The 461,373-nt window shown below is 45.0% G+C and carries 449 protein-coding genes, 22 tRNA genes, 3 rRNA genes, 1 other RNA gene, 3 pseudogenes, 6 riboswitches and 2 other annotated features (2 of these 486 only partly in view); of the genes and pseudogenes, 135 read left to right on the forward strand and 343 right to left on the reverse strand.

Annotated elements, in window-relative coordinates:
* A protein-coding gene (gene thpR / locus MKX38_RS15115; protein ID WP_003229239.1) for an RNA 2',3'-cyclic phosphodiesterase crosses the window boundary here: on the reverse strand, window positions 1-115 show its 5' portion. The gene continues 437 nt to the left of window position 1, outside the view; the window shows 115 of its 552 coding nt (coding positions 1-115); the start codon lies at window positions 113-115; its stop codon lies beyond the left edge, outside the window.
* Between the two features lie 148 nt (window positions 116-263).
* Between thpR and cysK the strand changes: the two genes are divergently transcribed.
* Window positions 264-1,199 carry a cysteine synthase A gene (gene cysK, locus MKX38_RS15120; RefSeq protein WP_003229237.1) on the forward strand — a complete coding sequence of 312 codons (936 nt, stop codon included), beginning with the start codon at window positions 264-266 and terminating at the stop codon, window positions 1,197-1,199.
* A 33-nt stretch (window positions 1,200-1,232) separates the two neighbouring features.
* Here cysK and pepV read toward each other — a convergent pair whose 3' ends face one another.
* Window positions 1,233-2,624, reverse strand: coding sequence for a dipeptidase PepV (pepV, locus tag MKX38_RS15125; RefSeq protein ID WP_029318264.1), 1,392 nt, complete (start codon window positions 2,622-2,624; stop codon window positions 1,233-1,235).
* 96 nt (window positions 2,625-2,720) lie between these two features.
* Between pepV and pbuO the strand changes: the two genes are divergently transcribed.
* Window positions 2,721-4,019, forward strand: a complete 1,299-nt coding sequence (gene pbuO / locus MKX38_RS15130; RefSeq protein ID WP_014480583.1) for a hypoxanthine/guanine permease PbuO — start codon at window positions 2,721-2,723, stop codon at window positions 4,017-4,019.
* Between the two features lie 38 nt (window positions 4,020-4,057).
* Here the strand turns inward: pbuO and MKX38_RS15135 are convergent, their stop codons facing one another.
* Together MKX38_RS15135 and MKX38_RS15140 are read right to left on the reverse strand one after the other, a co-directional pair.
* Entirely contained in the window at window positions 4,058-5,215 is a 1,158-nt protein-coding gene (locus MKX38_RS15135) for an ABC transporter permease (RefSeq protein ID WP_032722356.1), read from the reverse strand.
* The gene (locus MKX38_RS15140; protein WP_015714539.1) at window positions 5,212-5,922 is read right to left on the reverse strand and encodes an ABC transporter ATP-binding protein; all 711 of its coding nucleotides are present in this window, start codon (window positions 5,920-5,922) and stop codon (window positions 5,212-5,214) included. The genes MKX38_RS15135 and MKX38_RS15140 overlap by 4 nt, the downstream gene beginning before the upstream one ends.
* Before the next feature lie 289 nt (window positions 5,923-6,211).
* Between MKX38_RS15140 and MKX38_RS15145 the strand changes: the two genes are divergently transcribed.
* Window positions 6,212-6,433, forward strand: a complete 222-nt coding sequence (locus MKX38_RS15145) for a DeoR family transcriptional regulator (protein WP_003152337.1) — start codon at window positions 6,212-6,214, stop codon at window positions 6,431-6,433.
* A 121-nt stretch (window positions 6,434-6,554) separates the two neighbouring features.
* Here MKX38_RS15145 and MKX38_RS15150 read toward each other — a convergent pair whose 3' ends face one another.
* Window positions 6,555-7,274 carry a pseudouridine synthase gene (locus MKX38_RS15150; protein WP_017695479.1) on the reverse strand — a complete coding sequence of 240 codons (720 nt, stop codon included), beginning with the start codon at window positions 7,272-7,274 and terminating at the stop codon, window positions 6,555-6,557.
* A gap of 68 nt (window positions 7,275-7,342) precedes the next feature.
* Window positions 7,343-8,977, reverse strand: a complete 1,635-nt coding sequence (gene murJ, locus MKX38_RS15155) for a lipid II flippase MurJ (protein WP_014480588.1) — start codon at window positions 8,975-8,977, stop codon at window positions 7,343-7,345.
* A gap of 202 nt (window positions 8,978-9,179) precedes the next feature.
* Between murJ and MKX38_RS15160 the strand changes: the two genes are divergently transcribed.
* Together MKX38_RS15160 and opuD are read left to right on the forward strand one after the other, a co-directional pair.
* Complete coding sequence (locus tag MKX38_RS15160; RefSeq protein ID WP_072173641.1) at window positions 9,180-10,442, forward strand: NAD(P)/FAD-dependent oxidoreductase; 1,263 nt, start codon at window positions 9,180-9,182, stop codon at window positions 10,440-10,442.
* A 188-nt stretch (window positions 10,443-10,630) separates the two neighbouring features.
* Window positions 10,631-12,169, forward strand: a complete 1,539-nt coding sequence (gene opuD, locus MKX38_RS15165; RefSeq protein ID WP_015384403.1) for a glycine betaine transporter OpuD — start codon at window positions 10,631-10,633, stop codon at window positions 12,167-12,169.
* A gap of 36 nt (window positions 12,170-12,205) precedes the next feature.
* Here the strand turns inward: opuD and MKX38_RS15170 are convergent, their stop codons facing one another.
* The 6 genes from MKX38_RS15170 to rmgP form a co-directional block, all read right to left on the reverse strand.
* Entirely contained in the window at window positions 12,206-12,388 is a 183-nt protein-coding gene (locus MKX38_RS15170; RefSeq protein WP_003223398.1) for a sporulation protein Cse60, read from the reverse strand.
* 67 nt (window positions 12,389-12,455) lie between these two features.
* Window positions 12,456-13,124 carry a YesL family protein gene (locus MKX38_RS15175; RefSeq protein WP_038828869.1) on the reverse strand — a complete coding sequence of 223 codons (669 nt, stop codon included), beginning with the start codon at window positions 13,122-13,124 and terminating at the stop codon, window positions 12,456-12,458.
* 22 nt (window positions 13,125-13,146) lie between these two features.
* The gene (locus MKX38_RS15180) at window positions 13,147-14,433 is read right to left on the reverse strand and encodes a Gfo/Idh/MocA family oxidoreductase (RefSeq protein ID WP_021480330.1); all 1,287 of its coding nucleotides are present in this window, start codon (window positions 14,431-14,433) and stop codon (window positions 13,147-13,149) included.
* A gap of 11 nt (window positions 14,434-14,444) precedes the next feature.
* Window positions 14,445-14,948 carry a rhamnogalaturonan transport/degradation protein RmgS gene (gene rmgS / locus MKX38_RS15185; protein ID WP_080332618.1) on the reverse strand — a complete coding sequence of 168 codons (504 nt, stop codon included), beginning with the start codon at window positions 14,946-14,948 and terminating at the stop codon, window positions 14,445-14,447.
* On the reverse strand, window positions 14,945-16,066 hold the full coding sequence (gene rmgQ, locus MKX38_RS15190; RefSeq protein WP_128993297.1) for an unsaturated rhamnogalacturonyl hydrolase: 1,122 nt from the start codon (window positions 16,064-16,066) through the stop codon (window positions 14,945-14,947). The genes rmgS and rmgQ overlap by 4 nt, the downstream gene beginning before the upstream one ends.
* A 7-nt stretch (window positions 16,067-16,073) precedes the next feature.
* Window positions 16,074-17,039: a polygalacturonan/rhamnogalacturonan ABC transporter permease gene (gene rmgP, locus MKX38_RS15195; RefSeq protein WP_029946384.1), complete on the reverse strand. Its 966-nt coding sequence runs from the start codon at window positions 17,037-17,039 to the stop codon at window positions 16,074-16,076.
* A 214-nt stretch (window positions 17,040-17,253) separates the two neighbouring features.
* Between rmgP and MKX38_RS15200 the strand changes: the two genes are divergently transcribed.
* Complete coding sequence (locus MKX38_RS15200; RefSeq protein WP_169037753.1) at window positions 17,254-19,572, forward strand: helix-turn-helix domain-containing protein; 2,319 nt, start codon at window positions 17,254-17,256, stop codon at window positions 19,570-19,572.
* A gap of 40 nt (window positions 19,573-19,612) precedes the next feature.
* On the opposite strand, the gene MKX38_RS15205 is transcribed toward MKX38_RS15200, so the two are convergent.
* From MKX38_RS15205 to MKX38_RS15250, 10 genes are all read right to left on the reverse strand, one after another.
* On the reverse strand, window positions 19,613-21,109 hold the full coding sequence (locus tag MKX38_RS15205) for an extracellular solute-binding protein (protein ID WP_339187610.1): 1,497 nt from the start codon (window positions 21,107-21,109) through the stop codon (window positions 19,613-19,615).
* Window positions 21,110-21,133: 24 nt separating this feature from the next.
* Complete coding sequence (locus MKX38_RS15210; RefSeq protein WP_010886597.1) at window positions 21,134-21,994, reverse strand: carbohydrate ABC transporter permease; 861 nt, start codon at window positions 21,992-21,994, stop codon at window positions 21,134-21,136.
* Between the two features lie 206 nt (window positions 21,995-22,200).
* Window positions 22,201-22,962, reverse strand: a complete 762-nt coding sequence (locus tag MKX38_RS15215) for an NAD(P)-dependent oxidoreductase (RefSeq protein ID WP_003245974.1) — start codon at window positions 22,960-22,962, stop codon at window positions 22,201-22,203.
* A gap of 77 nt (window positions 22,963-23,039) precedes the next feature.
* A complete protein-coding gene (bioI, locus tag MKX38_RS15220) occupies window positions 23,040-24,227 on the reverse strand; it encodes a biotin biosynthesis cytochrome P450 (RefSeq protein ID WP_339187612.1) in 1,188 nt (395 codons plus the stop codon).
* Window positions 24,228-24,295: 68 nt separating this feature from the next.
* Window positions 24,296-25,303, reverse strand: a complete 1,008-nt coding sequence (gene bioB / locus MKX38_RS15225) for a biotin synthase BioB (RefSeq protein WP_339187614.1) — start codon at window positions 25,301-25,303, stop codon at window positions 24,296-24,298.
* Between the two features lie 2 nt (window positions 25,304-25,305).
* Window positions 25,306-26,001 carry a dethiobiotin synthase gene (gene bioD, locus MKX38_RS15230; protein ID WP_339187616.1) on the reverse strand — a complete coding sequence of 232 codons (696 nt, stop codon included), beginning with the start codon at window positions 25,999-26,001 and terminating at the stop codon, window positions 25,306-25,308.
* Window positions 25,998-27,167 (reverse strand): 8-amino-7-oxononanoate synthase, encoded by a 1,170-nt coding sequence (bioF, locus tag MKX38_RS15235; RefSeq protein WP_339187617.1) that lies wholly within the window; start codon window positions 27,165-27,167, stop codon window positions 25,998-26,000. The genes bioD and bioF overlap by 4 nt, the downstream gene beginning before the upstream one ends.
* Window positions 27,157-28,503: an adenosylmethionine--8-amino-7-oxononanoate transaminase gene (gene bioA / locus MKX38_RS15240; RefSeq protein ID WP_339187620.1), complete on the reverse strand. Its 1,347-nt coding sequence runs from the start codon at window positions 28,501-28,503 to the stop codon at window positions 27,157-27,159. The genes bioF and bioA overlap by 11 nt, the downstream gene beginning before the upstream one ends.
* Window positions 28,493-29,269, reverse strand: a complete 777-nt coding sequence (bioW, locus tag MKX38_RS15245; protein WP_339189446.1) for a 6-carboxyhexanoate--CoA ligase — start codon at window positions 29,267-29,269, stop codon at window positions 28,493-28,495. Before bioW ends, bioA begins: the two co-directional genes overlap by 11 nt.
* Before the next feature lie 209 nt (window positions 29,270-29,478).
* Window positions 29,479-30,378, reverse strand: coding sequence for an alpha/beta hydrolase (locus MKX38_RS15250; protein ID WP_339187622.1), 900 nt, complete (start codon window positions 30,376-30,378; stop codon window positions 29,479-29,481).
* 217 nt (window positions 30,379-30,595) lie between these two features.
* Here MKX38_RS15250 and MKX38_RS15255 point away from each other — a divergent pair, with 217 nt between their 5' ends.
* Genes MKX38_RS15255 through melA form a run of 5 tightly spaced genes read left to right on the forward strand, consistent with a single transcriptional unit; the run spans window position 30,596 to window position 35,993 of the window.
* Window positions 30,596-31,630, forward strand: coding sequence for a LacI family DNA-binding transcriptional regulator (locus MKX38_RS15255; RefSeq protein ID WP_339187625.1), 1,035 nt, complete (start codon window positions 30,596-30,598; stop codon window positions 31,628-31,630).
* 33 nt (window positions 31,631-31,663) lie between these two features.
* Window positions 31,664-32,944: an ABC transporter substrate-binding protein gene (locus tag MKX38_RS15260; RefSeq protein WP_339187627.1), complete on the forward strand. Its 1,281-nt coding sequence runs from the start codon at window positions 31,664-31,666 to the stop codon at window positions 32,942-32,944.
* Complete coding sequence (locus MKX38_RS15265; protein WP_015251409.1) at window positions 32,937-33,848, forward strand: sugar ABC transporter permease; 912 nt, start codon at window positions 32,937-32,939, stop codon at window positions 33,846-33,848. Before MKX38_RS15260 ends, MKX38_RS15265 begins: the two co-directional genes overlap by 8 nt.
* Window positions 33,845-34,675: a carbohydrate ABC transporter permease gene (locus MKX38_RS15270; protein WP_213414543.1), complete on the forward strand. Its 831-nt coding sequence runs from the start codon at window positions 33,845-33,847 to the stop codon at window positions 34,673-34,675. The genes MKX38_RS15265 and MKX38_RS15270 overlap by 4 nt, the downstream gene beginning before the upstream one ends.
* 19 nt (window positions 34,676-34,694) lie before the next feature.
* The gene (gene melA, locus MKX38_RS15275) at window positions 34,695-35,993 is read left to right on the forward strand and encodes an alpha-galactosidase MelA (protein WP_128422361.1); all 1,299 of its coding nucleotides are present in this window, start codon (window positions 34,695-34,697) and stop codon (window positions 35,991-35,993) included.
* Window positions 35,994-36,014: 21 nt separating this feature from the next.
* Here melA and MKX38_RS15280 read toward each other — a convergent pair whose 3' ends face one another.
* From MKX38_RS15280 to MKX38_RS15290, 3 genes are all read right to left on the reverse strand, one after another.
* Window positions 36,015-36,326 carry a rhodanese-like domain-containing protein gene (locus MKX38_RS15280; RefSeq protein ID WP_339187630.1) on the reverse strand — a complete coding sequence of 104 codons (312 nt, stop codon included), beginning with the start codon at window positions 36,324-36,326 and terminating at the stop codon, window positions 36,015-36,017.
* 115 nt (window positions 36,327-36,441) lie between these two features.
* The gene (gene leuS, locus MKX38_RS15285; protein WP_033884845.1) at window positions 36,442-38,856 is read right to left on the reverse strand and encodes a leucine--tRNA ligase; all 2,415 of its coding nucleotides are present in this window, start codon (window positions 38,854-38,856) and stop codon (window positions 36,442-36,444) included.
* A gap of 109 nt (window positions 38,857-38,965) precedes the next feature.
* Window positions 38,966-39,180, reverse strand: a binding site (T-box leader).
* Between the two features lie 102 nt (window positions 39,181-39,282).
* Window positions 39,283-39,618 (reverse strand): DUF4257 domain-containing protein, encoded by a 336-nt coding sequence (locus tag MKX38_RS15290; RefSeq protein WP_003246114.1) that lies wholly within the window; start codon window positions 39,616-39,618, stop codon window positions 39,283-39,285.
* Between the two features lie 403 nt (window positions 39,619-40,021).
* On the opposite strand from MKX38_RS15290, the gene MKX38_RS15295 reads away from it, so the two are divergent.
* Window positions 40,022-40,807: a blue-light photoreceptor gene (locus MKX38_RS15295; protein ID WP_003229169.1), complete on the forward strand. Its 786-nt coding sequence runs from the start codon at window positions 40,022-40,024 to the stop codon at window positions 40,805-40,807.
* A 236-nt stretch (window positions 40,808-41,043) separates the two neighbouring features.
* On the opposite strand, the gene MKX38_RS15300 is transcribed toward MKX38_RS15295, so the two are convergent.
* Entirely contained in the window at window positions 41,044-42,237 is a 1,194-nt protein-coding gene (locus MKX38_RS15300) for an MFS transporter (protein ID WP_069322835.1), read from the reverse strand.
* A gap of 188 nt (window positions 42,238-42,425) precedes the next feature.
* Between MKX38_RS15300 and MKX38_RS15305 the strand changes: the two genes are divergently transcribed.
* The gene (locus MKX38_RS15305) at window positions 42,426-43,172 is read left to right on the forward strand and encodes an LMBR1 domain-containing protein (RefSeq protein ID WP_048655239.1); all 747 of its coding nucleotides are present in this window, start codon (window positions 42,426-42,428) and stop codon (window positions 43,170-43,172) included.
* Between the two features lie 36 nt (window positions 43,173-43,208).
* Here the strand turns inward: MKX38_RS15305 and bceB are convergent, their stop codons facing one another.
* The 12 genes from bceB to MKX38_RS15365 form a co-directional block, all read right to left on the reverse strand.
* Complete coding sequence (gene bceB, locus MKX38_RS15310; RefSeq protein ID WP_339187633.1) at window positions 43,209-45,149, reverse strand: bacitracin ABC transporter permease BceB; 1,941 nt, start codon at window positions 45,147-45,149, stop codon at window positions 43,209-43,211.
* Complete coding sequence (gene bceA / locus MKX38_RS15315; protein WP_003229137.1) at window positions 45,139-45,900, reverse strand: bacitracin ABC transporter ATP-binding protein BceA; 762 nt, start codon at window positions 45,898-45,900, stop codon at window positions 45,139-45,141. The genes bceB and bceA overlap by 11 nt, the downstream gene beginning before the upstream one ends.
* A 101-nt stretch (window positions 45,901-46,001) precedes the next feature.
* Window positions 46,002-47,006 (reverse strand): two-component sensor histidine kinase BceS, encoded by a 1,005-nt coding sequence (bceS, locus tag MKX38_RS15320; protein WP_003229135.1) that lies wholly within the window; start codon window positions 47,004-47,006, stop codon window positions 46,002-46,004.
* Window positions 46,999-47,694 (reverse strand): two-component response regulator BceR, encoded by a 696-nt coding sequence (bceR, locus tag MKX38_RS15325; protein WP_069323070.1) that lies wholly within the window; start codon window positions 47,692-47,694, stop codon window positions 46,999-47,001. The genes bceS and bceR overlap by 8 nt, the downstream gene beginning before the upstream one ends.
* A gap of 96 nt (window positions 47,695-47,790) precedes the next feature.
* Window positions 47,791-49,101 (reverse strand): ABC transporter permease YtrF, encoded by a 1,311-nt coding sequence (ytrF, locus tag MKX38_RS15330; RefSeq protein ID WP_339187635.1) that lies wholly within the window; start codon window positions 49,099-49,101, stop codon window positions 47,791-47,793.
* Window positions 49,091-49,786: an ABC transporter ATP-binding protein YtrE gene (gene ytrE / locus MKX38_RS15335; RefSeq protein WP_003229129.1), complete on the reverse strand. Its 696-nt coding sequence runs from the start codon at window positions 49,784-49,786 to the stop codon at window positions 49,091-49,093. The genes ytrF and ytrE overlap by 11 nt, the downstream gene beginning before the upstream one ends.
* A 14-nt stretch (window positions 49,787-49,800) precedes the next feature.
* Entirely contained in the window at window positions 49,801-50,778 is a 978-nt protein-coding gene (gene ytrD, locus MKX38_RS15340) for an ABC transporter permease YtrD (RefSeq protein ID WP_221776923.1), read from the reverse strand.
* Between the two features lie 29 nt (window positions 50,779-50,807).
* Window positions 50,808-51,794, reverse strand: a complete 987-nt coding sequence (gene ytrC, locus MKX38_RS15345; protein ID WP_339187636.1) for an ABC transporter permease YtrC — start codon at window positions 51,792-51,794, stop codon at window positions 50,808-50,810.
* Window positions 51,788-52,666, reverse strand: coding sequence for an ABC transporter ATP-binding protein YtrB (gene ytrB, locus MKX38_RS15350; RefSeq protein WP_221776925.1), 879 nt, complete (start codon window positions 52,664-52,666; stop codon window positions 51,788-51,790). Before ytrB ends, ytrC begins: the two co-directional genes overlap by 7 nt.
* A complete protein-coding gene (ytrA, locus tag MKX38_RS15355; protein ID WP_003229121.1) occupies window positions 52,659-53,051 on the reverse strand; it encodes a GntR family transcriptional regulator YtrA in 393 nt (130 codons plus the stop codon). Before ytrA ends, ytrB begins: the two co-directional genes overlap by 8 nt.
* Window positions 53,052-53,084: 33 nt before the next feature.
* Window positions 53,085-53,222 carry a hypothetical protein gene (locus tag MKX38_RS15360; protein ID WP_003229119.1) on the reverse strand — a complete coding sequence of 46 codons (138 nt, stop codon included), beginning with the start codon at window positions 53,220-53,222 and terminating at the stop codon, window positions 53,085-53,087.
* A 154-nt stretch (window positions 53,223-53,376) separates the two neighbouring features.
* Window positions 53,377-53,649, reverse strand: coding sequence for a YtzC family protein (locus tag MKX38_RS15365; RefSeq protein ID WP_003229117.1), 273 nt, complete (start codon window positions 53,647-53,649; stop codon window positions 53,377-53,379).
* A gap of 161 nt (window positions 53,650-53,810) precedes the next feature.
* Here MKX38_RS15365 and MKX38_RS15370 point away from each other — a divergent pair, with 161 nt between their 5' ends.
* Entirely contained in the window at window positions 53,811-54,779 is a 969-nt protein-coding gene (locus tag MKX38_RS15370; protein ID WP_021480354.1) for a TIGR01212 family radical SAM protein, read from the forward strand.
* The gene (locus MKX38_RS15375) at window positions 54,776-55,360 is read left to right on the forward strand and encodes a class I SAM-dependent methyltransferase (protein ID WP_038429495.1); all 585 of its coding nucleotides are present in this window, start codon (window positions 54,776-54,778) and stop codon (window positions 55,358-55,360) included. The genes MKX38_RS15370 and MKX38_RS15375 overlap by 4 nt, the downstream gene beginning before the upstream one ends.
* Here MKX38_RS15375 and tbcS read toward each other — a convergent pair.
* Both tbcS and ytpA read right to left on the reverse strand, forming a co-directional pair.
* Window positions 55,350-56,453: a tetraprenyl-beta-curcumene synthase gene (gene tbcS, locus MKX38_RS15380; RefSeq protein WP_004399076.1), complete on the reverse strand. Its 1,104-nt coding sequence runs from the start codon at window positions 56,451-56,453 to the stop codon at window positions 55,350-55,352. The two genes, MKX38_RS15375 and tbcS, sit on opposite strands and share 11 nt — an antisense overlap.
* Before the next feature lie 20 nt (window positions 56,454-56,473).
* The gene (gene ytpA / locus MKX38_RS15385; protein ID WP_032726460.1) at window positions 56,474-57,253 is read right to left on the reverse strand and encodes a phospholipase YtpA; all 780 of its coding nucleotides are present in this window, start codon (window positions 57,251-57,253) and stop codon (window positions 56,474-56,476) included.
* A gap of 48 nt (window positions 57,254-57,301) precedes the next feature.
* Between ytpA and MKX38_RS15390 the strand changes: the two genes are divergently transcribed.
* Window positions 57,302-57,817 carry a gamma carbonic anhydrase family protein gene (locus tag MKX38_RS15390; protein WP_003229106.1) on the forward strand — a complete coding sequence of 172 codons (516 nt, stop codon included), beginning with the start codon at window positions 57,302-57,304 and terminating at the stop codon, window positions 57,815-57,817.
* 245 nt (window positions 57,818-58,062) lie between these two features.
* Here MKX38_RS15390 and alaP read toward each other — a convergent pair whose 3' ends face one another.
* The 3 genes from alaP to metK all read right to left on the reverse strand — a co-directional run bounded on the left by alaP (window position 58,063) and on the right by metK (window position 62,840).
* The gene (gene alaP, locus MKX38_RS15395; RefSeq protein WP_003229105.1) at window positions 58,063-59,454 is read right to left on the reverse strand and encodes an alanine permease AlaP; all 1,392 of its coding nucleotides are present in this window, start codon (window positions 59,452-59,454) and stop codon (window positions 58,063-58,065) included.
* Between the two features lie 135 nt (window positions 59,455-59,589).
* Complete coding sequence (gene asnB / locus MKX38_RS15400) at window positions 59,590-61,488, reverse strand: asparagine synthase (glutamine-hydrolyzing) (protein ID WP_004398625.1); 1,899 nt, start codon at window positions 61,486-61,488, stop codon at window positions 59,590-59,592.
* 149 nt (window positions 61,489-61,637) lie between these two features.
* Window positions 61,638-62,840, reverse strand: a complete 1,203-nt coding sequence (gene metK / locus MKX38_RS15405) for a methionine adenosyltransferase (protein WP_003229102.1) — start codon at window positions 62,838-62,840, stop codon at window positions 61,638-61,640.
* Window positions 62,841-63,007: 167 nt separating this feature from the next.
* Window positions 63,008-63,146: riboswitch (SAM riboswitch) on the reverse strand.
* Between the two features lie 196 nt (window positions 63,147-63,342).
* Between metK and pckA the strand changes: the two genes are divergently transcribed.
* Window positions 63,343-64,926: a phosphoenolpyruvate carboxykinase (ATP) gene (gene pckA, locus MKX38_RS15410; RefSeq protein ID WP_014480627.1), complete on the forward strand. Its 1,584-nt coding sequence runs from the start codon at window positions 63,343-63,345 to the stop codon at window positions 64,924-64,926.
* A 38-nt stretch (window positions 64,927-64,964) separates the two neighbouring features.
* Here the strand turns inward: pckA and MKX38_RS15415 are convergent, their stop codons facing one another.
* Entirely contained in the window at window positions 64,965-65,207 is a 243-nt protein-coding gene (locus tag MKX38_RS15415) for a DUF2584 domain-containing protein (protein WP_004398611.1), read from the reverse strand.
* 51 nt (window positions 65,208-65,258) lie between these two features.
* Window positions 65,259-66,032, reverse strand: a complete 774-nt coding sequence (locus tag MKX38_RS15420) for a prolyl oligopeptidase family serine peptidase (RefSeq protein ID WP_029318292.1) — start codon at window positions 66,030-66,032, stop codon at window positions 65,259-65,261.
* A gap of 151 nt (window positions 66,033-66,183) precedes the next feature.
* On the opposite strand from MKX38_RS15420, the gene MKX38_RS15425 reads away from it, so the two are divergent.
* The 3 genes from MKX38_RS15425 to MKX38_RS15435 are packed head-to-tail and all read left to right on the forward strand — an operon-like array spanning window position 66,184 to window position 68,770.
* Window positions 66,184-67,188: an ABC transporter substrate-binding protein gene (locus tag MKX38_RS15425; RefSeq protein WP_339187640.1), complete on the forward strand. Its 1,005-nt coding sequence runs from the start codon at window positions 66,184-66,186 to the stop codon at window positions 67,186-67,188.
* A 12-nt stretch (window positions 67,189-67,200) separates the two neighbouring features.
* Window positions 67,201-67,983 carry an ABC transporter ATP-binding protein gene (locus tag MKX38_RS15430; RefSeq protein WP_144483338.1) on the forward strand — a complete coding sequence of 261 codons (783 nt, stop codon included), beginning with the start codon at window positions 67,201-67,203 and terminating at the stop codon, window positions 67,981-67,983.
* Entirely contained in the window at window positions 67,958-68,770 is an 813-nt protein-coding gene (locus MKX38_RS15435) for an ABC transporter permease (RefSeq protein WP_339187643.1), read from the forward strand. Before MKX38_RS15430 ends, MKX38_RS15435 begins: the two co-directional genes overlap by 26 nt.
* A 26-nt stretch (window positions 68,771-68,796) precedes the next feature.
* Here MKX38_RS15435 and ytkD read toward each other — a convergent pair whose 3' ends face one another.
* The 3 genes from ytkD to MKX38_RS15450 form a co-directional block, all read right to left on the reverse strand.
* Window positions 68,797-69,273 (reverse strand): RNA deprotection pyrophosphohydrolase, encoded by a 477-nt coding sequence (gene ytkD / locus MKX38_RS15440; protein WP_003229087.1) that lies wholly within the window; start codon window positions 69,271-69,273, stop codon window positions 68,797-68,799.
* Window positions 69,274-69,479: 206 nt separating this feature from the next.
* Entirely contained in the window at window positions 69,480-69,884 is a 405-nt protein-coding gene (locus tag MKX38_RS15445; RefSeq protein WP_003229085.1) for a holin family protein, read from the reverse strand.
* 165 nt (window positions 69,885-70,049) lie between these two features.
* Window positions 70,050-70,487: a Dps family protein gene (locus MKX38_RS15450; RefSeq protein WP_003229083.1), complete on the reverse strand. Its 438-nt coding sequence runs from the start codon at window positions 70,485-70,487 to the stop codon at window positions 70,050-70,052.
* A gap of 128 nt (window positions 70,488-70,615) precedes the next feature.
* Between MKX38_RS15450 and ytzI the strand changes: the two genes are divergently transcribed.
* Entirely contained in the window at window positions 70,616-70,756 is a 141-nt protein-coding gene (gene ytzI / locus MKX38_RS15455; RefSeq protein WP_003229081.1) for a YtzI protein, read from the forward strand.
* Here ytzI and MKX38_RS15460 read toward each other — a convergent pair.
* Both MKX38_RS15460 and MKX38_RS15465 read right to left on the reverse strand, forming a co-directional pair.
* Entirely contained in the window at window positions 70,750-71,187 is a 438-nt protein-coding gene (locus MKX38_RS15460; protein ID WP_014477743.1) for a FixH family protein, read from the reverse strand. The two genes, ytzI and MKX38_RS15460, sit on opposite strands and share 7 nt — an antisense overlap.
* A 119-nt stretch (window positions 71,188-71,306) precedes the next feature.
* A complete protein-coding gene (locus MKX38_RS15465) occupies window positions 71,307-71,780 on the reverse strand; it encodes an S-ribosylhomocysteine lyase (RefSeq protein ID WP_003219361.1) in 474 nt (157 codons plus the stop codon).
* Window positions 71,781-71,908: 128 nt separating this feature from the next.
* On the opposite strand from MKX38_RS15465, the gene yidD reads away from it, so the two are divergent.
* On the forward strand, window positions 71,909-72,136 hold the full coding sequence (yidD, locus tag MKX38_RS15470) for a membrane protein insertion efficiency factor YidD (RefSeq protein ID WP_003229076.1): 228 nt from the start codon (window positions 71,909-71,911) through the stop codon (window positions 72,134-72,136).
* Here the strand turns inward: yidD and MKX38_RS15475 are convergent.
* Together MKX38_RS15475 and MKX38_RS15480 are read right to left on the reverse strand one after the other, a co-directional pair.
* Window positions 72,133-72,696, reverse strand: coding sequence for a carbonic anhydrase (locus MKX38_RS15475; protein ID WP_003229074.1), 564 nt, complete (start codon window positions 72,694-72,696; stop codon window positions 72,133-72,135). The genes yidD and MKX38_RS15475 overlap by 4 nt on opposite strands.
* Window positions 72,697-72,789: 93 nt before the next feature.
* A complete protein-coding gene (locus MKX38_RS15480) occupies window positions 72,790-73,038 on the reverse strand; it encodes a type B 50S ribosomal protein L31 (RefSeq protein ID WP_014665094.1) in 249 nt (82 codons plus the stop codon).
* A gap of 205 nt (window positions 73,039-73,243) precedes the next feature.
* On the opposite strand from MKX38_RS15480, the gene MKX38_RS15485 reads away from it, so the two are divergent.
* The 3 genes from MKX38_RS15485 to MKX38_RS15495 are packed head-to-tail and all read left to right on the forward strand — an operon-like array spanning window position 73,244 to window position 75,871.
* Window positions 73,244-74,575, forward strand: a complete 1,332-nt coding sequence (locus tag MKX38_RS15485) for a cytochrome ubiquinol oxidase subunit I (protein ID WP_339187645.1) — start codon at window positions 73,244-73,246, stop codon at window positions 74,573-74,575.
* Window positions 74,576-74,618: 43 nt separating this feature from the next.
* Entirely contained in the window at window positions 74,619-75,659 is a 1,041-nt protein-coding gene (locus tag MKX38_RS15490) for a cytochrome d ubiquinol oxidase subunit II (RefSeq protein WP_014480631.1), read from the forward strand.
* A 53-nt stretch (window positions 75,660-75,712) separates the two neighbouring features.
* On the forward strand, window positions 75,713-75,871 hold the full coding sequence (locus MKX38_RS15495; RefSeq protein WP_003229069.1) for a DUF1540 domain-containing protein: 159 nt from the start codon (window positions 75,713-75,715) through the stop codon (window positions 75,869-75,871).
* 18 nt (window positions 75,872-75,889) lie between these two features.
* Here MKX38_RS15495 and mntD read toward each other — a convergent pair whose 3' ends face one another.
* From mntD to MKX38_RS15545, 10 genes are all read right to left on the reverse strand, one after another.
* Window positions 75,890-76,777 (reverse strand): manganese ABC transporter permease MntD, encoded by an 888-nt coding sequence (mntD, locus tag MKX38_RS15500; RefSeq protein ID WP_038429500.1) that lies wholly within the window; start codon window positions 76,775-76,777, stop codon window positions 75,890-75,892.
* Window positions 76,767-78,074 carry a manganese ABC transporter permease MntC gene (gene mntC, locus MKX38_RS15505; RefSeq protein ID WP_339187649.1) on the reverse strand — a complete coding sequence of 436 codons (1,308 nt, stop codon included), beginning with the start codon at window positions 78,072-78,074 and terminating at the stop codon, window positions 76,767-76,769. The genes mntD and mntC overlap by 11 nt, the downstream gene beginning before the upstream one ends.
* 5 nt (window positions 78,075-78,079) lie before the next feature.
* A complete protein-coding gene (gene mntB, locus MKX38_RS15510) occupies window positions 78,080-78,832 on the reverse strand; it encodes a manganese ABC transporter ATP-binding protein MntB (protein WP_017695441.1) in 753 nt (250 codons plus the stop codon).
* Between the two features lie 18 nt (window positions 78,833-78,850).
* Complete coding sequence (mntA, locus tag MKX38_RS15515) at window positions 78,851-79,771, reverse strand: manganese ABC transporter substrate-binding protein/adhesin MntA (RefSeq protein ID WP_003229060.1); 921 nt, start codon at window positions 79,769-79,771, stop codon at window positions 78,851-78,853.
* 279 nt (window positions 79,772-80,050) lie between these two features.
* Window positions 80,051-81,166 (reverse strand): o-succinylbenzoate synthase, encoded by a 1,116-nt coding sequence (gene menC, locus MKX38_RS15520; RefSeq protein ID WP_003229057.1) that lies wholly within the window; start codon window positions 81,164-81,166, stop codon window positions 80,051-80,053.
* On the reverse strand, window positions 81,163-82,623 hold the full coding sequence (locus MKX38_RS15525; protein WP_339187652.1) for an o-succinylbenzoate--CoA ligase: 1,461 nt from the start codon (window positions 82,621-82,623) through the stop codon (window positions 81,163-81,165). The genes menC and MKX38_RS15525 overlap by 4 nt, the downstream gene beginning before the upstream one ends.
* Before the next feature lie 90 nt (window positions 82,624-82,713).
* Entirely contained in the window at window positions 82,714-83,529 is an 816-nt protein-coding gene (gene menB, locus MKX38_RS15530) for a 1,4-dihydroxy-2-naphthoyl-CoA synthase (protein WP_003229054.1), read from the reverse strand.
* Window positions 83,530-83,563: 34 nt separating this feature from the next.
* Window positions 83,564-84,388 carry a 2-succinyl-6-hydroxy-2,4-cyclohexadiene-1-carboxylate synthase gene (menH, locus tag MKX38_RS15535; protein WP_339187654.1) on the reverse strand — a complete coding sequence of 275 codons (825 nt, stop codon included), beginning with the start codon at window positions 84,386-84,388 and terminating at the stop codon, window positions 83,564-83,566.
* Complete coding sequence (gene menD, locus MKX38_RS15540; RefSeq protein WP_339187657.1) at window positions 84,376-86,118, reverse strand: 2-succinyl-5-enolpyruvyl-6-hydroxy-3-cyclohexene-1-carboxylic-acid synthase; 1,743 nt, start codon at window positions 86,116-86,118, stop codon at window positions 84,376-84,378. Before menD ends, menH begins: the two co-directional genes overlap by 13 nt.
* Window positions 86,115-87,530 (reverse strand): isochorismate synthase MenF, encoded by a 1,416-nt coding sequence (locus tag MKX38_RS15545; RefSeq protein ID WP_116316183.1) that lies wholly within the window; start codon window positions 87,528-87,530, stop codon window positions 86,115-86,117. Before MKX38_RS15545 ends, menD begins: the two co-directional genes overlap by 4 nt.
* Window positions 87,531-87,819: 289 nt before the next feature.
* Between MKX38_RS15545 and MKX38_RS15550 the strand changes: the two genes are divergently transcribed.
* On the forward strand, window positions 87,820-88,539 hold the full coding sequence (locus tag MKX38_RS15550) for a yteA family sporulation protein (protein WP_033884539.1): 720 nt from the start codon (window positions 87,820-87,822) through the stop codon (window positions 88,537-88,539).
* An 8-nt stretch (window positions 88,540-88,547) separates the two neighbouring features.
* Here MKX38_RS15550 and MKX38_RS15555 read toward each other — a convergent pair whose 3' ends face one another.
* Window positions 88,548-89,366 (reverse strand): UTP--glucose-1-phosphate uridylyltransferase, encoded by an 819-nt coding sequence (locus MKX38_RS15555; protein WP_003229044.1) that lies wholly within the window; start codon window positions 89,364-89,366, stop codon window positions 88,548-88,550.
* Between the two features lie 171 nt (window positions 89,367-89,537).
* On the opposite strand from MKX38_RS15555, the gene MKX38_RS15560 reads away from it, so the two are divergent.
* The 3 genes from MKX38_RS15560 to MKX38_RS15570 are packed head-to-tail and all read left to right on the forward strand — an operon-like array spanning window position 89,538 to window position 92,997.
* A complete protein-coding gene (locus MKX38_RS15560) occupies window positions 89,538-90,824 on the forward strand; it encodes a UDP-glucose/GDP-mannose dehydrogenase family protein (protein WP_339187659.1) in 1,287 nt (428 codons plus the stop codon).
* A complete protein-coding gene (locus MKX38_RS15565) occupies window positions 90,821-91,771 on the forward strand; it encodes an NAD-dependent epimerase/dehydratase family protein (RefSeq protein WP_029318306.1) in 951 nt (316 codons plus the stop codon). The genes MKX38_RS15560 and MKX38_RS15565 overlap by 4 nt, the downstream gene beginning before the upstream one ends.
* Before the next feature lie 2 nt (window positions 91,772-91,773).
* A complete protein-coding gene (locus tag MKX38_RS15570) occupies window positions 91,774-92,997 on the forward strand; it encodes a glycosyltransferase family 4 protein (RefSeq protein ID WP_137200968.1) in 1,224 nt (407 codons plus the stop codon).
* A gap of 73 nt (window positions 92,998-93,070) precedes the next feature.
* On the opposite strand, the gene MKX38_RS15575 is transcribed toward MKX38_RS15570, so the two are convergent.
* From MKX38_RS15575 to cotSA, 3 genes are read right to left on the reverse strand one after another with little or no spacing between them, the layout of a single operon-like run.
* Window positions 93,071-93,502 (reverse strand): hypothetical protein, encoded by a 432-nt coding sequence (locus MKX38_RS15575; RefSeq protein ID WP_004399071.1) that lies wholly within the window; start codon window positions 93,500-93,502, stop codon window positions 93,071-93,073.
* Window position 93,503: 1 nt separating this feature from the next.
* A complete protein-coding gene (cotS, locus tag MKX38_RS15580; protein ID WP_088467357.1) occupies window positions 93,504-94,559 on the reverse strand; it encodes a spore coat putative kinase CotS in 1,056 nt (351 codons plus the stop codon).
* Window positions 94,560-94,573: 14 nt separating this feature from the next.
* Complete coding sequence (cotSA, locus tag MKX38_RS15585) at window positions 94,574-95,707, reverse strand: spore coat protein CotSA (protein ID WP_003229028.1); 1,134 nt, start codon at window positions 95,705-95,707, stop codon at window positions 94,574-94,576.
* 189 nt (window positions 95,708-95,896) lie between these two features.
* Here cotSA and cotI point away from each other — a divergent pair, with 189 nt between their 5' ends.
* Window positions 95,897-96,970, forward strand: a complete 1,074-nt coding sequence (gene cotI / locus MKX38_RS15590) for a spore coat kinase CotI (protein WP_015251374.1) — start codon at window positions 95,897-95,899, stop codon at window positions 96,968-96,970.
* A gap of 79 nt (window positions 96,971-97,049) precedes the next feature.
* On the forward strand, window positions 97,050-97,517 hold the full coding sequence (locus MKX38_RS15595) for a TspO/MBR family protein (protein ID WP_080529711.1): 468 nt from the start codon (window positions 97,050-97,052) through the stop codon (window positions 97,515-97,517).
* 30 nt (window positions 97,518-97,547) lie between these two features.
* On the opposite strand, the gene glgP is transcribed toward MKX38_RS15595, so the two are convergent.
* The 29 genes from glgP to MKX38_RS15740 all read right to left on the reverse strand — a co-directional run bounded on the left by glgP (window position 97,548) and on the right by MKX38_RS15740 (window position 112,452).
* Window positions 97,548-99,944: a glycogen/starch/alpha-glucan phosphorylase gene (gene glgP, locus MKX38_RS15600; RefSeq protein ID WP_213385767.1), complete on the reverse strand. Its 2,397-nt coding sequence runs from the start codon at window positions 99,942-99,944 to the stop codon at window positions 97,548-97,550.
* Window positions 99,931-101,385, reverse strand: a complete 1,455-nt coding sequence (glgA, locus tag MKX38_RS15605) for a glycogen synthase GlgA (RefSeq protein ID WP_213385768.1) — start codon at window positions 101,383-101,385, stop codon at window positions 99,931-99,933. The genes glgP and glgA overlap by 14 nt, the downstream gene beginning before the upstream one ends.
* The gene (gene glgD, locus MKX38_RS15610; RefSeq protein ID WP_339187670.1) at window positions 101,382-102,413 is read right to left on the reverse strand and encodes a glucose-1-phosphate adenylyltransferase subunit GlgD; all 1,032 of its coding nucleotides are present in this window, start codon (window positions 102,411-102,413) and stop codon (window positions 101,382-101,384) included. Before glgD ends, glgA begins: the two co-directional genes overlap by 4 nt.
* 23 nt (window positions 102,414-102,436) lie before the next feature.
* Window positions 102,437-103,579 (reverse strand): glucose-1-phosphate adenylyltransferase, encoded by a 1,143-nt coding sequence (locus MKX38_RS15615; protein ID WP_003229018.1) that lies wholly within the window; start codon window positions 103,577-103,579, stop codon window positions 102,437-102,439.
* On the reverse strand, window positions 103,576-105,459 hold the full coding sequence (gene glgB, locus MKX38_RS15620) for a 1,4-alpha-glucan branching enzyme (RefSeq protein WP_213385770.1): 1,884 nt from the start codon (window positions 105,457-105,459) through the stop codon (window positions 103,576-103,578). Before glgB ends, MKX38_RS15615 begins: the two co-directional genes overlap by 4 nt.
* A 231-nt stretch (window positions 105,460-105,690) precedes the next feature.
* Window positions 105,691-105,762 (reverse strand) — tRNA-Glu (locus MKX38_RS15625).
* A gap of 25 nt (window positions 105,763-105,787) precedes the next feature.
* Window positions 105,788-105,878 (reverse strand) — tRNA-Ser (locus MKX38_RS15630).
* Window positions 105,879-105,881: 3 nt separating this feature from the next.
* Window positions 105,882-105,956 (reverse strand) — tRNA-Asn (locus tag MKX38_RS15635).
* 12 nt (window positions 105,957-105,968) lie between these two features.
* Window positions 105,969-106,045 (reverse strand) — tRNA-Ile (locus MKX38_RS15640).
* 15 nt (window positions 106,046-106,060) lie between these two features.
* Window positions 106,061-106,134 (reverse strand) — tRNA-Gly (locus tag MKX38_RS15645).
* Between the two features lie 10 nt (window positions 106,135-106,144).
* Window positions 106,145-106,220 (reverse strand) — tRNA-His (locus MKX38_RS15650).
* Between the two features lie 17 nt (window positions 106,221-106,237).
* A tRNA-Phe gene (locus MKX38_RS15655) sits at window positions 106,238-106,313 on the reverse strand.
* 12 nt (window positions 106,314-106,325) lie between these two features.
* Window positions 106,326-106,402 (reverse strand) — tRNA-Asp (locus MKX38_RS15660).
* Between the two features lie 11 nt (window positions 106,403-106,413).
* Window positions 106,414-106,490: transfer RNA gene (locus MKX38_RS15665), tRNA-Met, on the reverse strand.
* 17 nt (window positions 106,491-106,507) lie between these two features.
* Window positions 106,508-106,600: transfer RNA gene (locus tag MKX38_RS15670), tRNA-Ser, on the reverse strand.
* Between the two features lie 6 nt (window positions 106,601-106,606).
* Window positions 106,607-106,683: transfer RNA gene (locus MKX38_RS15675), tRNA-Ile, on the reverse strand.
* A 2-nt stretch (window positions 106,684-106,685) separates the two neighbouring features.
* Window positions 106,686-106,762, reverse strand: a tRNA-Met gene (locus MKX38_RS15680).
* A 20-nt stretch (window positions 106,763-106,782) separates the two neighbouring features.
* Window positions 106,783-106,855: transfer RNA gene (locus MKX38_RS15685), tRNA-Ala, on the reverse strand.
* A gap of 5 nt (window positions 106,856-106,860) precedes the next feature.
* Window positions 106,861-106,937, reverse strand: a tRNA-Pro gene (locus MKX38_RS15690).
* Window positions 106,938-106,951: 14 nt separating this feature from the next.
* Window positions 106,952-107,028: transfer RNA gene (locus MKX38_RS15695), tRNA-Arg, on the reverse strand.
* Between the two features lie 9 nt (window positions 107,029-107,037).
* Window positions 107,038-107,123 (reverse strand) — tRNA-Leu (locus MKX38_RS15700).
* A gap of 14 nt (window positions 107,124-107,137) precedes the next feature.
* Window positions 107,138-107,212: transfer RNA gene (locus MKX38_RS15705), tRNA-Gly, on the reverse strand.
* A gap of 5 nt (window positions 107,213-107,217) precedes the next feature.
* A tRNA-Leu gene (locus MKX38_RS15710) sits at window positions 107,218-107,304 on the reverse strand.
* 10 nt (window positions 107,305-107,314) lie between these two features.
* Window positions 107,315-107,390, reverse strand: a tRNA-Lys gene (locus tag MKX38_RS15715).
* Between the two features lie 37 nt (window positions 107,391-107,427).
* Window positions 107,428-107,503 (reverse strand) — tRNA-Thr (locus MKX38_RS15720).
* A 32-nt stretch (window positions 107,504-107,535) separates the two neighbouring features.
* Window positions 107,536-107,611: transfer RNA gene (locus MKX38_RS15725), tRNA-Val, on the reverse strand.
* Window positions 107,612-107,633: 22 nt separating this feature from the next.
* Window positions 107,634-107,749 (reverse strand): 5S ribosomal RNA (gene rrf, locus MKX38_RS15730).
* Window positions 107,750-107,804: 55 nt separating this feature from the next.
* A 23S ribosomal RNA gene (locus MKX38_RS15735) occupies window positions 107,805-110,732 on the reverse strand.
* Between the two features lie 170 nt (window positions 110,733-110,902).
* Window positions 110,903-112,452, reverse strand: a 16S ribosomal RNA gene (locus MKX38_RS15740).
* Together the 16S, 23S and 5S rRNA genes with 21 tRNA genes alongside form the textbook arrangement of a ribosomal RNA operon.
* A gap of 466 nt (window positions 112,453-112,918) precedes the next feature.
* A riboswitch (TPP riboswitch) is annotated at window positions 112,919-113,020 on the forward strand.
* Window positions 113,021-113,119: 99 nt separating this feature from the next.
* On the opposite strand from MKX38_RS15740, the gene thiT reads away from it, so the two are divergent.
* On the forward strand, window positions 113,120-113,698 hold the full coding sequence (gene thiT / locus MKX38_RS15745) for an energy-coupled thiamine transporter ThiT (RefSeq protein WP_339187672.1): 579 nt from the start codon (window positions 113,120-113,122) through the stop codon (window positions 113,696-113,698).
* A 41-nt stretch (window positions 113,699-113,739) separates the two neighbouring features.
* On the opposite strand, the gene MKX38_RS15750 is transcribed toward thiT, so the two are convergent.
* From MKX38_RS15750 to MKX38_RS15760, 3 genes are read right to left on the reverse strand one after another with little or no spacing between them, the layout of a single operon-like run.
* Window positions 113,740-114,261, reverse strand: coding sequence for a GNAT family N-acetyltransferase (locus MKX38_RS15750; protein WP_129134367.1), 522 nt, complete (start codon window positions 114,259-114,261; stop codon window positions 113,740-113,742).
* A 17-nt stretch (window positions 114,262-114,278) separates the two neighbouring features.
* A complete protein-coding gene (gene floT, locus MKX38_RS15755; RefSeq protein WP_003228960.1) occupies window positions 114,279-115,808 on the reverse strand; it encodes a flotillin lipid rafts scaffold protein FloT in 1,530 nt (509 codons plus the stop codon).
* Between the two features lie 20 nt (window positions 115,809-115,828).
* A complete protein-coding gene (locus MKX38_RS15760; protein ID WP_015251368.1) occupies window positions 115,829-116,353 on the reverse strand; it encodes an NfeD family protein in 525 nt (174 codons plus the stop codon).
* A 167-nt stretch (window positions 116,354-116,520) separates the two neighbouring features.
* Here MKX38_RS15760 and MKX38_RS15765 point away from each other — a divergent pair, with 167 nt between their 5' ends.
* Window positions 116,521-117,009 carry a DinB family protein gene (locus tag MKX38_RS15765; protein WP_003242867.1) on the forward strand — a complete coding sequence of 163 codons (489 nt, stop codon included), beginning with the start codon at window positions 116,521-116,523 and terminating at the stop codon, window positions 117,007-117,009.
* 5 nt (window positions 117,010-117,014) lie between these two features.
* On the opposite strand, the gene MKX38_RS15770 is transcribed toward MKX38_RS15765, so the two are convergent.
* From MKX38_RS15770 to betB, 3 genes are all read right to left on the reverse strand, one after another.
* Window positions 117,015-117,593, reverse strand: a complete 579-nt coding sequence (locus MKX38_RS15770; protein ID WP_015251367.1) for an MOSC domain-containing protein — start codon at window positions 117,591-117,593, stop codon at window positions 117,015-117,017.
* 87 nt (window positions 117,594-117,680) lie between these two features.
* On the reverse strand, window positions 117,681-118,889 hold the full coding sequence (gene gbsB, locus MKX38_RS15775) for a choline dehydrogenase (RefSeq protein WP_003243227.1): 1,209 nt from the start codon (window positions 118,887-118,889) through the stop codon (window positions 117,681-117,683).
* Window positions 118,890-118,905: 16 nt separating this feature from the next.
* Window positions 118,906-120,378: a betaine-aldehyde dehydrogenase gene (betB, locus tag MKX38_RS15780; RefSeq protein ID WP_003243430.1), complete on the reverse strand. Its 1,473-nt coding sequence runs from the start codon at window positions 120,376-120,378 to the stop codon at window positions 118,906-118,908.
* 198 nt (window positions 120,379-120,576) lie between these two features.
* Between betB and gbsR the strand changes: the two genes are divergently transcribed.
* From gbsR to ktrB, 4 genes are all read left to right on the forward strand, one after another.
* Window positions 120,577-121,119, forward strand: coding sequence for a transcriptional regulator GbsR (gene gbsR, locus MKX38_RS15785; protein ID WP_014480661.1), 543 nt, complete (start codon window positions 120,577-120,579; stop codon window positions 121,117-121,119).
* Between the two features lie 197 nt (window positions 121,120-121,316).
* Window positions 121,317-121,862 carry a biofilm surface layer hydrophobin BslA gene (bslA, locus tag MKX38_RS15790; protein WP_003243556.1) on the forward strand — a complete coding sequence of 182 codons (546 nt, stop codon included), beginning with the start codon at window positions 121,317-121,319 and terminating at the stop codon, window positions 121,860-121,862.
* Window positions 121,863-122,006: 144 nt separating this feature from the next.
* Window positions 122,007-122,155: riboswitch (cyclic di-AMP (ydaO/yuaA leader) on the forward strand.
* Between the two features lie 72 nt (window positions 122,156-122,227).
* Window positions 122,228-122,896 carry a potassium uptake protein KtrA gene (gene ktrA, locus MKX38_RS15795; protein WP_029318513.1) on the forward strand — a complete coding sequence of 223 codons (669 nt, stop codon included), beginning with the start codon at window positions 122,228-122,230 and terminating at the stop codon, window positions 122,894-122,896.
* A gap of 6 nt (window positions 122,897-122,902) precedes the next feature.
* Complete coding sequence (gene ktrB / locus MKX38_RS15800; RefSeq protein WP_029318512.1) at window positions 122,903-124,240, forward strand: Ktr system potassium transporter KtrB; 1,338 nt, start codon at window positions 122,903-122,905, stop codon at window positions 124,238-124,240.
* Window positions 124,241-124,275: 35 nt separating this feature from the next.
* Here the strand turns inward: ktrB and MKX38_RS15805 are convergent, their stop codons facing one another.
* The 3 genes from MKX38_RS15805 to MKX38_RS15815 form a co-directional block, all read right to left on the reverse strand.
* Window positions 124,276-124,539 carry a YiaA/YiaB family protein gene (locus MKX38_RS15805; protein ID WP_003222348.1) on the reverse strand — a complete coding sequence of 88 codons (264 nt, stop codon included), beginning with the start codon at window positions 124,537-124,539 and terminating at the stop codon, window positions 124,276-124,278.
* A gap of 108 nt (window positions 124,540-124,647) precedes the next feature.
* Window positions 124,648-125,496 carry an exo-glucosaminidase LytG gene (lytG, locus tag MKX38_RS15810; RefSeq protein ID WP_003228938.1) on the reverse strand — a complete coding sequence of 283 codons (849 nt, stop codon included), beginning with the start codon at window positions 125,494-125,496 and terminating at the stop codon, window positions 124,648-124,650.
* A gap of 160 nt (window positions 125,497-125,656) precedes the next feature.
* Window positions 125,657-127,192, reverse strand: a complete 1,536-nt coding sequence (locus MKX38_RS15815) for an MFS transporter (RefSeq protein ID WP_339187677.1) — start codon at window positions 127,190-127,192, stop codon at window positions 125,657-125,659.
* Window positions 127,193-127,694: 502 nt separating this feature from the next.
* On the opposite strand from MKX38_RS15815, the gene cdoA reads away from it, so the two are divergent.
* The gene (gene cdoA, locus MKX38_RS15820) at window positions 127,695-128,180 is read left to right on the forward strand and encodes a cysteine dioxygenase (protein ID WP_015251362.1); all 486 of its coding nucleotides are present in this window, start codon (window positions 127,695-127,697) and stop codon (window positions 128,178-128,180) included.
* A gap of 105 nt (window positions 128,181-128,285) precedes the next feature.
* On the opposite strand, the gene MKX38_RS15825 is transcribed toward cdoA, so the two are convergent.
* The 3 genes from MKX38_RS15825 to MKX38_RS15835 all read right to left on the reverse strand — a co-directional run bounded on the left by MKX38_RS15825 (window position 128,286) and on the right by MKX38_RS15835 (window position 130,554).
* Window positions 128,286-128,358: transfer RNA gene (locus MKX38_RS15825), tRNA-Ala, on the reverse strand.
* A gap of 106 nt (window positions 128,359-128,464) precedes the next feature.
* Window positions 128,465-129,295 (reverse strand): undecaprenyl-diphosphate phosphatase, encoded by an 831-nt coding sequence (locus MKX38_RS15830; RefSeq protein WP_014477785.1) that lies wholly within the window; start codon window positions 129,293-129,295, stop codon window positions 128,465-128,467.
* A gap of 92 nt (window positions 129,296-129,387) precedes the next feature.
* Window positions 129,388-130,554, reverse strand: coding sequence for an AI-2E family transporter (locus MKX38_RS15835; protein ID WP_014480665.1), 1,167 nt, complete (start codon window positions 130,552-130,554; stop codon window positions 129,388-129,390).
* A gap of 181 nt (window positions 130,555-130,735) precedes the next feature.
* On the opposite strand from MKX38_RS15835, the gene iolU reads away from it, so the two are divergent.
* The gene (iolU, locus tag MKX38_RS15840) at window positions 130,736-131,722 is read left to right on the forward strand and encodes a scyllo-inositol 2-dehydrogenase (protein WP_069322850.1); all 987 of its coding nucleotides are present in this window, start codon (window positions 130,736-130,738) and stop codon (window positions 131,720-131,722) included.
* Between the two features lie 40 nt (window positions 131,723-131,762).
* Here the strand turns inward: iolU and rhaA are convergent, their stop codons facing one another.
* From rhaA to mcpB, 9 genes are all read right to left on the reverse strand, one after another.
* On the reverse strand, window positions 131,763-133,037 hold the full coding sequence (gene rhaA, locus MKX38_RS15845) for an L-rhamnose isomerase (protein ID WP_015251361.1): 1,275 nt from the start codon (window positions 133,035-133,037) through the stop codon (window positions 131,763-131,765).
* A 25-nt stretch (window positions 133,038-133,062) separates the two neighbouring features.
* On the reverse strand, window positions 133,063-133,377 hold the full coding sequence (rhaM, locus tag MKX38_RS15850; protein WP_014480666.1) for an L-rhamnose mutarotase: 315 nt from the start codon (window positions 133,375-133,377) through the stop codon (window positions 133,063-133,065).
* A 17-nt stretch (window positions 133,378-133,394) separates the two neighbouring features.
* Window positions 133,395-134,852: a rhamnulokinase gene (rhaB, locus tag MKX38_RS15855; protein ID WP_042974474.1), complete on the reverse strand. Its 1,458-nt coding sequence runs from the start codon at window positions 134,850-134,852 to the stop codon at window positions 133,395-133,397.
* Between the two features lie 4 nt (window positions 134,853-134,856).
* Entirely contained in the window at window positions 134,857-135,633 is a 777-nt protein-coding gene (gene rhaR / locus MKX38_RS15860) for a rhamnose catabolism operon transcriptional regulator RhaR (protein ID WP_009968057.1), read from the reverse strand.
* Window positions 135,634-135,690: 57 nt separating this feature from the next.
* Window positions 135,691-137,760 (reverse strand): bifunctional aldolase/short-chain dehydrogenase, encoded by a 2,070-nt coding sequence (locus MKX38_RS15865; RefSeq protein ID WP_339187682.1) that lies wholly within the window; start codon window positions 137,758-137,760, stop codon window positions 135,691-135,693.
* A gap of 135 nt (window positions 137,761-137,895) precedes the next feature.
* Window positions 137,896-139,884 carry a methyl-accepting chemotaxis protein TlpB gene (gene tlpB / locus MKX38_RS15870; RefSeq protein ID WP_113712970.1) on the reverse strand — a complete coding sequence of 663 codons (1,989 nt, stop codon included), beginning with the start codon at window positions 139,882-139,884 and terminating at the stop codon, window positions 137,896-137,898.
* Window positions 139,885-139,997: 113 nt separating this feature from the next.
* Complete coding sequence (gene mcpA / locus MKX38_RS15875; RefSeq protein ID WP_029318506.1) at window positions 139,998-141,983, reverse strand: methyl-accepting chemotaxis protein; 1,986 nt, start codon at window positions 141,981-141,983, stop codon at window positions 139,998-140,000.
* Between the two features lie 125 nt (window positions 141,984-142,108).
* Window positions 142,109-144,097 carry a methyl-accepting chemotaxis protein TlpA gene (gene tlpA / locus MKX38_RS15880; protein ID WP_339187685.1) on the reverse strand — a complete coding sequence of 663 codons (1,989 nt, stop codon included), beginning with the start codon at window positions 144,095-144,097 and terminating at the stop codon, window positions 142,109-142,111.
* 175 nt (window positions 144,098-144,272) lie between these two features.
* Window positions 144,273-146,261, reverse strand: coding sequence for a methyl-accepting chemotaxis protein McpB (mcpB, locus tag MKX38_RS15885; RefSeq protein ID WP_339187687.1), 1,989 nt, complete (start codon window positions 146,259-146,261; stop codon window positions 144,273-144,275).
* Window positions 146,262-146,418: 157 nt separating this feature from the next.
* Between mcpB and MKX38_RS15890 the strand changes: the two genes are divergently transcribed.
* Window positions 146,419-147,156, forward strand: a complete 738-nt coding sequence (locus tag MKX38_RS15890) for a protein-glutamine gamma-glutamyltransferase (protein ID WP_003228904.1) — start codon at window positions 146,419-146,421, stop codon at window positions 147,154-147,156.
* 13 nt (window positions 147,157-147,169) lie between these two features.
* On the opposite strand, the gene MKX38_RS15895 is transcribed toward MKX38_RS15890, so the two are convergent.
* The 7 genes and pseudogenes from MKX38_RS15895 to MKX38_RS15925 all read right to left on the reverse strand — a co-directional run bounded on the left by MKX38_RS15895 (window position 147,170) and on the right by MKX38_RS15925 (window position 152,304).
* Entirely contained in the window at window positions 147,170-147,424 is a 255-nt protein-coding gene (locus MKX38_RS15895; protein ID WP_015714605.1) for a hypothetical protein, read from the reverse strand.
* 257 nt (window positions 147,425-147,681) lie between these two features.
* Complete coding sequence (locus tag MKX38_RS15900) at window positions 147,682-148,080, reverse strand: secondary thiamine-phosphate synthase enzyme YjbQ (protein WP_003243483.1); 399 nt, start codon at window positions 148,078-148,080, stop codon at window positions 147,682-147,684.
* Window positions 148,040-148,174 (reverse strand): annotated as a pseudogene (locus MKX38_RS15905) (hypothetical protein). Before MKX38_RS15905 ends, MKX38_RS15900 begins: the two are co-directional and overlap by 41 nt.
* A 25-nt stretch (window positions 148,175-148,199) precedes the next feature.
* Window positions 148,200-149,864, reverse strand: coding sequence for an alpha-glucosidase (locus tag MKX38_RS15910; protein ID WP_339187689.1), 1,665 nt, complete (start codon window positions 149,862-149,864; stop codon window positions 148,200-148,202).
* A gap of 124 nt (window positions 149,865-149,988) precedes the next feature.
* On the reverse strand, window positions 149,989-151,278 hold the full coding sequence (locus MKX38_RS15915; RefSeq protein ID WP_339187691.1) for a hemolysin family protein: 1,290 nt from the start codon (window positions 151,276-151,278) through the stop codon (window positions 149,989-149,991).
* 43 nt (window positions 151,279-151,321) lie between these two features.
* Window positions 151,322-151,999, reverse strand: coding sequence for a zinc metallopeptidase (locus MKX38_RS15920; protein ID WP_003228889.1), 678 nt, complete (start codon window positions 151,997-151,999; stop codon window positions 151,322-151,324).
* A gap of 41 nt (window positions 152,000-152,040) precedes the next feature.
* Window positions 152,041-152,304 (reverse strand): hypothetical protein, encoded by a 264-nt coding sequence (locus tag MKX38_RS15925; RefSeq protein WP_085185954.1) that lies wholly within the window; start codon window positions 152,302-152,304, stop codon window positions 152,041-152,043.
* A 46-nt stretch (window positions 152,305-152,350) separates the two neighbouring features.
* Here MKX38_RS15925 and mstX point away from each other — a divergent pair, with 46 nt between their 5' ends.
* Both mstX and kbfO read left to right on the forward strand, forming a co-directional pair.
* Window positions 152,351-152,683, forward strand: coding sequence for a biofilm formation protein MstX (gene mstX, locus MKX38_RS15930; RefSeq protein ID WP_021480479.1), 333 nt, complete (start codon window positions 152,351-152,353; stop codon window positions 152,681-152,683).
* On the forward strand, window positions 152,680-153,666 hold the full coding sequence (kbfO, locus tag MKX38_RS15935; protein ID WP_029318503.1) for a potassium channel protein KbfO: 987 nt from the start codon (window positions 152,680-152,682) through the stop codon (window positions 153,664-153,666). Before mstX ends, kbfO begins: the two co-directional genes overlap by 4 nt.
* On the opposite strand, the gene MKX38_RS15940 is transcribed toward kbfO, so the two are convergent.
* The 5 genes from MKX38_RS15940 to MKX38_RS15960 form a co-directional block, all read right to left on the reverse strand.
* A complete protein-coding gene (locus MKX38_RS15940) occupies window positions 153,663-154,067 on the reverse strand; it encodes a YugN-like family protein (RefSeq protein ID WP_003228878.1) in 405 nt (134 codons plus the stop codon). The genes kbfO and MKX38_RS15940 overlap by 4 nt on opposite strands.
* A gap of 59 nt (window positions 154,068-154,126) precedes the next feature.
* The gene (locus MKX38_RS15945; RefSeq protein ID WP_074794719.1) at window positions 154,127-154,498 is read right to left on the reverse strand and encodes a hypothetical protein; all 372 of its coding nucleotides are present in this window, start codon (window positions 154,496-154,498) and stop codon (window positions 154,127-154,129) included.
* Between the two features lie 58 nt (window positions 154,499-154,556).
* Complete coding sequence (locus MKX38_RS15950) at window positions 154,557-155,909, reverse strand: glucose-6-phosphate isomerase (RefSeq protein ID WP_003243401.1); 1,353 nt, start codon at window positions 155,907-155,909, stop codon at window positions 154,557-154,559.
* Between the two features lie 111 nt (window positions 155,910-156,020).
* Window positions 156,021-157,193: an iron-containing alcohol dehydrogenase gene (locus MKX38_RS15955; RefSeq protein ID WP_032722419.1), complete on the reverse strand. Its 1,173-nt coding sequence runs from the start codon at window positions 157,191-157,193 to the stop codon at window positions 156,021-156,023.
* Between the two features lie 101 nt (window positions 157,194-157,294).
* Window positions 157,295-158,458, reverse strand: a complete 1,164-nt coding sequence (locus MKX38_RS15960; RefSeq protein WP_003228869.1) for an iron-containing alcohol dehydrogenase — start codon at window positions 158,456-158,458, stop codon at window positions 157,295-157,297.
* 229 nt (window positions 158,459-158,687) lie between these two features.
* Here MKX38_RS15960 and MKX38_RS15965 point away from each other — a divergent pair, with 229 nt between their 5' ends.
* A complete protein-coding gene (locus tag MKX38_RS15965; RefSeq protein WP_003220771.1) occupies window positions 158,688-158,924 on the forward strand; it encodes a DUF378 domain-containing protein in 237 nt (78 codons plus the stop codon).
* 78 nt (window positions 158,925-159,002) lie between these two features.
* On the opposite strand, the gene yugI is transcribed toward MKX38_RS15965, so the two are convergent.
* The 3 genes from yugI to MKX38_RS15980 form a co-directional block, all read right to left on the reverse strand.
* The gene (yugI, locus tag MKX38_RS15970) at window positions 159,003-159,395 is read right to left on the reverse strand and encodes a S1 domain-containing post-transcriptional regulator GSP13 (RefSeq protein WP_003228864.1); all 393 of its coding nucleotides are present in this window, start codon (window positions 159,393-159,395) and stop codon (window positions 159,003-159,005) included.
* Window positions 159,396-159,597: 202 nt separating this feature from the next.
* Complete coding sequence (locus MKX38_RS15975) at window positions 159,598-160,758, reverse strand: aminotransferase (protein WP_003228862.1); 1,161 nt, start codon at window positions 160,756-160,758, stop codon at window positions 159,598-159,600.
* Window positions 160,759-161,259 (reverse strand): Lrp/AsnC family transcriptional regulator, encoded by a 501-nt coding sequence (locus MKX38_RS15980; RefSeq protein WP_009968070.1) that lies wholly within the window; start codon window positions 161,257-161,259, stop codon window positions 160,759-160,761.
* 147 nt (window positions 161,260-161,406) lie between these two features.
* Between MKX38_RS15980 and MKX38_RS15985 the strand changes: the two genes are divergently transcribed.
* Entirely contained in the window at window positions 161,407-162,228 is an 822-nt protein-coding gene (locus MKX38_RS15985) for an alpha/beta hydrolase (protein WP_019712492.1), read from the forward strand.
* 25 nt (window positions 162,229-162,253) lie between these two features.
* On the opposite strand, the gene MKX38_RS15990 is transcribed toward MKX38_RS15985, so the two are convergent.
* Window positions 162,254-162,514, reverse strand: a complete 261-nt coding sequence (locus MKX38_RS15990) for a YugE family protein (protein ID WP_032722422.1) — start codon at window positions 162,512-162,514, stop codon at window positions 162,254-162,256.
* An 86-nt stretch (window positions 162,515-162,600) separates the two neighbouring features.
* Between MKX38_RS15990 and patB the strand changes: the two genes are divergently transcribed.
* The 3 genes from patB (at window position 162,601) to kapB (ending at window position 165,609) form a co-directional block, all read left to right on the forward strand.
* Window positions 162,601-163,764 carry a cystathionine beta-lyase PatB gene (patB, locus tag MKX38_RS15995; protein ID WP_029725858.1) on the forward strand — a complete coding sequence of 388 codons (1,164 nt, stop codon included), beginning with the start codon at window positions 162,601-162,603 and terminating at the stop codon, window positions 163,762-163,764.
* A 126-nt stretch (window positions 163,765-163,890) separates the two neighbouring features.
* Window positions 163,891-165,177, forward strand: coding sequence for a sporulation sensor histidine kinase KinB (gene kinB, locus MKX38_RS16000; protein ID WP_003228853.1), 1,287 nt, complete (start codon window positions 163,891-163,893; stop codon window positions 165,175-165,177).
* 45 nt (window positions 165,178-165,222) lie between these two features.
* Window positions 165,223-165,609, forward strand: a complete 387-nt coding sequence (gene kapB, locus MKX38_RS16005; protein WP_187956691.1) for a kinase-associated lipoprotein KapB — start codon at window positions 165,223-165,225, stop codon at window positions 165,607-165,609.
* 26 nt (window positions 165,610-165,635) lie between these two features.
* Here the strand turns inward: kapB and kapD are convergent, their stop codons facing one another.
* Together kapD and MKX38_RS16015 are read right to left on the reverse strand one after the other, a co-directional pair.
* A complete protein-coding gene (gene kapD / locus MKX38_RS16010; RefSeq protein WP_003228846.1) occupies window positions 165,636-166,253 on the reverse strand; it encodes a 3'-5' exonuclease KapD in 618 nt (205 codons plus the stop codon).
* A 75-nt stretch (window positions 166,254-166,328) separates the two neighbouring features.
* A complete protein-coding gene (locus tag MKX38_RS16015; protein WP_003243502.1) occupies window positions 166,329-166,532 on the reverse strand; it encodes a hypothetical protein in 204 nt (67 codons plus the stop codon).
* Between MKX38_RS16015 and MKX38_RS16020 the strand changes: the two genes are divergently transcribed.
* From MKX38_RS16020 to MKX38_RS16030, 3 genes are all read left to right on the forward strand, one after another.
* Window positions 166,465-167,643: a multidrug efflux MFS transporter gene (locus MKX38_RS16020; protein ID WP_015251341.1), complete on the forward strand. Its 1,179-nt coding sequence runs from the start codon at window positions 166,465-166,467 to the stop codon at window positions 167,641-167,643. The two genes, MKX38_RS16015 and MKX38_RS16020, sit on opposite strands and share 68 nt — an antisense overlap.
* Window positions 167,644-167,735: 92 nt before the next feature.
* Complete coding sequence (locus MKX38_RS16025; RefSeq protein WP_072175137.1) at window positions 167,736-169,610, forward strand: transglycosylase domain-containing protein; 1,875 nt, start codon at window positions 167,736-167,738, stop codon at window positions 169,608-169,610.
* Window positions 169,611-169,630: 20 nt separating this feature from the next.
* Window positions 169,631-170,044, forward strand: a complete 414-nt coding sequence (locus tag MKX38_RS16030) for a thiol-disulfide oxidoreductase DCC family protein (protein ID WP_015384506.1) — start codon at window positions 169,631-169,633, stop codon at window positions 170,042-170,044.
* Between the two features lie 201 nt (window positions 170,045-170,245).
* Here the strand turns inward: MKX38_RS16030 and MKX38_RS16035 are convergent, their stop codons facing one another.
* On the reverse strand, window positions 170,246-170,803 hold the full coding sequence (locus MKX38_RS16035) for a YufK family protein (RefSeq protein WP_003228837.1): 558 nt from the start codon (window positions 170,801-170,803) through the stop codon (window positions 170,246-170,248).
* A gap of 177 nt (window positions 170,804-170,980) precedes the next feature.
* Here MKX38_RS16035 and maeL point away from each other — a divergent pair, with 177 nt between their 5' ends.
* From maeL to maeN, 7 genes are all read left to right on the forward strand, one after another.
* Entirely contained in the window at window positions 170,981-172,582 is a 1,602-nt protein-coding gene (gene maeL, locus MKX38_RS16040) for a two-component system sensor histidine kinase MaeL (protein ID WP_339187696.1), read from the forward strand.
* The gene (maeM, locus tag MKX38_RS16045; protein ID WP_014477821.1) at window positions 172,575-173,282 is read left to right on the forward strand and encodes a two-component system response regulator MaeM; all 708 of its coding nucleotides are present in this window, start codon (window positions 172,575-172,577) and stop codon (window positions 173,280-173,282) included. Before maeL ends, maeM begins: the two co-directional genes overlap by 8 nt.
* A 471-nt stretch (window positions 173,283-173,753) precedes the next feature.
* Window positions 173,754-174,830 carry a guanosine ABC transporter substrate-binding protein NupN gene (gene nupN, locus MKX38_RS16050; protein ID WP_041332982.1) on the forward strand — a complete coding sequence of 359 codons (1,077 nt, stop codon included), beginning with the start codon at window positions 173,754-173,756 and terminating at the stop codon, window positions 174,828-174,830.
* Window positions 174,831-174,908: 78 nt separating this feature from the next.
* Complete coding sequence (gene nupO, locus MKX38_RS16055; protein ID WP_339187699.1) at window positions 174,909-176,441, forward strand: guanosine ABC transporter ATP-binding protein NupO; 1,533 nt, start codon at window positions 174,909-174,911, stop codon at window positions 176,439-176,441.
* Entirely contained in the window at window positions 176,434-177,480 is a 1,047-nt protein-coding gene (nupP, locus tag MKX38_RS16060; protein ID WP_029318495.1) for a guanosine ABC transporter permease NupP, read from the forward strand. Before nupO ends, nupP begins: the two co-directional genes overlap by 8 nt.
* The gene (nupQ, locus tag MKX38_RS16065; protein WP_029318494.1) at window positions 177,481-178,440 is read left to right on the forward strand and encodes a guanosine ABC transporter permease NupQ; all 960 of its coding nucleotides are present in this window, start codon (window positions 177,481-177,483) and stop codon (window positions 178,438-178,440) included.
* Between the two features lie 154 nt (window positions 178,441-178,594).
* A complete protein-coding gene (gene maeN, locus MKX38_RS16070) occupies window positions 178,595-179,941 on the forward strand; it encodes a sodium/malate symporter MaeN (RefSeq protein WP_003244241.1) in 1,347 nt (448 codons plus the stop codon).
* Window positions 179,942-179,976: 35 nt separating this feature from the next.
* Here the strand turns inward: maeN and MKX38_RS16075 are convergent, their stop codons facing one another.
* Window positions 179,977-180,192, reverse strand: a complete 216-nt coding sequence (locus MKX38_RS16075) for a hypothetical protein (RefSeq protein ID WP_015251336.1) — start codon at window positions 180,190-180,192, stop codon at window positions 179,977-179,979.
* 230 nt (window positions 180,193-180,422) lie between these two features.
* On the opposite strand from MKX38_RS16075, the gene MKX38_RS16080 reads away from it, so the two are divergent.
* Genes MKX38_RS16080 through mnhG form a run of 7 tightly spaced genes read left to right on the forward strand, consistent with a single transcriptional unit; the run spans window position 180,423 to window position 186,191 of the window.
* On the forward strand, window positions 180,423-182,828 hold the full coding sequence (locus tag MKX38_RS16080; RefSeq protein ID WP_029318492.1) for a Na+/H+ antiporter subunit A: 2,406 nt from the start codon (window positions 180,423-180,425) through the stop codon (window positions 182,826-182,828).
* Entirely contained in the window at window positions 182,821-183,252 is a 432-nt protein-coding gene (locus MKX38_RS16085; RefSeq protein WP_003228819.1) for a Na(+)/H(+) antiporter subunit B, read from the forward strand. Before MKX38_RS16080 ends, MKX38_RS16085 begins: the two co-directional genes overlap by 8 nt.
* Window positions 183,252-183,593, forward strand: coding sequence for a Na(+)/H(+) antiporter subunit C (locus MKX38_RS16090; protein WP_003220730.1), 342 nt, complete (start codon window positions 183,252-183,254; stop codon window positions 183,591-183,593). Before MKX38_RS16085 ends, MKX38_RS16090 begins: the two co-directional genes overlap by 1 nt.
* The gene (locus tag MKX38_RS16095; protein ID WP_019712488.1) at window positions 183,586-185,067 is read left to right on the forward strand and encodes a Na+/H+ antiporter subunit D; all 1,482 of its coding nucleotides are present in this window, start codon (window positions 183,586-183,588) and stop codon (window positions 185,065-185,067) included. Before MKX38_RS16090 ends, MKX38_RS16095 begins: the two co-directional genes overlap by 8 nt.
* Window positions 185,068-185,072: 5 nt before the next feature.
* Window positions 185,073-185,549 carry a Na+/H+ antiporter subunit E gene (locus MKX38_RS16100; RefSeq protein ID WP_003228815.1) on the forward strand — a complete coding sequence of 159 codons (477 nt, stop codon included), beginning with the start codon at window positions 185,073-185,075 and terminating at the stop codon, window positions 185,547-185,549.
* Entirely contained in the window at window positions 185,549-185,833 is a 285-nt protein-coding gene (locus MKX38_RS16105; protein WP_003228814.1) for a Na(+)/H(+) antiporter subunit F1, read from the forward strand. The genes MKX38_RS16100 and MKX38_RS16105 overlap by 1 nt, the downstream gene beginning before the upstream one ends.
* On the forward strand, window positions 185,817-186,191 hold the full coding sequence (gene mnhG, locus MKX38_RS16110) for a monovalent cation/H(+) antiporter subunit G (RefSeq protein ID WP_014477830.1): 375 nt from the start codon (window positions 185,817-185,819) through the stop codon (window positions 186,189-186,191). Before MKX38_RS16105 ends, mnhG begins: the two co-directional genes overlap by 17 nt.
* 40 nt (window positions 186,192-186,231) lie before the next feature.
* Here mnhG and MKX38_RS16115 read toward each other — a convergent pair whose 3' ends face one another.
* From MKX38_RS16115 to degQ, 6 genes are all read right to left on the reverse strand, one after another.
* Window positions 186,232-186,612: a hotdog fold thioesterase gene (locus MKX38_RS16115; protein ID WP_017695528.1), complete on the reverse strand. Its 381-nt coding sequence runs from the start codon at window positions 186,610-186,612 to the stop codon at window positions 186,232-186,234.
* Between the two features lie 18 nt (window positions 186,613-186,630).
* The gene (gene comA / locus MKX38_RS16120) at window positions 186,631-187,275 is read right to left on the reverse strand and encodes a two-component system response regulator ComA (protein WP_003220716.1); all 645 of its coding nucleotides are present in this window, start codon (window positions 187,273-187,275) and stop codon (window positions 186,631-186,633) included.
* An 80-nt stretch (window positions 187,276-187,355) separates the two neighbouring features.
* Entirely contained in the window at window positions 187,356-189,653 is a 2,298-nt protein-coding gene (locus MKX38_RS16125; RefSeq protein WP_339187702.1) for a histidine kinase, read from the reverse strand.
* A gap of 7 nt (window positions 189,654-189,660) precedes the next feature.
* The gene (gene comX, locus MKX38_RS16130) at window positions 189,661-189,822 is read right to left on the reverse strand and encodes a competence pheromone ComX (protein ID WP_003241045.1); all 162 of its coding nucleotides are present in this window, start codon (window positions 189,820-189,822) and stop codon (window positions 189,661-189,663) included.
* Window positions 189,823-189,836: 14 nt separating this feature from the next.
* The gene (locus tag MKX38_RS16135; RefSeq protein ID WP_032677058.1) at window positions 189,837-190,697 is read right to left on the reverse strand and encodes a polyprenyl synthetase family protein; all 861 of its coding nucleotides are present in this window, start codon (window positions 190,695-190,697) and stop codon (window positions 189,837-189,839) included.
* Between the two features lie 184 nt (window positions 190,698-190,881).
* Window positions 190,882-191,022, reverse strand: coding sequence for a degradation enzyme regulation protein DegQ (degQ, locus tag MKX38_RS16140; protein ID WP_003220708.1), 141 nt, complete (start codon window positions 191,020-191,022; stop codon window positions 190,882-190,884).
* 221 nt (window positions 191,023-191,243) lie between these two features.
* Here degQ and MKX38_RS16145 point away from each other — a divergent pair.
* Both MKX38_RS16145 and MKX38_RS16150 read left to right on the forward strand, forming a co-directional pair.
* Window positions 191,244-191,306: pseudogene (locus MKX38_RS16145) on the forward strand (hypothetical protein); the annotation flags it as partial.
* A gap of 178 nt (window positions 191,307-191,484) precedes the next feature.
* Window positions 191,485-191,853 carry a hypothetical protein gene (locus MKX38_RS16150; RefSeq protein ID WP_017695529.1) on the forward strand — a complete coding sequence of 123 codons (369 nt, stop codon included), beginning with the start codon at window positions 191,485-191,487 and terminating at the stop codon, window positions 191,851-191,853.
* Here the strand turns inward: MKX38_RS16150 and pdeH are convergent.
* From pdeH to MKX38_RS16185, 7 genes are all read right to left on the reverse strand, one after another.
* Window positions 191,829-193,058: a cyclic di-GMP phosphodiesterase gene (gene pdeH / locus MKX38_RS16155; RefSeq protein WP_339187704.1), complete on the reverse strand. Its 1,230-nt coding sequence runs from the start codon at window positions 193,056-193,058 to the stop codon at window positions 191,829-191,831. The two genes, MKX38_RS16150 and pdeH, sit on opposite strands and share 25 nt — an antisense overlap.
* A 136-nt stretch (window positions 193,059-193,194) precedes the next feature.
* Window positions 193,195-194,667, reverse strand: coding sequence for a nicotinate phosphoribosyltransferase (locus MKX38_RS16160; protein ID WP_003228788.1), 1,473 nt, complete (start codon window positions 194,665-194,667; stop codon window positions 193,195-193,197).
* A gap of 15 nt (window positions 194,668-194,682) precedes the next feature.
* Window positions 194,683-195,234 carry an isochorismatase family cysteine hydrolase gene (locus tag MKX38_RS16165; protein WP_014477836.1) on the reverse strand — a complete coding sequence of 184 codons (552 nt, stop codon included), beginning with the start codon at window positions 195,232-195,234 and terminating at the stop codon, window positions 194,683-194,685.
* Window positions 195,235-195,330: 96 nt separating this feature from the next.
* Window positions 195,331-195,729, reverse strand: a complete 399-nt coding sequence (locus MKX38_RS16170) for a YueI family protein (protein ID WP_014480710.1) — start codon at window positions 195,727-195,729, stop codon at window positions 195,331-195,333.
* 71 nt (window positions 195,730-195,800) lie between these two features.
* The gene (locus MKX38_RS16175) at window positions 195,801-196,049 is read right to left on the reverse strand and encodes a YueH family protein (protein WP_003228783.1); all 249 of its coding nucleotides are present in this window, start codon (window positions 196,047-196,049) and stop codon (window positions 195,801-195,803) included.
* Between the two features lie 72 nt (window positions 196,050-196,121).
* Entirely contained in the window at window positions 196,122-196,343 is a 222-nt protein-coding gene (locus MKX38_RS16180; RefSeq protein ID WP_015384524.1) for a spore germination protein, read from the reverse strand.
* 59 nt (window positions 196,344-196,402) lie between these two features.
* Window positions 196,403-197,512, reverse strand: coding sequence for an AI-2E family transporter (locus tag MKX38_RS16185; protein WP_014480712.1), 1,110 nt, complete (start codon window positions 197,510-197,512; stop codon window positions 196,403-196,405).
* Window positions 197,513-197,626: 114 nt separating this feature from the next.
* Here MKX38_RS16185 and MKX38_RS16190 point away from each other — a divergent pair, with 114 nt between their 5' ends.
* On the forward strand, window positions 197,627-198,016 hold the full coding sequence (locus tag MKX38_RS16190) for a DUF2283 domain-containing protein (protein WP_015714629.1): 390 nt from the start codon (window positions 197,627-197,629) through the stop codon (window positions 198,014-198,016).
* 40 nt (window positions 198,017-198,056) lie between these two features.
* Here MKX38_RS16190 and MKX38_RS16195 read toward each other — a convergent pair whose 3' ends face one another.
* The 9 genes from MKX38_RS16195 to MKX38_RS16235 form a co-directional block, all read right to left on the reverse strand.
* Entirely contained in the window at window positions 198,057-198,293 is a 237-nt protein-coding gene (locus MKX38_RS16195) for a YuzF family protein (protein WP_003220677.1), read from the reverse strand.
* 177 nt (window positions 198,294-198,470) lie between these two features.
* Window positions 198,471-199,001, reverse strand: a complete 531-nt coding sequence (locus MKX38_RS16200; RefSeq protein WP_003244444.1) for an HD domain-containing protein — start codon at window positions 198,999-199,001, stop codon at window positions 198,471-198,473.
* A gap of 197 nt (window positions 199,002-199,198) precedes the next feature.
* A complete protein-coding gene (locus tag MKX38_RS16205; RefSeq protein ID WP_339187709.1) occupies window positions 199,199-199,930 on the reverse strand; it encodes a (S)-benzoin forming benzil reductase in 732 nt (243 codons plus the stop codon).
* 62 nt (window positions 199,931-199,992) lie between these two features.
* Window positions 199,993-200,448: a type VII secretion protein EssA gene (essA, locus tag MKX38_RS16210; protein ID WP_015251327.1), complete on the reverse strand. Its 456-nt coding sequence runs from the start codon at window positions 200,446-200,448 to the stop codon at window positions 199,993-199,995.
* Between the two features lie 31 nt (window positions 200,449-200,479).
* Entirely contained in the window at window positions 200,480-203,701 is a 3,222-nt protein-coding gene (esaA, locus tag MKX38_RS16215) for a type VII secretion protein EsaA (RefSeq protein WP_339187712.1), read from the reverse strand.
* Window positions 203,698-208,185, reverse strand: coding sequence for a type VII secretion protein EssC (essC, locus tag MKX38_RS16220; RefSeq protein WP_339187714.1), 4,488 nt, complete (start codon window positions 208,183-208,185; stop codon window positions 203,698-203,700). Before essC ends, esaA begins: the two co-directional genes overlap by 4 nt.
* Window positions 208,186-208,245: 60 nt before the next feature.
* Complete coding sequence (gene essB, locus MKX38_RS16225) at window positions 208,246-209,601, reverse strand: type VII secretion protein EssB (RefSeq protein ID WP_024573120.1); 1,356 nt, start codon at window positions 209,599-209,601, stop codon at window positions 208,246-208,248.
* Between the two features lie 14 nt (window positions 209,602-209,615).
* Window positions 209,616-209,855: an ESX secretion system protein YukD gene (yukD, locus tag MKX38_RS16230; protein WP_003228763.1), complete on the reverse strand. Its 240-nt coding sequence runs from the start codon at window positions 209,853-209,855 to the stop codon at window positions 209,616-209,618.
* Between the two features lie 69 nt (window positions 209,856-209,924).
* A complete protein-coding gene (locus MKX38_RS16235) occupies window positions 209,925-210,218 on the reverse strand; it encodes a WXG100 family type VII secretion target (protein WP_003220661.1) in 294 nt (97 codons plus the stop codon).
* Window positions 210,219-210,739: 521 nt separating this feature from the next.
* Between MKX38_RS16235 and adeR the strand changes: the two genes are divergently transcribed.
* From adeR to MKX38_RS16250, 3 genes are all read left to right on the forward strand, one after another.
* Entirely contained in the window at window positions 210,740-212,008 is a 1,269-nt protein-coding gene (adeR, locus tag MKX38_RS16240; protein ID WP_339187717.1) for a sporulation transcriptional activator AdeR, read from the forward strand.
* A 101-nt stretch (window positions 212,009-212,109) separates the two neighbouring features.
* Complete coding sequence (gene ald / locus MKX38_RS16245; RefSeq protein WP_014480718.1) at window positions 212,110-213,246, forward strand: alanine dehydrogenase; 1,137 nt, start codon at window positions 212,110-212,112, stop codon at window positions 213,244-213,246.
* A 111-nt stretch (window positions 213,247-213,357) separates the two neighbouring features.
* Window positions 213,358-214,035, forward strand: coding sequence for a YukJ family protein (locus MKX38_RS16250; RefSeq protein ID WP_163117230.1), 678 nt, complete (start codon window positions 213,358-213,360; stop codon window positions 214,033-214,035).
* A 44-nt stretch (window positions 214,036-214,079) separates the two neighbouring features.
* Here MKX38_RS16250 and MKX38_RS16255 read toward each other — a convergent pair whose 3' ends face one another.
* The 8 genes from MKX38_RS16255 to MKX38_RS16290 all read right to left on the reverse strand — a co-directional run bounded on the left by MKX38_RS16255 (window position 214,080) and on the right by MKX38_RS16290 (window position 227,954).
* The gene (locus tag MKX38_RS16255) at window positions 214,080-214,289 is read right to left on the reverse strand and encodes an MbtH family protein (RefSeq protein WP_003228753.1); all 210 of its coding nucleotides are present in this window, start codon (window positions 214,287-214,289) and stop codon (window positions 214,080-214,082) included.
* Between the two features lie 15 nt (window positions 214,290-214,304).
* On the reverse strand, window positions 214,305-221,441 hold the full coding sequence (gene dhbF / locus MKX38_RS16260; protein ID WP_339187721.1) for a non-ribosomal peptide synthetase DhbF: 7,137 nt from the start codon (window positions 221,439-221,441) through the stop codon (window positions 214,305-214,307).
* Between the two features lie 19 nt (window positions 221,442-221,460).
* Window positions 221,461-222,399 carry an isochorismatase gene (locus MKX38_RS16265; RefSeq protein WP_121572475.1) on the reverse strand — a complete coding sequence of 313 codons (939 nt, stop codon included), beginning with the start codon at window positions 222,397-222,399 and terminating at the stop codon, window positions 221,461-221,463.
* Between the two features lie 27 nt (window positions 222,400-222,426).
* Complete coding sequence (locus MKX38_RS16270) at window positions 222,427-224,046, reverse strand: (2,3-dihydroxybenzoyl)adenylate synthase (RefSeq protein WP_339187725.1); 1,620 nt, start codon at window positions 224,044-224,046, stop codon at window positions 222,427-222,429.
* Between the two features lie 28 nt (window positions 224,047-224,074).
* A complete protein-coding gene (gene dhbC, locus MKX38_RS16275; RefSeq protein ID WP_339187728.1) occupies window positions 224,075-225,271 on the reverse strand; it encodes an isochorismate synthase DhbC in 1,197 nt (398 codons plus the stop codon).
* A gap of 25 nt (window positions 225,272-225,296) precedes the next feature.
* Window positions 225,297-226,082, reverse strand: a complete 786-nt coding sequence (locus MKX38_RS16280) for a 2,3-dihydro-2,3-dihydroxybenzoate dehydrogenase (RefSeq protein WP_014480725.1) — start codon at window positions 226,080-226,082, stop codon at window positions 225,297-225,299.
* Between the two features lie 192 nt (window positions 226,083-226,274).
* The gene (besA, locus tag MKX38_RS16285; RefSeq protein ID WP_032722448.1) at window positions 226,275-227,144 is read right to left on the reverse strand and encodes a ferri-bacillibactin esterase BesA; all 870 of its coding nucleotides are present in this window, start codon (window positions 227,142-227,144) and stop codon (window positions 226,275-226,277) included.
* 213 nt (window positions 227,145-227,357) lie between these two features.
* On the reverse strand, window positions 227,358-227,954 hold the full coding sequence (locus MKX38_RS16290; RefSeq protein WP_003228739.1) for a sulfite oxidase-like oxidoreductase: 597 nt from the start codon (window positions 227,952-227,954) through the stop codon (window positions 227,358-227,360).
* A 100-nt stretch (window positions 227,955-228,054) separates the two neighbouring features.
* On the opposite strand from MKX38_RS16290, the gene MKX38_RS16295 reads away from it, so the two are divergent.
* On the forward strand, window positions 228,055-228,657 hold the full coding sequence (locus MKX38_RS16295; RefSeq protein ID WP_029318475.1) for a biotin transporter BioY: 603 nt from the start codon (window positions 228,055-228,057) through the stop codon (window positions 228,655-228,657).
* Window positions 228,658-228,725: 68 nt separating this feature from the next.
* Here the strand turns inward: MKX38_RS16295 and MKX38_RS16300 are convergent, their stop codons facing one another.
* Both MKX38_RS16300 and MKX38_RS16305 read right to left on the reverse strand, forming a co-directional pair.
* Entirely contained in the window at window positions 228,726-230,054 is a 1,329-nt protein-coding gene (locus MKX38_RS16300; RefSeq protein ID WP_003228736.1) for a Na+/H+ antiporter family protein, read from the reverse strand.
* Window positions 230,055-230,200: 146 nt separating this feature from the next.
* On the reverse strand, window positions 230,201-231,703 hold the full coding sequence (locus MKX38_RS16305; RefSeq protein WP_015251314.1) for a leucyl aminopeptidase: 1,503 nt from the start codon (window positions 231,701-231,703) through the stop codon (window positions 230,201-230,203).
* A gap of 157 nt (window positions 231,704-231,860) precedes the next feature.
* Here MKX38_RS16305 and MKX38_RS16310 point away from each other — a divergent pair, with 157 nt between their 5' ends.
* On the forward strand, window positions 231,861-232,337 hold the full coding sequence (locus MKX38_RS16310; RefSeq protein WP_003244337.1) for a divergent PAP2 family protein: 477 nt from the start codon (window positions 231,861-231,863) through the stop codon (window positions 232,335-232,337).
* A gap of 29 nt (window positions 232,338-232,366) precedes the next feature.
* Here MKX38_RS16310 and spsC read toward each other — a convergent pair whose 3' ends face one another.
* From spsC to MKX38_RS16330, 4 genes are all read right to left on the reverse strand, one after another.
* On the reverse strand, window positions 232,367-233,023 hold the full coding sequence (spsC, locus tag MKX38_RS16315) for a stationary phase survival protein SpsC (RefSeq protein WP_072175151.1): 657 nt from the start codon (window positions 233,021-233,023) through the stop codon (window positions 232,367-232,369).
* A gap of 103 nt (window positions 233,024-233,126) precedes the next feature.
* Window positions 233,127-233,447 (reverse strand): YuiB family protein, encoded by a 321-nt coding sequence (locus MKX38_RS16320; protein ID WP_003243877.1) that lies wholly within the window; start codon window positions 233,445-233,447, stop codon window positions 233,127-233,129.
* 53 nt (window positions 233,448-233,500) lie between these two features.
* Window positions 233,501-233,644, reverse strand: coding sequence for a YuiA family protein (locus MKX38_RS16325; protein WP_003243733.1), 144 nt, complete (start codon window positions 233,642-233,644; stop codon window positions 233,501-233,503).
* Between the two features lie 172 nt (window positions 233,645-233,816).
* Window positions 233,817-235,037: an NAD(P)/FAD-dependent oxidoreductase gene (locus tag MKX38_RS16330; protein WP_010886605.1), complete on the reverse strand. Its 1,221-nt coding sequence runs from the start codon at window positions 235,035-235,037 to the stop codon at window positions 233,817-233,819.
* A gap of 331 nt (window positions 235,038-235,368) precedes the next feature.
* On the opposite strand from MKX38_RS16330, the gene yumC reads away from it, so the two are divergent.
* Window positions 235,369-236,367 (forward strand): ferredoxin--NADP reductase 2, encoded by a 999-nt coding sequence (yumC, locus tag MKX38_RS16335; protein ID WP_015251312.1) that lies wholly within the window; start codon window positions 235,369-235,371, stop codon window positions 236,365-236,367.
* A 38-nt stretch (window positions 236,368-236,405) separates the two neighbouring features.
* Here yumC and MKX38_RS16340 read toward each other — a convergent pair whose 3' ends face one another.
* Window positions 236,406-236,546, reverse strand: a complete 141-nt coding sequence (locus MKX38_RS16340; RefSeq protein WP_003228723.1) for a hypothetical protein — start codon at window positions 236,544-236,546, stop codon at window positions 236,406-236,408.
* Window positions 236,547-236,824: 278 nt separating this feature from the next.
* Here MKX38_RS16340 and guaC point away from each other — a divergent pair, with 278 nt between their 5' ends.
* Window positions 236,825-237,805: a GMP reductase gene (gene guaC / locus MKX38_RS16345; RefSeq protein ID WP_015714642.1), complete on the forward strand. Its 981-nt coding sequence runs from the start codon at window positions 236,825-236,827 to the stop codon at window positions 237,803-237,805.
* Window positions 237,806-237,878: 73 nt separating this feature from the next.
* Here the strand turns inward: guaC and paiB are convergent, their stop codons facing one another.
* The 6 genes from paiB to MKX38_RS16375 all read right to left on the reverse strand — a co-directional run bounded on the left by paiB (window position 237,879) and on the right by MKX38_RS16375 (window position 242,390).
* Complete coding sequence (paiB, locus tag MKX38_RS16350; RefSeq protein ID WP_339189448.1) at window positions 237,879-238,502, reverse strand: protease synthase/sporulation negative transcriptional regulator PaiB; 624 nt, start codon at window positions 238,500-238,502, stop codon at window positions 237,879-237,881.
* Between the two features lie 23 nt (window positions 238,503-238,525).
* Entirely contained in the window at window positions 238,526-239,044 is a 519-nt protein-coding gene (gene paiA / locus MKX38_RS16355) for a spermidine/spermine N(1)-acetyltransferase (protein WP_014477872.1), read from the reverse strand.
* 340 nt (window positions 239,045-239,384) lie between these two features.
* Window positions 239,385-239,747: an iron-sulfur cluster assembly accessory protein gene (locus MKX38_RS16360; RefSeq protein ID WP_003244166.1), complete on the reverse strand. Its 363-nt coding sequence runs from the start codon at window positions 239,745-239,747 to the stop codon at window positions 239,385-239,387.
* A 78-nt stretch (window positions 239,748-239,825) separates the two neighbouring features.
* Complete coding sequence (gene dapF, locus MKX38_RS16365; protein WP_339187732.1) at window positions 239,826-240,680, reverse strand: diaminopimelate epimerase; 855 nt, start codon at window positions 240,678-240,680, stop codon at window positions 239,826-239,828.
* A 122-nt stretch (window positions 240,681-240,802) separates the two neighbouring features.
* Window positions 240,803-242,017: a NupC/NupG family nucleoside CNT transporter gene (locus MKX38_RS16370; RefSeq protein WP_003228710.1), complete on the reverse strand. Its 1,215-nt coding sequence runs from the start codon at window positions 242,015-242,017 to the stop codon at window positions 240,803-240,805.
* A 136-nt stretch (window positions 242,018-242,153) separates the two neighbouring features.
* The gene (locus MKX38_RS16375) at window positions 242,154-242,390 is read right to left on the reverse strand and encodes a YuzB family protein (RefSeq protein WP_003222913.1); all 237 of its coding nucleotides are present in this window, start codon (window positions 242,388-242,390) and stop codon (window positions 242,154-242,156) included.
* Between the two features lie 262 nt (window positions 242,391-242,652).
* Here MKX38_RS16375 and MKX38_RS16380 point away from each other — a divergent pair, with 262 nt between their 5' ends.
* A complete protein-coding gene (locus MKX38_RS16380; protein ID WP_003228707.1) occupies window positions 242,653-243,720 on the forward strand; it encodes an NAD(P)/FAD-dependent oxidoreductase in 1,068 nt (355 codons plus the stop codon).
* Between the two features lie 25 nt (window positions 243,721-243,745).
* Here MKX38_RS16380 and MKX38_RS16385 read toward each other — a convergent pair whose 3' ends face one another.
* On the reverse strand, window positions 243,746-244,072 hold the full coding sequence (locus MKX38_RS16385) for a YuzD family protein (RefSeq protein WP_003242597.1): 327 nt from the start codon (window positions 244,070-244,072) through the stop codon (window positions 243,746-243,748).
* 99 nt (window positions 244,073-244,171) lie between these two features.
* On the opposite strand from MKX38_RS16385, the gene MKX38_RS16390 reads away from it, so the two are divergent.
* On the forward strand, window positions 244,172-244,507 hold the full coding sequence (locus MKX38_RS16390; protein ID WP_010886606.1) for a NifU family protein: 336 nt from the start codon (window positions 244,172-244,174) through the stop codon (window positions 244,505-244,507).
* 41 nt (window positions 244,508-244,548) lie between these two features.
* Here MKX38_RS16390 and MKX38_RS16395 read toward each other — a convergent pair whose 3' ends face one another.
* The 5 genes from MKX38_RS16395 to cotNH form a co-directional block, all read right to left on the reverse strand.
* Window positions 244,549-246,522: a S9 family peptidase gene (locus MKX38_RS16395; protein WP_339187734.1), complete on the reverse strand. Its 1,974-nt coding sequence runs from the start codon at window positions 246,520-246,522 to the stop codon at window positions 244,549-244,551.
* 106 nt (window positions 246,523-246,628) lie between these two features.
* Window positions 246,629-247,558: a homoserine kinase gene (gene thrB, locus MKX38_RS16400; protein WP_032730335.1), complete on the reverse strand. Its 930-nt coding sequence runs from the start codon at window positions 247,556-247,558 to the stop codon at window positions 246,629-246,631.
* Window positions 247,555-248,613 (reverse strand): threonine synthase, encoded by a 1,059-nt coding sequence (gene thrC, locus MKX38_RS16405; protein WP_003228697.1) that lies wholly within the window; start codon window positions 248,611-248,613, stop codon window positions 247,555-247,557. Before thrC ends, thrB begins: the two co-directional genes overlap by 4 nt.
* Window positions 248,613-249,914 carry a homoserine dehydrogenase gene (locus MKX38_RS16410; RefSeq protein ID WP_003228694.1) on the reverse strand — a complete coding sequence of 434 codons (1,302 nt, stop codon included), beginning with the start codon at window positions 249,912-249,914 and terminating at the stop codon, window positions 248,613-248,615. Before MKX38_RS16410 ends, thrC begins: the two co-directional genes overlap by 1 nt.
* Window positions 249,915-250,114: 200 nt before the next feature.
* Window positions 250,115-251,134 carry a spore coat-associated protein CotNH gene (cotNH, locus tag MKX38_RS16415; RefSeq protein ID WP_339187736.1) on the reverse strand — a complete coding sequence of 340 codons (1,020 nt, stop codon included), beginning with the start codon at window positions 251,132-251,134 and terminating at the stop codon, window positions 250,115-250,117.
* Window positions 251,135-251,286: 152 nt separating this feature from the next.
* Here cotNH and MKX38_RS16420 point away from each other — a divergent pair, with 152 nt between their 5' ends.
* A complete protein-coding gene (locus MKX38_RS16420) occupies window positions 251,287-251,787 on the forward strand; it encodes a phosphatidylglycerophosphatase A (protein ID WP_003243814.1) in 501 nt (166 codons plus the stop codon).
* A 26-nt stretch (window positions 251,788-251,813) separates the two neighbouring features.
* Here the strand turns inward: MKX38_RS16420 and nucF are convergent, their stop codons facing one another.
* Genes nucF through MKX38_RS16435 form a run of 3 tightly spaced genes read right to left on the reverse strand, consistent with a single transcriptional unit; the run spans window position 251,814 to window position 253,346 of the window.
* Complete coding sequence (nucF, locus tag MKX38_RS16425; RefSeq protein ID WP_021480535.1) at window positions 251,814-252,584, reverse strand: 5' nucleotidase NucF; 771 nt, start codon at window positions 252,582-252,584, stop codon at window positions 251,814-251,816.
* A 28-nt stretch (window positions 252,585-252,612) separates the two neighbouring features.
* Window positions 252,613-253,047 (reverse strand): DUF86 domain-containing protein, encoded by a 435-nt coding sequence (locus tag MKX38_RS16430; protein WP_021480536.1) that lies wholly within the window; start codon window positions 253,045-253,047, stop codon window positions 252,613-252,615.
* 23 nt (window positions 253,048-253,070) lie between these two features.
* On the reverse strand, window positions 253,071-253,346 hold the full coding sequence (locus MKX38_RS16435) for a YutD family protein (RefSeq protein WP_003228682.1): 276 nt from the start codon (window positions 253,344-253,346) through the stop codon (window positions 253,071-253,073).
* Window positions 253,347-253,459: 113 nt separating this feature from the next.
* Here MKX38_RS16435 and MKX38_RS16440 point away from each other — a divergent pair, with 113 nt between their 5' ends.
* On the forward strand, window positions 253,460-254,092 hold the full coding sequence (locus MKX38_RS16440) for a YhcN/YlaJ family sporulation lipoprotein (protein ID WP_003243821.1): 633 nt from the start codon (window positions 253,460-253,462) through the stop codon (window positions 254,090-254,092).
* 15 nt (window positions 254,093-254,107) lie between these two features.
* On the opposite strand, the gene lipA is transcribed toward MKX38_RS16440, so the two are convergent.
* Window positions 254,108-255,004 carry a lipoyl synthase gene (lipA, locus tag MKX38_RS16445; protein ID WP_003222888.1) on the reverse strand — a complete coding sequence of 299 codons (897 nt, stop codon included), beginning with the start codon at window positions 255,002-255,004 and terminating at the stop codon, window positions 254,108-254,110.
* Between the two features lie 234 nt (window positions 255,005-255,238).
* On the opposite strand from lipA, the gene lytH reads away from it, so the two are divergent.
* On the forward strand, window positions 255,239-256,219 hold the full coding sequence (gene lytH, locus MKX38_RS16450; RefSeq protein ID WP_042974652.1) for an L-Ala--D-Glu endopeptidase: 981 nt from the start codon (window positions 255,239-255,241) through the stop codon (window positions 256,217-256,219).
* Between the two features lie 27 nt (window positions 256,220-256,246).
* Here lytH and yunB read toward each other — a convergent pair whose 3' ends face one another.
* The 7 genes from yunB to MKX38_RS16485 all read right to left on the reverse strand — a co-directional run bounded on the left by yunB (window position 256,247) and on the right by MKX38_RS16485 (window position 262,371).
* The gene (gene yunB, locus MKX38_RS16455) at window positions 256,247-257,011 is read right to left on the reverse strand and encodes a sporulation protein YunB (RefSeq protein ID WP_009968113.1); all 765 of its coding nucleotides are present in this window, start codon (window positions 257,009-257,011) and stop codon (window positions 256,247-256,249) included.
* Window positions 257,012-257,083: 72 nt separating this feature from the next.
* Window positions 257,084-257,389, reverse strand: a complete 306-nt coding sequence (locus MKX38_RS16460) for a YunC family protein (protein ID WP_015251300.1) — start codon at window positions 257,387-257,389, stop codon at window positions 257,084-257,086.
* A gap of 64 nt (window positions 257,390-257,453) precedes the next feature.
* Window positions 257,454-258,842, reverse strand: a complete 1,389-nt coding sequence (locus tag MKX38_RS16465) for a bifunctional UDP-sugar hydrolase/5'-nucleotidase (protein WP_339187742.1) — start codon at window positions 258,840-258,842, stop codon at window positions 257,454-257,456.
* A 19-nt stretch (window positions 258,843-258,861) separates the two neighbouring features.
* Window positions 258,862-259,683: a sulfite exporter TauE/SafE family protein gene (locus MKX38_RS16470; RefSeq protein ID WP_003228670.1), complete on the reverse strand. Its 822-nt coding sequence runs from the start codon at window positions 259,681-259,683 to the stop codon at window positions 258,862-258,864.
* Window positions 259,684-259,700: 17 nt separating this feature from the next.
* Window positions 259,701-260,549, reverse strand: a complete 849-nt coding sequence (locus MKX38_RS16475; protein WP_003243895.1) for a DUF72 domain-containing protein — start codon at window positions 260,547-260,549, stop codon at window positions 259,701-259,703.
* 37 nt (window positions 260,550-260,586) lie between these two features.
* On the reverse strand, window positions 260,587-260,934 hold the full coding sequence (locus MKX38_RS16480; protein ID WP_015714653.1) for a hypothetical protein: 348 nt from the start codon (window positions 260,932-260,934) through the stop codon (window positions 260,587-260,589).
* Between the two features lie 96 nt (window positions 260,935-261,030).
* Complete coding sequence (locus MKX38_RS16485) at window positions 261,031-262,371, reverse strand: allantoinase (RefSeq protein ID WP_229762675.1); 1,341 nt, start codon at window positions 262,369-262,371, stop codon at window positions 261,031-261,033.
* Window positions 262,372-262,545: 174 nt separating this feature from the next.
* Between MKX38_RS16485 and pucR the strand changes: the two genes are divergently transcribed.
* From pucR to yuzJ, 6 genes are all read left to right on the forward strand, one after another.
* Window positions 262,546-264,141 (forward strand): purine catabolism transcriptional regulator PucR, encoded by a 1,596-nt coding sequence (pucR, locus tag MKX38_RS16490; protein WP_014477890.1) that lies wholly within the window; start codon window positions 262,546-262,548, stop codon window positions 264,139-264,141.
* 144 nt (window positions 264,142-264,285) lie between these two features.
* Window positions 264,286-265,635, forward strand: a complete 1,350-nt coding sequence (gene pucJ / locus MKX38_RS16495; protein WP_015714655.1) for a uric acid permease PucJ — start codon at window positions 264,286-264,288, stop codon at window positions 265,633-265,635.
* 5 nt (window positions 265,636-265,640) lie between these two features.
* Window positions 265,641-266,933 (forward strand): uric acid permease PucK, encoded by a 1,293-nt coding sequence (pucK, locus tag MKX38_RS16500; RefSeq protein WP_019712944.1) that lies wholly within the window; start codon window positions 265,641-265,643, stop codon window positions 266,931-266,933.
* A 12-nt stretch (window positions 266,934-266,945) separates the two neighbouring features.
* On the forward strand, window positions 266,946-268,430 hold the full coding sequence (pucL, locus tag MKX38_RS16505) for a factor-independent urate hydroxylase (protein WP_339187744.1): 1,485 nt from the start codon (window positions 266,946-266,948) through the stop codon (window positions 268,428-268,430).
* Window positions 268,430-268,774, forward strand: coding sequence for a hydroxyisourate hydrolase (gene uraH / locus MKX38_RS16510; protein WP_044052460.1), 345 nt, complete (start codon window positions 268,430-268,432; stop codon window positions 268,772-268,774). Before pucL ends, uraH begins: the two co-directional genes overlap by 1 nt.
* A gap of 423 nt (window positions 268,775-269,197) precedes the next feature.
* Entirely contained in the window at window positions 269,198-269,329 is a 132-nt protein-coding gene (gene yuzJ, locus MKX38_RS16515) for a YhzE/YjcZ family sporulation protein YuzJ (RefSeq protein ID WP_009968115.1), read from the forward strand.
* A gap of 205 nt (window positions 269,330-269,534) precedes the next feature.
* Here yuzJ and pucE read toward each other — a convergent pair whose 3' ends face one another.
* The 7 genes from pucE to allC all read right to left on the reverse strand — a co-directional run bounded on the left by pucE (window position 269,535) and on the right by allC (window position 277,455).
* A complete protein-coding gene (gene pucE, locus MKX38_RS16520; protein WP_003243276.1) occupies window positions 269,535-270,056 on the reverse strand; it encodes a xanthine dehydrogenase subunit E in 522 nt (173 codons plus the stop codon).
* Entirely contained in the window at window positions 270,047-272,284 is a 2,238-nt protein-coding gene (gene pucD / locus MKX38_RS16525; protein ID WP_339187747.1) for a xanthine dehydrogenase subunit D, read from the reverse strand. The genes pucE and pucD overlap by 10 nt, the downstream gene beginning before the upstream one ends.
* Window positions 272,285-273,118, reverse strand: a complete 834-nt coding sequence (gene pucC, locus MKX38_RS16530; RefSeq protein WP_339187749.1) for a xanthine dehydrogenase subunit C — start codon at window positions 273,116-273,118, stop codon at window positions 272,285-272,287.
* Complete coding sequence (gene pucB / locus MKX38_RS16535) at window positions 273,115-273,732, reverse strand: xanthine dehydrogenase accessory protein PucB (RefSeq protein WP_048654924.1); 618 nt, start codon at window positions 273,730-273,732, stop codon at window positions 273,115-273,117. Before pucB ends, pucC begins: the two co-directional genes overlap by 4 nt.
* On the reverse strand, window positions 273,729-274,721 hold the full coding sequence (locus MKX38_RS16540; protein ID WP_339187753.1) for an XdhC family protein: 993 nt from the start codon (window positions 274,719-274,721) through the stop codon (window positions 273,729-273,731). The genes pucB and MKX38_RS16540 overlap by 4 nt, the downstream gene beginning before the upstream one ends.
* Before the next feature lie 228 nt (window positions 274,722-274,949).
* Window positions 274,950-276,200, reverse strand: coding sequence for a (S)-ureidoglycine--glyoxylate transaminase (gene pucG, locus MKX38_RS16545; protein WP_131228062.1), 1,251 nt, complete (start codon window positions 276,198-276,200; stop codon window positions 274,950-274,952).
* 16 nt (window positions 276,201-276,216) lie between these two features.
* Entirely contained in the window at window positions 276,217-277,455 is a 1,239-nt protein-coding gene (gene allC / locus MKX38_RS16550) for an allantoate deiminase (protein ID WP_339187755.1), read from the reverse strand.
* A 224-nt stretch (window positions 277,456-277,679) separates the two neighbouring features.
* Between allC and MKX38_RS16555 the strand changes: the two are divergent.
* Window positions 277,680-277,799, forward strand: a pseudogene (locus MKX38_RS16555) (hypothetical protein); the annotation flags it as partial.
* 81 nt (window positions 277,800-277,880) lie between these two features.
* Entirely contained in the window at window positions 277,881-278,744 is an 864-nt protein-coding gene (locus tag MKX38_RS16560) for an endonuclease I family protein (protein ID WP_339187758.1), read from the forward strand.
* Between the two features lie 33 nt (window positions 278,745-278,777).
* Here the strand turns inward: MKX38_RS16560 and ugpC are convergent, their stop codons facing one another.
* Window positions 278,778-279,881: a sn-glycerol-3-phosphate ABC transporter ATP-binding protein UgpC gene (gene ugpC / locus MKX38_RS16565; RefSeq protein WP_069322882.1), complete on the reverse strand. Its 1,104-nt coding sequence runs from the start codon at window positions 279,879-279,881 to the stop codon at window positions 278,778-278,780.
* A 181-nt stretch (window positions 279,882-280,062) separates the two neighbouring features.
* Here ugpC and frlR point away from each other — a divergent pair, with 181 nt between their 5' ends.
* A complete protein-coding gene (gene frlR, locus MKX38_RS16570) occupies window positions 280,063-280,791 on the forward strand; it encodes a transcriptional regulator FrlR (protein WP_014480777.1) in 729 nt (242 codons plus the stop codon).
* 24 nt (window positions 280,792-280,815) lie between these two features.
* On the opposite strand, the gene frlD is transcribed toward frlR, so the two are convergent.
* From frlD to MKX38_RS16605, 7 genes are all read right to left on the reverse strand, one after another.
* Window positions 280,816-281,670 (reverse strand): fructosamine kinase FrlD, encoded by an 855-nt coding sequence (gene frlD / locus MKX38_RS16575; RefSeq protein WP_032722478.1) that lies wholly within the window; start codon window positions 281,668-281,670, stop codon window positions 280,816-280,818.
* Between the two features lie 13 nt (window positions 281,671-281,683).
* Window positions 281,684-282,586 (reverse strand): carbohydrate ABC transporter permease, encoded by a 903-nt coding sequence (locus MKX38_RS16580; RefSeq protein ID WP_003228625.1) that lies wholly within the window; start codon window positions 282,584-282,586, stop codon window positions 281,684-281,686.
* 3 nt (window positions 282,587-282,589) lie between these two features.
* Complete coding sequence (locus MKX38_RS16585) at window positions 282,590-283,468, reverse strand: sugar ABC transporter permease (protein WP_014477910.1); 879 nt, start codon at window positions 283,466-283,468, stop codon at window positions 282,590-282,592.
* A 57-nt stretch (window positions 283,469-283,525) separates the two neighbouring features.
* Window positions 283,526-284,794 (reverse strand): ABC transporter substrate-binding protein, encoded by a 1,269-nt coding sequence (locus tag MKX38_RS16590; protein ID WP_024572490.1) that lies wholly within the window; start codon window positions 284,792-284,794, stop codon window positions 283,526-283,528.
* Between the two features lie 80 nt (window positions 284,795-284,874).
* The gene (gene frlB, locus MKX38_RS16595; RefSeq protein ID WP_015251278.1) at window positions 284,875-285,861 is read right to left on the reverse strand and encodes a fructosamine deglycase FrlB; all 987 of its coding nucleotides are present in this window, start codon (window positions 285,859-285,861) and stop codon (window positions 284,875-284,877) included.
* 215 nt (window positions 285,862-286,076) lie between these two features.
* Window positions 286,077-286,451 carry a nucleotide excision repair endonuclease gene (locus tag MKX38_RS16600; protein ID WP_003228617.1) on the reverse strand — a complete coding sequence of 125 codons (375 nt, stop codon included), beginning with the start codon at window positions 286,449-286,451 and terminating at the stop codon, window positions 286,077-286,079.
* 102 nt (window positions 286,452-286,553) lie between these two features.
* Window positions 286,554-287,672, reverse strand: a complete 1,119-nt coding sequence (locus MKX38_RS16605; RefSeq protein WP_088326905.1) for an FAD-binding oxidoreductase — start codon at window positions 287,670-287,672, stop codon at window positions 286,554-286,556.
* 158 nt (window positions 287,673-287,830) lie between these two features.
* Between MKX38_RS16605 and sspG the strand changes: the two genes are divergently transcribed.
* Together sspG and MKX38_RS16615 are read left to right on the forward strand one after the other, a co-directional pair.
* Entirely contained in the window at window positions 287,831-287,977 is a 147-nt protein-coding gene (gene sspG / locus MKX38_RS16610) for an acid-soluble spore protein SspG (protein ID WP_015384584.1), read from the forward strand.
* Complete coding sequence (locus MKX38_RS16615; RefSeq protein WP_003243521.1) at window positions 287,977-288,252, forward strand: hypothetical protein; 276 nt, start codon at window positions 287,977-287,979, stop codon at window positions 288,250-288,252. The genes sspG and MKX38_RS16615 overlap by 1 nt, the downstream gene beginning before the upstream one ends.
* A 64-nt stretch (window positions 288,253-288,316) precedes the next feature.
* Here MKX38_RS16615 and glxB read toward each other — a convergent pair whose 3' ends face one another.
* From glxB to MKX38_RS16720, 21 genes are all read right to left on the reverse strand, one after another.
* A complete protein-coding gene (gene glxB / locus MKX38_RS16620) occupies window positions 288,317-288,700 on the reverse strand; it encodes a methylglyoxalase (RefSeq protein WP_029318442.1) in 384 nt (127 codons plus the stop codon).
* A gap of 110 nt (window positions 288,701-288,810) precedes the next feature.
* Window positions 288,811-289,089 carry a metalloregulator ArsR/SmtB family transcription factor gene (locus MKX38_RS16625; protein ID WP_009968126.1) on the reverse strand — a complete coding sequence of 93 codons (279 nt, stop codon included), beginning with the start codon at window positions 289,087-289,089 and terminating at the stop codon, window positions 288,811-288,813.
* A gap of 279 nt (window positions 289,090-289,368) precedes the next feature.
* Entirely contained in the window at window positions 289,369-290,766 is a 1,398-nt protein-coding gene (gene sufB / locus MKX38_RS16630) for a Fe-S cluster assembly protein SufB (RefSeq protein ID WP_003228608.1), read from the reverse strand.
* A gap of 20 nt (window positions 290,767-290,786) precedes the next feature.
* A complete protein-coding gene (gene sufU, locus MKX38_RS16635; RefSeq protein ID WP_003222809.1) occupies window positions 290,787-291,230 on the reverse strand; it encodes a Fe-S cluster assembly sulfur transfer protein SufU in 444 nt (147 codons plus the stop codon).
* Window positions 291,220-292,440, reverse strand: a complete 1,221-nt coding sequence (sufS, locus tag MKX38_RS16640; RefSeq protein WP_339187761.1) for a cysteine desulfurase SufS — start codon at window positions 292,438-292,440, stop codon at window positions 291,220-291,222. The genes sufU and sufS overlap by 11 nt, the downstream gene beginning before the upstream one ends.
* On the reverse strand, window positions 292,440-293,753 hold the full coding sequence (gene sufD / locus MKX38_RS16645; protein ID WP_003228602.1) for a Fe-S cluster assembly protein SufD: 1,314 nt from the start codon (window positions 293,751-293,753) through the stop codon (window positions 292,440-292,442). The genes sufS and sufD overlap by 1 nt, the downstream gene beginning before the upstream one ends.
* Window positions 293,754-293,770: 17 nt before the next feature.
* The gene (gene sufC, locus MKX38_RS16650; RefSeq protein WP_003151872.1) at window positions 293,771-294,556 is read right to left on the reverse strand and encodes a Fe-S cluster assembly ATPase SufC; all 786 of its coding nucleotides are present in this window, start codon (window positions 294,554-294,556) and stop codon (window positions 293,771-293,773) included.
* A 193-nt stretch (window positions 294,557-294,749) separates the two neighbouring features.
* A complete protein-coding gene (locus tag MKX38_RS16655) occupies window positions 294,750-294,887 on the reverse strand; it encodes a hypothetical protein (protein ID WP_003228600.1) in 138 nt (45 codons plus the stop codon).
* Between the two features lie 193 nt (window positions 294,888-295,080).
* Complete coding sequence (locus MKX38_RS16660; protein WP_003228596.1) at window positions 295,081-295,458, reverse strand: carboxymuconolactone decarboxylase family protein; 378 nt, start codon at window positions 295,456-295,458, stop codon at window positions 295,081-295,083.
* 285 nt (window positions 295,459-295,743) lie between these two features.
* The gene (gene metQ, locus MKX38_RS16665) at window positions 295,744-296,568 is read right to left on the reverse strand and encodes a methionine ABC transporter substrate-binding lipoprotein MetQ (protein ID WP_003228595.1); all 825 of its coding nucleotides are present in this window, start codon (window positions 296,566-296,568) and stop codon (window positions 295,744-295,746) included.
* A gap of 13 nt (window positions 296,569-296,581) precedes the next feature.
* The gene (gene metP / locus MKX38_RS16670) at window positions 296,582-297,250 is read right to left on the reverse strand and encodes a methionine ABC transporter permease MetP (protein ID WP_003228593.1); all 669 of its coding nucleotides are present in this window, start codon (window positions 297,248-297,250) and stop codon (window positions 296,582-296,584) included.
* Window positions 297,243-298,268 carry a methionine ABC transporter ATP-binding protein MetN gene (gene metN / locus MKX38_RS16675; RefSeq protein WP_003242531.1) on the reverse strand — a complete coding sequence of 342 codons (1,026 nt, stop codon included), beginning with the start codon at window positions 298,266-298,268 and terminating at the stop codon, window positions 297,243-297,245. Before metN ends, metP begins: the two co-directional genes overlap by 8 nt.
* A gap of 105 nt (window positions 298,269-298,373) precedes the next feature.
* Window positions 298,374-298,480, reverse strand: a riboswitch (SAM riboswitch).
* Between the two features lie 114 nt (window positions 298,481-298,594).
* Window positions 298,595-298,939, reverse strand: a complete 345-nt coding sequence (locus tag MKX38_RS16680; RefSeq protein WP_003228587.1) for an SCP2 sterol-binding domain-containing protein — start codon at window positions 298,937-298,939, stop codon at window positions 298,595-298,597.
* 106 nt (window positions 298,940-299,045) lie between these two features.
* Window positions 299,046-299,366, reverse strand: a complete 321-nt coding sequence (locus MKX38_RS16685) for a thioredoxin family protein (RefSeq protein WP_014480792.1) — start codon at window positions 299,364-299,366, stop codon at window positions 299,046-299,048.
* A 1-nt stretch (window position 299,367) separates the two neighbouring features.
* The gene (locus MKX38_RS16690) at window positions 299,368-299,730 is read right to left on the reverse strand and encodes a toprim domain-containing protein (protein WP_015483668.1); all 363 of its coding nucleotides are present in this window, start codon (window positions 299,728-299,730) and stop codon (window positions 299,368-299,370) included.
* 77 nt (window positions 299,731-299,807) lie between these two features.
* Window positions 299,808-300,044 (reverse strand): YusG family protein, encoded by a 237-nt coding sequence (locus tag MKX38_RS16695; RefSeq protein WP_003228581.1) that lies wholly within the window; start codon window positions 300,042-300,044, stop codon window positions 299,808-299,810.
* Between the two features lie 55 nt (window positions 300,045-300,099).
* Complete coding sequence (gcvH, locus tag MKX38_RS16700; protein WP_003222781.1) at window positions 300,100-300,483, reverse strand: glycine cleavage system protein GcvH; 384 nt, start codon at window positions 300,481-300,483, stop codon at window positions 300,100-300,102.
* A gap of 66 nt (window positions 300,484-300,549) precedes the next feature.
* Complete coding sequence (locus MKX38_RS16705; protein ID WP_003222779.1) at window positions 300,550-300,906, reverse strand: arsenate reductase family protein; 357 nt, start codon at window positions 300,904-300,906, stop codon at window positions 300,550-300,552.
* Window positions 300,907-301,016: 110 nt separating this feature from the next.
* Window positions 301,017-302,801, reverse strand: a complete 1,785-nt coding sequence (gene fadE, locus MKX38_RS16710) for an acyl-CoA dehydrogenase FadE (protein ID WP_015714672.1) — start codon at window positions 302,799-302,801, stop codon at window positions 301,017-301,019.
* 14 nt (window positions 302,802-302,815) lie between these two features.
* Window positions 302,816-303,991: an acetyl-CoA C-acyltransferase gene (locus MKX38_RS16715; RefSeq protein ID WP_003228574.1), complete on the reverse strand. Its 1,176-nt coding sequence runs from the start codon at window positions 303,989-303,991 to the stop codon at window positions 302,816-302,818.
* Window positions 303,992-304,001: 10 nt separating this feature from the next.
* On the reverse strand, window positions 304,002-306,371 hold the full coding sequence (locus MKX38_RS16720; protein ID WP_339187764.1) for a 3-hydroxyacyl-CoA dehydrogenase NAD-binding domain-containing protein: 2,370 nt from the start codon (window positions 306,369-306,371) through the stop codon (window positions 304,002-304,004).
* Between the two features lie 174 nt (window positions 306,372-306,545).
* On the opposite strand from MKX38_RS16720, the gene MKX38_RS16725 reads away from it, so the two are divergent.
* On the forward strand, window positions 306,546-306,692 hold the full coding sequence (locus tag MKX38_RS16725) for a YuzL family protein (RefSeq protein WP_003240817.1): 147 nt from the start codon (window positions 306,546-306,548) through the stop codon (window positions 306,690-306,692).
* A gap of 24 nt (window positions 306,693-306,716) precedes the next feature.
* Here MKX38_RS16725 and MKX38_RS16730 read toward each other — a convergent pair whose 3' ends face one another.
* A complete protein-coding gene (locus tag MKX38_RS16730) occupies window positions 306,717-307,625 on the reverse strand; it encodes a proline dehydrogenase (RefSeq protein ID WP_212060790.1) in 909 nt (302 codons plus the stop codon).
* Window positions 307,626-307,719: 94 nt separating this feature from the next.
* Between MKX38_RS16730 and MKX38_RS16735 the strand changes: the two genes are divergently transcribed.
* The 4 genes from MKX38_RS16735 to mdtP all read left to right on the forward strand — a co-directional run bounded on the left by MKX38_RS16735 (window position 307,720) and on the right by mdtP (window position 310,558).
* Window positions 307,720-307,965, forward strand: a complete 246-nt coding sequence (locus MKX38_RS16735) for a hypothetical protein (RefSeq protein ID WP_003228567.1) — start codon at window positions 307,720-307,722, stop codon at window positions 307,963-307,965.
* A gap of 12 nt (window positions 307,966-307,977) precedes the next feature.
* Window positions 307,978-308,310 carry a spore coat protein gene (locus MKX38_RS16740; protein WP_003228564.1) on the forward strand — a complete coding sequence of 111 codons (333 nt, stop codon included), beginning with the start codon at window positions 307,978-307,980 and terminating at the stop codon, window positions 308,308-308,310.
* Between the two features lie 158 nt (window positions 308,311-308,468).
* A complete protein-coding gene (gene mdtR / locus MKX38_RS16745) occupies window positions 308,469-308,936 on the forward strand; it encodes a MarR family transcriptional regulator MdtR (RefSeq protein WP_015251263.1) in 468 nt (155 codons plus the stop codon).
* Window positions 308,933-310,558, forward strand: a complete 1,626-nt coding sequence (mdtP, locus tag MKX38_RS16750) for a multidrug efflux MFS transporter MdtP (protein WP_015251262.1) — start codon at window positions 308,933-308,935, stop codon at window positions 310,556-310,558. Before mdtR ends, mdtP begins: the two co-directional genes overlap by 4 nt.
* A gap of 35 nt (window positions 310,559-310,593) precedes the next feature.
* On the opposite strand, the gene MKX38_RS16755 is transcribed toward mdtP, so the two are convergent.
* Both MKX38_RS16755 and MKX38_RS16760 read right to left on the reverse strand, forming a co-directional pair.
* Window positions 310,594-310,977 (reverse strand): tautomerase family protein, encoded by a 384-nt coding sequence (locus tag MKX38_RS16755; RefSeq protein WP_224913138.1) that lies wholly within the window; start codon window positions 310,975-310,977, stop codon window positions 310,594-310,596.
* Window positions 310,978-310,995: 18 nt separating this feature from the next.
* Window positions 310,996-311,736, reverse strand: a complete 741-nt coding sequence (locus tag MKX38_RS16760) for an SDR family NAD(P)-dependent oxidoreductase (RefSeq protein ID WP_144500532.1) — start codon at window positions 311,734-311,736, stop codon at window positions 310,996-310,998.
* A gap of 133 nt (window positions 311,737-311,869) precedes the next feature.
* Here MKX38_RS16760 and MKX38_RS16765 point away from each other — a divergent pair, with 133 nt between their 5' ends.
* Complete coding sequence (locus MKX38_RS16765; RefSeq protein ID WP_015714676.1) at window positions 311,870-312,757, forward strand: LysR family transcriptional regulator; 888 nt, start codon at window positions 311,870-311,872, stop codon at window positions 312,755-312,757.
* A 19-nt stretch (window positions 312,758-312,776) separates the two neighbouring features.
* Here the strand turns inward: MKX38_RS16765 and MKX38_RS16770 are convergent, their stop codons facing one another.
* The 4 genes from MKX38_RS16770 to MKX38_RS16785 form a co-directional block, all read right to left on the reverse strand.
* On the reverse strand, window positions 312,777-313,064 hold the full coding sequence (locus MKX38_RS16770; RefSeq protein WP_003228549.1) for a YusU family protein: 288 nt from the start codon (window positions 313,062-313,064) through the stop codon (window positions 312,777-312,779).
* A 24-nt stretch (window positions 313,065-313,088) separates the two neighbouring features.
* The gene (locus tag MKX38_RS16775; protein ID WP_010886609.1) at window positions 313,089-313,916 is read right to left on the reverse strand and encodes an ABC transporter ATP-binding protein; all 828 of its coding nucleotides are present in this window, start codon (window positions 313,914-313,916) and stop codon (window positions 313,089-313,091) included.
* A 217-nt stretch (window positions 313,917-314,133) separates the two neighbouring features.
* A complete protein-coding gene (locus MKX38_RS16780) occupies window positions 314,134-314,571 on the reverse strand; it encodes a YusW family protein (protein ID WP_014477935.1) in 438 nt (145 codons plus the stop codon).
* A gap of 109 nt (window positions 314,572-314,680) precedes the next feature.
* The gene (locus tag MKX38_RS16785; RefSeq protein ID WP_032677050.1) at window positions 314,681-316,477 is read right to left on the reverse strand and encodes a M3 family oligoendopeptidase; all 1,797 of its coding nucleotides are present in this window, start codon (window positions 316,475-316,477) and stop codon (window positions 314,681-314,683) included.
* 134 nt (window positions 316,478-316,611) lie between these two features.
* Between MKX38_RS16785 and MKX38_RS16790 the strand changes: the two genes are divergently transcribed.
* Window positions 316,612-317,454: an oxidoreductase gene (locus tag MKX38_RS16790; RefSeq protein ID WP_327842558.1), complete on the forward strand. Its 843-nt coding sequence runs from the start codon at window positions 316,612-316,614 to the stop codon at window positions 317,452-317,454.
* An 89-nt stretch (window positions 317,455-317,543) separates the two neighbouring features.
* A complete protein-coding gene (gene mrgA, locus MKX38_RS16795; protein ID WP_003228537.1) occupies window positions 317,544-318,005 on the forward strand; it encodes a metalloregulation DNA-binding stress protein MgrA in 462 nt (153 codons plus the stop codon).
* A gap of 42 nt (window positions 318,006-318,047) precedes the next feature.
* Here mrgA and htrB read toward each other — a convergent pair whose 3' ends face one another.
* Complete coding sequence (gene htrB / locus MKX38_RS16800) at window positions 318,048-319,424, reverse strand: serine protease Do-like protein HtrB (RefSeq protein ID WP_015251256.1); 1,377 nt, start codon at window positions 319,422-319,424, stop codon at window positions 318,048-318,050.
* Between the two features lie 277 nt (window positions 319,425-319,701).
* Between htrB and cssR the strand changes: the two genes are divergently transcribed.
* Together cssR and cssS are read left to right on the forward strand one after the other, a co-directional pair.
* The gene (cssR, locus tag MKX38_RS16805) at window positions 319,702-320,379 is read left to right on the forward strand and encodes a secretion stress-responsive two-component system response regulator CssR (protein ID WP_003228529.1); all 678 of its coding nucleotides are present in this window, start codon (window positions 319,702-319,704) and stop codon (window positions 320,377-320,379) included.
* Window positions 320,376-321,731 carry a secretion stress-responsive two-component system sensor histidine kinase CssS gene (gene cssS, locus MKX38_RS16810; protein ID WP_003228527.1) on the forward strand — a complete coding sequence of 452 codons (1,356 nt, stop codon included), beginning with the start codon at window positions 320,376-320,378 and terminating at the stop codon, window positions 321,729-321,731. Before cssR ends, cssS begins: the two co-directional genes overlap by 4 nt.
* A gap of 27 nt (window positions 321,732-321,758) precedes the next feature.
* On the opposite strand, the gene spxO is transcribed toward cssS, so the two are convergent.
* Window positions 321,759-321,923 (reverse strand): anti-adapter protein SpxO, encoded by a 165-nt coding sequence (spxO, locus tag MKX38_RS16815; RefSeq protein WP_003221681.1) that lies wholly within the window; start codon window positions 321,921-321,923, stop codon window positions 321,759-321,761.
* Window positions 321,924-322,090: 167 nt separating this feature from the next.
* Here spxO and MKX38_RS16820 point away from each other — a divergent pair, with 167 nt between their 5' ends.
* Window positions 322,091-322,966 (forward strand): TetR/AcrR family transcriptional regulator, encoded by an 876-nt coding sequence (locus MKX38_RS16820; RefSeq protein ID WP_015251254.1) that lies wholly within the window; start codon window positions 322,091-322,093, stop codon window positions 322,964-322,966.
* A gap of 39 nt (window positions 322,967-323,005) precedes the next feature.
* Here MKX38_RS16820 and fumC read toward each other — a convergent pair whose 3' ends face one another.
* Together fumC and MKX38_RS16830 are read right to left on the reverse strand one after the other, a co-directional pair.
* On the reverse strand, window positions 323,006-324,394 hold the full coding sequence (fumC, locus tag MKX38_RS16825; RefSeq protein ID WP_003228523.1) for a class II fumarate hydratase: 1,389 nt from the start codon (window positions 324,392-324,394) through the stop codon (window positions 323,006-323,008).
* Between the two features lie 66 nt (window positions 324,395-324,460).
* Complete coding sequence (locus MKX38_RS16830) at window positions 324,461-324,646, reverse strand: YvzF family protein (RefSeq protein WP_003221676.1); 186 nt, start codon at window positions 324,644-324,646, stop codon at window positions 324,461-324,463.
* 117 nt (window positions 324,647-324,763) lie between these two features.
* Between MKX38_RS16830 and gerAA the strand changes: the two genes are divergently transcribed.
* From gerAA to gerAC, 3 genes are read left to right on the forward strand one after another with little or no spacing between them, the layout of a single operon-like run.
* The gene (gene gerAA, locus MKX38_RS16835; protein ID WP_032726836.1) at window positions 324,764-326,212 is read left to right on the forward strand and encodes a spore germination receptor protein GerAA; all 1,449 of its coding nucleotides are present in this window, start codon (window positions 324,764-324,766) and stop codon (window positions 326,210-326,212) included.
* The gene (gerAB, locus tag MKX38_RS16840) at window positions 326,181-327,278 is read left to right on the forward strand and encodes a spore germination receptor protein GerAB (protein WP_029318427.1); all 1,098 of its coding nucleotides are present in this window, start codon (window positions 326,181-326,183) and stop codon (window positions 327,276-327,278) included. The genes gerAA and gerAB overlap by 32 nt, the downstream gene beginning before the upstream one ends.
* A complete protein-coding gene (gerAC, locus tag MKX38_RS16845; RefSeq protein ID WP_167408439.1) occupies window positions 327,275-328,396 on the forward strand; it encodes a spore germination receptor protein GerAC in 1,122 nt (373 codons plus the stop codon). Before gerAB ends, gerAC begins: the two co-directional genes overlap by 4 nt.
* A 7-nt stretch (window positions 328,397-328,403) precedes the next feature.
* Here gerAC and liaR read toward each other — a convergent pair whose 3' ends face one another.
* The 11 genes from liaR to MKX38_RS16900 form a co-directional block, all read right to left on the reverse strand.
* Entirely contained in the window at window positions 328,404-329,039 is a 636-nt protein-coding gene (gene liaR / locus MKX38_RS16850) for a two-component system response regulator LiaR (RefSeq protein WP_339187773.1), read from the reverse strand.
* A complete protein-coding gene (gene liaS, locus MKX38_RS16855; protein ID WP_339187774.1) occupies window positions 329,017-330,099 on the reverse strand; it encodes a two-component system sensor histidine kinase LiaS in 1,083 nt (360 codons plus the stop codon). Before liaS ends, liaR begins: the two co-directional genes overlap by 23 nt.
* Entirely contained in the window at window positions 330,096-330,821 is a 726-nt protein-coding gene (gene liaF, locus MKX38_RS16860; RefSeq protein ID WP_014480832.1) for a LiaRS two-component regulatory system accessory protein LiaF, read from the reverse strand. Before liaF ends, liaS begins: the two co-directional genes overlap by 4 nt.
* A gap of 33 nt (window positions 330,822-330,854) precedes the next feature.
* Window positions 330,855-331,727, reverse strand: a complete 873-nt coding sequence (locus MKX38_RS16865) for a DUF4097 domain-containing protein (protein ID WP_339187777.1) — start codon at window positions 331,725-331,727, stop codon at window positions 330,855-330,857.
* 100 nt (window positions 331,728-331,827) lie between these two features.
* Complete coding sequence (locus MKX38_RS16870) at window positions 331,828-332,505, reverse strand: PspA/IM30 family protein (protein ID WP_015714684.1); 678 nt, start codon at window positions 332,503-332,505, stop codon at window positions 331,828-331,830.
* Window positions 332,506-332,531: 26 nt separating this feature from the next.
* Window positions 332,532-332,912, reverse strand: a complete 381-nt coding sequence (gene liaI, locus MKX38_RS16875) for a cell envelope stress-induced membrane anchor protein LiaI (RefSeq protein ID WP_003243447.1) — start codon at window positions 332,910-332,912, stop codon at window positions 332,532-332,534.
* Between the two features lie 161 nt (window positions 332,913-333,073).
* A complete protein-coding gene (locus MKX38_RS16880; RefSeq protein ID WP_029318421.1) occupies window positions 333,074-334,342 on the reverse strand; it encodes an MFS transporter in 1,269 nt (422 codons plus the stop codon).
* Between the two features lie 176 nt (window positions 334,343-334,518).
* Complete coding sequence (locus tag MKX38_RS16885) at window positions 334,519-335,100, reverse strand: cob(I)yrinic acid a,c-diamide adenosyltransferase (RefSeq protein ID WP_116315883.1); 582 nt, start codon at window positions 335,098-335,100, stop codon at window positions 334,519-334,521.
* A gap of 22 nt (window positions 335,101-335,122) precedes the next feature.
* Window positions 335,123-336,451 (reverse strand): ATP-binding cassette domain-containing protein, encoded by a 1,329-nt coding sequence (locus tag MKX38_RS16890; RefSeq protein ID WP_339189451.1) that lies wholly within the window; start codon window positions 336,449-336,451, stop codon window positions 335,123-335,125.
* Complete coding sequence (locus tag MKX38_RS16895) at window positions 336,451-337,512, reverse strand: iron ABC transporter permease (RefSeq protein WP_106073414.1); 1,062 nt, start codon at window positions 337,510-337,512, stop codon at window positions 336,451-336,453. Before MKX38_RS16895 ends, MKX38_RS16890 begins: the two co-directional genes overlap by 1 nt.
* Window positions 337,475-338,419: an ABC transporter substrate-binding protein gene (locus tag MKX38_RS16900; protein ID WP_069322893.1), complete on the reverse strand. Its 945-nt coding sequence runs from the start codon at window positions 338,417-338,419 to the stop codon at window positions 337,475-337,477. Before MKX38_RS16900 ends, MKX38_RS16895 begins: the two co-directional genes overlap by 38 nt.
* Window positions 338,420-338,523: 104 nt before the next feature.
* Window positions 338,524-338,663, reverse strand: a riboswitch (cobalamin riboswitch).
* A 152-nt stretch (window positions 338,664-338,815) separates the two neighbouring features.
* On the opposite strand from MKX38_RS16900, the gene MKX38_RS16905 reads away from it, so the two are divergent.
* Complete coding sequence (locus MKX38_RS16905; RefSeq protein WP_015384617.1) at window positions 338,816-339,607, forward strand: SDR family oxidoreductase; 792 nt, start codon at window positions 338,816-338,818, stop codon at window positions 339,605-339,607.
* Between the two features lie 37 nt (window positions 339,608-339,644).
* On the opposite strand, the gene MKX38_RS16910 is transcribed toward MKX38_RS16905, so the two are convergent.
* The 5 genes from MKX38_RS16910 to sigO all read right to left on the reverse strand — a co-directional run bounded on the left by MKX38_RS16910 (window position 339,645) and on the right by sigO (window position 343,972).
* Window positions 339,645-340,523 (reverse strand): SMP-30/gluconolactonase/LRE family protein, encoded by an 879-nt coding sequence (locus MKX38_RS16910; protein ID WP_024572125.1) that lies wholly within the window; start codon window positions 340,521-340,523, stop codon window positions 339,645-339,647.
* Window positions 340,524-340,594: 71 nt separating this feature from the next.
* Window positions 340,595-342,337 carry a two-component system sensor histidine kinase YvrG gene (gene yvrG, locus MKX38_RS16915; protein ID WP_032726840.1) on the reverse strand — a complete coding sequence of 581 codons (1,743 nt, stop codon included), beginning with the start codon at window positions 342,335-342,337 and terminating at the stop codon, window positions 340,595-340,597.
* Complete coding sequence (yvrH, locus tag MKX38_RS16920; RefSeq protein ID WP_003243545.1) at window positions 342,334-343,047, reverse strand: two-component system response regulator YvrH; 714 nt, start codon at window positions 343,045-343,047, stop codon at window positions 342,334-342,336. Before yvrH ends, yvrG begins: the two co-directional genes overlap by 4 nt.
* A 151-nt stretch (window positions 343,048-343,198) precedes the next feature.
* Entirely contained in the window at window positions 343,199-343,438 is a 240-nt protein-coding gene (gene rsoA, locus MKX38_RS16925) for a sigma-O factor regulator RsoA (protein WP_043858673.1), read from the reverse strand.
* A 3-nt stretch (window positions 343,439-343,441) separates the two neighbouring features.
* The gene (gene sigO, locus MKX38_RS16930) at window positions 343,442-343,972 is read right to left on the reverse strand and encodes an RNA polymerase sigma factor SigO (RefSeq protein WP_014477957.1); all 531 of its coding nucleotides are present in this window, start codon (window positions 343,970-343,972) and stop codon (window positions 343,442-343,444) included.
* 201 nt (window positions 343,973-344,173) lie between these two features.
* Here sigO and MKX38_RS16935 point away from each other — a divergent pair, with 201 nt between their 5' ends.
* From MKX38_RS16935 to rsiO, 3 genes are all read left to right on the forward strand, one after another.
* The gene (locus MKX38_RS16935; RefSeq protein WP_003244090.1) at window positions 344,174-344,326 is read left to right on the forward strand and encodes a YvrJ family protein; all 153 of its coding nucleotides are present in this window, start codon (window positions 344,174-344,176) and stop codon (window positions 344,324-344,326) included.
* Window positions 344,327-344,445: 119 nt separating this feature from the next.
* The gene (gene oxdC / locus MKX38_RS16940; RefSeq protein ID WP_014477958.1) at window positions 344,446-345,603 is read left to right on the forward strand and encodes an oxalate decarboxylase; all 1,158 of its coding nucleotides are present in this window, start codon (window positions 344,446-344,448) and stop codon (window positions 345,601-345,603) included.
* A gap of 60 nt (window positions 345,604-345,663) precedes the next feature.
* A complete protein-coding gene (rsiO, locus tag MKX38_RS16945; RefSeq protein ID WP_003243579.1) occupies window positions 345,664-346,074 on the forward strand; it encodes an acid stress-sensitive anti sigma factor RsiO in 411 nt (136 codons plus the stop codon).
* Between the two features lie 33 nt (window positions 346,075-346,107).
* On the opposite strand, the gene MKX38_RS16950 is transcribed toward rsiO, so the two are convergent.
* The 6 genes from MKX38_RS16950 to MKX38_RS16975 form a co-directional block, all read right to left on the reverse strand.
* Complete coding sequence (locus MKX38_RS16950) at window positions 346,108-347,337, reverse strand: ABC transporter permease (RefSeq protein WP_014480847.1); 1,230 nt, start codon at window positions 347,335-347,337, stop codon at window positions 346,108-346,110.
* Window positions 347,330-348,019 carry an ABC transporter ATP-binding protein gene (locus tag MKX38_RS16955; RefSeq protein ID WP_014480848.1) on the reverse strand — a complete coding sequence of 230 codons (690 nt, stop codon included), beginning with the start codon at window positions 348,017-348,019 and terminating at the stop codon, window positions 347,330-347,332. Before MKX38_RS16955 ends, MKX38_RS16950 begins: the two co-directional genes overlap by 8 nt.
* Entirely contained in the window at window positions 348,003-349,196 is a 1,194-nt protein-coding gene (locus MKX38_RS16960; RefSeq protein WP_003243035.1) for an efflux RND transporter periplasmic adaptor subunit, read from the reverse strand. The genes MKX38_RS16955 and MKX38_RS16960 overlap by 17 nt, the downstream gene beginning before the upstream one ends.
* A gap of 170 nt (window positions 349,197-349,366) precedes the next feature.
* Entirely contained in the window at window positions 349,367-350,176 is an 810-nt protein-coding gene (locus tag MKX38_RS16965) for an ABC transporter ATP-binding protein (protein WP_339187784.1), read from the reverse strand.
* A gap of 15 nt (window positions 350,177-350,191) precedes the next feature.
* The gene (locus MKX38_RS16970; protein ID WP_048655209.1) at window positions 350,192-351,202 is read right to left on the reverse strand and encodes an iron ABC transporter permease; all 1,011 of its coding nucleotides are present in this window, start codon (window positions 351,200-351,202) and stop codon (window positions 350,192-350,194) included.
* Window positions 351,202-352,248 (reverse strand): iron ABC transporter permease, encoded by a 1,047-nt coding sequence (locus tag MKX38_RS16975; RefSeq protein ID WP_339187786.1) that lies wholly within the window; start codon window positions 352,246-352,248, stop codon window positions 351,202-351,204. The genes MKX38_RS16970 and MKX38_RS16975 overlap by 1 nt, the downstream gene beginning before the upstream one ends.
* A 206-nt stretch (window positions 352,249-352,454) precedes the next feature.
* On the opposite strand from MKX38_RS16975, the gene MKX38_RS16980 reads away from it, so the two are divergent.
* On the forward strand, window positions 352,455-353,402 hold the full coding sequence (locus tag MKX38_RS16980) for an iron-hydroxamate ABC transporter substrate-binding protein (RefSeq protein ID WP_049139696.1): 948 nt from the start codon (window positions 352,455-352,457) through the stop codon (window positions 353,400-353,402).
* Window positions 353,403-353,636: 234 nt separating this feature from the next.
* Here MKX38_RS16980 and MKX38_RS16985 read toward each other — a convergent pair whose 3' ends face one another.
* Window positions 353,637-355,046 (reverse strand): amino acid permease, encoded by a 1,410-nt coding sequence (locus MKX38_RS16985; protein WP_339187789.1) that lies wholly within the window; start codon window positions 355,044-355,046, stop codon window positions 353,637-353,639.
* A gap of 103 nt (window positions 355,047-355,149) precedes the next feature.
* Window positions 355,150-355,329: riboswitch (Lysine riboswitch) on the reverse strand.
* Between the two features lie 116 nt (window positions 355,330-355,445).
* A complete protein-coding gene (gene sspJ, locus MKX38_RS16990; RefSeq protein WP_003221612.1) occupies window positions 355,446-355,586 on the reverse strand; it encodes a small acid-soluble spore protein SspJ in 141 nt (46 codons plus the stop codon).
* A gap of 166 nt (window positions 355,587-355,752) precedes the next feature.
* Here sspJ and MKX38_RS16995 point away from each other — a divergent pair, with 166 nt between their 5' ends.
* The gene (locus MKX38_RS16995; protein ID WP_339187790.1) at window positions 355,753-356,235 is read left to right on the forward strand and encodes a metal-dependent hydrolase; all 483 of its coding nucleotides are present in this window, start codon (window positions 355,753-355,755) and stop codon (window positions 356,233-356,235) included.
* A gap of 101 nt (window positions 356,236-356,336) precedes the next feature.
* Window positions 356,337-358,190, forward strand: coding sequence for an LTA synthase family protein (locus MKX38_RS17000; protein WP_339187792.1), 1,854 nt, complete (start codon window positions 356,337-356,339; stop codon window positions 358,188-358,190).
* A 27-nt stretch (window positions 358,191-358,217) separates the two neighbouring features.
* Here MKX38_RS17000 and MKX38_RS17005 read toward each other — a convergent pair whose 3' ends face one another.
* Window positions 358,218-359,144 (reverse strand): substrate-binding domain-containing protein, encoded by a 927-nt coding sequence (locus MKX38_RS17005; protein ID WP_339189454.1) that lies wholly within the window; start codon window positions 359,142-359,144, stop codon window positions 358,218-358,220.
* 110 nt (window positions 359,145-359,254) lie between these two features.
* Here MKX38_RS17005 and modA point away from each other — a divergent pair, with 110 nt between their 5' ends.
* Entirely contained in the window at window positions 359,255-360,037 is a 783-nt protein-coding gene (gene modA / locus MKX38_RS17010; RefSeq protein ID WP_339187794.1) for a molybdate ABC transporter substrate-binding protein, read from the forward strand.
* On the forward strand, window positions 360,009-360,701 hold the full coding sequence (gene modB / locus MKX38_RS17015) for a molybdate ABC transporter permease subunit (protein ID WP_339187796.1): 693 nt from the start codon (window positions 360,009-360,011) through the stop codon (window positions 360,699-360,701). The genes modA and modB overlap by 29 nt, the downstream gene beginning before the upstream one ends.
* Window positions 360,702-360,730: 29 nt before the next feature.
* Here the strand turns inward: modB and pgoN are convergent, their stop codons facing one another.
* Window positions 360,731-361,561, reverse strand: coding sequence for a glyoxal/methylglyoxal reductase (gene pgoN, locus MKX38_RS17020; RefSeq protein ID WP_015483687.1), 831 nt, complete (start codon window positions 361,559-361,561; stop codon window positions 360,731-360,733).
* Between the two features lie 222 nt (window positions 361,562-361,783).
* Here pgoN and yvgO point away from each other — a divergent pair, with 222 nt between their 5' ends.
* Window positions 361,784-362,269: a stress response protein YvgO gene (yvgO, locus tag MKX38_RS17025; RefSeq protein ID WP_181220125.1), complete on the forward strand. Its 486-nt coding sequence runs from the start codon at window positions 361,784-361,786 to the stop codon at window positions 362,267-362,269.
* A 43-nt stretch (window positions 362,270-362,312) separates the two neighbouring features.
* Here yvgO and MKX38_RS17030 read toward each other — a convergent pair whose 3' ends face one another.
* From MKX38_RS17030 to helD, 4 genes are all read right to left on the reverse strand, one after another.
* Window positions 362,313-364,325, reverse strand: coding sequence for a Na+/H+ antiporter (locus MKX38_RS17030; protein ID WP_339187800.1), 2,013 nt, complete (start codon window positions 364,323-364,325; stop codon window positions 362,313-362,315).
* Window positions 364,326-364,579: 254 nt separating this feature from the next.
* On the reverse strand, window positions 364,580-366,295 hold the full coding sequence (gene cysI, locus MKX38_RS17035) for an assimilatory sulfite reductase (NADPH) hemoprotein subunit (protein WP_003243849.1): 1,716 nt from the start codon (window positions 366,293-366,295) through the stop codon (window positions 364,580-364,582).
* A 25-nt stretch (window positions 366,296-366,320) separates the two neighbouring features.
* Window positions 366,321-368,132 (reverse strand): assimilatory sulfite reductase (NADPH) flavoprotein subunit, encoded by a 1,812-nt coding sequence (locus MKX38_RS17040; protein ID WP_167408442.1) that lies wholly within the window; start codon window positions 368,130-368,132, stop codon window positions 366,321-366,323.
* Between the two features lie 170 nt (window positions 368,133-368,302).
* Window positions 368,303-370,627 carry a DNA helicase IV gene (gene helD, locus MKX38_RS17045; RefSeq protein ID WP_167408443.1) on the reverse strand — a complete coding sequence of 775 codons (2,325 nt, stop codon included), beginning with the start codon at window positions 370,625-370,627 and terminating at the stop codon, window positions 368,303-368,305.
* Between the two features lie 578 nt (window positions 370,628-371,205).
* On the opposite strand from helD, the gene MKX38_RS17050 reads away from it, so the two are divergent.
* Window positions 371,206-371,640 carry a hypothetical protein gene (locus MKX38_RS17050; RefSeq protein WP_042974768.1) on the forward strand — a complete coding sequence of 145 codons (435 nt, stop codon included), beginning with the start codon at window positions 371,206-371,208 and terminating at the stop codon, window positions 371,638-371,640.
* A 109-nt stretch (window positions 371,641-371,749) separates the two neighbouring features.
* On the opposite strand, the gene MKX38_RS17055 is transcribed toward MKX38_RS17050, so the two are convergent.
* The 7 genes from MKX38_RS17055 to csoR all read right to left on the reverse strand — a co-directional run bounded on the left by MKX38_RS17055 (window position 371,750) and on the right by csoR (window position 379,110).
* Window positions 371,750-372,361, reverse strand: a complete 612-nt coding sequence (locus tag MKX38_RS17055; protein ID WP_339187805.1) for a trimeric intracellular cation channel family protein — start codon at window positions 372,359-372,361, stop codon at window positions 371,750-371,752.
* A gap of 186 nt (window positions 372,362-372,547) precedes the next feature.
* Window positions 372,548-372,964, reverse strand: a complete 417-nt coding sequence (locus MKX38_RS17060) for a disulfide oxidoreductase (protein WP_015384637.1) — start codon at window positions 372,962-372,964, stop codon at window positions 372,548-372,550.
* A 4-nt stretch (window positions 372,965-372,968) separates the two neighbouring features.
* On the reverse strand, window positions 372,969-373,637 hold the full coding sequence (bdbD, locus tag MKX38_RS17065) for a disulfide bond formation protein BdbD (RefSeq protein ID WP_003228414.1): 669 nt from the start codon (window positions 373,635-373,637) through the stop codon (window positions 372,969-372,971).
* A gap of 119 nt (window positions 373,638-373,756) precedes the next feature.
* Window positions 373,757-375,865: a heavy metal translocating P-type ATPase gene (locus MKX38_RS17070; protein WP_339187809.1), complete on the reverse strand. Its 2,109-nt coding sequence runs from the start codon at window positions 375,863-375,865 to the stop codon at window positions 373,757-373,759.
* Between the two features lie 159 nt (window positions 375,866-376,024).
* Complete coding sequence (copA, locus tag MKX38_RS17075; RefSeq protein ID WP_339189457.1) at window positions 376,025-378,436, reverse strand: copper-exporting P-type ATPase CopA; 2,412 nt, start codon at window positions 378,434-378,436, stop codon at window positions 376,025-376,027.
* 83 nt (window positions 378,437-378,519) lie between these two features.
* Window positions 378,520-378,729: a copper chaperone CopZ gene (copZ, locus tag MKX38_RS17080; protein WP_339187811.1), complete on the reverse strand. Its 210-nt coding sequence runs from the start codon at window positions 378,727-378,729 to the stop codon at window positions 378,520-378,522.
* A 75-nt stretch (window positions 378,730-378,804) separates the two neighbouring features.
* Complete coding sequence (gene csoR, locus MKX38_RS17085) at window positions 378,805-379,110, reverse strand: copper-sensing transcriptional repressor CsoR (protein ID WP_003228404.1); 306 nt, start codon at window positions 379,108-379,110, stop codon at window positions 378,805-378,807.
* Window positions 379,111-379,237: 127 nt separating this feature from the next.
* Between csoR and iolW the strand changes: the two genes are divergently transcribed.
* Window positions 379,238-380,314, forward strand: a complete 1,077-nt coding sequence (gene iolW / locus MKX38_RS17090) for a scyllo-inositol 2-dehydrogenase (protein WP_339187813.1) — start codon at window positions 379,238-379,240, stop codon at window positions 380,312-380,314.
* A gap of 36 nt (window positions 380,315-380,350) precedes the next feature.
* On the opposite strand, the gene azoRB is transcribed toward iolW, so the two are convergent.
* The 11 genes from azoRB to secG all read right to left on the reverse strand — a co-directional run bounded on the left by azoRB (window position 380,351) and on the right by secG (window position 390,231).
* Entirely contained in the window at window positions 380,351-380,986 is a 636-nt protein-coding gene (gene azoRB / locus MKX38_RS17095) for an FMN-dependent NADH-azoreductase AzoRB (RefSeq protein ID WP_003228400.1), read from the reverse strand.
* 159 nt (window positions 380,987-381,145) lie between these two features.
* Window positions 381,146-383,041, reverse strand: a complete 1,896-nt coding sequence (locus MKX38_RS17100; protein ID WP_003243180.1) for an FUSC family protein — start codon at window positions 383,039-383,041, stop codon at window positions 381,146-381,148.
* A 162-nt stretch (window positions 383,042-383,203) separates the two neighbouring features.
* Complete coding sequence (locus MKX38_RS17105; RefSeq protein WP_339187815.1) at window positions 383,204-383,605, reverse strand: YvaD family protein; 402 nt, start codon at window positions 383,603-383,605, stop codon at window positions 383,204-383,206.
* Complete coding sequence (locus MKX38_RS17110; protein ID WP_116315867.1) at window positions 383,602-383,961, reverse strand: multidrug efflux SMR transporter; 360 nt, start codon at window positions 383,959-383,961, stop codon at window positions 383,602-383,604. The genes MKX38_RS17105 and MKX38_RS17110 overlap by 4 nt, the downstream gene beginning before the upstream one ends.
* Entirely contained in the window at window positions 383,958-384,530 is a 573-nt protein-coding gene (locus MKX38_RS17115) for a TetR/AcrR family transcriptional regulator (protein WP_003243160.1), read from the reverse strand. Before MKX38_RS17115 ends, MKX38_RS17110 begins: the two co-directional genes overlap by 4 nt.
* Before the next feature lie 109 nt (window positions 384,531-384,639).
* A complete protein-coding gene (locus MKX38_RS17120; protein ID WP_015251225.1) occupies window positions 384,640-385,434 on the reverse strand; it encodes an SDR family oxidoreductase in 795 nt (264 codons plus the stop codon).
* Window positions 385,435-385,616: 182 nt separating this feature from the next.
* Window positions 385,617-385,979, reverse strand: a transfer-messenger RNA (tmRNA) gene (gene ssrA / locus MKX38_RS17125).
* A 176-nt stretch (window positions 385,980-386,155) separates the two neighbouring features.
* A complete protein-coding gene (gene smpB, locus MKX38_RS17130; protein WP_003220025.1) occupies window positions 386,156-386,626 on the reverse strand; it encodes an SsrA-binding protein in 471 nt (156 codons plus the stop codon).
* A 144-nt stretch (window positions 386,627-386,770) separates the two neighbouring features.
* Complete coding sequence (rnr, locus tag MKX38_RS17135) at window positions 386,771-389,110, reverse strand: ribonuclease R (RefSeq protein ID WP_003228386.1); 2,340 nt, start codon at window positions 389,108-389,110, stop codon at window positions 386,771-386,773.
* 18 nt (window positions 389,111-389,128) lie between these two features.
* The gene (locus MKX38_RS17140) at window positions 389,129-389,869 is read right to left on the reverse strand and encodes a carboxylesterase (RefSeq protein WP_003242610.1); all 741 of its coding nucleotides are present in this window, start codon (window positions 389,867-389,869) and stop codon (window positions 389,129-389,131) included.
* 131 nt (window positions 389,870-390,000) lie between these two features.
* A complete protein-coding gene (gene secG, locus MKX38_RS17145; RefSeq protein WP_003220028.1) occupies window positions 390,001-390,231 on the reverse strand; it encodes a preprotein translocase subunit SecG in 231 nt (76 codons plus the stop codon).
* Between the two features lie 148 nt (window positions 390,232-390,379).
* Here secG and MKX38_RS17150 point away from each other — a divergent pair, with 148 nt between their 5' ends.
* Entirely contained in the window at window positions 390,380-391,153 is a 774-nt protein-coding gene (locus tag MKX38_RS17150; protein ID WP_106073403.1) for an alpha/beta hydrolase, read from the forward strand.
* Between the two features lie 33 nt (window positions 391,154-391,186).
* Here MKX38_RS17150 and MKX38_RS17155 read toward each other — a convergent pair whose 3' ends face one another.
* Complete coding sequence (locus MKX38_RS17155; RefSeq protein WP_009968172.1) at window positions 391,187-391,420, reverse strand: helix-turn-helix transcriptional regulator; 234 nt, start codon at window positions 391,418-391,420, stop codon at window positions 391,187-391,189.
* A gap of 151 nt (window positions 391,421-391,571) precedes the next feature.
* On the opposite strand from MKX38_RS17155, the gene rghR reads away from it, so the two are divergent.
* The 4 genes from rghR (at window position 391,572) to MKX38_RS17175 (ending at window position 394,674) form a co-directional block, all read left to right on the forward strand.
* Window positions 391,572-391,979: a transcriptional repressor RghR gene (gene rghR / locus MKX38_RS17160; RefSeq protein WP_003220034.1), complete on the forward strand. Its 408-nt coding sequence runs from the start codon at window positions 391,572-391,574 to the stop codon at window positions 391,977-391,979.
* A gap of 29 nt (window positions 391,980-392,008) precedes the next feature.
* Complete coding sequence (locus MKX38_RS17165; RefSeq protein ID WP_014480905.1) at window positions 392,009-392,428, forward strand: helix-turn-helix transcriptional regulator; 420 nt, start codon at window positions 392,009-392,011, stop codon at window positions 392,426-392,428.
* Window positions 392,429-392,519: 91 nt separating this feature from the next.
* The gene (catR, locus tag MKX38_RS17170) at window positions 392,520-392,846 is read left to right on the forward strand and encodes a catDE operon transcriptional regulator CatR (protein WP_003242888.1); all 327 of its coding nucleotides are present in this window, start codon (window positions 392,520-392,522) and stop codon (window positions 392,844-392,846) included.
* A gap of 127 nt (window positions 392,847-392,973) precedes the next feature.
* Entirely contained in the window at window positions 392,974-394,674 is a 1,701-nt protein-coding gene (locus MKX38_RS17175; protein ID WP_339187819.1) for a methyl-accepting chemotaxis protein, read from the forward strand.
* Between the two features lie 39 nt (window positions 394,675-394,713).
* Here MKX38_RS17175 and opuBD read toward each other — a convergent pair whose 3' ends face one another.
* The 4 genes from opuBD to opuBA are packed head-to-tail and all read right to left on the reverse strand — an operon-like array spanning window position 394,714 to window position 398,158.
* Entirely contained in the window at window positions 394,714-395,394 is a 681-nt protein-coding gene (gene opuBD / locus MKX38_RS17180; protein WP_014480907.1) for a choline ABC transporter permease OpuBD, read from the reverse strand.
* 16 nt (window positions 395,395-395,410) lie between these two features.
* On the reverse strand, window positions 395,411-396,331 hold the full coding sequence (opuBC, locus tag MKX38_RS17185; protein WP_116315863.1) for a choline ABC transporter substrate-binding lipoprotein OpuBC: 921 nt from the start codon (window positions 396,329-396,331) through the stop codon (window positions 395,411-395,413).
* 11 nt (window positions 396,332-396,342) lie between these two features.
* A complete protein-coding gene (gene opuBB / locus MKX38_RS17190; RefSeq protein WP_116315862.1) occupies window positions 396,343-396,996 on the reverse strand; it encodes a choline ABC transporter permease OpuBB in 654 nt (217 codons plus the stop codon).
* Window positions 396,997-397,012: 16 nt separating this feature from the next.
* Window positions 397,013-398,158 (reverse strand): choline ABC transporter ATP-binding protein OpuBA, encoded by a 1,146-nt coding sequence (gene opuBA, locus MKX38_RS17195; RefSeq protein WP_014480909.1) that lies wholly within the window; start codon window positions 398,156-398,158, stop codon window positions 397,013-397,015.
* A gap of 283 nt (window positions 398,159-398,441) precedes the next feature.
* Here opuBA and MKX38_RS17200 point away from each other — a divergent pair, with 283 nt between their 5' ends.
* The 4 genes from MKX38_RS17200 (at window position 398,442) to sdpC (ending at window position 401,295) form a co-directional block, all read left to right on the forward strand.
* On the forward strand, window positions 398,442-398,975 hold the full coding sequence (locus MKX38_RS17200; protein ID WP_339187822.1) for a GbsR/MarR family transcriptional regulator: 534 nt from the start codon (window positions 398,442-398,444) through the stop codon (window positions 398,973-398,975).
* Window positions 398,976-399,196: 221 nt separating this feature from the next.
* The gene (sdpA, locus tag MKX38_RS17205) at window positions 399,197-399,673 is read left to right on the forward strand and encodes a sporulation-delaying system protein SdpA (protein WP_110109479.1); all 477 of its coding nucleotides are present in this window, start codon (window positions 399,197-399,199) and stop codon (window positions 399,671-399,673) included.
* Entirely contained in the window at window positions 399,670-400,641 is a 972-nt protein-coding gene (sdpB, locus tag MKX38_RS17210; RefSeq protein ID WP_103750212.1) for a sporulation-delaying protein SdpB, read from the forward strand. The genes sdpA and sdpB overlap by 4 nt, the downstream gene beginning before the upstream one ends.
* Before the next feature lie 42 nt (window positions 400,642-400,683).
* Window positions 400,684-401,295 carry a sporulation delaying protein SdpC gene (sdpC, locus tag MKX38_RS17215; protein ID WP_003243360.1) on the forward strand — a complete coding sequence of 204 codons (612 nt, stop codon included), beginning with the start codon at window positions 400,684-400,686 and terminating at the stop codon, window positions 401,293-401,295.
* 46 nt (window positions 401,296-401,341) lie between these two features.
* On the opposite strand, the gene sdpI is transcribed toward sdpC, so the two are convergent.
* The 6 genes from sdpI to opuCA all read right to left on the reverse strand — a co-directional run bounded on the left by sdpI (window position 401,342) and on the right by opuCA (window position 405,910).
* Window positions 401,342-401,965 carry an immunity protein SdpI gene (sdpI, locus tag MKX38_RS17220; RefSeq protein ID WP_015251216.1) on the reverse strand — a complete coding sequence of 208 codons (624 nt, stop codon included), beginning with the start codon at window positions 401,963-401,965 and terminating at the stop codon, window positions 401,342-401,344.
* Window positions 401,962-402,234: a sporulation delaying system autorepressor SdpR gene (gene sdpR, locus MKX38_RS17225; protein ID WP_003243541.1), complete on the reverse strand. Its 273-nt coding sequence runs from the start codon at window positions 402,232-402,234 to the stop codon at window positions 401,962-401,964. The genes sdpI and sdpR overlap by 4 nt, the downstream gene beginning before the upstream one ends.
* Before the next feature lie 219 nt (window positions 402,235-402,453).
* The gene (opuCD, locus tag MKX38_RS17230; RefSeq protein WP_003244403.1) at window positions 402,454-403,143 is read right to left on the reverse strand and encodes a glycine betaine/carnitine/choline/choline sulfate ABC transporter permease OpuCD; all 690 of its coding nucleotides are present in this window, start codon (window positions 403,141-403,143) and stop codon (window positions 402,454-402,456) included.
* Between the two features lie 17 nt (window positions 403,144-403,160).
* Window positions 403,161-404,072 carry an osmoprotectant ABC transporter substrate-binding lipoprotein OpuCC gene (gene opuCC, locus MKX38_RS17235; protein ID WP_003228350.1) on the reverse strand — a complete coding sequence of 304 codons (912 nt, stop codon included), beginning with the start codon at window positions 404,070-404,072 and terminating at the stop codon, window positions 403,161-403,163.
* Between the two features lie 19 nt (window positions 404,073-404,091).
* Window positions 404,092-404,745, reverse strand: coding sequence for a glycine betaine/carnitine/choline/choline sulfate ABC transporter permease OpuCB (gene opuCB / locus MKX38_RS17240; protein WP_003228349.1), 654 nt, complete (start codon window positions 404,743-404,745; stop codon window positions 404,092-404,094).
* Between the two features lie 22 nt (window positions 404,746-404,767).
* Window positions 404,768-405,910: an osmoprotectant ABC transporter ATP-binding protein OpuCA gene (gene opuCA / locus MKX38_RS17245; protein ID WP_128993420.1), complete on the reverse strand. Its 1,143-nt coding sequence runs from the start codon at window positions 405,908-405,910 to the stop codon at window positions 404,768-404,770.
* 263 nt (window positions 405,911-406,173) lie between these two features.
* Between opuCA and opcR the strand changes: the two genes are divergently transcribed.
* Window positions 406,174-406,731 (forward strand): opuC operon transcriptional regulator OpcR, encoded by a 558-nt coding sequence (gene opcR, locus MKX38_RS17250; protein WP_003244093.1) that lies wholly within the window; start codon window positions 406,174-406,176, stop codon window positions 406,729-406,731.
* Between the two features lie 17 nt (window positions 406,732-406,748).
* On the opposite strand, the gene MKX38_RS17255 is transcribed toward opcR, so the two are convergent.
* Complete coding sequence (locus tag MKX38_RS17255) at window positions 406,749-407,384, reverse strand: NAAT family transporter (protein WP_080262594.1); 636 nt, start codon at window positions 407,382-407,384, stop codon at window positions 406,749-406,751.
* Window positions 407,385-407,533: 149 nt separating this feature from the next.
* Here MKX38_RS17255 and MKX38_RS17260 point away from each other — a divergent pair, with 149 nt between their 5' ends.
* Window positions 407,534-408,148 (forward strand): PH domain-containing protein, encoded by a 615-nt coding sequence (locus MKX38_RS17260; RefSeq protein WP_003243118.1) that lies wholly within the window; start codon window positions 407,534-407,536, stop codon window positions 408,146-408,148.
* 131 nt (window positions 408,149-408,279) lie between these two features.
* Complete coding sequence (locus MKX38_RS17265) at window positions 408,280-408,978, forward strand: zinc ribbon domain-containing protein (protein WP_029318392.1); 699 nt, start codon at window positions 408,280-408,282, stop codon at window positions 408,976-408,978.
* Window positions 408,979-409,013: 35 nt separating this feature from the next.
* On the opposite strand, the gene MKX38_RS17270 is transcribed toward MKX38_RS17265, so the two are convergent.
* The gene (locus MKX38_RS17270) at window positions 409,014-410,831 is read right to left on the reverse strand and encodes a zinc ribbon domain-containing protein (RefSeq protein WP_339187827.1); all 1,818 of its coding nucleotides are present in this window, start codon (window positions 410,829-410,831) and stop codon (window positions 409,014-409,016) included.
* A 125-nt stretch (window positions 410,832-410,956) separates the two neighbouring features.
* On the opposite strand from MKX38_RS17270, the gene MKX38_RS17275 reads away from it, so the two are divergent.
* The gene (locus tag MKX38_RS17275; RefSeq protein ID WP_015714718.1) at window positions 410,957-411,418 is read left to right on the forward strand and encodes a GNAT family N-acetyltransferase; all 462 of its coding nucleotides are present in this window, start codon (window positions 410,957-410,959) and stop codon (window positions 411,416-411,418) included.
* 44 nt (window positions 411,419-411,462) lie between these two features.
* Here MKX38_RS17275 and eno read toward each other — a convergent pair whose 3' ends face one another.
* The 7 genes from eno to araE form a co-directional block, all read right to left on the reverse strand.
* Window positions 411,463-412,755, reverse strand: coding sequence for a phosphopyruvate hydratase (eno, locus tag MKX38_RS17280; protein WP_003228333.1), 1,293 nt, complete (start codon window positions 412,753-412,755; stop codon window positions 411,463-411,465).
* Window positions 412,756-412,784: 29 nt separating this feature from the next.
* The gene (gene gpmI, locus MKX38_RS17285) at window positions 412,785-414,320 is read right to left on the reverse strand and encodes a 2,3-bisphosphoglycerate-independent phosphoglycerate mutase (RefSeq protein ID WP_014480918.1); all 1,536 of its coding nucleotides are present in this window, start codon (window positions 414,318-414,320) and stop codon (window positions 412,785-412,787) included.
* Entirely contained in the window at window positions 414,313-415,074 is a 762-nt protein-coding gene (gene tpiA / locus MKX38_RS17290) for a triose-phosphate isomerase (RefSeq protein WP_003243394.1), read from the reverse strand. The genes gpmI and tpiA overlap by 8 nt, the downstream gene beginning before the upstream one ends.
* A gap of 30 nt (window positions 415,075-415,104) precedes the next feature.
* The gene (locus tag MKX38_RS17295; RefSeq protein ID WP_003243051.1) at window positions 415,105-416,289 is read right to left on the reverse strand and encodes a phosphoglycerate kinase; all 1,185 of its coding nucleotides are present in this window, start codon (window positions 416,287-416,289) and stop codon (window positions 415,105-415,107) included.
* A gap of 316 nt (window positions 416,290-416,605) precedes the next feature.
* Window positions 416,606-417,613, reverse strand: coding sequence for a type I glyceraldehyde-3-phosphate dehydrogenase (gap, locus tag MKX38_RS17300; protein WP_003219957.1), 1,008 nt, complete (start codon window positions 417,611-417,613; stop codon window positions 416,606-416,608).
* A gap of 46 nt (window positions 417,614-417,659) precedes the next feature.
* On the reverse strand, window positions 417,660-418,682 hold the full coding sequence (cggR, locus tag MKX38_RS17305; RefSeq protein WP_009968188.1) for a gapA transcriptional regulator CggR: 1,023 nt from the start codon (window positions 418,680-418,682) through the stop codon (window positions 417,660-417,662).
* Window positions 418,683-418,979: 297 nt separating this feature from the next.
* The gene (gene araE, locus MKX38_RS17310) at window positions 418,980-420,374 is read right to left on the reverse strand and encodes an arabinose-proton symporter AraE (protein ID WP_003243899.1); all 1,395 of its coding nucleotides are present in this window, start codon (window positions 420,372-420,374) and stop codon (window positions 418,980-418,982) included.
* Between the two features lie 203 nt (window positions 420,375-420,577).
* Between araE and araR the strand changes: the two genes are divergently transcribed.
* Window positions 420,578-421,666, forward strand: a complete 1,089-nt coding sequence (gene araR / locus MKX38_RS17315; RefSeq protein ID WP_033883444.1) for an arabinose utilization transcriptional regulator AraR — start codon at window positions 420,578-420,580, stop codon at window positions 421,664-421,666.
* Between the two features lie 49 nt (window positions 421,667-421,715).
* On the opposite strand, the gene MKX38_RS17320 is transcribed toward araR, so the two are convergent.
* Both MKX38_RS17320 and MKX38_RS17325 read right to left on the reverse strand, forming a co-directional pair.
* Window positions 421,716-422,726, reverse strand: coding sequence for an LLM class flavin-dependent oxidoreductase (locus MKX38_RS17320; protein WP_339187830.1), 1,011 nt, complete (start codon window positions 422,724-422,726; stop codon window positions 421,716-421,718).
* A 156-nt stretch (window positions 422,727-422,882) separates the two neighbouring features.
* Window positions 422,883-423,761 (reverse strand): LysR family transcriptional regulator, encoded by an 879-nt coding sequence (locus MKX38_RS17325; protein ID WP_326131742.1) that lies wholly within the window; start codon window positions 423,759-423,761, stop codon window positions 422,883-422,885.
* A 99-nt stretch (window positions 423,762-423,860) separates the two neighbouring features.
* Here MKX38_RS17325 and MKX38_RS17330 point away from each other — a divergent pair, with 99 nt between their 5' ends.
* Entirely contained in the window at window positions 423,861-424,778 is a 918-nt protein-coding gene (locus MKX38_RS17330) for a DMT family transporter (RefSeq protein ID WP_003228315.1), read from the forward strand.
* Window positions 424,779-424,818: 40 nt separating this feature from the next.
* On the opposite strand, the gene MKX38_RS17335 is transcribed toward MKX38_RS17330, so the two are convergent.
* From MKX38_RS17335 to MKX38_RS17375, 9 genes are all read right to left on the reverse strand, one after another.
* The gene (locus MKX38_RS17335; RefSeq protein ID WP_003228313.1) at window positions 424,819-426,162 is read right to left on the reverse strand and encodes an amino acid permease; all 1,344 of its coding nucleotides are present in this window, start codon (window positions 426,160-426,162) and stop codon (window positions 424,819-424,821) included.
* 68 nt (window positions 426,163-426,230) lie between these two features.
* Window positions 426,231-426,466 (reverse strand) — a binding site (T-box leader).
* 97 nt (window positions 426,467-426,563) lie between these two features.
* A complete protein-coding gene (locus MKX38_RS17340; protein ID WP_003228311.1) occupies window positions 426,564-427,598 on the reverse strand; it encodes a glycoside hydrolase family 18 protein in 1,035 nt (344 codons plus the stop codon).
* A 107-nt stretch (window positions 427,599-427,705) separates the two neighbouring features.
* Window positions 427,706-428,428: a lactate utilization protein LutC gene (gene lutC / locus MKX38_RS17345; protein WP_003228309.1), complete on the reverse strand. Its 723-nt coding sequence runs from the start codon at window positions 428,426-428,428 to the stop codon at window positions 427,706-427,708.
* Entirely contained in the window at window positions 428,428-429,867 is a 1,440-nt protein-coding gene (lutB, locus tag MKX38_RS17350; protein ID WP_339187834.1) for a lactate utilization iron-sulfur protein LutB, read from the reverse strand. Before lutB ends, lutC begins: the two co-directional genes overlap by 1 nt.
* A gap of 26 nt (window positions 429,868-429,893) precedes the next feature.
* The gene (gene lutA, locus MKX38_RS17355; protein ID WP_014480927.1) at window positions 429,894-430,610 is read right to left on the reverse strand and encodes a lactate utilization iron-sulfur protein LutA; all 717 of its coding nucleotides are present in this window, start codon (window positions 430,608-430,610) and stop codon (window positions 429,894-429,896) included.
* A 174-nt stretch (window positions 430,611-430,784) separates the two neighbouring features.
* A complete protein-coding gene (yvfU, locus tag MKX38_RS17360; protein WP_015251201.1) occupies window positions 430,785-431,387 on the reverse strand; it encodes a two-component system response regulator YvfU in 603 nt (200 codons plus the stop codon).
* A gap of 16 nt (window positions 431,388-431,403) precedes the next feature.
* Window positions 431,404-432,519 (reverse strand): two-component system sensor histidine kinase YvfT, encoded by a 1,116-nt coding sequence (yvfT, locus tag MKX38_RS17365; RefSeq protein WP_044052455.1) that lies wholly within the window; start codon window positions 432,517-432,519, stop codon window positions 431,404-431,406.
* A gap of 3 nt (window positions 432,520-432,522) precedes the next feature.
* Window positions 432,523-433,260 (reverse strand): ABC transporter permease, encoded by a 738-nt coding sequence (locus MKX38_RS17370; protein ID WP_021480631.1) that lies wholly within the window; start codon window positions 433,258-433,260, stop codon window positions 432,523-432,525.
* On the reverse strand, window positions 433,261-434,166 hold the full coding sequence (locus MKX38_RS17375; RefSeq protein ID WP_144482835.1) for an ABC transporter ATP-binding protein: 906 nt from the start codon (window positions 434,164-434,166) through the stop codon (window positions 433,261-433,263).
* Between the two features lie 283 nt (window positions 434,167-434,449).
* Between MKX38_RS17375 and rsbQ the strand changes: the two genes are divergently transcribed.
* A complete protein-coding gene (gene rsbQ, locus MKX38_RS17380) occupies window positions 434,450-435,259 on the forward strand; it encodes a sigma factor SigB/phosphatase RsbP regulator RsbQ (RefSeq protein ID WP_003228292.1) in 810 nt (269 codons plus the stop codon).
* 35 nt (window positions 435,260-435,294) lie between these two features.
* Window positions 435,295-436,506: a phosphoserine phosphatase RsbP gene (gene rsbP, locus MKX38_RS17385; RefSeq protein WP_144482836.1), complete on the forward strand. Its 1,212-nt coding sequence runs from the start codon at window positions 435,295-435,297 to the stop codon at window positions 436,504-436,506.
* A 53-nt stretch (window positions 436,507-436,559) separates the two neighbouring features.
* On the opposite strand, the gene ganB is transcribed toward rsbP, so the two are convergent.
* The 7 genes from ganB to lutR all read right to left on the reverse strand — a co-directional run bounded on the left by ganB (window position 436,560) and on the right by lutR (window position 445,467).
* Entirely contained in the window at window positions 436,560-437,855 is a 1,296-nt protein-coding gene (gene ganB / locus MKX38_RS17390; protein ID WP_029318379.1) for an arabinogalactan endo-beta-1,4-galactanase, read from the reverse strand.
* Window positions 437,856-437,934: 79 nt separating this feature from the next.
* Window positions 437,935-439,998: a beta-galactosidase GanA gene (gene ganA / locus MKX38_RS17395; RefSeq protein ID WP_326131739.1), complete on the reverse strand. Its 2,064-nt coding sequence runs from the start codon at window positions 439,996-439,998 to the stop codon at window positions 437,935-437,937.
* A gap of 18 nt (window positions 439,999-440,016) precedes the next feature.
* On the reverse strand, window positions 440,017-440,868 hold the full coding sequence (ganQ, locus tag MKX38_RS17400; protein WP_015714737.1) for an arabinogalactan oligomer ABC transporter permease GanQ: 852 nt from the start codon (window positions 440,866-440,868) through the stop codon (window positions 440,017-440,019).
* A 3-nt stretch (window positions 440,869-440,871) separates the two neighbouring features.
* Entirely contained in the window at window positions 440,872-442,128 is a 1,257-nt protein-coding gene (ganP, locus tag MKX38_RS17405) for an arabinogalactan oligomer ABC transporter permease GanP (RefSeq protein WP_015714738.1), read from the reverse strand.
* Between the two features lie 39 nt (window positions 442,129-442,167).
* Window positions 442,168-443,433: an arabinogalactan oligomer ABC transporter substrate-binding protein GanS gene (gene ganS / locus MKX38_RS17410; protein WP_033883452.1), complete on the reverse strand. Its 1,266-nt coding sequence runs from the start codon at window positions 443,431-443,433 to the stop codon at window positions 442,168-442,170.
* A gap of 139 nt (window positions 443,434-443,572) precedes the next feature.
* The gene (gene ganR, locus MKX38_RS17415; protein ID WP_003244199.1) at window positions 443,573-444,565 is read right to left on the reverse strand and encodes a galactan degradation operon transcriptional regulator GanR; all 993 of its coding nucleotides are present in this window, start codon (window positions 444,563-444,565) and stop codon (window positions 443,573-443,575) included.
* Window positions 444,566-444,744: 179 nt separating this feature from the next.
* A complete protein-coding gene (lutR, locus tag MKX38_RS17420; RefSeq protein ID WP_003228277.1) occupies window positions 444,745-445,467 on the reverse strand; it encodes an L-lactate utilization/bacilysin biosynthesis transcriptional regulator LutR in 723 nt (240 codons plus the stop codon).
* A 227-nt stretch (window positions 445,468-445,694) separates the two neighbouring features.
* Between lutR and lutP the strand changes: the two genes are divergently transcribed.
* Entirely contained in the window at window positions 445,695-447,386 is a 1,692-nt protein-coding gene (gene lutP, locus MKX38_RS17425; RefSeq protein ID WP_339187840.1) for an L-lactate permease LutP, read from the forward strand.
* Between the two features lie 26 nt (window positions 447,387-447,412).
* Here lutP and rpoN read toward each other — a convergent pair whose 3' ends face one another.
* On the reverse strand, window positions 447,413-448,723 hold the full coding sequence (gene rpoN, locus MKX38_RS17430) for an RNA polymerase factor sigma-54 (RefSeq protein WP_033883454.1): 1,311 nt from the start codon (window positions 448,721-448,723) through the stop codon (window positions 447,413-447,415).
* A gap of 78 nt (window positions 448,724-448,801) precedes the next feature.
* Here rpoN and yvfG point away from each other — a divergent pair, with 78 nt between their 5' ends.
* Complete coding sequence (gene yvfG / locus MKX38_RS17435; RefSeq protein WP_003219905.1) at window positions 448,802-449,020, forward strand: protein YvfG; 219 nt, start codon at window positions 448,802-448,804, stop codon at window positions 449,018-449,020.
* Window positions 449,021-449,029: 9 nt separating this feature from the next.
* Here yvfG and MKX38_RS17440 read toward each other — a convergent pair whose 3' ends face one another.
* The 13 genes in view from MKX38_RS17440 to MKX38_RS17500 are tightly spaced (at most 24 nt apart) and all read right to left on the reverse strand, a layout consistent with a single transcriptional unit that may run on beyond the window.
* On the reverse strand, window positions 449,030-449,998 hold the full coding sequence (locus MKX38_RS17440; RefSeq protein WP_088327006.1) for a polysaccharide pyruvyl transferase family protein: 969 nt from the start codon (window positions 449,996-449,998) through the stop codon (window positions 449,030-449,032).
* Window positions 449,977-451,143: an aminotransferase class I/II-fold pyridoxal phosphate-dependent enzyme gene (locus tag MKX38_RS17445; protein WP_339187843.1), complete on the reverse strand. Its 1,167-nt coding sequence runs from the start codon at window positions 451,141-451,143 to the stop codon at window positions 449,977-449,979. The genes MKX38_RS17440 and MKX38_RS17445 overlap by 22 nt, the downstream gene beginning before the upstream one ends.
* 4 nt (window positions 451,144-451,147) lie before the next feature.
* Window positions 451,148-451,798: an acetyltransferase gene (locus MKX38_RS17450; RefSeq protein ID WP_167560428.1), complete on the reverse strand. Its 651-nt coding sequence runs from the start codon at window positions 451,796-451,798 to the stop codon at window positions 451,148-451,150.
* Complete coding sequence (locus MKX38_RS17455) at window positions 451,795-452,403, reverse strand: sugar transferase (RefSeq protein ID WP_339187848.1); 609 nt, start codon at window positions 452,401-452,403, stop codon at window positions 451,795-451,797. Before MKX38_RS17455 ends, MKX38_RS17450 begins: the two co-directional genes overlap by 4 nt.
* A complete protein-coding gene (locus MKX38_RS17460) occupies window positions 452,400-453,917 on the reverse strand; it encodes an MATE family efflux transporter (protein WP_167560432.1) in 1,518 nt (505 codons plus the stop codon). Before MKX38_RS17460 ends, MKX38_RS17455 begins: the two co-directional genes overlap by 4 nt.
* Window positions 453,914-454,948 carry a glycosyltransferase gene (locus MKX38_RS17465; RefSeq protein WP_339187851.1) on the reverse strand — a complete coding sequence of 345 codons (1,035 nt, stop codon included), beginning with the start codon at window positions 454,946-454,948 and terminating at the stop codon, window positions 453,914-453,916. Before MKX38_RS17465 ends, MKX38_RS17460 begins: the two co-directional genes overlap by 4 nt.
* Window positions 454,945-456,021 (reverse strand): polysaccharide pyruvyl transferase family protein, encoded by a 1,077-nt coding sequence (locus MKX38_RS17470; RefSeq protein ID WP_160244587.1) that lies wholly within the window; start codon window positions 456,019-456,021, stop codon window positions 454,945-454,947. Before MKX38_RS17470 ends, MKX38_RS17465 begins: the two co-directional genes overlap by 4 nt.
* 4 nt (window positions 456,022-456,025) lie before the next feature.
* The gene (locus MKX38_RS17475) at window positions 456,026-457,060 is read right to left on the reverse strand and encodes a glycosyltransferase family 2 protein (RefSeq protein WP_032726900.1); all 1,035 of its coding nucleotides are present in this window, start codon (window positions 457,058-457,060) and stop codon (window positions 456,026-456,028) included.
* 24 nt (window positions 457,061-457,084) lie between these two features.
* A complete protein-coding gene (gene epsG / locus MKX38_RS17480) occupies window positions 457,085-458,188 on the reverse strand; it encodes a biofilm exopolysaccharide biosynthesis protein EpsG (protein WP_015714749.1) in 1,104 nt (367 codons plus the stop codon).
* The gene (locus tag MKX38_RS17485) at window positions 458,185-459,339 is read right to left on the reverse strand and encodes a glycosyltransferase family 1 protein (protein WP_339187854.1); all 1,155 of its coding nucleotides are present in this window, start codon (window positions 459,337-459,339) and stop codon (window positions 458,185-458,187) included. Before MKX38_RS17485 ends, epsG begins: the two co-directional genes overlap by 4 nt.
* A complete protein-coding gene (gene epsE / locus MKX38_RS17490; protein WP_003244557.1) occupies window positions 459,332-460,168 on the reverse strand; it encodes a glycosyltransferase EpsE in 837 nt (278 codons plus the stop codon). Before epsE ends, MKX38_RS17485 begins: the two co-directional genes overlap by 8 nt.
* Window positions 460,165-461,310 (reverse strand): glycosyltransferase family 4 protein, encoded by a 1,146-nt coding sequence (locus MKX38_RS17495; RefSeq protein WP_212060880.1) that lies wholly within the window; start codon window positions 461,308-461,310, stop codon window positions 460,165-460,167. The genes epsE and MKX38_RS17495 overlap by 4 nt, the downstream gene beginning before the upstream one ends.
* 11 nt (window positions 461,311-461,321) lie before the next feature.
* Window positions 461,322-461,373, reverse strand: the 3' portion of a protein-coding gene (locus MKX38_RS17500) for a nucleoside-diphosphate sugar epimerase/dehydratase (protein ID WP_170939086.1). 1,769 nt of this gene lie beyond the right edge of the window; only the last 52 of its 1,821 coding nucleotides appear in the window; the start codon falls outside the window, past its right edge; the stop codon is at window positions 461,322-461,324.

Consider the following 461,373-nt stretch of genomic DNA (forward strand, 5'->3'; position numbering starts at 1 on the left):
GCACCCATTTTTGAAACGTCAATATCGGTTCGTTTTTCGCAGCCTGGTAGATCGGATTTGCAATTCCCTCAGGTATGGGAACGCCGATGAAATAATGAGGCCGTATATCTGGCATCCGTCTGACACTCCCTTCTTTGACAGCTATTATTTTATCAATAAAGAGGCTGTGCGGATAGAGGAACAGTGTATGAAAACACTCTCGCACAAACGTTTATTATGTTAGGATATTATATGACACTTGTTTTATTCAGAAAGGAATGACAATGTTGAAAATCGTTGCAAACACAGCTGATCTGATAGGAGATACACCGCTAGTGAGATTGAATCGGCTTCAGCCGGAAAATGCGGCACAAGTCTATTTAAAGCTTGAATTTTTCAATCCGAGCGGCAGTGTGAAAGACAGAGCCGCTTATCAAATGATCATAGAAGCTGAACAAAACGGTTTACTCAAGCCGGGATCAGTTATTATAGAGCCGACAAGCGGAAATACCGGCATCGGGCTCGCCATGAATGCGGCAGCACGCGGATATAAAGCAATCTTAGTGATGCCTGATACGATGACGAAGGAACGGATCAACCTGCTTAAAGCTTACGGCGCAGAGGTTGTATTAACTCCCGGAGAGGAAAGAATGCCGGGCAGCATCAAAAAAGCGAAGGAGCTTGCCGAACAAATTCCGAACAGCTATATTCCAATGCAGTTCGATAACACTGCCAATCCTGATGCGCACCGGAAAACAACAGCGCCTGAAATCGCCCGGGCAATAGAGGAAATCGGAAAACCGCTCGGCGCTTTTGTCGCCTCCTCTGGAACGGGCGGAACCATTACCGGAACAGGTGAGGCGCTCAAAGAGCTTTTTCCGGATATCACGGTTCATGTTGTTGAGCCAGCGGGTTCGCCTGTATTATCCGGCGGAAAACCTGGCGCGCATAAACTTGTAGGAACGAGCCCAGGCTTTATACCGCCGATTTTAAATGAGGACGTTTATGATGAAATTATCAAAATCTCTGATGAAGACGCGTATACGACGACAAGACGGCTTGCTGCTGAAGAAGGAATTCTTGTCGGTCCTTCATCAGGCGCTGCCTGCTTCGCGGCAATCGAAACAGCGAAACGCCTCTCTCCTGACAAAGTTGTGGTCTGCATGACAGCTGATACAGGAGAACGGTACTTATCAACTGATTTATGGTCATTTATTTAAAAAAAGGACTGGCTTCAGCAGAAGCCGGTCCTTTTATTTTGCAAGCTCGTAAATGGCCTGAGCATATAACGCTGTCGATCTCAGCAGGTCATCAATTTCGATATATTCATCCTTTTGGTGTGCGCTGTCAGGGCGTCCGGGGAACAGCGGGCCGAACGCGACACCGGCTTTTAAGGATCTCGCATATGTCCCCCCGCCGATTGAGATTAAGTCAGCTTTTTTACCCAGCTGGCCTTCATAAACCTTTTGCAGGGTTTTGACTAACGGATGATCTGCGGACACGTGATGCGGCTTGCTGTCTTTGAATTCTCCCAGATCAAATTCAGATGCACTTTCGAATGCATCGCGAATCGCTTTGCTTTCTGCTGTCACAGGATAGCGGATATTGATCCCGAGCTCGCCTCCCTGCCCTTCTTTATAGCGCAGTGTTCCGACATTTAATGTCAGCTCACCGCTGATTTCATCCTCACAGTCGATGTCCAGTTTTTTTCCTCTTGTATCACCTGAGAACTTATCTGTCACAACTTGCACAAACCGCTTTCCTGCATCGTCAAGCTCAGTCTGCTGGAGAAATTCGCACAATAAAATACCGGCATTGATCCCATTGTTCGGTTCCATCGCATGGCAGGAAAGACCGTACATACGCAAAATGAGCTGTCCGTTCTCTATTGCAGCTTCCCCTTTTTGGTCCGTCGTGCGGAGCATGTCTTTAAATGAAGATAGAATCTCTTCATTTTTCGGCCCTTCAATGACAGCTTCCGCAGCGTCGGGCACCATGTTTAAGCGAAGGCCTGATTGAAACGAGACAAGCACTGCCTTTGGTTCTGCTTGATTTGGGCGGTGCGGAATAAGTAAAGAAGCATCGATGATCCCTTTTTCCGCATTAATGATTGGAAAATCGGCGTCAGGCGCAAAGCCCATTGTTGGCATTTCTTCATGCTTGAAATAATGCTCTACGCATCTCCAATCGCTTTCTTCATCTGTTCCGATAATCATTCTGACTCGCTTGGACAGGGGCAAATTCATGTCTTTCACGATTTTCAGCGCGTAGAATGCCGCCATTGTCGGGCCTTTGTCATCAATGGCGCCCCTTGCATAAATCCGTCCGTTGCGGATTTCAGCTGAAAATGGATCACTCGTCCACCCATCTCCCGGCGGCACGACGTCAACATGGCAAAGTACGCCGATAATGTCATCGCCCTCCCCCCATTCAATATGACCTGCGAAGCCGTCAAGATTTTTTGTTGTAAAGCCTTCTTTTTCTCCAAGCTCCAGCAATGAAGTCAGGCTGGCATTTACCCCTTCTCCAAACGGTTTACCGGGTCCAGCGGTTGTTTCGTCCATGACACTGTTGATTCTCAAAAATTCCTGCGTATCACGAATTAAATCCTCTTTTTTTCTGATCACTTCAACTTCCCAGTTCATAATGATCCCCTTTCCGCAAGAAATGACTTGCAAAAACCAAATAAAACGAATAATATTAATGGTGTTTTGTTAAAACGTTCGTAATTGGAGGATACTATGTTTCATCTAAAAGAGCAGCAAACATCCATAAAGCAAGAAATCATAGCAGGGCTGACGACCTTTTTCACAATGGTCTATATCGTCGTGGTCAATCCGGTCATTCTGGCTAACGCCGGGGTTCCTTTCGACCAGGTGTTCACCGCAACGATTATTGCCTCCATTGTCGGAACGCTGTGGATGGCCCTGGCAGCAAATTATCCGATTGCTATTGCGCCCGGCATGGGCTTGAACGCTTATTTAGCCTTTCATGTCGTAAGCGCAAGCGATGGCGGCATCACGTACGCAACAGCTTTCAGCGCAGTATTTACAGCAGGGGTTCTCTTCATTATTCTATCGTTAACGCCTTTAAGAAAACAACTTATAGAAGCGATTCCAAACAATTTAAAATACGGGATCACAACAGGGATCGGGCTGTTTATTGCTTTTATCGGTTTGCGTCAAGCGGGCATTGTGGCAGCTGATGAGTCAAACCTGGTCACTCTCGGCAATCTGCATTCACCTGGTGTTATTTTAACGCTGGTCGGCCTTTTGATCAGCGTGGTCCTGATGGTGCTGAATGTAAGCGGCGCTTTATTTATCGGAATGGCAGCTACCGCTTTGATCGCCTTTTTCACCGGTCAGCTCCATTTTCCAAAGGGATTTATGTCGCTTCCTCATTTGCCGGAAGGATTGATGATCTCAAATCCATTTACCGCTTTTGGCGATGTCATTCATCACGGCCTGTACGCTGTCGTCTTTTCTTTTCTATTAGTCACCATTTTTGATACGACAGGCACGATGATCGGAGTTGCCGAGCAAGCCGGGCTGATGAAAAACAACAAGCTGCCAAACGTGCGAAAAGCGCTGCTTGCTGATTCAACCGCGACAACAGTAGGAGCTGTTTTCGGCACAAGTCCAACGACTGCATTTATCGAGTCTTCCGCCGGTGTCGCAGCCGGAGGAAGAACGGGGCTTACGGCTTTGACTGTCGCGGTGATGTTTGCGGCTTCAATGTTTTTCAGTCCGCTTGTCAGCGCCTTGTCCGGTATAGCCGCCATCACCTCGCCTGCTTTGATTATCGTCGGCAGCCTGATGATGGGTTCAGTTTCCAATATGAACTGGAAAGAGATGGACGAGGCATTTCCAGCGTTTCTCGTCATTCTGGCCATGCCTTTGACATCCAGCATTTCTACAGGAATTGCGCTTGGCTTTATTTCATATCCGATCGTAAAAGCGGCGCGGGGAAAATGGAGAGAGATTCATCCGCTCGTCATCGTTTTCGCCATTCTGTTTTTCATCCAGCTGTTTATTTTATAACATAGACCAAAAAACCCAAACGTCGCCGTTTGGGTTTTTTATGTAAACAATAAAGAGACAGCGGCCGCTAAAAAACAACAGGCGGCAAACGCATAGTGCAGGATGTTGATACAGCTTTTTCTGGCCCGATAATATTCATCACTTTCCTTATCGGTGCCAATTAAAAAAGGGGCATCCATGACCTTGTCAAAAATAAGCGTCAGGATATAACGGCAAACCCCTGTGTATACCAGCAGCGCAATCACCTTCAGCCAAATTGGGGAAACAAATATGAGAACGGTGAAAGCTGACAGTAGCATGTACATCTGCCTCGCATACTCGCCATTCCTCAGCATGACTTTAAAAAACAATTCCTTATAGCCTGTGCAGATCGTTCGTCTTTTAAATATCCTTTTTGAATTTCTGTATAATAACGGTTTTCTTCTCATCCTGTCTTTTACTTTTGGCATTCCCGCCTCCTGACTCATCATCATCACAAGTCCTGCAAGGGCAAGCCTGCTTTTTTTCTCTTCAGTCACCTCAGCTTCAAAAGCCGTGAACGAAGCCGTCTTTTTCAAACTGCGGATAACTGAGAAAAGCAAAAATAAAATGCCAAAAAGCGCAAGCAAGTGCCACTGAGTCAAAACAATCAGGATAGCAGAACCAGCAAAAAATATAGCTCTGACAAAAATATCGCCAATCCATCTCGAAATGGAGCGCGGCTTTCTGATCCTGTCTTGCTTTAAGGATAAAAAGAATATATGAAGGCCAAACAAATAACACAATAGAGCAGTGCTTTCTGCGAATGTGATGTGAACAGAATGACTGATCAAGGGAAGGACAATGAAAAAGAGAAGCAGCCATTTAGCCATCGTGACGAGAAAAGAATACAAAAGCGCGTACCGTTTGAGCTGATAGATGATTTCCTTCTTTTGCAGCAAAAACACTTTGTCCGCTTCCATTAAAAATGTACGAATCGAGCCTGTAAACATGATCAGCCCACACACAGCGTACAGCCATCTCCACTCCGCCACTTCAGACCACTCATAAAGAAGACCTCTTCCATTCATCAAATCAATATACTGATAGATGACAAAAGCAATCGCCGGCAAAACAATATAGAGAGCGACTGTCCAGTCAATGACCGCATGCAACACTTTAAACTGATACTTGTAATAGTCAAACAGCCTTCGAAAAAAGAGCGTACGCCCGTTCATGGCCGATCACCTTGAACTGCCTTATAAAAACAGTCAAGCAATGACTGCCCCTCTAATCCGGTCTTGTCCTGAATATCTTTTAACGTGCCTTGGAGAAATAATGAACCTTTCTCAATCATATAAAACCGGTCACAGATTTTTTCCGCGGTATCGAGTACATGCGTGCACATAAGAATTCCGGCTCCACGTTCTTTTTCAGCCTTAAGCATGTCCACAAAGCGTTTCGTCGATATCGGATCAAGGCCGATAAACGGTTCATCAATCACATACATATCCGGCTTAGAGAGAAAGGCCTGGATAAGCATTAGTTTTTGCTGCATGCCCTTCGAAAAGGTGACAGGCAGCTCATGTTTGACATGATCAAGCGAAAACGTCTGCAGCAGGCTTTGGGCCCGATGCGCAAATTCTCTCTCTTCAATGCCGTGGAGTGTGCTGATCAGATCCAAATGCTCCCACAGCGTCAGTTCTTCGTAAAAGGACGGATGCTCCGGAATATATGCAAATGAACAGTCGTTCCAGGCAATATGCCCTTTAAAATCTTCTGAAAGGCCGAGTATCGCCTTGATTGCGGTGCTTTTTCCGGCGCCGTTAGCTCCGATCAGTCCAACTAGTTCCCCTTTTCTGACTTCCAGAAAAACATCGGTGAGCACTTTTTTTCGGCTTGTATACCCGGCCTGTTCTATTGAAGCTTCAAGCAAATTTGTCAAAACTCACCCACCTCCAAAATTTACTACGAAACAGAATAAAAAAAGTTTCTTTAACCATAATAATATTGAGCCGAAATACATAGTAATCCAACAAGGATGGCTGCCCAACGCGAATTGGAAAAAATTAATAGGAGTTATCCCTAGATTCATCACTGCAATATCGTGTATAATGAGGGCGAATTATTTTAACAATTACAGATGTCTGCCTTTGTTGCTATTTCGTACGCAGTTGATAGTCGTGAGTTGTGGTTAGTCAAGTCCATCCGATCTTATGATAGGGAGTGGTTTTTTGAAACCTTCAACAAACCGTATGCTAACTCGAATCAAATCAGTTTACATGTTTATCCAAGAAAAAGGTCTTGTGACAACACAGGAACTGGTTGACGAATTCGGCATTACACCTAGAACGATTCAAAGAGACTTAAATGTGTTGGCATATAATGATCTTGTTCATAGTCCAAGCCGTGGCAAGTGGGAGACAACGAGAAAGAAAGTAAAGATTACCTCATAAATTGAAAAATTACATAGGGCCGCCTGAGAGCGGCCCGATAGATAATAGGGCGAAGAAACTGCTGAGCCTTGTTTTTGTGTGCTTATAAATAAAACCCCGCATTCGGTATGCGGGGTTTTTGTCATGCTTGCGGCTCATTGAGCAAATGAAGCTCTTCCTCTGTCAGCTCACGGTATTCTCCGGGTGCCAGAGCGGGATCTAGGGAAACGCGTCCCATCGAAAGCCGCTTCAGGTAAACCACTTCATTGCCGACTGCCTTTGCCATTTGCTTGACCTGATGGTATTTTCCTTCTGTAATTGTCAGATATATCACGGTATTGCCACTGTCGTTTGTTTTGATTTCCGCTTTTGCCGGCTTTGTTTTATAGCCGCCCTCTATGTAGACACCCGTTTCCAAATCGGAGATGTCTTCCCGAGAAATCTGTGATTTTAAATGGACTTCATACGTTTTTGGAACATGCTTTTTAGGAGAAAGGAGCCGATGTGCGAGCTGCCCGTCATTTGTGAGCAGCAAAAAGCCCTCTGTATCTTTATCAAGCCTGCCGGCTGGAAATGGCTCAAATCTCATCTCCTCCGGCGTCAGCAGATCGACCACTGTTTGCTGCCGGCTGTCCTCAGTCGCCGACAGCACGCCCTGCGGTTTATTCATCATAAGATAAATGAACTCTCGATAATCAACCGGTTCCCCGTATACGGTCACCTCCTGCGTATCAGGATCAACGTGCGCCTTTACATCTTTGGCAGGTTTGCCGTCGATCATCACGGCTCCAGCCTTCACAACGGCTTTGACTTCTTTTCTGGAACCATACCCGCTGTTGGCAAGCAGCTTATCAAGTCTCATTCCCAATCTCTCCTTTATAAAAGAAAGCCCGCAGCATGCGAGCCCTCAGTTTCATCATATCTAGTTCATCAGCCTGCATGTCTGCCTTTCCTTAAGAAACCTGGCAAACGGCGGCCTAAAATTTTCTGCAAAAATCCTAATCGGTAGCCGCAATACAGGTAGACTGCTCCGCCAACAGCGGCTGCGATCACCACAACAATCGCAGCTTGCAGCTGGCCATCCTGATAGGAAATAAAGAAGCCTAATACCCACTGCACGATTTTCACGGCAATACCCATAATGGCTGATAAGACCAGCATCAAAACAGTTCGTTTAACAAGTATCTTATACGAATAGCCTGCATGGCGCTTAATCATGATAAACCCATATAAAAGGGAAGCGATATATCCAAGCGCCGTCGCTAAAATCGCTCCGTCAGCCTGCATCAGCTTGATCAGCGGAACATTCAGCACAAGCTTGATCACGACGCCGATCACAAGGCTGACAACTGCAAATTTTTGCTTATTGATGCCCTGCAGAATGGCTGCGTTGACTGTAAACAAAGAGAACAGAATTGCGACTGGCGAATACCATAGCAAAATGTTTGCCCCCAGTTCAGGGTGAAGGCTCTCTGACCCGTAAAAGAACGTATACGTCGGTCCTGACAATAGAGAGATCCCAACAACAGCCGGAATAATTAAAAACAGGATCGTCTGCATCGTTTGATTAATCTGCTGATTTAACAGCTTATAGTTTCCGCTTGTAAACGATTCAGTAATCGTTGGAATTAATGTCAGTCCGAAAGCAGTTGCTAGGGAAACCGGGATCATCACGAGCTTCTGAACATACAGGGTTAGAATCGCAAGCATGTCTTGGCTGATGGCTTGATGACCGGCTTCAATCATCGCTTTGTTAAACGTATTTGTATCAATATAGTTATACAAAGGGATGGCTAGTCCGACAAAAACGTACGGAGCAGCATAGCTGAACAGCTCGAAAAACATTTTTTTGTAGCTTAGGTTTGCTGTCGGACCCGTATTCGGCATCATCGCCAGCAGGCTGCCCTTCCGTTTGTTCCAATAAATATAAAGCACGACCAGCCCTCCGAAGGCACCGATCAGCGCTGCGAAGGTTGCATAGCCCACAGCGATGACAAGGCCGCCGTTGAAAACCTTCAAAATCAAGAATGTCGCACTCAATAGAAAGATGATGCGGACAATCTGTTCAACGACTTGGGAAACAGCTGTCGGACCCATCATTTGGTGCCCTTGAAAGAATCCGCGAACAAGGCTCATAATCGGTACGACCAAAAGCGCTAAGCTGACCATGCGGATGACATAAACGACATGATCAATTGTCAAGCCGTTATTATCCTTGCCTCCCAGCGATATTTCCGCAAACATCGGAGCCGATAGATACAGAATGAAAAAGGCTATCATTCCTGTGACGAGCATAACCGACATGCCCGCCTTGAGCATTTTCCTGCTTGTCTCATAATCCCCTTTTGAATTATATTTGGAAACAAATTTAGAAACAGCGGCCGGAAAGCCCATCGTAGCAATATTCAAAAATAAAGTGTATTGGTTGTATCCGTATTGAAATAATGCACCGCCTGTCGCCCCGACCATAATGCTGAAGGGAATTAAATAGACCATCCCCAGAATCCGCGATATATATGTACCGAGCGTTAATACAAACGTGCCTCTTAACAGTTTGCTTGACATGTTTCTTCATCACCATTTTCTACGAAGATTCAACTTTTCTATTTTACCACAACTGGGCATTTAGACGGTAATAAATACAAAAGCAATCCTGTGAACATTCATGTCCGCGGCAAAAGACGTTTAAGGAGCGGCTTTCTTTCGCTATAATAGTACTGCGGACGGGGTGTCCGCACACGAAATGAAAAGAAAGTTGATGATAAAGATGAAACAATATGACGTAATCGTAATCGGCGGAGGCCCTTCAGGCTTGATGGCTGCGATTGCAGCAGGAGAACAGGGCGCTGGCGTGTTGCTGATAGATAAAGGAAATAAATTAGGACGGAAACTCGCGATTTCCGGGGGCGGCCGCTGTAATGTGACGAACCGCCTTCCTGTGGAAGAAATTATCAAGCACATCCCCGGCAACGGGCGTTTTTTATACAGCGCGTTTTCTGAATTTAATAATGAAGACATTATCAAGTTTTTTGAAAACCTCGGCATTCAATTGAAGGAAGAGGATCACGGCCGGATGTTTCCTGTGACCGACAAAGCCCAAAGTGTCGTTGACGCGCTGTTAAACAGGCTGAAGCAGCTCCGCGTAACAATCAGAACGAACGAGAAAATTAAATCTGTTATATATGAAGATGGACAGGCAGCAGGGATTGTGACGAATAATGGCGAAATGATCCATAGCCAGGCAGTCATTATCGCTGTAGGCGGTAAAAGCGTGCCTCATACCGGAAGCACGGGAGACGGCTATGAATGGGCTGAAGCCGCGGGCCATACCATAACAGAGCTGTTTCCGACAGAGGTTCCAGTCACTTCTGGCGAACCGTTCATTAAGCAAAAAACACTTCAGGGCTTATCACTAAGAGATGTAGCCGTTAGTGTGTTAAATAAAAAAGGCAAACCGATTATCACACATAAAATGGACATGCTGTTTACCCATTTCGGCCTCTCAGGACCTGCCATTCTCAGATGCAGCCAATTTGTCGTAAAAGAGCTGAAAAAACAGCCTCAAGTGCCGATCAGAATCGACTTGTATCCGGATATCAATGAAGAAACGCTTTTCCAAAAGATGTATAAAGAACTGAAGGAAGCACCGAAAAAAACCATTAAAAACGTGCTGAAGCCTTGGATGCAGGAGCGCTATCTCCTATTCCTGCTCGAAAAAAACGGCATCTCTCCGAACGTATCGTTTTCTGAGCTGCCGAAGGATCCTTTCAGACAATTTGTAAGGGACTGCAAGCAGTTTACTGTCCTCGCAAATGGCACACTGTCGCTTGATAAGGCATTTGTCACGGGAGGCGGGGTATCTGTAAAAGAAATTGACCCGAAAAAGATGGCTTCTAAAAAAATGGAGGGGCTTTATTTTTGCGGTGAAATTCTGGATATCCACGGCTACACAGGCGGATACAATATTACCTCCGCCCTTGTCACAGGCAGGCTTGCAGGGCTAAATGCCGGGCAATACGCCCGTTCTTAATCATTACTCTTTAAATCTCTTGCCGCCAAACTCACATTTGAACATTCCCCGCATTCATGTTAGGGTGAGACTTGTTTTGTTTCACCTGATTGCGGGGTAATTTTAAGAGAGGAATGAGCTGCCATCGTACGACCATACTAAGCCTGCGAGCAAGATATAGGCGTACACAAAAAATTAGAGGGTGAGAAATGTTGAAACATATATCTAGTGTATTTTGGATTGTGATTGCAATCACAGCTGCAGCTGTATTATGGGGTGTTATTTCTCCTGACAGCCTGCAAAATGTGTCTCAATCGGCACAAGCATTTATTACCGATTCATTTGGTTGGTATTATCTTTTAGTTGTCTCTTTGTTTGTCGGGTTTTGTCTCTTTTTGATTTTCAGCCCGATCGGAAAAATCAAACTCGGAAAGCCTGATGAAAAACCGGAATTCGGGTTATTATCATGGTTTGCCATGCTGTTCAGCGCAGGCATGGGAATCGGCTTAGTATTCTACGGTGCGGCTGAACCGATCAGCCATTACGCAATTAGCTCTCCATCAGGTGAAACAGAAACCCCCCAAGCCTTCAGAGATGCACTCCGCTATACGTTTTTCCACTGGGGTTTGCACGCTTGGGCCATTTATGCCATTGTGGCATTATGCATTGCCTATTTCCAATTCCGCAAAGGCGCACCCGGGTTAATCAGCAGCACACTGTCACCGATTCTCGGGGATAAAGTAAACGGACCGATCGGAAAGGCCATTGACTGTATTGCAGTTTTCGCCACTGTTGTCGGGGTGTCAACAAGTCTTGGTCTTGGCGCAACCCAAATTAACGGCGGTTTGAATTACCTGTTCGGCATTCCGAATGCGTTTATCGTCCAATTGGTTTTAATCATTATTGTGACAGTGCTCTTTTTACTTTCTGCGTGGAGCGGACTCGGAAAAGGAATTAAGTATTTAAGCAACACAAACATGGTATTGGCCGGATTGTTAATGTTGTTTATGCTCGTTGTCGGGCCTACAGTGCTGATCATGAACTCATTTACAGATTCTATCGGACAATACATTCAAAATATCGTTCAAATGAGCTTCAGACTGACACCGAACGATCCTGAAAAACGCGAATGGATTAACAGCTGGACGATTTTCTATTGGGCATGGTGGATTTCCTGGTCTCCATTTGTCGGCATTTTCATCGCCCGTGTATCCAGAGGCCGGACGATCCGAGAATTTTTAATTGGCGTCTTGGTGACACCTTGTATTTTGACATTTCTATGGTTCTCCATTTTCGGCGTATCAGCCATGGATCTCCAGCAAAAAGGCACGTTCAATGTAGCAAAGCTGTCCACTGAAACGATGCTGTTCGGAACACTTGATCACTATCCGCTGACAATGGTGACATCGATCCTTGCATTGATTCTGATCGCAGTATTCTTTATCACGTCTGCTGATTCAGCTACATTCGTGCTGGGCATGCAGACGTCGTACGGTTCTTTAAATCCGGCGAATTCTGTGAAACTCAGCTGGGGGATCATTCAGTCCGCCATGGCGGCTGTGCTCCTATATTCTGGAGGGCTTGCCGCTTTGCAGAACACAGCGATTCTGGCAGCGCTGCCGTTTTCTATCGTTATCCTGCTGATGATTGCCTCTCTCTATCAATCGCTCTCAAAAGAAAGAAGAGAGATCAAAAAAGCGGAGAAACTCGATAAACCGAGAAGTCCAAGAGTGAAAAAAGCATATTAACAAAAAAGATCTTTCCGCGCCTGCGGGAAGATCTTTTTATTTGCGATATAAAATAAGGGCGGAAAAACAGTAAAGCTGCTCGCCGTCTGGGTCGCACGCCGCCGAAACCGTATATTTGATATCAATCAGCTGCTCCTCCGATATCCCTTTTAAAAATGAATTGATTTCCGTTTGTAAGTCTTTTTCATGCTCTTCATCAAATACCGCTACCTTCAGCATTTTATCCGCTCTCCTTTCTCTATCAATCTATTCCGTTTGGAACAGCCTTATGATAGAGAAATGATGATTATCTCGTTTCCGGATAAAAAGCTTTCCGTATATGGGATTCCCTCTGTGGCTCGCCGCCTTGCTGCTCCACTTTCAGCAGCACGGCATAAACAATCCGCATATGGCAGTAGCTGATCAGGCTGACGCTGAAAAAAGGGACAATGCCGGGCAGGTACGCAAGCAAGAAAAAGAGAGCAACAGTCAGCGCAAGCATAGTAAGCGTATATTGCAAATACGCCACACTGAGCAAGAGCGAAAATTTCACATACAGACGTTTTTTCCAGTCAAAATGGACAAGCAGCGGAAACACATAAAAAAGCATGGATACGAACAAAAAGCCAAATATCATAATGGCGAAGCGCAGGATGTGCAGAAGGAAATGACTTGGATAAATGAAGGCCAAATCAATATAAATGATCACTCCGATGAGCGCCAGTACAGCTCCGAGCAGATTTGAACGAAAAAATTCACCCTTGTATTCCTGCCAAAACGTTTTGAGCACCGGAACGTTGTCCTGCCCCTGAATCCACTTCCGCATGACAGCGAATAAAGCCGCGGTCGCGGGCATGATGCCAAACACACCGAGACCGAGCAACGTAAAAAACAGCCACAGCAAGTTTGTATACGCAAATCTCATGATCCATTCGCAAAAACGCAGCATCCGTCCCAGTGAGCCATCATGTTCCATGGTGCCCCCTCCTTTTTTTGCATTATACATTCTGCATCTGAAAAAGCTCTTTCATGCCGATCGGCTTCTTTTCGGCAACCGAGCGCCACATTCCCTCACCAACCGCGATGGAGTAGGCTCCAGCTTCAGCCCCGGCTAAAATATCATAGCGGCGCAGCGGGTCTTTTCCTAAAAAAAGATCCTCAAGCAAAAGCGGATCACCTCCGCCATGCCCCCCTTCATTTTTGACTACTTGTATCGTCTGCTTTGATTCAAAAAGCGGATAGTATTCGATTGTCTGCTCAGGAAAAGCAAACGGAATTCTGGAAGGTTCGTGAAATTCATTTGATTCAATACGCCCTTTTGTGCCGTTGATCGTCAGCCGGTAGCCTTCATACGGGGCCGAAAAAACAATCGAGTAGCTTAACAGTGCGCCGCCATCATATTTGACTGCCGCCACGTACGTATCCTCGATGTCAATTTCCTCGTCAAAAATACACGCGTCAGGCCTGTATGCAGTATATAAGCTAGACTGGTCTCCTGCTTCGAGATGATCATCTTTTATAGAAGCTTTAGAGGAACGGGGATGCCACCTTGAATAGTAGTGGCATTTTTCTTTGACCCGGCACGTCCCGCAAAAACGCCCGTCTTCTTCCGGCAAGGGGTTCCACTCACTGTCCGGCCCATAGTAATTCAAGGCGCCATAAGCAAATACCTCTTCCGGATTTTGCCCGAGCCACCAATTGACGAGATCAAAGTGATGTGTTGATTTATGGACAGAAAGACCGCCGGAAAACTGTCTCGACCTGTTCCAGCGTTTAAAATAGCTGGCGCCATGATACGTATCAATATACCAATTTAAATCAACGGAGGTGACCCTGCCTATTTTTCCGTCCAGAATCATTTCTTTTATTTTCCGATGAAACGGGCTGTAGCGATAGTTAAACGCGACGGTGACTTTTCCTTCGCTTTTGGCCTCCGCTTCAAGCACCCGATTCGCATCCTGCACTGTTGTCACCATTGGTTTTTCAGTAATTACATCTGTATCCCACTGAAGACTTTTTACAATATATGTGACATGCGTATCGTCCCTGCCTGCCACAATGACGATATCAGGCTTTGACACGCGCATCATCTCGTCAAAAGCATCTTCGCTAAACTCGGGCACGTGGGCCAGCTCGGGAAATTTCTTTTTGCAAACGGCAAAACGTTTCGGATCGGCATCCAGCAATCCCGTAATCTCATAATGAGTTGAAAACCGCTCCAACAGCGGTTTGATAAACATACTGAATGCTCTGCTGCTCAATCCGCAAAAGACGATGTTCTTCAATATCCTCACCTCTATCGGGCTTCAGTTAGTTGAGAAATCAGCTGCAGCGCTTCCTCTGTTTTTTCAGCGTACACAGGGATAAACGCCGCCATATCGCGATTCAATCGAAAAGAATAGCCGTTCAGCTGTTTTTTCCCTTTTTCGATCTGAACGGCATAGATCGTTTTTTCTCCTGTTTTTTTATTAACAGTTGTATAAGGAGATGTTTTTTTAGGAGGCAATCCGTTTAACGGCTGAAAATTTTCCGGATCATCGTAAGCTTGAAACATGTCTTCAGGCACGATGAAAACATCTCCCTCATGGGCGGTAATTTCAGTCAGCAGTTTTTCCTGAAAAGCTGGAAAGATATCGACCTTCCCGGCATTCTGCTCGGCGGCCTTTTTTATTTTTTCCTGTACGCCAGCCTGCATATCAGAAAAGAGAATGACATGCATTCCGTCCGGCCTGCTTGAGCATGATGCCAAAAAGAGCACTGAGACGATCACACACAAAGCCGTACGTATCTTTTTTGTCATTTCCCGGCTGACCTAAAAAGAGGCTCCAGCTCTGTCATAGCTAAAATAAACGCGCCGGCTCCGTGCAGGTCGTTTGTGCTTCTTTCGCGGCTGACATAATAGTCATAGAAACCGGCTGACGTTCCGACACATATGTCTTTGACGAGAAACGCGCCGTCTTCTGATGTTTCGGTTTTATGCTGAATCAAGCCTTGATACGCTTTTAGCAGTGTTGTTTCGTAAGCTCTGTCTAAATAGCCTTTATTGATTCCCTTCGCAAATGCGTACATGTACAGGCAGGATCCTGAGCTTTCCAGCCAGTTATCAGACCTGTCTCCCTTATCAACGATCTGATACCATAACCCCGTCTCTTTGTCTTGATAGCGGCAGATGCTTTCCATCATGTCCTGCAGCGTGTTTTTCCACCCATGACGGTTTGGATGCTTCTTCGGCAGCTCTTCAATCATGTCAGCAAGAGACATGACGTACCAGCCGATGGAACGTGCCCAAAATTCCGGTGAACAGCCTGTCTCTTCATTGGCCCAAGGCATTTTTTTCGCTTCATCCCAGGCGTGATAAAAGAGTCCGGTTTTTGCATCCTTCGTATGCTTTCTCATCAATGACTCCTGCAGCACGACCTGATCAAACAGCTCCGGCTCCTGCTTCAGATTGGCATATTTCAGTGCGAACGGCCCCCCCATGTATAAGCCGTCAAGCCACATTTGGTATGGATAACCGTCTTTGTGCCAAAAACCGCCCTCAGACGTCCGGTTCAGTGTTCCATATAAACCGCGCAGCCTTTTTGCCGCTTTGGCATACCGTTCATCCTTCGTCTGCTCGTATAATGGAAAAAGAATGAGACCCGCTTGAATGGCGTCCAGTTCATCTCTTCTAAATAATAGATTGCCATAATCATCGATTAAGAGATCTGCATAGGCCTTCGCATACTCAAAATACCGCTTTTCCCCGGTTGCTTCCCACAGCCGCAATACACCGCATAAGAAAACACCCTGGTGGTAGTGCCAGCGGTTTGCAGGAGGCAGCTCCTGGACTGTGTACGTATTCATAATGGTTTTTGCCAATGCCTCCGCGTACGTAAGAGGCGATTTTACAGCGATTGATTGATCCATTGATCCCATCCCTTTCTTAATAAATTCCTTCCTCGCCAAATTTCTTCGCTAAACGATTCGCTAGCATGACCAAAATCAGCCCGACCGCCGCTTTAAATACGCCGACTGCTGTACTGTAGCTGAATTGGCCCTGTTTCAGCCCTGCAGTATAAACATACGTATCAAAAATTTCCGCCACTTCCCTGTTAGTCGCATTTAACAGCAAATACACATGCTCGAAGCCAAGCTCCAGCGTGTCTCCGATTTTCAAAATCAGCAAAACGACGATAACGCTTTTAATGGCGGGCAGCGTAATATGCCACATTTGCCGCAGCCGTCCCGCTCCGTCCATTTTCGCCGCTTCATACAGCTGGGGGTCAACCGCTGTAATGGCCGCCAGATAAATGATCGTCGACCAGCCTGCTTCCCTCCAGATAACCTGCAGAATATACAGGGGCCGGAACCATTCTTCGTTCAGCAGAAAATTGATTTTTTCACCGCCAAAAAACACAATCAGTTCATTAATCAAGCCTCCGTCTACCGTTAAAAGCACAAACGAAAGCGATACAACAATGACCCAAGACATAAAATGCGGGATATAAATCAGCGTCTGAACAAATTTTTTAAAGAGAGCAATCCGCACTTCGTTCAATAGAAGCGCCAGCAGTATCGGCACCGGGAAAAATATGGCCAGGTTCAAAGCAAATAACACGAGCGTGTTTTTTAACAAGAGAAAAAATGTAGGCTCAGTAAACAGCCTGATAAAATGCTTCAGCCCCACCCACTCACTGCCCAAAATGCCGAGGAACGGCTGATAATCCTGAAACGCAATCACAATTCCCCACATCGGGACATACTTAAAAAGCAAAAAATAAATACACCCCGGCAAAATCATCAAGTACAAATATTTTTGCTGAATCAGCTTGATTAGTAAGCGCTTTCTTTTTTCTTTTTTAAAAATGACTGTATCAACAGCCGGCGCTTGCGCTTCTGCTGTTTTCATTTTTTCCCAGCCTCCTTTCACGGGTTCTTGCATTCACTGTAGCGCAGAGGTAAAAGTCCGTCTACAATCATATGATCACATCCTGTTTTATCCCTTTATAATCAAAGGTTCAGGAGGTCCACCTGAAAAAAAGACACCGATATTAGAAAATGATTATTGACAATATCTATCAATCTTTGGATTAATTGTATTAAGGTGAAGTGGATGTTATGAAATGGGGGGTTTTATGAAAAGAAGCCAATACAAGTTTTACTACAAACTGATTACGTTTTTCTGCCTGCTCAGCACCATTCCGGTTATTTTGGTCGGATTGTTTTCGTACGAGCACTCTCAGAAAACGGCTATTTCCAACGTTTCAGAGGAAAAATTCGACACACTCCAGCAGACCCAGCAAAGCATCGAGCATATATTGAAAACCGTCGATCACTCTTTAACCCACTATGTGAGTTCGCCGCCTCTCCTTCGCACATTGTCCGAGCCTTTGCACTCAGACCAATTCCAAATCTATAACCAAGTGAACCAAGAGCTCAATTATCTGCAAAGCTTTGATACCGATCTGTCCAACATGACGTTAGTCAGTTATACGAAAAAATGGTACATGAACAATTCTGGTTTGTACCGTTTGAATACAGATACTCTTCATGAAGCAGCCTCAGCATACACGAAACACAAAGCGAGCCGTTCCTATTGGACGCTTGAGGAAAACAATCATTTGATTTCAACCAAAGAAGGCACATCAGAAAACTGCCGCTACAATATCAATTTAATTAAGCAGCTTCCTTTGAACAGCACAAATACAAAGGGATTGGCCGCCGCAAGCATCCCGAGCTGCTCGCTTGTCAAAAATATGCCTGGCTATTCAAACGCCAACAACCTGTTTATCATCGATGAAAAAGGCCGCATCATCCTTCATAACAATATGTCTGACGTTGGTGAAACTCTTCATAACGACGGCTTTGTCCAAAAAGTGCTGGCGCAAACCGCCAATAGCGGACAGTTTGAAACAGTTATTGACCGGATTCATTATAAAGTCACCTATCAAAAATCTGACTATAATACATGGACTTATTTTTCTCTCGTTTCCCTGCCTGAGCTAAAAAAAGAAGCCAAATCAATCGGCTGGATCACTTTTGCAGTATGCCTTATTTTGTTAACGCTTTCATTATTGTTCTCCTGGCTGGGCTCCCGCCATTTTTACAAGCCGATCAGGGTGCTTTACGAATCATTCGCAAGACATGGAGCCATACAAGAGAAACAACAGCCTCCTCAAAATGAATTTGAGTTAATTGAACAGAGCTTTAAGCAGCTGAAGGACAGAAATGACGACCTTGAAGAAACGATGAAGCAGCAGGCCACTCATCTGCAGCAATATTTTATGGTCAGGCTTATGCTCGGAAAACTGACGGATGAGGAGGTTGATAACCGTTTTGAAAGCCTCGGTTTAAAGCAAAATTGGCGACACCTTGCCTTGCTTGTGCTCCAAATTGACACACTGAATCATACGCCTTATGAGAAAAAAGATATGGATCTGCTTTTGTTTGCCGTCAACAGCCTGATTGAGCGCAGCATCCCGACGGACAAACATCTTGCCCCCGCCGTAGTTGACAAACAGCAGGCGACGATTTTGATCAACCAAAGCGGGACAAAAGAAGAATTCATAGCTGAGCTGAATGAGACTGCAAGGATGATTCAGGAAAAAGCGGAAGCTGAGCTGCAGCTGTCTGTCAGCATCGGCATCAGCCAGCCGTTTGATGTGCTGACAAAAGCGAAAACAGCCTATGCGGAAGGCTCAGAAGCGTTGAAATACCGGCTTAAAGCGGAAAACAAGTCGATCATCTTTTACGAAGACCTTGACCAGAAAAAAACCTTCAAAACCCATTTTCCAAAGCAGCTTCAGCATGAGCTGTTCGATGCCGTTAAAGCAGGAGACAAGGAGAAAGCGGATAAATGCCTGCACGCGATTTTGCAAGCCATTTTCACCCAGAACACCAACCCGTATCAATTTCAAATCGCCATCGCCCGTTTTTTGAACCATGTGATTGAGCTGATGCATGTGCTCGGGATCGAATTGTTTGAGCTTGAAGAAAACAAAATGCTGTATGACCAAATTTTTGAGCTGAAAACGTTCGAGGATACCGAAAACTGGCTAAAGAATGAGTTTATTGATCCGATGACAGACAAAGTGAACGCCCGCGCGGATGCCCAGTACAAAAATATTTCCGACAACATCATTCATATCATCCATCATGAGTTTGAATCCGAATTGACACTGGACGAAATCGCGCGCAGGCTGCATTACAACCCAAATTATTTAAGCAGCATTTTCAAAAAAGAAATGGGAATTTCATTCAGCGAGTATGTCTCAAGCTACCGACACCATATGGCGAAAAGCTGGCTTGCCGAAACAGACATGGCGGTCAAGGACATTGCCGAAAAGCTGAAATATAAAAACTCGCAAAATTTTATCAGATCATTTAAGAAGCTGGAGGGGATTACACCGGGAAACTACCGCCAGCAAAAAAGAAGCATGTAAAAAACCCAAAACCGCTTGCGCGTTTTGGGTTTTTCCAATGTTATTTTGCTTGTTTAAACGCTTCTTCGTATTCCTGAATAATTTGTTTTCCTCCGCTTGACTCCCATTTTTCCACTTCTTTATCGAACTGGCTTTCTGTGATGTCTCCAATCATATATTTGTAGGTCGCGTCATCAATGATTTTCTTCAGTTCGTCACCCCGTTCCGACTCCGATGCGGAATACAGGCTTTCAGCCGGGTTTGAGACGATAATCTTTTCATTGTCCTCGGTCAGCTCCTCGTACGCCGTCCGAAGCGGATCTCCAGTGTTTTTTAAGTAGGCTTTATCAATGGCAATTAAAGCGGACAGCGGCTGAATATCAGTCTGCCAGTCTTTTACCTGGCTTTCTTTGCGTGTAAACGTTTTGTCCTCACCTTTGTTGTAATGAACGCCGTCAATGCCATAAGTCATCAGGCTATAGACATCTTCTTCGGCAATTCGGTCAAAAAACGCCAAGATCCGTTTAAGCTCAGCTTCCGTTTTCACACTCGTTTTCGGGAAAGCAAACACGCCGTTATGGCCTCCTGATGCCCATACCCGCTCTTTCCCATCTGGGCCTTTTATGCGGTTGATGATCTCGAGCTTCATCGATTTATCAGAGGCATGGTCGCGCAGATTGACCGCATCTACCATATTGCCAATATAAATTCCGGCTTTTCCTTGAGAAAACAGCTCCTGCTGCTGGGTTTTGCTTGTGACGGGAAAATCCTTATTCATATACCCGTTATCACGCAGCTTTTTCATATAGTTCATCGTGTCTTTGTATTCCTGTGTCATGAAATCAGGCGTGAATTTGCCGCCCGATTCCTTCCAATCTGTCGGCATGCCTTCATACGAGCCAATCGTTTTAAACGCGCCGTAAATCAAGTCATTACGGTCTGCCAGCCCGATCGTATCATCTTTCCCATCCTTGTCCGGGTCGTCCTCCGTAAATGCTTTGGCCACTTCATAAAGCTCATCCAACGTTTTCGGGGTTTTCAAATTTAAATTGTCCAGCCAGTCCTTCCGAATGACGATCCCCTGTCTGGAAAGCGGGCGCTCTCTGTATATCCCGTAGAGCTTGCCGTCAATTGTCACATTTTTATTAATGAGTTTGTTCATTTTGTTTAAGTTGGGATAATCCTTGATATAATCGCCGATTTCCCAAAACATTCCTGACCGGAAGGCATTCATGACTGACGAATTTTTAATATCCTGGATGGTCACGATTTGCGGAAGATTGCCGGCTGCAAGCGCCGCATTCAGCCTGTCTTCTTTCACCGCATCTGGAACCCAGGTGATGTCGAGTTCTGTATTTGTCAGCTTTTCAATTTCTTTAATCGCCCTGTCTTTCGGCGGCTGCTGGTGATACAAAATCGCCATCCAAGACAGCTTTACCTTTGAATCCGAGTCAGCTTTGCCTTCAGCCGCAGACTGTTCAGTTCCTTTACAGCCCGCCAGCACTCCGCCGAGTGCCAGTACAAGCACAATCAAAAGCACCCTCCATTTGTTTCCCATCGTACCCCTCCGTTTCATATTTCTTTATCCTTTGACAGATCCCAGCAAAGCTCCTTTTGCAAAATGCTTTTGTATAAACGGATAGACAAGCAGAACAGGGATGGTCGCCACCACTATGACCGCCATTTTAATGGTTTGCTCAGGCGGCGGGCTGCCCGACCCCATTTCAGACATATCCCCTTGCATACCGCTTGATACAATGACGATTTGGCGCAGAAGAACCTGAATCGGCCATTTTGCTGAATCATTTAAGTACAAGATCGCTGTCATATACGTGTTCCAATACGTGACCGCATAAAATAGTGAAATCGTTGCGATCGCAGGAAGAGACAGCGGCAGCACAATTTTAAAGAATATGCCCAGATCATTGCACCCGTCAATTTTCGCGGACTCTTCCAGGCTTGATGGGATATTTTGAAAGAAGTTTTTCAGAATGATCAGGTTAAAGGCATTAATGGCTGTCGGCAAAATAAGCGCCCAGTAAGAATCGAGTAATCCAAGCGATTTGACCACAAGGAAAGTCGGAATCATGCCGCCGCTAAACAGCATCGTAAATACGACGAGAAACATGAGCGGCTGCCGGCCGATTAAATCACGGCGGGATAACCCATAAGCCATCAGTGAAGAAAGAAACATGCTGACCGCAGTGCCTATCACTGTCACAAACACAGAAACAAGCAAACTCTTATAAATAATATCTGTTGAAAAAATGTAGCGATAAGCATCTAGCGAAAAAGTGGTCGGTATTAAAATGAATTTTTTCGACACGACTTCTTCTACTGTGGCGAAAGATGCTGCGATGACATGAATGAACGGAAGTACGCATATTAAAGCGAACATCAGCAAGAAACCATAAATCAACATATCAAACAGACGGTTTTTCAGTGAATGTGCGATAGCACCCACCTCTCTTTGTAAGCGTTATCATATTTTTGGAAACCGAGCTCAGCATGTGACGATATCGTGTCTAAAATGTAGCAAATCTGTGATTGCCATGTCTATAATCATTTGAACAGTGTCCCCGGCCGGGCGGGGGCTGCCGCGAATTGAGACCGATAACAAAAGAAAAAGAGCATAATCTTAGAAAATGATTATGCTCCGTTCTCCTCCTCGTTCAGAAGTTCAGCCGTATTGATTTGTGGCGAAAACCCAAGTTCATTCACGGCAGATTCAATGGACCATGGCCGGCCCGGATTATCAGAGACGGCGTAATAAGTGCCATACCGGATGTTGGTCTCAATGGCGGCTTTGAAAATCGACAGCAGATCGGGGTGAGAAAGCAGTGTCTTTTTCGTCCGTTCTTTTTCATGCAGCGTATCCATTTCATCTGTGACGACTGTTCCGATTCGAAGGTTGATTACTGATAGCTTATTTTCCAAATAAAACAAATGGCCGATCTGTTCAGAGGTCAGCTTTAATACACCGTACAAGTTTTTTGACAGCGGATAATCGCTTGTTGTGATTTCCCGTCCTAAGAGCGAGCGCCCGTCTTTTTCATATACATCTGTGACATGATTGCTGCTGGCGAACACGAGCTTTTGAATGCCGAGCTCCGCTGCCGCACGGCACAGATAATAGCTTGCCCTATAGAAAACATCCGTCATTTTTTCAAACTCAGCGATGTCCATAATATCGTATTTGATTTTCACAGCGAGTAAATTCAAGATGGCATCGGTATCTTTTGGAATCTTCTTCAACAGCTCCTCATAATTTGCCGCGTCAGCCTGAATGGAAGAGGCTTTGCCATCGAAATGATCTTTATCAAGCACTGTCACTTCATAGTCTGAAATAAGCCCTTCAGCAAGCAGTCTCCCAATCACACCATTTCCGCCGGCGATCAGCACTTTTTTCACGATGTTCACTCCCCTTTTTTATAGATTGCCCATTTTCGGCGGGGCTGACACTTTTTTTGGCAATCACATTCTTAGGCTTATTCAAAAGTCACCGGCAGCTCCTCAAGCGCCCGAAATCCAAAAAGCGGCCGATACCGCCATTCAAAATCCGCGAGCTTAAGGCTGGGCATCCGCTGCAGAAGAGTGTTAATCGCAATTTGCGCTTCTAATCGTGCCAGCGAGGACCCTAAACAAACATGATGGCCATGACCGAATGAAAGATGCTGATTAGGACTTCTCGTAATATCGAAGACATCCGGGTTCGTGAAAATGCTTGGGTCTCGATTAGCCGCTCCTAACAAAAGATAGACTTGCTCTCCTTGACGGATCGTCACCCCGCTGATGTCAATATCCTCTGACGCAACTCTGGCTGTCATTTGCGTGGGGCTTTCATAGCGTAAACATTCCTCGACTGCGGTACCAATAAGATCTGGATTTTCTCTCAGTTTCAAAAGCTGTTCTGGATGCTGCAGCAGACAAAGGACTGAATTGCTGATGAGATTAACCGTTGTCTCATGTCCGGCGATCGCCAGCAATATGCACGTAGATGCCGCCTCCTCTTCCGTCAGCTTATCATTTTCTTTCCCCTTCAAGAGCATGCTGATCATATCCTGTTGTGGGTGGCGTTTTCTCTTTTGAATCAGCTCTTTGAAATATGCCATAGCCTGCACAGCCATAATATTGCCCTCTGTTAATGCCTTTCTTGACCGGGTAAAATCAATCGTTTGAATGAGACTCCCAGCCCACTCCTTTAATTGCTCCCTATCTTCCTCCGGTACACCTATAATGTTAGCTATGACAAAGCTTGCTAAAGGAAAAGCAAAGTCCGAAATGACCTCCATCTTTTTTTCACCTTGCACTTGATCAAGCAAATGATGGACAGTTTCAATGATATACGGCTGATAACTCTCTGTCGCTCTCGGCGTAAATGCTCCGCTGGCAAGCGTCCGCAATCGTCTATGATCAGGCTGGTTCTGAAACAGCATCATTTGATTTTGCACATGTGAAAGGTCCTGATATTTGGTCGAGCTCTCAGGCAGCGGGGTGCGGACTTTGAATCTCGCATCTTTCAAAATAGCAGCCGTTTCTTCATATCCTGTGACATACCAGCCCGGGTATTTTAAGAAACTCCCTTTATAGATAGGATGAACAGCTCGCAATGTGTCGTAAAAAGAATATGGGTTTTTCAAAAACTCAGAAGATGCAGTTGACGATGCAATTGTCACGTGATTTTCTCCTTTCTGTTCAAAAATAAAAGCAATCGACATCATACCGATTGCTTTTATTGATTCTTTCAGCTTTTCGCACTTAAACTAGCCTTCATTTCTTCGACTGATTCAACTTCAAAGCCTAAATCAATCAGCATTTTATGATCCTCCGTCTCCTCTTGCCCGGCAGTTGTTAAGTAGTCTCCGACAAAAATGGAGTTTGCGGCGTAAAGCCCTAATGGCTGCAATGTGCGGAGATTGACCTCTCTTCCTCCGGAAATGCGAATTTCTTTTGATGGATTGATAAAACGGAACAGCGCCAGCACTTTTAAACAATACAGCGGGTTTAATTCGTTGACGCCTTCTAACGGCGTGCCATCAATTGCATGCAAAAAATTCACAGGAATGGAATCCGCGTCAAGAGCCTTCAAGCTTTTGGCGATGTCAATGACATCCTGTTTCGTCTCCTTCATCCCGATAATGGCGCCTGAACACGGAGACAACCCCGATTCTTTTGCGATTTCAACCGTATTGACTCTGTCATCGTATGTATGTGAGGTCGTGATGTTTGAATGGTTCCTCTGTGACGTATTCAAATTATGATTATAACGGTCTACTCCGGCATCTTTGAGACGCTTCGCCTGCTCTGGCTTCAACAGTCCGAGACACGCACAAACCTTCAGTCCATACGTCTCTTTAATTTCCTGAACCGCATCTACGACCTGATCCACTTCTCTGTTAGACGGCCCTCTGCCGCTTGCCACGATACAATATGTGCCGATATTCAGATCGTGCGCCCGCTTCGCGCCTTCAAGCAGCGTTTCCTTATTCACCATCCGGTAAGACTCAATCGGCGCTTTCGAAATCGCAGACTGTGAACAATAGCCGCAGTTTTCCGGGCAGAGCCCGGATTTCGCATTCATAATCATATTGAGCTTTACTTTTTTTCCATAAAAGTGTTTTCTGATATGAAAAGCTCCATGCATTAATAGCAAAATATCTTCATCAGGACAATGTAATATTGAAAGCGCCTCTTCGTCAGTCACTTCTGCTCCAGCCAGCACCCGGTCTGCAAGTTCCATCCATTGATTCATTCTCATACCCCCACTTGATTCATCAGTAATGATAGATTGATATGGTCTTTTACCATATGTAGAACCGTTTCTTTCGTCACGTTGGCAAGCTTTGGCGTAACCCCTAAAATCGGAACACCGCATAAGCGCTCAATCATCTCAGGATTGGTTTTTTCATCTTCATCAGGAGAGTCACTGATTCCATTGATGATAATTCCGGCAATTGGAAGCCCCATACTTTCTGCATATTTGACAGTTAAAAAGGTATGATTAATGGTTCCAAGGCGAGGACGCGTCACAATAATCACGGGAAGCTGCAACGCTTTTATGACATGACTGACCAAATAGTCCTCTCCCAATGGCACAGAAATACCGCCTGCACCTTCTACGATGAAGCATTCATGTTTTTCTCTAATCCGCCCCCAATGGTTTAAAACCTCTTCCATGGTGACAGTCTTTCCCTCGAGTTTCCCTGCAACGTATGGTGCAAGCGGCGCCTTGAAGGCAAAAGGCGTAATGTCTTCATGGGAGAGACTGGTCTGTGACATGTCTTTCAGCAAACTTGTATCACTATCTGGATGATGACGCGATATCCCGCTTAAAAATGGTTTATACACACCGACATCTCTATTATGTTCTTTCAATAAGGCAGCAAGACCGCTGGATATAACCGTTTTCCCTACTTCTGTATCAGTTCCCGTCACAAAAAAACCCCTCAAATGATATGCAGCTCCTTTCCGATTGAATGAAATGTTTTCAGCAAATCATCAATATCACCCATACTGTGGTCAGACGTGATTGTAATTCGAATCCGGCTTTCACCCGGCGCAACGGTCGGCGGCCGAATGGCAGGAGCATAAATTCCCTTGCCCTGCAGTTTTTCAGCAAATAGGACCGTTTTATGGGCATCGCCAATGACTACAGGAATAATCGGTGTGTGATCTCCTTTCACCACATACCCCATATTCATCAGACTGGTTCTGATCGTACTGATATAAAAAAATAAAAGCTGTCGTTTTTCCCTGCTGGCTTCAATGATGTTCAAAGCCTCATGAGCAGCCGCACAACTGGCTGGCGGAATAGCGGTTTGAAAGATAAATGTTCTGGCATGGTTCAGCAAAAAGTCGATGAAGACCGCTGATCCTGCCGCAAAACCTCCTTCCGTACCAACAGCTTTGCTTAAGGTGCCGATCACAATGTCAGGACAAACACCAAAGTATTCACTCGTTCCTCGTCCCGAATCACCCAAAACTCCTGTTGCATGGGCATCATCAACGACCACGAAGGCATGATAGCGTTTCGCAAGTGAGATGATCTGATCAAGAGGGGCGATTGTGCCATCCATGCTGAATACCCCGTCTGTTACGATAAAACGGCGCTGATAACGCTGTGTTTCATTCAGCTTGTTTTCAAGATCATTCATATCAATATGCCGATAAACAACTGTATCAGCCTTAGAAAGTCGGCAGCCGTCGATAATACTTGCATGATTGAGCTGGTCACTTAAAATGACATCTTCCTTTTCTGGCAAGGATGAAAGGACACCGACATTGGCCAAGTAACCGCTCGAAAACAGCAGGGCCGCTTCTGTCCGTTTAAAGCTGGCAATCTTCTTTTCTAGCTCTTCATGCCAGACCGAATTGCCTGTCGTTAAACGTGAACCGCTGCTTCCTGTCCCAAATTGCTGCAATGCTGTTTGGGCTGCATCGATCAAACGTCTATCGCTTGCGAGCCCTAAATAATTGTTTGAGGACCAGACCGTTTGATTTTCGCCATCAATGTTCCTCTCTGGAACCGGCGCTCCATCCATTGACCGCAGGTTACGATGTACGCCGGCTTCCTTTACTATGTCTAACCGCTCGTTTAACCAGGAATCAATCTTCAAGGCTCGTAACCTCGTGGATCGCTTGTTTCATAATGGCAACCATTTCCGAGATCTCTTCAGCTGTGCTGGCAAGAGGAGGAAGAAATGCAATCACGTCCCCAAGCGGCCTTGTCAGCATTCCTAACTCTCTCATTTTTAAGGAAACTTTGTATCCAATCCGCCGATCAGCCGGGTAAGGTTCTTTGGTTTCCTTTGACCGGACAAGCTCTGCACCGCACATAAAGCCAAGCTGCCGAATATCCCCAACATGAGGAAGAGCGTGCAGATCTTGAAGAAGAAAATGGAGCTTTTTACTTTTTTCCGCTACTTGTTCCACAATGTTTTCAGATTCAAATAATGCCAGATTTTCAAGCGCAACCGCACAGCCAAGCTGATTGCCTGTATAGGAATGGCCATGGAAAAAGGTTTTTAGGTTTTCATAATCATCATAAAATGCCTTATAGATGTCTTCAGTGGCAAACGTAACGGCAATTGGCAAATAGCCTCCTGTAATGCCTTTACCGGCAGCCATCAGATCAGGCTGGACATTCTCGTGCTCGCACGCAAACATTTTTCCTGTACGGCCAAAGCCTGTAGCGACTTCATCAACGATCATTAAGACATCGTATGTTGTACATAGCTCGCGCACCCCTGCCAAATATCCTTCCGGCATCACGATCATACCGGAAGCCCCTTGTACCATTGATTCAATGGAAAGCGCGGCAATTTCCTCGTGATGTTCCTTAAGCAGCTGTTCAAGTTCTCGGAGGCACTGATCACGGCACTCATCAGGATCACCGCTTTCAGAGCGATACACATAAGGAATCGGAGCCTTGTAACTCTCGAACATCAACGGGCCGTATACGTGGTGAAAAAGCTCAATTGAACCGACACTGACGGCGCCAATCGTATCACCGTGATACCCGTTTTTCATTGCGATGAATTTTTGTTTCTCAGGCTTCCCGATGTTCTTCCAATACTGAAACGCCATTTTTAGGGCTATTTCCATCGCTTCTGCACCGCTGTCTGAATAAAAGACCCGCGTGAGTTTTTTTGGGCTGATGTCGATTAATGTTTCGGCAAGCTGGGTTGCTGGAACATTGGTCATGCCCAATAACGTGGAGTGCGCAATTTTTCCGAGCTGTTTTTTTATGGCGTTATCTAGTTCTTTTTTGCGGTGTCCGTGGACATTAAGCCAAACTGATGAAAAACCGTCATAGTATTCCTTGCCATTTATGTCTTTGACTTTGATTCCAGTCCCGCTTTCGATGATTAAGGGGTTTTCATCATAATCTTTCATTTGGGTAAATGGCAGCCAGAGGTGCTTTTTACTTTTTTCTATCAAATCATGAGTCATAATCTTCCTCCCACTCTATTAAAATAGGCTGCTTCTCCAGATCATGTATGTACGTGTTTACATCATTGGATCCATCAATAAAAAAGACTCGGCAGCCTTCTTCAGTCCCGTATTCTTTCATTGCTGTAATACGCTGATAGCCCATTTTCTTACCCGCAACATAGCCTGTTATGTAATCCGGATCGTCCGACCAGCATAATTCTGCAATGGCTGCCGGGTGCCGGCTTACCTTTGAAGCGAGCGCAAGGGCCTCTTTTATTCTTGAATGAGCCGGCACGTGACTGTGAAGCGCCCATTTTTCAAAATTAGCGTCCGGCCAATCCATTCTGGAGACCCGCACCCCTTTTTCTTTTGTTTGATCCATTCGCTTTCCTGTATGAATATCAAACAACACCGCACCCCTGACATCTGACCATTCAGGGATTTGTTCATATGCTTTTCCAATCACGTCTCGTGAAACGCCTTCTTTTTCCAATAACAATCGGGCCAGCTTTTGTCCTTCTTCCGGGCAGCTCACTTCATTCGTATGCACAGGCAATGGCTGAATGGTTTTTATCGATTCATATACCTCTTCAAATTGAATTTGCATAAAATCAGGTTTTCCTCTTGAATGGGATAACCCTTTTTCTAATAAAGCATTGACTGTATGCTTCATCTCATGGAAAGGAATAAGCCGTTCTCCGCCGGATATATGCTTTCCGCCGTCTTCATGAGATCCATTCATAGAAGCCCTCATTCTGACACTATAAAAAGTTTCTTCTTGCATCATTTCTCGCCCTTTCACTGATAACTGAAGAACGTGTAGTGCTTCTCACTTTAATTGTTAACCAATTATTTTTAAAGGTTAACAATTAGAATATATTATTCTCTCCTGTTTCTGTCAATAGAAGAAAGCATCGATTTATGGCAGTTGGTTAAAAGGAAACAAAAAGACCGTTTTCACACAAAACGGTCTTTTTCGATTTCTTTTTACAGTCACAACCACTTTTGCAAAAACCGGACAGCTTCATGCCTCATAACTGCTGTTTCGAAATGTCCCGAAGCAGAACGGACCACTCGGTAGCAATCAGCAGCTCCCTGTCCAGCATAGACAGCTGTCAATTCTTTTTCGATTTTGTCCACGCCCTCGGCCGGCGTTAACCGATCGTGTACACCAACAAGACTAAGGTGCGGGCGCGGCGCGATCAGGCCTTGGATCTCCGATGCGGAAAAATGCTTTGCAAGCGATGGGACGTAATAATAAAAGCCGTGCCTGTCAAGATTCTGTGTTTTGATCAGCACGTGATGATCCACCTGGCTGCACAAATCCACACACACCTTAATCCGGTCATCAAGCGCCGCTGTCCACCACGCCATCAAACCTCCCATAGACATGCCGATGGTTCCGACCCTGTCAGGCTGAACATCAGAGCGTGACTGCATATAGTCCAACGCACTTAAACTGTCATAAATCATCATCCCCCACATCACTTTTCCGGTGAGAAGCATTTCTTTAAATATCTCGCTTTCCGCTTTTCCCCGCCGATCTCCAAATCCCCAATGATCAATCGCAAGAACGCCGTATCCGAGTGAAGTAAGCTCATCAGAAAAAGAAGGCGTTTTCAAATAATCCGCTCCCTCAATCAGCTCACTTTTTCCCCTATCATACTGGCCCCCATGCGAATGCTGAAACAATACGGCTGGGCACGGTCCTTCTGTTTTCTTCGGCTTCACAAAATAAGCGGGCACCTTTTCATGTCCATTTAAATCGAGCAGGAGCGTTTCAACGATATTTTCTTCTCTTTCTTCAATACGTAATGTCTCAACACTGATTGGCCTCCGATCAGGCAAATCACCAAGCAATCGAAACAGTTGCTTTCTTCTTTCGGCTCTCATCCCATCACCCTTCCTTATTCGCTTACTTCACATTTACGAGACAGATCTGGGTTCCCCTTTATTTTTCCAACATAAATCACATCATTTACTAAATATTTAGTAAATATAACGAAATATTCCGAAAACAATTATTGTAACCGCTTACTTTTATATGATAGTATCAATTTATCAAAAACAGATGAGTTAATATTTTACTAAATAGATGAGAGGGATACCCATGGTTCGTATTAAAGATATCGCCTTGAAAGCTAAAGTTTCCAGCGCAACTGTGTCCAGAATTTTAAATGAAGATGAGTCGCTTTCTGTTACGGGCGAAACGAGACAAAGAGTCATCAACATCGCTGAAGAGCTTGGTTATCAAACCGTTGCCAAACGCCGAAAATCCCGCGGGCAAAAACAGCGGGCTCAGCCGCTGATCGGTGTGCTGAGCTGTCTGTCCCCTGATCAGGAAAGGCAGGACCCTTATTTTTCTTCCATTCGGAAAGGGATTGAAAAGGAATGCTTTGAACAGGAAATTTTCATTACAAATTCGATTCATCTCGGCTCCTTTCAGGAACATATCTTTCGGGAATTGGATGGTGTCATTGTCATCGGCCGTGTTCATGATGAAGCGGTTAAGCATATCAGCGGGAGGCTGGAGCATGCCGTATTTATCAATCATTCACCAGATCCGCAAGCATACGATTCGATTGGAATCGATTTTGAATCGGCTTCACGCCAGGCGATTGATCACCTTTTCGACTTAGGCTACAAACGGTTAGGCTACATTGGCGGACAAGAAAAAGAGCATACGCTGAAGGACGGCCAAAGCATTCGCAGAACCATTGAAGATAAACGCCTGACCGCTTTTTTGGAGTCAGCCGCCCCCCAGCCTGAGCATGTGCTGATCGGAGAATACAGCATGCGTGAGGGCTATCGCCTGATGAAGAAAGCAATCGATCAAGGCCATCTGCCGGAAGCATTCTTTATTGCCAGCGATTCTATGGCGATCGGCGCATTAAAAGCGCTGCAGGAAGCCGGACTGCAAGTGCCGCGGGATACCGCAATCGTCAGCTTTAACGGCATTGAGGAAGCTGAATTTGCCAGCACGCCTTTAACGACGGTGAAGGTATACACAGAAGAAATGGGCCGGACAGGCGTAAAACTGCTGCTTGACCGTCTCAATGGCCGAACGCTTCCTCACCATGTCACCCTGCCTACAACATTAATCGTAAGACAAAGCTGCGGATGTACAGCAAAGGAGGTGACATAAGCAAAGATTCATCACGATGATAAGGAGGAAAAGATGAAACACACTTTTGTTTTATTTCTCTCTCTTATTCTGCTTGTTCTGCCCGGGTGTTCAGCAGAGAAAAGCTCAGCAGATACCGCAAAAAAGACGTTAACCATTTATTCTACAATGTCAACCGACAGTGAAAGAGATACGTTCAGAAAACTAGCGGCTGCATTCGAAAAGGAACACAGTGACATTCGTGTCAGCCTTCATTTCCCAGGCAATGACTATGAAAATATGATGCGTGTCAGAATGGCGGCCAATGATTTGCCAGATCTATTCGATACACATGGCTGGGGGAAAATCAGGTACGGAGAATATACAGCGGATCTCCGGGATATGGAATGGACTCAAGATCTTGATCCCAATTTAAACAGCATCCTCAAAAATAAAAGCGGAAAGGTGTATGCCTATCCGATCAATCAGGCAAAAGACGGTCTGGCGTATAACCGCAATATTTTAGACCGTTACGGCATTGCTCCGCCGGAAACCATGGATGACTTTATCAAAGCACTGAGAACGATTAAAGAAAAGAGCAAGGGAAGCATTGTTCCCTTCTGGTTTGCCGGCTATGACAAAAGCTCATTCGCTCAATATTACGACCAATTCGCTACACCTCTTCTCATCACAGACCCTGCCCATAATGAAAAAAAACAGCTCATCAATGGCACTTTTCAATGGAGTAAATTCACTTATTTATCAGAAATCCTCAAACAAATGCAGAAAGAAAAATTGATTAACATCGACGCCGTCACGGCAAAAAAATCACAGCTCATTGAATTAATGGCCCAAAACAAAATCGCCTTTACAATGCAAGGCGGCACCCTCGGCCAAGACGTTGCCCAGATCAATCCGAACGTCAAGATCGGCATTATCCCGACACCCGCCATACATCCCGGTGATAACCCGATATGGATCGGCGGTGAACGCTACACCCTTGCAGCATGGAAAGATTCGCCTCAATTAAAAGAGGCAAAAGAATTTATAGCATTTATGGCCCGCCCGGCCAATGCCAAACAAATGGCTGAAGCCACATCGCTTCCTTCAGGGCTGACCAATGTGAAAGCTGATATTTTCTACGCAAACGATTATGAGCATTATCAAGATGTCAAAGTCGAGCCTTACTTCGACCGTTTATACTTGCCAAACGGAATGTGGGATGTCCTGGGCACGGTCGGACAGGAGCTGGCAGCTGACATTTTGGCGCCTCAAGACATTTCGCAGAAGCTGGGAAGAGAATATAAACGACTCCGGGAGCAATCGGAAATACAGGGAGCTGAAAACAATGAGTGAGATCGCAAGGGACGTTCATGTGAAACAGGTTAAGCCAAAAAAGCAGTCCTCACTTTGGTGGATGTACATTCCTGCTTTGCTCTCCGTTCTGGTCTTTATGATTTATCCGTTTGTGAAAGGCACATTGATTACCTTTACAAACTGGAACGGCTTTTCACAAGTTTACCAATGGGTTGGATTCGCGCAATATGAAAGGCTGTTTTCTGATCCTGACACTTGGCATATCTTAAAAAACACGCTGCTTTACGGGCTTGGCAGCACTTTTTTTCAAAATGTGGTCGGGCTTCTATACGCTCTGCTCTTAAATCAAAGCATTAAAACGAAAGCGGTAACAAGAACAATTGTGTATTTGCCGGTGATGATCAGCCCGCTCATTATGGGCTACATATGGTACTTTTTCTTCTCCTATGACGGAGGCGCGCTCAACGATTTGCTCGGGGTCTTCGGCATCAGCCCTATTAATGCGCTCGCCAGTCCCTCGCTCAATCCATGGATCATTGTCATGATTAACACCTATCAATATGTCGGGATTGCTATGGTTGTCTACTTAGCCGGTCTGCAAAGCATTCCGAAAGACTACTATGAAGCGGCGCAAATGGATGGCGCGAAACAAGGCCAGCAGTTTTTTACCATCACGCTGCCGCTGTTAATGCCCTCCATTACCATTAATATGGTCATCAATATTATCGGAGGCTTAAAGCTGTTTGACGTCATCATTGCACTCACCGCGGGCGGTCCCGGAAATGCGTCACAATCCATGTCCACGTTTATGTATGATTTGTATTTCAAACGGCAGGATGCCGGCTATGCCGCAACGCAAGGCATATTTATGGCATTTGTCATTTTGATCATCAGCTTTTGCGCGCTTGCGTACTTTAAAAGAAAGGAGACGGAAATGTCATGAGAGCCGTCCGTACAAAAAACATGCGGATCATTACGCTTCTTGCCGCCATTGTGGCCTGTGCGCATTTTATTCCTTTTTATATCCTGCTGACCACTTCATTGAAAGCAAAAGGAGACTACAGTTCGAAATGGATATTTCCAGCCAACATCTCCTTTCACAATTTCTCAGAGGCGTGGGAGCGCGCTTCGCTAGGTAACTCTTTTATAAACACCATGATCATCACAGGTTTTTCTGCCTTGTTATTAATTATATTCGGCTCACTTGCCGCCTACCCGCTTGCCCGGAGGGAAACGAAACTGAATAAAGCCGTTTTTGCCTTGCTGATTTCCATTATGATCATCCCTCCGTTAACGTCCATGGTTCCTTTGTACCGAATGGTCGTGGACGCCGGAATGGTCAATACACACGCAATCGCCATTTTCATCAATACAGCAGCTTACATGCCTTTAACCGTATTCTTATATTCAGGCTTTATCCGATCGACCATTCCAAAAGAGCTTGAAGAAGCCGCAAGAATTGACGGCGCAGGCATGCTGAAAATCTTTTTTACGATTGTGTTTCCTCTGCTGAAGCCGATCACTGCGACCATCTGTATTATTTCTTGTGTCTTTATTTGGAACGACTATCAATTTGCCATTTTCTTTTTACAAGATCAAAAGGTTCAGACATTAACAGTCGCCATGGCAAGTTTTTTTGGAGAAAACGCAAACAACCTGCATTTAGTTGCCGCAGCGGCACTTATGGCAATGCTGCCGATGGTTGTTCTGTTTTTGGCGCTGCAAAAATACTTTATTGCCGGCCTGTCTTCCGGAGCGGTAAAGGGTTAACATTAAAGGAGGAAGCAATATGAAGAAGATTACATTTATCGGTGCAGGGAGCACGATTTTCGCCAAAAATGTTTTGGGAGACTGCCTGTTAACAGAAGCACTGAATGGATTTGAGTTCGCTCTTTACGACATTGATCCCAAACGCCTGCAGGAATCCCAGCTCATGCTCGAAAATCTAAGAGACCGTTATAACCCAAGTGTGGCCATCAACAGCTATGATGACAGAAAACTCGCCTTGCAAAATGCAGGCTATGTCATCAATGCGATTCAGGTTGGAGGATACAAACCGAGCACAGTCATCGATTTCGAGATTCCTAAACGGTATGGGCTGCGCCAGACGATCGCCGATACAGTCGGCATCGGCGGGATATTCAGATCTCTCAGAACAATCCCGGTCTTAATTGATATCGCAAAAGATATGGAGGAAATGTGCCCTGACGCATGGTTCTTAAACTATACAAATCCAATGGCCACTCTTACAGGCGCCATGCTCCGCTATACCAATATCAAAACAATCGGGCTCTGCCACAGTGTTCAAGTGTGCACGAAGGATTTATTTAAAGCTCTCGGAATGGAGCATGACGGAATTGAGGAACGCATCGCAGGAATCAATCATATGGCTTGGCTCTTGGAAGTCAAAAAAGACGGCGCAGATTTATATCCAGAAATCAAAAGGAGAGCGAAAGAAAAACAAAAAACAAAGCATCATGATATGGTGCGGTTTGAATTAATGGATAAGTTCGGCTATTATGTCACGGAATCGTCCGAACATAACGCAGAGTATCACCCATACTTTATTAAACGGAATTACCCTGAACTGATCAGCGAGCTGCAAATCCCGCTCGACGAATATCCGAGAAGGTGCGTCAAGCAAATTGAAAATTGGGAGAAAATGCGGGATGATATCGTCAATAATAAAAACCTTACGCACGAACGCTCAAAGGAATATGGTTCAAGAATTATAGAAGCAATGGAAACAAACGAACCATTCACCTTCGGAGGAAACGTCTTGAATACAGGGCTGATCACCAACCTTCCTTCAAAAGCGGTTGTGGAAGTGACATGCGTCGCCGACAGAAAAAAAATTACACCGTGCTTCGCCGGAGAACTGCCTGAGCAGCTTGCCGCCTTAAACCGGACGAATATTAATACACAGCTGATGACAATCGAAGCGGCTGTCACACGGAAAAAAGAAGCGGTTTACCAAGCTGCAATGCTTGATCCGCATACAAGCGCGGAGCTTTCCATGAAGGACATCATCTCCATGTGTGACGATTTATTTGCAGCACACGGCGATTGGCTTCCGGAATACAAATAAAAACTAGGGGACCGCTCTCCCCTAGTTTTTTGGTTTTGTTTCGCCTTCCCAGGCCATCATGCCGCCTTCAACATTGACTGTTTTAAAGCCTTGCTCATCCAGGTACTTGCAGATGTTCATGCTGCGCATTCCTGAGCGGCAGATAAATACGTACTCTTTGTCTTTATCAAAGGTTTCCATTTTTTCAGGAATATCCCCCATGCGAATATGAACGGCTTGCGGGATCATGCCTTCCGCTACCTCTTCATCTTCTCTGACATCAATTAAATATAATTCTTCGTCCGCCTCAATTTTTTCTTTCAAAGCGGCTGTGCTGATTTCTTTTATTTCCAAAGAAAACACTCCTATTCACAGTGATCATGTTCAGTATATCAAAGTCAGCTGAACGATTGCTATTCTGAGACTGATGAAAAAAATCCCCTTTTGGCAAAGGGGATTTTTTCTAGGCTTAGTTTGCCACAATATTGACAAGCTTGCCAGGCACCGCGATGATTTTCCGAATCGTTTTGCCTTCAAGCTGCTCTTTGACCTTTTCATCTGCTTGAGCAAACTGTTCCAGCTGTTCTTTCGTTGCATCGGCAGGAACCTGTAATTTCGCTTTTACTTTTCCGTTCAGCTGAACAACGATTTCAACTTCATCATCCACAAGTTTTGTTTCATCATATACAGGCCAAGCTTCGTAGGCAATTGTGCCGGAATGGCCAAGCTTCTCCCATAGCTCTTCCGCTAAGTGTGGCGCGACAGGAGAAAGAAGCTTCACGAAGCCTTCCATATATTCTTTCGGCAGTTCTGTTGCTTTATAAGCTTCATTAATAAAGACCATCAGCTGGGAAATACCCGTGTTGAAACGAAGGCCTTCATAATGGTCTGTGACTTTCATGACCGTTTCATGATAGACGCGCTCCAATGTTTCACCCGCGCCTTCAACGATTTTTCCATTAAGCTCACCGCTGTCTTCAATAAATAGGCGCCATACACGGTCAAGGAAACGGCGCGCACCGTCTAATCCTGATTCAGACCAGGCGATTGAAGCATCAAGAGGTCCCATGAACATTTCGTACAATCTCAGCGTATCAGCACCGTGAGAGGCCACGATTTCGTCAGGGTTGACAACGTTCCCTTTAGATTTACTCATTTTTTCGTTATTTTCACCGAGAATCATTCCTTGGTTGTACAGCTTTTGGAACGGTTCTTTCGTCGGCACTACGCCGATATCATAAAGGAACTTATGCCAGAAGCGGGCATACAGAAGGTGAAGCACGGCATGCTCTGCACCGCCGATATACATATCGACCGGAAGCCATTTTTCCAATTTTTCTGGTGATGCCAGCTGATCCGGATTGTGCGGATCAATATAGCGCAAGAAATACCAGCAGCTTCCCGCCCATTGCGGCATTGTATTCGTTTCTCTTCTTCCTTTTTTCCCTGTCTCAGGGTCTGTGACTTCCACCCACTCTTTAATGTTCGCAAGCGGTGATTCGCCCGTTCCGCTCGGTTTGATTTCATCCGTTTTCGGCAAAATCAGCGGCAGCTCCTCTTCAGGGACAGCTGTTGACGTTCCGTCTTCCCAATGAATGACCGGAATCGGCTCGCCCCAATAACGCTGGCGGCTGAAGAGCCAGTCACGAAGACGGTACGTCACTTTCTTCTCACCGTTTTTCGTTTCTTCCAGCCAAGCGATCACTTTCTCAATCGCTTCCTGTTTGTGAAGGCCGTTCAGGAAATCAGAGTTCACGTGCTCGCCGTCGCCAGTATAGGCTGCTTCCTCAACGTTCCCGCCTTTTACGACTTCCTTCACCGGAAGGCCGAATGTTTTGGCGAATTCAAAATCACGCTCATCGTGTCCAGGAACTGCCATGACAGCACCTGTTCCGTATGATGCAAGAACATAATCCGCAATCCAAATCGGCAGTTTTTCTCCGTTTACAGGATTGATCGCATACGCTCCTGTAAATACGCCTGTCTTTGTTTTCGCAAGATCTGTGCGTTCTAGGTCACTCTTTGATTGAATTTCTTTGATATAAGCTTCAACAGCTTCTTTTTGCTCTGCCGTTGTGATGTTTTCCACCAATGCGTGTTCCGGGGCAAGGACAGTGTATGTAGCGCCAAACAGCGTATCTGGTCTTGTTGTAAACACCGTAAAGGAATCATCATGTCCATCTATAGCAAAATGAACGTGAGCGCCTTCCGAACGGCCGATCCAGTTGCGCTGCATATCTTTAATGCTTTCCGGCCAATCAAGCTCTTCCAAGTCCTCAAGGAGCCTGTCCGCATAAGCGGTGATTTTCAGCATCCACTGCTTCATTGGGCGTCTCTCTACCGGATGGCCGCCGCGTTCGCTCTTGCCGTCAATGACTTCTTCGTTGGCAAGAACCGTACCGAGCGCAGGGCACCAGTTTACAGGCACTTCGTCAACGTAAGCAAGGCCTTTTTCGTATAGCTTTAAGAAAATCCATTGCGTCCATTTATAGTATTCAGGGTCAGTCGTATTGATTTCGCGATCCCAGTCATATGAGAAGCCAAGCGCTTGAATTTGGCGGCGGAAGTTATCAATATTCTGCTTCGTAAACACAGCGGGGTCGTTCCCTGTGTCAAGCGCGTACTGTTCAGCTGGCAGGCCGAATGCGTCCCAGCCCATTGGATGAAGGACATCATAGCCCTGCATGCGCTTCATGCGGGACAGAATATCCGTAGCTGTATATCCTTCAGGATGGCCGACGTGCAACCCAGCTCCAGACGGATAAGGAAACATGTCCAGCGCGTAAAATTTTTGTTTTTCATTATTATCAAGAGTGGCAAATGTTTTGTTTTCAAGCCAATATGTCTGCCATTTCTTTTCTATCTCTTTGTGCTGAAAACTCAAAGTAAAAACCTCCTTCTGATTGAATACGGCGTGTATGGTTCAAGTATTGACGGGAAGGAGAGGATTATATTCAGAATATTCCCAAACTAAAAAAAACTCCCTCATCCCAAAAAGGGACGAGAGACTTTCGTTTTCCCGCGGTACCACCCTCGTTAGCGCGGCATACGCCGCACTCACTTGATACTTTTAACGCAGTTATGCGTCAGCGGCTTTTCACCGCTGCAACTCTGAGGTGAGTTCGGAAACAAACTTGATTGACTTTCACCAGCCGTCAACTCTCTGCAACAATATCTGTTTCTTACTGCTCCTCTTCATTGTTCTTATCGCAACCGTAATCTAACTGTATTTTATAGAATTCTGTTCATAAGTGCAAGCAGGTTTGTATACAATGGGAATGTACCCTGAACGGGCGGAGATTGAGGACAATTATTCGGGTGGAGTTTTGGTTTGACGTTTGGACTCGGCCGGTTCGCCGCCGCTGTTCAGTTCTCTCACAAAGTCAAAACTTCTGAGAACAGCTTCACCGCCGTAGCCTGAGATAATGGATAAGATGACAAGTTGAATTCCTGAATCGGGGTCAGCGGATAATACAAGTAAAATGGAAGCCGTCATGCCGATAAACCAATCTTCCAAAAATCCAAGGTAGATAAACCGCTTCGTCATTCTGGGCTTCTCCAGCCTGCCTCTCTTTTTCACATGACCGAGAATCCCCATGATTCCTCCAATTACACAAGCAATGAGTACCTGATGCAGCATCTTCATCATCACCTTCCTAAAGCCCTTATTTCGTAAAGCGACTTCAGGCCATCCAGCCCCCTTAAACGATTCCGATGATTTTCGATATCTACATACCGGCAAATCTGTAAAAAGCTTGTTTCTTCCATTATATGTGAACACATGATCGGTAAGCTTGATGCATTGGATTCATTTTTCACCCAGTGACATTGACCTAGTCACCTATTTAGCATGTAGAAAACCTTTCCGTTCATATGTTCAAATTCTGTTCTTATTTTTAGTGTATACGAGGACAAGCCCTAATGACAAACAACAAACTGCACTTGCTTGAATCAGAACATGTGTTGTGCTACGGTTACTGTAGAATTCATTTTAAAAAGGGGAATATCAGGCTTTCGCATAGCAAGCTGACGGCCTAAGGGGGATTTATATGGCTAGTTTTCAATCATTTGGGATACCAGGACAGCTGGAAGTCATCAAAAAAGCGCTTGATCACGTGCGAGTCGGTGTGGTAATTACAGATCCCGCACTTGAAGATAATCCTATTATCTACGTAAATCAAGGCTTTGTTCAAATGACCGGCTACGAGACCGAGGAAATTTTAGGAAAGAACTGCCGCTTCTTACAGGGGAAACACACAGATCCTGCAGAAGTGGACAACATCAGAACCGCTTTACAAAATAAAGAACCGGTCACCGTTCAGATTCAAAACTACAAAAAAGACGGAACGATGTTCTGGAATGAATTAAATATTGATCCAATGGAAATAGAGGATAAAACGTATTTTGTCGGAATTCAGAAAGACATCACCAAGCAAAAAGAGTATGAAAAGCTTCTCGAGGATTCCCTCACGGAAATTACTGCACTTTCAACTCCTATTGTCCCGATTCGCAATGGCATTTCGGCTCTTCCGCTAGTCGGAAACCTGACAGAGGAGCGATTTAATTCCATCGTTTGCACATTGACGAATATCTTATCAACATCCAAAGATGATTATTTGATCATTGATTTATCCGGATTGGCCCAAGTGAACGAACAAACGGCCGACCAAATTTTCAAGCTGAGCCATTTGCTGAAATTGACCGGAACTGAGTTAATCATTACCGGCATTAAGCCTGAATTGGCCATGAAAATGAATAAACTGGATGCCAATTTTTCGTCGCTGAAAACATATTCAAATGTAAAGGATGCTGTTAAAGTGCTTCCGATTATGTAAAAAGATCCCGCTCATCCGGCGGGATCTTTCAGATTGTTGACAAAATCCTAAAATGGTTTTCATTTTAGGATTTTGTCATCTTTTCAGCGTGATTGAAAACCCTTGAAGTCTAGGAAGGACGAGCATAGGAGCGGAGCGAATGTTCTAATTCGTGAGCACCGAAGCGCAGGCCTGACAACGAATGCGAGGGTTTGTCGACACGCTGAAAGATCCCGCTCACCCAGCGGGATCTTTTATTATGAAGAGATTGATGCCTGCTTATTTGTTTCTTTAGCTGATTTGAGCCGTTTGTCATATAGAAGCGTTGTGGCAATACTGATCAGCAGCAATACCAACAGAGATAAAACAAGAGCCCTAATGCCGTAATGATCGACAAGCACTCCTCCGAACAGGGGACCAATCATTCTGCCGCCTGTCGCCGCACTGTTGACAAAGCCTTGATAAAAGCCTTCTTTCCCTTTAGGGGCAAGCTGATTGGCAATAGTCGGCACAGCAGGCCAAACAAGCATTTCTCCGATAGTCAGGATTACCATCGCAGCGAGAAACATCGGAAATTGCTTTGCAGTCAGCAGCATGCTGAAAGACACAATAAAAATGATAAAGCCGATGACCATTTGCGCTTTTAGCGACTCGGCCCATTTTTTCACCACAAAACTGACGAGCGGCTGGCCGAGCACAATGAGAATTCCGTTAACCGTCCACAGCACGCTGTATAAGGAAAGAGATATTCCAATGCTTTGTGTGTACGAAGCAATTGTGGTTGACCACTGAGAATAAGCCAGCCATCCGAGTACATAGCCTCCGCTTAAAATGATCAGTGCGGCAAATTTTGCTTTGCTGTTCACAGCATCATAATCAAGCACAGACGTTTGGGACGCATCTCCCGTCTGAATATTTCGAAATCCGAAATATACAATAAAGAAAAAGACCAGATACAGCGCGGCATTTGCCAAAAATACATATGAAAACGAGAAAGATGCCACGATACCGCCAAGCGCTGAACCGACGGCCACGCCCGCGTTTTGCGCGACATATATCGCATTAAATGCCTTCCTTCCCCCTTCAGGCCATACCGATCCCGCCATTGCGTAGCTGGCCGGAAAAACAACACCGGAGCCAAAGCCCACAATCGTCAGCAGCACAATATAGGCTGGCCAATCATGAAAAAAGACAAGACCCATCAGGCTTGCTAACGTAATGGCTATCCCAAGCATAATCGATTTAAAACCGCCGATTTTATCAAACAAAAAACCTCCGCATAAATTACCAGCCACACTGGCGCCGGAATTCAGCATCAGGACAAGTCCGGCTACTGTTAACGACTTTCCTAAATGATTATGGATATAAATCGTATTCAGCGGCCATAAAAAAGAAGCACCCGTCACATTGATAAACATTCCAATGACTAAAATTTTAAGAGCACGCGGCATACTCATCCCCCTTTCTTACCTAAAAAAGCTCATGAAAAAAACGAAACCTAAAACGGCTCCGTACGAATCCAGTTATCATAGCACATTCATTCTATCTGTCTCTCTCACATTTTTCAACTGATGAGCGTGAAAAAATCTAACAAATATTGTTTGAAAAATGTAAAATAAATAGAAAAAGGGGTCATATTATGGAAATGGTATTAGCATTCTTAGGTTTTCTGGCATGTCTCATTGCACTGGGCTATGGATTATATCACCTTGTCAGATATGTACTGAAAAAGGAAAAACGTTTCTCCAAGAGACTTTTTTGGCCGCTTTTCATTGGAGGCCTTGTGCTGCTCTTTACCGGGGCAGCATTGGCAGAACCTGACACTTCCGCAGCAAATGCCGAGAAAAAATATTCAGCGCTAAACGCCGAATATAAAAACCTCACAAAAGAGCATGAAGAACTTGAGAAAGAATATAAATCTGTCAGCTCCGAAGCAAAGAAATTAAAAGACAACAAAGAAGATCAAGACAAGCTTGAAAAGCTTAAAAACGAAAATAGCGATCTAAAAAAGACTCAGAAATCATTAAAAGCTGAGATTAAAGAGCTTCAAGAAAATCAAAAGCAGCTCAAAGAAGATGCAAAAACGGCAAAGGCTGAAAATGAAACACTCCGACAAGATAAAACAAAGCTTGAAAATCAATTAAAAGAGACGGAAAGCCAAACTGCCAGTTCTCATGAAGACACTGGAAGTTCTTCAAACAATACGAGTAAAAGTGATGAAACCAAAACAGCTGACAAAGCAGAAGGCTGTAATATCAAAGGAAGCAAAAACGGCATCTACCACACGCCAGGCAGTACATACTACGACCGGACAACCGATCCGGCTGAAATGTTTTGCTCAGTTGAAGAAGCTGAAGCCGCCGGTTATCGGGCGCCAAAACGATAAACAAAAAGCTCCAGAATGTCTGGAGCTTTTTCTGTTTCACAACGACGATTTAATGACCTTCTTATAATAAAGAACTGACAGAAAACCAAAAATGGAGTAGAGCGCAGTATATAACACCATCACCATAATCATAGGCGCCCATACCTCTGATCCGAATAAGAACCAGCCGGATTGGACGGCAAAGTAACTGTGGAAGAGGCCGACAACGAGCGGAATGCCGAAGTTGTACATTTGTTTGATGCGTATCCCCTTTATCAGGTCGCCCTGCGTAAAACCGAGTTTTCTTAAAATCGTATAGCTCGGTTTTTCATCTTCACTTTCTCCCATTTGTTTAAAATAAAGGATACAACCTGATGTAATCAGGAACGTTAACCCTAAGAAGCCGACGATGAACATCACCATACCAAACAGTGATTTTTGCGCAGCGCTTGTATCCAGTCTTGATAAATGCTCGTTTTTCTTGTTCACCTGTTGAAAAAGCTCATTTGCTTTTTCCATTTGATCTTCATGTTTCACATTGATGCCGATAAATGTAGATTGCGCCAGCTGAATGCGGGGGTCTTTATCCTTGTCCAGCTGTTTAAACAGGCTGTCATCCACAATGACAGCGGGCATGCCCCCGCTTGTAAACGTGTAGGATACAAGAAACTCTTCTCTTAATCCTTTATATTTTAATGGCTGCGCCTCATGCTTGCTTTTTACTTTAATAACACCAGAGTCCTTGAAAACCATTATTTTTTGCAGCAAGTCGGTGTATCCTGAGAAAACGGCTTCTCCAGCCGCCACATCGACTCCTTTTACATCTTTGTCGCTAACAACAGCAAGCTGCATATTGCCGGGATCGCCCTGCATCTCTTTCGGAGTTCCATCCATGATATTTGCAATGTCAACATTTGCTTGCAGGACAGGTGTTGCTTTTTTTACAAACGAGATGTTGCTTTCACTCAAATTGTTTTCAAATAACTTGGCATCTTTCTCATTCATGAATGAAAAATCAGCCGCTACATTTTGTTCAGCGGTCTTTTCCGACGAGTAATACGAGATGTAAGCAAGAGATAACAGCCCGATGGCGAGCGCTGAAACGGTTGTAATAATCGTCAGCAGCAGCGCATTCGATTTCATTCTGAACATGATCGATGACAGTGACAGAACCTCAGAAATATTTAAGTAGCCGCCCTTGCTTTTTCGAATGATATTCGAGATAAACGTAACTGATCCTTTATAAAACAAAAACGTCCCGATAATGACGCTCCCCAGAATGAAGCTCATCGCAACAAACAGTTCATTAATGGTCTTAAATTTTCCGCCAAACAGCTCAGAAGACACATAGTATCCTGTCAAAATCAACACGATGCCTAAAGCGCCGATCAGCATTTGGAAAAATGATATTTTCTTCACTTTGTCTTCAGTGGAGGACGTTACTTTAAACAAAGATAAAATACTCTGTTTTTTGATAAACGTATAATTCATGATCATGATCAAAAGGTAAATGCCGCAGAACACAATGACCGTTTGGACCAAGGCCTGCTCAGAAAAATGCAGTTTCGCATCCGCTTTGACATCGACAATTTTGAACAGAATCATCAAGACAAGCTTCGATATCGAAAACCCGGCCGCTACCCCGATCGCTAATGAACCGAAATACAGCATGACATTTTCTGCACTTAAGATGCGAAAAATTTTATGCTTCGTCATTCCAATTAATTGAAACAGCCCGATTTCTTTACTCCGTCTCTTAATAAAAATTGTATTGGCATATAAAATGAAGATCGCCACTACAGCCACAAGCAAAATCGAAGCGGTTTTAATAGCCGCGGCTCCCTTGATTGAAGCCTTCACTTCGTTAATTGCTGGATCATACTGCAGCGTGACAAAGGCGAAATAAAGCGCCACGCTAAAGATGAGCGCAAACACATACAAATAGTAATTCCGGAGATTCTTTTTCAAATTTCGCAGGATGAGCTGATTAATGTTCATGCTGCACCCCGCCTAACACGCCTTGCGTTTTCATAATATCCTGGAAAAACGTTTGCCTGTCCTGGCCCCCTTTATTCAGCTGTGTATACATTTGCCCGTCCTTAATAAAAATGACTCTGCCGCAGTAGCTGGCAGCGACGGGATCATGGGTAACCATAATAATCGTCGCGTTGCGTTTTTGATTGAGCTGGCTCAGCTTATTTAATAGATCGGAGGCCGATTTCGAATCGAGCGCGCCGGTCGGTTCATCAGCGAAAATAATGCTCGGGTCATGAATAAACGCTCTTCCAGCGGATGTTCTCTGCTTCTGGCCGCCGGAAATTTCATTCGGGTATTTATCCCGCAATTCATATATTCCCAGTTCCTTTGCAACTTCCTCAAACTTGCGATTGGCTTCCTTTTTTGATAGTTTCGTGATCGATAAAGGCAGAAGGATATTCTCTTTCACTGTCAATGTGTCTAACAAATTGTAATCCTGAAAGATAAAGCCTAAATGCTGTTTTCTAAATTCAGCCAGCTGCTTTTCCTTCATAGCCGTCATGTCATTTCCATTAATATGAATGGTTCCGTGACTGACCTGATCGATTGAGGACAGAACGTTGAGCAAAGTGGTTTTTCCCGACCCGGAAGCCCCCATAATACTGACGAATTCGCCCTTTTCAATGTGAATATCGATGCCCTTCAGCACTTCCTGTTTATTCAGCTTGTTTCCATAACTTTTTCGAATTTTATTCGCTTCTAAAATCACCATTTACGCAGTCTCCTTTATATTGGATAATCTCATTATAAAAAGGAATGCCGGGCTTTTCCTTCGATACGGCGAACAAAAAAGAAAAGCATGTGACATTTTCGTCACACGCTTATGACATGTTCAAATTGATTCCGTATTGGAAAGGTTAATGTAAAAACTGTTCCCGCACCAAACTCCGACTCAACATCAATATGGATCAATAACGGCGCCGCTGCTTTTTTTGCCAAGTACAGCCCCATGCCAGTTGACGCTTGATCATGGTGATCCGTTGTGGATGTAAACCCTTTATCAAAAATACGCGGTACATCTTTTGGATCAATGCCCCTGCCACAGTCCTTCACTTGGAGCTGCGTCTGTTCCCCTTTTTGAAAGCTTTTGATCTCGATTTCAGAGGCTTCGCTGTATTTCACCGCGTTTGTCAGCAGCTGCCTGATGATAAACGCCAGCCATTTTGCATCGCTCAGCACTTCTTTGGCCTCGAGCTTTATGTCAAAACCGATCCCTTTTTGGATACACCACGATTGTAAATCTTTGATTTCTTTAAAGATCAAAGGCTGAAGCTGAATGAATTCTACTGACAGATCGTTTTCAATAAATGATATCCGTTTTTGATGAAGCTGCTGATCAAGAAGCAGGTGAATACGCAGCCATTCATATGACAGCTGGGATTTCAGTGCTTTTTCTTCCATTCTATCAATGATTAAATGCATCGCTGTTAATGGGGTTTTGACCTCATGGATCCATGCCATCAGCTCATCTTTTTCATTTTCCAATGCTAAGCGATGCCGTGCTGCGGTCTGCTTCAAGTGTTCTGTTTGCCCGGCAATGCTTCTTTCAACCATTGCTTCAAACGGCGTTTCCGGTTCATTTATGGCTGTCACATCGAGATTGTTCTCCCATGTTTTCAAGCTTTTATAAAACGCTGTTTCTTTCCGATAGCGGAACCAAAGGAATATGATAAAAAACAAGATGCACAAATACACCATATAAAGTACATTCCCGAATGATATGGAAGGATCGACAAAAGCAATGAACAGCATCAAAGCCTGCTGAAACAAAAACGCGGCAATCCAGCTCCGCCTTTCGATAAGGAATGCTTTAATCATAGAACTTGTCCTCTTCCTTCGCGATGTAGCCCTGGCCCACCTTTGTCTCGATATATGCACCTAGCTGCAGGACCTCCAGTTTTTTTCGAAGGCGATTGACATTGACGGTCAGCGTATTATCACTAACAAAACGCTCATCGTTCCACAAGCTTCTGATCAGCTCTTCCCGGCTGACGATCTTGTTTTTTTGCTCTATTAATTGTTTTAGAATGAACATTTCATTTTTGGTCAGTTCAACAGATCCTTTGTCATTGCTGACGAGGTTCTGCTCCGCGTCTACAGCAGCGCCGCACCACGTTTTAATCGTATTCGGCTCCGTATTATAATGGTGCACACGCCGGAACATCGCTTGGATTTTCGCAATCAGCACATCAAAATGAAATGGCTTTTGGATAAAGTCATCTGCCCCGAGCTGCATGGACATCACCATATCAGCAGGATGATCCCGGGAGGATAAAAAGAGAATCGGAACATTTGACCGGGAGCGGATCAGCCGGCACCAATGAAAGCCGTCAAATTTAGGCAGCTGTACATCAATAATGACACAATCAGGATTAACCGCCGCAAATTCCTGCAGCACCTGACTGAAATCCTGAATGCCGTATACATCATAGGACCATCCCGTTAAACGATCCTTGATTTCATGAAACAGCGATTCATCATCTTCAATCAGCAAAAGTTTAAACAATCAACTCACCGCACTTTTTCCTTTTTTATCAAGTGTATAGCAAAACGCTATCATGCGCTATAGAAAAAGCCGGCTGTCTCAGCCGGCTCGTTCGCATTATAGTTCTCTTCTCAACGCTGTCAGCACGTTGGTTTTTGTTGCTTTTCTCGCCGGGTTCATTCCGGAAATGACTGCGACCCCTCCGCAAATCACAACGGCAATGATCACAAGACTCGCCGGGATGTAGGAGAATGTGTAATTCAAGTCGCCCGCATCGCTTCCGCTTGTGGCCGCAAGAATCATCGGAACGGCCAGGTTGACAAGGTAGCTCACGCCGTAAGAAATGATAATCCCAATCACACAGCCTAAAATTCCGATATACGCGCTTTCCATCAAGAACATTCGGCGAATGATTGACGGGCTCGCCCCAATCGCTTTCATAATGCCGATCTCTTGCGTTCTCTCTGTCACCGCCATCGTCATCGTGTTAAAAATGCCGATCGCTGAAATGATAACTGCGATACATCCGACAAAGATCAGTCCGATTTTGAAGACCATGAAGAAGGTATTGGCTCCCTCAAGTTCGGTAGTCACTGATGTGACATAGTACCCGTCATCTGTTAGATCATTTGTCAGCTGCTCCACATTCTCAAACTTATCAGCAAAAACGCCAATGTTCGTTTCAACATTTCCGCCTTTGAAATCTAAGAATTCCGAAAAATCTTTTTTGAATTGATCACTGATAAAAATGTTTGAGTCCTCCATCCAGTCTTGAGATGGTTTTTTTGTAATACCGACAATTTTAAAGTCATATGTTTTTGTTTTTGTAACATCCCCTGTTTTAGGATCTGTCTTCGATACACTTAGTTCTATTGTTTTGTTCAGAATATCTTTCGTATAGCCCTTTGGTTCTTTTATATCTTCTGGATTTCCTTTTGCTTCTTCGATTTTTTTGTTATATTCGTCCGATTCTTTTTTCGTTAATAATCTCTTTGCGAAGTCGTATCCTACTACGATTTCATTTTCCGACTTTGCGACTCTTCCCTTTTCCAATTCCATATTGGCCTTTAATTCATCATTCATATTAGTAAAAATGAGATTTGAGCTTTCATTTGTACGATTGCCTAAAGTAGCTTTGTTTGGTTCATACACTTGTGTTCTTTCTACAACTGACCTTACGTGATCATACTTCTCTAAATCAGCTTTTTTAATAGGCTTGTCTCCTTCCTTGCCCATTACACTGACTTTCGTTACAACCTGCTGGCTCATTGTCATATCTGTAATTGTCTTTTGAATCCCAAATCCAACGGACGACAGCACAACCAAAAACGCACACGCCATCGTTGTTGCAAGAATCGTCATAAAGACGCGAAGTCTGTTTTTCTTCATATTTCTTCTGATAAAATGAACCTGATCCTTAAACCTCAACGGTAATTCCTCCTTTTAGCACACCATCATGAAGCTGAAATTTTGAATGTCCGATAGAAGCGACTTCATCATCGTGAGTAATGATCACAAATGTAATGCCACGCTCACGATTCAGCTGCTGGATCAATTCCAGCACTTCATGTTCCGTTTCTGAATCAAGGCTTCCCGTCGGCTCATCCGCTAAAATAATCGAAGGATTTAAAATCAATGCTCGAGCAATACTGACACGCTGCTGCTGGCCGCCTGACAGTTCATTCGGATAATGAGCGGCGTGGTTTTCCAGACCGACGCGTTTCAGCATGTCCTGCACCTTTTGCTTCCGCTCAGATGGCTTGATTCCTTTTAACGCCAGCGGCATTTCCACATTCTCATACGTTGTTAAGCCCGGGATGAGCTGAAAGCTTTGGAAAATAAACCCGAAATGGTCAAGCCGAAATTGCGCCCATTCCTTTTCATTAAACCCCGTAACATCAGTGCCATTAATGACAATCCGCCCTTTTGTCGGCGATATGTAGCCGGAAATCAAATTCAAAAGCGTTGATTTCCCTGAGCCGCTTCGTCCGACAATGCAGGCGATTTCCCCTTTCGCCACGCTCAATGAAACATCCTTCAATACTGGAACTTCATTCTCACGGCCCTTTTTTCCGATCGTGAAAGAATGGTCAATATGCTGAACATCAATCATATGTTCTCTCTCCCTTACAAAAGTTTCATTTTTTTATAAATCGCAAAATAACTAATCAAGAAACCGATTACCGCACCTGTACCCATGCCAATGAGATAACCGGCAAAGCTCTCGCTTGCAGTAAATCCAAAATAGCCGAAGCCCATGATTCCTATGATAATAACGATGATCTGCACCGGGCGGTTAAGCGGCTTCCATAAGAAGAAATATCCGTTTCTTTCATTAGACATTTTAACAAAGCTAATATAGCCGATGATGTAAAAAATGATAGTCATGATAGCCGGAATGACTAAATAATATGGTGAATTCTCAGCCCATTTCGAGTCTACATAAATTATCGGAATGAAATACTGCACCCATTTAGGTACTGGACCATGGATAAAATCGATTGATCCGCCAAAAAGGATCTCGAGGTTGATCGCAGGCAGGCTGATGAGCAAAAATGGCGAAATGGCCACGGTAAATGAGACTAGAAGCTGTGCGAAACTATTGCCTGTCAAAGCTCCTCCGGCCATAACCAAAGAATAAGCCAGCATGCTAACAATAATCATTCCCAAGCTGTAGTTGTGAAAATAAACGGCCTGATCAGGCTTCAAAAGTATGATCAGCAAAACAGATAAAACATAACCTATGAGTTGCGGTATCACAATCACCATTCCGCCAGTAAGGAACTTCGCATGAAATATCTGCCCTCTTGTATACGGAAGGCTTAATGTAAAATCAAAAAAGCCCTTGCTTCGTTCAATCCCTAGCTGGCTGACCGCCAAAACGACTCCCCAAATCCAAAACAATGAGATAAATGAGCTGTTTAAATAATCAACGCTGAATACGCAGGGGCCGACCCAATTTTCTTTTCCAGTGACACAGCCTTGATAGATGAGATACATATTTAAAATTGATAATGGATTACCCAATATAAAAACCAAAATGGTGATAACTAAGGCGACTTTATTCTGCCGCCACTCTTTGTAAAGCAGTCCGGAATCCGGCAACTCACTTCCCTCCAAACCTATGGCATTTCTTACACTTTTGTTTTCTTATAAATAGAGAAGTAGCTCACAAAGAATCCAGCCACTGCCCCAATGATCATACCCAAAATATAACCAATAATGGAATGTCCGGTATAGTATCCAAATAAACCAAATCCAAGGATGCCGAAAGCCATAACCAGAATTTGCACCGGACGGTCTAATCTGTTCCATAAGAAAAAGTGTCCGTTTCGTTCACTGGGATGCTTTTTGAAGCTTATCAAACCAATCAAGTAAAACAGAATGCTCATGGCAGCTGGAATCATTAAAATATATTTACTATCGATAAGCCAGTCACTTGCAACATAACCAATGGGCACAAGATATAATAAATTGCTCGTCAGAGAGAAATACACCTCCAGGGAAGGGAACATTTCCCATATATTCACACCAAAAACAACTTCAAAGTTTCCAACCGGCAATGCAACAATTAAATACGGCAATACCGCAGCAGCAAATGCCGTTAATAACTGGGCAAAAACATTCCCCGTTAATGCACCAGCAGCCATCAACAAACAATAAGCCATAAAACTAATCACAATTACTCCAACGCTGCTGTGCTCAAAAAAGTAGACGTGTTCAGGGTTATAGACAAGAATCAGCAGCCACGCAAATAAAAAGCCAATTAATTGCGACAGCACAATCACAAAACCGCCTAACCAAAATTTCGTCTGAAAAATTTGGCTTCTGTTATATGGGAGGCTTAATATAAAATCCATCGTGCCTTTCGAACGTTCCATTCCGAGGAAGCAGACCGCCAAAATGACCCCCGGCACCCAGTTGATATCTATTAGATTGCTCCTATGATAATTCACAATAAATTCACAATATTGCGGGTCTTGATGAGCCAGACACCCTTGATAAGACAAATACGTATTAATGATAGAAAGCGGATTTGCCAGCACTAAAAACGCAATACTTAGCAAAATCACCACTTGATTCTGTTTCCACTCTCGATAGAGGAGACCTCGGTCTACCATCTCCGCTTCCCTCCAAACTTCGCAATGAACACTTCTTCCAGGTTGACAGGAAGCTCATTCCATACTTTTGGCTTCAGCTCTCTCAAAAAGCTCTTTTTCTCCTCATCGCTTTTCGGAATCAGCACTGTGTAAAACACGCCGGCCTGATCGAGCATCGGAATGTTTTGCTCTCTGATGGCCAAATTGACATCTGTATCGAAGGCCATTTGAATTTTAATGTATTCTTCTTTTAACTCATCAAGATCCATGACGTTGGTCAGTCTGTAATCTTCGAGAAAACCAATTCGGTTGCACATCCGTTCAATGTCCTCAAGGCGATGGGAAGTGATCAGGATGCTCGTATCACGCTCAGCCACTTCATCGACCATCAGCTGCAGCACATCATGTCTAGTTACCGCATCAATACCGTCCGTCGGCTCATCCAGGAGAATCAGCGCCGGTCTCGCCGCAAACGACAGAACGAGGGACAGCTGTTTTTTCAAGCCTGTCGACAGCTCACGGTATTTTTTCGTTTCCGGAATTTCGTACCTGTTCATCAGCTCATTCGCGTACGTGACATCAAATTTCGGATATATTCTTCTCAAAATATCGACTAACTGCTTGTATGTATACTTATCGTAAAACGGATTTTGAACAGGCATGTAGATGATATTTTGTTTGACCTTCGGGTGCTTTTTGATTTCTACGCCGTCAAATAAAATCGTTCCGCTGTCAGCGAAAATGATTTGCTGGATTAAGCGAAGCATCGTCGTTTTCCCTGATCCGTTGCGTCCAAGCAATCCAAAGATTTCTCCTTTTTCGATTGTTAATGAAACATCTTTTAATACTTGATTGCCGTCAATCGCTTTTGACAGCTGCCGCAGTTCAATCATTTTTTTTGCCTCCCTTCACATCAGCGCTGATTTCCTTTATCCATTCGTGCAGTTTTTCCAGCTCAACCCCTGCATAGTGTGCATCGATGATGAGCTGTTTGAGTTGCTCTTTAATCATCGTCATCTTCCCTTCAACCAGTGTCGTTTTTGCATTCTCCGATATATAGGTCCCTCTGCCCCGCAGCGTTTCAATAATCCCCTCTCGCTCAAGTTCTTTATACGCTTTGCTGACAGTGTTCGGATTCGCAATAATGATCGTTGCCAATTCTCTGACAGAAGGAAGCTTATCACCAGGCTTCATGATCCCTTTCAAACAAAGCTCTTTCATTTGCTGAATAATTTGTTCGTAAATGGGTGTTGAGCTTCTTGGATCGATTTGAATCATTTACTTCCCTACTTTCTATACGATCTGAACCTTTTATAGATAAAAATGATCAATTATACTTTTTTGCCATTCAAAACCGATCATCACGAGAACAAGAAAAAAAGAACAAGCGATTACAGATGCCGCAATCAGCATTGGCACGTTACGTTTGTTTCGTTTTTTATGTTTCATAACTGCCTCCCTTAATGTCAATATATAAATGATTTTATATTAGTGTCTATAGTGTATTACTTCAATTAGTACACTTAATACAATAAATACTTTGACTCACAAAGTCAATCCTTTTTTTACAAAAAAACGGACCCTTTTAAAAGGGTCCGTTTTCCTACACATCAAGAGGGTGCTGCAGGATCATATTATTTTGCAAAGATTGAAGCTGAAGTCTCATTCTGTACAGCTGTTCTCTCTGCTGATCATTTGACGACAGCCATAGTTTATTCAAGGCATTTACCGCATCTTCTAGCTGCATTTGTGCATCACTATATTCTTGATCGTTATAATGCTCTTGTTTAGAAGCGATTTTCAGCTGTTCTTCAGCATAATCATAGGCCTGCATACATTGCTGGAGATGTTCATCTACTGATTGTCTTGTTGCCACAGTAACCCCTCCTCTTGGTAATGGAAATCATCCATCATTCATATTGTAGCCTCATCTGACTTTATTCAATAAAGTAATTTATGGTCGATATTCATTTGTTCTCTTGTGAAATGCGTGCTACAATTTTAGGATGCAATCGTACGCAAGGAGGCACATGAATTGTGATGCAGAACAATCCTTTTCCTTATTCAAATACGGAAAAACGCTATCATACATTGAATTATCATCTCAGAGAACATTTCGGCCATAAGGTGTTTAAAGTAGCGCTTGACGGCGGTTTTGACTGTCCGAATCGGGACGGCACCGTAGCCCACGGAGGCTGTACTTTTTGCAGCGCAGCAGGCTCCGGCGATTTTGCCGGGAACCGGGCCGATGATTTAATTACGCAATTCCATGACATCAAAAACCGCATGCACGAAAAATGGAAGGATGGCAAGTACATCGCTTATTTTCAGGCTTTCACAAACACTCACGCCCCGGTTGAGGTGCTTCGTGAGAAATTCGAATCCGTCCTCTCCTTAGATGATGTGGTCGGCATTTCGATCGCCACACGCCCGGACTGTCTGCCTGATGATGTCGTTGATTACTTGGCAGAGCTGAATGAACGTACGTATTTGTGGGTGGAGCTTGGGCTTCAAACAGTTCATGAACGGACTGCACTTCTGATCAACCGTGCACATGATTTTAACTGCTATGTGGAAGGCGTCAATAAATTAAGAAAACACGGCATACGTGTCTGCTCGCATATTATCAACGGGCTGCCTTTGGAAGACCGGGACATGATGATGGAAACGGCAAAGGCCGTCGCAGATTTGGATGTCCAGGGCATTAAAATCCATCTGCTTCACCTACTGAAAGGCACGCCGATGGTCAAGCAATATGAAAAAGGAAAGCTGGAATTTCTTTCTCAAGATGATTATGTGCAGCTCGTCTGCGATCAGCTTGAGATCATTCCGCCTGAAATGATCGTCCACCGCATTACAGGTGACGGACCGATTGAGTTGATGATCGGGCCAATGTGGAGCGTCAACAAATGGGAAGTACTTGGCGCCATTAATAAAGAGCTCGAAAACCGAGGCAGCTATCAAGGAAAGTTCTTTCAGCGGCTTGAGGAGGAATCAGCGCTATGATTTTGAAGAAAATTCTTCCCTACAGCAAAGAACTGCTGAAAATGGCCGCGGGAGAAGGAGATATTGTCGTAGATGCGACAATGGGCAACGGACATGATACACAGTTTTTAGCGGAGCTTGTTGGTGAAAACGGTCATGTGTACGCATTCGACATCCAAGAATCAGCCGTGGCCAATACAAAGGAACGGCTCGGTGACATGTATCAAGCGCGAACAACGTTATTTCACAAAAGCCATGATAAAATCGCTGAATCCCTCCCGCCTGAAACACATGGCAAAGTGGCGGCCGCGGTATTTAACCTCGGCTATTTGCCGGGCGGGGACAAATCAATTACGACAAACGGCAGTTCTACGATCAAAGCAATTGAACAGCTTCTCGGCATCATGAAAGACGAAGGTCTGATTGTTCTCGTCGTCTATCATGGCCACCCGGAAGGCAAAGCTGAAAAAAACGACGTGCTCGAGTTTTGCCGGGACTTGGACCAGCAAACAGCCCGTGTATTATCATACGGATTTATCAATCAGCAAAATGACCCGCCATTTATTATCGCCATCGAAAAAAAAGCTCAGATCAGCAAATGATTTGAGCTTTTTTCTTTGAGTTTTTCATCCAGGACATTTTTTGAAATTTCCGGTAGGCTCTGCCGTTGATATAAAAGAAAAGGGAGGTTTTTCCGCTGGCTTTGATCAGCTTCTTTGCGAGCCGGCCCATTTCCTTTTGGCCTGCCACTTTATCATCTGACAAATAAACGCCAAGCAAGCCGCGATTGATTAAACGATGGAAGTTTTCATGCGGAATGCCTTGTAAATGCTCGTCGGCTTTATGGATAAAGTGTTCAAGCCGGTCCATCATCTCTTCATGAGACTGATAATACGAGCAGAAATTCAAGTCTCCTTCCAGCAAGTCCTCCTCTTGATCAATCAAATAATCAAGCAGGATATGAAGACCCTGTATGTAAGGAAAATAACTGTCGCGGATTTTTTTAGCGGTGCTTTCTGTGAAATCAGGCTGGAACGAATACGCAACCAGACAGAAAATGCCTAACGTTGAGCCTGCACAGGCTGAAAATTCATACCATTCCATCTCAGGCAGCTCTGATTCATATTGAGTAAACCACTTTTCAAGCCGCGGAACACGCTCATGCTCAATAACGTGCTTATGCACCTGCAAATCGCAATAATAGCCGCACAGTTCAAGCAGATAAGGTTTAATCATGTCATAGTGCTCAATGGAACCAAGGACACGCTGGCACGTTTTGACCAGTTCGTGCAGATATCCGCTGTCATCCTGTTCTTCCCTGAATTGATAATAGTTTTGCAGTTCCGCCCCAACTGTCAGTGCATCCTGCATTGAGGCATGGAGCATCCGAAAATCCTGCGGGTCCAGCGAGGTGCTGCGGTCACACAGATTGTCCAAATAATCACTAATCGTTTGATACGCGATGATAAACTCGACACATTTCTGTTTTTGGCTGCCTGACAATAAGGCCAGTATGCCGCCGCCTTCACAGTGAAACGTTTTGTCCCGAATACTTGCGGTTGCCTGTGCTTTCAATTCACTGTTATGAATCGATTCTGATTTTTGCTTCCATATGTCCAGCTCTTGATGAACGAGCGGAAAAATATCTCGATATACCTTTGCCATCAATCCAAAAGGATGTTCCGGTACTGTCAACACATGCACCCCCTACTAGTTCAAATATATTGATCAGTAAACGCTCTTGCTGCTTTAAAAACATCTTCTCTCTCGGGTTCATTGAAGATCTCATGGTAAAGCCCTTCCCACTCTCTGTATGCTTTATTATGAGAAGCAACACCATTAAACCACTTGATGACCATCGTTTTGTCAACAAGCTTGTCATCACCGGCTTGCATCACAAGAAGCGGAACTTTCAAAAATGCCTCTGTCGGCACCATTGCCGATTCAATTGTCTTTAAAAGCTCTCTGTACCATCTGACAGAAACTTTCCTGACGTATAACGAATCATTTTGGTCAGCCTCGATGACGTCCTCATTGCGCGTCGCCATATCAATTGATAATCCCGAATCAACCTTAAGTGACGGAGCGATGACATTCAGGCCTTTTGATGCAAGATCAAGCGCTTTATTGACTTTAATTTGCAGTCCGAGACACGGTGATGATAAAATAATTCCCGTAATCCGGGGATTTCTTTGCTGTTTAATCCATTCAATCGCGACCAGACCGCCCATGCTGTGACCTAGAAGAAAAACCGGCAGATCAAAAGTTCGCGCTTTATCTATCCAAGCATCTACTTCATCAATGTATTCTTGAAACGAGCGAATATGCCCTCTCGCTCTTGTCGTTGTTCCCTGTCCAGGCAAATCGCCCATGACAACGTGATAACCCGAAGACCGCCACATTTCAATCAGCCATTTATATCGTCCGTGATATTCACTTGCCCCGTGAATGATTACAATCACTGCAACAGGTCTGTCTGCTTTCCAGGTCCACATGTTCTTCACCTCATACGAAATTTAAATAGAGAAAGAAGGATGAATCTTATGATCTACCCTTATAAGGAACACAAGCCAGATATCCACCCAACAGCCTTTATAGCTGATAATGCAACAATTACCGGTGATGTCGTGATCGGAGAACAGTCCAGCATTTGGTTTTCTGTTGTCATAAGGGGAGATGTTGCGCCGACCAGAATCGGAAACAGAGTCAATATCCAAGATTTAAGCTGCCTCCATCAAAGCCCGAACAAGACGCTGCTCATTGAAGATGACGCCACGATAGGCCATCAGGTTACACTTCATAGCGCTGTTATCCGCAAGAACGCCTTAATCGGGATGGGCTCAATCATTTTAGACGGAGCCGAAATTGGCGAAGGCGCTTTTATTGGTGCCGGCAGTCTTGTCCCGCCCGGAAAAATCATTCCGCCTGACCATCTCGCCTTTGGCCGCCCTGCAAAAGTCATCCGCCCTTTGACGGAAGAAGACCGAAAAGATATGCAAAGAATACGGTCAGAATATGTAGAAAAGGGCCAATATTATAAATTTCTTCAACAAACATAAGACCTGCTTCGTCTTACTTTACCATTTTTCAAATTATATTTGAAAGCAATAACCATCGTTAACCCGGACGTCATAACAGTTCGGGTTTCGATTTTTCCATAAAACGTTCACATATAGCATGAAACGTATGACTTTTATCTTATCACAAAACTGTAAACAGCCTCTGCAAAAACACATACCTATTCTTTCCTGTTCTCTATTTTCTATGAGCACACACAAAAAGAGCCCACTGGGAGCTCTTTTTGTCAGCTGATATTTCGTTCGCTGGCAGCAGCTGCATTTTTTTTATGAAACCCTTTTCCATAGTACACAGCCAGCAAGATGAGAAACCATATCGGCCCGATAATCACGGCTACTCTTGTATCAGGGCTGTAAGCCATAAGAATGACGACGAATGCTAGAAATGCCAATGACACATAAGACGTAAACGGAAATAAAGGCATTTTGTACTTTAATTGTTTCTTTTCTTCCGGCTTCAAACTTTTCCTGTATTTTATTTGAGAAAGCAAAATGATTGCCCACGTCCAAATCGCTCCGAACGTCGCAATACTTGTAACCCAAGTAAATACCTTCGCAGGGACAACATAGTTTAACAGCACTCCGACTAATAAAGCGCCCGCTGAAGCCAGAACAGCTTTACCCGGGATGCCGCCTTTCGTCAGCTGACCATATGCTTGTGGCGCCTCTTTCTGTTCCGCCAAGTTAAACAGCATCCGCCCTGTGCTGAAAATACCGCTGTTACATGAAGACAGCGCGGCTGTCAACACGACAAAGTTAATGATACCTGCGGCCGATGGAATGCCCACTTTTTGAAATGTGAGAACAAATGGACTTCCTTGAGAGCCAATTTCCTGCCACGGATAAATAGACATAATGACAAATAAAGCGCCTACATAAAAAATCAAAATCCGCCAAAATACTGTATCGATTGCTTTGGCTAACGATTTTTGCGGGTTTTTTACTTCGCCAGCCGTCACCCCGATCATTTCAATCCCTAAATAGGCGAACATGACCATTTGAAGAGACAATAGAACCCCTTTTAATCCATGAGGGAAAAATCCTCCGTTGTTCCACAAATTACTGATTCCGGTGGCAATGCCCCCATTGCCGACTCCTGCAATAATCATCAATAAACCGACTGCAATCATGGATAAGATCGCAACAATTTTAATCAATGCGAACCAAAATTCCAGCTCACCGTAAGCTTTGACAGCCAGGAAATTAACACCCGTCATAATGACCAGTGCCGATAATGCCCAAATCCAGTTTGGCACGTCAGGAAACCAGAACCCCATATAGATACCGACAGCAGTAATTTCGGCCATACAGGTGACAACCCATAAAAACCAGTAGTTCCACCCTGTTAAATAGCCTGCAAGCGGTCCCAAGTAGTCACGCGCATACCTGCTGAAGGAGCCTGCGACCGGTTTTTGAATGGCCATTTCCCCAAGCGCTCTCATAATAAAAAACATGACCAGGCCGCTTGCGGCATACGCTACCAAAATACCAGGCCCTGCTAATTGAATAGCTGATGCGGAGCCGAGGAACAACCCTACTCCTATAGCAGCTCCTAAAGACATTAAAGAAATATGCCTTTCTTCGAGTCCGCGGTGCAGCTCTTGTTTTTGTTTTTGCATGCTTCTTCTCCCCTAGAAAAAAATATCATTATATCATTTTTCTGAATATTCCGTACGGATTGGGTAAATCAATGATGATGGAGGAATAAAAGGATAACAACAAGGCTTTCGACTACTCGAAAGCCTTGTTGTCTGTTACACAAAGATGACTTCTTTAGGCTGATGGCTCAGCTCTTCAGGCATATACCGTTTTTCAATATTGATGCTGTGCCAGATCATAAAGATTAGCACAGTCCAAATTTTACGGCTGTTATCAGCCTTGTCCGCACAATGGTCTTCAAGAAGCTGAAGGACATAATCCTTATGGATATAAGCATCCGTTTGGCTTTCTTGAATAATATTCCGCACCCATTCGTTCATTTCGTTTTTCAGCCAATGACGGATCGGTACAGGGAAACCAAGCTTTTTGCGGTTTAATACGTGCTCAGGCACAATTCCTTCAGCGGCTTTGCGAAGAAGATACTTCGTCGTGCCGTTCTTCGTTTTCAGCTCATCAGGAATTTTTGAAGCGACGTCGAATACGACTTTATCCAAGAACGGCACACGCAGTTCCAAAGAATTCGCCATCGTCATTTTATCCGCCTTTAACAAAATGTCGCCGCGCATCCAAGTGTGGATATCGACATACTGCATTTTGTTGATATCGCTGTACGAGCTGCTTTCTGTAAAGTAAGTCTTCGTCACATCGCGATATGAAAGGTTCGGATTATAATGCTTCAACAGCTGCTTTTTGACAGACTCTTCAAAGATTTTCGCGTTACCGATATAACGATCCTGAAGCGGAGTACAGCCGCGCTCAAGCAGGCTCTTTCCTCTCATACCTTCAGGCATAACGGCAGCAACGTGCAGAAGCATCTTTTTCAAGCCGGACGGAATCCGTTCAAACGGTTTAAGCGAAAGCGGTTCACGGTAAATGTTATATCCGCCGAAGAGCTCATCCGCTCCTTCACCTGATAAAGCAACCGTAACATGTTTTTTCGCTTCTTTTGCAACAAAGTACAACGGAATCGCTGCCGGATCAGCAAGCGGGTCATCAAAATGCCAAACGATCTTCGGAAGCTCATTCATGTATTCCTCAGGCGAAATGACTTTGCTGATATTTTCAATGCCCAGCGCCGCTGCCGTTTCTTTCGCTACATCAACCTCACTGAAGCCCTGCTGTTCAAAGCCGACAGAGAATGTTTTTAAGCTTGGATGAAATTCCTTCGCAACAGACACAATAAAGGAAGAATCAATCCCGCCAGACAGGAACGAACCGACAGGAACGTCACTTCTCATATGAACGTTTACAGAGTCATAGATCGCGTCTCGGACTTCTTTCACAAGCTTGTCTTCTTCAGTCTGAACCGGCTTGAAGTTCGCTTTGAAATACGTTTTGAATGTGATATCGCCGTCCGGGCGGATTGTGAACTGTGAACCCGGCTCTACTTTTTTCACATGGGCATCAAGCGTGCTTGGTTCAGGAACAAATTGGAAAGACATGTACTGCTGCAATGCCTCTTTATCTATTTCAATATCATTCTGAGCAACCATTAAACTTTTTCTCTCTGAGGCAAAATAAACCTGATCATTGATCGTTGTGTAGTACAACGGTTTAATGCCGAATGGATCTCTTGCCCCATAAAGCACATGATCGTTTTTATTCCAAATCAGAAAGGCAAACATACCGCGCAGTTTGGACGCCGCTTCTTCTTTATAGTGACGGTAAGTCGCAAGAAGAACCTCTGTGTCCGAATCCGTGTTGAATGTGTACCCCTTTGCTTCAAGTTCTTCTCTCAGTTCGATATAGTTATAGATTTCTCCGTTAAAGATAATCCAATATGTTTCATCTTCATATGATAAAGGCTGTCCGCCATTTTCTACATCAATAATGCTGAGCCGTCTGAATCCGAAGCCGACGTGCTCATCATGGAAATATCCATCACTGTCAGGACCGCGGTGAACGATCATTTGGTTCATTTGTTTGATTAGTTCTTCTTGATCAGCGGTTTGAGCTAACGGATGCTTGTTAAAAACCCCGACAAATCCACACATAGTATTGCCTCCATAATTAAAATTGTCATCATTGAACCCCTATTTATAGACGCTGTGAATAGTATTTGGTTTCACAGTTATGTAAAAAAATAAACATGAATACAACGATAAAAAAGGGAAAGCCGCTTAACCAGTAAGCGGCTATAAAATTATTCTCCTAACGCTTCTTTACGCAGCTGCTCCGCTTTGTCTGTGCGCTCCCATGGAAGGTCAACATCGTGACGTCCAAAGTGGCCGTACGCAGCAGTTTGTTTGTAGATCGGACGGCGCAAATCAAGCATTTTGATAATGCCGGCAGGTCGTAAATCAAAGTTATTGCGAACAACTTCAATCAGTTTTTCCTCAGAAGCTTTTCCTGAACCGAATGTGTTGATTGAGATTGACACAGGCTGTGCAACACCGATCGCGTAAGCAAGCTGTACTTCGCAAGAATCAGCAAGCTCAGCCGCAACGATGTTTTTCGCAACGTATCTTGCCGCATAAGCTGCAGAACGGTCTACCTTCGTCGCGTCCTTACCTGAGAACGCGCCTCCGCCGTGGCGTGCATAGCCGCCGTACGTATCAACGATGATTTTGCGTCCTGTAAGTCCTGCATCCCCTTGAGGGCCTCCGATTACGAAACGTCCTGTAGGGTTGATGAAATATTTTGTTTCTTCATCAATCAGCTCTTCAGGAACAACCGGATTGATTACATGTTCTTTAATGTTGCGCTGAATTTGCTCAAGTGTAATTTCAGGATGATGCTGAGTTGAAATAACAATCGCGTCAATGCGGACTGGTTTGTTATTTTCATCGTACTCAACCGTTACCTGTGTTTTGCCGTCAGGGCGAAGGTACGGAAGAATATCTTCTTTACGGACTTCACTTAGGCGGCGGGCTAATTTATGGGCAAGTGAAATTGGAAGAGGCATAAGCTCTTTCGTTTCGTTGCACGCATAACCGAACATTAATCCTTGGTCACCCGCACCAATCGCTTCAATTTCTTCGTCGCTCATTGTGCCTTCACGGGCTTCAAGCGCTTGGTCTACGCCCATCGCGATATCAGCAGACTGCTCATCAATTGATGTTAAAACCGCACAAGTTTCCGCATCAAATCCGTATTTTGCACGTGTGTATCCGATTTCTTTAATGGTTTGGCGAACCGTTTTCGGAATGTCAACATACGTAGAAGTTGTGATCTCTCCGCTTACAAGAACCAAACCTGTTGTCACAGATGTTTCACAAGCAACACGCGCGTTAGGGTCTTTCTTTAAAATTTCATCTAAAATGCTGTCAGAAATCTGGTCACAGATTTTATCCGGATGCCCCTCCGTAACAGATTCTGATGTAAATAAACGACGATTTTTACTCATGATTTGCTTCCTCCTGCACAAGGCCTCCCGAAAGACCTTGTATATATGATACGGAACTCGCTCCCTCTTATACAATGTACAGTTATATTAGAGAATGTTAATTGGCATATTTATGAAATAAAAAAACCTTTTCCATCGAGGAAAGGGTTTGGTCTTTGTGCCTTTCACTCTTATCGCTCAAGGAATCATACAACCTTGCAACAGGTTAGCACCTTGGTTGTCTCACTCAGTTGAACATAATAAATAACAGAGAAACCGGTTGCTGGGCTTCATAGGGCCTGTCCCTCCGCCAGCTCGGGATAAGAGTATCCGCTCAATGAAATATCTTATCGTAAAAGGGTTTGCAATGTCAATATGATTCAGAAGAAATAGGCACCTATATTGAGGGAAAACAATGGAAATGCACACACAAAAAATAATAAATAGTATAGACTATTTGAAAATATATGTTATACTAATTCACAATTAGCAAAACACAAAAAACGATAAAGGAAGGTTTCATATGAACTCAGTTGATTTGACCGCTGATTTACAAGCCTTATTAACATGTCCAAATGTGCGTCATAATTTATCTGCAGCACAGCTAACAGAAAAAGTCCTCTCCCGAAACGAAGGCATTTTAACATCCACAGGTGCTGTTCGCGCGACAACAGGCGCTTACACAGGACGCTCACCTAAAGATAAATTCATCGTGGAGGAAGAAAGCACGAAAAATAAGATCGATTGGGGCCCGGTGAATCAGCCGATTTCAGAAGAAGCGTTTGAGCGGCTGTACACGAAAGTTGTCAGCTATTTAAAGGAGCGAGATGAACTGTTTGTTTTCGAAGGATTTGCCGGAGCAGACGAGAAATACAGGCTGCCAATCACTGTCGTAAATGAGTTCGCATGGCACAATTTATTTGCGCGGCAGCTGTTTATCCGTCCGGAAGGAAATGATAAGAAAACAGTTGAGCAGCCGTTCACCATTCTTTCTGCTCCGCATTTCAAAGCGGATCCAAAAACAGACGGCACTCATTCCGAAACGTTTATTATTGTCTCTTTCGAAAAGCGGACGATCTTAATCGGCGGAACTGAGTATGCCGGTGAAATGAAGAAGTCCATTTTCTCCATTATGAATTTCCTGCTGCCTGAAAGAGATATTTTATCTATGCACTGCTCCGCCAATGTCGGTGAAAAAGGCGATGTCGCCCTTTTCTTCGGACTGTCAGGAACAGGCAAGACCACCTTGTCGGCAGATGCTGACCGCAAGCTGATCGGTGACGATGAACATGGCTGGTCTGATACAGGCGTCTTTAATATTGAAGGCGGATGCTACGCTAAGTGCATTCATTTAAGCGAGGAAAAGGAACCGCAAATCTTTAACGCGATCCGTTTCGGGTCTGTTCTCGAAAATGTCGTTGTTGACGAAGATACACGCGAAGCCAATTATGATGATTCCTTCTATACTGAAAACACGCGGGCAGCTTACCCGATTCATATGATTGACAACATCGTGACTCCAAGCATGGCCGGCCATCCGTCAGCAATTGTATTTTTGACGGCTGATGCCTTCGGAGTCCTGCCGCCGATCAGCAAACTAACGAAGGAGCAGGCCATGTACCATTTCTTGAGCGGTTACACGAGTAAGCTTGCCGGAACCGAACGTGGTGTAACGTCTCCTGAAACGACTTTCTCTACATGCTTCGGCTCACCTTTCCTGCCGCTTCCTGCTCACGTCTATGCTGAAATGCTCGGCAAAAAGATCGATGAACACGGCGCAGACGTTTTCTTAGTCAATACCGGCTGGACCGGGGGCGGCTACGGCACAGGCGAACGAATGAAGCTTTCTTACACTAGAGCAATGGTCAAAGCAGCGATTGAAGGCAAATTAGAGGATGCTGAAATGATAACTGACGATATTTTCGGCCTGCACATTCCGGCACATGTTCCTGGCGTTCCTGATCATATTCTTCAGCCTGAAAACACGTGGACCAACAAGGAAGAATACAAAGAAAAAGCAGTCTACCTTGCAAATGAATTCAAAGAGAACTTTAAAAAGTTCGCACATACCGATGCCATCGCCCAGGCAGGCGGCCCTCTCGTATAAAAAACAAAAGCCAAGAGCAATTATGCTCTTGGCTTGTTTTAATTGACGGAATGCAAAGAAGTCAGCTTGTATGTAATGATGGTCCGGCCTTCTTCCCATTGAAGCTTCTGCACTTCAGCTGTGCCTGACTTTTCGCCAAACTTTGTTTTGCGTACATCCATTGGAATCTCCATCGGATATACTCGGTATCCGTCCTTCTCTAACGTGAATATATTTTCATCTATGCGAACTTCTTTTCCTTTTGTCACAATCAGTGTATTAAATTCAACAGGCATTCCCAAAGTGAAATCCCCTTTCGTTCTCTTTTTTCTTTATCATAACATATTTCACTGTCAGCGGTTTTTCATCCATTGTGTGAGCTGCCGCACGATACGCCGGTTTTCTTTTGGCGGGAAATAATGTGTGAATGTACTGTAGTACCACGTCTCCACCGGCTTATGCAGTTGTTTTAGCTTCTCTTCAAATAAATAGGAATGCTGAATTGAAACATTTTGGTCTTTTTCTCCATGGATTAACAGCACGGGAGCCTGAATTTTGTTTACTTGGTCAAACGGTGTCCTCCATTGATATTCCTCAGGCACCTTTTTCGGTGTTCCGCCGATGACTCTTTTCATCATTCGCCGCAAATCCTGCCGCTCCTCGTATGTAAGAATCATATCACTGACGCCTCCCCAGGAAACAAATGAAGCTGCCTGCCCGCCCATTTCGATCGCAGTGAGCATTCCCATAATTCCGCCGCGGGAAAAACCGAAGATGTGGATTCTATCCTTCTTGACATTTGGGTGCTGCTGAAGCAGGCGAAAAGCAGAAAATGCATCCTCCCTGTCTTCTCCTGCAAAATCCTCATTGCCTTCTCCTCCTTGATTTCCTCTGTAAAAAGGAGCAAACACCACAAACCCTTGGGATGCAAACTGGATAATCCGGCCTGGCCGAACCATGCCCACGCTTTTAATCCCGCCGCGCAAATATAAAAATCCGTCATATTGTCCCGGTTCCGCCGGCTCAGCCAGAAGCCCCTTAACCCGTAATCCATTTGACAGATAGCAGATCGTATACAAACGCACATGCTGGCTTGGCGACGGAAATCTTCTTTTCTCTACAATCAAAACAGCCGCCTCCTTTTTTTCTATATGCTTTCCTTACTCCAAAATTACATCCGGAGAACCTGGTTAGGCATTCACACATTTTTATACCCATCATACGATATGTAAAGCAAAAAAGGATATTAACTTGATGCGAAATAAGGAGGTTGTCTATGTGAACAGATGGTTAAGGCTGAGCTTCGCCTGTGTCGGCAGTATCTTTCTGATGTTCGCCCTGGCGGCTTGCAAGCAGGAAGAAACGCTCACAAAAGTCAAGGTCGCTGAAGTGACCCATTCAATTTTTTACGCACCTTTATATGTTGCTGAGTCTAAAGGGTTTTTTAAAGAAGAAGGGCTTGATGTCGATGTGAATACGACCTGGGGCGGAGATAAAACGATGACATCGCTTCTTTCCAACGGCTCCGACATCGCGCTTGTCGGGTCAGAAACATCTATTTATGTCGAAGCGCAAGGGGCTAAAGATCCCGTCATTAATTTCGCCCAGCTGACTCAGACAGACGGAACGTTTCTTGTCGCGAGAGAAGATGTTGAACACTTCGACTGGGATCAGCTGAAAGGAAAAACGTTTCTCGGCCAGCGAAAAGGCGGCATGCCGCAAATGGTCGGCGAGTATGTGCTGAACAAACATAAGATTGACCCGCATAAGGATATAGATCTCATCCAGAACATAGACTTCGCCAATATTGCCAATGCGTTTGCTTCTGGAACCGGTGAGTATGTACAGCTCTTTGAACCGCAGGCTTCTCTCTTTGAGAAAAAAGGCATCGGCCATATCGTGGCTTCATTCGGAGAAGAATCAGGAGAGGTTCCTTATACGACTTTTATGGCGAAACAAAGCTATTTGAAGAAAAATGAAAGCACAGCCGTCAAGTTTACAAAAGCCATTTATAAGGCGCAGCAGTGGGTTGAAAATCATTCTGCGAAGGACATCACAGATGCCATTAAAGATGAATTTGATGATACCGACCCAGACGTCATCGAAACATCCATTGAACGCTATAAAAAACAGCATTCATATTCGCCAGACCCTCTGCTTAACGAAAAAGAATGGGAGCTTCTCCAAACCATTATGGATCAATCGGGAGAACTGCCGAAGCACATTCCATACAATCAGCTTGTAAATAAAGAAATTGCTGAAAAAGTCACCTCGGAGAAATAGGAGGCGCCATCTATGTCTTTCTTACATGTCGACCATGTAACCCATACTTATTTTTCTATTAAAGAAAAAACAACGGCTGTGCGGGATATTCATTTCGATGCCGAAAAAGGTGATTTCATCTCATTTCTCGGCCCAAGCGGCTGCGGAAAAACAACACTGCTTTCCATTATTGCCGGTTTGATTGAGCCATCAGAAGGCAGAGTTCTGATTGAAGGCCGTGAGCCGAATCAAAAAGAACATAATATTGGCTATATGCTTCAGCAGGATTACTTATTTCCCTGGAAATCTATCGAGGAAAATGTGCTTCTCGGTTTAAAAATCGCCGACACGCTGACAGAAGAAAGCAAAGCCGCTGCACTCGGTCTATTGCCGGAGTTCGGCCTCATAGATGTGGAGAAAAAATATCCGAAAGAGCTGTCAGGCGGGATGCGCCAGCGGGCTGCGCTTGCAAGAACACTTGCGCCTAACCCTAGTCTGCTTTTGCTGGATGAGCCATTTTCCGCGCTTGATTTTCAGACAAAGCTGTCTTTGGAAAACCTGGTATTCCGCACATTAAAGGAATATCAAAAAACAGCAGTGCTTGTCACTCATGATATAGGGGAAGCGATAGCGATGAGCGATACGATCTTTTTATTTTCAAATCAGCCGGGCACCATCCATCAGATTTTTACCATTCCTAAGGAATTGGCCTCGATGTTGCCTTTTGACGCCCGTCAGGAACCTTCCTTCCAGACACTGTTTCAAACGATATGGAAGGAGCTGAATTCTCTTGAGAAACAGCAAAGAAACCATTGATCTGCTTCACGAGCAGTATCAATTCAAACAGAAAAAGGAAAAGTGGAAGGTCCATTCCTTTCAGCTTGCCATATTTATTCTCTTTTTCTCGGGCTGGGAAACCTCCAGCAGGCAGGGCTGGATCGATCCGCTGATCTTCAGCTCTCCATCAGCTGTGTGGCGATTATTGCTGGAGAAACTTGGTGACGGTTCTTTACTGTCACACATCGGCGTCACTTTATTTGAAACGGTGCTTGGCTTTTTGCTTGGGACGTTTATGGGCACGTGCCTCGCCGCTTTGTTATGGTGGTCTAACCGACTTGCCAGAATTTTAGATCCGTACCTTGTGATTTTGAATGCAATGCCGAAAGTGGCCCTGGGCCCGATCCTGATTGTCGCGCTCGGCCCCAGTTTTGTCAGCATCATTGCGATGGGAGCCATCATCAGCGTCATTATCACAACCATCGTTGTCTATACCGCCTTCCAGGAGGTCGACGAAAACTATACGAAAGTCATGAAAACATTCGGCGCAAAAAAGTGGGTTATTTTTAAAGAAGTCATACTGCCTGCATCCTCCCCCGCGATTATTTCAACACTAAAAGTGAACGTCGGTTTATCATGGGTTGGCGTCATTGTAGGGGAATTCCTCGTTTCGAAGGTCGGATTAGGATATATGATTATTTACGGATTCCAAGTCTTCAATTTTACACTCGTCTTCTTAAGCCTGCTGATCATCGCCATCTTCGCCACTCTGATGTATCAGGGCGTCGAGCTGCTGGAAAAGAAATGGACGAAGGGGAGGACATAAAAAACCCGGCACATGTGCCGGGTTTTTTATTCAATCCATCCAGATTCTTTCAGTTTTTTCAAACTGATCGGAAGTACGGAATCCTTCATAATAAAGCTGAATTTTTTATTGCGGGAAAGGTTCTCCGGAAGCTCGTGAAACAAAACCGGGCCTTTCGTTTCAAAGTAATCAGCTTGCTTTTCAAGCTTTTCTATATCTGCAAAATATATATTTTTCACAATCACTTTTTCTTTTCCGAGAACTTTATACTGTCCGAGATACTTGAGGCTTTTGACTCTCGCGCCCGTCTCTTCCTTTACTTCCCGGAGCGCAGCCTCTTCTGCGCACTCCATCGGCTCTACTTTCCCGCCTGGAAACTCATAGCCTCTGTCCTCATGTTCTGTTAAAAGCCACTTACCACCAAAACGGCAAATCACCCAGACATGCTTCGGGCTGTCCGAGAAAGGCTGATCGTCAAAGGAAAGCTGAACAGTATTCTGATAATAATCTTTAAACTCGTACATGTTTATCCCTCAAATCCGTTCCTAGCTATCTTCCATACATCATACCACAGTTACGTTTCTTCGGAAGCCTTTTATCAAAAAATAAGGGACCCAGCACGCCGTCAGGTTCTGCATGCAGACTAGCTCGTACAGTTTTTTTGCGATACTTTTGCCGGAAAGTGCGACCGACGCTCTGGGCTTTATTATGACCCGCGAACAGGGAAAAGTTACGGTTTGCGCTTAAATTTATTTTTTAACGTTTCTAAAAGATCGACAAGCATCTGAGGAACCGGTATGCCAAGAGAGCTGGCTGTCACAACAATTTGCACAGATTCATAAAGAATATAAAACATAATAGCCAAGTCACGAATTGATCCCTGTGTATTCAGCAGCTGATCAAAAAAGTGGCATACAGAGATCAGAGCCAGCGTGACTAATTTTTTGACAAGCCGGGCAAATACCTTTTTAAATGACAGTTTGTGAATAATGGTTTCCTTCAAAGTCGTACTGATAAATTCAATTGCCATAAGAGAGAGCAAAATCAGAAATGAATACTGAAAACCTCCAAAGAAAAAACCCGCTGCTGAAACGCTGACTGCTAAAAACGAAAAGATGCCAAAGTCTCTATCCATTTATCCCAACATCCTTTCACAGAAACGGCCTTACGATATTCTATGGTAAACAAGCCGAACGGATTGGATTTTTCAGAAAAATGGACTGGTTGTCGCCTATTTTTAAGATACAAAAAGAAAAGCCGGACGTCTTTTTTAAGACATCCGGCCGTTCTATTTTTGAACTTAACCTAGGTAAGCTTTTAGCATCCAGTTATGTTTTTCAATATTTTGATGGATCGCAAGAAGCATGTCCCCTGTTGTTTCGTCACCGACTTCATCAGCTAAATCCATGCCGTTTTTCAGCTCTTCCGCGATGACTGTGAAATCATCATATACGCTTTGAACCATTTGTTCAGCTGTTTCATTTCCAGCAGCTTCTTTGACAGAAGCCGTTTCTAAGGATTCCTTCATTGTTGCAATCGGTTTTCCGTTCAGCGCCAAAAGACGTTCTGCTAAGTCATCAATATAAGTTGCCGTTTCATTGTACAGCTCCTCAAACTTTTCATGAAGAGTGAAGAAATCTTTTCCTTTCACATACCAGTGATAATTATGTAGTTTCACATACATGACCGTCCAGTTGGCTACTTGTTTGTTCACTGCTTGAATCAATTGTTCTGACATGGTATCTCCTCCTTGTTATATGACTATGTATACCCTTAATATCGTACGCTAAAACCTCTTTTTTACCCTTATCTGTCACGATTTCTTCTATTATGCTACAATTGTTAAAAAACGGGAGGTGGAATGTCATGACGCTTCTCATTACGATAAGTATTTTGATTGTGCTGGCTGTTTTGCTTGTAACCATTTGGACGACTGTAAAAGCCTATAATGTAAAGCATACCATTGATCCACCACAAGAAAATCACTCTGATTCACACAATCAATGATGATGTGAATGCTCCTCTTCTGACTGATTGCTGGCAGCATCGGCGTCTCCGACTTGGACTTTTAAGGTCGGCATGCTATGCTGTTTTTTTGCTGTGACATGGGATTGGACAGTGTATACACCATCTTCCTTAAACGTCGTTTCCAATCGGTATACGCCTTTTTCTTGTTTCGCCTTAAACATTTGGCTTGCGTCTTTTTCCCCTTCTTTCCATACTTCAAACTCTACTTCATCGGCATCCGTCACAGCTTCATCACCATATGATACGGCTGCTTCATAAGCAGCGCTTTCTCCGGGATTTACTTTTTCAGGCCCGGTCAGCTTGACATCCAAAACCTCGGGCGTCTCAGCTGTATTTGCTTTGCTTTCACCAGATCCGCATCCATTAAGCAATAAAGCAGAAAAAAGCAGAACAACCAACATCTTTTTCATGCCATCACCCTTTCATCGTTTACCTAAATAGTAGCAAACGCTTACAGCAAATGGTACATAAAATATGAGACGTCACAAAAAAGACCTTTTTGCTTATGCGCAAAAAGGTCCTTTCTATTTTAGCCAAATACTTTTAGCAATTCTTCTTTATCCTGTGAAAGCCAGAAACGCATTAAACGTTTAGCGCCTTCCAGATCATGAAGCTTCGCTTGGCCGCACTGCTTTTCATTCGCAGCAGGTATTTCTGTAATCTCTACCGCTTCCTTCATTGTGTCTTCAAGCAGATCAACGATTTCCGCTGATGTCGGCTCTCCGCTCACAACTAGATAATAGCCTGTCTGGCAGCCCATTGGAGAAATATCAATGATATCAAAATGATCGTATTTCTCAGCGTGAGAACGAATCGTAAACGCGAGCAAATGCTCGAGTGTGTGGATGGTGTCAGGCTTCATCGCCTGTTTATTTGGCTGGCAAAAACGAATGTCAAATTTATTGACAACGCCGTCTGTTCCCACTTTATGCACGCCGCAATGTCTTACATATGGAGCAACAACCGCATTATGATCAAGCTCAAAACTTTCTACTGAAGGCATAATGGCACTCTCCCCTTTTTTAAAAATGTAATTTCATTATAACATACTTTTCCGATAAGAATTATTGATTAACTTTTCAATCTGTGTTTTTTTTCTTATACTTGCATCAGAAAGGTTGCTGAAGAAACATGAAAACCCTATTCATCGCTCTGATCAGAGGATATCAAAAATTCATCTCGCCCCTGACACCGCCAACGTGCCGCTTTTATCCGACCTGTTCCCAATATGGAATCGAAGCGATTAAAACACATGGCGCTTTAAAAGGCGGATGGCTGACAATCAAACGGATTTTGAAATGCCACCCGTTCCATCCGGGAGGAGTCGATCCCGTTCCTGAAAAGAAACAAAAACATTAATTGTTATAACCGTTTACGATAAGATCCAGTTTTCCGGTTTTAGGATCAATGACTAAGCCATGGACCGGAACGTTTTCAGGGAACAGCGGGTGATGTTTAATAACATCTACGCTGTCTTTCACACTCGCTTCCACTGAATCAAAGCTTTTAAACCATTGATCAAAGTCTACACCGGAGTACTTTATTGTTTCGATGCGTTCTTCCGGAATCCCTCTTGCTTTGATTTTTTCAAGCATGCTTTTGCTGCTGATTTTGCTCATGCCGCAATCGTGATGCCCGATCACACACACCTCATCTGCATTCAGCTCGTACACTGCGACGAGTATACTTCTCATGATGCTTCCGAATGGGTGTGTCACAAGCGCACCGGCACTTTTAATGATTTTCACATCACCGTTTCGCAAATTCATCGCATGCGGCAGCAGTTCAACCAGACGAGTATCCATGCAAGAAAGAATCGCCATTTTTTTATCTGGAAATTTTGATGTTTGATACTTTTCATACTCTCTTTGTTCAGTAAATGTCTTGTTAAATTCGAGAATATCATTTAGAAGACTCATGTTCGTTGTCCCTTTCTATTCTTTTTACTCTTCAATATATCACAACCCTTGTTTATTCGTCATAATAAAAAAAGACAAACCCTCAGGCCTGCCTTATTTCCCCATGTTATAGCGTTTTTTGAACTGCTCAACTCGTCCGCCTTTTTCATTGAATTTCTGGCGGCCTGTATAAAACGGATGCGTGTCAGAGCTTACCTCTACTTTAATGACAGGATATGTGTTTCCGTCTTCCCACTCTGCTGTTTCATTAGATGTTTTCGTAGAGGTGCTGAGAAAACGGTAGCCGCTGTTGACATCCTGAAATATCACTTTGTGGTTCTTCGGATGAATTCCTTCTCTCATGTGTATCTCCTTTCAATAAATCGTAATAATTACGTTTTATTTTATAACCTTACAAACATTTTGTCAATCTTCTTATATCCTTCCCTCTGTTTTCACATCGTAAACCTCATGGCATTTAAGAATAGGAAGAATAATCTAACCGAGGAAGCAAATAATAAACCCAAAATACATACAGAACGTCTTTTTGGAAAGGTGGTTTACGATTGTGGATGATTTAGTTTTGGCCAGAAGCCTTTTTGGCACGACGATGGGCTTTCATATCATTTTCGCAACACTTGGAGTCGGTCTGCCGCTCATGATTTTAGTGGCGGAATTGATCTATCAAAAAACGAAAGATGACCATTATGCGATCATGGCGAAAAGATGGACGAAAGCACAAGCCGTTTTGCTGGGGGTCGCCATACCGACCGGAACGATCGCGGGCACTCAGCTCGCGCTTTTATGGCCGGGATTTATGGAAGTCATCGGCCGGGTGATGTCCCTGCCATTTCAAATTGAAATCTATGCTTTTTTTGTTGAAGCCCTATTCATGTCGATTTATGTATACGCTGCAGACCGTTTGTCACCTGCAATGAGGATTGTTGCTGTTTTCTTTGTGTTATTCGGGGCAGCAGCATCCGCTGTTCTGATCACGAATGTTCACGCTTTTGAAGGTACGCCCGCCGGTTTTAAAATTTTAAACGGAAAAATTACAGATGTTGACCCGTGGGCTGCGTTTTTTAATCCTAGCTTTTTTATCACTGCCGGCCATGTCGTGCTGTCCGCGTTTATGACTGGTGCGTTTATCGTGGCTTCTGTTGCGGCGTATAAAATGATCCGAACGAGGAAAAAGGAAAAGGTCTATCGCTTTCACCGGAAAGCCCTTTTGCTCGCACTGACGATCGGCGGTATTTTTTCATTGCTGACCGCTTTGAACGGACACGAATCTGCACAGATGCTGTACGAATACCAGCCCGAAAAATTAGCCGGTGCGGAAGGCCTGTTTGAAACAAGATCCCACGCCCCGCTCGCTATCGGCGGTTTTACCGACCCGAATGAAGAAAAAGTAAAATGGGCAATCGAGATTCCATGGGCTTTAAGCTTTTTGGCAGCGAACCGTTTTGACACTGTTGTAAAAGGATTAAATGCATTTCCGAGAGATGAATGGCCGCCGCTTTTCATTCACACGCTGTTTAATGCGATGGTCGGTGTAGGCATGCTGCTTATTCTTTATTCTATTATTGGTGTGGTCTGGAGAAAGGTGCTCAAGAAAGACCGTTTCCCAACGTGGCTTTTGGTCATTTTCATGACAGCAGGCCCTTTTAGTCTCATCGGCATTGAATTCGGCTGGATTTTCGCATGTACGGGGAGGCAGCCTTGGGTCATCTATCATTTGCTGAAAACGTCAGATGTCGTAACAACCACTGGCTCGATCGGGGTGCTGTTCTTATTTTTCACATTTGTTTATGCCGTGTTAGGCGCAGCTGTCGTCTACGTGCTGCTGTATTATTTCCGCAAGCACCCGGTTGACGAAGATTTAAATACAGCGGAGTCGTAATGGCTCCGCAAACAGGAAACCAAATGGAAGGAAGATCGTACAAATGGAGATTTCAACTGACGCTCTGATCGCCATCTCAATTATCTGGGGCTTTGTGTTTATTTACGCCGTCATGGCGACAATGGATTTTGGAGCGGGATTTTGGTCTATGATCTATTTAAACAAGGAGCATATGAAGGCCACCGATATTGCGAATCGCTTTTTGTCCCCGACTTGGGAGGTCACAAACGTCTTTATTGTGGCCATCGTCGTGGCACTTTTCAGTTTTTTCCCCGGCGCGACATTTGTGCTCGGCACCGTTTTATTAATTCCCGGAAGCATGATTTTACTGCTTTTAGCGATTCGAAGCGGATTTCTCGTGTTTTCAAATACAGCAAAGGAGCGGAAAACGCTAAGATATATTTCCGGCATCTCCGGCTTTATCATTCCTGCTATTTTAATTTTGGTGCTTCCTGTGACACACGGAGGGTTTATAGAAAAAACGGATGGAATCTATAACTTAAATATGTCTAAAATCTTTTCAAGCCCCAACGCCTATTCATTTATCGGGTTTGCGATTTTAAGCACCTTATTTTTGTCCTCGCTGCTGCTTGCAGATGTTTCAAATGTGGCAGAGGAACAGGATGCGTACCGAGCCTACAGAAAAAGCGCCCTGATTACCGGCCCGATTTCACTGTTGTTTGCAGTATGCATTATGGTGACAATGCGGAATGAAGCAAACTGGCTGTACAGCGGAATGATGAATGATTTTACTTGGATTATTGCATCGTTCATTACATTTGTCATTGCTGGAATCGCCCTTTTTCTGCCTAATAAGAGCTTTGGGCAAAACATCGGAAAACCGCGGCTTGCACTTGTCGCGATTGGGATACAGTATTTTCTCGCAAGCTACGCGTACGGGCGGGCGCATCTTCCGTATATGATTTATCCCGATGTGACAGTCATGTCAGGCTTCACAGAGCCAGCAACGTTCAGAGCGCTGTTTGCAACGTATATCGTTGCATTTATCATTCTATTTCCGGGCTTCTTTTTCTTCTGGAAAATGTTTATGCGAGATAAACGCTATATCCGCCAGGAGGAATAGAGGGCAAGCCAGCCGGCTATACTAATCCAGAACCTTTATAAGGAGGGGATGGCATGGAGCAGAAAATTCTATGTGAGGTCAACAACTGTTCTTATTGGGGCAAAGGTAACAAATGCACCGCTGATGCCATTTATGTTGTCAGCCATACTGGTGAAACGGCTGAAAACAGCCGGGAAACAGACTGCAAAACGTTTAAGCCGCATGATTTATAATTAAAAGAAAGAGCTGCATCAGCCAGCTCTTTCTTTTTGCATGTTGAGTGTTCTCAGCTTTTTAGTTATGACCCCGTTTGCAGGTGAAAACAAAAAGGCGCTTGCATAACATACACCTGTCATGGCCGCCATCGCTCCTGAAATCGAAACATTAAGCCACGTTGCGAAGAAATAGCCCATGACCGCCGACAGCCCGCCAATCAACGCGCTGAGAATCAGCATATAAAGAAGCCGGTCTGTCAGCAAATGTGCCGCAGCAGGCGGAACAATCAGCATGGCCACAACCAATACAGCACCCACCGAATCAAAGGAAGCAACAGTCGTCAGGGACAGCATGCCCATTTGCACGTAATGAATGAGCAAAACCGGTATTCCCAAGGCTAAAGCCATTTGAGGATCAAACGAAGCGATTTTAAACTCCTTATAGCACACACTGATCAACACTACGTTTAAAACCAGAACAGATGCCAGCATCCAAAACGCTTTCGGCCCAATATCAACCCCGAATACCGTCACCATATTCCACGGCACAAAAGCGATTTCTCCCATTAACGAGTGCTCAATATCGAGATGGACATTCGCTCCATAGACAGAAAGCAAAATAACCCCGATTGCAAATAAAGATGTAAACACAACTCCTATGGCAGCATCTGATTGAACCCCCTTGCTATGAAGAAGCTGAACCAAGAAAGCCGTTAACAGACCGGTTGCGGCTGCGCCGATAAACATAGAAATCCCATCGAGACTTCCCGTCACTAGAAAAGCGCCGACAATGCCAAGCAACACTGTATGACTGATTGCGTCGGCCAGCATCGCCATGCTTCTCAGCACAAGAAATGTGCCGATCAATCCGCAGCTTACACCGACTAATACACCGGTAGCTATAATCCATGCTTCAAAACTCATTTGCGATCTGTCCCTTCTCGGCATCATGAGACGCTTTTCGACGCTCAGGCATCCGTCCATACAGCTTTAAGAGTGAATAAAGCCGCTCTCTCGTTTCTCTCGGTAAACGGTCCGGGTCAAAGTAGTCCTGATCGGATTCTATATTGGCAAGTTCCATTTCATGCATGAGATACACTTCATACATCCGCTGCTTCAAAGCTGTGTGATAGCCTTTTTCTATCCCTTTGCTTGTGATTTGCCAAATCCCATTTTCGATACGCTCAATGCACCTCTCTTGTTCCAAGTCATTTAATGCCTTAAGGCATAATGAAGGGGATAGGCGTCTTTTCTTTCTTACACTTTCAACAGTTACACAAAGATTATTCTTTTCATACTGTTCATAAATCGCCAAAAGCACTTGCTCCCTGCTTGTTCTGCGCCGCAGCCTCATCAGCCTTATGGCTTTAGCAGCCAATCCCCGCTTAGGCGCGCAAATCATTGAAACAAGAAAGAGCAGCGTTGCAGATAAGATCATTAATGGCCCTGTCGCCATTCCCTTCATCGTGGTGCTAAGCAGGGTTCCGGCCGCGCCGCTGACCCCGCCTGTAATCCCGGCAATGACGATCATCCCGGTTAACCGTTCGGTCCAATATCTCGCGGTTATGGCAGGTGTAATCAGCATAGCCGCCATTAATATCACACCAACAGTCTGAAGCCCAATGACGACAGCACAGACAATCAGACAAGCCAAAAGCCCGTTTAAAAAACGCACCGGGATTCCTAATCCCTTTGCAAACGCGAGATCAAAAGTAATCAATGTAAATTCCTTAAAGAAAACAATACATAGGAGCAGTAGAACAGCGGATATCCCTGCAATAAGGATGATATCCTGCCTGACCAATGAAGCAGCCTGGCCGAATAAAAAAGAATCAAGCCCGCTTTGGCTTCCCGCCCCCTGTTGCTGAATATATGTCAGCAGAATGATCCCGACGCCAAAAAACACAGAAAGAACAATCCCGATCGCCGAGTCCTCCTTTGTTTTTGAAAGCCGAGGAATCAGCTGAATACAAAACGTTCCGAGCAGTCCGGCGAGCGCTGCCCCCAGCAAAAAGAAAGGCAGTGATTTTTGCCCGGTGAACAGAAAAGCGAGACACACTCCCGGCAGAGCTGAATGGGCCATCGCATCGCCGATTAAACTTTGCTTTCTCAGCAGCACAAAGCTGCCCAAAACACCGCTTGCCGTCCCGAGCAAAAGCGTACCGGCCAGCACCCACTGTGTATTCAGATGCTGAAGCTGCAGCCACAAACTTTCAAACATTGCGCTCACTCCTTATGTCCTTCTGCCAGCACTTTATCTTTTAAAAACGTAAGCCTTCCTCCATATGTTTTTTGCAGGTTTTCGATCGTAAAAACGTTTTCCGCCGGTCCGAAAGCGATTTTCCTTAAATGAAGCAGTAAGATCCAATCGAAATAATCCTCGGCGGTCTGCAGATCATGATGGACGACAAGCACGGTTTTTCCTTTTTCTTTGAGCTCTGCCAACAGCGTCATAATCGCGCGCTCCGTCGCTGCATCAACACCTGCAAACGGTTCATCCATAAAATAAATGTCAGCGTTCTGGCAGAGTGCCCGGGCAAGAAACACCCGCTGCTGCTGTCCGCCTGACAGCTGGCTGATTTGCCTCTTCGCATAATCATGCATCCCGACTTTTGTTAATGCGGCCTTCGCCATCTCCACATCCGCTTTCTTTGGCCTCTTTAATAAACCGATTCTCCCGTATCTTCCCATTAGGACGACATCGAGCGGGCTTGTGGGGAAATCCCAGTCAACCGAGCCGCGCTGCGGAACATATCCGATTCTGGTCCGCTGATCCTTATAGTCTTTGCCGTAAATAGAGATGTCTCCGGAAGCTCTGGGCACAAGACCGAGAATCGTTTTGATCAAGGTTGATTTTCCCGCGCCGTTTGGGCCGATAATGCCAATAAGTTTTCCTTCAGGCACCTGCAGCGAAATGTCCTGCAGTACAGGCTTTTTATGATAAGCAACCGTCACATTATCAAGCTCAACAGGGAACATATCCTCCACCTCTTTTCTTTATTTAAGCGCTTTAGTAATCGTGTTGATATTGTGGCGGAACATTCCTTCGTATGTGCCTTCTTTTGTGCCCTTTTCACCCATGGCATCCGAATAAAGCTGACCGCCGATTGTGACTGTATGGCCTTTTTCTTTAGCGCCTTCCACCACTGCATTGATTGATTTTTCAGATACACTGCTTTCTACGAACACAGCTTTTATTTGTTTTTCTGTCAGAAGATCAACCAGCTCCTGAACATCCCTTAATCCATAGTCCGAATCTGTGCTGAGTCCCTGCAGGCCTTTTACCTTAAATCCATACTCATTCCCAAAGTACGCAAACGCATCATGAGCAGTCACAAGCACACGGCTTTTCTCCGGAATATGTGCGATCTCCTTACGCGACCACTTATCTAAATATTGCAAATCTTCTTTGTACTCTTTGGCATTTTTCCGAAAGGCATCTGCGTGCTGAGGCATTGCTTTGCTGAATTGCGCTTCAATTTCATCCACCGCATAGATCCATAACGGAATGCTGAACCAGACGTGGGGATCAAACGTCTTGCCTTCCCCCGCGGGAATAAGCTTATTTTTCGGAATGGCCTCAGCTACTGCCGCCGATTGTTTTTGTTCGCCGATTTTTTGGAGGACATCCTCCATTTTCCCTTCCAAATGCAACCCGCTGTACAGAACAACATCGGCAGACATTAATTTTTTCGTGTCACCTTGGGAAGCTTTGTAAAGGTGCGGATCAACCCCCGGTCCCATTAAAGAGGTGACTTTTACATGCTTACCTCCGATGTTTTCTGCTGCATCGGCAATTTGAGATGTTGTCGCTGTCACTTGTAATTGCTGATCAGCGCTTTTTCCGGCTGAATCCGTTCCGCATCCCGTTAAAGCAAAGGTCGCAAAAAGTACTGCTGCCATCAGCCCTTGTCTCATATTTCTCCTCCTCTTTGCCATCAATGTCCGATTGTTTTATCTTATGTTGTCAGTTCTTAGACATGTGACATTAAATTAGCCAAAAGCATGTTTTATTTACACAGGACAAAAAGTTTCCCTTATGCAAAATTATCGCGTTTGGCCATTTTTGTCAAGCTGATTTACATAAAAAAACCGGCTGGGTCAGCAGCCGGTCCAAACGAGAAGGGATGTATTCAACGAACACTTTTACTGTAACAGCACAGTGTCATTTATTCAAAATAGCAAAATGCTTTTTTCTTAACCATGCTGTGTGAAAACATCCATTTTGGTCACATATTTTCGCATAATATCTTGGTTTACCTCAACCCCTAAACCAGGCTGTTTTGACACAGAAATAAATCCATTATCAATACGAATATCAGGAGTTACAATATCTTCATCCCAATAGCGTGAGGATGAAGATATATCGCCAGGTATTGTGAATTGAGGCAGTGAAGCAAGCGCCACGTTCTGCGCTCTTGATATGCCTGTTTCCAGCATTCCTCCGCACCAAACCTGCATATGATGCTCTTTGCATAAATCATGAATTTTTAAGGCTTCTGTTAAGCCGCCGACACGAGAAGGTTTTATATTAATAATTTTGCAGCTTCCTAGCTCAATCGCCCGTCTCGCATCATCAACTGAACAAATGCTCTCATCAAGGCAAATGGCCGTTTTCAAATGTTTCTGCAAGTGGCGGTGGTCAACGATATCGTCAGCTTGGAGCGGCTGCTCAATCATCATTAAATGATAGTCATCAAGCTCCTTTAAACGGCTGATATCCTTCAGTTCGTAAGAGGAATTGGCATCGGCCATAAGCGGGATGTTTGGGAATCGGCTGCGGATGGCCTTGACCAATTCCACATCCTGCCCAGGCTGAATTTTAATTTTTATTCTTTGATAACCTTCTTTTTGATAGCTCTCAATTTCCTTCAGCATATCGTCAAGAGGCGCCAGGCCGACTACCACCCCGGCAGGGACTTTATCTCTTGTTCCGCCCAATGCCTCAGCAAGGGATACGCCCTTCTTTTTGGCATAAATATCCCATACAGCCGATTCAAGTCCCGCTTTTGCCATCCGGTTTCCTTTATACCGCGCCAGGCTGTCCGGCACTTCTGAAGGGTGATTGAATTCACGGCCGACGACATTTGGGATAAAAAAATCTTTTAGCATATGCAAACATGTTCCAATGGTTTCCTCGGTGTACCAAGGCGAAGAGAAAGCGGAAACTTCTCCCCAGCCTGTGACACCTGATGTATCAATGGCTTCCACGATCAGAAATTTACGCTCTTGAAGCGTTTCGATACTGTTTTTAAACGGTTTCTTTAAGTTCATGCTCAAATGGTAAAGCGTGATTTTTTCTATTTCGATCATAGCAGTTCTCCTTTACGCGCATCCTTCAGCTGATTTCGCAAGAGCTTATTAGACGCATTGCGCGGCAGGCGGTCAAGCACAAAGAATTTTGCCGGAATTTTATACTTCGCCAAGCGTTCTTTGCAGTAGTCAGTCAATTCTCCTGCGCTCACAGGCTTGTGAAGGACAAGATAGGCGTGAGGCACTTTCCCCCATTTTTTGTCCTCAGCCCCTGAAACCCCGGCTTCGGCCACAGCGGGGTGTGAAAGCAGTACTGACTCCACTTCGGCCGGATAAATGTTTTCTCCGCCGGATATGATCAGATCTGAACGTCTGTCTAATACATATAAAAAGCCTTCATTGTCCAAATAACCAAGATCACCTGTTTTCAGCCAGCCATTTTGAAAGGAGGCTTCGTTTGCGCTCTCCCGGTTAAAATAGCTTTTCATAACATTCGGGCCTTTGACCATGATTTCACCGTGTACAAACGGTTCACATGCCTGTCCGTCCCGCTCTATTTTGATTTCACATGAAAACAGCGGTTTCCCCGCAGATCCGAGCTTTTCCATACTGAATTCCGGCGACAGGGTAACAATTTGTGAGCATGTTTCTGTCATTCCATATGACTGAAAGACAGGGAATCCTTTCTCACGGCATTCCTCAAGCAATGGCAGAGGTGCAGGGCCGCCGCCGAGAAGAATGCATCTGATGGATTCAGGGCAGCGGCTTGTTTCTTCCAAAAGACTGGCCAGCATAGTCTGCACCGCAGATATCATTGTCACTTCATGCCTATTGATAGAATCCAGCACATCACTTACGGAAAAACGCTGGTGAAGCACGACAGTCATTCCATAGATCACAGATTTGAATAATGCGGACAAGCCGCTGATATGAAAGAGCGGCAATGCGATAAGCCAGCGGTCTTGTTCTGTTATACCCAAATTAAGCGCGGACGACACCGCACTGAAATAGTGGTTTCCGAACGTTTGCTGAACTCCCTTGGGCTTTCCTGTCGTACCCGACGTATACATCAGCGTTGCCGTTGCATCCATTTGCATATAAGCTTGGATCTCAATTTCCTGTGCTGCTTCTTTCATCAATTCATCCACATCAATCGTTTGAACGATGTGTTCATATTCTTTCTTCTCAAAGCTTGAATCTGTCAATAAAAAGCCGGATCCCGAATCCTCCAGCTGAAACAGCCTTTCATGTGTTGACAGCTTCGTATTCAAAAGCACCGCCTTAACACCAAGCAAAAAACAAGCGTGAACAGCGTATACCATTTCTGCACGGTTTTGGAGCAAAATAGCTGCAGTATCCCCTTTCCGAACCGAATGAGCGGCAAGCTGTTCCGCCATTCGTTTAGACGCGGCAAACAATTCTGCAAATGTCACGGTTTGGTCTTCATAGATGAGAGCGATTCTCTCAGGTGTCAGCTGTGCCCGCTGCATGAGCCAGTTGGGCTGTTCTGTCAGCATGTCATCATCTCCGAGGTAAAATGTCTGTATTGAAAAGAAAACAGCTTGGACCGCAAAGTCTCAAGCTGTTGGTTTACTAGGTATTGCTGATCACGGAAAACGAGGGAACTGTCCGAAATCAGGTTTGCGTTTTTCCTTAAAGGAATCACGGCCTTCTTTTGCTTCATCTGTTGTGTAGTAAAGAAGGGTAGCATCCCCTGCAAACTGCTGAATTCCAGCAAGTCCGTCTGTGTCCGCGTTAAACGCAGCTTTAAGAAAGCGCAGTGCGGTCGGGCTTTTTTCAAGCATTTCTTCACACCATTTAATCGTTTCTTCTTCAAGCTGTTCCAAAGGAACGACTGTGTTGACAAGACCCATGTCCAGTGCTTCCTGTGCGTTGTACTGACGGCATAGGTACCAGATTTCACGTGCTTTTTTATGTCCTACAATTCGAGCCAGGTAGCCAGAACCGTAACCTGCATCGAAGCTTCCCACTTTAGGGCCTGTTTGTCCGAAAATTGCGTTGTCCGCAGCAATTGTCAAGTCACATACGATGTGAAGCACATGGCCTCCGCCGATCGCATAGCCGGACACCATCGCAACAACCGGTTTCGGGATGACGCGGATTAAACGCTGAAGATCCAATACGTTAAGACGAGGGATCTGGTCGTCTCCTACATATCCACCGTGGCCGCGCACTTTTTGGTCTCCGCCAGAACAAAATGCTTTGTCCCCTGCACCGGCAAGCACGATAACCCCAACGTTTTGGTCGTCTCTTGCGTCAGCAAACGCATCAATCATTTCAGCAACCGTTTTAGGGGTAAACGCATTATGTACCTCAGGTCGGTTGATTGTTATTTTTGCAATGCCATTATACGTTTCATACAATATCTCATCGTATGTCCGTTTTGTTTTCCATTCAGCCATATGATGACCTCCTTTTATTCTCTATGTGAATGAGTCAGATGCTTGTCAAAAACTCACTCACTATTTTACCAAACAATCGCGGCTGTTCCACATGGACCGTATGTCCTGCTTTTGGAACAATCTCTATTCTACTAGAAGGAAGCATCTTATGCACCTCTTGATTGATGGCGCAAAATTTTTCGTCCCACTCCCCGCAGATCAGAAGCACAGGAACATCTATTTCCTCTACACGGCTCCACAAGGAAGGCTGTGAACCGGTGCCCATGCCGGTTAAACTGTTCGCAAGCCCAATCTTATTGTTCCGCAGACGGCCCGATCGTATCCTGTGCCGAATATCTTCAGCCAGCCTCTGCTGAGATGAAAACAAAGGGATATTCTCCCAATACGCAACAAACGCTTCGAGCCCGTCTCGTAAAATAAAATCAGCAAGCTTCCGGTCCCGCATGATTCGTTCCCGCCGTTCCCCAAGTGTTTTGAGCCCCGGTGTCGTGCTTTCAAGCACAAGTGCCAATACCCGCTCGGGATATGTCATCGCAAAAGAGTAAGCAAGCCTTCCTCCCATAGAATACCCAATCAATTTCACTTTGTGAAGTTTTAATTGATCAAAAATCTCGGCAAGGTCAGAAACTTGCCGGCTTGTGCTGTATCTTTTCCCATTCAGCGGGGCATCGGTTTCCCCATGCCCTAAACAATCAATTTTGATCAAACGGGAATGAGGCAGCATCTCATCAAGAAAAGTCCATGATTGTTTGCTGCCGGTAAACCCGTGCAGACAGACGACGACTTCGGGAGCAATCGGGCCCTCGTCTGCCACTGCATATCGGACACCATCTGATACCGTTATGTTTACAGTTCCCATTGTTTTTTCACTTCCCGCACAGCCTCATTCAGCATATCGCGATGAAGCTGGACTCTTGATTGGCGATCCGTTTTGATTTCAATCAAATGGAGTCCGGGCTTGTCTGCCTGCGGCGCGTAAGCTGTTTTGAATTCATCCCAAGAAGCCGGGCATGAATACGTTCCGCCGTAAAGTGCAGCCGCATGCTTGAAATCGAGCCCTGTCGGTGTGCCGAACAAATCTTCAAAGTGTGTCTTCTCAGAAGCCTGCGGCAAAAAGGAGAAAATCCCTCCTCCGTCATTATTGACAAGAATCACAGTAAGAGGAATACCCAGCTTTTTGGCCGCCAGCAGGCCGTTTAAATCGTGATAAAAAGATAAATCTCCAATCACAAGGGTAACAGGCGCTTTTGTTCCTTCACATACCCCCATGGCAGAGGAGACGACACCGTCTATCCCGTTTGCTCCCCGGTTTGAATAAATCCGGAAAGGGCGGTCCTGCTTTTCGAAAAACGTATCAACATCCCTGATCGGCATGCTGTTTCCCACAAACAGCGAGCTGTTTTCAGGCACAAGATGCTGAAGGATTCGATAGAGATTGCCTTCAAACGAAACATCTTCACTGCTGATTGTTTGCAGATGCTCGCGGAACCGCCCATTGACAAACTGCCACTTTTCCAGCCACTCTGAGGATCTGGCAGCAGCAGTAAGGCCTCCCATGATCTCCTCAGCAAAAACAGACGCATTACAATGAATCATATGCGCGCTTGCCTGTGTCGGGTCTCTCCACCCTCCATCCTCGTCAATCACGATTTGCTGAATCGCCGGATCATCCTTAAGCCATAAGAAAACCGGTTTTGAAACAGGCATCGGTCCAAACCGAATGACAACATCAGGACGAAGTTTCCGCTTCAGCTCATCATCTTTTAAAAACGAATCATACGCATCAATAACAGTGCTTTTATCATGAACACCATTCCGCAGATTAGACAGCGGATCCGCTAAAATTGGATACTGAAGCGCTTTTGACAGCGCAATAATGTTTTCCTTATCCACATCACTATGGAGCTCTCCGCAGACGATCATTCCTTTTTCAGCCTCTGCGAGCATCTCAGCCACATCAGACAGGGACTCTCGGTCAACAGACTGCGTACCCGTTTTCACAGACACATGACGGCCTGTTCTCATTCTTCCAAACGGCTCATCTGAAAGATCCGGCATCAGCGGTTCGCGCAGCGGCACATTCACATGGACAGGCCCCATCGGGCGCTTTTGTGCTTCTCCGGCAGCGCGGCTTGCCAGCGTTCGGATGTATCTCAGCATTTGCGGAGACTCTTCAGGAAGAGCAGAGTCTGTGAAAAACTTAACAAAGTTACCGAATAAGAAGTGCTGATTAATAGCCTGCGGTGCGCCTACTTCGCGCAGCTCATGAGGCCGATCAGCAGTTAACACAATAATAGGCACCCTTGAATAATGGGCTTCAACCACAGCTGGATAAAAGTTGGCCGCGGCTGTTCCAGATGTACAGATCAATAGTACGGGACGCTGCTTCGCTTTTGCCAAACCTAAGGCAAAAAATCCGGCAGACCTTTCATCAATTTGGACATGGACGCTGATATCGGGATGCGCAGCACAAAGAACAGCCAGCGGTGTAGATCTTGAGCCCGGACAAACGACGGCGTCCGTAATTCCGGAAAGGGCGAATTCATCAATAAAACTTCCGATGTAATGAGTAATCGGGTTGACTGTCAACGCCTCTCACCTCCTAATGCAGAGATCATCGGCTTCAATTTAATCTGTGTTTCTTCATATTCCGAGATTGGTTCCGAGTCTTCCACAATACCGCACCCGGCAAACAGCCTTGCTGTGCTTCCTTCGATGAGCCCTGAACGAATGGCGACCGCGAATTCCCCGTTATCCTGGCTGTCAATCCAGCCGATAGGGGCCGCATACCAGCCGCGAGACATCGGTTCAATCTCCCTGATCACGTCAACAGCTTTTTCCTGAGGTGCTCCCCCAAGCGCCGGAGTGGGATGCAGCTTCTCAATTAAGTCAAAAATCGATGCAGACTCGCGCAGCTGTCCGACAATCGGCGTAAACAGGTGCTGAACGCTTTTTGTTTTGTACAAAACAGGTCCATCAGGCTTTTCAACCTCTGAACAGCTTGATACAAAAGCATTATGAATCATACCTACCACAATATCATGCTCAAGCAGGTTTTTCTCATCGTTTAATAATTCAAGGCCTATCCGGCGGTCGTCTTCTTCATTCACGCCTCGTTTAATGGAGCCTGCCAGACAGGAAGACATGACAGTGCCGCCGTCTCTTTTGATCAGTCTTTCCGGAGACGCGCCGACAAAGGTTTTGCCTTCTTGTTCAATTGCAAAAACATAGCTTGTCTGCTGATCGTCCAGAAGCGTTTTAAGCACCGGTTCAATTTGGATTGGACCGTCAAACGTGAGCAGCAGCTCTCGGGCAAGAACAACCTTATCATATTGTTTCTCTTTAATTTGGCTTGTGGCCGTTTCGATTGCTTTCAGCCAATCATCCTTATCCAGCTCTTCGGCTGCTGCAATCACAGCCTGATCTTCTTGCTTGAAATCGGGAACCATAAATTCCGCCGCAAAAGCTTTTAAGCTTTCTAAAACAGCTTCTGCGTCTTCTCCTCCGCTTACCCATCTGTTAACTGTTAAGAACGGGCCTTCAGCCGTCATCGTCAGCATAAGCGCAGGCACAAAGAAATCCCCTTCCGAGAAATGGTCCCATTGTGAACCTCTTTCTTCGCAAGGGTCAAAAGAAAATCCTCCGAATAACACAGGTCCCACTGCAGAATGCTGCAGCTTTTCTTCTTCATAAATATGAAAAGCCGTCTTTTTAAAGCGCTCCCATTGTTCAAAAACCTCACGATACCGCTCGCTGTTTTTTTGATTTGTCTGGAAAACCGCTTCTTTGCCAAGACCGACTATTGTCAATTCACTTTCAGGATCTGACCAAAAAAATCGATTGCCTGTATATTTTTTTGCTCCGTAATTGAAAAATGATAGAGGGTCAAGAGACTCGATTTGTCTCGAATAGCTTATTAAGACAGCATGGTTGACTTCTTTGGCTTTATGTAATGCATGTAGAACTTCCTTTCGGAACGTACGCTGCACCGTTGTCACCATGAGACATTCCTCCATAATCCTTAAAATGCTTTTAATACCATACACCTGTGTCTCCTTTGTGTCAAACACAGATCATGCAGTCCAAATGGCCTGCCTTACCTATTATAAACCTAATTTCAGAAATGAAAAAGAAACAAAGCTTAAATTTCTTTCTCCACTGATAGCAAAGGTTGTATCCGCTTACCATAAAAGGAAAACCTCCTATATTCCTCCACCCGCCATTTATGAAAGTTCTCAGGCGATCTGTTCATACTAAAGGTATGCATCACAGAGAAACGAGGCGATCACATTGCTTACGAAAGAACAGCTTCAGCATTTAAAAAATGAACTGGAACAAACGAAAAAAGATATCTTAAACCGTTTCAAAGACAATGATCATTTTCAGCTTAACTCAGCCTTTCCTTATGATTCGTGGGGTGAGCTTTCGGCATACGACAACCATCCCGGCGATCAGGCGACAGAACTTTACGAGCGTGAGAAAGACATCGCTCTAGACTTGCATGAGAGAGAGCACCTTCGGGACATTGAGCATTCATTGAAGGCGATAGAAAACGGTACGTATGGCATTTGTGAAGTCAGCGGAAAGGAAATCCCTTTCGAACGACTTGAAGCGCTTCCGACTGCCACAACCCTCGCGGAGTATTCGTCACAGGACGTGGTTTCCAGAGACCGTCCGATTGAAGAAGAAACACCATTCGGGCAATTTGAATTTGATGATGATGAAGAAATCAGAGCGCCATATGACAGTGAGGATTCCTATCAGGATGTCGAAAAATATGGTAACTCACAAACGCCGCAGGATATGGAAAACCCTCCGCTCAGCTATGATGATATGACGATGAATGCCGAAGAGAATATCGGCAATACGGAGTCTTACGAAAATTTCATCGCTACAGATATCACTGGAAAAGAAATTACCGTTTATCAAAGCAGAGCCCATGAGCGCTATGAAGAAGAACTTGACGAAGAGGGAATCATGACCACATTCGGCGATCTCCACGCTGATTGAACCCCCAATTATTGGGGGTTCTTTTCCGTTTTCAGCATATCGTAAATCAGCTTCAGATAATCCTTTTGCAGGCCGATGTCATACCGCTCGCCCTCTAGCAATTTCCCGTATACGGTACATGCCCCGAGCGAAGCTTTTATCGCATCCGTTACCTGCACTTCTCCTCCGCTGTCAGCTTCTAATGCCTCCAGCTCATTAAAAATATCCGGTGTGAAAATATAACGCCCTGCTGCGGCAAAATGAGACGGAGGGTTTTGTTTAGGCTTTTCCACAATATCCTGTATGCGATAAAGCCCTTTTTCAACAGGCTCCCCTTTTATCACCCCGTAATGATGTAAATCCTCCGTTTTTGTTTCTTTTAAGCCGATCACACTGGACTGATATTTCGTATATGCTTCAATCAGCTGCCCCAAAGCCGGCTGATTGGCGGAAAAAATCAGATCATCTGGCAAAACGACGGCAAAAGGCTCTCCGCCTGCAAATTGCTTTCCGAAAGAAATGGCGTCGCCAAGACCCTTTGCATAAGGCTGCCGCACATAGTGAATCCGTATATCCGGAATGGGATGCTCTCTAAGTAAATGCAGTTTATTCTTAGAGGCCAAAAAAGCCTCAAGTGCCAAAGAGGAATCAAAATAGTCGACAATCAGATTTTTATGGCTCGATACAACCATCAAAATGTCCTCAATGCCTGACTCCTTTAATTCTTCAACAAGATAATGAATCACAGGCTTAGATCCTACTGGAAACATTTCTTTCGGAATCACCTTCGTCACCGGCAGATTTCTCGTGCCGAATCCGCCTGCAGGAATGATCGCTTTTTTTATCATGGTATTTTCCCCTCAGCTCATGTTTATTACATGATATTCCAAGAGCGCATCCCGATGTTTGTACATCTGAAATTAGGCGGAAGCAACTGGGCAGAAAGCGGAATCACGAACCAGCCCTTTTTTAATAGGATATTGATATATGACCAGTAATCTTGTAAAGGAGCTCAGGTGATGAAAATTTGTGTGGTTGGCGCCGGGTATGTCGGTTTAACCCTATCAGCGGCACTGGCATCCATCGGACATGACATGATATGCACAGACAAAGACGTCAAAAAAATCGGGCAGCTGAAAAAAGGAGTCATTCCCTTTTACGAGCCTGGGCTTTCAGATGCAATACTTCGTTGCGGCAATCTCTCGTTTTCTTCTGAAGTGAAATCGAGCATGGAGGAATGTCCCGTTATTTTTATCGCAGTCGGAACTCCGCCGCGTTCGGACGGATCAGCTGATACGAAAGCCCTGCAGTCCGTCATCGGTGATTTAAGCGAGGCGATCCGATCGTATAAAACCATTATTACGAAAAGCACTGTTCCGCCCGGGACAAATGAAAACATAGCAAAACAGCTGATTGCCTCCGGAGTATCTAAAAACCTCTTTAATATCGTATCCAATCCGGAGTTTCTGCGGGAAGGCAATGCCTTATATGACATGCTGCATCCTGACAAAACAGTCATCGGTGTTCAGGAAGAAGATCACGTATCGGCAGCCATCGTCAAATCCATTTACAAACACATTGATACCCCTTTTATCGTTACAAGCTTAGCAGGAGCAGAGCTGATCAAATATGCCAACAATTTCTTTTTAGCGGCCAAAATTTCGTTCATTAACGAAATGGCCCGCATATGTGAAGCCTATCAATCAGATATCTCAGATATTTCCCGCGCTATCGGTCTAGACCCAAGGATCGGGAAGCACTTTTTGCAGGCAGGCATCGGATACGGAGGCTCTTGTTTTCCAAAGGATCTGCAGGCGCTGCAATTTGCTGCCCAGGAAAAAAACACGGAGACCTTCCTGCTCCGGGCCGTGCAGCACATTAATGACACCCAGCTTGGCCTGTATATCAAAAAAATACAGTCATTCTTCGAAAAACTTCAAGGCAAGAAAGCGGCTGTACTCGGCATTTCCTTCAAACCGAATACTGATGACATCCGGAATTCTCAGGCTGTCAGACTGATGGAAAGGCTGGCGGAGCTGGGATGTGATGTTCATGCATATGATCCTGAAGCTGTACTTCCAGAACATTTGCGGCAACATGTAACTCAGCATTCTCAAGCTTTTGATGCGATCGAAGAGAGTGACTTTTTATTTTTGGCGACAGAATGGTCTGAGTTTTTAGCGTTTGATTGGAAAAAGGCTGCAGATATCATGAAAGGGCGTCTTGTGATTGACGGACGCAACGTACTAAAAAAAGAACTGATCGAGGCTTGCGGCCTGATCTGTACGGGAGTTGGCCGTCCATGAAAATACTCGTCACAGGAGCAGCTGGCTTTATCGGCTCCCACCTCTGCGAAGAATTACTAAAAGATAAGAAACATAACGTTATCGGAATCGATGACTTTATCGGTCCTACTCCATTTTCCTTGAAATTAAAAAACCTTAAAAACCTGCTGCCGGAAAAGCGATTTACGTTCATAAAGGAAAATCTGCTGACAGCCGATCTTGCTCCCTTACTGGAAGGAGTGGACGTCATCTTTCATTTGGCGGCCATACCGGGTGTCCGCTCAAGCTGGGGCAATCATTTTCACCCATATGCCGCACATAATATCCAAGCGCTCCAAAGGCTCCTCGAGGCGTGCCGGGAACATTCTATTCAAACGTTCGTCTTTGCATCCACCTCTTCCGTCTATGGCGAAAAACAAGGAAAAGTCAGCGAAAACACGTCGCTTTCTCCTTTATCTCCGTACGGGGTAACAAAGCTTACGGGAGAAAAGCTTTGCCATGTGTATAAACAGAGCTTTGGCATTCCAATTGTGATTCTCCGTTTTTTTACCGTATACGGGCCAAGACAGCGGCCGGATATGGCTTTTCACCGGCTCATTAAGCAGCACCTTCAGCAAAAGCCGCTTACCATCTTCGGTGATGGGCAGCAGTCAAGAGATTTCACTTATATCAGCGACTGTGTCAAAGGCATCACCGCTGTTCTTGGGAAACCCCACCTTATTGGTGAAACAGTAAATATCGGCGGCGCAGAGCGTGCCTCAGTCTTAAAAGTTGTCTCCCTCATTGAGGATATTTCCGGGAGAAAAGCAACACTGCACTTTTCGGACAAAATAGCAGGGGAACCGAGCAACACGTGGGCGGATATTTCAAAAGCAAAACAGCTCTTGCATTATGATCCCGCCACATCCTTAAAGGATGGCTTGACCAACGAAATCGCCTATTTATCGTCGCTGTATCAGGGGGAATAAAAATGAAGCTTGCCTTTATCTGTACAGAAAAGCTGCCGGCGCCCGCAGTACGCGGCGGCGCTATTCAAATGATGATTGACGGTGTCACGCCCTATTTCAGCAGCAGGTACGACCTGACCATTTTTTCAATAGAAGATCCAGCGCTTCCAAAAAGAGAAACAAAAGACGGCGTACATTATATCCATCTGCCAAAAGAACATTACCGCGAGGCGGTAGCCGAAGAGCTGCGAGCCTCTTCCTTTGACCTCATTCATGTGTTCAACAGGCCTTTAAATGTCTCTTTATATAAAAAAGCCTCACCAAACAGCAAGATCGTTCTGAGCCTGCATAACGAAATGTTTTCTGAAAAAAAGATGACCTTCGCGCAAGGAAAAGAAGTACTCGACAATGTCTCCATGATCACAACAGTGAGCGAATTTATTAAACAAACCGTCATTGAACGTTTCCCTGAAGCCGAGGACATCACAAAAGTTGTGTATTCCGGCGTTGATTTAAACTCTTATCCGCCCGTCTGGACGATGAAAGGCTCGGCTGTCAGAAAAACATACCGGAAAAAATACGGTATTGAAGATAAAAAAGTTATTTTATTCGCCGGCCGCTTAAGCCCGACAAAAGGGCCTCACCTTCTCATTCACAGCATGAGACGGATTTTGCAGCAGCACCCTGATGCTGTACTGGTCATAGCAGGCGGGAAGTGGTTCAGCGATGACAGCGAAAACCAATATGTCACCTATCTGCGCACGCTGGCGCTGCCATACAGAGACCACATAATCTTTACAAAATTCATTCCCGCAGACGATATCCCAAACCTTTTTCTGATGGCAGATGTATTTGTGTGCAGCTCTCAGTGGAATGAACCCCTCGCCCGTGTGAATTATGAAGCAATGGCGGCCGGCACGCCCTTAATTACCACAAACCGGGGCGGAAACGGTGAAGTCGTAAAACACGAAGTCACTGGCCTTGTCATCGACAGATACAACAAACCTTCTTCATTTGCAAAAGCAATTGACAGAGCCTTTACAGATCAAGAATTAATGAACAAAATGACAAAAAACGCCCGAAAGCATGTAGAAGCTTTATTTACCTTTACCCATGCTGCCAAAAGGCTCAATACTGTTTACCAATCCGTTCTGACCCCGAAAAACAAACAATTTCCGCCGCCTTTTCTGACGCAAAATTTTGATTTATCATCTATCAATCAGCTTTTTGTGAAAGCAAAAACATAAAACCTACAGCTCGTGTTGCAAAACGGGCTGTTTTTTCGCTACAGAGAACTTAAAAAAAGGCATAAATGTGACTTTATGCCTTGCGCTTTACAGTTTGAGAAAACCATGGAGCTGGTTTAGATTCACTTGGAAGAATGATGATTTCCACTTTAGCTTCTTCCGCTAAGTCTGGTTCTTCATCTTCATCCTCTTCTTCATATGGGGGCGCTGAGCGTTTCGAATCACGCTCCTCCTCAGGCTCCAGAGTGGTTTCGAATTTTGTTTCTTCTTCATCATCGACGATTTTGCGATCTGTTTCCTTTTCCTTCGTTTCTTTTTGATATTCTTTCGGTGCATTGATGTGAGGGAGCTCTCGAATGCTGCCCACATCTAAATGCTTCTCCTCTTCTTCCTTCTCAGCTGAGATTGAGTCATGAGCCTGCCATCCCATCGGTCCTGGCGGTGTAAATACGAATTGGTCGAGATCCAGTTTAGAAATAGAGGCTTTTTGTCTCGATGACCTCATGTCAATTCGCCTCCCGATACGCTTTTATCTTTTTATACAGTTCCGGCAGTTTATCCAAAAACGAATCTTTAGATTCTTCAACAGAAATCATGTTTTGCAGCGCCCAGTTATATTTCTCATCTGACCACGTTTTCTTTTGCTTCAAATAATATTTGTGCCCGATTGCACAGAACAAATGCGGAAACGCGAGATCAATCCAAAGTACCTCGTACTGTTTTTCTGTGAGCGGATACACTGCGTCGTAGGCCGCAAGCAGTGCGACCATGAAATCAGTATCCCATACAGAAAGCTTAACCATCACTTTATTCAGTAGAATACGAAGGTCTCTTGACGGCAAATCGTAGGTAATCGAGTGAAGCTCCTTTAAAAAAGGCTCCCCTTCGATCTCTGTCAAACGTGCCAATGTAAAATCTTGAAAACAGAATCCGCCATGCTCGAGCGTTTCTTTTGTCCAGGTTTCGTATTCTGAGTCATCAAGCGCCTGAAGAGCTTCTTTTCCTCTTGCCAGCATTTTATCAGCATGTTTTAAGAAAGTTTGCGAAAATACGTCATCAGGATAGGATGCTGCGATCTGCATATTCCCTTCAAGTTCCTGCAGCTTCCAACGGTACAATTTGTGCCATTTTCCCAGCCTGCTTCTCTTCTTGCTTTCATCTGTGCAAACATATCCTTTTGAGGCATGATGAAAATGGCCGGCAAATGACATGACTTTTTTCATTTGCTCTGCATCATAGTAAATCATTTCTTTTCCTGTCACTTTGTCATATAAGCTGTAAGAAACCTGATCCGTGCCCAAGCAGCTACCGCCATTTTTTGTTTGATGAATCGGCGCTATCGGCAGCCCTTTCTCTTGTAAATGGGCGTGTGCCTGAGTGATAAAAAGCATCCGCTCCGGTTTCATTTGCGCTTCTTTTAGCAGCTTTGGGCCATGATCAGTTTCGACTTCCCAGATTTTGCGCCCGCTTTTGTTCGATTTCAGCGCCACATGGTCGATATGAAACGGATAATAACTGAGAATTTCGGACACAATCTGTTCTTCATGCTCTTTTTGGTACACTCTGTTCACCCCTTCTATCTGTTCTTTTCATAGACGCTGAGCAGATTTTCAGCCACCCTCTGCCAGCCAAAATTGCTTTCTGCCTCACGGCGGCTGTATTTCCCAAGCCGTTCCCGCTTTTCCGAGCTGCTCAGCAAATCATTGATACGTTCGGCATATTGTTTAGGATTTTCAAAGTCATGAATGATGTAGCCGTTTTTCCCTTCCTCTATGACCTCTGGATTGCCTCCCCGATTGCTTGTAATAATAGGAAGTCCCGCAGCCATCGCTTCATAATGCACCCTTGCTAAAGGCTCCTGCCATTGCGAAGAGCATACAAATACATCTGACATGGTATAAAGGCGCGGAATGTCCTTTGGCTTCACAAATTGAATAAATGTGACATGATCCTTTTGCATCGCACCAAGGGTATGAAGATGTTTGACATAGTTATTTAATTCATTATCTCCGAACCATTTTGACCCGATAAACACCATCATGACATCGGGGTGCTCCTCAATGATGTCCGGCAAAGCCTGCAATAATATGTGCGGGCCTTTGACTTTGCTAAGCCGGCCGACAAACAAGACGATTTTTTTGCCGTGAAGCCCCAGCTCGCTTCGCATCTCTTCGCGAGCTCGCTGCCCTTCATTCGTCCAGCGAGGGTGGTACGTTTTTAAATCCACACCGGAATACACCGTTTTTGTTTTTGATCGTGCTGACGGAAAACGGCTTGTGATCGTCTGTCCGATATAATCGCTGACCGTAACAATCTGCGCTACGGAGTCGATGCAAATCTCGCCTTCCGCCTGGCTGATTTTATCGTAAGCGAACATTTCATTGTGAACACTTAAAATAAAAACAGCATCCGGCGCCTGTTTCTTCAATTTCGGAACCCAGCTTGGGCGATTACAAACATGCACAAGATCAAAACGGCTCTTTTTCAGCTCTGCTCCAACGGCTTCTTCATAACGGTCTTCATCCAAATGCACATAATGGACACCGTCTACCTTCTCTCTATCAGCGAGATTCGGATCTTTAATAGAAAACACAGTCACCTCATGTTTTTTGGCAATTAAAGGGGCAACCGCTTCTAGGTAGATTTGAATGGCGCCTCCTCGAACCGATGGGACAGGAAGCTTCTCTGTGGCGATCAGTGCTATTTTCATACATAGCCTCCATTCCTGCATGATTTTTAACTAGTTAGAATCATGATACGGCTGAACAACCAACTTGTGCGGAATGGGACTGCCCTAAAAACAAAACGGGTAAACAACCAGATTCATCTATTAAATATAGTCAAATAACTCAATCATTTTTTCCTTTTGATTCATAAGGTAGGAGTAAAACAGGTAAGGATGTGTCCTTTAATGGCAGAAAACCATGAAGTCATTGAGGAGGGGAATTCATCAGAGCTTCCTTTATCAGCAGAAGATGCAAAAAAATTAACGGAGCTGGCTGAAAATGTGCTTCAAGGATGGGATGTGCAGGCTGAAAAAATAGACGTCATTCAGGGAAACCAGATGGCGCTTGTCTGGAAGGTCCACACAGACTCCGGCGCGGTTTGTCTAAAACGAATACACAGGCCAGAAAAGAAAGCGTTGTTTTCCATTTTCGCGCAGGACTATTTAGCAAAAAAAGGCATGAATGTTCCTGGCATACTCCCAAACAAAAAAGGCAGCCTATATTCCAAGCACGGCTCATTTCTATTTGTCGTATATGACTGGATCGAAGGAAGGCCGTTTGAGCTGACTGTAAAGCAGGACTTGGAGTTTATCATGAAAGGCCTTGCTGATTTTCATACAGCTTCCGTCGGATATCAGCCGCCAAATGGCGTTCCCGTATTTACCAAATTAGGTCGCTGGCCGAATCACTACACGAAACGATGCAAACAGATGGAAACGTGGAAGCTGATGGCGGAGGCGGAAAAAGAAGATCCTTTCTCACAGTTTTATCTTCAGGAGATAGATGGCTTTATTGAAGACGGGCTGCGCATCAAAGACCAGCTTTTGCAGTCGACCTATGTTCCATGGACTGAACAGCTGAAAAAAAGCCCTAACCTTTGCCACCAGGATTACGGAACCGGAAATACACTCTTAGGGGAAAATGAACAGATTTGGGTCATTGACTTAGATACCGTTTCATTTGATCTGCCTATTCGCGATTTGCGCAAAATGATTATTCCGCTTTTGGATACGACGGGCGTTTGGGATGAAGAAACATTTAATGTCATGCTGAACGCATACGAATCCAGAGCCCCATTAACTGAAGAACAAAAACAAGTCATGTTTATTGATATGCTGTTTCCTTACGAGCTTTACGATGTCATTCGCGAAAAATACGTCCGCAAGTCTGCTTTACCGAAGGAAGAATTAGAATCAGCTTTTGAATATGAACGCATTAAAGCAAACGCATTGCGGCAGCTTATTTAAGACCATCATTTCCCCCGCATATCGGGGGTTTGATCTTTATAAGATAAAGGGTAATTAAATACATGCGGAGGTTGCAAATATGAAAAAGATTGTCGGCGCTTTAGCCGTTTTTGTGATTACATATGCGCTGTTTTCAGCCGCAGGCTACCTGTTTCCTGTGGACCAAGAATGGTACAATTCATTGAAAAAACCGGACTGGACGCCAAGCGGAACTGCGATCGGCATCATTTGGGCCATCCTGTTTGCCCTGATCTCCCTTTCAGCAGCCATTGTATATGCTGCGTTTTCATTTAAAGGTGCGAAAAGCTTTTGGTTTACACTTTTGATAAATTACGTGCTCAATCAAGCCTTCAGCTATTTCCAGTTTACGCAAAAAAATCTGCTGGCTGCATCGCTTGACTGCCTGCTTGTCGCCATCACAGCAATCATATTACTGATCATTGCCAAAAAATACAGCAGAACCGCAAGCTATCTTCTTTTGCCTTATTTTTTATGGAGTGCATTTGCGACGTTCTTATCCTTTACAATCAATTCAATGAATCTGTGAACAAAAAAAGCCGCTTATACAGCGGCTTTTTCACATCATCGGCTTGATGCCCCAAATGTCCTTCGCATATTCCCGGATCGTGCGGTCGCTGGAGAAATATCCAGAATGAGCAATGTTTACAATCGAACGCTCAGACCATTTCCTTCGCTCCCGATAATCAGCTTGAATTCGCTCCTGTGCATCTGCATATGAGCTGAAATCCTTCAGCACAAAATACTCATCATTATGCGGAAGCAGCGAGTCAAAGATCGATTCAAATTCATCTGCTTCTCCTTCAAAAAAACCATTGATCAGCTGATCCGCTACCTGCCTGATTCTCCTGTCATGCTGATAATATTCCCTCGATCTATAGCCGCCGTTTTCCTGATACGATAGAACTTCATCCGCCTTTAAGCCGAACGTGTAAATACAATCAGGGCCCACCCGCTCAAGGATCTCGATATTTGCGCCGTCATGCGTGCCGATCGTCAAAGCCCCGTTCATCATAAACTTCATATTCCCTGTACCAGACGCTTCCTTGCTTGCGGTTGAAATTTGCTCACTTACGTCTGATGCCGGAAAAATTCGCTCAGCCATAGAAACTCTATAATTTTCTAAAAAAACAACTTTGATCAGCTGTTTGACTGCCGAATCATAATTGACTTTTTCTGCGACAGAATGGATCAGCTTAATGATTTTCTTGGCATAATAATAGCTTGGTGAAGCCTTTGCCCCGAAAATAAAGGTTTGCGGGTAGATTGAAAACCCGGCGTCCTCCTTGAGGCGGTTATACAAATACATAATGTGAAGAACATTCAGCAGCTGCCGTTTATATGCATGAAGCCGTTTCACCTGTACGTCGAATATGCTGTCAGGGTTCACAACCACCCCGGCCGTGCAAAAAATCAAATCGGCAAGCTCTTGTTTTTTCTTGCTTTTGTTGTTTTGAAACTGTTCAATAAATGCAGGATCAGTGGCGTACGGTTCTAAACGGATCAGTGATTCCGGCTGTTTGACCCATTCATCACCGATCGCCTCTGTAATGATGGCAGACAAGCCTGGATTCGCTTTTAACAGCCAGCGCCTGTGGGCAATTCCATTCGTCTTATTGTTAAAACGATTCGGAAACAGCAAGTGAAAGTCGCGCATCTCCCTTTCCATTAATATATCGGAATGTATTTTTGCAACGCCATTTACACTGTAACTGCCTACTATGGCCAGATGAGCCATTTTGACAACACCATGCGCTGTAATCGCCATGTCCTCTATCCTTTTCCAGTCTCCCGGATACTTTTCCCAAACTGCGCGGCAAAACCTCTCATTGATCTCTTCAATAATCATGTACATTCGCGGGAGCAGCGGCTTAAACAAATGAATCGGCCATTTCTCGAGCGCTTCTGACAATGTTGTATGATTTGTATAAGAAATCGTATGTACAGTGATATGCCAAGCTTCTTCCCAGCCCATGTTCTCTTCATCGAGCAAAATCCGCATCAGCTCAGGCACCGCAAGCGCAGGGTGAGTGTCATTAATATGAATGCTCACTTTTTTATGCAGGCCGGATAAAGATTTATGTGTTTTACGGTAATTGTTCACAATGCTTTTTAAGCTTGCGCATACTAAAAAATACTGCTGCTTCAGCCGTAAAATTTTCCCCTCATCATGGGTGTCATCGGGATATAAGAATTCAGAAACCGCTTCTGTTTCTCGCTTATAAGACAAAATATTACCGCCGTGATAATGCGCATAGGGCTCGGCGTTCCAAAGCCTTAACGTGTTGACAGTGCCCGTTTCATAGCCGATGATCGGGATATCATAAGGAACAGCGGTAACAATTGTCGCTTGTTCGTGGCGAAAATGCAGGCGCCCGCTTTTTTCTGTCATATGGACTTTGCCCCAAAACGGCACGTCCACTGCTTGATCCGCATTCCTTACTTCCCATACGTTCCCGTTTTTCAGCCATTGCTCAGGCAGCTCCACCTGATGCCCGTCTACAATTTTTTGCTCAAACAAGCCATGCTTATAACGTATGCCCATCCCGTGCCCCGGCAGGTTCAACGAAGCAAGAGAATCTAAAAAGCAAGCGGCCAAGCGGCCAAGCCCGCCGTTGCCGAGACCTGCATCGTTCTCTATCTGAAGGATTTCCTCTAAATTGATGCCGATTTCCTTTAAACCAGCTTCTACAACATCACGAACACCAAGATTCATTAAGTTTTGCTCAAGGAGCTGACCGAGCAGAAATTCGATTGATAAATAATATGTCTGCTTCCCGGAATTTGATCTGCTTTTTTCATTCGTTTCGATCCAATCAGCGCTGATATACTCTCTGACCATATTGCCCAACGTTTTATATTGATCCAGCTTGGCAGAATCTTTAAAGCTTTTTCCGCACGTCATTTCCAGACGCTTTAAAAATAAGTCTGCAAAGCGTTCTTTACTCGAGAACATCCCGTCCACTCCTTGTCACCTGCTCGAAAATACGCTGATACTCTTTAGCCGACTTCCCCCAGCTGTAATCTGCATTCATAGCGGTCTTCACGATGCTCTTCCATACATCCTGTTGGCAATAAAACGACAGCGCCCTTTCTATCGTAAATTTCAGATCATGCGCATTAAAGGCGGAAAACGTAAAGCCATTGCCCGTTCCCTCTTCCTCCTGATAGGCACGGACAGTGTCGTAAAGACCGCCCGTTTCCCTGACAATCGGAATGGCGCCATATTGAAGCGCAATGAGCTGCCCCAAACCGCACGGCTCAAATTTCGACGGCATCAAAAACATATCAGAGCCCGCATAAATTTGATGGGCTAGCGGCTCATCAAACCCGATATAAGCCCGGCACTTCTCATGAAAAGCAAATTCTGCATACCGGAAATAATCTTCAAATTCACGTTCTCCTGTGCCCAGCACAACCAGCTGTATGTCTTGCTCCTCAAGAAGTTCGTGCATAATTCTGCGGACAAGATCAAGCCCCTTTTGTTTAGTGAGCCTTGTCACCATACTGATCAGCGGAATATCGTTTTTCTCTGGAAGCCCCATCCGCCGCTGAAGCTTCGTTTTGTTTTCCAACTTGCATGCAAGATCCCCTGAATCGTATTGCGCCTCTATATAAGGATCGCTTTTCGGCTGATAGAACGTATCATCAATGCCATTTAATATGCCGGTTACATCATTTTCCCTATATTGCAAAACCTGTTCCAGCTGCTCACCATAATACGGAGTCAATATTTCATTTCTGTAAGTGGGGCTCACAGTTGTCACATGATCAGCCGCAATGATGCCCGCCTTCATAAAATTAACAAATCCGTTGCATTCTAACCTTTCATAATGAAAATGATCCATCTCAAGACCCAGCAAGTCATGTGTGACATCAGGAGGAAATATGCCTTGAAACTGCAGGTTGTGGATCGTGAGCACGCTTTTCATCCGTTCATAAAAAGGATGTTTTCTGTACTCCTCTTTCAGCAAATAATTGACCATCGCTGTATGCCAATCGTGAGTATGAACAATATCGGCTGGAACATTCACAACTTTGGCAGCCTCCAGTACAGCTCTTGAAAAAAAGGCAAACCGCTCACCGTCATCATAATGCCCGTACAACGAATCCCTGTTGAAATAGTACTCATTGTCGATGAAGTAATAATTCACATCATCTTCGGCCATATGTTCAATTCCGCAATATTGCTGCCGCCAGCCGACAGCTACCGTACACTCAGCCTGTTTTTTCATACGCTTTTTCCACGGTTCAGGTATTTGGCTGTACTTCGGCAGCATCACAGCTACTTCATTGCCTAATCGTGCAAGTGCCTTTGGCAGAGCACCTGCTACATCGGCAAGACCTCCTGATTTAACAAATGGGGTGCATTCTGACACAGCAAATAATATCTTCAAGAATTCATCAGCTCTCCTTGCACCAAACCTTTTCTTAATACAAGCGGCTGGTCAGCTGTTCCAGCAGCTTCCGTCGACTTGCCGATTTTAACGTCCTTATCCGAAATGACCTGCTCAAGAAGACAATCCTCGCCAATCTGCGTTTTTTGCATAATAATACAGTTTTTCAGCTTCGTACCCTTTCCGACATGAACCGCCCTGAACAAAATGCAGTTTTCAACCTCTCCTTCAAGCACACAGCCGTTTGCCACCAAAGAATTTTTGACAGTGCTGTGTTTTCCGTATTTCGTCGGCGGTTCATCCTTCACTTTTGTGTAGATAGGCTGCTGCGGCAAAAACACCTGCTGCCAAAAACGAGGCTGAATGAGTTCCATACTGTGGGTATAATATTTTTCCACCGAATCAATAACTGCGGCATAACCTGAATATTCATAAGGGCAAATGGTCAGGGCGGAAGCTTCCTTTTCAACAGCCTCCTGAATGGTTTTATAGCCTTTTTCACTATGTCCGTAGATCAAATCTTTTAAAAGTGTTGTAGACATGATATAAATTTGCAGCGACTGGCCGTCCTGAAATACCTCGGTGACATCGCAGCCAACCTCCTGATGGCGTTTCAGCACATATTGAAATTGAATGTTGCATACGGTATGGCTGTTGGAGATAACAGCATATTGCTGAGTGCTTCTGTGGAAGTAATCTAGATGGTCCGAAAACTGGCGAAAGGAACCGAATTCATCGTATTCGTGATGAAGATGGGGAGACGGGAAAAAAAAGAGGCCGTCCTTTTTCCGGTGCAAATCCCATTCCTTACCCGCCCCAAGGTGATCCATGAGCGAACGGTAACGATACTTCGGAAAAATTGCAACACTCCTAATATCCGCATTCACCATGTTGGAAAGCATAAAATCAATCAGTCGGTACCTGCCGGCAAAAGGGATCGCCCCGAGCGACCGCTGTGCTGTTAAATCCTGAAGAGAATGCTTATATGTGGTTTCATCTATAACACCTAACATTTGATTATTGAACACTGACTCTGCCCCCTCTTCAGTAATTAAATCAATTCTTTTTCTACAAATTCCTCTGAAACGAGCAGCACCTCTTCAATGTCTTTTTCGGAGCGAATCACTGCGCCATCCGGCAGCACCATCCCATTAGGAACAATGGCATTTTCAATGACTACATGCTCCCCAATCGTCACATCCGGCATTATGACGGATGATGTAACAGTCGTATGCTTACCAACAGTCACACCTTGAAAAAGAACGGAGTGAGACACATTTCCATATACAACACAACCTTCGTTCACAAGCGAATCTTGAACCTGCGCATCAGATGAAATAAATTGCGGAGGCTGATTTGGATTGACAGAGTAAATTTTCCATTTGCGTTCAAACAGCTTCAGCTCCGAGTCCTCTTTTAACAAATCCATATTGGCTTCCCACAAGCTCTGCACCGTTCCGACATCCTTCCAATATCCCTTGAACGGATAAGCAGAAAGCTTCTTTTTCTCTTCCAAAAGCAGAGGAATAATGTCTTTGCCGAAGTCGTGGCTAGAATAAGGGTTTTGATCGTCCATCTCAAGATACTGTTTCAAAAGCGGCCAATTGAATATATAAATTCCCATTGAGGCAAGATTGCTCTTAGGGAATTTGGGCTTTTCATCAAAATGTGTGATCGTCCCATCTGGATTGGCCTTCATGATGCCGAACCGGCTTGCTTCCTCCCAGCCCACTTCGATGACAGAGATGGTCACATCTGCTTTCTTTTCAATGTGATAATCAAGCATTTTGCCGTAGTCCATCTTGTATATGTGATCTCCTGATAAAATCAGTACATACTCAGGATCATACTGATTCAAATAATTGAGATTTTCATAAATGGCGCTTGCCGTCCCTTTATACCATTTGACTTCTGATGACTCGGCATAAGGGGGTAAAACCGTCACGCCGCCATTATATCTATCCAGGTCCCATGCACTACCGATCCCAATATAGGAATTCAGCTCAAGCGGCTGATATTGCGTTAAAATCCCGACTGTGTCTATGCCTGAATTAGAACAGTTGCTTAGGGTAAAATCAATAATCCTGTATTTTCCCCCGAAAGATACAGCCGGTTTGGCCATATTTTTTGTTAATCCGCTGAGACGGCTGCCCTTCCCGCCGGCAAGGAGCATGGCTACACATTGTTTTTTCATCTTTTTATCTCTCCTCTTTTTTTAACCGCCCGTAAAATCGAGATGCCGTAAGGGGGGATGGTCATCGTGATATAACACGGTTTATGATGAAGTGCTCCCTTTTTAGCCGATAACGGCTTTTTGTTGATTTGCCCTGAGCCTCCATATGTTTCACTGTCACTGTTAAGCACTTCAATGTATTGAGTAAAAAAAGGAACTCCAACATCATATTGATGATAGACCACGGGTGTAAAATTACAAATGATGACAAGCGCCTCACCGTGCTTTTTGCCATAACGAATAAAAGAAAAGATTGATTGTTCGTCATTATGGACATCAATCCATTCAAACGATTGTGCACGATGGTCATGCTCATAAAGGATTTTGCTTTTTTGGTAAAAGCGGAGAAGATCTTGCGTAAAAACGCTGGCTTTCTGATGCATGGGGAAGGAGTCCAAAAACCAATCAAGCTGTTCTGTATCTTTCCATTCATCAAATTGGGCAAACTCTGATCCCATAAAGATCAATTTCTTTCCGGGATGCACTGTCATATAGCCAAGCAAAAGCCGATACTGGGCAAATTTCTGCCAGTAGTCGCCAGGCATTTTATTAAGAAGTGATTTTTTTCCGTATACGACTTCATCATGAGAAAACGGCAATACAAAATGCTCACTAAACGCATATAGTAATGAAAAAGAGATAAGCTGATGACAATGCCGCCTTTCTTCGGGCGGCGTCTCCATGTATTTCAGTACGTCATTCATCCATCCCATATTCCATTTATAATGAAAACCAAGCCCCCCTTCCTCAACGGCACCTGTCACTTGAGGCCATTCTGTAGAATCTTCCGCAATCATCATCACATGTGGATATGCCTCTCTCATGGTTTGATTGAGTTTTTTTAAAAAATCAACAGCATATGGATTCGTGTGGCGTTCATCCTGATTTGGCCAATACAGGATATTAGCCACTGCATCAACCCTAAATCCATCTATATGATAGAATTCCGCCCAGTACAACGCATTCGAAATTAAAAAACTATGAACTTCCGGTTTCCCCAGGTCAAAGTTTGCCGTGCCCCATAACCAGTTCTCCCGATCACGTTCTTCTTTGTATTCATAAAGCGGTTCTCCATCAAACATATAGAGTCCATGTGCATCTTTACAAAAATGTCCGGGGACCCAATCCAAAATGACTCCGATATTTTGTTGATGACATTCATCAACAAACTTCATCAGATCATGCGGCGTGCCAAACCTGCTTGTCGGGCTGTAATACCCCGTTCCTTGGTACCCCCATGAACGATCATATGGATGCTCATACACCGGAAGCAGTTCAATATGGGTAAACCCATGCTCCTTGATATAAGGGATAAGCGTCTGACTTAATTCTTTATAGGAATAATGCCTGCCATCAGAATGCTTCTTCCAAGACCCAAGATGCAGTTCATAAATGAAAACAGGTTTTTCATACAGCGTCTTAGTCTTCTGTTTCTTTTGCCATTTTTGATCTTGCCAGCTGTACCCTTCCAAATCGTAAGTAAGTGACGCTGTGTTTGGTCTGACTTCTGAATAAATAGCGTATGGATCTGCCTTCAGCCTGATCTCACCGTTATTCGTCACGATTTCATATTTATATCGTTCCTTTTCTCCTATACCTGGAATAAATAACGTCCAAATGCCATTATCATTCACTCTGTGCATCACATGCTCTTCTCCAGACCAGCTGTTAAAATCTCCAGCCACTCGTACTTCCGACGCATGAGGCGCCCACACACAGAATTCATATCCGCTTTTGCCATTCAGCTCGCGGTAATGCGAGCCAAACAGCTGATAGCTTTTAAACAGACTGCCTTCGTGAAAAAGATAAACATCATGTGCTGTCGGGCTGGCAGCGGCCATGTAATCATCCTTTCTGACATCATAGTTTTCATTTATAGTATTTATTCGAAGAAATAAAAAAAAGCCCTTTGCTGAAAGCGCTTATACTTATAGACAATTAACTTCATTTTCTGAAGAAAAACGAAATATATGGAGATTTTTGTAGTCTGTTTTTAAAATAAAGAACAAAATCTAAGACATATCATGATTTAGAAAACAAAAAAACCTTGCAGGATATGCAAGGCTTCTGGATGACCCGTACGGGATTCGAACCCGTGTTACCGCCGTGAAAGGGCGGTGTCTTAACCGCTTGACCAACGGGCCGATAATTATTATATCTGTAATCATATGGCGGAGAAGGAGGGATTTGAACCCTCGCGCCGCTTACACGACCTACACCCTTAGCAGGGGCGCCTCTTCAGCCACTTGAGTACTTCTCCATTTGGCTCCACAGGCAGGATTCGAACCTGCGACCGATCGGTTAACAGCCGATAGCTCTACCACTGAGCTACTGTGGAATACAAAAGTCATGGTGGGCCTGAATGGACTCGAACCATCGACCTCACGCTTATCAGGCGTGCGCTCTAACCAGCTGAGCTACAGGCCCATGACGATATAGAAATGGAGCGGGTGATGGGAATCGAACCCACGACATCAGCTTGGAAGGCTGAGGTTTTACCACTAAACTACACCCGCAATTTTTATTTGGGGCGATTGATGGGAATCGAACCCACGAATGCCAGAGCCACAATCTGGTGCGTTAACCACTTCGCCACAACCGCCAAAATATATTGATAAATGGTGGCTCGGGACGGAATCGAACCGCCGACACACGGATTTTCAGTCCGTTGCTCTACCAACTGAGCTACCGAGCCTTAGTATTTAAATGGCGGTCCGGACGGGACTCGAACCCGCGACCTCCTGCGTGACAGGCAGGCATTCTAACCAACTGAACTACCGGACCATTTTAAAATTTGGTTGCGGGGGCAGGATTTGAACCTGCGACCTTCGGGTTATGAGCCCGACGAGCTACCGAACTGCTCCACCCCGCGATGATTAGGAATATGTATGGCGGAGGAAGAGGGATTCGAACCCCCGCGGGCTTTGACACCCCTGTCGGTTTTCAAGACCGATCCCTTCAGCCAGACTTGGGTATTCCTCCGTATAGTGGTGGACCTTGTAGGACTCGAACCTACGACCGGACGGTTATGAGCCGTCTGCTCTAACCAACTGAGCTAAAGGTCCATTGGTAGCGGCGGAGGGGATCGAACCCCCGACCTCACGGGTATGAACCGTACGCTCTAGCCAGCTGAGCTACACCGCCAAATATTTTTTAAAATCAAGTGGAGCCTAGCGGGATCGAACCGCTGACCTCCTGCGTGCAAAGCAGGCGCTCTCCCAGCTGAGCTAAGGCCCCAAGAATGGTCGGGAAGACAGGATTCGAACCTGCGACCCCATGGTCCCAAACCATGTGCTCTACCAAGCTGAGCTACTTCCCGATTTCATATAGATCTGGCGCGCCCGAGAGGAGTCGAACCCCTAACCTTTTGATCCGTAGTCAAACGCTCTATCCAATTGAGCTACGGGCGCAACACTTAATGCCGAGGGCCGGACTTGAACCGGCACGGTAGTCACCTACCGCAGGATTTTAAGTCCTGTGTGTCTGCCAATTCCACCACCCCGGCGTGGATGGTATAGTTGGAGCGGAAGACGGGATTCGAACCCGCGACCCCCACCTTGGCAAGGTGGTGTTCTACCACTGAACTACTTCCGCAGAAATGGTGCGGATGAAGGGACTTGAACCCCCACGTCTGTAAAGACACTAGAGCCTGATTCTAGCGCGTCTGCCAATTCCGCCACATCCGCAACATGTAAATGGTGAGCCATGAAGGACTCGAACCTTCGACCCTCTGATTAAAAGTCAGATGCTCTACCAACTGAGCTAATGGCTCTTCTTACAAGAGACTTGAATATTATATCATATAAAAGTGGTGCCGGCAAGAGGACTTGAACCCCCAACCTACTGATTACAAGTCAGTTGCTCTACCAATTGAGCTACACCGGCATATATGTAAAACCGATATGTATAATGAAAAATGGTGGAGGATGACGGGCTCGAACCGCCGACCCTCTGCTTGTAAGGCAGATGCTCTCCCAGCTGAGCTAATCCTCCATACTTGCACTAACGTGCAATTGCTTGGCGGCGTCCTACTCTCACAGGGAGAAACCCCCGACTACCATCGGCGCTGAAGAGCTTAACTTCCGTGTTCGGTATGGGAACGGGTGTGACCTCTTCGCTATCGCCACCAAACAAATTGAGAGTGTTCTCTCAAAACTAGATAACAGGTGTGACATCATTCAAAAATATGGTTAAGTCCTCGATCGATTAGTATCTGTCAGCTCCATGTGTCGCCACACTTCCACCTCAGACCTATCAACCTGATCATCTTTCAGGGATCTTACTTCCTTGCGGAATGGGAAATCTCATCTTGAGGGGGGCTTCATGCTTAGATGCTTTCAGCACTTATCCCGTCCGCACATAGCTACCCAGCGATGCCCTTGGCAGAACAACTGGTACACCAGCGGTGCGTCCATCCCGGTCCTCTCGTACTAAGGACAGCTCCTCTCAAATTTCCTGCGCCCGCGACGGATAGGGACCGAACTGTCTCACGACGTTCTGAACCCAGCTCGCGTACCGCTTTAATGGGCGAACAGCCCAACCCTTGGGACCGACTACAGCCCCAGGATGCGATGAGCCGACATCGAGGTGCCAAACCTCCCCGTCGATGTGGACTCTTGGGGGAGATAAGCCTGTTATCCCCGGGGTAGCTTTTATCCGTTGAGCGATGGCCCTTCCATGCGGAACCACCGGATCACTAAGCCCGACTTTCGTCCCTGCTCGACTTGTAGGTCTCGCAGTCAAGCTCCCTTGTGCCTTTACACTCTGCGAATGATTTCCAACCATTCTGAGGGAACCTTTGGGCGCCTCCGTTACCTTTTAGGAGGCGACCGCCCCAGTCAAACTGCCCACCTGACACTGTCTCCCCGCCCGATAAGGGCGGCGGGTTAGAAGGTCAATACAGCCAGGGTAGTATCCCACCGATGCCTCCACCGAAGCTGGCGCTCCGGTTTCCAAGGCTCCTACCTATCCTGTACAAGCTGTACCAACATTCAATATCAGGCTGCAGTAAAGCTCCACGGGGTCTTTCCGTCCTGTCGCGGGTAACCTGCATCTTCACAGGTACTATAATTTCACCGAGTCTCTCGTTGAGACAGTGCCCAGATCGTTGCGCCTTTCGTGCGGGTCGGAACTTACCCGACAAGGAATTTCGCTACCTTAGGACCGTTATAGTTACGGCCGCCGTTTACTGGGGCTTCAATTCGCACCTTCGCTTACGCTAAGCGCTCCTCTTAACCTTCCAGCACCGGGCAGGCGTCAGCCCCTATACTTCGCCTTACGGCTTCGCAGAGACCTGTGTTTTTGCTAAACAGTCGCCTGGGCCTATTCACTGCGGCTCTCTCGGGCTTGCACCCTAACAGAGCACCCCTTCTCCCGAAGTTACGGGGTCATTTTGCCGAGTTCCTTAACGAGAGTTCTCTCGATCACCTTAGGATTCTCTCCTCGCCTACCTGTGTCGGTTTGCGGTACGGGCACCTCTCACCTCGCTAGAGGCTTTTCTTGGCAGTGTGGAATCAGGAACTTCGCTACTATATTTCGCTCGCCATCACAGCTCAGCCTTATGGGAAACGGATTTGCCTATTTCCCAGCCTAACTGCTTGGACGCGGATATCCAATACCGCGCTTACCCTATCCTCCTGCGTCCCCCCATTGCTCAAATGGTGAGGAGGTGGTACAGGAATATCAACCTGTTGTCCATCGCCTACGCCTTTCGGCCTCGGCTTAGGTCCCGACTAACCCTGAGCGGACGAGCCTTCCTCAGGAAACCTTAGGCATTCGGTGGAGGGGATTCTCACCCCTCTTTCGCTACTCATACCGGCATTCTCACTTCTAAGCGCTCCACCAGTCCTTCCGGTCTGGCTTCACAGCCCTTAGAACGCTCTCCTACCACTGTTCGAAGAACAGTCCGCAGCTTCGGTGATACGTTTAGCCCCGGTACATTTTCGGCGCAGAGTCACTCGACCAGTGAGCTATTACGCACTCTTTAAATGGTGGCTGCTTCTAAGCCAACATCCTGGTTGTCTAAGCAACTCCACATCCTTTTCCACTTAACGTATACTTTGGGACCTTAGCTGGCGGTCTGGGCTGTTTCCCTTTCGACTACGGATCTTATCACTCGCAGTCTGACTCCCAAGGATAAGTCATTGGCATTCGGAGTTTGACTGAATTCGGTAACCCGGTAGGGGCCCCTAGTCCAATCAGTGCTCTACCTCCAAGACTCTTACCTTGAGGCTAGCCCTAAAGCTATTTCGGAGAGAACCAGCTATCTCCAGGTTCGATTGGCATTTCACCCCTACCCACACCTCATCCCCGCACTTTTCAACGTGCGTGGGTTCGGGCCTCCATTCAGTGTTACCTGAACTTCACCCTGGACATGGGTAGATCACCTGGTTTCGGGTCTACGACCACGTACTCATGCGCCCTATTCAGACTCGCTTTCGCTGCGGCTCCGCATCTTCTGCTTAACCTTGCACGGGATCGTAACTCGCCGGTTCATTCTACAAAAGGCACGCCATCACCCGTTAACGGGCTCTGACTACTTGTAGGCACACGGTTTCAGGATCTCTTTCACTCCCCTTCCGGGGTGCTTTTCACCTTTCCCTCACGGTACTGGTTCACTATCGGTCACTAGGGAGTATTTAGCCTTGGGAGATGGTCCTCCCGGATTCCGACGGAATTTCACGTGTTCCGCCGTACTCAGGATCCACTCAGGAGAGAACGAAGTTTTGACTACAGGGCTGTTACCTCCTATGGCGGGCCTTTCCAGACCTCTTCATCTACCTCGTTCCTTTGTAACTCCGTACAGAGTGTCCTACAACCCCAAGAGGCAAGCCTCTTGGTTTGGGCTAATCCCGTTTCGCTCGCCGCTACTCAGGGAATCGCATTTGCTTTCTCTTCCTCCGGGTACTTAGATGTTTCAGTTCCCCGGGTCTGCCTTCTCATATCCTATGAATTCAGATATGGATACCACTCCATTACGAGTGGTGGGTTTCCCCATTCGGAAATCTCCGGATCAAAGCTTGCTTACAGCTCCCCGAAGCATATCGGTGTTCGTCCCGTCCTTCATCGGCTCCTAGTGCCAAGGCATCCACCGTGCGCCCTTTCTAACTTAACCGTTAAAAAGAATCACTATGTGATATCTTGTATTACTAATTGAATGTGATGTCTACTGTTATCTAGTTTTCAAAGAACACGTTTCGAAGGAATGATCCTTCAAAACTAAACAAGACAGGGAACGTTCTGTTTATAAGACCCAAGGTCTTATATTCCGTATAATATCCTTAGAAAGGAGGTGATCCAGCCGCACCTTCCGATACGGCTACCTTGTTACGACTTCACCCCAATCATCTGTCCCACCTTCGGCGGCTGGCTCCTAAAAGGTTACCTCACCGACTTCGGGTGTTACAAACTCTCGTGGTGTGACGGGCGGTGTGTACAAGGCCCGGGAACGTATTCACCGCGGCATGCTGATCCGCGATTACTAGCGATTCCAGCTTCACGCAGTCGAGTTGCAGACTGCGATCCGAACTGAGAACAGATTTGTGGGATTGGCTTAACCTCGCGGTTTCGCTGCCCTTTGTTCTGTCCATTGTAGCACGTGTGTAGCCCAGGTCATAAGGGGCATGATGATTTGACGTCATCCCCACCTTCCTCCGGTTTGTCACCGGCAGTCACCTTAGAGTGCCCAACTGAATGCTGGCAACTAAGATCAAGGGTTGCGCTCGTTGCGGGACTTAACCCAACATCTCACGACACGAGCTGACGACAACCATGCACCACCTGTCACTCTGCCCCCGAAGGGGACGTCCTATCTCTAGGATTGTCAGAGGATGTCAAGACCTGGTAAGGTTCTTCGCGTTGCTTCGAATTAAACCACATGCTCCACCGCTTGTGCGGGCCCCCGTCAATTCCTTTGAGTTTCAGTCTTGCGACCGTACTCCCCAGGCGGAGTGCTTAATGCGTTAGCTGCAGCACTAAGGGGCGGAAACCCCCTAACACTTAGCACTCATCGTTTACGGCGTGGACTACCAGGGTATCTAATCCTGTTCGCTCCCCACGCTTTCGCTCCTCAGCGTCAGTTACAGACCAGAGAGTCGCCTTCGCCACTGGTGTTCCTCCACATCTCTACGCATTTCACCGCTACACGTGGAATTCCACTCTCCTCTTCTGCACTCAAGTTCCCCAGTTTCCAATGACCCTCCCCGGTTGAGCCGGGGGCTTTCACATCAGACTTAAGAAACCGCCTGCGAGCCCTTTACGCCCAATAATTCCGGACAACGCTTGCCACCTACGTATTACCGCGGCTGCTGGCACGTAGTTAGCCGTGGCTTTCTGGTTAGGTACCGTCAAGGTACCGCCCTATTCGAACGGTACTTGTTCTTCCCTAACAACAGAGCTTTACGATCCGAAAACCTTCATCACTCACGCGGCGTTGCTCCGTCAGACTTTCGTCCATTGCGGAAGATTCCCTACTGCTGCCTCCCGTAGGAGTCTGGGCCGTGTCTCAGTCCCAGTGTGGCCGATCACCCTCTCAGGTCGGCTACGCATCGTCGCCTTGGTGAGCCGTTACCTCACCAACTAGCTAATGCGCCGCGGGTCCATCTGTAAGTGGTAGCCGAAGCCACCTTTTATGTTTGAACCATGCGGTTCAAACAACCATCCGGTATTAGCCCCGGTTTCCCGGAGTTATCCCAGTCTTACAGGCAGGTTACCCACGTGTTACTCACCCGTCCGCCGCTAACATCAGGGAGCAAGCTCCCATCTGTCCGCTCGACTTGCATGTATTAGGCACGCCGCCAGCGTTCGTCCTGAGCCAGGATCAAACTCTCCGATAAATGGATCACAGGTTAAGTTCACCGCATCCTGCGGCGACACCTGTGTGACCTGCGTCGTGCAGGCCCTAGTTTGACTGACTACGCACATCGCTGTGCGATTTTTAAAAACTGAATTAACAGGTACGTTTTGTCTTGTTTAGTTTTCAAAGATCATTTCGTTACTTCTCAATGAAGCAGCTTTACTAATATAACATTCAGCTTCTTTTTTGTCAACAACTTTTTTCAAGTTGTTTTGAAGCATCTAGTTTGTGTCCGCTGTGCATCAGCGACGTTTAATAATATAACACCTGTATTTATTTATTGCAATAGTTTTTTTAAAAAAATCTATAAAACAAATAAACTATAATCCTCGCCATGATTTCTAAAGCGTGTGTATCATATAAGTTTCTTAAAAGAACATATACATCAGTCATGTGATCTTGTTGTTTTTTTCGTTTTCTTGTATAGTAGAAACGAACTAAATACTGATGACCACAAGGGGAGCATTAAAGCTGAGAGTGAGCGGTTTCGTTCTGACCCTTTGAACCTGTTAGTTAACGCTGGCGTAGGGATGTGGCAAAGTCAAATGAATTGCAGATCGTAAAGCAGTGCGTGGAACTTTTCTCATCCTTCCGCGTGCTGCTTTTTTGTTGTCCTTTTGGTTGTCTGTCAATGGAAGGAGATAGATATGAAACAATCTAAGCAACTGGTTCGCCTTATTGAAATTGCCATTATGACAGCGGCAGCCGTTATTTTAGACATTGTCTCAGGAATGTTTCTTAGCATGCCTCAAGGAGGCTCGGTCTCCATCATGATGATTCCGATCTTTTTAATTTCGTTTCGCTGGGGTGTCAAAGCAGGTCTTACTACAGGTTTGTTGACAGGTCTAGTACAAATAGCAATCGGAAACTTGTTTGCTCAACATCCTGTACAGCTATTGTTAGATTACATTGTCGCTTTCGCAGCAATCGGCATAAGCGGCTGTTTCGCTTCTTCTGTCCGTAAAGCCGCTGTATCAAAAACAAAAGGGAAATTGATTGTTTCAGTGGTCAGCGCAGTTTTTATCGGCAGTTTGCTGCGCTATGCCGCGCATGTCATTTCAGGAGCTGTGTTTTTCGGCAGCTTTGCTCCAAAAGGAACGCCGGTATGGATTTATTCTTTAACTTATAATGCGACTTACATGGTTCCTTCATTCATTATTTGTGCAATTGTCCTATGTTTATTATTTATGACAGCACCCCGTTTGCTTAAAAGTGACAAAGCGTAAAAGTAACAATCCCCCAGCGAATTCCGCTGGGGGATTGTTCGTTATCTGTTAAGAAGTGTTTTTAAAGCTGAAAGATCCGGCCAGCCAAGACCTACTTCTTTCAGCCTTACTCCGGCAATTTCAAAGTTGTCCTCCGCTACTCTTTCAGGTGAATAGGCCTGATAAAATATAATCGAGGGATTCTGCTCAATAACCCAAACAAACATACTTGAAAAACCATGTTGAAGCAAATACTCCGCTCCTTTTGCTAAGAGCGCCCTGCCTGCACCTTGCCGCTGGCGCTCTTCCAGAAGATAAATAGCGTATAACTCGCCGTCATAGCCTTCTTGTTCAGAGCGAATAGGTCCAAATGAAGCAAAGCCGAATACTGAACCCATTTCGTCCTGAGCAACAAATACTCCCTTTAACGAGCGACTTTTCCATTTGTCTTCAAATTCCTTATAGTTCAGGCTGTTTAAATAATCAATCGGGATAATTTCGTGGTATGTTGTCCTCCAGCTGTCTACATGCACTTTTGCAATGTCCTTTATATCCTCTAACTTCGCTTCACGTACAGTTACCATACGGTTCTGCCCTTTCCTTACTCTGATTTTTGGATCGTTTTGGCTTCTTTGATTTCATTTGTTAATTCATTAATGCTTTGTTTTACGTTTCCTTTTCCTGAAAAGTTCTCAAGCATTTCTTTTACATCAATTCCTGAGGATGCTTTTAAACTTTCTTGCAGACTTGACATTAAGTTCGTCGCATAGCTGGTTACTTTGTTTGCTCCGCTTGATTCACCGCTTCCTCCTGTATCGACAACGGTGATTTTATCAATATTTGAAAGAGGTGCCGCTGCTTGTTTCGCGTATTCCGGAAGCATTTTGACAATCATATCGAAAATCGCCGCCTGCCCGTACTGTTCAAAGGCGGCCGCAATTTTCTCTTTTGCTTCCGCTTCTGCAAGACCTTTCAGGCGGATAACCTCTGCCTCTGTCTCTCCTTTCGCTTTTTCCGCTTCTGCTTTTGCTAGCCCGTCAATTCTTACTTTTTCCGCCTCAGCCTTTGCCATTGCTTCAATACTGTACTTCTTGGCATCGGCTTCCGCGAGCTGTTTGGCTTTCTCAGCTGCTGCGGACTGCTCAACAGAATAACGGTCTGCATCGGCTTTTTTCTTTACCTCTGAGTCGTATTGACGTTCACGGCGAAGAATTTCTTTTTCTTCTAGTTCTATTTGTTTTTGGCGTTCGATAATTTTAACCTGCATTTCCTGCTCTGTGACTTGCTGGCGCGCTCTGGCAGTCTCTAAATCATATGCCTGGTCGGCATTCGCTTTTGCCGTATCTTGTTCTCTGCGGAATTCAGCCATTTTGAGCTGATTGATTTTTTCAGCTTCAGCGATTTCCGTCGCCCGTTCAAGTTCTGATTTTTTTGCGTCTTTATCGGCTTCTGCCCGCTTAATTCGGGTTTCTTTATCAGCCTCTGCTGTCGCGATATCAGCATCGCGTTTTACTTGGGCAATTCTCGGTTTCCCTAATGATTCAAGATAACCGTTTTTATCACGAACATCTTTAATGGTAAACGAGACGATTACAAGCCCCATTTTCGCGAGATCCTGTGAAGCGACACGCTGCACCTCTTGAGAGAATTTTTCTCTGTTTTTATAGATTTCTTCTACTGTCATTGAGCCGAGAATGGAACGAAGGTGGCCTTCTAAAACCTCCCGCGCTTCCTGCTCACGGTCGTCTTTTGATTTCCCTAAAAATTGTTCGGCCGCTGTAGCGATTTCTCCTATAGAACCGCCGATTTTAATAATCGCAGTTCCATCGGCCATTACTGGCACTCCTTGTTCTGTATAGACTTCAGGTGTCGAAACATCGAGTTTGCTTGATAATAAGCTTAGCGGCTCTGCCTGCTGGAAGACGGGAAGGACAAAGGTTCCTCCGCCGCGGACGATTTTAATACGGTTGCCGCCTTCATCGACATGAACATTTTTATTGCCCAGATAGCTCCCTGTTACAATTAACGCTTCATCAGGCCCTGCTGTACGATACTTCGTAATAAACACAGCTATTAGTGCAATTAATAAAAAGAATACAACTCCGATGATCATTATAATCGGCATTGTCATATCAAATTCCTCCTTTTATGTTAAATGGGTTCATGCGGAGTAACCGAAAGAACTCCGTTGTTAATATCTACGACTAACACCGTTGTCCCGTAACTGATCTGCTGATTATCAAAACTGACCGCTGACTTTGAAATGGTCCCGCCTATCCCTTCTATGACCACTTCACCAAACCCGTCAACCGGCACAGCTGTAATCACTTTACCGAGTCTTCCTCTGAGATCATCTTCTCTATATGCCAATGATTCTTCTGCAGATGATAATGGTACCAGTACAAAGATGTGAAGCAATACCACCAGCATGATTGAAAGGATGCAAGATAAAAGCGCAATCAGCAAGCTCGACAGAGGCAATACGAGTTCACCTATATATCCGCCCGCTGAAAAACATGTGAAAAATGAGAGCACTAATGTCGGATTAAGAAACGGAATGCCTTCTGGCAGCCCTGCAAATACATCTCCGAAAAACAGAAATAACAGCGTAAGGCTGCCCGCAATAATAAGCGTATAAAGATAAATTGTTTGTATAGGTACTCCAAATAACTCCAATTTCCTCATCCTTTCTTCATCAATGCATTGATGAACGGCTGCCGTTACCATTAATACGAGACACCCCAGGAAAAGTTTCAAAATTTTAAGACAAATAACCCATTTGAAGTGCTTTATAAATGATAATTGCTTATATATATGGTAATGTCATTTTAGGAGGAGATATGATGAGTATCTTTAATGAAGCCAGATTAGAAACGTGGAACGAATTGAAAGGACTTTCTGACGAAAAGCTGAACCAAAAGCCTTCTGCTGAAGAATGGAGCATACGGGAAGTTCTGGACCATTTGAAAAAAATCGATATGACCGCACAAAAAATGTTGAAGGAACGTGTAAAGGACGCTCCGATTAAAGAAATTGAAGAAAAACCGCTTGAGGTAGCACAGGACAGAAATAATAAACGGAAAGCCCCGAGTCATCTTGAGCCTGCGCATGATTTTATTTCAGGCAGCCAAATGAAACGTGAGCTTGATGTGGTAAGAGAGCAGCTGACTGCTGCGATTGCCTCTCTGAAAGAAGAAGATTTTGAAAGAGTGCTTCCGCATCCTGTGTTTCAAGAGCTGACTGTCAGACAGTGGATCGATTTTATCGGCCATCATGAAAAACGGCACCTCAGCCAAATGAAAGAAATTAAAGAAAAGATAGAAAGGGCCTGATTTAATCAGACCCTTTCTGCTTTTCGTTTGACTTTTCGCTGATAGGAATGAACTTCTATTTCATCACCTGTGTAAACAGCACCAGGTCTCTCCACAATACAGACAATCCCTCTAATGCCCAGTGCGTGGCGGACGAAAGCCGACGCCAGCTTCGGTTGGTCCGGATAATAAGACTGAATGACTTCTCCCGGCTGGATACACGGATCATTTTCGCCCTCACACAGCAGAGCCGCTCCGCTCGGAAAAATAATCCGGCTTCCTTCTTTTAATGAAGTAAGATCTGGCATACCGCTGACTGCCACATTCGCCCCGAGCCATTCCGGCAAAATTCTCGGCACTCCCATTTTTAAAGCGATTTCGTTGCATTCCTCTATTGAAACAATTGAAATTTGTCTGCGGTTGAAAATTTCAGTCCCTCTTGAAAACATTGGTTCTCTGGCTCCCGCTTTTTTGGTCAGGCCAAAATGCAAGTCGCCGGGGATGCCGCCATAATCAAAATCAAGCTTGTCCATTTGCTTTGTTACGAAGCTTTCTGTATCTGCGATATATAAGCCTTCCGCTTTTGCAGTCATCCGCTTCCACATCAGCTGGCACCTTCTTTCTTATCTAAAATTTCCACCTATGCTTCATTATCCCAAAAAATCCCGCTCTGTAAAGGAGCGGGATTTTGATTATACCGTTTTAGGCGTAAGGTTAAAGCAGCGCTTGTAGATCCAGTTGTATGCTTTTTCATTTAAATCTCTAGGGTTTCCGAAGGTTTGCGGATCTTTCATTGCTTCTTTAGACAAGCGTTCGATCATATCAGGTGATACTCCCTGCTCTTCTAAAGTCGGCACTTCTAAATCTTCGACCAGATCATACATCCAATTGACAGATGCTTTCGCAGCTTCTTCTGTTGTCATCTTGCTTGTATCAATACCGAACGCTTTCGCAATACGCGCAAACTTCTCAGGATAGCCCTTCCAGTTGTATTCCATGACAGGGCCCATCATCGCCGCTACACATTGGCCGTGAGCGACTGGGATAATACCGCCAAGCGTTTGGCTCATCGCATGAGCCGCGCCCGCTGATTCACTTCCGTAAGAAAGACCGGCAAGCATCGCTGCCTGCGCCATTCCGTACCTTGCTTCCAGATCCTCTCCGTCAGCAAATGCCCTCTTAATGTAATGAGCGGCATACTCAATCGCCATTAAGGCAACCGCATCCGTGATTGGCTGTGCAAATTTCATTGTATAGCACTCAATGGCATGGGCGAGCGCATCAATTCCCGTCATAGCTGTTACATGCGGAGGCATTGAAACATGAAGCTCAGGATCAATGATGGTCAAGTGCGCTGCAATCAGCGGACCGCCCGTGTTGAATTTGAATTCTCTTTCTTCATCTGTGATAACCGCCCATTGGGTTACTTCTGATCCTGTTCCAGCTGTAGTGGGAATTGTCGTCAGCGGAGGAATGCGGTTTTCCAGCGGTTTTTTCCCATCTGCCGCTTCATAATCAAGCACGCTTCCTTCGTGAGTCGCTTCTACTCCGATTGCTTTTGCTGTATCCATGGAGCTTCCGCCTCCGACTGCCACCAAACCATTACAGTTCTCTTTTTTGTAAAGCTCAGATCCTTCATTCACCAGACGGACAGGCGGGTTTGGCTCAACTTTATTAAAGAGCACCACTTCAATGCCTGCTTCTTTAAGTGATTCGATTACAGGATCAGCAACACCGGCTTTATAAATCCCTGGGTCTGTGACAAGGAGCGCTTTTGAAACGCCCAGTGCAGCTACTTCCTCACCCGTATGCTTGATGGCTCCGATTCCATGCTTAATCACAGTCGGAATTTCAAATGTGTGGAATTTCTGCATGCTTTCTACCTTCATATTTAATGTCATCATCAATCTCCCCCTCTTATGAATTGAACCAGTTAACCGCTGCCGGTTTTGTATTGCGGTATACATGTTTGACTTCTGTGTATTCTTCAAGGCCTATTTTTCCAAGCTCGCGTCCGAACCCGGATTGCTTATATCCGCCCCATGGCGCTTGTGCAAAGTACGGATGAAAATCGTTGATCCAAACGGTTCCCATTCTCAAGCGGGCAGCTACCCGTTCGCACTTTTCAATGTCTTTTGACCATACCGCTCCAGCCAAGCCATAGATGGTATCATTCGCAAGCTCGATTACCTCTTCTTCAGAGCTGAAGGTTTCGACTGTCAATACAGGACCGAAAACCTCTTCCTGAACGATTCTCATGTCAGAATTACAGTTTGAGAAAATAGTAGGTTCATAGAAAAAGCCGTTTTGAAGCTCAGGATCTTCCGGGCGTTTGCCTCCTGTCTCCAGCTTCGCGCCTTCCTCTATTCCGATCTCAACATATTTTTCTACCTTTGCCCTGTGCTCCGCCGAAATAAGCGGACCGCTTTCTGTCTCAGCATGAAAACCGTTTCCGAGTTTTATGCGTTTTGCCCGTTTGACCAGCTCCGCCAAAAATTGATCATGAATGGCATCCTCAACAAGCAAGCGGGAACCTGCAGAGCATACTTGGCCGGCGTGGAAAAATACAGCGTTTAAGGCCTGATCAACCGCAACTTCTAAATCCGCGTCCTTGAAAACAATATTTGGGTTTTTCCCGCCAAGTTCAAGGGCGATTTTTTTGACGTTTCCGCTTGCCGCCCGCATGATTTTTTTGCCTGTTTCAATTCCGCCCGTAAATGAAATCAAATCGACGTCTTTGTTTACGGCAAGCTCGTCGCCCACTGTGGCTCCCGGTCCAAGAACAAGATTTGCAACACCTTTTGGAACACCGGCTTCTTCCATCAGCTTAAAGACTTTGATTGTCGTCAGCGGCGTAATCTCACTCGGCTTCATGACGATTGTGTTTCCTGCGGCCAGTGCAGGGGCGATTTTCCAGCTCGCTTGAAGGAGCGGATAATTCCATGGAGTGATCTGGCCGCAAACCCCGATTGGCTCCCTAATAATTTTGCTTTCTGAATCAGGAATCGGAGATGAAATGATCTCTCCGCCATCTTTGTCTGCCAAGCCGGCGTAATATTGAAAAACATTGGCGATATCGTCCATATCGGCCTTGCTTTCTTCGAGTGTTTTTCCTGTATCAAGAGATTCAAGCTCAGCCAGCTCCTCAAGATCGCGTCTGATTAATTCCGCAATTTTCAGAACAATTTTCCCGCGTTCAAGCCCGGATAGCGAAGACCATTCTCCTTTGTCAAATGCTCTACGTGCGGCTGCGATTGCTTTGATGGCGTCCTCTCGCCCTCCCTCGCTTACAGTTGCAATTTCTTCTTGATTAAATGGGTTGATAATACTGCGGATCTGTTCTTTTTCGGCACTGATCCATTCTCCGTCAATGAATAATGTTTGACTCATATAAGCCTCCTTGACGTAAATAAAGTTTGTTAAATAAAAATTTAATGTTTTTAACAACCTTAATCTAACACATGGTTTTTAAACTGTCAAAGTCCCATTTCGATTTTTCTTTTTGACTTTTCCTCATGTTTCGTTAAGATAAAGAACATAAAGAAATAACTTAACGAATTTAATTTTCTAAAGGAAAAGAGGGTCAGTATGGATGAAAATCCAGAATTTGCAGCTATAGAACAGGCTCGGGATCTTGTTATTGACTCCATTGCTGAAACGATGGATCTTTACGGAATTACCCGCAGTGTCGGGATTTTATATGGGACGATGTATATGAGGGATGAGATGACGCTTGACGAAATGCGTGAGGAGCTGCAAATGAGCAAACCAAGCATGAGCACAGGCGTCAAAAAGCTTCAAGACTTAAATGTAGTGAAAAAAACATTTCACCGGGGCATCCGTAAGCATACATTTGTGGCTGAGAAGGATTTCTTTAAATTTTTCACAAATTTCTTTCCACCTAAATGGGAGCGGGAGGTTCAAGTGAATGTAGCAGCGATCGAGGAAGCTCAAGCTGATTTACAAAAGGTTTTATGCAAGGAAGATCTCGATGAGGATATCAAAAATGAAGCACTGCAGTTATATGATCAGCTGGAAAGCTCTAAAGCTTACTATGACTGGCTGAAACGGCTTGCTGAATCGGTGCAGACCGGAGAAATTTTTAAATTTATACCGATCGAAACAAAGTAAAGCAGAAAACGCCTGGGAAAGCAGGCGTTTTTTTGATGTAACTACTACAAATTTGAAAAATACGGGAAAAACACCCCATTTACTTCCAAAATATTTGATGGTAATTTTATGTAGGTAAAATTTGTATTTGGCCTTTCAGAGGAGGTGAAAAGCGGGCAGGCCTGTTTAATTTATCATTTTTTAGGGGGAATTTTGTTATGAAACGCAAATTATTATCTTCTTTGGCAATTAGTGCATTAAGTCTCGGGTTACTCGTTTCTGCACCTACAGCTTCTTTCGCGGCTGAATCTACATCAACTAAAGCTCATACTGAATCTACTATGAGAACACAGTCTACAGCTTCATTGTTCGCAACAATCACTGGCGCCAGCAAAACGGAATGGTCTTTCTCAGATATCGAATTGACTTACCGTCCAAACACGCTTCTCAGCCTTGGCGTTATGGAGTTTACATTGCCAAGCGGATTTACTGCAAACACGAAAGACACATTGAACGGAAATGCCTTGCGTACAACACAGATCCTCAATAACGGGAAAACAGTAAGAGTTCCTTTGGCACTTGATTTGTTAGGAGCTGGCGAATTTAAATTAAAACTGAATAACAAAACACTTCCTGCCGCAGGTACATATACTTTCCGTGCAGAGAATAAATCATTAAGCATCGGAAATAAATTTTACGCAGAAGCCAGCATTGACGTGGCTAAGCGCAGCACTCCTCCGACTCAGCCTTGCGGTTGCAACTAATGTAAAAGACCGGTTAACGCCGGTCTTTTTTGCGTTTTACCCTCCCCTTTTTCTCTAATTCCCGTTATCTTTTTTCTGGTTTAAAATTTAAATTGACAAACACTAGAAACAGGAGTAAATTCTTGAGTGTTCAATTTCATACAGTCTCTTTTACCGCTTAATCAAACACGAACGGGGGAACCAACGATTGGCTGTTTTATTAACAGCCTTGGGGTGAATCTTACTAAGTAAGAGGGGGTACTCTGAATCCCTAATCCGACAGCTAACCTCGTAGGCGTATACAGAGAGGAGGTCTATTATCGGCCATTCTTTGCAATGGTCTTTTTTGCTTCAAAAACGTTAATTCACTAAGGGAGATATGAACATTGGGAAGAATTAAAAATAAGCAATTTGCCGTGATCGGACTGGGCCGATTTGGCGGCAGCATTTGTAAAGAACTTCATAGAATGGGGCATGAGGTCCTTGCGGTTGATATCAACGAAGAAAAGGTCAATGCATATGCTTCTTACGCCACTCATGCGGTAATTGCCAACGCCACCGAAGAAAACGAATTGCTTTCATTAGGAATACGCAATTTTGAATATGTGATTGTTGCCATCGGAGCAAATATTCAAGCGAGTACGCTGACCACCCTATTATTAAAGGAGCTTGATGTTCCAAATATTTGGGTGAAGGCTCAAAACTATTATCATCACAAGGTGCTTGAAAAAATAGGCGCTGACCGCATTATTCATCCTGAAAAAGATATGGGAGTTAAAATCGCACAAAGCCTTTCAGACGAAAATGTTTTGAATTACATTGATCTATCTGATGAATACAGTATTGTCGAGCTGCTGGCTACGCGCAAGCTTGATTCAAAATCGATTATTGACCTGAATGTAAGAGCAAAGTACGGCTGCACGATCCTGGCCATTAAACATCATGGAGATATCTGTCTTTCCCCCGCGCCTGAAGACATCATTCACGAGCAAGATTGCCTGGTGATCATGGGCCACAAAAAGGATATTAAACGTTTTGAAAACGAAGGGATGTAGACAAAAGTGACACTTCAAAGGGATAAAGTGATCAAATGGGTTCGGTTTACACCGCCTCAAGTGCTTGCCATTGGTTTTTTCCTTACCATTATCATCGGGGCTGTCCTATTAATGCTTCCGATTTCCACTACGAAGCCATTGTCATGGATAGATGCCCTTTTTACTGCGGCTTCCGCTACAACTGTTACAGGGCTTGCTGTTGTCGATACCGGTACTCAATTTACGGTATTCGGGCAAACAGTTATTATGGGGCTGATTCAGATTGGCGGGCTTGGATTTATGACATTTGCGGTCTTGATCGTCATGATATTAGGAAAAAAAATCGGCTTAAAAGAACGAATGCTCGTCCAGGAAGCCTTAAACCAGCCGACAATCGGCGGTGTCATTGGCCTTGTCAAAGTCCTGTTTCTGTTTTCGATCAGTATTGAATTGATAGCAGCACTCATTTTATCCATCCGGCTTGTACCTCAGTACGGCTGGTCATCCGGCTTGTTTGCAAGTTTGTTTCACGCAATATCTGCTTTTAACAATGCCGGGTTTTCGTTGTGGCCTGATAATTTGATGAGCTACGTTGGCGATCCTACAGTAAACCTCGTGATTACTTTCTTATTTATTACAGGAGGGATCGGATTTACGGTTCTGTTTGATGTGATGAAAAATCGGCGTTTTAAAGCTTTTTCTTTACATACAAAGCTCATGCTTACAGGAACGCTGATATTGAATGCGATTGCTATGCTTACGGTCTTTATTTTAGAATACAGCAACCCTGGGACGCTCGGCCACCTGCATATAGTGGATAAACTGTGGGCGTCCTATTTTCAGGCAGTGACGCCGAGAACCGCAGGCTTCAATTCTCTAGATTTTGGAAGCATGAGAGAAGGAACAATTGTATTTACTTTATTATTGATGTTTATCGGAGCAGGAAGCGCATCAACGGCGAGCGGCATTAAGCTGACTACGTTCATCGTGATTTTAACATCTGTTATTGCTTACTTGAGAGGTAAAAAAGAAACGGTTATTTTCCGCCGTTCCATCAAATATCCGATTATCATTAAAGCTTTAGCTGTGAGCGTCACCAGTTTGTTCATCGTGTTTTTAGGGATTTTCGCCCTGACGATCACAGAACAAGCGCCATTTCTTCAAATTGTGTTTGAAACCTTTTCCGCATTCGGAACTGTCGGCCTTACGATGGGGCTTACTCCTGAACTGACAACAGCTGGCAAGTGTATCATTATTGTCATCATGTTTATCGGAAGAATTGGTCCTTTAACGTTCGTGTTTTCATTCGCAAAAACAGAGCAATCAAATATCCGTTACCCTGACGGCGAAGTGTTTACAGGGTGATATCAAAAAATCCGGCGTGCAGTCGCCGGATTTTTTTATGATTCGATATGAGATTGATTTTGTCTTTTTTCCTGTTCCGCGATGATTTCGTTATCCTCCGCGTTATCACGGGTTACTTTTTGTGTAAGAATCGCACCAACTGCTACAAGTATCATAACAGCGATGTAATAACCTTTTTCATTGAGTTCCAGATTATCAGCATTATAGAGTCCGATACTAAACAAAAATACTCCCGCAAAAAAAGTAAAATAAGCTAATACTGTAAAGGCAACCGTGTTTCTGCGTCTATATTTCTGCACCTTTGTTCCCTCCCGAAAGCATAGTTAAAAAGTGATAACTTCCGTGGAATATTATACCTCAAATTCCCCGGAATGGAACAAAGAATTAAAAATACCAGTAAAAAGGGCTTAGGTTGCCTCCTTTATTTCAACAGCTGAATCATCAATCCAGCCAATAAGTTTATCATTGATTTGGAATTGGTACCATACAGACTGGCCTTTCTGTTTTTTAGACACAACCTTTATGTCTTTGCCGACGTAAGATTGGGCAGAGGTAAGCCTTATGGACCGATCATCAGTAGAAGGCTTGGACCATACGTCTTGAACGGCACTGTCTTTAATAGAGGCGTTTAAATCCACAGATTTGAGGGATGGATTTACCTCATCGTACTCATCTAAATCGTATTTTTCCACAATAGCACTGATTTTGTCAGCGTAGTCAGGGTCTGTAGCATATCCTGATGTTTGCAGGGCGGTTGCCGCTTCCTTATAATTCCCTGCCTCAAGCACCGGTTTATACTTCTTTTTATTCCACGATGTGCCACGGACGAACAATTGGGCGTGATCATCCATAGATTCAAAAAACGTGCTGTATTTTCGAAACTTCGCGCGAATGGTTTTTCTTTTCCCTTTTTCAACTTCGTCCGTTTCCATCGTTACATGATGGCCTTTATAATTCCCTTTTACGCCAAAAAGGTTGTTGGCCTTAGCAGCCAGTTCACTGTTCCCCCAGTCCGATTCGAGAATGGCCTGAGCAATTGTGATGCTGGGGAGAACATGGTATTTTTCATACAAAATTTGGGCATGTCCGGACAGACTGTCTATAAATACTTGCTGTTCATCGATTTCTTCAGTTTCTTTGGATATTTCAATCGGTTTTGATAAAGTTGTCGCTAAAACAAACAGAGCTAGCGGAATCGATACAAGGAAAAATAGTGAAATCAAGAGTTTACGTTTTTTAAGTTTTTTACGGGCCATGAAAACCTTCCTTCGAATTAAAAGATTACGAATGTAAAAGAATCTACCTTTTAGAATTTTACTTGCACTTCTAATATTTTTCAATTCTTTAGGGATAAAGTTGGGAAAAGATTGCAAAATAAAAACCTTTTCGCTCAATGAAAAGGTTTTTACCATGTTTCTATTTTTGTAAATTTCTGAGTGCATTCCGATATTCCGTATCATTTATTACTTTATATGATTTGACAGTTGCCTTCGACAAACCTTGTGCTGAGACGGCCGGTTTTTCCGGAGCTGTTTTCGCTTTATCATGTGGTTTATGTGCCAGCTTGTGCCCCATTCCAGTGGCATTCATACAAAATGACAGGCAGACGAGCAGCACGCTAAGGATAAAAGAAATGAAGAAAAGATCATGATAAGCAGTCATCATAGAATCCTGTACCGAACCGCTTTGTCTGGCAGCATCTTTTTTCGTGAAAAAGCCGATGAGAATGGGAACTCCCATATAGACAAACAATCTTAAAAACTGAACAGCTGTCATTCTCTTGACCAAATCAGGCAGCGGGCCTCCCATGGCAGCTCCCATCAGCCCTGCGGCGACTGTCAGGCCTGTTCCCGCTGCAAGCATGATAAACAGTGCCGCGAACATATAAAGAGATGATCGATCCTGTATATGCAGCCATTGAAAATTCACAAAAACGAGAATGAGTCCGCCGATAATACCGAGCATCCCTGGTCCGACTTTATCATATAACAGAGCGCTCAAAATGGCCGCGATCGCCACTCCGATTAAAAGAGTCAAGTTTAAAAAAATGAGATGCTCCTGAGAAATATCATACATTTGACGGAGCAAGCCTTGAAAAGCAGACAGGCTGACAGCTACCGTTATCGTCCCTGCAGCTATGATCAATAATCCAAGCACCGGTTTTGGCAGCAGCATCAGTTTAATAGATATGAAGGGGTTTTTCACTTTATATTCCACAATCAATAGACCAATGAGCAAACATAACGTCCCCCCGAAACCAATCCATACATAACCCGATGACAGCCCCCATTTTTGCAGAAAAATGAATGAAACCGCTGAGGCTGCGGCAAGGAAAACAGATAAAAGAATTCCCGCACGATCAAGCGGCTGTTCTTGATCCGACGCCCCGTGATGCTCGTCATGAAGAAAGAAATAGCTCACCGCGACACCGATCAGGGACAAGGTGCCAAAGATGAAAAACAGCCATCTCCAATGCCCGCAGCTTGTTGCAATGGTTCCTAGGATTGTGCCGATGATAACAGAACCATAGAATCCCCCGATCAGCACAAGCAGTGCATAGTTCCTGCGTTCAATCGGGAATGACAGTACAAGCATTGGAATCATAATCATCAGCATGACGCCTGTTGCCGCCCCCTGTAAAAAGCGCCCTGCCGCCATCCATGCAATATCGCCTGAACATGCGATGAGCAGTGAGCCTAGTATAAAAACAGGTAATGAAGCCAGATAGACGGGACGAGCACCGAATTTTTTCCTCAGCAACGGTCCTGCCGGAACTAACAAGGCAAAGGCCATATTGCCGATCAATATCGGATTTACTGATGTGAAGACACTTGTTCCAACCGCTTTCTGAACAAGGCCTTGAACTGACGACAATGCCGTGTTAGACATCAATCCCGGCCCGACCGCTAAGACGGCGAGCAAAGAAATCACCCAATAGTGTTTTGTCTTCATGTTGTCATTCCTTCCTATATGAATACATGCGAAACACACCATTTTTTGAAAACAAAAGAAGCTAATAGATTTTGCATACCATTAGCTTTCATTCTAATATTCTCCCTTTCAGGGGAAATGATATTATTTTATTATAATTATGTGAATGAATGAGCATATAATCAAATATTATTTCAAATCGATTGTGTTTTGTCAATGGAGTAAATTTCAAGCACAACATAGAAAGCTTGAAAGCTTTTCCCCGATATTGTGTCTAGAACTGCACTTATGAATCCCTGCCCGTTCCCTCAAGCGAATTAAATCAGGCCGTCTTAATCCTTTCAATCCACTATTCCAACTAATAAACTCGAATAAGTTGGTGATAAGACAACATTTTGGCCGCACATTTTTTTGTGTTCACTGGGCGTTTGCCGCCTCTAAATTGTATATGGGTAAATACCATGAATTAACCTATGAAATACCAATGTAAGGAAATTTTAAATATTCCGGGAGGCAAAAACGAATGGAACTGTATGAGTGTATCCAAGACATTTTTGGCGGCTTGAAAAATCCATCGGTTAAAGATTTAGCAACGTCTTTAAAACAAATTCCAAACGCAGCAAAATTGAGTCAACCGTATATTAAGGAACCAGACCAGTACGCTTACGGCCGAAATGCCATCTATCGAAATAATGAATTGGAAATTATCGTGATTAACATTCCGCCAAACAAGGAGACAACAGTCCACGATCATGGTCAATCCATTGGTTGTGCAATGGTGTTAGAAGGAAAGCTTCTTAATTCTATTTATCGCTCAGCCGGCGAACACGCAGAACTCTCCAATTCATACTTTGTCCACGAAGGAGAATGCCTTATTTCAACCAAAGGTTTAATTCACAAAATGTCTAATCCCACATCCGAACGAATGGTGTCTCTTCATGTCTACTCCCCTCCTTTGGAAGACATGACGGTCTTTGAGGAACAAAAGGAGGTATTGGAAAATTCATGATTGACAGATAAACTGCTCACTTTGACTTCGCTCAACTGGAGGATTCAGAGAATGAATCTTTTCCTCAAAACAAAAAAACCCTTATAGAATAAGGGTTTAAAGGTATGGAGCCAAGGGGGCTCGAACCCCTGACCTCTACGCTGCCAGCGTAGCGCTCTCCCAGCTGAGCTATGGCCCCGTATGTAATGTCATGTTTATTATAGATGATTTTATTTTGAAAAACAAGCTGTTTCCTCTTGAATTGACAGAAAAAATAAGGCTCGTAAAAGAGCCTTATTTTCGACTTACATCATGATCAAAAGTAAAATCACACCGAGAATAATTCGATAGATTGCAAATGGGACAAGTTTGATTTTGTTAATCAGCCTTAAGAAGAAACGGACGACAAACAGTGCGACAACAAAGGCACAGATAAAGCCGACGATGAAAAATGGCATCAGATCCGAGCTTAAGCTGTCCCAATGCTTCACGAGGCTTAGAAAGCTGGCTCCCATCATGATCGGCATCGCCATAATAAACGTAAAGTCGGCTGCAGCTCGGTGGTTTAATCCGAGAATAACACCGCCGGAAATGGTTGAACCCGAACGCGAGAAACCCGGCCAAAGGGCAAGACATTGGAATAAGCCGACGGCTATCGCCTGTTTATAGGAAATGCGGTCGAGTGTGTCTGTCGCTGTTTTCCGTTTATTGACCCAGTCAGCAAAAAGCATGAGGATTGCCCCGGCAATTAAACCGATGGCCACAGTTTTAACGGAAAATAAATATTCATCAATGTAATCTTCAAACAAAAAGCCGAGAACAGCTGCAGGCACGAGTCCGACGGCAATTTGGGCAATGCTTAATTTATGTCCCTGCTCCTGGTCGCTTGTAATATTTTTTTTCAAGCCCAGTAAATTTAAAATTCGGTCTTTAAACACGATAGCTACTGCTAAAATGGAGCCTAGCTGAATAACCACCTTGAATGAGTTAGCAGCTTCTTCTGACATCAGATTACTTGATTTAAGCCAGATGTCGTCTACTATAATCATATGTCCTGTCGAAGAAACCGGCGCGTACTCTGTTAATCCTTCTACGATTCCTAAAATGGCGGCTACAAACAATTCCCATAGAGTCATGATTTTGATTCTCCCCATTAGACATTTATTTTTTTACATAACGGGAGCTTCCCATAAATGGAAAGCCCGTCTTATATAACTATAAACGAAAATCACACTTTATGCCCCGGCGTATTTTCATTTTTTTCTTCATCGTATAAATGTGACCGCATTTTAAACCAGTCAAATAAATGTGTCGTAATGACTTTGGCAACCGCATAGCCGGGAATCGCAAGAATGATTCCAACAACGCCGAACAGCTTGCCGGCTGTTAACAGCAGAAAAATAATCGTAATCGGATGGATGTGAAGGTTTTTTCCCATAATTTGCGGAGAGATCAGCTTCCCTTCAATCAGCTGAACAATCGTCCAAACGATCACCAGCTTAAGCAGCATGAGCGGCGATGTCACTATGGCAATGATAATCGCAGGCGTAATGGCAATCGTTGGCCCTAAATATGGAACGATGCTTGTGCAAGCCGCAATGACTGCAAGCAATGAAGCATAATCCAGCCCGATAATCAAATAACCGATAAACAGCAAAAACCCGATACAGAAGCTGACAATGATCTGGCCTCTGATATAAGAGCTTAACCGATGATTCATTTCGCTTAAGACTGTGTATGTCTGTTCTTTCAATTGCGTCGGAACAAACTTCAGTATGTAGACCGGCAATTTTTTTCCGTCCTTTAACAAATAGAAAAGGATAAACGGAACCGTAACGATTGAAATGATAATCTCAGTCAGGGCGCCGATAAAATTCCCAACGCCGGTAAAGGTACTGTTCACAATTGTCGCTGCCTGATCTGAAACCTTTGTTGCGAGATCAGATATATTGATGTTCGTCGTTTGCTGGGCCTGATTGACGAAGTTGCTGCCGATCAGCTGTTTCGTCTGATTTTCAACGATATCCACATATCTTGGGATGTTGTCGATTAAACTCATAATTTGTTCTTTTAAGAAGGGAATGATCGACACGATTGTGATCGTGATCAGCCCGATAACCAATAGATATAGCAGCAATATAGAATAGATTCTTCTTATTCTTCTTCTCTCAAGGAAATCGACGACCGGGTTTAACAGATAAAAAACAATGCCTGTCAAAATAATCGGAAGTGATATCGTTTTGAGCAAAACAATAATCGGGGTGAAAATAAATGATGTTTTTGTAAATACTAGAATATTTAAACCAATCAGCAGCAGCACAAGCAAAAATAAAACAAACTTATTATCCAAGAAGAATCGCTTGAATCTGCCGCTCCATGTTTGCAACGTCTCCACTATCGTTCCTCCGTCATACATAGTTTAATTAAATTGTACACTATCGTCCCTATAATGAAAAATAAAAACCGTTAATTGCTGGAAAAGCTTTCACGGTTTTAACATTCTATTTATATCTATCATGTGATTTTGTTCTTTTTAAGCTATAATTTAGCTATATCATACAAAAGGAGCGATACGAGTGATACGTTTTGCAATAATAGGAACCAACTGGATTACAGACCGCTTTCTTGAGTCAGCAGCGGATATCGAAGATTTTCAGCTGACTGCTGTTTATTCAAGATCGGCTGAACGCGCTGGCGAGTTTGCTGCTAAACACAACGCTGAGCATGCCTTCTCAGACCTTCAGGAAATGGCGGCGAGCGATTGCTTTGATGCCGTATACATAGCGAGCCCGAACGCTCTTCACAAGGAACAAGCCGTTCTCTTTATGAACCATGGCAAGCATGTGCTTTGTGAGAAGCCATTTGCTTCGAATACAAAAGAAACAGAAGAGATGATCTCAGCGGCTAAGGCAAACGGCGTTGTTCTCATGGAAGCAATGAAGACCACTTTCCTGCCGAATTTCAAAGAGCTGAAAAAACACCTGCATAAAATCGGCACTGTCCGCAGATTTACCGCAAGCTACTGCCAGTATTCCTCACGGTATGACGCGTTCAGAAGCGGAACTGTTTTGAATGCGTTTCAGCCTGAGCTTTCCAATGGGTCATTAATGGATATTGGCGTCTATTGTATTTATCCGGCTGTTGTGTTGTTTGGCGCGCCGAAGGATGTAAAAGCAAACGGATATGCTTTATCCTCCGGAGTGGACGGAGAAGGAACTGTCATTCTGTCTTACGACGGGTTCGAAGCTGTTCTGATGCATTCCAAAATCTCTACTTCCTATGCCCCGGCTGAAATCCAGGGTGAAGACGGGACGATTGTAATCGATACGATTCACCGGCCTGAACGTGTTGAAATCCGCTACCGGGACGGCCGCCTTGAAAACATCGCGATCCCTGATCCTAAACCAGCGATGTTCTATGAAGCAGAAGAATTTGTCACGCTCATAAAAGAGAATAAGCTGGAATCTGAAGAAAATACATTTGAACGGTCTTTGACCACCGCAAAAATTATGGAAGAAGCAAGAAAGCAAATGGGGATTGTATACCCTGCTGATCAAGCTTAAAAAAATCCGCACGCGCGCAAATGCCGCGGCGGATTTTTTATTAGACAATCGGAGAAGATGCCTTCCTTTTTAAAAGCACCTGTTGTTCATATTCTTTGATGTCATGAAGCCATGCTTCTTTTACCGGAACGCCCATTTGCTCACAGTAGGAATCCCAGATGGCTCCGAAAGGATATGTTTTGAATTCCTCCATCAGGGCCAGCCTTTCTGTATAGCGGCCCTCTTCCTGCAATTGTTTTAAATATCCGTTCGGGAGAAGCAGGGCATACAATAAAGCTTTGATCATATTTCTCGTTCCGATAGTCCAGGCGGCTACACGGTTAATGCTGGCATCGAAAAAATCCAGACCGATGGCGACCTTCTCAAGAGCATGATTTCGTACAATTTCAAGAGCGATTTCTCTCAATTCATCATCCAAAACCACTACATGGTCGCTATCCCAACGAACAGGCCGCGATACGTGCAAGGCAAGCTTGTCTGTGTAAAGCAGCATGGACGAGATTTTGTTCGATACCGTCTCAGTCGGATGGAAATGGCCTGTATCAAGTAAACAAAGCTTATGGTTCGTCAAAGCATAAGCTAAATAAAATTCATGAGATCCGACAACATATGATTCGGAGCCAAGCCCGAACAGCTTGCTCTCGATTGAATCAAGATTGTGTTGTTCACTGATCTCCTCTGCGAAGATCCGATCCAGTGATTCTTTTAGTCTTTTACGCGGTGTCAGCCTATCACTCGGGATATCCTTATAGCCGTCGGGAATCCAAATATTCGTCAAGCAAGGTGTTCCTAATTCTTTCCCGAAGTATTCCCCGATACGGCGGCAAGCGATGCAATGCCTGATCCAAAATTCTCTGATATCCGGATCAGGGTGTGAAAGGGTGAGTCCGTCAGCCGCTTTCTCATGCGAAAACAAGGTTGGATTAAAATCTAAACCGAGACCAAGGTTTTTTGCCCATTTCACCCAGTTTTCAAAATGCTGCGGCTTCAATTCGTCACGTTCTACCGCTTCCCTGTTTGTTTCTGCGTATATCGCATGCAGGTTTACGCGGTGCTTTCCAGGAATGAGAGAAAGAGCCTTCTCCAAATCTCTTCTTAATTCTTCAGGAGTTTGCGCTTTTCCGGGATAATTGCCAGTCACGTCAATTCCGCCTGAAAGCTCGCCCTTATTTACTTCAAAGCCTTCAATGTCGTCACCCTGCCAGCAATGGATCGAAATGGGCACTTGCTCTAATTGCCGAAGCGCCTCTTCAACATCAATTCCCCATTTTTCATATGCCTGTTTTGCACTGTCATAATTGGCTTTTATGGTCATACGGCTCTCTCCCTTTATCAGTTTTTTAATCCAAATAAAAAACTTCCTTTAGATCTATCGAAACAGGACTGAAATCCGAATTTGTTTTCATTAATGGCGCCATCGATTTCCACCATCTTCGGCAAACTTCCGTGTCCGCCATCTTTCTCCATTTCTCTTCATCCTCTATTTCTAAATATGCAAAAAGCCTGCCTGTTTCCTCGTCTAGAAAAATGGAATAATGGTGTGCTCCATGAGCTTTGAGTGCTTCTGCCATCTCAGGCCAAATGTCATCATGCCGCTGTTTGTATTCTTCGTACTTGTCTTGATGGACAAACATGATACTGGCTTTTCTTTTCAAACCTTTTCACCTCTTCATCATTTAGATAGCGCTTTCAAAACGGTTTGCTGAAATGACTGAATGATGGTGCTTCTGTCAATGTCTTTAGGTGTAAACACTTTGATCGGAAAGGAATTTCTGACGACTTGCCGGGCTTCTTTTATGTCTTTGACTTCTTTGGCAGCAATCATTTGCATCAAAAGATTTCCGGTGGCAGTTGCCTCTATCGGCCCTGCATATACCGCTTTTCCACTCATGTCTGCCGTTAATTGATTTAAGAAATCATTCCGGGCTCCGCCGCCGATGATATGAAATTGCTCGATCGGTTTTTCTGTGATTGTTTCGAGCTCTTTGATGGCTATCGCATAGATGATGGCTAAATTGCTGTAGATGCAGCAGGCAAGTTCGCCTGCAGTGCGGGGAATCTTTTGGCGGGTTTGTCTGCAATAATGTTGTATTTCCTTTATCATGTTTTCTGGATTCAGGAATCGTTTATCATTTAAGTTTATAAATTGCTGGAATGGTTCTGTTTTTTCGGCTTCTTCTGCAAGCTGCTGGAAAGAGTAATCTGCTTGTAACCGCTGTCTGACTTCTTGTATCACCCACATGCCGATAATGTTTTTGAGAAAGCGAATGGTGTTGTTTGCACCGCGTTCATTTGTATAGTTGTTTTCTAAAGCAAGATCAGTTATTATCGGTGTTTTGTTTTCAACCCCGATTAACGACCATGTTCCGCTGCTGATATACGCCCAGCCATCATGTACGCCTGGCGCCGCAATGACGGCCGAGGCCGTATCATGTGTTGCGACTGTCATCACCTTGCACGCCGGGAGATCATAATCCGGGAACCACTCATTTCTTAGCTTCCCGAGTTCACACCCCGGTTCAGTCAGCGGGGCAAATTGCTGTTCCTGAACGGACACGGCTTCAAGCAATTCAGGATCAAGATTTCCCGTTGAGGCGTTTAAAAGCTGTGTTGTGGACGCATTTGTGATTTCCGTTACAGCTTTTCCGGTTAAACAATAGCCTAAATAATCAGGAATCATCATAATTTTGTCTGTCTTTATCAGCAGCTCACGGTCTTCCTCATACAATTGATAGATCGTGTTGAAAGGCTGAAATTGTATTCCTGTTTTTTGATAAATTGCGGCTTTTGAGAGGGTATGTTCCAGTTTGTCTATTGTGTGATCTGTTCTTCTATCACGGTAGGAGATTGCTTCCCGCAACCGATCGCCTTTTTCGTCCAGTAAGACATAATCAACTGCCCATGTATCAATGCCTACGGTGCAGTGTTCATACCCAAGCGTCTTTACTTTTTGCAGTCCTTGCAGGATTTGTTTTAGCAAATGATCAATATCCCAAAAGCAATGCCCGTCTCTTTGACTGAAACCGTTAGCGAACCTGTGAATCTCTTGTATGTCAAGCTTCCCTTCATTCAGTTCACCTACCATGATTCTCCCGCTTGATGCGCCTATATCAATGGCAGTATAAATCATCCTTTCACCCTCTCTTCGAAAGAGGAACAGCTGTCACCTTCACCTTTTTGTCCTCAAGAGCTTTTACCGATGCCGGATCAAGTCCAGAATCCGTAATAAGGCGGCTGACATCTTGCAGCGAGGCAATATGTGAAAACTCGCGGTTCCCCCATTTGCTTGAATCGGCCATCAAAATGGTCTGGTCCGACCTTTCGATCATCCGTTTTTTGAGCAGCGCCTGCCACTCATTTGAATCACTCATCCCGTTGTGTACGTCAAATCCCTTACATGACAGAAAGGTTTTATTGACATGATAGGTCTCAAGTGAACGCTCTGCTAACGGGCCGGCAAACGATAATGATTTTTCCAGCAAAATGCCGCCTGTTGAAATGACTGATATGTTTTCTTTATTGCTGAGTTCAATAGCTGCTTTCATTGAGTTTGTAATCACGGTGAGCTCAATGTCAGGGAGTATTTTTGCCATGTACCAAGCGGTTGTGCTTGCATCGAGAATGATTCGGTCTCCGCTTTTTACATATTTGGCCGCTTCGTGAGCGATGGCTTTTTTTTCGATGACATTCGTGATTTCCCGTTCAGAAAAATGAATTTCTGATTCCTTCTGCTGAATACTGACCGCTCCTCCGTGGCTCCGGCTCAGTTTATGTTCTTTTTCAAGCTTTTCAAGATCACGCCGAATGGTTTCCTCTGTGACTGAAAATATGTCACTTAATTCGGAAACGCGGATGCTTGAACGCATATTTACTATTTCCACTATTTTTTGCTGCCGTTCTGCTACTAGCATCGGTAACGCCCTTCCTCATATCGTAGTCCGTCTTATATTTTTTATCATAGCATATTTCTAACGCGTAAAAGCAGCAGGGACGCCGCCGTCTACCGTGATCATGCAGCCCGTTGTTTTTTCGGCTTTGGAAGAAGCGAAGAATGCAATGGCTTCGGCAATATCCTCCGGGTAAATATTGACGAGCAATGCTGTCCGTTTCCGGTAATGTTCCTCCAGCTGATCCGGTTCAATCCCGTACGCCGCGGCTCGTTCCTCCCGCCAGCTTGAACCCCAGATTGCCGATCCTTGAAGAACCGCATCAGGCAAAACAGAGTTGACCCTAATGCCGAATTCTCCACCTTCTGCAGCAATGCATCTTGCTAAATGGGTTTCAAGCGCCTTAACCGAGCTGTAGGCAGAGGCGTTTTTGCCCGCATAAACCGAATTTTTCGATCCGACAAATACCATGCTTCCGCCTCTATTTTGGTGTTTCATCTGTTTAAACGCTTCACGGGCTACAAGGAAATAGCCTGTTCCTAAAACATTCATATTAAGATTCCATTCTTTTAGACTTGTTTCGTCAAATGGGCTTGATGTGGCCAGCCCGGCATTATTGACGACGATATCAATGCCGCCGTAAGCAAGCGCCGCTCGTTCAAAAGCTGATTGTACGTCTTCCTCCTTTGTCACATCCATTTTGACAGCCATTGCCCGTCCTTCTCCGTATGCATCGTTTATTTCCCCGGCAATTTTCTGTGCACCTTCTATATTCAGATCAGCTACGATCACGTGCCCTCCCTCAGCTGCAAATCGGCGGCATGCTGCACTGCCGATTCCGCCGGCTCCTCCAGTTATCAACGCTACTTTTCGGGAAAATTCTGCTTCCGGCGGGGCCAGCGTGAGTTTATATAGTTCGAGCGGCCAATATTCGACATGGTAGGATTCATTTTCATGTAAAGAAACAAATTGCCCCAGAGCGGTTGCTCCTTTCATCACGGCGATGGCCCTCCGATATAAAGCCCCGCTTACTTTAGACATGGCATAACTTTTTCCTGTATTCACCATTCCGATTCCCGGAATCAATATCACCCGTGGGGAGGATTCAAAGATTTGATCCCCATCCTGCTGATTTCGTGTAAAGTAAGCCTGATACTCTGATGTAAAGGTCTCGACTCCTGACTTGATCAGATCTGCAAGCTTGTGCACATCTTGAGTTTCCGGATTCCAATCAATGTACAGCGGAACCCGTTTTGTGTGAACAAGGTGATCCGGGCATGCCGCACCGATTTGCGAAAGTGCTGGCGCTTGGACACTGTTTACAAATTCCAAGACATCGTCATGATCATCATAGGAAAGGATCATTTTCTTTTCTTCACTTACTGCTCCTCTGATCACAGGCATGATGCCTGCCAAGATTTGTTTTCTTTTATCCTCCGGCAGCGGCTGATACCTTTTGCCTCCGAATACCTCATGCTGATTGATACGATCGTTAACATACTGCTCGGCTTCTTGAATGATGGATATCGTTTTTTGATAACATGTTTCAGACGTCTCTCCCCAAGTGACTAAGCCGTGTTTCTCCATTAATATAAGCTCGGCGTGGGGATTGTTTGCTACGCCTTCAGCGATCATTTTAGACAAAGTAAATCCAGGGCGAACGTATGGCACCCATACAAATCGGTTTCCGTAAATGTCTTCAGCGATTTGTTTTCCATTATCTGCACAGCATATGCTGATAATCGCATCTGGATGGGTATGGTCAACATGTTTGTATGGCAGAAAAGCGTGTAATAGCGTTTCAATTGAAGGGCGGGGATGTTTGCTGTCTATCATACAATGAGACAGGTAGTCTACCATTTCTTCATCTGGCATTTGGTCCCTTTTAATCAGCGGGCGGATATCATCTAATTTCAAACCGGTAAAGTTATGCGTTTTCATTGTTGCCAAATCCGAACCGCTTCCTTTTACCCACATGACTTCTATTTCACGGCCTCTAAAATCCTTTTCCGTTGTTTTCATAGATGTATTCCCCCCGCCCCAGTTGCAGACAGTGCGGTCTGACCCGATCAGATTGGACCTGTACACCAATTCCTCTACACCTTTAGGCAGCTGTGCAGCTCGCTCTGAATCCCATATATGTTTCACCATATTTGATATTCCTCCATCCCCTTTTATTTGTATCCGTTTTCATTATACATGATTTCTGTTTGTTTTTGAATTGTTTTTGTTTATTTTTGTTTTCAACAAAAAAGAAAGCAGCAGATATGCCGCTTTCTTGTTTTATTAAGATTCAATTTTAAATTTCTTCGTAATGTCCTGAAGTTCTTCCGCCATGTTTGCCAACGTTTCCGCTGAAGAGCTGATTTCTTCCATGGACGCAAGCTGTTCTTCCGCCGAAGCTGCGATATCCTGAATGCCTGCTGAGCTTTCTTTCGCCACTGCAGAAATATCTTCAACAGCACTTGACACTTCCTGTGATCCGGCTGACAGTTGTTCAACCGTCGCGTTCAAGTTTTGCAATTCGCCGGAAATTTGGGTTGTCATCTCATAGATTTGTTTAAAGCTTTCCGCTGTTTGATCCGTAATCTGCAAGCCTTCTTTCACTTCATGATTCACGGATTGGAACATTGAAAGTGAGGTGCTGATTTCCCTGACAATCTCTTGAATTAATCCTTCAATTTCCTTGGCGGAGTCTGCTGACTGTACAGCAAGTTTTCTAACCTCTTCCGCAACTACTGAGAAACCTCTTCCGTATTCTCCCGCTCTTGCCGCCTCAATCGCAGCATTTAATGCAAGCAGGTTGGTTTGATCAGCAATGCCATTAATCACATTCAAGATGCTTGTGATGTCTTGCGATTTTGTTTCAAGACCCTTCACAACCGCTTCCGCTTTTTGAACGGATTGGTCAATTGTTTTCATCTGGCCGACTGTATGCTCCACCAGCTTTTCTCCGCTGCCCGCTGCCTCAGAGGACTGAATCGATGATTTCGTAATGGTTGAAGAGGCCTGAGCCACTTTTGAAATCCCCTCGTTCATTTGAGAAAGATGATTTGAGCTTGTTTCCAGTTTCTCGCTTTGCGCCTCGTTGCCATCTGAGAACTGTTCGATGGCAAGTGTAATATGCTCAGTTGCCTTGCTCGTTTGGGCTGCGCTTGCCGTCAGCTCCTCAGAAGATGAAGCAACGTTTTCTACAGACGTTTGAATAACCCCGATTACAGAACGCAATGATGCAGACATTTCATTAAAGCTTTCGCCAAGCTGGCCAAACTCGTTTTTCGAGTGAATGTCAATGACTTCTGTGAGATCTCCGCTGCTGATTTTTGCAGACGTTGAGACAAGTTTTTTTAACGGCTTGGTGATGGCACGAATAATATAGAGTATGAGTATGCCGCCGATTACAATTGACACGCATAGAATGATAACCGCAGTGTTCAGCACCGGACTTGAAGCATCTTGCAATTCACTGACAAAATATGTGCCTGCGATTTTCCAGCCAGTCAGTTTATTTGTCGTAAAGGCCATTTTCTTTTCTTTGCCTTCGAATGTATATTCAAATGAGCCTTCTTTTTTGGAATATACTTGGTTTGTCCAATCGCCGGATCCGGTTGTCCCCGGCTTAATTGTCGGATGGGCGATATATTTTTTGTTGCCAGTCGTAATAAATGCAAAGCCTTCTTTACCGATTTTGATTCTTTGTGATGCAGTAAGCACTTCATCCAGGTTTAAATCAAGCGCTATAACCCCTGAACCGTCTTTTAATTGTTTTGAAATTGTGACAACGATATCTCCTGTCGCTTCATCAGTATACGGTTCTGAGAAAACAGCTTGTCCTTTTTCCGCAACCGCCTGTTTGTACCAGTCACGTCCTGTCGGATCAAAACCTTTCGGAACACCGCTATCCGGATATTTATAAAGCTTCTTATCTTCTGAAGCAGCATAGATTGCGCCTACATCGTCGTTAAGTGTCGTGTACTGCTTAAATTTCTCTTTCAGTAATGTTTTGTTTTTGCCTAGCAATATGTCTTTATCGACTGTCTCACTATAATAATCTATTGCTTTTACTTTATCTTCTAATTTATTTTGCAGCGTACTGTTTAGTTCTTCAACATTTCCCTTCGCACTGTTTATGAGCTCTCTGTCTAACGCGTTCCAAGCTGATTGATAACTGAAATATGCTAAAACCCCAACCGGCAAAATAAGCACTGCCAGAAACGCAGCGATTAGCGGTTTGCTGATCGATGGCTGTTTGATCCAATGTATGAATTTTCCCATTCTTGTTGACTCCTCCTTTAAGATAAATCTAATATCGTCAAACTAGGATAAAAGGTTTAATAAAAAAACTAAAAAAAACACCCAAGCGCAACAAGCTTGGGTGTTAAGGTTTATTATTCGATTTTGAATCGTTTGGTCATATCGCGAAGCTCTTCCGCCATAGACGAAAGGGTCTCTGCAGACGAGCTGATTTCTTCCATGGAAGCAAGCTGCTCTTCGGCTGACGCCGCGATATCTTGTATATGCGCTGAGCTTTCTTTTGAAATCGATGCAATGTGCTCAGACGCTCCCGAAACTTCTTCGGAGCTGGCAGAAAGCTGCTGAACCGTCGCACTCATATTTTGCAGTTCGCCGGCGATTTGGTTCGTCATTTCAGAAATGCGTTTGAAGCTCATTTCTGTTTTATCTGTGATGTCAAGGCCTGTCTGCACCTCTTGATTGACAGATTGGAACATGCCGAGAGATGTATTGATTTCCTTCACAATTTCGATGATTAATCCTTCAATCTCTTTTGCTGAATCTGCTGACTGTACTGCCAGTTTTCTTACTTCTTCCGCTACAACGGAGAAGCCGCGGCCGTACTCGCCTGCGCGCGCTGCTTCAATTGCTGCGTTTAAGGCAAGCAGGTTCGTCTGGTCTGCGATGCCGTTGATCACACGCAAAATGTTTGTAATGTCTTTCGATTTCGTTTCCAATCCGCGTACAACTTGCTCCGCTTCTTTAACGGACTTGTCAATGACGTTCATTTGGCCGACGGTTTGGTGAACAAGCTTGCCGCCTTCACTTGCAATTTCTGTCGATTGAACAGATGAATCAGTGATCACTTCAGAAGCTTGAGCCATATTCGTCAACCCGTCATTCATTTGATAAATGTGCTCTGCTGCCGTTTCAATGTTTTCGTTTTGTTTTTCATTGCCGTTAGAAAATTGTTCAATCGCCAATGTAATGTGCTCTGTTGCCTTGCTCGTTTGCGCAGCTGATGCAGTGAGCTCCTCAGAGGAAGCGGCAACATTATCTACCGAATCCTGGATGGCGTGTATGAGAGAACGAAGTGACGACGCCATATTGTTAAAGCTTTTGCCAAGCTCGCCCAATTCATCTTTTGAACGGATATCAATGGTTTCCGTCAAATCTCCCTCGCTGATCCGCTTAGAGGAACCGACAAGCTGTTTCAGCGGTGTTGTAATCGACCGAATGATCAAAGTCATGACGATAATCCCTATGATAATAGCTGCGGCCAAGACAATTAAAGCAAGGTGTAGGACAGGCTGGGCTGCCTCATGGATTTCATCCAAATACATGGTGCCGCCGATCTTCCATCCCGTCAACTTGTTTGTGTCAAAGGCCATTTTTTTCTTATCGCCATCCATGGTGTATTGAAAATCGCCTTTATCAGCACTCAACATCTTATCGAGCCAGTCGCCTTTTAATTCAGTTCCTGATTTTTCATTCGGGTGTGCGACAACTTTTTTGTCCTTCGTCATGATAAATGCGTAGCCTTGTGTGCCGATGTTGACTTTTTTGGTTGTTTTCAGCAGATTTTCAATCGTCATGTTGATTGCGATAACGCCTGAACCATCTTTTGTCTGCTGGGCGATTGTCACAACCATCGTATTTGTCGACGCGGTTTTATAAGGATCTGTCACAACGACTTTTCCTTTATTCGCAACCGCTTTTTTGTACCAGTCGCGCTCAACCGGATTGTAGCCGCTCGGCATCGGGAGATCCGGGTAACGGGTAAAGTGCCCTTTTGTGTCGCTTGTATAAATGGATTCTACATCCTTGTTAATGCTGATATATTGTGAGAATTTCTCTGCAATGCTTGCATTGCTTTTTGCATTGTATTTCTCTTTTGTCAGCCATTCGCTGAAATAATCAGCACTGTTTTCTTTTTCGCCGATGCTGGTGTTAATGATTTCGTTTAATTGCTGTACATTTTCCAATGCGCTCCCCATCATCTGTCTGTCGAGTGAGCTGCTAGCCGATTGATACGCAAAGATCGCCAATATAACAACCGGTATGATGAGGATCGACAGAAAGGAAACGAGAAGCTTCCGTGTAATTGATCTTTGTTTTATGAGTTGGAGTATTTTTTTCATCATTCATTTCTCCTTTTTTATGCTACCCTTCATATCGGCTGGAAATGGGTAAATATATACAGCAAAAAAGAAGAAATTTAACAAAAGTAACTAATTTCCCATAAATAAATAGTATTTTAGACCTATTATTTATCTACTTTAAATTGTTTTGTCAGATCACGGAGTTCTTCAGACATTCTTTCAAGCGTCAGTGCAGATGAACTAATCTCCTCCATGGATGCCAGCTGTTCCTCAGCTGAAGCAGCAATATCTTGGATGCCATCCGAGCTTTCCTTAGAAATGGCTGTGATATCATTTGAAGCTGCGGAAATTTCTTGAGCTCCCGCTGACAGCTCCTCAACCGTCGCATTCATGTTTTGCAACTCGGAAGCAATTTGATTGGTCATTTGCGATATATGTTTGAAGCTCTGTTTAGTTTCATCCGTCATGACAAGCCCTGTTTCAACTTCTTTGTTTACGGACTGAAGCACGTTCAGTGATGTGTGAATTTCTTTTACTATTTCACTGATCAGCGATTCAATTTCTTTTGCCGAGTCAGCCGACTGTACCGCGAGCTTTCTCACTTCCTCAGCGACGACTGAGAAGCCCCGGCCATATTCACCCGCTCTGGCCGCTTCAATGGCGGCATTTAAAGCCAAAAGATTGGTTTGATCCGCAATGCCGTTGATGACACGCAAAATATTCGTGATATCCTTTGATTTGATCTCCAGCCCTTTCACCACTTGTTCCGCTGCTTTTACGCAATGGTCAATTGTGTTCATTTGGCCGGCTGTTTTCTGGACGAGTGTCTCCCCTTTACTTGACACTTCTGTTGAATCTGCGGATGTTTCTGTAATCACTGCTGCAGCCCGCGCCAGCTCTGCCAATCCGTCATTCATTTCATTAATTTGTTCGGTTGTCGTTTCTATTTTCTCGCTTTGGCTTTCACTGCCGTTTGAAAATTGCTCGATAGCCATCGTAATGTGCTCAGTGGCTCTGCTTGTCTGGTCTGCCGATGCAGTCAGCTCTTCAGACGATGAGGCAACGTGCTCTACTGAGTCTTTGATCCCGTGAATGAGCGAGCGAAGCGAGTGTGCCATATGATTGAAGCTCTCGCTCAGAACGCCGAGTTCATCTTTTGAATTGATTTCAATCGTTTCGGTTAGATCGCCTTCACTAATTTTTTCAGCGGATGCGACAATGCGTCTCAATGGCTTTGTGATGGATCGAATCACAAAATAAATCGCCGTCATTCCAGCTGCGATGGCAATCGCCAGAACGATTGAAGCCATGATCAGAACCCTGCTTGCAGCATTGTGAATCTCGTTTGCATACATCGTGCCGCTGATTTTCCAGCCTGTTGTTTCGCTTGTTACAAATGCCATTTTTTTCTTTTTGCCTTTGTACGTATATTCAAAGTCCCCGCTTTTATCCTTGTAGAGCTTATCAACCCAGTCCCCTTTTAGCTCTGTTCCCGCTTTTTCTCCGGAGTAGGCGATGACTTTCTTGTTTTGGCTCAAGATAAAAGCATAGCCTTCTTTTCCGATATTGATTCCTTTCGCGGTAGTGACTAAGTCATCAATTTTCATATCAATGGCGACAACGCCTGATCCATCCACCGTTTGACGGGCGATGGTGACGACCATTTTTCCTGATGAAATCGATTCATAAGGCTCAGTGACAATTGTTTTGCCTTTATTGGCCATTGCTTCTTTGTACCAATCTCGTTCCAAAGCATTAAAGTCACTTGGCATGTCAGCGTACGGATAACGTGTGAATTCCCCGTCTTTGCCGCTTGAAAATACCGCAGCGACATTATCATTCATTTGGATAAATTGTTTAAATTCCTGTTTCAGCTCTGTTTTCTTTTTATCCTGAAATTTTTCTGCTGTAGCCCAATCGCTGAAATACGCGAGGCTTTTTTCAGTCGTACTGATTTTATCATCAATGATGTGATCTAATATCTGAACATTTTCCTTTGCGCTTTGCGTCATCTGTACATCAAGTGAGGCAACTGCTGATTGATAAGCGCTAACCGAAAGGGCGGTTATCGGAACAATTAAGATCAGCAGGAAAGAAATAATAAGTCTCCTTGCAATTGATGATCTGCGAATAGTGGTGAGTGTTTTTTTCATTTCCTTTTGAACCTTCTTTCAATAATTTACAAATTATATCGGCGGATCTTCCTTTAAATTACATTGAAAATGAAGGTAAAAATGAAAAATAGTTCTAAATTCACCGGTTAAACTAGGACTTTATTATTGTTTACCATATAAAAAACAGCGCTTTGATAGCGCTGTTTTTCGGTTTTTACTCGATTTTAAATTGTTTCGTCAGATCACGAAGCTCTTCTGCCATCTGCGCAAGAGTGGTCGCTGAGGAACTGATTTCTTCCATGGAAGCAAGCTGTTCTTCAGCTGATGCGGCAATGTCCTGGATGCTAGCCGAGCTTTCTTTCGACACGTCTGCAATGCCGCTGACTGCTGCTGAAACATGCTGTGAACGGTCTGACAGCTGCTCGACGGTGGAATTCATCGTCTGCAGCTTGCCCGCGATTTCGTTTGTCATGCTGAAAATGCTCTGGAAGCTTTCTTTTGTATTGTCTGTGACAACAAGTCCGGACTGTACTTCCTGATTGACCTCTTTAAACATGTGAAGAGAGGTTTCGATTTCTGCGACGATTTCTTGGATCAGCTTTTCGATTTCTTTTGCTGAATCGGCTGATTGGACAGCCAGCTTGCGCACTTCCTCCGCTACGACAGAGAAGCCGCGTCCTGACTCTCCGGCACGCGCCGCTTCAATGGCTGCGTTTAGTGCAAGCAGATTTGTTTGGTCAGCGATTCCGTTGATGACTCTCAAAATGCTTGTGATGTCTTTTGATTTTCCTTCTAAGCCTTTGACAACAGCTTCAGCCTGCTGAACAGATTGATTAATCGAGTTCATTTGTCCGACTGTCTGCTGCACAAACTTCTCACCCGTTCCGGCGATTTCCGTTGATTGGATCGATGCCTTTGTAATATCTGACGATGTTTGTGAGACTTGCTGGAGTCCTTCATTCATTAAGTTCAGCTGATGAGAGCTGGATTCAACCTTTTCGCTTTGCTCCTCGTTTCCGTTTGAGAACTGCTCAATCGCCATCGTAATATGCTCGGTGGCTTTACTCGTCTGCCCGGCAGATGCGGTAAGCTGTTCGGAAGATGCGACCACATTGTTCACCGAGTCCTGAATAGCGCTGATCAGCGAGCGGAGAGATTGTCCCATTTCATTGAAGCTTTCCCCAAGCTCCCCAAGCTCATCCTTTGAATGGATTTCGATCGTTTCGGTCAGATCCCCCCTGCTGATCGTTTTCGATGATTGAACAAGACGTTTTAACGGTTTTGTAATTGAACGAACGATAAACAGAATTAAAATTCCGCCTGCCACAATGGAAGCAATCAGCACAATCATTCCTGTAGTCAGCACAGACTTTGAGGCATCCTTAATTTCATCCATATACATTGTGCCGGCTATTTTCCAACCAGTCAGTTCGTTTGTAGTATAGGTCATCTTTTTATCTTCGTTATTAAGAGTATACTGGAGTTCACCGCTGTCATTCGCATACATTTTGGCTACCCAGTCGCCTGAAAGCTTTTCTCCAGCCTTATGGTTCTTGTGGGCGACATAGGTTTTGTTTTTTGTTGCAATGAAAGCATAACCTTCTTTTCCGACCTTGATTTGTTTCATTTGTTCTAACAATTTATCAATGGTAATATCCATGGCGACAACGCCAGATCCGTCCTTCAGCTCCTGTGCAATGGTAATGACCATGCTTCCGTCACTCGCAGCCACGTAAGGATCTGTCACGACAATTTCACCGCCGGCCTTCATCGCATCCTGGTACCAAGGGCGTTGTCTCGGGTCGTATCCTTCCGGCAATTTTTCTTTTGGCGCTTGTACGTAAGTGCCGTTATCTGCGCCCCCATAAATTCTGGCTACTCCTTGATTAATAGATACATATTGTGAAAATTTAGCTTTGATCTCTTCTTGATTGGATTTCCCTTTGAATGCGGACCTTTTAAGAGATTCACTGAAAAAGGTGACTGCTTTCGCTTTTTCTCCCAGATCATTTGTAACAGTTGTATTAAATGTATCGACACTGTTTTTCGCATTTCCCATAATTTCCTGATCCAGCTTTCCGCTGGCGCTTCGGTAAGAGCTAAATTCTAATATAAGAATAGGGATAATGAGAATCGCAATAAATGAGACGATTAATTTCTTTGAAATAGACGGTTTCTTCAGCCAATTGATAAAAGTCTTCATGTCACTTGCTCCTTCAGGTTTGATACAGTATATATCGGCTGCTTAAAAAAGTTTTAAAATAAAAAATGGAAGAAGTTCTTTTTGGCAGTCTTCTGCCTTTTTAGCTTTCATTGCCCAAGCTCTTTGCATATCTTATAAAAAACAAGGGGGGCTAAACATGATTATTGTATCAGGACAATTGCTCCGTCCCCAGGATATTGAAAATTGGCAGATTGATCAAAATCTGAACCCGCTGTTAAAAGAGATGATTGAGACGCCTGTTCAGTTTGATTATCATTCAATTGCTGAACTGATGTTTGAGCTTAAACTGCGGATGAATATTGTAGCAGCGGCAAAGACGCTGCACAAAAGCGGGGCGAAGTTTGCCACTTTTTTAAAAACATACGGGAATACAACGTATTGGAGGGTTTCACCGGAGGGCGCCTTGGAGCTGAAATACAGAATGCCGCCTTCAAAAGCGATTCGGGACATTGCAGAGAACGGCCCGTTTTATGCGTTTGAATGCGCAACCGCAATCGTTATCATTTATTACTTGGCCTTAATCGATACAATCGGAGAAGATAAATTCAATGCCAGCTTTGACAGAATTATTTTATATGACTGGCATTATGAGAAATTGCCGATCTATACGGAAACAGGACACCACTTTTTCCTTGGAGATTGTTTGTATTTTAAGAATCCTGAATTTGATCCGCAAAAAGCACAATGGAGAGGCGAAAATGTGATTTTACTGGGGGAAGATAAATATTTTGCCCATGGTCTTGGAATCTTAAACGGAAAGCAAATTATAGATAAGCTGAATTCTTTTAGGAAAAAAGGAGCCTTACAGTCAGCCTACCTTCTGTCTCAGGCGACCAGACTGGATGTTCCGTCTCTTTTCCGCATCGTCCGCTAAAAAGCCCCATCGCCTATTTTCCGGACGATGGGGTTTCAAATGCCTTTCGTTTTCGATAGAAGGGGGCTGTGCCGAAATATTGGTTCGCAGCCCACTCCATTTTTTCAAGGTCATTTCTTGTCACGATTGGATCCAGGCTGCTCCATTTGATAAAGCGGACAAAATAGTAGCCTTTGATAGGAACCATTGTAACTTTTGAGTGAGGCCAGCCTTCAAATACAAACTCAATTTTCCCTCTTTTTTTATAAGAGTATTGAAGAATGTTCATATCTGTCACCTCAGTTTATCAAGTTACGTTCGGCAAAGCTCGGTACGTTCACATCCATTGATTGACTATCCCTCATGCAGGCTTTCCTGAAAACAAAGGATGAGGCGCGTGTCTCTTTCCCGCGCTTTTTATTTCGCATATGGACGAATGCCAAGCGCGCCTTCATTCGATAAAGCCGCAGCGTGGGCGGGTGTGACAGGCCCTCCGGCTATCGGCGCTTGTTCAGCGATCATGCTTTTGTCATAAAAAACAGCCTATTATCCCATCATTTTGATATAGCATGTCCGGGTGCGAGGGCCGTCAAATTCGCAGAAATAAATGCCCTGCCACGTTCCAAGAATGAGCCGGCCGTTTTCCACAATGACATGCTGTGAAGCTCCGACTGTACTCGACTTCATGTGTGCAGCTGTATTGCCCTCCATATGGCGGTCCAGCTCATGTTCCCACGGATATACCTCATCAAACCTTCTGAGCATATCTTTTTTGACGTCCGGATCGGCATTTTCATTAATTGTAATGCCCGCAGTCGTATGCGGACAGTAAATCAGCGCTGCGCCGCTCGTTATACCTGTTTCTTGAAGAAACGCTTCCACCTCCCGGGTGATATCAATCATTTCATCTCGTTTGGTTGTTTTGATTTGCAGTGTTTTCAGCATTTGTTTCTCCTTTCGTTTGTCCGCTCTCATCGCTTAATTCGTTCTGTGTTCTTTTTTTTCCTGTTAAACCGCTCTCATAAACCCGTTAAAACAAAAAAACTCCAGTCTAAGGCTGGAGTTTAGCACCATAGATATATTCTTGCTTCATACGGCTTTAAGAGTACTGATGTCATATGCTTGTGCGGCTCTGTTTCAATATTTGACAAGACGAGTGCATCTGATGACAATGGCAATCCAGAGTGCCTGAACAACGCCGGTGTTCCTGTCAGATTGGCCGCAATCAGTGCAGTATGGCTCTCGTTTTTCCGAAGATATGCAAAGATTTGCTGATCTTCCGGTAAAATGAGCTCGTATGTCCCGTTAATAAAAACATCATATGTTTGGCGCAGCTTGATCAAGCTTTTGTAAAAATGGTAAACGGATGTTTTATCGTTTTTTTGCGCCTCGGCATTCAGCCATTTGTAATTCTCATTGATTCCGATCCACGGTTTGGCCTCAGAAAATCCGGCGTATGGACCAGCACTCCATTGCATCGGCGTTCGCGAATTGTCTCTTCCCTTTTTCCAGACAATCTTCATCACATCCTCGTGTGATGTGCCTTTCGCTGTTTTTGTTTCATACAGGCGTTTCATTGCGACATCATCATAGTCCTCAATAGAGGGAAAAGCCACGTTCGTCATCCCGAGTTCCTGTCCCTGATAAATAAACGGTGTGCCTTTCATGAGAAAATAAACAGCGGAAAGCGCTTTTGCACTTTCTTTCAGGTACACTCCGTCGTCTCCCCACACAGAAACTGAACGGGGCTGGTCGTGATTCTCCATAAACAAAGCATTCCAGCCGATCCCTTCCAGACTGTCCTGCCAGTCAGTTAAAATTCGTTTAAATGCAACGATATCAATACTTTCATTGATCTCTACATCCCACAGGCCGAGATGCTCAAATTGAAAAATCATGCTGAATATGCCGTTTTTTTCTCCAGCCCAATCAGCTGCTTCTTTTGCAGCGACGCCGTTTGCTTCACCAACTGTCATAATCGGATAGCGGGAAAATGTGTTTTCCTTCAGATCTGTTAAAAAATCCATAATACCGTCAGCATTCATATGATAAGGAAAGGAAGGGACATAGTCCAGCCCCTTTGGATTCGGCATGTCGGGAAACCCTTCTTTTTTCTTAATATGCGTAATGGCATCCACCCGAAATCCGTCAATTCCTTTATCAAGCCACCAATTGATCATGTCATAAACAGCATTCCTCACCTTTTCATTTTCCCAATTCAAATCAGGCTGTTTTTTATCAAAAAGGTGCAGATAATACTGGCTTGTCTTTTGATCATACTCCCAAGCCGGCCCGCCGAAAATGCTTTCCCAATTGTTGGGCGTTTTTCCGTTTTTGCCGTCTTTCCAAATATACCAGTCGCGCTTTTCCGAGTGTATGGATGAACGGGATTCTATGAACCATGGATGTTCGTCGCTTGTGTGGTTCACAACGAGATCCATAATCAGCTTCATATCCAGATCATGAATGTCACCAAGCAGCTCGTCAAAGTCTTCCATCGTGCCAAACTCGCTTAATATGTTTTGATAATCCCGGATATCATAGCCATTATCGGCATTCGGTGAATCATACAGCGGGCAAATCCATATGACGTCAGCGCCCAGCTCTTTTATGTAAGAAAGCTTGGATCTGATTCCTTGAATATCCCCGATTCCATCGCCATTTGAATCTTTAAAACTGCGGGGGTAAATTTGATAAACAACGGCTTCCTTCCACCAAGCCTTTTTCATACAGCCACTCCTTCCCAGTGTCCATCTTATATATCCTATGTAGAAAAAAGGCTTTACAGCATTGCTTTTTAAGAAATGACTTGATGACACAAAAAACAGCCGTTCGTTCCCCGGCTGTTTTTTATTAAAAATTAGTTTTTTTAATTTCTACAAAACGGATGTGATGATCTTCGGCGTCGAGGATTTTAAATTCACAGCCCTCCGCGTGTATCACATCTCCTGCTTTCAGCTCCATTTTTTGCGTTAGAAGCCAGCCTGCAATCGTATCAATTTCTTCATTTTCAATCGCAATGTCGAGAAGGTCATTCACTTCGTCTATTAGCGCTTTTCCATCCATCACATAATGGTGCTCGCCCTTTTTCAGGATGTGCGGTGTTTCATCCTGATCATACTCATCGCGGATTTCCCCGACGATTTCCTCTATAATATCCTCTACAGTGACAAGCCCCGCCGTTCCCCCGTATTCATCGACGAGAATCGCCATGTGAATCCGCTCCTTCTGCATGCGGATTAAAAGCTGTTGAACAGGAATGCTTTCAATGACTCTGATAACGGGCCTCATGATTTGCTCCAGCTTTATCGGCTGGCCGAGAAAATAAGCTTTAAACATATCTTTGCTGTTGATGATCCCTAAAATATGATCCTTGTCATCTTTGATGACAGGGTAGCGTGTATACCGTTCATTAATGATGTGATGAATTGCCTCTTCAAGCGACTGCTCCAGAGAGATAACCGCAATTTCTGTCCGCGGAATCATAATCTCTCTCGCTACCCGGTTGTCAAATTCAAAAATCTTATTTACATAACGGAATTCAGACTGATTAATTTCTCCCTTTTCATAGCTTTCTGAAAGGATCAGTCTTAGTTCCTCCTCGCTGATGACAACCTGATGCTCCTTTACTGAATGAAAGCCAAACAATTTCACAAGAAAACTTGCAGAGCCGTTTAATGCTTTAATAAACGGGTACGTGATTTTATAAAACCAGATCAGCGGCTTTGCAATCCATAAGCTTACAGCTTCAGCTTTTTGAATAGAAACCGTTTTCGGAGCAAGCTCCCCCATCACCACATGCAAAAAAGTGACGATGATAAATGCAACTACAAATGTGACAATGTGGTTAAACGGTTCCGGCATGCCTGTCATTGTAAATAAGGGATGAAGAAAACGTTCAAATGTAGGTTCACCAAGCCATCCAAGGCCGAGGGCAGTAATCGTAATCCCGAGCTGGCAGGCTGATAAATACTCGTCAAGATTGGAGATGATTTTATGTGCGGCTAGCGCTCGGCTGTCACCGCTTTCGATGAGCTGATTGATTTTTGAACCTCTGATTTTGACGATCGCAAATTCCGCTGCAACGAAAACAGCCGTAATGCCAATCAAAACAAAAATGGCGATCAATTGTAAAATAAGCAAAAAAAGCCCTTACCATAAATGGTAAGGGGCCACCTCCTTAACGTTAATTCTCATCACGACCGTTTAAGAAAATCATCACAAAACGAAGTAGTTCAAACAGGGAAACCAGGGCGGCGGCCACATACGTTAAGGCAGCAGCGCTCAGCACTTTATTTACCCCATTTTCTTCATTGTTTCGGATGAATCCTTCTGACACAATAATCTGCTTGGCGCGTGAACTTGCATTGAATTCGACAGGCAATGTAATCAGCTGGAAAAAGACTGCCGCTGAAAACAGTATGATGCCAAGCCCGATCAAATTCAGGCTGCCGAGAAGCATGCCTCCTAAGAAAAGCAAAGGAGCTACACCGGATGCAAAATTCACGACTGGGAAGATTTTATGTCTCAGCACAAGCGCACCATATGACTCCTGATGCTGCAAGGCATGTCCGACTTCATGGGAAGCTACGGATATGGCGGAAATTGAGCGGCCGTAATAGACCGGCTCAGATAAACGCACCACCCGTCTTGTCGGGTCGTAATGGTCTGTTAAAGTGCCTCTTACCGGTTCGACCGGCACGTCGTAAAGACCGTTTATATCTAAAATCCGTCTTGCCGTTTCTGCCCCTGTACGTCCGCTTGAGGCTTCCACTTTTGAATATTTTTCAAAGTTGCTCTTTACTTTAAATTGTGCCCAAAACGACAATCCCAATGCGGCTATTGTTAAAAATATAAACAGCATTTTTTCATCATCCTTTTTCCATGATCATTTCTCTATTACGATTATTTTAATGAGTTTTCTTTCCCGTGTACAGAAATGCGCTTTTTCTTCCGGCTTGGAGCACAGAATCCAATCAGCAAAAAGAACAGGCCTGCTGAAAACAAATAAAAGGCGAAACCGCCGGCCAGTTCTTTCAGAAAATAAAACCAGGAGAAGCTGCCGGAAAAGTGATTATATGAATTCAAATCGAAAATAAACAAAATCACCGCGGATGCCGCCAGCTGTGTACCGATCAAAACCACGATCGTTCTTTGAAAGATCGTCATCTTTTTCATCCTTTTTGTTTTAGTTTATGGAGAAATCCGGTTTTATATGTTTTGTACATTTTTTGAAAAACATCACCGGAAGTGGGACATACTGTTAGAAAAAAGCACGGGTGTGATGGAAGCTATGAAAGTGACGAGTGAGGAAAAGGAACAGCTGAGCACAGCAATCGACCGAATGAATGAAGGACTGGACGCGTTTATCCAGCTGTATAATGAATCGGAAATTGATGAACCGCTTATTCAGCTTGATGATGATACAGCCGAGTTAATGAAGCAGGCCCGAGATAAGTACGGCCAGGAAAAGCTAAATGAGAAATTAAATACAATTATTAAACAGATTTTATCCATCTCAGTATCTGAAGAAGGAGAAAAAGAATGAAATCAAATCGGATATTTATTTCATGGCTCAGGTGGCCGTTATTTATCCGAATCGGGGTTATTATTTTATGTCTGATTCTTTTGTTCGGCCAAATCATTTATATTCTTGAGCCTAAGCAGTTCACTTCGGTATTCGAAGGCATTTGGTGGGCTGTCGTTACAGTTTCGACAGTCGGTTATGGAGACTATGTGCCGCACACGCCGCTGGGACAGGCAGCCGGAATACTGCTGATTTTGAGCGGAGCAAGCTTTGTCACAGCATATTTCGCTACGTTATCAGCGGCCGCATTCAGCAGACAGCATCGCTACATCGAAGGAAAAGTTGCTTACAAAGGCCGGGACCACATCATTCTGATCGGGTGGAATGAAAAAACAAACCGGCTTTTGAAGGACCTTCAGCTTGCCGCCCCTTCCAAAACAGTCGTACTAATCGATGAATCCTTAACAGAAGGCCCGCTTATTGAAAACGTTCATTTCATACGCGGGCACGCTGCCGATGATGGGACACTGAAACGGGCCAATATTACTGAAGCGGAATCAGTGATGATTACTGCCGATCAGTATAAAAGTGAAACTGATGCTGATATGCTGTCAGTGCTGACTCTTTTATCTGTTAAAGGGCTTAATCCCCTTGCTTACTGCATCGTCGAGATTTTGACTGACCGTTTTGTCACAAATGCAGAGCGGGCAGGCGCAAACCAAATCATCGGAACTTCAGAATTTATCAGCCGGGCGATGCTGCAGCATTACCAAGTCAAGTTACGGCCGCCTAAACAGCAGAACGGAATCAAGCTGACACTTGATCAGCATGTGGAGCTTCTTGCTGTTCCTGACGAACTAAAGGGAGCGGCTTACAAAACCTGTGTTCTCTATTTCCTTGATCACAACACAACAATTATAGGCGTACAAAAAAAGGAGGGGCCGATGCTTTCCCCTCCTCTTACATACAAGGTGCTCGAAACAGATCAATTCCTTGCCATCTAGTGTAACAGAACATCCTCCAATTCTTTCACGAGAGAGGCGCCGATATCCAAAAATGCCGGATCAATTTCCGCGTCCCGCCTTTCCGGTTCGGAAAATTGATTAAACAGTGATTGGAAAGGCCCTCCCTCGGCGTGATCGTCAACATCCGCCTGAAACACCTGTCTCAGCATAAATGGCGTTCCGATCCGGACGGCCGCCCCTCGTTCATCGAGACTGCCCTGTACCGCATTGACGGGAATTCTTAAAAATAAATAGCCGTCTCTATCATCAATTTTATAATCAAAGTAGCCATGATCGTATTCCCAGCCGCCGTTTATCACATAACCGAGCGGCTTCATCACTTGTTCCAGTTCTTGAAGCAGAAAAGACTGCCCATCTATCGCGGAAGGTATTGGTATCATCAGAATGCCCCTTTTTTCACTTATCCTGTCCTGCCGAACAAGACTTCATTCAGAGGCGCCTACATGGAAATCGTTGTTTCTTTCGCGCGGCCAACAGAAAAGAAAGCGCATTCAATTAAGAAGTAAACAGTCATTGCCGCTGCAAGCCATACAGCTGAATCCCAAGACACATAAACAACCGTTGCATAGAGTCCTAATTTAGTGAAAAGAGTATGGGTTCGTTTTAAATGCAAAATCCGATGTACCGCATCGGTAAAAAGGGCAAGCGGCAAACCAATGAGAAGAAAGGCGTGGATGAAAAAATGTGACAGCGTGCCGCCAAAGCTTGAAGAAAACTCTGTATACACGGCATCAAAGGAGATAAGGAAACTTAAAATAGCTGCAGAAAAACCGGCAATGATGAGATGTTTAACCAATTGTTTCATGAACATCAGCACCTTTCTGATTTTATAAAAAGCCGACCGGCAAATGCCAGTCAGCTTTCTCACATTAATCTTCCAGACGTTTTTCAAGCTCTGCTTTTTTCTCTTCAAAGCCAGGTTTGCCGAGTAACGCAAACATATTGACTTTATACGCTTCTACACCAGGCTGGTCAAACGGATTGACGCCAAGGAGGTAACCGCTCATCGCGCAGGCTTTTTCGAAGAAATATACAAGGTATCCAAAAGTATATGCATTCAGCTCAGGAATGTTAACGATTAAGTTCGGAACATTTCCGTCTGTATGGGCAAGCATTGTACCTTGGAATGCTTTTTTGTTAACGAAATCAACAGTTTTACCGGCTAAATAGTTCAAGCCGTCAAGATCGTTATCCGCTTCCTCAATTGTCAGTTCATGTTTAGGTTTCTCTACGTTCAGGACCGTTTCGAATAAATCTCTGCGGCCTTCTTGTACATACTGGCCTAAAGAATGAAGGTCTGTTGAATAGTTCGCTGAAGAAGGATAAATGCCCTTCTCATCTTTCCCTTCGCTTTCTCCGAACAGCTGCTTCCACCATTCCGCAAAGTATTGAAGCGCCGGTTCGTAGTTGATGAGCATTTCAATTGTTTTGCCCTTATTATAAAGGACATTGCGAACAACCGCATATTGGTATGCTGGGTTATCTTCCAGTTCAGATGTTGCAAAATCTTTGCTCGCATCCAGGGCGCCTTTCATCATGTCATCAATGTTGACGCCGCTGACAGCAATCGGCAAGAGACCTACAGCTGTTAAAACTGAATAACGGCCGCCGACATCGTCAGGAATAACAAATGATTCGAAGCCTTCTTCGTTAGAAAGCGTTTTTAATGCGCCGCGCTCTTTATCAGTTGTTGCATAAATCCGCGCTTTCGCTTCTTCTTTACCGTATTTCTCTTCAAGAAGCTTGCGGAAAATACGGAAAGCGATTGCAGGTTCAGTTGTCGTACCTGATTTAGAAATCACATTAATAGAGAAGTCAACATCTTCAAGAAGATCCATGACGTCTCTCATATAAGATGAACTGATGTTGTTCCCGATAAAAATGACTTGCGGATTGCCGCGTTTTGCTTTTGGCAAAGTGTTATAAAACGCGTGATTCAGCGCTTCAATCGCTGCCCGCGCTCCTAGATAAGAACCGCCAATGCCGACAACAAGCAAGACATCAGAGTCAGATTTGATTTTTTCCGCGCTTTTTTTGATGCGCGCGAATTCTTCTTTATCATAATGTTCAGGGAGGTCCACCCAGCCTAGAAAATCGCTGCCCGCGCCTGTTTTTTCATGGATATTATGGTGTGCTGTTTTTACAAAGTCCCGCAGATATGTAAGTTCATGTTCGTTGAAGAAAGTCAACGCTTTTGAGTAGTCAAAGCGTACATGCGTCATTGCTTGTCCCTCCATAACGGTATAATGTTTTCATCTTTCACTTTATATGAACTTATCTGTGAAATCAAGTCAAGAAGAAAGGGCGGAATGACTGGATTCCGCCCTTTGAGTTTATAGAGACGCGCGAAGGATGGCAAGCACGTCATCTTTGTTCAGTTTTTGGAAGTTGCCGAAGCCGCCGTGTTCCATTTCCTTGGCTGCGATATCAGCAATCAGCTCAAGCTTTTCTTCTCCAATATTGTAATCAGCAAGACGAGAAGGTGCACCGAGGCTTGTCCAGAACGCAGACAGTTTATCGATTCCTTCAAGCGCAATTTCTTTATCTGTTTTGCCTTCAGTATCAATGTCAAACATGTTGAGCATAAGGTTTTTAAAACGGCCTACATTTGTATCAAGCGTGTATCTCATCCAGTTTGGGAACAGTATCGCCAAACCGCCCGCGTGCGGAATATCATATACAGCTGAAACAGCGTGTTCCATTGTATGAGAAGCCCAGTCACCAAAGTAGCCCATTTGGAGCGTGCCGTTTAAAGCAATAGTACCAGCGTACAAAATCGTTTCACGAAGTTTGTAGTTTTCCAAATCTTCAAGAAGCTTAGGAGCTGTTTCGATGACCGTCTGCAAAACAGCAAAGCACATTCTATCCTGAAGCGGCGTGTTTTCAACATTATGGAAATATTGTTCGAATACGTGGCTCATCATGTCAACCATGCCGTATACTGTTTGATTTTCTGGAACGGTGAACGTATTTTCAGGGTCTAAAATAGAGAAACGCGGATGAGTGACATTGCTGCCCCATACAAATTTCTCGTTTGTTTCCCAGTTTGTAATCACGGAATCTGGGTTCATTTCAGACCCTGTTGCAGCAAGAGTTAAAACAGTTCCAAACGGCAGCGCATCCTCCGCTGTTACTTTTTTGCTGAAAATATCCCAAGCGTCGCCATCGTATTTGACGCCAGCTGCGATTGCCTTTGTACAGTCAATCACACTGCCTCCGCCGACAGCAAGCAGAAAATCAATGTCATGCTCTCTGCAAAGTCCTATGCCTTTTTCCACTGTTGCAAGACGCGGGTTCGGCTCTACACCTGACAGCTCATGAACAACAGCGCCCTCTTCTTTTAAAATGCCTGTGACTTGATCATAAAGGCCGTTGCGTTTAATGCTGCCGCCCCCGTAAACAAGCAGTACATTCTTGCCGTATTGTTTGAATTCTTTTCTTAATTGATCAAGCTGACCTTTTCCAAAAATCAGCTTTGTCGGATTATAATAAGTGAAATTTTCCATAGTAAAACCTCCAAATGATGCTGGTAAAAAACAGATTTTCCATTGTAACATAAGTTGACAAAAAGAAAAAGGGAAGCAGCCAAACGGCTATTTCCCCTTTTTTATAGAGATGCTTTCAAAATTGACAGCACGTCTTCTTTGTTGAGTGATTTAAATTGGCCGAATGTACCGTTAGCCATTGCCTTGTCAGCAATTGTGTCAAGCTGCTCATCATTAATATCATAATCAGCAAGACGGTTCGGAGCGCCAAGGCTTGTCCAGAATGCGGACAGCTTATCGATACCTTCAAGGGCAATTTCTTCATCCGTTTTACCTGCTTCTTCAACATCAAACACGCGAACTGCAAGCTGTTTCATGCGGGCAGGGTTTTCAGACAATGTGTGTCTCATCCAGTTCGGGAACAAAATTGCCAGTCCGCCGGCATGCGGAATATCATAAACGGCTGATACTGCATGTTCAATATTATGAGTAGCCCAATCCCCTCTTGCCCCCATAGAAAGCATGCCGTTTAATGCGATTGTTCCTGTGTACAGGATCGTCTCACGCAATTCGTAATTTTCGAGATCATTGATCAGCTTAGGCGCTGTTTCAATGACTGTACGCAAAAGTGATTCACACATGCGGTCCTGATACGGCGTGTTTGATACATGATGGAAGTATTGTTCGAATACGTGGCTCATCATGTCAACCATCCCGTAGATCGTGTGGTTTTTAGGTACGGTGAATGTATTCACCGGATCAAGAATCGAAAATTTAGGGAATACGAGCGGGCTGCCCCAGCCGTATTTTTCTTTTGTTTCCCAGTTTGTAATAACAGATCCCGAGTTCATTTCTGAACCAGTCGCAGCGAGAGTCAATACCGTTCCGAATGGCAAAGCATCTTTTGGCTGATGCTTTTTCGTAACGATATCCCACGCATCACCATCATACTTCGCTCCTGCGGCAATCGCTTTTGTACAGTCGATTACACTTCCGCCTCCGACAGCCAGCAAGAAATCAATGTTTTGTTCTTTACAGATGGCAACACCTTTATTAACAGTCGACACACGAGGATTCGGTTCCACACCTGCTAATTCATGCACGGTCGCTCCGGCTTTATTCAGCTGTTCAATCACTTGATCATACAGGCCGCTGCGTTTAATGCTGCCGCCTCCGTACACAAGCAATACGTTTTTTCCGTAAGGTTTGAGTTCCTCCGGAAGTCTTTCCACTTCGCCGCGCCCGAAAATTAATTTGGTCGGATTCCAGTATGTAAAGTTTTGCATGACATCTCCTCCTTAGATTTTTTATTATGCAGAATGTCCTCACCACATGTAAAGCAATCAGCTCTCACCGATCAGCATACCAGATGGTTTTATTTTGCAAGATGCTGGGAAAGAAGCTGATATAAGCGAGGGCAGGCCAGCTTCCCTCATATGGAGAATGCATGTATAGATTCTCCAATATGTCACAATCTATAACTGTTTTAATAATTCATGGAGGAGGTTGCAAAACATGAGTACCATTCAAAGAATTTGTCTTGTATTAACCATCATTGGCGCCATTAACTGGGGACTGATCGGATTTTTCCAATTTGACTTAGTAGCGGCTATCTTCGGCGGCCAAGGGTCAGCTCTTTCCCGAATCATTTACGGACTTGTCGGAATCGCCGGCTTAATCAACCTCGGTCTGCTATTTAAGCCAAACGAGGAAAGATCACGTGAAGAAGCAGCAAATCCTGAAATGCGATAGGATATCAATCACGCTGAAATAGGATTTTGCATGAAATCAAAAGCACCGAACATTCCTGTCCGGTGCTTTTTTTCATGCTTATTTTTTGATAAGGTCTTTGCGGTTGGACATTTCGATCCACTCTTCAAGCTTATCTTTTAATGTGTTGAAACCTTGTGGTGTAGAAGCTTCTTCGCTTACTTGAGCAGCTTTAGGTTTTCTTGGTTTGCTTTCTTTTTTCTCAGGCGCAGCTTGTGTCGCACGAATTGAAAGGCTGATTTTGCCTTTTTCTTCATCAACAGCAAGTACTTTTACTTGTACTTCGTCGCCAACTGAAAGGTGCTCGTTGATATCTTTTACGAAACCGTGAGTCACTTCAGAAATGTGTACTAAACCTTGAGTTTCTTCATCTAATGCAACAAACGCACCATACGCTTGTAATCCTGTAACTTTACCAGTGTAAACACTGCCCACTTCAAATTTTGCTGCCATTCATAACAACTCCTAAGTTAAATTAAATATCTGTTTATACGCAATTTAAAATTATATCACACATGTCTTATTTCCGCAAAGAAAACTTTTTCATAAAAAAATCAGGTTTATGCACAGCAAAAAGGGGGTAAACTGAAAATACCAAAGGCTTTCTAGTATTCCCCCCTTTTATTGGATGCGAACAAAAGGTTCGTATCTTTTTTTATGTTGTTTTGTGCAGGAAGCGTTTCATTCTGACTAACGCTTCTTGAAGCTGTTCAATCGAGGTTGCGTATGAACAACGGATATATCCCTCACCGCTCGGACCAAACACACTTCCAGGAACAACTGCCACTTTTTCCTGCGTAAGAAGCTCCTCGGCAAACTGTTCTGAACTCATCCCCGTGCTTTTAATTGATGGAAAAGCATAGAAAGCGCCGCCCGGATGATGACAGCTGAGACCGATTTCATTGAGCGATTCTACAAACAGATTCCGTCTTCTTCGATAGCTTTTTTTCATTTTTTCTACGTCTTCCATGCCGTTCTTCAGGCCTTCAAGGGCGGCAAACTGCGCCATTGCGGGCGCACACATCATCGCATATTGATGAATTTTAAGCATGGCATCCCGAAGCAAGGATGGTGCCGCGGCAAAACCGAGCCTCCAGCCCGTCATTGCAAATGCTTTTGAAAAGCCTGAGATGACTACCGTCCGTTCCTTCATTCCCGGTAATGCCGCTATACTTGTAAATTCCTCATCATATGTCAGCTCCGCGTAGATCTCGTCGGCTAAGACGATGACATCATGTTTTTTGGCAAACTCAGCAATCTCATTCAGCTCTTCCTTCGAATAAACCGAACCTGTCGGATTCGATGGTGAGCAGATGAGAATGGCCTTTGTTTTTTCAGTGACTGCCGCTTCAAAATCAGCAGCCGTTGCTTTAAATCCTTTGTCTGCCGTTGTATGAACGTGAACCGGGATACCGCCTGCCAAAGAAACAAGCGCATCATACGCCACAAAACACGGCTCAGGAATGATGACTTCCTCACCTGGATTCACAATGGCGCGGATCGCAATATCCAAAGCCTGACTTGCCCCCACTGTCACAATCAGCTCATTATCTGGCGAGTAGCTAAGATCAAACCTGTTGCTCAAATAACGGCTGATTTCCTCCCGCAATGAGTATAAACCCGCATTGGCCGTGTATGACGTATATCCTTGTTCAAGAGAGAGAATGCTTGCTTCGCGGACATTCCACGCGGTAACAAAATCAGGCTCGCCGACGCCTAAAGAAATGACGCCTTCCATCGTTGCCGCCAAATCAAAGAATTTGCGGATGCCGGATGGTTTTATTTGTTGTACATAGTCTGATAAATACGAAGTCATTTACGGTGACACCACGATTCTTTTGTCGTCGTCTCCTGTTTCAAACACTTTGCCGTCATGCTTGTATTTTTTCAGGATAAAATGGGTTGTCGTAGATACAACTGAATCAAGCGTTGACAGTTTATCCGAAACAAAACGCGCTACGTCAGACATCGAATTGCCGCGAATCACGACAGACAAATCGTATACGCCTGACATCAGGTAAACTGATTCAACCTCTTGGAATCGGTAAATCCGTTCCGCCACTTCATCAAAACCGACGCCCCGCTTCGGCGTTACTTTGACGTCGATCATGGCCGTAACGCCCTCATGTCCGTCTACTTTTCGCCAATCAATCATAGCGGAATAATCGATAATAACCTTTTCTTTCTCCAGTTTGTCAATAATTGTTTTTACTTCATTTACAGGGATGCCCGCCATCTTTGCGATTGTTTCTAAATCGGCGCGGCTGTTTTCGTCTAAAATTTCTAATATTTCTGTTTCTTTTTCTGTCAATTTCATTTGATTCACACCTTTGCAATGTCAAGAAATCTCATGACATTATATCACGTTTTTTGACGAATGCTAAGAAAAAACGAGGAGAAACTTCCGCTAGAATTTACAATTTCAGGGCATAATACAACCATCAAAAAAAGGGAGTGACACAGAATGGAGGCGGTTTCACCAATAAGGCGGTTTATGGTCGATGGAGTCAATGTATACTACGAACATTATCAAAATCCCGGCAGGCAAACGCTGGTCTGCGTACACGGTTTTTTATCATCTGCATTCAGCTTCAGAAAAGTAATTCCTCTCCTTCGGGACAAGTACGACATCATCGCGCTTGATTTGCCTCCTTTCGGCCAATCTGAAAAATCAAGAACGTTTATCTATACCTATCAAAACCTTGCTAAGCTTGTCATTGGGATTTTGGAGCACTTGCAAGTGAAACAGGCTGTGCTTGTCGGGCATTCTATGGGCGGGCAGATATCGCTGTCTGCTGCTCTCCAAAAACCTGAGCTTTTTTCAAAGGTTGTGCTGCTTTGCAGTTCAGGGTATTTAAAACGTTCACACCCGACGATTATTTTCGGGACCCATATCCCGTATTTTCATCTTTACATCAAACGCTGGCTCTCGAAAGAAGGCGTGATGAAAAATTTATTAAATGTGGTGCATGATAAATCGCTGATTGATGAGGAGATGATTGACGGCTATGGCAGACCGTTTCAGGACGAGCAGATTTTCAAAGCCATGACAAGGTTTATCCGCCACAGAGAAGGAGATTTAGAACCCGAGCAATTGAAGAAAATGAACAAGCCTGCTTTATTGATTTGGGGCGAGGAGGATCGAATTGTCCCAATGGAGATCGGTAAACGGCTGCACGCAGATTTGCCTAATTCCGTGCTGTACTCACTTGGCCAGACCGGACATCTGGTGCCTGAAGAACGGCCTGAACTTGTTTCTGAACACATTGCTGATTTTATCAATTAAAAAAACCGGTGCTGAACCGGTTTTTTTAAGGCGTGCAGGAGCTGCTGTTTTTAATGAATAAAAGCTGGCCAGCCACTTCCCGGCAGCTGGCGATCGGCAGCGTTTGTTCAAAAGAAGTTTCAAATATTTGCTGAATGCTTTTCGCCAGCACGTCGGGATCGTCTTCATCATAGACTGCCTGCACGACATCAACAGCCTCCGTTTCGTAAAACTCTTCTCCATATTTAAACGGGTCCCATTTGGCAATGATCTTAATCATTTCCCTGACCGCTTGACTTTCTTCCATATTCATCACCGCTTATAATAAAATTTGCAGTTCTATCTTATCATAGTGAAGCTTAGAAGAATAAACATACATGAGGGGGTAACAGAATGAACTTTGATAAACGAGAAGAACGCCTTGGCACCCAATCGGTCAAATGGGACAAAACAGGCGAATTATTTGGCGTGACAGACGCACTCCCGATGTGGGTGGCGGATATGGATTTTCGCGCGCCAGAAGCGATAACTGAAGCGTTAAAAGAGCGTCTTGACCACGGTATTTTTGGTTATACAACTCCAGATCAAAAAACGAGGGATGCTGTGTGCGGATGGATGCAAAACAGGCACGGCTGGAAGGTGAATCCGGAAAGCATCACATTCAGCCCCGGCGTTGTAACGGCTTTGAGCATGGCGGTACAAGCTTTTACGGAGCCGGGCGATCAAGTAGTTGTTCAGCCTCCAGTTTATACGCCTTTTTACCATATGGTGGAGAAAAACGGCCGGCACATTTTACATAATCCGCTGCTAGAAAAAGACGGCGCATATGCAATGGATTTTGAAGATTTGGAGACGAAGCTTAGTGACCCAAGTGTTACATTGTTTATTTTATGCAATCCTCATAACCCTTCTGGGCGTTCATGGGGCCGGGAAGACTTACTGAAGCTAGGCGAATTGTGCCTTGAGCATGGCGTCACAGTTGTATCGGATGAAATCCATTCTGATTTAATGCTGTACGGACACATACACACGCCGTTCGCTTCGCTCTCTGACGATTTCGCTGATATTTCTGTGACATGTGCTGCTCCAAGCAAAACATTTAATATCGCCGGATTGCAGGCTTCAGCAATCATTATTCCGGATCGCCTGAAGCGCGCCAAGTTTTCCGCAAGCCTTCAGCGCAATGGTTTAGGCGGACTGAACGCGTTTGCCGTCACTGCAATCGAAGCCGCGTATTCAAAAGGGGGACCGTGGCTTGATGGATTGATCTCTTACATTGAGAGAAACATGAACGAAGCGGAAGCCTTTTTGAGCACCGAGCTGCCAAAGGTCAAAATGATGAAGCCGGATGCATCATACTTGATTTGGCTCGACTTCAGCGCTTACGGCTTGTCCGATGCAGAGCTTCAGCAAAGAATGCTAAAAAAAGGAAAAGTTATTTTAGAGCCCGGGACGAAATACGGGCCTGGCGGAGAAGGATTTATGCGCCTGAACGCAGGATGCTCTCTTGCAACCCTGCAGGACGGCCTGCGCCGCATCAAAGCCGCATTATCGTAAATATAGCTGTTAAACGCCTTTACGTCTTCATTTGTAAAGGCGTTCTTAATAAAGGAATTTTATATTTTACTTCTAATAATTAGTGTTATAATAGATTCATATTTTATACGAAAGGATTTCACACGAATGGAAATTCTAAAAGACTATCTTCTGCACATCTGCTTTATTTTGTTTCCTATTCTTCTTTACCAAGTGTTTTGGCTTGGAAAACCTGCGATTCTTGTGCCAAAAATAAACAGCGGTTTGGTCACGCTCTTCGCCTGCGGCGCCTCCGTTTTATGCATTATTTTCCCGATTCATGAAATGGACTACATACAATACGGCCTTCAGATGATTCCCGTTATCATTTGTTTATTTTACATTAGTACCGCTTCCGGACTTACAGTCGCCGCATCTGTCCTATGTTTTGAACTGCTTTTTTACGAACCTTCCGCAATGTTTGTTTTCACTTTGCTGCCTTTTCTTATCATTATCCCAATCTTATTTCAGAAAAAATGGCCATTCATGTCCAAAGCGAAAAAACTGCTGCTGTCTTTATTGATCAGCTGCGTGGAGATTTTCCTATTTTTCGCCTCAAGCTGGATTCTTTCCGCCTTGAATATTTTAAATTTTCAAAAATCAGGAATTTTCGTTTACGAGGCGGCAGTCTCAGGGCTTTTCCGCTCCAGTGTTCTTCTATTAAGCATCTATATTATCGAAAGCATCGCCGAAAATATCGCCCTGCGCTCACAGCTTATCCATTCTGAAAAAATGACGATTGTGAGTGAACTGGCAGCGAGCGTCGCTCATGAGGTCAGGAATCCGCTGACAGTTGTCCGCGGGTTTGTCCAGCTGCTTTTTAATGATGAAACCTTACAAAACAAGTCGAGTGCAGATTACAAAAAGCTTGTACTGTCAGAGCTTGACCGGGCGCAAGGCATTATTACAAACTATCTCGATATGGCCAAACAGCAATTATACGAAAAAGAGGTTTTTGACCTATCTGCCCTTATCAAAGAGACAAGCTCCCTTATGGTGTCGTACGCCAATTACAAGTCAGTAACCGTCGAGGCTGAAACAGAACCGGACCTTTTGATATACGGAGACGCAACAAAGCTGAAGCAGGCTGTCATCAACCTGATGAAAAACAGTATTGAAGCGGTTCCTCACGGTAAGGGGATGATCCACATATCAGCCAAAAGAAACGGCCATACGATCATGATCAACATCACAGACAATGGGGTCGGGATGACAGACCATCAAATGCAAAAACTCGGCGAACCTTATTATTCCTTAAAAACGAACGGAACGGGACTCGGCCTCACCGTAACCTTTTCCATTATTGAACATCATCACGGGACCATTTCATTTAACAGCAGCTTCCAAAAAGGCACTACGGTGACCATTAAGCTTCCCGCTGATCTTCCTCACTAGCAAATCGATTGGAACTTTAATAGAATAAATGCGAGGTGATGACAGATGAGCACGTTTGAGACAGGCTCTATCGTTAAAGGATTTTACAAAACAGGTGTATACATAGGAGAAATCACGGCTTGCAGGCCGCAGCATTATTTAGTGAAAGTGAAAGCGGTTCTTACCCATCCCGCTCAGGGAGACCTTCATCATCCAAAACAGGCGGATGTGCCATTTTTTCATGAGAGAAAAGCGCTCGCACATGGTGAACAGACCAATATCCCCCACCATATGGTGAAGCCTTATGACGGTGAAGTGCCGGATTATACCGAATCTCTGCGAGAGGCGACAGCACAGATGAGAGCCAAATTGAATGAGGATGGTTCGGAGTGGGCAAAGCGCTCCCTTCATAATCTGGACATTTTAGAAAAAGAATATTTTAACCTGCCATAACCCAGTCTGACAAAAGATTGGGTTTTTCACGTCGCGCGCTTCAACAGTTCGGTTAAATCGATTCTTTCGCCGATTGTGGGCGGTTTTGGCTTTTCGAGATACTGCTTATCCTGCTCAACAAGCTTAAAAAGTTTATATGCTGTAAGGGCATCATCAAGCGCTTTATGATGGGTGCCGGTTCCGGAATCTCCATACTCTTCGGCAGCTTTCCATAAACCCGTCAATGTCCGGTCTCCAAAAAAGTTTTTGTATTCAAGCGATAAATCTCTCATTTCTCCCTTAAACGGGAAAGGGATATGGTTAAACATACAGTTTTGCTTCAGCACTTTCATATCCATGTTTCCCCACGTAATAATTGTGCTGTTTTTCTCAGGATCCAGCTCGTTTAGTTTACGGATGAAATCCTCGAATCTCATTCCTTCGTCTACCTGTTTTTGGGTTATTTTTAAAAATGATTTGCATCGTTTCGTAAGCTTCGGGAACTTTTTCGGTCTAACATAGCTAGAAAACGTCTCAACCACTTCATCATCAATCGACTTTACAATTCCGGCTTCAATGATTTCCGGGAAGAAGTTTTGAGGACTGTACTTTCCATCAGGCATTGTAAATTCGAAATCAATAATGAGTAAGCTGTTTGTCGTCACCTTTTTACACCTGCCTTTCCTCCGATCAGAAAATGCTATCTTTATAGTATATCAATTCCCCTTCTCGACATTTCTTCATTTTCTAAAAATAATGAATTTTCCCAGCCGCTTCGTTTCTTTTAAATTGTGAATCGTTTCTTTATAATTAGTAAGGAACCCGAAATAATAAGAAGGTGATGTTATTTCTATCCGTAAGAAAAACTTTGTCATTGTGTGGCTGGCGAACTTTTTTGTCTCCGCTAGCACAACGATGATCGTTCCTTTTCTCTCCTTATACATTGAGACGCTCAGCTCTTTTTCAAACGGCTTTGTGCAAAGGTGGAGCGGCTATGTGTTCGGCATTACATTTCTCATGGCGTTTTTGGTATCCCCGTTTTGGGGACGGTTCGGAGACAAACGCGGATACAAGAAAATCCTTATGGCAACCGGAACAGGCATTGCCCTCAGCATTTTCTTCATGGGCTTTGTTACATCGGTGTACCAATTGTTTTTTCTGCGTATGGCAATGGGTCTTGTAACCGGATTCATCCCGACATCTCTTGCGATGATTTCGGCACAGACTCCGAAGAGCTCAGCTGGCAAAACACTCGGCACGCTGCAAATGGGGCAAGTGTCCGGAAGCTTGTTCGGCCCGCTTTTGGGAGGCATGCTTGCTGATCGTTTCGGCTTTACGTATACCTTTTTTATCACATCCTTTGTGATTTTCTCGTCTGTTCTTCTCGTGTTATTTGGTGTCAAAGAAAAGCCTCTTGCAGAGAAAACAGCCAAACGTACGTCTTACTCGAGAAAAGAAGTGCTCTCCTATATTTTTCACCATCCGGCGCTGTGGGTCATGATGCTGTTAACCATGCTGATTCAAACAGGCAATTTCAGTATCCAGCCCCTGCTCGCTTTATATGTAAATGAGCTGCACGGACCTGTCAATCTTGCCTTTTTCTCCGGCATGGCATTTTCAGCAACGGGGCTCGGAAGTTTGCTGCTGGCTAGAAAATGGGGTGATCTGGGCGACCGCTACGGCCACCGCCGCATTTTAATCGGACTTTTGCTCGCCGCCTCTTTCTTTTTTATTCCGCAGGCGCTCGCGTCCTCACTCAGCGTGCTCCTTGTTTTCAGATTTTTATTCGGAATGGCGATGGGCGGTTTGCTGCCATGCATTACGGCAGCGATCCGCGTTCAGGCTCCCGGCAGCATTCAAGGTGAAGTTCTCGGCTACAATGTCAGCTTTCGCTTTTTAGGAAACGTGCTCGGGCCTCTGCTCGGCGGAATCATATCGAGCCACTTTACCATTTCGGCCACCTTTTACGTCACAGCGTTTCTCTTTTTCGCCGGCGCCTGCATGCTTTGGATCATGCAGAAACTTCGGAAAGATTCTTATGCCAAAGCAAGCTGATTCCGAGAAAAAACTGAGGAATCTTCTAAATTTAACCTTCTCGTAATCTCAAAAGAATGGTACGATATGGCTAGAATTTAGGAGAAAAGAGAGTGACCATGTTACGAAAAATAATCGGATGGATTTTGCTCCTTTGCATAATCCCATTGTTTGCATTTACAGTTATCGCTTCCGGAAAAGAAGTAAAACAAATGAAGTCCCTGGATCAGGTGCTTGATAAAAATATTAATCTGAAAGATATCAGCCTTGTTCAGAACAGCTACATGTATGACAGGGACGGCTCCCTTGTCTCGGAAATCGTCAGCGACCACGAAAACCGTGTGCTCGTTCCATTTAACAAGATTCCCGAGGAAGTCAAACAGATTTTCTTAACATCTGAGGACCGCCATTTTTACGAGCATAAAGGCTTTGACTTTATGGGAATGGTGCGGGCTACTGCTTCTAACGTAAAAGACAAGAAAATTGACCAGGGTGCCAGCACCATCACACAGCAGCTTTCAAGAAACTTATATTTGAGCCACGAACGCTCCTTCAGCCGCAAGCTGACAGAGCTCGCGTATTCCTATCAGCTGGAGAAAAAATATACGAAAAATGAAATTCTTGAAGCTTACTTAAATACCATTTATTTTAACAATGGTGTTTATGGCGTCGGTTCAGCAGCTCAATTCTATTTCAGCAAACCGCTGAAATCTCTCACAGTGGGAGAAATGGCTTTTATCTGTGCTATACCTAATAACCCTACATTATATGATCCTCTCAAGCATTTTGACTACACGAAAAGCCGTCAAGAACGTTTGCTTAAAGGGCTAAAAGATGCCGGGGTCATTACGGACAAAGAGCTGAAAAAAGCCGTAAAACAAAAAATCAAACTGGATGTTGAAAAAAGAGAAGACAAATATCCTGACTACGTTTCCTACGTCAATGATGAATTCACTCAGCTGGTGTCTGAATCAGAAGGCTTTGATAAACGCCTTCAAAAAGCATCAGGAAAACAAAAAGAAAAGATCGAGAACGAGCTGTCCGCAAGAGTCAGCACTCTGATGAAAGACGGCGTGAAAATTTATACTGCACTTGATCCGTACATGCAAAATCAAGTTGTGGCACAAATGAATTCCAAGCTCCCGTATGCGGACGTACAGGGCGGAGCGGCTGTGATTAATCACCAGACGCATCAAATCATCGCTCTATCCGGCGGGAAAAACTATCAAAAATATGACTTTAACCGCGCCTACCAGGCGTACAGGCAGCCGGGGTCTTCCATTAAGCCGCTTCTTGATTACGGCCCTTATATTGAACAGACCGGCGCGACAACAAGCAGCACCATTGATGCCAGCAAGTTTTGCAGCAAAGACTACTGTCCGCAAAACTACAATAACCGCACTTACGGCACAGTGACGCTTGATACGGCGTTTAAAAATTCATATAATACACCGGCTATTAGAATGCTCGACCGCGTCGGCATCCAAAAGGCATTCAGTTATATTGAGCCGTATCATTTTGCCAAACTTGTCGACAGTGACTATCTTCTTCCGGCGGCGCTTGGCGGATTTACAAACGGCATGACGCCTCTTGAGATGACAAAGGCTTATACGACATTCGGAAACAGCGGAAGCTATACGCCGAGCCATGCGATTACAAAGGTGACAGACCTTAAAGGAAAAACGCTTTATAAATGGAATGATAAAGCGACTCAAATATTCAGCGTCCGCACGAACATGCAGCTGAAAAAACTGATGTCTTCCGTGGTGAAAAGCGGAACAGGGAAAAAAGCATATTTCAATGCGCCTTACATCGGCGGTAAAACCGGAACATCAAATGATTATCACGATATGTGGTTTGTCGGCCTGACTGATACGTATACAATGGGTGTCTGGGTCGGAAAGGACACACCGACCAGCGTTGAATATCTTCACAGCATCAGCCCTCAGCTTTCCATCTGGAAAGGAACGCTGCAAGCTGCTTATTAAAGGATCGGAGGGGATATGGGGTGACTTCAGAACAAATTCCAAATCGCGTTTTGCTGTTTGATGGTGTCTGCAATTTATGCAATGGCGCCGTGCAATTTATCATTAAACGTGATCCGGACGGATTGATTTCTTTCACATCGCTGCAGTCGGAAACAGGACAGAGCCTGCTGAAAAAAAGCGGGCTTCCGACTGATCGGTTTGACAGCTTTGTCTTTATTGAAGACGGCCAAGTGTACACAAAGTCAACTGCAGCCATTAAGGTTTTCAGGCATCTGCGAGGCCCATGGCGGCTCTTCGTCCTGTTTTTCGCAGTGCCGAAGCCTGTCAGAGATATGGTCTATTCTTTCATTGCCAACAACCGCTATAAGTGGTTTGGCAAAAAAAATGAATGTATGCTCCCCTCCCCTTCTATTAAAAAAAGATTTTTACCGTAAATAAAAAATGGCTAGGACGCTAGCCATCACAGATTGTTGACAAAATCCTAAAACGGCTTCGTTTTAGGATTTTGTCATCTATTCAGCGTGATTGAAAACTTTTGAAGTTGTGAAACGGCGGAAACCTGAGAATCTACCGCCGTTTCATTGCGTACAGAGCACGAAGCGCAAATCTGACCACCAAACGCTGAAATGGCTAGCTTACACAGGTAAGCTAGCCATTATGCTATTATAAAGCTTGATAAATATGAACAGAATACCGATAACAAAGGTAAACCAAAACAGCAGTTCCAATAGAATGAATCCGACTAATGACATGAGAGAAAGCGTCGAATAAATCCGGTACACGGTAAACACAAAGTAAGCGAGCGTGACGACCGCAAACCAGATCACAATCCAAATGACATTTTGCAAAAGCACAAAGGATAAAATCCCGCCGCCCAAATAAATCATGGAACCCATTCTGAGTTTTTTCAGGTTGTTCCCTTCCGGATCATTAGCAAAAAACAGCAATGACAGCTCGGTCACGGTATTTGCAATTAATTTCAGAGCGGACAGAACCATAAAATATAAAAGTGCAAAGGCAGCAAATAACGCAAGCCTGATTCCTTTCTCTGAAAAATAATCGAGCATTCCATCATACATTCCAAATGAAGACAGCATCTTCAACGCATAAAGTGAAGTTGAGATGGATAAGGACGAACTAAAAAGCAGGATCGCAATCAGCGGAAAATATCCTGTCAAATAAGTATTTTTCATATAAAAAAGTCCCTTTCTATAATCTACCTCATTTATTATGGAGGACTTAAAACACATTGACAAGATAAATTATTCCATTTTTTCTCCTTTTTACGAATTACAGTCCCAAATCTTCACAAAGCAGCATTTTGAGAGTAAAGTAGTACGCAGGAATCATAAAACGTAAGGAAGTTTTATATGAAAAAAACATTAAAACTGCAAACCAGACTCACCATATTTGTTTGTATCGTTGTATTAATCGCATTGCTCATTACGTTTTTTACAGTCGGTGCCCAAACCACCAAACGGATTAGAGATCAGGAAAAGGCCACTGCGCTACAGACTGCTGAAATGGTAGCTGAGGCGCCGATGACAGCCGCTGCTTTAGAAAACGGGAAAAAACAAAAGGAACTGCAGAGCTACACAAAGCGGGTTCAGAAAATCACCGGCACGGAATTTGTTGTCGTCATGGATATGAGCGGTATCCGCAAAACTCATCCTGACCCGAGCAAAATCGGAAAAAAATTCAGAGGCGGTGATGAGTCCGAGGTATTAAAAGGGCATGTCCATATCAGCACAGCCTCTGGCACGCTCGGGAAATCGCAGAGAGCGTTCGTCCCTGTCTACGCGGAGAATGGAAAACAAGTCGGTGCAGTCGCGGTCGGCATCACCGTAAATGAAATTGATGAAGTGATCAGCCATAGCTTACGGCCGCTTTACTTTATTATTTGCGTCAGCATCTTCGTCGGTGTGATCGGAGCCGTTATCGTCGCCCGTACAGTGAAAAATATCATGTACGGACTTGAACCTTATGAAATTGCGACTCTGCTTGAAGAACGGAGCGCGATGCTGGAATCGACGAAGGAAGGAATACTCGCTGTCGATGAACATGGCAAAATTAAACTTGCCAACGCGGAAGCAAAACGCCTATTCGTCAAAATGGGCATCAACACAAATCCCATTGATCAGGATGTAGATGACATCTTGCCGAAAAGCCGCTTGAAAAAGGTCATTGAGACAAAAAAACCTCTTCAAGACAGAGACGTCCGCATTAACGGGCTGGAGCTTGTGTTTAATGAAGTTCCTATCCAGCTGAAAGGACAAACTGTCGGAGCGATTGCGACATTCCGAGACAAGACCGAGGTAAAACATTTAGCTGAACAGCTATCCGGTGTTAAAATGTATGCAAACGCACTGAGAGCGCAGTCTCATGAATTTATGAACAAACTGCATGTGATATTAGGTCTCGTCCAGCTGAAAGAGTATGACGATCTTGGAGATTATATTAAAGATATTGCCATTCAGCAAAAATCAGAAACAAGTGAAATTATAAATGATGTCAAAAGCTCCGTACTGGCCGGTTTTCTGCTTGGAAAGCAAAGCTTTATACGTGAGCAGGGCGCAAATCTTGATATTGAATGCAACGGTGTCATCCCGAACGCGACAGACCCTTCTGTCATCCATGAACTTATTACAATCATCGGAAATCTCATCAACAATGGCTTAGACGCCGTTGCCGATATGCCGAAAAAACAAATCACCATGTCCATGCGCTTCCATAACAGCATACTTGATATTGAAATTACCGATACTGGAGCAGGCATGTCTGAAGAAGACCAAGCCAAAGTATTTGAACAAGGCTATTCAACAAAGGGCAAAAACCGGGGATTCGGCCTTTATTTCACACAGCAAAGCATCGAAAATTTAAAAGGCCAAATGATCCTCACAAGCGAAAAGAATGAAGGAACGACATTCAGTATTCGCATCCCGTACGAACCGAAGGAGGAAAATCATGATTAATGTACTAATAGTTGAAGATGACCCCATGGTGGGTGAATTAAATAAACGATACTTAAGCCAAATAGATGGCTTTCAGCTGAAAGGCATCGCTTCTTCCTTTCAAAGCGCTCTGCATATTTTAGGCGAGCACCATATCGACCTCATTTTGCTTGATATTTATATGCCGGGAAAAAACGGGCTGGAACTGCTGACGGAATTGAGAGCCCAAAATGAAGCGGTTGACGTGATTGTCATCTCAGCGGCCAGCGAGCTTGACGTGATCAAGAAAACACTTCGGTACGGAGCTGTTGATTATTTAATCAAACCGTTTGAATTTGAACGTTTCCAAACGGCTCTGTCTGATTACAGACGAAAACAAAAGGTGTATTCAACCCATCGCAACATGAGCCAAAAAGAACTGGACGCCGAGCTTTTTCAAAAGAAAGAAGCAACAGAAAAAGTGCAGCTTCCTAAAGGCCTGACAAAAAGCACGCTGAAGCTGATCTGGTCCAGTATCCAGTCATTTGAAAATGAATCTTTTACGACAGAAGACTTGGCAAAGCACACTGAAATCTCTCAAGTATCCATACGAAAATACTTAAAGTTTCTTGAAGATATACAGGTTCTGAATGTAGAAATGGCGTACGGAACGATCGGAAGACCTGTGTTTCAGTACAACGTCAACAACAGTAACCTTAACGGAATAAAGCAATATCTATAAGAAAACGCACTGCTTGCTTTGAGCAGTGCGTTTTTCTGTCATATCTCTTGCCAAGATGCTTGATTCTATTGTTGATAAGTTATACAAGAATAACAAAGGGCTTTCACATTTTTAAGCAAATAATTCTAAAAATAGATACTTTTTAAAAAATTATGTGAAATTCTATTTATTTCTTATTAGTTAAATGATAAATTATGATTGGTTAGTTGATCCCGAAAAACTAAGTCATAAGTCTTACTTCAGAAAACGATGTCACGGTTTTCCGCCCGGAACGCCTTCCGCATCCTTCTCTTCCCCGCCTTTCGAAGGAAATACTCACACCACGCTTATTCAGGGAAGAATAGAACTGTCTCAGCGCATTCCATTTGTTATTATCAGAAAATTTTATCGATTCTAAGAAATTGTTCAGGACAGCCCATCACATGACTGGCCGGATCAGCTTTGAACCAAATTTTTCTGGGGGGTTATATCTTGAATAAACGAAAAATCGGATTGGCGATGTCACTTGTGATCGCAGCAGGCACCATATTAGGAGCATGCGGAAACAGCGAAAAAAGCAGCGGCTCAGGCGAAGGCAAAAACAAATTCAGTGTGGCGATGGTTACTGACGTAGGCGGAGTGGATGACAAATCCTTCAACCAATCAGCCTGGGAAGGCATCCAAGCCTTTGGGAAAGAGAATGGGCTGAAAAAAGGCAAAAACGGTTACGACTATCTTCAATCCAAATCTGATGCAGACTATACAACGAACTTAAATAAATTGGCGCGTGAGAATTTTGACTTAATTTACGGCGTCGGCTACTTAATGGAGGATTCAATCAGCGAAATTGCTGACCAGCGTAAAAATACAAACTTTGCGATTATAGATGCTGTTGTCGATAAAGACAACGTCGCAAGTATTACGTTTAAAGAGCAGGAAGGCTCATTTCTCGTCGGAGTGGCCGCAGCCCTATCAAGCAAATCAGGAAAAATCGGCTTTGTAGGCGGCATGGAATCAGAGTTAATCAAAAAATTCGAGGTCGGCTTCCGTGCCGGCGTGCAAGCAGTTAACCCTAAAGCCGTTGTAGAAGTGAAATACGCAGGGGGTTTCGATAAAGCCGATGTCGGCAAAGCAACCGCCGAAAGCATGTATAAATCAGGCGTAGATGTTATTTATCACTCTGCGGGCGCCACTGGCACAGGCGTCTTTACTGAAGCGAAAAACCTGAAAAAAGAAGATCCAAAACGCGATGTCTGGGTCATCGGTGTCGATAAAGACCAATACGCAGAAGGCCAGGTAGAAGGAACAGATGATAACGTCACCCTCACTTCCATGGTGAAAAAAGTAGATACAGTCGTTGAAGATGTAACGAAAAAAGCGAGTGACGGAAAGTTCCCGGGCGGCGAAACACTTACCTACGGGCTTGATCAAGACGGAGTCGGCATTTCTCCATCTAAACAAAATCTATCGGATGATGTGATCAAAGCGGTCGATAAATGGAAGAAAAAAATCATCGACGGATTGGAAGTCCCGGCAACTGAGAAAGAGCTCAAAACCTTCAAAGCTTAATAAGAATCGCAGGGATAAGGAGGTCGAGCCCTTATCCCTTGTTTTTCTTTTATTTTGAAATAAAGGAGCGGTCAATCAATGGAATATGTCATTGAAATGCTCAATATCCGCAAGGAGTTTCCAGGTATCGTCGCCAATGACAATATCAATCTTCAAGTCAAAAAAGGCGAAATACACGCGTTGCTCGGTGAAAACGGAGCGGGGAAATCAACATTGATGAATGTCCTTTTCGGGCTGTATCAGCCGGAGCGGGGTGAAATTCGGGTGCGCGGCGAGAAGGTGCACATCAACAGCCCGAACAAAGCGAATGACCTTGGAATTGGAATGGTGCACCAGCACTTTATGCTTGTTGACACCTTTACAGTTGCTGAAAATATTATTCTCGGGAAGGAGCCAAAGAAGTTTGGCAGAATTGACCGGAAGCGTGCTGGCCAAGAGGTGCAGGACATTTCCGATCGATACGGCCTGCATATCCATCCTGAAGCAAAAGCAGCTGACATATCAGTCGGTATGCAACAGCGCGCAGAAATATTAAAAACCCTCTACCGCGGTGCCGATATTCTGATTTTTGATGAACCGACGGCTGTTTTGACGCCTCATGAAATTAAGGAACTGATGCAAATTATGAAGAACCTGGTCAAAGAAGGGAAGTCCATCATCTTAATCACCCATAAGCTGAAAGAGATTATGGAGATTTGTGACCGCGTTACGGTTATCCGTAAAGGAAAAGGCATCAAAACCCTTGATGTCCGTGATACAAACCAAGACGAACTCGCCAGTCTAATGATCGGCCGCGAGGTATCGTTCAAAACTGAAAAGAGAGCTGCTCAGCCGGGAGCGGAAGTGCTTGCGATTGACGGCATAACTGTAAAGGATACCCGCGGAATAGAGACAGTCAGAGATTTGTCTCTTTCTGTCAAAGCGGGAGAAATAGTCGGCATAGCAGGCGTCGACGGAAACGGGCAATCAGAGCTGATCGAAGCGGTGACAGGACTCCGCAAAACAGATTCAGGAACAATCACCTTAAACGGAAAACAGATCCAAAACCTGACGCCAAGAAAAATCACTGAATCCGGGATCGGGCATATTCCTCAGGATCGCCATAAACACGGTCTCGTCCTTGATTTTCCAATCGGAGAGAATATCCTGCTGCAAAGCTATTACAAAAAGCCGTATTCAGCATTGGGCGTTTTACATAAAGGCGAAATGTACAAAAAAGCACGCAGCCTGATCAGCGAGTACGACGTCAGAACGCCGGATGAATATACACACGCTCGGGCATTGTCAGGCGGAAACCAGCAAAAAGCGATTATCGGGCGGGAAATAGACCGAAATCCTGATTTATTAATTGCCGCCCAGCCGACTCGCGGCCTTGATGTCGGAGCGATTGAATTTGTCCATAAAAAGCTCATTGAGCAGCGTGATGCCGGGAAAGCCGTTCTTCTCCTCTCGTTTGAGCTTGAAGAAATTATGAATCTCAGTGACAGAATCGCCGTTATTTTTGAAGGACGCATTATCGCCAGCGTTAATCCGCAGGAAACCACTGAACAGGAGCTTGGTCTCTTGATGGCAGGAAGCACGCAAAAGGAAGCGGGGAAAGCAAATGGTTAAACGACTCTCTCATTTACTCGTGCCGCTCATCGCAATCATACTTGGTCTTGCGGCCGGCGCGTTGATTATGCTTGTGAGCGGCTACAGTGTGGCTAGCGGATATTCGGCTTTGTGGAATGGGATATTCGGAGAAATCTATTATGTCGGAGAAACAATCCGGCAAATTACGCCTTATATTTTATCCGGATTGGCTGTCGCCTTTGCATTCCGAACCGGACTCTTTAATATCGGCGTCGAGGGACAGCTGCTCGTCGGCTGGACAGCAGCGGTTTGGGTCGGTACGGCGTTTGACGGACCGGCATATATTCACTTGCCGCTCGCATTGATTACAGCGGCAGCTGCAGGAGGATTATGGGGGTTTATTCCCGGCATTTTGAAAGCGCGATTTTACGTTCATGAAGTCATTGTCACCATTATGATGAATTATATCGCGCTGCACATGACCAATTACATCATTTCAAACGTCTTGACAGATCATCAGGACAAGACGGGGAAAATTCACGAATCCGCCTCTCTCCGCTCTCCTTTTCTTGAACAGATCACCGATTACTCACGGCTGCATTTGGGAATCATCGTTGCCCTTCTCGCAGCAGTTATCATGTGGTTTATCATCAACAAAACTACAAAAGGATTTGAGCTCCGGGCGGTCGGGTTTAACCAGCACGCTTCCCAGTATGCCGGCATGAGCGTGCGGAAGAATATCATGACCTCCATGCTTATCTCCGGCGCTTTTGCAGGCCTTGCCGGAGCCATGGAGGGGCTAGGAACATTCGAATACGCCGCAGTGAAAGGCGCATTTACTGGCGTAGGCTTTGACGGTATCGCTGTCGCTCTTCTCGGGGGAAACACAGCCATCGGCGTTGTACTGGCAGCATGCCTGCTTGGCGGGCTGAAAATCGGCGCATTAAATATGCCGATTGAATCAGGCGTTCCATCAGAGGTCGTTGATATTGTGATTGCTATTATTATTCTGTTTGTGGCTTCAAGCTATGCGATTCGTTTCGTCATGGGCAAATTGAAGAAAAAGGGGGCGAACTAAGTGGACATTGTGCAGATTTTATCTATCATTGTCCCTGCCACACTCGTCTATGCGGCCCCGCTTATTTTAACTGCTCTCGGCGGCGTGTTTTCCGAGAGATCAGGTGTGGTGAATATCGGCTTAGAAGGCCTCATGATTATCGGGGCGTTCACCAGCGTGCTATTTAATTTATTTTTTGGCCCGGAATTAGGTGCCGCCGCACCTTGGCTTTCGCTCCTTGCCGCCATGGCAGCAGGCGCCCTGTTTTCACTGATTCACGCGGCAGCGGCGATTTCGTTTCGCGCCGACCAGACAGTCAGCGGTGTCGCCATTAACATGCTGGCGCTTGGGGCAACTTTATTTATCGTCAAACTGATCTACGGCAAAGCGCAGACAGACAAAATTCCAGAGCCTTTTTATAAGACGAAAATCCCCGGTTTGGGCGATATTCCCGTCTTGGGAAAGATCTTCTTTTCGGATGTCTATTATACGTCTATTCTTGCAATAGCACTTGCCTTTATTTCCTGGTTTATCTTGTTCAAAACGCCGTTCGGCCTTCGTATTCGTTCTGTCGGTGAGCATCCGATGGCGGCCGATACGATGGGAATCAACGTATATAAAATGCGCTACGTCGGCGTGATGATCAGCGGATTGTTCGGCGGTCTCGGCGGCGGCGTATATGCCTCCACAATTGCGCTTGATTTCACGCACTCTACCATCTCCGGGCAAGGTTTTATCGCCCTGGCAGCGCTTGTATTCGGAAAATGGCATCCAATCGGAGCACTGGGGGCCGCCCTGTTTTTCGGATTCGCCCAAAGCTTAAGCATCATTGGATCGCTGCTCCCTCTTTTTAAAGACATACCAAATGTGTATATGCTGATGGCTCCTTATGTCTTAACGATTCTCGCTTTAACCGGCTTTATCGGGCGGGCAGATGCGCCAAAAGCCAATGGCGTGCCTTATATTAAAGGAAAAAGATAAAACATTCTCCCCTGGGAAGACGATTCTCAGGGATTTTTTTCTAATCCAAAAGACCCTCTTAATTTAATTGTTTATTAGTTTTTTAACTTAAAAAAATATGAAGTGTTAACGCTTTCTTGTAGACTGTAACAAACAATACATGGGGGTGTATGACATGGGAGCAATTCCAAAAACGGGGACAATTTCACCTGAGCAAAAAGACTCACAGGAGAAAAACCTGTTTCAAAAAATTTGGTCTTGGGAAATCGGTGTGATTCCTTTGCCATTATACACAGTATTAGCTGTTATTATTATTCTTGCAGCCTATTACAATGAGCTGCCGGCAAATATGCTTGGCGGGTTTGCCATCATTATGATTCTTGGTGTGTTTCTCGGAGACATAGGCCAACGCATACCGATATTGAAGGATATAGGCGGCCCTGCTATTTTATCTTTGTTTGTTCCTTCATTTTTAGTCTTTTACAATGTACTGAATTCAACATCTTTAGACGCTGTAACCAACTTGATGAAAACGTCTAACTTCCTTTATTTCTATATCGCGTGCCTTGTTGTGGGAAGTATCCTCGGTATGAACAGAATTGTTTTAATACAGGGGTTTATCAGAATGTTCGTTCCACTGGTTGCAGGAACGATCGCGGCCGTTGCAGCCGGCATCCTTGTCGGATTTATTTTTGGCTATAGTGCCTATGATTCCTTTTTCTTTGTTGTTGTCCCGATTATTGCCGGGGGAATAGGTGAAGGGATTTTGCCGCTTTCAATCGCCTATTCACAAATACTGGGCTCATCCGCCGATGTATTTGTGTCTCAGCTGGTGCCAGCCGCAATTATAGGAAACGTTTTTGCTATCATATGTGCAGCCTTAATGAAAAAGCTTGGCGACAAGCGTCCAGATCTAAATGGGAACGGACGTCTCGTAAAATCTAAAAAAGCAAATGAGATTTTCAATCAAAAAGAAGCCGAAGCAAAAATTGATTTTAAGCTAATGGGAGCAGGAGTTCTGCTCGCGTGTACATTCTTTATTTTTGGCGGGTTATTGGAGAAATTCATCTTCATCCCGGGCGCGATCTTAATGATTATTTCAGCTGCGGCTGTCAAGTATGCAAATATTCTTCCGAAAAAAATGGAAGAAGGCGCTTACCAGCTTTATAAGTTTATTTCTTCAAGCTTTACATGGCCGCTGATGGTCGGTCTCGGCATCCTCTTTATTCCGTTGGATGACGTAGCGTCTGTGATTTCTATACCGTTTGTCATCATCTGTATTTCAGTTGTTATCGCGATGATTGGTTCTGGATATTTCGTAGGCAAGCTGATGAACATGTATCCGGTTGAATCCGCAATCGTTACCTGCTGCCACAGCGGTCTCGGCGGAACGGGTGATGTTGCCATTTTATCGGCATCAGGAAGAATGGGCCTTATGCCGTTTGCCCAAATTTCAACCCGTCTCGGCGGTGCAGGCACAGTTATTTGCGCGACAGTGCTGCTTCGTTTTTTCACTTCATAAACAGAAAGAGTTCCGTTTTATGCGGAACTCTTTTTTTATTTATTCACAATCCGAATATACTCTCGGGGACCAAACGGCAGATCCTTTGATTCCATCTCACTCATTCTGGCTGACAGGTGGTGCTCCAGTAAATACAGCTCCCACTCATCACTAGCCGCCACACCGCTGCGCCCGTCATATTGATTCAACATGAATGCCCCTGCAAATACTGAGCAGAATAAACCTGAGCACATCACGACTTTTCTTTTCACATGACCAGCTCCTTTCCTTCAGCTTGATCAGGATTGATTTTAAATATACAAATAACCTCTTTTTTGTTAGACTTATTTTGAGGTCAAAAGAACTCATAAAAACCCATTACAGCAGTTCGAAGCGTGGCAGCTTGCAGAAAAGTGCGATATAATTTGGACTAGGTCGTTTGACCGTATATTTCATACATAGCGCATTTTTCAATTGAGAACGAGAAAAGGAGGTCTTATCTTTGCAGCTCTTACATCTTGCTATTTTATCGCCTTTTTTATTTGCTTTTATCATTCCCTTCTTGGCAAAATACGCAAAAAGAGTGCATACGGGCTGGTTTGTGTTGATCTTGCCCGTCTTGCTGTTTATATACTTTCTCCCAATGATCAGGATGACACAATCTGGAGAAACACTTCGATCGGTATTAGAGTGGATTCCGTCACTCGGCATTAACTTTACCGTTTATATAGACGGCCTCGGGTTATTATTCGCTTTACTGATCACAGGCATTGGCTCTTTGGTCACTCTTTACAGCATTTTTTATTTATCGAAAGAAAAAGAACAGCTTGGGCCCTTTTATGTCTACTTATTGATGTTCATGGGCGCCATGCTCGGCGTCGTTCTAGTAGACAATGTCATGGTTCTCTACATGTTCTGGGAGCTTACAAGCCTTTCATCCTTTTTGCTGATCGGCTATTGGTATAAGCGGGAAAAGTCGCGCTATGGCGCAGCCAAATCACTTTTGATTACGGTCAGCGGCGGGCTGTGCATGCTCGGCGGCTTTATTCTCCTTTATTTGATAACGGATTCCTTCAGTATTCGAGAGATGGTTCACCAGGTTCAATTAATTGCCGGCCACGAATTGTTTATCCCGGCTATGATTCTCATTTTATTAGGGGCTTTTACGAAATCAGCGCAATTTCCTTTTTACATCTGGCTCCCTGACGCGATGGAAGCTCCGACGCCTGTCAGCGCTTATCTCCATTCAGCTACTATGGTAAAAGCCGGCATTTATGTGATTGCGAGATTCAGCCCTATTTTCGCCTTTTCAGCTCAGTGGTTTTGGATCGTGTCCCTCGTTGGCCTCTTTACGATGGTTTGGGGTTCATTCCATGCCGTGAAACAAACTGATTTAAAATCGATTTTGGCGTTTTCAACCGTCAGCCAGCTCGGCATGATCATCTCCATGCTCGGAGTCAGTGCTGCGGCCCTTCATTACGGCCATACAGAATATTATACAGTTGCCGCTATGGCTGCCATTTTCCATTTGATCAACCACGCTACCTTTAAAGGAAGCTTGTTTATGGCAGTCGGGATTATCGATCACGAAACAGGCACACGGGATATCCGGAAGCTAGGCGGCCTGATGGCGATTATGCCGATTACATTTACCATTTCCTTAATCGGGACATTTTCAATGGCCGGCCTACCGCCGTTTAACGGATTTTTGAGTAAAGAAATGTTTTTCACAAGCATGCTTCGCGTGACACATTTTGACCTGTTCAACGTGCAGACATGGGGCGTTCTGTTCCCTCTTTTCGCCTGGATCGGAAGTGTATTTACGTTTATCTACAGCATGAAATTGCTGTTTAAAACATTCAGAGGAAATTACCAGCCTGAACACCTTGAAAAACAGGCTCACGAAGCGCCTGTCGGCATGCTCGTACCACCGGTCATTCTTGTCGCTTTGGCTGTCAGTCTCTTCTTTTTCCCGAATATATTGTCGTACACCCTGATAGAGCCTGCGATGAACTCAATCTATCCGACACTGCTTGCCGGCCATGAGAAATTCCACGTTCACATTTCACAGTGGCATGGGATTACAACGGAATTGCTCATGACTGCGGGTATTGTTGTGATCGGAACAATTGGTTATTTGTCGCTGAATAAGTGGAAGGGAATCTATAAACTGTTTCCTTCGAAACTCACACTCAACCGGTTATATGATAAGCTTTTGACTCTGATGGAGAAAGGCTCTTACCGGGTCACAAAACAATATATGACCGGGTTTTTAAGAGATTATTTGCTGTATATCTTCGCTGGTTTCATCATTCTGATAGGCGGAGCTTTTGCCATTAAAGGCGGATTTTCATTTAAAACGGAAGGCATGGCTAAAATCGGTGTATACGAAATCATTTTGACGCTTGTCATGATCAGCGCCACAGTGGCGACTGTTTTTGCTAGGTCAAGACTGACGGCGATCATTGCACTCGGTGTTGTCGGTTATACGCTTGCATTGTTTTTTGTCATTTTCAGAGCGCCGGACTTGGCATTGACTCAGCTCGTCATTGAAACGATTTCTGTGGCACTGTTTCTGCTTTGCTTCTACCATTTGCCGAAACTGAGGCTGAAAACAAAAACGAGAACGTTCCGGATGACGAATTTTATCATTTCTTTAGGCGTCGGTGTTATCGTTACTCTGCTCGGCATCGCATCCTCAAGCCAGCGGACAAAAGACAGCATTGCGTCCTTCTTTGTCAAACACAGCCACGATCTCGGCGGAGGGGATAATGTCGTCAATGTCATTCTCGTTGATTTCAGGGGATTTGATACAATGTTTGAAATTACGGTATTAACGATAGCCGCTCTCGGCATTTACAGCATGATTAAAACAAAAGTAAAAGAGGAGGGGAAAAGCGGTGAATGAACAAAAAACAAATGACTTGATTCTTCAAACCGCGACAAAGCTTGTATCCTTTATCATTTTGCTTTTCTCTTTCTATTTATTTTTATCAGGGCATAACGCGCCCGGAGGAGGCTTTGTCGGCGGACTGATCACGTCCTCTTCCATCGTTCTCTTGCTCTTGGCGTATGATTTAAAAACCGTGCGTTCCCTTTTGCCGGTCAATTTCATTTATGTCGCGGGAGCCGGCCTTCTGCTCGCTGTATTAACAGGCGTTGGCTCCTTTGTCTTCGGGGCTCCTTTTTTAACCCACACATTCGGATACTTTCAGCTGCCGATCCTTGGGAAAACGGAGCTCGCCACAGCGACGATATTTGATTTAGGCGTTTATCTTGTTGTCGTAGGCATAACGATGACCATTATTCAAACGATTGGAGAGGAAGAATAATGGAAATCTTAATGGCTGTATTAGCCGGTATTATTTTTATGGCTGCTACGTATTTGCTGCTGTCTAAAAGCCTGCTTCGCGTCATTATCGGAACAGCACTGTTAAGCCATGGCGTTCATTTAATGCTTTTGACTATGGGAGGGTTAAAGAAAGGCGCCGCTCCGATTTTGAGCGAGCATGCCAAATCATTTGTCGATCCGCTTCCGCAAGCCCTGATTTTGACCGCAATTGTCATTTCTTTTGGCGTTACATCATTCATCCTCGTCATGGCCTTTCGCGCTTATCAGGAATTGAAATCGGACGATATGGATCAAATGAGGGGAAATGATCAACATGAATAATTTTGTTATTTTGCCAATCCTGATCCCGCTTTTGTCGGCTATTCTTCTGATTTTCATGACGAAGAATCTTATGCTCATGAGAATCTTCAGCACGGCGGCATCGGCCATCGGGATTGTGATTAGCGGCATACTTGTACAGACTGTCTTCACAAAAGGTATCCAGACACTCAGCTTAGGCGGCTGGAAAGCGCCGTACGGCATTGTGCTCGCCGCAGACCAATTCGCCAGCCTGCTCGTTCTCACAACAGCGGTCATCGGTTTATTGGTTGGGCTTTATTCCTTCCGTTCCGTCGGTGAAAAACGGGAGCGCTCCTTTTACTACTCCGGCGTTCAGTTCTTGCTTGCCGGTGTCAGCGGAGCGTTTTTAACAGGCGATTTATTTAATATGTACGTATTTTTTGAGCTTCTGCTTATTGCTTCCTATATGCTGATTGTATTAGGCGGCACAAAAATTCAGCTGCGGGAATCCCTTAAATATATTGTGTTTAATATCGTATCGTCTGCCCTGTTTGTCATAGGGGTCGGCTTTTTATACGCTGTAACCGGCACGTTAAACATGGCGGATCTTAGCGTGAAAATCAGCGAATCAGGACAAACCGGGCTGATCACTGTGATTGGTGTCCTGCTGCTTTTGGTATTTGGCATGAAGGGCGGAATCTTCCCCCTCTACTTTTGGCTTCCAGGCTCTTATTACGCGCCACCGGCAGCAATCTCCGCGTTGTTCGGCGCTTTGCTGACAAAAGTCGGGTTATATGCGATTGCGAGGGTTTTCACATTGATTTTTATTCACGATACAGCCTTTACCCATCAGCTGATGATTTGGCTGGCGGCGCTGACTGTGATTTTTGGTGTCATCGGTTCACTCGCTTATTCGAATGTCATGAAAATTGTGATCTATAACATTATTACCGCTGTCGGCGTGATTTTGTTCGGTGTGGCAGTACACACCCCCGCATCTATTCAGGGCGCGATCTACTATCTGATTCACGATATGCTGATTAAGGGCGCTTTGTTTATGCTGGCAGGTACGCTGATCGCATTGACTGGAACCGCGAGCCTGCATAAAATGGGCGGGCTGATCAAACGCTATCCTGTTCTTGGATGGATGTTTTTCATTTCCGCTATTTCTCTTGCAGGCATTCCGCCACTGAGCGGATTTGTCGGCAAATTTAAAATTGCGGAGGGCGGCTTCGCAGAAGGTGAATTTACGATATCCATGCTGATTCTGCTTTCAAGTCTGCTCGTACTGTACTCTGTGCTGAGGATCTTTATACATGCGTTTTGGGGCGAAGAAAAAGAAACGCCAAAACCAAATCATCGAACAGCTAAAGGACTTCTTTATCCGGCAGCTATTTTTCTCTTGCTGTCCCTTCTCTTCGGATTGGGTACAGAATGGGTGTCGCCTTACGTTGATCAAGCGGCCGAGACGCTGCTGAATCCGGAAAAATATATCGAAGCTGTTCTGAAGGAGTAGATCGCATGGCATTTCAAATTTTATTAAATGTGTTTCTCGCTTTTTGCTGGATGTTCTTAAGCAACAGTCCAAGCGCCGCAGGATTCATTACAGGCTATATTCTGGGAATGCTCTCTCTCTTTTTCTTCCGGCGCTTTTTCACTCGCCAGTTTTATCTATGGAAATTGATTTCTATTATCAAGCTCTGTTTCATTTTTATAAAGGAACTGTACCTTGCTAATGTCAGTGTGATGAAATCAGTCTTATCTCCAAAACTGAATATCAGACCGGGTATTTTTGCTTTTAAAACTGAACTGACGAAGGACTGGGAAATCACCCTGCTTTCTCTGCTCATTACATTAACGCCGGGAACCTTGGTGATGGATATTTCAGATGACAGAACAATACTTTATATTCATGCAATGGATATCGAGGATGCGGAAAAAGCGATTTTTGACATTCGGGAGTCATTTGAAAAAGCCATACAGGAGGTGAGCCGGTGATGTTTACGCTGATCCTGCAAATCGCGCTCGGCATTATGGCAGTGTCTACCTTTTTGTATGTCATTCGTGTCATTAAAGGGCCGACTGTGCCTGACCGGGTCGTGGCTCTGGATGCAATCGGCATCAATCTGATCGCAATCACGGCGCTTGTCTCCATTTTGCTGAAAACAAGTGCGTTTTTGGATATTATTTTGTTGCTGGGGATTTTATCGTTTATCGGAACGATCGCATTTTCCAAGTTCCTGGAGAAAGGAGAGATTATCGAAAATGATCGAAACCGCTAAAGTCGTTGTGGCTGTATTCATATTGCTGGGAGCTCTTGTATGCCTCATTGCTTCATTTGGCGTACTTCGCCTTCCCGATGTGTTTACACGCGCTCATGCTGCTTCTAAAGGCTCAACATTAGGTGTCAATATGATACTGCTCGGTGTCTTCTTCTATTTGTGGTTTGTGACGGGGGAGCTCTCCGCTAAAATCCTGCTTGGGATTCTCTTTATCTTTATTACGTCGCCTATCGGCGGGCACTTGATCTGCCGTGCTGCGTATAACTCCGGCGTCAAGCTTGATGAGAGAAGCGTACAGGATGACTATAACGGAATCAGAAACTTTGTGATTAAACGAAAAGAGGATTCTTATCTATAAAAATAATAGCAGCCGGACAGGCAGAGTTCCGGCTGTTTTTTTATTTCTTGATGACAGCCAGCGTGCATCTGGATATACAGATCAGCCTCTCTTGCTCGTCATATATGTGAATGTGATAGACAATCGTCGTTCTGCCGATATGAACGGGCTCGGCTATCGCCTTTACCGTTCCTTCCTTTACAGATTTTAAATGGTTGGCGTTAATCTCCAAACCGACACAAGCCTGTGTTGAATGATCAATCAGGTTCTGTGCACCTGCGCTCGCCGCTGTTTCCGCCAAGGCCACTGAAGCGCCCCCATGCAAATATCCGAACGGCTGAACCGTCCGATGATCCACCGGCATGACCGCAACGCATCGTTCCGCTGTGTTTTCAACAATCTCTATACCAAGCGCTTCAAGCAATGTGTGTTTCGTATCCATCATCTGCACCCCCAACATTTAAAGTACACCGTCTGATTTCGCAATCAAAACCGCTTCCGTCCGTGAACCGACATTCAGCTTATTGAAAATCGATGTCAAGCTGTATTCAATGGACCGCTTGCTTAAATGAAGGGCATCTGCGATTTCTTGGTTTGTAAATCCCTTTTCAACTTCTTGAAGAATCAGGCATTCTCTAGGTGTGAGCACATCTTGTTCTTTTTGAGAGGAAGGAGCCGGCTTTGTTTTTTGCTGAGTCATCAGCTGTTTAAAGTAAGCAAAATCGACTAAAATTTCTCCGTTGAGTACGTGGTATATGTATTGGGTGATCTTTTCTTTAGATTCCGTTTTGCTGATGGCACCGTGCAGACCCGCACGAATCGCTTCCTCGAAATAATCCTCGACCTCATAACCGGTATACACGATAATTTTACAATGAGGATTCTCTTGTAAAATCTGTTTAGAAAGCTCCATCCCATTGACCTCGCCGCCTAAATTCAGATCCATTAAAATGAGATCATATGACGAGAAATCATGCTGCTTGATAAACTGTTCACTCGGTTCAGGACTGAGACAATCAACAGACAAATTCGAATCCGTTTCCAAAATTGTCTTGGTGCCTTCCATGACAGCCGGATGGTCATCAATCACTAGTATCTTTTTCATGTTTTCCTCCCTTTTACTCACTCTTTTCCATTTTATAAAAAAGACTTGGCCTGTGCCAAGTCGTTTCCGTTATAAATCCATTACAATTCGATTTCAATATCAGCCTTAAAGCCCTTTCCTTCACTTGTTTCAATCCGAAGGCGCCCATCTAAAGCCCTGACTCTCTCCTTAATGCCAGAAAGCCCCATGCTCATGGAATGCTCAGTATTCTTTTCCTGATCAAACCCTACGCCATCATCCTCATAATGAAGAACGATTTTGTTTTGAATACTGATGAGCATAATCAGCACATCCGTCGCCTGAGAGTGCTTGACCGCATTAGACAGAAACTCTTGAATGATCCGGTACAAATTCAGCTGCGAATCCAGATCAAGGGAAGCCGTAAATCTCCCGGTATTTAAACGAATGTGAAACGGAACCCGCTCCTGCTGCTGCGCCACCAGCTTCGACAGCGCCTTCACCAATCCGAGATCATACAGAAGCTGCGGCCGCAGCTCATGACACGTCTCCCTCGTCATCGAAATCACATCAGACATCTGCTCATTCATCTGTACAAGCTTGTCCTGCACCTCTTCACGGCACGGATTATCATCCTTCTTGAAATCACCCAAAAACAGCTCACACTGGCGTTTTAAGGAAATCAAATCCTGAAGAACCGAATCGTGGAGATCGCGGGCGAGATCCGAGCGTTGTTTTTCCTCGATCGTGTACATGAGTTTTTTGAGCCATACGGGGTTGGATTCTTGTTGTTTTATTTCTTCTAAATGACTCATCAGTTCTTCGATTTTCATGACGTTTTCGATCGATACGTTTGTATAAAAAGCCAAAGTTTTCAGCCAAGAAAGTTCTTCGAGTGTGAGACGAGGCGTATTCATTTTAGATAAACAAAGGATCACAAATGATTTACCACCGCGTTCACCTATTTTCATGACAAAGCCTTTATTAAATTCAACGATTTTCCCTATTTCGGATGTTACTTTTCTAAATTCTTTTTCATAGACTTTTTCAAATGAATTTACGTTCTCAGCATCATATAGTTTAATATTTCCGTCAGCTGAAACTTCATATACATGTGCTCGGCTAACAAGAGAAACCTCAAGTATAGTATTTTTCAGTTCTTCAAATACTTGAGACAGGGAAGTAGAGTCTCTTATCATCTGCGTGAATTTATATATACTGTCTTGATAATTGAATTTTTCCGAGACCCTTTTTAATCTAAATCTGAAATCAAGTACTTCTTTATAATAAAAGACCGCCAACATGATAATATAAATTAAAAAGGTTAGTTTAACACTATAAAAATCACTATCAGGACTACTAATCAATTCAATTGTAGAGATTAGAATAATTGTTGGCGTTAGAGCTAAAAAGCCATAGTACCTTAATCTGCTTAAAATAAAATCTACATTATAGATTTTATTTGTCATGAATTGAAATACTAAGGAGAAAGGTATTAGCATCATAAATGAAGCTGCTAAAAAGGATGAAACATAGTGCGCATTTAAAAAGACATACGGTATCAAATATAAACACAAAAAAGGTGAGAAAGAAAAGATATTAATAATAGTGAGAACCTTAATAATATGCGCTTGTTCAGTATCTTTATTTTTAATTAAAATGATACAGAAATATATCCCTACTATGATAAATAAAAAGAAAAAGGATAGTAAACTTAATTTAGGCACATAATCACGAAAGAAAAGGTGTGAACGGAACATTTCACACACTACATTTATGATCGGTACCAAATATAAAATGAAAACTTTTTTATCAAATAAGGTAGTGCCTAACTCTCTAAAATAATGATAAAGAAAGAGAAGGTAGTTTAGCGGTACAGATATTAATGTTACCACCATAATACATCTGCATAGTATATCGCCTTTAACAGAAACTCCTGCACTTATATAAGCAATAGAAGCGGATAACAGAAATATAATTAAAACTAAAGCAGATGGTAAATCCTTTGATTCATTTATTTTTATTATAAATAGGCAACAAAATAAACAAACAATATAAAACATTAACAGTATTAAGTAAGTAGAAAAATTTTTATCATTAAATAAAGTCAGCTTTAGCTCAACATCCTTGCCATTTCTCTCAACAACCATTGAGCTCACATTTTTAAGCTTATTCATTTTTATTTCTTTAGTGTTTATCTTTTGATTATTAATACGCTTTACGATATCCCCTTTTTCTATTCCACTGTATGATGCCATTGAATATTCATCTACATTGGTAATTACAACGTCTCCGTTCTTCCCTTTCGAAACAGTTGCTCCAACTAACAAATTATTATTGCTTATATAGGTCAAATAAATAACATATAACAGACTTATTACAACTAACAATACAGAAATTTTATTGGTTCTAGACTTCATTTAACCCTCAATAGTGCCAATCCATCATTGAATAAATTTCTAACCCTTTAAAACCATTTATGATACATTCAGATTGATCTTTATCAACACCCAATAAACAAGCATTCCCTTCCATTACTTCCCTTAAAACATTTGGGTATTTAATTAAGTATCCTACCATTTCTTGCATAATAAATCCCCTCCTTATTTAATCATAACAGACAATAATTTTTCAGTTTTATCTTCTTCTAGTTTTAATTGTGACATTTCATTCTTTATTTTTTGGAGAGATAAATGTTTCATCACCAGTAAATATTGTATAACGCCTGCTTCTGTCAATTTTCGCTTCAAAGCCTTAGTATTAATAGAAACAAATTCCTCTGGTTTTTGATATAAACTTAGTAGCTCCGCTGAAGCATCGTTAAATTGTTTCTTTAAGTATAAGTATGCCAATGTATTTTTTTTCTGAACAAAATCGTTATTTAAGTAAAACAAACCTTTATAATCATTATCGATCTGTGAAATAATCCCAAGTTCATAAGAATATGAAGCTACAATGGGATGGTATTTGCCTGTTGCCAGCATTACTCCCATTACACAGGGCAATGCCGTTAGCGCTCCTGATTTATTTTTGATCATTTCAAGACAGGCTTCTTCCGTTTGCGGCGCATTCACAATATCATCATGCTGGCCTTGAATTGATTGTAACGCAAAATTCAATATCTCTTGTGAAAATTCTGGTTCATGACTAGCTTGACACATCACTTGTATACTTAGGGTGTAAAGAGCTGTAACTGCATTTAAAGCGATTGACGAGTCAATCTTCATCCAGACAGCACTTCCATTATCTTGATCCTCTAAGTCATCATAAATATCGAATGAGAGTATAAGCAATTCAATTCCGGCAGCTAGCAATTCGATTGCTTTTTGGTCCTGACCGTTAAAAGCTAAATAATGATGAAGAGCCAAATCGGCAAACTCAAACGTATCCTTAGACTCAATAAAATTCTGAAGATATCGTTCCAAGTCCTGATTCATTATTTTTTGGCTTACAATCTCCTTCATTTTCTCCTTGATCCGGACAGAATCTAAACATATCTGCTCAATAACGACTTCCCCCCTCCCATTCCATTTTACTAAATGGGACATTTAAAGGACAGCAGGTTTTTCGTTTTTTAACAATCATATAATACTTTATCCATTTATTGTATCGGTAGAACGAAAAAAAAGACTTGTTTCCAAGTCTTTTTCACGAAATTTTCATTGCATAATTGTATTTATCGAGTTGATCAATGCTTTTGTTAATGTTTCGTAATGAATCTGTCGTTTCTTTAATATCAAGTTCGAGTCGGAATAACAATTGTTTTACTTCTTCAAGTTTCTTTTCCATCGTTTCCACACTCCTTTTTTTGAAAGATCAATGAATTGTGTATGGTGAACGAGTCCTAGGTATTTGATCTGTTACTAATAGTGTATCTGCTTTCGGCTTATTTTTCACCGAAAAGTATGCAAAAAAGTCCTGCGTGACACCGCAAATATCAATAGGTCCTTATACTCAAATGAATCACAACAAGAACGGGACTATCTTTCTATGCGAAAGAGCGTTTATATGTGCTCAAATTGAGAAAGATTCTTAATTCCCTTGATTTTAACGTGTTTCGCATTTTTACTAAGTAAGACTATAGTCCTTCATACCGTATTTTCAAAATTGAATATGCGATTCTTGGCGTTTCCTGACCGACAAACACCGAAAAAGACCGCAACGCTAAAGTTGTGGCCTTTTCGCTTTGTCATATTCGGCAATTAGGGATCTATACATATAGAAACATCCTTTTTTTTGTGAGGTGCTCCCATGAGATATCGTTATCCCTGGTTTTACGTGTATCCGTATGAGGTACGCCGTCCGCCCGCTCCTGCCAACAATATTGATACCTTTATCCGTTCAGCGAAGCAGGCCGCAGGGATATTTGCGGATGCCCAGCTCGTTCTCGGCCGCATTGCGGGCTCGCGGGAGCTCTCGCGCCGCATTCTGACCGCAGCCGAGCAGTCCGATAAACAAACCATTAAGCGCCTGATCAAACAAATGGGCGTCCGGCATGAAGTGGATACGGTCTTTAATCCCGACGGCATCTATATCAGCCTTATCGGAACGCAAAGCCGAATGATTCTTGCTTTGCGGTGGTCAGAGGACCGCAATCATTTTGCGTCCATAAGATTATGACACCATTCCAGAGCCTCTAAATAACATTCATACGCTTCTTCTTTGTCGAGTTGATTGCCTAATTCCGAGCAAGTGTCCCAGTTGTTGCTTTCAATTAATTTCACAAGCTCAAGCATTTGGTAGTAGTCGTTTTGATGGCCTAATAATGCTTGCCCGACTTCATCTTTTAAAGGCAATTCTTGAACAATTTCCTCTATTTCTCTATGCAGGAGGGTGTCTATGAGAGAAAACATTCCGATCAGCATATAAGAAGCAGGCTGCGGACGGGATGTCTTTCTCGCCAGCAGTTCGCAAAGCTTTGCTCTTATCAAAGAAATCTTAATGATTTCGTGCTTGCTGGAATGCCCTTTCCTGCTTAAATCCTTAAAGGAAAGAATATATATCCACCGTTTGATTTCATTAAATCCCAGCAGCATAATGGCCTGTTGAATGCTTTCAATTTTCTGGCTCAAACGGCTATGGGATGAGTTTAAAAATTTTAAAATCTGATAGGACAGTGATAAATCCCGCTCTATGTACTCTGTCACACGCTTTATGTTAGGCTGCTCTTTGCTCAGTTCGTTAAGCAGTTCATAGTAAGAATAGAAATGAGTCGATAGGTCATGCCCGCTGATGATGCGCGGCTCGCTGAAAAAGTAGCCTTGGAATAATTGAAAGCCGTCTTGGACCGCCTGTTTATATTCTTTTCGGGTCTCTACTTTTTCCGCTAAAAAAATCAGGCCGCGGCAGCCGTAGGTTTGCAAAATTGTTCTGCGTTCCATTCGTGTTGTTTTGAGAAAATCAATTTTCAATAAATCAATATAGCTCATGAGTTTTTCCAGTAAGTCCTCATCTTGCGGGTTTATTGCATAAAAATCATCAAGCGCCAGCATATACCCCATTTTTTTCAATTCTTTGCATCTAGAAATGAGGGCCGGCGTGATCGGTATATCTTCAAGGATTTCAATGACAAGCTGTTTCGGATTGAAGGAGGTGGGAAGATTCGAAAACATCAGGCTTTCCGTAAAATTAACAAAACAGCGTTTCCCTTCCGTCAGCTTCTCAATTCCGATGTTTAAAAAGCTGTTGATCACCAAATCTGTTGTTGCCTGATCGCCGTCTTTAGCGCTATATACGTTCTCTTCGCTTTCTCTATACAGCAGTTCATAAGCAACAACCTGTTCTTTTCTATTAAAAATAGGCTGTCTTGCAACAAACACCCTCATTGATTTATCCCCCTTACAATACGCGCGGCTTTCATCCCTAAGTATATCAAATAATTTGACGAAAATTGTCTAAACATGAAAAATAATATATACATAAAGAAAACTGGCCCTTCGCGAACGAAAGGCCAGTTTTTCTTTATTCTTCCTCAAGCTCTTCTTCAATTCTGCTTTTCACTTCGTGGATCCGCTGCATTTTATTGCTCCAGCAGTCCTCGCTTAAATCAACCGGGTATTCCTCCGGCTTGCTGATTCTCTTATATTCCTCCCAAAGCAGGCTGAGGTTATCCTGCACATACTGCTGTATGTCTGAAATCTCAGGGTTTTGGTAGCAAAGAATACCCTTCTCAAAAATCAGCTCATGAAGATCCTTCGCATAAAAATTCGTGACAAATTTGCTGATGAATGTATGAACCGGGTGGAACATTCTGAGCCGCTTCTGATCATTCACCTGCTCATCATAAAGCGCAATATAGTCGCCTTCAGAATGATGGTTGGACTGATTAATAATGCGGTAGACTTTCTTTCTGCCCGGTGTCGTCACTTTTTCAGGATTGGACGAAATTTTGATCGTGTCAACCATTTTCCCGTCCTCTTCAATGGCAACGAGTTTATAAACTGCGCCGAGAGCCGGCTGGTCATAGGCAGTGATCAGCTTCGTACCGACACCCCAGACATCAATGCGCGCTCCCTGAGCCTTTAAATTCATAATGGTGTGCTCATCCAAATCGCTTGAAGCAATCACCTTCGCATCTGTAAATCCTGCTTCATCAAGCATTTTCCGGGCTTTTTTTGACAGGTACGCCAAATCGCCGCTGTCCAGACGGATGCCAATGAAATTAATGCGGTCGCCGAATTCCTTGGCAACCCTAATCGCGTTCGGCATGCCTGAACGAAGCGTGTCATACGTGTCAACTAAGAAAACGCAATCCTTATGTGTTTCCGCGTATTTTTTGAAAGCTGTATATTCATCGCGGTAAGCCTGCACAAGCGCATGCGCATGTGTGCCGGAAACCGGGATATTAAAGCGCTTTCCGGCTCTTACATTGCTTGTCGCGCTAAAGCCGCCGATTAAGGCTGCTCTCGCTCCCCACATGGCCGCATCCATTTCGTGTGCCCGTCTTGTTCCGAATTCAAGCGCAACTTCATCACCAATGACGCCTTTAATCCGGGCAGCCTTTGTTGCGATTAATGTTTGATAGTTCACAATGTTGAGCAAAGCTGTTTCAATCAGCTGCGCTTCTACCAGGGGTGCCTCCACCCTCATAATCGGCTCATTGTTAAAAACGAGCTCTCCTTCTTTCATGGAGTAAAGTGAACCTGTAAAAGATAAGCCGCGCAAATATTCAATAAAATCTTCATGATACCCGAGTTCATCCTGTAAATAACTCAAATCGCTATCCGTAAACTTGAAATTTTCCAAGTATTCAATGGCTTTTTCCAAGCCCGCAAATACGGCATAGCCATTTTCAAACGGAAGCCTTCTGAAAAACAGCTCAAAAATCGCTTTCTTTTCATGAATGCCGTCTCTCCAGTACGTTTCCGCCATATTGATCTGATAAAGGTCTGTATGTAATGACAGGCTGTCATCTTTAAATCCGTACTCTAACACTGTTTTTCCCCTTCCTTACTCTGCCACTTGCGCTCCGATGCTGTTTGCAAAATGGGAAAGAGCCCATGCGTGCCCCTCCTGATTAAAGCTGGCAACAGCTTGTTTATGCACAACAATCCGAAAACCTTTGTTATATGCGTCAACAGCTGTATGCAACACACAAATATCTGTGCAGACACCGGCAAGGTGCAGTTCGCCAATCTGCCGCTCTCTGAGTTTGAGCTCTAAATCAGTTCCCGCAAAAGCAGAATATCTCGTTTTTTCCATGTAGTAAACATTAGGTTCATGTTCATGTTTCTGATATAGAGGCAAAAGCTTTCCGTACAGATCTTTTCCTTCCGTGCCTTTTATATTATGCGGAGGAAAAAGACGGGTTTCAGGGTGATATTGATCCCCTTCATCATGAGAATCTACTGCTAATACGACGTAATCACCGTTTGTGATGAATTCTTCAGTTAAATTGACGATCGCCTCTTCAATCATTCTGCCGGGCTCCCCGCAGGTCAATTTTCCGTCACTCGCCACAAAATCATTCGTATAATCAATACAAATAAGTGCTTTTTTCATAGCCGGCCTCCCCGCCATCAGTATGAGAACATTATATCTTATCTCCAGTTGTAAGTGAATTGCCATGAACAAAAAGACAAACGGTCCGTTTGTCTCTTAAGATTTCAGCACTGACCGATTATAAATGTCGTCCTGAATATATATCAATTCACGATTCACAGCGATGTCAGCCGCAATAACGAGGCCTAAAGGCGTATGAAACTGAAGATCAGATACAATCTTGAAGGGCACTCCGTACCGGTTCGCCATTTGGATATAAGGAGAGTAAGACTGATACTGAAGCTCTCCATTAACCAAAAGGGTGACGTTATGGCTGTTTTTCAGCTCGTGCTCCGCCTCTTTATACGGTTTACTTCTAAGCACCTGTCCTTTCGTCAGTGCCAAAACGACTCTTTCTCTTAAAGAGCCTAAAAACAAATGGCGCTCGTCAGGCTTTGTCTCCAAAGGCCCATACATTCCTTGCTGCAAATAGAGATCCATTTTATCTTCACTCAAAAGCCTGTCCTCCCGTCTTGTTTGTCTTCATTATCACCTGATCAGGCAGGAGCTAAACTTTCAAGCGCCGCTTACATTTCTGTTACCCAATGAATGATTTTTTTGGCCAGCTCACCAGCAGGGGTTTCCTCTGTATGCCGGCGCAACGACGCTTCCAGCCGTTCAGGCAGAGTTGCTTTATCTTCTTCATAGGAAATGATCGTGCTCCACTCCAGCTGCGGTACCGCTACAAGCGTGCGCAGTTCTTTTCTGTTTTCATGCAGATACACGTCCGTGATCATTCCGGTTTGCGTATTGATATTTGCTTTTCTGATTTTCATAACATGACCTCTCTATTCAAAGACTACCCATATTATACAATAAAAAAGCAACAGCCTCTTGTGAAAAGGCTGTTACCCGTTAAACGAAACTGTTTCATCAGTGATATCGGCATCTTTGAAAAGAGTTTTACTCGTTTGGTTGTTAATCTTCACAAAATCACCAAGCTGAAAAGCGCCTGACCCCGCCCCTGAATGAGCGACGCTTTTGGGCGAAATCGCAAATACGTCTCCAAAGCTTGCCGCGGCATTACCCGTAACTGACATGATATAAATCGGCCCCACAATTGCAGGCATTTCCCCACCTCCGCATTGATTTACAGCATCATATGCAAAGAGCCGCTAATGGTGCCCGCCTATTCAGCTGGCTTTGCGTTTTCCTCGAGTCGTGACCGCTGGCGCAGCTTGATCAAGCGGACAATATTCAGGAAGAACGCCTTCACTACCGCATAAACCGGCACCGCTAAAATCATGCCGAGAATTCCGCCGAAGCTTCCCGCTCCGATTAATAGCAAAATAATCGTAAGCGGATGGGTATTCAGCCGCTTTCCGATCACAAGAGGAGACAGCAGGTTTCCGTCCAGCTGCTGAACGATGACGACCACAATAATCGCAAACAGCGCTTTGGCCGGCGAGTCCATAAAACCGACAATGACAGCCGGCGCGGCACCGAGAAAAGGCCCGACATAGGGAATGATATTGGTAATCGCCATGACAATCCCAAGAATCAGGGCATACGGCAGTCCGGCAATTAAATAGCCGATAAAACACGCTGTTCCGACAAAAAGACAGATTAACAGCTGCCCCTGGAAATATGCCGCAAGCGTATCGGATAAATCTTTAAAAATCTTTAAGCCTTCTGTCCGATAAGAAGCCGGTAGAATTTTTACTGCCAAATGCGGAAAGCGGTGTCCGTCTTTCAGCATGTAAAAAAGGATAAATGGAACAGTAATAATAACAAGCGTGATGTTTGTCACGACGCCAAACACCGCAGATAAACTGGACGTGATATTTTGCGGCAGGTTTTGGAGAAAACTTGTCAATGACTGTTCAATTTTTGATATCGATACATAATCCTGGTTCATCATCCAGGTAAACCATTGAGAATGGGACAAATCCTTTGTCAGCGCCTGAATCTGTTTTATATAATCAGGAAGGTTGTTAAACAGCCCTGTCACCTGTGAGGTGATGATAGGTCCGACTGACGCTGAAATAAAGGCAAGCAAACCGATAAACAGTAAATAGATCAATAGAATGGATAATGTCCGCGGAATTTTTTTCTCAAGCAGGCGGACCACCGGATTAAATATGAAATACAAAATTCCCGCAATCAGCATCGGGAAAAACAATGTCGAGATAAAAACAATAAACGGCTGAAATACAAATGAAACTTTTGTTGCTACAAAAATAATCAGCAAAACAAATAAAATCTGCAATGTCCAAAAATGGACTTTTGATTTCAACAAGCTTTGTTCCTCCTAGTTTTTCTTTGTCTGTCAGATAAAAGAACTTATACCCCATCATTGTAACAAAAATGAACTCATATCAGAACTCTTAATATAATGAAAGGAGTGTTGGTGATGAAGGCCGTGACATACGATACAAATTCAGAACTAGCTTATATCTATGTTCTTCCTCCGAAAAAGAACAGGAATGTACGGACTGAGGAGCTCAGAGTCAATGATTGTCTCCTGCTGGATATCAGTCAAGACGGCAAAATCGCCGGATTCGAATGTTTTGGTGAGGCAGCACACCTCTGTGCCCCATTTGCCGGGAAATCCCGGCTATATGTAAAAGATTCAGACGGTTATCATTTTCGGGTCTGCCAGCATGCTTCAGTCCGTTCCTGCTATACGGTGTACGGTGTCACTTTCTGTTTTTCAGATGGTGACTATCAGGAATTTGCCGGCTTTGACCTTGATGGAACAATGTATCATAGTGCGTTTTTACAGCGCTTAACTGAAAAATAGGACGTCCCGGTGTACGCCTATTTTTCATGCGCAAGCACTGTTAGACCCGCTCACTGTAATCTGGGGTGACGGAAATCATGTGCTGGATTCTGATCAAACAAACAGAATTTCGGGCTCCTTCAATTGTGATATGGTCAGGTTTTACATCGATCAGTCTGCCTCTGACCGTATCTCGTACTGTCTGTATAACGAACCTTGAGCCGATGAGCTTTTTAATGGTCTGATAGACATAAGGATCGACTAAAGAGACCAGTTGCGGACTACCTTGGTTGACCATACTTTTATCCCCTTTGTGTGTTTTATCTCAGCTTATGCCGCGCTAATGGATAATGACACAGGCTTACCTGATAAAACAAAGGGGTGCGGAGATTTTAGGAGAATACGTTTGGAAGCGGGTGTAAAGGAAGTATCGATGAAGCGGAGACAGCGAAGAAAGCTGGGCGCTGTTCCGTACTTATACAGGCTTTATCACGGATGCCTGGGCTTGATCGATTAATTGGTCCAGCTTTTCTATTTTTTTTCGTGCGGTTGAAGGATCAATTTGGCGGTAATGATGGTGGCCGCCCGGCTCTTCATCCAGTTCGTCCGCTTTTTTGACAATCTGCTGCAGCGTGTTTTTATCTAATTCGCCTTCAGGCAAATAGGAATCTGTATGAAGCAAAATGGCTAGTGCAATCTCTTTTGCCGCTTTCGGTTCCTCGCCAAGCCGAATCAGAAGCTTATGCGCGCGTTCCGCCCCTTTAATGGCATGAATGTCATTTCTTTTGTATTTCTCATAATCCCACTTTCCGTCTGTATACCATTCATAATGGCCGATGTCATGAAGCAGTGCCGCTTTTGCTGCTAAATCAGGATTAATGTCAGCCTTCACAGACAGCCTGTATGCATGATAAGCGCAGGCAATCGCATGTGCCACGCCGGAACGCTGAAGATATTTTTGTGCAATTGGATGGGTGAAAACATCCATTAATGTAACCTTTCTCATGGAAACCCCTCCTTTAGATATTTTTAGAATCCTAACATAATTTGCAGAGAAACTCAATTCTTATGTCACATCATTTTGATCTTCTTATCATCATTGTTATACCCTAAAAGCAGCGTTTCAGTCAGTATATGCGGCTGTTCAATAAAATGCGCTGGCTGTAGCCTTTTGTATAAAAAAAAGAGCAGAAAATATCTGCTCTACAAAAACTCTTTAATATCATAAATGCGGCCGTTTTCCGTCCCTTTTTCTAGTAAAGAATGCAGCGTGCCGGCAATAAAGTCCGGACTGCGAAGGCTTCCTGTTTCATTTAATTTCCGGAATCGTTCAATGTGGTGGAAATCCTTTTTCGATGAAGAACGGATGACGGCCTGCATCTCAGTGTCCATCACTCCAGGTGAGAACGAAATCATGTTCACCGGCAGCTCTTCATCCTCCTGTTCAAATCCGAATGTCCTCGTAAACATGTCGAGCCCGGCTTTTGAACTGCAATACGCGCTCCATCCCTTATATGGATTTTTGGCGGCTCCTGAAGTAATGTTGACAACCGTCTTTTTGCCGCTGTATGAAGCAAACCGTTTTGTAAACAGCTGACTCAAAAGCACGGGCGCAGTCAGGTTCAGCTGATAATGGCGCTGAAGCTCGTCAAGAGACGCTTCGCCGGCACGTTTGATCGGCGTTACCATTCCGGCGTTATTGACCAGGGTAATACCAGAATAACGATCTGGATCGATGGATGAGAGCAATGTTTCAAATTGCTGTTCAGCTTCTTTGAGATTGATGAGGTCTATTTGATGCTGCGTTAGTTTTTCATGAGAGACATCCGTTTTCGTTCTGGATAAGGCATGGACTTCATGCCCCTTTTCTAAAGCCTGTAATGCAATGGCTTGACCCAGCCCTTTTGACGCTCCGGTGATGATATAAAGTTCCATTGGAAACCTCCTTTTCCGTTATTATTGTACGGCACCGCTTTTACACAACACAAGCACGCGGCCTATGCCTTCTTGTTTTCCTGCGCTGTGACTTTTGGGATGAGGAACACGATGCCTGCAATTCCGAGCAGGATCAGTACGACATAGATCATCGGCAGCAGCAATGATGATGTTTCTTGTTCATCTTCTGTTTCCGTTGATGATGTCTTTGTTATTGGTTTTTCTGCAAATGTAATACCAAGCTGTTTCGACTGGGCCGCAATCGTGTTGGAATCCTCGGCATTTGTTGATGTAAACAAATCTTTTATCAGCTCGGCGTCCTTGTCCTTCGGTTTATCAAAAGTGATATCCTTTTGTTCCTCAGGCAGTTCTGTTTTTTCTTCATAGTAGGTATCTTCATGCAAATAATTCGTATCGATTTCGATGTCTTTTTTCTCATACTGGTTTGGCGCGACATCTGTATTTTCTTCAGTTTGGGCAGCAGCTGCAGAGGGTATGAAAAGGGAAAAGGAGAGCATACAAATCATGATCCCCTTTTCCATGCTGCGATTACGCTTCATACGTTTCATCGCTTTCTGCTGTGTGTTCAGCCATCAGCCGGATAATCAGCGGCAGAGCCGCGGCAATCACCGTAATGATCAGCAGAACTGTTATTCCCATTGTAAACAAGTGCCCAGTACCGTACTGGATGTCGATATATACTTTCGAAACCGGATCTTCAAATGTAAAGTTCGGCATGATCAAATCAATAAGCGGTGCGACATAGAATAGAATCATTGCCGCTGAAGCAACCCAGCCAGGGATTGATCCGAATCTGAATGCCGTCCGGATGAAGGCAGAGCTTGCGACCAGCAATAGAATCGTAAACACCGACCACTTAATCGTCTGATCGTCCGGCAGTGAATAAATATTCAAACCGAACAAGCTGATCATAAGTCCGACAAGGATATTCAGAATTCCGAATAACGCTCCTTTGACGAGAAGCGGTGCGTTTTGGTAATACGAGCTGAAATAGCCGATTAACAGACTGCTGATCAACACAATGACAAGGATGACAACCGGAGGTACCGTCTGAATTTTTTCTTCCGGAACCTCTCCGCTGATTTTAAGCGGATTCGCCAAGTAATCATATACATAGCCATTGTTTTGCCCGTCTACTAATGTGTTTCCGAGTATGCCGTATACGTCATTGCGCACGAGTTTCGTGGAGGCTACATTTTTCCCCCAGTTGTTGTTTAAGGTGTCGGCTTTCGCTTGAACATCATTGACGCTTTGCTGCATGTTGGTTGTGTAATCAATGATGCCTGACTGGCGATCAGACAATGAACCCATCATGTCTGACATTTGCAGCACTTCCTGGCCGACCGTATCTTGGACACTCAGTGCCATGGTGCCAGACAGCCCATCGTTGCTGAACGTCGCAGATTCCTGTGTTGCGCCCGTTACAAGCTGTTCTGACGCTTTTGCGGCACTTTCAGAGATTTTCGTCAGTTCGTCGAGAACACCTGCTTGAGAGTCACGAATAAAGCCGCTGTAGTCATCCGCAAATTTGGTCATTCCTTCGATGAAGGTGTTAATGTCTTCATCAGTTTGCATCGTGTTGTTTTTGAGAGCTTCCCAGCTGGCTGATTCTTCAGGTGAGAGAGCCAGGACTGAAGAAACTTTTCCCTGTTGTTCATTTAAAACATTTTTCTTCACCCAGGATAACGAACCTTGGTCTAGCGAATCATAAAGGGTAGCTTCATATAAAGATAAATCATTATAGTAGCTCATCAATTGAGATACATTTTTAGTTGTGATAGGCAGAGAAAACAAGTCATTTAAACTATCTTTAATATCTTGATTAGATTCAATATATGGTGATTTTAATATGTTATTTTCCGTACTTTTTATAATTCCATAAATAGTTTTAAAATCGTCTTCTCTAGCAGTAACTATTTTATTTAAATGAACAATTTTTTTGTCTAACTCTTCAATTTTTTCTTGCAGTTTATCAACTAGTTTAGTGACTTTTTCATTATGTGAGTCTTGTTTTTCTTTAAGCCCTTCTTCAATTTGCTTGATTCGCTCAGACGCTTTGCTGAGCTGTTCTTTTGCTTTTGCGATATCAGAAACCTCATCGTTTCCGGTTTGACCTTCGTCTTCAGGCTGAGTCGTGCCGCCGTCGCTTCCGGTATCTCCTGAATCTCCGGTTCCATCTTCATTTGCCAGCTGGATAAATTGAAGGGCTGAGTCAGATGAAGCAGTCTGTTCAGGAGATGTGCCCGTTTCGGTTTGTCCGCTATCCGACTCGCCATTAGAGGATTCGTCGTTCTGCTCCTGGCCGTCCGTTTGTCCGTCATTACCGGTATCACTGCTGTTATTATCGTTCTCGGTGTCTCCCTGTGTATCATCAGGATTTTTACTGCCCCCGTCATCTGGATTTTCTGGATTGTCAGTGGGCGGCTCATCAGTTCCCGGTTTTTCAGTTCCCGGGTTCTCTGGTGTCGGATCCTCTTTTTCAGGCTCTTTTAGACTGTCTGAAATCTCCTGAATAACAGCGGCGATGTTTTTCAGTTCTTCACGCTGTTCATCTAAATCAATATCTAAATCTTCTATTTTTTCATCTTCCTGATCATTCAGGTCTTCGTCATCTAAATTTCCATCAGATTGAGTCAACGGCTTTCGATCAATGGTCATCAAATACTTAATTTTATCTAATGCAGCAGCTTTAGAAGCTGCTTTATATTGTACCAAGTAATTATTAATTAAATCACTCTGGATTTTCGCCATACCCATTTCCTGCATTGACACTTGATCTTGCCTTGACTTTTTAGCATTGTCCAACGCGAGGCTTGTCAGTCCTATTTGTGTCTTCGCTTGGCTGATCCCAGTTGCCAACCCGCTCATGCGTTCGCTGAACTGATTCGCCTTTTGCTGTGCTTGGATGGCATCCAGACCTGTCCGGATTTGCTGCTGTGTTGAATCCTGGGCTGCCAAAAGCAGCTTTTTCTGATTTTCTTGATATTCCTTGTATCTTTCAACTGTTTCAATGAATTCTTTCAGCGTGTTTTTGGCTTCCTCCGCTGTAGAAGCTTTTTCTTTTGTCGTGCCTTGCGCTTCATTCATTGATTTCTTCAGCTCATCGATTAAGTCTTTTTGCTGTTTGATTTCACCTGCTAAATCATTAGAGCTTGGTTTGTAAAAGTTGTACATGACATTCTGGAATTCAGATTCTTTATTGACGATCTTGTCAAATTCCCCTCTGACGTTGTCCACTTTTTGTGAAACAAAATTCCAGTATAAGGCCGACATTTTTTTGTTCATTGTCTTTTGGGCATCCTCAAGCTCACGCTGAACTTTTTCTTTGTTAACCGCATTCAGGTTATCTTGAATGCTGAATTCGAGCGTTGCTTTTTGAGGATGGTCTTTGTCATAGCTCAAAATGTTTTTTGAGAAGTCTGAGGGAATGTAGACAATCGCATCGTATTTCTTTGAAGCGAGACCGGTCTCGGCCGCGCTTCGGTTTACGACCGTCCACGAATAATCAGGACGTTCACCCAGAACGGCCGCTACTTCCTTGCCGAACTGGGCGGATTTGTCCTCTTCATCAGACTTTACCTCATCACTCAATACGCCTGTGTCTTCATTCACCACCGCGATTTGCCGGGTGGAATTGACTGCTTTTTTCGTTGGGTCGTCTCCGATAAATCGGAAAAACAACACCGGCAGCAGCAAAATGATGATGACGGCGGATATTAACTTGATCAAGCTTTTTCGTTGTTCTGTCATCTAGCACTCTCCCTTTCAGCAGAACATAAAGGAATTTGAACTTTTTGCTCCTTCCCGTTTTCCACAACATATCCGAAGCCCGGCTGAATCTCAGGCTCCTGTCTTTGGTACGGGAGAGGAATGACATTTTGCTCAGATTTTTTCATCAGCAGAATCGCGTGGCGGATTTGCTTCATCTCAGTCGTCAAGGAGTCATAGCCTTTTGAGAATTCGCTGTGATTTCCGCCCGGGATAAAGCTGAACCCAAGATGAGCGTATGATTTCATGAAGTTAGCGAGACGGTCTTGTATTCTCGTATCAATCGTCTGCTGGAATCTCGTTATCCCGTCAATCATCAGCACGACTTGTGAGAATCGCAGATTTTGTGCGTCTCCTTGGCGGACGGCTTCTACATACATGGCCTCTCTTGTTTTGAAAATGTCTTCAGCTGTTTCAATCCACTGCTCAATATCTTCTTTCGTTTCCAAATATGAAACAGCTGATTCCTTCGCATAATGAGATAAGCCGCGGTCAATCGAGTCAAACAGGCCGATCATTTCAGTTTCATCATCAATCAGATGTTCGAGCATTACTTTTAAGACGTTTGTTTTCCCGCGCTGAGTCTGGCCTAAAATCAGGCAGTGCTTATGCTTGCCTAAATCAAAATAGACTGGGCTGACTGTTTCTTCATGAAGCCCGATCGGTACAGATAAAGGCTTGCGTTCCAGCTTGAAGCGGATAGACAATTCTCTCGTAGACAAGCTCTCAGGCAGCATCGGAATCGGTGCCGGCTGCTCCATTGAAGCAAATCGCCCTTGAAGTTTCTGTACGTCTGATTTCAGCTCGTTGAACATGCCGATATCATCATCGGCGTCAACAGGCAGGAACATTTGCGCGAAATAAAGCTCTTCCTTTTGAATGATGACGCGTCCCGGAATCGGCTCAAGATTGAATTTCGGACGGCCGTAAATGGAATATCCTTCTGATTGATCCATGAGATAATGGACAACCTTTGTTTTCAAGTTATTTAACAATGACTGGCGGACAGCATTCACCCTCGTTGCTGTCAGCATAAAGTAGATACCCAAGCTTTGTCCGTCTCTGGAAAGCTGGACAAATTCCGATTCAAGCTCATGCATCTCATCCTTGACAATGTCAAAGTTGTCAATGGTGATAAAAATGAACGGAAGCTCTTCTTCGCTCAGCGCATTGTACATTTTGATGTGGCTGATTTCTTTTTCCCGGAACAAACGTTTACGGCGGTCAATTTCTTCTTTGATGCGAATCATGAACTTTTCAATTTTTCTTGACTGGTCCATCAGGAAGTAATCCGCGGTATGCGGGAGCTTCGCTAATGGCAGCAGCGTTCCGTTTCCGAAATCAAAGATATAGACATGAAGCTCTTCAGGTGTGTATACGTTCGCAAAACTCATCAGGAACGTTGCGGCTGCAATCGATTTTCCGTAGCCCGAAGAGCCGAAGATGCCGATATTTCCATCTTCCATCATCTTATAAGCAATTGGCGCTTGTCTTTGCAGATCAGGTTCGTCGACATACGCAAAGTGGAAATGGTCTTTTTCGTTTGAAGGGAAAAGAGTGCGCGGAATACGTTCCGCAAGCGGCGGCAGCCAAGGGCTTGGCAGCTTCTCGATTCCCATTTCATCTTGGATGCGTTCAATTTCGTCAACTACAGCTTCGATTTCGGTTTGAACATCTTTTTTCGCGTTATCTTCGGTATCAACCTCAGAAAGCGGGATCAGACCCGTATCTGTAACGATCGCGATTTCATCCTCGGTACCGTAGACTTCCTCTAAGTAAGGCGCCCCGCTCCATGCAGATTGGAACAGCTCATACACTTCATTGTTTCCGACCTGCAAATAGCCGCGGCCTGTTACGGTAATGTTTGCGGCATCGCTGTTTTTCAAAATTTCTTTACTGTCGGTGGCATCCTGGACCTTGAGCGCTACTTTAAAGCGCGAGTTACTCCAGATCTGGTCGTCGATGATGCCGCCTGGCTTCTGTGTCGCCAAAATCAAATGAACGCCGAGGCTTCGTCCGATACGCGCGGCACTGACAAGCTCCCTGATAAAATCAGGCTCCTCGCTTTTCAGCTCGGCAAACTCATCAGAAATTAAGAACAAGTGAGGCATCGCCACTTCTGCTTTCCCTTGCTTGTATAGCTTTGTATAGTCATTGATGTGATTGACTTGATACTGGTCAAACAGGCGTTGCCTTTTTTTCAGCTCGCTTTTAATGGAAGCAAGCGCACGCATACTGAAGTTTTTGCTTCCTTCAATATTTGTGATCGTGCCGAGGAGGTGGGGAATGTTGCGGAACGGCTGCGCCATTCCTCCGCCTTTATAGTCAATTAGTAAGAAAGCCGCTTCATGCGGATGAAAATGCACTGCAAGTGACAAGATGTAGGTCTGGAGAAATTCACTTTTCCCTGATCCCGTTGTCCCCGCAAGCAAGCCGTGCGGACCGTGTGCTTTTTCGTGAAGGTTCAGATACACAATGTCATCTTTCCCTTTATAGCCGATCGGCACTGACAGCGACTTCGACGATTCACTTGTCAGCCATCTTTGCTGAATGCCGATTTCTTTTACTTCCTTCGCATGAAAAAGCTCCAGGAACGATACCGTTTCCGGAATGGAATTCGTAATGCCGACCTGGTGGTTCAGCGTCCGCAGCGTGCGTGAGAACCGTTCGTTGTCCTCACGCTGATGATGATCGAGACGGAACGGAATTCTTACCGCTTTTTTCTTTTGTATTAAAATGTCGCCTTCATGCTCATTAATGTAGCGGACAAGAGTTGTAATGTTTTCCGACAAGCTTTCCTTTGTTTCCGCCGCGACAATTGTCGAGATGCCCAGATGCTCATGCTGTCCTTCTAAATATTCGAGAATGACATGCTCAGAGATCAGCTGCTGATTCGTGATGACAAATACAAAATGCGGTTTGAACTGCAGTTTTTCTTTGTCATCTTCGAGATCACGCTCTCTGATCAATTCGTAAAGTGAAGACAAGAGCTGATCTCGGGTTTGCTCATTATAAATAAATCCTTTTGCATAAATATGGGGCATTTGAAATTGCGGAAGCCACTTCATCCACTCCCAGTCTTTATACTCTTCTTCATGAAAAATAAATACAAAACGCAAATCGTGATAGCTGTTAAAGAACGACAGCTGTCCGATCAACTGGTGAATCTCATTTTTCACAATTTGCGATTTACCGACAAGCCCCATCGGACCTTCTGCCAAATCGACCGTCACCGGCGCATTGCAGATATCTTTATAGACGCGCTGCATGTGCTGCGATTTCTCCATGAGGTCATCGATATCACGATTCGCCAAGTCTCCGCCGCTCATATTGATTTCATAGCTTGACGGAACTGTTCCCGTCCCAAGCCGCAGCTGGAGATAATCCTTGCTTTCAAGTGATTTTTCCCAGATCCGGTCACTGATTTCACTTGTTAAGTATTTCATTTGTTCAAATGAGGGAAAGTGAAATTCAAGAACCTGCTTTTGCTTTTCAGCAAGTGCCTGAAGCTCTTTCCGCTTATTGTCTAAGTAAAGCTTATATACACGCTCCCGTTTTTCCTCGCGTTTTTTCCGCTGGTTTTTATCCCGGAAATATTGCACTGTCGAGGTAATGAGAGTCATCATAAACATCGCCAAAGAAACGAGTATAAATATGCCGCGCGGCTGGATGATGGCAACTACGCCCATCACGATCAGCATCACAAGCGGAGGCAGGATGACGAGCCACAGCCCTCTGTTGGTTTGATCGCTCTCCTGAGAGGGAAAACTGAAAGAAACGCGGTCATCCGGCAGATCGTATACCATCCGCGGCGTTCTTCTGTACTGCGGATATTTTTTCTGCATCTCTGTACTCGGTTTGACCGTTTCTGTTAACGCTGTTTCAAACTGGGCATAATGAACAATTTCTAAAAGGTCTTGTTCCGTCACCCTCATTTGCGTGAAGTTCCAGAATATTTCATCCCCCGGCTTGAGCGGCGTATTGGCGTTGATTTTCTCTCCGTTCAAGAAGATCGTTCCGCTTTCAGGGCGGACCGACCAGCTGCCGCCTACACGAAGCAAAGAAAACGTGCTTTGTTCTGCAAATGCAAAATCTTGCGGATTCAGATAAATATCTGCATTCGTTTTTTCTGAGGAACATACAATTTCATCCCGATTTCCCGTAAAATAAACGGATTTCTCAGGTTCACTGCCCGTCAATATCAAGCGTATATCCTGCTGATCCGTTTGGAGAGTAAATGATATATCCGTCTCAATCGTGCCGAGACAATCATTTCCCAGGAAAACTTCGTATTGGCCGCCGGATTCCTTTCTTTTAAGAGAAATCACTCCGCTATTAAATGGAATGGAGCTGATCGTAACAGAATCCTTCACATCAGGCCCTATGGTCACCGGATGAGACGACGGGAGGTTAGACAGATTTAATTTTTGAACGTTATTTTGGTAAAAAACCCATAATAGACTCAAATGGCGAACCCCCTTACGGCCGAATGGCAGCATGCGATGACCTGTGCTTCATGTCTCACGTTATTTGTCATCTTTTTTCTCATCTTTCTTTTCTGTTTCTTTTTTCTCGTCTTCTTTTTTCTTCTGTTCTTCTTTTTTCGCTTTTTCCTCGGCTGCGGCTTTTTCTTCTGCCGCTTTCTCTTCTGCTTGTTTTTCTTCGTCTGTTTGTGTCTGTTCTTCGCTTGTATCGACTAACGATGTTTCAGAATTAGACTGTTTATTTTCTTGACGTTCTTTTTGCGCTTTTTCAAGCTCACTATTTACTGAGTCAAGTTCTTTTTGTATGTCTTCATCATTTGTATCCTCAGATAAAAGCTGCTGTTTATATTTAGCTAGGGCAAAGTAAATATAATCATTGTATTCCAGCTTACGGCCGATACTGATCGCTTCTTTGTATTCTCCTCGACCATAATCAATCCAATATAAGAAATGCTGAGGGTCTGATTGAAGGGTGACTAAATTATTTTCTATATTTTTGGTTTTTGCACTCCCCAGGTTTTCGACCTCAACATAGGACGTCGCCAGCTGATACTGCACCGATTCAGGCAGGCTTTCCGCATCGTACTTGGACAGTGTGCTGATGACTTCACTGTACTGCTTGTTTAAGAACGCACGGTTGCTGTCCACTATCGCCTGGTGCTTTGGCTGCGCGAAAAATAAGGCGTACATCGAATAAATAAGTGCCGGTACAAGCAAAACAATGAGCCCCAGGCCGATATATCGCTGGATGTTCCACTTCTTTCTCGGGATATGTATGTATGTTTTTGCTTTGGCTTCGAGCTCATCAATATGGGTTTGAATCAGCTCGAGCAAATCATCATAGGATTCAGCATCTAATATCGCCTTTGCCTCTGCGGAGAACGTCAGCGTTTCATTGAATTTCAGGTAGTCTTCAAACGCAAAAGCGCCGTCAACTGCCAAAGCCGCTGCCGCTTTCAGCTCCTGCCATACTCTTTCCTCATCACGCTCGTAAGGAGGAATGCTTTCTTTTACTCCATAATGGAGAAAATAAGGCGTAAGCCCTTTATCGAATACAATGTTTTCAGGAGCGACAATCAAATTCAGCCTAGACAGATTGTGCTGCTGTACGGCTTGAACAAGCTGATAGGCAAACTGCCATTTACTTTTTTTATCCTTAGCTTTCATGAAGCGGAATGCTTTATAGGAGGAGGGAGGTTGGATTGTGATGATTACTTCATCATCCGTCACATCGATTTCTTTATGAAAAAATGGATTTATATCTTTGATCACGTTAGCTTCAAGACCGTCGAGAAGCTTTATTTTTTCCCGTTGAAAGGTAAATGTATAGCCGGCATCTGTTTTCTCGGCAACAGCTTCTAATTGGTTTTCTAAATATGATTTTTGTTTACCTGACATTCAACCAGATCCTTTCATAATATTTCAAGCCGGTCTCCGTTTGTAATGCCGCAATCAGACAGCTTGCATTCTCCGGAAAACACCTTATCCTTGTTCACCACTCTGATCCAGTGCCCTTCGCGCGGAGGCATAGATACGCTTTGGGCCTGCCAAGCAATATCAATTACTTTTTTCACCGGGTGGTAATCTGACAATCTGAGATCAAAGACACTGCCGTTATAATGTTTCAAATCTATTGTAATATCAATATACATTTAGGATCACCCTTACATAGAAAGAGCGCCGTCTTCTTTTGAATCAGGCGCTCCTTCCCTTTCATACTGTTATCCGCGGATTTGATTTGCGATGTCTTGGTCAGTAGACTCAAGTGTATTTGCTGTTTGATCAAGCTGCTGATTCACATCTTGAAGCAAATCTGACATTTTGATAAATGAAGGTTTGAGCTGCTCGTATTGATCTGCGAACGCTTCGCTTGAAGCACCTTCCCACATGCTTTTCAAATCAGAGATCATTCGGTTTAAACGATCAACCTGATTTAATACTTCTTGGCTTTCAACGCCGTATTGCTTCGCCATCGCTCTTAGCTCTTCGGGTGTGACACGAATTAATCCTGCCATATTCCTCATTACCTCCTGTGCCATCAGCCTAAATATGGGCTAATTCACTTATTTTTAGAACGTCATTATTATAAAAACAGTTTTTCGGCATAGTCAAACAAATATGTTTTAATTTTACAAAATGAGTCCAATGGTTTACCCCGAATCACTTAAAAATGACATATAATGTAAAGTAAATAGGTTTATTTTCTTAATCTCCTCTTCATTCTCCGAATAATCCAAAAGACCCAAATAACGCTCCAACTCCCAAAAAAAACCTTTCAGAAAATTTGATGCTACAGCACCATTTCTGAAAGGTTCAGTTTTTTCTTTCCTTAATTAGTCTTGCCTCCGATGACTTTCTTAGAAGATTAATAGGATAAGCTGTCGTATTATATGAGGCATACAACTGTCCTGCAAAAAGGCGATTACACCGCCAAATGTATATAGAACGTTTCTCTCATGAAATTGTTTTTTTGCTTCTGTTCTTTGTTGTTGATTTTCACAAACAACAACAATCATAATAAAAGGAAGGGGATGAGATGTCAAAGAGAAATCAAGCACGAAAAGTAGGGAGATTTATGACCATGCCGAATGATCCTTTTAAATATAGTTTTGACAGACTTGAAGATGTGGCTGATCATATCAGCGACGTTCTGCGGTGCCCGATCACCATAGAGGATGTTAACCACAAGCTGCTTGCCTACAGTACACACAGCGACTGCACAGACCCTGCCCGGACGTCTACCATTATTGGCAGAAGGGTACCGGAGAAGGTGATTAACAAGTTGTGGAAAGATGGGACAATTCCAGCTCTCTTAAAAACGGACCAGCCGATCAGAGTCAAGCAAATTGATGAAGTCGGGCTGAGCAATCGCGTCGCTATTTCGATTTGGAAAAACAAGCAAGTACTTGGCTTCATATGGGCGCTTGAGATCCAAAAAACATTGTCCGATGAAGATCTGCTGACATTGCAAATGGCAGCAAAAGCAGTGAAAAACAAGCTTCTCAAACGTCAAATCAGAAAAACGAAAAATGAAGAACGCAGCCAAGAATTTTTCTGGAAAATGCTGACCGGACACATCCATCAGGAGGATGATATGGCGGATGGGTTCCATAAGCTTGGAATGGCCGCTCCTTCAGAGTTTTCCGTTATGATCATCCGCATAAATGGCGAGCTGACTGAAAAAATCGAACAGCAGCTGCAATATTTACAGGAAACGACCCAGCAGGTTTACGTGCTGCTGGCGACCGTAGATTCCAATGAACTTATTATATTAACCTCACCCAAAACAGATCATCCTTTTCAAGATTTAAAACAGTTTGCTTTAAGTACGCAAAAACAGCTGAAGGAGCGGTATAAAATAGAAGACGTTTCTATCGCTTTTGGCGGAATATACAACTCTATTTCTTTTGTCTCCCGCTCCTATCAGGAAGCATTGTCCGTCTTAAAAACGAAGGAACGGTTCACTGAAGAGACCAAACATCTTTTCAGCTTTTCTGAGTTAGGCATTTATCAATACTTAGATGTCTTATATGAAAAACGGAAACAGGCGGGCCATTATAATTACTCGCTTTCCAAACTGGAACAATATGACCGGGATCACCAGTCAAATCTGGTAGAGACGCTAGAGCGCTTTATTGAAGCGGACAGCAACGTGAATACCGCTTCCAAGCTGTTAAATATACACGTTAATACGTTGAATTACCGACTCAAGCGGATCAGCCAGATCGCTGAAATTGATTTGAAAAATGTGAATCAAAAATTCACCATCTATTTAGATATCAAACTTCGGCACATGGATTTGTGAAATTTCACAAATCCATGTTTTTTTATTTTCTTAATCAAACAAAGAATTTTCCAAAATATCAAGCTACACTAAAAATATCACAGATACAGGAGGAGACAGATATGATCATAGGGGTTCCTAAAGAGATAAAAAACAATGAAAACCGTGTCGCATTAACACCCGGGGGCGTTTCTCAGCTCATTTCAAACGGCCACCGGGTGCTGGTTGAAACAGGCGCGGGCCTTGGAAGCGGATTTGAAAATGAAGCCTATGAGTCAGCAGGAGCGGAAATCATTGCTGATCCGAAACAGGTCTGGGACGCCGAAATGGTCATGAAGGTAAAAGAACCGCTGCCGGAAGAATATGTTTATTTCCGCAAAGGACTTGTGCTGTTTACGTACCTTCATTTAGCAGCTGAGCCTGAGCTTGCACAGGCCTTGAAGGATAAAGGAGTAACTGCCATCGCATATGAAACGGTCAGTGAAGGCCGGACATTGCCTCTTCTGACGCCAATGTCAGAGGTTGCGGGCAGAATGGCGGCGCAAATCGGCGCTCAATTCTTAGAAAAGCCTAAAGGTGGAAAAGGCATTCTGCTTGCCGGGGTGCCTGGCGTTTCCCGCGGAAAAGTAACAATTATCGGAGGAGGCGTTGTCGGCACAAACGCGGCCAAAATGGCTGTCGGACTCGGTGCAGATGTGACGATCATTGACTTAAACGCAGACCGCTTGCGCCAGCTTGATGACATCTTCGGCCATCAGATTAAAACGTTAATTTCTAATCCGGTCAATATTGCTGATGCTGTGGCGGAAGCGGATCTCCTCATTTGCGCGGTATTAATTCCGGGTGCTAAAGCTCCGACTCTTGTCACTGAGGAAATGGTAAAACAAATGAAACCTGGTTCAGTCATTGTTGATGTAGCGATCGACCAAGGCGGCATCGTCGAAACTGTCGACCATATCACAACACATGATCAGCCAACATATGAAAAACACGGTGTTGTGCATTATGCTGTAGCGAACATGCCGGGCGCAGTCCCTCGTACGTCAACAATCGCCCTGACTAACGTTACTGTTCCATACGCGCTGCAAATCGCGAACAAAGGGGCAGTAAAAGCGCTCGCAGACAATGCGGCACTGAGAGCGGGTTTAAACACCGCAAACGGACACGTGACCTATGAAGCTGTAGCAAGAGATCTAGGCTATGAGTATGTTCCTGCCGAAAAAGCTTTACAGGATGAATCATCTGTGGCGGGTGCTTAATTCACAATGAGCTTGCAGAAAGATTTCTGCAGGCTTTTTTATTTTTTAAAAGGAAAAAAGAGACCATTTCACGAATTATGACTATGAAGTTGATCATAAAGGAGGATTCATATGGCTGTTCAGCAATATGGCGTGTTAAAAGGCATAGTCTTAGACATGAAGCGGGAAACAGATGATGACAGTCCTCATTTCCAAGTCAAAATGCTCGGTGAAGAGAATACGTATTACAGGTGCGCCATCAATGTGATGTCCAGTTCTGAGGAATCTGAAGTATTGTATTTGGCTGACGATCAGTTTGATTCGGGCTCAATTACCATCCTTCCGAACATGCCGTATGGATATACAAGGATCAATGAAGCAAACCGTGAAGTGGCCCTGGATTATGTGCGGGGCAATTTGTTTGACCCGCGGAAAATGAAGCCTTTGCCTCATGAAATCACAGGACCTGATAATGATTTAAATGATTTTATTGAAACCTATATGAAGAAAGCACAAGATGAGAAAGCGCCGGTTTATATATTCGGTTCAAAATTCGGCCCTGAACAGGCTGCAGATAAAATATTCGGCTTTACCCCGACTAACGGAATACACAATATCCATATGAATCAAGGGAATGCAATGGATACGCGCTGGAAAAAAGACAACGGCTCTTGGCATGACGGGGGTATTCTGATTCAGTTTGCAGATCAGTGGGCCGCTGTGTTTTTAGCGTTTTTATCCCAATCTTGGTGTACCGATGAAAACGGAAACCCGGTCAGAGATTGTGATCATACCCAAACGTCTGCGTAAGATTAGAAAAAGAGACTGCGGCGAGCAGTCTCTTTTTGATACGATTACACATTTTCAACAGTCTTTAGGCTGTTTGGCCTCATATCGCTCCAATGCGATTGGATATAGTCCAAACAAGCTTCACGCCCTTTTTGCTCATGAACGACTGTCCAGCCGCTCGGCACATCTATAAAACCGGGCCATAGGGAATATTGGCCTTCTTCATTGATCAGCACCAAATACGTGCCATCCGCATTTTCAAAAGGATTTGCCATTCTATTTCTCCTCCCTTATTTATTCAACTCTTCCAATTTGACAGCGAGAACCTTGCCGATTTGAGCCAGAGGTTCCGGCTGACATAAATCTTTATGACGGCAGTCGATGTCAATTTGTTCAATCTGTCCGTTAATATAAGGCTTCCACGAATCAGGTTCAATCGGATCAAACCATTCAGGAATGATTGTTGATCTGAAAAACAAAACATTTCCACGGAAGGTTTTCGGCTTATAGGAGCCTAAAATGCCGACAGAATTGACATACGTATTCTTCAAATTTAAAATGACCGTTTCATCCAAGCTCGCAAGCGCACTGCCGTCACGGCGAAGAATCTCAATCGCTGCTTCAAAATCTAGCGGTTTGTCCCCTAAGCTGTCCGGATCGTACCCGCCTAACGCCAGAAGGGCAATAAGCGCTTCCTCATCATCCGGCGCCTCTTTTATAGGAAGGAAGTGGTTTGGATAGGCATCCAGCATCACCAATAGGGAAACTTCTTCTCCTTGATTTTGCAGCTGGGTGGCCATCGCTTGAACGACATTCCCGCCCAGAGACCAGCCTAGCAGATGGTACGGGCCTTTCGGCTGAACCGTTCGGATTTGTTTAATGTAATCGGCAGCCATGTCATCAAGTGTTTTCGGAAGCTCCTCGCGCTGCCCGATTCCCCGTGCCTGCAAGCCGTAGATCGGATAATCCGTTCCTATATTCGTCATCAAACCGGCATAGCACCAGCTGAGTCCCCCTGCTGGATGAACACAGAATAAAGGAGGCTTGTCTCCGCTTGTTCGGAGCGGCAGCAGAACGTCAAGAGCGCTTTGGCTTGATCCCATTTCAAGTCTTTCAGCGAGCCCGGCTACAGTAGGTGCTTCGAACAAGTTGCCGATGCTGAGTTCAACGCCGAGTGCTTCACGAATGCGGCTCATGAGCTGTACAGCAAGCAAGGAATGTCCGCCTAAATCAAAGAAACGGTCATCAATGCCGACACGCGGCAAGTGAAGCACCTCCATAAAGAGGTCACAGAGAATTTCTTCCTGCGGCGTTCTCGGTCCTCGTCCTGTCACTGCCGCTGCGAAATCCGGAGCGGGCAGCGCTTTACGATCAAGCTTTCCATTCGGTGTCAGCGGCAATTCTTTCATCGTCATAAAGGCAGCAGGCACCATGTAATCCGGCAGTCTCTCCGCAGCATATTTGCGCAGTTCCGCCGTATCAAATGTTTCTTCCGAAGGGATGACATAAGCTGCCAACCGTTTATCTCCCGGCTGATCCTCACGAACGATCACTGCCGCATCTTCAAGCTGCGGATGCTGAACAAGTGCGGCTTCAATTTCTCCCAATTCAATTCGGAATCCCCGAATTTTCACTTGATGGTCTGCACGGCCGACATAGTCGAGAGAACCGTCAGCGCGGAGGCGGGCCACATCCCCAGTGCGGTACATCCGGGTGCCTGGAGGACCGAACGGATCAGCTATGAAGCGTTCAGATGTTAAACCAGGCCGGCCTAGATAACCTCGTGCTAACCCCGCTCCTGATACATACAGCTCTCCGGCAACACCCGGCGGGACCGGCTGCAGGCGTTCATCCAGCACGTATACACCAAGATCGGGAATGCCGCAGCCGATCAAGCTGTTTGCCCGTAAAGCTGCCATGCTTCGGTCTAATTCGATATAGCTCACATGCACCGTCGTTTCTGTAATCCCATACATATTGATAAGCTGCGGTCTATTTTCAGGGTGGCGGTTGTACCAATCCTCTAAACGGCTGAGTTCAAGCGCTTCTCCGCCAAAAATGACATAGCGCAGACTGAGTGCCTGTCCGAGATCCGGCTGTTCCCGTTCCGCCTGCATAAACTGATAGAAAGCAGACGGTGTCTGGTTCAGAACAGTCACCCCCTCTTTGACAAGCAGGCGCAGAAATGCTTCTGGCGATCTGCTGACGTGGTGAGGCACGATTACAAGACGTCCGCCATGCAGCAGAGGACCCCAGATCTCCCACACCGAAAAATCAAACGCATAGGAATGGAACATGGTCCAGATATCATCTGAGCTGAAATGGAACCAGTGCTCGGTCGCTGCAAATAAACGTGTTACATTTTGGTGAGGAATCATCACACCTTTTGGAACACCTGTTGAGCCGGATGTATAAATGACATACGCCGTATTCAAAGGCGAAAGCGGCTGAGTCCTGTCCTTATTTTTTGGATTCTCTGCAGGGTACGTGTTTAGTTTCTCTGCCAGCTCGGGATCATCCAGCACGATTTTCGGCACGTTTTCAACTGGCGGAATGTGATTTGCAGCTTTAGTGTTCGTCATGATAAACGCAGGCTGGGCATCTTTTAGCATAAAAGCAATTCGATCAGCCGGATAATCCGGATCAAGAGGGAGATAAGCTGCCCCGGCCTTTAGCACCGCCAATAGGCCGACAGCCATTTCCAACGATCGGGGCAGTGCCAATGCCACAAATTGCTCCGGCCCGACACCTTCACTAATCAGCATTCGGGCAAGCCGGTTTGCTCTTTCATTCAGCTCTGCATAGTTCAGTGCCTGATTTTCATATACAACGGCAATGGCATCAGGACGTAAAGCAGCCTGCTTCTCAAATTGCTCTGGCAAACATGCGTGCGGAATCTTTTCAGATACACTTTGCCAATCAGTCACCATGCTGCTGCGTTCCTCTGGTGCAAGAATATCCAGATTTCCGATTTGCTTGTCAGGATCAGACTCGGCAGCCTCCAACAGGCGCATCAATCGGTCAGCAAGAGCCTGAGCAGTTTCCCGCTTGAAAAGATCAGTGCTGTATTCAAGCAGTCCTTCCATCCCGTTTGGTGTCCCGTCAGCAAGGCGATCTTCACTGATTTCCAGCGTCAAATCAAACTTGGCAGAACCGACACTGTTGATTCGCAGGCTGCTCTCCATATCAGGAAGATGCAGTTCAGCGTCCGGTGTGTTTTGGAACGCAAGCATGATTTGGAATAAAGGATGCGTCGCACGCGAACGAGCCGGATTGAGCACCTCTACAAGTCTCTCAAACGGCAGATCCTGATTGTCATAGGCGGCCAGATTCACTTTCCGTACTCTGTCTAGAAGCTCACGAAAGCTTGGGTCACCGGACGTATCAGTTCTGAGCACCAATGTATTAATAAACAGCCCTACAAGATCGCCCAGCGCATCATCATTCCGTCCCGCGATCGGACTGCCGATCGGAATGTCGGTGCCCGCCCCGAGCCTTGTCAATAAAGCGGCGAGACCGGATTGAAGCACCATAAACAGGCTCACCCTATTTGTGCGAGCCAGCTCCTGCAATCGCTTGTGAAACTCGGGCTCAATACGAAAATGAATCGTATCTCCATCATGACTCGGCTCAGCCGGACGTGAATAATCGGTTGGCAGTTCAAGCTGATCAGGCAGGTTTTTCAAGGTTTCTTTCCAGAAAGCAAGCTGACCGGCAATCAAGCTGTTAGGATTATCCTCGTTTCCAAGCAGTTCTTGCTGCCAAAGCGCATAGTCTGCATACTGCACAGCAAGAGGCGCCCATTCGGGAGATCGTCCGTGGCAGCGAGCCGCATAAGCCGTCCCAAGGTCTCGGGTCAGCGGTGTTAAGGACCAGCCGTCCCCGACAATATGATGGACGAGAAGAAGCAGCACGTACTCGTCAGGACCGATCACAAAAAGCTCGGCACGAAAAGCAGGTTCAGCTGCAAGATCAAAGCTGTAGCGTACAGCTTCGGCAAGACGATCAGAAAGCTCCTTCTCAGCAATTTCAGTAACATGTAACTCAGGATGGGCTTGATCGGCATCTAAAATATGCTGATAGGATGTCCCCTGTGATTCAGGGAAGATCGTCCGAAGGCTTTCATGACGGCAGACGAGGTCATAAAGTGCCGCTTTCAGCAATCCTTGATCCAACTCACCTGACAAACGGACAGCAACCGGAATATTATAAGTAGGACTCGGTCCTTCCAGACAATGCAGGAACCATAGCCGGCGCTGGGCAAATGATAGCGGGATCTTTTCAGGCCGCTCAGCTCTCTGCAAAGCGGGACGTGCACTCTGCGCCAAATCAAGATGGGCAGCGAGTCCAGCTACTGTCGGTTCGTCAAAGAGCTTGGCGATACCAAGTTCGGCCCCCATTACCTCGCGAATGCGGCCCATCAGACGGGCTGCAAGAAGAGAATGGCCCCCAAGCTCGAAGAAACTGTCATCGATACCGACGCGTGCCAAACCGAGAACCTCTGCAAACAAGTCACACAATATCTCTTCCTGAGGAGTCCGCGGAGCCCGATCACTGACAGATGTGCTGAAGTCTGGTGCCGGCAGTGCTTTCCGGTCAAGCTTGCCATTAGGTGTTAATGGCAGCTCGTCCATCTCCACAAACGCCGCCGGTACCATATAATCAGGAAGACTGGCCCCCATATAACGACGAAGCTCTGCAGTATCAATAGCACCATCAGCGACTACATAAGCCGCCAATCGTTTGTCTCCCGGCTGATCTTCCCGTACGACAACCGAGGCCTGTTCAATGTGCGGATGATTGGCAAGCACGGCATCAATTTCTCCAAGTTCAATTCGGAATCCGCGAATTTTGATTTGATGATCCGCCCGCCCGATATAATCCAAAGACCCATCGGCACGCCAGCGGGCCTGGTCTCCGGTCCGATACATCCTAGTTCCCGGCGGTCCGTATGGATCTGCAACGAAGCGCTCCGCCGTTAAATCAGGGCGATGGAAATAACCTCTGGCCAAGCCGGTGCCTGCAATATAAAGCTCTCCGACAACGCCCGGCGGCACCGGCTGCAATCCATTATCAAGCACATACACCTGCGTGTTCCAAATCGGTTTCCCAATCGGAGGAACGCCCTGCAACCCTTCTTCAAGAAAAGCTGCGGCAGACCAAATCGTTGTTTCAGTGGGACCGTATAAGTTCGTGACTGAACAATGAAGGTCTTGAAGCGCCTGCAAAAGACCGCTCGGCAGCGCCTCGCCTCCTACAAGCACTCTAAGCCCCCGAAGTTTCTCAGGTTCACTCGTTACCAAAGCGTGCCACAGTGTCGGTGTCGCCTGCATGATGTTAATATCGAAATTTTCAATCATTTGAGCTAATGCCTGCGGCTCACGGATCGTTTCTTTCTTTGCGATCACGATTTGCGCTCCGCTAATCAGCGGAAGATATAACTCTAATGCTGAAATATCAAAAGCGACAGTCGTCACAGCCAACAGCCTGTCTTCTTCTCCTAGAGAAAACGCCTCCTGCATGGACAACAGAAAATTGCTTAAGCTTTTCTGTGTCACAACGACTCCCTTCGGTCTTCCTGTTGATCCTGAGGTATAGATGATATACGCAGGATGGTCAAGAGAAACCGATACATCCGGATTTTCCGGCGAATAGCGTTTTATAATCTCCTGTGTAACAGCCTGATCAAGCACAAGCTCCGGTACAGCCAGGTCATCAGGCAGACTGGCTGCTATTTCCTCAGTCGTTATGATGCATGAAGGTTTCGCATCCTCCAGCATGTAAGAAATGCGGTCGGCTGGAAACTCCGGATCAAGGGGGAGATACGCCGCACCAGTCTTGAGCACACCAAGCATTGAGGCCACCATCTCAGGGGAACGCGGCAGCGCCAAAGCGACAAACTGCTCCGGACCAATCCCTTTTTCGATCAACAGACGCGCGAGGCGGTTTGCCTCTTCATTGAGCTTTCGATAGTTGACTTGAATGTCATCACACATGAGAGCGATACGTTCTGGCGTAAGAACTGCCTGCTTTTCGAACATGTCCTGAAGGCTGACCAGCTTCTCGGATTTTGCCGTCTCATTCCATTTAGAAATGACTTTTTCTTTCTCCTCTGGCAACAGAAGCTCCATTTGCCCAATCAGCATGTCCTCTCCGGCAGAAGCCGTTTGCAGCAGCTGCAGGATACGCTGCTGATGAAGCTTAATATCAGACTCACTGTATACCTCAGGATTCGCATCAACATCAATTCGCAGCCCGCTGCCGTCTGTTCTGTCATATACATTGATTGATAGATCATCAACAGGACCGGCTGAAAGATTATGCGTTGTGCCCCGGGCCCCGGCAAAGTCGAGACCGTAATCAAACGGCATAAGATTGATTTGAGGGCCAAATAATCTATGATTTTCTCCTATCAATTTCAGATCGCGCCGAAGCTCTTCATGGCGATACTTATGATGTCGCCGAATGCTGCGGATTTCCCGGGAAATTTGCTGAATCAGTTCAGAAAAGCTCATCGAAGAGCTTACCGTCAGCCGGAGCGGGAGAAGGTTCATCACCATAGCCGGTACATTCAGTGACGCGGACCCTATCCGACCCATCATGGGCAGGCCGAGCACAACATCCTCAGAGCCGGTCATACGGTGCACATAAACAGCTGACACCGCAATCATGACTTCATGCCAGCTTCCTGAGAAATAGCGCGCCGCTTCTTTTAACGCGTTTACATCAGACGGAGGCAGATATGCCGTATGACGAAGAAAACTGTTAGATGTTCTTGGCGCCCGATCAGCCAAGCTCACAACTTCAGGTGCATCTGCAAAACGGTCCAGCCAGAATTGACGATCCTTCTCATACTGCTCTGATCCGCGATAATCTGTATCCTCTTCCAAAATGGCCTGGAGAGACCCAAAGGAACGGCCTTTAGCTGTTTGTCCTTTTATAAGCGCAGTATATGTACTTGCCACACGTTGGGCTATCAGGGAAAAACCGAAGCCGTCGATCGCTATATGGTGAATGCGCTGATACCAAAAGAAACGATCAGGCCCGGCAATAAACAGAGCTTCATTGAACAAAGGGTCATGCCCTAAATCAACCGGCTTTGCTAAATCAGCTTTCATCCAGTTTAATGCTGTTTTTTCCGGATCAGGCTCAGAGCTGACGTCAATGACGTGCAGCTGTACATCCGGAGACGGGTTTATCATCTGCCAAGGCCCGTCCATATTTTCACCGAAGCGGACATGCAGCGATTCCGCTTCCTTGATCACGTACCGCAAAGCTTCTTCAAAAAGAGCAATATTGATTGGTCCATTGATTTCTATATATTCCGCTGTATTGTAGATTGGATTGTCCGGATCAAGCTGCTGAGCAAACCATATGCCAGTTTGCGCCCCGGTCAAAGAATATTGAAGATCTTTTGTATCAGGCATCCGTTTGTTTACCCTCCTTTTATAAATAATCCGCGTTTGGCAGCACTTGCTGGCTGCGGGTTGTGAGCAATTTTTGCCATTCTTCGATCGTTGGGCGTTCAGCCAATTCCACGAAAGTCACCTCTGCCCCTTCACGGCGCCATTGTTCCACCAATGTCATGATCCTTACCGAATCAAGACCACGATCGAGCAAATCCTCTTGATCTGTGATGTCTTCCGATGTTTCTTGTAGAAGCTCAGCAATTTGTTTACGGATATTCTCACATGTAAACACATTCTTTTTGCCAGTGTTTGCTGACGTTTTTTGAACGTCTGCCGGCGCATTCTGCAGCTGATCAAGAAGACTGTCAGTCATCACGGTAAACGCACAGCGTCCAGCCGCATAGTCCAGCGCCATTTGATGTTTTTCTAATGAAAAATCAGCAACTGCATCTCCCACAAAAAAGGCTTTAATATCCTCCATAAATGCTTCACATGCTGTAACAAGACAGCCGATATGGGCGTAAATTCCTGTAATGATCAGCTGATCGCGTCCCTCTTTGCGCATCATTTCAAGCAGATTCGTTCTCTTAAACGCGCTGTATCTCCATTTTGTCAGCACAAGATCATCATCCTCCGGTGCCAGCTCGGTTATAATTTTCTCCTCATAAGGACCGCTGTTTAATCCCGGGCCCCAAAAGTCTGTCAGCAGCGCACGGTCATCCGGATTTTGGCTTCCCGGCTGTGCGGTATAGACAACAGGAATCCCAAGCTGAACACATTGATTCTTCAGCTTTCGTATATTCGCTGAAAGCTCTGTTACCGGAGACGCTCCCGCTGTGAAAGCATCGACAAAATAGTTTTGCATATCGTGTATTAACAAGACAGCCCGATTCGGATCAGGCACCCATGATACTTTATTTTGCGGCATATCAGATGCTGTCGGCATTTGATACGGCTGAATGGCAGGTATAGCCATATGAACACTTCCTCTCAAATTGTTGATTTATTTTTTTGATCCTGCAAGAAGCTTCTCGGAAATGGCTTCACGGAGCGCTTTTTTGCTGACTTTTCCTACTCCTGTCTGCGGGAAGGATTCGACAAATTCAACTCGGTCAGGGATTTTATATGCCGCCAGTCCGCGCTCTCTCAAAAATGCTTTAAGCTCTGTGGCTTTTGGGGCTTCATCCCGGGGAATAATGAACACACAAGATCTCTCGCCAAGAAATTGATCAGGCATGGAGACCATTGCCGCATCATGGACAGCCGGATGCGCCAGCAGATGATTTTCTACCTCTTCAGCCGCAACCTTTTCTCCTCCACGGTTAATTTGATCCTTCGCCCGGCCTTCAACGACAATATAGCCGTCTCGTGTCAGCCTGACGATATCACCCGTACGGTAAAAACCATCCTCAGTAAATGAAGCGGCATTATGCTCTTCTGCCTTATAGTAACCTCGAATTGTATACGGCCCCCGCGTCAGCAGATGGCCTGTTTCACCAGGTTTTACGTCGCGATCATGATCATCCCAAACACGCACTTCATCATATGGAGACATCGGTTTTCCTTGGGTGTTGACAATGATCTCCTCAGGATCATCCAATCTCGTATAATTGACGAGACCCTCTGCCATTCCGAACACCTGCTGCAGCGTGCAGCCGAAAACAGCTTTTACCCTGCGCGCGGCTTCAGCACTAAACTTGGCACCGCCGACCTGCAGCACTTGAAGGCTGGATAAATCATCACGGCGTGAGGATGCCGCATCCATCCATACCATCGCAAGAGGCGGAACAAGAGCGGTTATCGTGACCTTTTCCCGTTCAATTAAAGGAAATGCGTCATCTGGACTTGGAGAAGGAGATAATACCACTCTTCCTCCAGCGTATAATACGCCGAGAACGCCGGGTGAGCTCAGCGGATAATTGTGTGCCATCGGCAGCGCGGCCAAGTACACCGTGCTGTGGTCGAGCCAGCAGACCTCCACACTCCGCTTCAGGCTGTATATGTAGTCATCGTGGGTCCTCGGAATCAGTTTCGATAGCCCGGTGCTCCCGCCAGAAAGCTGGAGGAACGCCACATCCGATGATTTGACTTCAGGCAGTTTTACAGGTTCTGCATGCAAATCCTCCAGCGGTAAAAATTCCTCTGCCTCACCTGCGACAATGATGTTTTTCAAAGTCGGCAGCTTACTTTGAACCTGTCTGGCAAGCGTACGGTAGTCAAAACCGGAATAAGCGTCGGGAATGATATATGCAGCCGCTTCAGCAAACTCGCAAAAATATGTAATTTCACTGCTTCGATGAGAAGGCAGTGCGAAGACTGGAAGCGCCCCCAGACGGAAAAGCGCGAAAATGACTTCAAAAAACTCTTTGATATTTGGCAGCTGCACCACAACACGATCCATCTGTTGAATGCCGAGCTTTTGAAATCCGGCAGCCAGGCGATCAGCTCTTGTGTCAAGCTCTCGATAGCTCCAATGGGTGTTTCCGTATGTAATGGCAATGCGATCACCATACTTGGCTGCCCGGTCCCTTAACAAATCTCCAAACGTCTCACCGGCCCAGCAGCCGTTCTTTCGATAGGTCTCAGCTAACTCATCAGGCCAAGGCGTAAATCCTTTCAGCATGTTGTATCCCTCCAGCAATTCATTCTGTTCATATGTGATCCACGCCCATTGCCCGCAGCATTGTCCGAAACTTTGCGGACGTCTCCTGAAGCTCGTCCTCAGGCTTTGAACCGGCCACAACACCAGCTCCAGCATACAGGCGGAGTGAGCGTTCTTCTGCTTCTGCACAACGGATGGTCACGATCCATTCTCCGTCACCGGCATCGTCACACCATCCGACCATGCCGGTAAAGAAACCGCGGTCAAATGGTTCAATGCTGAGAATCGCTTCTCTTGCAAGATCAGTCGGTGTTCCGCAGACGGCTGGCGTCGGGTGGAGCGCCGCCGCCAATTCAAATGCGGTTACAGACGGGTCGGAAAGCTCTCCCTTAATCACGCTGGACAGGTGCCACATCGTTTCCGTTTTGATCAGTGAAGGCTTCTCCGGAACCTCCAGCGTCCGGCAGAAAGGTCTCAGCGCTGCCGCAACCGCGTCAGCGACAACCGCGTGCTCATGAAGATCCTTTGCGGAAGAAAGCAATTCAGCTGCCCGGCGCTGGTCTTCAACAGGATCATTACTGCGCGGCCTTGAGCCGGCTAATGGGTTGGAAACGACCTGTGTTCCCATCCTTGAAACGAGAAGCTCCGGACTTGCTCCGAGCAATGTTCGGCGGGGAGACGTTTCCTCCTGACTGGACACGTCTGCGGCAAACGTGTAGCCATGCGAGTTATGCTGAGCCAGATGGCGAAGCAATTCATCCGTCTGAATCGGTTCAGGCGATGTCAAATGCAGCGACCTGGACAGAACGATTTTGCTGAGTGTTCCATCGGCAATGCGTGCCAGCCCTTGTTCAACACCATTTTTATAATCCTCAGGTTCAGGAACAGGCTTTATGTGGTATGTATGCCCAGCCTGCTGTTCCTCTTCCTCATGATCAAATTGAAGCGGTCCTGACCAGCGCACTTCTTCAGGTACAACGAGCCGCGCTGCTTTTACTTGATCAAAAGGAACGGCCCCGACAACAAGCGGCCGGCTTTGCCCTGATTGTTTTGCCTGACGTAACGCCTCTGCAATTCGGCCAGAAAGGGTTTCCATTTGGTTTTGCCCGTCTGCCTCCGGTACGATTTCACATATGCCTTTCGCTAACAGTACACGATGAGGAGACGCTAAGAAAAAGGCGCCCGGCTGATATTCATGAAGCAAATGCTCCGCTTTTGTTTCTGTTATAACGTTTTGATCCAACATTCTCATGAACCTCCTTTAAATTCAGTTACACGCCTAAGGTCGCGCCGCCATCTACGCATAAATTATGCATCGTAATATGCCCTGCCTGGCCAGAAACCAAAAAGAGCACCGCATCCGCAATATCCGAAGGCTTGGCTAGTTTTTTGAGCGGGATCCCTGTTTTAAATGTCTCAAGTGATCCTTTTATGACTTGCTCCGCTCCATTCTCGTCGGCCCATAATGACCACTGCATGTCTGTTTCCGTTGATCCGGGAGATACAATGTTGCAGCGAATATTGTATTCTGCAAGCTCAAGGCCAAGGCATTTCGTAAACATCACAGCCGCAGCCTTTGAAGACGCATATGCCGCCATAGATGTTCTTGGTACACCGGCAGCATTCGATCCGACTGTTACAATCGAACCCGATCTTCGGTCCATCATATATTTGCTGACTGAACGCGAGGCGTTAAATACGCCAGTCGAATTCACTGAGAACGTCGCCTCCCATTCCTCATCGCTAAGCGAATGGATCAGTCCCGGGCGAAGGACACCCGCTACATTCACTAAAATATCAATCGGCCCCATTTCACGTTCGATGCGCGCCGTGATCTCATCAATCGCTGCGCTGTCTCTCACATCCGCAGGAAAAGCTTCTGCATGGCGGCCTTCTGCTTTGAGGCTGCTCACAACCTTTTCCAGCTTTTCAGGATTATAATCAACTGCCGCAATATGTGCGCCTTGACTGGCAAGCGTCCGCGCAACTGCTTCGCCTATTCCTTGGGCAGCCCCTGTTATAAAAGCAATTTTTCCCTCTATACTCTTTGCATTCATATCATCAATTCCTTTCTTCGCTCTAAATGCCGAACAGACATCCAGCGCAAAAGACTGCTGCGCCTTGAAAAACGCAATCTATTGATAATGATTATCATTATCAATTATAAAAATAATCATATCCAAATGTCATGTGACAGTCAAATATAATTTCAGTGACAAATATTTTTTAAAGGCAAGGCTGAGTATGTCTCAGCCCATTGAAAGATGCGGTCCGTCAGGGTGAAGCGCAAAACGCAGCGCCCGGCTGACCAAAACAGGAAGAACTGAAATATGTCCTTCTCCTGAAAACTCGCAAAATTCCGCCCGTATGCCTTGTTCAGATAAAACGGCCAGCCGCTCATAAAGCTCCCTCGCATTGTCGTTCATCCGGCTTTTATGATGCTGCTCCAATTCTCCTGCGGCAAGCAGGATATTGATAGGCTGATTGTTTGTCTTGGTGAGAGAGACGAAATGGTCCGTTTTCTCGAGAATAAACGGTTTATTCCAATGAATGGACGGACTTCCCGCGATATACGTTTGAAACGCATCGGGCTTTGTTAGCAGCACCTGCAGCACGAAAAGCCCTCCGAGCGAATGGCCAAAGATTGTTTGTCTTTTTTTATCAATCTGATAATCTCGTTCTATCTCCGGTTTTAAATCCTCTTCAATAAATCTGAAAAAGCCCTCCGCTCCGCCATGCTCCGGCCATTCTCTGCCGTCGGGCCTTTCCGGCAGCTTCGATTGGGCTGTTGGCATTGTAAAATCCCGGTGGCGTGCTGAGGAGAACGGCTCCGCTGTCTCATAGCCAATGCCGACGATCACTGCAGGGATCACCCCGGTTTTTTCGGGTCGGCGTCCCTGTATTCGAACGGCTTCCGTCATCGTTCCGAAGACAGAATTGGCATCCAGCAGATAAATCACAGGATAACCAGCGGGTGGCGGTGGCGTACTAGGTTTCGAGATAAAAATGTGATAGGTACGGTTTTCATTGCGTGAAGACATCATACGCACTTCCGTACCAGGAATCGTAAATGCGTTTGATGTCCCGCCATTTGTCCGGTCTGTTGTTTGCTCTTTCATGCAGTACGACATTCCTCTCCTTAAACTAAACCGCAATGTATGATAATGATTTTCACTATCAACTAGACACCTCAAATAATAGGTTTTCTTCCAAAGAAAGTCAACTTTTTCCCGAATAAAAAAGGCACCTTGATCAAATAAGGTACCTGCAGACTATCAATATGGAAGTAAAAACCCAATAAAGATGCGGATTGTCCTATTTGAAATAGAACCTTAATCCCATGTAAACCTTTGATTTTGCCAAGGATCGCCTCTCATGTGATAGCCATTCCGCTCCCAAAAGCCAGGATGATTTTCTTTCGTAAATTGGATGCCGCGCAGCCACTTGGCACTTTTCCAAAAATACAGATGCGGAAATACACCCCGCAGCGGAAAGCCGTGTTCAGGGGTTAAAGGTTCGCCATTATGCGCATAAGCCAGAAGGGAAGTTTCCGCTAAGAAATCATCAAGCGGCAGATTGGTCGTCCAGCCCTCTTCAGCATGTAAAATGACGTAGCCCGCTTCTTCTTTTACACCCGCTTTTTCCGCTATATCACAAGCCCGCACGCCTTGCCACACATTATCAAGCCTTGACCATCCCGTGACGCAATGAATGTCATTTTTCGATTCATACCGTGGAAAGGCTTTGACATCTTCAAAGCTTAGCAGCATCGGATGGTCAACCAAACCGTATACTTGAAGATTCCATTTCGTCATATCTTCGTAATATGGGACATCTCCGGTATGAAGCACAGGAAATGAAGTGGTGACGTTTTGATTTGGCGGCACTCTTCCAGATTGATCGGATTGTCTTGTTTTTCCGAAATACATATGGGCCTCCTTTTTGTTAACCTAATTTAAAATCATGTTGACAATCTTTTTGTTCTTTATTACTCTATGATTGTGTATGTCAACCTAAGGGGGAACAACGATGAAACAACGTAAACTTCGTGCGGGAGATATGGCGCTGATTGGCATGTTCGCCGCACTTATGGCTGTCGGGGCCAACATTACATCAGTAGCACCCTTTTTACAAGTAGCCGGCATTCCGCTTTCGATGCAGCCGTTTTTCTGTCTCTTGGCTGCTTTGCTTCTTGGCAGCAAACGAGCAGCGATTGCCATGATTGTATATGCACTTGTCGGATTGGCCGGAGCGCCTGTGTTTGCTCAATTTTCAGCAGGCTTCGCACCGTTTGCAGGGAAAAGCGGCGGGTTTATTATCTCATACATCCCGGCAGCATTTGCAGCGGGTTGGTTTTTAGAACGAAACATTCAGCCAAGTAAAATTCGATTTCTCATTGCTTCACTTATCGGAACGGCGATCATGTATCTCATCGGCACTACCTATATGTATCTTGCACTGAAGCTGTGGATTCATACGCCAGTGAGCTACGGCACGGCTTGGGGCTTTATGATTTGGTTTATGGTAAAAGATACAGCGCTGGCTGTGATACTGTCGTTTATCGCACCAGCAATCTACCGCTCTATTCATAAAGCAACCGGCTTTAACAGAAATCACATATCGTCCATGTAAAACCGTTCTATTGGACGGTTTTTTTATCATAACGAGAAAAGGCTCCCCAGTAAAGGGGAGCCTTTTTCCTATAAAACAAGCGCTGCAATCCAGCCAAAGATGACAAGCGGAATATTATAAAATATAAATGTCGGCACACAAGTATCCCAAATGTGGTGATGCTGGCCGTCCGCACTCAAACCTGAAGTCGGGCCAAGCGTACTGTCACTGGCAGGTGAACCGGCATCGCCGAGGGCAGCAGCAGCTCCGATAATCGCAATCGTTGCCATCGGGCTGAATCCAAGCTGCATACATAGAGGCACGAAAATGGTTGTGATAACAGGAATGGTCGCAAAAGAAGATCCGATCCCCATTGTAATTAATAAGCCGACAATGAGCATCAGCAATGCGCCCAAGGACTGACTGTGTCCGATAAAACCAGCTGACGTTTTGACCAGTGACTCGACATCCCCGGTTTTCGTCAATACGTTTGAAAACCCGGCTGCAACAAGCATGACAAAGCCGATAAAGGCCATTAAAACCATTCCATCAGTAATCAGTGAGTCCGCTTCATCACGCTTCATCACACCGCTGACAAACAGAACAATCAGACCAGCGAGCGCCCCCATAATCATTCCTTCTACTCCCAAAGTCTGAGATAAGTAAAGCTGGACGCCGAGTGACACAACAATGGCTAGAACCGCGATACCAATACTTTTTCTCGTATATGGCGATGCTTCTGCACCTGAAATGTCTTTTGTTTCATATTGTTTCGGTTTACGGTATACGATCACTGATAAAATAAGGCCGACAACCATACCTGCAACTGGAATAATCAGTGCGTACGGAATATCAGCAAGCGGAACGTTTAACCCGGCATCCGCCATATTGTCCTTCAGCATGCCTTGGAAGATTTGGCCGAAACCGACCGGAAGCAAAATATAAGGAGCCGTTAAGCCAAATGTAATTACACACGCGATCAGACGGCGGTCCATTTCAAGTTCATTAAAGATTTTCAAAAGCGGCGGAATCAGCACCGGAATAAACGCGATGTGAACCGGAACGACGTTTTGCGAAAAACAAGATACAATTAAAATAATCAGCACAATCAGCACCTTAGACAGTGCTTTTTTTCGAGAATCTTCTTTATTTCCGATTAATTTAACGGAGGCTTCCACCATTGCGTCCGGAAGACCTGTTTTCGTCAAAGCGGCGGCAAACGCGCCAAGCATGGCATAGCTGACTGCAACGGTGGCATTTCCGCCGAGACCGTCTGTGAAAGCTTTAACCGTTTCGCCAAGACCGAGCCCGCCTGTTAACCCGCCGGCCAAGGCGCCTATAATTAATGCGATAACAATATTGACACGCAGCAGGCTTAATACAAGCATAAGCAGGACTGCGATGACGACTGCATTCATGATGATACCCCTCCAAAAATCCTTTAGTTTGCTAATGTAGTAGATAAATAAAGTACGAACGTATCGTATCATAACCGATCCACTTTAGTCAACTAAAGATTTCGGAAGTAAAAATCCCTGCCGCATCATACAGCAGGGATTTTTCATTACTCGTTTTTATCTTCTTCCAATGTAAATCGCTCCGCAAGTGTAGCCAGTGTTCTTGCCATAACGCCAGTAGCCCCGGCCGGCCCGAAGCAGGTTGCTTTATTGGCAGTCGCTGTTCCTGCAATATCAAGGTGAACCCAAGGTGTTGACTCAGCGAATTCACCAAGAAACGTTCCTGCCATAATCGCATGTCCCTCGCGTCCCGGTGAATTGTTGAGATCCGCCATTTGGCTGCTTTTCACGCGTTTTTTATCCTTCTCTGTTATCGGCAGCTGCCAGATTGCCTCGCCGCACTCTTGTGCAGCATCAGCTACCTGCTGGTAAAAGCTTTGATCATTTGTCATTGCACCGGTTGTTTCTGTTCCTAATGCCACAACGACGCCGCCGGTAAGCGTAGCTACATCGACAAGAACTGACGCGCCATGCTGTTTCGCGTATGTAATGCCATCTGCAAGCACTAGCCTTCCTTCAGCATCCGTATTAAGGATTTCTATTGTTTTTCCGCTTAAAGATACGATCACGTCATCCGGCTTCATGGCCCCGCCGGAGATCATATTATCGGTTGATGGAATAACGCACAGCACGTTTTGCTCAGGACGAAGCTCTCCGATCGTTTCCATAGCACCGAGAACCGCAGCAGCTCCTCCCATATCTGATTTCATGCCGACAATTCCAGATTTCGTTTTAATGGAGTAGCCGCCTGTGTCAAAGGTAATTCCTTTCCCGACTAGTCCGACGACGTCTTCCCATTCCTTTTTGCCCTGATATTTCAACACAATCATTTTCGGCGGTTCGGTGGAGCCTTGGTTTACCGCAAGTATTCCGCCCATACCGAGCTCTTCCATCTCTGATTTCTCCAATATCTCACACTCAAAATCATATTTCGCCGCAAGCTCTTCAGCATACGAAGCGAGGTCAGTCGCTGTCAGCATGTTTCCCGGCATATTCACAAGCGTTCTAGCCGAATTTGTCCCTTGTCCGTATGCCTGGCCGACGCGAAGCCCGGCCTGCACTTCCTGTGTATCTTCATCTGTTACAACATACACGGCTTCAATTTGTTTGTCAGGCTCATTTGATTTGTGCTTATAATCCTGCACCTCATAGGAAGCAAGCAGGCAGCTCTCAGCTAAAGCATGAGCGGCATCGGCTGGAGGCACGTCTTCCGAAATAAACGTATCAAGCAGAACAGCAGTTTCTTGTTTTCGATCTTTATGAATGGCTTGAAAAACATGAGCAAAACGTTCCTTCGCCTGTTCAAACGAATAATTTGCTTCTCTCCCCAGGCCAACGAAATAAATCCGTTTCATACCCGCAGAAGATGGAGGGAATACTTTTGATACTTGATTCGGTTTCGCAGAGACATCACCCTCTTTTAAAAGCTGTGTCAGATGGCCTTCGAGCATTTCATCAATTTCCAACGCTTTTCCTGTCAGCTGGCTTTTTTGAAAAAGCCCGACCACAAGGGTTTCTGTATGCTCTGATTGTTGAACCGCATAAAACATGAGGCTTACACTCCTAACGTAATGGGTATTTGTAATGAACAATGGTATAATAGGAAAAACATTCTTTCCACTATACTTATTTTAACAAACAACAGTCTAAGACTTGCTTTTTTCTTTTGAAACACGAAGGATTTTTCAAATAGAAAGGATGTCGCCGATGGAACTTTTAACGAATTTTCCTTTATTATCAAGCCTGGCCGCAATTATTTTTGCTCAGGTCATCAAAGTGCCCATACAGTTTATCGTGTCCAGAAAACTGGACTGGTCGCTGGTCACAAGCACAGGCGGCATGCCGAGCTCTCACTCCGCAGCGGTCACTGCGCTTTCTACAGGCGTAGCCTTGGAGCATGGATTAGACTCCTCACTCTTTGCGGTTTCCGCCATTTTCGCCGTCATAACCATGTTTGACGCAACTGGCGTCAGACGCCACGCCGGTGAGCAGGCAACAGTCATTAATAAGCTTGTTATTGATTTTAACCGTTTCGTAAATGAAGCGAAGGACTTCCCTAAGGCTGCAGAGAAAGAAAAGCAAAAAAAGCTGAAAGAGCTTCTCGGACATCAGCCGATCGAAGTCTTTTTCGGAGGATTAACAGGTATTTTACTGACATTGGTACTCGCTTACTTTTTCATGTAAAAAAACGCTCCTGCTTTCGCTGGAGCGTTTTATTCTTTCACAGTTTTATATTGATTTCTGAACACTTGCAAAGATTTTGTTTCATTGAGCTTCTCAAGCTCATCCTCGGTAATCTTTCCCGTTCCCTTTTTAATCACATATACATCAAGGGTTTTTTTGCCCCATTCATTGTATACATCTTTGACTGTCTCAAAGTACAGATCAAGGCGGTTTCCCTTAATAGCTGATCCTGTGTCGGCCACAACTCCGAGACCGTAGTTCGGAATGAATAAAATTGTTCCGATCGGGAAAACGGACGGGTCAGCAGCAACCGTGGAATATAAATCCCGTTTCACTTTCACACCTGAATATGTAAGCCCGTATAATGGATCACCGGGATTTTTGCCCGTCGACTCAGCTCCTGCTGTGTAGCCTGTTGCTGTTACTCTTTGGACTGGATATTCATCCCAATCAAATGCCTCTTCTAACGGTTTTGTTTTATCCTCAGCCGCGGACGTGGTTTGTGTTTGTTTCTGCTGCAATGCTTTTAATGTCAGTCCTGCATGCTTCAAGTGCTTTTCCTGATGTTCCTGCACCCATTTTGACAAGTCCTTCGCTTCAATTCCTGACACTGATAAAAATGTCGTGCCAAATGCAAGCAGAAATAAACAGGTCATCAGCAAACGTCTGATCATATTCAACATCATTCACCTCTCCTCCGAATCATTGTTCCCAAGTGGAGAGAGCATTATTCAAAATGGTGAATGAGCTGAACGCATAAAAAAAGCTTTCTTTAGAAGAAAGCGGCATTTAAAACATTTGATATCCTCTTTTTCTAAGCATGTTGATCGCTATACCGGACACGATGGCGCCGGCCAAACCGCTGACTAAAATCAGCACATCGGCAGCCGCTAATGATAAGACACGATGAAACAGGCTGGCAAAGGATTCTCCCGGCGACTGGACATAGCTGATCAGCTTTTCTTTGCTGATAATGAAAAGGCATACAATCGGATAAATCACAGCCATAATCCAAGACATTCTTAGCAGCATGTTTAATAAGAAACCGATTCCAAAAAACAAGACAAAAAACAAAACAATTGAGATGATTACGACTGGCAGACTAATCAACCTATTCCACCCCCCTGCGTTGTTTTTAGTGTAACGCGGGGGCTGAAATAAAGTCAACGGCTGGAAAAAGAATGACTGTCTTTTCCTGTCCCCTGGCAAGACGGACAAGTCTCTGAACCGCCGAGAATCAATTGAAAATATCCTTTCCCTGAACAAAATGGGCATGCATGTGAAGCGGTTGTCGTTGCAGTTTTCATCTAATCATCACCCTTTTTCTTAATTTTCTGATAATATACCATATCAAGCTGTCAACAATAAAGTCAGATCATGTGACAAATCTTTTGATGTAAGCGGAAACATACTTATTTTCCTCTCATTCTCTTTTTATTTTGGCGTTTTTTAATAAAGAAAACCCGCTTCCGCGGGTTTTTAGAAAAACTTGAACTTGCCTTTTTTCAATGTCAGTCCGAGTCCGCCAATCATAAACAGCGAGCGGTTATCAATGACTTTTTTCATAAACGAAGCGGGCGTGCCTTTCAGCTTTCTGCCATAAACAACCCCAACCGCGTTATGCTCGCCAAGAGAAGCCACTGTTCCCTTAATGTCCGGCTTGAATTCCTCAAGCTCTCCGCCTTTAATAAGCCTGCCAAGGTTTTTAGCGACCGTTATGCCCTGCTGCATTGCAATTTGCGCAGTCGGCGGATACGGGCGCTCTGTATCTTCATTCATAAACAGCGAGCTGTCGCCGAGAATAAAGACATTGTCATGTCCCGGGGCGCGGAGATCAGGGTTGACTTTGACTCGGCCGCGCATATTTTCAAAACCGGCCTCCTCCACAATCGGATGGCCGCGGACACCTGCTGCCCAAACAACGGTTTGCGATTTGATCTGCTCTGGTTCCTCATCTTTTTTGCCGACTCTGACTCCTTCTGGTGTACATTCTTGTACAGCCGTTCCGATCTTGAACTCAACTCCGTTTTCCTCAAGATAATGTACGGCGTAATCAACAAGTTCCGGATCAAATCCCGGCAAAACGGTCGGCGCTGCTTCCACACAAATGATGCGGACAAGGCTTCTGTCAACGTCATATTCCTTACAGAGCTCCGGCACGCGAGCAGCCAGTTCGCCAAGAAATTCAATTCCCGTAAATCCGGCACCGCCAACAACGATCGTTAACCTGTCCGGCCGTTTTTCCGCTTCCGTATTGTAAGTCGCAAACTGCAGCTCAATATGTTCCCGCAGCAGGCGCGACGTGTTGATGTTGGCAATCGGAAACGCATATTCTTTTAAGCCTTTAATGCCGAACGTTTCAGGCACGGCGCCGAGCCCGATGACTAAATAATCGTACTGCAATTCTCCATTCGCAAGCACAACTTTTTTCTCATCAATTTTGATTGCCTTTACGGTATCCTGTACAAAATTCACCCGTGACTGGTTGATTACATCTTTTATCTGATAACGGCAGCGGTCATGATGGAGCGTACCCGCGCTCGCTTCATGCATCCATGTCGTTTCATAATGATAATTGTGTTTATTTACAAGCGTAATGTCAGCATCATTCGGCCCGACATACTTCGTCAGCCTTGTCACCGTCATCAATCCGCCATATCCTGCACCTAAAATCACGATTTTGGGCTTATTCAATGCCATCACATCCACCTTCTCTTTTTTTGCTTTTGTTAGACCCATAATAAAATCATCATTTGTGTTAGCTTCAGCTTATTGGCGGGATTTTATGAAATATATTGAAAATTTTTTTGTGAAGTCCTTACCCGTAGCACTATTATCATGTTTATCCGGCTGGCCCAAGAAACATTCAGAAAAAGATCATTTCATTTGGTTATTATCGTAGCGGCCTGCGGAAATATTTTCAAGAACGGATGGGCACGTTAGATCCTTACGATTTTTTCTGCTGACTCGTCAATTTGAACGGCAATATGGTATAATTAATAACAATTTTCATTTAGGAGGCAATTTTCGTATGCGAGAGGATACAAAGGTTTATGATATTACAATTATAGGCGGGGGACCGGTCGGCTTATTCACCGCTTTTTACGGCGGGATGAGACAGGCAAGCGTCAAAATTATCGAAAGCCTGCCTCAGCTCGGCGGACAGCTTAGCGCCCTATACCCTGAGAAGTATATATATGATGTAGCGGGATTCCCGAAAATCCGCGCCCAAGAGCTTATCAATAACCTAAAAGAGCAAATGGCGAAATTCGACCAAACCATTTGTCTGGAGCAAGCGGTTGAATCTGTTGAGAAACAAGCGGACGGCGTGTTTAAGCTTGTAACAAATGAAGAAACCCACTACTCTAAAACGGTCATCATCACTGCAGGAAACGGCGCATTCAAACCGAGAAAGCTGGAACTTGAAAATGCCGAGCAGTATGAAGGCAAAAACCTCCATTACTTCGTTGATGATCTGCAAAAATTCTCCGGCAGACGCGTTGCGATCCTTGGCGGTGGAGATTCCGCGGTTGACTGGGCGCTTATGCTTGAGCCAATCGCAAAAGAAGTATCGATCATTCACCGCCGCGACAAGTTCCGCGCGCACGAGCACAGTGTGGAAAACCTTCATGCGTCGAAGGTTAATGTCCTGACACCATTCGTCCCTGCGGAGCTGATCGGCGAAGGCAAAATCGAACAGCTAGTGCTTGAAGAAGTGAAAGGCGACCGCAAAGAGATTTTAGAAATTGATGACTTAATCGTCAACTACGGTTTCGTTTCATCTCTTGGACCGATCAAAAACTGGGGCCTGGACATCGAGAAAAATTCCATTGTCGTGAAATCAACAATGGAAACAAATATCGAAGGCTTCTTTGCAGCAGGTGACATTTGTACATACGAAGGAAAAGTCAACCTGATTGCCAGCGGCTTCGGTGAGGCACCGACAGCAGTGAACAACGCCAAGGCTTACATGGACCCGAAAGCCCGCGTACAGCCTCTTCACTCAACAAGTCTTTTTGAAAATAAATAATAAAATAAGGAGCTTGTGTCTGTGACACAGCTCCTTTTTTATTTGAAGATATTTATATAATTCAATGCAGTTCCTACAACCAGCGCAATCACAAGGGCTGCGACTACCCAGATCATTGCCATAATAATGCGGTCCTGAATCTTTTGGGACTTCGGTGTTTTTTCTTCGTTTTGGGCCATCTTATTCGCTCCTTTCCCATGTCCATGCCATAAAGAAAGCCTGGTGCTGAACGACCAAGCTTTGCTGAACGTATATCATTCGCGTTTTGATCCGCTCTCTAAGACCATTCGTTAAAACTATGATACCTAAACTCACCCTGCATGACAAGCTTCGGCACTTGCACCACACCTGCCAGCAAATCATAATGTTTGACATCCTAAATAAAACAGAGTACATTATAGAAGGCGAACATTTCATATATTATACTTTTAAATATTCGTTTTTAGGAGTGAAAACCATGGAAAACGTATTTGATTACGAAGATATTCAGCTAATTCCTGCAAAATGCATTGTGAATAGCCGTTCAGAATGTGATACATCCGTACGTTTAGGCGGACGTACATTTAAATTGCCCGTCGTCCCTGCCAATATGCAGACGATTATAGATGAGAAGCTAGCGATTCAATTAGCCGAAAATGGCTACTTTTATGTCATGCACCGATTTGAGCCTGAGACACGAATTGATTTTATTAAAGATATGAACGCACGCGGGTTATTCTCTTCTATCAGCGTGGGCGTCAAAGATGAGGAGTATGAATTTGTCCGCCAGCTGGCAGAAGAAAATCTGACTCCTGAATACGTGACAATTGACATTGCTCACGGGCACTCAAATGCTGTCATTGAAATGATCCAGCACCTTAAAAAACATTTGCCGGACAGCTTTGTTATTGCTGGCAATGTCGGAACGCCGGAAGCGGTCAGAGAGCTTGAAAATGCGGGAGCGGATGCCACTAAAGTCGGCATCGGACCGGGAAAAGTATGTATTACGAAAATCAAAACCGGCTTCGGCACAGGCGGCTGGCAATTAGCGGCGCTGCGCTGGTGTGCCAAGGCTGCCAGCAAACCGATTATCGCGGATGGCGGCATCCGCACCCATGGCGACATCGCAAAATCAATCCGATTCGGCGCAACGATGGTCATGATCGGTTCACTATTTGCCGGACACGAAGAGTCGCCAGGCCAAACGATCGAAAAAGACGGAAAGCTTTACAAGGAGTACTTCGGCTCAGCCTCTGAATTCCAAAAAGGCGAAAAGAAAAATGTCGAAGGCAAAAAAATGCACGTGGCGCATAAAGGCTCAATCAAGGATACACTGATTGAAATGGAGCAGGATCTTCAATCTTCTATTTCTTATGCAGGCGGAACAAAGCTTGAAGCCATCCGCAATGTGGATTATGTGATTGTGAAAAATTCCATTTTTAATGGGGATAAATATTAATCATAAAAAAACGCCAAGTCAGCGGTTCTCCGCTTGACTTGGCGTTTTCTGCTACTTCTTCAGCAAAGTAAGCTTATATTTGCTTTTTGAATTTATTTTCCATCAGTTCTGCCATTTGTTTTGCATTTGGATTTTCTTCATTTTGCAACTGTTCAATGATGTTCATATAATCCGTTTCATTTCGGTTCTGGCTTAATTTATATGCCGCTTGAATGTCTTCCACCTTAATCTTAAATCCAACGATACCTTTCAATTCACGTTCTAAGAGTTTTGGAGAAAGCTTATCCCATAAAACAGGATTGTCACGATGTTTTTCGTATTTCTCCAGCATGATTGTTAATTCTTCTGCTAATTCATCTTTCTCTAACATACTTGCTTTTCCATACATGTGGACAGCCTGATAATTCCACGTCGGAACATTTTCGCACGAATACCAGGAAGAAGAAATATATGCGTGCGGTCCCTGAAACATCACAAGCACATCTTCACAGGCTTCAAACGTTCTCCACTGAGGATTTCCATAAGCGAAATGCCCCGTAATATAGTAATGATCGTCTTTTTTATTGAATCCTAACGGCAAATGTGTGGCAATTGGTTTTCCTTGTTCTGTTGTGACAATCGTACCAAAGGAGTTTTCTTGTACAAAATTCCAAATTTCTTCAGCATTTGTGACTTTAAAATATTTTGGAATATACATCATCATCCACCCTTCGAAAAATATTATATGAGTGTTTTAGCCATGATTAAATCCGTTTGCTCTTCATCACCCATATAAAAAGAGTGGGCGCCGGTCTGAACAAACCCCATTTTCTTATAAAAGGCAATGGCATTTTCATTTTTTTCCCACACACCTAGCCAAATGTTCTTTTTATTACGTTCCAGCGCAATTTCTATCGCTTTATTCAGCAGATGTTTGCCAAGCCCATGTTTTTGAAAGCTGTTCTTTATATAAATTCTCTCGATTTCAAGTGATTCAGCACCCATTTCTTCAGACTGAGCATCATCGATATTGACCTTTACATATCCAGCGATTTCATGATCAAAGTAAACAAAAAAGAATTGCGAAGACATATTGGATAACTCTTTTTCCAGCTGCTCAGTGTTAAATGCGCTTTCTAAATAGGCTTTCATATTTTCAGGTGAGTTCTGTTCTTTAAAAGTGTCATTGAATGTTTCAATACTCAATTGTTGAAGTGTTTGTAAATCTTCCCGGCTGCATTTTTTCATTTTTACACTCATTGTTCGGATTCAGCCCCTTTATTTAAAATTCAATTGTCTTGTGTCCCTTTTTTAATATATTTAAACACGGAACAGATACTGACCTTGTTACCATTCCAAAAATCTTCTTCATCATCAACTCCCTATCGTGATTTTGTTGCAAATGCAATAAAATATACCCCGCATTAAATATAGCGTAACTTTGCTGTATTTACAACAAAAATCAAACAACAAAGCAGCGTTTCTCTTGCCGAAGTCCCCGGAACTCTCTGCATCATTTCCCCATAATAAAAACGCCTCCCTTAACGATGATTTATCGCTAAGAAAAGCGTCAGTAATAGTTGCTATCCGTTTTTAGTGCTTAGCACTCTTCAGGCTTGCCTGCATTCGTTGCTGTTCTGAACGAAGAACCGCAGCCGCATGAAGCGATGGCGTTTGGATTGTCGATGGTGAAGCCGCCGCCGAGCATGGATTGTTTATAATCAATCACGGTGCCGTTCATGATGTCAAGGCTTTCTTTGTCAACTAGAACAGTGATGCCGTGCTGATCAAACACACTGTCTGATTCACTCTTTTCATGCTCAAAGCCCATGCCGTAAGAAAGTCCGCTGCAGCCGCCGCCTTTGACGCCTACACGCAGAAACGCGTTTTCTTCTTCATGCTCTTTCATCATATCTTTTATATGCAAAGCTGCTGCTTCTGTAATTGTTACCGGGTTGCTCATCATTGTGAACCTCCTTTTAAAAACCGGTTGCTGTCTTTTATTATAAACATGATCGTTCCAATTCTCAAACAAGGTGTTTTACAAGAAATAGACACCCTCACAAACGGTTTCAGCCGGCCCTGTCATCATTACATGGCCGTTATCTTTCCAGTTTATCACCAAATCCCCGCCTGCTAAATGCACCGTGATGTCTTGATTTCGCTTTGATACGCCGTTTAATACAGATGCGACTGCCGCTGCACATGCTCCTGTCCCGCATGCCTGAGTAATCCCTGATCCCCGTTCCCAGACGCGGAAATGCAATTCTTGTTCATTCACGGTTTCAACGAATTCCACATTGATGCCTTCCGGAAATCTCGGATCTTTCTCAATCACCGGCCCCAGTGTCGTTAAGGGTGCCTGTTCAATGTCTGCGATCGGAAAAACGATATGCGGATTTCCCATTGAAACGGCAGTGCCTGTTAGTTCTACTTCACCAAATGCCATCGTTTCATTGATTGTGTGCTCTTCCCCGCCGTCAAGCATCGGAAGCTCGGATTTTGTCAAGCGCGGTTCGCCCATATCGACAGTGACCACATTCACTTTTCCGTTTTCGACTTGAACCTCCGCTTTCACAAGCCCGGAGAGAGTTTCAATCAGAAAAGATGTTTCCTCAACTAGCTTATACTCATATGCGTATTTTGCGACGCAGCGCAGGCCGTTGCCGCAGTTTTTCCCTTCAGACCCGTCATTATTAAAAATCCGCATTTTAACAGGCGCTTGGTCTGATGGGCATATCAGGATCATTCCGTCGGATCCGATCCCTGTATAAACAGAAGAAACCTGAATTGCAATCTCTGACAGTTTTTCTTCTGGAAGCTGTTCTTCAAATTGATTCACATAAATATAACTGTTTCCCAGGCCGTGCATTTTGGTAAATCGAAATGAGTTCATAGGTGCCTCCAACTTTTTTTCTTTTTCTTAGTATAAAAGCTATTATAAGCGGACACAATACAATTATCCCCCGTTTTTCATACATAAAAGCTCCTTGCACTGACGCAAGGAGCTTTTATCGTTTATATAAACATGCCGGCAATGGCTGCGCTGAGCAGATTGGCTAATGTTCCTGCAAGAACAGCCTTCAGGCCGAGACGCGCGATATCTGAACGGCGGCTGGGCGCTAAACCGCCAAGCGTACCAAGCATAATCGCAATTGATGAAAAATTGGCGAATCCGCATAACGCGAAACTGATAATGGTAGCAGTTTTCTTAGAAAACTCGCCGATGTGCGGACCGAAGTTAGAATAAGCGACAAACTCATTCAGCACCAATTTCTGGCCGATATAGCTTCCCGCCTGCAATGCTTCATGCCAAGGCACGCCAATCAAAAAGGCGATAGGAGAAAACACATAGCCGAGAATGGATTCTAATGTTACGCCTTTTAAACCGAACAAGCCGAAAGCCCCGCCGAGAATACCGTTTACTACAGCGATTAACGCAACAAACGCAAGCAGCATCGCCCCAACATTTAACGCAATTTGCAGTCCTGTTGACGCTCCCTTTGCAGCTGCGTCAATGACATTGGCTGCGCCTTCGCCTTCATCCATTTTGAAATCGCTTTTTACGGTTTGCGTTTTTTCCGTTTCGGGTATAATCAATTTACCAAAGACTAGTCCAGCTGGAGCAGCCATAAAGCTGGCCGCCAGCAAATATTCAATCGGAATACCAAGAAGCGCGTACCCAAACAAGGTAGATCCCGCAACTGCCGATAGACCGCTCGTCATAATCGTAAACAACTCAGAGCGCGTCAGCCCGGCAATCAGGGGTTTGATCACTAACGGAGATTCTGATTGTCCTACAAAAATATTGGCAGCAGCCGCCAGAGATTCCGTTTTGCTTGTTCCAAGGAGCTTCGACAATCCGCCGCCAATGACACGGAAAACGAGCTGCATGATTTTCAAATGATATAAAACTGCAATCAGTGCTGAGAAGAAAATGATAACGGGCAGTACACTTAATGCAAATGCCGGACTGTCTCCGACCTTTAGAAGCGGTCCAAAAATAAAACTGATGCCTTCATTCGCATAGTCAATCAGAAGCTGTACACGGCTTGAAAACCATAAAAAAACAGCGCGTCCCGCTTCCCATTTCAACACGATGTATCCAAACGCCACCTGTGTGCATAAACCAACGATGACGGTTCTTATCTTAATATTGCTTTTCTTTTCCGAAAATAAAAACGCGATAGCAATGATCGCAACTGCGCCCAGCAGCCCCCACAGAACATTCATGAATACTCGTACACCTCTTAAATTTTATTTTAAAAAATATCTTTTTTACGATAACAATAATATTTTTTGATGTCTACACATTTTTTTAGTTCTTTTGTACGGCAAAATAAAAAAGGGCCTGTCCAGGCCCTTTTCTTTAAAACATTGGATTTTCTTCAATAAAGGTATATATATTCTCAACAAGCTCAGCAGGCGTTTCACCCATGACGACTTCTCCGTTTACCAGAGCGAAAAGCGATTCCATGCATGTCCCGCAGTAGCTTAAGCAGCCATATTCAAGGACATCAAGGTTGGGATCCTTCTCCAAAATCGCCCGGGCTTCCTGAGAGCCGTGAGCCAGATTGCTGACACAAAATTCAATCATTGGATTCATGCGGTTTCACCTCACATATGTCCATTATCGCGAATTTTTCACTATTCGTCAAAGACAACGGATGATTCAAAATTTATTATCGTAACATATTATTTCTCAAATAACGTTTTACTAATTTGTGTTTTCAGGCTAAATTGTAGGTTATTTTGAAACTATTATTGTGATTTTAGATCAAATTCGATATAATTCTAGATGTTATTTTACATAGTTCGTATTTTCTTCAATGTATCTATCATACTCTTCGGATTAAAGGGGAATTCAAATGAAAAAATTGGTCTTGATCGGCGGAGGTTACGGGAACATGCGCGTTCTTCATCGCTTATTGCCAAACCAGCTGCCTGATGATGTTTCAATCACGTTAATTGACAGAAATCCTTATCACTGCTTGAAAACAGAATATTATGCCCTTGCCGCAGGCACAATTTCTGACCATCATATCAGAGTGTCATTCCCAGAGCACCCTCGCCTGGATGTCCAATACGGTGATATCACATCAATTGATATTGTACAAAAACAAGTGCTGTTCCAAGATCGTGAACCGATTTCTTACGATGACGCCGTAATCGGGCTCGGCTGTGAGGATAAATATCACAACGTGCCGGGAGCGCCTGAATTCACCTACAGTATTCAAACCATCGATCAGTCCCGCGAAACCTACCAAAAGCTGAATAATCTGAGCGCTAATGCCACCGTCGCCATTGTCGGAGCGGGCTTAAGCGGCGTTGAGCTTGCAAGTGAATTGAGAGAAAGCCGTGATGACCTGAACATTATTTTGTTCGACCGCGGTAATCTCATTTTATCAAGCTTTCCCGAGCGTTTAAGCAAATATGTGCAAAAATGGTTCGAAGAGCACGGTGTCCGCATTATTAACAGGGCAAATATCACAAAAGTAGAAGAAGGCGTTGTGTATAACCACGATGATCCGATTTCTGCAGACGCCATCGTGTGGACAGCCGGCATCCAGCCAAACAAAGTCGTCAGAGACTTAGATGTGGAGAAGGACGCACAAGGGCGTATTGTATTAACGCCTCATCACAATCTTCCGGGTGATGAACATCTGTACGTTGTCGGCGATTGCGCCAGCCTTCCTCATGCGCCGAGCGCCCAGCTGGCAGAGGCTCAAGCAGAGCAGATTGTCCAAATCTTGCAAAAACGCTGGAATGGAGAAGCCCTGCCTGAATCAATGCCGCAGTTTAAGCTGAAAGGCGTCCTCGGTTCACTCGGAAAAAAAGCCGGCTTCGGGCTTGTTGCTGACCGTCCGCTGATCGGCCGTGTTCCGCGTATGCTGAAATCCGGCTTGCTGTGGATGTATAAACACCATAACGGTTAATGATAGAGAAGAACCGCTGATCAAGTCAGCGGTTTTCTGTATACCCATGCTTCTCCATTTCCTCATAAACGTCTTTTAATTTTGGATTGCCTTCACCGACAATTTTGTCTTCTACAAGCACAAGCGGATAAAAATACTCGTCATTTCTGATTTTTTCCGCAAGCTCTTTCGCATGTTCATTGTCAGGCGGCTCATGAATATCGATGTACTGCATCTCAAAAGGCTGATTTGGATATTTTCTTTTCAGCGCAGCCTCAAGCCACTCGTATGTATCCTTGGCTGTCGGCATATTTACACAGCTCGCACAAACGTTTTCTGCCCCGTACACGCTTAGCATGACTGGTTTCATCACTTGTAGACGCCCCCTTCTCCTATGTAAGTCCTTTCTTTTAAGTATACAGAGCCTAAGGGCGTTTTTATAGAAAAAAACCGTTTTTGTGTTGAAGTCTGAATGTGCTATAATAGGGAAAGCAACTTTGCAAACCAAACAATAGATTTTTATTGTTACACTGAATATAATGGTTTTATGACGACGAAAGGAGCGAATGTCATGACTGAAGTTGAAATGAAAGAACAGGTGCAGGAAGTACTGGACAAACTTCGTCCGTTTTTACTTCGTGACGGCGGTGACTGTGAGCTTGTAGACGTAGATGAAGGTATCGTTAAGCTTCGTCTTCTAGGCGCATGCGGCAGCTGCCCAAGTTCAACAATTACGTTGAAAGCCGGAATTGAGCGCGCTCTTCTTGAAGAAGTGCCGGGTGTCGTTGAAGTAGAACAAGTCTTTTAATAAAGCAGCCAGGCTGATATTTGATCAGCCTGGCTTTTTTATTAGAGATGTTGATCAAACCATGAGCTGATATAATTCAGGCGCTTGATCCGCTGTCTTGGGTGTCCGGTGCGTGATAAATTGTGCGATGCATTCGGAAAACGGACAAGCTTGGTTTCCTTGCCCATTTTTTTCAGAGCGATAAACAGCTGCTCCGCCTGCTCGATCGGGCATCGGTCATCCCGCTCGCCATGCAGTATCAAAAGCGGTGTCTCCACGTTTGCTGCGTATTTTAAAGGAGACCGGTCCCAGAGCTTTTCTGTGTCCTCAAACATGTCATGCTCAAGCTGCCAGTCTGTAAAGAAATAGCCGATATCACTGACGCCGTGAAAGCTGATCCAATTTGATATCGAGCGCTGGGTAACGGCAGCTTTAAAGCGGTTCGTCTGCCCGACGATCCAGTTGGTCATAAAACCTCCGTAGCTTCCGCCCGTGACACCGAGCCGCTTAGGATCAATATGCGGATCTCGTTTGATAGCCTCATCCACAGCCTGCATCACATCGTCATAATCCTTTCCCCCATAATCTCCTCTGACCGCATTCACAAATTCCTGCCCGTAGCCGTGGCTTCCTCTCGGATTGATATAAACGACCGCGTATCCTTTCGCCGCCAGCACCTGAAACTCATGAAAATATGTATGTCCGTACATCATATGCGGACCGCCGTGTATGTTAAGAATAAGTGGATATGTTGTCTCACCTTCCATTTGTGCAGGCCTCATCAGCCAGCCGTTCACCATCACGCCGTCTTCTGTAGCATATTGAATCTCTTCAGGTATTGATATCGTATGCTCCCTGACAAACTTGTCATTCGCGCCAGTCAGCTGTTTCTCTTCCTGTCCAAGCGGGATACTGTAAAGCTCACTCGGTCTGTCCGGCTTTGTCACACTGGCAATAAAGTGCTGTTCATCAGGTGAAAGAGAAAAGCTATTGATGTACTCTTTTTCCAGACGAATCGGATACACAAGGCCTTCAATCGAAATATAATAGATGCCCGTACTGCCTTGATCTGTGCCGATGACATAAAACCCTTGGCTGTCCTTTGTCCAAATCGGGCGCTGTTCAGCACCACCGATCAATGAATCTCCAATCAGCGCATCCGCTAAATGAACGTCCAGCATCTCAGTAAGACATGTGAGGCGGCCTTGTTCGATATCATAGAGCCACGCCTTTGAGAGCGTAGCATTCTTATATTCCTTTTCATTTCCAAGCAAAGCAAGATACCTTCCGTCTGGTGAAAATGAGCTTGATCCGAATGAGCCGCGATGAGGTGTAACCTGCTTAAGATCTCCAGACTCCAGTGACATTATGTAAACATCATGCGGCTTGCTGGCATCATCTGTTTCAGTTAAATTAGCTGAGAAAACAAGCCCTTTGCCGTCAGGAGAAAAAGCAGGATCACCATGATCAGCTTTGTGACTTGTCAGCTCTTTCATCTCACCCGACTTTACGCTGACAAGCACAAGCTGGGCATACGCACCTCTCGTCAGCCCTTTGCCGTCCCGTTTGTAGGAGAGGCCTTGCACTTCAACAGGTTCATAGCTGTCCTGCTCTGTTTTTTCTCGGTCATCAATGTTTTCTCCCTCTCCCAAACTGACAGTGACCAGAATCGATTCGCCATCCGGGGACCATATTGGCTTTGACACGCCATACGGGATATCAGTCAGTTTTCTCGCTTCTCCGCCTTCAGCGCTCATCATATACAGCTGTGCCGCATCGCCTTCTCGATCAGAAATAAAGGCAAGCGTGCACCCGTCCGGAGACCATCTTGGGTCGGTGCTTCGCTTTTCTCCATGTGTCCAAGGAACAGACCCGCCCGTTTTCGTTTCATAGATCCATATATTTGATGTATACGAATCTTTCTCTTGATTCACTTGTGATTTTACATATGCGGCACGGGTGCCGTCTGGGGCGTATTGAGGATCGGTCACAGAGACAATCGCTGTGATGTCGTCTGCGGTTATCAGCTTTTTCATATTCATCTCCTCCTTTTTACATGTATTTCGTTTTTCTAAATAAAAACTCCTTTATCTCCAGCAAAAAAAGCGCCCTCTGCTGACGCTGAGGAACGCTTGGCATGATCTATACACTTTTTACTTGATATAAAGGATTTCGCTCTATTATACTTCCCTCTTTCGGGACGGTCAAAGCGTCTACTTCACAATGAGGGAAATGAAGCGCGAGCTGTTCTTTTAGCTCTTCTCCCTTTCCTTTTTCGGTCATGACGAGAATCGTCGGGCCTGCTCCGCTGAGAGCCGTTCCATATGCGCCCTTCATCTCGGCGACGTGCTCTACTTTTGACAGCTCAGGCACAAGCATCGCCCGGTACGGCTGATGGAACATATCCTTCTTCATGATTTTCCCGACAAGCGGCCAATCCTTGGACATGATCGCAGCAATGAGTATATTGCTGACAGCACTTGCTTTTACGGCGTCGGCATATGGAAACTCCTTCGGAAGCACGTCTCTCGCGTCTCTTGTCAGCACTTCGTAAAAAGGAATGACAACGACTACGTCAATGTCAGCATTCGGGACGCGGATCATTTGGGTCTCGTCATCCTCATGCAGGCCGATCACAAGTCCGCCGACGAGAGAAGCGCCAGCATTGTCCGGGTGTCCTTCTTCTAGACTGGCTAAATGCAGCTTGTCCGCTTCAGACAGCTTTAAGCCGCATAATTCATCAGCCAGTTCAATGGCCGCTACAATCGCCGCGGCGCTACTGCCAAGGCCGCGTGCAAGCGGGATGTCGCTCCACACCTTCACATGGACAGGAGGTATTTCTTTTCCGTACAAATCTGCGGTCCGTTTAGCCACTTGATAGATCAGGTTATCTGTACCCGCCGGAATTCCGGCGACTGTTTCTGTTTCAGCCTCAAAAGACCATTTGTCGCTTTCAAAGACGGTCAGCTTCAAATATCTGCTGAGCGCCATTCCGACTGAATCAAAGCCGGGGCCTAGGTTAGCTGTGCTTCCGGGAACAGTGACAGAGAACAGCATGTCGGCTTCGTTCATACACGGGCCGCTCCTTTTACATATTCAAGGATGCTGTCTTCATCAGTCGGCAATGTGACAGGCTTGATTTCTGAAATGTCGACCGCTGTGTTCGGATCTTTCAGTCCGTTTCCTGTTAACACAGCTACGACCTTGCTGCCTTTCGGAATTTCTCCGGATTTCACCTGTTTCAGCACTCCTGCGATAGACGCGCAAGAACCCGGTTCTGCAAACACGCCTTCTACACGGGCGATCAGCTGATATGCGTGAAGGATTTCATCATCAGTGACTTCGTCAATTTTCCCATTGGATTCCTCGGCTGCCTTTACAGCTTTGTCCCAGCTTGCCGGGTTTCCGATACGAATGGCTGTCGCTATTGTTTCAGGATTTTCAATCACTTCATTGCGCACGATTGCCGCCGCACCCTCAGCTTCAAAGCCGCGCATTTTCGGAAGGCCTGTGCCGTTTTTCTCATGATATTCCTTGAAGCCCTTCCAGTACGCAGTGATGTTTCCCGCGTTTCCGACCGGGATCGCTAAAACATCAGGCGCTTCCCCCAGCTGTTCGCACACTTCGAAGGCAGCAGTTTTTTGGCCTTCAATGCGGTAAGGGTTGACTGAGTTGACAAGGGCAATCGGTGATTTCTCACAGATGGAACGGACAATTTTAAGCGCATCGTCAAAGTTTCCGTCAATTGCGATAATCTCGGCTCCGTACATGACAGCTTGAGCGAGTTTTCCAAATGCAATTTTTCCGTTCGGGATGATGACAATGCATTTCATGTTAGCACGGGCTGCATATGCTGCCGCAGCAGCGGAAGTGTTACCTGTTGACGCGCACATAATCGTGTCATTGCCTTCTTCTTTTGCCTTTGCCACAGCCATAACCATTCCGCGATCTTTAAATGATCCCGTAGGATTGACGCCTTCCGTTTTGACATGAAGCTCAATTCCGAGCTGCTCAGACAGCTTCGGCAGGTGAATAAGAGGTGTGTTTCCTTCATGTAAAGTTAGCGCCGGTGTTTGATCTGTTACAGGTAAAAATTCTTTATATTGATGGATAAGTCCTTTCCACATTAGCTCCAACCGTTCCCTTCTACACGATATGTGCTTTTGACTTCTTGAACGACTTCCAAATCATTTAGGTTTTGCAGGATATCACTGAAATCAGCTTCTGATGTATGATGTGTGACAATTACGATTTCAGCTAACTCATCATGGCCTTTAATTGGCAGCTGAAGGATTTTTTCAAAGCTCACGCCCCGCTCTGAGAACACAGATGTAATTTTCGAGAATGAACCAACCTCATCTTTTACATGAATTCTTAAAAACTGCTGTGCATAAATGTCAGACGGCGATTTCATGTTTTTCTCATATTGCGGTCCGACAAAGCTGTTGCCGGTTACACCTAGGCGCATATTTTTCATGACAGCGACGAGGTCAGAAACAACGGATGTCGCTGTCGGCATGCTTCCGGCTCCCGGCCCGTAGAACATCGTCTCACCGACAGCCTCGCCGTATACATAAACAGCGTTAAACTCATTATGAACAGCAGAAAGCGGATGATGGTCAGGAAGCAGTGTCGGCTGTACGCTGACCTCGATTTTGCTGCCGTCACGCTGAGCAATCCCGATCAGCTTCATTGTATAGCCGAGGCGTTTGCTGAAGCTGATGTCCTCGTCTGTAATTTGGGAGATCCCCTTTACTTTGACGTCTTCCAGATCCACGTTCATCGAGAAGCCGAGGCGCGCCAATATCGCCATTTTCCGTGCGGCGTCAAGCCCTTCCACGTCAGAAGTCGGATCAGCTTCGGCAAAACCGAGATCCTGCGCTTCCTTGAGCACTTCCTCGTATGGGCTTTTCTCTTTGATCATTTTGGTTAAGATAAAGTTTGTTGTGCCGTTCACAATTCCCATCATTTTTGTAATTCGATCTGATGAGAGGCCTTCCTCTAACGTGCGCAGAATCGGAATCCCGCCGGCAACACTGGCTTCAAAGTAGATATCGCATCCATTTTCCTTCGCTTCGGCAAGCAGCTCGGAGCCGTACACAGCCATTAAGTCCTTGTTTGCTGTGACAACATGCTTTTTCGATCTCAGCGCGTCGACCAAATATTGTTTTGTCTGTTCAACGCCGCCGATCACCTCGATGACGACATCAACATCTGGATCATCAATGACATCATACACTTCTGTCGTGAGCACTTCCTTCGGCAAATCTACTTCTCTCTTTTTCTCTAAATCTTTTACAAGCACTTTTTTTATCGTAACCGGACAGCCGACCTGATGCATAAGCTTATCCTGATGGTCTTGAATAATTTTAACGACACCGCTTCCGACGGTACCTAAACCTAAAAGCCCTACACGAATCGCTTTCAAAAAAACTCCACCTTTCTTTTGATTGTCCTCTTGAAAAAGACAATTGTTAACTCAACACAGACATATAAGTTACAAACATTATATAAGCCCACTCCTGTTTTGACAAGACAGCATTAGGCTGAATTTTGCGAATGTAAACGCTTAACGCATTGATATGACAAGATTCTTTATTTTCTAATTATTTTTGTCAGATTTTCTCCTCACCCTGAGCTGCCTTTGCCGAGCCAGCTGACGCGTGGAACAAACAGCTTCTGCGCCCGCATATTCATGAATTCCTGCGCTGAATTGAGAAATTGTTCATAACGCCCACAGTCATTAAGAATGAAGTTAAGCTGTTCTTCAAAATAATGCTTTTCTGATTCTGATGACATGTAATAGCTTTCTACGATTTCAAAATAATGAAGCGGGAAAAGCAGACGGCTGTATAAAAGGCGTTTCGAAAATGAAGACAGCGGTGTGACTTGCTCGTATTCCTGTAAAAAGAGAAAGCCCTGCTGATTAAAATCTTGTCTGTGATGCAAAAACGTATGCCTCATATATTCAGCCAAATCACGGGAAGCGTGGTCAAACACCCAATCCGCCGGAATCCTGATCAATGATTCCGGTGACCATGTATGCCTTTCCATCCGCTGATGGCATATCGTTCCTGAATCAGCGGCTTGGGGCTTGTCATCCAGCTCAGTGTCCACTAAATATTGTATCGCGTTTTCTGACAGTCCTAAATAATATGGAAATGATTCGATCATTTTTTTATCGAATGGCTCATGCGGAGGGGTCTGAACCTTTCTCTGCCAAAATGCTTCCAGCTGATCAATTCGTTTTCCCCACAGATCCTTCCACTGGCCGATTCTTCCGGCCGCCTTCACCTCATATGGATATCCTCGGCCTTTTCGGTGAAATTCCGCAAGCTCCGCTCCAATGGAGAACGCCCTGTTTGAATAAGGGGGGGCCGCCTTCAGCAGAGCGTACGTTTTTCCCTCATGTTCAAATGTCAGTTCACCTTCTTTTGTAAAGATAAAAACCGAAACGTATGGGTCACTTTGTTCTTGTAAATACTGACTCATGTAATAAAGCTCCGCCAGCTCTGTTTCTGAGAATTGGGAAACGGGGACAATCAGAAAGTATGAATTAGGCGTCTGAAAGCATTGATATGTGTGCTGGTACATGGAAAGCTGCCTGATGTGAATGCCGTATTTTTCTTTTATTGTACCTTTCACCATGATCACCTGCCTGTTGAATTAGGGCTCATCACATCGTAGTCATACACAGCCGGAATTATGAATACATATTTTAATCCGAAGAAGGCGCAAGAAAAAGTCGTAAACTTCTCAAGCATTTTGTATAAACTAGTAAAAAAGATTGGGTGAAGCTGATGTCAGAAAACGAACAATTCAGTCAGATGGAAGCTAAAGCAAGAGCACGGATGAAGGAGCGCGGCGTTGAGGTATCAGACATTGCCGAGCTTGTCTTTTTTCTGCAGAAAAAATATCATCCGGATTTAACCATTGATGAATGCACGCTGAACGTCAATCGTGTTCTCGCAAAACGCGAGGTGCAAAACGCGATTTTAACGGGCATTGAATTGGATGTTCTTGCTGAGCAGAAAAAACTGTCTGAACCGCTGCAAACGATGCTGGAAATAGATGAAAGCCTATATGGAGTAGATGAAGTTCTGGCATTTTCCATTGTGAACATTTACGGATCGATCGGGTTTACGAACTACGGTTACATCGACAAAGAAAAACCCGGAATCCTTAAACGATTGAATGATAAATCAACCGGTGAATGCCATACCTTTTTAGATGACATCGTCGGAGCGATTTCCGCCGCGGCTTCAAGCAGACTTGCTCACCGCGCGCGGCATACAGAATAAGGGCACCCTTTTAGGGCGCCCTTTTTTCAAATGTATGGAATCCATTCAGTCAGAGAGTCAATGGCGTGAGTCGGTTTTTCCATATCGTCTGTTATATGTTCTCTTTTCGTTACGCCTGTGTGAACGAGCAGCGTATCCATACCCGCGTTAATGCCGGCCATAATATCAGTGGCGTAGTTGTCGCCGACCATGAGTGTTTCAGACATATCAGTGCCGAGAACGCGCATCGCCTGCTCCATAATAATTGATTCCGGCTTGCCGATAAATACAGGCTGTACACCTGTAGATACGGTTAACACTGATGTCAGTGAGCCGTTTCCCGGCAGAAGCCCTCTTTCAGTCGGAATCGCAATATCTCCGTTAGTGGAAATAAAGCGGGCGCCATTTCTGATTGCCAGGCAGCCGACAGCAAATTTTTCGTATGTAATGGAACGGTCGATGCCAACAACGACAAAGTCCGCGTTTTCTCCGCCAAATGTCAGTCCGTTTTCTTCAATCGCCTGGCGGATTCCTTCCTCCCCAATCACATACACAGACGCGTCTTTTTTCTGCTGTGCAATGTGCTGGGCAGTTGCCATGCTGGTCGTGAAGACCTGCTCTTCTGTTGCCGGAATATCAAAAGACACGAGCTTGTCCGCTACCTGCTTCGGTGTGCGCGAAGAGTTGTTTGTCACGAAAAGATAAGGAACGCCGCGATCTTTCAGCGTTCTGACAAATTCACACGCTTCCTCGATTTTTTCCGTGCCATTGTACATCGTTCCGTCTAAATCAATTAAATACCCTTTATATGTTTTCATATCCAACACTCCTGTGGCTTTCCAGTTGTTATTTAAACGCGGAAACAGGTCCTAGCTCTGTTTCCAAATAGCTTCTGATCCGTTTCGGGAAGTCCTGAAGAGCTGTTTGATGCGCCTTGATCAGCCTGTAAAGCTCGCCGCTGTCAGCGAGCAGATAGTGTTGAACCAACGTTTTGCGGTAGGCGATCAATTTCTTGAGCTCAGCACCCTCTTTTTCCGTGACAACTTTCTCATCAACCAGTATATCCATAATGTCGTCATAGCTGCCCGGGTCCCGCATAATAAAGCCGTCAATCATGTCATTGCCTGTATCCAAAATGCATTCGATTAACAGATGGCCTATACGCTGAAGTGCCAATTCCCCGATTTCAGACTGCCAGTCTGTTTGTGAGTCAAATAGCGCCAGCTGGTGCTCGAAGAACCCTAGTGTTTTCTCGATTTTGCTTCTGTCAACAAAATACATGACAGCATCCCCTTTGTGTATATTTATTTTCTGATCCGTTTCAAGACAAAATACGCACAGCCGAAATTGCAGTATTCGTAAATATATTCATCTAATGTGCTGATTTTCGTTTCGAAGGTTGCCTTTTGATTCTGGTCGTCAAAGAAGCCCTTGAGCCTTAGCTGACCGTATCCCCAGTCTCCCACAATATAATCGTATTTATTTAATATATCGGAGTAGCGGGCTTTAAAAGCCTCTTCGTTGAAGCCGTCTTTGAAATTGTGCACCAATTCAAATTCGGCATTTTGAATAAGAATCATGATCTCACCTCTTTTTCACTCATTCCTATCATAATTCATTGCCCCGTCCCCATCAATTGCTAAAGAATAAATCATGCGATTTGGCTACCCTACACATGAGGAGGGATTTATAAATGAAACGAACCGCTGTCAGCCTCTGCCTGCTGACCGGACTATTATCCGGGTGCGGAGGCGCAGGATTGGATAATGCCCAAAATGTCCGGAATCAGACGCAGAATCAAACCAAACCCATTCATGTGTCGGACCGCAACGAGGCTTTTAACAGGCATAATGAGAACGAACAATTTGGCTATGTCCGCTATCAAAAAGAACAATTTGACGGAGAACAGCAGAAAACGCCGGTGATGAACCGGGAAGAAACCGCTCACATGATATCAAGTTTAACGGTTCAGCTCCCCCATATTCAAGATGCTGCGACATTGGTGACTGACCGAGAAGCGCTTGTCGTATACAAAACCGATTCTAAAAACCGGGAGCTGACCGCCGATCAGGTGAAAAAAACAGCGGCTTCTGTGATACCGCGATACTATCACGTGTATATTTCCGATAATCCAAACCATATGCAATCCGTCGAAAATTACAGCAATCTCGGCTCTGGTTCAAGGGATATTAGAGAGATCATGTCGGGGACGATTCAAGAAATGAAAACCTCCCCGCAAGGAAGCCCTGTCTCAGAGAATGAAAATGCCAATGGAGAAACGCGTCAGGACATGAAAATCGATAGGAATGACAAAAACGCCAGATGATCTGGCGTTTTGGCATTATGCTTGTGCTTGACGCTTTTTAGATGCTTCGTTTACTTGTTCATCCGCATGGTAAGAGGAACGGACAAGCGGACCGGCTTCACAATGGCTGAAGCCTTTTTGCATCGCGATTTCTTTTAATTCTGCAAATTCATCAGGATGGTAGTATTTTTGGACTTTCAAGTGTTTCTTCGTCGGCTGCAGATATTGGCCGATTGCCATAATATCCACGTTGTTCGCCAAGAGGTCGTCCATTACTTCAATAATCTCTTCTTTTGTTTCGCCGAGTCCGATCATGATACTTGATTTTGTCGGAATGTCAGGCTGCATTTCCTTCGCACGGCGCAAAAATTCCAATGAACGGTCGTACGTCGCACGCGCGCGGACTCTTGGCGTCAGGCGGCGAACCGTTTCGATATTGTGATTCAGGATGTCTGGGCGTGTATCCATCAAGGTTTTTAGGTTATCGTAGTTTCCGCCCATATCAGACGGCAGCACCTCAATTGTTGTGAACGGGCTTTTTCTGCGGATCGCACGGACAGTTTCCGCGAAAATGCCTGCCCCGCCATCTTTCTGATCGTCACGCGCAACAGCCGTAATGACCGCGTGTTTCAAATTCATAAGCGCGACTGAATCCGCTACGCGTTCCGGCTCTTGCAGATCAAGCTCAGTTGGAAGGCCTGTTTTGACAGCACAGAAACGGCATGCTCTTGTACAAACAGAACCTAAAATCATAAATGTCGCTGTACGTCTGACCGCCCAGCATTCATGAATATTCGGACACTTTGCTTCTTCGCATACGGTATGCAGGTTGTTTTCCCGCATGAGTTTTTTGAGCCCTGTATAGTTTTCATTTGTATTTAATTTAATTTTAAGCCATTCGGGCTTTCTGAGGTGTTCGTCTTTCTTTGCCAATTCCCATCATCTCCAATATCCAATATACTCAATTTCTGACACGAAACATTCTGAAAACGAGAAAGGTGCAGGTTTTAGTTCTGCAACAAAAATAATGTTTTTCTAACTAAAGAAAGTCTTTTCTTTAGACACTTTAACATAGGAAAAATTTCTCGACAAGGGAAGATGATTACTGACATTTTTAAGCCGGGTTGCCGCAAACTATGTGTATTCAATATGAAAGGAGATTATTTTGTGAAAGTTTTGTTATCCGCTCTTCTTCTCCTTTTGTTTGCATTTGAGCCTTCTGCGTCTGGAAAAAAACTTCCAGATCCAGTGCTGTCGAAACGGATGGAATTATATCATAAAATCGAAGCTGTGACGCAGATCCCTTGGTATGCGCTCGCCGCTGTTGATCAATACGAAGAAAACGTGCGGAGCAACCGGAAAGATCTGCCTGAAAAGGCGGGAATCATCAGCATCTATATACCCGATGATATCTGGAGCGGGCCTGAAAACCCGAATCCGAAAGACGATGCGCCGTTAAGCATTAAAGTGTTTGACGGAATCGGAATGGATGGCGATGGAGACGGGAAAGCCGAGGTCAGCAACGATGAAGATATCTTGTATACGTTCAGCCAATACTTACTGTCGTATGGCACAGATGAAGACAACATCCGGATCGGGCTTTGGAATTATTACCGGCGTGATCAGACAGTGGGGATTATATCTGAATTCATGAAGCTGTTTAAAGCCTACGGCCATATTGATCTGGGCGAGCATGCATTCCCGCTTCCGATCAGAACCGATTACAGCTACCGAAGCACGTGGGGAGATGCCCGCGGCTTCGGTGGAAGGCGGATTCATGAAGGTACGGATATCTTTGCCCATTACGGCCTTCCTGTCAAATCCACATGTTACGGCGTAGTTGAAATGAAGGGCTGGAACCGCTTCGGAGGATGGAGAATCGGCATCAGGGACATTAACAATACGTATCATTATTTTGCCCATCTCAATGGGTTTGCCAAAGGGATTAAAACAGGACAAATCGTTGAGCCTGGCCAAGTGATCGGATCAGTCGGCAGCTCCGGATACGGCCCGCCGGGAACCGCCGGGAAGTTCCCGCCGCATCTGCACTATGGCATGTACAAAGATAACGGAAGAACCGAATGGTCATTTGATCCATACCCGCATTTGAGGGCGTGGGAGCGATATGAATACCAAAAAAAGAAGTAACAAAAAGCCGCCTCTTCAACAGGCGGCTTATTTGCTGCTTTTTTCTTTTTTTGAATCGGCACCGTTTTCTTTGCTGCTCGGAAGCTGGACAGAAGGCGTGACACCCGAGCCGCCGCTTCCATTATAAAACTGCGGCACTTCGCCCTGCACTGCTTTAATCGATACAGGAACATTATTTGTGACGACAGCGGTTTTGCTGGCAAATGGAATGATGACCTTCACTTTAATTTCGACAAAGATGCTGATATCAATAAGTGCGTTATTTATGCCATACGGCTTGATTTTGGTTTTGACATCTGTAAAAGCGTCACCGATTAAATTGAACCGGACCGGGATTTTCGGCCCGAGGTTTCCAAGAAGGCTGTTGCCGGTTACCTGTCCCAGCGGAATGTTGATCATAATGTTTTCACTGGCGCCGCTGTGTCCGGTATGGGTTTCCATCTCTTTCAAATGAGCCTGAAGCTGCTTTGTCACTTTTGTTTTCACACTGTTTACAACCTGTGTATTAAAATCGATTGTCGTTAAGTTTCCGTTTTCATCAGAATTCATTTGAAACATATCTTTCATATTTTCACTGTCAGACATATAGTCCTCAATCGAATCCTGGATCACCTCTGTCGCTATACGCTTCGTTTCCATCTCGCCGATGTCCATTAAAACAGGTTTGATCGAGCCATTGATCATCCAAAGGCTGACCGTTGTTGACAGGATAAAAAAGACAACGGACAGGAGCATCACGTAACGGAAAGGCAAAGGTCCTCTCTTGCGAAAAGGGCCGCGATATCTTGGCAAGAAAATCCCCCCTTACATATCACAATGTATGCTTGTAAGAGGGGACATAGTAATAGCCGGGGCCAATTTATTTTATTTCACCATTTTTAAAAGCGCTTCTCTGCCGCTCATGCCGACTTGAATGCCAAGATCTTCCGCGGCGTACGTGACGGATTCTAAAGGTGCGTCTAACAGCTGGTCAATGGTGCGGACACCAACTGCGCGTCCCGCCACAATGCCGCGCTCCTTTAATTTTTCATTCAGCAGCGCCACATCCAGCGCACCGCACATAATATATCCGTGATCATTGGCGACGGCCATAAAATTCGTTTTGGGAAGCTTTACTGTCACAGCTGTAAAAGGCTGTCCTTCTATCATGATCGGTGTCAGGTTTACCACGTCAACCACTCCCTTCATTCATCACTTTATGATGAAGGGCACAGCTTGTTGTGGGCTGACTGCCTTATTGCGCAAGCTTCCAAGCAAGCAGATCCCGCAAAAATTCCGGCATAAAATATTCTTTTTCTGCAGCGTCGCGAATCAACGGAAACAGTTTGCCGAGCGTAAACATATCAAGCACCGCAACGGAGTATTGTTTATGTTTTTTAATATCTTCCCCGTTCAGTGTGATCCGGGTGACGTGGGTGATCCCGTCATCGAGCCGTTTCGTTTCTACCTCAACGCCGGCATACACCATTTTCCCCATCACTTCTCCGCGGAAGCCGAGTCCTTTGATCCGGAGCTGCTCCATTTGTTCGGAAGCGGCATGGACAATGGTTTCCTTCAGTTCTTCTCCCGTCAGGCGGACAGCCACCGGGTTGATCGGATGCGGACAGATGCGGTGCAGATCCAGCTTTGTCACAGGACCTGCTTTAAGCGGACCGAGAATGACACCTGAATTGACCATACTGATGTCCGTCTCGCACCATTCCTTTAAGGCGTATGCCAAAAGCAAAGGCAGCTCTGATTCTTCAAACCACTTCACCTCAGCATCTTGTGCAAGCTCTGCAACGGCATCGGACAGCTTCTCCTCGGCTTCACGTTCTTTTTCATTGAGAAACGCTTTTGTTTCTGCGGATTCTCCTGTCCATTCCGCCATGTTCTGCACAGAAGCCGTTTTGCTGTTGATGCTTCGCTGTACGCTGTCCACCGTGATTTCTACACAGCCGACATAATGCCCGTATTTCTCGGCGCTGGCCAGCAGTACCCCATTCACCACTTGTCCATCTTCAAGCAAATGATGGGTATGTGATTCGAGGATTACATCAATCTCAGGCACCGCTTCAGCCACTGCCTGATCATCAAGAATGCCTAAATGTGACAGCAGAACGATAATATCAGCCTGCCCTTTCACTTCCAGAATGGTTTCCTTTATGCTTTCAAGGGCATCCGTTACTGTCCATCCCAGCTTGTCATATACAGGATAATACGGCACAGTTACACCTAAGAAAGCGATGGACATATCGTTTTTCAATGATTTGATATGGTAAGGCACCGCCCAGGACGGACGGTTTCCATTTTTATCAAACAGATTAGAGACGATGACAGGAAATTCAGCATGATCATATAAGGCAGCAAGCTCTTCATGCGGAAGCGTAATCCCTTCGTTATTGCCGATCGCCGCTCCATCAATGTGAAGGCGGTTTAAGAGATCGACATTCGCTTTTCCGAATGTTGCCTCTGTCACGAATTGAAAACGATCAAGATGATCGCCAATATCAAAAACGAGCGTCTCTTCGCCGTCTGACTGATGCTCTTTTCTTTTCTGCTCGATATAATCTACAATTTTCGGCCAGTTTTCAAAATGGCTGTGCAAATCATTTGTATGATATAAGCGGAGCTTCTCCTTCATAATATCTCTCCCTAATCGTTCAGCTGAAAATGCCTTCATAAATGAGCTGGCAGCCGATCAAAATCAATACGATCCGCATGATCATAACGATCGTTTTCGTCTGCATTTTTCTGTTGATGGCGGCGCCAAGCTTTCCGCCGAACCAAGCGCCGGGCACAAGCGCGAGGGCGTACAGCCAATTGACGTGCCCGGAAATCATATGTGAAACAGACCCTGTCATAGAAGACAGGAAAATAATAAACATGGACGTTGCCACCGCAACCTTCGGCGGAAACAGAAATAACAGCATCATCGCCGGAACCATCAGTGATCCGCCGCCTATACCGAAAAGTCCGCCTAAAAAACCGACAACAAAGGCAATGGCAATACCGACAGAGGCCTGATATGAGTACGTATAAGGCTCACCGGCATCATCCTGAAATGTCCGGATAATTCCTTTGTGCGCTTTGTTGATTGGCCGGGCTTTCGCTTTCAGCATTAAGGATAATGAAATCAGAATCATAAAAATGCCAAACCAAACGGAAAACGAGTTTGAATTGAACAGCTTTGACACGTAAGCCCCGATCATGCTGCCGGGACCCGAACCGATAAAGAAAATGAGTCCGCTCTTATAATCAACTGTTTTATATTTAATATAAGCCAAAGTTGAAGAAAGGCCCGTAAAAATAATGACCAAAAGCGAAGTTCCAATCGCAACCTGCGGCGTCACATCCTGAAACAGCTGCGTCACTGTGCTTAAAAACATCAGAGACGGCACAATGACAATTCCGCCGCCAAGCCCGATCAGACTTCCTACCGTACCTGCGATTAATCCCAGTACGACCAAAATCACAAACGACATCAATCAAAACCTCTTTTCTAAAATAAATCGAGCTGTCTCGGAGCAAGTCCGCTGTACTCGATATCAAGCAGTTCAAGCATCTGCTTGCCATTATCCGCAGCGTCACCGCCGGAATTGTTGTTGAACAGAACAAAAACATCCTTACATTGCTGCTGCAATTCATTCAGGTGCTTTTTCCAATCCTCCAGCTCCTGTTGGTTGTAGCGGTATAAGTACCTGACCTCCCGCCAGTTTTTCCCGCCATCAGGCTTCATCCAGCCCTGCTTGTTGCGTCCGTGAAACCTGACGAGCGTTTTGTTTTCATCGGTCGCGCGCAGCACAGTAGGAACGCTGCCTTCTCCGATTTGCGGTTCATCACAGACACTGTGAATCCAGCCTTCCGCTTTCATAAATGAAAGCGTCTGCTCATAAAATGGCGGCGAGAACCAGGAACGGTTTCTGAATTCAAGCGCGCAAGGAATATCTCCCATTTGGTGCTTACACCATCTCAAATAGGCGACATTCTCCTTCTTGCAGTCAAACCACGGCGGAAATTGAAACAGCACCATGGCGAGCTTATTGCTATGTAAATATGGCGTTAAAGACACCTTAAACGCATCAAACATCTCCTCTTTTGAGTCAAAGGGAATTTCGCCGCGCTGATGCCCTGTCATGCCCTGATATGCTTTCACGATAAATTGGAAGGTTTCGGGCGTTTCCTTCACCCACTTTTCATTATTGCGCGCCGGCTGAATCGCGTAAAAGCTCGCGTCTAATTCCACGATCGGAAAATGGGAGGAATAGGCCTGCAATTTTTTCTGGCTGGCCGTTTTCGGCGGATAGATGCTGTCATGATCCCCCCACCCCGTCAGTCCGATATAAATCACACTCATTCACCTCTCTTCCAGTTTATCACACGTGTTTTCAGGTTTCCTCGGAAATGCTGTTCATATGACGGGAAAATGCAGAACGAAGATGCTGATATTGTTCCTCATTCGTATCTAAAAACGCCTCTTCTCTTGAGGAAGGAATATGCTGATATTCAATAGGCGCCTGAAACTGCTCACTCGTAAAATCGTACATCACACCATTGATGCTGTTGTAAAAATGCCAGCTCTCACCGACTTTTGTTTTGAAAATCGTGCCGCCGAAATGGTCTTGAATCACCAATGCCGTCACGCCGCATTGGCCGCATGACGGGCATTCTTCCGTCCATTTAGAGCTCGAATGGCGCGACCAGGATTGCTTAAGTATGTATTTGACATGCTCCATTGCCTCCGCCTCCTTTAAAAAAAGATACCACGTTGATGAGATTTTAAAAACTAGAACGGAGGAAATCAAAAAACCCGGCGGTAAAATCCGCCGGGCTTACGAAGGAACGACCAGAGCTCCGTCAATTTCAGTGACTTTTTCCCCATCATTGTACACGCACCGGCCTTTGCTGTAAGTGGCCGTAATGCTGCAGGGAAATGTATGTCCTTCGTAAATGCTTTTTTTATGCTTTGCAAACATCGATTCTCTTGTAACAGTGTACGGCTCCATGCTGACGAGCACGAAATCTGCATCACACCCCGCCTCAAGCCGCCCTTTTTTCTGAAGGCCGAATCGTTTTGCAGGGGCCGCCGCTGTCCATTCTGCGATGGCTTCAAACGGAATCTGATGCTCAAGCGCCAGTTCCAGCATTCCTAATAAAGTGAACTGCCCGCCGCTGATTCCGCCCCATGATAAAAACATGTTATCCTCCCGCTTCAAGGATGGACGGCAGGGGGAATGGTCTGAGGAAACCATGTCAATGTCCCCGGCAATGAGCGTTTCGATCAGCGTCTCTTTTGATTGCAGCGACCGGAGCGGAGGCGCGCATTTTGCGACAGAGCCCCTTTGCCGTAAATCGTCATGGCTGAACAAGACATAATGCGGGCATGTCTCGACCGAAACATCAAGACCTTCCTGTTTCGCCTCTCTGATCAGCCGGACCGCTTTCGCCGTGCTGATATGGACAAAATGAACCGGACAGCCTGTCACCTTCGCATACTGAATCGTGCGATACACCGCTTCAACTTCTGCTTCCTCCGGGCGGGAGGCGGCGTACGCATCCGCATCCACCTTTCCTTTATTGGCCAAAACCATCTGCAAGTAGCTTGTGATCGCGTCGCTTTCCGCGTGGAGAGCGAGGATTTTTCCTGCAGCCGCGATTTCTGCCATGCCTTTGAGCAATGTCCGTTCATCAACAGAGCGGAACTCATCAGTACCTGACTTTGATAAAAACGCTTTAAACCCGATCGCTCCCGCTTCAGCCATCGGACGGATGTCCTCGATATGGCCTGGCACAAGGCCGCCCCATAGCGCAAAATCCACGGCAGATTTTTGCCTGCCTAGCTCAGCTTTTGCGAGAAGATGCTCTGCCGTCACGGTTGATGGAATACAGTTGAGCGGCATATCAAAATAGGTAGTGCAACCGCCTGCGGCCATCATTTGAGAACCTGTTTCAAACCCCTCCCAATCCTCCCTGCCCGGTTCATTAAAATGAACATGGCAATCTATCACACCAGGAAACACGTATTTCCCGTCTGCCTGGATGATTTCCGTCCCGCTTGCTTCAATGTCAGAACCTATCTCGGCAATGACACCGTTTTGAACTGCAATATCAGCTTCTATAACGCCATCTGGCGTAACTGCCTTCGCACCTTTTATCACCATATCGTAAGCCATATTGATCCCCCCATGTAAGGATGACGATTTTTCATGTCAGTTTATGTAACACAACCAGTTCTATTTTCAACAGTTTACTGCTACTATGATCGTATTACATCAGCAAAACCGCTAGAATTCCTATTGAAAATTATTCACCTTAACCAATGTTTTTATAGAAAAGGAGAATGCGCTATGAATATTTTTGATGTGATGAAAATACCGGCTTTTGAAAACGCCAATTTAATCGCTGGAAAAGCAGGAGGGGAAAGAGAGGTTCAGCATGTCAATATGATGGACGCTCCGGATATCGCAGACTTTTTGCATAAGAATGAATTGCTCGTCACCACCGCCTATCACCTGAAGGATCACCCGCATCAATTATCTGAACTGATTCGGCAAATGGCAAAACGCGGCTGCGCGGGCCTCGGCATTAAAACAAAGCGCTATCTGGAAGATATCCCGAAGGAAATCATCGAACTGGCCGATTCATATGCGTTTCCGATCATTGAGCTTCCGGAACATATCCGACTCGGCGATATTGTGAATGCCACACTCAGCCATATTCTCGATATGCGTTCTAACGAGCTGCAGCAAGCCATTTACGCGCACAAAAAATTCACAAACCACATTATGAGCGGCAAGGGGCTGCAATCCCTCCTCAAAAAGGTGTCAGACCTCCTTCAGCTTCCCGTGCTGCTGCTTGACCAGCATGCCAAAATGCTGTCTGCGTCTCATCAGATTTCAGTTGAGACCGAAAAGCTGAAAGGCACCCTGAATACCGTATCCGGGCCATTTTTCACTTGTTTCTCTACAATCTCAGATCAGAAAACATATTCTGTCCTGCCTATTTATAATCACGAAAAAAACTGCGGCTACCTGCTGATACCGGACATGGTGCAGGCCGGCGACAAAGGATTGATCCTCACGATTGAACAAGCGGCCAACGTCATTTCCTTTGAACTGCTGAAGGAAAATGCGCTGAAGCAGTTCAGCCGAAGGGCCCGCAATGAGTTTTTCAACAATTTTATTGAGCGGTCCTTTTCTTCAGATGACGAAATCAAAAACCGGGCGAAAGAATTCAAGCTGCGCTGGGATCAAAAATACATGTGCATTGCCGGCAAACTCGATCGGAATGATGAATCAATCAGTTTTACAGAAAATCAGCTCGCTTCCGACAGCGTATTCGAATTTCTTGAAGGTGAATTATCCGCCTTCCCGTTTCCGCCTCACTTCTTTATGAAAGGAAATGTCGGCATTATTCTAATCGAGGCGACAGACAGCTGGAGTGAAATGCACGCCTCGGTGATCAGCTTTTTAGAACAGTTTCAAACACAGGTCAGCGCTCAATTTAAACGAACCGTGTCCTTTGGCATCAGCAATATCTGCCAAAAGCTCATTGATGTTCCCGACGCTTTCACAGAAGCTTCTGATGCTCTGCAATCGGGGCATTTGTCAAGAAGCACCGCATTTATCCAGGTGTATCACGCCAAAGATGTGCCTGAGCTTCTGCGCTTGCTCCCGGTTGAGGATTTGAAGAAATTTTACAACTCCACGCTTCAGAGCCTCGCTGAAAAACAGCAGGAGGATCAAAGCCTGCTTCATACGCTTTCCGTCTATTTAGAGACACACTGCCAAATTTCAGAGACGGCAAAGCGTCTGTACGTTCATCGCAATACGGTCATATACCGCCTTGAAAAATGCGAAGAGCTTCTGGGTAAAAGCTTAAAAGATCCTGAAACAACGATGCGTTTGCGGCTTGCCTTACGTATGCAGCGGCTGATCAGCTAAAGTTTGTCACATTTTCTTACAAAATGAATCATTTTTCGTCACTTTCAGCAATCACACCTGCCTTTTTCAGCTACTGTATCCAATGACACCCCTCGGCCGGCACGATACAATGTTACTAAAGTTCACATACAGGGAGGGACTATGGTGAAAAAAAGATCGTTTAAGGTGTTTACGCTTGGCCTGCAGCATGTGCTCGCCATGTATGCAGGTGCGATTTTGGTGCCCCTGCTTGTCGGCAGGGCGCTGAATGTAACAACTGTACAGCTGTCCTACCTATTGGCGATTGACCTGTTAACGTGCGGCGTCGCGACGCTTTTGCAAACCTTGCGCGGAGCATACATCGGCATCGGGCTTCCCGTCATGCTTGGCAGTTCATTTGTGGCCGTCACCCCGATGATCGCAATCGGCAGCAATTACGGCATTCACGCGATTTACGGTTCCATCATCTCGGCCGGTGTGTTCATCTTTTTGTTTGCGCGTTTTTTCGGCAAGCTGACTGTGTTATTTCCTCCTGTCGTAACAGGTACCGTTGTGACCTTGATCGGCCTTTCACTTGTTCCGACAGGTGTGAAAAATATGGCTGGCGGCGAAAAAATAAACGGCAGCGCCAACCCCGAATACGGTTCGCTCGAAAACCTTCTTCTCTCTGTCGGTGTCCTTGTTCTGATCTTAGTCCTCAACCGCTTTCTCAAAGGATTTGCCCGAACACTGTCCGTTCTGATCGGCATCGCCGCCGGAACAGCGGCAGCAGCGATCATGGGCAAAGTCAGCTTTTCTTCTGTTACAGAAGCACCGTCCTTCCAAATCCCGAAGCCTTTTTACTTCGGAGCCCCCACGTTTGAAATCGGTCCGATCTTAACGATGCTGATCGTCGGAATCGTCATTATTGTGGAATCAACCGGCGTTTTTTACGCAATCGGAAAGATATGCGGCAGACCTTTAACTGAAAAAGATCTCGTCAAAGGCTATCGAGCGGAAGGAATCGCCATTCTCATCGGCGGGCTGTTCAATGCCTTTCCTTATAATACCTTTGCGCAAAACGCCGGCTTATTGCAGCTGACCAAAGTGAAAACAAGAAACATCGTCGTTACCGCAGGCTGTATCCTTGTCTGTCTCGGACTGATTCCGAAGATTGCCGCCCTTGCATCTGCCGTTCCTGCTGCTGTACTTGGCGGCGCGACCGTCGTCATGTTCGGCATGGTGATTGCCTCCGGCGTCAAAATGCTCAGCACAGCGGATCTCAAAAATCAATACCACCTCCTGACCATCGCATGCTCAATCGCACTCGGCATCGGCGCCAGCACGGCCCCCGGGATTTTTGCTGAATTCCCCGCTCCGATTAGAATTCTGGTCAGTGACGGCATCATCACTGGAAGCCTGACCGCCATCTTTTTGAATCTATTTTTCAGCTTGCGCGACAAAAAAGAATTAACAGCACAGCAAACAGAACTTCCGGTATTAGAACATACACTCGTATTAGAAAAAGAGGTGTAAAAAAGATGAAGGAACAGCACAATGCCTTACAACTAATGATGCTGGGGCTTCAGCACATGCTTGCCATGTATGCGGGAGCCATTCTCGTTCCGTTGATCGTCGGAGCGGCGATCGGGCTGAATGCGGGGCAGCTGACGTATTTAATCGCGATTGATTTGTTTATGTGCGGGGCGGCAACTCTTTTGCAGCTCTGGAGAAACCGATATTTCGGCATCGGCCTTCCCGTTGTGCTCGGATGTACGTTTACCGCAGTCGGCCCGATGATTTCCATCGGCAGCACTTACGGTGTCCCAGCGATATATGGTGCCATTATCGCCGCAGGACTGATTGTCGTCTTAGCCGCGGGCTTCTTCGGAAAGCTTGTCCGTTTTTTTCCGCCTGTCGTAACCGGATCAGTCGTCATGATCATCGGCATCAGCCTGATTCCAACAGCAATGAATAACCTGGCCGGAGGTGAAGGAAGCAAAGAATTCGGCTCACTGGACAACGTGCTCCTCGGGTTTGGCGTCATAGCTTTTATCTTATTGCTGTTTTATTTCTTTAAAGGCTTTATCCGCTCCATAGCGATTTTACTCGGTCTTATCGCAGGAACAGCGGCTGCATATTTCACGGGAAAGGTCGATTTTTCTGAGGTCTTGGAGGCGTCTTGGCTTCATGTCCCGTCTCTGTTTTATTTCGGACCGCCAACCTTTGAGCTGCCGGCTGTTGTCACGATGCTTCTCGTTGCGATTGTCAGCCTCGTTGAATCGACAGGTGTTTACTTTGCGCTTGCGGATATCACAAACCGCAGACTGTCGGAGAAGGATCTGGAAAAGGGCTACCGGGCAGAAGGCCTTGCGATTTTGCTGGGCGGCTTATTTAACGCGTTTCCCTATACAGCTTTCTCGCAGAATGTCGGCATCGTTCAGCTCTCAAAGATGAAAAGTGTCAACGTCATCGCCATCACAGGAATCATACTGGTCGCGATCGGGCTGGTTCCAAAAGCAGCGGCCCTGACAACAGTGATCCCCACCCCAGTTCTCGGCGGCGCAATGATCGTCATGTTCGGCATGGTTATTTCTTACGGGATCAAAATGCTATCCAGCGTTGACCTTGATTCGCAAGGCAACCTGCTGATTATCGCCTCTTCCGTCAGCTTGGGGCTTGGCGCTACAACAGTTCCCGCGTTGTTTTCATCTCTTTCGGGCGCGGCCTCTGTCTTGGCAGGAAGCGGAATTGTGATCGGCAGTTTGACGGCCATTGCACTGCACGCTTTTTTTCAAACCAAACAGCCGAATAGCGCAGACATAAAAACGTAAAGGCAGATGCCAATGTTCACAATGGATGACCTGAACCAAATGGACACACAAACACTGACAGACACACTTGGCTCTATTTTTGAACACTCTTCATGGATTGCGGAGAGATCCGCAGCACTACGGCCGTTTTCGTCCCTTTCTGATCTTCACCGCAAAATGACTGGCATTGTAAAAGCTGCGGATCGCGAGACACAGCTTGATTTAATCAAAAAGCATCCCCGGCTCGGAACAAAGAAAACAATGAGCGATGACTCGGTACGAGAGCAGCAGAACGCAGGGCTCGGCAAATTAGAACAGCAGGAATACGAGGAGTTTCTCATGCTGAATGAACACTATTATGATCGCTTCGGCTTTCCTTTTATTTTAGCGGTGAAGGGAAAGACGAAACAGGACATTCACCAAGCCCTTCTGGCAAGGCTTGAGAGCGAACGAGAAACGGAGTTCCAGCAGGCCCTTATAGAAATTTACCGAATCGCCCGCTTTCGTCTGGCTGACATCATCACTGAAAAAGGAGAGACGCAAATGAAAAGAACCATGTCTTATGGCAAAGGAAATGTATTTGCATACCGAACGTTTTTAAAACCGCTCACTGGAGTGAAGCAAATCCCAGAATCATCTTTTGCCGGGAGAAGCAATACCGTTGTCGGCGTTGATGTGACATGCGAAATTGGCGGAGAAGCCTTCCTGCCATCATTTACAGACGGAGACAACACTCTCGTCGTGGCAACGGATTCAATGAAAAACTTTATCCAGCGCCATCTCGCATCCTATGAAGGAACGACAACCGAGGGGTTCCTACACTATGTAGCCCACCGATTTTTAGATACCTATTCTCATATGGACAAGATCACTCTGACTGGCGAAGACATTCCGTTTGAAGCAATGCCTGCATACGAGGAGAAAGAGCTCAGCACAAGCCGCCTCGTCTTCAGAAGATCGCGTAATGAACGAAGCCGCTCTGTGCTGAAAGCAGAACGAAGCGGGAATACCATAACGATTACCGAGCAATACAGCGAAATCATGGATCTTCAGCTCGTCAAGGTGAGCGGCAACTCCTTCGTCGGCTTCATCCGGGACGAATATACGACTCTCCCCGAAGACGGCAACCGCCCGCTGTTTGTCTATTTAAACATCAGCTGGCAATATGAAAATACCAATGACGCATACGCTTTTGATCCAGCCCGCTACGTTGCGGCTGAACAAGTCCGCGACTTAGCGAGCACCGTTTTTCACGAGCTCGAAACCCCTTCAATCCAAAACCTAATCTATCATATCGGCTGCAGAATATTAGCGAGGTTCCCGCAGCTCACTGATGTCAGCTTCCAATCTCAAAATCACACGTGGGATGCGGTTGTCGAAGAAATCCCGGGCTCAAAAGGAAAAGTCTACACCGAACCGCGCCCGCCATACGGTTTCCAACATTTTACCGTGACAAGAGAAGACGCCGAGAAAGAAAAACAGAAAGCCGCTGAAAAATGTCGGAGCCTGAAAGCCTGATGGGAAAACTGACAACCCATATTTTAGATTTAACCAGCGGCAAACCAGCGGCGAACGTAAAAATTGAATTGAAGCGGCTGGGCGAAAGTATTTTGAAAGAGGTTTACACTAACAATGACGGCAGAGTCAATGTCCCTCTGCTGGCTGGTGAAGAGCTGGTTTCCGGAGAGTATGTGATGGAATTTCATGCAGGAGACTATTTTGCGAATAAAAACGTGAATACGGTCGACCAGCCGTTTTTAACCATAGTCACCGTCCGTTTTCAGCTAGCAGATCCAGATGCACATTATCATATCCCGCTCTTGCTGTCGCCGTTTGGTTATCAGGTGTATAGGGGGAGTTAAGAAGGAAGCCCGCCTCACCGGCGGGCTTCTATTTGCACTTCAATAAACTTTTGATCCTAGGACAGTACTTGAAGTGATCCCCACACTTAGTGAAACAACAGCTAGAATAAACATTCACCTATATTTTTCAGGATAATTGCCTACGAGAAAAATACCCTGTAGTCCTTTCATTTATAAATCGAGGTTTCAAACTAATAAGTCAGCTCTTAGCAGCCGAGCTCCCTTCTCCAATCCTATAAACAGACCGCGTTTTTTCTCGAAAAAATACTCTGAAGACAATTGCTGCGTTTTTAATAGTTTTGATAACGCGTTCTCTCTTACACCTTTAGACAAAATATTCATTTTTTCTTTTTTAGACTTAAATCTATGTCGAAAATAATCGTTGGCATATCTTATACTATCTCCACTAAAGGAGGTGACATTATGGGATTCTACAATTCTGGTGGATACAGTGGAAACTCTGGTTACTCAAACGGTTTCGGGAGCTCCTTCGCTTTGATCGTGGTGCTATTCATTTTGTTGATCATTGTTGGAGCAGCTATCTTTAATTATTAAGTTTAACTTTCCTTGCCTCCGCCGTATCCAACACCTCCCTGTCCGACAGACGCCATAAGAAGTTTTTATGGCGTCTTTGCTATGTGCTCACTAATCTTTTTGTAATTCAGAAGCTGTCAAGTTCTACGAGATTTATCGTGTGTTTTCCCACAACGCTTCTGCGTCTTGATCGCGCTGTCTGACTGAGGCTAAAAAAGTCCGGCTTTTAAAAGCCGGACTCCCGTCTCCCTCCGTTCAACTCTCTTCTAATCCTGCAAGCTGACCGCATAATCCCGCCATACCCGGTACACCGGCACAAATTCCCCGCCAGCCCTTCTTCTATATCTTTGTCAGAAGGTTGAGGGGTTTCCCGAAACAATGCTTTAAGCGCAATGATCATTCCCGGCGTACAGTAGCCGCATTGGAAGCCGCCTTCTTCCAGGAAAGCGGTTTGACACATATCCAGCTCTTCTTTTTGAAGCCCCTCGATGGTTGTGATGGAATGGCCGTCTGCTTGATAGGCCATCGTCATGCACGCATTGGCCAGTTTTCCGTCGATTAAAATAGAGCAGGCTCCGCAGCGGCCGATTCCGCAGGACACCTTTGTCCCGGTCAGCTGAAATTCCTTTCTAAGCAGGTCACTCAGATGTGTCGTAGGAACGGCAGCAACCTCCCACGCCTGACCATTCACGGTCATCCGGAACTGTTCCTTTTTTACAGGAAATGGCCCGGCCTCTTTTATGTCCATTGCTTCAGCCCCTTTCTGTCGATCGCTTCAAGCAACTCTTCTCTTGAAATTGGCAGCTTGTTTATCCAGCATCCGACCGCATCATGTACTGCCTTTACAATCGCCGGAGTGATGGCGATTGTTCCGATTTCACCAACACCGCGCGGTCCATATACGTCTCCCTTCATTAAGTCTTCTATTGCAATCAGCTTCATGTCAGGAACATCTTTGATTCCGGGAATCAAATAGTGATCGAGATTTTCCGCAGCATAACGGCCATCCGTCATTTTCGCTTCCTCCATCAGTGTGTAGCCGAGTGCCATGGCAGCGCCGCCTTCAATTTGACCTCGATATCCCTGCGGACTGACAACCGGACCTGCCGCAATAGCGTGCTCACAATCTATCAATTTGACATCGCCTGTTAACAGATCTACCTCCACCTCAACGGCAGCCGCTCCAAATGAGTAGAGGAAATGGCCGCCCACCACAGGATCAGGCGTTGTTGGAAAGTCAAAGGCCGTTTCCTCTGCCAAAGGGCCTTTTTCAGCCAGCTCCTTATACGTCACCACGAGCGCCTTTGTGTTTTTGTCACGCAAGCCTGCAGCGCCGGGAATAAGATTTTCCGCTGAACAGCCGCTCCATTCTGCCGCCCGTTTTTTCAACTGAGCTAGAAACGGCTTCTTCAAACGCTGGATCGCGTGCCACACCATGCTTGTGCCGCGGGATGCTGTGGAGGAGCCTGACTTCGGCACTTTTGCGGTATCCCCAATAACAATGGAAATATCTTCTGCGGCACAACCTAGCTCCTCCATGACAATCTGTTCAATCGCTGCTAGAATCCCCTGTCCGCATTCTTCAAATCCGAACGATGCTGTGATTTTGCCTTCACTCGAAAGGGACAAACGGCCTCCTGCCGCATCCATTCGGCCATACCCCAGCCCGCCGCCGTGCATTGTAATTGCCGCTCCCGTGCCTCTTTGCAGATACCCACAGTTCCGGCTGGTTCTTGTAAGAATGGGAGATTTAGATATGGCATTCAACACCTGTGCCGCTCCGTCAGTTGGTGCAATTCGATGCTCAAGTGGCCCCAAGTCATGCGGTTTTCTGATATTTTTTCTTCTCAGCTCGAGCGGGTCGATGCCGAGCATGCCGCTGAGACGATCGAGATGGGTTTCGAGTGCAAATGTGATTTGGTTGCCGCCAAAGCCCCGAAATTCTCCCGCCACCCCGTTGTTCGTAAATACTGATATTCCTTCAGTCCGGATATTCGGAATACGGTACGGCCCCGCGGCATGCTCGACAGAAAAATCAAGAACAGCCGGTCCGAGCGTAGCATATGCGCCTGTGTCCGCCACAATTTTCACGTCATGCGCCAATAGATTTCCCGAATGATCCGCACCCGTTTTTATCGTAATCTTCATCGGATGGCGCTTAATGCCAGAACGTACAGATTCCTTTCGTGTCTGATGGATTTTGACAGGACGTCCGCTTTTCAGTGACAAAAGCGCGGCATACGGCTGAATATTCAGCTCATCCTTCCCTCCGAACGAGCCGCCCATCGGACTTGACACAATTCTGATCTTCTCTTCAGGAATATCAAAAATACGGGCAAGCTGGAAACGGTCTTTATAGCCGTGCTGGGTTCCTGCATACATCGTAAAACCCCCGTCGTCTTCTGGAACGGCTACGCCTCCCTCCGTTTCCATATACGTATGCATCTGCCGCGGCAGCTCATAGGTTTCTTCAAGGACTGTGTCAGATGCTTGAAACCCTTCTTCCACATCGCCGTTTGAAAAAAACGCGCGGTGCAGGATATTCCCGTCCTCATGCAGTCTTTGCGCATTTGGCCGAAGCGCTTTTTCTGGTGAATCCATGACTTCCAGCTCTTTATACTCAACTCGAATCAGCTCCAGCGCCGCTTCCGCGATTTCTTCCGTTTCCGCAGCAACTGCGGCGATCGCATCCCCGACATACCGCACCCTGTCCTCACTTAAAACCGGCTGATCAGGGATGACAATGCCAAATCGGTTTAAGCCGGGAACGTCTTTATGTGTGACGACGGCCTGCACGCCTTCCATTTTCTCAGCTTTTATGGTGCAAACCGACACAATCTCTGCATGAGGATAAGCACTTCTCAGCACCTTGCCATACAGCATTCCTGGAAAGCTGAGATCGGTCATATATTTCAATTCCCCTGTGACCTTACCCCTTCCATCCGGCCTGACTCTTGACGGTTTGTTGATGATCATTTATTCCCCTCCCTCAGCCATCAGCTCTGCCATGATGACGTTGGCAGCGGCTTTTTTTCTGTATGCCGCTGACATAAAAACATCTGAGGAAAACGGCAGCTCATGGATAAGTGTTTTGTACAGCTCATGCGAGTCCCACCCTGGTGCCATCCATTTCGCTTCGCTGTCCAATAATCTCCTAGGAGTGATATCGGCATGGCCAGCGGCGAGGCGAATGCCGCCATCTTTCAAAAAACGTCCAGCTGCAACAGCTACCGCTCCTGTAAAAGCCTGGCGCCTTCCAAGCTTGTGATAAAATACACGCTCTCCCTCCGCCCGCGGGATGATGACACGCATGACGATAGCCGTTCTAAAGTCTTCCTCAATGAGCCAAGCGCCAAGCGGCAGCCTGATTAGCTCCTTTTGATATACGATAAGCTCAGCACCAAGCACAAGCAGAAGCGGAATGAAATCACCGATTTTACTCGCTATGTTGCCGCCAATCGTGGCACGGCTGCGAATCCCCGGTGCAGCGACAGCGGAAGCAGCGTCACTGAAACAGCCAAGCGCGCTCTTGATCAAAGGGTTCTTTCTGCATTCATTCAGTGATGTGAGCGCCCCGATCGACACGTGGGTGTCACTGGCGCTGATCCCTCGCATCTCGTCAATCCCTTCAAGGCTGACAAGGTGCTGTTTCGGTAGAGTTCCTTTGTCCCACTGAAGCTGAAGCAGCGTGCTTCCCGATGCGGCACACACATCCGGAGCAAGCTTCTCTAAAAGCGAATAGGCCTCATCAAGCGCTGTCGGTCTCCATAATTGAATATTCATCCTTGCTTTTGTCACTTGGCCGTTCAAGACATCGCCCTCCTTACCATGTCATATTCCTCGGGTGTATCAATATCGTCCAACTCACCGCTATCCTTGGCCTCCAAAACCGCTCCTGCTCCAAGCTGTCCGCTTTTCAGGAGCCTGCGAGCCCCTTCATCTCCCGTTAATCCCTTTACATAAGGAAAACATGTCGACGAGAAGTAGATTGGCGGGGTGAACGCCCCTAAAAACGATGACACGGCAAATGACTCAGGTGCCAGTGCCACAAGGGCATTGAGATGATCGACGGAAAGCTGAGGCTGGTCGGCTAACAAAATGACAACGCCGTCCGCCCCCATGCTTTCTGCTTTTCTCACCCCGCTGCTGACTGAATGCCCCTGACCCTTTTCTGCGTCTTGGCAAACGTGCAGGCTCCAGCGTTTTTGAAAAGGCGGAGCGTGATACGGCGCTCCTATCCACTCAAGGGAGGCATGTTCTGTCCGCTCGACGACCAGCACGTGATCAAGGCGGGACGACAGAGCAGTTTTCAAGGAAAGTGAGCCTATGTTTTCTCCTTTTAGCGGCAAAGCCAGCTTGTTTTGGCCCATTCTTCTGCTTTTGCCGGCAGCGAGAAACACGCCGATCAGATAGGGGTTTCTCATACAACCGCCACCCGTTTTCTTGTTTGAATAATTTCTGCAACTACACTTACCGCAATTTCCTCTGGACCTTCCGCACCGATTTTCAGCCCGACCGGACTGTAAAAGTGAGACGGAGGATGTTTTCCGTTCAGCAGCCGTTTCGTGCGGTTTGCCGAACCCAACAGTCCAATATAATGGAGGTTTTGAGAAAATAAGAAGTTGATGATCGTTTGATCGTGCTGATAATGATGGGTTGCCACAACAGCTGCATCATGCGGAAAAAATTGAAATTTGCTAAGCATTTGTTCCGGAAAAGCGGTAATCAGCTGATCCGCTTTTGGAAAAAGAGAGGATGTACAATAAGCGGGCCGCCAATCCGTCACGATAACAGAAAACCCTGTGTCAGCCGCCAAATTGGCCAGCGGTACAGTATCCGGTCCCGCCCCAAACAGAATGAGGCGCGGCTTCGGTTCAATTCGCTGAATAAACATGTTAGTGGGTGGATCGAAATGCGGTAAATGAAGCGTTGAAACAGTACGTTGAATAGCTTGCAGAGGCGCGTCCGGCCAGTTGCCAAAATGCCCGTTCTCCGTCAGAAATAAATAATGGGAGGATCCAATCTTTGTAACGGAAGTGACAGCTTTGCCTGAATGAAGGCAATCCCTCACTTTCTCATAGTGCCGCCTTTTTTCCTGAGTGATTCGCTCTGCATGAACATGAATAATGCCATTGCACCCGGCTCCCATGCCCCAAGAAAGATCGTCCTCCGACCGCATGTCGTAGGGAATCAGCGTTGGTGTGAGCTGATCGCCCAGCGCACTGATTCTTTGGAATACATCTTCTTCCACACACCCGCCGCTCAGCAAGCCAATCCGTCTGCCATTTTTCTTAAAGAGCATAGAGGCGCCTGCTTTTCGATACGCGGAGCCTTCCACTTGAACAATTGTCGCCAGTACAGCCTCCTCCTGGTCTTCCAGGAGCGCATCTAACATCGTGTGAAAATTCCCCAATGCCGCATCCTCCTCTCGAAAATTGCCGTGAGAAACAACTAGTTCAGCATGATTTTATAGGTAACTTGTATAAAGAATAGACGATGGAAGAAAAAATGACTCATGATTTGTCAGAAAATAAAACACATAGAAAGAGGATTTGTAAAAAGAGTCAAACGAAGAAAATCAGATTGGAGAAAACACGAAATCATATCGTTAAAAAGCTTGCGGAGTTCCGCAAGCTTTTCTTTACACCGCCGCCTGGCGGCCAGCGTTTTCATACACATCCAGCGCTGCTTGGAGCGCTTTTCCTGCTTCGATTCCTGCGTTATGTCTAAGAAGCACAGCCTCTAACCCGGCAAGCACGAATAGCACGTTTTCTTTTCTGCAGCTGTACCCCATCGTGCCGATTCTCCAGATCTTCCCTGCGAGCGGGCCGAATGAGCTGGCGATTTCAATACCGAATTGTGCCAGCAGCATGTCACGGACAGACTCGCCGTCAATGCCGCCGGGAATTTCGACACAGGTGACAACAGGCATTTTGCAGCTGTCATCTCCAAACAATCTTAGCCCCATTGCCTTTATCCCTGCTGCTAATGCGGCTTCATGGTGCCGATGCCGCTCGAAACGCGTCTCAAGACCTTCTTCAAGCACCAGTCTGACTCCCTCACGTAAGGCGTACAGCATCGTCGTCGCTTCTGTATGATGATTGAGCCGTCTTTCGCTCCAATAATCCTCAAGCTGGCTCAAATCAAAGTAGTTGCTTGTGATTGGCCGATTTCCCGAAAGCGCTTCCCTGTCAGCTTGTGTCGCAATCCCGCGTTCTACCTTTTTGCGAGCTGCAATCACGTCCGCCACCCGCTCATTATATGTAATCGGCGCCATTCCTGAAGGCACAGACAAACATTTTTGCGTTCCGCCGATGGCAGCGTCAATCTTCCATTCATCGACTTTAACCTCGCAGCCCCCAATCGTTGCGACTGCATCGACGATAAACAATGCATCCTCGGTGCGGCAGGCTTCGCCGATGGCTTTCAGCGGGTGAATCCGTCCTGTCGATGTTTCTCCATGCACCATGGCCACAATTTTCGGCTTCACTTTTTTTATCTCCCGTATGATGTCCTCCGGGTCAAAAACCGTTCCCCATTCGCACTCAAGCATATGAACATTTGCCCCATATCGCTCGGCGATTTCAGTCAGCAAATAACCGAAACGGCCGTAAATGGGAATGAGCACATCATCTTCCGGCTCTATCACACTAGCCAGCACTGCTTCAATTCCCGCCCGTGAAGTGCCGTCAATCGGGTATGCCCAGCGGTTTTTTGTTTGGAACAGCTCCCGAAGCATCTCCATCGTTTCATTCATAATACCTGTAAACGCCGGATCAAATTGGCCGACAACCGGGGTGCTCATTACTCTTAATACACGCGGATCAACCTCAACAGGCCCCGGCGTCATAATCGTTCTTAACGGGGTGCATAATTCTCTTCTGCCTGACACAGCCATTCCTCCTTTATCAGTAAGCCAGTTTGTATAATAAATCAGTCAGTGCGCGGACGCCGATCTCGAGCTGTCTGGCTGACGTATATTCCTTCGGTGAGTGGCTGACGCCGCCTCGGCTCGGCACAAACAGCATACAAGCAGGATAGCGCCTTCCGATCATTTGCGCGTCATGCCCTGCTCCGCTCACCATTTCCTCACAGCTGAAGCCGTTTTCTAATGCTGTTTCAAAAGCCGCAGCCTTCAGCCTTTCGTCCATCGGCACAGGCTCTATCCGCATATATTCATCAATCACGGCGCGAATTCCTTTTTGTAGGCAAATGCCGTTGATCAAAGCAACCATGTCTTGATGAAACTGCTCCAGCACATGCTGATGCTGATGGCGAATATCGATTGAAAACTGGACGCGGCCCGGTATGACATTGGCTACATTGGGCTCTGCCGTTATTTTTCCGCATGTCAGACGGAGCTCATCCGGCAGCTCCTCCGACCGCAGCAACAGCTCATGAATGATACGGCTGCTGGCTGCGAGCGGGTCCTTGCGCCATTTCATGGAGGTGGTTCCCGCATGATTGCATTCCCCCTCCAGCGTGACGAGATATCGCCTCTGCCCCGCAATGCTTGTCACAATCCCGAGATCCCGTCCTGACATTTCCAATGTCTGTCCCTGTTCAATATGGAGCTCAACAAAAGCGCTGATATCTGTCCGATATGCTGCCTGAAACACACCTTTGCCAAAACCGTTCTCATGCATCGCATGTTGCAGCGAGACTCCTGATTCGTCTCTTGGCTCTGCTCCATCCTGTAATGAAAAAACACCCGTCATATTCCCTGATCCCCAATAGGTCATTGGAAAACGGCTGCCCTCCTCCTCACATAAGGATACCGCTTCGAGTGTTTTTTTCGGCGCTCCATATGTCTCTTTGAGCCGCTTTATCGCAAGCATTGCCGCCAGAATACCATAGGCGCCGTCGTATTTTCCCCCATTGATGACAGTATCGATATGTGAACCGGTTACAATGACTTCATCCGGAGACTGGGTGCCCGAAAGCCTTCCAAACACATTGCCGACATCGTCGAATCTTGTGTCAAGCCCGAAAGAAGACATTTCCGTTTTCACAGCAAGCTGTGCGTCCATCCACTCTTTTGTGTATAAAAGCCTCGTTACGCCGCCATCCGCAGACGCACCGTATTGGGCGAACCATTCAATATAATCTGTGATGCTGTTTTTTACTGAAAGCTTCTGCTTTTCCATGTACTCCCCCCTCTGGCCGCTATGGTGACTTCATTATAGAAGGAGGAACATGATAGTTCATTGACAGATTAACCAAAAAAACGTTTATTTTTTAGTCACAGTATCTATCCAGCAACCAGATTCACCCTATATGTCACAACTATTTTGATGTAAAGGTCAAAAGGAAACACGGTAAGGAAGAGAGCCAGCAAGAGCGAAAGAGAGGGTCAAGCTCAGCTTGCCAGAGAGGCGATGTTTGCGGAACGGATGAAAACGGAAATGCCGGCAGTTCGCAAAAACAGGACCTAAAGATATGGGAACAGGAGATTTCCGCCTCCTCCAAAGGGACTAATTTACAATTTTAATGAAAAATATACAAAATGACACTTCTATCCTTTATTTCGATTTTAGATAATAGACATGATCTGATAAAAGGAGGGCAAGTGATGACAAAAAAAGCATGGTTTCTGCCACTCGTCTGTGTATTACTGATTTCGGGATGGCTTGCGCCGGCAGCTTCAGCAAGCGCGCAAACCGCATTAAGCCTTAATGACCGATTGGCGTCTTCCCCTTCAGGAACAGGCCTTCTCTCATTAGCCGCCCCCGCTGCACCCTATGCTGACACAGATACCTATTATGAAGGGGCTGAAGGTAAAACAGGAGACTCGCTAAAAAGCACCCTGCACCGTATTATCAGCGGACACACGATGCTGTCCTACAGCGAAGTGTGGAACGCGCTGAAAGAAACGGATGAAGATCCGAGAAATCCGAATAACGTCATCCTGCTCTATACGAAAGAATCGCGGTCCAAAAACCTGAACGGCGGGAATGTCGGCGATTGGAACCGCGAGCATGTCTGGGCGAAATCCCATGGCGATTTTGGTACGAGCAAGGGACCTGGTACTGATATTCATCATTTGCGCCCGGCTGATGTTCAAGTTAACAGCGCCAGAGGAAATATGGATTTTGACAATGGCGGCACTGAATATGCGAAGGCACCCGGAAATTATTATGACGGCGATTCATGGGAGCCCCGCGATGATGTGAAAGGCGATGTTGCCCGCATGCTGTTTTACATGGCTGTCCGTTACGAGGGTGATGACGGCTATCCTGATCTTGAGCTTAATGATAAGACAGGCAACGGCTCAGCTCCTTATCATGGCAAACAATCTGTCCTGCTCGAATGGAATAAGCAGGATCCGGTTGACGACCGCGAGCGGAAAAGAAATGAAATCATTTATGAAAAATATCAGCACAACCGCAATCCATTTATCGACCACCCTGAATGGGCGGATGAGATTTGGCCGTAAGAAAAAGGTGCTCCTTTTGAGGAGCACCTTTTTCTAATACACAGCCTCTTCCGTTTCCGCATCGAAAAAGACGACGTGGTCCATTTTCACTGAGAGCTGGATTGAATCGCCTGCATCGATTCGCGTGTTTCCGTCCAGGCGGACCTTGAGCCGCTCGTCCCCAGCCATGACATGCACTATGAGCTCCGAGCCCAGATTTTCATTCACTTCCACGTTCGCTTGAAACACTGAATCAAACAACTGGTCATTTCCTGTCATTTGTGTGATGTGCTCCGGCCGTACACCGGCAATCATCTGTTCTCCGGCATATCCCTTTTCCTTCAGCCGCTTTGCTTTTTCTTCAGGAATATGAAGCCGGATCCAAGAATTTGTGAAAAACAGCTCGCCATGCTGCTGTTCTATGATGCCTTTCAAAAAGTTCATTCCGGGAGAGCCAATGAAGCCTGCGACAAACAAATTGGCCGGGTAATGATAAATGTCATGAGGTTTCGCCACTTGCTGAATTTCCCCTTCATTCATGACGACAATCCGATCTCCCATTGTCATTGCTTCGGTCTGGTCATGCGTGACATAAATGATCGTTGCCTCTAATCGCTGGTGCAGCTTGCTGATTTCTGTCCGCATCGTCACTCTTAGTTTTGCATCCAGATTAGAAAGCGGCTCGTCCATTAAAAAGACCTTCGGCTCCCTCACAATCGACCTGCCAAGCGCCACCCTTTGCCGCTGCCCGCCGGAGAGCGCCTTCGGTTTTCTCTTCAGCAAATGTTCAATTTCTAAAATTCTGGCTGCCGCATGAACCCGCTCGGCAATTTCCTGTTTCGCCATCTTTCTGAGCTTTAATCCAAACGCCATATTATCAAAAACCGTCATATGCGGATAAAGCGCATAGTTCTGGAATACCATCGCAATATCACGTTCTTTCGGCGGAAGATCATTGACCCGCTCCCCATCAATAAGAAGATTTCCTTCAGAAATGCTTTCTAATCCAGCCACCATCCGCAGCGTTGTTGATTTTCCGCATCCTGACGGCCCCACCAGCACCAAAAGCTCCTTATCCTTTACATCTAAATCAAAGTCCTTCACGGTTAATTGTGAGTGATATGATTTTTTGACGTGTTCAAATGTTAATGAAGCCATCAGAAAAGTCCCCCTATCTTTTGACCCGTTATTTCGTCACTGGAAACAACTTGGTCTTTCTGTTATTTTTAGAGTAATCGGTTCCCATTTTTGCTATATTTCTAAAATAAAAAATGTAAATTTGTATTATAACGTCATAATACATTATAATATAAATAATAGGTTAAAAGGAGGCTACCCTTTGTTAAACAACGGAAGTTCTACACCTTTATACATTCAGCTAAAACAAATCATCACTGATGACATCAAAAAGGGCGTGTATTCCCCAACCGCCAAGCTGCCTACCGAAAACGAGCTTTGCACCAAGTATAACGTCAGCCGCATCACCGTCAGGAAAGCCATTCTCGATTTAGTCGAAGAAGGCTATCTGATCAGGCAGCAGGGAAAGGGAACGTTCGTTAAAAGCCCTAAATTAAAACGAGAGCTGATCGCTGTAAACGGCTACTCGGAATTTATGGAATCAACCGGCAAAAAACCGAAGCATCATGTGCTGTCCCATGACATCATTCCAGCGTCAAAACCCATCGCAGAAAAGCTTCAAATCCATCCCGAGAGCCCTGTCGTTGAATTAAAACGGATTTTATATAATGATGATCAGCCTCTCACCTTTGAAGTGACGCATTATCCGCTTGATTTGTTTCCCGGCATTGATACCTTTATTGCTGACGGCGTCTCCATGCATGATATTTTGAAACAGCAATACAAAGTTGTACCCACGCACAATACGAAGCTATTAAACGTTGTATATGCCCAACAGGAGGAAAGCAAATACCTGGATTGTGATATCGGGGATGCGCTGTTTGAAATTGATAAAACGGCTTTTACATCAAACGACCAGCCAATCTATTGCTCATTGTTTTTGATGCACACAAACCGTGTCACTTTTACCATCAACAGCCCCTACACATAACAGGCATAAAAAACGAGACACTGCTTATAGTATTCTCGTTTTTTCACTGCTTCCCCCGTCCTCCAAGCGATAAGGATAGCCATAGCCGAAAGCTCCATACACACCGCATGTTTTCGCAGCCGTTTCAGCAGCCTGGCGCAAAGCATACGTTATATCCTGCTTCACGCAAAAGGCAGTCAAAAAGCCTGCTATAAAAGAATCTCCCGCTCCAAGTGTATCTATTATATCAGCTTCCACAATCGGCTGATGATAGACTCGATCACCCGCAGACAGGATTGCTCCTTGGCCCCCTCGGGTCATACAAACCATTTTGGTTCCGTACCCATGAGCTGTTTTGGCAAGCTCACCGCATTCCGACTCACTCAAATCGCTTCCTGAAAAAAACGCATACGTCACATAAGGACAGACCCTCCTCAAATAATCATCCTCCCGATTGGTTGAAAAATCAAATGAGACCGGGACAAGCCCGCACAGCTGCGGAAGATCGTTCTCAAGCCTGCTGTACACGCTCGTATGCAGCAGATCATGCCCGCTGATAAAAGATACATCTTTCTCCTGAAACGCGAGGCGAAGCCGGGACTGAATGCCGCCTTTATTTGATCTGACAAAAATGCGGTCCCCCTGTTCATCAAGGGTGACTATCGCCATCCCGTTTTCTCCGTGCGCCTGGCGGATATAATCTGCATTGACCTGCTCCAGCTTGAGAACGTTCAACAGATGTGCCGCGGCTTCGTCATTGCCGACGATTCCGATATAGGAAGACTCATGCCCGAGCCGCTTGGCAAGCACAGCAACGTTTAAGGCATTTCCTCCCGGGTAGAATGTTTCTTGATCCTGGTAATAATCTACAACATTATCTCCAACCGCAATCAATTTCATAGCGCTTCCTCCTTTATCCTTTTACACTGCCGCTTGCAATTCCGCGGACAAAATATTTCTGCATCAATAAAAATAGAATAATAATCGGCGCGGCTGAAATCGTTAACCCTGCCAGCAGGACGCCCCAGTCTGTCTGCAGCGCGTCTCTGAACTGCATCAGCCCGGCTGGAATGGTCCGCAAATTCTCATCATCTATGAAAATAATCGCAAACATAAACTCATTCCATGTATGGTAAGCCGTCAAAATGCCGGATGTCACCAGAATCGGCACGCTCATTGGTAAGAAAATTCTGAAAAATACTCCAAAACTTGTACACCCATCCAAATAGGCCGCCTCCTCCAATTCTTTGGAAATAGAAAGAAAATAAGAGCGGATCAAAATGATGGTGAATGGGATCCGATAAGCCGCATACGGCAGGATTAACGCCCAATACGTATTGTACAGGCCCAGCGACTGAATAATAGAATAAAGCGGCACAAGACTGACCTGCGGCGTCAGCATCAATCCGCCAAGACATAGCACCAAAAAGAATCCTTTTCCTTTAAACTCAAACCGGGAAAGGCCATACGCTGCCCATGCACTGATAAAGACAGTGATCACACACGTCAGCGCCGTAACGATGACACTGTTCATAAAATAAGAAGAAATCCCCTGGTTCCAGGCGGAAACAAAATTTTCCGGATGCCACGAAGACGGCAGCGACCAGCTGTGCTCAAAAATATCGTCAGAGTTTTTAAAGGCGCTCATCACCATCCAGAGAAGCGGATAGGCAATCGCAATCAGATAAAGAAACAGAAAAACCCACACAGACGTTTCTCCGATATACCATTTTCGTCTAGGCTTATCTTTAACCTCAATGTGCTGGTCAGGCACAGGCTCCAATCTGAACGAATCTGTCTTCTTCTGAGGCAGCATCAGTTACTCCTCCTTTCCGGTTTTAAAGAACTTCATTTGCATGAGCGATAATGCAAGCGTAATGATTAACACGACAGTGGCAATCGCTGAGGCGTAGCCCATCATATCCTTTGTAAAGGCGCTTTTATATAAAAACGTGCTCAAGACTTCTGACGCGTTTCCCGGCCCGCCGCCTGTCAAAATGTACGGCTCATTAAAGACCGTAAAGGCCCCGGTCAGCGTCATGACCACCGCAACAAAAGACATCTCTTTCGTCTGGGGAACAGTAATATGAAAAAACTGCTGAATTTTACCCGCGCCGTCAAGCCGGGCCGCTTCATACAGTTCATCCGGTATTTTTTGAATCGACACGATGTACAGCATCGCAATATAACCGACAGATTGCCACTGGGACACAAAAATGACAGAAAGCATAGCTGTGCTGTCATCCCCGAGCCAGGCCCTCGTCAGCTGATCAAGACCGATGGCCTGAAGCAGCTGATTCAAAAGCCCTGTCTCCGGATTGTAAATAAAATCAAACAAAAGCGCGATCACAGTCATTGAGATGACAACCGGCAAAAAGAAAACGGTACGAAAAAACGGCGACCATTTTCTGACCAGCTTATCCTCAAGCACCGCCGCCAAAATCAAACCGCCAAATACCTGGCATACAATTGAGATCACTGCATAAAGCACATTATTGGTAAGTGCCTGATAGAAGACAGGATCATGAAATAATTCAACATAGTTTTTTAAGCCGATAAACGTTTTTTCCGGAGAAAATGAGCTCCACTGAAACAGGCTGAGGAATACATTCTCAAAAATCGGGATATAAACGAAAAGTAAAAAAACGAGAGCGGGCACCAAAAACAAATAGGGGATTATTTTATTCTGATTGACCAAGGGTATCTCATCTCCTTTATAAAAAGAAAAGGTGCGAAGCTTCACCTTTTCTTTGATTTATTCAGCTGACGCCCTCACCTGCTTTGCTGCCTTTTGAACGGCTTTCATCACCTGCTGCGGTGTCATGTCGCCGCCAAGCATTTGCTGGACGCCTGTTAGGTACGCATCTGCGACTTCAACATCGACATCCATATCAAACCATGGAACCATTGATTTGGCATCAACGATATGCTGAACGGCTTCACGCTGAATAGCTGTTGCATTTTCTTCAGTAGCCGTACCTTGCACTGCACTGTATTTCCCGACATCTTTCACGAGCTTTTCGCCCATTTTTTTCGACGTCAAGAACTGCAAAAATTCCATCGCTTCCTTCGGATGTTTTGTTCTTGAGGAAATCATGAATCCTTCCGGCGCTCCCGTTAACGCTTCTGAAGATCCTTTTTGCCCGCTGATTTCAGGAAATGGGAACATCCCGAGATTAACCGGTTCAACCAGCTTGATTTCCGCTGTTTCCGCATATATCATCGCCGACTTTCCGCTCTTAAATTGCTGTCTCACATATTCGTGGTCGACGGAGTTTACATGTTTATTAAAGTAAGGCATCAGCTCTTGAAGCTTTTCAAGTGCTTTTACGTAGCCTTCATCAGTAAATTCACCCGTTTTGGCGTTATAGTCCTTTTCCCGTGTTTTTTCATCGACCATCCGCTGATTAAGCGTGCCGATATAGTGCGAGATTGTCCAAGTCGCCTTTGTTCCGAAGCTGATCGGTGTGTAGCCATGTTCTTTCAGCTTTTTTGACACATCGATTAATTCATCCCACGTCTTCGGGGGATCAAGATTCAGCTTTTGGAAAATGTCTTTATTATAGAAGAATGATTTAGCGTCCATTTGCCACGGTACGCCATATTGCTTGTTTTCATAAGTAAATGGTGTAATTTGCGATTGAACGAGCTGTGATGACCAATCGGTGTCATTTTTGTAGTAGGACGAGAGATCAAGTGCTTTATTGCCTCTGATAAATTTAAAAGCAAACTCATCGCTCCAAGAGAAGTAAATGTCAGGAGGGCTGGTGGTTCCCAGCATGACCTTAATTTTATCTTTATAGGAGTCATTTAAAACGGCTTCAATTTGAATATCGATATCTGGGTGTTCTTTTTCAAATTCCTTAACAACCTCTTCAAAATAACTTTTTTCCGGCTCCTTCGGCCATCTGTGGAAAAATTTCAATGTCACCTTTCCGTCCGCTGAACTGCTTTGGCTCGAACAGCCTGCAATGGTGAACATACTGACAGCTGCAATGATCAAGAACAACAACATTTTCTTCAAAGGGTTGGCCTCCTCTGGACATTAGACTATAATGTTATATAACATTATAGTCTAATGCATAATGGTTCCTCATTTTCAGATCAATACTCAACTTTCCACATGTATCTTCTATGAGATAAAGGATGATTTCTCGCCTCTGCCAGCTCGTCTGCATAGCTTCTCAGCACACGATTGAGAACGAGCGGAGCAAGGTAGCCTTTAACTGAATCGTCAATTGCAGTGAAGTCGTAAGATGCAGCATCAAGCACAGTGAGCTTTTTGCCATACTTTTTCGAGAAGGTAAGCGCCCGCTCTTCAAGAGGTCTTGTTTCATCTAAACCGAGCAGGATGATAAACGGCACGGATTCATCAATAATTTCAAACGGTCCGTGAAAATATTCTCCGGCATGAATGGCGTGGGAATGAATCCATTGCATTTCCATGAGAATGCAGATGCTGTAGGAGTAAGCGACACCGTAGTTTGCACCGCTTGCCATGGTATAAATAATGCTTTCTTTTTCATGGGCTTTTGCAAATTGCTTGGCGTTGTCAGCTTCCTGCTTAAGGGCTTTTTCATATACAGCCTGCAATTGATCTAAGCCTTCAATTGCTTGTTGGAATTTCGTATTGTTTTCTAATACTTGCAGGGTTCCAAAAACGATTTGATACAAAACGCCATAGTTTGTATTGATCGCAAGCGCCTCATCACCCCAATCGTACTGGGCAACATATTGCGCTTCCTGCGCTAAAGGAGACTCCGGTTTAAACGTCATCGCAATCGTAAGTGCGCCCTTGCCCCTTGCAAACGCAGCAGCTTTGACTGTCTCCGGGGTATTTCCCGAATGCGAGCACAAAATAACAAGAGACTTTTCACCAAGCTGAACAGGGTTGCGCTGAATAAATTCGTTGGCGCTGTAGAGATCGGAGTTTATTGATTTTGACTCTCTGTCAAACACATACTTACTCGGATACATAATGGCAGAAGACCCTCCGCATGCGACAAAGAATACATGATCAATGGTTTTCCCTTTCAAATCCTGCAAGAAAGCTTGAACCTCACGATTTACTTTTGCTGTGGCCTGACTCAAATCCTTCACTCCTCGTTTTTATTATATAACGTTATATAACATTATATATTGTTATATTAAAGTCCGCGGGTAGGATTGTCAATATTATTTTCTGAAATTTCTCAATAATTTATTCGGATGACAGACAAAGGGTCTATATGCGAAAAAATGCCCAAATCAAAAGCCAGAACTTGACTTAAGCTCTGGCTTCGCTGTTCAATCCGCAGACTGACGTCTTATTTAAAAAATACCTTGTCTATATTGTACTTCGAGTGCTGTGTATTGATGATATATGTTTCGTAAATCTCTCTTTCCATTGGATCATCAACTACACATACCTCAATTTTATAAACTTCATCTCTGTGATGTTTGATCGGTGAAACAGTGTCTTCGAAATGCTTCTTAATTCTCTGTCTTAACTTTCTGGCTTTACCGACAAACAGCAGCTCGTCATGAATGTTGTAAAACATAAAAATGCCGCCTTTGTCCCTTGGGATCTGGTGAAAGTCGATGAATCCGTGAATCGGTTTTATCTTCGGCTCGTTATCATTAGCTGACTGCTGTCGTTCAGTGATGGTAACATTCGGTGCGGGTATATCAATTTTTATCAAAATCAGTTCACGTCCTCTTTTTCATTAAAGATAAATGCTAACACATACAGAAAAGAAAAGCTAGAACAGCTTTATTATATTTGTTTGTTATGCTCTTACTTATTATGCAAGTGCTTCGGCTGGATGATAAGGACTAAGGTCTAATTCTGTCTGCTTTCCAAGAACTAGCTTTGCGAGCTCTGCACCCAAGAACGGCCCCATCGTCAGTCCAGAAGCACCCAAACCGTTTGCAGCATATAAGCCTTGAACATTCGGCACGGCCCCTACGACCGGCAGAAATCCCGGTGTAAACGGCCTGAAGCCCACTCTTGTTTCAATGGCAGCGGCATCAGCAAGGCCCGGTGCAACGCCTAACGCTTTGCTCAATACTTCGTGCTGGCCTCCGGCTGTCACACGCAGATCATCAAGACCGGCATCGTTCTCGTGTGTGGCGCCGGCTACAATTCTGCCGTTATCAAACGAAAGAATGTACTGATCGTTCGGCGGCATCACAACCGGCCACGCCCCTGTATCCGTGTCCATCATTTCAAAATGCATAATCTGCGCTTTCTGAAAAGACACTTGAAAATGAATGCCAAGAGGCTTCATGATTTCATTGGCCCATGCCCCCGCCGCCACAATCACCGCGTCTGCCGCAAACTGCTTTGTATCTGTTCGCACGCCGGTGACTGTTCCGTTTTCAAAAAGCAGGGATGCATTTCCTTTGATGATCTCTGCGCCGCGTTTCTCCGCAGCGCTTAAAAGCGACCGGCACAGCGCTCTTCCATTCACGCGGGCGGCCCCGCTGATATGAACCGATTCATAGCCATCAGCCAAAATCGGAAACAGCTTTTTCGTCTCGCTCGCGGACAAGCGGGTAATCTCACCGATCTCCGGCGCATCCTCCCGCCTCTTATACGCCCGCTCCTCCATCTTATCGAGCTTCGCCGGATCAGTATGAATGCTGATAGCACCGACACGCTTGTATCCCGTATCTGTTTCTCCGTCCTCTTCCAATTGATGGATTAAATCCTTATAGTACCGGGCTCCCCCCTTAGCAAGCTGGTACCAATCCTGATTACGGCGCTGCGAGAGCCATGGACAGACGATCCCCGCCGCCGCATCAGTCGCTTGTCCCGGCTCTTTCCGATCAATGACAGTAACGCGAGCGCCTGATTTTGCGAGATGATAAGCCGTCGACGCGCCCAGAATCCCTGCGCCGACGATGATGTACGATTTCATATGCAAACACCTTTTCTATTATAATGTCTATTCATTTTACCAAATCAAATGCTTTCCTTCGACCTTTTGCCCTAATGTGGAAAAACCGCGAAGTTCGTCCAATCTCTTTACTCTCCTAACGAATATCCTGTCACTATCAATAGAGAAAGGATGATACCATGAGCGAAAATCGTCATGAAAATGAAGAAAACAGACGCGATGCGGCAGTCGCAAAAGTCCAAAACAGCGGTAATGCAAAAGTCGTGGTCAACGTGAATACAGATCAGGATCAGGCACAGGCGCAGTCACAAGACGGAGAAGACTAATGAACGAAAACATCATTCCTCTCAACAGACATACTCAAGAGATACCCACTACTGAATCTGTTATCAAAAACAGCGGCAACTCAGAGGTCCATATCGACATTCACATTGATACAATGCCAATTGCTTTTGCTATATTATGCTCTGCATTAGCCGCAAAGCAGATGACAAAAGAGGAATTCGATATGGCTTATACTCAATTGCGAGAGATGAACAGAGAAAATAACAGCAGATCATCTGTAAAGCAAATTATCAATCAGGAGACAGAAGAAGAGTAAAAAACCGCGGGCCCTGTGGCCAGCGGTTTTTCTTCTGCATACAAAAAGGACGCGACTGAATCGGTTACTTCTGTACAATTTGAATAAGGTTACCGCATGTATCGTCGAAGACAGCTATTGTGACTTCGCCCATTTTTGTCGGTTCCATCGTAAACGTCACGCCTTTTTCCTTTAATCGGTTGTACTCTTTTTGAATATCTGCAACGCCAAACATTGTGGCCGGGAGGCCTTCGGAGAATATCTTCTTTTGATACTCCTTGGCGGCAGGATGTTCATTCGGTTCGAGTAAAAGCTCGGTTCCGTCTTGATCATCTGGAGAAACAAGCGTTATCCACCTGAATTTCCCCATGGGAACGTCTTCCTTTTTTATAAACCCAAGTTTTTCTGTATAAAACTCCAGTGCCATGTCTTGATCTTGTACAAATATACTGGTAACAACGATTTTCATACTGTTTTTCCCTCCTTCGATATGAATGAAGCATGGTACTATGCTAACAATCTGGCTACAAGCAAAACAACCCACACATTTATCAGAGGCCCTGTTCTGATTTTATAAAATTATTCTATCCATCCTTTCAGCAAATTTTTAAGCGGTTCGTTGTTGAATATAAGTACTCGATATTTTCCCTTTCGTTTTGATGTTACGAGTCCTGCATCCTCCAGTACAGAAAGGTGTTTAGCTATCGCCTGTCGCGTAATAGAAAGGTCGTACTTTGTAATAAGACGTATCGTAAGTTCATACAACGTCAGCTCGTTGCGTTCAGATAATTCGTCTAATATAAGCCGCCGAGTCGAATCGCCGAGTGCTTTGAATATAGCGTCTTTGTTCCCATTCATATATTGAGTATAAGCAACCCATTAGTTGCATGTCAAGTATAAGCAACTGTATGGTTGCGTGATATAGAAACTGAACCTATCCGGCGCAGGTCTGAAATATTCTAATCGACTAGGACATAAAAACAACAACACAACAGCGGATACTTATTTTGATATCACTAAAAAATAAAAGAAGACGAACTTCAAAAGTTCGTCTTCTACAATCAAATTCGGCACGCCGGCCATTTTAAAATTAATAACTATCTCTAAACCCCTTGATAAACAAAGGGTTTTTCATCATTAACCGATTGACCCTTCCATTTCGAACTTAATCAAACGGTTCATTTCAACTGCGTATTCCATTGGAAGCTCTTTTGTGAATGGCTCGATGAAGCCCATTACGATCATTTCAGTTGCTTCTTCTTCAGAAATACCGCGGCTCATCAAGTAGAAGAGCTGCTCTTCAGATACTTTAGACACTTTCGCTTCGTGCTCCAATGAAATGTTATCATTTAAGATTTCATTGTAAGGAATTGTGTCTGAAGTTGATTTGTTATCCATAATGAGCGTATCGCACTCGATGTTAGAGCGGGCGCCTTCCGCTTTGCGTCCGAAGTGGACGATTCCGCGGTACGTTACTTTTCCGCCCTGTTTTGAAATCGATTTTGATACGATTGTAGATGATGTGTTTGGTGCAAGGTGAATCATTTTCGCACCTGCATCCTGATGCTGGCCTTTACCCGCAAGAGCGATAGAAAGCGTCATACCGCGCGCGCCTTCGCCTTTTAGGATACAAGCCGGATATTTCATTGTCAGCTTAGAACCGATGTTGCCGTCGATCCATTCCATTGTTGCGTTTTCTTCACAGACTGTACGCTTTGTTACAAGGTTGTAAACGTTGTTCGCCCAGTTTTGGATCGTTGTATAACGGCAGTAGCCGCCTTTTTTCACGATGATCTCAACGACCGCACTGTGAAGTGAGTTTGTTGTGTAAACAGGCGCAGTACAGCCTTCAACATAATGAACGCTTGCTTCTTCGTCAACAATGATCAGTGTACGTTCGAACTGACCCATGTTCTCAGAGTTGATACGGAAGTAAGCTTGTAGCGGTGTTTCAACCTTCACGCCTTTAGGCACGTAGATGAAAGAACCGCCGGACCAAACAGCTGAGTTAAGCGCCGCAAACTTGTTATCAGTCGGCGGGATTACTTTTGCCCAGTGCTCACGGAAAATATCTTCATTCTCTTTCAGCGCGCTGTCAGTGTCTTTAAAGACGATGCCTTGTGCTTCAAGATCTTCTTTCATGTTGTGGTATACAACCTCAGATTCGTACTGAGCAGAAACACCCGCAAGGTATTTTTGTTCAGCTTCAGGAATACCGAGCTTGTCGAATGTTTGTTTAATTTCTTCAGGAACTTCATCCCAAGAACGCTCTGAACGCTCAGACGGTTTTACGTAGTACGTAATTTCGTCAAAGTTCAGTGAGTTTAAATCTCCGCCCCATTGAGGCATCGGCATATTGTAGAAATGCTCAAGTGATTTCAAGCGGAAGTCAAGCATCCATTGAGGCTCTTCTTTCATGCGAGAAATTTCTTCTACGATTTCTTTTGTCAATCCGCGCTCTGAACGGAAAATGGAAACGTCCTTGTCGTGAAAACCATACTTGTATTCACCAATATCAGGCATTTTTTTAGCCATCCATTTTCACTCCAATCCTTTTAATTGCCGCCTTCTTCTTTCGCGACTCCTTTTTCAAGTGCTTTCCATGACAGGGTTGCACATTTGATACGGGCAGGGAATTTTGAAACGCCTTGAAGGGCTTCAATATCCCCGAGATCTATAGAATCATCATACTCTTTCCCTTGCATCATATCCGAGAAAATCTTAGACATGGAAAGGGCCGTTTCAATATCTTTCCCTTTAATCGCCTGAGTCATCATCGAAGCGGATGCCATTGAAATGGAACAGCCTTCCCCTTCAAACTTCGCATCTTCCACGATGTCTCCGTCAAGCTTCATTGTCAGTCTGATGCGGTCGCCGCATGTCGGATTGTTCATATCCACAACAATGCTGTCATTTAAAACCCCTTTATTTCGCGGGTTTTTGTAATGATCCATAATCACCTGTCTGTACAATGTATCTAAGTTTGCATTAAAAGACATTTGTAAAATACTCCTTTGTCTTTTGAAGAGCTTCCACAAGCTTATCAATCTCTTCCTCTGTATTATACAGATAAAAGCTTGCTCTTGCAGTAGCAGTTACATCCAGCCATTTCATCAGCGGCTGCGCACAATGGTGGCCGGCTCTGACTGCGATTCCCTCCGCATCAAGCACAGTCGCCACATCGTGCGGATGAACATCATCAAGGTTAAATGTGACAAGCCCGGCACGCTCTTCCGGCCCGTAAACCGTTACGCCGTCAAGCTGGCGGAAGCGTTCAAGCGCATAAGCTGCAAGCTTGTGCTCATGGCGGGAAATCTCATCAAGACCGATTTCTTCGAGAAAATCAATGGCGGCACCTAGACCGATTGCTCCTGCAATAATCGGCGTACCCGCTTCGAATTTCCACGGAAGCTCTTTCCAAGTTGATTCATAAAGCCCGACAAAGTCGATCATTTCACCGCCGAATTCGGCAGGCTCCATGTTTTCCAGCAGGGCTTTCTTTCCGTACAGCACACCAACACCGGTAGGTCCGCACATTTTATGGGAAGAAAGCGCAAAGAAGTCGCAATCGAGATCCTGCACGTCAATTTTCATGTGAGGCGTGCTTTGTGCTCCGTCCACCACAATGACAGCCCCATTATCATGAGCGATTTTCGCCATTTCTTTAATCGGGTTGACCGTGCCGAGGACATTAGATACATGAGACACCGCAACAATTTTTGTGTTGCTTGTGACCGTTTCTCTGACGTCTTCTAAAGAAATCGTTCCGTCTTCCTGCAGCGGAATATATTTTAATGTGGCGCCAGTTGCTTTTGCAGCCTGCTGCCACGGAATGATATTCGCATGATGCTCCATGTAGGTGATGACCACTTCATCACCAGGTTCCAGGTTGGCGCGCGCATAGCTTAACGCCACCATATTCAGTGATGTGGTCGTGCCTTTTGTGAAAATAATCTCAGCCATTGACTTCGCGTTAATAAACTTGCGGACTTTTTCACGCGCCCCTTCATAACCATCTGTCGCTCTGGTTCCAAGTGTATGGACGCCCCGGTGAACATTGGAATTGTATTGGTTATAATACTTATCCAGTGTTTCAATGACAGCACGCGGCTTCTGGGAAGTCGCCGCGCTGTCGAGATAAACGAGATCATGTCCGTTCACTTGCTGATGAAGGATCGGGAACTGTTCACGAATATCTGTGATATTCATTACTTCACTTTCCTTTCGATAACAGAAACTAATTGTTTCTTAACGCCTTCAATCGGAAGTTCATTTACTACCGGTGCAAGGAATCCGTAAATGACTAAGCGTTCTGCTTCTTCTTTCGGAATTCCGCGGCTCATCAGGTAGTAAAGCTGAATAGGGTCCACACGGCCGACAGATGCCGCATGTCCTGCAGTTACATCGTCTTCGTCAATTAAAAGAATAGGGTTTGCGTCTCCGCGTGCTTTTTCGCTGAGCATCAGCACGCGTGATTCTTGCTCCGCATTCGCTTTAGAAGCGCCATGTTCGATTTTGCCGATTCCGTTAAAGATAGAAGAAGCGGAATCCTTCATCACACCGTGCTTCAAGATATAGCCTTCAGAAGCTTTACCGAAATGGATGATTTGTGTTGTGAAGTTTTCTGTTTGCTCTCCTCTTCCGACAACAACCGTTTTCGTATCGCCGTATGTGCCGTCACCGTAAAGGTTTGTTGTGTTTTCGGAAATCGTGTCGCCATCGTTCATCAGGCCGAGAGCCCACTCGATTTTGCTGTCGCGTCCGCGCGCAGCACCGCGGCGGTTCACATAAGTTGTCACACCGCTTGACAGATTATCCACCGCACCGTATGTCACGCTGGCATTATCACCTGTGATGACCTCACTGATAATATTGAAGACAGCGTCTTTCGGGTTTACAGTGCTGATGTAGTTTTCTACATATGTTACAGAGCTGTGGTCTTCAGCCACAATCAGCACGTGGTTGAATAGAGCTGTATCATTGCTTTCGTGGACATAAACAGCCTGAACCGGCGTCTCCACCTGAACATTTTTCGGAACATAAAGGAATGCTCCTCCGTTAACAAGAGCCGCGTGAAGTGCAGTTAACTTATGTTCGTCAACCTTCACGCCGTCCTTCATAAAGTATTTCTCCACCAAGTCGCTGTGCTCGCGTGCAGCAGTCAGAATATCAGTGAAGATGACGCCTTTGTCTTTCAATTCTTGAGAAAGAGAAAGATGTGCCGGCGTCTGGTCACGCTGTACGTATAATGTTTTATCTTCGTTTTCAATGTCGATCAGCGCTTTTACTTCATCAGTCAAATCTTCTAATGAAGAAAGCGGTTCGTTATCCACTGTATGCTTCGCGAAATTCGTGAAGTTCCAGTTTGTGATTTTTGTTTTGTCAGGTTTCGGCATCGGCAGATCCTCAGCTTGTTCAAGAGCCTGTAAGCGCAGGTTCTTCAGCCAGGCAGGTTCTTGATGCTTTTCGGAAAAGCTTTTGAGATACTCCTGATCTACGGATAGTTTTGTACCTAGTGTCATATTAATCCCCCTAACGCTTACGCTTCTTGGCCAACAGTTTCGTCTTCAATGCCAAGTTCTTGTTTGATCCAGTCATAACCTTCTGCTTCAAGACGCTGTGCAAGCTCTGCACCGCCGGATTTTACAACGCGGCCTTGCATCATAACGTGAACAACATCCGGAGTGATGTAGTTTAACAGGCGCTGATAGTGAGTGATCATCAGGCAGCCGAAGTTTTCGCTGCGCATTTTGTTAATCCCTTTTGATACAACTTTCAAAGCGTCAATATCAAGACCTGAGTCAATTTCATCAAGGATGGCGATTTTCGGTTCAATCATCATTAATTGAAGGATTTCGTTGCGTTTTTTCTCCCCGCCTGAGAAGCCTTCGTTAAGATAGCGCTGAGCCATTTCAGGGTCCATTTCAAGGAACTCCATGTTTTCGTCCATTTTGCGGATGAATTTCATGAGAGAAATTTCATCGCCTTCTTCTCTGCGCGCGTTGATTGCTGAGCGAAGGAAGTCGGCATTTGTCACACCGCTGATTTCACTTGGGTACTGCATTGCAAGGAATAAGCCTGCCTGCGCACGCTCGTCCACTTCCATCTCCAGTACATCTTTGCCGTCAAGCGTGATGCTGCCTTTTGTTACTTCATATTTAGGATGCCCCATAATAGCAGCTGATAAAGTGGATTTACCAGTTCCGTTCGGGCCCATTACTGCGTGGAATTCTCCACCTTTTATTTCAAGGTTTACACCCTTTAAGATCTCTTTCCCTTCGATTTCAACGTGAAGATCTTTGATCGTTAATGTTGAAGCAGCCATATCTATACCTCCAAAAATATATAATCATTATTCTCATTTTATTCTCATTCTAATTTTATAACAAATGAAAAGTAAATACAACTTTTTATCGTGCCTTGCACATTCCTCAAGTTTAACAAAGATCAGCACTTTATTAAAGCGATTGAAAAAGAAAAAGAGTGGATTCCCACCCTTTTTTAAAAGATTGATTTTCTCAATAAGCTCCCGCAGAAATCCGCTTGCTTTTTTCATAATCAAGCTCTCTCTGCCGCTCTACTTTCATTCTTGTTTCCAGCCGGCGTCCATATTCCTCGTATCCAATTCCGTGTGACAGCTGCATCGCTTTTTCCATTTCTGACGTATAATCGAGGTTCAGTCTGTCCTGGCTGCTGCAAATAATGAATCAATCCCTTCATATATTTGCTTTTTATTGTACCAGTGCTGCGTTGGATGCCGCAAAAACGATTTGGCGTGAAATAGCGGCAGATGAGACGAAAGCATCCTTTCAGAACAAATGAGAATGGTTTTTCGGAATATTCCTTCTCTTAATGCGTGGTGTTTCCGAATTCCTCAATGCACTGTTGAACGACTGTCACGCCTTGGCTGAAAGCTGCGCCGCCTCCAAATGCCGCTGCCACACTGACGGCTTCGAGAATGTTTTCTTCTGACGCTCCCTGATCAAGACAGCCTTTTGTATGATAGATCATGCAATATTCGTCCTGAGCATTGATGGCAATTCCGAGGGCGATCAGCTGTTTTTCTCTTTCAGTCAGAGAATTCCCGGCAAAGCACTGTTCAGTAAATTCGTTAAATTTTCTTCCCATCAGCGGCATCTTTTGTTCAAATGTACCTAAACCATGTTTATATTGTTTTAACGCGTCCTGCATGCTTCCTCTGTCTTGATTCAAAGAAAATCCCTCCATCTGTTTAACATTCCTTTTTATTATGAACAGCTTTTATGAAAATACGCGAAAAAAACCCCGGAATTCTCATCCGGGGTTTCACCGTGTCAGCAAACCCTCGCATTCGTTGTCAGACCTGCGCGTTGGTGCTCACGAATTGCAACATTCGCTCCGCTCCAATGCTCGGCCTTCCTAGACTTCAAGGGTTTTCAATCACGCTGAAAAGATGACAAAGCCCTAAAACGAATATCGTTTTAGGGCTTTGTCAATAATTGAACCCCGGAATTCTCATCCGGGGTTTCAGTCTTATTCAGATACAGGAAGCACAGCTCCGTCGTATTTTTTCTCGATGAAGTCTTTGATCTTTTTAGAGTGAAGAACTTCCATCAGCGCTTTGATTTTTGCAGAATCTTCTTCGCCTTTTCTTACTGCGATGATGTTAGCGTATGGGTTGTTTTTCGTTGATTCTACTTCAATTGCGTCTTTTTTAGGATTTAATTTATTTTGGATCGCATAGTTTACATTGATGAAGACCGCGTCTCCTTCTTTGTTTTCATATGCTTTTGCCGTTAATTCAGGCGCTACTTTTTTGAATTCAAGGTTTTTCGGGTTTTTCTTAATGTCTTTCAATGTTGCGTCAACTGTTTCCACTTTAGAATCAAGAGTGATTAATCCAGCGTTTTCAAGCATTGCAAGCATACGGCCTTGTTCAGCAACGTTGTTTGTCAGAATGATTGTCGCACCGTCTGGAAGGTCTTTCAGTGATTTGTATGTTTTAGAGTAAATACCGAATGGCTCTAAGTGAACAGCGCCGGCATTCACAAGTTTGTAATCTGTGTTTTCTTTCATTTCTTGCTCAAGGTAAGGAATGTGCTGGAAGTAGTTCGCGTCCACTTCTTTATCAGCTAAAGCTTTATTGTACATTTTATAATCACTAAGAACTTTCACTTTCAGCGTATAGCCTTTTTCTTTCAGCAATGGTTCAGCTTCTTTTAAAATTTCCGCATGCGGTGTTTTCGTTGCCGCAACGACAATTTCTTTCTTGCCGGATTCAGCGCCGTTATTCGAACCGCAGGCAGCCATAACTCCTGCAAATACAAGCAGTAATGCACCCAAAAATAGCTTTTTCAATGTAAATCCTCCCTTATCGTTTGTCTATAATATTTGTTATTAGATCACCGATGATTTGAATAATAAACACGATGATTAAAATAAACACAGTAGCAACGAAGGTAACATCAGCGTTATTAGACTGATATCCTTCTACGTACGCAAGGTTTCCAAGGCCTCCTGAACCAATGGCTCCGGCAATTGCCGTTGAGCCGATCAAAGCGATGGCAGTAACCGTAATGCCAGAAATAAGAGCAGGCATTGATTCCGGAATCAGCACTTTGAAAATAATCGTAGACGTTTTCGCGCCCATTGATTTAGCGGCTTCAATCACACCTTTATCCACCTCACGCAGCGCGATTTCAACAAGGCGCGCGTAAAATGGTGCCGAGCCGATTACCAGCGCCGGCAATGCGGCGTTTGGCCCTAAGATCGTGCCGACTAAAAATTTCGTAAAACCTAATAGTAAAATAATTAAAATAAGGAACGGAATCGATCTGAATATGTTAACAACGGCCGCAATCACAGAGTTGACCGCTTTATTCTGCCAGAGGCTTCCTTTGCTCGTCAGAAAGAGCAGCAAGCCGAGGATGACCCCGATGACAAAAGCAAACAGTAAAGAAATCAGCGTCATATAAAGTGTTTCATATGTCGCGTTCCATAATTCAGTTAAATCAACGTTCGGGAAGTATTTTTCAAACATTCGTGATCACCTCTGCTTTAACCTGTTTGTCATTAATGAATCGGATCACGTTTTGCACTTCTTCCTCGTCCCCGTCAATGTGGATGAACAGTGAACCGTAAGCCCCATCCTTCGTCTGCGAAATTTTCCCTTGCAGAATATTGACGCTGACATTGAAGTTTCTGATCATCTCTGTAATCAGAGGCTGTTCAGCTGACTCACCGACAAATGTGAGCTGAACCATTTTTCCTGATGCTGTATCATCAAGAAGGTGCTGAAGCGTCTCTTTCGTTTCTTCCGGCTCTGTCACCTGCTGAACAAATCGTTTTGTCATTTGTTCCTTTGGATTTTTAAAGACATCGAGAACCTCGCCTTCTTCGACCACCTTGCCGTTTTCCATGACGGCGACTCTGTTGCAGATTTTGCGGATGACATGCATTTCGTGCGTAATCAGCACAATCGTCAAACCGAGTCTTTCATTAATATCGGACAATAGATCCAGAATTGAATCTGTCGTTTGCGGATCTAATGCTGATGTCGCTTCGTCACAAAGGAGAACCTTCGGATTGTTTGCAAGCGCTCTGGCAATTCCGACACGCTGCTTCTGACCGCCGCTCAGCTGAGACGGATAAGATTTTTCTTTTCCTTCTAAACCTACCAGTTTAATCAGTTCATTGGCGCGCTTGATCCGCTCGCTCTTTTTCACTCCGGCAATTTCCAAAGGAAACATGATATTATCTCTGACAGTCCGCGACCAAAGCAAATTGAAATGCTGGAAAATCATACTGATCTCATGGCGTGCTTTTCTTAAACCGCGTCCATTTACTTCATTAATCTTGGTTCCCGCCACTTCCACGGTTCCTGAGGTTGGTTTCTCAAGGCCGTTCAGCAGACGGATTAAGGAACTCTTACCAGCTCCGCTATATCCTATAATTCCAAAAATCTCACCTTTTTTAATGGAAAGCGAGACGTTTTGGACAGCATTGACATCTCCATGTTTCGACTTGTAAACTTTTGAAACATCCTGAAGATTGATCAAAGCAATCACCTGCCTTAACACTATTCTAAGAAATCTTCCGGTTTTTTCTGCAAAAGAAAAGCCTTTCTGCACACTTGAGCAGAAAGGCTTATATAAAATGCCTTTCTCTCATCTTTCAAAGCTGAACGCTTCGTGTGAATTGGCACCATTTCAACAGCGTTGATGGTTGCCGGGCTTCATAGGGCACTTCCCTCCACCTCTCTTGATAAGAGAAATATATAGTCTTTTTCGTCCGGAAATTCTTAATGTAGAATAGCACGGCGAATGATTAAATGTCAATAAAATAAATGATGTCAACTTTTACTATTATAATAATTTATTATTTTTTAATTTTTTAAAATCCTCTGAAAAAATCCATTTGTCAGCCAGAGAATGGCTTCCAGTTTTAACAGGGCCCTGAATGACCCCTTTACTTTGAGGCTTCCGCTCTGAATCAGGTGCTGAAGGGAAATGTCTCCGTGCAATAAATCAATAATTTCCGTTTGGTTTCCGTAAAAGGTCAGGTTGGACGTTTGGGGCGGAGAAACTTTTTTCATTTCTCCCTGTTCGTTTATTGAGACGGTTAAGGCTTCTGCTTCTCCTTGGAAGGTAATGAGCAATGTTGAGGCATTCAAAAGGGGTTTTAAAAACAGATGCTGATACTCATCTTCTAAAACTTCCGCTTTCTCCATATGTACAACCTCCTATTTGTTGGTCATACATACACATTTCTCTCTTTGTCGCAAGAACCCCTTTATAAAACGAACGACAATTTCATTGGATATGCTGAGAAATATGTCATAAATGGGATGCGGAAGATGATTTTTGTTTGATCAGCTCATATAAATAAGAAACGGAATGAAATGCATATCCTCTTTCGACCACCTTTCCGCCTTTAAACAGCAGAAAACAAGGGACGCTTTCAATTTGATACGCTTTTGCGAATGTCGGAGAGTAATTGACATTGTTTTGATAGAAGGCGACATCCGGCAGCATTTCTTTCACCACTGTCAGCATTTTGCTTGCAAGCTGGCAGGTGCCGCAAAACGGAGTATATAAATATAGAAGGTACACATCATCTTCAATGTGATCAAGTTCGTGTTCTTGGAGTTCTTTCATGCTATACACCTCGGGACTTTCTTTCAAGAAAAATAGTATGGACATTCAGATTCGCACGCAGCAATACAGAGGCGACATGGTGCCTGGGCGCAGCCGCTACTTCCTTATAGGCTCTGTCGATATGGAGATGGCAGGCTTCATTAAATTCACGCTTCAGCTGTTTTCTCAATTTCTCACCTGATTCATCAGCATCAACTAATATATAGACGTCTTTATCATAAAGCTCGTCAGCCAATTCCTCGAGCCTCAGCTGGCTGATTGTTCCGTTTGTGCAAATAATGCGCACCGGTTCATTCAGGACGCTTTCGATTTTCTCTTTATCTGATTTCCCCTCGACAATCATAACCTTTTCCAGCTCATCCATCTTCATCTTGTTCACCTGCCGCGTCAAATTTGAAACGTTCAGATTGTAAAAGAAGGCAGTGAAATTCACCGCCAACATTAACACCAGCCGTTTTCGTAGTCACAATCTACATATTTTGCGTCGTCTCCAGAGACCACATCAGCTGTCTTATAAAATTTCTCATTTTCAAAGGAATAACCGGACTTAAGCTCATATTCATTCATGCTTGTCATTTGGCCGATCATCTCATTATCATGATATAACGAGAGCCGGCCATTTTGAAAGCGGCCTGTCACGTCATTGGTGACATCGAGCTTTTGTTTGTCGAAAGCCATATTGGACACCTCCCATAACGTTAGCGTGTCCAATTGCTTTTACGGCTATCCTGTTTTAGTCTTCTTGTGTCATCTCTTCGTATTGCTCTGCTGTCATCAGTTTTTCAATTTCAGAAGCGTCAGATGGCTCAACGACGATCATCCATGCTTTTTCGTACGGAGATTCGTTGACGAATTCCGGACTGTCATCAAGATCTTCGTTTACTTCCACAACCGTTCCGTTAATCGGTGCATAAAGCTCAGATACCGTTTTAACGGATTCAACACTGCCGAATGGCTCGTCCGCTTTGATTTCAGCGCCCACTTCAGGAAGTTCGACAAACACGATGTCGCCTAGTTCGGACTGGGCAAAATGCGTAATTCCGATTCTGGCTTTTTCTCCTTCAACTTTTACCCACTCGTGTTCTCCTGAGTAACGCAAATCTTTTGGTATGCTCAATTGAATCCCTCCATTTTTTACAGCACTACAATAAGAAGATACCACACTTTTCAAAAAAAATTTACATTAAGCCCAGTTTTCTTCAAATTGGTCTTCTTTAAATCCGACAGTCACTTTTTCGCCGTCTGTTGTAAGCGGGCGTTTGATCAGCATACCATCTGAAGCCAGCAGCTCGAGCTGTTCGTCCTCTGACATGTGATACAGCTTTTCCTTGAGATTTAGCTCGCGGTATTTCATGCCGCTCGTGTTGAAAAATTTCTTGAGATCCAGCCCGCTTTTTTCATAAAGCGCTTTTAATTCTTCTTTGCTTGGCGGCTGCTCAGCAATATGTATTTCGTTTATTTCTTTCCCATGCTCTTCAAGCCACTTCTTTGCTTTGCGGCACGTTCCGCATTTAGGGTACCAGTAAAAAGTTAACGACATCTTCTTCCCCCTCAATAAAATAATCGAGGTTATTTTAACACAGTTTGTTTTAAAAACCTAAAACAGTGCTTCTTAAAAAAGAGCTCCGCGCATGCGGAGCTCATGGCCAATCAGACAATATATTTCTCAGCCTCAAAAATGCCTGCCGCCGCCTCGCGTTTTTTCTGAATCACGTTTTTAGGCGTTACGCGTGTCAGCTTGCGCAGAGCGGAAAGCATCATGCGGAGTGAATCTCCTTCTTCCATTGCGATAAGGGATTCCTTCGCATGCGCTTCAATTTCGTTAAAGGCCTCTTGAACGAAAATTTCTGTGTACAGCACCTTTTGCGCTGCTTTTTCAGCGCCTTGTGCGGCAATGGCCTTTTCCGTTCTGAGCACGGCTGATTCCATTGCGTATACATTGCTGACGATATCCGCTACGTTCACGAGAATTTCTTGCTCACGATCGATCGCTTTTCCGTATTTTTGCGCGGCTAGGCCGGCAGCAAACAACGCAATTTTTTTGGCTTGCTTGACGATATATTTTTCCTGCTCTAAGACGCCGCTTCCAGGCTCTTCAGGCATAAGCATCATGAGTTCTTCCTGCAGCGACTGCGCTTTTTCGAATAAAGGCAGCTCGCCTTTAAGCGCTTTTTTCAGGAAGGTGCTTGGCACGATTAACCGGTTGATTTCGTTTGTGCCTTCAAAAATCCGATTGATCCTTGAATCCCTATAGGCCCTTTCTACTTCGTACTCCTGCATAAAGCCGTAGCCTCCATGAATCTGCACGCCTTCATCAACGATATAATCAAGCGTTTCAGAGCCGAATACCTTATTCAGAGAGCATTCGATGGCGTATTCCGCAATCGATTTGGCGATTTGCCGGCCGTCCTTGAGATCTTCGGCCGTGAACTGGCTCATATTGTCTTCAAACAGCCCGACGGTTCTGTATACAGAGCTTTCCATCGCATACAGCCTTGAGGCCATTGTCCCGATTTTTTCCTGTGTTAATGAAAAACCAGCAATCGGCGTTTTAAATTGGCGGCGCTGATTTGCGTATGCCGCAGACAGCTCGATGACGCGTTTAGATGCGCCGATTGTGCCAACCGCCAGTTTGTAACGGCCGATGTTTAAAATATTAAAGGCGATGACATGCCCTTTGCCGATTTCTCCGAGCAGGTTTTCCTTTGGCACTTCAGCTTGATCCAGAATGAGAGTTCTTGTCGATGATCCCTTGATTCCCATTTTCTTTTCTTCCGGTCCCGTGGAGACACCCGGGAACTCTTTTTCTACAATAAAGGCTGAAAACTTGTCGCCGTCTACCTTGGCGTAAACCACAAATACATCGGCAAAAGCAGAGTTGGTAATCCACTGTTTTTCCCCTGTTAATACATAATGGGTTCCTGCTTCATTCAGCACAGCTGTTGTTTTTGCTCCAAGTGCATCAGACCCAGAGCCAGGCTCAGTCAGAGCATAAGCGGCGATCTTTTCGCCTGAAGCGAGTCCAGGCAAATATTTTTTCTTTTGTTCTTCTGATCCGAAAAAGACGATCGGCAAGGAACCGATACCGACATGCGCGCCATAAGAAAGAGAAAAGCTTCCCGCACGCGAAAATTTCTCAGTGATGAGTGCCGAGCTGATTTTATCTAGGCCGAGCCCGCCGTATTCTTCCGGCACATCGGCGCCAAGCAGCCCTAGTTCGCCCGCTTTCTTCAACAGTCTGACAGAATGCTCGAATTGATGGTTTTCGATATCATCTATATGAGGGAGAACATCTTGCTCGATGTAATCCTCTGTTGTTTTCGCAATCATTTTATGCTCGTCAGTGAAATCCTCCGGTGTATACATTTGATCGTATGTGACATCCTCGATTAAAAATCCGCCGCCTTTTTGTACGTCAGCCGCTTTTTTTGCCATTTGTTTTTCCCCCTTTAGCATAATTCAAATACACCGGCCGCTCCCATTCCGCCGCCGATACACATGGTCACGACTCCAAATTGCTCGTTTCTCCGTTTCATTTCATGGATGAGTGAGAGTGTAAGCTTTGTGCCCGTACAGCCAAGCGGGTGTCCAAGCGCGATTGCGCCCCCGTTGACATTCACTTTTTCTTCATCAATTCCCAATTCCCTGATTACTTGAATGGCCTGTGAGGCAAAAGCTTCATTCAGTTCAAACAAGCCGATGTCCTGCAGCTGAAGTCCGGCAAGCTTCAAAGCGCGCGGAATCGCTTCCACCGGTCCGATTCCCATGACTTCCGGCGGCACGCCGCCTACTGCAAAGGAGCGGAATTTCACAAGCGGCGCCAGGCCAAGAGCATCGGCTTTTTCCCGGTCCATCAGCATGACAGCCGCCGCTCCGTCACTTGTCTGTGAGGAATTGCCCGCAGTCACCGTCCCGTCAACGGAAAAGGCCGGGCGCAATGTCGATAATATGTCTGCAGTCGTTTGCGGGCGAACACCTTCATCCTGAGAAAACACAAACTGTTTTTCCATAGGCTTATGGTCTTCTCCGATTTCTGTCACCGTCACTTCTACGGGTACAATTTCATCTTTAAATTTTCCTTCTGCAAGGGCTTTAGCAGCGTTTTGGTGGCTGCGAACGGCAAACGCGTCTTGATCCTCACGGGAGACGCCGTATTTTTTCGCGACTTGCTCGGCTGTGTGGCCCATGCTCATATAATATTCCGGTGCCTTTTCTGCCAAAGCAAGGTTCGGACGGGTAACATGCCCCATCATCGGAACTTGCGACATGGATTCTGCTCCGCCGGCGATCGCTGTATCGTAGGCGCCCAGCATAATTTTTTCTGCTGCATATGCAATAGACTGAAGGCCTGAAGAGCAATAACGGTTAACTGTAATCGCCGGAACCGTGTACGGCAGGCCCGCGAGCGCACCGATATTTCTCGCCATATTAAGCCCCTGCTCCGCTTCAGGCGTTGCACAGCCAATAATCAAATCGTCAATATTGCCTTCGTAGCCGCCTGCCCGTTTCAGCGTCTCTTTTACACAAATCGCTCCCAAATCATCCGGGCGAACGGTGGCCAACGATCCTTTTTTTGCTTTTCCAACCGGTGTTCTTGCACCTGACACAATGACTGCCTCTTTCATAAGCTCCCTCCTAATTCCGTAAAGGTTTACCTTTCACAAGCATATGCTGCATTCTCGCTTGAGATTTTGCTTCTCCTGCCAAACTCAAAAACGCTTCTCTTTCGATCTCCAATAAATACTCTTCATCAACCTCTGTACCAAACGGCACTTTTCCGCCCGCAATGACATAAGCGAGTTTTTTCGCGATCTTGAAATCATGCTCAGATATATAGCCGGACAGCTTCATCTGCTCAGCGCCAAGCAAGAGTGCCGCATAACCGGTTTCTCCCGGCACCTTGACCTTTTCTTTTACAAGCGGCCGCCAGCCGGTATCGTATAAAGATGCCGCCAGCTGCTTCGCATCGTATAACAGGTGGTCTTGATTCACGCTGATCTGATCCGTTTCTTTTAAGATGTTCATCTCACGAGCCTCTTGAGCGGAAGCGGACACTTTCGCCATCGCAATCGTTTCAAATGTTTTCATTGCCGCATTCATCGGATCAAGGCCACGGCGTAGATGATTGATGTACAGCTCTTTGTTTCCCCCTCCGCCAGGGATGAGGCCGACACCTGATTCAACAAGGCCCATATAGGCTTCGCTTGCCGCTTGAATGCGCGCCGCCGGCAGGCATGCTTCCGTTCCTCCGCCGAGCGTCATGCCAAATGGCGCGGCGACGACCGGTTTCGCACTGTATTTGATCTTCATCATCGTCTCCTGAAAACGGCGGATCACAAAATCAACTTCCAAAAAGTTGTCATCTTGGACTTCCATTAAGATCATGGCGAGATTCGCGCCGACGCAGAAATTTTTCCCTTGATTGCCGATGACAAGGCCCTTGTAATTCCGCTCTGTTTCCTCTAATCCTTTGTTGATCATTTGAATGATATCGAGGCCGATCGCATTGCTTTTCGAATGAAATTCAAGAAGGGCGACATCATCTCCAAGGTCAATTAAGCTTGCTCCGCTGTTTTTCGCAATCACGCCTTTTGTTTCTTTAAGTGCTTGTAAATGAATTCGTTTTTTGTTTTCTTTCACGGCTCTGTATTCGCCGCGGTCATAATAAAATACCGTTCCGTTCTCTTTGATGTAGAAGGTTTCATTTCCTTTGTCCAGCATCTCTTTTATCAAGCCAGGCATATCTGCTCCAAGCTGCTCGAGCTTTTCCGCTGACTGCTTGAGGCCGATGGCGTCCCACATCTCAAAAGGTCCCAGTTCCCAGCCGAATCCCCACTTCATGGCTTGGTCAATCGCATGAATATCATCGGCAATCTCGCCAAGCAGCTCGGCTGAGTAAAGCAGGGTTTGAGATGTGATATTCCACAGCAATCGGCCGGCTCTGTCATCCGAATAAATAAGCGCTTTCATTTTGGCTTTTGTCCCTTTTGCCTGTTTTGCCGCTTCAAGTGCCGGTGTTTTCATTTTTGTCCGCTCGCCGTAAGTAAGCGTCACTGGGTCAAGCTCATAAATCGTTTTTCCTTCTTTTTTATAAAAGCCTTGGCCGGCCTTACTTCCGATCCACCCTTTTTCCAGCATATCGTTCATGAAGCTTGGAAGGCGAAACACTTCTTTTTCATCGCCATCAGCTTTGTCATACACATTTCGGGCAACGTGGGCGAATGTATCGAGACCGACCACATCAAGCGTTCTAAAGGTAGCGCTTTTCGGCCTGCCGATCAGCGGTCCTGTGATCGAATCAACCTCCCCGACCTGATAGCCGCCTTTCAGCATTTCTTGGACTGTCACGAGAAGCCCGTACGTCCCGATGCGGTTTGCGATAAAGTTCGGTGTGTCCTTTGCTGTAACAACACCTTTCCCGAGGACATTTTCTCCGAAAGCTGTCATAAACTTTAAAATATCAGGATCCGTTTCCTTAATCGGAATGATCTCCAGCAGCTTTAAATAGCGTGCGGGATTAAAAAAATGCGTTCCGAGAAAATGGGCTTTAAAATCATCCGACCGGCCTTCAGCCATTTCCTGCACTGATATGCCGGATGTGTTGCTTGAGACGATGCTTCCAGTCTTTCGATGTTCATCCACAAGAGCGAAAATTTTCTTTTTGACTTCAAGGTTTTCGACAACGACCTCAATAATCCAATCTGCTTCTTTCAGTTTTTCTGCATCATCCTCCAGATTGCCCGGTGTAATATAGGAGGTATTTTTCGCTGATGTGAGGGGAGCGGGCTTTTGTTTCAGCAGTTTTTTCATCGCCTGCCGGCTCAGCCTGCTGCGCACCTCCGGACTGTCCTTCGTCAGCCCTTTTTTTTCCTCTTCCTTTGTCAAATCGTTCGGCACAATATCTAGCAGCAGGACAGGAATTCCGATGTTAGCCAAATGCGCCGCTATCCCGGAACCCATTACCCCCGATCCTAAAACGGCTGCCTTCCGAATGTGTTTGTGCATGAGATATCCCCCTTGAACATTGAATGAATAGTCATTCATTTTTTGGCTAAAAAAAATGAAACCCGTTTCTTCTTTCATCTTAAAAGATTTCCGGTTCGACTTCAATAGCTAATTTGTTATTTTTTTGTATGAAGCCTATAAAAGTCGGGCAACTTAAGCCCGGAGGTGAAGGGAATGGTACGAGAGAAAAAAAATCCGTCTTCAGCGGCAGTCAGCGCGGCGAGCGTAAAGGGAGATGCCGGTCCGACTCAGCATTACGGCGGCGGAAAACGGACAAGTCAAAATCAGCAGTATAAAAAACATAACATGGAACAATCATAATGCAGCTGCTTCCCGCGGCTGCTTTCACTTTTTCAAAATTCCTTTTAACACAAACGCTGCATTGGCAGGCCGTTCGGCAATTCTTCTCATAAAGTAGCTGAACCAGTCCGTTCCATATGGGACATACACACGCATTCTGTAGCCTTCCTTGGCGAGTTCCTTCTGACGCTCCGGCCTGATGCCGTATAGCATTTGAAACTCAAATTGCGATGCGGGGATTTGATGTTCGGCGACGAGCTGTTTCGTAAATGCAATGATGTCATCGTCATGTGTGGCGACAGCCGTGTAGTTCCCGCTTAACAACTGCAGCTTTATTAAGCTCTGAAAATGAAGGTCCGTGCCTCTTTTGTCGGGAAACGCTACAGCCGCAGATTCTTTATAAGCGCCTTTTACAAGTCTGAGATTCGGCTTTAAGTCCCGCATCTTTCTGATATCTTCTGCCGCCCGGTACAAATACGCCTGAATGACCGTGCCGAGCTTCTCAAATTCCTGTTTGCATTGCCTGTAAATAGAAAGTGTCTGTTCATAATGAGAATAGTCTTCCATATCAATGGTCACAGCAACATCATATTGCTTCGCAACGGAAAGAATGGCGCGCAAATGAGTAAGAGCAAGTTCTTCTGAAAGATCGAGCCCGATTGAGGTCAGCTTAAGTGAAAGCTCTGAATTCAATTGATGTTCGGCAATGGCTTGAATGGCTTTCTTGCATTCCTCTGCGACTTGGTTTGCTTCTTTTTCCGAAGCTGCATACTCGCCTAAATAATCAATTGTTGCACACAAACCGGATCTGTTTAGCCTTTTGACGGTCTTAACCGCCGATTCAATCGTATTCCCTGCGACAAACCTTCGTGCTCCAAGCCGCGTTCCGTATGCTTTTGCGAACTTGGTAAGTGTTTTATTTTGAGATAAGAATAAAAACACATGTCTCAACATCCGACTCCCTCCCGCCGTCATCTTCAAAACACCTGTATATAACTCCCAGTCTGAAGGAAACTATAAAATGAACAGAAACCAAAGGAGGATCACAATGGATAATCAGCAGCAATCTCAAATGCCGCCTTCCGTTATTTCGACAAAGGATCATTTGTATCTCAATGACATGCTGAACTGGAATTTGCTCGCGATGAAAAAAGCGCATTTCATGGCGCAGCAGTGCCAGGATCAAACGTTAAAGCAAGAACTCGACCGCGTCGGACACATGCATCATGATCACTATCAAAGAATATTAAAGCACCTGCAGCCAGGCCAGCAGCAGTCCGGCTACATCCAATAAGGAGGCGCCAGAATGAATCAGCAAAATCAAAAAATCAGCAACCCGCAGACACCTGTACCGACAACATCGGAAATGAATGACAGAGATTTCGTCAACGAATTGCTGACAACCGAAAAATACATGACAACAGCTTATTGCACTGCCTTGCACGAATTCAGCCACGAGTCTCTTTATCAGGATATTCAATCCATTTTTGATGAGTCACAAAAAGCGCAAAGAAAACTATATGATCTCATGTTCCAATATGGATGGTATTCTGTTGAAGCGGAGGATTCACAAAAGCTGCAGCAGTCCTATCAAAAATTCCAGCAGACCATTCAGCAGCAGTCTCCTTATCAGCAATAACAACATTAGTAAAAAGGATACGATGTTCTTTCGGGCATCTATCCTTTTTTTGTGTAAAATCAGTTGACTTTTCATTTACGCTTATTTATATTTAATAAGCATTAACTATTTTGTCATTAAAATATATATACAGTGTATGTAACAGAGGGGAAATGAATATGAAGAGTGCGGATCAGTTAATGTCCGATATTCAATTATCGCTTCAGGCGCTCTTTCAAAAGATACAGCCTGAAATGCTGGAAAGCATGGAGAAACAAGGTGTCACCCCAGCGCAGCTGTTTGTGCTGGCCAGCCTAAAGAAACACGGCAGCCTCAAAGTTTCTGAAATTGCCGAGCGTATGGAGGTGAAGCCAAGCGCGGTGACGCTGATGGCAGATCGCCTTGAACAAAAAAATCTTATCGCCAGAACACACAACACAAAAGACAGGCGAGTGATTGATCTCAGTCTTACTGACGAAGGAGACAGAAAGTTCGAGGAGGTTTTGGCAGGCAGAAAGGCCATTATGGCGCGCTATCTTTCCTTTTTGACGGAGGAGGAGATGCTGCAGGCGGCGCATATTACAGCAAAGCTCGCACAAGCAGCAGAAACGGATGAAAAGCAAAACATGAAAAGAGGAAACGGATGAAAATGAGTAAAGAAGGCAAACAATCAAAACGAACGTTATTAATAACAGGCTTAATTATTGCCATGTTTTTTTCAGCCCTTGACGGTACCATTGTCGGAACGGCCATGCCGAAAATTGTCGGTGATCTGGGCGGTTTGAGCATGATGACCTGGCTGACAACTGCATATTTGTTAACATCAACAACCATTGTTCCAATTGCCGGTAAACTGGCTGATTTATTGGGACGCCGCATTGTCTATGTATCAGGTTTGATTATTTTTATGGCCGCTTCTGCTTTGTGCGGAATGGCCAACAACATGACGGAATTGATTATCTTCCGTGGACTGCAGGGCATCGGCGGAGGCATCATGATGCCGATGGCGATGATTGTCATCGGTGACTTGTTCACAGGAAAACAGCGTGCTAAATTCCAAGGTGTCTTTGGCGCAATTTACGGGCTGGCTTCAGTGATTGGGCCGCAAATCGGCGGCTGGATTGTAGACTCGTTAAACTGGAAATGGGTTTTCTATATTAACCTGCCAGTCGGAATTATTGCGGTTATTTTTATTGCCAGAGGATTACAGGGACGCCAGCAGACTGGTCCGATCAACTTCGATATCGCTGGTATTTTCACAATGATTGTCGGTGTGGTCAGCCTCCTGCTCGCCTTAAGCTTTGGCGGAAAAGATTATGCATGGGATTCATGGCAGATTCTTGGGTTGTTCGCTCTCGCACTGATCGGCATTGTCAGCTTTATCATCGTAGAATCAAAAGCAAAAGAGCCAATCCTGCCAATGTATTTATTTAAAAACAGAACATTTACATTTCTAAACTTGATCGGCTTCTTTATGAGTATCGGTATGTTTGGCGCCATTACGTTTGTTCCTTTCTTTATGCAGGGAATTGTCGGTGTAAGTGCGTCTGAATCGGGTACAATTATGACACCGATGATGATTTCTATGATTATTACAAGTATCATCGGCGGACAGCTTGTTTATAAAATCGGGATTAAACCGCAAATCATTGCAGGCATGCTGGTTATGGCCAGCGGATTCCTGCTGTTAACGACCTTGGATCTCGACACGAGTAAGCTTGTCGCTACATCTTTTATGGCGATTATTGGTCTGGGAATGGGTCTTGTTATGCCGATTCTGACATTGGCTTTACAGGAAAGCTTTTCGAAGGAGGAGCTGGGAGTTGTCACTTCATCCAGCCAATTCTTCCGTTCTATCGGCGGAACATTCGGCATTACCATGCTGGGAGCCGTAATGAATGCGAGATCAGGAAATCTATTAACAGATAAATTGGTTCCATATTTAGACTCTCTTCCGGCACAGGCAAGCTCGTTTGCCGCCCAGCTAAAGGGTATGATTGATACAAATCCGCAAGGGCTGCTGCAATCACTGTTCAGTCCGGACGCGGTCAAACAAATCCCTGCGGCTTTCTCATCCCATATTGTGCCGATTTTAAAAACATCGTTGATGGATTCGCTCCACAGCGTGTTTTATACGGGCCTGATCTTTATCGCAGTCGGAGCCGTATTCACCTTGTTCTTAAAACCTATCAAGCTATCAAATAAGAAAGCGGAAGACCAACAAGAAAAAGAGAAGGCGGCAAAAGCCGTTGAATCACCTTCCCATTAATAGAGCACCCCGCGGGTATCAATCCGCGGGGTTTTTTATTCAATCATCTGGGCTCTTCCATTTCCGAAAGACCAATCCTCAGCCTGATTTCCGGCCAGCATGATAAACACATCTTCTTTTATGACACCAAGCTCAGAATGAATCCGGCTCGCGATTGAGCGGTAAAGTGCTTTTTTCTGTTCAGTTGTTCTTGACTGTTTCAGTGTAAAATGAATGTATATCAGTTCATCAGTTCGCTCGACTTGGAGATAAAATGGATCATAAAAAAATTCGCTTTTTTCATATTGTCTGATGACTTGGAAATAGTCATCTTCCGGCACATTGATTTCTTCAATCATCGATTGGTGGACAGTCCTGCTCAGTTTTTGAAGCCACGCTTCGCTTCTTCCCGACCGTAAATGAATCTGTACAAATGGCATCTCCCTGCACCCCTTTCTTTACAGCGTCTGTCCGCTGTCAATTGTGATAATTTGGCCTGTGAGTGATTCCTGTTCAATTAGTGAACAAATCAATTTGGCAACATCATCTGGTTCAGCAATACACTGCAGCGGCAAAGAGCCGATCATGCTTTTCATTTTTTCTTCCCGGCCGGCCCACCATCTCGTTGCCACAGCTCCTGGTGCTACACCGCTCACTCTGATTTCAGGCGCTAAGGCGTGGGCCAATGATTTCGTTAAACCGTGCACCGCCGATTTTGATACTGCATAAGGCATAGATGAGCCGGCACCAGTTACCCCTGCGATGCTGCCGACGTTTACGATCGCCCCGGCCTTGCTTTTCTTCATGAACGGAACCACTGCCCGCGCGCAGAAAAACATCCCTTTCACATTGACGGCATACAGCTCATCCCATATGTCTTCTGTCGCAGCCTCAAGATCATCCATTGGAATATGCCGTGTAATGCTGGCATTGTTGACTAAAATATCAACCGTGCCGTGTGTGTTCACGATTGCTTGAATCATATCCTGCACGTCGCTGTTTTTGGATACATCTGCTTGGATGGCGAAGGCTTGCCCGCCAGCTTTTTTAATCATTTCCACTGTTTCCTCCGCTTCTGATTGCGAGCGTGAATAATTCACCGCCACAATCGCCCCGCGCTTTGCCAATTCCATACTGGCTGCTTTTCCGATTCCTGTGCCGCCCCCCGTTACGAGAGCTATTTTGTTCAAGACATTCATTGCCGCCACTCCTTGCTGTTGACTAAAGTATATTTCTGATTCCATTGTAATCCAGCTTTGATGTTGCGTATAATGATTGTTAAAGATACTAGATATCACTCATATTGATAGCAAACGAACGGAGGAGTTCAAAATGGAAAGCGGAGATTTACGTGTGTTTCAAATGGTAGCCCGTGAAGGGACCATTACGAAAGCAGCCTTGCAGCTTGGCTATGTACAATCGAATGTCACGGCCAGAATTCAGCAATTGGAAGCTGAGCTGGGTACCACACTGTTTTTGCGCCATAATCGGGGCATGACACTTTCTGCAAGCGGAAAATTGCTGCTGGACTACGCAAATAAAATTATAGGCCTGCTTGATGAAGCGTCTAAAGCGCTCTCATCCTCCGCAGAACCAAGCGGGCCGCTTATGATCGGCTCCACTCAGACAACAGCCGCGGTAAGGCTTCCAAAGCTCCTGGCATCTTATTATGAAGAACATCCAAACGTCCAGCTGTCTTTAACAACAGGACATACGCAATTTCTCCTTGATAAAGTTCTTCGTTATGAATTGGATGGCGCGTTTATCGGATGCGAATGCCATCATCCTGAGCTCGAATCCTATCCTGCGTTTGAGGAAGAACCAGTAGTTGTTTCGGCTGCCTCCGTGCCCGATGTTGAGGAAGCCATCACAAAGCCGATTCTCGTTTACAGCACAGGCTGTTCGTATCGAGAAACACTTGAAAAATGGCTGCGTTCTGTCGGTGTCACACAGCCGGTCATTATGGAATTTGGGACGCTTGAAGCAATTATCGGCGGGGTTACAGCAGGTCTTGGCATCTCGTTGCTGCCAAGAACGGTTGTGCAGAAACATGAAGCAGAAGGATCAATTCGATTGTACCCGCTGCCTGAAGCTCTCAGCCAGATGAAAACAGAGTTTATTGTTCGAAAAGATTCGTTTATCAGCAGCGCGCTGAGAACCTTTATGGATTCCTTTACGCCAGATAAAACGGCTGAATCACAAAAAAGCAGTCTGCTATAATGAACAAACTGCTTTTTGGCTATTGTTTGTTTCGATGCGCTTCATTTAATTCCTTAATATGCTGAATGATCTCTTTAATGCCCTGCTTTGCGTCGGGGTATGTCGCATTCCAATGCTTAGCGAGCGGAGGCATGCTTTTGGCTATATGGGTGTACAAAATCCATTGCTTCACTTCTTCTTTTAGCTCATCGTTTGTTTCACCAAGCAGAAGCTCAGTATACTTCTCCAGCAATCCATCCAGCTGCTCCTGAAGTTTTTGTTCCATTTTCCATCTTCCTTTCGAAAAAACAGCAAGGAGCTTTCTCAATTGAAAGCTCCTTCGCTGCGTTATTTATCCATGTGATGTGAAAGCCGCTTCCTGGACAATGCATCTGCCCCTGCCATGAGGAATGCAAAGAGGCGTTCCGAAGAGCGGGTCCTGTGTAACCTGACAGTTCATAGAAAACACATTTTGCACAAGATCACAAGTGATGACCTCTTCCGGACGGCCTTCTGCATAAATCCGTTTATCTTTTATGGCCACAAGATGATGAGCATAGCGGCACGCCAAGTTTAAGTCATGGAGAACCATAACAATCGTCCGGTCTTCCTTTTCATTCAGCTCAAACAGCAAATCAAGAATTTCAATTTGATGCGTCATGTCTAAATACGTCGTCGGCTCGTCAAGAAGGATGATATCCGTTTCCTGGGCAAGCGTCATCGCAATCCAAGCCCGCTGGCGCTGTCCGCCTGACAAAGAATCAACGGCACGGTCAGCCATGTCCTCAAGCTTTGTTGCTTTAAGCGCTCTTTCAACTGCTTCCTCATCCTCTTTTGACCACTGCTTCAGCCAGTTTTGGTAAGGATATCTTCCTTGCTTCACCAGCTGATGCACCGTCAGCCCCTCTGGAGCCGAAGGACCTTGGGGCAGGATTGCGAGCTCTTTTGCGACTTCCTTCGTCGGAAGCTTGGCAATCGCTCTTCCTTCCAGCAGCACTGAACCGCCTCTCGGCTTCATCAGGCGCGCTAATGAACGTAAAAGTGTCGATTTTCCGCAGCCATTGCTGCCAATAAATACGGTAATTTCACCTTTGGGAATTGTTAAATTCAACTCATCAATAATAACGGCATCCCCGTATCCTAAGCTCAGCGTTTCTGTAGAAATTGCACTCATACCCATAACCGCTCCTTTTTGCTGGCTTTTTAGCAGCACTATGTATTGCACGTTTTCTATATACATGCTTTTAAGTCAATTGTCATCAATGCAAGTGATTCCGATATTCAGCCATTTGATATGGTCATATATCCCTCATTGTAGCAGAAAACACTGACTTTGAAAATCATTTTCAATTAGTTTTATGGACATAATTGACGTTTATGGGTTTTTTATCACAAGATTACTTCTTGATTTCTCTGATGGAGCCGTCCTTCAGTTTCAATTTTAAATCGATATGATCATAATGACTGTCCAGATTAAATGCTGCCAGCACACTGTGTATCACTTCTGTTTCAGCCATTTGGTCTGTCACGGAAAGCTCGCTCAAAATCATTTTCATCTCATCCAGTGCTTCTTCTCCCTCCTGATTGACACCGGAGAGCTTATCCTGTATTTCCGCTTTTTCCTGAGTCCCGTTCTTTGTATAGATTCCTTCATAACGGTTATGCTCACCATCCCCGTAGCTCACACGAAGCGAAAAATTACTGTAGGGAACGGACTTCAGCTGGGTGACGGCTGTATTTTCTCCTTCTGCCTGCTGCTGGTCTTCATTGAAACGGCAGCCCGCAATCAGAACCACTGCGAGACATACAGCCCCGGCTGCTCTGATCAAATGCATATGTTTCCCCCCTGTAGGATTCCATTTATTTTAGGTATATCCAGAGAATGAAATCCTCATTCAGAGAAGAATTGAAAAAGCCGGGGCATTTAACGCCACGGCTTTTTCTTTAAGATTCGGTCATTTGTAAAAAGGTTTCGGCGTCACGCACAGCCAGCTTGATGGCATTCTCCCAGAAATCGCGCTTTGTGATGTCAGCGCCCAAATGCTTCATCGCCAAATCCTCCACTGTCATAGAAGCCGTATCGCGCAATAGCGCCATATACTTCTCTTCGAATGTGTCTTTTTCTTCAAGCGCCAACGCGTAAATACCAAGAGAAAACAGGTAGCCGAATGTATAAGGGAAATTGTAAAACGGCACCCTCGTGATGTGAAAATGAAGCTTTGATGCCCAAAAAAGCGGATGATATTCTTCTAACGCATTGCAGTATGCCTCTCTTTGCGCCTCTTCCATCAGCTCATTCAAGCGGCTGGCCGGTACCACTCCCCGCTTTCGTTCCTCGTAGAATCTCGTTTCAAATAGAAATCTTGCGTGAATGTTCATGAAGAACGCAACGCTTCTTTGCACTTTATCCTCCAGAAGAACAAGCTTTTCTTCCCTCGTCTCGGCCTGCTGGACAGTCGCGTCCGCCACTATCATCTCTGCAAACGTTGAAGCTGTTTCTGCAACGTTCATGGCGTAGGAACGGTTTAACGGCCTGACGTTGAGCATTGCTTCCTGATGGAACGCGTGCCCGAGTTCATGCGCAAGGGTAGAGACATTTGAGGCGCTTCCCGAAAATGTCATGAAAATCCGGGATTCCCCGCTGTCCGGAAAACTGGTGCAAAAGCCGCCGACTCTTTTTCCGCTCCTGTCTTCCGCCTCAATCCAGCCGTCCCGAAACGCTTTTTCAGTGAATGAGGACAGCTTTTTGCCAAACGTTGAAAACTGGCTGGTAATGATATTTGCGGCTTCATCATACGAATAGACCTTTCCGTCAGAACCGATCGGTGCCTCGACATCGTACCAGCTGAGTTTTTCAAGGCCGAGCATGGATGCTTTCCGGTTCAAAAACTGAACGAACGGCTTCTTGTTTTCAGTGATGACCTGCCACATCGTATCAAGTGTTTCTTTTTTCATCCTGTTAATTTGCAGCGGTTCCTTCAGGACATTCTCCCAGCCGCGCGCTTTATAGGTTTCAAGCCGGAATCCCGCCAAATGATTCAGCGTGCTGCTGAAAATATCTTGCTTGCTCTCCCAAGCTTGGCGGAAACGTTCATATACTGTTTTTCTGACAGTACGGTCTTGATGATCCATCATATTCTCCGCCTGACCGACAGACAATTGCTTGTTTTCACCGTTTTCCTCATACGGGATCGTCATTTTCCCGACAACCATATTGTATAAGTCACTCCAAGCGTGATATCCGTCCACCGCAAGGTTTCCGATCAGTTTTTCCTTACCGGGGCTAAGCTTTTCGGCAACCCTCTGTCTTCTTTCATTTAATATGTAAGAAACATCGCGCAATCCCGGTTTTGTTAACAATTCATTCCACACGTCTTGATTAATGTCCACAAGTTTATGATCTAATGTAACGAGCGACGATTGAAAATCTGCGGAAAGCCGATTCATGAGTGCCTGATGCTCTATAGCCTTTTGATCATTGATATTCTGGGCCTGGAGGCAGGCAACAAAAGCGCCGGCCTGCTGAAGCTTGACGGATGTCTGTTCGAATAAATCAAGCAACGCGGTCAGCCCTTCAGCCTCTTCAGGCGATTCAGGCACCTGAAACGCATCAGTCCTGTCTTGAAATGCACGCAGACTTTGTGACAGCTTCTCAATATAACCTTTGAATTCTTCCGATTGGCTCCCGCCCTTAAAAAATGAATCAAGATCCCATCTTTGGCCTACCCCTTGCAGCGCCATATCACAAAACCCCTTTCCTTCTTTCGTTCTATTATAAAACAATTCTGAATTGTTGTATAAAAATTTCTTTTTACAGGCGTCATCTCCTGTTCAGGATAGTACAATAGCTGTAGCAGTTTAATAGGAGGTATAGGATGAATAAAAAAATAGCCATCGTAACAGGAGCGTCCAGCGGCTTCGGTCTGCTGGCAGCTGTAAAGCTTGCCCGATCATTTTTCGTGATAGCCACATCAAGACAGCCTGAAAAAGCGGAACAGCTTCGGGAATTGGCTGCAGCACACAATGTGTCTGATTCCATTCTCATTACAGCTCTTGATGTCACCGAGGAACAATCTATAGTCTCATTCGGAAAAACAATTAGTGCTTACGCCCCGATCGACTTACTCGTTAACAACGCCGGAACGGCTTATGGAGGTTTTGTCGAGGATGTGCCGATGGAACATTTCAGACAACAATTTGAAACGAACGTCTTCGGTGTGATCCATGTGACAAAAACCGTTCTGCCTTACATAAGAAAGCATGGCGGCGCAAAGATTATAAACGTGAGCAGCATCAGCGGACTGACCGGATTCCCAGCGCTGTCGCCATATGTTTCTTCTAAGCATGCATTGGAAGGTTTTTCTGAAAGCCTGCGTATCGAGCTGCTTCCGTTCGGTATCGAAACCGCTTTGATCGAGCCGGGCTCATACAAGACATCGATCTGGTCAACGTCATTATCAAATTTTATGTCGGTGCCTGCTGACGATTCAGCCTATCATCAATACTATAAAAAGATCCTTTCCTACGTTGAAAAAAACGGAGAAGAAAGCGGAGATCCCCAAGAGGTTGCCGACCTCATTTATCAATTGGCAACAAAACAGCACATAAAGAAATTGCGATACCCGATCGGAAAGGGCATCAAGCTCACCCTGCTATTCCGATCGCTTTTTCCTTGGTCTGCGTGGGAGTCTATCCTGAAGAAAAAGCTATTCAAATAACCTAAATTATAATTATTATAATTTAGTATTGATTTTTATTTAGTATATGATATAATTAAAACAACAGATCACAAGGAGGACGTTATCTTATGAAAACTGAAAACGCAAAAACAAATCAAACATTAGTTGAGAATTCACTGAACACACAATTATCAAACTGGTTTCTTTTATACTCTAAGCTCCACCGTTTCCATTGGTATGTGAAAGGGCCTCATTTCTTTACATTGCACGAGAAATTTGAAGAACTTTATGACCATGCGGCTGAAACAGTGGATACCATCGCTGAGCGCCTGCTGGCGATTGGCGGACAGCCTGTTGCCACAGTGAAAGAATACACTGAGCATGCATCTATCACAGACGGCGGAAACGAAACATCAGCATCAGAAATGGTACAAGCATTGGTAAACGACTACAAACAAATCAGCAGCGAATCTAAATTCGTGATCGGCCTGGCTGAAGAAAATCAAGACAATGCGACAGCGGACTTGTTTGTCGGATTAATTGAAGAAGTTGAAAAACAAGTGTGGATGCTTTCCTCTTATTTAGGATAAAAAAAGCTGAACCCTATTTGGGTTCAGCTTTTTGTTTTTTTCTTAGCTTGAACTGCTTTCTGTCTGCTTGGTCAGTGTTGCGTTCAACGTTTTCGTTTTTCCCTTTCGCAGCACTTGGATTGTTGTTTTATCTCCGACTTTTAAGTCTTTGTAAAGGATCTGACGGATATCCGCACTGCTTTCCACGTCTTTACCGTTTAGTTTGACAATGACATCCTCAGATTTAATACCTGCTTTTTCTGCCGGCGAATTTGCTTGAACTTCTTTTACATAAACACCTTTGCCCAATTGATCTCCAAACAGGCCGAGCGTATTTTCCTGATAGGTTTCAGGAACTTGTGACATGTCAATCATCTGCACGCCTAAAAACGGACGGTCCACCTTCCCGTTTTGCAGCAGCTGGTCAACAATCGGCTCGACATCATTGCTTGGGATCGCAAATCCAAGTGATTCCACGCCGCTTTCGCTCACCTTCAAGCTGTTGATGCCGATGACCTGGCCGCTTGCATTGATTAATGGGCCTCCGCTGTTCCCCGGATTGATCGCTGCATCGGTTTGCAGCACGTTCATTTCCACCGTCCCCTGTGTTGTATCCACATCAATTGTCCGGTTCAGTCCGCTAATGATACCTTGTGTCACTGTACCGGAAAACTGCTGTCCGAGCGGGTTACCGATAGCGATTACCTTTTCGCCCGTGCGCAGCTGTGAAGAGTCACCAAAGCTCGCCACTTTTTTGACGTTCTTGCTGCTGATTTCCAAAACTGCCAAATCAGTAATGGTATCACTGCCGACAAGCTTGGCAGTTTCCGTTTCTCCGTTGTATAGCGTAACAGTCAGCTTGTTCGCGCCTTCAACGACATGGTTGTTTGTAATGATATACGCTTTATTGCTGTCTTTTTTGAAAATGACACCTGACCCGGTTCCGCTTTCACTTTCTGAGCTGGAGCCTCCTCCCGTGCCGAATGTGTTATTTTGAGATGTTTGGATATTTGAGATTCCGACAATCGTAGGCTCTAAATCCTCTACCATATCAGCGATGTTTGATGCGTTCGTTATCGGCGCCGTTGTAAAATTATCAGACTGCACCTGTTTATTTGCGGAAGCGGTTTCGGTCGCCTGATTTTGGTCTGACGGCAGATAAGGCGCGATGCCAAGCATGAGGCCCCCGCCGATAATACCGCCTAAAATCGGGCTCAGCCATGCGGCTCTCCGTTTCTTTTCTTTTTTCACAGCCGTTTCTTGCTTTTCCATTTCTAAAGCAGAAGCCGTTTCCTGCCGTCCCGCTTCATACGACACAGGCGCGTCAAGCAATTCTTGTTCAGAATGTCCAATCAGCTTCTGGTTTTCTGTATTCTGCTGTTCTGTATGTGAAGGTTCAGTTTGATGTTGATCGTTTTGGCCATCACGTCGATAATCCATGTTCTTACACTCCTTTAACGGTTATTCATTTATCGTTACATATTCATCGCATGTACAAGTTCAATTGTCCCAATAATGAGGAGAAAAGCAAAGCACCAAAATAGAATATGTTTGATCATCCTACATCTTCCTCGCTCTTTTTCTCTTCCTTTCTTCCCTTATACATATCATAAACAAACATTGTGGGATAAAAATGAAAAGAATATGTGAAATTATGAAAATTGCCTGCCGTATGTTAAAACTAGTTTATAATGACGTTGAAAGGATGTGAAGAGCCTTGTCATACACCATTTATCTAGTTGAAGATGAGGATAACCTGAATGAACTGCTGACGAAGTATTTAGAGAATGAGGGCTGGAACATTACATCTTTTACGAAAGGTGAAGACGCCAGAAAGAAAATGACACCGTCTCCCCACCTATGGATTCTCGATATCATGCTGCCGGATACCGACGGCTATACATTAATAAAAGAAATCAAGGCGAAAGATCCTGACGTGCCGGTCATTTTTATTTCCGCCCGAGATGCGGATATTGACAGAGTGCTTGGCTTAGAGCTTGGCAGCAATGACTACATTTCAAAGCCGTTTCTGCCGCGGGAGCTGATTATCCGTGTGCAAAAGCTGCTGCAGCTCGTATATAAGGAAGCTCCTCCTGTCCAAAAAAATGAAATTGCCGTCTCCTCGTATCGGGTCGCTGAAGACGCCCGCGAGGTCTATGACGAAAACGGGAATATCATCAATTTGACGTCAAAGGAATTTGATCTGCTGCTATTATTTATCCATCATAAAGGGCATCCATACTCTCGTGAGGATATCCTCCTAAAAGTGTGGGGACATGACTACTTCGGAACAGACCGGGTAGTTGATGATCTCGTCCGGAGACTGCGCAGAAAGATGCCTGAATTGAAGGTGGAGACGATTTACGGTTTCGGCTACAGGATGATGTCATCATGAAAAACAAGCCGCTCGCGTTTCAGATATGGGTTGTCATATCCGGCATCCTGTTAGCGATATCGATTTTACTGCTTGTGTTATTTTCAAACACGCTGCGAGATTTTTTCACTAATGAAACGTATACGACGATTGAAAATGAGCAGCATGTTCTGACAGAGTACCGCCTGCCAGGTTCGATTGAAAGGCGCTATTACAGCGAGGAAGCGACGGCGCCGACAACTGTCCGCTCCGTACAGCACGTGCTCCTTCCTGAAAATGAAGAGGCTTCTTCAGACAAGGATTTAAGCATTCTGTCATCTTCATTTATCCACAAGGTGTACAAGCTGGCTGATAAGCAGGAAGCTAAAAAGAAACGTTACAGCGCCGACGTCAATGGAGAGAAAGTGTTTTTTGTCATTAAAAAGGGACTTTCCGTCAATGGACAATCAGCGATGATGCTCTCTTACGCGCTTGATTCTTATCGGGACGATTTGGCCTATACCTTGTTCAAACAGCTTCTGTTTATTATAGCTGTCGTCATTTTATTAAGCTGGATTCCGGCTATTTGGCTTGCAAAGTATTTATCAAGGCCTCTTGTATCATTTGAAAAACACGTCAAACGGATTTCTGAACAGGATTGGGATGACCCAGTAAAAGTGGACCGGAAAGATGAAATCGGCAAATTGGGCCATACCATCGAAGAGATGCGCCAAAAGCTTGTGCAAAAGGATGAAACAGAAAGAACTCTATTGCAAAATATCTCTCATGATTTAAAAACGCCGGTCATGGTCATCAGAGGCTATACACAATCAATTAAAGACGGGATTTTTCCTAAAGGAGACCTTGAAAACACTGTAGATGTTATTGAATGCGAAGCTCTTAAGCTGGAGAAAAAAATAAAGGATTTATTATATTTAACGAAGCTGGATTATTTAGCGAAGCAAAAAGTGCAGCACGACATGTTCAGTATTGTGGAAGTGACAGAAGAAGTCATCGAACGATTGAAGTGGGCGCGGAAAGAACTATCGTGGGAAATTGATGTAGAAGAGGATATTTTGATGCCGGGCGATCCGGAGCAATGGAACAAACTCCTCGAAAACATTTTGGAAAATCAAATCCGCTATGCTGAGACAAAAATAGAAATCAGCATGAAACAAGATGATCGAAATATCGTGATCACCATTAAAAATGACGGTCCGCATATTGAAGATGAGATGCTCTCCAGCCTCTATGAGCCTTTTAATAAAGGGAAGAAAGGCGAATTCGGCATTGGTCTAAGCATCGTAAAACGAATTTTAACTCTTCATAAGGCATCTATCTCAATTGAAAATGACAAAACGGGTGTAACATACCGCATAGCAGTGCCAAAATAGACTGTAGATGTTTTGCAGTCTATTTTTTTATGTGAAAGAATAGCCGTTAAAATCTCTGTAATTTGTTTTGAGCGGCTGTTTGCATTGATGAACCCATTTTTTCTCTGACAAGGTCTGCTTCGGATATTTGACTTTCTCCACTTTGATTCCTCTGTTTCGCAAGCGGCTGATCATTTCGTCCAATTCTCTCATTCTAGATTCACCCTTTCGCTTGAGCTTTGACCATTCGGTCATCTCAATTTATAATATAAATAATACATGATAAAAAAACAAGTTACAATAAGGTTAATTTTATAACAGACGGTGTGACTATATGGTCATATCCTAGCAGGCCTCCGGGCTCCGAAAGGGTGGAACCATTGAAGGAAAAAGAAAAACTGATTATTGAAACAGCCTTAAAACTATTTGCCCAAAAAGGATACAACTCAACATCAGTCCAGGAAATCGCAAAAGAATGCAAAATATCTAAAGGCGCTTTTTATATTTATTTTCCTTCGAAAGAAGCGCTTCTTCTCTCTATGCTGAACTACTATTATGATAAAACGTTTACCCGAATTTTAAATATTAAAACGAAGGGCGACAGCCCCAGAACGGCTTACCGTAAACAGCTGACCGTCCTCTATGAAAACATTCTTGAACACAAAGATTTTATCAGTATGCAGTTGAAGGAGGGTTCTCTGCCTTACACAGAAGAAGTGGAGCAATGCGCAAAAAAAATCCGCCAGTCCTCACTTCAATTTCATATCGACAGCCTGCTGAACATCTATGGAAAAAAAGCGGAACCCTACACTGCTGAGCTTTGTTTTTTAATAGAGGGCATCAGCCAGATTTACCTGGAATGCATGATTTTGCTCGGGTACACTGTGAAGCCGTCTCAATTAGCTAATATCATTATGAATCGAATTGATGATATGGTAAAAGGCATGTCTGAACGAAACGATAAGCCTTTCATCACATTGGAAGAGGCGAGCTCTTTATTCGGGCCTCTTACGCACGGACGGCCTGACCCGCTGACTGAATCAATTGTGAAAAGCCTACGTGACAAAATTAACAGCTTAAACACAAACTCCTCTCTTGAATTATCGGAGAGCTTGGACATACTTGAAGCAGAAATGAAGAAAAAAACACCGAAGCTGGCGATCATAAAAGGAATGATTCATAATCTGACGGAGTCTGAAGCTCTCGCCAAAGATGCGGAACAGCTTAAATATTTATTAAAACAGCAACATATTTAGAAGAACGGCTGCTTAAAAAGCAGCCGTTCTTTCTTCCTATTACGCCTTTGGTTTTACCATGTCTTCCGGCTTAACCATTTCGTTAAATTGCTCCTCTGTCAGCAATTCAAGCTTCAAAGCTGCTTCTTTGAGCGTCAATCCCTCTTTATGGGCAAGCTTGGCGATTTTCGCCGCGTTTTCATAACCGATATGCGGGTTCAGCGCCGTAACAAGCATTAATGAATTTGACAGGTTTTCCTGAATGGTTTCTTTATTAGGCTCAATACCGACAGCACATTTATCATGGAATGAATTCATGCCGTCACTGAGCAGCTGCACAGATTGCAGGAAGTTGTAAATAATAACAGGCTTAAACACGTTCAGTTCAAAGTTCCCCTGACTCGCCGCAAAGCCGATTGTCGCATCGTTCCCCATGATTTGCGCTGCGATCATTGTTAACGCTTCGCTTTGTGTCGGGTTGACTTTACCAGGCATAATGGAGCTTCCCGGCTCATTTTCAGGAATGACGATCTCCCCGATGCCGCAGCGAGGTCCGCTTGCGAGCCATCTGACATCGTTCGCGATTTTCATTAAGTCAGCCGCAAGCGCTTTTAATGCGCCATGCGCATAAGTGATTTCGTCATGGCTTGTCAGCGCGTGGAATTTATTCGGTGAACTGCTGAACGTTTGGCCGGTCAGCTTAGTGATCTCTTCTGAGACAAGCTCTCCAAACTCTGGGTGGGCGTTGATACCCGTTCCGACAGCCGTTCCACCAATTGCAAGCGCACGCATTTTATCTGTCGCTTCCAAAATCATTTCCTTCGAACGGTCCAGCATGTGAACCCATCCGCTGATTTCCTGTCCGAGGGTCAGTGGCGTAGCATCCTGAAGATGCGTGCGTCCGATTTTGACAATATCATTGTATGCTTTTGCTTTTTCATCCAGTGTATTGCGAAGCTGATCAAGCGCCGGCACAAGCTGCTCGTAAACAGCCAAAACAGCGGCAACATGCATCGCAGTCGGGAATGTGTCGTTTGAGCTTTGGCTTCGGTTCACGTCATCATTTGGATGAATCGTTTGATCAGAGTTCTTCTCTTTTAATAAAGCAGTCGCACGGTTGGCTACCACTTCGTTCATGTTCATATTGCTTTGTGTGCCGCTTCCGGTCTGCCATACGACAAGCGGGAAGTTGTCATCGTACTTGCCTTTGAGCACATCATCACAAACCGCTGCAATCGCTTCTGCTTTTTCAGCATCCAGATTGCCGAGGCGTTTATTAGCTAAAGCAGTGCTTCGTTTTAAAATTGCAAACGCCTTCACAACACGCATCGGCATTTTTTCAGAACCGATCTTAAAGTTCTCCTTGCTTCGCTGTGTTTGGGCGCCCCAAAATTTATCAGCAGGAACTTTTACTTCTCCCATGGTGTCTCGTTCAATTCTGTATTCCATTTATGTATCCCTCCATAACGGTTGCTTCAATAGATCATAATTCGCCAATGACACAAAAAATCCTTTTTATTTTTCGATCTTGGCAGATTTTAATTTTAATTCAAGATATACGCGGGAATCCTTTGAATATTTGTATTTTGGATTCGTCCTTCCGTACTCCTTTGATGTATAAGAGACATCATAATGCTTTTCAAATGATCTAATGAGCTGTTCAATTTCTTCTTGTTTTCCAGCTAGCCTTACCTGTGCCACTTCGTATCCTCCGCTTTCATAAAAAAACTTATTCCATGAAATACTCTAACACAGTATATCATTTTTTTAACAGGAAAAGATAACCTCTACTAAGGTTTTGGATAAGAGGTGACCTCATTGGAACAAACAGAGTTTAAGGAATATATACACGATAATTTAGCATTGGTGCTGCCAAAATTAAAAGAAAACGATGATCTGGTGAAAAACAAAAAAATGCTTGCGAACGGACTGGTTTTTTACTATCTCTATTTCAGTGAACTGACTGATGAGAATAAGGTGTCAGAAGCCATTAAAACTTTGATTAAAGATGAGGAGACCTTAACGCTTGACCAAGTCAAAAAACGCCTTGACCAGCTTGACGCAAGACCTGTTGAAACCGCAAAAAAAACGATTGAATCGATTCTCAACGGCAATTGTGCTGTGTTTATCAACGGATTGGATAAAGCCTATATTCTGACCACAGGAAAGAAAAAAACAAGAAGCCTGACAGAGCCGACAACTGAAAAAGTGGTTCGCGGCCCAAAAGTAGCGTTTGTAGAGGATATCGATACAAATCTCGCTCTGATTAGACAAAGAACCTCTCATCCGAAATTGATCACCAAAAAAATCATGATCGGCGAAAACAAGCTGAAGCCCGCAGCCATTATGTACATTGAAGGTAAAGCAAAAAAGTCCGTCATAAAAGAAGTGAAGGCGCGGCTTAAAAATATCCAGCTGGAAGATATCCAGGACAGCGGAACGCTCGAGGAACTTATTGAAGATAATAAATATTCACCATTTCCGCAGATTCAAAATACGGAAAGACCTGACAAAGTATCTTCAGCCCTGTTTAACGGCCGTGTGGCAATTTTGGTCGACAGTTCACCATTTGTGCTGCTGGTGCCGGTTTCTCTCGGCATCCTGATGCAATCCCCGGATGACTACTATGAACGCTGGATTTCAGCATCTCTTATCCGGTCGCTGCGCTTTGCGTCTATCTTCATCACCTTGTTTTTGTCATCGATTTATATTGCACTCGTTTCCTTCCATCAGGGGCTGCTGCCGACCGCACTCGCCGTCACGATTTCGGCGAACAGGGAAAACGTGCCGTTCCCTCCGATATTTGAAGCCCTGCTGATGGAAGTCACCATCGAGCTGCTAAGGGAAGCCGGACTGCGACTCCCCAATCCGCTCGGACAGACGATCGGCCTCGTTGGGGGCGTAGTCATCGGACAGGCTGCTGTAGAAGCGAATCTCGTCAGTTCGATTATGGTCATTGTCGTCAGTGTCATTGCCCTCGCATCCTTTACCGTTCCTCAATACGGAATGGGTCTGTCTTTCCGGGTGCTGCGTTTTATTTCGATGTTTTCCGCCGCTATTTTAGGGCTGTACGGTATTATTTTATTTATGCTTGTCGTTTATACGCACTTAACGAGACAAACGAGCTTTGGGTCTCCGTATTTTTCGCCAAACGGATTCTTTAGCCTGAAAAATACGGATGACTCCATTATCCGTCTCCCAATTAAAAACAAACCAAAAGAGGCGAATAATCCAAATGAGCCAAAAACAGACTCCACTGAAACTTAATACCTTTCAAGGTATTTCTATTGTTGCAAATACAATGCTTGGGGCCGGACTTTTAACATTGCCGCGAGCGCTGACCACTAAGGCTAATACGCCTGACGGCTGGATCACGCTGATATTAGAAGGTTTCATTTTTATTTTCTTCATTTATTTAAACACGCTCATTCAGAAAAAACATCAATACCCTTCACTCTTTGAATATTTGAAGGAAGGGCTTGGGAAATGGATCGGCAGCATCATCGGCCTTTTGATCTGCGGCTATTTCCTCGGCGTAGCCAGCTTCGAGACCCGGGCAATGGCTGAAATGGTGAAGTTTTTCCTGTTGGAGAGAACCCCAATTCAAGTCATTATTTTAACGTTTATTTGCTGCGGTATTTATTTAATCGTTGGGGGCTTAAGTGATGTGTCGCGGCTGTTTCCCTTTTATTTAACGGTAACCATTATTATTTTGCTGATTGTGTTCGGGATCAGTTTTAAAATTTTTGATATCAATAATTTGCGTCCTGTTTTAGGCGAAGGCCTTGGACCCATTGCAAACTCCCTTACCGTCGTTTCCATCTCTTTTTTAGGAATGGAAGTGATGCTGTTTCTTCCTGAACATATGAAGAAAAAGAAATACACGTTCAGATATGCGTCTCTAGGATTTCTGATTCCGATTATCTTATATATCCTTACGTATATTATTGTTGTCGGAGCTTTGACCGCTCCCGAGGTAAAAACGCTGATTTGGCCGACTATTTCTCTCTTTCAGTCCTTTGAGCTTAAAGGCATATTTATTGAACGGTTTGAATCGTTTTTACTGGTGGTCTGGATCATCCAGTTTTTCACCACATTTGTCATTTACGGATACTTTGCCGCTAACGGGCTAAAGAAGACATTTGGATTATCGACTAAAACAAGCATGGTGATTATCGGCATAACGGTCTTTTATTTTTCTCTCTGGCCGGATGACGCCAATCAAGTCATGATGTATAGCGATTATCTTGGCTATATTTTTGTCTCCCTGTTTCTGCTTCCGTTCATTCTCTTTTTCATTGTAGCTCTCAAGAGGAGGATTACAGCAAAATGAAAATCCGGATTTTATGTATGTTTATATGCACCCTATTGCTGTCCGGATGCTGGGACAGTGAGAATATCGAGGAATTAAGCTTAGTGATCGGAGTAGGGCTAGACAAGCCTGACGATGAAAATTTAGAGCTGACACAGCAAATTCTCGTTCCGAAAAAAATCAGCGCCAAGGAGGGCTCTTCATCTGATCCGACACAGCTTTCTGTCACAAAGGGTGAAACTGTCCATCAAATGATGAGAACCTCTGCATTAAAGCATAATCCTACGTTTTCACAGCATTTGCGTCTCATTCTGCTTTCCAAAAGCGTGATTGCGGATCAAATTGGAATGGACGCGATCATTAACCAGTTTGTCAGAGACAACGGAACAAGGAGGAGTTCCTACGTCTTTATCACCAACGGCCGAACTAAGGATATATTTAAAATGAATGATGAAGGCGAACCCGCATCCAACGTGATATATGATCTGACAGAGAATAATAAGGTGACGATCAGAATGATGGAGCCAGTTACATTGGGGGAGATCTCAGAACACTTAACCTCTGACGATTCATTCCTCATCCCTCATGTCGGTAAGGAAAACGGCAAGCTCGCGATAAACGGAGCCTCTATCATAAAAAATAAATTATGGCACCGCGATCTCACCCCGATTGAGGTTCAAAATATCAACTTATTTTCAGGCACTGTCGAGGGAGGCGTCATTGACTTGAAGCGCGATGGCCATCTCTTTTCTTATGAAGTATATTCAAGCAATCGGAAGATCAAGACTGCCTATAAGGATGGAAAGTTCAAATTCACCGTCACCCGCACTATTGAAGGTCGTCTATCTGAGGACTGGAATCCCAATGAAGATTCGTTTAAGGATTCATATATTAAAAGTATTGAAAAGACAGTCGAAAAACAAGTACACAAAACAGTAACGACATTTATTACAGAGAAACTGCAGAAAGAGATCAAAGCGGATGTGACCGGATTGGGAAACCAAGTCAGAATTCATTATCCTCAAAAGTGGAAAAAGATCGCAAGAAAATGGGATGATGATTATTTCAGCAATGCGGAAATAGACTACCGGGTCAATGTGATTGTCAGAGACTTCGGAACGAAAGGCGCAGACAAATAGGAGCCGCCTATTTGACGAGATGATTTCGATGCGCGTACACCGCCGCCTGCGTCCGGTCACTGACATCCAGCTTTGATAAAATATTGGTAATATGTGTTTTGACTGTTTTAATCGTAATAAACAGTTCCTCGCCTATTTCTTTGTTTGTCTTTCCTTCTGCGATCAGGCAGAGTATTTCGAGCTCCCGTTTCGTCAGCGATTCATGCGGGAGCGCGTTTTCACCTGAGTGGCGCAGCCTGGATAATACTTTTCCCGCCACTTTTGACTCCAGCTTCGGCTCTCCCTTGCTTGCGGCGCGGATGGCATCGGCGATTTCTGCCGCTTTTGAGGTTTTCAACAGATAGCTGAGCGCGCCAGCTTCAATAACCGGGTACACTTTGTCATCATCAATGAAGCTAGTGAGCACAATAATTTTCGGGTCGGAAAGCTCCCTCCAAATTTGCTTTGTAGCTTCAATGCCATCCATGCCCTCCATGACAAGGTCCATTAAAATGACATCCGGCGACAGTTCCGCAGCAAGCCGAACACCTTCGCTGCCGTCCGATGCTTCGCCGATGACTTCAATATCGGGCTGCGCCTCCAAAAAAGCCGCGAGACCCATTCTGACCATTTCATGATCATCAATCAATAATACTCGAATCACGTTCGTTCTCTCCTTTTTCTTCCGGGAAAATCGGGACCTTCACTTCAATTTGGGTGCCTTTTCCTTCTACTGAAATCACTTCGGCGACCCCGCCGATTTCACTTGCACGTTCCTTCATAGAATTCAAGCCGTATGAGGATGCTTTCACCTGGTCCATTTTGAAGCCTTTTCCATTATCAATCACCTTCAGACGGAGCTGGCTGTTCTTTATGCCCAGAATCACGGTTACTTTTGACGCTTTTGAATGTCTAAATACGTTTGAAAGGGCCTCCTGCACGATTCTGAACAAGTGGTCTTCAACACCCTTGGATATCGCTGTGTCCTGTATATCCCACTCAATATCAATCGGCTGCTTTTTTCGGAACTCGTCCAAAAGCACCGTAAGGCCCTCCTTCAGCCCTTTTCCTTCAAGGGTAACAGGCCGTAAATGGAGCAGCAGCGCCCTCATCTCATTTTGGGCTTCGCCTGCCATATGCTCGACCATCCTGATCCGCTTGACTGTTTTGTCATCAGCATCCTTGACATGTTCCAGCACGGCTGATGTCATCATCGATATGGCAAAGAGCTGCTGGCTGACCGCATCATGAAGATCTCTAGCCAATCGCTGGCGTTCTTCTGAGATAACCGACTTCTTCATTTGCGCCTGCCATTCCGCACGTTCATTGGAAAGTTTCTGCAGGGATGCGACTTGAAGCTCCACGCGCTTCGCCATTTCGTTCAGCTGATCGGCGGCCAGGCCGATTTCATCATCACCGAGCGGAGGTATCCGATAAGCGAAATTGCCGTTTTCAAAGGTTAAAATGGATTCAATTAATGTATCAATCCTTGTCTTCAACCGGTTGCCGTACATATACCCTGAGGCGAAACCGACGGTCACGCTGATTAGAAGCAAAATTAGGATAAACGGAATTCCGAACCAGCTTGATGACAGCAAAACAAGCGGATCGAGCCGATAGTAAAACATCATAAAGGAAATCAGGCAAACAAAAAGGAGCAGGCTGATTCCCGTTGTCATGCGGATGGCGCGCCATTGGAGGCTGGCAAGCATTTTTTTTCTCATACGTACTTCACATCCACATCACCGATAAATAAGGAAACTGACACTTTGACACGGCGCTTTGACTCGCTGAAATCGGTTGACGCGGCATATACCTTCGTGCTTAATCCGCTTTTCTTCGAGCCGATCAGATTGATGTCTCCTATAAAAACAGCCGAGCTGACAGCTACTTCAAGGTCCGATGGTACATAAATATCAACGTTTCCAATGACTCCGCTAATGACGATTGTACTTTCTCCCTCAGGAATCATTGCTTTAGACAAATCGATTTTGATATCACCGATAAAACCAGAGACATTTAAATCATTCAGATCAAACGGCTGCTTCATCATTTGCAGCTCACCGATAAAAAAGCTGCGCATGTCGGGATGTTTTACATCTTTTGGCGGATCATGATGTTCTTTTTTATTGAGATTGACCTGTTTCTCATTCGGTTCAAATATCGGCTTCCCTTTGATAAGCCTGTAGCCGGCGTAAATCAGAAATGCGGCAAACGCATATCCGAATAAATTAAAGGTGATGCTGAAGAGGTTTTTCAAAAATAGAAACGCGGCAAAGATATACATGACGGAGCCAAGCCAATCACGGGAATATTTTTTAAGGAAATAGCCGGCAATCAGAAAAAAGAGCGGCCAAAACAGCAGATCGCCTATTCCGATAATTTGCAAAAACATACTGATGCCGAATAAAGCAATGATCAATCCGAGAAGCTGTTTTTTTGTCATTCCTGGTGTCCGCCTCCTTTCTTCTGCCTAGTGCTACCGTATCGCTAGATCCCCGCTGTCCGTTTTGATGTCGATTGGATGCTGGCCGCTTCCTTGCGTGCCTGTGATGTGATGCTGTTCTTTATGTGCTTTATCAGCAAATGAATACGGCGAACTGACGTCACCGCTTGCTGATAAAGCATTGACTGCAAAGCTGCCGTTTTGGGGAAGGCTTAAATTAGCATCACCGCTTGTCAGCGTGACAGATACGGGGCCGGTTACCTTTTTCAATACAGCATTAAAATCTCCTGAAGTCATTTTCACATCAAGAGAGCCTGATACATGAACTAGATTTGCGTCCCCTGAAGCTAAATCAATGCCGGCTGTTTTGGAGACGGTATTTGAAATGGAAACATCCCCCGATGATGCCTTCACTTTCAGGTCTTGAATGCGGACGTCCGTCACGCTCGTATTTCCGCTCGCAGATACTGCGTTCAGCCCGGAAAGCGCAAGATGGTCATTCCCGGCCACAGACACGTCACCGCTTGAGGTTCGTACTGCCAGATCACCTTTATAATCATACGGAAGCCTGACGATAAGAGTTGAACGGTTAAACCCATTCAAAAATTGAAATGCTTTTTCCTTTACGGTCAGCTCCAGTTTTCTTTTGTTTTCAGTAACAAATAACTTTCCTGAGTCTCCTGAAATGCCTGCCGATATGTCACTTCGTTCTTCCGCTATAATCCGGACATCCTTGCTATCCGACTCAATGACCATGCTGTCAATGTCCCGCGGCGATGCGCTGGCTGAATCGGCTTCTGTGCCATTTATGAAACCTAAGCCTGCAGCAAACACATCTTTTACGACAACAGCGAAAAAAACCAGAATACCGGCAGTGATCAACAGTTTGCCAAGCATTTTTTTCATTCGGTTTCATCCTTCTCATTCATTCTATTATAAAGGAAAAGCTTGCGAATTGATACGTGCGGAAGGGAAGGACTTGACCGCAAATCCTTCCCCGTTCCGCTTATTCATTTGCCGCTTGTGTCTGGTCTGATTTTTGCAGTGAAAGTGTCCGCATTTTTTCAATCTCCGCTTCCACATCGTCTGCGAATTCTTTACGTGTAAGTTCTGCACCGGCTTCCGCTGACTTTGAATAATTCGCGCGGATTTCCATTTCTTCAATACGATTTTCAATACGCAAAAATTCACGATACGCGCTTTCACTGTCAATTTTGTCAAATGTCGTATTCATATGCTCTTTAGCTTTCGCCGCATTTGCCCGCGCAATCAGCGCCTGTTTTTTATCCTTTACGTCCTGAAGCTTTGTTTCAAGTGCAGCCAGCTGCTCTTTCAGATCAGCCAGCTGACTGTTTGCCTGTTCATAGGAAGCTTTATGCTCAGCCGCCTTCCCTTCTAAATACTTCATTTCAGTCAGCGCCTTTTTCGCCAGTTCTTCTTCACCTGCGTCAAATGCGAGCTGTGCCTGATTTTTCCGTTTGCCAGCCACTTCAGCGGCTTCTTCATATTTTTTCTTAAATTGATAGGCAATCGTGTGCTGTTTCACAATTGTTTGCTTTGCTTTTGCGATGTCGCTTTCCATATCGCGTACATATTGATTCAGCATCACCTTTGGATTCTCCATTTTATCAAGTCCTTCATGAACTGACGCAACAAACATGTCTCTGATTCTTTTTAATACCATACCTGATTCCTCCTAATATATTGATATTATTTTTTCTTCAAAAATTCTTCCCATTCGTCATCAAAGTGAGATTGGTAGGCAGCAGAAGCCGGTTCAGGATCAAAAGATGATACACCGTTATCAGCTGATCCGTTTTTCATCAGCTTCCAGCCGTAATACACCATAGCGGCCGCCAATGCGATTCCGACGACAAACGGAAGTGAGCAGATGAGCATAATGGCTCCGATACCGCCCACGATGATTCCCGTGATGGTTTTTCCCGCGGCAAACCTTTTGATTCCTGCGTATGTCATCAAGCTCCCGATGGCGAGCGGGATGATAAAGCCGAAGCTTCCTCCTCCAAAAAAGACGGAGATCCCAAATACAATTAATAAGAATCCGCCTATTGTTTTCTTGTTTATTTTCATGCAGATCCTCCTTTCGTTTTCCTTGTCTTCATCTTATACAAGTTGGAAGATATGCAAAACAAATCAGAGATTGATTTTTATATAAGACCGGAGTCGTATCTCGCACAGGACCCATCGGCACAAAAAAACGCCATGCACGAGGCATGGCGTTTCAAAACCCTTTACAGATGAACACTTGCTTCCCTTTCTTTAATCAGGTCAGACCTTTCTGCTTTGGCCAGTTTTGTAAACAGCAAGATTCCGATACCCGCAATAATTTCGACAATCCCGCCGGCAGCGATCACTTTACCTGAGCCGAAAGCATTTGCGGCATACCCGCAAATGACAGCTCCGGCAGGGATCGAAATATTGGAGATCATATGTATAACGGCGTAAACCTGCGGCTGATCCTCACTATCCACAGACGTCTGGATAATCGTGTACTCAGGAACATTAACAGCACTGACTGCGGCGCCAAAGGTAAAAGCAGCGAAAAAGACGAGCGGCAAAAAGGTATTCATCCCGGTAATAAAGAAAGCAAATCCTTCAATAATGCCGGCAGTGACGAATAACAAGCCGTACCTGTTTACCTTGACTTTCGCCAGCACAAACCCTAATAAAAACGCGCCCGCGGCGGTGGTGGCCTTTAAAAGCGAGTATACGATCGGCTGGCCGTTTAAATCTTCCGCAACGTATACGGCAGAGAGCGCTTCCCATGGGGCAGCCGCGAAATTCATAAAGATACAGTAAATGGCGAGCGGATATAAAATCTGGTGTTTTCTGACGAGCCTAAAGCCGCGTTTCAGTCTTCCAATATATGTGCCTCTCTGTGTAACAACCGCAGACTCTGATTGAGATTCAACCGCAGTGTACTTAATAAAAAGAACGAGAAAACCTGACACCAAATAGAGCACAAGTGCGATAAGCATGGTATAAGAAGGACTGATAAATGTAAGAAAAGCGCCGCATAATGTGACAGCCCCAAGCCGGACAATTTGAGCGGAGGATTGCAGCACAGCGTTTGCTTTTTGAATGCCCTGTTCATTGACGATTTGAGGAATCAAAGCGATAGAGGCGGGATTGTAGGCAGCTCCAGTAGCTGAATGCACAATCATAAGCGTCATGACAAACCACAGCGGAGAGAAGCCCGCAAAATGACATAGAGGGATAATCAAAACAATCGCCGCCCTTGTCAGATCTGAAAAGTACATCCAAAATTTCAGCGTGGTCTGTTTCATAAAAGGCCCCGTCACAGGCGCCAGAACGGCTTCCGGCAAAAAAGTGACAGCAATCAATAAAGCAGTGCCGATCGCACCTTTGCCGTCATAAATTAAAAACCATAATATTGAATTAAATGCGAACATATCGCCGGATATCTTGACTATTCTTGAGAAAAACAGATAATTGAAATTTCTCTTCCAGATGCTATCACTTTCAATCAATTTCACCATCCATCAGAGCCCCCCGTTGCCTATTTTTTACATCTATTTATTACAATATCTCATTTTTCCATTTTTCAGTCAATAATTCATAAGGTTCATTTTTTGTCGTAAAATGGGAAATTGACAGAGTGAAAAACAAAAAAAGCCGGCATGTATTTGAACACGCCGGCTTTCCTTTTCACTTTTTATGATTCGCTGCTGTTTCGGTCCCGAAACACAATGGCACTTCTTTCATATTCTACATCGCCAATACCGCTTCTTGCATTCACAACCCGGGCGGCGGCAAAGAAATAATCGGACAGACGATTGAGATAACGCAGCACTGTTTCATGAATCTCCTCCGATTTCATCAGCGCCACCACTCTTCGTTCTGCCCGCCTTGTAATGGTGCGTGCGATATGGAGAAGCGAAGCACACTTTGATCCGCCTGGAAGAATAAATTTCTTCAGTTCCGGCGCTTCTGCTGTATAGGCATCAATGCGCGTTTCTAAAAAGGAAACAGATTCTTCCGCTAGTTTGTAGTCTTTTCTTTCTGTGACGATTGCCAGATCGCCTCCGCAGTCAAACAGCTCATGCTGGATGGTCAGCAGCTCGGCTGTCAGATCTTCAAAGCCGGGCTGCCCGGAAAGCTCTGCCAAAGCAAGCCCGATAAAGCTGTTAAGCTCGTCAATCGTGCCGTAGCTTTCGACGCGTAGGCTGTCCTTGTCCGTTCTGCCCCCGACTAAGCCCGTTTGTCCCTTATCGCCTGTTTTTGTATATAGTTTCATACCCTGAATCTCCTTTACAGACTTATTCAAACAACTCAGCAGCCTCTTTTATACATTCAGCTGTCCCTTTCTTTATCAATTGATTCAGCCGCTGTTCTATGTTTTCGGATTGCTGAGTTTGAGTCGCGGCGATGAGAATATCACCTGTGCCTCCTCCGTCTCCCAGCACTTTCGTCCGTTCTGCTTCGGCAGCCATAAGAGCCTTGATGAAGAATTGATCTGCCGCATAGCCGTTAATCAAAATCCAAATCGAAAAGCCGGTCTGAACGCATATGAAAACGGATAACTCTCCGTCTTCATATGTTCGATACACGAAACGGTCAAGTCTTTCTGAAGAAGCCATCGCACACGTCTCCTGCAGTTGAAAACCGCTTTCTGAAAGACAGGCCGTAAGTCCTTCTATCGGATCTGGCTGATCTGGCAGCCGTTTATGGATCAGCGTCCTGCTCCACGAAAACCCTGCACCGATAGGCGTCGAGGACAATGTTCGAAGCGGGATTTCCGTTTGCAGAAGAATGTTATCACGCCCCGCTTGGAGCAATGCTTCAAATGGGATAGACTGCCGCTTCGCGCTATCTTTTTCAGGCTGAATCACAATCATCGGTTTAGGTGAGCTTTGATGTACCAAGGCGGTGACATCTGTATCGTACACCGCCTTTATGCTTTGTTCTGTGACAGCATATTCCGGTTTTTGCTTAGGCCCTGCGGTACCGTTTTTCATAAACATGAGCTCATCACAGTACAGGCTTGCGGTGTTCAGATCATGAAAAACGCTGACAGCTGCCAATCCGCTTTCTCTCGTCAGGCGTTTGATCAGATCAAGCAGGTCTTTTTGATAAGCCAGATCGAGAAAACTAGTCGGCTCGTCCAAAAATAAAATACGCGGCTGCTGCGCCAAAGCTTGTGCCAAATACACCCGCTGCTGTTCCCCTCCGCTTAGTTCGCGAATCGGCTTTTGCGCAAAAGCGGCCACTCCTGTTTGCTCCATTGCTTCCTGTACAATGGCTTCATCCTTTTCAGTCTGCTGTCTGAACAGCCCCGTTTGGAATGGATATCTGCCAAAGGCTACAGTTTCTTCGACGGTAAAGGTGAAGGCTTGTTCCGTTTTTTGTGGCAGGACGGCCATGATTTGCGCCAGTTCCTTCGGTTTATAGTCCGCCAGCAGTTTTCCGGCCAGATAAACGCTGCCTTCCTTGGCCGGCAGCGTGCCTGTCAGCAAGTGCAAAAGCGTGGTTTTTCCGCTTCCATTGGGGCCGAGAATTCCGAGAAAATCTCCCTTCTCCACTGTTAAGCTGACATTGTTGATTAGGCGGCGGTCCCCGTATCCTCCCGACAGCCCTTCTGCCTTCATCATAAGCTTCTCCCCCCGCGGTGCTGCCGAATTAAAATAAGAGCGAACACAGGCGCTCCCGCCAAGGACGTAATGATCCCGATCGGCAGTTCAATCGGCTCAATGATGGTTCTGGAAAGCAGATCGGCTAAAACGAGAAACCCTGCCCCGAGCAAGGCGGACAGCGGCAGTAAATGCCGATGGTCCGTTCCCCACAAAAGCCTTGTGATATGCGGAATCACAAGGCCGACAAAGCCAATCGTACCCGATACTGCCACAGCGCTTCCCGTCAAAAGAGATCCTGCTATTAATATCATCATCTTCCTCTGCTGAACGCTGACTCCAAGAAGCTTTGCTTTATCTTCTCCATATGTCATCACGTTCAATTCCCTACCGTTTAAAATCAATAAAATGGTTCCCAAAAGAAAAAACGGGAGAAACAAAATAACATAGCTCCAGCCCCTCATTGAGACGCTGCCAAGCAGCCAATGCACAATCGGAAGCAGGTTGTCTCCTGTCAAGGCGATGATAAGAGAAATAAATGCGCCCAAAAAAGAGTTAGTGATGACACCGGTCAAAATGAGGGTGGAAACAGACATCGAAGCATGAACGAGGCGGCTGAAGAAAAGGACCGCCGCCATCGTGGCAAGTGCCGCGGCAACACTCACAACCGGGAGTGTAAACTCTCCGATGACAGGAAGGTGCAGACCTAAGAACAGAGTCACAACAGCTCCGACTGAAGCACCGGATGACACACCTAGCGTATAGGGATCAGCAAGTGGATTTTTCAATAATCCTTGAAAAGCGGCCCCTGCAATAGAAAGAGCCGCCCCCACAAGGGCGGCCAGCACAACTCTCGGCAGTCTGATATTCATCATAATATTAGTGTACATCGGATCATCAGAACCGATAGAGCCCCCGAAACCTTGATGCCAAAAGACACGAAAAACAGCGGGAATAGGAATATGCAGGCTGCCGCAAGAAATTCCTAAGATGATGCTCACGGCTAAAAATGAGAAACCAATGATATATGCGGCATAACGATTATTCCTTAAACGTATCCGGGTAAATGCTTTCCGCAAGTTCTTCGACCCCTTCGATCAGACGGGGACCGGAACGTGTCACAAGATCAGGGTCCACATCATATACACGATGATGTTTCACAGCATTGATTTCGCTCCAGCCATCGCGTTTTTCCACAGCTTTCGCTTTCACACCGTCCGTTGTAACAATTGCATCAGGATTGAGTTTTACGATCGCCTCGTCTGTCATTTGCACCCATCCTGTCTGATCCGCAGCTGCGTTTTTAGCATGGATGACATTCAGCATTTCATTCATAAATGTATCTTTTCCGGTTGTATAAATGTCAGGATCAGGAGAAACCTCGATAAATACGCTTTTCTCCTCGTCTTTTGAAATGGTTTTCGCTTTTTCTTGAATATCCTTTAGATCTGATTTCATGCGTTTCACGAGCTGATCAGCTTTTTTCTCCGCCCCGCCAGCTTCTCCGATCATTTCGATTGATTTGTACACCTCGGAGAATGATTGTGCATCATTGACAGTCAGCACTGTAATGCCCGCGTCCTTCAGCTGTTTGATGGCATCCGCTGATGCTGACATGGAAGACTCATGGGCCAGAACGAGATCTGGTTTTAGAGAAATGACTTTTTCAACGTTTACATTCATATCTCCGACTTTCTCAACCTTTTTGACTTCCTTTGGATAGGTATCGTTTGTGGTGACACCGACCACTTTGTCACCAAGGCCAAGTGCGTATGTAATTTCTGTGTTGCTCGGCATTAATGAAACAATCTTTTTTGGCTCTTTTTTGATGGTTACATCTTGGTTTGACGCATCATCAATGGTGACAGGAAACGCTTCTGTTTTTTGTTTTGTCTTTGAATCCTTCTGATCCGCAGGATTGCCGCAGCCTGCCAGCATAACAGCAGCCAGCAGGAGCGCAGTCCATATCCCGGCTCGTTTTTTCATAATATTTTCCTCCTAAACGAACTAAAAAAGCATCTCTACGACGGTAAAGATGCTGTAAACAACACAAAAAAGCCTATTGTTTACACATCATCTGTCCTCGCAGAATTCGTGCTGATCAAACAGGCAGGTATCCTGGCTCTTGGCGCTTGGCCAATTACAGTGGCGGGACCGCACCGGCTTTTACCGGTTTCCCTTTTAAGCCGGCTGTTGTTCACGGACCGGCACCTATTTGACATTCGTATCCTTTTTTCGGAGTAATTATACTATATGACTGACAGGCTTGTATATGCGTCCTGAATGACTTTTCCCCGTATTGTGTATGGGAGCAAAATCCTCGTAAACACTAAATTTGATCTTGTATACTTAATACCACATCAATCAAAAGGAATGATTCTTATGGATTTACAGCTAAAAGACAAACTCGTCTTAATCACCGGCTCGACGTCCGGTATCGGGAAAGCCGCCGCAAAAAGCTTTCTGCAAGAGGGTGCGGCAGTCATTGTCAACGGACGCAAACAGGAGACTGTCGATCGCACGATTGAAGAGCTTTCTGGCTATGGAACAGTGCACGGTGCTGCTGCCGATTTGTCAAAAACAGATGAAGCAGCGGCTTTTATCGAAAAAGTAAATGAAATCGGTGATATCGATATCCTTGTCAACAACCTTGGTTTCTTCGAGGTAAAAGACTTCGCCGATGTGACAGATGAAGAGTGGAATCAATATTTCGAAGTGAACGTGATGAGCGCCGTTCGGACAAGCCGTCACTTCCTTCCAAAAATGCTTGCCAAAAACAGCGGCCGCATTTTAAATATTGCAAGTGAAGCAGGCGTCAAACCGCTGCCAACGATGATTCCATACTCAATGACAAAAACGGCGCTGATCAGCCTTTCAAGAGGAATGGCTGAAATGACAAAAGGCACAAATGTGACGGTCAACTCAGTGCTCCCGGGACCTACTTGGACAGAGGGCGTGGCCTCCTATATGGAAGGCGCCGCACAAGCAGCCGGACAGGATACAGATACATTTATCAAAGACTATTTCAAGGTCAATGAGCCAACCTCGCTTATTCAGCGATACGCGACAGCAGAAGAAGTCGCCAACACAATCGTATTCCTCGCGTCTGACGCCGCATCCGCCATTAACGGCACGGCACAGCGTGTGGAAGGCGGCATTATCCGTTCTCTGTAGTATAAAAAACGCATCCGTTGTTTCGGATGCGTTTTTTTTATACGTCTCCAGCAAATGGTACCGGCTGATATCCGCCTGTTTCCAGTTGTGCTGAAAACAACCCTCCAGCGTGAGGCTGCTCGTATCTCTCTTTTTCTGTCATTTGTTCTGTTGCCGTTGTAATGTAAAGGGTTTTTAAGTCTTTGCCGCCGAACGCGCAGCACGTGACATATTTAGCCGGCACGCTGATTGAATTGATTTCTTTTTTCTGAAACGGGTCAATGTGAACAACGCGGCTGCCGCCAAACAGCGCCACCCACAGCATGCCATTTTGGTCAATTGTCATGCCGTCCGGCAATCCGTCCGACTGATCAAAACGATAGACAGGTTCTGGATTCGAAACATCTCCGCTTTGAGGATCATAGCTGTAACGCACAATCTCCTGCGTCGGCGTATCGATATAATACATCAAATTCCGCTCGCGGTCCCAATCCAAACCGTTTGAGGTGGAGACTTGATCCTTGATTTTGACAAGACTGCCGTCTAGATTCAAACGGTACAGCGACGCCTGTTTTTGCTCGCCTTCCATGCTCGTCGTCCCCGCCCAAAGCCTTCCGTACGGGTCACATTTAGCATCATTAAATCTCAGGCTCTCATGCATGTCCTTCGGCTGTTTAATTTTTTCCAAGCTGTCATCCCGAAGATGATACAGGTAAAACCCGTCCTTCATCGTCATAATCAGTTCATCCTTTGAATATTTCGCAAGCGCCGTCACAAAGGATTTGAATTTGATTGATCGGTTGATTTTTTCTTCAGGGTCAAAGATATGGAGCTCGCTCCCCAGGATATCAACCCAATATAAGCGGCCGTTTTCTTCATCCCATAACGGGCCTTCTCCAATCACTGCCCGAGTGTCTGCTTCCAATACTGCATCCATGTGTTACACCTCTTTAGCTTCAGTCTATATATTGTTATTCCCGGCAAAGAGGTGTCCAAACCACTTGATGTTTATTGTTTTTTAAAAAGGATGGTAATGACCGTTCCAATGTTCATTCTGCTGTTCACATGTATCGTTCCGTTATGCAGATGGACAAGCTCCTTGGCAATCGCGAGCCCGAGACCCGTTCCGGCAGTTGAATCTTTTGTGTTCGTCCCTCTGTAGTAACGGTTAAACAAATGGGTAATCGTTTCTTCATCCATTCCTTTCCCATTGTCCTTCACCTTTAAAGATATATGATTTTTTGTTTGCTCCAGAATGACTTGAATCTCTGTTCCTTTGTCGTTGTGCTTCACGGCATTCCCAAGGAGGTTTTCTAATATGCGCCTGAACCACGCTTCATCAAGGGCAAATTCAATATGCTCTTCTTTGGATACAAACGAGATATCATAGCCTTCAGAAAACGGATTTTTCTTAAAATCCTCAATGACATTTTTAAAAAACGGGATAAGGCTAGTGAGATTTCTCTCAATAGGAAGAGCATCATTTTTCAGCCGATACGTTAAATTTAAGTCTTCAATCAGCTTAGACATGTATTCAGATTTTTCTCTGACAACCTGCCCCATTTCTTTCACTTCTTCCGGCGACCAGTCATACTGCTTCGACTCGAGCATCATGCTGTAGCCGTAAATGCTGCTGAGCGGTGTTTTTAAGTCATGTGACAAACCGGCAATCCATTCTTCCCTTGTCGCCTGGATTTTTTCTCTGTTTCTTTTATCCCTTCTCAGCGTTTCAGTCAGCTGATCCATTGATTCAAATATCTCACCGAAGAAGCGGTACGGCTGTTTGATTTTTCCCTTTTTATTTTTGCTGACAGGACGGCCTTCCCGGTTTCTAGGTTCCTCAAGCTTCCCTTTTGACAGATTGACCAGCCATCTAATCGTGTGAAAAATCGGCAGCCCGAATCGGAACATATACCAAACGGTCATCCAAATGATATACATGAACAAAACGGCCATCACGAGAAACATCGCTTTTAATACAACCTTCAGGAATGATTTGTTAAACTCCTGATCGGTTACATAGACTGGGTTTGGCACCGTAGCGACCATCCATCTGTCTTTATTGAGGATCTTAACGGAAATTTCCCGCTTATAGTTCCAAGGCTTAGAGCTGTATTTAAGCAGCTCCAGCTGGTTCATCGTTTTTCTTTCGCTTTTTGTGCTGTTGATGCTGTCGAGAATCTTTCCATTGCTGTCTAACAGGTAAATGGCGCCTTTTTTCCGTTTAATATAGTCGATGGTACTAGACTTATAGTGCGCTAGTGAGTCTATCTTTTGTTCACGCTTTTCAACGGAAGTCAGGAGCTGTTCACTTTTTGATTTCCAGCCGGACAATAGAAGATACGACTTATCTTCAATATTGATGGCCCAATAATTCAGTTTATAGTTATGAAGCTTTTTGGTTTTATAAATAGACAAAAGCTCTTTCTTGGTATAGGTGCCCGGCACGTCTTTTGGCACGCCGTAGGAATAATCAGTGTTTCCTTCCGAATCAATGATTTGCATCCAGCCGTGCTGTTTATCAACAGATTTCTTCAGGAAATTATCCACTTCCCATGTCCCGTCTTCGTTTACATCGAGATATGCCTCAAGTGTGTCGGTCGTTGCCTTCGTCAGCCCTGAATTGGATTCCGCATCGCTAAAACGAGCGTCTAAATAGAAAAACGACGCAACAAGCATAACCGTAAGCAGCAGGATCACAATCAGCATCTGGCCGAAAAAGTGAAACAAAAACTTCCATCTTAACCTCATGACCGCTTGCCTTCAGGATTTGGGATAAAACGATAGCCGAGACCTCGAACGGTTACAATATACTCCGGATTGCTCGGATCGCGCTCAATCTTCTCCCTAAGCTTGCGAATATGAACCATGACGGTGTTGTTGTCACCGTAGGAAGGATAGCCCCATACTTTTTCATATATTTGATCTTTGGAAAGCACCACGTTAGGGTGTTCACAAAAATACTGCAAAAGCTGCAGAAGCTGGGCTGAACAGGCAACGGCTTCCCCGCCTACGATCAACTCGGCATTTTGCGGAGAAAAAGTAAAGTAATCATATGTGTAGGTTTGATTTGAACTCGTTTCTTTCGATTGATATGTACGCTTGAGATGCGCTCTGATCCGCGCCGCTAATTCCAGCGGATTAAATGGTTTTGTGATATAGTCATCAGCTCCAACCGCAAAGCCTGATAATTTGTCCGCGTCGGATGATCTTGCCGTCAGGAAAAAAATCGGAGCGTCTGAATACTCTCTGATCAATGTGCAGGCTTCAAAACCGGACATTCCGCCCATCATGACATCCAGCACAATCAAGTCAACCTTATTGGCCTTCACAACGGGAATCGCTTCTTCTGCGCTTGCCGCATCCAGTATATTTCGATAACCTTCTTTTTCGAGAACGCGTTTGATCATGTCCACAATCGCTTTCTCATCGTCTACGATTAAAATTGACGCATTTTCCACTTTTATGTTCCTTTCTGTCACTGTTTTTTTCATCTTATCATTATATCGTTTATTTATGGTACATTTTTGAATACATTGGAGCTTGGCAAATCAAAACAGCAAAAAAGGAGCAAACAAGCGCTCCCTTTTGATGTTTTTTCATATGAAAATATTATGAGTTCTCATCCACCATGTACAAAATAAACTCCCAAAACCCCGGGACCTCCTGACACAAAAGCATATCAGCCTTTTCAAACATTTTGATCTTCAGCTCTTGCTCTAAATCTTCTCTTTCTTGATAGGACGTATTGCTGAGTTTTTTTCTGATCATCGGTGAAAAGCATGCAATCAGATGCTCAATGTCATAAGTCTCGTCTTTTTGTTTCTTTTTTTGTTCAAACTGGCCGTCCACAGCTTACTTTTCCCCCTTTTTTTGCGCCGCTAGCTGCTTTCTGATATTCTCCAGCCCCTTTTTATGAATGTTGGAAATGTTTTGTCGGGACTCCCCTAATGAATCTGCAATCTCCTGCATCGTGGCACCGTGAAGATACACTTTCGTCAGCACACTTTTTTGTTTGTCAGTCAGCTTCTGAATCGCTTGGTAGAGCTGATAATCCTGGACATGCTGGCTCAAATCATCCTGCCTGTCTAAAAATTCTTCAAATGCATCGCTTCCTGTTTCGGAAGGAAGCCGATCTCCCGCCTCCGGATGATCAACCGTCAGCGGATACCGTTTTTGGTTTTTGCGAACCCGCTTATCAAAATCAATAGAAAAGATGCGAATCATTGAATTCATATACTTGACGATGCGGATTTCTTTATAAAACTGCTTAAATAGCTCGTCCAATGATTTTGCATCTTTTTCGTTAGGGCTTTCCATTACGTTTTTGAACAAACGGTAATGCTGAGGATTGCTCAAAAAATGCTTCACGATGGGATGCTTCATTATCTCCTTACATTTTGACCGTAAAAGACTTTGATAGTCCATCAAACCGCCTCCCTACTAAATTAAATGAAGGAAAGCAAAAAAAAGTAAACTACTACTTTCCGACTAGTGTCTTCCAAAATACTTTGCAGCAGTTTACGTTTTATCGGATTTCCTTCACTTACATACATGACTGCAGAAAAAGAAGGGAGGTATTTTCCTATGGATCAGGTTTTTATAGAGGAAGTCGTAAAACAGATCGGCAATTTGGGGTTTCCCGCGCTGATTGCAATGTATCTGCTGACCCGATTCGAAAAGAAGTTTGATCAACTAATAGAACTAATGACAGAACTGAAAGATCATGCAAAAAAATAATTTTTCAATCGAAGTTGACTTTTCACTGGTTTTTTTCACTTAACAAAACAGAAGGGAAAACGAAAGGCCTTTCACCTTCTCTTTCTGCTATCACATTAAATTTAAGGAGGAAACATTTCATGAAAAAACAAAATGACATTCCGCAGCCAATTAGAGGAGACAAAGGAGCAACGGTAAAAATCCCGCGCAATATTGAAAGAGACCGGCAAAACCCTGATATGCTCGTTCCGCCTGAAACCGATCATGGCACCGTCAGCAATATGAAGTTTTCGTTCTCTGATACTCATAACCGATTAGAAAAGGGCGGATATGCCCGTGAAGTGACAGTACGTGAATTGCCGATTTCAGAAAACCTTGCATCCGTAAATATGCGGCTGAAGCCAGGCGCCATTCGCGAGCTTCACTGGCATAAAGAAGCAGAATGGGCTTATATGATTTACGGAAGTGCAAGAGTCACAATTGTAGATGAAAAAGGGCGCAGCTTTATTGACGATGTAGGTGAAGGAGACCTTTGGTACTTCCCGTCAGGCCTGCCGCACTCCATACAAGCGCTGGATGAGGGAGCTGAGTTCCTGCTCGTGTTTGACGATGGATCATTCTCTGAAAACAGCACGTTTCAGCTGACAGATTGGCTTGCCCACACTCCAAAAGAAGTCATTGCTGCGAACTTCGGCGTGACAAAAGAAGAGATTGCCAATTTGCCTGGCAAAGAAAAATATATATTTGAAAACCAACTCCCTGGCAGTTTAAAAGATGATATTGTGGAAGGGCCGAATGGCGAAGTGCCTTATCCATTTACTTACCGCCTTCTTGAACAAGAGCCGATCGAATCTGAGGGAGGAAAAGTATACATTGCAGATTCGACAAACTTCAAAGTGTCTAAAACCATCGCATCAGCGCTCGTAACAGTAGAACCCGGCGCCATGAGGGAACTGCACTGGCATCCGAATACACACGAATGGCAATACTACATCTCTGGTAAAGCTAGAATGACCGTTTTTGCATCTGACGGCCATGCCAGAACGTTTAATTACCAAGCCGGTGATGTCGGATATGTACCATTTGCAATGGGTCATTACGTTGAAAACATCGGGGATGAACCGCTTGTCTTTTTAGAAATCTTCAAAGACGACCATTATGCTGATGTATCTTTAAACCAATGGCTTGCCATGCTTCCTGAAACATTTGTTCAAGCGCACCTTGACTTGGGCAAAGACTTTACTGATGTGCTTTCAAAAGAAAAGCACCCAGTAGTGAAAAAGAAATGCAGTAAATAAAAGACTTGCGGCTTGCAGAGAGCACTCGTTCTCTGCAAGCCTTCATAAGGAGCTGAACCAGTGAAACATCAAAACCCTTCAAAACGCTTATTGCGGCTCTCCATAAAGTACTTGCTAGCCGCAGCAGCAGTGGTGTTGACCTATTTTGCTGTCATCTATATATTGTTTTCTTTAGCGGGAACGAGCTACCGCTCAGCAGCTCATGTCCTGCTTTTTGCCGTGGTATTTCTTGTTCTCGGATTATGCTTTGAACCATTTGAAAGGCTGATGATACATAGCTTTACATTTTTCAAGACAGGAAAACGTCTATTCATTCTCCTTGCCGGCATCGTACAGCTGCTATTTTTGTGGATGACTGCTCATACAACAGACCAATTGATCAGCGACATCTGGCTGTCCACCACAGAAGAAATGATTGTCGCAGCCGTTTTTTTGATTTTAGACAAATGCAACTCGGCTCTTCCCAGCTAAAAAAAGAACGCATTCCAATTGGATGCGTTCTTTTTATTCATAGCGAAGCGCGTCTACAGGCTGAAGCTTCGAAGCCTTGATAGACGGAAGCAAGCCGAAGATAATGCCGACTGCCATTGAAAAGATGAGTGCTCCGACAACAGCTGGAATGGAGACGATAAAAGGCATCGGAAAAATGACCGTCAGCAGCTTGGCGATGCCGAAGCCCGCCAGCACACCGAGTATTCCGCCAATGCTTGTCAGCACGACAGCCTCGGTTAAAAATTGAAATAAAATCACACGCCGCTTAGCACCGAGCGCTTTCTTAATTCCGATTTCCCTCGTGCGCTCCGTTACGGAAACGAGCATAATATTCATGACGCCGATACCGCCCACCAAAAGTGAAATACTGGCGATTCCGCCAAGCAGCAATGCAAATGACTGATTAAAGGACTCCACTTCCTGCGCGATCTCCTGAAGATCCATTACACTGTACTCTGCTTTTTCCAGCTCAGCTTCTGACAGTCCCTGATTTAAAAGATCTGCAGCCATTACACCCGCTTCTTGGATATGCTCAGAAGAATCAGCCTGCACGGCAATCTGCGTTGGCGCGTCAAACCCTTCAATAAGCGGCCACACTTTTTTCGGCACGTACAAAACCGGGTTCGCATAGTCGCCTTCAAACATGCTTTCCTGTTGATTTTTTTCTTTAAAAACACCGACGACCTTAAACGGCACACCATTCATCTCAATGTTTTTATGCAGAGCTTCTCCGTCTGGAAACAGTTCATCTCTGACAGCTTCATTGATCATCACTACTTGGTGTGTGCTGTTTAAATCGTTTTCCGTCAGCTTTCTCCCTTCGGTTATTCGGATTGGAAACATGTCGAAGTAATCATCGTCCACTCCATACACTTGGGGATACGAAACGTTTGTTAAATGAAAAACGCTCGCGCCTTCTGACAAGTAATATAAGGATAATCCTTTGACCATCGGATCTGATTTGATCGCCTTTACTGTTTCTTCCGCTACAGGCGGCGCGGACGCATACGACACCTGAGGGCCGCCGCTCTCCTCTTCTCCGCCAGACGGCTGGTAGACAACGTTGATCGCGTTGTTTCCCATGCCGATCATACTTTGCTTTAATTGCTCACTTTGGCCCTTCAGCATTGAAACAATCGCGATGATTGCCGCTATGCCGATAATCACGCCGAGCATTGTCAGAATCGATCTTAATTTATGAGAAAAAATGGATTGAAAGGAGATTCGAATATGTTCAAGCATGGCTGATATCCCCTCTCTCATCTAATACCAGCTCTCCGTCTCTGATAAAAACGGTTCTGTCAGCTTTTTTGGCGACGTCCGGGTCGTGGGTTATCATAATAATGGTCTTGCCTTCCCGATGCAGTTCAGAAAACAGTGACAAAATTTGTTCACTTGATTTGGTATCAAGCGCCCCGGTCGGTTCATCAGCTAAAATAAACCTCGGCTGATTGACAAGGGCCCTCGCTATCGCCACCCGCTGCTTTTGGCCGCCGGACAGCTTAGGCGGTTTGTAGGAGACCCTGTCTTTTAATCCGACCTTTTCCAGCGCTTCATATGCCCGTTGCCTTCTCTCTTTTTTCTTCACTTTATTGTAGATCATCGGCAGCTCGACATTTTGCAGCGCGGTGAGACGCGGCAGCAAATGGAAAGTTTGAAACACAAACCCGATTGATTCATTGCGAATTTCGGCTAAAGCCCCGTCTTTCCCTTTCAATATATCGATCTGGTCAAGCGTATAGGTTCCTGAGGTTGGCCTGTCCAAACAGCCGATAATATTCATTAGCGTTGACTTTCCAGAACCGGAAGGCCCCATAATAGCTAAAAACTCCCCCGCCTGAACAGTCAGATTGATATGTTTCAAGATTGGAACTTCTTCTTTTCCCAGCTTGTACGACTTCGAAATATTATTCAGTGTCAGCATTGACTGTAACCTGCTTTCCTTCCTTGACCGCGGGATCAGGATAGATCACATAATCTTCCGGCGTCAGGCCGCTCTTAATTTCCACCATGTCATTTTCATCAGTCTCTCCAATTTCAACAGGCTGCTTAACCGCTTTGTGATTCTCATCAGCTTTCCATACGTACGGTTCGCCGTCATCCTGAATGACCATGTCGGACGGCAGCTTGATCGTGTCCGCATCAGCATTATCACTCATCACTTCGATGTTGACATGATAGCCGACTTCAAGACCTTTATGGCTGTCTAATAAAATGGTGAAAGGATAGTTAGAGGACTGGGGATTCATTTCTTCATCAGCAAAGCTTTCTGATTCTTCACCCTCGCCTGCTCCCGCTGGAAGCTTGCCGATCGAGGTGACCTTTCCTTTCCACTCGCCCTCACCGCCTGTTTTCAGCGTGACCCTGACTTTGCTGCCTTTTTTGATCGTGTCCATTAACAGCTCATTGATTTGGCTTTTGACCAGATATTTGCCTGTCGAAACAATCTGGATATACGGGCCTGCTGCCTGGTCGCCTGTTGCACCGTCAGCGATATCCTGATTGACGCTTTGAACGATTCCGTCATGCTTGCTTGTAATGACATTGGAACCTTTGTTTTTCGTCAGGCCAGCCAGTTCTTTTTGATGCTGCTTCAGTTCAAGCTGGCTTGTTTTCAAATCGAAATTGGTTTGATCAAGTTCATCTTGAAGCTGGTTTTTCTCTTCTTTTCCTGCAACTTTCAGCTTTTTTTCCGTTTCCGTTATTGATTTTTGCAAACGGTTGATTTGCAGATTTGTCATTTCAATTTGCAAATTGGCTTGCTCCACTTCATCAGAATGATCCTCGCCCTCATACTCAAAAAGCTTATCGCCCTTTTTAACCTGATCGCCTTCTTTGACGTATGTTTTTTTAATGCTGCCTTTTTCTGAATCTATGTATACTTTCTGCTGTTTCTCAGGTTCAACCTTTCCAGAAAACGTTTGGCCTGATTCTGAATCTCCTCCCATGTATACCGCGACCGATTCAGCATAGGGCTCCGATGATACGGCAACTTGGTTCATGTGAGTAAAAAAGTAAAAACCGCCAGCGCCGATCCCAGCCAATACAAGCACACCGGCACATATCGCACCGCCAATAAGCCATTTTTTCTTCTTGGACACAACGATCTCCTCTTTCTGTAAACTATGTAATATTTTCGAAACATTCTAACCAATATTATCTATTAATTCAAAAAGACTTGCAATCCTTTTATTGAAATGACGGAATCAAATAGAAAAATTGTATTTTCAAAGCCGAATAAAAAAAATCCCGGCTTCAAACCGGGATTTTTTCATACAGTAACTAGCTCTTTTTCATTTTTAATCAAGTCATATGTCAAGCATACAGGTTTATTTGTACGGGGATCAGTCACGATTTCGGCATCAATCTGAAATACCTGCTTCAAAATGTCCGGTGTCATGACCTCCAGTGCAGTTCCTTCCTTGATGACCGTGCCTTTTTTGAGCGCGATCATATAATGAGAAAAACGAGCTGCATGGTTAAGGTCATGAATGACCATTAAAATCGTCCGCCCTTGCTCTTTGTTGAGTCTGTCAAGCAGCTGCAGAATTTCAAGCTGATGTGCAAGATCAAGATACGTTGTAGGTTCATCCAGCAGAAGCAGTTCCGTCCCTTGCGCAAGCGCCATGGCAATCCACACGCGTTGACGCTGTCCCCCTGACAATGCCTCAATCGGCCGTTCAGCATATTCAGCCATGCCTGTTTCTTCAAGCGCCCATTTGATAATCCGGCGGTCTTCGTCATTTAATCTGCCGAATCCTGATTGATGCGGAAACCTGCCGTACGACACCAATTCGTGCACTGTTAGGCCGCTCGGCGCTTCAGGTGTCTGTGGAAGAATCGCCATATCTTTTGCAATGTCCTTTGTAGACATTTTATGAATCGCTTTGCCGTTTAAATAGACGGCACCTGCATGTGAACGCATAATTCTGGACAATGTTTTTAAAATCGTTGATTTCCCGCAGCCGTTCGGGCCAATTAAGGTGGTAATTTTCCCTTTAGGAATCGATATATTTAAATCCTCTACAATCACCCTGTCGCCATAACCGATTCCAAGCTGTTCCGTTGATAATGAATTCATATTCGGCCCCCTCCTCTAATTCGCTTTCATCAATAAATAAATAAAGTAAGGCGCACCTAGCACGGAAATGACAAGTCCGACCGGAATTTCTGATGGTGCCAATACATTTCTCGCCAGCGTATCAGCAAGCAAAAACAGGAATGAGCCGATGAAAGCGGAGACCGGTATCAGCGTCTGGTGACGTGGACCGGTCAGCCTTCTAGCCACATGCGGCGCGATCAATCCGAGAAACGCGATGCCCCCAGCAGCTGCCACGCATGAAGCGGCAAGAGTGACCGCTGCCAGAAGAAGAATCCGTCTTTCCCTTTCAACAGCGGTGCCCAGCCCGGTCGCCAATTGGTCTCCGAGCTGCATAATGTTCAAATAGCGTGCCTTATATAAAGTAAACAGAAGCAAGATCACAATCCAAGGGAGAATCGCCCAGATCATATTCCAGTTCGCCCCCCATATTGAGCCGGATATCCAAACCGCGGCTTGCATAAAATCGTGAGGGTCCATCTTAAGCTGAAAAATCAGCAACAGGGCATTGAATCCGGCATTCACCCCTATGCCGACTAAAATCAGCCGAATCGGTGTCACGCCTTTTTTCCATGCCAGAATATAAATGAGAAACGCAGCGAGGATTGCTCCTGCCAAAGCACTGAACGGCAGCATAAATGTTCCAAAAAAGCTGAGATCTGAAGCTGACCCTTGAAAAAAGTATATAAAAAGCACTACAGCAAGTGAACCGCCGGCGTTAATTCCGAGAATACCAGGCTCGGCAAGTTCATTTTGAGACACGCTTTGCAAAATGGCTCCAGCTACGGAGATCCCTGCTCCAACAAGCAAAGAAAGGATGATCCGAGGCAGCCTGAACTCAAATAAGACAAGTTCATCACGCGCCGTTCCTTGGCCGAAAAAGACCTGAAGCGTTTTAAGCGGTGCAATTTTGATAACGCCCAAATTGAGACTGATAAAAAAGACCACCACGATAAGCAAAAAGGTCACAGCCATTACAATAAGCGGTTTGTTTGTTTTTGTTTTCATTACAGCCCTCTCCTTTCACGACGTGCCAAATAAAAGAAAAAGGGAACGCCGATCAGAGAAGTCAGCGCACCGACAGGCGTTTCAAAGGGCGCATTTACGAGTCTGGCCGCTATGTCAGCAAAAACAAGCAAAACAGCACCGAGCACCGCCGAGCAAGGAATGATCCACCGATAATCCACACCGACCAAAAAACGGGTAATATGCGGAATGATCAGCCCGATAAATGCAATGGTGCCGGCAATGGAAACCGCAGCTCCGGTCAGAATTACTACAATAAGCATGCCCACCAGTTTCACTGCTGATGTATATTGTCCAAGCCCTTTCGCCAGATCGTCACCGAGACTTAACACTGTCACAGACCGGGCGATAAAAAACGCGAGCGTTAAACCGACAGCCCCTGCAATAAGCAAAAGCTGGACCCCCGACCATTTCACACCCGCTACCCCGCCAGCGTACCAAAAGCTGATATCCTGAGCGACATCAAAGCGGATTGCAATGGCAGTTGAAATGCCGGTAAAGAAATAAGTAACTGCCGTACCCGCCAGAGCAAGCTTTACAGGCGTAAGTCCGCCCCTTGAAAACAAGCCGATGCCCATTACCGTCGATGCCCCCAGCCCCGCTCCCGCAAAGGACCATAGCACAAGCCCCATTGCAGAAAGCCCGGGAAAAAAGGCAAACGCAATCGAAACCGCAAACGCAGAGCCTGAAGTCACACCCATAATCGAAGGCTCTGCCAAAGGGTTTCTCGTCATCCCCTGCATGATTGCTCCCGACACTGCCAACAATGCGCCTACAAGCGCGGCAGCCGCCGTTCTCGGCAGCCGAAGATCATGTATAATTTGGTGAGATGTCTTTGTCGGCTGATAATGAAAAATGGCGTCCCATACAGTGCGCAAATGAATATCCGCTGCACCGAGAGATATGGATAAAAATGCGCCAAGGCAAAGCAGGCATAGACCTGCAATAAGGACGATGACCGCGCCATATGTCCTTGACGTCCATTGGATTTCTTCTGATGCAGTCTGTATATTTTTATGTTGACTCAACTGCCGTACTTCCTTTCTGTTACTGATAATGATTATCAATTGCTGTTTCAGTATATCACTTTTTTCAGCTGATTTAATAGAGTGTTTTGAACAAAAATGAAAATGCATTTGCAAAAATATCGTGTCAACCGGCACTTGCAGTGGTATAATCACAGATGATAATGATTCTCTTTTTCATCTATTTTTTTAGAAAGAAGGTATGAGATATGACCCATATATACAAGAAACTCGGAGCCGCGTTTTTTGCCCTGTTATTGATTGCAGCGCTGGCAGCCTGCGGGAATAACTCAGAAAGCAAAGGTTCTGCCTCTGATTCAAAAGGCGCAGAAACCTTTACATACAAGGCTGAAAACGGAAATGTAAAAATCCCGAAGCATCCTAAACGGGTGGTTGTCATGGCAGACGGCTATTACGGCTACTTCAAAACACTCGGCATCAACGTTGTCGGTGCGCCTGAGAATGTATTTAAAAACCCTTACTACAAAGGAAAAACCGACGGCGTCGAAAACATCGGAGACGGCACTTCGGTTGAAAAGGTTATTGATTTGAATCCTGACCTGATTATCGTCTGGACAACACAGGGCGCTGATATTAAAAAGCTTGAAAAAATTGCGCCGACTGTCGCAGTAAAATACGATAAGCTCGACAACATCGAACAGCTGAAAGAATTTGCAAAAATGACGGGAACTGAAGATAAAGCTGAAAAATGGCTGGCCGAGTGGGATAAAAAAGTTGCTGCCGCTAAAACAAAAATCAAAAAAGCGGTCGGTGACAAAACCATTTCCATTATGCAAACGAACGGAAAAGACATTTACGTATTCGGTAAAGACTTTGGAAGAGGCGGAAGCATCATTTACAAAGACCTTGGCCTGCAGGCTACAAAGCTGACAAAAGAAAAAGCCATTGACCAGGGGCCAGGTTATACAAGTATTTCATTAGAGAAGCTCCCTGACTTTGCCGGGGATTACATTTTCGCGGGCCCATGGCAATCAGGCGGTGATGATGGCGGCGTTTTTGAAAGCTCCATTTGGAAGAACCTGAATGCCGTTAAAAATGGCCATGTCTACAAGATGGATCCGATCGGTTTCTATTTCTCTGACCCGATTTCATTAGAAGGACAACTGAAGTTTATTACCGAAAGCTTGACTAAATAAACAAAAGAGCCGCCTGTCCGCGGCTCTTTTGCTAATTTATAAGGAACAGCTCAATTTGAATCATATCAGATATTTTCTTTGAGCCATTCATATTAAGCTGCATCCTCATCGCGATCAGTTTTTTTATGCTGGAGAGACTGAAAAACGTTTTTTGCATATTTAACGAACGGATTCCTAACAGGAGAAATTGTGATTTTATAAAAAAGACACCTGAGCAAATCAGGTGTCTTTTCATTATGCTTGTTTTTCTTTCTGGAACTTTTTACTCACAAATGGATAAACGATCAAGCCGATAAAGAATAAACCGATGCCGAGTATAAATGTCGTTAAATCTGCTGTGCCTGTTACGATAACAAACACGGAGTATGCACACGCCAGTATCGCGATCAATCCGTCTCTTACACGGGAGCCTTTCAGCTGGTCATACGTTTCACCTTTGATGACTACCTTCAAGCTGTAGATTGCAGATACTAGATACGGAATTAAATATGCAAGTGTAGCCGCTGTCGTTAAAAATGTAAATGCGTCACTTATTGTCCGGGAAATAACCGAGAAAATGAAGACCTGTGACATGACGTTTGTAATAATGAGTGCAATGACCGGACTCCCCTTTTTATTCGTTTTTGCAAAAAATGCCGGGAAATCTCCTGCTTTAGCGGCTTGGTATGGCACCTCAGAGCCAAGCAAAATCCAGCCGAGCATCGTTCCGAATAAACAAAGGATAGCCAAAAGCGCCATAATCACGCTTCCCGCGTTTCCAACAATCGCATAGAGTACATCAACAAATGGTTTTTCAGAGCCGACAAGCTTATCATGCGGCAGAACACCCATCGTAATTAAAGTCACAATAATATATATGCTCAAGGCAATCAGCAAGCCGGTAATTGTCGCACGTTTCACATCACGCTGAGAGCGCGCACGGCCGGACAGGATCACCGCGGATTCAATTCCGACAAACGCCCACAGTGTAGAAATCGCGGCGTTATGAACCTGGCCGCCAATTCCAATGCTTGTGCCGTTTTCTCCTTGAACCGGGAAATAAAAATGACCGAATAATGTCGTTTGAAACACAAACAAACCGGCAACGATAAAGAAGACAAAACCTAATACTTTAGAAAGCGTTGTGACAAAGTTTAATTTACTTGCGCCGTTAATGCTGGCAACAAGAATCGCGTGCGTTCCCCATAACAAGATCGTACATACGGCAAACGTCAGTAATTGGCCGAGTGTCACCTCTTGCCCGCCGATCGAAAACATCTCACGTTTATCAACCAAGATCGGGAAGAACGAAGTCAAGTAACCGGCGAGACTTGTGATGATCGCCACGTTGCTGATCCAGCTCGCCACCCAGTAGCCCCACACCATTGTGAAACCGGCAGCGTTGCCTTTTTTCGGGTCAGAAAACAGCGCTCTTGCATAACTTTGCGGTCCCGCTGTCAGTTCAGGCTTGCGAATGGACAAGTGTCCGAACACAAGTGCAATCATCAGCACGCCGGCACCTGTCAAAAGCCAGGCGGACGTAGCTCCAAACGGACTCGCAATTGAAGCAAGCGAGCTCGGCAAGGAGAAAATTCCTGATCCAACCATATTTCCAACGACAAACGCCGTTAATAACCAAAAACCCCATTTTTTTGTCTGTTCCATTCCAGTACCTCCATGATTCTTTGTACGGACCAGACCCCGAGATCATATAAACGCAAAAAAAGCCTGAACAAAAGTCCATGCTTAAAGAAACACACACCCTTGATCTCCGGATAGCCCTCCGCGAAAAAGCACGCGGCAGTCCTGCACTTATTCAGATACAGTCCCAGCATAGAGAAGGATCGGCTTTCTCCACACTTCGGCGCTGATGCCTTTTACACATGTTTAACAGCCCCTGTCAGCCTGGCATGTGTGACTTATCATCCGCGCAACCTCTACCTCACTGAGAAAGAGTGAGGATTTAATTATTTAGTTACTCCCAGAAGGTTATCAAAGAAAGGATGATCTGTCAAAGGGAACAGATGGAAAATACGGATAGGGCCAAGCCCTATCCGCATGTGATTATCGATTATTTTTCTTTTTTTGCACAGCTTCTTGAAGCGGATCATCTTTTAGAGCTGAACCAGCATCTTCAAGAGCTCCTTGGATTACGTTTTTTTCTTTTTCGGAACGTTTTCCTTTATCTTTATTAAAGAAACCCATTCGTATCACCTCTTTTAAAAAATAGGTACATGTTTAAGATGCCTCTTTCCTGAAAAATTATGCGGGATATTTTTTATCGTCCAAAGTCCTGTTGATCAAACATACATTCTCTTGATATATTTGTAATTCAGAGATTTTTTGCAAAAGATAAAAGGAGAAGCGGCAAATGACAGGAAAAACACACATCATGGGAGGCATCGCTTCTTGTACGGCAGCGGCTTATTATTATGGATTTGATCCAGTGATTATGGCTGCGTCAGGCTCGGTTGGAGCATTAATACCCGATATCTGCCACACACAAAGCAAAATCGGGAGAAAATTTCCTATTTTATCGAAAGTGGTCAGCTCCGTTTTTGGCCATCGTACATTTACACACAGCTTGCTGTTTATGCTCATCATGTTTTTTATCACTTCTACATACATTCCAGATAAAAACATATCAGCCGGCCTGATGATCGGAATGGCGAGCCACTTGATTCTTGACGCTTGGACGGTGAACGGAATCAAATTATTATTCCCTTCAACGATCCGCGTTCGGCTTCCATTATATATGAAGACAGGCAGTTTTTCTGAGCAGCTCGTGCTAGCCGGCCTGACCCTTGCTTCATGTTACTACTTTTATATGCTGTTTCATGGGCGCATGTTTTAAACACATGAGTGCTGAGACTTGTCTGAACCGGCTGTTTTTAGTAGGTTTTACTTAAGAAGCATTTCATGCAGATGATCAAGAAAACGTGAGGAGTCATATTGATGAAAGGAACCTTTTTTCACAATCAGCGGTTTTTATGTTTTTCGATCTTATTTATGTGGATCAAAACGTATGTGATATATAAACTCGGCTTTGATTTGCAAATCGATACTCTGTTGGAGGAGCTAATGCTGCTGGTCAACCCGCTCAGCTTTATTCTTCCTTTATTCGGGATCGGCCTGCTTCTGAAAGGAAACAAGCAGCGGGCTTTTTTGCTGATTGCCAATTTGGTTCTGACTGTTATCTTGATCTCTAATACGATTTTTTACGGCTTTTATATCGATTTTATTACCATTCCGGTTTTATTTCAGGCGAGCAACATGAGCGATATGGGCAGCAGTGTAAAAGAATTGTTCCATCCTCTGTTTATCGCCCTGTTTTCGGATTTGGTTTTTCTGCTGCTGTTCGCCAGAAAAACCAAACACCCACAGACAAAAGCCGCTCCCCGCACGATCAAACGGTACTATGCAGCTTCCTGCGGCATGCTTTTATGCACACTGGCACTTGCAGAAGTACAGCAGCCGAAGCTTTTGGCACATTCTTTTGACCGGGAAATGCTAGTCAAAAGCATCGGTCTGTTTCAGTTCCATATTTACGATACAATTTCTCAGACTGTTAATATCAGCGCGAAAGCTTTTGCCGATGAAGACAGTATAACTGCCATTAAAAACTACACAGAGGCTGATTACAGCAAGCCTGATCAAAGCAAATTCGGTCTTGCAAAGGGGCGCAATGTCATCTTTGTAACACTTGAATCGACCCAAAGCTTTGTTCTGAATGAAAAAGTAAATGGAAAAGAAATTACCCCATTTATGAATGATCTCATAAAAAAAAGCTATTCCTTTGATCATTTCTATCAGCAAACAGAACAAGGAAAAACATCAGATTCAGAATTTATCGTCGCTAACTCACTGTATCCTTCCCTTAGCGGCGCCGTCTTTTTCACGAAAAGCGACCATCAATTTCATACGATGTATAAATCGCTGAAACAGTACGATTATTATTCAGCCGTCTTTCATGCTAACCATAAAACATTTTGGAACAGAGATGTCATGTACGATACGTTTGGCATTGACCGCTTTTTTGATGTTGATGATTTTCATGTCACTCCCGGGACATCGACAAGCTGGGGCTTAAAAGACAAAGAATTTTTAGAGCAGTCCGCCGAAAAGCTGAAAAGCCTGCCACAGCCGTTCTACAGCAGTTTTATCACGTTAACGAATCATTTTCCGTTTGAGATTGATGAAAAGGATCAGCTGATAGATGAATTCGATTCAAGCAGTGATCTGTTAAACCGCTATGTGACCACGGTTCGCTATGAGGATGAAGCATTGAAGCATTTTATCAAAAAACTGAAAGACGAAGGCTTATACGAAAATTCGATGATCGTATTTATGGGAGATCATTACGGCATTTCTGAAGCCCATAACGAGGCAATGGCTGAGTTTTTAGGGAAAGACGAAATCACACCGTATGACAACGTTCAGCTCCAGCGGGTGCCGTTTATCATACATATCCCGGGAATCACCGATCAAAAGCCGGAAACCATCCCTGATGCCGGGGGACAGGTCGACGTCAGGCCGACGCTGATGCATTTGCTCGGCGTTGAGACAAAAGGCGATATCCAATTCGGCAATGATTTGCTGTCGGGCGACCGCACCCCATTCGCCGTTCTGCGAAACGGCAGCTTTATTACGAACGATTATATATACACAAAGAACACGTGCTATAGCCAAAAAACAGGTGAAGTGCTGGAAGATCAGGATGCGTGCCTCCCTTATAAGGAGAAAGCAAACGAAGAACTGTCTTTCTCTGATAAAATTTTAAATGGTGACCTGCTCAGGTTTTCCGAATAAAAAAATCCCTCTATCAAGAGGGATTTTTTATGTTTCCAACATCACCTTGCCAGTCAGCTTCGTTTCATAGCCGTTTAAATGAGACAGATTCGCCTTATAGTCCTCAGAATTCAAAATCTCCTTCACGGCTTTGAGCAGCTGCTCATTTTTTTTCAAAACAACGATATCATATTGTTCGTCGATGAGCGGGATAAAATCAACACTGCCCATATGTGCCGCGTGCTGCGCCCCGATTCCCGCGTCAGCCTGTCCGCTTGAAACTTGTGAAGCGGCAGCGTAATGATCAGTCACGATATCGTCGTATCCCTTTACATCAGCCGGATTCACACCAAGCAAGCCAAGCTGTTCATCAAGGAGCACCCTTGCGCCAGAACCCTTTTCCCTGTTGATGATCCGGATATCAGCTCTTTTCAAGTCTTTCCAGCCTTGAATGTTTTTCGGATTCCCTTTTTGCACATACAGTCCTGCTTTGCGGAGAACGACATTGATGAGACAAAAAGGTTCACCTGTCAAAATCCGTTTTACATAAGGAGCGTTATACTGGCCCGTTTCAGCATCGTACAAATGGAGGCTGACAATGTCACACTTGCCTTGATACATATCAATCAGGCTGTTTAAGCTTCCTTTGTATTTACGGAGCGGCGTCTCTTGAATGGCATTCTCCAAATGCTTGCTGAGAAGATCCATCGAAATGTCCTGTCCGCTGATCATGACATTTGGTCTGCCGTCCGGCTCAGCCTCCTGCACCTGTTTCGGCGCTTCTTTTGCAGCGATGGGCTGAGACATTCTCATATTCGTTTTATATTGCTTTAAATCTTCTTCATCCACACGCATCTGCCTTCCGACACGGTAAGCAGGCAGCACGCCTTTTTTAATCAAGTCATAAACGGTCAGCTTTGATACCTTCAGCAGACCTGCAACTTCTTCTATCGTATAGGAAGAGGTTTCATTCATCATCATCACTCTCCTATTTTATTATACCTTTTCGCCGAATGTAAAAAAACCCACATAAACCAAACATAATCAGTTATAATTAGTTATATCTAATGATAAGGGGTGCAATCATGTTTAAGAAGTATTCTATTTTCATCGCAGCCTTAACTGCTTTTCTGCTTGTAGCAGGCTGTTCTTCAAACCAGTCTTCAACGGACAGCGAGAAAAAAGTAACGTTAACCATCTCAGCTGCCGCCAGCGCGCAGGATGCACTTGAGGAAATCCAAAAAAATTATGAAAAAGATCATCAAAATATAACCATCCAAGATAACTATGGCTCATCCGGCGCCTTGCAAAAACAGATTTCTCAAGGAGCAGGAGCAGATCTGTTCTTCTCAGCTGCTGAGGATAAATTTAAAAAGCTGGTGGATGATGGAGATATCGCAAAAAAAGACAGCACTGAATTAGTCGGTAATGAAATTGTGCTGGTCGTACCGAAAAACGGAGATTCACCTGTGACAAGCTTCAGCAATCTGGCTGAATCAGAAAAAATCGCTCTTGGCACTCCGGAATCCGTACCGGCAGGAGCTTATGGGAAAGAATCACTGACAAAGCTGTCTTTATGGGACAAAGTGAAGGATAAAATTGTGTATGGAAAAGACGTTCGCCAAGTTCTTTCTTATGTTGAAACCGGCAATGTAGACGCAGGTGTTGTTTATAAAACAGATGCCCTGGTCTCGAAAAAGGTCAACATTATTGACGAGGCAAAAGCAGATACACACAGCCCAATTGTCTATCCGTTAGGAATCGTAAAAGATACAAAACACCGTAAGGAAGCGAAGGAATTTTACGAATACCTGCAATCTGATGAAGCAATGAAAGTATTTGAGAAATATGGCTTTACTGCCGAGTAGCATAAGCGCTTCAGAATTTTTAACACCCGTTGTGCTTTCCTTTCAGGTGGCGGCAGTTGCCGGAATTGTTGTCATTATTCTCGGAACACTTGCTGGAGCATGGATGTCACGGGCATCATTTTTCGGAAAAACGGCACTCGAAACATGTTTTATGCTTCCGCTCGTTCTTCCGCCTACTGTTGTCGGTTTTATTTTGATCGTCATTTTCGGAAAGCACAGCTTCATCGGACAAGCCATCGAGTGGATTTTCCAGCAGCCTGTCATTTTCACCTGGTGGGCCGCTGTGATCGCCTCGGCTGTTGTAGCCTTTCCGCTTATGTATCAATCAGCCAAAACCGGATTTGCTGACATTGACCCCGATATACAAGGTGCGGCAATGGTAGACGGCGCTAGCAGATGGAAAGTGTTTATCCATATCTCCGTCCCGCTTGCCTATCCTTCATTGCTGACCGGAAGCATCCTCAGCCTTGCGCGGGCGCTCGGAGAATTTGGCGCAACACTCATGTTTGCAGGGAACATCCCCGGTGTTACGCAAACACTGCCGACGGCGATATATGTCGCATTGGATTCCGACAACAATACCCTCGCCTGGGCGTGGGTCGTCTGTATTGTTGTCATTTCCTTTTTGATGCTGTTTTTCATTCAACAGAAAAAAACGCACTAAAAAACTCCCCGTAACGGGGAGTTTTTTGATTAAAACAGAAGCTCATCAGGATTTGGGCCGACACGCTCATCTTTATTTAATGCGTCAATTTTGTCCATGTCTTCTTGAGACAATTCGAAATCAAAAATATCAGCGTTTTCGATGATACGGTGTTCTTTAATGGATTTTGGAATGGTTACAACTTCATGTTGCAGATCCCAGCGCAAAATCACTTGAGCCACAGATTTATTGTGTTTTTCAGCAATCTGTGTCAGCACTTCGTTATCCAAAAGCTGTCCCTGCATGAGCGGAGACCACGCTTCCAGCTGAATGCCTTGCGCTTTGCAGTAATCTCTTAATTCTTTTTGCGTCAAACGAGGGTGAAATTCAACTTGGTTCACCATCGGTTTGATTTCAGCATCTTTCAACAGCTCTTCTAAATGATGAACTTGGAAGTTGCTGACGCCGATCGCGCGAATTTTGCCATCTTTGTACAGCTTTTCAAGCGCGCGCCATGTATCTTTATATTTATCTTTGCCAGGCCAATGGATCAAATATAAATCTAAGTAATCAAGCTGTAATCTTTCTAGGCTTTTTTCAAAGGCAGCAAGCGTTGTTTCGTAGCCTTGATCTTCATTCCACACTTTTGATGTGATGAAGAGCTCTTCTCTTGCCACACCGGATTCTTTAATCCCGATGCCAACGCCTTCTTCATTTTTGTAGATCGCTGCTGTATCAATACTGCGATAACCATTTTTAATTGCCGCTTTCACTGATTCAGTCGCTTCATTACCATTTTCTACTTTAAAAACACCCAGACCGAACCAAGGCATTTCAACTCCGTTATGTAACTTTACAGTATCTTTTAAACTTGTTGGCACTTGAACATCCACCCTTTCACTGAAATGTAAGCGTCTATATTATCTCACATTCCTCTCAGCCGATACCAATAATACGCTTAAGTCCCTCTTTTTGCTTCTTTTTTCACAGCACAGGCAAATTCAAACACTATTTTTTTCCTATTTTAACAATATTGAGATTACAAATACATTGAGCAGGGTATGCGTGTAGTGTAACCAAATGAAAACAAAGGAGGAAACAACTTGAAACGTATTCGTATCCCAATGACACTTGCTCTTGGTGCCGCTTTGACAATTGCCCCTTTGTCCTTTGCTTCCGCTGAAGAAAATCCTGCTCCGAAGATGTCGCAGACAACTACTGCTGGAACAACTGCCGCTGATGTAGGTTTAAACGTCGACCTGGATGTACTTGGAATTGCCAACCAGATCGCTGATGCCATCAAATCCGCACAGAATAGGGATGGCTTTGTGAAAAACCTCATGGAGTCTTCCTTCTACGCGTCCGGCCAAAAATATAACGTCATGGTCTTTAATTTAAGCCAGGAATATGAAGATCATTTGAACGGTGTGCAATTTTACGGCTCAGCCGTTTACGACGGCATTACGTATGGCATTTGGGTATTTGAAGATGGAACCTTTACAAACAAAGGCGATGGCGGCTGGATCAACTGGGCCTTCAGAGGCTGGTTCGACCGGGATGGCAGCACTGTCGCATTTCATCGCCCTTAATATAAAAAAAGCTGGCGCTCTAACGCCAGCTTTTTTTCTGCATTTATTCGCCGCCTTCAAGCATGGCGGCTTCGACATCATTAATGTATTGGCGAAGCTCATGGGAGATGTCCCGGGAAATTTCCCTCTCTTCGAAGAGCGTTTGAATTTCATTTCTGATCGCCTGCACAGCCTTCAGCTTCACTTCCAGCTTCTGATTTTCAAAATGGGCACTTGATTTTAACTCATGATGGCTGTGCTCCAGCCTGAAAATTAACTGCTTATAGAATGTAATGACAGATAAAAACACTTCTTTATGCTCATCCGTCTTATGTTTTTCCAGATATTCTATCGCTGCTTTTGCCGTTTTCACTCTTGTTGCCCGTATCAATCCCGCTTCATTTAAAATCGACATCTCCGGCTTTTTATGTTCACCGAAGAAAATCCAATACATCAGCCTCTTGAGCCTTGTTTTTGATAATCCGACTTTAAACGGGTTCGCATACAAAATTTCCAACTCGTTAAATCGTTCTTGCAGCACATTTGCTGTTTCTTCCGGGATGTCTCCCCGCTCCAGCATTTTCATCAGCGCCTCTTGCTCTGCCTTAACCCCTTGGGCACGGACTTTACGCTCGTACTTTTTGATGCGATTAGACGATGTATATTGCTGAAAACGAAGATTTTTCATTTTCTCATTGTATTCAGCTATCACCGCAAGAGAGGCCGTTTTGTTTGTCTCATTCATGTCCTCTTTAATCGTTTGAAGGGCTGTTTTGATCAATTTGCGTCTCGCCGTCAGCAGCTTCTTGTTTCGTTCCTCGTCCTCTTCTTCTTTTTCAGTCAGAATCGGCAGCACAACGGTAGCAATGACAAGCGTGCATAAAATGACGCCGGCTGCTAAAAAGAGAATCAGATTTCTTTCCGGAAACGGCGTGCCGTCCTCCAGGAAATACGGAATGGAAAAAGAACCTGCAAGCGTTACTGCTCCACGCACACCGGAAATCGAAATTAACAGCGTCGAACGAAGACCCGGTTTATAGATGTTCTGATCTTTATTAAAGAACCATTTGCCGTTCCAGAAGAACAGCACCCACAGGAATCTCAGGAGCATTAACGTAAATGTGATGACTAGGATATAGCCGATCACCTTCATGTTGCTGATGGCAGTGTCGTTAAAGATAACAGAAATAACATCAGGGATTTGCGTGCCGAGAATAACGAAGACCAGGCCGTTCAAAATAAATAAAATAATGTTCCACGTACTTGAGGAGACAATTTGCAGCTTGATCATCGTTGATTCCAGACGATCCTGTTCAACCGCATGGGTAATACCGCCAGCCACAACAGCTAAAATGCCGGAAACGCCGATTTCTTCAGCTGCCAAATAAATCACAAACGGCGTCAGAATTTGAATCAGCATATGCATCGTGACATCCTGCATGCCAAGGCGGCGCAGAAATAGGCGAAAACGAATAATCAAAAATGAAATGACAACCCCGCACAGCAAGCCTCCGAGAGAAATAAAGACAAAGCTGACAGCCGCTTGTGCTAATGAAAATGCACCAGTCACTGCCGCTGCAATCGCAAACTTAAAGGCCACCAGACCTGATGCATCATTCATCAGCCCCTCACCTTCCAGCAGGCGAAGAATCCCTTTTGGCATTTTCACTCTTCCTGATAATGCGCTGACAGCGACGACATCAGTCGGTGAAAGAATGGCCGCAAGTCCAAAGGCCGCTGCCAGCGGAATAGCAGGAATCATCCAGTGAATCGTGTAGCCGCCTACAATCACAGTCGCAAATACAAGGCCGAGTGCAAGCAATAAAATCGGAGCCCTTAAATTCCAAAGCTCTGCCCGCGGTGTCCTCTTTCCATCATTAAATAGCAGAGGCGCGATAAAAAGAACAAAAAACAATTCGGTGTTTAATTCAAAATGAAGTCCCTGTGGAAATGAGGCGGCAAGAATCCCAAGAGCCACTTGAATCAGCGGCACCGGAATAAACGGAATAAACCGGTTCACGATATTAGAAATCGCAATAATCGTTAATAATACGAGCACAACTAAAAATATGTCCAAATGCATGACCTCCTTCGTCTGTTGTGTGTCGGCATGATGAGCCAAAAAATCTGTTTGTCTAAAAGCCCTTGAGCTAGGGTGGCCTTGCATACGCTATGTGGTTTCGCAGGAGTTCTCTCCACACTTGTCTTCTTTTATAGTACCCTTTTTAGGGTATTTTTTCTCATGATATGCTCACAGTGAACTTTTTTGCAGCAGAGCAAATTACAGAAAAAAGAGACAGGAAGCTACTCCCTGTCTCTCGTCTTTCTTTCTCAATCATGAAAATTCGTACCGTCAGTTGTTGCTTTGATAATGCCCGCGCGGATGACAAAGTCACCGAAATGCTCGCCTTCCTCGCGTTCTTTCGCATAGCGGGAAAGAAGGATGCGCAGCTCGCTTAAAATGTCTGCTTCACCGATGTTTTCACGGTACATTTTGCTTAAACGGCTTCCGTCAAACGCAGCGCCAAGATACATATTATATTTGCCCGGCGCCTTTCCGATAAATCCGATCTCACCGAGTGCATGACGTGCGCAGCCGTTCGGACACCCTGTCATGCGAATGGTGATTTCCTGATCACGAAGGCCGTTTTCGTCAATAATCTCTTCAATCTTATCTAACAGGGTCGGCAAATAACGTTCTGCTTCGGCCATTGCCAATCCGCAGGTCGGAAGAGCGACGCATGCCATCGAGCTGCGGCGAAGTGCTGAATAGTGCTTGCCGTCAGTTAGTCCGTACTGTTCAATTAAAGCACTGATTTCTTCTTTTTTATCGCTTGAAACGTTCGCAATCATTAAGTTCTGATTGGCTGTCAGCCGGAACTCACCTGTATGAACTTTGGCGATTTCCCGCAAGCCAGTCATCAGCTTATAATCATCGTAATCCGTTATACGGCCGCCTTCGACAAACAGCGTGAAATGCCATTTATCCTCGATGCCTTCCACCCAGCCATAGCGGTCGCCGTTATGATCGAAATGATACGGCTTCGCTTCTTCCAGGCTCCAGCCGAGACGGTTTTCCAATTCTTCTTTTACGTTTTCTAAACCGAGGCGGTCAACTGTGTATTTGAACCGCGCATTTTTACGGACAGAACGGTTGCCGTAATCACGCTGAATCGTAATCGTTTTTTCAGCAACGTCATACATTTGCTCAGGCCGGCAGAATCCGATCACCTTGGCTAATTGCGGATATGTCGCAGTATCGCCATGCGTCATTCCCATACCGCCGCCGATTGCCACGTTAAAACCGATCAGCTTGCCATCCTCGACAATCGCAATGAATCCGAGATCTTGTGAAAAGACGTCAATATCATTAGACGGCGGAACGGCAATACCGATTTTAAACTTCCGGGGCAGATAGAGCGGTCCGTACATTGGCTCGACTTCTTCCTCCGGCGTGCCGGCAACTCTTTCCTCATCAAGCCAAATTTCATGATATGCTCTCGTCCGCGGCAACAGATCATCACTTAATTTTTTAGACCACTCGTATACCTCTGAGTGGATTTCAGATTGATAAGGGTTTGATGCACACATGACGTTACGGTTTACGTCTCCGCAGGCTGCGATCGTATCTAAAAGTGCTGAGTGGATCGTCTGAATGGTTTTCTTCATGTTCCATTTCAGAATCCCGTGCATTTGGAACGTTTCACGTGTCGTCAATTTTAATGTGCCGTTCCCGTATTTCTGGGACAGGTCATCCATGACAAGCCATTGTTCAGGCGTCGAGACGCCCCCTGGCATACGCACGCGCAGCATAAACTGATATGCGGGCTCAAGCTTCTGCTTTTGGCGTTCATTCCGGAGGTCGCGGTCATCCTGCAAATAACTGCCGTGGTGTTTCATCAGGCGGTTGTCATCATCCGGAATTCCCGCACTGATTCGATCGAGCATCACTTCTTTCAGCGTGCCGCGCAAATAATCACTTTCTTTTTTAATGCGTTCAACATCACTTGGAGAGCCGTCCGGTGCTTTTAGAATTTTGGTCACCATGTTGAAAAACTCCTTTCAAGTCAAATCAGTATACATCACGCTGATAGCGTTTTTGCTGCTGCATATCGGCAAGATAAGCCTCCGCTTCTTCGCGGCTCATATTGCCTTCTTTTTCGATAATTTCAAGCAATGTGTTATGGACGTCATGCGCCATGTGCTTTTCATCTCCGCAAATGTAAACAGCCGCTCCTTCTTGAAGCCATTCAAACAATTCTGCGCTATGTTCAAGCATGCGGTGCTGCACATATACTTTTTCTTCCGTATCACGTGAGAACGCCACATCCATTTTTGTCAGCACACCGTCTTTGAGCCAATTCTGCCACTCTGTCTGGTAAAGGAAATCCGTGACAAAGTGCTGATCGCCAAAGAACATCCATGCCTTTCCTTCCGCTCCCGTCTCCTCACGCTCCTGCATAAAGGAACGGAAAGGTGCGACGCCTGTCCCAGGGCCCACCATGATAATCGGTGTTTCAGGGTCTTTCGGAAGCTTAAAGTTTTGATTGTGCTGTACATAAACCGGCAGTGTGTCTCCTGGCTGCAGACGTTCCGCGCACAAAATCGAGCAGACGCCTTTTCGTTCACGGCCGTGCGCATCGTAGCGGACTGCGCCGATTGTTAAATGCACTTCATCCGGATTTGCGGATAAACTGCTTGCAATCGAATAAAGGCGGGCAGGCATTTTTCGCAAAATCGAGACAAACTCCTGCGCAGATACACTAAATGGGCCATAGTCACGGACGAGATCAAGCAAATCGCGCCCTTCAATATAGGCTTTTACATTCTCCTCATTTCCCGGGGCTAAAAGCTCTCTAAGCTCATCGTTCCCTGTCAGCTGGGCTGCCTGTTCAAGAAGCGGTTTTGTGAGAACGGTAATCTCATAGTGAGAAATCAGCGCTTCTTTCAGCGGACGGACATCACCTTGCTTATTAAGCGTCACAATTTCTTCCGGGTCCCAATTCATTTCCTTAAGGAGCAGCTCGACAAGTTCCGGATCGTTTTCTGGATAGACGCCGAGGCTGTCACCAGGCTCGTAAGTCAGGCCTGATCCTTCAAGAGACAGCTCCACATGGCGTGTTTCTTTATTTGATCCTCTGCCGTTTAAATTTAAATTTTCTAACACTTCAGCCCGAAACGGGTTTGTTCTGGAATACGAAGACTCACCGGTTTGAGACGCAGCCGCCGGCGCAGGCGCGGCGGTTCCGCCCCCAGCTTCATTTAATCCCTTCAATACACCCTCAAGCCATTCGGCTGCCGGTTCATCATAGTCAAGATCGCAATCAACGCGCGGAGAAATCCGTTTTCCGCCGAGTTCTTCTAAGCGCTGATCAAATTCTTTCCCTGTCTGGCAGAAAAATTCGTACGAACTGTCACCAAGCGCCAAAACGGAAAAGCGCAGGTCTTCAAGCTTAGGCGCCCGTCTTCCGTGCAGAAATTCATGAAACGACAGCGCGTTATCAGGCGGCTCGCCTTCTCCATGCGTACTGACGACGATTAAAAGATTGGTTACCTTCTTCAGCTGATTCGGCTTAAAATCGCTCATGGATGAGACGGTCACTTGAAAACCGCTCTGTTCAAGCTGCTTGCCGGCATTTTCCGCAAGCCCCTGTGCGTTTCCCGTCTGTGAACCATAAAGAACGGTCACTTCTTTTGAAACGGCCGGTGCTTCCGCAGACACAGCTGCCGCCGGCGTACCCGCAGCTTCTTGGGCGGAAACAGATTGCGCGGATAAATATCCGCTCAGCCAGATTTTCTGGGATTCGGTCAAGGTCGGCAGAAGGCGGTTAAGGAGCTCTGCCTGCTCCTGATTAAACGGACTGTTCATTACCTGAAGTTGCAACGTATCCACCTCACAAAGTTATAAACTGATCGAAAATTGCATCTAATTGAACTTTACCGGAATACTAGGCTTAAGTAAAATATATTTACATGATGATAACTATTAAGAATCCTAATGATAAAACGGCTATGCTTCATGTAAATAGAAAAAAGAGAAGGACTCCCTTCTCTTCATTCAGCCATCTGATATAAGTGAGGCGGCACAGCGGTTGCAAACGGACTGGCTTCACCTGTATAAAATACCGCCAGCATGTGCATCGCACGGGTGCACGCAGTATATAAAAGCCTGCGGTCGTGCTCTGTATGATAGTGTTCTTCAGATGCATCATAGACAAGCACTGCGTCAAATTCAATTCCCTTCGCTAAATACACCGGAATCACGCAAACACCCTTTTGAAATGGTTGATTTTCTTTATGAATCAGGCGAACATCTGTATATTCACTCATGTGGGCGTGTGCCTGTATGCATTGCTGCGCTGTCTTGCAGATGACGGCTATTGTTTCGTGCCCTTTTTTCTTGAGCCGGCCAATTTCTTGCGCGAGCTTTTGGCAAAGGCTCTCATGTCCTTCAGTTTTGACAACGAGCGGCATTTCCCCGCTTCTATTAAACGGCTCAATATCCGCTCCATCTTGAAGCATCGCTTTGGTAAATTCGACAATCTGCCTTGTTGATCTGTATGTTCTCTTTAAACGAACATACTCAGCAGGCTCATCCTCAAAGCACGCATCCATACGCTGATCCCCATGTATGGTATGCGCGTAGATGGACTGATTGATATCACCGAGCACTGTCATGCTGGCAGCCGGAAAAATACTTCTCATGTAAGCCATCTGAAACGGTGAATAGTCCTGGGCTTCGTCAATAAATAGATGTTTGATCTTCGTATTTTTCTTTCTGCCCTCAATCAGATCCTGCATATAAAGAAACGGTGCCGCGTCCTCATAGAGCAATTTATTATCCGAAAATGCCGAACGGGTCAGCTCAGCTATCGCGGCCATCTTCTCATGCTGAAATTTTCCTCCCCAGCCAGAAAACAATTGCAAATAAAGTTGTGTAACATCAAGAAATGCAAGGAGCCTGACTGCCTGTTTGAGCGGTTTGAAAGCTTTTTTCACAATGATGGCGGCAAGCAGCTGCTGCTCTCTTTGATAATCGTTAAACGTACTCTCGCTGAACCGTTTCCTTTCCTGCAGTTTTTTGTACACGTCCAGGTAGTCCTCTTTGTCAAGCAGCTCAGCCTCATGAACAACCCAATCCTTTCGCCGTTCCTTTTTCTCAAGCTTGTTAAGCTCACTCAGCAGCCACTTCGCGGTTTGCTCCATCCGATTCGGAATGGAGTGATTTTGATCCAATGAGTAAAAATAGGATTGAATTTGCTCCTTTGTGATCAGCTTTTGTCCGCGGAATATAATATTTTTAAAAATCATCCCGTCAGAGGAAAGCCGTGTGACGTATTCATTAATGAATTGCTGAAAGGATAAACCCGCCTTCCATGTGATTCCCGCAAGCCTTGTTGGAAAATCGCCTCCCTTTGTTTCGGTCAGGCAATATTCGAGCTGATCAAAGGGGCTTTCACATTTGAACCTGCGGCCAAGACGATGCTCGATATATTCCTGAAACGTCGCCTGCTCCATATTCTCTTCTCCTAACTCCGGCAAAACAGAGGAGACATAGCTGTTAAATAAGAAGTTGGGAGAAAACAAAACGATTTGTCCGGCATCAATGACGCCACGGTGCCTGTATAACAAATAAGCGACACGCTGAAGCGCAGCCGATGTTTTCCCGCTGCCAGCCGCTCCCTGCACGATCAGGATCTTGCTTTTTTCATTACGGATAATCTGATTTTGTTCTTTCTGAATCGTAGACACGATGTTTTTCATTTGGGTATCGGAGTGATGGCTTAATACCTCTTGCAGCATTTCATCACCAATCGTCATATCGGTATTAAACATCGCCTTGAGAGTGCCGTTTTTGATCATAAACTGGCGTTTCAGCACCATTTCCCCTTCTATCGTTTCACCGGGCACCTCGTACTCCGCTTTTCCTGGGGAATAATTGTAGTACAAACTTGATATCGGCGCCCTCCAGTCATAAATCAGAAAGTGTTCCTCCTTCTCATCCAAACAGGAAGCTAAACCGATATAAATTCGCTCTGCCTGCTCCTCGCCGTTTTCAATAAAATCAATCCGGCCGAAATAAGGCGATTTTTTCAATTGATGAATTCGTTTGAGCTGCTGATCCATGCGCCGATGATTCTGTTCCCGATCAGACAGCAGCTCTGCCTGCTGCTTAATGCTTGCCATCGTTTCAATCGCTTCATGGGCATCATCAAAATTAACCTTAACATCCTCCCAAAAGCTTTTTCTTAATCCGATGATATCATGCTTCAACCCGCCCGCAGACGTTTCCAGAAACCGCTCTTTTTTTTCGAGCTCCTTCAGCACCTCATCTATTCTCGACTGCTCTTCCTTCCATTCCTTATCCTGCTGATTCATGAACGGCACCTCCAGAAAATAGTTGACAAACATAGATGAAATACTGTAAAATATAATTGGATACATATATTAAATATATGATGTAAACTGGCAAATACAATTTATAATAGCACATTCACCCAATACCAATCAAGGTTTGGGTTATTTATATGCAGAAAAAACCGATTTCAACTCGAAATCGGTTTTTTCTCTTATGATTTCACATTGATCACTGTTGGACGTGCTTTTCTTAGGTTGCGAATCTTCTCTTTCATCAGTATCGATTCCTTATTCCTTTCAATCTTCGATATAATATATCTTTTTCATTTTAAAAACACCGCAGAGCTTTACCGTATTTGTCTGTTCATCTAACGTGAAGAATGACTAAACTGGCTGTTATTGTCATCTTCCATAAAGCAACTACATCTCTGCTATCGTATCTATAGTCGCAGTAAAATAGTCATTTTTCACCCATTTTCGACACATTTCAACAAATTAAAGTTTTTCATTTGGGAGAATAGGACGATGTTACATTATTTCTCTCGGTTTATGATATGAACATGAAGAAAGAACCAGAATTAGTTAGGAGGAAATACTCAGTGAAGAAAAAGCTATCTATGTTGTTGCTGGCATTCGTCGTAGCCGTAACAAGTTTTACGTCAATTGACCTAGTAAACAACAAAGCGGAAGCTAAAGATTGGGTTAAAAAAGGTCAAATATGGAGTACTCATTACCATTCGGGCTCATTTAAAAACTATACTTACTCGCCAACTTTTCATATTTATTATCCAGGACGAGGAACTTGGGCCAACATGACATCAAATGGATCAGGCAGCGGGAAAATTACAGCAACTCTGCAACAAAAGACAAATAAAGGCTGGAAAAATGTTAAAACTTTTTACGCAACGAAAAAAGGCTCTACAAATTTAAGTTACAAACAAGCTTCTAAAAGCTACAAAACAAAATACAGATTCAAATTCACTAACACAGGAACTAAAAAAACCATCAGCTATACCTTTTGGGCTACCTATTAATTTCAAATAGCTTTGCTCTGCGCGGTCAGCATTCGAAAAGGACTTTTTATTTGATCCCGGCAGGCTACCATAAAAGAAACCTCTCCGTCATGGAGAGGTTTCTTTTATTTTACTGACTATCTAAGCGAAAAGAACGGTTTGGCAGCTTCCAATTAAACATATAGGAACAAACCCGGCAAACAACGAGCACGAAAAACAGAACGTATAAGCCGAACGAGTTCCCCATCCAGCCCAAGCCGACGATTAAACCGCCGAGAGCCGCCCAGACTGCATAAATTTCTGCCTTCAGCACAAGCGGTTTGCGCCCGGCAAGAAGGTCGCAGATGATTCCGCCCCCGCTTCCCGTCAGCACCGCAGCCACGATCACGGCACTAAGCGGATGGCCCATTTTGACGGCATACAGTGCGCCTTGGATAGCAAAGGCAGCGAGGCCGATCGCATCTGATAAATTGCCCCACTTATTCCAATGCTTCAGCAGCAGCTTCGGAAACAGAAACACAATTGTAATAGATAAAAGCGCGATTTGAAAGTACGCTCCCTGCTCCCATAGCGCTGAAACCGGAACACCGATCAGTAAATTACGGATCGCTCCTCCTCCAAAAGCTGTGACAATCCCTAATATATAAACTCCTAAAATATCATATTCCTCTTCCATCGCAACAATTGCGCCGCTGACTGCAAACGCAATGATGCCAATCACACTGAGCAGCTCCCAAGCCATTCTGATGACTCCCTTTTATGTTTGTTAAATTTTCTGACGACCTCTAGATTTTATAATCGCTCAAGCGTAAAATCAATAACATTTTTATGAGAAAAAAAGATAAATTTAGAGGGAATACGGCTATTGCTGATGGACATGAGTTTGCGAAATTAAAAAAGCGCCCGGCATACGCGGGCGCTTTTTTTGTTATTCAGATTTTTCGCCTTTCAGCAGGCACATAAAAATGATAATCAGGATAAAAGCAATCAGGGCCAGGAATGGAATCGTAATAAAACCAAACCAGTTAATATATTGGCCCGAGCACGGCACGCCGCTTACACATGGCTTAATGCCGCTAAAACCGGGCACTTTTTGCTCTAAGTAATGCATGGTCGAAATGAATGCCCCTATAATCGCCATCGGGAGCACATATTTTTTCACTCGTGTGTCCCCTTGAAAGGTGGCGATGCCTAAAATCAGGACGAGCGGATACATGAGGATACGCTGGTACCAGCACAGTTCACATGGAATAAACTTTCTGATTTCACTGAAATACAGGCTGCCCAGCATAGCGATAAGAGCCACAACCCAGGAAGCATATAAAAATACGATTCTATTTTTCATATCGTTACTTCCCTTTCAGCTCTTTTTCTATTGTCTCTTTGATTTCATCATAATCCGCAAAATTTTTGATCACTTTATCATTGACGTAAATCGTCGGTGTTGCCTGTATGTTCATTTTTTGATTAAGGTCAGAATCCTTTTCCACTTGAGAAGCGAATGTTTCCTTATCAAGATTTTCCTTGAGCGTCTCAGGTTTTATCTTTGTGGTGCTTTTTGCAAGATCACCAAGGAGGCCTGGGGTTACCCATTCCTGTTCCGTATCCGGCTGTTTTTCGAACAGCTTTTCATGGAAATCCCAGAAAGAGTCAGGGTCTTCCTTCCATACTTCTTCAGATGCAAGAGCCGCTAACCTTGAACCTTTTCCATGGAACATGACGTTCACGAAAGAAAATTTCACATCGCCCTTATCAATAAAGTCTTTTTGTATTTTTGGAAAGATGTCACTGTTAAACACCTTGCAAGACGGACATTTGTAATCTCCGAATTCTACTACAGTTACCGGTGCATCGTCCTTGCCAAGCACAGGCTGCCCTTTGATAGACGGCTGCCCGGAAACCGCATCATTGCCTTGTTCCGTTTTGTTATTAATGATGACAATGGCTGCTAGCAATACAACAACCACAACCGTAAGGATGACCGCGAATTTCGCAGAAGACTGCTGTTTCTTTTTCACTCCGACACCTCATCGTTTTAAAATTAAAAAAGAAGCGGATCGCAATTGACCCACTTCTTTATTTTAACAAGACAAGCGCTGATAAGAAAACCCCGAAAAAATGAATTCTCTCCGACAATTTATTTGTTTTTGAGACGCATGACGCGCATGGCGTTCGCCACAGCAAGCAGTGTAACGCCGACATCTGAGAAAACCGCTTCCCACATGGTCGCAATTCCAAATGCACCAAGAATGAGAAAGATCGCTTTCACACCTAAAGCAAAGCCGATGTTTTGCCACACGATTCGCCGTGTCCGTTTCGCAATCCGAATCGCTTCCGCTATTTTTGACGGTTGATCTGTCATCAGCACGATGTCTGCGGCTTCTACTGCGGCGTCTGAGCCAAGGCCTCCCATCGCGATCCCTATATCTGCGCGGGCAAGCACCGGCGTATCATTGATGCCGTCACCGACAAAAATGAGTTTTTCATTAGGCAAAAGATTAGCTTCTAATGCTTCGACCTGCGCGACTTTATCTTGCGGCAGCAGCTCTGCATATACCTCACCAATCCCAAGCTGTTTTCCGACGGCTTCTCCCGTTTGTTTCGAATCACCCGTCAGCATAGCTGTCTGTTTGATCCCAAGCGACTTCAGATCAGCAACCGCCTGTGCTGCGTCTTCCTTTATCTCATCCGCTATGATGATTGCTCCGGCATAGCGTTGATCAATAGCAACGTGTACGATTGTTCCAGCATTTTCATCCGGGACATCCTCAATTTGTTCTCTTTCCATGAGCTTTTTATTCCCGGCAAGGATCTCAGTTCCATTTACCTTTGCAAAAATGCCGTGACCGGAGATTTCTTCGTATGACTCAATCTCATCGGAGGAAAGCATTTTCCCGTAAGCTTTACGCACAGATTCAGCAATCGGATGCTGTGAATGAAGCTCAGCGTATGCCGCCGCTTCAAGTAATCTATCCTTTGTAAAACCTTCCGCGGGTTTGATTTCTGTCACTTCAAAGCTGCCTTTTGTTAGTGTTCCCGTTTTATCAAACACCGCGTATTTGACTTGATTCAAGGCTTCTAAATAATTGCTTCCCTTTACAAGCACTCCGGCCTTTGAGGCCGCTCCGATTCCGCCGAAGAAACCGAGCGGAATGGAGACAACAAGCGCACAAGGACAAGAAATCACTAAAAAGATAAGCGCGCGGTACACCCAATCGGAAAGCGCGGCGCCAGAAAGAACAAGCGGCGGGACAAAAGCCAGCAATACCGCAATGATCACCACAGCAGGTGTATAATACTTGGCAAACTTCGTGATAAAGTTTTCTGTCCGGGCTTTACGGCTGCTCGCATTCTGAACCAAGTCTAATATTTTTGATACTGCTGATTCCTGATAGCCCTTTGTGACTTCAATATGCAGAACGCCGTTTTGATTGATAAAGCCTGACATTACATCTTGTCCTACCGCAGCTTTTCTCGGAACGGACTCACCTGTTAAAGCAGATGTATCAACCATCGCTGACCCTTGCACGACCTTACCGTCCAGGGGTATGCTTTCTCCCGGATTAACCACAATGATGTCTCCTGTCTGAACGTCCTCCGGGGAAACCTGTTCGATGCTGTTCTTTGTTTTGAGATTGGCGTAATCAGGCCGTATGTCCATTAACGCACTAATTGATTTTCTGGAACGGCTGACCGCGGCACCTTGAAAAAGCTCACCGATTTGATAAAGCAGCATAACGGCGACGCCCTCAGGGTATTGCTGAATCAGAAAGGCGCCGATTGTGGCAAGAGCCATTAAGAAATGCTCATCAAACACCTGACCGCGGATGATATTTTTGACTGCGCGGATCATAATGTCACCGCCGATGATCAAATAAGCAGCGAGGAAAAGCAAAAATTCAATGGTTCCCGAATGAACCAAATATGCCCCTGCGCCGAGAATGACAGCCGCCGCCATTCTGATCAGCATATTGACCATTCTTTTACGATAGCCGTCATCAGCTGATTTCTTTATATGCTTTTGGCGAACCGTTACATGCGGATCAATTGATTTCACTTTTTTCTCTACTTTATTCGTGACCCATTGCTCTTCTTTCCCATCGGCTGAGACAGTTAAGGTGCTTGCCGCAAAATTTACCGCGCATCCGTCAATGCCTTTTATGCCTTTGACTCCATTTTCGATTTTTTGGGCACAATTGCTGCAATCCAAACCGTCCAGAACGTATTCCTGTTTCACTAGTCTCACCTTACCTTCCGATTTAGGGTTCCCTCTTCAAAGCGTATCAATGAGTATTCTATTTACTTTACATATATGAGCATATACTCATATATAAGTTACACCTATTATATGTTGTTTTCCAAGAAAGTGTCAATGAAAAACAAAAACCGGCATATAGCCGGTTTTTTATTTTACTTTTTGCAGACGAAGAGCATTCAGAACAACGGAAACGGAGCTGAATGCCATTGCTGCTCCTGCTATCCACGGTGCTAAAAATCCAAGTGCTGCGATTGGGATGCCGAGGCTGTTATAGCCAAGCGCCCAGAATAAATTTTGTTTAATGTTTTTCATTGTCAATCTGCTCATGCGGATTGCGTCGGCAATACTGTTCAAATCGCCGCGAATCAGTGTAATGTCTGCTGTTTCCATGGCAATGTCCGTGCCAGTTCCAATCGCCATGCCGATGTCAGCTGTGGCAAGCGCCGGCGCATCGTTAATTCCGTCGCCTACCATTGCTGTCTGGCGGCCTTCTTTTTGCAAGCGGGCAATTTCTGCTGCCTTTTGTTCAGGAAGGACTTCCGCAATGATATTCGTAATTCCCGCTTCCTTCGCGATGGCTTCTGCGGTTCTGCGATTGTCTCCTGTCATCATGATGACATCAAGGCCCAACTCTTTCAGACGGGCAACAGCCTTCCGTGACGTATCCTTAATCGTATCTGCAACCGCTACTAGCCCCGCTGCTTCTCCATCAATGGATACAAGCATAACTGTTTTCCCTTCGGCCTCTAGCTCTTCCATTTTGGCGAGAAGAGCCCCATGCTCAACCTGTTCGCTCTCCATTAATTTTCTTGTGCCGACGAGAATGCTTTTTCCTCCGGCTTCAGCCAAAATGCCTGCGCCGACTTTTGCTTCAAAGCGGGTAAGTTTCGGTATCTCAAGCCCTTTATCTTTCACGCCAGCAATAATCGCTTCGCCAAGCGGATGCTCTGATCCCGTTTCCGCTGCCGCTGCAAATTGAAGCAAATCTTTTTCTTCAAAACGGCCGAATGGAATGGCATCCGTCAGACGCGGCTTCCCGTTTGTCACGGTTCCGGTTTTATCAAGAACAATTGTATCGAGACGATGTGTTTTTTCTAAATGCTCGCCGCCTTTAAATAAAATCCCGAATTCAGCAGCGCGTCCAGATCCAGCCATTATGCTCGTCGGAGTGGCAAGACCGAGGGCGCAAGGGCAGGCAATGACAAGAACCGCAATGAACTTGCTGATCGCTTCGGCAAAATCGCCAGGAGCCGCCCAAAGGTACCAAATGAGAAAAGTGAGAACGGCAATCCCCAATACAATGGGCACAAAAATGCCTGAAATCTGGTCAGCGAGACGCTGGATCGGCGCTTTTGACCCTTGTGCTTCCTCAACAATTTTGATGATATGAGAAAGCGCAGTATCCTTTCCGACGTTGACAGCTTTAATTTTCAGAAAGCCGTTTGCGTTAACGGTTGAACCTGTCACGCTGTCACCAGGATTTTTGTCAACAGGAAGACTTTCTCCTGTAATCATCGATTCGTCAACCGCTGAGCGGCCTTCAACCACTTCTCCGTCGACAGGAATTCGTTCGCCAGGTTTGACGTAAACAATGTCATTAACAAGCACTTCGTCGATCGGGATGATTTGCTCCTGTCCGTCTCTTACAACAGTAGCTGTTTTCGCTTGAAGCTTCATCAGCTTTTTAATCGCATCCGAGGAACGGCCTTTTGCTTTTGTTTCAAACAACTTGCCTAATAAAATCAGCGTCAGCAAAATCGCGCTTGTTTCATAGTAAAGGCCGTCTGTATGCCCGTGAGAGCCAAGGCTTTGAAAAGTAAGATAAAGACTATAAGCGTAAGCAGCCGTCGTACCGAGGGCGACCAATACATCCATATTGGCGCTTTTATTTCTGAGCGCCTTATATGCACCCACATAAAACGGCCAGCCGATCAGAAATTGGACTGGTGTCGCCAGCGCAAATTGCATCCACGGATTGAGAAATATATCCGGTACCCAAATGAATGATGTAAATGTAAAATGGCTCACCATCGCCCAAAGCAATGGAAATGACAGGACAGCTGAAAAAATCAGTCTCGCCGTTTGCTTCCTTTCTTCTTTCTTTTTAGCAGCAGCAGCCTCACTGTCCTGTTCACCCTTCAACTTTAGCTTATATCCAAGCTTATTTACCGCTTCTTTCAAATCGCTGACAGACGCTTCTTTCGGATTGTATTCGACCGTAACTGTTTCTAAAGCGAAGTTTACTGGAGCATTTGCGACGCCTTCTATTTTGTTAAGCCGTTTTTCAATCCGATTGGAGCAAGCCGCACAGGTCATGCCTTCAATATCGAATTCAGCTTTTTCTGTAACGACGTGATAGCCCAGCTTTTCTATTTTTTCTTGAATCGCTGCAGTCCCTGTTTCAGCAGGATCGTAGATTACATTTGATGTTTCCGTCGCCAGATTAACATTTGCATCCGTGACACCGGGCATCCGCTTCAGTCCTTTTTCAATTCTGGCAGCACATGCTGCACAGGTCATACCAGAGACCTGCATCGCGATTTCCTTTTGTTCACTCAACATACTCACTCCTTTATATACACCTGGGGGGTATATAAAAATGAAAGAAATATCGCGCCTCCCTAAAGGCGCGATACCTTGAATCACTCAGCTACGTCATAGCCCTGATCTTCTATCGCATCCGCAATATCTTTGATTGATACTTTGTCAGCATCAAACGAAACATCGACTTTACCCGCTTCCAGATTGACATGAACGGCACTGACGCCGTCCAGTTCTCCTACGCTTGTTTCTACTGCTTTGACGCAGTGCTGACAGGACATTCCTTCAACTTGCAATGTTTTTTGTTCCATAATCAATTCCTCCTGTTTATTCTTTGTATTTTTATCCTACCATACCCCCGTAGGGTATTACAATAAAAAAACGCTTTATGATTTTGTGAACTTTTTAAATACGTCCAAAAGCTCAGAAATGGCCTGTTCCCCGTCTCCGCTTTTGATGGCATCTGCTACACAATGATGGGCATGATCCTCAAGCAAATGAAGCGCCACATTTTTCATTGCCGCCTGAACAGCTGAAATTTGCACAAGAATATCTACACAATATCTGTCGTTTTCCACCATGTTTTGAATGCCTCTGACCTGGCCCTCAATCCGCTTAAGCCGGTTTGTAATCTGATCCTTTTCTTTCGAGCTTTTATGGTTTAATGTTTTATGTTCGTTATGCTTTTCCATGCGTACACCTCTGTTTAATGATATTAATTCCCATTATACTGATTGTCCAAACGGTTGTCTAAGCATGCCGACGCAAAAAATGAATCAGTTAGGTTTTACCATTTGATCAGGAGGGTATATACTTCTGTTGATAACGCTTTTAAAGGGGAGAAGAAAAGTGGATGCGATCAAGGTTGGAATATTAGGATACGGATTGTCCGGTTCTGTTTTTCACGGGCCGCTGCTGGATGTTCTGGATGAATATCAAATCAGCAAAATCATGACATCTCGGACAGAAGAAGTGAAACGGGATTTTCCAGATGCTGAGGTTGTACATGAGCTTGAGGAAATCACAAATGACCCTGCCATTGAGCTTGTCATTGTCACCACCCCGAGCGGCCTTCATTACGAGCATGCTATGGCATGCATACAGGCCGGAAAACATGTTGTGATGGAAAAACCAATGACAGCAACAGCTGAAGAGGGGGAAACATTAAAAAGGGCTGCCGATGAAAAAGGCGTATTATTAAGCGTATATCATAACCGACGCTGGGATAACGACTTTTTAACGATTAAAAAGCTGATCTCTGAGGGATCTCTTGAAGATATCAATACATATCAAGTTTCCTATGACCGCTACAGACCTGAAGTTCAAGCGCGGTGGCGGGAAAAAGAAGGCATTGCCACTGGTACGCTGTATGATCTCGGCTCCCACATCATAGACCAAACCCTGCATTTGTTTGGGATGCCTAAAGCCGTGACTGCAAACGTGATGGCCCAGCGGGAAAATGCCGAAACGGTTGACTATTTTCATTTAACCCTGGACTATGGCAAGCTTCAAGCCATTCTATACGGGGGATCAATCGTTCCGGCAAACGGACCTCGTTATCAAATCCATGGAAAAGATTCCAGCTTTATCAAATACGGAATTGACGGACAGGAAGACGCACTCAGAGCGGGAAGAAAACCAGAGGATGACAGCTGGGGTGCAGATGATCCGGAGTTTTACGGACAGCTTACAACCATTCGTGGCTCCGACAAAAAAACAGAAACGATCCCATCAGTAAATGGCTCCTACCTTACTTATTACCGCAAAATAGCGGAAAGCATACGGAAAGGTGCTGCGCTGCCAGTCACTGCTGAGGAAGGTATTAATGTCATCCTCATCATTGAAGCCGCGATGAAAAGCAGTAAAGAGAAACGAACCATTATGCTGGAGCAATAAAACAAAAGCCTCCCCAAATAAGGGGAGGCTTTTTCATTAGAATGTTTTTCCTGCTTCTTTCGCACGCGCAATCGCGTCTTCTTTGATTTGCTGTGCTTTATCAGGCTCCGCATTATGTCCCTCTACGAAAATGCCTTCGAATGATGGTACGCCGAAGAAGTTCATCATGATGCCGATGTAGCGGTGTCCCATTTCCATCTCAGCCGCAGGGCCTTCTGAATAGTAGCCGCCGCGAGCTTGGATATGAATTGCTTTTTTATCAGTCAACAAGCCGACAGGACCTTGTTCTGTGTATTTGAATGATTTTCCTGCAACAGCAACAGAATCGAGATACGCTTTCATCACTGGCGGGAATGAGAAGTTCCATAAAGGAGTAACAAATACGTACTTATCAGCTGATGCAAATTGATCGCTAAGCTCTCCCAAACGGCCTACTTTCGCTTTTTCGCTTTCAGAAAGCTCTTCAAAGCCTGTACCTGACTGAAGCTTTCCCCATCCGCTGAATACATCTGCGTCAATGTGCGGGATGTTTTCTTTGTACAAATCGATATGTACAACTTCATCATTTGGATTTGCTTCTTTGTAAGATTCGATAAATGCTTTACCTGTTGCCATACTGTACGAAGTTGCTTCGTCATGTGGATGAGCAGTGATATATAATACTTTTGCCATTTTTACCAGCCCTTTCGTTTTTAAAAATCACACATCAATTATTATCATACAGATGCATAATGATTATTCTGTCTCTCTTAGACTTTATTATAGAGACAAAGAAATTTACTTTCAAGTAAAACATCTCGAATTAAAGATTATTTAACTTTCCCAAACAGCTTACTTTTCAAAAGCTGTTCTCAAGCCGGAATACAGCGCGGACAATTCTTTACTGATCCGAGGATAATGAGGGACATGCGGCACTTGAATATCCGCAGGCATCCTTTTCATGATAAAGGATTGCTCAGCCTGTTCAAAAAACGCCCGCAGCTGGTTGATCTCTTCATCAGAAAACGGAGCAGACGGACGGCGGTGAGCTTGCGCCGAGAGCAAATAGTACCCTAAGTGCTGAGCACCGGAAATGGCAGGCCAGAGCGCATCCGCATTCGCGTGAGGAAACTCGCCAAGCGCCTTGTCATACGCATCCCGAAGCCTGACAAGACTCACCCTTAACTTGTGTTCGTCGGCAATTTGCCCGGTTAACAGTTTCTCCATAAACTGCCCTTCCAGCCGGATGACATTCCGCACAAGTTCTGGCAGCCGCTTGGTTGAAAACCGCCGCCACAAAAGCATTGTTCCCAACAGCCCGATCACGCTGCCGACAGCTACATCAGTCAGCCTCGCTATCATAAAATAACCGGCGCCCGCCCCGCCATGCATACTTTCTGTGATAACAAGCGCATTTGCGGTTAAAAAGGGAACAGCCAGCGCATAATTGCGGACGATCAGCATCTCAAGAAGACATTGCAGCGCTGCAATACAAAACGCAATATAAACACCGCCCGGCTTAAAAAACAGGATTGCGCCTGCCAGTATAACACCGATCACCGTTCCGGCCGAACGCTGAATAGCCCTGTGAAGCGTAAAAACAACAGTAGTGCCAAGCATGACCGCTGCTGCCGAAAGCGGAATCCAATAGGAGCGTGCAAAGCCGAATGCGAGGGCAAACATATCGGCGGCAAACAGAACAATTCCGTACTTTAACGCTCTAATCAAAACTGGAGACTTCCAGTCAAAGGCATTTCTCAAAAAGTAAAAAGAGGATGGCAGGCGGCTTGGTTCCCCGTCAAGCTGCTTATCAAAACGTCCTGAAGCGATATACAAAACCTCATTGATTTCTTCAAACAGCTTCCGCCTAGGCTCAGATTCATTTTCATTAATCTGAAACGTATTGAAAACCCGTGCATTCGCAAGCATATCTCCGGTTTGGCGAAGTGCCTTTTCAATCTGCGCGGTCTCTCTGTCCGGCGTTTCAGCTGAAAAATGAATAATGGCAATAAATATGTCGTCAGCTTTCTCAAGGAGGCGAAAAAATCGTTCATCATGCCGCGATTTTTTCCGTCTGTTCCCTTTCCCAAGAACCGTTTGGCGGGCTGTTCTAAGCATGAGCACCGTCTGATGCTGTGCGTTATGAAAACCTGGCGTTCCGACGGCTGAAAGACATGCAGCCAGCTGATGATATGTTTTTTGCAGCACCGCTCCCTCCGGTCCATGTTTGTTCCATAACCAGCCGATTAAAGCGATACCCATGGCGAAAATGCCGCCGAGAAACGTCAGTCCCGCTCTGAACAGCGCTTGTGAAGGATCGGCCGGCAGCCCGGAACTGACTAAAAAGGCAAGGACAAAAAACATCGGCGCAGGGCCTTGAATGCCGAGCGCGCTAAAAATAAACATCGCCGCTGCACCGATCAGCCCCAAAACAGCCGCCATCATCCAAAGCATCCCGGACAAAAGCGTCCCTAAACCAAATGAGAGGGCGATCCCAATAGAAACCAAGAGCAGCTTCAAGGCGCGCTTTTTGTACGATTCACCGCCCGCATATAAATAAACAAAGCCTCCGATACTTGCAATTAATCCGTAATCCGTGTGACCTGCCAATGCACCGACCAGCACAGGAAACCCTGAAGCGAAACCTGATCCGATAGCCTTTTTCCAAGGAAATGGATTTGCATGAATGCGAAAGGCATCCTTCACGATAGGCATGATTCTTTGATTGTTCGCAGCAGTTTTGTTCATTTGACAAAATCCTTTTCAATGAATGTGTAGAACTTTTCCAGTTTCTTCGCTTTAGTATGCCCAAAAACGCGGTTAGCTTCTCAATTGGTGCGCACGATAAAAAAACAGAGACTTATACCGTCTCTGCTTCATTACATCAGTTTATTATAAAAGCGGCACCTGTCAGGACTGTTTTGTCCTTCTGCCTTCCTTCAAAAGCAGGTGAATAAAAAATAAAGGATAAATCAATAGATACCCATTAAACAGCCACCACACAAGATCAAAGTCACTGCTGAATGTCCAGAATGATAGCGCCTGCAGACCTGAACAACAGGTCAGCACAAGAGAAATCAGCGCCATCAGCTTCCAGTCAGCTCGATTCACCCGCTGTAGGTACAAGCTGTACAACCCTGTGACAGAAATCAGGATATCCAGCGGAAAAAAAGACCAGTTCCAAGCGATCATAAACGGATGGTCATGATGTTTAAAAGCCCAGCTTTCCGGTATGAGCGAAAACCCGGCTGACAGCCAGTACAAGATAAAACCGATATCAGTCACGAGAAAAAACAGCTTCACATATCTCATTTGTACTGCCCGCTTTTATGTACCGGCTCAGACACCGCAGCCTGCTCGATCAGGTTTAAAGACACAACACCGGCAATAATCAATCCAATTGAAATGACTTTCATGACACTCACATGTTCTTGAAAAAACAAAAAACCAACGACTGTAATCAAGACAATTCCCATCCCTGACCATACAGCATAAGCAACTGATACATCAATGGATTTAAGCGTAAGCGTCAGAAAGAAAAGACTCCCTCCATAAAAGAAAATCAACAGCAAACTGGGAATAAGCTTTGTAAAACCAGACGATAGCTTCATGCTGACAGTTCCCGCAACCTCAAACAAAATCGCCGAGCATAGAAACACCCAATTCATGTCGCATCAGCCTCCTCATCAGCTGTTATACCGTTAAACAAAACATCTACAATTGATTCAAGCACCTCTCCTGTCGTGAACTGATGTTTCAGCGGATATTCAGGGTCATACACTTGATTGATGCTCCCTATATACATGTGAACAAACAGGTCCGGATTGATGTTTCTGATTCTCTTTTGCTGTTTGCACTCGTTTAATAATGCTAGGACAATCGCCCATTCTTCCTTAATAAACGCGTCTAATGTAAGCCACGCATCGTAATGGTATTTCTTTAGTTCATTTAATAATCCCATGTTCAGCAGTTCCATCCCCTGCGGAAGGCTGATCAGCATTTGTTTTACCTTTTCGAGCACATTTAAACTTTCATTTTCATAGATGTCTCTTTCTATTTGCTTCATTTCAGCTATAAATTGTTCGACAACCGCCTCAACAAGCTGATCTTTAGATGAATAATATGCATAGAGCGTCCGCTTGCTCGTTCCCAGCGCTGCCGCCAAATCATTCATCGTAAATGAAAATCCTTTCTGCTTGATCAGCCGGAAGGTTTCCGCCAGAATTCTTTTATCCATATTAATCCCCCGCTTTCGGTACCAAGAAAACTATTTCAGTACCAATATTATACGTCAGAAATTTATGGAAATCAACAATATATAAAAAACCTCTCCTGTTGGGAGAGGTTTAAAAGACACTGCGGACCAAACCGCCGTCTGCCCGAAGTGCCGCGCCATTGATCGCAGAGGAAAGCGGGCTGCTTAAAAATGTAACGAAGTGGGCGATTTCTTCCGGACGGATCAGTCTTTGAATAATAGATGTCGGCCGGTTTTCTTTCATAAAACGTGCCTCAGCTTCTTGAACAGTCAGGTTTTCACCAGGATACAGCGAGTTCAGCATAGTTTCCACACCCTCTGTTAAGGTAGAGCCCGGCATGACGGTGTTGACTGTGACATTCGTGCCGGTTGCCAGCTCCGCCAAACTGCGGGAAATGGACAGCTGCATCGTTTTTGTCGCACTGTAATGGGCCATTTCCTGTGACGGCATAATCGCCGCTTCACTGGCAATGAAAATCACACGCCCTTCTTTTTTCTCTATCATGTTATGCAAATACCTGCGTGTCAGCCTTACACCGCTCATAATATTCACTTCAAAAAAACGAAACCATTCATTATCGGGAATATCAAAGTACTCCGCCGGTTCAAAAATCCCTAAATTGTTGACCAAAATATCAACCTCTGGATATGCCTGAAACAGCTTATTGCAGCCTTCTTCAGTTCCCAAATCAAATGCGGCCGGATAAAGAACCGCTTCAGCATGTTGTGTTTTCAGTTCATCTATCGTCTGATTCACTTTCTCTTCCCGGCGTCCGTTAATGATCACTGCCGCACCTTCTTCAGCTAATGAAGAGGCAATAGCTTTTCCGATCCCTGATGTCGAACCGGTCACCAATGCGGTTTTTCCTTGTAAATTCAGCTTCATTATTCATCCCTCCGTTTTTGATTCCTCTTATTTATTGACAGAAATCTGATTGGTGAAACATCTGCTCTGCAATCAGTATGAAACAGCTGGGATTGAAATGGAAGTACGCACTTTTTGGTGCCTGTGGTTTGGAGAAAAAATAAAGCAGAACCTCTTAAGAGGTTCTGCTTTATTGTCAGTATGTATGGAGACGGTGGGAGTCGAACCCACGTCCAGAAACATCGATTACTTAAGCGTCTACGAGCGTAGCCTGCATATTTATGGTTTCACTCATCTTCTTGCCTGCGGGCGGGCCTTCCGAGAGCTAGTCTGTTCATCTCTTCTTACGTTCTCAGACGGGAACGCAAGCGTAGCCTACTTAGATGTGCTCTTCACAGACACATAGGCAATGTCAGGAAGAGCTCGCTGCGCTTATTAGGCAGCTAATGCTACGTTTTGGTTAAAACTGTTAGTTTTGCCAGTTATATTTATGTGCGTGTTTACGAGATCGCCTCTCGGCTCGCAGCTCAAGCTCGATCCATCCCTGTCGAATCCGTAACGTCCCCTTGGTATAAGGGAAATACGGGAGAAAATATCAAGCTCTCACTCAAACTGGCTATAGTCTTATTATAACATGATCACGGCTCTTTTCAATTGTCAAATCCTTCAAATGAACGGCGTCGTGATCTGATCGTGAACACAGTATAGCACAGGCCTGATTTTCGAATCAAGCACTATGCCTTTAGAAGCCTTTTTGACTGTCTCTGAACGCTCTTTCGATTTCCCGCTTCGCGTCCTTGCGCTTCAGGTCTTCCCGTTTGTCATAGTTCTTCTTCCCTTTTCCAAGGCCGAGAAGCACTTTGGCAAAGCCGTTTTTTAAATACAGCTTCAGCGGAACGAGAGAATAGCCTTTTTCCTTTGTTAACCCAATCAGCTTATTAATCTCCTTGCGGTGCATTAACAGCTTTCTTGTCCGGAGCGGATCGTGGTTATAGCGGTTTCCCTGCTCATATGGGCTGACGTGCATATTGTGGAGAAACACTTCTCCCCGTTCGATTTTGGCGAAGGAATCCTTAAGGTTTACGCGGCCGGCGCGAATCGATTTGATTTCGGTTCCTTGCAGAACGATGCCTGTTTCATAGGTTTCTTCTATAAAATAATCGTGGTTGGCTTTCTTATTTTGAGATAATACTTTTCCTGACCCTTTTGGCATGCCAGAACCTCCTCTCTCTAAGGAAAAACTGTCCACCTTTTGCGATACGCTCTATTTTACCAAATGTCACGTACCGCTACAATGAAAAGCTGTTTCCGAAAGAAAGCAAATAGAGCGCTGCGGCCCTATTTGCTGGTTGAGCTGCTATTTCTTCTTTTTCCGTTTCTGTTTCGGAGCATTCTGGAAGCCGCGTTTTTTCTTTTTCTTCTTCGGCTTAGTGAACCACTCCCCTTTTTCCTCAGACGGAGCTGGAGAAACAGGCGTATTGGTGCTTTGAACACGTTTTCTGGCAGGCTTTCCGCGTTTTCTGCTCCGGCTGCTGTCCAATTCTCTCGGACGCCGCGGAGTGCCCTTCATGCCGACAATTTCAAAGTCGATATTGCGCTCATCTTTATTGACATCGACAACCTTGACTGTGATTTCATCCCCGATGCGGAAGACGTTGCCTGTCCGCTCGCCAATCATTGCGAAATGCTGTTCGTCAAAGCGGTAGTAGTCATCTGTCATAAAGCTGACATGGACGAGTCCTTCAATTGTATTCGGCAGCTCGACGAACATTCCGAAGTTTGTCACAGAGCTGATCATGCCGTCAAACTCTTCACCGATTTTATCAAGCATGTATTCCGCTTTTTTCAGATCATCCGTCTCACGCTCGGCGTCAACTGCACGGCGCTCCATAGATGATGTATGTTCGGCGATATCCGGCAGGCGTTCAGCCCACTTTTCCTGTGTCGCTTCATCGACTTTGCCGTTGATCAAATACGTTCGGATCAGACGGTGAACGATTAAGTCCGGGTAACGGCGGATCGGCGATGTGAAATGCGTATAGAATTCCGTTGACAGACCGAAATGCCCCAAGCTTTGCGGGTCGTATTTCGCCTGTTTCATCGAACGGAGCATAACAGTAGATATAACCGTTTCCTCTGGTCTGTCACGCACAGCGTCCAGAATGCTTTGCAGCGCGCGCGGATGAATATTCCCCGCCGTTCCTTTCACCACATAGCCAAATGTCGTCACAAATTCTAAAAACTTTTGCAGCTTTTCAGCATTCGGCTCTTCGTGAATCCGGTATATAAACGGGACGTTCATCCAATGGAAATGCTCTGCCACTGTTTCGTTTGCTACAAGCATAAATTCTTCAATCAGCTTCTCGGCGACAGAGCGTTCTCTGATCACAACGTCTTTAACCGCTCCTTCGTCATCAACAAGCACCTTTGCTTCTTTGAAATCAAAGTCAACGGCGCCGCGGTCCATCCGCTTATCGCGAAGAATTTGAGCCAGGCGCTCCATGTCTTTGAACATCGGAACAAGAGGCTCGTATTTTTGCTTCAGCTCTTCATCATCGTCAACAAGAATTTTATTCACATCTGAATATGTCATTCTTTCCGTTGTTTTGATGACACTTTGGAAGATCTCGTGCTCTGTCACCTGTCCCTGACTGTTAATTGTCATTTCACAAGAAAGCGTCAGGCGGTCAACCTTTGGATTTAAGGAGCAGATGCCGTTTGACAATCTGTGCGGAATCATCGGGATGACACGGTCAACCAGATACACACTTGTCCCTCTTTCAAGCGCTTCTTTGTCAATCGGCGAGTTTTCGGTTACGTAATGGCTGACATCAGCTATGTGAACGCCAAGCTTGTAGCTTCCATCATCAAGTTTCGTCACGGTAACTGCATCATCCAAATCCTTCGCATCCGCACCATCAATGGTGACAATCACCTGGTCACGGAGATCACGGCGGTCTTTCAGATCTTTTTCATCAATCGTGTCAGGCGTACTTGATGCCTGTTCCATCGCGTCAGCTGGAAATTCTCCCGGCAGGCCGTGCTTATGAATGACCGATAAAATATCAATGCCCGGGTCGTTTTTGTGGCCGAGAATGGTTTCAACCTCACCCTCTGCGTTCATGCGGCCTTCAGGATAGCTCGTCAGCTTGACAACAACCTTATGCCCTTCCGCAGCTCCATTTTTCCCATTTTTCGGAATGAAGATGTCACTCGTGATTTTTTTGTCGTCCGGAATGACAAAGCCGAAGTTTCTCGTTTCTGTATACGTGCCGACAACCCGCTGAATCGCTCTTTCTAAAATCCGTATGACGGTTCCTTCCTGCCTGGAGCCGCTTGACTGTGAATTTAGACGCACCATGACGATATCGCCGTTCATTGCCGTATTTAGCTCATTAGGCGGAATAAACACATCACTTAACGACGTATCCTCAGGCAGCAAAAAGGCGAATCCTTTCGCATGCGCTGAAATCTTTCCTTTTATTAAATTCATCTTCTCCGGAATGCCGTAGCGATCGCTTCTCGTCCGTACGATAAGCCCTTTTTCTTCCAAGGCGACTAACGCTTTGACGAGCTCTTTAAACTCCTCGGCTTCCGTAATATTTAACATCTCCTCAAGTTCCTGAACGGTCAGAGGTTTGTACGCCTCTTCCTTCATAAACGAGAGAAGCTTTTCCATAAATGCTTCTTTTTCCATTATCCGACCTCCTGTTGATTACCAATCGAGCTTCTCTAAAAATTCATACACATCCTGATGGACGAGGTCACGTTCTTTGTCGAGTGTAATGACATGCCCTGATTCCTCGTACCATTTCAGCTGTTTATCATCAGTTTCCACTTCGTTGTAAATAATATTGGCGCTTTCGGTATTAATCATGTGGTCATGACGGGCCTGCACCACAAATGTCGGTGAATAAATCATATCGACATTATTCCGCACATCAGCAATTAAGTCTTGCAGCGCCTTGAGGGTATTCATCGGCGTTTTTTCGAATTCTTTCATTTCCTCTTCAATTTGCTCCGGGCTTTTCCCCTCAAACTTTTTGTAATTGCGAGCGTATGAAAGAACGCCTTGATACATGACCTCTTCACTCTTAATATGCATCGGTGCGCACATTGGGACAATTCCCTTTATGGGTACAGTGTAACCCAATTTCAGCGAAAAAACCCCGCCAAGCGACAGTCCGCAGGCAGCAATGCTCTCATAGCCTTCAGATTTTAAGTATTCATAGCCATCCATTACGTTTTTCCACCAGTCTTCGGGCCCCGTATGTACAAGTTCTTCAGGCGGGACGCCATGTCCTTCATATTGAGGCGCGTGGCACGTATAGCCGCGTTCATTCAAATATCGTCCCAGCATCCTTACATCCGCTGTATTGCCTGTAAAGCCGTGCAGCAAAAGCACCGCTTTGTCTCCGCCTTTAAATGTAAATGGTTTTGGTGTCACAACTTTCATGCTCATGTCTCCCTTTCTATCTGCACGATCATTTTAGTTTTCCACAGTTTAATCAGAAAAAAACGTTTTGAATATCATCCAGAAACGTGAAAAAGGCCTGACTTCACATCAGACCTTATACAAACATTGCCCTATAGGATATAAGCAAGCGCAATCGTTAACACGAAAAACAAGACTGCCAGCACTACCGTAATGCGGTGCAAAATTAAATCAAGACCTCTTGCTTTTTGTTTCCCGAAGAGCTGCTCCGCTCCGCCTGAAATCGCACCAGATAATCCGGCGCTTTTACTGGATTGAAGCAAAACGACAATAATAAGTGCAATGCTGACGATAACCAATAAGGTAATCAAAACTGCGTGCATCCCATACACCTCCAGACTCACTGGCTACATTACTTCTATTTTACATGAAAAGGGTTGGCATGTCACGCTGTATCAGACGCCAAAAGGCCGGATAAGACGTTTTATCTTGGTTACCCTATTCATATGAAAAGGTCAAAGGAGAAAAGCGATGCCGCTTATCAGCATAGACAGCAGGAAACATCTTTTTTATGAAGAATATGGACAGGGAATCCCTATCATTTTTATCCACCCGCCGGGCATGGGACGCAAGGTTTTTTATTATCAGCGCCTTCTATCCAAGCATTTCAGGGTGATTTTTCCCGATTTAAGCGGCCACGGTGATAGTGATCATATCGATCAGCCAGCGTCTATTTCCTATTACGCAAACGAGATCGCGCAATTCATGGACGCTTTGGATATTGATAAAGCTGTGTTATTCGGGTATTCTGCCGGAGGCTTAATCGCGCAGCATACCGGCTTCACCCGCCCCGACAAAGTGTCACACCTTATTCTGTCCGGCGCCTACCCCGCTGTTCATAACGTAATCGGCCAGAAGCTGCACAAACTGGGAATGTATCTGCTTGAAAAAAACCCCGGTTTGCTCATGAAAATCCTCGCTGGCAGCCACACAAAAGACAGACAGCTTCGCAGCATATTAACAGACCATATGAAAAAAGCAGACCTGGCCCATTGGCATCAGTATTATCTGGATTCGCTTGGCTACAACTGCATTGAACAGCTGCCCCGCCTAGAAATGCCAATGCTGTTTATGTATGGCGGCCTGCGGGACTGGACCTTTACAAACGCAGGCTATTACCGAAGATCGTGCAGACATGCCGAATTTTTCAGATTGGAATATCAGGGACATCAATTGCCGACAAAACAATGGAAAACGTGCAATGAGCTGGTGACAGGGTTTGTGCTGACACATCATTCAATATAGAAAACGCTTGGATCTCCTTGCGTTTTCTATATTTTATTGACTTTTGTCAACAAAATCATAGTAAAAAAGATCCTCAAATTTCAAATTAAAATAGTGAAGCATTTTACCGATCACAAGCTGCCCCGGCCGTCTTTCTCCATTCAGCACGCGGCTCAGTGTGGCGGGTGAGACTCCGATTTCCAGCGCAAGCTGATTAAGGGAATAATCGTTATTAACCATATACTGCAAGACATAATCACGTCTAATCTGTATCTTTTCTACTGGCACTTTCCTCACCTTCCATTCCTGAAAAACTTTTTTCTATACTTTTACATTACGGCTTATGTTAACTTTTGTCAATACATTTCCAGTCTACCTATTCCCTTTAGTCAATAAACATACTAAAATATGAGTAACAGTGAGGGACGGGGTGAGATATATGGAAAGCTTTGGCGAACAATTACGGGCATTGCGTGAAGAGAGAAAGTTAACAGTCAACCAGCTGGCGACTTATTCAGGCGTAAGCGCGGCCGGCATCTCCAGAATCGAAAACGGAAAACGGGGCGTTCCCAAACCTGCCACCATCAAAAAACTGGCAGAGGCCTTAAAAATTCCTTATGAGGGGCTTATGTACAAGGCTGGTTACATCGAAGAAGTGCATGAAGCCAGGGCCCCTTATGAAACGAAGTGCAAGCTGCTTGAAAAAGCGGAGGCCTATGACCTGAAAAACCTTGCGCTTCTTGAGAACGAAAAGTGGCAATATCTCAATAAAGAAGATTTGCTCATGCTGGATCATTATTTTTCGTTTATTTCAGATGAAGCCAAAAAACGGTCTGCTGATGACTGACTCTTGATAGAAATGTGAGGCGATAGACCATGTCACCGTTCGGACAGCAATTACGGGAGCTGCGCCGCGCCCGCAAACTGACAGTGAATCAGCTTGCGGTGTACTCAGGCATCAGCTCTGCCACCATTTCAAAAATTGAAAACGGCAAACGAGGGACGCCAAAACCCGCCACGATTAAAAAACTGGCAGCCGTCCTGAAAGTGCCGTACGAAAACCTAATGGCCGCCGCAGGCCATATTCAGGCCTTTCCTGAAGAAATCCGCGAAGCATCAGAAAGCTATCAATCCGTTTATGAAATTTACCAGACGGCTGTCACGCGCGGAGCGGAGCACCTCCCGATTTTCAATAGTCAAAAATGGGAACATCTCTCAAAGCAGGATATTGAAAATCTCAGCAAATACTTCGATTTTTTGTCTTCAGAAGCAAAAAAACGCGCCTCTTCCTCATAATCCCCTGTTTCTCTTTCTATATTTTATCAATCACGCTTGCATACCCTCCCTCGTTATTTGCGTTATAATAGTAACAGACGAGGTGAAAAGTATGAACCAATCAGAAATGTGTCCTAGATTTGAAAAAGCAGTCGACATCTTGAGTAAACGCTGGGTCGCTTTGATCGTATTTCAGCTCTTGAACGGATCGCAGCGATTTAGCGAAATTGAAGCAGCACTTCCAAATCTAAGCGGCAGAGTTCTGTCAGAACGGCTGAAAGAACTTGAGCTTGAAGGAGTAGTGAAGCGGGATGTCATCCCTGAAACTCCGGTTCGCATCGAATATTCATTGACTGATAAAGGAAAGGCACTGGCCCCCATTCTAGGTGAGATTTCTAAATGGGCGACTGAATGGATTGACCCTTCCTTTCTTGACTAATTGCTAAAACGGTTCTGATCTCAAAGACGAGAAAAGAGCCGTTTTTTATTTTTTCCCAGGTGAAAAAACGATTTCTCAGCCGATATATAGTACATCCACACATTACGTTTTTAAAGGAGACCACTATATGCGACTGACGATTTCCCGCAAATTCAGCCTGGTATTTTTGACACTGATCCTGATCAATTTACTTGTAGGCGGAATAGGCGTTCTTAATATGCAGCATATCATTCAAAAAACAGATGAAATCAACACAAAATGGATTGACGGCATCAAAGGAATCACTTCAATTAATTATGTAACCGAGCACCTGTCTTCTAAAGAAAAGGACTTTCTGATTTATACAGACAAAAGCAAAATGGATACACTTGATCAAGAAATGAATCAAATCATGGAAGACATTAACCAAAAGCTCGATAACTACGAAAAAACGATCTCCACTGATAAAGAGCAGAAACTGTTCGAGCAGCTTCAAACTGAAGTGAATACCTATATGGATATTCATGCGCAAATTATCGAAAGCGGCCGCACGAATGACATGGACAAAGCAAGAGGTTTATTGGTTCAGACTGAGGCCAGCTTTGAGGATATGAAAAAAACAATCACTCAGCTTGTTGACTTAAATCAAGAAGGCAGCAACACAGCGGTAAAAGAAACGAAGGCCGTCTATCATAAAGGGCTCATTTACACTGCTTTGCTTGTGGCAGCATCGGTCCTCATCAGCATTTTCATCTGGCTTTATATCACGCGAAACATTGTAAAGCCTATCATTCGCATGAAGGAATCTGCCAATCATATTGCCGAAGGCGATCTGTCGAACGATATGGAGCCGCTCAACTCAAAAGACGAGCTGGGTGATCTGAATGAAGCGTTGCAAAAAATGGTAGGGAATCTGAGAGATATTGTCGGATATTCTAAAGACATATCAAGCCGGGTTCTTTCTTCTTCGCAGGTGCTTGCAACCGCAACGAATGAAACAAGATCCGGCAGCAAACATATTACTGAAACGATGAACGAAATGGCTGAGGGCTCTGAACAGCAGGCCCAAGACGCGGTGACGATTGCCGAATCGATGAATGAGTTCACTGAAAACATTGATAAAGCCTATAATCACGGCATTACAATCAGCGATACGTCTCAAAACGTTCTCGAACTCGCGGTAAGCGGAAACGAAAATATGGCTACGTCATTACAGCAAATGAAAACCATCCACCATATCGTTCAAGAAGCCGTTCATAAAGTGAGATCACTTGAACAGCATTCTCAGGATATCAACAAGCTCGTTCAGGTCATCAACGGGATTGCCGAGCAGACGAATTTGCTGTCCCTTAACGCCGCGATTGAAGCTGCCCGCGCTGGAGAAAGCGGCAAAGGCTTCGCCGTTGTGGCTGATGAAGTCAGAAAGCTGGCTGACGGCGTTTCTGATTCCGTGCAGGACATTACCCGGATTGTAAACGGGACACAGCAGGAGATCCACACTGTCATTACGTACTTGGAAAGCAGCTTTACAGAAGTCGAAAAAGGAACGGAAAACCTGACAGACACCGGGCAGGCTATGCAGCATATCAAACAATCCGTCACCCATGTTGCAGACAGCATTAAGGAAGTAACGGATGGCCTGAAGCAGTTAACAAACCAATCGATTACCATCAATCAATCGATTGAAAATATCGCTTCTGTATCCGAAGAGTCTGCCGCCGGCATTGAAGAAACATTTTCAATTACCGAGCAATCCGCCCATTCGATGGATCAAGTGCTTCTAAATGCTGAAGAGCTTGAGCAGCTGGCCAATGAGCTTAATGAGAAGATGGGTCAGTTTACGATTTAAATAGAAAAAAGAGGCTGGACTCCAGCCTCTTTTTCTATTCTATGCAGCTGATTGAACATGTTTCGCCCCGGTTCTTTTTTTCTTCACCGGACTTAATGCCCGCTCCAGCCAAGCCATGAGCAAATCCGCCCCTACCGCCATCACCGCAGTTGGTATCGCTCCGGCTAGAATAATCGCAGTTCCGTTTGTTGCGTTTGAGCCGCGGACAATCATGTCCCCAAGGCCTCCGGCACCGACAAATGTGCCGATCGCTGTAATTCCGATGGCAATGACGAGAGCCGTGCGAAGGCCCGCCATAATGACAGAAAGTGCGAGCGGGAGCTCAACCATTCTGAGTACTTGGAATTTCGTCATGCCCATTGCTTTTCCCGATTCTAAGTAGGCATGTTCAATACTGATAATGCCTGTGTACGTGTTTCGAATAATCGGCAGCAGGGAATACAGAAATAATGATAGAATCACGGTATTTGCGCCGAGCCCCATAACAAGCATTAAGACGGCCAGCATAGCGAGCGCCGGGATTGTTTGAATAACGTTTGTTACGGCAAACACCCAGGCTGACAAACGGCGAAAATGCGCGATGAGGATTCCGGCCGGAACCCCGACGACAGCGGCACACAATACGCCGTAAGCCGACATGAGAAAGTGGCGGCCGAATTCATCCATGACGTAACTGCCATTCTGCGCGTAATACGTCATTAACTGTTCAAGCACGTTCATTGACCTCTTCCCCCTTTCACGATTCGAAATAGCGATGTTTTTCTAAATATTCCTTGGCAACGACAGACGGTTCTTTGAGATTGCCGTCGACTTCATAGTTAAGCTCCTGCATCGTGGCTGTGTCGATTTTTCCGAGCATTTTCTTGATTATGCCTTCAAGCTCAGGATGTTCTTTGAGCACCTTTTCCGGAACAACCGGAGAGCAATCGTACGGCGGGAAAAATTGTTTGTCATCCTTTAGCATTTTGAGACCATAGGACTTGATTCTTCCATCGGTTGAATACGCAAGCACAATGTCCATCTTTCCGCTTTTCACCGCGTCGTACACAAGGCCGATCTGCATCGGATACGTGCCGCCGAATTTCATGCCGTAGGTTTTCGTAAAATCCTGATAGCCGTTTCCTTTGAGCTTCATCCAATAGTTATCAACGCCCAGCTTTAATTGCGGCGCCCATTTTTTAACGTCTGATACGGTCTCTAAATGGTATTGGTCGGCCAGTTCCTTGCTGACTGTAAAGGCATATGTATTATCAAACCCGTAGGAGTTATACCATTTTAAATTGTATCTTTTTTTAAACTCCCGCTGAGTAAGCGCCAGCGCTTTGTCCGGATCTTTTTCAGGTTCCATTCTCAACGTACCTGTCAGCGCGTCTCCCGTATATCTTGTGGCCGCAATGTCAATTTCCCCGTTCATTAAAGCCTGCTGCTGCACCGCGTTGGAGCCAAGATTTTTAATCGTTGTTGTTTTGAGATCAGTATGGTGTTCGATCAACTGGCCAAGCATGCTGGCGATGATTTCTGATTCGCTCATGCTTTGCGCGCCGATTTTAATGGTCTGGTCTGCAGCAGCGCTGAGACCAGGAAGCGAACAGCCGCTCAGCGTCAGCGTTGCCGCAAGTGCTAAACCTATCATTAATTTGAGATATTTTCTTTTCATGAGCCGCCTCCTTATGACAATTCATTCAATCTCTGCATGCCGGCAGGTGTCAGTTTTCGTTCAGCAACTGCCAGCACATAATCAATCACAATTGCCAATATCGTGACAGGTACCGCGCCCCCGATGATATATTCCGGCTGATATAAATTCAGTCCGATAAAAATGTAATCACCCAATCCGCCGCCTCCGATAAAGGAAGCAAGCGTGGCCCAGCCGATTAAGTAAATCGTCGATGTTCTGATTCCCGCCATGATCACTGGTGCGGCAAGCGGCAGCTCCACCAAGCGGACTTGTTCAGACGGCGTCATTCCGATTCCTTTACCAGACTCGAGCAGATTTTTGTTGACGCCGCGAATGCCGGTATACGTGTTGCGAAGAATCGGCAATACGGAATAGAAAAACAAAGCCACAATGGCCGGAACCTTCCCTACACCAAGGAGTGGGATAAAAAAAGCGAGGATGGCCAGACTCGGCAGCGTCTGAATGATATTGACAATGCCGATAATGGTGCCGGCTCCTTTTTTCATTCTGGTAAGCACAACCCCGAGGGGGACGGCAACCAGCACGCCCAGGATCACAGCAATGAGCGATATCGTAATATGCTCGTATGTTTTATAAAGAAGCTCGCCCCCATTGGTTTGCAAAAATTGAACAATATGATGCATGACTTATCGCCCCTCCCTATGACAATGCTGCGAGCTGCTTTTCTTCTCCCCAGAGGGAGTCATACACGATGTCGACCAGACTTGCCCTCGTCACAATTCCGATCAGGCGTCGGTCTTCATCCACAACGGGAACATATTTGACACCCCGTTTTAAAATTTTGCGGACCGTGTCGCGCAGCAGTGTGCCGCCCAGTACTGTGTATATATCTTCATGTAAAACCTCACCTATGAGATTGGCCTTTTTCCGGCATTGATCAATGATTTCAACATCGACATAGCCTTGCAGAACGTGCTCGTCATCGACGACCAGCAATGAATCGACCCGTTCCTGCCTCATCAGCTGAATGGCCTCAGAAAGCGTTTTATCCGCGGTGATCGTTACAGGCTGTGTGTTCATAATCTGGTCAACCCGTTCAACATCCGGGCTGGATGACTGAATCAGCCGCTCCTTGCCGATAAATTCCTCAACAAATTCGTCTGCCGGATTTCTTAAAATGTCATCGGGCGTTCCAACTTGAACGATTTCTCCCGCTTTTAAAATCACAATCCGGTCTGCCAGCTTAATCGCTTCATCCATATCGTGGGTAACAAATACGATGGTTTTATGTAAGGTTTTTTGCAGTTTTTTAAATTCTTCCTGGAGGGAATCCCTCGTAATCGGGTCGAGTGCCCCAAACGGTTCATCCATTAAGATAAGCGGCGGCTCCGCGGCAAGTGCCCGTAATACACCAATACGCTGCTGCTGCCCCCCGCTTAATTCATGAGGGTAACGGTCTACATATTCAGGCCCCATATCGACCAATTTTAAAAGCTCACGCGCCCGTTCTTTCCGCTGCTGCTCCGGCCATTTCAGCAGTTTTGGGACGAGTGAGATATTCTGCTGAATGGTCATATGGGGAAACAGGCCGATCTGCTGAATCACATAGCCAATTTTGCGCCTGAGCTCTACAGGATCCTGGTCCATGATGTTTTCGCCGTCAATGAAAATCTTTCCGGCGGAAGGCTCAATTAATCGGTTAATCATTTTCATTGTTGTCGTTTTTCCGCAGCCGCTCGGCCCGATAAAGCAGATAAATTCGCCTTTTGCAATCTTAAGATTTACGTTGTTCACAGCTTTTTTGCCGCCCTTGTATGTTTTCGAGACATTTTCTAATGTCAGCAAACATCGCACCTCCAAAATTAAGTTTATTCAATTTGTTCAGTTTTAATTTAATTTTTCAGACAATTGAATGCTTCCCATTATAGAATAAAGTTTATAAAATAAAAAGTTTACAATTTGTTCATATTATTTATAAAGTATGTGTAAACGCTGATTTACCCGCATTGACGTGTGTTGATCTCCTTATTGCTCCAATTTCCTGCCAAATTCTCTTTTGACAGCATTTTCGCCGTATCAAAAATGTGGTATATTGACATCGGAATTGTTAGCTGAAAGGATGAAACCGTTGGAGAAAGATCCGTTAACGATCATTGAACAAGCCGAGGACCATTTTATAGAAAAAATCGCGGAAAACATGCATGCATTTGGAATCCCCTCTACCGTCGGACGTGTGCTGGGCATTATTTATATGAATCGAAAACCGATGACGCTTACGGAATTATCTGAGGCCACCGGCATGAGCAAAACACGCATGAGCCAGGTAGTGCGGGAAATGCTTGATGCCAACATTGCCGAGAAGGTGTTCGAAAAAGGCGTCCGAAAAGATTTATATGAGGTTGAGCAGGACTACTATCAAACATTTACCACGCTGTTTTCAGCCACCTGGAGCAAAGTCGTCAGCAAAAACAAAATGATGCATAAAAAACTCAATCGGGAGCTGCTTAGCGTGTTGGATGAAGAGCTTACTCCTGAAGCGGAAGAAAAAGTGAATGAACTGCTGAAAGAATTAAAGGAATGGCTTGATTATTATAATTGGCTCAGCCGTTTGATTGAGTTTTTTGAGAGCGAAGAAATTTTTAAATATGTGCCGAAGCCGTAAAAAGTTCCCAAATTCAATTCTGGGAACTTTTTTAAGTCCAATCCAAATGGTTGAATATCAAACTTCAAGAAAACAAACAAAATAATGCATAATTTACATTAATTTATTCATTATCCATTTTTTGTTGATTATTCTGACTAGCTATTATATAATCTTTTTGAAATGATTATATTAGCTTAGAGGAGGTAATCTACATCAAAAAAAAGGGAATTATTACTGTAATGACTATATGTTTCCTATTATTTTCTTCTTATTACTTTAGCAATATTTCACCTCAGAATCCACTGTTCAAAAAAAATTTTTTGCAACAATTGTCTCCCCAAGGCTTTGGCTTTTATAGTAAAAGCCCTACAGAAGAAAACATTTCATTTCACACAAAAGAAAATTTAAAGTTACCTAATGCACTTCCCAATAATTTTTTTGGGATAAAAAGAGAAGGAAGAGTTCAGGCAATAGAATTAGGCAAAATTGTAGAGAATATCGATCCAAAGAATTGGAAAACTTGTGAAAACAATAACTCCTGCACAAATTTAGAGAAACAAATAAAGCCTATTAAGGTTAAAAAAAATGAAGATTATATACATCTTAGCAAAGGAGAATACCTAATATATCGCCAAAAACCACTCTCATGGTATTGGATAGACTTTAAACAAACTACCTCTTTTGAAAGAAAGGTGCTAAAAATAAAAATAGTATGAAGATATTAAATAGTTTAGAAGGTTATATTGATACCTATAATCCATGGAAAAATACATATGCACTTTTTAGAAGTTTACTTGGTTTCTCAACATTACTAGTACTATTATTTAATAGTACTGATATTTTATTTAGTTATAGTGCAAATAATGTCACATGTGAAAATGTCTATATCCCTACCGCCTTTTGTTTTGCTAAAGAATATAGTATCAATTTTGAGATTATAAGATACTTAATGATTTTTATATTAACCTTAGTGGTTATAGGGTGGAGACCTAGATTTACCGGTTTATTTCACTGGTATATTTGCTATAGTATTCAAACTTCAGCTTTAACTATCGATGGTGGAGAGCAAATTGCAACTGTTCTTTCTTTTCTTATATTACCTGTTACATTATTAGATTCAAGGCGAAATCATTGGAATATAAAGAAAAACAATAATGAATCTTTCACAAAGAAGACAGTATTGTTTTATATAATGACAATAATTAAAATTCAAGTTTTTATCATTTATTTAAACGCAGCTTTAGAGCGATTGAAAAATAAAGAGTGGGCAGAAGGAACAGCAATTTACTATTTCTTTTCTGATCCGGTGTTTGGATTACCTGAATATCAACTTAACTTATTGAATCCACTACTTGAAAGCAATTTTATTGTTGTCATCACTTGGTTAGTAACTATTTTTGAGTTGTTCTTAGCAGCAAGTATCATTTCAAATATCAGAATAAAGAGAATTGCTCTTGTTTTAGGAATATTATTTCATGTCGGGATCATATTCAGCATTGGTATTGTAAGTTTCGGCTTGATCATGATATCAGCATTAATTATATATCTGCATCCTGTACAACAAAATATCACTATGAATTGGTGTTCTCCTTTATTTAAATATATATATGTAAAAGGAAAGAGAAATTTCAAAAGAATAGGAGGTGAATCAGTCAAGTTTCTTACAAAATTGTTTCATAGCTAACATTTAGATAATGGAGAAATAACTTAATGGAGGTATAATAATTTGAAAAGTAAATTACTTAGGCTATTGATTGTTTCCATGGTGACAATATTGGTTTTTTCATTAGTAGGACTCTCTAAGGAGTCAAGTACATCTGCTAAAGAAAACCATACATTTTCTGGAGAAGATTACTTTAGAGGACTTTTATTTGGACAAGGGGAAGTTGGTAAATTAATTTCAAACGATTTGGACCCTAAACTCGTAAAAGAGGCAAATAGTACAGAAGGTAAAAAGTTAGTAAATGATGTAGTCAAATTTATAAAAAAAGATCAACCACAATATATGGATGAATTGAAACAATCGATTGACAGCAAAGACCCTAAAAAACTCATTGAAAATATGACCAAAGCAGACCAACTTATCCAAAAATATGCTAAGAAAAATGAAAACGTAAAATACTCTTCTAATAAAGTAACTCCATCTTGTGGGCTTTATGCCGTCTGTGTAGCAGCTGGATATTTATATGTTGTGGGCGTTAACGCAGTTGCATTACAAACGGCTGCCGCGGTAACAACTGCAGTGTGGAAATACGTTGCCAAATATTCCTCTTCAGCTTCTAATAATTCTGATTTAGAAGCGGCTGCTGCAAAAACCCTAAAATTGATTCATCAATAATCCATTATAATTGAGTGTCTTGCGGATTACTCCGCAAGACACTTTTTCAACGTGAACCGTTTAATTTTTTGTAATAAAGATATGAAGCTAGTGTTGAAATAACTAATGCTAAAAGAACTAGCACAATCATAATAAGAATTATATATTCTCCTGTAAAAAATGAAAGAACAGCTATTATAAAACCACACACTACAAGTACTTTAGAGGCGAAGCGATTTCCCAGTTTCCAAACAGTCTCATCTTTTAATGTCCAAGGTGTCCTCAATCCAATAAGATGGTTTTGTTCTGCTAGCTGCATTGAATTTCCACCAATAATTAAAAAGATACCAACACCAAGCCCTATTATTAAATCAATATTCAGTTCGTATCCTAAACTTATCAATAGAGTTGAAAGTTGTAAAATATATAAAAGGATTAACATATTATTAGAAGCTAGGAAAAGCAATGCTTTATTTTTTTGTGTAGACTTAATAGTTAACATATAAAAAGTAAGATAATAAATAAGCATAACAACAGGTATAATAAATATTGTTAAAGGTTTAGATACAATTGCAGCCGGTTTATTTCCTGACCATTGTATCGGTATTTCTTCTGGAAGGTATTGATATAATATAATTGAAGTCAAGAAACTCAAACATACAATAATTATGGAAATTATATTTTTCTTCATAAATCGTTATCCCCTTTATTTATAAAGTTAAGCATCCAATTTATTGAGTCTTGAAGTACTGTTGTATTTAGAGAGTAATAAATAAATTGTCCTTTGCGGTGGTCACTTATGACTTCCGCTTGCTTTAAAATATTCAAGTGGTGCGAAATACTCGGTTTGCTGATATTAAAATGCTCAGCAATATCTCCCGCAGTCATATCCCCTCCTTTTAACAAATCCAAAATTTTTCTCCTTGTTGGATCTGATATAGCTTTGAAAACATTATTCATAGCGTTTTCTCCTTTACAAAAAAACATTTAGACATTTAGATATTTGTATAAATGTATTATTTTCATTATAACTTGAATTTTTTTAAAAACAACCCTCAAATTGGTTATAATATCTGATTTTTGTATTTTTTCAAATACTCGGATAATCCCAACGCTGGAAAATATGTTTAACAGATACTAACACATGTTGTTTATTTAAAAAAACCACCTCTGTTGTATTTAAATAGAGGTGGTTTTTCTATCAGCTATAATAAAATTTCCTTTTTTCTTTTTAATCGGGCTTAATGCTCGTTCAAGCCAGCCCATGACCAAATCGGCAATCACCGCCATCAGAGCTGTGGGGATCGCTCCCGCTAATATAATCGCGGTTCCGTTTGTGGCGTTTGATCCTCTGACGATGATGTCCCCGAGACCGCCAGCACCGACAAATGTCCCGATGGCCGTAATGCCGATCGCAATGACAAGCGCGGTGCGCAGGCCGGCCATTATGACAGAAAGCGCAAGCGGAAGCTCGACCATCCGCAGCACTTGAAATTTTGTCATCCCCATTGCTTTTCCCGATTCAAGATAGGCGTGCTCAATACTGATAATCCCTGTATACGTATTTCTGATAATCGGCAGAAGAGAATACAGAAATAATGACAATATCACCGTATTAGCGCCCAGCCCCATGACAAGCATCAGCACGGCGAGCATGGCGAGAGCCGGGATGGTCTGAATGACATTCGTGACCGCAAAAACCCATCCGCTTAATCTTCTGTATCTGGCTATCAGGATGCCGAGCGGAATTCCAACAATGGCGGCAAATAAAACGCCATACACCGACATCAGAAAATGGCGGTAAAATTCCTGCAGCACGTAACCGCCGTTTTGCGAATAGTATGTGCCAAGCTGCTGTAGTACTTCCATATGATCCACCTCTTTTCTTAGTCAAAATAATGATGTTTCTCTAAAAATTCCTTTGCTACGACAGACGGCTCCTTCAGCTTGCCATCCACCTCATAATTAAGTTCCTGCATCGTTTCCGTGTCGATTTGCCCAATCAGCTTATTGATCACACCTTCAAGTTCCGGATGCTCCTTAAGCACCTTTTCCGGAATCACCGGTGAACAGTCATACGGCGGAAAGAAACGCTTATCGTCTTTTAAGATTTTCAGATCATATGCTTTAATCCGTCCATCCGTTGAATAAGCCAAAACCGCATCCATTTTCCCGTTTTTGACTGCGTCATAGACTAGCCCGATCTGCATTGGATAAGTTGTGCCGAACTCAAAGCCATATGTGCTGACAAAGCCTTTATACCCGTCGCCTTTTCGTTTCAGCCAAGCATTGTCGACGCCTAATTTATATTGGGAAGCATTTTTCTTCAGGTCAGACACGGTGTTAATATGCTCCTTTTCCGCAAACTTTTTTGTTACTGTGAAGGCATATGTGTTATCAAAGCCGTAGGAATCAAACCATTTATAGGAAAAGCGCTTTTGAAACTCGTTCTGCACAATGTTCAGCGCTTTTTTCGGATCTTTCTCCGCTTCCTTGCCGAGGGTGCTTGTTAAATCTGTTCCGGAATAGCGCGTGGCTGAAATATCAATGTCACCGCCCAGCATCGCTTGGTGCTGAACATAGTTTGAGCCGAGGTTTTTCACTAAAGCGGTATTCAAATCTGTATCATGTTCAATAAGCTGCGCGATCATATTCGCTACAATTTCTGATTCTGTCATGCTTTGCGCCCCGATTTTGATCGTGTCGTCAGAAGCGCCGCCGAGACCCGGCAGAGAGCAGCCGCCTAGCAGCATGACAAAGACGAGAGCAAACGCGCCAAGCCATTTGATTTTTGTCATTTTCAACAGTGCCAACTCCTTACGAAACTTCCTTCATCCCTTGCAAGCCTTTCGGCGTCACCTTTCGTTCTGTCACAGCCAGCACATAATCAATAATAATTGCCAGAATTGTGACAGGCACGGCACCGCCAATGATATATTCAGGCTGGTATAGGTTCAGTCCGATAAAAATATAGTCCCCGAGGCCGCCTCCCCCGATAAACGACGCAAGTGTCGCCCAGCCAATTAGGTAGATCGTTGATGTGCGGATCCCCGCCATGATGATGGGAATCGCCAGCGGGATTTCGACGAGCCGAATCTGCTCCCAGCCGGTCATGCCAATCCCTTTCCCCGATTCCAGGAGGTTTTTATTTACACCTTTAATGCCGGTATACGTATTGCGCAGGATCGGCAGCACCGAATAGAAAAATAAAGCGACAATCGCAGGCACTTTTCCTACACCGAGAAGCGGAATAAAAAAGGCTAAAATCGCCAGACTCGGGAGGGTTTGCACAATGTTTACGAAACCGATTACCGCACCTGCGCCTTTTTTCATTCTGGTAAGAGCAACGCCGAGCGGCACTGCAACGATAATGCCCAATACAACGGCTATGAGCGAAATATATAAATGCTCTCCTGTTTTATACAACAGCTCTCCGCCGTTCGTTTGCAAAAAAGTCATCATTTGATTCATCTTAAAAGAGCTCCTCCCCTGGTCAGATCGTCATGAGCTGGTTTTCCTCGTCGCCCCAAATGGAATCGTATACGATATCAACGAGGCTCGCTCTTGTCACAATCCCTGCTAAATGGTTCTGTTCATCGACCACCGGAACATACTTGATCCCCTGCTTCAAAATTTTTCGGACTGTATCGCGAAGAAGCGCCCCTTTTTGAACGGTATATATATCTGAACGGTATACATCGCCAACGATGCTCGCTTTTTTGCGGTTTTGATCAATCATTTCCACATCAACATAGCCCTTCAGCACGTTTTGCCGGTCCACAACGAGCAGCGAGTCAACACGTTTTTCTCTCATCAGCTGAATCGCCTGAGAAAGCGTTTTGTCCGCAGATACCGTCACCGGCGTTCTGTTCATCATTTGCTCTACCCGCTCGATATCCGGTCTTGACTGAATCAGGCGCTCTTTCCCGATAAATTCTTCAACAAACTCATTTGCCGGGTTTCGAAGAATCTCATCAGGTGTGCCGACTTGAACGATTTCTCCCGCTTTTAATATCACAATCCTGTCAGCAAGCTTAATTGCTTCATCCATATCGTGGGTTACAAACACAATCGTTTTGTTTAAGGTTCTCTGCAGTTTTTTGAATTCTTCCTGAAGGGAATCACGCGTAATCGGATCAAGCGCTCCGAACGGTTCATCCATTAAAATGAGAGGGGGTTCCGCTGCCAGGGCGCGCAGCACGCCGATTCTCTGCTGCTGTCCGCCGCTGAGCTCATGCGGATAACGGTCTAAATACTCTGGGCCCATATCCACAAGCTTTAACAGCTCGCGCGCCCGTTCTTTCCGTTTTTCCTCAGGCCATTTCAGCAGCTTTGGTACGAGTGAGATGTTCTGCTGGATGGTCATATGGGGGAACAAACCAATCTGCTGAATCACATAGCCGATTTTTCTTCTCAGCTCAACCGGGTCCTGTTCCATAATATTTTCTCCGTCGATAAAGATCCTTCCAGACGATGGTTCTATCAGTCTGTTGATCATCTTCATCGTTGTCGTTTTTCCGCAGCCGCTCGGGCCGATAAAACAGATAAATTCACCTTTTGCAATATCTAAATCAATGCTGTTCACAGCTTTTTTGCAGCCTTTATATACTTTTGACACTTGTTCCAATTTCAGCAATCCGTGCACCTCCGCAGGTTTCCTTTAAATTTTCTGAAAAGTATAATCCTTATTATAGTTTGAACTTTGTAAAATAAAAAGTTTACAATGTGTTGAAATTATATGTTATTTATAGATTATTTATTGTTATGACCGAGACGGAAAGGGTGTTCTTACAATTACGCCGGATACCTCCCACTTCCTCTGCATTCAGCTATTTTCAACACCAGGAAGAAATATGATATATTGACACCATCAATTGCCATTTGAAGGGATGATCAGCTGTGAAAAAAACCGCTCTCGACATCATTGAACATGCTGAAGAGCATCTCATTGAGAAGATTGCCGAAAATATGCATACGTTTGGAATGCCTTCAACTGTCGGACGTGTGCTCGGAATTATTTATATGAATCGAAAACCAATGACCTTAAGCGAGCTCTCTGAGGCAACGGGCATGAGCAAAACACGGATGAGCCAGGTTGTCCGGGAAATGATCGATGCCAATATCGCCGAAAAGGTGTTTGAAAAAGGCGTACGAAAAGACCTTTATGACGTCGAGCAGGATTATTATCAAACCTTCATTTCTTTATTTGCGGCGAATTGGACAAAGGTCGTGAGCAAAAACAAAGTGCTGTATAAAAAATTAAACCGGGAGCTGAGTGATCTTTTACAAAGGGACGGGCTTACCCCGGAAGCGGAAGAGAAAGTCAATCAGCTGCTGAATGAATTAAAAGAATGGCTTCATTACTATGATTGGCTGAGCAGGTTGATTGAATTTTTTGAGAGTGAGGAAGTCTTTCGGTATGTGCCGAAAACAAAAGAATGCAGCTCTCTAAAATAAGAGAGCTGCTTTTTGCATCATGAGGTTAAGACCGGAAACATGCCTTTCAGCCCGGCACCAATCATCCCGACCGCAACCACGGCTAAGATTAATCCCATCAGTCTGGTAATCACATTCATCTCGGTTTTTCCGAGTTTGCTGCTGATAAAAGCAGAATAGTGGAAAAAGAGAAAGGTCAGGGCAATAACGGCGGCTATGCCGATCATGACAGCCACATAATGACCAATGCCGCTATGTCCGGCGGAAAGGCTCATCACTGTTGCAATCGTTCCGGGCCCAGCAATGATCGGAATGGATAAAGGTGTGACTGATATATCCGCTTTTTCCTTGCTTTCCTTATGTTCATCATGGTGAAGAGATTGCACGTGCGATTCTTTCGCATTCAATAGATTATAGGCAATGCCGAAAATGAATATGCCGCCCGCCACTCGGAGCGCGTGAATGTTGATATCAAACAGTTTAAAGATAAGATGGCCGAAAACCAAAAAAGCTGCGAGAATAAAAAAGGATAAAATAGCTGCCTTCCGGGCAATCGCTTTTCTTTCCGCTGCAGTATAGCCTTCTGTCAGCGTCAGAAATATCGGTACGTTTCCGATCGGATTCGATACTGCGAATAAAGAAATGAAGACGTGAACGATAAATGAGAACATCATATACCTCCTTGTTGATAGTCTCTGCACAGGAAATAGAATGATTCTCCACCCTTTTACCCGGAGGCGATTTCCCGGTAAACCTTTATAGCCTGTCAGAAACACGCCATGCTACAATGAAGTGACAAATTGAATAGGAAGGACGTATACAGATGTTCAAAAAAATTGCGGCAGATGCCTTGGGCTTATCTGATATCGGAAAAATTATCGAACCTCAGGACTATGACAAAACAGACGCAGATGACTATGTCATGCATGAAGATAATGAGAAAATTTATTTCTTGATTAAAACAAAAGCAGACGAGTATTGCTTTACGAACCTGGCCCTGATCCATGTGGACGGCGAACGCGCCACTTCCTCAAAACGAACGTTGAAACGCTATCCTTATTCGCAATATAAAATCTCTGACGTTTTTCTTGAAACTGCCGGAAAAGTGGATTTGGATGTTGAAATTAAGTTCAAGCTGGGCGGTGAACAATTCGACATTGATGTCCACAAAGACCAGATTGAAAAGTTAAAAGACCTTTATAAAGCACTGCTTCGCATCGCTGAAACAACCTATGAAAATGACATTTTAATCAATCAAGCGGAGCAAAGCTTAGATAAAGCAGTGACGATTCTTCACCATACCCGCCCTGAGCACGTCAATATTGAAACGCAATACAAAGAGCTGACCGAATTCGGATTCACTTGGCTGACATCCGTTCGCTCGCAGTATCATATTAAGGATTTTGGGGATGTATTTGAGAAATATATTAATAACTAGATAAAAAAAGACACAGCTGCTATCGTGCTCGTGTCTTTTTTTGTATGAATATTGATTACTTTACAACTTTTTTCTTTTATAATAAAACTATTAGTCTATTTTCCCTATATTACAGATAAAGGAGTTATTTTATGTATTGTCCTCAATGCGGCCATCAAACAGATGGCGGAAATTTTTGTGAGAAATGCGGATCACCGCTCCCCGGTCAATCAGGCCACCAGCATGCAGCTCAAACTGGAGCCGCTGCAAAGCAAGCAGCAAAACAGTTCGGTTCATTTGTCTTATCCGTCCTGAAACGCCCTTATCAGGAATGTAAAGCAACAGGCGGAGAACAGCTGATCAGCGCAATCATTACGATGGTTCTTTTCAGTTTGCTGACCCCTTTGATGTTTTATATTCTTTTTTCAGACGGTCCCGGAAGCGTAAGCTTTACAGCAATCTTCTTAGAGCCAACCATTTATTTTATTTTATTTCTATTTGGCCTGCATGCATGCATCTTTTTCGCCCTGAAAATCGCGGGAAACCAAGTGTCTTTCAAGGATTCATTCTCAAGATTCGGAGCATTTCTTATTCCTTTTACGGCTATTTTGATTCTTGCCCTTTTCTTCTTTTTATTACATACAGACATTTGCTTTACCATATTAGCCGTTGGTTTAATCGGTGCATTCTTCGCCATTCCTCCTGCGATGCTGAGCAGTTACCAGCATTCATATAAAGGGAAGGTTGATGTCATTTACTCAACGATTGTGATTTATCTGATCATCTGCGTTACATTTCAGCTTATTATCGAACACTATGTCAAAGAAATTTTCCGTTATATGCTCTTTTAAAAACAACCCCATCACCTGCTGGTGATGGGGTTGTTTTATTGAATAGACGTTAAGTAAATTCTTCCGTTCTTCACTACGCCGGTGTAGGTCCAGTTATATGTTCTGAGCTTTGGACTGCCGCCTGATTTTGTGATATAGAATTCTTCATACGTCTTAATCGTGATAGCCGACCCATTTTGGCTCCAGCTTTTCACTTCATAGTTATTAAAGTCTTCTGTTGTCCCCTCTTTATTTAATTTCGACACGAGATGCTGCTGGTCGGAATAAAGGGAACTGCCTTTTTCAAGGCTGTCTTCCATCAGTGAGAAATTATTTTGATTCACGGCATCTGCCTGACTTTGCAGATAACTGCCCATAAATAATGTCACTTGTTCATCTGTAACATCGCCGCTTGCAGAGCTTTCACTGCCTTTGTTTTTCGAGCCAGCCCAGGCGGAAGTGTATGTCTCTGGTTTATCATTTTTGATTTTCTTTATATTTGTGCCTGCAGATTCGAATGTTGATTCTGCATCTTCGAAAATCCACTTTTTCTGTTTTTTATCATATGAAAGAAGATATTCATAACTCGGACTGTCGTCAGTCATTTCAGATTTTGTATAGTCGTTATACGAAGAAGACTGGTGAAGTTCTTTTCCTGTTACCGATACCTGCCACGTTCCGTCGTTTTTCTGAGAGAGGGCAAATGTGTCCAGGTCAAAATCAGTTTCCAAGTATCTATCTTTTAAGTATGAATCCGCGCTTTTCATAGAATCGACGGTGTCCTTCGTCTCCGCCTTCCAATTGGCACTTGCCTCTGTCATCTGGGCTGTATTCCCATCAGATAGAGCTTTGGAGTATTGTTTTGTTGTTTTGACAATTGTGTTCATAATCTGTTCCTGTGTATCTTGATCAGGAATTAACGTTAACTCCATTTCTTTATCATCGATCGGAACGCCGGCAGTTTTTGTTTTTCCCCACGGAAATTCTGCCTCGACTGAAGCTGTCATTGATCCATCTGTCAGCAGCGGACCATATGTTACGGATTTGAACGGATCTTTATGAATTGATTTACCGTTAATCAGCAAATCTCCCTTCCCGCTCTTGATGTCATCCGCTAAGCTGAATGTCACATCGTCTGCTTCCAATGAGAGATCAACACGAAAGCTGCTATCGCCAATCGCCTGAATGTCTTCCTTTTTCACAAGGTCAACGACATCGTTTTTCAGTTTGGCTGAGACTGTATATTCGCCGGGAATGTACGGACCAAGGGTTTGTGCTTGATCTGCTTTCTTTACAGATCCGGCTTCCTCTTTATTGACATATAGATCGGTATTTTTATAATTGCTGCTCACTTCAAAATAAACAGGTGCTACCTTTAAGTCATAATGGTCAAATACCAGCAGGCTTTTCCCGTCTTTTTCTGCATATACGATATCCTTCTGGGCTGTTTCATCCCGCAGCGATGCAAAAAGTTCATCTTTTTTGTCTGGATGATCCTTCAAATATGTAAGAAACGGTTTTACATTATTTTTAGTGAGTTTAAGATTGTCATTTACCGGTGTAAGCAGAGTCGCGATTTGGTCCTGATCCCCATCATTTACGGCCTGTTCAAACTTGTCTACTAACCTATCCTTTGAAGTAAAATACGCTCCGGTTTTATATGCGGCGAATAATATAACGCACGCCGCGGCAATGCTGCTCCATAAAATGATGGTTTTCTTAGGGATCGGTTTTCGCGGAGCCTGCCCTGTTTCTGCAGTGCTAGCTGTTTCTTGATTTGCCTGTTTGCTACCCCCTCCGATCGGGGTGCCGCATTGTTTACAAAACTTGGCTCCTTCATTATTCTGGGAGCCGCAATTCTTACAAAAAAACATGACTTTCCTCCTATTCTACTAATTTGATAACATTTACTGCTTTTCATATTTTATAATAAAACAGAATGAAATTGGGAACGAATGAAAAAATTAAATGTCTATCAGACTAAAAAGGTGGTACGAATATGCAAAAGCTCAGGATTGAATTAGGAGAAGAAACAAATGACGAATTATATGATCTATTGCTGCTCGCCGATCCATCGAAAGACATTGTAGATGAATATCTTGAGAGGGGAGAATGTTACACAGCTTGGGCCGGTGATGAGCTTGCAGGTGTTTATGTATTGCTAAAAACAAGGCCGCAAACAGTTGAAATTGTAAATATTGCGGTAAAAGAATCTCTTCAGAAGAAGGGCTTTGGCAAACAGCTTGTACTTGACGCCATTGAAAAAGCGAAGGAGCTGGGGGCGGACACGATTGAAATCGGAACGGGGAATTCGAGCATTCATCAGCTTTCCCTCTATCAAAAATGCGGATTCCGCATTCAGGCGATCGACCACGATTTCTTTGTCAGACATTATGATGAGGACATTTTTGAAAACGGGATTCAATGCCGCGATATGGTGAGGCTTTATTTGGATCTCTGAAAGCATAAAAAAGCCGCCGAGAGAAAATCCCGGCGGTCTTTTTATTACTTGTTTAAGTTGTAGAAAGAGTTGATACCATGGTATTGAGCAGTTTCAGCCAACTGATCTTCGATGCGAAGAAGCTGGTTGTATTTCGCAACACGGTCCGTACGAGACGGAGCACCTGTTTTGATTTGTCCTGCGTTTGTTGCCACAGCGATGTCAGCGATTGTGCTGTCTTCCGTTTCACCAGAACGGTGAGAGATAACAGCTGTGTAGCCTGCGCGTTTCGCCATTTCGATCGCATCGAATGTTTCAGTCAATGTACCGATTTGGTTTACTTTGATCAGGATAGAGTTGCCTACGCCGTTTTTAATACCTTCAGAAAGTTTTTTCGTGTTTGTAACGAAGAGGTCGTCACCAACAAGCTGAACTTTTTTGCCAAGACGCTCAGTAAGAAGCTTGTGGCCTTCCCAGTCGTTTTCGTCAAGTCCGTCTTCGATAGAGATGATTGGGTATTTAGAAACAAGCTCTTCATACCAGTCAACCATTTCAGCAGATGTTTTCACAACGCCTTCGCCAGACAGATGGTATTTGCCGTCTTCTTTGTTGTAGAACTCAGAAGATGCAGCATCCATAGCAAGTTTAACTTCTTCGCCAGGTTTGAAGCCGGCTTTTTCGATTGCTTCAACGATTGTTTGAAGCGCTTCTTCGTTAGAACCAAGGTTTGGAGCGAATCCGCCTTCGTCACCTACAGCAGTGTTTAAGCCTTTTGCGCTTAATACTGATTTCAGGCTGTGGAAGATTTGAGCGCCCATGCGAAGTGCTTCACGGAAGTTAGGAGCACCTACAGGCATGATCATGAATTCTTGAATATCCACGTTGTTATCAGCATGCTCTCCGCCGTTTACGATGTTCATCATCGGTACAGGAAGCGTTTTTGAGTTGAATCCTCCAAGGTATTGGTAAAGAGGAATCTGTAAGAAATCAGCAGCAGCACGCGCACAAGCCATAGATACGCCAAGGATTGCGTTCGCACCAAGTTTGCCTTTGTTTTCAGTACCGTCAAGCTCGATTAAAAGCTGATCGATTGCGTTTTGTTCAGTTACATCAAAGCCAAGAAGCTCTGGAGCAATGATTTCGTTTACGTTGTTAACAGCTGTTAACACGCCTTTTCCAAGGTAACGGTCTTTGTCGCCGTCACGAAGCTCAACCGCTTCGTATTCACCTGTAGAAGCTCCGCTTGGCACTAATGCGCGGCCGAAAGCTCCTGTTTCTGTATATACTTCAACTTCAACTGTTGGGTTGCCGCGGGAGTCTAATACTTCGCGTGCATAAACATCAACAATGTATGGCATGAGTTTTGTCTCTCCTTTTGATTTTCAAATTATTTTTGAATTAAAGATGTTCCTGTCATTTCTTTCGGTTTTTCAACACCAAGAAGGTCTAATAACGTTGGTGCAAGGTCGCCTAGGATTCCGCCTTCACGCAGCGTAATGCCTTCTTTCGTTACAATCACAGGGACTGGGTTTGTTGTATGCGCAGTGTGCGGTTCGCCTGATTCTGTAATCAGAATGTCAGCATTACCGTGATCAGCGGTAATGATAGCGTGTCCGCCTTTAGCAAGGATCGCGTCAACGACTTCGCCCAAGCATTCGTCCACTGCTTCAATTGCTTTAATTGTTGGTTCAACCATTCCGGAGTGGCCGACCATATCAGGGTTTGCGAAGTTAAGAATGATCGCGTCATGCTTGTCAGCTTCAATTTCTTTGACAAGCGCGTCTTTCACTTCATACGCACTCATCTCAGGCTTCAAGTCATACGTTGCAACTTTAGGCGAGTTGATGAGAATACGCTCTTCACCCGGGAATTCAGCTTCACGGCCGCCGCTCATAAAGAACGTGACGTGCGGATACTTTTCAGTTTCTGCAATTCGAAGCTGTTTTAACCCGTGCTGAGATAATACTTCTCCGACTGTGTTATCAAGATTTATCGGTTTAAACGCTACATAGCCGTCAACTGTTTCACTGAAGTGAGTCAGGCAGACGAAATACAGGTTCTTTGGATAATTCTCGCCGCGGTCGAAGTCACGGAAGTCTTTGTTTGTGAACGTGTTGGAAATCTGGATGGCGCGGTCCGGTCTGAAATTATAGAAAATCACAGAATCGCCGTCTTGGATTTTCGCAACAGGCTCACCGTTTTCTTTTGTGATGACAGATGGAATCACGAATTCATCGTAGATACCATTTGCATATGAATCATCAACAACATCCAGGGCGCTGCGGTAAGATGGGCCTTCGCCGTACGCCATTGCGCGGTACGCTTTTTCTACACGGTCCCAGCGTTTGTCGCGGTCCATAGAGTAGTAACGTCCGGAAATGCTGGCGATTTCACCTACACCGATTTCCTTGATTTGATCGTTCAACTGGTTGATGTACGTTTTCGCTGTCTGCGGACCTACATCACGGCCGTCAAGGAAGCCATGGATATAAACCTCTGTCAGCCCTTCTTTTTTCGCAAGCTTTAACAGTGCGAATAAATGATTGATATGGCTGTGCACGCCTCCGTCAGATAAAAGACCGAACAGGTGCAAGGCTTTGTTGTTTTCTTTCGCGTTGCTGATCGCGTCAAGGAATGTTTGATTGCGTTCGAACTCTCCTTCGCGAATGGCAACATTTACGCGTGTTAAGCTTTGGTACACAATACGTCCCGCACCGATATTTAAGTGACCTACTTCGGAGTTCCCCATTTGCCCTTCAGGAAGACCTACAGCCTCGCCTGAAGCAGTCAATGTTTGATGAGGATACTGGTTCCAATAGCGGTCAAAATTCGGTTTTTTCGCTAAAGCGACTGCGTTCCCTACTGTTTCGTTACGTAATCCGAACCCATCAAGAATGATGAGTGCAGCTGGTTTTTTACTCATATTGACCTTCCTCCAATAATTGAACGAATGACTGTGGCTCAAGGCTCGCGCCGCCGACCAAAGCACCGTCAATATCGGACTCTGCCATATATTCTTTAATGTTTGCAGGCTTTACGCTTCCGCCATATTGGATGCGAAGCTTGTCTGCAGCTTCTTGGCTGAAGCTTTCAGCGACGGTTTTACGGATATGCGCACACACGTCATTCGCATCTTTCGCTGTAGAAGATTTGCCTGTTCCGATTGCCCAGATTGGCTCATACGCAATAACAGAAGCAGCAACTTGTTCTTCAGAAAGACCAGCAAGGCCTTTTTTCACTTGGTCAGCAACAAGATCATTTGTTTTGCCGGCTTCACGCTCTTCAAGCGTTTCACCTACACAGATGATCGGCACAATGCCGTGTTTGAAAGCTGCGTGTGCTTTTTTGTTAACTGTTTCATCAGTTTCAGCGAACATTTCACGGCGCTCAGAGTGGCCGATGACGCAGTAGTCAACGCCAAGGTCTTTCAGAGCAACCGGGCTGATTTCGCCTGTGAACGCGCCGCTTTCTTCGAAGTGCATGTTTTGAGCGCCGACTTTTAGGTCAGTGCCTTTCACAGCAGAAGCAAGCTTTTCTAAGAAAAGCGCTGGCGCGCAAACAACAGCTTCAGCTTTGTCTGCTGCTGGAATGGAAGATTTCACTTCTTCAACGAAGCTGACAGCTTCGCCGAGTGTTTTGTTCATTTTCCAGTTACCGGCGATAATTGGTTTTCTCATCTGTTCCACTTCCTTATAGCAGTTTTGAGATTATTTATCGTTCAGTGCAGCTACCCCTGGAAGCTCTTTGCCTTCCATAAACTCAAGGGATGCGCCGCCGCCTGTTGAGATGTGGCTCATTTTGTCAGCAAGGCCGAATTTTTCAACCGCTGCCGCAGAGTCTCCTCCGCCGATGACAGAGTATGTATCTTTCGCCTCTGCCAATGCTTCCGCAACCGCTTTTGTTCCTTGAGCGAACAAGTCGATTTCGAATACGCCCATTGGTCCGTTCCACACGACAAGTTTGCTGTTTTTGATGACGTCAGCATACGTTTCGCGTGTTTTCGTACCAATGTCGATTGCTTCTAAATCACTAGGGATTTCAGAGATCGGCACAATTTTCACGTTTGCATCGTTAGAGAAATCATCTGCAACGAGTACATCTTCAGGCATGTAGAAGTTAACGCCTTTTTCTTTAGCGCGGTCCATAAATGATTTCGCAAGCTCGATTTTATCCTCTTCAAGAAGAGATTTCCCGACTTCATAGCCAAGCGCTTTTACGAAAGTATAAGCAAGACCTCCGCCGATGATCAGGTTGTCTACTTTATCAAGAAGACTTTCGATTACACCGATTTTGTCTTTTACTTTCGCTCCGCCGATGATCGCTGTGAACGGGCGGTCAGGATTGGAAACCGCTTTTCCAAGTACATCAAGCTCTTTTTCCATTAAGAAACCTGCAACTGCTGGCAGATGCTCGGCAATTCCAGCTGTAGATGCGTGAGCACGGTGGGCAGCACCGAATGCGTCATTTACATATACATCTGCTAGCTCAGCAAATGCTTTTGCAAGCTCAGGGTCATTTTTCTCTTCACCAGGATAGAAACGTACGTTTTCCAATACAAGAACGTCTCCGTCCTTCATCTCAGAAATTTGTGCTTTTACAGCATCGCCGTATGCTTCATCCGCTTTTTTCACTTCTTTGCCAAGCAGTTCGCCGAGACGTGCAGCGACAGGAGTTAAACGAAGCTCCTCAACCACTTCGCCTTTCGGGCGGCCTAAGTGGCTCGCAAGAAGGACTTTTGCGCCTTGGTCTGCAAGGTGTTTGATTGTTGGAAGCGCAGCACGGATACGTGTATCGTCTGTTACTTCCCCGTCTTTCATTGGAACGTTAAAGTCAACGCGGCAGAATACAACTTTGCCTTTTACGTCGATGTCTTTGAGAGTTTTTTTATTCATGCCTAGGAGATCCTCCTTCAAAATGGTTTGCATACAGCACGAAAAACGTGAAACCGTCTGTTCAAGCGATAACTCCGCTAGGGCAGATCGCAGTCTTTTTCGGCACAGGGCAGTTCGTCTAAAAGCCAGGGCAGCGGCCTTAGGCGAAAGCGCCGGCAAAGCTGCTTAAAACGCGGTCGTTTCTCTATCACAGAGCGTTTTCTGAAAGCCGGTCTTCATGGAAAAAGGGAAAGGGAGTCCGTCCCCTTCCCTTGTCCGCTTTCATTATAGCGCTTCTATTCGAAAGAACCAAGTCAGGTCCTTTTTCAGCTATAAATTAAAGACCTTTTTTTGCGATGTAAGCTGCAAGGTCAACAACGCGGTTAGAGTAGCCGCTTTCGTTATCGTACCAAGAGATTACTTTTACCATGCTGCCTTCCATAACCATTGTAGAAAGAGCATCGATTGTAGAAGAGTTTTTGTTTCCGTTGTAGTCGCCAGAAACTAATGGCTCTTCGCTGTAGCCAAGGATTCCTTTAAGGTCGCCTTCAGCCGCTTCTTTAAGAGCTGCGTTTACTTCTTCAGCTGTTACTTCTTGGTTCAGTTCAGCAACCAAGTCAACTAGAGAAACGTTTGGAGTTGGAACACGCATTGCTCCACCGTTCAGTTTGCCTTTTAGTTCAGGAAGAACTAGAGAAACTGCTTTAGCAGCACCAGTTGATGTTGGGATGATGTTTTCAGCTGCTGCACGCGCACGACGGTAGTCTTTGTGCGGAAGATCAAGGATTTGCTGATCGTTTGTGTAAGAGTGAACAGTTGTCATCATACCGCGTTTGATGCCGAATTTATCGTTAAGTACTTTTGCAAACGGCGCAAGGCAGTTTGTTGTGCAAGATGCGTTAGAGATAACATCGTGGTTAGCCGCATCGTATTTATCTTCGTTAACACCCATAACGATTGTGATATCTTCTTCGTTAGCAGGAGCAGAGATGATTACTTTTTTCGCGCCAGCTTCTAAGTGTTTCGCAGCGTCTGCGCGTTTTGTGAAGAAACCAGTAGATTCAACTACGATTTCAACGCCTTGTTTGCCCCAGCTAAGTTTAGCAGGATCGCGTTCTGCAGAAACTTCAATTGTTTTGCCGTTAACAACAAGGTTGTTACCGTCAACTGAAACTTCAGCGTCTAATTTTCCGTGTACAGAATCATATTGTAAAAGGTGAGCCAGCATGTTAGCATCTGTTAAATCGTTAACCGCTACTACCTCAACTTCAGGATTGTTTAATGCTGCGCGGAATACGTTACGTCCAATACGACCAAAACCGTTAATACCGACTTTTACTGCCATGATTGTTTCCTCCTTTAAATAAGTGAGAGATATTTATATTGAGGGATTATTCATCCCTTAATAACTTCTTTGCAGCTCCTTCGTCTGTGACGAGAACCGTGTTGCGTGGCTTTTTAAAGTAAGCCTCGATCGCCTCGGCTTTTGATGATCCGCCCGCTACCGCAATAATATCGGGGATGGCGTCTATGTCATCCAGCTGCATTCCGACAGAATGCACTTTGTGAACCACTTCGCCGTCCGCGTTAAAATAGTAGCCGAACGCTTCCGTCACCGCGTCGTTATCATCTATTTTCTTTAAGTCTTCTAAAGGCGTGTTTCTGCGCTGAGCCATAGTTTTAGCTTCGCCGATTCCGTGAACCAGCATACTCGCTGATTTAATGGTGTTCAGCACCTCTTTGACAGAAGGCTCTTCAATAATAGATGAATAGGCGCCTTGTGACAGCTGTCCCGGAACAAACAAAAGCCGGTAAGTGCCTGAAGCCTTCTCCGCCATATGCGCGCATATGGTGTTCGCCTGGTTTTTCACGTCTTCGCCTAAACCGCCTCTTGCAGGCACAAACAAAAGCTCGCGGTTTTTAGAATCCGGCGTCATCATTTCGGCGACAGCTTCAATTGTCGTACCGCCAGTTACAGCGACGATATTTTTGCCTGAAAATCTTTTTTTCATACATGCGACAGCCGCTCTTCCCATTTCTTTTTTGACCCATGGGGATTGATCGCTGTCTCCGGATACGATAATGGCATCCTTTAGATTTAAACGTTCTTTTAATGTCTTTTCCAAAAGAGTCAAACCTAAAACATCTTTCATCGTATCTTCCAAAACAGAAAGCAGTTCATAGCCCTCTTCTGTCAATGTCATGCCGTTTGTCTTAATATCGACCAGGTTCTGTTCCTTTAAAAACTGAACCTCGCCCCTCAGCACACGCTCACTGATTCCGAGACTGGCAGACAGGCTTCTTCGCCCGATGGGTTCTGTCAGCCTGATATACTGCAAGATTTCAAACCTCTTTTGCATAACGAGCAGAAGATCAGGCAATAATTTTTTTTGAGCTTGTATTAACTGGTTCATGACTCAAACGTTCCTTCCTTTTTTGCTGGACATTATATGTCCCGCTATGACAAAAAACGTCCCGTCATAGCCAAAAAAAATCATTTCTGCTTTCTTTAATTATTTTAACAGGGTGGAATTGTTTATTCAACTGTTAAGAGCCAATTCATCGACAATATTCGCAGAGTTTTCATGCCGCGTCGTTTTATCCAGCAATATTTTATCCTATATATCTTTATCTTATACAGAAAGCGCCAAATGGTGCATCCCAATATAAACAGCCCTTCCCGTAGAAAGGGCTGTTTCATTAAAGCGTTTTCATTTTATCCAAAGCTTTTCAATTTCCTCGAGCGATTTGTTCTTCGTTTCCGGACAGATCGTAACGACAAACAGGAAACAAAGGATGTTAATCACCGCAAAGATCCAAAATGTATAGGCGAGCCCGAAAGAATCGATCATCATTGGCACAAACTGTCCGATCGCCCAGTTTGCTCCCCATAAAAAGATGGTCGCAATGCCCGCAGCCCGCGCACGCAGATGGTTCGGGAAGATTTCAGAAATCATAATCCATGTGATCGGTCCGACCGAGACACAGAAAGCAGCGACAAAACCTAATATAAGGACGATCATCATGATCCCGCTTGTTAACTCAAAATAAAACGACGTCCCGATTAAAATCATAAAAATAGCCATAAAAGCAGAACCGATGGACATCAGTTTTTTTCGTCCGACTTTATCAATCAGCAACACCGCAATAACGGTAAAGATGACTTCTACAACACCGACGATACAAGTTGTCACAAATCCGGCGTTTTGCCCGAATCCCATCATTTTAAAGATTTCCGGCCCGTAGTAAGTAATGGCGTTCATGCCGATGACTTGGTTAAACAGCGCCAGCAGGATTCCAATGACAAGCGCCTTTCTGAGACCCGGCTTAAACAGCTGGGAGAGCGACCCCATTTGTTCTATTTTTAAAGAGTTCTCAATGTTCTTTAATTCTTCTTTTGCAACAGTTTCTCCATTAATACGTGTCAGGATCTTTAAAGCTTCATTTGTTTTGCCCGCTTTCGCCAGCCATCTCGGACTTTCCGGGACGACGAGCAGGACAAGGAAAAAGATGACGGACGGCACCATTCCGTAAGCAAGCATCCATCTCCAGCCGGTGTGCACGCCCCATTCGTATGTTCCGGACCGCTGCACAGCTAGATTAATAAAGTATGTTGCGGAAATACCCAGTATCGTAAAGAGCTGATATAACGAAGATAAACTTCCGCGTATGGCGGGCGGTGCCGCTTCTGTAATATACGTAACAGAGAGCGATGAGCCCATCCCGATTCCCAGCCCCCCGATAATCCTTGCAATGATTAAGGTGGACACGTCTTGAGAAAGTGCTGAAACGATTGCTGATATCGCAAATAACAAAGCGGCTGTCATTAAAATTTTTCTCCGGCCGAATCTGTCACTTAAAAATCCGGATATCCCGACGCCCACAACTCCTCCAATCATAATGCTTGAAATGACAAGTCCCTCCATAAACGGACTCAGGCTGTATAAATCTTTCAGAAAACCGATGGCGCCAGAAATCACTGCCGTGTCATAGCCATACAATAAGCCGCCAAGCCCCGCCGCACATGAGATCAAAATGACAAATCCCATTGAATGGCTTCTTGTTACAGGAACATTTGGTTCTAATTGAGTTGGAGTATTCTTCATTTCCCTGCCCTCCCGAATGTTGAGTAAAGCGTTTTCATTTAAACCTTCAATTGTACGTACTTATATTAAAATTTAACGAAAATTACATTTAATTAGTACGTACAAATATAGAATAATCTTGTTTGCATTTTCTGTCAATGTTTTCTTACAAAGAACGCTGTGATATACTGAAATTTGTCCGTATACATTTTGGAGGAATGGATATGTTACCAAAATACGCGCAAGTAAAAGAAGAAATCAGTTCATGGATTAATCAAGGCAAAATACTGCCCGATCAAAAAATCCCTACCGAAAACGAATTAATGCAGCAATTCGGCGTCAGCCGGCATACCATCCGCAAAGCGATCGGAGACCTCGTATCACTAGGTCTGCTGTACAGCGTGCAAGGCGGAGGCACCTTTGTCGCTTCACGCTCTGCTAAGTCAGCGCTGCATTCCAATAAAACGATCGGTGTTTTGACAACTTACATATCAGACTATATTTTCCCGAGCATCATCAGAGGAATCGAGTCCTATTTAAGCGAGCAGGGGTATTCTATGCTTTTGACAAGCACAAACAACAACCCGGACAATGAAAGAAGAGGCTTAGAAAACCTGCTGTCCCAGCATATTGACGGACTCATCGTAGAACCGACAAAAAGCGCCCTTCAAACCCCAAACATCGGCTATTATCTGAACTTGGAGAAAAACGGCATTCCTTTTGCGATGATTAACGCGTCATATGCCGAGCTTGCCGCGCCAAGTTTTACCTTGGATGATGTGAAAGGTGGGATGATGGCGGCGGAGCATTTGCTTTCTCTCGGCCACACGCATATGATGGGTATTTTTAAAGCTGATGACACACAAGGCGTGAAACGGATGAACGGATTTATACAGGCGCACCGGGAGCGTGAGTTGTTTCCTTCTCCGGATATGATCGTGACATTTACAACGGAAGAAAAAGAATCAAAACTTCTGGAGAAAGTAAAAGCCACACTGGAGAAAAACAGCAAGCACATGCCGACAGCCATTCTTTGTTATAACGATGAAATTGCGCTGAAGGTGATTGATATGCTGAGGGAGATGGATCTTAAAGTGCCGGAAGATATGTCTATCGTCGGGTATGATGATTCACATTTCGCCCAAATCTCAGAAGTGAAACTAACCTCTGTCAAACATCCGAAATCAGTGCTTGGAAAAGCAGCCGCCAAATATGTCATTGACTGCTTAGAGCATAAAAAGCCGAAGCAAGAGGATGTCATATTTGAGCCTGAGTTGATCATTCGCCAGTCCGCACGAAAACTGAATGAATAAAAAAAGCAATGTATGGGTCTCCCCGCTACATTGCTTTTTTTTATAGCTGTTATCTGTTTTTCCAAACGTCAGCGATGATTTCAAACGAACGCATTCTGTCTGCGTGTTCAAAGGTTTCTGAGTTAACCATAATTTCGTCAGCCTGTGTCGTTTTGACGAAATCTTCAAGCTTCGCCTTCACTTCTTCCGGACCTCCGACAATCGTGGAGCTCAGCTGCTCATTGACCATCGCTTTTTCATACGGGCTCCAGATTTGGTCCATATCCTCAACAGGCGGTTTAAGCTGGTTCGGCGTACCGCGGACAAGATCAAGAAACCTTTGATAATGCGAAGTCGCAAGGTGCTGCGCTTTCTCGTTTGTATCTGCCGCGATAATGGTGACACCGATCATCGCATACGGTTCGTCGAGCACGTCTGACGGCGTGAAGGAATTGCGGTACAGCTCCAAAGCGGGAACCGTATTCGCCGGTGAGAAATGGGCCGCGAACGCAAACGGAAGACCAAGTTCGCCAGCCAGACGGGCGCTGAAGCCGCTTGAGCCCAGCAGCCAAATCGGCACATCTATGCCCTCTCCCGGAATAGCGCGGACTTGATTGCGCACATTTCCCTTCGGTTTAAAGTAATTGCGCAGTTCCTCTAATTGTTCTGGAAAATCCTCCCCGCTGTTGATGTTTCTGCGGAGCGCTCTGGCTGTCAATTGGTCTGTTCCCGGCGCACGTCCAAGCCCCAGATCAATCCGCCCGGGATACAGTGTTTCCAGTGTGCCGAATTGTTCAGCAATGACTAATGAAGAGTGGTTCGGGAGCATAATGCCGCCGGAACCGACGCGGATTTTCTTCGTGCCTCCGGCAATATGGCCAATCAAAACTGCGGTGGCAGAGCTTGCAACACCTTCTATATTATGATGTTCAGCAAGCCAGTAACGGTGATAGCCCCATTCCTCTGCCCGGCGCGCCAAGTCCATGCTGTTTCGGAATGATTCTGCAATCGTTCCTCCCTGAACAACCGGAGATAAATTCAAGACAGAAAGCAAGGTATCTTTGCGTTGGTTGTTAGACATATTGTTCTCCTTTGCAAATGTGTTATCAGTAAACAGCCCAAAGCTGTCAGGTCATGATTGAAAGAACTTCTATCACACCATAACACAACTGCATTCAGGAATAAAAGAATTTGATTCGATGAAATTCGAACAATATAAAACGAACGGTTTGGAACATTATTCTGCTCCAAACAACTCCTTAGCCATCTCAATAAAGAGCTTAGCCGCCAGAGAAGCCTCCTTTAGCGACGGAACAGCAAGCTGCACATCACGGTATACCTGCGGGTCCAATTCCCGGGTCACCACATGCTCCGGCAGCGGCATCCCCGACATGGACATTTCTGATAAAATGGCCAGGCCCAGTCCTTCTCTGATCATACTGATCGAGGTGTTGATGTTATAGACCGTGAAAGCTGGGTGCAGCGTAGCGCCCGCCTGCCTGAACATATCGACAAATGGTGATTCATAGCCTCCGTCACAGACGATCATCGGTTCATGGTCAAGATCTTTCAGCGTAATGGCCGAATGACTGGCAAGCGGGTGATCGTCCCTGAGCACGACAGCCATTTTGTCTTTTTTCAAATGAATGTACTCCATCTCCTCTGTTGGATACAGAAGAATCCCGACATCTATCATCCGCGTATGAAGCCACTCCTTGACTTCATTTACAGTTCCCTCGTGCAGCACGAGCTCAAGTTTCGGATATTTTTGTTTAAATTCACTGATCAGCTTTGGTATAAAATAAGCCGAGGCAGTTGAGAATGTGCCGATATGAATCGTTCCCAGTTCAAGCCCTTTTTCCGCTGCTGCTACCTGCTCAACTTTTTCAATGCCTTTTAAGACTTCTCTAATGTGTACTAAGATCTGTTTTCCCGTATCCGTCAGCATCAGGCCATTGCGGCGGTCACGAATGATCAGCTTTACATCAAGCTCAGCTTCGATCGCAGAAATCGCATGGCTGACAGCCGGCTGTGTCATGTTCAGCGCCTGACCCGCTTTTGTAAAGCTTCCCGTTTCAGCTATTTTCACAAAAACCTTTAATTGTGTAATGGTCATAACAATTTACTTATGCTCCTTATAAAAAAGATTCATTTTATTTATCTTATGTTCTACCGTATCATATGATGGAAAAGTTCTACAAGGAGTGAATGAACAATGAAGCAGCTCTCAAAAACGCGGACAGCTCTCCTGCTCGCATTTCTCGTCATCATGTGGGGCGTCAATTGGCCGCTGTCCAAAGCCGCGCTCGCCTATTCTCCGCCATTATTGTTCGCGGGCATCCGAACACTGATCGGCGGGCTTTTATTAGTCATTGTCGCACTGCCGCGTATTCATAAATTACGCTTAAAAGAAACGTGGCCGATTTATCTTGTTTCTGCTCTTTTAAATATTACGTTATTCTACGGCCTGCAAACGATCGGGCTGAATTATCTTCCGGCCGGCCTGTTTTCTGCAATCGTCTTCTTCCAGCCTGTTCTGATGGGTGTATTTTCTTGGCTGTGGCTCGGCGAATCCATGTTTGTAATGAAAGTGATCGGCCTCATCCTCGGTTTTGCGGGAGTAGCCGTCATTAGTGCTGCGGGCTTTGGCGGGCATATTTCTGTCATTGGGGTTCTGCTGGCTCTCGGCTCCGCAGTCAGCTGGGCGCTCGGGACGGTATATATGAAAAAAACAGGCAGCCGCGTCGATTCCATCTGGATGGTCGCTCTGCAGCTGACGATCGGAAGCGTGTTTCTGCTTATATCCGGCTTTTGGACAGAAAGCTTTTCGGCGATCCAATGGACAGCTCCGTTTATCACGAGCCTGCTGTTCATCTCCGTATTCGTTATCGCGCTCGGCTGGCTTGTCTTTTTTACGCTTGTCGGTTCAGGAGAAGCAAGCAAGGTCGCATCTTATACTTTTTTGATTCCGCTCATATCAATCGTGGCCAGCTCCATTTTCCTGCATGAACCGCTCACCCTTAGCCTCTTGGCAGGGCTGCTGCTGATTGTCACGAGCATCTGTCTCGTGAATACAAAATCAAAAGCGCAGAAAGCTGCGGCGATTGGTATAAACGAGAAAGCTGCACAATAATAAAAACCCTCTTGCCGGATGCGGCAAGAGGGTTTCTTATTTACTGATGCTTGCGTCCTTTGACCAAATATGCAACTGTAATCAAAAGGTAGATCGCCGCAGTAATGCCGGTAATGACAATTGATGTTGTCATGATGACCCCGATCAGAATGGCGAGTAATGCCACAATCGCAAACCATGTCGTGTACGGGAACCATTTTACATAATAGGCCGGTGTTTCCGTTTGCTGTTTTCTCGATTTTAAATGAGCGAATCCGATGATCAGCCAAATGAATAAAACGGTATATCCCAATGATCCCATTAAATAATTAAATGTTTGGCTTCCTGCGAACAGAGAAATCAATACGCCAATATAGAGAGAAGAAGTGCACATCAGAATCGCAAACATCGGTACGTTTTTCGATGAAAGCTTCGAGAAGACCTTTGGAAGCCTTCCGTCACTTGCCTGTGTATACAAAATGCGTGATGATCCGTATAAACCTGAATTCATAGAAGAAATGATCGCCAGCAGGATGACTGCATTCATGATATGATCCGCGCCCGGAATGCCTACCATTTTAAAGACCATCACGAAAGGACTTTCCGGAACCGAATTGACTTGGTTCCATGGAATCAGGCTGACGATGATGAAAAACGGCAGCAGGTAAAACGCGACAATCCGTGTCAGTGTGCTGCGGACAGCTTTCGGGACAACCTTTTCCGGATTTTTTGTCTCTGCAAGCGTTACACCGATAATTTCTGTACCGCCGTAAGAGTAGATGACGACAAGCATCGCCGTGATCAGCCCTGTGCCGCCGTGCGGGAAAAATCCGCCGTGGTCTGTCAGGTTGGAAAATCCGGATGCTGTATGATCACCGAATGATACAAATAAGAGCAGCAATCCCAGAATAATAAAGATAATAATAACGGTAATCTTGATCATTGCCAGCCAATATTCAGTTTCGGCGAAGATTTTAACAGAAAGCAAGTTTACAATCGTGACGATAAGAGAAATTCCTAATGCCAACACCCAGATCGGGCAGCCCGGCAGCCAATATTGAATGAAAATCGCAGCTACAACAGCTTCAGCCGCAATGTTAAGCACCCACATTTTCCAGTAGATCCAGTCCAAAAAGTAAGCAGCGTAATTTCCCAATACCTGCTGGACAAGATCACGGAAGGTTCTGGCGTTACGGTTTCGAACAGCCATTTCCGCCAGCCCCTGCATAATAAACAGCAAAATAATCCCGCCGAGCAGGTATGCGATAATGACAGATGGCCCTGCCACATCGATCGCTGAGCTGCTCCCCTTAAATAAACCTGCGCCGATTGCTCCGCCCAGCGCCATCATCATAATATGGCGGGACGTCATCGTGCGTTTTAACGTTTGATTGTCGTTTTTCATCCTCTTCTACCTCTCCTTCTCGTTTTCAAAAACAAAAAAGCCCGCCGTCTCCTACCTAATCTAATAGATAAAGAGACGACGAGCCTTCGGCTGACCGCGGTACCACTCTTGTTGATTCTTCATGAAGAATCCTGCTTTTGACCTGTAACGAAGGTTAGCCGTTAAAACATAGGGAATATTCAATCTATTCCGTTCCGTCTTACCACTCCCGGGCGAGTTCAAAGAAGAATCAGGCTGCGTCGCACCACCCCGCAGCTCTCTGTTCTGATCACTTTCTTTTACTGCTCCCAATCTATGTGTTTTAGTTTTCTGAAAAACTCAAATTTTATGATCTGAATATATTAACATAATATACGTGCTTCTCTTTTAACTGTCAATAACTTCAGAGAAAAAAGAAACTGTTATTTTGTCCCTTTTCGAATGGCTTTCCAAAAGGATTCTGACTCGTTTCCTAATGCGTAAACTGAAACACCTGCTATTTTATATTGCTTTGCCAGATGGCTTTTCGTTTGAACGGTTTTTTCGTTTTCATACCACACGACATGTTTATGCTTCTTTTTGTCAACATAAGAAAACGTCATCGAGCCTGATTTTTTGTTGAATGCCGGCTTTGCTTTTTGTTTTTTGATGAGGGATTTGAGCTCATTCCATTCCCTTATTGTGCTGGTACTTCCGTCTTTTACATCCCAGTCATAGCCGTACGCAGGGATTCCCATGATGACTTTATTGGCTTTGATCTTTTTGACTGAAAACTGCAGAGAGCTTTTGATCCAGTTTGTGCTTGCCACTGACCCCGGCTCACCCCAAATGCCGTGTTCATCGTAGGTCATGACTTGTACGAAGTCGGCATATTTGCCGATTTTCGCATAATCATACGGCCAGCTCCAGTCATCATTTTTATCATCGGCGCTTTTGGCCGGAACGGATACCATTGTTTTAATATGTTTCTTATTCAAAGCCTGTGAGACATATTGAATGAAGTTCGAGTATGCAGCGCGGTCTTCTGGATTTACTGCTTCAAAATCGATATTGATTCCGTAATATGAGTGCTTTTTGGCCAGTGTAATTAACTGATCTGTGAATCGTTTTTTCGCTGTTTTATTGCTCATGACCCGACTCGCTAAATCTCCGTCAAAATCATAAATGGCATCATTATAGTTTGAAATGACAGCCCATGTCTTGATTTTTTTCTTTTTCGCATATGTCAGCTGCTTAGTTGGGGCATCGCCAATGATTTGTCCGTTTTTTTCAAACGCAAATGTATCGGTTGCGATGGCATTCATGTATGTATGATATTTCGTAAGAGAATTGTATGAAGCCGTATCCCCAGTCGTGTAGCCTACTGTCATACCGGCTGCCTTCGCTTCTCCTTTTGTATACATAAACAGAACAATCGCAATCGCCAGTGAAACCGCTATGATCAGCCATTTTTTCATCGCATTTCCTCCTGTATCAAGTCATACTCTTCTCATCGGCCAAAAAATTGGAAGTTGAAGTTTTTTCAAGCAAAAAGCCCGGCATATGCCTGCCGGGCTTCCTGAGTTCAGCGGTCAGAGACGAGAATATATGCTGCCTTTACTGGTCCATGCACCCCCACAACTAAATCCATTTCAATGTCGGCTGAGTTACTCGGTCCGGTAATGTAGTTGATACATGAAGGAACAGTGACACCGTTCGCAATGTTTTGGCGGATGATATCACTGGCTTGTGTCATTCTCGGTACAATGCTTGATTTCGGCACGATCGCAATATAAGTCGTTGGCAAAAGGCTGACAGAGCGGCCGATGTCTTTTGAGGAGAAGAGGACAACCGTCCCCGACTCAGCCAATGTAATTTCGCTGAATGTAATCCCTACATTGGCTTGCTCCGCTTTTTTAATATTTTCCTCGCCTTTGTCAGCATCCCACTCCCAGACCGGCGTTCCTTCACTCGGCCAGTCCTTGGTGAGCAGGCTTTTCAGTCCGTATTCTTCAAAGCGGGGGTCCTTCGGAATGATGACAGGGCCTCCAGAAAAGCGGCTGACTTGCTCGCGCAGGGCATCGTAAAGGCCGGTTGAATCCGTTTCAATCAGCTCTGTATGGATTTTGACACAATGGTTTTTGAGCACTGTGACTAAGTCATCCGCTGAATAACCTTCAAGTGTTTTATATTGCGGCTGATGCGCCCATTCAGGGACTGCCACGCCTCCTGTTCTTCGTTCACGGCCCAGGCTGGATGCGATTCGGTTTAAAAAGCTCTCTTGATTCTGAATAGTTCCCTTCGTCATCACTGCTCCTCCTTCGTGCGTTCACTTGTTTCTCTGTCCGCAAACCAGTCTCTGAATCTCGATTTATGCGGTGCCGGGAAGTCGCGAATCTGGGTCCAATTTTTAAGCGGGCCGGGCCCTTTCGAAATTTTTTCGTCCTCTGTAAAAGGCGTCATGGCGGCCGGCGCCCATTTTGAGCCCATTTTGTAAAGCGATAAGGAGGATGCGCCAAGTCCGAATGCTTTCATTGCAAGCTTTTCACTGATCGGCGCCCTGCCTTCTTTTTCGACGATATTCTGACGATGCTTGAGTAGCAGCTCATGAAGCGGGATTTTGACCGGGCAGGCTTCTGAACAAGCAGCGCACAGTGAAGATGCGTACGGCAGCTCCTTATAATCGTCATAACCGCCGAGCAACGGTGATAAAACAGCTCCGATCGGCCCCGAGTAGATTGAGCCGTATGAATGTCCGCCGACATGGCGGTACACAGGACAGACATTGATACAGGCGGCACAGCGGATACATTGCAGCACAGACTGAAATTCCGTTCCAAGGATATTGGATCGTCCATTGTCAACGATGACAAGATGGAATTCTTCCGGACCGTCCACTTCACCTTCCAGCTTCGGACCCGTCAAAGCTGTAATATAACTTGTCAGCCGCTGTCCGACAGCACTTCTTGTCAGCATGCTGACTAGCACTTCAAATTCAGAAAATGACGGGGCAATCCGCTCCATTCCCATGACGGTAATTTGTGTTTTCGGCAAGGTGCTCACAAGCCGTCCATTTCCTTCATTTGTCACAAGGCTGACGGAACCCGTGTCAGCGATGGCGAAGTTACAGCCGGTAATGCCGATATCCGCTTCCAGAAACTTTTTCCGGAGAATGGCGCGCGCATGCATCACCAGCTCTTCCGGTTTTTCTGTATGTTGATAGTCCAGTCTTTCTTTAAACACATCGCGTATCTGCTCTTTATTTTTATGAAGAGCGGGCGCTACGATATGTGACGGCGGATCGTGATCATCAATCTGCAAAATATACTCGCCGAGATCGGTTTCTACGACTTCACAGCCTTCCTTCTCCAGCACCTCATTCAGATTGATTTCCTCTGTGACCATTGATTTAGATTTCACAATTTTCTTCCCGTTCTTCTTTTGAATGACATCCCGAATATAGGAAGACGCCTCTTCCGCTGTTTTCGCGAAATAGACATGTCCGCCTCTTTTCGCCACATTTTCGGCAAGCTGTCCGAGATAGAAATCAAGGTTTTCAAGGACATGCTGCCTGATTTCCTCTGATAATGAGCGCCACTCCTCCCAGTTTCCCAGTTCTTCTGCTGCCTCTAGGCGCCGCGTCCGCAGACGCTCCTGTGCACCCGAAACAGCACCTCTCATAAATTCATTATCAATCCCCTGTGATACCCGCTCTTTAAAAGCGTCAGTACCGATTTTCATCGCCATGATCCTTTCCCCCTCTGAATCCAGTTTTATCTGCTGTTGAGCACTTCGGCGATGTGCATCACTTTGACATTCTTATCTTTTCGGTCAAGCCGTCCCCCGATATTCATCAAACAGCCGCAGTCAGCACCGATCAGCACCTCTGCTCCCGTTTCCTCCACACATTCGACTTTTTCATCGACCATCTGCTCAGAAATCTGCGCCATCTTGACGGAGAACGTTCCTCCGAATCCGCAGCAGTTATGTTTGCCCGGAAGCTCTGTAAACTGCAGGCCCTTCACATGGCTCAACAGCTTCATCGGCTCCTCCCGAACACCCAGCAGCCTTGTCATATGGCACGACGTATGTAAGGTCGCTTTTGTATGAAGGGTAGCGCCGACATCCTCTACTCCAAGTACGTTCACAATAAAATCTGTCAGTTCATACGTTTTATCCGCCAGCTTTTGCGCTTTATCGGCCCATTTCGGATCATCCTGAAACAGGTGCGGATACTCCCGGAACATCGTTGTACAGGAACCGGAAGGACTGACAACATATTCGGAATCCTGAAACGTTTCGATCATCCGTTTCATTGCTTTTTTGGCGTCATGTACATAGCCGCTGTTGTATGCCGGCTGCCCGCAGCAAATCTGCCCTTCCGGAAAATCAACCTCGCACCCAAGCCGCTCCAGCAGCTCAACCGTTGCTTTTCCGACATTTGTTTGAAACATATCAACAAGACAAGTGACAAAAAGTGAGACTTTCATGATGAACCCCTCTCTCATCCCCAATATATGATCAGGTCATCTGATGACCTGAGTTAAAATAACTATATGAATATCGTACACTATTCTGACAATGGAAGGAAAGAGTTTTCTAGGGATATTTTCATTTGTGGCATATCAAAAACACTCCCGATCTCCCAGGAGTGCAGTATATGGTTAAATCCAGCCCTTTTCCTCAGCGATGCTGGCGGCTTCTGTCCGATTTTTCGCATTAAGCTTTTGGATGATTTCTGAGATATAGTTTCGAACTGTGCCTTGAGATAAATAGAGCTCAAGCGTAATGTCTTTTGTTGTCTTGCCTAAAGCCGCAAGCCTCAGAATTTCTTGCTCTCTAACGGTTAGCGGATTTTCGTCTCGCATCATATTAAACGTCAGCTCAGGGCTGAAGACACGTTTTCCCTTTACACATTTTCGAATGGCATCGGCCAGATCGTCAATTTCGCCGTCTTTCAGCAGATAGCCATGTGCACCGGCCTTTACGGCGCGTTCAAAATATCCGGGGCGGGCAAAGGTGGTTAAAATAATGACCTTGCTGACGCAGCCTTTTTTCATTAATTCCTCTGCCACATCCAGCCCGCTTCGAACCGGCATTTCAATGTCCATAATGCATACATCCGGCTCCAGCTTCAAAATAGCATGTAGCGCCTCTTCCCCGTTCAATGCTTGTCCGATGACTGTCATATCCTCTTCTAAATCAAGCAAGGATCCCAAAGCGCCTAAAAGCATGCGCTGGTCCTCAGCAATAAACAGACGAATCATTCTTTTCGTCCTCCAATCATTCTGCTTTTTTAATAAGCGGAATCGTCAGTGCCACAACCGTTCCGTTATGATCTGAAACCGTTAATCCCCCTTCAATGAGCATGAGCCGTTCTTCCATTCCCCACAGGCCATTCCCAAACATTTTCTCCTTCGGCGCTCCCTTTCCGTCATCCCGTATTACGATCTTCATTTTGTCAGCAAACTGAGAAATGGTAATGGCACAGTGGGTTGCTTTGCTGTGCTTGATAATGTTAGTCACGGCTTCCCGCATACACATACTGATAATATTTTGAGTGACGGGAGATATCACTGAAAAGTCGTCGGCTCCTTCGTATTGAAAGGTAATGTTCCCCGCTCTTAATATGTGCTGAATGTTTACGAGCTCCTCTGTTATCGTGACCGTTCTCATATCAGAAACCAGCTCTCGAACTTGCTTGAGTGCGGAGCGTGAACTGGTTTCCATTTCTTTTGCCTCAAGCTTGGTCCGTTCTGGATCAGATGCAGCCAGCCGCTGAATGAGCTGGCTTTTTAATGTAAGCAGCGACAGGGTGTGGCCAAGAGTATCGTGAAGATCACGGGCGATTCGAACACGTTCCTCCCTTTTAGAGAGTTCTTTTATCTGTTCGTTGGCTTGTGCAAGCTTAGCTTCAAGCTCAATCCTCCGAAACATAGAACGAATGCCGAATGGAGAAATGAGCATAATGACGAGAAACGGGAGAACAGAAAAAAGCTCCCGAAGCGAGACCGAATTCGCGATAAATTGGTATAGGCATGGAAAAAGCAGTATAAAGATTAAAGCGCAGAACGCACGGTTAAAATTCGTTTTCTCTTTGTAATAACCAACAAAGTTTGCCGGAAAAAAACCTAAGTATATATAGGTGATATTGTAAAACACACTATACATCAAAATAACCGCCATTTGCACGATAAGCCAATATGTAAACGAAGCTTTGCCCACGCTGCAGAATAACTGGCGATATGCCGCTACAAAAAGGAGCAGCATACCATATCCGATCCCCTGTTTGACCCCTGATTCTTTTAATAAAGAGAGGAACGGCATAATCGTATACACCAGAAAGATATAAGGGAAAAACCCGAATTCCTTCGGGAAAATAGATATTGCCTTTTTCATGTATTACACCGCTTCTTGTTTTCTTCTTATATATTTAGATAGTAGCATGAAGAGCATCATATAAGCGATTAATATCAGAATATTTTTCCAAGTCGGACTCCCACCCCGGACAAGTTCCCACGCTCCGCTCCCGAAATGATAAGACGGAAGCCACTGGCCAATGCTCTGCATCATGTCAGGCATGACCTCAAACGGCATCCACATCCCTCCGCCTAAAGCCAGCAGCATATAAAGCACATTACTGATTCCGGCCGCTGTTTCTACTTTTCTCATGAGGCCGATTAGTGTGCCTAATGCTAAAAAAGGCAATGCGCCAAACAAAATCCACAGTCCGCTCATCATCCATTCAAACGGTGACAAGGCAATATCATTGATGATTGCGCCGAACAGAAATATGACGGTAATTGATAAAACGTGAATGACACTTTGGCCGATCATCTGAGCTGATAAATAGATATGATCCGGAAGAGGCGTAAGGCGGATGAAGGCGGTCCAGCCTTGTGACCGTTCTTGTACCATTCGGATGCCAAGCGTCATGATAGAGGAACCCATCACGCTGAAGACTGTCATCGACATCAGGTAATGGGCTTCCCATGCACGTTGATCAGGGACGTTGGTATTCACTACATTTGTAAAGAAATAATAAAAGGCAATCGGCATGATCAGAGACCAAAGCACAAAGTACTTGTTCCTAAGCACCCTTTTCATTTCAGCGATGCTTTGCTTTTGCAGCATGTTCACTCACATCGCCTCCCTGTTGCCGTCAGCCAGCTGGCGAAATGCCTCATCGAGCGTCGCTTGCTCAATTCGAATATCTCGTGCTGGGATGTTTTCTTGAAAGATCAGCGCCAACACTTTGTCTGTATTTGATGTCTGGATGATGGTTCTCTCATGCTCGTGGATCACTCTCTCGACTTCCGGGTGACAAGACAGCCTTTCCAATGATTCACTTGAATGAAGCGTAAAGGAAACAGACTGTTTTTGAATTCTTGAGCGGATTTGCATTGGTGAGTCGTCTGCAACAAGCCGTCCCTCAGTAAAAAATAGAACTCGCTGTGCGGCATCGTCTGCTTCCTGTAAATAATGAGTTGAAAAAATAATTGTTTTTCCTTGGTCCGACAGTCCGTGAATGGTCTGCCAGAATCGGTGTCTTGATGAAGTGTCCATGCCGACTGTCGGTTCATCAAGTATAAGCAGCTCCGGGTTCCCGGCAAGAGCCAAAGCAAAGCTCAAACGGCGTTTTTGTCCGCCGGATAATTTTTCTGCTCTTGTTTTCAAATCTTCTTTGGTGAGTGCTGTTAACGAAACGAGTTCTTTCATGGACAATGGATTCGGATAATAGCTCCGGAAGAGTTCAAGGATTTCATCCACCTTAAGGCCCGGCATGACACTTACTTCCTGAAGCATTACACCTATTTTTTCACGAACCTGTTGATCATCGGGAACCCGGTTAAATAGTTTGATTTCCCCCTCACTCGGTTTCAGCAATCCTAATATCATCGAGATGACGGTCGTCTTCCCTGCCCCATTTGGTCCGAGAATGGCTGCAATTTCTCCTTTTTCAATACTGAAGCTGATGTGGTTTACAGCGGTTTTTCGCTGGAAATGTTTTGTCACGTTGCTTACTGTTACTGCTTCTTTCATCACATGAGCACCTCCTGATCGTTTACATTGATTGTAAAATGACGGAGAAGACGATGTTAGTATGGGGTGTCATGATGATGGAGTGACAAATGTCATTTTTTTCTCACCCCGGTGTCTAGGCAATCCTCCTCCTGCATCTTCCAATTCATCCATCTTTTCTATCTCCCATGTCCTCTTTCTTTTAAACTGCTGTGACATTCATAGAAAGATACACTCTTCAAACCATCCGAGTGTTATGATAGAAATATTGAACTTTATATTACTTTCCGGCTGAAAGGAGCCAATCATGAACGAAGCGATTTTGTCTAGAAATCATGTGAAGGTGAAAGGCAGCGGCAAAGCATCTATCATGTTCGCACCTGGTTTTGGATGCGATCAAAGCGTGTGGAATGCCGTGGCACCTGCCTTTGAAGAAGATCATCGGGTGATTTTATTTGATTACGTCGGTTCGGGACATTCAGATTTGCGCGCATATGACCTGAATCGTTACCAGACACTTGACGGCTATGCCCAGGATGTTCTTGATGTTTGTGAAGCTTTAGATCTGAAGGAAACCGTGTTTGTGGGTCACTCCGTCGGGGCCTTGATTGGGATGCTTGCATCCATCCGCCGCCCGGAGCTTTTTTCCCATCTGGTGATGGTGGGGCCTTCTCCTTGCTATTTGAATGATCCGCCTGAGTATTACGGAGGATTTGAAGAGGAGCAGCTCCTTGGCTTGCTGGAGATGATGGAGAAAAATTATATCGGCTGGGCGACTGTATTTGCGGCAACCGTTCTGAATCAGCCAGATCGGCCTGAAATTAAGGAAGAGCTTGAAAGCCGTTTTTGTTCTACTGATCCTGTCATTGCCCGCCAATTCGCGAAAGCGGCGTTTTTTTCTGATCACCGAGAGGATCTTTCGAAGGTAACGGTTCCCTCTCTTATTCTCCAATGTGCAGATGATATCATCGCACCTGCAACAGTAGGTAAGTATATGCATCAGCATCTGCCTTATAGCAGTCTGAAACAAATGGAGGCTCGCGGACATTGCCCTCATATGAGCCATCCAGATGAGACGATACAGCTGATCGGCGATTATTTAAAAGCACACGTGTGATATAGGAACGAAAGGGATAGAGGTGACCCTCTTAGATGGACAAACAATTGAATGATGCACCATGCGGTTTCCTCGCTTTGTCAGAAGAGGGGTCGATCATAGCTGCCAACCGCACCCTTATCAAGATTCTGGATTATGAACCGGAGCAGGTTATCGGCCAGCACATGAATATGATGTTGACCATTCCCGCACAGCTTTTCTGCCAGCTTTATTTTTTTCCGCTTTTGAAATTGGAGCATCACATCGAAGAAATATACATTTCCTTGAAAGCAAGAGATGGAGAAGAAATTCCCGTCCTTATCAATGCTATTGCGAGACACGATAGCGAGGCTTCTGTCTTTGATTGTGTTCTTATTCCAATGCGAAAGCGAAATGAATATGAAAATGAGCTGCTGATAGCCAGAAATGAGGCTCAGGAAGCTTTGCTTGCCAAACAGAAAGCCAATGCGGAGTTAGAAATTGCCTTGGAAACGCTGAAAGCAAAACAAGAAGAACTTCTTGAGATCAACAAACAAAATCAACAATTTAAATTAAACACCAAAAGAGAGCTTGAACTCGCCAGAAAGAACCAGAAAAACTCGTTGACTGAACCGATTGTAAACGATCAGGTTCAGATTGACTCTTATTACAACGCATCGAGTGAATTGTCAGGTGATCTTTACGGATATTATCAAATCGATGAACACCGTTACGGCATTATTATCCTTGATGTGATGGGGCACGGAATTTCATCTGCATTGATTACGATGTCTCTTCATCCTTTGTTCCAGCGCCAGATCACGCAAGGTCTCAGCCCCGTTAAAGTTATGAAGGAATTGGACCGGCACCTTCACAGCTTGTTTCAAAATGATGAGGAAGCAAGACATTATTGCACTGCTATTTATCTCGAGATTGATATAGCACGGCAAAGAATTGATTATGTCAACGCAGGGCATCCGCCGGCACTTTGGCAGGACGATAGCGGAACTCAACATCTGCTTCACGCGACCTCGCCTCCGATCGGGATGTTTGAAGACTTAGAGTTTCAGTCAAGCAGCCTTTCATACACGGAGGACGGAAGATTGCTTCTGTATACGGATGGCGTGATGGATCCTACGGCTTCATGTTATTTATTTGATTTACTAAAGGATCATCCTGATTCGCCGATCGCTGACCTGAAGGAGAACATCCTTACATCACTGCAGCATCAAAAGGAAGCTCATCATAAGAGTGATGACGAATGTTTTATATTAGTTGATGTAAAATAAAATGATCCATGAGACATAACAATGATTTGTTACATCTCATGGATTTTTTTGTTTCAGCGTTTCTTTGGAATATGTCCTGACTCCGCATATTGAAACACCTGCAAAGAAGGCAGCGGGTGTCCATTAAAATCAAATAAAGCTTGATTATCTACAGCACTTCCCCCATACCACTTCCCGGCGTCTTCAGGGTCGTATTCAGCAGCATAGCTGGACGCCCACCCTGACCCGTATGTTTCCCATAACACTTTGTTTTTCTCTATCTGTGTCTTCGGCCCGACTGGAATCCACGCCGGCTCCCAGTAGAAAACACCGAGTCCTGCTTTGCCCGTATTCGCCACTGCCTCCATTACATCTCTTACTGCAGTTGCCTGGCCTTGAACAGAAATTGGATATGGCAGCGTCTGCCCGCTTTTTGGCGCTGTATTTCCATGCCCATCGCCATCCTCAGCGGTATAGGTGTACGATGTTTCCGCCACCATGACTTTTTTGCCGTACGTATTGGCAACAGCCTTCAGCACGGAGGTCAAATTTTGTAATGTCCCATGCCAGAAAGGATAATAGGAGCTCGCAAACACATCATAATCCACTTTGTTTTTGCTGAGTGTTTCCGCAATAAATGAATACCTTCCAGCCGTTTCAGGATTGGTAAAATGCAGGGCGACCAAAATATTTGAATTTGTCTCCCTGACCGCTCGACTTCCTTCATTAAATAATTGGCACATCTTCGTCCAATCAGTCTCACCGGCAAATCCTCCTGTTGTTTCATTTCCGACCTGAACCATGCCGATGTCAACGCCTTCCTTGATCATCTTTTGCAGGCTTTGTTTCGTATACTCATAGAGCTTTGCTTTTTTTGCTTCAAAGCTGAGATTCGCCCAGGCTTTGGGCACCTTTTGTTTCGCTGGATCGGCCCAGAAATCAGAGTAGTGAAAGTCGGCCAGCACCTTCATTCCGTTCGCTGTCGCTCTTTTTCCGATTTCGATTGCTTTTTGAACATCATTGTTTCCCCCGCCATACCCGTTGCCATTTGAATCATACGGGTTATTCCAGATGCGGACGCGAACATAGTTGACCCCAGCCTGTTTTAAGGTTGTAAAGATGTCCTGACGTTTTCCGCTTGTATTATAAAAGGTGACACCGCTGTTTTCCAAAGCAATAACGCTGGACACATCTGCCCCTTTGATAAAATCCTTGTTCATCCCCTCTACTTTTTTAACAAAAAGATCCTCATCCTCTGTCCGAAGCTCTGACACGTGCTTCTCCTTCTCAATGGCAGCGGCATATCCTGTTGAACTACATGCACTCCACACGATGGCAGCCGCAAAGAACATTTTCACTTTGCTTTTCATGATTTCATCCCCCCAAGACTTAGTAAGCGGTTTCATTCTATAGAAAAAAGAATCCGCCCATATCGAGCGGAGCATCAGCCTAATGTGTGTTTACGATAATTCTCACTTCATACTTTTCCATCGTCAGGTCGCCTGACAATATGTCTCCTGTTATTATGTCCTTCACACTCTGATCAAACGTGACCAGTTGTTTTTCTTCCGTAAAGTTCATCACAAAAATATAATCATTGTCCTGATCCTGCCTCGCTTGTACGGAGACGCCTTTTCCGTGCCGAACCGGAAAAACTGGAGAAAGAGACAGGTCTGTGATCAGACCCTCATAGAAATCACGCTGAAATTGATCCTCCAAACGCGCGCCGATAAAATACGCCTTGCCCTGCTGATACTCATGGCTTGTGACCGCTGGCGTGCGCGCATAAAAATCTTCTTGATACACTGCTTCCACTGAAGCTGTCTTTACATCAATCACGGTTGCATAATCCTTCATTTCATATATTTGGCTGCGATAGCTGACAGCGTTTCGATCCTTCGGATACAGGGTGTCCGTTTCAAGAGGCTCAACTCCAAATATAGCTTGAAGGTCCGGATGCCATCCGCCTGTGTATGTTAAGTCATGCTCATTCACAACCCCGCTGATATACGTCATGACTAAGGTGCCGCCGTCAGCCGTAAACGCTTTTAAACGGGAAATGGTGTCCTCGCTGATTAAATACAGCATCGGGACGATCAGCAGTTTATATGGTGAAAAGTCTTGTTCTTTCGTGATGACGTCGACAGGGATATCGTGTTCCCAGAATGTGCGGTAATGCTGCTGAAGCGTTTGCGGATAACGTTTTGTCGCCTTCGCAAACCCCTGAGCATCCTCGAGCGCCCAATGATTTTCCCAGTCATATAAAATCGCGGTTTGAGCCGGCCTCTTCGTTCCGACAACTTCGGACAGCCGTTCCAATGTCTCGCCTACCTTGGCCACTTCTTGAAAGACGCGGTTCTTTGGGCTATTGTCATGATCCACAACCGCTCCGTGTAATTTTTCTGATGACCCCCGTGATTTGCGGTATTGGAAATAGAGTACGCTGTCCGAGCCGTGGGCAATCATTTGCATGGATGACAGCAGATTCATGCCCGGTCGCTTTGCCTTGTTGACGTTATGCCAATTGACCGCGCTTGGCGTACACTCCATTAATAAGAAGGGCTGCTGCTTCAAGCTTCGGTACAGATCATTGATAAAGCCGACCTTCATCGCCAAATCAGCTGTGCTTTCCCAGTCATTGTGCCAGACAGGATAAGCGTCCCAGCTGATGACATCGACATGCTTTGCAAATTTGCTGTAGTCGAGGCCCTGATACGGGATCAAATCCGGTGTGTCAGCCATAAAATTCGTTGTGATAGGGATATCAGGCGTCAATTCTTTCAGCGGAATGATTTCATTTTTATAAAACGAAATCGTTTGATCGGTGACGAACCGGCGCCAATCTAAATTCAGGCCATGCAAGCCATTTTCACCGATCGGCGAAGGGCTTTCAATTTGTGACCAGTCATTGAACGTATGGCTCCAAAAAGGGGTCCACCACGCCTGGTTCAATGCCTTGAGGCTGTTGTCATATTTCGATTTCAGCCACTCCCGAAAAGCATGCTGGCATAGATCACAGTGGCAATCTCCCCCGTATTCGTTTGAAATGTGCCACATTAACAGCCCCGGGTGATTTCCGTATCGTTCTGCTAATAAGCGGTTGATGTGCCGTGTCTTTTCTCGGTAGACTTTAGATGTGAGGCAGTGGTTGTGCCTTCCGCCGTGCAGCTGTTTGACGCGGGAGGCATTGACGCGCAAAACTTCCGGATAGGTTTGCGACAGCCAGGCCGGACGGGCTCCGCTCGGCGTTGCTAATATGACCCGGCCGCCTATACTGTGAATCCGCTCAAAAATATCATCCAGCCATTCAAATTGATATACGCCCTCCTCCGGCTCAAGTGCGCTCCATGCAAAAATACCGACAGAAAACGTATTCGTATGAGAAAGCTTCATCAGTTTGATATCGTCAGCTAAAATATCGGGCCGATCCAGCCACTGATCGGGGTTGTAGTCTCCCCCATGGAGCATAAATTTCGCTTTTGTTACGTGCGTTTTTTCAAGCTTTGACATCACATTCTCCTCCTTTTTCTCTTAGCCCTTCGTTCCGCCTGCGGTTAGTCCGGACACAAAATTCTTTTGCAGCATGATAAAGATGATGGCCACCGGTATGCTGATAAGCAGGGCTCCGGCCGCAAATGTCGTATAGCTGGCCCCCATGACATCATTCACTAAATTGAATAGACCGACGGGCAATGTATATGATTCAGGCGTTCTCAATATGGTTGAGGACAGCACAAAATCTCCGAGCGGACCGGTAAAGCCGTTCATGGCCACGACTGCCGCCATCGGTTTTGATAATGGCAGAATGATCTGGAAGAAAATTCTGGTGCTGCTGGCTCCGTCAATCTTGGCGCTTTCGTCTAAATCCATCGGAATGGAATCCATGTACCCTTTCATCAAATACGTATTCATCGGGATCAGGCCGCCGATATAAAGCAAGATTAGCAGCCAATGGCTATTGATCATTCCCAAGATTTGCGCCAGCACAAACAAGGCAATTAAAGCTGAAAACTGAGGAATCATCTGCAGCAATAAAAAGAGCGTTAAAGCGTATTTCCTGCCTTTGAAGCGAAAGCGCGAAAACGCATAGGCTGTAAATGTCACACAGAGCAAAGACCCTGCCATTGTAAACAGGCTGATCTTCATTGAGTTGACATACCACTGCACATATTGAAGGCTTTCTTTGCCCGCAAATAATTCCTTGTAATGGTCGAATGTCGGATGCTTCGGAATGATGGATGTACTGATTAAGCTGTTGCCAGGGTTAAAGCTTGCGCCTGCCGTCCAAAGGAGAGGATACACAATGATGACCGCCATAAAGGCTAGCAACAAGTAAGAGAAAAGGAGACGGATATATTTTCTGACTTTCATATCTGCCAGCATACCTTATGCCCCCTCTTTAAAAGACTTTGTCTGTCTGAATTGCCACAATGCGATGGAGATAACAAATACAGATAATAAAATGGTTAAAGCCGCAGCAAGAGAATATTGGCTGGACTGCATTGTCAATTTATAAATCCATGAAACGAGGATATCTGTCCCGCCGGCTGTTGATCCGGTTACAGCCGGACCTCCGCCATTGAATAGATAGATAATATTAAAGTTATTAAAGTTAAACGTAAACTGGGTAATGATAATCGGAGCCATTGCAATGAACACCATCGGAAGCGTGATGTATCTCAGCTTTGAAAAGACAGAAGCGCCATCAATCGTAGCTGCTTCATACAGATCGTCCGGGATGGATTGCAATACGCCTGTTGAGACGAGAAAGATGTACGGAAATCCGAGCCAGCCCTGCATGAGAATCAACGCAAGCCTCGACCAATTGGCATCTGTCATCCACGGAAGCGGATCTATCCCGAAGAAAGCCAAGATGTCGTGATTCATCGCACCGAAGCTATCATTAAACAGTCCCGCAAAAATTAAAATCGTCACAAAACCGGGAACGGCCCATGGCAAAATCAGAATCGTCCGAAAAAAACGTTTAAACCGAAGGTCTTTCTGGTTAACAATGATCGCGAGAAAAATCCCCAAGCTGACTTGCAGTGTGGATGCAGCAAGTGTCCAAACCACCGTCCAAGCCAGTACATCAAAAAAAGTCGACCTCCAAATATCAACTGTGAAAATATTTGCGAACGTTTGAAAACCGACCCAATCAATTAATTTTGCAGGAGGAGAATGATACAAATCATAGTTTGTAAACGCTAATGCAAAGCTGAATAAGATAGGAAAGATCACGGCGAAAATTAAAATAAACAAAGAGGGGCCGCTGACGACATAAGGATAGCCCTCAGAAATGATATGTTGGTATTGTTCCTTTAAGGAACTTAATGGCTTATTTTCATCACGCTGTTTTCCGCTTTGGAACGCATCGCGAAGATTCACATAATACACCGCAAGGCCAAAGCAGGTCACGATGACAGCGATAATTCCTTCCGCCAGCAGAAAAACGGAATTATCCCGCGGCACTTCTGTTCCCAGTGTAAAGATTCCCCAAAACCCCATATTGAGCAGATCTCCAAAGACCGCAAAAAACGATGCGCCTAAGAAAAGAAAGACAATACCTTTTATCCATTGCTTGTTATAAAATTGCCCGAGCCCCGGGATGATAGAAAGCAACAAAGCGACTTGACGATGCTGCACCGTTTTCACCTCTCTTACAATACAAATCTAGCTTCCTCTTTATTTTCCGCTGTGCTTTGCCTTAATTTGTCCTTTGGCGGTTTCAGCGGCTTGATCCAATGCTTGTTTCGGATCCGCCTTCCCTGTTGCAACCGTCTGTAATGCTGAATCAGCCGGCGTCCATATTTCATTCATTTCCGGAATATTTGGTGTTGGCTCTGAGAAACGGGATTGTTCAGTAACTGCCCGTGCCGCCTCGCTTTTCATAATAGCCGGGTCATTGGCTAGGGATTTCACAGCAGGAACTTCTTTCGTCTCTTCATATCGTGTTTTAGAATTTTTTTCATTTGCCAGGAAAACGGCTAATTCTTGCGCCAGCTCTGCATTCTTTGAAAATGCACTGACGTTGTAGCTTTTGACGCCGATAAAGGAGCTCATGTTTTTCCCATTTTCCAGCTTCGGCAGTTTCGTAATGCCATAATTGATTCCTGCTTTCGAAAAGGCTTCTACATTCCATGGACCAGAAATAATTGCGGCGGCTTTTCCTTCTGTGAACAGCGATTCCAATACGTTAATCCCTTGTTCTCCAATAATGCCAGCCGGGAACAGGCCATCTTTGTAAAACTTCTGAATCAGCGCCGCACCTTTGACAGCTCCTTCATTATTGATTCCAATGTCTGACGGGTTATAGCTCCCATCTTTGGCCTTTCCAAAAATGTATCCGCCATATCCGCTCATCACACTTTCTGCATAATAAATTTGATCGAATAGGGCTAAAAAGCCAAATTTGCTGCCGTCAGCAGTCTTTTTGGAATAGTCGTACCACTCTTCCAGCGTTTTGGGCAATTCCTTTTCTGTGATGAGATCTTTGTTGTAAAAAAGCACAGTCGTTTCGACCGCTTTTGGCAGTCCATAAAGCTTTTGATCTACCATTTGAGACTGAATGGAAGCGTCAGTATAAAGTGATTGAACGTCTTTTTTGACATGTAATTCCTTGAGTAATCCTTCCGTGACAGCGGTTCCGATTTGGTCCCCTGGCATTGTTAACACGTCAGGGCCTGTGCCGGCCGGTCCATCCATTCGCAAATCTTCAATCTGCTTGGCATACGGTTTTTCAACGACTTTGACCTTCACATCATGCTCTTTTTCAAATGCAGCCACAGCGTCTTTAATGCCGTTGCTCTTTTCTTTATCCTCCCATACAACAAGTTCTGACCCTTTTGAACTCGATTTGGCGCTGCTGCTTTCCTTTGGGCCGCAAGCCGCCAAGGATAAACTCACAGCTGCGCAGAGCATGAATACGGAACACCTTTTTGCCTTTTTCATTGATTGTCACCCTTTCGATATGAATGAAAGCGCTTTTAAAATAATATAGCACGCTTGAGAAAATGTGTAAACAAACTATTTACCTCATAGAGTAAATTTTTTTACTTAAATAAAAATGACTTAGTGTCCTAAGTCATTCTTAATTCATACTCTTCCTGACGATTAATTCTGCGCCCACATATAATGTTTTTACCGTTCTTCTCTTGTCCTGCACTTGTTCAAGCAGTAATTGAACAGCGTTTTTACATAATTCATGTATATCAATATGAAACGTCGTCAGAGGAGGCGAGACATACTTCGCGAAGCTGATGTTGTTGATACTCACAATGCTTACCCTGTTTGGTATAGCAATTCCTTTTTCGTTCAGGGCTTGCAGACAGCCCACTGCTATCGGGTCCGCTGCAATCATAAAAGCAGTCGGAAGCTGATCGCCTAATGTGTCGATCGCTGCTGACATCAGGCGGTAGCCGTTTTCTACAGAGAATCCGCGATGACAGAAAATATAGCGCTCGTCCAGCATGGCTTTTTCCCTCATATAGGATCTGAAGGTTTGTTCACGGATGTCCATTTCATCCTGATTGGTATTCGGATTTTTGTAAGTGCCGCCGATAAAACCGATGCTCTTATGCCCCTTCTCAGTCAGGATGTTTACCGTCTTCCTTGTCATTTGTGCCAAATCGGGCCTTACCGAGTCAAAATGATCGGGATCAGGAGTTGAATCGATGAACACGCCGTTTTCAGTGAGATTTCTGAGAAAAGCCAGCTCTTCATCTGAAAATGTGCCGACGGCAATAAACCCTTCCGTATGTTCAGGAATGCTCTCGATTCCATCCGCTATTTTATAAGTGGTCATATCGACATTGAATGCTTTCGCCAGTTTCTCTACTTCTAATCTCATCGTTTTAAAATAGACATCTTCTAATTCTTCTTTATCTGTCAGCCAATATAAAAACGCAATATGTTTCACCAGCGGCCTTACTGTTTTTTTGCGGTAATTGAGCTTTTCCGCCGCTTCATAGATTTTCTCCCGTGTCTCATCAGGAACAGAAAGGCTTTCATCGTTATTTAAAACGCGGGAAACGGTTGAGATTGAAAATCCCGCTTCCTGCGCGATATCTTTAATTGTCGCCATTGTATCTGCCTCCATTATTCAGCTCGCATTGTTTTAGTAAAATATTTTACTTTCTTTTTCACAAATGTCAAGTGCACAAAGCCCTCTGGCTGCCATGTAAAAAGACTGAACCATTTGCGGCTCAGTCTCAGTTGTTCGTATCATTCGGAACCGGCGGAATTGCCCGGGAAATGAGTTGGTTATTGCACATTTTCCTCGAAATATCCCGAAAGCACATCTTCCACATTCGTCAAATGCGCCAGCATGGCGGCTTCCGCCTGTGCACCGTTCCCGGCAGCCACAGCATTGTAAATCCGTTCGTGCTCCTCATACAGCCGCTGAACGGAGGTCTTCTTGGAAAACAGCCAGATTTTCCTCGTTTCCCTCATTGTTTCCAGCAGCAATGATGACACGTGATTCATCAAGTGTTTAAGAAGTTCATTTTGAGAAGCGTCCGCAAGCGCAAGATGAAATGCAAAGTCTGCTTTCTCTCCCAGCTCCCCGTCCGCTTCAATGCTGCCCATTTCCTTTAGTGCATCCTGAATTCTTTCGAGATCTGCTTCTGTCCTTTTTTCAGCCGCTAGTGAAGCCACGCCGATTTCAAGCAGTTTTCTGACCTCGAGCAGCTGCTTGACGTCCTCTTTTTTCATCAAAAGGGCGGCTGAGAGCGGCTGAGAAATTTGATTGAGCTCAAATTCCTTCAGGTACGTGCCTTCTCCCTGTTTCATTTCGACAAGCCCCATCGCTTTTAGCGCAGAAAGTGCCTCGCGAACCGCTGAACGGCTGACTTGAAAGCTCTCAGCAAGCGCCTGAACAGAGTCCAGTTTATCCCCCGGCTTCAATTCGCCGTTTTTGATCATATCTAATAGTGCATCCGCTACTTCTTCATATATTTTTTTTGTTTTAATCTGTTTGTATTTCAATGCAATTCACCCCGTAACTTGTAGGTCTGGCTGTTTACGATCTATTATACTCTGTTTTGTGGGCCGCCAAAAGATTTTGACTATTTTGTCAAAAAGTCTTGTACTTTGATTTTTTTCAAAATATAATGCTAGGTAACTGGTCTTATTACCCAGTCATCAGATGATCATATCATCTATAGAAACCGCTTACATATGGCGCCAGTTTATGTTTCAAGGAGGGGTTTGGGATGCAATGGACACAGGCATATACGCCTATAGGGGGAAATTTGCTATTATCAGCGCTTGCCGCACTTGTACCGATTATTTTCTTTTTTTGGGCACTCGCGATTAAACGGATGAAGGGGTATACAGCAGGCTTGGCCACATTGGGGATCGCCCTTATCATTGCTGTATTGGTTTATCGGATGCCGGCGGAAAAAGCGCTGATGTCCGCGACACAAGGAGCCGTATACGGATTGTTGCCGATCGGCTGGATCATTGTGACGTCTGTTTTTTTGTATAAAATCACTGTGAAAACGGGACAGTTTGATATCATTCGCAGCTCTGTTCTCTCAATTACTGATGACCGACGGCTTCAAGCTCTCTTGATCGCTTTTTCATTCGGGGCTTTTTTAGAAGGGGCAGCAGGCTTCGGAGCGCCGGTCGCCATTTCTGCCGCGCTGCTGGTCGGTCTCGGCTTTAATCCTCTTTATGCTGCGGGGATCTGTTTGATCGCCAATACGGCGCCGGTTGCCTTTGGGGCAATTGGGATTCCAATTACAGCCGTAGAAGGGCCGTCAGGGATTCCGGCGATGGAGATTTCGCAAATGGTCGGGCGGCAGCTGCCGTTTTTATCCGTATTTATTCCTCTTTATTTAATCATCATCATGAGCGGGTTCAGGAAAGCCTTGGAGATCTGGCCGGCGATTCTCGTATCTGGTGTTTCCTTTGCCGTTGTTCAATATCTCAGTTCCAATTTTTTAGGGCCTGAGCTGCCCGATGTTTTGTCAGCTCTTGTTTCAATGGCTGCGCTTGCTGTGTTTTTGAGATGGTGGACGCCGAAAACAACATTCCGGTTTGCCGGTGAACAAGAGTCGGCCGCCTCAATTGAAACGGCGCGCACAAATCCGGCGGCGCCTGCGTACAGCGGCGGACAGATTTTTAAGGCTTGGTCGCCATTTCTGCTGCTGACGGCGATGATTTCCGTATGGGGCATTCCATCTGTCAAATCCGCGCTGACCGGGCATTATGAAGGCTCTGCGGTGTTCTTGAAGTGGCTGAATGCTGTTGGAGAAAAACTGACTTTTTCCCCAGGTGTGCCTTTTTTGAACAATCAGATTGTCAATGCTGACGGTACACCGATTGAAGCGGTTTACAAGTTGGAGGTGCTTGGTTCGGCCGGCACCGCGATTTTGATTGCCGCAGTGCTGTCAAAGTTCATCACGGCGATTTCATGGAAAGACTGGGGAACCGTTTTTAAAGAAACAGTCCAAGAATTGAAGCTTCCGATTTTGACCATTGCTTCTGTCGTTGGTTTTGCCTATGTCACCAACTCCTCGGGAATGAGCACGACACTCGGGATGACACTCGCGCTGACAGGTTCGATGTTTACCTTCTTTGCGCCCGTTCTCGGCTGGCTCGGCGTCTTCATTACCGGCTCGGATACTTCCGCCAACCTGCTGTTCGGCAACCTGCAGAAAGTCACCGCATTATCAGTCGGCATGGACCCCGTTCTGTCTGTGGCCGCCAACTCTTCAGGCGGTGTCACAGGAAAAATGATTTCACCGCAGTCGATAGCGGTGGCGTGCGCCGCGGTAGGACTCGCCGGAAAGGAGTCAGATCTTTTCCGCTTTACCATTAAACACAGTCTGTTTTTGCTGCTGCTCGTTTGTATCATCACCTTTTTGCAGCATCACATATTCAGCTGGATGATTCCTTAAAAAAATCCTCCCGTCTAGGGAGGATTTTATTTATATCGCTTTCTCGCTGCCGATGACGGAATATTCATTTGGTCGCGATATTTTGCCACGGTGCGTCTCGAGATTTGGATGCCGTGTTGTTCATACAGCAAATCGACAAGCTTTTGGTCTGAAAGCGGTTTTGTTTTGTCCTCTTGATTGATCAGGTTTTCCAGATGCGTTTTGACTGCATAATTCGACGCATCTCCATCACCTGAAGCCTCGGCTTTTGCTGAGAAAAAGAGTTTCATCTCAAACAGCCCGTAAGGCGTTTGTATTGTTTTCCCTTTAATGGCCCGGCTCACAGTTGATTCATGAAGGCTTAGACAGTCCGCCACCTCTCTGAGAGTCAGCGGCTTCATTGCGCTTCGCCCTTTCAGAAAGAAATCCTTTTGGCGTGTGATCAGTTCATTGATAATTCTCGTGATTGTCTGTTTTCGCTGCCTCAGCGCGCGGCTCAGCCAGCGCCACTCCTGATATTTCGCAGATAAATAGGAGACAGTATCCTGACAGGAGCCGGATGATAAAAGCGTTCTGTACTGCGGATGCAGATCGATCTCGGGAAACGAGCGGGTATTCAGTTCCGCTGCGATGTGCCCGTTTTTTACGGTGATAAAAATGTCAGGCTCAATATACACATCTTGCTCTGGCCGGGCAAACAGAAGGCCAGGTCTAGGATGAAGAGCCGCGATATCATCTGAGATATCTTGAATGGTATGAAGCGGAATTCCTGTCTCTACTGAAAGCGCTTTCCATTTTTTTTGTGCAAAAGCACCAAAATGAGCTGAAACCAGCATTTCTGCTTGTTCATTTCTGTTCGGCAGCCGCTGTAATTGAAGAAGGATGCATTCCTGCAAAGATCTCGCACCGATTCCAGCCGGTTCTAATGACTGGAGTTTTGCCAAAACAGCCTCCGTTTCCTTAGCCGATACAGATAGGCGCCGTGCTGCCTCCTCCACATCTTCTTCCAAGTACCCGTTTGAATCAAGCGAATGAATCAGATAATTAAAAATCTTTTTTTCAGTGTTGGTCAGATTCATATCGAGTGACTGCTGTTTTAACGCATCCTGCAATGTTTTTTGCGGATTACTTAATTGAAGGCCCGCTTCCTGTGCATTCATCCTGTTTTTGTTTGTTTTATGGTAAGATAGTGGCGGTGTGTCTGTTTCCTTTCGTTCAATAAGAGGGTTTTCCAGTGAGAGCTCATCAATGTACTCGGCGAGTTCTGCCGAATGATAGCCAAGCAGCGTGATGGCCTGCCTGAGCTCCTGTGTCAGTTGAGGCTTTAATACTTGTACTTGCTGAAGTTTCATATCCATCTTGCTCACTCCCCTTTCTTCATTGTACATGATTGAGATCACACCGTATACATTTATGAAAAAGGAGCTGCCAAAGAAATGTCTGAACTTTTTTCCGTCCCTTATTTTATTGAGAATTTAAAACAGCATATTGAAATGAATCAGTCTGAGGATAAAATCCACGCGATGAACAGCTACTACCGTTCCGTCGTCTCAACACTAGTGCAGGACCAGCTGACGAAAAACGCAGTTGTCCTGAAACGGATTCAGCATTTAGATGAAGCATACAACAAAGTCAAACGTGGAGAATCAAAATAAACCTTCCGCTCACATGTGAGCAGGAAGGTTTTCCTTCTTTGAGGCGTGCTGGATGAGACGGGTGCTTGGCACGCCTTCCATCCAGGTATGAAAGTAATTGGCGTTTTTCCCGTAGGAATTATCAATGACCGTGTTTTCTTTTTGAAGAAGAGAAGACAGAATGTGGCCGTGCAGCCTTGATGTTTCCACCGATTCGTAACGGCTGAAAAACCGAATCGCTTTTTGGACGATATAATCCGAGTATTTTTCCCATATATACGCAATGGGCAAAGGGTTGCCTGCTTTTTTATTCAGGACGTTCAGCGTTTGCAGAAAAGCAATCGTCCGGCGGTCTGAAGCTGACAGCACCGTGCGCCAGTCGTAGCTTTCCGCTTCTGCGTGTTCCTGAAGCGCCTGGTTTGCTTCATGATCTGTTCGGATAAATCTCAGCTTTTGATTGGACGGCTGCTGCGTGGGAATGACGGGAAACAGCTGATGAGCCATATCAGGCAGAAGCTGAATGTGATTTCTTGTAAAATAAGCCTGTGCCGTAGCATAGGAGGCTTTTTCCCTTGTCATAATGTGAAGGTTCGCATGCTTAGAAAATATCTCTGCCGTCCGTTTGAGGTTGTCTTTGTTTTGAAAATAAATCGATTGCGGCAGGATCACAATTTTGTGGTTCGGATAGGTTTGGACGATTTTCTCTCTAAAGCCTTGATAATACGGATACAGATCCCCGAAGTTTCCGCCTCCCTGGCAGACGATGATGAGATTAGGATCCAGCTTTCGCCCGACTGGAAAATTGTCAGGATTCCAGCGTTTTCTGACCCGAATCTCGTGTTCTTTAAAGAAGGCTTCTGTTCCTTTCATAATAAATAAATCCCCTACATTCCCATATAGAGGATAGTCAGCATATATAATCTCTGATTGTTTCGGAATGACGTCGAGCAGCCCGGACAGTTTCTGTTTCAGGCTGATCATCGAATGCTTGCTGTCCATTTCTTCACCTCGACAGTATGGAATAAGTGCAGTAGCACTTCAATGACCCGGCCTTGCTCATCTTCTGTCATATTGGACCCCGATGGGAGACAGATTCCTCGCTTGAACAAATTTTCGCATACGCTTCCTGTATCTTCATGAGAATAAAATAAAGCCGGATCGAATAGCGGCTGGGTATGGAGCGGCTTCCACAGCGGACGGGCTTCAATGTTTTCTTCAGCAAGACGTTGAACTATGTCATATGGGCTGAGCCCGTTATCAAGTGTGAGCGTGGTGAGCCAGCGATTGGATACGCCTGCTGCGTACTCCGGCATAAAGCGGACGCCGTCTATGTGACCGAGCGCATTTTTGTATCTCGTGAAAATGGTCCTTCTTTTCTCCACTCGCTCATCCAGCACCTCAAGCTGGGCAATGCCGACGCCGGCTAAGATATTGCTCAGCCTGTAATTATGACCAATTTGACTGTGTTGATAATGAACAGCCGGCTCTCGTGCCTGCGAAGCGAGAAATCTTGCTTTTTCAATTGCTGCTTCATCATTTGAAACGAGCATCCCTCCCCCTGATGTGGTAATGATTTTATTCCCGTTAAATGAAAAAATGCCGAAGCGCCCGAAAGTTCCGCTTTGCTTCCCTTTATAGACTGTGCCGAGAGATTCGGCTGCGTCCTCAATGACAGGAACTCCGTATGCATCACACAGGCTTACGATTTCATCCATTTTCGCGCTCTGCCCATATAGATTGACGGCAATCACCGCTTTTGGCAGTGTTCCATTTCTTTTCACTTCCTCCAATGCTCTTTCAAGGGCTGTCGGCGACATATTCCACGTATCAGGCTCAGAATCAATAAAGACGGGCACCGCTTTTTCATATAGAATCGGATTGGCGGTTGCTACAAATGTGAAGGACTGGCAAAACACGCTGTCACCTTCTTTTACCTCAAGTAAACGCAGCGCGAGATGAATCGCCGCCGTTCCTGAGCTGACCGCAGCAGCTGCTTTTACACCGACTCGTTCTGCCAGCTGTTCTTCAAATGAATTCACGAGCGGCCCAAGCGGCGCAATCCAGTTTGAGCGAAAGGCTTCTGAAATATAGTGCTGCTCCCTGCCGCTCATATGAGGGGGAGATAAGTAGATTTTTTTATGCATAGAATCATCCTTTGTTTGATGTTTGAATGGAAGAAATGATGCGTGCCGGAGCACCGGCCGCCGTTACCCTGTCCGGTATGGGACGGATCACCGCGGAGCCGGCACCAACAATGCTCCAAGCCCCGATTGTGATCTGCGGTATGACGGATGCACCGGTTCCGACGTGAGCGCCTTCCTGAACGGAAACCGCTCCTGACAGCGTGACACGCGGGGACAGATGAACGTAATCGCTGATTTGATTATCGTGCTCTGCCACTGCACCCGTATTGATGATGCAGTGGGCGCCGATGCGCGCATCCGCCTGAATGATCGCGCCCGCCATAATCACTGTCCCTTCCCCAATGACAGCCGACCTGCTGACGATGGCTGACGGGTGAATCAATGTAATAAAATCATCTTTCCCCAGTCCCAGTCGCTCCGCCAGCTGTTTTCTGACACTGTTATTCCCAACAGCAATCAGAAACAGCACATCAGGAATGAGCCTGCGCAGTTCAGTAACGGCTTCCGGCGGTCCTGTGTACCATTCTTTTCCGCCTTCGAACGTTTTGAATTTATCATCCAGCACCGCGGCTAAGCGCGTATCTGAGCGGGCGTTTATCAGCTCTCTGATCACCTTTCCGTGACCGCCGTCACCCACAATGGCCACGTTTTTCATGAGGACACATCTCCGCTTCCGGTAAACCGTTCCGCGGTCACATGATTGGTTTGCTGAATCCCTTCTGAAACAAGGACCTTTAGCACCGTCAAACATAAAATTTTCAAATCGAGAAAAAATGACCAGTTGTCAACGTACCAAACATCTAATTCAAATTTCTTTTCCCAGGAAATCGCGTTTCTGCCATTGATTTGCGCCCAGCCTGTGATACCCGGCTTCACCTCATGGCGCCGTGCCTGTTTTTCTGTATAAAGAGGCAGATAGTCCATCAAAAGCGGCCGCGGCCCGACAAGGCTCAGATCGCCCTTCAGGACATTCAGGAGCTGCGGAAGCTCATCAATGCTCAGCTTTCTGATCAGCCTGCCCGTTTTCGTCAGCCGGACTTCATCGGGCAGCAGATTTCCCTCACCGTCCCGTTCATCCGTCATTGTCCGGAACTTATATAGGGTGAACGGTTTGCCGTGCAGGCCCGGCCTTACTTGCTTAAAGAAGACAGGTGATCCTATTTTCAGCCTGACAACGGCGATGGTGAACAGAATGATCACACTTGTACAGCACAACAAAAAAATGGCGGCCGTCAGATCAAAAAGTCGTTTCAGGATCAAAGATTCACAGCTCCTTTCGTTTTTCGAAACCGTTTTAATACCAGCTGTCTTTCCTCTTTTGTACAAACGAGCATAAAAGCGAAAACAGCGTAGAAAAAGCTGACTGTCACTCCCGTCGCTATCAATGACGGCCAGCTGTCAATCTTCACAATGAACTGAATTGCCTTACAGACCGTCCAGGCAAACACAGCGGCTGAAAGAGGCCCGATGATGCCTTTAAAGAACACGTGCTTTTTGTAGCCTGTAATGCGGGATACGTAAAGCGGCGTAAAGATGGCATTTTTTAAAATAAGAGAAATGGCCCCTGCCAACGTTATGCCGTACAGACCGAGATGAGCCGGCCCGCTCAGCGTGACCGCCAGCACCACATTCACCGCACCTAACAGCAGGGTAACAATCGCCGGTGTTTTTTGTTGATTAAAAGCGGTCCATATATAAAACAGCGGCATAAAGGCGAGGCTGACAACCAAGTATCCGGCATGAATAAATAAAAGCGGTGCTATCGTTGAAAAGGAGGGTCCGAGCCAGATTGTCAAAAAAGGTCCCGCCAATCCGCCCAATAAGGCAGCAGGAAGTGCAAGCAAAAGACCATTGAGCCTTACTGCCTTATTGGCGTAATTCATCAATCCTTCCATATCGCCTTTTGAATAATATGAAGTCATGATAGGCGCAAACAGGGATGCGACCGTTCCGGCCAAGCTGCGCAAAAGCAGCGGAAACTGGATAATCGCCGCGTATTTCCCGGATGCGGACGCCCCCAGCATCAAATTGGCGGTTAACAGATCAATCTGCAAAAAAAGCAGGACGCCGATTTGATTGACGGAGCTCCATGCGCCCGCTTGAAACAGCTCCTTGCTAGTGCGGAATGAAAGATCCTTCATACGAAACGAAAACCACGGAATCAGCTTTTTGAAGAAATAGAAAGACAGCACAGACGCAATGACAGCACCAGCTAAAGCTGCAAGCTGGATCTGCCAGATTTTCGGCGCAAAGCATGCAAACAGGAGCAGCACAGACAGCACCCGTATAAGCATTTGCACCGCCTGAATGGAACTGGTGATATAAAGGCGGTTGGCATAAAATGGTGCAGCGCCGAAACCCGCCATCAGAAACGTTAAAATAAACAGCACACTGCCGATCAAAATCGACAAGCGCACATCTGCCAAAAGCGCTTGCGGCACATTCATGACGCGGTCAATAAAAAAAGCCGAACCCGCAAGCGGCAGCAAGAGCAGCAATGAAATCAAAACAGAGGCCGCTAAATAATTGCTGATATACGCATTTGCTTTCTCCCGCTCTCCCCTGTGGGCAGCAACAGAAAAGAATCGAACGACAACCGAGCTGAGCGCCACGGTGATAACCGAAAAGTAATTAATCACATTTTGTGTCAAGTGAACAAAGCCAAACGCTTCCACACCAAGCGTACTGACAATAAAAGGCGTCATCCAAACCGATAGGAAAACAGACAACAGAAAAGCCGTGAGATTAGCGCTGAAATTTATCGTGAATTTCATGCCTGCTTCGCACTGCCTTTCATTTTCCCCCGCTGCTCGAAAAACAGCTTGATGAGAAAAGTGAGCCGCCATTTACACAGTGCTAATACCAAACGCTCTCCTCTTAATAATTTCTCATGCTGAAACGGTGTATGTCTGACAGCCTGCCGCACCATGTCATAGGATAAAATCTGTCTGATCTTCTTTTTGATGTCTTTCGGCGAATTCGGAGAAGCACAGGCATTTGCCAAAAGCATCGGAAGCTGGTGCCTGCAAATGTACACATTCAAATCTTCTTGGCATGCGCCTGCTAAGCCATAGTGATTGTAGAATGCGATTTTAGCTTGATATTGTTTTTGAAGATGTTCATCCATCGCCGGCTTATAAGGGATTTCTGTCAGGCTGTTCGGGTTTTCACGATAAATGTACAATCCCTCATCAAGCATTTTCACCCGCTCCGCTTCGCAAAAAGCGGACAAATTGAAGGGAGAGTCTTCAGCAAAACGGATGTCTTCATCAAACAACAGATTCGCCCTTTCAAAAAGCTCACGACGGTAAAGATAACGCCATACATACCAGATAAATCTCGTTTCGTGAGCATGTTTAAGCTGTTCAGTCATTTCTGGTTTCGTCAGCACGCGGTTTGCCTCAAGCTGCGGTGGCACATATGTCCGCCTGTCCGATGACTGCTTGTAAAAACCGCATCCGACGATGTCAAGCTGATTTTGCTCCGCTTCTTCAGTCAGCCTCTGGAACATGGCGGATGATACATAATCGTCTCCGTCTACAAAGCCGATGTAAGTGCCCCGCGCGGCCTTTATTCCCGTATTTCGCGCTGAACTAAGCCCGCCGTTTGCCTGATGAATGACCCGGATTCTCGCATCCCGTTTTGCATAGTCCTCTGCAATTTCGCCTGAACGATCCGGTGTTCCGTCATTCACGAGGATGATTTCAATATCCGAAAGCGTTTGGCAAAGCAAAGAGTCAATGCACTCCCCTATAAATGGTTCAACATTATACATCGGGACAATAATGCTGACGAGCGGGGTCATTGCGCTTCACCGCTAATTTTGTCACGCAGACCTTTAAAATACACATCTCTCGGAAAGCCTGCACGGGGTGTTTCTTTTGTTAAAAGCTCATTGACTGCGGCTGTTACGCGCTCTGGCTCCGGATGTTCTATCAGCTTCATGAACGGGATGTCTTTAAGCCATTGATAGCCCTCCATCACCTTATGGTCAAAGGAGCGAATGACAACACATGGCGTTCCTGTCAGCGCGCAAAAAATCATGCCATGAAGCCTGTCAGTGACGACGGCTTCTGCGCTTTGCAGCTTAGACCACAGTGCTTCAAGTTCTTGTTCGCGTGTATCCCGGCTGACCCGGCGGCCGATCGTTGTCGTAAAGGATTTGATCTCGCCGAATTCCTCAAATAGCGCAGCCTTGACCCGGTTCCTCTGGTCCTCCTGAAGCACGCTTTCCTGATCCTCGCGCAAACACATATAAACCCCTTCGCGTTCTGCGGGGGTCTTGCTTCTATCTAAATACAGCACCATGTCCGGCTGCTTCAAAATTGTTTTTTCTTGAAAATGCTGTTTCATAAATTGATACGTTGTTTCATCCCGCGCCATCAGCAACAGGCCGGGGTGCGCATTATAAATTTTCTGTGCCCGTTTCAGCTCTTTGCGCCCTTTTTTCGTGTCAGAAAAATGAGCCGTTGCCGGAAGCTGGACAACCCGATAGTCATGGAATGTTTTAATGATGAAGCGGCGCGTCCACTCCTCATAACGGTATAAATCCCCCATATTTCCGCCGCCGATGATAAAGACCATATCCTCCGGATGGCGCGAGCGGATCAGGTTTTTTGCTGATTTGTAAATGTCCTTCATATCGACCTCGACGATGTCAAAGTCCGGGTATTCTTGCTCAAGAAATGCCTTGCTGGCATAAGCAATTGCGTGATCTCCCAAATTGTCATGGGACGGCAGCAGGGTCAGTATGATTTTTTTCTGATGTGCTGCGGCCTTTACTGGTTGATCTGCCGCTCCCAGCCAATATTGGGACGGGTATTTGACCTTTAGCAGCAGCCATTCTGCAAAATTGATTTTCAACGATTGTAACGACATGTCCTCACCCTCTGTTTCTCATTTTGTACTCGATCACCCGCTGATACACAGCCGATGCCATCGCGACGAACGGAATCATTCTGTATTTCGCCATCAGAAGCAGGCATGACCGTTTTGCGTCAAAAGGAGCAGTACCCGTTTTTGAAAGACTTTCTTGAAACACCGGGTCCGCGCATATCACGCCAACATTTCTAAGCTTTTCAAACAGTCGGCGGCTGCCGCTCGTTTTCCATTCATTCAGCATGCAGATGCTGCTGTGAAGAACGATAAAGGTATCAAGCTCCTTGCGATACTCCTCCAGTTTGTTGTTCTCCTGTAAAAACGCCGCATTCGCCTCATACAGCGCAAGTCCTGATTCAAACAATTTTTTCTGATAGCGCTGCACAATGGAGGAAAGGTGAATTCGATAATGATAGAGCGGCGTTTTTACGTAGGATACTGAGCGGGCGAAAAAGTGAGCCCTGAAGCTGAAAAACTGATCCTCGACATGCTCCAGCTCGCCTCGGAGCGGAAACGATAGCCGATGGGCTTCAATCATGCTTCTTCTGTACAGTTTGTTCCATGAAAACCCTCTGACCTTCCCTTCGAATAACGCCTTGATATAGTGCTCCTTCGGCTGATCCTGATAGGTTTGGGCAATGTCAGAGTCCATGGTTTTGCCAGTGTCCTCAAACTCTGCGGCGTAATTGCAAATGACCAGATCAGTTTCATCGCCTGCTGCCCGGAGCATCTGCTCGCAATAATCAGGCTCAATCCAATCGTCTGAATCGATAAACGCGATAAATTCGCCGCGTGCCGCTTCAATGCCTTTATTCCGAACCGCACCGAGTCCCTGGTTTTCCTGATGAATCACCTTGAACCTGTTGTCCATTTTGGCGTATTCTTCTGCGATATCCGGGCTGGCGTCAGCTGAACCGTCATTGACAATGATGATTTCAATATTGTCCACTGTCTGGTTCCGCAGTGATTCGAGACACGTTCTGATATATGTTTCTGTGTTATAAACAGCGACTAACAGACTAACCGCAGGTGTTTCCATAATGACCGGCTCCTCGTGCATAAATTACCGGGAAAAAATCGTTCTGTAAGGCAGAACCGATGAATCAACCGGCATAAGCAAATAACTGTAAAGAAAATAACAAACAACGATAGCGATATAGATAAGGGCGTTCGATTTTTCATCAAATATCCTGACAAAATAAGGGACTAAGATCATTTGATACAGACCGAAATAAATATTGAATCTGGCAAAAATCACGTCCTTTGTGGCCAAAAGGCCGAACAAAAAACCAAGCAGGCACAAATTGACGACAATATCGATTTGCGGCCACAGACTCCGCAATCGTTCTTTATAGCAAAATGCAAGGAACAGCGGCAGAACCAAAACAGCGATTTTGATCACATTCATTCCATTTGTGTTCGTCATGAGCCATTTTTCATAATGGCTGTATGAGCTGTTTTCAAGTACAACGACAAACACAGAAATAAATTTTTGATATAAAAATGTCATGCCGAGAAATAAAGCGGATAGGCCGAATATCGCCGGAGACCAGGCTTTTCTTCTGACAATAAAGTACACCGGAATCATAATCAGCGCCGACGAATGAAAGAGCGAGCTGACCAGCACAATCAGGAAATATCGCTTCCAGTTCCCGCTGATGATATAACGGATCGCCCAAAACAAAGCAGCTGCCACCATGTATTGCCTGATGCCGTTAAAAGACGCGTAGTAATGAAAGGTTCCCAAAAACAAAAAGACACTCAGCTCAAACGGCCTGCCATAGTCGGCGAGTGTCTTCATAATAAAGCTGTAGGTCACGACCGCCACCGTAAAATACATGATTTGAGGATCTTCCGTGATGAAATTCATCAGCCAAAGGAGTGCGGTAAACCCCGGATCTGTCGCTGTTTTCGCTGTGCCGAAACCGAATATCTGCCACACATTTTGATAATCGCCCGCCAATTCGTACAGCAGCGTGTACGTCTGAAAATCCGTGCCGACTCGATAGCGGAGACCTGACACGAGCACAAGTGAAGCGAGCGGAATCCAGATCAAAAGCTTATTCGGCCGATACCCCGTGGCAAGCGAATCGTCACGGCCGCCGCACATTTTAGCGAACCAAGACCAAATAAATACAATCCCCATATTGACGGCATATACAATCATCGGTTATGGTCCTTTTCCGTGCTGATGTTGTATACATTCAGCAGCGCTCCTACATTTTGCTGTGCATCGTAGCCAAGTTGAGCGAGTGTTTCTTTGATGAACTCACGCTTCGGCCTGCCTGCGGCGGCCGCCCTTGCAATGGTTTCAGCCCAGACGCTGATCGGCTCAGAAAGACTTAATCTTGTGACAAGCCCGAGACCGGCGTCGACTTTTTCTGTAATGCTGTCTGAAATGATGCATGGAAGCCCCGACGCCTGCGCTTCCACAAGCACAACCGGCAAGCCTTCGTACAGAGACGGCATGACAAATACATCGAATGTTCGCATCAGTTCATGGATCCGTTCTTCCGTGCCTAAAAAGAGGACGTCTGATAGCAAATTCTGCTGCCGCGCCTCATCCTCTATCTCCCCTCGCAGCGGCCCGTCTCCTGTAAGAACAAGCTGAAAGCGAACGCCTCTTTCTTTGAGATGTGCGGCAAGCTTCAGCAGGAACGCGTGGTTTTTCACTTCATGAAACCGGGCCACATGGCCGATGATGAGCCGGTCGGCTGCAATGCCGCGTGCTGCTTTTTCTTCATCAGCCGCCTGCCCATTTGGGGCGAACAACTCAAGGTCAATCCCGTTAGGAAGAAGGTGAACACGCTCCCGCTCCATATTGGACTGTCCAAATAAAAACCTGCCCGCATCCTCTCCGCAGGCACACAGCGCTGTCGCATTTGCCAAAATGAGCCGCCTGAACACGAGCAGCTGCAATCGATCCTTCCAGTTGAAGCCGGTCTTCCAAGACGTATTGTGGGAGTGGCATACCCTGACCGGCACTCCGGCTAGCCTTGCCGCAAGGGCGATAAAACCCGTTTGGAAATCCGTGTGCGCATGAACGGCGCTGAACGGCCCATTTTCTTTTATCGCGTTTCTCACATTCCTCACAAATGTAAGGGGATTGCTTTGCCCAATGCTCGGGACATAAAAAAGCCGCCCGCCTAAAGATAAAATCTCTTCATCATAAGCGCACGGATCATTTCGATACGTTAAAAAATCAAATTGCACTTTGCTTTTGTCCATCTTCCGATATAAATTCATTACCATGGTTTCCGCGCCGCCCCTGTTCATGCCGCTGAGAACATGGAGCACGCGCTTTTGGCTGCTATTCATGCTTGACAAGCCCTTCCTTTTGGTTCATCACTCTTTTTTTATGGTAGCGATTCATCACAGCTGCAGGCATAAAGGCGCGAATTAACGGTTTTGCGATATATATGTAATCAGATAAAGGAAGCTTCAAGCGTCTGCACGCCTGATAGACAAGAATGGCATTGTCGATTGAATACGTAAATGACCGCCGTTTGAATGCATCGCTGTCTTCCCTCACTTTATACAAGGCTTCCTGAAGATTATAGCCCCTGAAGCCCTCTTCAAAAAAGCGAAGCCACAAATCAATATCTTCCATTCGTCTCGTCCGCCGCACCGACCGGTAGCCTTTCAGCGTGCGGTAGGCACTCGCTCTCATCATAATCGTGCCGTGGCAAAATGGAGTCCCTTTTGCCATGATGCCCGGCTCCGGAACAGAAGGCAGAATGCGGGCGCCTCTTACGCCAAATTCATCAAACACAAGCATGCCGGTGCCAACCACCTGATAGTGTCGGTGCTTTTCTAAAAACGCGACCTGCTTTTCCAGACGGCGCGGAAACGAAAGGTCATCTCCGTCCTGACGTGCGATATAATCGCCTGTCGCATGCGAAAGACAATGATTTAATGATGCGGCAAGCCGCTTATTTGTTTTGTTTTGAATCAGTTTGATGCGGTCGCTGTAATGAGCGGCATACTGCTTCGCGATACGGAGCGTGCCGTCTGTTGACGCATCATCGCACAAAATCAGCTCCCAATTTTTATAGGATTGGCTGAGAATAGATTCTATGCTTTCTGCCAAAGTGCGTTCGCAATTATAAATGCCCATAATGACAGAAACTTTCGGTCCTGAGTTCATACGCTTTTCTCCTTTGTATCCATATCCATGTACGCGGAATAAATATCTGCCATTTCTTCCACCGTTCGCGCCTCCGAGAAGCGCAAGGCTGTTTTTCGGCCTTCCTGTCCCAGCTTTCGGCAGAGCTCCGGCTTATGGTAAAGCTGTTCAATCCGGCGGGCAAAAGCAGCACTGTCACCGATTTTGATCAGAAAACCGTTTTCTCCGTCGCGAATGATTTCCCGATGCCCGCGATTATCTGTGGCGATCGCCGGTTTTTCTGCCGCCATTCCCTCAAGCACATTCATGCCGAGGCCCTCTCTAATGCTGGATGCGACAGATATATCCGCAAGCTGAATCAGCTCATGTATGTCGCTGCAAAAGCCGTAAAAACAGACATTGGCGGAAGCGCCAAGCTTTTCAGCCAACGTTTGATACGTTTGTTCCATTGCCCCTTCCCCGGCAAACACAAGGCGAAGCGAGGGAATTTTTTCTTTTAGCAAGGCTGCGGCTTCAATTAACAGCTTCTGGTTTTTGTTCAGATTGAGCTCAGCCGGATAAACCAATATAAAATCATCTTCACGGAATCCGTGCTTTTCTCTGAGTCTTTGCTGCTCTATCGGACTGACAGGCCGGAAACGCTCGGTATTGACGCCAATGCCGTGAATTTTCTGCGTCCTTCCGCCCGGCCTTTGAAGTCCTTTCGCCCGTTTATAATCCTCTTCATTAATCGTAATCAGGCAGTCCGTATATGCTGAAAGCCATTTCTCGATCGGATAGTAAAGAAACCAATTTTTCATTGGTGCTCCTTTGCAGAAGTGAAATCCGTGCGCTGTGTACAGCACCTTTGTTCCGTGCCGCCGTGCCTGCCTCGCCGCCAGTCTGGCGAGAACGCCGCCGACCGGTGTATGGCAATGGACAATGTCGTATTCATAGGTGTCAATCACTTTCTTCAGCTGCCTATAAACGGCCAGGTTCTGAGGGTCAAAAGGTGACCTGCGAATCGGGATGGAGAATTTCTCATCCACATACGGCAGCTTGGTTTGTCCGTTCGCGGCGACATGAACCTCCCAGCCCATTTGCTTGAACCATTTAAAATAAGGGAGGTGAAAGGCCTTAAAATGATAATCAACAGTCGCGCAAAACAATATCTTTTTCGTCATTTTCACTCCCCCTAATGAACGCTGGCAGCCGTCATTTCTTCTGATGTATTGATTGCAGCAAAC

This window comes from Bacillus sp. FSL M8-0025 (assembly GCF_037975475.1).
Taxonomy (GTDB): Bacteria; Bacillota; Bacilli; order Bacillales; family Bacillaceae; genus Bacillus; species Bacillus subtilis.

Excerpts from the sequence above, each read along its gene's own strand:
- cysK (WP_003229237.1), top strand. The coding sequence starts at position 264 with ATGTTGAAAATCGTTGCAAACACAGCTGATCTGATAGGAGATACACCG.
- pepV (WP_029318264.1), bottom strand. The coding sequence starts at position 2,624 with ATGAACTGGGAAGTTGAAGTGATCAGAAAAAAAGAGGATTTAATTCGT.
- pbuO (WP_014480583.1), top strand. The coding sequence starts at position 2,721 with ATGTTTCATCTAAAAGAGCAGCAAACATCCATAAAGCAAGAAATCATA.
- MKX38_RS15135 (WP_032722356.1), bottom strand. The coding sequence starts at position 5,215 with ATGAACGGGCGTACGCTCTTTTTTCGAAGGCTGTTTGACTATTACAAG.
- MKX38_RS15150 (WP_017695479.1), bottom strand. The coding sequence starts at position 7,274 with ATGAGACTTGATAAGCTGCTTGCCAACAGCGGGTATGGTTCCAGAAAA.
- murJ (WP_014480588.1), bottom strand. The coding sequence starts at position 8,977 with ATGTCAAGCAAACTGTTAAGAGGCACGTTTGTATTAACGCTCGGTACA.
- MKX38_RS15160 (WP_072173641.1), top strand. The coding sequence starts at position 9,180 with ATGAAACAATATGACGTAATCGTAATCGGCGGAGGCCCTTCAGGCTTG.
- opuD (WP_015384403.1), top strand. The coding sequence starts at position 10,631 with ATGTTGAAACATATATCTAGTGTATTTTGGATTGTGATTGCAATCACA.
- MKX38_RS15170 (WP_003223398.1), bottom strand. The coding sequence starts at position 12,388 with ATGCTGAAGGTAGCGGTATTTGATGAAGAGCATGAAAAAGACTTACAA.
- MKX38_RS15175 (WP_038828869.1), bottom strand. The coding sequence starts at position 13,124 with ATGGAACATGATGGCTCACTGGGACGGATGCTGCGTTTTTGCGAATGG.
- rmgS (WP_080332618.1), bottom strand. The coding sequence starts at position 14,948 with ATGACAAAAAAGATACGTACGGCTTTGTGTGTGATCGTCTCAGTGCTC.
- rmgQ (WP_128993297.1), bottom strand. The coding sequence starts at position 16,066 with ATGGGATCAATGGATCAATCAATCGCTGTAAAATCGCCTCTTACGTAC.
- rmgP (WP_029946384.1), bottom strand. The coding sequence starts at position 17,039 with ATGAAAACAGCAGAAGCGCAAGCGCCGGCTGTTGATACAGTCATTTTT.
- MKX38_RS15200 (WP_169037753.1), top strand. The coding sequence starts at position 17,254 with ATGGGGGGTTTTATGAAAAGAAGCCAATACAAGTTTTACTACAAACTG.
- MKX38_RS15205 (WP_339187610.1), bottom strand. The coding sequence starts at position 21,109 with ATGGGAAACAAATGGAGGGTGCTTTTGATTGTGCTTGTACTGGCACTC.
- bioB (WP_339187614.1), bottom strand. The coding sequence starts at position 25,303 with ATGAATCAATGGATGGAACTTGCAGACCGGGTGCTGGCTGGAGCAGAA.
- bioA (WP_339187620.1), bottom strand. The coding sequence starts at position 28,503 with ATGACTCATGATTTGATAGAAAAAAGTAAAAAGCACCTCTGGCTGCCA.
- bioW (WP_339189446.1), bottom strand. The coding sequence starts at position 29,269 with ATGCAAGAAGAAACTTTTTATAGTGTCAGAATGAGGGCTTCTATGAAT.
- MKX38_RS15250 (WP_339187622.1), bottom strand. The coding sequence starts at position 30,378 with ATGAGAGCCGAAAGAAGAAAGCAACTGTTTCGATTGCTTGGTGATTTG.
- MKX38_RS15255 (WP_339187625.1), top strand. The coding sequence starts at position 30,596 with ATGGTTCGTATTAAAGATATCGCCTTGAAAGCTAAAGTTTCCAGCGCA.
- MKX38_RS15260 (WP_339187627.1), top strand. The coding sequence starts at position 31,664 with ATGAAACACACTTTTGTTTTATTTCTCTCTCTTATTCTGCTTGTTCTG.
- MKX38_RS15265 (WP_015251409.1), top strand. The coding sequence starts at position 32,937 with ATGAGTGAGATCGCAAGGGACGTTCATGTGAAACAGGTTAAGCCAAAA.
- MKX38_RS15270 (WP_213414543.1), top strand. The coding sequence starts at position 33,845 with ATGAGAGCCGTCCGTACAAAAAACATGCGGATCATTACGCTTCTTGCC.
- melA (WP_128422361.1), top strand. The coding sequence starts at position 34,695 with ATGAAGAAGATTACATTTATCGGTGCAGGGAGCACGATTTTCGCCAAA.
- MKX38_RS15290 (WP_003246114.1), bottom strand. The coding sequence starts at position 39,618 with ATGAAGATGCTGCATCAGGTACTCATTGCTTGTGTAATTGGAGGAATC.
- MKX38_RS15295 (WP_003229169.1), top strand. The coding sequence starts at position 40,022 with ATGGCTAGTTTTCAATCATTTGGGATACCAGGACAGCTGGAAGTCATC.
- MKX38_RS15300 (WP_069322835.1), bottom strand. The coding sequence starts at position 42,237 with ATGCCGCGTGCTCTTAAAATTTTAGTCATTGGAATGTTTATCAATGTG.
- MKX38_RS15305 (WP_048655239.1), top strand. The coding sequence starts at position 42,426 with ATGGAAATGGTATTAGCATTCTTAGGTTTTCTGGCATGTCTCATTGCA.
- bceB (WP_339187633.1), bottom strand. The coding sequence starts at position 45,149 with ATGAACATTAATCAGCTCATCCTGCGAAATTTGAAAAAGAATCTCCGG.
- bceA (WP_003229137.1), bottom strand. The coding sequence starts at position 45,900 with ATGGTGATTTTAGAAGCGAATAAAATTCGAAAAAGTTATGGAAACAAG.
- bceS (WP_003229135.1), bottom strand. The coding sequence starts at position 47,006 with ATGATTAAAGCATTCCTTATCGAAAGGCGGAGCTGGATTGCCGCGTTT.
- ytrE (WP_003229129.1), bottom strand. The coding sequence starts at position 49,786 with ATGATTGATGTTCAGCATATTGACCATTCTTTCACGATCGGAAAAAAG.
- ytrC (WP_339187636.1), bottom strand. The coding sequence starts at position 51,794 with ATGGTAGACCGAGGTCTCCTCTATCGAGAGTGGAAACAGAATCAAGTG.
- ytrB (WP_221776925.1), bottom strand. The coding sequence starts at position 52,666 with ATGATTGAACTGCGGCAGCTGTCAAAAGCGATTGACGGCAATCAAGTA.
- ytrA (WP_003229121.1), bottom strand. The coding sequence starts at position 53,051 with ATGATTCAAATCGATCCAAGAAGCTCAACACCCATTTACGAACAAATT.
- MKX38_RS15360 (WP_003229119.1), bottom strand. The coding sequence starts at position 53,222 with ATGAAACATAAAAAACGAAACAAACGTAACGTGCCAATGCTGATTGCG.
- MKX38_RS15375 (WP_038429495.1), top strand. The coding sequence starts at position 54,776 with ATGATTTTGAAGAAAATTCTTCCCTACAGCAAAGAACTGCTGAAAATG.
- ytpA (WP_032726460.1), bottom strand. The coding sequence starts at position 57,253 with ATGTGGACCTGGAAAGCAGACAGACCTGTTGCAGTGATTGTAATCATT.
- MKX38_RS15390 (WP_003229106.1), top strand. The coding sequence starts at position 57,302 with ATGATCTACCCTTATAAGGAACACAAGCCAGATATCCACCCAACAGCC.
- alaP (WP_003229105.1), bottom strand. The coding sequence starts at position 59,454 with ATGCAAAAACAAAAACAAGAGCTGCACCGCGGACTCGAAGAAAGGCAT.
- asnB (WP_004398625.1), bottom strand. The coding sequence starts at position 61,488 with ATGTGTGGATTTGTCGGGGTTTTTAACAAGCATCCGTTAGCTCAAACC.
- metK (WP_003229102.1), bottom strand. The coding sequence starts at position 62,840 with ATGAGTAAAAATCGTCGTTTATTTACATCAGAATCTGTTACGGAGGGG.
- pckA (WP_014480627.1), top strand. The coding sequence starts at position 63,343 with ATGAACTCAGTTGATTTGACCGCTGATTTACAAGCCTTATTAACATGT.
- MKX38_RS15430 (WP_144483338.1), top strand. The coding sequence starts at position 67,201 with ATGTCTTTCTTACATGTCGACCATGTAACCCATACTTATTTTTCTATT.
- ytkD (WP_003229087.1), bottom strand. The coding sequence starts at position 69,273 with ATGTACGAGTTTAAAGATTATTATCAGAATACTGTTCAGCTTTCCTTT.
- MKX38_RS15445 (WP_003229085.1), bottom strand. The coding sequence starts at position 69,884 with ATGGATAGAGACTTTGGCATCTTTTCGTTTTTAGCAGTCAGCGTTTCA.
- MKX38_RS15450 (WP_003229083.1), bottom strand. The coding sequence starts at position 70,487 with ATGTCAGAACAATTGATTCAAGCAGTGAACAAACAAGTAGCCAACTGG.
- ytzI (WP_003229081.1), top strand. The coding sequence starts at position 70,616 with ATGACGCTTCTCATTACGATAAGTATTTTGATTGTGCTGGCTGTTTTG.
- MKX38_RS15460 (WP_014477743.1), bottom strand. The coding sequence starts at position 71,187 with ATGAAAAAGATGTTGGTTGTTCTGCTTTTTTCTGCTTTATTGCTTAAT.
- MKX38_RS15465 (WP_003219361.1), bottom strand. The coding sequence starts at position 71,780 with ATGCCTTCAGTAGAAAGTTTTGAGCTTGATCATAATGCGGTTGTTGCT.
- yidD (WP_003229076.1), top strand. The coding sequence starts at position 71,909 with ATGAAAACCCTATTCATCGCTCTGATCAGAGGATATCAAAAATTCATC.
- MKX38_RS15475 (WP_003229074.1), bottom strand. The coding sequence starts at position 72,696 with ATGAGTCTTCTAAATGATATTCTCGAATTTAACAAGACATTTACTGAA.
- MKX38_RS15480 (WP_014665094.1), bottom strand. The coding sequence starts at position 73,038 with ATGAGAGAAGGAATTCATCCGAAGAACCACAAAGTGATATTTCAGGAT.
- MKX38_RS15490 (WP_014480631.1), top strand. The coding sequence starts at position 74,619 with ATGGAGATTTCAACTGACGCTCTGATCGCCATCTCAATTATCTGGGGC.
- MKX38_RS15495 (WP_003229069.1), top strand. The coding sequence starts at position 75,713 with ATGGAGCAGAAAATTCTATGTGAGGTCAACAACTGTTCTTATTGGGGC.
- mntD (WP_038429500.1), bottom strand. The coding sequence starts at position 76,777 with ATGAGTTTTGAAGCATGGATTATAGCTACCGGTGTATTAGTCGGTGTA.
- mntC (WP_339187649.1), bottom strand. The coding sequence starts at position 78,074 with ATGTTTGAAAGTTTGTGGCTGCAGCTTCAGCATCTGAATACACAGTGG.
- mntB (WP_017695441.1), bottom strand. The coding sequence starts at position 78,832 with ATGTTCCCTGTTGAGCTTGATAATGTGACGGTTGCTTATCATAAAAAG.
- mntA (WP_003229060.1), bottom strand. The coding sequence starts at position 79,771 with ATGAGACAAGGGCTGATGGCAGCAGTACTTTTTGCGACCTTTGCTTTA.
- menC (WP_003229057.1), bottom strand. The coding sequence starts at position 81,166 with ATGATCGAAATAGAAAAAATCACGCTTTACCATTTGAGCATGAACTTA.
- MKX38_RS15525 (WP_339187652.1), bottom strand. The coding sequence starts at position 82,623 with ATGCTGACAGAACAGCCCAACTGGCTCATGCAGCGGGCACAGCTGACA.
- menB (WP_003229054.1), bottom strand. The coding sequence starts at position 83,529 with ATGGCTGAATGGAAAACAAAACGGACATACGATGAGATATTGTATGAA.
- menH (WP_339187654.1), bottom strand. The coding sequence starts at position 84,388 with ATGGGAACTGTAAACATAACGGTATCAGATGGTGTCCGATATGCAGTG.
- MKX38_RS15545 (WP_116316183.1), bottom strand. The coding sequence starts at position 87,530 with ATGGTGACAACGGTGCAGCGTACGTTCCGAAAGGAAGTTCTACATGCA.
- MKX38_RS15555 (WP_003229044.1), bottom strand. The coding sequence starts at position 89,366 with ATGATAAAAAAAGCGATCATTCCTGCAGGCGGATTCGGCACGAGAAAT.
- MKX38_RS15560 (WP_339187659.1), top strand. The coding sequence starts at position 89,538 with ATGAAAATTTGTGTGGTTGGCGCCGGGTATGTCGGTTTAACCCTATCA.
- MKX38_RS15565 (WP_029318306.1), top strand. The coding sequence starts at position 90,821 with ATGAAAATACTCGTCACAGGAGCAGCTGGCTTTATCGGCTCCCACCTC.
- MKX38_RS15570 (WP_137200968.1), top strand. The coding sequence starts at position 91,774 with ATGAAGCTTGCCTTTATCTGTACAGAAAAGCTGCCGGCGCCCGCAGTA.
- MKX38_RS15575 (WP_004399071.1), bottom strand. The coding sequence starts at position 93,502 with ATGAGGTCATCGAGACAAAAAGCCTCTATTTCTAAACTGGATCTCGAC.
- cotSA (WP_003229028.1), bottom strand. The coding sequence starts at position 95,707 with ATGAAAATAGCACTGATCGCCACAGAGAAGCTTCCTGTCCCATCGGTT.
- cotI (WP_015251374.1), top strand. The coding sequence starts at position 95,897 with ATGTGTCCTTTAATGGCAGAAAACCATGAAGTCATTGAGGAGGGGAAT.
- MKX38_RS15595 (WP_080529711.1), top strand. The coding sequence starts at position 97,050 with ATGAAAAAGATTGTCGGCGCTTTAGCCGTTTTTGTGATTACATATGCG.
- glgP (WP_213385767.1), bottom strand. The coding sequence starts at position 99,944 with ATGTTCTCGAGTAAAGAACGCTTTGCAGACTTATTTTTAAAGCGTCTG.
- MKX38_RS15615 (WP_003229018.1), bottom strand. The coding sequence starts at position 103,579 with ATGAAAAAACAATGTGTAGCCATGCTCCTTGCCGGCGGGAAGGGCAGC.
- glgB (WP_213385770.1), bottom strand. The coding sequence starts at position 105,459 with ATGGCCGCTGCCAGCCCGACAGCACATGATGTTTATCTTTTTCACGAA.
- thiT (WP_339187672.1), top strand. The coding sequence starts at position 113,120 with ATGAAACAATCTAAGCAACTGGTTCGCCTTATTGAAATTGCCATTATG.
- MKX38_RS15750 (WP_129134367.1), bottom strand. The coding sequence starts at position 114,261 with ATGGTAACTGTACGTGAAGCGAAGTTAGAGGATATAAAGGACATTGCA.
- floT (WP_003228960.1), bottom strand. The coding sequence starts at position 115,808 with ATGACAATGCCGATTATAATGATCATCGGAGTTGTATTCTTTTTATTA.
- MKX38_RS15765 (WP_003242867.1), top strand. The coding sequence starts at position 116,521 with ATGAGTATCTTTAATGAAGCCAGATTAGAAACGTGGAACGAATTGAAA.
- MKX38_RS15770 (WP_015251367.1), bottom strand. The coding sequence starts at position 117,593 with ATGTGGAAGCGGATGACTGCAAAAGCGGAAGGCTTATATATCGCAGAT.
- gbsB (WP_003243227.1), bottom strand. The coding sequence starts at position 118,889 with ATGACATTAAATATGAAGGTAGAAAGCATGCAGAAATTCCACACATTT.
- betB (WP_003243430.1), bottom strand. The coding sequence starts at position 120,378 with ATGAGTCAAACATTATTCATTGACGGAGAATGGATCAGTGCCGAAAAA.
- gbsR (WP_014480661.1), top strand. The coding sequence starts at position 120,577 with ATGGATGAAAATCCAGAATTTGCAGCTATAGAACAGGCTCGGGATCTT.
- bslA (WP_003243556.1), top strand. The coding sequence starts at position 121,317 with ATGAAACGCAAATTATTATCTTCTTTGGCAATTAGTGCATTAAGTCTC.
- lytG (WP_003228938.1), bottom strand. The coding sequence starts at position 125,496 with ATGGCCCGTAAAAAACTTAAAAAACGTAAACTCTTGATTTCACTATTT.
- MKX38_RS15815 (WP_339187677.1), bottom strand. The coding sequence starts at position 127,192 with ATGAAGACAAAACACTATTGGGTGATTTCTTTGCTCGCCGTCTTAGCG.
- cdoA (WP_015251362.1), top strand. The coding sequence starts at position 127,695 with ATGGAACTGTATGAGTGTATCCAAGACATTTTTGGCGGCTTGAAAAAT.
- MKX38_RS15830 (WP_014477785.1), bottom strand. The coding sequence starts at position 129,295 with ATGACTCTATGGGAATTGTTTGTAGCCGCCATTTTAGGAATCGTAGAA.
- rhaA (WP_015251361.1), bottom strand. The coding sequence starts at position 133,037 with ATGACCATAAAAGCCAATTATGACAGTGCAAAACAGGCATATGAAAAA.
- rhaB (WP_042974474.1), bottom strand. The coding sequence starts at position 134,852 with ATGATTTATACTGCCATTGATATAGGCGCATCAAGCGGGAGAATCATG.
- rhaR (WP_009968057.1), bottom strand. The coding sequence starts at position 135,633 with ATGCTAGTAGCAGAACGGCAGCAAAAAATAGTGGAAATAGTAAATATG.
- MKX38_RS15865 (WP_339187682.1), bottom strand. The coding sequence starts at position 137,760 with ATGGTGAAACATATATGGGATTCAGAGCGAGCTGCACAGCTGCCTAAA.
- tlpB (WP_113712970.1), bottom strand. The coding sequence starts at position 139,884 with ATGGGAAAATTCATACATTGGATCAAACAGCCATCGATCAGCAAACCG.
- mcpA (WP_029318506.1), bottom strand. The coding sequence starts at position 141,983 with ATGAAAAAAATACTCCAACTCATAAAACAAAGATCAATTACACGGAAG.
- tlpA (WP_339187685.1), bottom strand. The coding sequence starts at position 144,097 with ATGAAAAAAACACTCACCACTATTCGCAGATCATCAATTGCAAGGAGA.
- mcpB (WP_339187687.1), bottom strand. The coding sequence starts at position 146,261 with ATGAAGACTTTTATCAATTGGCTGAAGAAACCGTCTATTTCAAAGAAA.
- MKX38_RS15890 (WP_003228904.1), top strand. The coding sequence starts at position 146,419 with ATGATTATTGTATCAGGACAATTGCTCCGTCCCCAGGATATTGAAAAT.
- MKX38_RS15895 (WP_015714605.1), bottom strand. The coding sequence starts at position 147,424 with ATGAACATTCTTCAATACTCTTATAAAAAAAGAGGGAAAATTGAGTTT.
- MKX38_RS15900 (WP_003243483.1), bottom strand. The coding sequence starts at position 148,080 with ATGCTGAAAACACTGCAAATCAAAACAACCAAACGAGATGAAATGATT.
- MKX38_RS15910 (WP_339187689.1), bottom strand. The coding sequence starts at position 149,864 with ATGAAAAAGGCTTGGTGGAAGGAAGCCGTTGTTTATCAAATTTACCCC.
- MKX38_RS15920 (WP_003228889.1), bottom strand. The coding sequence starts at position 151,999 with ATGCTGTTTATATTTTTAACAATAGCCGCATTGGGATTGTCGTTTTGG.
- MKX38_RS15925 (WP_085185954.1), bottom strand. The coding sequence starts at position 152,304 with ATGACGATCTTTCAAAGAACGATCGTGGTTTTGATCGGTACACAGCTG.
- mstX (WP_021480479.1), top strand. The coding sequence starts at position 152,351 with ATGTTTTGTACATTTTTTGAAAAACATCACCGGAAGTGGGACATACTG.
- kbfO (WP_029318503.1), top strand. The coding sequence starts at position 152,680 with ATGAAATCAAATCGGATATTTATTTCATGGCTCAGGTGGCCGTTATTT.
- MKX38_RS15940 (WP_003228878.1), bottom strand. The coding sequence starts at position 154,067 with ATGATACCAATACCTTCCGCGATAGATGGGCAGTCTTTTCTGCTTCAA.
- MKX38_RS15945 (WP_074794719.1), bottom strand. The coding sequence starts at position 154,498 with ATGTTCATGAAACAATTGGTTAAACATCTCATCATTGCCGGTTTTTCT.
- MKX38_RS15950 (WP_003243401.1), bottom strand. The coding sequence starts at position 155,909 with ATGACGCATGTACGCTTTGACTACTCAAAAGCGTTGACTTTCTTCAAC.
- MKX38_RS15955 (WP_032722419.1), bottom strand. The coding sequence starts at position 157,193 with ATGGAAAATTTCACTTATTATAATCCGACAAAGCTGATTTTTGGAAAA.
- MKX38_RS15960 (WP_003228869.1), bottom strand. The coding sequence starts at position 158,458 with ATGCAAAACTTTACATACTGGAATCCGACCAAATTAATTTTCGGGCGC.
- MKX38_RS15965 (WP_003220771.1), top strand. The coding sequence starts at position 158,688 with ATGAGTACCATTCAAAGAATTTGTCTTGTATTAACCATCATTGGCGCC.
- yugI (WP_003228864.1), bottom strand. The coding sequence starts at position 159,395 with ATGGCAGCAAAATTTGAAGTGGGCAGTGTTTACACTGGTAAAGTTACA.
- MKX38_RS15975 (WP_003228862.1), bottom strand. The coding sequence starts at position 160,758 with ATGACTTCGTATTTATCAGACTATGTACAACAAATAAAACCATCCGGC.
- MKX38_RS15980 (WP_009968070.1), bottom strand. The coding sequence starts at position 161,259 with ATGAAATTGACAGAAAAAGAAACAGAAATATTAGAAATTTTAGACGAA.
- MKX38_RS15985 (WP_019712492.1), top strand. The coding sequence starts at position 161,407 with ATGGAGGCGGTTTCACCAATAAGGCGGTTTATGGTCGATGGAGTCAAT.
- MKX38_RS15990 (WP_032722422.1), bottom strand. The coding sequence starts at position 162,514 with ATGGAAGAAAGTCAAGCGGTCAGGGAAATGATTAAGATCATTGCCAAA.
- patB (WP_029725858.1), top strand. The coding sequence starts at position 162,601 with ATGAACTTTGATAAACGAGAAGAACGCCTTGGCACCCAATCGGTCAAA.
- kinB (WP_003228853.1), top strand. The coding sequence starts at position 163,891 with ATGGAAATTCTAAAAGACTATCTTCTGCACATCTGCTTTATTTTGTTT.
- kapB (WP_187956691.1), top strand. The coding sequence starts at position 165,223 with ATGAGCACGTTTGAGACAGGCTCTATCGTTAAAGGATTTTACAAAACA.
- MKX38_RS16015 (WP_003243502.1), bottom strand. The coding sequence starts at position 166,532 with ATGTATAAGGAGAGAAAAGGAACGATCATCGTTGTGCTAGCGGAGACA.
- MKX38_RS16035 (WP_003228837.1), bottom strand. The coding sequence starts at position 170,803 with ATGAAAAATACTTATTTGACAGGATATTTTCCGCTGATTGCGATCCTG.
- maeL (WP_339187696.1), top strand. The coding sequence starts at position 170,981 with ATGAAAAAAACATTAAAACTGCAAACCAGACTCACCATATTTGTTTGT.
- maeM (WP_014477821.1), top strand. The coding sequence starts at position 172,575 with ATGATTAATGTACTAATAGTTGAAGATGACCCCATGGTGGGTGAATTA.
- nupO (WP_339187699.1), top strand. The coding sequence starts at position 174,909 with ATGGAATATGTCATTGAAATGCTCAATATCCGCAAGGAGTTTCCAGGT.
- nupP (WP_029318495.1), top strand. The coding sequence starts at position 176,434 with ATGGTTAAACGACTCTCTCATTTACTCGTGCCGCTCATCGCAATCATA.
- maeN (WP_003244241.1), top strand. The coding sequence starts at position 178,595 with ATGGGAGCAATTCCAAAAACGGGGACAATTTCACCTGAGCAAAAAGAC.
- MKX38_RS16090 (WP_003220730.1), top strand. The coding sequence starts at position 183,252 with ATGGAAATCTTAATGGCTGTATTAGCCGGTATTATTTTTATGGCTGCT.
- MKX38_RS16095 (WP_019712488.1), top strand. The coding sequence starts at position 183,586 with ATGAATAATTTTGTTATTTTGCCAATCCTGATCCCGCTTTTGTCGGCT.
- MKX38_RS16100 (WP_003228815.1), top strand. The coding sequence starts at position 185,073 with ATGGCATTTCAAATTTTATTAAATGTGTTTCTCGCTTTTTGCTGGATG.
- MKX38_RS16105 (WP_003228814.1), top strand. The coding sequence starts at position 185,549 with ATGTTTACGCTGATCCTGCAAATCGCGCTCGGCATTATGGCAGTGTCT.
- mnhG (WP_014477830.1), top strand. The coding sequence starts at position 185,817 with ATGATCGAAACCGCTAAAGTCGTTGTGGCTGTATTCATATTGCTGGGA.
- MKX38_RS16115 (WP_017695528.1), bottom strand. The coding sequence starts at position 186,612 with ATGGATACGAAACACACATTGCTTGAAGCGCTTGGTATAGAGATTGTT.
- comA (WP_003220716.1), bottom strand. The coding sequence starts at position 187,275 with ATGAAAAAGATACTAGTGATTGATGACCATCCGGCTGTCATGGAAGGC.
- MKX38_RS16125 (WP_339187702.1), bottom strand. The coding sequence starts at position 189,653 with ATGAAGTCTAGAACCAATAAAATTTCTGTATTGTTAGTTGTAATAAGT.
- comX (WP_003241045.1), bottom strand. The coding sequence starts at position 189,822 with ATGCAAGAAATGGTAGGATACTTAATTAAATACCCAAATGTTTTAAGG.
- MKX38_RS16135 (WP_032677058.1), bottom strand. The coding sequence starts at position 190,697 with ATGAAGGAGATTGTAAGCCAAAAAATAATGAATCAGGACTTGGAACGA.
- degQ (WP_003220708.1), bottom strand. The coding sequence starts at position 191,022 with ATGGAAAAGAAACTTGAAGAAGTAAAACAATTGTTATTCCGACTCGAA.
- MKX38_RS16150 (WP_017695529.1), top strand. The coding sequence starts at position 191,485 with ATGAGATATCGTTATCCCTGGTTTTACGTGTATCCGTATGAGGTACGC.
- pdeH (WP_339187704.1), bottom strand. The coding sequence starts at position 193,058 with ATGAGGGTGTTTGTTGCAAGACAGCCTATTTTTAATAGAAAAGAACAG.
- MKX38_RS16165 (WP_014477836.1), bottom strand. The coding sequence starts at position 195,234 with ATGAAAAAAGCACTTATTTGTATTGATTATACGAATGATTTTGTGGCG.
- MKX38_RS16175 (WP_003228783.1), bottom strand. The coding sequence starts at position 196,049 with ATGAAAATCAGAAAAGCAAATATCAATACGCAAACCGGAATGATCACG.
- MKX38_RS16180 (WP_015384524.1), bottom strand. The coding sequence starts at position 196,343 with ATGCCTGCAATTGTGGGGCCGATTTATATCATGTCAGTTACGGGTAAT.
- MKX38_RS16190 (WP_015714629.1), top strand. The coding sequence starts at position 197,627 with ATGAAGGCCGTGACATACGATACAAATTCAGAACTAGCTTATATCTAT.
- MKX38_RS16195 (WP_003220677.1), bottom strand. The coding sequence starts at position 198,293 with ATGGTCAACCAAGGTAGTCCGCAACTGGTCTCTTTAGTCGATCCTTAT.
- MKX38_RS16200 (WP_003244444.1), bottom strand. The coding sequence starts at position 199,001 with ATGAGAAAGGTTACATTAATGGATGTTTTCACCCATCCAATTGCACAA.
- MKX38_RS16205 (WP_339187709.1), bottom strand. The coding sequence starts at position 199,930 with ATGGAACTTTATATCATCACCGGAGCGTCAAAAGGGCTGGGTCAAGCC.
- essA (WP_015251327.1), bottom strand. The coding sequence starts at position 200,448 with ATGCTCTCCTTTTCCCTTTTCATACCCTCTGCAGCTGCTGCCCAAACT.
- esaA (WP_339187712.1), bottom strand. The coding sequence starts at position 203,701 with ATGACAGAACAACGAAAAAGCTTGATCAAGTTAATATCCGCCGTCATC.
- essB (WP_024573120.1), bottom strand. The coding sequence starts at position 209,601 with ATGTCAGGTAAACAAAAATCATATTTAGAAAACCAATTAGAAGCTGTT.
- yukD (WP_003228763.1), bottom strand. The coding sequence starts at position 209,855 with ATGTATATTGATATTACAATAGATTTGAAACATTATAACGGCAGTGTC.
- MKX38_RS16235 (WP_003220661.1), bottom strand. The coding sequence starts at position 210,218 with ATGGCAGGATTAATTCGTGTCACACCCGAAGAGCTAAGAGCGATGGCG.
- adeR (WP_339187717.1), top strand. The coding sequence starts at position 210,740 with ATGTCAAAGAGAAATCAAGCACGAAAAGTAGGGAGATTTATGACCATG.
- ald (WP_014480718.1), top strand. The coding sequence starts at position 212,110 with ATGATCATAGGGGTTCCTAAAGAGATAAAAAACAATGAAAACCGTGTC.
- MKX38_RS16250 (WP_163117230.1), top strand. The coding sequence starts at position 213,358 with ATGGCTGTTCAGCAATATGGCGTGTTAAAAGGCATAGTCTTAGACATG.
- MKX38_RS16255 (WP_003228753.1), bottom strand. The coding sequence starts at position 214,289 with ATGGCAAATCCTTTTGAAAATGCGGATGGCACGTATTTGGTGCTGATC.
- dhbF (WP_339187721.1), bottom strand. The coding sequence starts at position 221,441 with ATGCCTGATACAAAAGATCTTCAATATTCTTTGACCGGGGCGCAAACT.
- MKX38_RS16265 (WP_121572475.1), bottom strand. The coding sequence starts at position 222,399 with ATGGCTATACCTGCCATTCAGCCGTATCAAATGCCGACAGCATCTGAT.
- MKX38_RS16270 (WP_339187725.1), bottom strand. The coding sequence starts at position 224,046 with ATGCTGAAAGGATTTACGCCTTGGCCTGATGAGTTAGCTGAGACCTAT.
- dhbC (WP_339187728.1), bottom strand. The coding sequence starts at position 225,271 with ATGTTGGATCAAAACGTTATAACAGAAACAAAAGCGGAGCATTTGCTT.
- MKX38_RS16280 (WP_014480725.1), bottom strand. The coding sequence starts at position 226,082 with ATGAATGCAAAGAGTATAGAGGGAAAAATTGCTTTTATAACAGGGGCT.
- besA (WP_032722448.1), bottom strand. The coding sequence starts at position 227,144 with ATGAAAGAGCAAACAACAGACCGGACAAATGGCGGGACATCAAACGCA.
- MKX38_RS16290 (WP_003228739.1), bottom strand. The coding sequence starts at position 227,954 with ATGTATTTCGGAAAAACAAGACAATCCGATCAATCTGGAAGAGTGCCG.
- MKX38_RS16295 (WP_029318475.1), top strand. The coding sequence starts at position 228,055 with ATGAAACAACGTAAACTTCGTGCGGGAGATATGGCGCTGATTGGCATG.
- MKX38_RS16300 (WP_003228736.1), bottom strand. The coding sequence starts at position 230,054 with ATGAATGCAGTCGTCATCGCAGTCCTGCTTATGCTTGTATTAAGCCTG.
- MKX38_RS16305 (WP_015251314.1), bottom strand. The coding sequence starts at position 231,703 with ATGTTTTATGCGGTTCAACAATCAGAGCATACAGAAACCCTTGTGGTC.
- MKX38_RS16310 (WP_003244337.1), top strand. The coding sequence starts at position 231,861 with ATGGAACTTTTAACGAATTTTCCTTTATTATCAAGCCTGGCCGCAATT.
- spsC (WP_072175151.1), bottom strand. The coding sequence starts at position 233,023 with ATGATGTTGAATATGATCAGACGTTTGCTGATGACCTGTTTATTTCTG.
- MKX38_RS16325 (WP_003243733.1), bottom strand. The coding sequence starts at position 233,644 with ATGAAAACTGCAACGACAACCGCTTCACATGCATGCCCATTTTGTTCA.
- MKX38_RS16330 (WP_010886605.1), bottom strand. The coding sequence starts at position 235,037 with ATGGCATTGAATAAGCCCAAAATCGTGATTTTAGGTGCAGGATATGGC.
- yumC (WP_015251312.1), top strand. The coding sequence starts at position 235,369 with ATGCGAGAGGATACAAAGGTTTATGATATTACAATTATAGGCGGGGGA.
- MKX38_RS16340 (WP_003228723.1), bottom strand. The coding sequence starts at position 236,546 with ATGGCCCAAAACGAAGAAAAAACACCGAAGTCCCAAAAGATTCAGGAC.
- guaC (WP_015714642.1), top strand. The coding sequence starts at position 236,825 with ATGGAAAACGTATTTGATTACGAAGATATTCAGCTAATTCCTGCAAAA.
- paiB (WP_339189448.1), bottom strand. The coding sequence starts at position 238,502 with ATGTATATTCCAAAATATTTTAAAGTCACAAATGCTGAAGAAATTTGG.
- paiA (WP_014477872.1), bottom strand. The coding sequence starts at position 239,044 with ATGAGTGTAAAAATGAAAAAATGCAGCCGGGAAGATTTACAAACACTT.
- MKX38_RS16360 (WP_003244166.1), bottom strand. The coding sequence starts at position 239,747 with ATGAGCAACCCGGTAACAATTACAGAAGCAGCAGCTTTGCATATAAAA.
- dapF (WP_339187732.1), bottom strand. The coding sequence starts at position 240,680 with ATGAACTCATTTCGATTTACCAAAATGCACGGCCTGGGAAACAGTTAT.
- MKX38_RS16370 (WP_003228710.1), bottom strand. The coding sequence starts at position 242,017 with ATGAATGTTCTGTGGGGGCTGCTGGGCGCAGTTGCGATCATTGCTATC.
- MKX38_RS16375 (WP_003222913.1), bottom strand. The coding sequence starts at position 242,390 with ATGAATCCAATGATTGAATTTTGTGTCAGCAATCTGGCTCACGGCTCT.
- MKX38_RS16380 (WP_003228707.1), top strand. The coding sequence starts at position 242,653 with ATGAAAAAATTGGTCTTGATCGGCGGAGGTTACGGGAACATGCGCGTT.
- MKX38_RS16390 (WP_010886606.1), top strand. The coding sequence starts at position 244,172 with ATGTGCTATAATAGGGAAAGCAACTTTGCAAACCAAACAATAGATTTT.
- MKX38_RS16395 (WP_339187734.1), bottom strand. The coding sequence starts at position 246,522 with ATGAAAAAGCTGATAACCGCAGACGACATCACAGCGATTGTCTCTGTG.
- thrB (WP_032730335.1), bottom strand. The coding sequence starts at position 247,558 with ATGAACGAAGCCGACATGCTGTTCTCTGTCACTGTTCCCGGAAGCACA.
- thrC (WP_003228697.1), bottom strand. The coding sequence starts at position 248,613 with ATGTGGAAAGGACTTATCCATCAATATAAAGAATTTTTACCTGTAACA.
- cotNH (WP_339187736.1), bottom strand. The coding sequence starts at position 251,134 with ATGGTGAAAGGTACAATAAAAGAAAAATACGGCATTCACATCAGGCAG.
- MKX38_RS16420 (WP_003243814.1), top strand. The coding sequence starts at position 251,287 with ATGTCAGAAAACGAACAATTCAGTCAGATGGAAGCTAAAGCAAGAGCA.
- nucF (WP_021480535.1), bottom strand. The coding sequence starts at position 252,584 with ATGAAAACATATAAAGGGTATTTAATTGATTTAGACGGAACGATGTAC.
- MKX38_RS16430 (WP_021480536.1), bottom strand. The coding sequence starts at position 253,047 with ATGTATTTTGTTGACAGAAGCAAAATCGAGAAAACACTAGGGTTCTTC.
- MKX38_RS16435 (WP_003228682.1), bottom strand. The coding sequence starts at position 253,346 with ATGATTCTTATTCAAAATGCCGAATTTGAATTGGTGCACAATTTCAAA.
- MKX38_RS16440 (WP_003243821.1), top strand. The coding sequence starts at position 253,460 with ATGAAACGAACCGCTGTCAGCCTCTGCCTGCTGACCGGACTATTATCC.
- MKX38_RS16465 (WP_339187742.1), bottom strand. The coding sequence starts at position 258,842 with ATGAAGGAGAAGCTCCGCTTATATCATACAAATGATTTGCACAGCCAT.
- MKX38_RS16470 (WP_003228670.1), bottom strand. The coding sequence starts at position 259,683 with ATGTCGTTTGTGATTTTGGTCGTACTGGGATTAATCGCAGGTACGGTA.
- MKX38_RS16480 (WP_015714653.1), bottom strand. The coding sequence starts at position 260,934 with ATGGAGCATGTCAAATACATACTTAAGCAATCCTGGTCGCGCCATTCG.
- MKX38_RS16485 (WP_229762675.1), bottom strand. The coding sequence starts at position 262,371 with ATGGCTTACGATATGGTGATAAAAGGTGCGAAGGCAGTTACGCCAGAT.
- pucR (WP_014477890.1), top strand. The coding sequence starts at position 262,546 with ATGAATATTTTTGATGTGATGAAAATACCGGCTTTTGAAAACGCCAAT.
- pucK (WP_019712944.1), top strand. The coding sequence starts at position 265,641 with ATGAAGGAACAGCACAATGCCTTACAACTAATGATGCTGGGGCTTCAG.
- pucL (WP_339187744.1), top strand. The coding sequence starts at position 266,946 with ATGTTCACAATGGATGACCTGAACCAAATGGACACACAAACACTGACA.
- uraH (WP_044052460.1), top strand. The coding sequence starts at position 268,430 with ATGGGAAAACTGACAACCCATATTTTAGATTTAACCAGCGGCAAACCA.
- yuzJ (WP_009968115.1), top strand. The coding sequence starts at position 269,198 with ATGGGATTCTACAATTCTGGTGGATACAGTGGAAACTCTGGTTACTCA.
- pucE (WP_003243276.1), bottom strand. The coding sequence starts at position 270,056 with ATGGACATAAAAGAGGCCGGGCCATTTCCTGTAAAAAAGGAACAGTTC.
- pucD (WP_339187747.1), bottom strand. The coding sequence starts at position 272,284 with ATGATCATCAACAAACCGTCAAGAGTCAGGCCGGATGGAAGGGGTAAG.
- pucB (WP_048654924.1), bottom strand. The coding sequence starts at position 273,732 with ATGAGAAACCCCTATCTGATCGGCGTGTTTCTCGCTGCCGGCAAAAGC.
- allC (WP_339187755.1), bottom strand. The coding sequence starts at position 277,455 with ATGGAAAAGCAGAAGCTTTCAGTAAAAAACAGCATCACAGATTATATT.
- MKX38_RS16560 (WP_339187758.1), top strand. The coding sequence starts at position 277,881 with ATGACAAAAAAAGCATGGTTTCTGCCACTCGTCTGTGTATTACTGATT.
- ugpC (WP_069322882.1), bottom strand. The coding sequence starts at position 279,881 with ATGGCTTCATTAACATTTGAACACGTCAAAAAATCATATCACTCACAA.
- frlD (WP_032722478.1), bottom strand. The coding sequence starts at position 281,670 with ATGAAATTGATTGCGGTTGGAGATAATGTTGTAGATTATTACCAGGAT.
- MKX38_RS16580 (WP_003228625.1), bottom strand. The coding sequence starts at position 282,586 with ATGCTGCCTCAGAAGAAGACAGATTCGTTCAGATTGGAGCCTGTGCCT.
- MKX38_RS16605 (WP_088326905.1), bottom strand. The coding sequence starts at position 287,672 with ATGAAATCGTACATCATCGTCGGCGCAGGGATTCTGGGCGCGTCGACG.
- sspG (WP_015384584.1), top strand. The coding sequence starts at position 287,831 with ATGAGCGAAAATCGTCATGAAAATGAAGAAAACAGACGCGATGCGGCA.
- MKX38_RS16615 (WP_003243521.1), top strand. The coding sequence starts at position 287,977 with ATGAACGAAAACATCATTCCTCTCAACAGACATACTCAAGAGATACCC.
- glxB (WP_029318442.1), bottom strand. The coding sequence starts at position 288,700 with ATGAAAATCGTTGTTACCAGTATATTTGTACAAGATCAAGACATGGCA.
- MKX38_RS16625 (WP_009968126.1), bottom strand. The coding sequence starts at position 289,089 with ATGAATGGGAACAAAGACGCTATATTCAAAGCACTCGGCGATTCGACT.
- sufB (WP_003228608.1), bottom strand. The coding sequence starts at position 290,766 with ATGGCTAAAAAAATGCCTGATATTGGTGAATACAAGTATGGTTTTCAC.
- sufU (WP_003222809.1), bottom strand. The coding sequence starts at position 291,230 with ATGTCTTTTAATGCAAACTTAGATACATTGTACAGACAGGTGATTATG.
- sufS (WP_339187761.1), bottom strand. The coding sequence starts at position 292,440 with ATGAATATCACAGATATTCGTGAACAGTTCCCGATCCTTCATCAGCAA.
- sufD (WP_003228602.1), bottom strand. The coding sequence starts at position 293,753 with ATGACACTAGGTACAAAACTATCCGTAGATCAGGAGTATCTCAAAAGC.
- sufC (WP_003151872.1), bottom strand. The coding sequence starts at position 294,556 with ATGGCTGCTTCAACATTAACGATCAAAGATCTTCACGTTGAAATCGAA.
- MKX38_RS16655 (WP_003228600.1), bottom strand. The coding sequence starts at position 294,887 with ATGGAAAAAGCGATGCAGCTGTCACACGGAATTGGATACGAGGAATAT.
- MKX38_RS16660 (WP_003228596.1), bottom strand. The coding sequence starts at position 295,458 with ATGGAGGGATTTTCTTTGAATCAAGACAGAGGAAGCATGCAGGACGCG.
- metP (WP_003228593.1), bottom strand. The coding sequence starts at position 297,250 with ATGTTTGAAAAATACTTCCCGAACGTTGATTTAACTGAATTATGGAAC.
- MKX38_RS16680 (WP_003228587.1), bottom strand. The coding sequence starts at position 298,939 with ATGGAGAAAGCGGAAGTTTTAGAAGATGAGTATCAGCATCTGTTTTTA.
- MKX38_RS16685 (WP_014480792.1), bottom strand. The coding sequence starts at position 299,366 with ATGAAAGAACTCCAAGAACACGAACTTGATCACATTGAAGATGATGTG.
- MKX38_RS16690 (WP_015483668.1), bottom strand. The coding sequence starts at position 299,730 with ATGGATGAGCTGGAAAAGGTTATGATTGTCGAGGGGAAATCAGATAAA.
- MKX38_RS16695 (WP_003228581.1), bottom strand. The coding sequence starts at position 300,044 with ATGGCTTTCGACAAACAAAAGCTCGATGTCACCAATGACGTGACAGGC.
- MKX38_RS16705 (WP_003222779.1), bottom strand. The coding sequence starts at position 300,906 with ATGTCGTTAACTTTTTACTGGTACCCTAAATGCGGAACGTGCCGCAAA.
- fadE (WP_015714672.1), bottom strand. The coding sequence starts at position 302,801 with ATGGCAAAAAAAGCGGCTGACGTACAAAAAGGCGGCGGATTTTTAATC.
- MKX38_RS16715 (WP_003228574.1), bottom strand. The coding sequence starts at position 303,991 with ATGAAAGAGGCAGTCATTGTGTCAGGTGCAAGAACACCGGTTGGAAAA.
- MKX38_RS16720 (WP_339187764.1), bottom strand. The coding sequence starts at position 306,371 with ATGCACAAACACATTCGGAAGGCAGCCGTTTTAGGATCGGGGGTAATG.
- MKX38_RS16725 (WP_003240817.1), top strand. The coding sequence starts at position 306,546 with ATGGTACGAGAGAAAAAAAATCCGTCTTCAGCGGCAGTCAGCGCGGCG.
- MKX38_RS16730 (WP_212060790.1), bottom strand. The coding sequence starts at position 307,625 with ATGTTGAGACATGTGTTTTTATTCTTATCTCAAAATAAAACACTTACC.
- MKX38_RS16735 (WP_003228567.1), top strand. The coding sequence starts at position 307,720 with ATGGATAATCAGCAGCAATCTCAAATGCCGCCTTCCGTTATTTCGACA.
- MKX38_RS16740 (WP_003228564.1), top strand. The coding sequence starts at position 307,978 with ATGAATCAGCAAAATCAAAAAATCAGCAACCCGCAGACACCTGTACCG.
- mdtR (WP_015251263.1), top strand. The coding sequence starts at position 308,469 with ATGAAGAGTGCGGATCAGTTAATGTCCGATATTCAATTATCGCTTCAG.
- mdtP (WP_015251262.1), top strand. The coding sequence starts at position 308,933 with ATGAAAATGAGTAAAGAAGGCAAACAATCAAAACGAACGTTATTAATA.
- MKX38_RS16755 (WP_224913138.1), bottom strand. The coding sequence starts at position 310,977 with ATGCCATTTGTACAGATTCATTTACGGTCGGGAAGAAGCGAAGCGTGG.
- MKX38_RS16760 (WP_144500532.1), bottom strand. The coding sequence starts at position 311,736 with ATGAATGTCTTGAACAAAATAGCTCTCGTAACGGGGGGCGGCACAGGA.
- MKX38_RS16765 (WP_015714676.1), top strand. The coding sequence starts at position 311,870 with ATGGAAAGCGGAGATTTACGTGTGTTTCAAATGGTAGCCCGTGAAGGG.
- MKX38_RS16775 (WP_010886609.1), bottom strand. The coding sequence starts at position 313,916 with ATGGGTATGAGTGCAATTTCTACAGAAACGCTGAGCTTAGGATACGGG.
- MKX38_RS16780 (WP_014477935.1), bottom strand. The coding sequence starts at position 314,571 with ATGCATTTGATCAGAGCAGCCGGGGCTGTATGTCTCGCAGTGGTTCTG.
- MKX38_RS16785 (WP_032677050.1), bottom strand. The coding sequence starts at position 316,477 with ATGGCGCTGCAAGGGGTAGGCCAAAGATGGGATCTTGATTCATTTTTT.
- MKX38_RS16790 (WP_327842558.1), top strand. The coding sequence starts at position 316,612 with ATGAATAAAAAAATAGCCATCGTAACAGGAGCGTCCAGCGGCTTCGGT.
- mrgA (WP_003228537.1), top strand. The coding sequence starts at position 317,544 with ATGAAAACTGAAAACGCAAAAACAAATCAAACATTAGTTGAGAATTCA.
- htrB (WP_015251256.1), bottom strand. The coding sequence starts at position 319,424 with ATGGATTATCGACGTGATGGCCAAAACGATCAACATCAAACTGAACCT.
- cssS (WP_003228527.1), top strand. The coding sequence starts at position 320,376 with ATGAAAAACAAGCCGCTCGCGTTTCAGATATGGGTTGTCATATCCGGC.
- spxO (WP_003221681.1), bottom strand. The coding sequence starts at position 321,923 with ATGAGAGAATTGGACGAAATGATCAGCCGCTTGCGAAACAGAGGAATC.
- fumC (WP_003228523.1), bottom strand. The coding sequence starts at position 324,394 with ATGGAATACAGAATTGAACGAGACACCATGGGAGAAGTAAAAGTTCCT.
- gerAB (WP_029318427.1), top strand. The coding sequence starts at position 326,181 with ATGAGCCAAAAACAGACTCCACTGAAACTTAATACCTTTCAAGGTATT.
- gerAC (WP_167408439.1), top strand. The coding sequence starts at position 327,275 with ATGAAAATCCGGATTTTATGTATGTTTATATGCACCCTATTGCTGTCC.
- liaS (WP_339187774.1), bottom strand. The coding sequence starts at position 330,099 with ATGAGAAAAAAAATGCTTGCCAGCCTCCAATGGCGCGCCATCCGCATG.
- liaF (WP_014480832.1), bottom strand. The coding sequence starts at position 330,821 with ATGACAAAAAAACAGCTTCTCGGATTGATCATTGCTTTATTCGGCATC.
- MKX38_RS16865 (WP_339187777.1), bottom strand. The coding sequence starts at position 331,727 with ATGAAAAAAATGCTTGGCAAACTGTTGATCACTGCCGGTATTCTGGTT.
- MKX38_RS16870 (WP_015714684.1), bottom strand. The coding sequence starts at position 332,505 with ATGGTATTAAAAAGAATCAGAGACATGTTTGTTGCGTCAGTTCATGAA.
- liaI (WP_003243447.1), bottom strand. The coding sequence starts at position 332,912 with ATGAAAATAAACAAGAAAACAATAGGCGGATTCTTATTAATTGTATTT.
- MKX38_RS16880 (WP_029318421.1), bottom strand. The coding sequence starts at position 334,342 with ATGGTGAAATTGATTGAAAGTGATAGCATCTGGAAGAGAAATTTCAAT.
- MKX38_RS16885 (WP_116315883.1), bottom strand. The coding sequence starts at position 335,100 with ATGAAACTATATACAAAAACAGGCGATAAGGGACAAACGGGCTTAGTC.
- MKX38_RS16890 (WP_339189451.1), bottom strand. The coding sequence starts at position 336,451 with ATGAAGGCAGAAGGGCTGTCGGGAGGATACGGGGACCGCCGCCTAATC.
- MKX38_RS16900 (WP_069322893.1), bottom strand. The coding sequence starts at position 338,419 with ATGAAAAAACGAGCCGGGATATGGACTGCGCTCCTGCTGGCTGCTGTT.
- MKX38_RS16905 (WP_015384617.1), top strand. The coding sequence starts at position 338,816 with ATGGATTTACAGCTAAAAGACAAACTCGTCTTAATCACCGGCTCGACG.
- MKX38_RS16910 (WP_024572125.1), bottom strand. The coding sequence starts at position 340,523 with ATGGATGCAGTATTGGAAGCAGACACTCGGGCAGTGATTGGAGAAGGC.
- yvrG (WP_032726840.1), bottom strand. The coding sequence starts at position 342,337 with ATGAGGTTAAGATGGAAGTTTTTGTTTCACTTTTTCGGCCAGATGCTG.
- sigO (WP_014477957.1), bottom strand. The coding sequence starts at position 343,972 with ATGAAGCATCCCATCGTGAAGCATTTTTTGAGCAATCCTCAGCATTAC.
- MKX38_RS16935 (WP_003244090.1), top strand. The coding sequence starts at position 344,174 with ATGGATCAGGTTTTTATAGAGGAAGTCGTAAAACAGATCGGCAATTTG.
- oxdC (WP_014477958.1), top strand. The coding sequence starts at position 344,446 with ATGAAAAAACAAAATGACATTCCGCAGCCAATTAGAGGAGACAAAGGA.
- MKX38_RS16950 (WP_014480847.1), bottom strand. The coding sequence starts at position 347,337 with ATGCTTGAACATATTCGAATCTCCTTTCAATCCATTTTTTCTCATAAA.
- MKX38_RS16955 (WP_014480848.1), bottom strand. The coding sequence starts at position 348,019 with ATGCTGACACTGAATAATATTTCGAAGTCGTACAAGCTGGGAAAAGAA.
- MKX38_RS16965 (WP_339187784.1), bottom strand. The coding sequence starts at position 350,176 with ATGAATTCATTATCAACGGAACAGCTTGGAATCGGTTATGGCGACAGG.
- MKX38_RS16970 (WP_048655209.1), bottom strand. The coding sequence starts at position 351,202 with ATGAAAACAAAAACAAACAAACCGCTTATTGTAATGGCTGTGACCTTT.
- MKX38_RS16980 (WP_049139696.1), top strand. The coding sequence starts at position 352,455 with ATGACCCATATATACAAGAAACTCGGAGCCGCGTTTTTTGCCCTGTTA.
- MKX38_RS16985 (WP_339187789.1), bottom strand. The coding sequence starts at position 355,046 with ATGGAACAGACAAAAAAATGGGGTTTTTGGTTATTAACGGCGTTTGTC.
- sspJ (WP_003221612.1), bottom strand. The coding sequence starts at position 355,586 with ATGGGTTTCTTTAATAAAGATAAAGGAAAACGTTCCGAAAAAGAAAAA.
- MKX38_RS16995 (WP_339187790.1), top strand. The coding sequence starts at position 355,753 with ATGACAGGAAAAACACACATCATGGGAGGCATCGCTTCTTGTACGGCA.
- MKX38_RS17000 (WP_339187792.1), top strand. The coding sequence starts at position 356,337 with ATGAAAGGAACCTTTTTTCACAATCAGCGGTTTTTATGTTTTTCGATC.
- MKX38_RS17005 (WP_339189454.1), bottom strand. The coding sequence starts at position 359,144 with ATGAATGAAACCTCTTCCTATACGATAGAAGAAGTTGCAGGTCTGCTG.
- modA (WP_339187794.1), top strand. The coding sequence starts at position 359,255 with ATGTTTAAGAAGTATTCTATTTTCATCGCAGCCTTAACTGCTTTTCTG.
- cysI (WP_003243849.1), bottom strand. The coding sequence starts at position 366,295 with ATGGTGACCAAAATTCTAAAAGCACCGGACGGCTCTCCAAGTGATGTT.
- helD (WP_167408443.1), bottom strand. The coding sequence starts at position 370,627 with ATGAATCAGCAGGATAAGGAATGGAAGGAAGAGCAGTCGAGAATAGAT.
- MKX38_RS17055 (WP_339187805.1), bottom strand. The coding sequence starts at position 372,361 with ATGGCTTGGGAGCTGCTCAGTGTGATTGGCATCATTGCGTTTGCAGTC.
- MKX38_RS17060 (WP_015384637.1), bottom strand. The coding sequence starts at position 372,964 with ATGAAAAATAGAATCGTATTTTTATATGCTTCCTGGGTTGTGGCTCTT.
- copZ (WP_339187811.1), bottom strand. The coding sequence starts at position 378,729 with ATGGAACAAAAAACATTGCAAGTTGAAGGAATGTCCTGTCAGCACTGC.
- csoR (WP_003228404.1), bottom strand. The coding sequence starts at position 379,110 with ATGGAAAAGCATAACGAACATAAAACATTAAACCATAAAAGCTCGAAA.
- azoRB (WP_003228400.1), bottom strand. The coding sequence starts at position 380,986 with ATGGCAAAAGTATTATATATCACTGCTCATCCACATGACGAAGCAACT.
- MKX38_RS17100 (WP_003243180.1), bottom strand. The coding sequence starts at position 383,041 with ATGAACAAAACTGCTGCGAACAATCAAAGAATCATGCCTATCGTGAAG.
- MKX38_RS17105 (WP_339187815.1), bottom strand. The coding sequence starts at position 383,605 with ATGAGATATGTGAAGCTGTTTTTTCTCGTGACTGATATCGGTTTTATC.
- MKX38_RS17110 (WP_116315867.1), bottom strand. The coding sequence starts at position 383,961 with ATGAATTGGGTGTTTCTATGCTCGGCGATTTTGTTTGAGGTTGCGGGA.
- MKX38_RS17115 (WP_003243160.1), bottom strand. The coding sequence starts at position 384,530 with ATGGATAAAAGAATTCTGGCGGAAACCTTCCGGCTGATCAAGCAGAAA.
- MKX38_RS17120 (WP_015251225.1), bottom strand. The coding sequence starts at position 385,434 with ATGAAGCTGAATTTACAAGGAAAAACCGCATTGGTGACCGGTTCGACA.
- smpB (WP_003220025.1), bottom strand. The coding sequence starts at position 386,626 with ATGCCAAAAGGGTCAGGAAAAGTATTATCTCAAAATAAGAAAGCCAAC.
- rnr (WP_003228386.1), bottom strand. The coding sequence starts at position 389,110 with ATGGAAAAAGAAGCATTTATGGAAAAGCTTCTCTCGTTTATGAAGGAA.
- MKX38_RS17140 (WP_003242610.1), bottom strand. The coding sequence starts at position 389,869 with ATGAAAGTTGTGACACCAAAACCATTTACATTTAAAGGCGGAGACAAA.
- secG (WP_003220028.1), bottom strand. The coding sequence starts at position 390,231 with ATGCACGCAGTTTTGATTACCTTATTGGTTATCGTCAGCATTGCACTT.
- MKX38_RS17150 (WP_106073403.1), top strand. The coding sequence starts at position 390,380 with ATGCCGCTTATCAGCATAGACAGCAGGAAACATCTTTTTTATGAAGAA.
- rghR (WP_003220034.1), top strand. The coding sequence starts at position 391,572 with ATGGAAAGCTTTGGCGAACAATTACGGGCATTGCGTGAAGAGAGAAAG.
- MKX38_RS17165 (WP_014480905.1), top strand. The coding sequence starts at position 392,009 with ATGTCACCGTTCGGACAGCAATTACGGGAGCTGCGCCGCGCCCGCAAA.
- catR (WP_003242888.1), top strand. The coding sequence starts at position 392,520 with ATGAACCAATCAGAAATGTGTCCTAGATTTGAAAAAGCAGTCGACATC.
- MKX38_RS17175 (WP_339187819.1), top strand. The coding sequence starts at position 392,974 with ATGCGACTGACGATTTCCCGCAAATTCAGCCTGGTATTTTTGACACTG.
- opuBD (WP_014480907.1), bottom strand. The coding sequence starts at position 395,394 with ATGAACGTGCTTGAACAGTTAATGACGTATTACGCGCAGAATGGCAGT.
- opuBC (WP_116315863.1), bottom strand. The coding sequence starts at position 396,331 with ATGAAAAGAAAATATCTCAAATTAATGATAGGTTTAGCACTTGCGGCA.
- opuBB (WP_116315862.1), bottom strand. The coding sequence starts at position 396,996 with ATGCATCATATTGTTCAATTTTTGCAAACCAATGGGGGCGAGCTTCTT.
- sdpA (WP_110109479.1), top strand. The coding sequence starts at position 399,197 with ATGACTATATGTTTCCTATTATTTTCTTCTTATTACTTTAGCAATATT.
- sdpB (WP_103750212.1), top strand. The coding sequence starts at position 399,670 with ATGAAGATATTAAATAGTTTAGAAGGTTATATTGATACCTATAATCCA.
- sdpI (WP_015251216.1), bottom strand. The coding sequence starts at position 401,965 with ATGAAGAAAAATATAATTTCCATAATTATTGTATGTTTGAGTTTCTTG.
- sdpR (WP_003243541.1), bottom strand. The coding sequence starts at position 402,234 with ATGAATAATGTTTTCAAAGCTATATCAGATCCAACAAGGAGAAAAATT.
- opuCD (WP_003244403.1), bottom strand. The coding sequence starts at position 403,143 with ATGGAAGTACTACAGCAGCTTGGCACATACTATTCGCAAAACGGCGGT.
- opuCC (WP_003228350.1), bottom strand. The coding sequence starts at position 404,072 with ATGACAAAAATCAAATGGCTTGGCGCGTTTGCTCTCGTCTTTGTCATG.
- opuCB (WP_003228349.1), bottom strand. The coding sequence starts at position 404,745 with ATGAATCAAATGATGACTTTTTTGCAAACGAACGGCGGAGAGCTGTTG.
- MKX38_RS17255 (WP_080262594.1), bottom strand. The coding sequence starts at position 407,384 with ATGATGTTCTCATTTATCGTTCACGTCTTCATTTCTTTATTCGCAGTA.
- MKX38_RS17260 (WP_003243118.1), top strand. The coding sequence starts at position 407,534 with ATGTTCAAAAAAATTGCGGCAGATGCCTTGGGCTTATCTGATATCGGA.
- MKX38_RS17265 (WP_029318392.1), top strand. The coding sequence starts at position 408,280 with ATGTATTGTCCTCAATGCGGCCATCAAACAGATGGCGGAAATTTTTGT.
- MKX38_RS17270 (WP_339187827.1), bottom strand. The coding sequence starts at position 410,831 with ATGTTTTTTTGTAAGAATTGCGGCTCCCAGAATAATGAAGGAGCCAAG.
- MKX38_RS17275 (WP_015714718.1), top strand. The coding sequence starts at position 410,957 with ATGCAAAAGCTCAGGATTGAATTAGGAGAAGAAACAAATGACGAATTA.
- eno (WP_003228333.1), bottom strand. The coding sequence starts at position 412,755 with ATGCCATACATTGTTGATGTTTATGCACGCGAAGTATTAGACTCCCGC.
- gpmI (WP_014480918.1), bottom strand. The coding sequence starts at position 414,320 with ATGAGTAAAAAACCAGCTGCACTCATCATTCTTGATGGGTTCGGATTA.
- tpiA (WP_003243394.1), bottom strand. The coding sequence starts at position 415,074 with ATGAGAAAACCAATTATCGCCGGTAACTGGAAAATGAACAAAACACTC.
- MKX38_RS17295 (WP_003243051.1), bottom strand. The coding sequence starts at position 416,289 with ATGAATAAAAAAACTCTCAAAGACATCGACGTAAAAGGCAAAGTTGTA.
- gap (WP_003219957.1), bottom strand. The coding sequence starts at position 417,613 with ATGGCAGTAAAAGTCGGTATTAACGGTTTTGGTCGTATTGGACGTAAC.
- cggR (WP_009968188.1), bottom strand. The coding sequence starts at position 418,682 with ATGAACCAGTTAATACAAGCTCAAAAAAAATTATTGCCTGATCTTCTG.
- araE (WP_003243899.1), bottom strand. The coding sequence starts at position 420,374 with ATGAAGAATACTCCAACTCAATTAGAACCAAATGTTCCTGTAACAAGA.
- araR (WP_033883444.1), top strand. The coding sequence starts at position 420,578 with ATGTTACCAAAATACGCGCAAGTAAAAGAAGAAATCAGTTCATGGATT.
- MKX38_RS17320 (WP_339187830.1), bottom strand. The coding sequence starts at position 422,726 with ATGTCTAACAACCAACGCAAAGATACCTTGCTTTCTGTCTTGAATTTA.
- MKX38_RS17325 (WP_326131742.1), bottom strand. The coding sequence starts at position 423,761 with ATGACCATTACACAATTAAAGGTTTTTGTGAAAATAGCTGAAACGGGA.
- MKX38_RS17330 (WP_003228315.1), top strand. The coding sequence starts at position 423,861 with ATGAAGCAGCTCTCAAAAACGCGGACAGCTCTCCTGCTCGCATTTCTC.
- MKX38_RS17335 (WP_003228313.1), bottom strand. The coding sequence starts at position 426,162 with ATGAAAAACGACAATCAAACGTTAAAACGCACGATGACGTCCCGCCAT.
- MKX38_RS17340 (WP_003228311.1), bottom strand. The coding sequence starts at position 427,598 with ATGAAAAAATGGCTGATCATAGCGGTTTCACTGGCGATTGCGATTGTT.
- lutC (WP_003228309.1), bottom strand. The coding sequence starts at position 428,428 with ATGACGAAGGGAACTATTCAGAATCAAGAGAGCTTTTTAAACCGAATC.
- lutB (WP_339187834.1), bottom strand. The coding sequence starts at position 429,867 with ATGGCGATGAAAATCGGTACTGACGCTTTTAAAGAGCGGGTATCACAG.
- lutA (WP_014480927.1), bottom strand. The coding sequence starts at position 430,610 with ATGAAAGTCTCACTTTTTGTCACTTGTCTTGTTGATATGTTTCAAACA.
- yvfU (WP_015251201.1), bottom strand. The coding sequence starts at position 431,387 with ATGATTCGTCTGTTTATTGCTGAGGACCAGCGCATGCTTTTAGGCGCT.
- yvfT (WP_044052455.1), bottom strand. The coding sequence starts at position 432,519 with ATGAAAAAGGCAATATCTATTTTCCCGAAGGAATTCGGGTTTTTCCCT.
- rsbQ (WP_003228292.1), top strand. The coding sequence starts at position 434,450 with ATGAACGAAGCGATTTTGTCTAGAAATCATGTGAAGGTGAAAGGCAGC.
- rsbP (WP_144482836.1), top strand. The coding sequence starts at position 435,295 with ATGGACAAACAATTGAATGATGCACCATGCGGTTTCCTCGCTTTGTCA.
- ganB (WP_029318379.1), bottom strand. The coding sequence starts at position 437,855 with ATGAAAAGCAAAGTGAAAATGTTCTTTGCGGCTGCCATCGTGTGGAGT.
- ganQ (WP_015714737.1), bottom strand. The coding sequence starts at position 440,868 with ATGCTGGCAGATATGAAAGTCAGAAAATATATCCGTCTCCTTTTCTCT.
- ganS (WP_033883452.1), bottom strand. The coding sequence starts at position 443,433 with ATGAAAAAGGCAAAAAGGTGTTCCGTATTCATGCTCTGCGCAGCTGTG.
- ganR (WP_003244199.1), bottom strand. The coding sequence starts at position 444,565 with ATGGCGACAATTAAAGATATCGCGCAGGAAGCGGGATTTTCAATCTCA.
- lutP (WP_339187840.1), top strand. The coding sequence starts at position 445,695 with ATGCAATGGACACAGGCATATACGCCTATAGGGGGAAATTTGCTATTA.
- rpoN (WP_033883454.1), bottom strand. The coding sequence starts at position 448,723 with ATGGATATGAAACTTCAGCAAGTACAAGTATTAAAGCCTCAACTGACA.
- yvfG (WP_003219905.1), top strand. The coding sequence starts at position 448,802 with ATGTCTGAACTTTTTTCCGTCCCTTATTTTATTGAGAATTTAAAACAG.
- MKX38_RS17440 (WP_088327006.1), bottom strand. The coding sequence starts at position 449,998 with ATGGACAGCAAGCATTCGATGATCAGCCTGAAACAGAAACTGTCCGGG.
- MKX38_RS17445 (WP_339187843.1), bottom strand. The coding sequence starts at position 451,143 with ATGCATAAAAAAATCTACTTATCTCCCCCTCATATGAGCGGCAGGGAG.
- MKX38_RS17450 (WP_167560428.1), bottom strand. The coding sequence starts at position 451,798 with ATGAAAAACGTGGCCATTGTGGGTGACGGCGGTCACGGAAAGGTGATC.
- MKX38_RS17460 (WP_167560432.1), bottom strand. The coding sequence starts at position 453,917 with ATGAAATTCACGATAAATTTCAGCGCTAATCTCACGGCTTTTCTGTTG.
- MKX38_RS17465 (WP_339187851.1), bottom strand. The coding sequence starts at position 454,948 with ATGACCCCGCTCGTCAGCATTATTGTCCCGATGTATAATGTTGAACCA.
- MKX38_RS17470 (WP_160244587.1), bottom strand. The coding sequence starts at position 456,021 with ATGTCGTTACAATCGTTGAAAATCAATTTTGCAGAATGGCTGCTGCTA.
- MKX38_RS17475 (WP_032726900.1), bottom strand. The coding sequence starts at position 457,060 with ATGGAAACACCTGCGGTTAGTCTGTTAGTCGCTGTTTATAACACAGAA.
- epsG (WP_015714749.1), bottom strand. The coding sequence starts at position 458,188 with ATGATTGTATATGCCGTCAATATGGGGATTGTATTTATTTGGTCTTGG.
- MKX38_RS17485 (WP_339187854.1), bottom strand. The coding sequence starts at position 459,339 with ATGAATAGCAGCCAAAAGCGCGTGCTCCATGTTCTCAGCGGCATGAAC.
- epsE (WP_003244557.1), bottom strand. The coding sequence starts at position 460,168 with ATGAACTCAGGACCGAAAGTTTCTGTCATTATGGGCATTTATAATTGC.
- MKX38_RS17495 (WP_212060880.1), bottom strand. The coding sequence starts at position 461,310 with ATGACGAAAAAGATATTGTTTTGCGCGACTGTTGATTATCATTTTAAG.